The sequence below is a fragment of the Micromonospora sp. NPDC007208 genome, assembly GCF_042869175.1.
Lineage (GTDB): Bacteria > Actinomycetota > Actinomycetes > Mycobacteriales > Micromonosporaceae > Micromonospora > Micromonospora foliorum.
In genome coordinates this window covers 227,086-623,054 of the sequence record NZ_JBIAFG010000002.1, presented here as the reverse complement: position 1 = coordinate 623,054, position 395,969 = coordinate 227,086, and the positions used below count along the sequence as shown (strand labels likewise).

At 71.2% G+C, this 395,969-nt stretch carries 360 protein-coding genes, 6 tRNA genes and 5 pseudogenes (1 of these 371 running past the window's edge); 138 read left to right on the top strand and 233 right to left on the bottom strand.

From position 1 onward, the window contains the following. The 4 genes and pseudogenes from ACFYL6_RS06360 to ACFYL6_RS06345 all read right to left on the bottom strand — a co-directional run. Window positions 1-246 (bottom strand): annotated as a pseudogene (locus ACFYL6_RS06360) (hypothetical protein); the annotation flags it as partial. 106 nt (window positions 247-352) lie between these two features. After that, complete coding sequence (locus ACFYL6_RS06355) at window positions 353-520, bottom strand: hypothetical protein (RefSeq protein ID WP_387168212.1); 168 nt, start codon at window positions 518-520, stop codon at window positions 353-355. Between the two features lie 201 nt (window positions 521-721). Further along, entirely contained in the window at window positions 722-1,561 is an 840-nt protein-coding gene (locus ACFYL6_RS06350; RefSeq protein WP_238662330.1) for a DUF4081 domain-containing GNAT family N-acetyltransferase, read from the bottom strand. Next, on the bottom strand, window positions 1,491-2,831 hold the full coding sequence (locus ACFYL6_RS06345) for an MFS transporter (protein ID WP_387168209.1): 1,341 nt from the start codon (window positions 2,829-2,831) through the stop codon (window positions 1,491-1,493). Before ACFYL6_RS06345 ends, ACFYL6_RS06350 begins: the two co-directional genes overlap by 71 nt. A gap of 112 nt (window positions 2,832-2,943) precedes the next feature. Here ACFYL6_RS06345 and ACFYL6_RS06340 point away from each other — a divergent pair, with 112 nt between their 5' ends. Next, entirely contained in the window at window positions 2,944-3,537 is a 594-nt protein-coding gene (locus ACFYL6_RS06340; RefSeq protein WP_387168207.1) for a PadR family transcriptional regulator, read from the top strand. 257 nt (window positions 3,538-3,794) lie between these two features. Here the strand turns inward: ACFYL6_RS06340 and ispG are convergent, their stop codons facing one another. From ispG to ACFYL6_RS06310, 6 genes are all read right to left on the bottom strand, one after another. Then, on the bottom strand, window positions 3,795-4,967 hold the full coding sequence (ispG, locus tag ACFYL6_RS06335; protein ID WP_387168204.1) for a flavodoxin-dependent (E)-4-hydroxy-3-methylbut-2-enyl-diphosphate synthase: 1,173 nt from the start codon (window positions 4,965-4,967) through the stop codon (window positions 3,795-3,797). A gap of 9 nt (window positions 4,968-4,976) precedes the next feature. After that, window positions 4,977-6,227 carry a M50 family metallopeptidase gene (locus ACFYL6_RS06330; RefSeq protein WP_387168201.1) on the bottom strand — a complete coding sequence of 417 codons (1,251 nt, stop codon included), beginning with the start codon at window positions 6,225-6,227 and terminating at the stop codon, window positions 4,977-4,979. Beyond that, window positions 6,227-7,438, bottom strand: a complete 1,212-nt coding sequence (gene dxr, locus ACFYL6_RS06325; protein WP_387168198.1) for a 1-deoxy-D-xylulose-5-phosphate reductoisomerase — start codon at window positions 7,436-7,438, stop codon at window positions 6,227-6,229. The genes ACFYL6_RS06330 and dxr overlap by 1 nt, the downstream gene beginning before the upstream one ends. A gap of 150 nt (window positions 7,439-7,588) precedes the next feature. Continuing rightward, window positions 7,589-8,209 carry a Uma2 family endonuclease gene (locus ACFYL6_RS06320; protein ID WP_387168195.1) on the bottom strand — a complete coding sequence of 207 codons (621 nt, stop codon included), beginning with the start codon at window positions 8,207-8,209 and terminating at the stop codon, window positions 7,589-7,591. A gap of 356 nt (window positions 8,210-8,565) precedes the next feature. Beyond that, the gene (locus tag ACFYL6_RS06315; RefSeq protein ID WP_387168192.1) at window positions 8,566-12,534 is read right to left on the bottom strand and encodes a CARDB domain-containing protein; all 3,969 of its coding nucleotides are present in this window, start codon (window positions 12,532-12,534) and stop codon (window positions 8,566-8,568) included. Window positions 12,535-12,985: 451 nt separating this feature from the next. Next, complete coding sequence (locus ACFYL6_RS06310; RefSeq protein ID WP_387168189.1) at window positions 12,986-13,537, bottom strand: GNAT family N-acetyltransferase; 552 nt, start codon at window positions 13,535-13,537, stop codon at window positions 12,986-12,988. Window positions 13,538-13,588: 51 nt separating this feature from the next. On the opposite strand from ACFYL6_RS06310, the gene ACFYL6_RS06305 reads away from it, so the two are divergent. Together ACFYL6_RS06305 and ACFYL6_RS06300 are read left to right on the top strand one after the other, a co-directional pair. Continuing rightward, window positions 13,589-14,431, top strand: coding sequence for a YhjD/YihY/BrkB family envelope integrity protein (locus ACFYL6_RS06305; protein WP_387168186.1), 843 nt, complete (start codon window positions 13,589-13,591; stop codon window positions 14,429-14,431). A gap of 144 nt (window positions 14,432-14,575) precedes the next feature. Continuing rightward, window positions 14,576-16,171, top strand: coding sequence for a phytoene desaturase family protein (locus ACFYL6_RS06300; RefSeq protein ID WP_387168183.1), 1,596 nt, complete (start codon window positions 14,576-14,578; stop codon window positions 16,169-16,171). Here ACFYL6_RS06300 and ACFYL6_RS06295 read toward each other — a convergent pair. Both ACFYL6_RS06295 and ACFYL6_RS06290 read right to left on the bottom strand, forming a co-directional pair. Continuing rightward, on the bottom strand, window positions 16,160-16,849 hold the full coding sequence (locus tag ACFYL6_RS06295; protein ID WP_387168180.1) for a TMEM175 family protein: 690 nt from the start codon (window positions 16,847-16,849) through the stop codon (window positions 16,160-16,162). The two genes, ACFYL6_RS06300 and ACFYL6_RS06295, sit on opposite strands and share 12 nt — an antisense overlap. Before the next feature lie 5 nt (window positions 16,850-16,854). After that, window positions 16,855-18,435, bottom strand: coding sequence for a Rieske 2Fe-2S domain-containing protein (locus ACFYL6_RS06290; RefSeq protein WP_387168177.1), 1,581 nt, complete (start codon window positions 18,433-18,435; stop codon window positions 16,855-16,857). Between the two features lie 198 nt (window positions 18,436-18,633). On the opposite strand from ACFYL6_RS06290, the gene ACFYL6_RS06285 reads away from it, so the two are divergent. Beyond that, window positions 18,634-18,855, top strand: a complete 222-nt coding sequence (locus tag ACFYL6_RS06285; RefSeq protein ID WP_036391268.1) for a DUF2631 domain-containing protein — start codon at window positions 18,634-18,636, stop codon at window positions 18,853-18,855. Between the two features lie 85 nt (window positions 18,856-18,940). Here the strand turns inward: ACFYL6_RS06285 and ACFYL6_RS06280 are convergent, their stop codons facing one another. From ACFYL6_RS06280 to ACFYL6_RS06245, 8 genes and pseudogenes are all read right to left on the bottom strand, one after another. Further along, window positions 18,941-20,116 (bottom strand): DivIVA domain-containing protein, encoded by a 1,176-nt coding sequence (locus ACFYL6_RS06280; protein WP_387168174.1) that lies wholly within the window; start codon window positions 20,114-20,116, stop codon window positions 18,941-18,943. Between the two features lie 31 nt (window positions 20,117-20,147). Continuing rightward, window positions 20,148-21,305 carry a 23S rRNA (adenine(2503)-C(2))-methyltransferase RlmN gene (rlmN, locus tag ACFYL6_RS06275; RefSeq protein WP_387168171.1) on the bottom strand — a complete coding sequence of 386 codons (1,158 nt, stop codon included), beginning with the start codon at window positions 21,303-21,305 and terminating at the stop codon, window positions 20,148-20,150. A gap of 104 nt (window positions 21,306-21,409) precedes the next feature. Next, complete coding sequence (locus ACFYL6_RS06270; protein WP_387168168.1) at window positions 21,410-22,816, bottom strand: phosphatidate cytidylyltransferase; 1,407 nt, start codon at window positions 22,814-22,816, stop codon at window positions 21,410-21,412. A gap of 404 nt (window positions 22,817-23,220) precedes the next feature. Then, entirely contained in the window at window positions 23,221-23,778 is a 558-nt protein-coding gene (frr, locus tag ACFYL6_RS06265) for a ribosome recycling factor (protein ID WP_088946658.1), read from the bottom strand. Window positions 23,779-23,860: 82 nt separating this feature from the next. After that, window positions 23,861-24,628: a UMP kinase gene (gene pyrH, locus ACFYL6_RS06260; RefSeq protein ID WP_030487501.1), complete on the bottom strand. Its 768-nt coding sequence runs from the start codon at window positions 24,626-24,628 to the stop codon at window positions 23,861-23,863. 161 nt (window positions 24,629-24,789) lie between these two features. Beyond that, a complete protein-coding gene (gene tsf, locus ACFYL6_RS06255; protein WP_387168164.1) occupies window positions 24,790-25,617 on the bottom strand; it encodes a translation elongation factor Ts in 828 nt (275 codons plus the stop codon). 134 nt (window positions 25,618-25,751) lie between these two features. Beyond that, window positions 25,752-26,654: a 30S ribosomal protein S2 gene (gene rpsB, locus ACFYL6_RS06250; protein WP_238660328.1), complete on the bottom strand. Its 903-nt coding sequence runs from the start codon at window positions 26,652-26,654 to the stop codon at window positions 25,752-25,754. A gap of 495 nt (window positions 26,655-27,149) precedes the next feature. Continuing rightward, window positions 27,150-28,362: pseudogene (locus tag ACFYL6_RS06245) on the bottom strand (hypothetical protein). Window positions 28,363-28,682: 320 nt separating this feature from the next. Between ACFYL6_RS06245 and ACFYL6_RS06240 the strand changes: the two are divergent. Genes ACFYL6_RS06240 through dprA form a run of 3 tightly spaced genes read left to right on the top strand, consistent with a single transcriptional unit; the run spans window position 28,683 to window position 31,774 of the window. Next, entirely contained in the window at window positions 28,683-29,042 is a 360-nt protein-coding gene (locus ACFYL6_RS06240) for a YraN family protein (protein ID WP_387168161.1), read from the top strand. 30 nt (window positions 29,043-29,072) lie between these two features. Then, window positions 29,073-30,593 (top strand): YifB family Mg chelatase-like AAA ATPase, encoded by a 1,521-nt coding sequence (locus ACFYL6_RS06235; RefSeq protein WP_387168158.1) that lies wholly within the window; start codon window positions 29,073-29,075, stop codon window positions 30,591-30,593. Continuing rightward, entirely contained in the window at window positions 30,590-31,774 is a 1,185-nt protein-coding gene (gene dprA / locus ACFYL6_RS06230) for a DNA-processing protein DprA (protein ID WP_387168155.1), read from the top strand. Before ACFYL6_RS06235 ends, dprA begins: the two co-directional genes overlap by 4 nt. Window positions 31,775-32,298: 524 nt before the next feature. Here the strand turns inward: dprA and ACFYL6_RS06225 are convergent. Beyond that, the gene (locus tag ACFYL6_RS06225; protein ID WP_387168152.1) at window positions 32,299-32,931 is read right to left on the bottom strand and encodes a hypothetical protein; all 633 of its coding nucleotides are present in this window, start codon (window positions 32,929-32,931) and stop codon (window positions 32,299-32,301) included. Further along, complete coding sequence (locus ACFYL6_RS06220) at window positions 32,928-35,111, bottom strand: hypothetical protein (protein ID WP_387168150.1); 2,184 nt, start codon at window positions 35,109-35,111, stop codon at window positions 32,928-32,930. The genes ACFYL6_RS06225 and ACFYL6_RS06220 overlap by 4 nt, the downstream gene beginning before the upstream one ends. 1,288 nt (window positions 35,112-36,399) lie before the next feature. Here ACFYL6_RS06220 and ACFYL6_RS06215 point away from each other — a divergent pair. Together ACFYL6_RS06215 and ACFYL6_RS06210 are read left to right on the top strand one after the other, a co-directional pair. Continuing rightward, the gene (locus tag ACFYL6_RS06215; RefSeq protein WP_387168147.1) at window positions 36,400-37,437 is read left to right on the top strand and encodes a tyrosine recombinase XerC; all 1,038 of its coding nucleotides are present in this window, start codon (window positions 36,400-36,402) and stop codon (window positions 37,435-37,437) included. Window positions 37,438-37,564: 127 nt separating this feature from the next. Beyond that, window positions 37,565-38,746 carry an aminotransferase class V-fold PLP-dependent enzyme gene (locus tag ACFYL6_RS06210; RefSeq protein ID WP_387168144.1) on the top strand — a complete coding sequence of 394 codons (1,182 nt, stop codon included), beginning with the start codon at window positions 37,565-37,567 and terminating at the stop codon, window positions 38,744-38,746. A gap of 33 nt (window positions 38,747-38,779) precedes the next feature. Here ACFYL6_RS06210 and ACFYL6_RS06205 read toward each other — a convergent pair. Beyond that, a pseudogene (locus tag ACFYL6_RS06205) lies at window positions 38,780-39,367 on the bottom strand (murein hydrolase activator EnvC family protein); the annotation flags it as partial. Between the two features lie 245 nt (window positions 39,368-39,612). On the opposite strand from ACFYL6_RS06205, the gene ACFYL6_RS06200 reads away from it, so the two are divergent. After that, a complete protein-coding gene (locus ACFYL6_RS06200) occupies window positions 39,613-40,755 on the top strand; it encodes a sulfite oxidase (RefSeq protein ID WP_387168141.1) in 1,143 nt (380 codons plus the stop codon). 63 nt (window positions 40,756-40,818) lie between these two features. On the opposite strand, the gene ACFYL6_RS06195 is transcribed toward ACFYL6_RS06200, so the two are convergent. The 12 genes from ACFYL6_RS06195 to proS all read right to left on the bottom strand — a co-directional run bounded on the left by ACFYL6_RS06195 (window position 40,819) and on the right by proS (window position 49,056). Then, window positions 40,819-41,142, bottom strand: a complete 324-nt coding sequence (locus tag ACFYL6_RS06195) for a DUF2469 domain-containing protein (protein ID WP_007075222.1) — start codon at window positions 41,140-41,142, stop codon at window positions 40,819-40,821. Next, a complete protein-coding gene (locus ACFYL6_RS06190) occupies window positions 41,139-41,951 on the bottom strand; it encodes a ribonuclease HII (protein ID WP_387168138.1) in 813 nt (270 codons plus the stop codon). Before ACFYL6_RS06190 ends, ACFYL6_RS06195 begins: the two co-directional genes overlap by 4 nt. Next, the gene (locus ACFYL6_RS06185) at window positions 41,945-42,430 is read right to left on the bottom strand and encodes an NUDIX hydrolase (RefSeq protein WP_387168135.1); all 486 of its coding nucleotides are present in this window, start codon (window positions 42,428-42,430) and stop codon (window positions 41,945-41,947) included. Before ACFYL6_RS06185 ends, ACFYL6_RS06190 begins: the two co-directional genes overlap by 7 nt. Before the next feature lie 47 nt (window positions 42,431-42,477). After that, window positions 42,478-43,113: a signal peptidase I gene (gene lepB / locus ACFYL6_RS06180; RefSeq protein ID WP_196921530.1), complete on the bottom strand. Its 636-nt coding sequence runs from the start codon at window positions 43,111-43,113 to the stop codon at window positions 42,478-42,480. Window positions 43,114-43,123: 10 nt separating this feature from the next. Further along, a complete protein-coding gene (gene lepB, locus ACFYL6_RS06175) occupies window positions 43,124-43,993 on the bottom strand; it encodes a signal peptidase I (RefSeq protein WP_387168132.1) in 870 nt (289 codons plus the stop codon). 181 nt (window positions 43,994-44,174) lie between these two features. Next, window positions 44,175-44,531, bottom strand: coding sequence for a 50S ribosomal protein L19 (gene rplS / locus ACFYL6_RS06170; RefSeq protein WP_030487486.1), 357 nt, complete (start codon window positions 44,529-44,531; stop codon window positions 44,175-44,177). A gap of 144 nt (window positions 44,532-44,675) precedes the next feature. Then, window positions 44,676-45,449, bottom strand: a complete 774-nt coding sequence (trmD, locus tag ACFYL6_RS06165) for a tRNA (guanosine(37)-N1)-methyltransferase TrmD (RefSeq protein WP_238658283.1) — start codon at window positions 45,447-45,449, stop codon at window positions 44,676-44,678. A gap of 11 nt (window positions 45,450-45,460) precedes the next feature. Continuing rightward, window positions 45,461-46,015, bottom strand: a complete 555-nt coding sequence (gene rimM / locus ACFYL6_RS06160) for a ribosome maturation factor RimM (protein ID WP_387168129.1) — start codon at window positions 46,013-46,015, stop codon at window positions 45,461-45,463. Further along, the gene (locus tag ACFYL6_RS06155; protein ID WP_172862164.1) at window positions 46,015-46,275 is read right to left on the bottom strand and encodes an RNA-binding protein; all 261 of its coding nucleotides are present in this window, start codon (window positions 46,273-46,275) and stop codon (window positions 46,015-46,017) included. The genes rimM and ACFYL6_RS06155 overlap by 1 nt, the downstream gene beginning before the upstream one ends. Then, a complete protein-coding gene (gene rpsP, locus ACFYL6_RS06150) occupies window positions 46,250-46,750 on the bottom strand; it encodes a 30S ribosomal protein S16 (RefSeq protein ID WP_112736214.1) in 501 nt (166 codons plus the stop codon). The genes ACFYL6_RS06155 and rpsP overlap by 26 nt, the downstream gene beginning before the upstream one ends. Window positions 46,751-46,979: 229 nt before the next feature. Continuing rightward, window positions 46,980-47,648, bottom strand: a complete 669-nt coding sequence (locus ACFYL6_RS06145; RefSeq protein WP_387168126.1) for a DUF402 domain-containing protein — start codon at window positions 47,646-47,648, stop codon at window positions 46,980-46,982. Window position 47,649: 1 nt separating this feature from the next. Further along, window positions 47,650-49,056, bottom strand: coding sequence for a proline--tRNA ligase (gene proS / locus ACFYL6_RS06140; RefSeq protein ID WP_238658287.1), 1,407 nt, complete (start codon window positions 49,054-49,056; stop codon window positions 47,650-47,652). Between the two features lie 225 nt (window positions 49,057-49,281). Here proS and ACFYL6_RS06135 point away from each other — a divergent pair, with 225 nt between their 5' ends. Beyond that, window positions 49,282-49,884, top strand: coding sequence for a TetR family transcriptional regulator (locus ACFYL6_RS06135; protein ID WP_387168123.1), 603 nt, complete (start codon window positions 49,282-49,284; stop codon window positions 49,882-49,884). Between the two features lie 517 nt (window positions 49,885-50,401). On the opposite strand, the gene ACFYL6_RS06130 is transcribed toward ACFYL6_RS06135, so the two are convergent. The 9 genes from ACFYL6_RS06130 to ftsY form a co-directional block, all read right to left on the bottom strand. Continuing rightward, window positions 50,402-51,481, bottom strand: a complete 1,080-nt coding sequence (locus ACFYL6_RS06130; protein ID WP_387168120.1) for an amidohydrolase family protein — start codon at window positions 51,479-51,481, stop codon at window positions 50,402-50,404. Between the two features lie 65 nt (window positions 51,482-51,546). After that, window positions 51,547-53,106, bottom strand: coding sequence for a signal recognition particle protein (gene ffh, locus ACFYL6_RS06125; RefSeq protein WP_328650570.1), 1,560 nt, complete (start codon window positions 53,104-53,106; stop codon window positions 51,547-51,549). Between the two features lie 114 nt (window positions 53,107-53,220). Then, window positions 53,221-53,877, bottom strand: a complete 657-nt coding sequence (locus ACFYL6_RS06120) for a response regulator transcription factor (protein WP_124776265.1) — start codon at window positions 53,875-53,877, stop codon at window positions 53,221-53,223. Next, the gene (locus tag ACFYL6_RS06115; protein WP_387168117.1) at window positions 53,874-55,037 is read right to left on the bottom strand and encodes a sensor histidine kinase; all 1,164 of its coding nucleotides are present in this window, start codon (window positions 55,035-55,037) and stop codon (window positions 53,874-53,876) included. Before ACFYL6_RS06115 ends, ACFYL6_RS06120 begins: the two co-directional genes overlap by 4 nt. A gap of 300 nt (window positions 55,038-55,337) precedes the next feature. Continuing rightward, complete coding sequence (locus tag ACFYL6_RS06110) at window positions 55,338-57,668, bottom strand: [protein-PII] uridylyltransferase (protein ID WP_387168114.1); 2,331 nt, start codon at window positions 57,666-57,668, stop codon at window positions 55,338-55,340. A gap of 17 nt (window positions 57,669-57,685) precedes the next feature. Continuing rightward, window positions 57,686-58,024 carry a P-II family nitrogen regulator gene (locus ACFYL6_RS06105; protein ID WP_172862163.1) on the bottom strand — a complete coding sequence of 113 codons (339 nt, stop codon included), beginning with the start codon at window positions 58,022-58,024 and terminating at the stop codon, window positions 57,686-57,688. A 25-nt stretch (window positions 58,025-58,049) separates the two neighbouring features. Then, window positions 58,050-59,462, bottom strand: a complete 1,413-nt coding sequence (locus tag ACFYL6_RS06100) for an ammonium transporter (protein WP_387168112.1) — start codon at window positions 59,460-59,462, stop codon at window positions 58,050-58,052. Between the two features lie 308 nt (window positions 59,463-59,770). Beyond that, the gene (locus tag ACFYL6_RS06095; RefSeq protein WP_196921516.1) at window positions 59,771-60,634 is read right to left on the bottom strand and encodes an aminoglycoside phosphotransferase family protein; all 864 of its coding nucleotides are present in this window, start codon (window positions 60,632-60,634) and stop codon (window positions 59,771-59,773) included. Between the two features lie 6 nt (window positions 60,635-60,640). Then, on the bottom strand, window positions 60,641-61,822 hold the full coding sequence (ftsY, locus tag ACFYL6_RS06090; protein WP_387168109.1) for a signal recognition particle-docking protein FtsY: 1,182 nt from the start codon (window positions 61,820-61,822) through the stop codon (window positions 60,641-60,643). A 182-nt stretch (window positions 61,823-62,004) separates the two neighbouring features. Between ftsY and ACFYL6_RS06085 the strand changes: the two genes are divergently transcribed. The 5 genes from ACFYL6_RS06085 (at window position 62,005) to ACFYL6_RS06065 (ending at window position 67,018) form a co-directional block, all read left to right on the top strand. Then, window positions 62,005-63,732: an alkaline phosphatase D family protein gene (locus ACFYL6_RS06085; protein WP_387168106.1), complete on the top strand. Its 1,728-nt coding sequence runs from the start codon at window positions 62,005-62,007 to the stop codon at window positions 63,730-63,732. Between the two features lie 10 nt (window positions 63,733-63,742). Next, window positions 63,743-64,183 (top strand): MarR family transcriptional regulator, encoded by a 441-nt coding sequence (locus ACFYL6_RS06080; RefSeq protein WP_354971450.1) that lies wholly within the window; start codon window positions 63,743-63,745, stop codon window positions 64,181-64,183. Between the two features lie 145 nt (window positions 64,184-64,328). Beyond that, window positions 64,329-65,948 (top strand): MDR family MFS transporter, encoded by a 1,620-nt coding sequence (locus tag ACFYL6_RS06075; protein WP_387168103.1) that lies wholly within the window; start codon window positions 64,329-64,331, stop codon window positions 65,946-65,948. Window positions 65,949-65,957: 9 nt separating this feature from the next. After that, window positions 65,958-66,452, top strand: coding sequence for a universal stress protein (locus tag ACFYL6_RS06070; RefSeq protein WP_387168100.1), 495 nt, complete (start codon window positions 65,958-65,960; stop codon window positions 66,450-66,452). A 44-nt stretch (window positions 66,453-66,496) separates the two neighbouring features. Further along, entirely contained in the window at window positions 66,497-67,018 is a 522-nt protein-coding gene (locus tag ACFYL6_RS06065; protein WP_387168097.1) for a DinB family protein, read from the top strand. Between the two features lie 7 nt (window positions 67,019-67,025). On the opposite strand, the gene ACFYL6_RS06060 is transcribed toward ACFYL6_RS06065, so the two are convergent. The 3 genes from ACFYL6_RS06060 to ACFYL6_RS06050 all read right to left on the bottom strand — a co-directional run bounded on the left by ACFYL6_RS06060 (window position 67,026) and on the right by ACFYL6_RS06050 (window position 71,804). After that, window positions 67,026-67,646 (bottom strand): HAD family hydrolase, encoded by a 621-nt coding sequence (locus ACFYL6_RS06060; RefSeq protein WP_387168094.1) that lies wholly within the window; start codon window positions 67,644-67,646, stop codon window positions 67,026-67,028. Continuing rightward, window positions 67,646-71,260 carry a chromosome segregation protein SMC gene (smc, locus tag ACFYL6_RS06055; RefSeq protein ID WP_387168091.1) on the bottom strand — a complete coding sequence of 1,205 codons (3,615 nt, stop codon included), beginning with the start codon at window positions 71,258-71,260 and terminating at the stop codon, window positions 67,646-67,648. The genes ACFYL6_RS06060 and smc overlap by 1 nt, the downstream gene beginning before the upstream one ends. Window positions 71,261-71,609: 349 nt before the next feature. Continuing rightward, on the bottom strand, window positions 71,610-71,804 hold the full coding sequence (locus tag ACFYL6_RS06050; protein WP_030487463.1) for a hypothetical protein: 195 nt from the start codon (window positions 71,802-71,804) through the stop codon (window positions 71,610-71,612). Between the two features lie 373 nt (window positions 71,805-72,177). Here ACFYL6_RS06050 and ACFYL6_RS06045 point away from each other — a divergent pair, with 373 nt between their 5' ends. Next, entirely contained in the window at window positions 72,178-73,341 is a 1,164-nt protein-coding gene (locus ACFYL6_RS06045) for a CAP domain-containing protein (protein ID WP_387168088.1), read from the top strand. Window positions 73,342-73,458: 117 nt separating this feature from the next. Continuing rightward, window positions 73,459-74,301: an endo alpha-1,4 polygalactosaminidase gene (locus ACFYL6_RS06040; RefSeq protein ID WP_387168085.1), complete on the top strand. Its 843-nt coding sequence runs from the start codon at window positions 73,459-73,461 to the stop codon at window positions 74,299-74,301. Between the two features lie 154 nt (window positions 74,302-74,455). On the opposite strand, the gene ACFYL6_RS06035 is transcribed toward ACFYL6_RS06040, so the two are convergent. From ACFYL6_RS06035 to rsmD, 9 genes are all read right to left on the bottom strand, one after another. Beyond that, window positions 74,456-76,675 carry an MMPL family transporter gene (locus ACFYL6_RS06035; protein WP_387168082.1) on the bottom strand — a complete coding sequence of 740 codons (2,220 nt, stop codon included), beginning with the start codon at window positions 76,673-76,675 and terminating at the stop codon, window positions 74,456-74,458. Window positions 76,676-76,895: 220 nt separating this feature from the next. After that, entirely contained in the window at window positions 76,896-77,753 is an 858-nt protein-coding gene (gene mutM, locus ACFYL6_RS06030) for a bifunctional DNA-formamidopyrimidine glycosylase/DNA-(apurinic or apyrimidinic site) lyase (RefSeq protein ID WP_387168079.1), read from the bottom strand. Continuing rightward, complete coding sequence (rnc, locus tag ACFYL6_RS06025; RefSeq protein ID WP_387168076.1) at window positions 77,746-78,669, bottom strand: ribonuclease III; 924 nt, start codon at window positions 78,667-78,669, stop codon at window positions 77,746-77,748. Before rnc ends, mutM begins: the two co-directional genes overlap by 8 nt. Continuing rightward, on the bottom strand, window positions 78,666-79,649 hold the full coding sequence (locus ACFYL6_RS06020) for a phosphate acyltransferase (RefSeq protein ID WP_238659900.1): 984 nt from the start codon (window positions 79,647-79,649) through the stop codon (window positions 78,666-78,668). The genes rnc and ACFYL6_RS06020 overlap by 4 nt, the downstream gene beginning before the upstream one ends. A gap of 114 nt (window positions 79,650-79,763) precedes the next feature. Beyond that, entirely contained in the window at window positions 79,764-79,937 is a 174-nt protein-coding gene (gene rpmF, locus ACFYL6_RS06015; RefSeq protein ID WP_030335284.1) for a 50S ribosomal protein L32, read from the bottom strand. Window positions 79,938-79,942: 5 nt separating this feature from the next. After that, the gene (locus ACFYL6_RS06010; RefSeq protein WP_091393061.1) at window positions 79,943-80,506 is read right to left on the bottom strand and encodes a DUF177 domain-containing protein; all 564 of its coding nucleotides are present in this window, start codon (window positions 80,504-80,506) and stop codon (window positions 79,943-79,945) included. A gap of 109 nt (window positions 80,507-80,615) precedes the next feature. After that, window positions 80,616-81,113 carry a hypothetical protein gene (locus tag ACFYL6_RS06005; RefSeq protein ID WP_030335287.1) on the bottom strand — a complete coding sequence of 166 codons (498 nt, stop codon included), beginning with the start codon at window positions 81,111-81,113 and terminating at the stop codon, window positions 80,616-80,618. 261 nt (window positions 81,114-81,374) lie between these two features. After that, complete coding sequence (coaD, locus tag ACFYL6_RS06000) at window positions 81,375-81,857, bottom strand: pantetheine-phosphate adenylyltransferase (RefSeq protein WP_091393067.1); 483 nt, start codon at window positions 81,855-81,857, stop codon at window positions 81,375-81,377. Then, on the bottom strand, window positions 81,854-82,417 hold the full coding sequence (gene rsmD, locus ACFYL6_RS05995) for a 16S rRNA (guanine(966)-N(2))-methyltransferase RsmD (RefSeq protein ID WP_387168071.1): 564 nt from the start codon (window positions 82,415-82,417) through the stop codon (window positions 81,854-81,856). Before rsmD ends, coaD begins: the two co-directional genes overlap by 4 nt. Window positions 82,418-82,814: 397 nt before the next feature. Between rsmD and ACFYL6_RS05990 the strand changes: the two genes are divergently transcribed. Further along, a complete protein-coding gene (locus ACFYL6_RS05990) occupies window positions 82,815-83,957 on the top strand; it encodes a cell wall anchor protein (protein ID WP_387168068.1) in 1,143 nt (380 codons plus the stop codon). A gap of 65 nt (window positions 83,958-84,022) precedes the next feature. Here the strand turns inward: ACFYL6_RS05990 and recG are convergent, their stop codons facing one another. Both recG and ACFYL6_RS05980 read right to left on the bottom strand, forming a co-directional pair. Continuing rightward, window positions 84,023-86,221 (bottom strand): ATP-dependent DNA helicase RecG, encoded by a 2,199-nt coding sequence (gene recG / locus ACFYL6_RS05985; protein ID WP_387168065.1) that lies wholly within the window; start codon window positions 86,219-86,221, stop codon window positions 84,023-84,025. Next, window positions 86,218-87,831, bottom strand: a complete 1,614-nt coding sequence (locus tag ACFYL6_RS05980) for a DAK2 domain-containing protein (protein WP_387168062.1) — start codon at window positions 87,829-87,831, stop codon at window positions 86,218-86,220. The genes recG and ACFYL6_RS05980 overlap by 4 nt, the downstream gene beginning before the upstream one ends. Before the next feature lie 287 nt (window positions 87,832-88,118). Between ACFYL6_RS05980 and rpmB the strand changes: the two genes are divergently transcribed. Beyond that, entirely contained in the window at window positions 88,119-88,310 is a 192-nt protein-coding gene (gene rpmB, locus ACFYL6_RS05975) for a 50S ribosomal protein L28 (RefSeq protein ID WP_007456456.1), read from the top strand. 181 nt (window positions 88,311-88,491) lie between these two features. Here rpmB and ACFYL6_RS05970 read toward each other — a convergent pair whose 3' ends face one another. Beyond that, on the bottom strand, window positions 88,492-88,953 hold the full coding sequence (locus ACFYL6_RS05970; RefSeq protein WP_387168055.1) for a GNAT family N-acetyltransferase: 462 nt from the start codon (window positions 88,951-88,953) through the stop codon (window positions 88,492-88,494). Window positions 88,954-88,983: 30 nt separating this feature from the next. Beyond that, window positions 88,984-89,973 carry a thiamine-phosphate kinase gene (locus ACFYL6_RS05965; RefSeq protein ID WP_387168052.1) on the bottom strand — a complete coding sequence of 330 codons (990 nt, stop codon included), beginning with the start codon at window positions 89,971-89,973 and terminating at the stop codon, window positions 88,984-88,986. Window positions 89,974-90,069: 96 nt separating this feature from the next. Here ACFYL6_RS05965 and ACFYL6_RS05960 point away from each other — a divergent pair, with 96 nt between their 5' ends. Both ACFYL6_RS05960 and ACFYL6_RS05955 read left to right on the top strand, forming a co-directional pair. After that, window positions 90,070-90,303 carry an Lrp/AsnC ligand binding domain-containing protein gene (locus ACFYL6_RS05960; RefSeq protein WP_030487446.1) on the top strand — a complete coding sequence of 78 codons (234 nt, stop codon included), beginning with the start codon at window positions 90,070-90,072 and terminating at the stop codon, window positions 90,301-90,303. 9 nt (window positions 90,304-90,312) lie between these two features. Next, window positions 90,313-90,999, top strand: a complete 687-nt coding sequence (locus ACFYL6_RS05955; protein WP_387168049.1) for a DUF3515 family protein — start codon at window positions 90,313-90,315, stop codon at window positions 90,997-90,999. A gap of 55 nt (window positions 91,000-91,054) precedes the next feature. Here ACFYL6_RS05955 and ACFYL6_RS05950 read toward each other — a convergent pair whose 3' ends face one another. Both ACFYL6_RS05950 and ACFYL6_RS05945 read right to left on the bottom strand, forming a co-directional pair. After that, entirely contained in the window at window positions 91,055-92,155 is a 1,101-nt protein-coding gene (locus ACFYL6_RS05950; RefSeq protein WP_387168046.1) for a D-alanine--D-alanine ligase family protein, read from the bottom strand. A 195-nt stretch (window positions 92,156-92,350) separates the two neighbouring features. Then, window positions 92,351-92,569: a hypothetical protein gene (locus ACFYL6_RS05945; protein ID WP_238657534.1), complete on the bottom strand. Its 219-nt coding sequence runs from the start codon at window positions 92,567-92,569 to the stop codon at window positions 92,351-92,353. A gap of 278 nt (window positions 92,570-92,847) precedes the next feature. On the opposite strand from ACFYL6_RS05945, the gene ACFYL6_RS05940 reads away from it, so the two are divergent. Then, on the top strand, window positions 92,848-93,693 hold the full coding sequence (locus ACFYL6_RS05940) for a helix-turn-helix domain-containing protein (RefSeq protein ID WP_387168043.1): 846 nt from the start codon (window positions 92,848-92,850) through the stop codon (window positions 93,691-93,693). Window positions 93,694-93,698: 5 nt separating this feature from the next. After that, complete coding sequence (locus tag ACFYL6_RS05935) at window positions 93,699-93,899, top strand: DUF397 domain-containing protein (RefSeq protein ID WP_124817266.1); 201 nt, start codon at window positions 93,699-93,701, stop codon at window positions 93,897-93,899. 41 nt (window positions 93,900-93,940) lie between these two features. Here ACFYL6_RS05935 and ACFYL6_RS05930 read toward each other — a convergent pair whose 3' ends face one another. The 5 genes from ACFYL6_RS05930 to ACFYL6_RS05910 all read right to left on the bottom strand — a co-directional run bounded on the left by ACFYL6_RS05930 (window position 93,941) and on the right by ACFYL6_RS05910 (window position 98,852). Next, window positions 93,941-94,990 carry an ROK family protein gene (locus ACFYL6_RS05930; RefSeq protein WP_387168039.1) on the bottom strand — a complete coding sequence of 350 codons (1,050 nt, stop codon included), beginning with the start codon at window positions 94,988-94,990 and terminating at the stop codon, window positions 93,941-93,943. 206 nt (window positions 94,991-95,196) lie between these two features. Then, window positions 95,197-95,976 carry a putative protein N(5)-glutamine methyltransferase gene (locus ACFYL6_RS05925; protein ID WP_387168036.1) on the bottom strand — a complete coding sequence of 260 codons (780 nt, stop codon included), beginning with the start codon at window positions 95,974-95,976 and terminating at the stop codon, window positions 95,197-95,199. A gap of 7 nt (window positions 95,977-95,983) precedes the next feature. Beyond that, on the bottom strand, window positions 95,984-97,102 hold the full coding sequence (locus ACFYL6_RS05920; RefSeq protein WP_387168032.1) for a cystathionine gamma-lyase: 1,119 nt from the start codon (window positions 97,100-97,102) through the stop codon (window positions 95,984-95,986). 8 nt (window positions 97,103-97,110) lie between these two features. After that, window positions 97,111-98,118, bottom strand: a complete 1,008-nt coding sequence (locus ACFYL6_RS05915) for an NAD(P)H-dependent glycerol-3-phosphate dehydrogenase (RefSeq protein WP_387168029.1) — start codon at window positions 98,116-98,118, stop codon at window positions 97,111-97,113. After that, entirely contained in the window at window positions 98,115-98,852 is a 738-nt protein-coding gene (locus ACFYL6_RS05910; RefSeq protein WP_387168026.1) for a lysophospholipid acyltransferase family protein, read from the bottom strand. The genes ACFYL6_RS05915 and ACFYL6_RS05910 overlap by 4 nt, the downstream gene beginning before the upstream one ends. Before the next feature lie 128 nt (window positions 98,853-98,980). On the opposite strand from ACFYL6_RS05910, the gene cofC reads away from it, so the two are divergent. From cofC to ACFYL6_RS05885, 5 genes are read left to right on the top strand one after another with little or no spacing between them, the layout of a single operon-like run. After that, window positions 98,981-99,628, top strand: a complete 648-nt coding sequence (gene cofC, locus ACFYL6_RS05905) for a 2-phospho-L-lactate guanylyltransferase (RefSeq protein ID WP_387168023.1) — start codon at window positions 98,981-98,983, stop codon at window positions 99,626-99,628. Window positions 99,629-99,686: 58 nt separating this feature from the next. Continuing rightward, window positions 99,687-99,884, top strand: coding sequence for a cold-shock protein (locus ACFYL6_RS05900; RefSeq protein ID WP_030335323.1), 198 nt, complete (start codon window positions 99,687-99,689; stop codon window positions 99,882-99,884). Window positions 99,885-99,938: 54 nt separating this feature from the next. Then, complete coding sequence (locus ACFYL6_RS05895) at window positions 99,939-102,302, top strand: RNA degradosome polyphosphate kinase (RefSeq protein WP_387168019.1); 2,364 nt, start codon at window positions 99,939-99,941, stop codon at window positions 102,300-102,302. A gap of 24 nt (window positions 102,303-102,326) precedes the next feature. Then, window positions 102,327-103,847, top strand: a complete 1,521-nt coding sequence (locus ACFYL6_RS05890; protein WP_387168016.1) for a CHAD domain-containing protein — start codon at window positions 102,327-102,329, stop codon at window positions 103,845-103,847. Then, window positions 103,835-104,713, top strand: a complete 879-nt coding sequence (locus ACFYL6_RS05885; RefSeq protein ID WP_387168013.1) for an NUDIX domain-containing protein — start codon at window positions 103,835-103,837, stop codon at window positions 104,711-104,713. Before ACFYL6_RS05890 ends, ACFYL6_RS05885 begins: the two co-directional genes overlap by 13 nt. Before the next feature lie 47 nt (window positions 104,714-104,760). Here the strand turns inward: ACFYL6_RS05885 and ACFYL6_RS05880 are convergent, their stop codons facing one another. The 4 genes from ACFYL6_RS05880 to leuC all read right to left on the bottom strand — a co-directional run bounded on the left by ACFYL6_RS05880 (window position 104,761) and on the right by leuC (window position 109,772). Beyond that, window positions 104,761-106,707 carry an endonuclease/exonuclease/phosphatase family protein gene (locus ACFYL6_RS05880; RefSeq protein WP_387168010.1) on the bottom strand — a complete coding sequence of 649 codons (1,947 nt, stop codon included), beginning with the start codon at window positions 106,705-106,707 and terminating at the stop codon, window positions 104,761-104,763. 161 nt (window positions 106,708-106,868) lie between these two features. Further along, window positions 106,869-107,552: an HU family DNA-binding protein gene (locus ACFYL6_RS05875; RefSeq protein WP_387168007.1), complete on the bottom strand. Its 684-nt coding sequence runs from the start codon at window positions 107,550-107,552 to the stop codon at window positions 106,869-106,871. A 172-nt stretch (window positions 107,553-107,724) separates the two neighbouring features. Beyond that, on the bottom strand, window positions 107,725-108,312 hold the full coding sequence (gene leuD / locus ACFYL6_RS05870; RefSeq protein ID WP_387168004.1) for a 3-isopropylmalate dehydratase small subunit: 588 nt from the start codon (window positions 108,310-108,312) through the stop codon (window positions 107,725-107,727). Window positions 108,313-108,326: 14 nt separating this feature from the next. Beyond that, entirely contained in the window at window positions 108,327-109,772 is a 1,446-nt protein-coding gene (gene leuC, locus ACFYL6_RS05865) for a 3-isopropylmalate dehydratase large subunit (protein WP_196921480.1), read from the bottom strand. Window positions 109,773-109,821: 49 nt separating this feature from the next. Here leuC and ACFYL6_RS05860 point away from each other — a divergent pair, with 49 nt between their 5' ends. Then, window positions 109,822-110,508: an IclR family transcriptional regulator gene (locus ACFYL6_RS05860; protein ID WP_007456408.1), complete on the top strand. Its 687-nt coding sequence runs from the start codon at window positions 109,822-109,824 to the stop codon at window positions 110,506-110,508. 215 nt (window positions 110,509-110,723) lie between these two features. Here the strand turns inward: ACFYL6_RS05860 and ACFYL6_RS05855 are convergent. The 4 genes from ACFYL6_RS05855 to ACFYL6_RS05840 form a co-directional block, all read right to left on the bottom strand. Then, window positions 110,724-110,796: transfer RNA gene (locus ACFYL6_RS05855), tRNA-Glu, on the bottom strand. A 176-nt stretch (window positions 110,797-110,972) separates the two neighbouring features. Further along, window positions 110,973-111,045 (bottom strand) — tRNA-Glu (locus ACFYL6_RS05850). A 134-nt stretch (window positions 111,046-111,179) separates the two neighbouring features. After that, window positions 111,180-111,251, bottom strand: a tRNA-Gln gene (locus ACFYL6_RS05845). Between the two features lie 108 nt (window positions 111,252-111,359). Further along, entirely contained in the window at window positions 111,360-112,163 is an 804-nt protein-coding gene (locus ACFYL6_RS05840; RefSeq protein ID WP_282262034.1) for a fumarylacetoacetate hydrolase family protein, read from the bottom strand. A gap of 174 nt (window positions 112,164-112,337) precedes the next feature. Between ACFYL6_RS05840 and ACFYL6_RS05835 the strand changes: the two genes are divergently transcribed. Together ACFYL6_RS05835 and ACFYL6_RS05830 are read left to right on the top strand one after the other, a co-directional pair. Next, on the top strand, window positions 112,338-113,816 hold the full coding sequence (locus ACFYL6_RS05835; RefSeq protein WP_387168000.1) for a hypothetical protein: 1,479 nt from the start codon (window positions 112,338-112,340) through the stop codon (window positions 113,814-113,816). A gap of 34 nt (window positions 113,817-113,850) precedes the next feature. Continuing rightward, a complete protein-coding gene (locus ACFYL6_RS05830; protein ID WP_387167997.1) occupies window positions 113,851-114,717 on the top strand; it encodes a 3-methyladenine DNA glycosylase in 867 nt (288 codons plus the stop codon). 13 nt (window positions 114,718-114,730) lie between these two features. Here the strand turns inward: ACFYL6_RS05830 and arfB are convergent, their stop codons facing one another. The 7 genes from arfB to ACFYL6_RS05795 all read right to left on the bottom strand — a co-directional run bounded on the left by arfB (window position 114,731) and on the right by ACFYL6_RS05795 (window position 120,287). After that, the gene (gene arfB, locus ACFYL6_RS05825) at window positions 114,731-115,156 is read right to left on the bottom strand and encodes an alternative ribosome rescue aminoacyl-tRNA hydrolase ArfB (RefSeq protein WP_387167994.1); all 426 of its coding nucleotides are present in this window, start codon (window positions 115,154-115,156) and stop codon (window positions 114,731-114,733) included. Window positions 115,157-115,190: 34 nt separating this feature from the next. Further along, window positions 115,191-115,487, bottom strand: a complete 297-nt coding sequence (locus ACFYL6_RS05820) for a hypothetical protein (RefSeq protein WP_238659950.1) — start codon at window positions 115,485-115,487, stop codon at window positions 115,191-115,193. Window positions 115,488-115,585: 98 nt separating this feature from the next. Beyond that, window positions 115,586-116,440: a S1C family serine protease gene (locus ACFYL6_RS05815; RefSeq protein WP_387167991.1), complete on the bottom strand. Its 855-nt coding sequence runs from the start codon at window positions 116,438-116,440 to the stop codon at window positions 115,586-115,588. Window positions 116,441-116,478: 38 nt separating this feature from the next. Then, window positions 116,479-117,438, bottom strand: coding sequence for a VWA domain-containing protein (locus ACFYL6_RS05810; RefSeq protein ID WP_387167987.1), 960 nt, complete (start codon window positions 117,436-117,438; stop codon window positions 116,479-116,481). Next, window positions 117,435-118,457, bottom strand: coding sequence for a DUF58 domain-containing protein (locus ACFYL6_RS05805; protein ID WP_387167985.1), 1,023 nt, complete (start codon window positions 118,455-118,457; stop codon window positions 117,435-117,437). Before ACFYL6_RS05805 ends, ACFYL6_RS05810 begins: the two co-directional genes overlap by 4 nt. After that, window positions 118,454-119,503 (bottom strand): AAA family ATPase, encoded by a 1,050-nt coding sequence (locus ACFYL6_RS05800; protein WP_387167982.1) that lies wholly within the window; start codon window positions 119,501-119,503, stop codon window positions 118,454-118,456. The genes ACFYL6_RS05805 and ACFYL6_RS05800 overlap by 4 nt, the downstream gene beginning before the upstream one ends. Before the next feature lie 274 nt (window positions 119,504-119,777). Further along, window positions 119,778-120,287, bottom strand: a complete 510-nt coding sequence (locus ACFYL6_RS05795) for a hypothetical protein (protein WP_387167979.1) — start codon at window positions 120,285-120,287, stop codon at window positions 119,778-119,780. Window positions 120,288-120,674: 387 nt separating this feature from the next. Here ACFYL6_RS05795 and ACFYL6_RS05790 point away from each other — a divergent pair, with 387 nt between their 5' ends. Continuing rightward, a complete protein-coding gene (locus ACFYL6_RS05790) occupies window positions 120,675-121,613 on the top strand; it encodes an endonuclease/exonuclease/phosphatase family protein (RefSeq protein ID WP_387168268.1) in 939 nt (312 codons plus the stop codon). A 184-nt stretch (window positions 121,614-121,797) separates the two neighbouring features. Here ACFYL6_RS05790 and cimA read toward each other — a convergent pair whose 3' ends face one another. After that, window positions 121,798-123,381 (bottom strand): citramalate synthase, encoded by a 1,584-nt coding sequence (cimA, locus tag ACFYL6_RS05785; RefSeq protein WP_387167976.1) that lies wholly within the window; start codon window positions 123,379-123,381, stop codon window positions 121,798-121,800. Window positions 123,382-123,698: 317 nt separating this feature from the next. Here cimA and ACFYL6_RS05780 point away from each other — a divergent pair, with 317 nt between their 5' ends. From ACFYL6_RS05780 to ACFYL6_RS05765, 4 genes are all read left to right on the top strand, one after another. Then, on the top strand, window positions 123,699-123,890 hold the full coding sequence (locus ACFYL6_RS05780; protein ID WP_387167973.1) for a hypothetical protein: 192 nt from the start codon (window positions 123,699-123,701) through the stop codon (window positions 123,888-123,890). 2 nt (window positions 123,891-123,892) lie between these two features. Then, window positions 123,893-124,423: a carboxymuconolactone decarboxylase family protein gene (locus ACFYL6_RS05775; RefSeq protein ID WP_387167971.1), complete on the top strand. Its 531-nt coding sequence runs from the start codon at window positions 123,893-123,895 to the stop codon at window positions 124,421-124,423. 144 nt (window positions 124,424-124,567) lie between these two features. Then, window positions 124,568-125,026 (top strand): PRC-barrel domain containing protein, encoded by a 459-nt coding sequence (locus ACFYL6_RS05770; protein ID WP_387167968.1) that lies wholly within the window; start codon window positions 124,568-124,570, stop codon window positions 125,024-125,026. A 56-nt stretch (window positions 125,027-125,082) separates the two neighbouring features. Continuing rightward, on the top strand, window positions 125,083-125,853 hold the full coding sequence (locus ACFYL6_RS05765) for a tyrosine-protein phosphatase (protein ID WP_387167965.1): 771 nt from the start codon (window positions 125,083-125,085) through the stop codon (window positions 125,851-125,853). A gap of 51 nt (window positions 125,854-125,904) precedes the next feature. Here ACFYL6_RS05765 and ACFYL6_RS05760 read toward each other — a convergent pair whose 3' ends face one another. After that, window positions 125,905-127,002 (bottom strand): branched-chain amino acid aminotransferase, encoded by a 1,098-nt coding sequence (locus ACFYL6_RS05760; RefSeq protein ID WP_387167962.1) that lies wholly within the window; start codon window positions 127,000-127,002, stop codon window positions 125,905-125,907. A gap of 163 nt (window positions 127,003-127,165) precedes the next feature. Beyond that, complete coding sequence (locus tag ACFYL6_RS05755) at window positions 127,166-128,197, bottom strand: 3-isopropylmalate dehydrogenase (protein WP_387167959.1); 1,032 nt, start codon at window positions 128,195-128,197, stop codon at window positions 127,166-127,168. A 228-nt stretch (window positions 128,198-128,425) separates the two neighbouring features. On the opposite strand from ACFYL6_RS05755, the gene ACFYL6_RS05750 reads away from it, so the two are divergent. After that, window positions 128,426-129,268 carry an FAD:protein FMN transferase gene (locus ACFYL6_RS05750; RefSeq protein WP_387167956.1) on the top strand — a complete coding sequence of 281 codons (843 nt, stop codon included), beginning with the start codon at window positions 128,426-128,428 and terminating at the stop codon, window positions 129,266-129,268. A gap of 309 nt (window positions 129,269-129,577) precedes the next feature. Next, complete coding sequence (locus tag ACFYL6_RS05745) at window positions 129,578-129,934, top strand: hypothetical protein (protein WP_124774447.1); 357 nt, start codon at window positions 129,578-129,580, stop codon at window positions 129,932-129,934. 76 nt (window positions 129,935-130,010) lie between these two features. On the opposite strand, the gene serA is transcribed toward ACFYL6_RS05745, so the two are convergent. From serA to ACFYL6_RS05720, 5 genes are all read right to left on the bottom strand, one after another. Continuing rightward, window positions 130,011-131,609: a phosphoglycerate dehydrogenase gene (gene serA, locus ACFYL6_RS05740; RefSeq protein WP_238661574.1), complete on the bottom strand. Its 1,599-nt coding sequence runs from the start codon at window positions 131,607-131,609 to the stop codon at window positions 130,011-130,013. A gap of 400 nt (window positions 131,610-132,009) precedes the next feature. Next, window positions 132,010-133,023 (bottom strand): ketol-acid reductoisomerase, encoded by a 1,014-nt coding sequence (ilvC, locus tag ACFYL6_RS05735; protein WP_112625850.1) that lies wholly within the window; start codon window positions 133,021-133,023, stop codon window positions 132,010-132,012. A gap of 94 nt (window positions 133,024-133,117) precedes the next feature. After that, on the bottom strand, window positions 133,118-133,633 hold the full coding sequence (ilvN, locus tag ACFYL6_RS05730) for an acetolactate synthase small subunit (RefSeq protein WP_088946549.1): 516 nt from the start codon (window positions 133,631-133,633) through the stop codon (window positions 133,118-133,120). Beyond that, complete coding sequence (locus ACFYL6_RS05725) at window positions 133,633-135,513, bottom strand: acetolactate synthase large subunit (protein ID WP_387167953.1); 1,881 nt, start codon at window positions 135,511-135,513, stop codon at window positions 133,633-133,635. The genes ilvN and ACFYL6_RS05725 overlap by 1 nt, the downstream gene beginning before the upstream one ends. Window positions 135,514-135,701: 188 nt before the next feature. Further along, window positions 135,702-138,056, bottom strand: a complete 2,355-nt coding sequence (locus tag ACFYL6_RS05720; RefSeq protein WP_387168265.1) for a putative bifunctional diguanylate cyclase/phosphodiesterase — start codon at window positions 138,054-138,056, stop codon at window positions 135,702-135,704. 129 nt (window positions 138,057-138,185) lie between these two features. On the opposite strand from ACFYL6_RS05720, the gene ilvD reads away from it, so the two are divergent. Together ilvD and ACFYL6_RS05710 are read left to right on the top strand one after the other, a co-directional pair. Beyond that, entirely contained in the window at window positions 138,186-140,033 is a 1,848-nt protein-coding gene (ilvD, locus tag ACFYL6_RS05715; RefSeq protein WP_387167950.1) for a dihydroxy-acid dehydratase, read from the top strand. 185 nt (window positions 140,034-140,218) lie between these two features. Beyond that, a complete protein-coding gene (locus ACFYL6_RS05710; protein WP_387167947.1) occupies window positions 140,219-141,073 on the top strand; it encodes a hypothetical protein in 855 nt (284 codons plus the stop codon). A gap of 209 nt (window positions 141,074-141,282) precedes the next feature. On the opposite strand, the gene ACFYL6_RS05705 is transcribed toward ACFYL6_RS05710, so the two are convergent. The 5 genes from ACFYL6_RS05705 to ACFYL6_RS05685 all read right to left on the bottom strand — a co-directional run bounded on the left by ACFYL6_RS05705 (window position 141,283) and on the right by ACFYL6_RS05685 (window position 148,234). Then, window positions 141,283-143,283, bottom strand: a complete 2,001-nt coding sequence (locus tag ACFYL6_RS05705) for a DNA/RNA helicase domain-containing protein (RefSeq protein ID WP_387167944.1) — start codon at window positions 143,281-143,283, stop codon at window positions 141,283-141,285. A gap of 110 nt (window positions 143,284-143,393) precedes the next feature. Next, a complete protein-coding gene (locus tag ACFYL6_RS05700; protein WP_387167941.1) occupies window positions 143,394-145,232 on the bottom strand; it encodes a DNA/RNA helicase domain-containing protein in 1,839 nt (612 codons plus the stop codon). A 182-nt stretch (window positions 145,233-145,414) separates the two neighbouring features. Next, window positions 145,415-145,798 (bottom strand): nucleotide pyrophosphohydrolase, encoded by a 384-nt coding sequence (locus tag ACFYL6_RS05695; protein ID WP_387167937.1) that lies wholly within the window; start codon window positions 145,796-145,798, stop codon window positions 145,415-145,417. A 233-nt stretch (window positions 145,799-146,031) separates the two neighbouring features. Further along, the gene (locus ACFYL6_RS05690) at window positions 146,032-146,859 is read right to left on the bottom strand and encodes a DUF3152 domain-containing protein (protein ID WP_387167934.1); all 828 of its coding nucleotides are present in this window, start codon (window positions 146,857-146,859) and stop codon (window positions 146,032-146,034) included. 178 nt (window positions 146,860-147,037) lie between these two features. Further along, window positions 147,038-148,234: an ROK family transcriptional regulator gene (locus tag ACFYL6_RS05685; RefSeq protein WP_387167931.1), complete on the bottom strand. Its 1,197-nt coding sequence runs from the start codon at window positions 148,232-148,234 to the stop codon at window positions 147,038-147,040. A gap of 163 nt (window positions 148,235-148,397) precedes the next feature. On the opposite strand from ACFYL6_RS05685, the gene ACFYL6_RS05680 reads away from it, so the two are divergent. From ACFYL6_RS05680 to ACFYL6_RS05655, 6 genes are read left to right on the top strand one after another with little or no spacing between them, the layout of a single operon-like run. Further along, window positions 148,398-149,126: an amino acid ABC transporter ATP-binding protein gene (locus ACFYL6_RS05680; RefSeq protein WP_238657928.1), complete on the top strand. Its 729-nt coding sequence runs from the start codon at window positions 148,398-148,400 to the stop codon at window positions 149,124-149,126. 19 nt (window positions 149,127-149,145) lie between these two features. Beyond that, on the top strand, window positions 149,146-150,114 hold the full coding sequence (locus ACFYL6_RS05675; RefSeq protein WP_387167928.1) for a glutamate ABC transporter substrate-binding protein: 969 nt from the start codon (window positions 149,146-149,148) through the stop codon (window positions 150,112-150,114). A 16-nt stretch (window positions 150,115-150,130) separates the two neighbouring features. Beyond that, the gene (locus ACFYL6_RS05670) at window positions 150,131-150,775 is read left to right on the top strand and encodes an amino acid ABC transporter permease (RefSeq protein ID WP_387167925.1); all 645 of its coding nucleotides are present in this window, start codon (window positions 150,131-150,133) and stop codon (window positions 150,773-150,775) included. Then, window positions 150,772-151,641, top strand: coding sequence for an amino acid ABC transporter permease (locus ACFYL6_RS05665; protein WP_387167922.1), 870 nt, complete (start codon window positions 150,772-150,774; stop codon window positions 151,639-151,641). The genes ACFYL6_RS05670 and ACFYL6_RS05665 overlap by 4 nt, the downstream gene beginning before the upstream one ends. Beyond that, window positions 151,638-152,654 carry an asparaginase gene (locus ACFYL6_RS05660; RefSeq protein WP_387167919.1) on the top strand — a complete coding sequence of 339 codons (1,017 nt, stop codon included), beginning with the start codon at window positions 151,638-151,640 and terminating at the stop codon, window positions 152,652-152,654. The genes ACFYL6_RS05665 and ACFYL6_RS05660 overlap by 4 nt, the downstream gene beginning before the upstream one ends. Next, window positions 152,651-153,394, top strand: coding sequence for a copper homeostasis protein CutC (locus ACFYL6_RS05655; protein WP_387167916.1), 744 nt, complete (start codon window positions 152,651-152,653; stop codon window positions 153,392-153,394). Before ACFYL6_RS05660 ends, ACFYL6_RS05655 begins: the two co-directional genes overlap by 4 nt. Before the next feature lie 204 nt (window positions 153,395-153,598). Here the strand turns inward: ACFYL6_RS05655 and ACFYL6_RS05650 are convergent, their stop codons facing one another. Together ACFYL6_RS05650 and ACFYL6_RS05645 are read right to left on the bottom strand one after the other, a co-directional pair. Beyond that, window positions 153,599-154,156 (bottom strand): hypothetical protein, encoded by a 558-nt coding sequence (locus ACFYL6_RS05650; protein ID WP_387167913.1) that lies wholly within the window; start codon window positions 154,154-154,156, stop codon window positions 153,599-153,601. Between the two features lie 211 nt (window positions 154,157-154,367). Continuing rightward, window positions 154,368-156,818, bottom strand: a complete 2,451-nt coding sequence (locus tag ACFYL6_RS05645) for a glycoside hydrolase family 2 protein (RefSeq protein ID WP_387167910.1) — start codon at window positions 156,816-156,818, stop codon at window positions 154,368-154,370. A gap of 113 nt (window positions 156,819-156,931) precedes the next feature. Here ACFYL6_RS05645 and ACFYL6_RS05640 point away from each other — a divergent pair, with 113 nt between their 5' ends. Continuing rightward, on the top strand, window positions 156,932-157,951 hold the full coding sequence (locus ACFYL6_RS05640; protein ID WP_387167907.1) for a LacI family DNA-binding transcriptional regulator: 1,020 nt from the start codon (window positions 156,932-156,934) through the stop codon (window positions 157,949-157,951). Between the two features lie 6 nt (window positions 157,952-157,957). Here ACFYL6_RS05640 and ACFYL6_RS05635 read toward each other — a convergent pair whose 3' ends face one another. Further along, entirely contained in the window at window positions 157,958-160,330 is a 2,373-nt protein-coding gene (locus tag ACFYL6_RS05635; RefSeq protein ID WP_387167905.1) for an EAL domain-containing protein, read from the bottom strand. Between the two features lie 217 nt (window positions 160,331-160,547). On the opposite strand from ACFYL6_RS05635, the gene ACFYL6_RS05630 reads away from it, so the two are divergent. Further along, entirely contained in the window at window positions 160,548-160,940 is a 393-nt protein-coding gene (locus tag ACFYL6_RS05630; RefSeq protein WP_387167902.1) for a PH domain-containing protein, read from the top strand. On the opposite strand, the gene ACFYL6_RS05625 is transcribed toward ACFYL6_RS05630, so the two are convergent. Then, window positions 160,934-161,860: a 2-hydroxyacid dehydrogenase gene (locus ACFYL6_RS05625; RefSeq protein ID WP_387167899.1), complete on the bottom strand. Its 927-nt coding sequence runs from the start codon at window positions 161,858-161,860 to the stop codon at window positions 160,934-160,936. The genes ACFYL6_RS05630 and ACFYL6_RS05625 overlap by 7 nt on opposite strands. A 186-nt stretch (window positions 161,861-162,046) precedes the next feature. Between ACFYL6_RS05625 and ACFYL6_RS05620 the strand changes: the two genes are divergently transcribed. From ACFYL6_RS05620 to ACFYL6_RS05610, 3 genes are all read left to right on the top strand, one after another. Next, window positions 162,047-163,864, top strand: coding sequence for a SpoIIE family protein phosphatase (locus tag ACFYL6_RS05620; protein WP_387167896.1), 1,818 nt, complete (start codon window positions 162,047-162,049; stop codon window positions 163,862-163,864). Window positions 163,865-163,955: 91 nt separating this feature from the next. Further along, window positions 163,956-165,128: a PQQ-dependent sugar dehydrogenase gene (locus ACFYL6_RS05615; protein WP_387167894.1), complete on the top strand. Its 1,173-nt coding sequence runs from the start codon at window positions 163,956-163,958 to the stop codon at window positions 165,126-165,128. 60 nt (window positions 165,129-165,188) lie between these two features. Beyond that, window positions 165,189-166,793: a metallophosphoesterase gene (locus tag ACFYL6_RS05610; RefSeq protein ID WP_387167891.1), complete on the top strand. Its 1,605-nt coding sequence runs from the start codon at window positions 165,189-165,191 to the stop codon at window positions 166,791-166,793. A 44-nt stretch (window positions 166,794-166,837) separates the two neighbouring features. Here the strand turns inward: ACFYL6_RS05610 and ACFYL6_RS05605 are convergent. The 6 genes and pseudogenes from ACFYL6_RS05605 to ligA form a co-directional block, all read right to left on the bottom strand. After that, a pseudogene (locus ACFYL6_RS05605) lies at window positions 166,838-169,194 on the bottom strand (pyruvate dehydrogenase). Window positions 169,195-169,316: 122 nt separating this feature from the next. Beyond that, on the bottom strand, window positions 169,317-170,816 hold the full coding sequence (gatB, locus tag ACFYL6_RS05600; protein WP_387167888.1) for an Asp-tRNA(Asn)/Glu-tRNA(Gln) amidotransferase subunit GatB: 1,500 nt from the start codon (window positions 170,814-170,816) through the stop codon (window positions 169,317-169,319). 13 nt (window positions 170,817-170,829) lie between these two features. Next, window positions 170,830-172,305 (bottom strand): Asp-tRNA(Asn)/Glu-tRNA(Gln) amidotransferase subunit GatA, encoded by a 1,476-nt coding sequence (gene gatA / locus ACFYL6_RS05595; RefSeq protein WP_387167885.1) that lies wholly within the window; start codon window positions 172,303-172,305, stop codon window positions 170,830-170,832. Further along, window positions 172,302-172,607, bottom strand: a complete 306-nt coding sequence (gene gatC / locus ACFYL6_RS05590; protein ID WP_091393256.1) for an Asp-tRNA(Asn)/Glu-tRNA(Gln) amidotransferase subunit GatC — start codon at window positions 172,605-172,607, stop codon at window positions 172,302-172,304. The genes gatA and gatC overlap by 4 nt, the downstream gene beginning before the upstream one ends. A 145-nt stretch (window positions 172,608-172,752) precedes the next feature. Continuing rightward, the gene (locus tag ACFYL6_RS05585; RefSeq protein WP_387167881.1) at window positions 172,753-175,407 is read right to left on the bottom strand and encodes a putative bifunctional diguanylate cyclase/phosphodiesterase; all 2,655 of its coding nucleotides are present in this window, start codon (window positions 175,405-175,407) and stop codon (window positions 172,753-172,755) included. A gap of 157 nt (window positions 175,408-175,564) precedes the next feature. Next, entirely contained in the window at window positions 175,565-177,700 is a 2,136-nt protein-coding gene (ligA, locus tag ACFYL6_RS05580; protein WP_387167878.1) for an NAD-dependent DNA ligase LigA, read from the bottom strand. A gap of 275 nt (window positions 177,701-177,975) precedes the next feature. Here ligA and ACFYL6_RS05575 point away from each other — a divergent pair, with 275 nt between their 5' ends. Beyond that, the gene (locus ACFYL6_RS05575) at window positions 177,976-178,548 is read left to right on the top strand and encodes a type II toxin-antitoxin system PemK/MazF family toxin (protein ID WP_387167875.1); all 573 of its coding nucleotides are present in this window, start codon (window positions 177,976-177,978) and stop codon (window positions 178,546-178,548) included. A 20-nt stretch (window positions 178,549-178,568) separates the two neighbouring features. Here the strand turns inward: ACFYL6_RS05575 and ACFYL6_RS05570 are convergent, their stop codons facing one another. From ACFYL6_RS05570 to ACFYL6_RS05540, 7 genes are all read right to left on the bottom strand, one after another. Continuing rightward, window positions 178,569-179,579, bottom strand: a complete 1,011-nt coding sequence (locus ACFYL6_RS05570; protein WP_387167872.1) for an ADP-ribosylglycohydrolase family protein — start codon at window positions 179,577-179,579, stop codon at window positions 178,569-178,571. 51 nt (window positions 179,580-179,630) lie between these two features. Then, window positions 179,631-179,996: a VOC family protein gene (locus ACFYL6_RS05565; RefSeq protein WP_181539234.1), complete on the bottom strand. Its 366-nt coding sequence runs from the start codon at window positions 179,994-179,996 to the stop codon at window positions 179,631-179,633. Between the two features lie 36 nt (window positions 179,997-180,032). Continuing rightward, window positions 180,033-181,037 (bottom strand): methionine synthase, encoded by a 1,005-nt coding sequence (locus ACFYL6_RS05560; protein WP_387167869.1) that lies wholly within the window; start codon window positions 181,035-181,037, stop codon window positions 180,033-180,035. Between the two features lie 37 nt (window positions 181,038-181,074). Then, the gene (gene mnmA / locus ACFYL6_RS05555) at window positions 181,075-182,148 is read right to left on the bottom strand and encodes a tRNA 2-thiouridine(34) synthase MnmA (RefSeq protein WP_387167866.1); all 1,074 of its coding nucleotides are present in this window, start codon (window positions 182,146-182,148) and stop codon (window positions 181,075-181,077) included. Window positions 182,149-182,325: 177 nt separating this feature from the next. Then, window positions 182,326-183,501: a cysteine desulfurase family protein gene (locus tag ACFYL6_RS05550; protein ID WP_387167864.1), complete on the bottom strand. Its 1,176-nt coding sequence runs from the start codon at window positions 183,499-183,501 to the stop codon at window positions 182,326-182,328. A 104-nt stretch (window positions 183,502-183,605) separates the two neighbouring features. Then, window positions 183,606-184,259: a class F sortase gene (locus ACFYL6_RS05545; protein WP_387167861.1), complete on the bottom strand. Its 654-nt coding sequence runs from the start codon at window positions 184,257-184,259 to the stop codon at window positions 183,606-183,608. Next, window positions 184,256-185,086, bottom strand: coding sequence for a DUF4397 domain-containing protein (locus tag ACFYL6_RS05540; RefSeq protein ID WP_387167858.1), 831 nt, complete (start codon window positions 185,084-185,086; stop codon window positions 184,256-184,258). Before ACFYL6_RS05540 ends, ACFYL6_RS05545 begins: the two co-directional genes overlap by 4 nt. Window positions 185,087-185,316: 230 nt before the next feature. On the opposite strand from ACFYL6_RS05540, the gene ACFYL6_RS05535 reads away from it, so the two are divergent. Both ACFYL6_RS05535 and ACFYL6_RS05530 read left to right on the top strand, forming a co-directional pair. Continuing rightward, window positions 185,317-185,919: an RNA polymerase sigma factor gene (locus ACFYL6_RS05535; RefSeq protein WP_387167855.1), complete on the top strand. Its 603-nt coding sequence runs from the start codon at window positions 185,317-185,319 to the stop codon at window positions 185,917-185,919. Further along, entirely contained in the window at window positions 185,873-186,682 is an 810-nt protein-coding gene (locus ACFYL6_RS05530; protein WP_387167852.1) for an anti-sigma factor, read from the top strand. Before ACFYL6_RS05535 ends, ACFYL6_RS05530 begins: the two co-directional genes overlap by 47 nt. Window positions 186,683-186,776: 94 nt before the next feature. Here the strand turns inward: ACFYL6_RS05530 and ACFYL6_RS05525 are convergent, their stop codons facing one another. The 4 genes from ACFYL6_RS05525 to ACFYL6_RS05510 all read right to left on the bottom strand — a co-directional run bounded on the left by ACFYL6_RS05525 (window position 186,777) and on the right by ACFYL6_RS05510 (window position 189,926). After that, window positions 186,777-187,736, bottom strand: a complete 960-nt coding sequence (locus ACFYL6_RS05525) for an electron transfer flavoprotein subunit alpha/FixB family protein (protein WP_387167849.1) — start codon at window positions 187,734-187,736, stop codon at window positions 186,777-186,779. 15 nt (window positions 187,737-187,751) lie between these two features. Next, window positions 187,752-188,531, bottom strand: a complete 780-nt coding sequence (locus ACFYL6_RS05520; RefSeq protein ID WP_238658385.1) for an electron transfer flavoprotein subunit beta/FixA family protein — start codon at window positions 188,529-188,531, stop codon at window positions 187,752-187,754. A gap of 187 nt (window positions 188,532-188,718) precedes the next feature. Next, window positions 188,719-189,132: a hypothetical protein gene (locus tag ACFYL6_RS05515; protein ID WP_210781064.1), complete on the bottom strand. Its 414-nt coding sequence runs from the start codon at window positions 189,130-189,132 to the stop codon at window positions 188,719-188,721. Then, window positions 189,129-189,926, bottom strand: a complete 798-nt coding sequence (locus ACFYL6_RS05510) for a GNAT family N-acetyltransferase (protein WP_387167846.1) — start codon at window positions 189,924-189,926, stop codon at window positions 189,129-189,131. The genes ACFYL6_RS05515 and ACFYL6_RS05510 overlap by 4 nt, the downstream gene beginning before the upstream one ends. Window positions 189,927-189,968: 42 nt before the next feature. Between ACFYL6_RS05510 and ACFYL6_RS05505 the strand changes: the two genes are divergently transcribed. Genes ACFYL6_RS05505 through ACFYL6_RS05495 form a run of 3 tightly spaced genes read left to right on the top strand, consistent with a single transcriptional unit; the run spans window position 189,969 to window position 191,107 of the window. Next, a complete protein-coding gene (locus ACFYL6_RS05505; protein WP_387167843.1) occupies window positions 189,969-190,361 on the top strand; it encodes a YidH family protein in 393 nt (130 codons plus the stop codon). Further along, window positions 190,358-190,663, top strand: coding sequence for a DUF202 domain-containing protein (locus ACFYL6_RS05500; RefSeq protein WP_387167840.1), 306 nt, complete (start codon window positions 190,358-190,360; stop codon window positions 190,661-190,663). The genes ACFYL6_RS05505 and ACFYL6_RS05500 overlap by 4 nt, the downstream gene beginning before the upstream one ends. 27 nt (window positions 190,664-190,690) lie before the next feature. After that, window positions 190,691-191,107 carry a PLD nuclease N-terminal domain-containing protein gene (locus tag ACFYL6_RS05495; protein WP_387167837.1) on the top strand — a complete coding sequence of 139 codons (417 nt, stop codon included), beginning with the start codon at window positions 190,691-190,693 and terminating at the stop codon, window positions 191,105-191,107. Between the two features lie 48 nt (window positions 191,108-191,155). Here ACFYL6_RS05495 and ACFYL6_RS05490 read toward each other — a convergent pair whose 3' ends face one another. Together ACFYL6_RS05490 and ACFYL6_RS05485 are read right to left on the bottom strand one after the other, a co-directional pair. After that, window positions 191,156-192,778 carry an acetolactate synthase gene (locus ACFYL6_RS05490; protein ID WP_387167834.1) on the bottom strand — a complete coding sequence of 541 codons (1,623 nt, stop codon included), beginning with the start codon at window positions 192,776-192,778 and terminating at the stop codon, window positions 191,156-191,158. 149 nt (window positions 192,779-192,927) lie between these two features. Further along, window positions 192,928-193,701 (bottom strand): enoyl-CoA hydratase/isomerase family protein, encoded by a 774-nt coding sequence (locus tag ACFYL6_RS05485; RefSeq protein WP_387167832.1) that lies wholly within the window; start codon window positions 193,699-193,701, stop codon window positions 192,928-192,930. Between the two features lie 98 nt (window positions 193,702-193,799). Between ACFYL6_RS05485 and ACFYL6_RS05480 the strand changes: the two genes are divergently transcribed. From ACFYL6_RS05480 to ACFYL6_RS05465, 4 genes are all read left to right on the top strand, one after another. Further along, window positions 193,800-194,279, top strand: coding sequence for a DUF6232 family protein (locus tag ACFYL6_RS05480; protein ID WP_387167829.1), 480 nt, complete (start codon window positions 193,800-193,802; stop codon window positions 194,277-194,279). Window positions 194,280-194,373: 94 nt separating this feature from the next. Beyond that, entirely contained in the window at window positions 194,374-194,856 is a 483-nt protein-coding gene (locus ACFYL6_RS05475; protein WP_088991167.1) for a DUF6232 family protein, read from the top strand. After that, complete coding sequence (locus tag ACFYL6_RS05470; RefSeq protein ID WP_387167824.1) at window positions 194,853-195,242, top strand: hypothetical protein; 390 nt, start codon at window positions 194,853-194,855, stop codon at window positions 195,240-195,242. Before ACFYL6_RS05475 ends, ACFYL6_RS05470 begins: the two co-directional genes overlap by 4 nt. Before the next feature lie 47 nt (window positions 195,243-195,289). After that, window positions 195,290-196,018 (top strand): hypothetical protein, encoded by a 729-nt coding sequence (locus ACFYL6_RS05465; RefSeq protein ID WP_387167821.1) that lies wholly within the window; start codon window positions 195,290-195,292, stop codon window positions 196,016-196,018. A 24-nt stretch (window positions 196,019-196,042) separates the two neighbouring features. Here the strand turns inward: ACFYL6_RS05465 and ACFYL6_RS05460 are convergent, their stop codons facing one another. Further along, on the bottom strand, window positions 196,043-196,501 hold the full coding sequence (locus ACFYL6_RS05460) for a rhodanese-like domain-containing protein (protein ID WP_387167818.1): 459 nt from the start codon (window positions 196,499-196,501) through the stop codon (window positions 196,043-196,045). 70 nt (window positions 196,502-196,571) lie between these two features. Here ACFYL6_RS05460 and ftrA point away from each other — a divergent pair, with 70 nt between their 5' ends. Beyond that, window positions 196,572-197,600, top strand: a complete 1,029-nt coding sequence (ftrA, locus tag ACFYL6_RS05455) for a transcriptional regulator FtrA (RefSeq protein WP_387167815.1) — start codon at window positions 196,572-196,574, stop codon at window positions 197,598-197,600. Between the two features lie 61 nt (window positions 197,601-197,661). Here the strand turns inward: ftrA and ACFYL6_RS05450 are convergent, their stop codons facing one another. After that, window positions 197,662-198,558 (bottom strand): ribokinase, encoded by an 897-nt coding sequence (locus tag ACFYL6_RS05450; RefSeq protein ID WP_387167812.1) that lies wholly within the window; start codon window positions 198,556-198,558, stop codon window positions 197,662-197,664. A 23-nt stretch (window positions 198,559-198,581) separates the two neighbouring features. Then, complete coding sequence (locus ACFYL6_RS05445; protein ID WP_238659063.1) at window positions 198,582-199,424, bottom strand: ABC transporter ATP-binding protein; 843 nt, start codon at window positions 199,422-199,424, stop codon at window positions 198,582-198,584. A gap of 131 nt (window positions 199,425-199,555) precedes the next feature. On the opposite strand from ACFYL6_RS05445, the gene ACFYL6_RS05440 reads away from it, so the two are divergent. Together ACFYL6_RS05440 and ACFYL6_RS05435 are read left to right on the top strand one after the other, a co-directional pair. Continuing rightward, a complete protein-coding gene (locus ACFYL6_RS05440; RefSeq protein ID WP_387167809.1) occupies window positions 199,556-200,554 on the top strand; it encodes an ABC transporter ATP-binding protein in 999 nt (332 codons plus the stop codon). After that, window positions 200,551-201,564 (top strand): ABC transporter permease subunit, encoded by a 1,014-nt coding sequence (locus ACFYL6_RS05435; protein ID WP_387167806.1) that lies wholly within the window; start codon window positions 200,551-200,553, stop codon window positions 201,562-201,564. Before ACFYL6_RS05440 ends, ACFYL6_RS05435 begins: the two co-directional genes overlap by 4 nt. A gap of 126 nt (window positions 201,565-201,690) precedes the next feature. Here ACFYL6_RS05435 and ACFYL6_RS05430 read toward each other — a convergent pair whose 3' ends face one another. Next, window positions 201,691-202,866, bottom strand: a complete 1,176-nt coding sequence (locus ACFYL6_RS05430; protein ID WP_238659066.1) for an ROK family transcriptional regulator — start codon at window positions 202,864-202,866, stop codon at window positions 201,691-201,693. A gap of 169 nt (window positions 202,867-203,035) precedes the next feature. On the opposite strand from ACFYL6_RS05430, the gene ACFYL6_RS05425 reads away from it, so the two are divergent. Further along, window positions 203,036-204,493 (top strand): glycoside hydrolase family 3 N-terminal domain-containing protein, encoded by a 1,458-nt coding sequence (locus ACFYL6_RS05425; RefSeq protein ID WP_387167803.1) that lies wholly within the window; start codon window positions 203,036-203,038, stop codon window positions 204,491-204,493. Window positions 204,494-204,881: 388 nt separating this feature from the next. Here the strand turns inward: ACFYL6_RS05425 and ACFYL6_RS05420 are convergent, their stop codons facing one another. Further along, window positions 204,882-205,544: a GNAT family N-acetyltransferase gene (locus tag ACFYL6_RS05420; protein WP_387167800.1), complete on the bottom strand. Its 663-nt coding sequence runs from the start codon at window positions 205,542-205,544 to the stop codon at window positions 204,882-204,884. 169 nt (window positions 205,545-205,713) lie between these two features. On the opposite strand from ACFYL6_RS05420, the gene ACFYL6_RS05415 reads away from it, so the two are divergent. After that, complete coding sequence (locus ACFYL6_RS05415) at window positions 205,714-205,908, top strand: DNA repair protein (protein ID WP_387167797.1); 195 nt, start codon at window positions 205,714-205,716, stop codon at window positions 205,906-205,908. A gap of 147 nt (window positions 205,909-206,055) precedes the next feature. Next, window positions 206,056-206,574, top strand: coding sequence for a hypothetical protein (locus ACFYL6_RS05410; RefSeq protein WP_210781043.1), 519 nt, complete (start codon window positions 206,056-206,058; stop codon window positions 206,572-206,574). 10 nt (window positions 206,575-206,584) lie between these two features. Here the strand turns inward: ACFYL6_RS05410 and ACFYL6_RS05405 are convergent, their stop codons facing one another. Both ACFYL6_RS05405 and ACFYL6_RS05400 read right to left on the bottom strand, forming a co-directional pair. Next, a complete protein-coding gene (locus tag ACFYL6_RS05405) occupies window positions 206,585-207,313 on the bottom strand; it encodes a Clp protease N-terminal domain-containing protein (protein WP_387167794.1) in 729 nt (242 codons plus the stop codon). A gap of 61 nt (window positions 207,314-207,374) precedes the next feature. Beyond that, the gene (locus ACFYL6_RS05400; RefSeq protein ID WP_387167791.1) at window positions 207,375-208,385 is read right to left on the bottom strand and encodes a glycosyltransferase; all 1,011 of its coding nucleotides are present in this window, start codon (window positions 208,383-208,385) and stop codon (window positions 207,375-207,377) included. 125 nt (window positions 208,386-208,510) lie between these two features. Between ACFYL6_RS05400 and ACFYL6_RS05395 the strand changes: the two are divergent. Then, window positions 208,511-209,325: pseudogene (locus ACFYL6_RS05395) on the top strand (DUF72 domain-containing protein). 9 nt (window positions 209,326-209,334) lie between these two features. Here the strand turns inward: ACFYL6_RS05395 and ACFYL6_RS05390 are convergent. Next, window positions 209,335-211,164, bottom strand: coding sequence for a glycoside hydrolase family 15 protein (locus ACFYL6_RS05390; protein ID WP_387168262.1), 1,830 nt, complete (start codon window positions 211,162-211,164; stop codon window positions 209,335-209,337). A gap of 165 nt (window positions 211,165-211,329) precedes the next feature. On the opposite strand from ACFYL6_RS05390, the gene ACFYL6_RS05385 reads away from it, so the two are divergent. Further along, on the top strand, window positions 211,330-211,755 hold the full coding sequence (locus ACFYL6_RS05385) for a VOC family protein (RefSeq protein ID WP_387167788.1): 426 nt from the start codon (window positions 211,330-211,332) through the stop codon (window positions 211,753-211,755). Between the two features lie 14 nt (window positions 211,756-211,769). Here ACFYL6_RS05385 and ACFYL6_RS05380 read toward each other — a convergent pair whose 3' ends face one another. Continuing rightward, window positions 211,770-212,984, bottom strand: a complete 1,215-nt coding sequence (locus tag ACFYL6_RS05380) for an aromatic acid exporter family protein (RefSeq protein WP_387167785.1) — start codon at window positions 212,982-212,984, stop codon at window positions 211,770-211,772. 64 nt (window positions 212,985-213,048) lie between these two features. Next, a complete protein-coding gene (locus ACFYL6_RS05375; protein WP_091393391.1) occupies window positions 213,049-213,345 on the bottom strand; it encodes a DUF6582 domain-containing protein in 297 nt (98 codons plus the stop codon). A 175-nt stretch (window positions 213,346-213,520) separates the two neighbouring features. Here ACFYL6_RS05375 and ACFYL6_RS05370 point away from each other — a divergent pair, with 175 nt between their 5' ends. Further along, a complete protein-coding gene (locus tag ACFYL6_RS05370) occupies window positions 213,521-214,711 on the top strand; it encodes a DUF1996 domain-containing protein (protein WP_387167781.1) in 1,191 nt (396 codons plus the stop codon). Between the two features lie 44 nt (window positions 214,712-214,755). Here the strand turns inward: ACFYL6_RS05370 and ACFYL6_RS05365 are convergent, their stop codons facing one another. Then, window positions 214,756-217,431, bottom strand: a complete 2,676-nt coding sequence (locus ACFYL6_RS05365; protein ID WP_387167778.1) for an RICIN domain-containing protein — start codon at window positions 217,429-217,431, stop codon at window positions 214,756-214,758. Window positions 217,432-217,660: 229 nt separating this feature from the next. Between ACFYL6_RS05365 and ACFYL6_RS05360 the strand changes: the two genes are divergently transcribed. Continuing rightward, a complete protein-coding gene (locus tag ACFYL6_RS05360) occupies window positions 217,661-218,002 on the top strand; it encodes a hypothetical protein (protein ID WP_387167775.1) in 342 nt (113 codons plus the stop codon). Window positions 218,003-218,274: 272 nt separating this feature from the next. Here ACFYL6_RS05360 and ACFYL6_RS05355 read toward each other — a convergent pair whose 3' ends face one another. From ACFYL6_RS05355 to ACFYL6_RS05345, 3 genes are all read right to left on the bottom strand, one after another. Next, the gene (locus tag ACFYL6_RS05355) at window positions 218,275-221,262 is read right to left on the bottom strand and encodes a glycoside hydrolase family 3 C-terminal domain-containing protein (RefSeq protein ID WP_387167772.1); all 2,988 of its coding nucleotides are present in this window, start codon (window positions 221,260-221,262) and stop codon (window positions 218,275-218,277) included. A gap of 242 nt (window positions 221,263-221,504) precedes the next feature. Continuing rightward, window positions 221,505-221,855, bottom strand: a complete 351-nt coding sequence (locus tag ACFYL6_RS05350; protein WP_387167769.1) for a DoxX family protein — start codon at window positions 221,853-221,855, stop codon at window positions 221,505-221,507. Between the two features lie 76 nt (window positions 221,856-221,931). Continuing rightward, the gene (locus ACFYL6_RS05345) at window positions 221,932-222,870 is read right to left on the bottom strand and encodes an oxidoreductase (protein WP_387167766.1); all 939 of its coding nucleotides are present in this window, start codon (window positions 222,868-222,870) and stop codon (window positions 221,932-221,934) included. Between the two features lie 95 nt (window positions 222,871-222,965). Here ACFYL6_RS05345 and ACFYL6_RS05340 point away from each other — a divergent pair, with 95 nt between their 5' ends. Further along, entirely contained in the window at window positions 222,966-223,604 is a 639-nt protein-coding gene (locus ACFYL6_RS05340; protein WP_387167763.1) for a TetR family transcriptional regulator, read from the top strand. A gap of 41 nt (window positions 223,605-223,645) precedes the next feature. Here ACFYL6_RS05340 and ACFYL6_RS05335 read toward each other — a convergent pair whose 3' ends face one another. Next, window positions 223,646-224,752: a hypothetical protein gene (locus tag ACFYL6_RS05335; protein ID WP_387167760.1), complete on the bottom strand. Its 1,107-nt coding sequence runs from the start codon at window positions 224,750-224,752 to the stop codon at window positions 223,646-223,648. A gap of 119 nt (window positions 224,753-224,871) precedes the next feature. Then, on the bottom strand, window positions 224,872-225,480 hold the full coding sequence (wrbA, locus tag ACFYL6_RS05330) for an NAD(P)H:quinone oxidoreductase (protein ID WP_387167757.1): 609 nt from the start codon (window positions 225,478-225,480) through the stop codon (window positions 224,872-224,874). Between the two features lie 142 nt (window positions 225,481-225,622). Here wrbA and sigJ point away from each other — a divergent pair, with 142 nt between their 5' ends. Next, window positions 225,623-226,555 (top strand): RNA polymerase sigma factor SigJ, encoded by a 933-nt coding sequence (gene sigJ, locus ACFYL6_RS05325; RefSeq protein ID WP_387167754.1) that lies wholly within the window; start codon window positions 225,623-225,625, stop codon window positions 226,553-226,555. A gap of 99 nt (window positions 226,556-226,654) precedes the next feature. After that, window positions 226,655-227,719: a cobalamin-independent methionine synthase II family protein gene (locus tag ACFYL6_RS05320; RefSeq protein ID WP_387167751.1), complete on the top strand. Its 1,065-nt coding sequence runs from the start codon at window positions 226,655-226,657 to the stop codon at window positions 227,717-227,719. Between the two features lie 22 nt (window positions 227,720-227,741). Here the strand turns inward: ACFYL6_RS05320 and ACFYL6_RS05315 are convergent, their stop codons facing one another. From ACFYL6_RS05315 to amcA (ACFYL6_RS05290), 6 genes are all read right to left on the bottom strand, one after another. Further along, on the bottom strand, window positions 227,742-228,278 hold the full coding sequence (locus ACFYL6_RS05315; RefSeq protein ID WP_387167748.1) for a kinase: 537 nt from the start codon (window positions 228,276-228,278) through the stop codon (window positions 227,742-227,744). A 15-nt stretch (window positions 228,279-228,293) separates the two neighbouring features. Beyond that, window positions 228,294-228,956: a pentapeptide repeat-containing protein gene (locus ACFYL6_RS05310; RefSeq protein ID WP_387167745.1), complete on the bottom strand. Its 663-nt coding sequence runs from the start codon at window positions 228,954-228,956 to the stop codon at window positions 228,294-228,296. Window positions 228,957-229,017: 61 nt separating this feature from the next. After that, window positions 229,018-229,197 (bottom strand): multiple cyclophane-containing RiPP AmcA, encoded by a 180-nt coding sequence (amcA, locus tag ACFYL6_RS05305; RefSeq protein ID WP_387167742.1) that lies wholly within the window; start codon window positions 229,195-229,197, stop codon window positions 229,018-229,020. Then, complete coding sequence (gene amcB / locus ACFYL6_RS05300) at window positions 229,194-230,330, bottom strand: cyclophane-forming radical SAM peptide maturase AmcB (protein WP_387167739.1); 1,137 nt, start codon at window positions 230,328-230,330, stop codon at window positions 229,194-229,196. The genes amcA (ACFYL6_RS05305) and amcB overlap by 4 nt, the downstream gene beginning before the upstream one ends. Beyond that, window positions 230,327-230,674: a hypothetical protein gene (locus ACFYL6_RS05295; RefSeq protein WP_387167736.1), complete on the bottom strand. Its 348-nt coding sequence runs from the start codon at window positions 230,672-230,674 to the stop codon at window positions 230,327-230,329. The genes amcB and ACFYL6_RS05295 overlap by 4 nt, the downstream gene beginning before the upstream one ends. Further along, a complete protein-coding gene (gene amcA / locus ACFYL6_RS05290; protein WP_327031735.1) occupies window positions 230,671-230,835 on the bottom strand; it encodes a multiple cyclophane-containing RiPP AmcA in 165 nt (54 codons plus the stop codon). Before amcA (ACFYL6_RS05290) ends, ACFYL6_RS05295 begins: the two co-directional genes overlap by 4 nt. Window positions 230,836-231,205: 370 nt before the next feature. Here amcA (ACFYL6_RS05290) and ACFYL6_RS05285 point away from each other — a divergent pair, with 370 nt between their 5' ends. Further along, on the top strand, window positions 231,206-232,432 hold the full coding sequence (locus tag ACFYL6_RS05285) for a helix-turn-helix domain-containing protein (RefSeq protein ID WP_387167733.1): 1,227 nt from the start codon (window positions 231,206-231,208) through the stop codon (window positions 232,430-232,432). A 6-nt stretch (window positions 232,433-232,438) separates the two neighbouring features. Here the strand turns inward: ACFYL6_RS05285 and ACFYL6_RS05280 are convergent, their stop codons facing one another. From ACFYL6_RS05280 to ACFYL6_RS05270, 3 genes are all read right to left on the bottom strand, one after another. Next, window positions 232,439-233,119 carry a YdcF family protein gene (locus tag ACFYL6_RS05280; protein WP_387167730.1) on the bottom strand — a complete coding sequence of 227 codons (681 nt, stop codon included), beginning with the start codon at window positions 233,117-233,119 and terminating at the stop codon, window positions 232,439-232,441. A 147-nt stretch (window positions 233,120-233,266) separates the two neighbouring features. After that, window positions 233,267-233,467, bottom strand: a complete 201-nt coding sequence (locus tag ACFYL6_RS05275) for a hypothetical protein (protein WP_387167727.1) — start codon at window positions 233,465-233,467, stop codon at window positions 233,267-233,269. Further along, entirely contained in the window at window positions 233,443-234,063 is a 621-nt protein-coding gene (locus ACFYL6_RS05270; RefSeq protein WP_387167724.1) for a DeoR family transcriptional regulator, read from the bottom strand. Before ACFYL6_RS05270 ends, ACFYL6_RS05275 begins: the two co-directional genes overlap by 25 nt. Before the next feature lie 524 nt (window positions 234,064-234,587). Here ACFYL6_RS05270 and ACFYL6_RS05265 point away from each other — a divergent pair. Further along, window positions 234,588-235,478: a hypothetical protein gene (locus ACFYL6_RS05265; protein WP_387168259.1), complete on the top strand. Its 891-nt coding sequence runs from the start codon at window positions 234,588-234,590 to the stop codon at window positions 235,476-235,478. Here ACFYL6_RS05265 and ACFYL6_RS05260 read toward each other — a convergent pair. The 3 genes from ACFYL6_RS05260 to ACFYL6_RS05250 all read right to left on the bottom strand — a co-directional run bounded on the left by ACFYL6_RS05260 (window position 235,468) and on the right by ACFYL6_RS05250 (window position 239,081). Continuing rightward, window positions 235,468-235,764 carry a DUF4326 domain-containing protein gene (locus ACFYL6_RS05260; protein ID WP_387167721.1) on the bottom strand — a complete coding sequence of 99 codons (297 nt, stop codon included), beginning with the start codon at window positions 235,762-235,764 and terminating at the stop codon, window positions 235,468-235,470. The genes ACFYL6_RS05265 and ACFYL6_RS05260 overlap by 11 nt on opposite strands. Before the next feature lie 265 nt (window positions 235,765-236,029). Further along, window positions 236,030-238,687 (bottom strand): serine/threonine-protein kinase, encoded by a 2,658-nt coding sequence (locus ACFYL6_RS05255; protein WP_387167718.1) that lies wholly within the window; start codon window positions 238,685-238,687, stop codon window positions 236,030-236,032. Between the two features lie 318 nt (window positions 238,688-239,005). Beyond that, window positions 239,006-239,081 (bottom strand) — tRNA-Lys (locus tag ACFYL6_RS05250). A gap of 187 nt (window positions 239,082-239,268) precedes the next feature. On the opposite strand from ACFYL6_RS05250, the gene ACFYL6_RS05245 reads away from it, so the two are divergent. Then, window positions 239,269-240,531, top strand: coding sequence for an Ig-like domain-containing protein (locus ACFYL6_RS05245; protein ID WP_387167715.1), 1,263 nt, complete (start codon window positions 239,269-239,271; stop codon window positions 240,529-240,531). A 249-nt stretch (window positions 240,532-240,780) separates the two neighbouring features. Next, window positions 240,781-242,073: an Ig-like domain-containing protein gene (locus ACFYL6_RS05240; protein ID WP_387167712.1), complete on the top strand. Its 1,293-nt coding sequence runs from the start codon at window positions 240,781-240,783 to the stop codon at window positions 242,071-242,073. Window positions 242,074-242,186: 113 nt separating this feature from the next. Here the strand turns inward: ACFYL6_RS05240 and ACFYL6_RS05235 are convergent. Both ACFYL6_RS05235 and orn read right to left on the bottom strand, forming a co-directional pair. Then, window positions 242,187-242,259 (bottom strand) — tRNA-His (locus ACFYL6_RS05235). Between the two features lie 112 nt (window positions 242,260-242,371). Beyond that, window positions 242,372-242,962: an oligoribonuclease gene (orn, locus tag ACFYL6_RS05230; protein ID WP_387167709.1), complete on the bottom strand. Its 591-nt coding sequence runs from the start codon at window positions 242,960-242,962 to the stop codon at window positions 242,372-242,374. A 72-nt stretch (window positions 242,963-243,034) separates the two neighbouring features. On the opposite strand from orn, the gene ACFYL6_RS05225 reads away from it, so the two are divergent. Further along, complete coding sequence (locus ACFYL6_RS05225; protein WP_387167706.1) at window positions 243,035-244,318, top strand: glycosyltransferase 87 family protein; 1,284 nt, start codon at window positions 243,035-243,037, stop codon at window positions 244,316-244,318. A 135-nt stretch (window positions 244,319-244,453) separates the two neighbouring features. Here the strand turns inward: ACFYL6_RS05225 and ACFYL6_RS05220 are convergent, their stop codons facing one another. The 3 genes from ACFYL6_RS05220 to ACFYL6_RS05210 all read right to left on the bottom strand — a co-directional run bounded on the left by ACFYL6_RS05220 (window position 244,454) and on the right by ACFYL6_RS05210 (window position 248,040). Continuing rightward, window positions 244,454-245,473, bottom strand: a complete 1,020-nt coding sequence (locus ACFYL6_RS05220; RefSeq protein WP_387168256.1) for a hypothetical protein — start codon at window positions 245,471-245,473, stop codon at window positions 244,454-244,456. Between the two features lie 150 nt (window positions 245,474-245,623). Beyond that, window positions 245,624-246,355: a YcnI family protein gene (locus ACFYL6_RS05215; protein WP_387167703.1), complete on the bottom strand. Its 732-nt coding sequence runs from the start codon at window positions 246,353-246,355 to the stop codon at window positions 245,624-245,626. 17 nt (window positions 246,356-246,372) lie between these two features. Then, the gene (locus ACFYL6_RS05210; RefSeq protein WP_387168254.1) at window positions 246,373-248,040 is read right to left on the bottom strand and encodes a copper resistance CopC/CopD family protein; all 1,668 of its coding nucleotides are present in this window, start codon (window positions 248,038-248,040) and stop codon (window positions 246,373-246,375) included. A gap of 172 nt (window positions 248,041-248,212) precedes the next feature. Here ACFYL6_RS05210 and ACFYL6_RS05205 point away from each other — a divergent pair, with 172 nt between their 5' ends. The 4 genes from ACFYL6_RS05205 to ACFYL6_RS05190 are packed head-to-tail and all read left to right on the top strand — an operon-like array spanning window position 248,213 to window position 251,178. Beyond that, window positions 248,213-248,803 carry a sigma-70 family RNA polymerase sigma factor gene (locus tag ACFYL6_RS05205; protein ID WP_387167701.1) on the top strand — a complete coding sequence of 197 codons (591 nt, stop codon included), beginning with the start codon at window positions 248,213-248,215 and terminating at the stop codon, window positions 248,801-248,803. Window positions 248,804-248,835: 32 nt separating this feature from the next. Then, complete coding sequence (locus tag ACFYL6_RS05200; RefSeq protein WP_387167698.1) at window positions 248,836-249,360, top strand: MauE/DoxX family redox-associated membrane protein; 525 nt, start codon at window positions 248,836-248,838, stop codon at window positions 249,358-249,360. Further along, complete coding sequence (locus ACFYL6_RS05195) at window positions 249,353-250,069, top strand: DsbA family protein (protein ID WP_387167695.1); 717 nt, start codon at window positions 249,353-249,355, stop codon at window positions 250,067-250,069. The genes ACFYL6_RS05200 and ACFYL6_RS05195 overlap by 8 nt, the downstream gene beginning before the upstream one ends. After that, entirely contained in the window at window positions 250,066-251,178 is a 1,113-nt protein-coding gene (locus ACFYL6_RS05190) for a hypothetical protein (RefSeq protein WP_387167692.1), read from the top strand. Before ACFYL6_RS05195 ends, ACFYL6_RS05190 begins: the two co-directional genes overlap by 4 nt. Here ACFYL6_RS05190 and ACFYL6_RS05185 read toward each other — a convergent pair. The 4 genes from ACFYL6_RS05185 to ACFYL6_RS05170 are packed head-to-tail and all read right to left on the bottom strand — an operon-like array spanning window position 251,162 to window position 253,859. After that, window positions 251,162-251,920, bottom strand: a complete 759-nt coding sequence (locus ACFYL6_RS05185; protein WP_387167689.1) for an energy-coupling factor ABC transporter ATP-binding protein — start codon at window positions 251,918-251,920, stop codon at window positions 251,162-251,164. The two genes, ACFYL6_RS05190 and ACFYL6_RS05185, sit on opposite strands and share 17 nt — an antisense overlap. Further along, window positions 251,917-252,687, bottom strand: a complete 771-nt coding sequence (gene cbiQ, locus ACFYL6_RS05180; RefSeq protein ID WP_387167687.1) for a cobalt ECF transporter T component CbiQ — start codon at window positions 252,685-252,687, stop codon at window positions 251,917-251,919. Before cbiQ ends, ACFYL6_RS05185 begins: the two co-directional genes overlap by 4 nt. A 15-nt stretch (window positions 252,688-252,702) precedes the next feature. After that, window positions 252,703-253,146 (bottom strand): PDGLE domain-containing protein, encoded by a 444-nt coding sequence (locus ACFYL6_RS05175; protein WP_387167684.1) that lies wholly within the window; start codon window positions 253,144-253,146, stop codon window positions 252,703-252,705. Continuing rightward, on the bottom strand, window positions 253,143-253,859 hold the full coding sequence (locus ACFYL6_RS05170; RefSeq protein WP_387167681.1) for an energy-coupling factor ABC transporter permease: 717 nt from the start codon (window positions 253,857-253,859) through the stop codon (window positions 253,143-253,145). The genes ACFYL6_RS05175 and ACFYL6_RS05170 overlap by 4 nt, the downstream gene beginning before the upstream one ends. Before the next feature lie 220 nt (window positions 253,860-254,079). Here ACFYL6_RS05170 and bcp point away from each other — a divergent pair, with 220 nt between their 5' ends. The 4 genes from bcp (at window position 254,080) to ACFYL6_RS05150 (ending at window position 256,258) form a co-directional block, all read left to right on the top strand. After that, the gene (gene bcp / locus ACFYL6_RS05165) at window positions 254,080-254,556 is read left to right on the top strand and encodes a thioredoxin-dependent thiol peroxidase (protein WP_238658817.1); all 477 of its coding nucleotides are present in this window, start codon (window positions 254,080-254,082) and stop codon (window positions 254,554-254,556) included. Between the two features lie 99 nt (window positions 254,557-254,655). Further along, window positions 254,656-255,510 (top strand): HNH endonuclease, encoded by an 855-nt coding sequence (locus ACFYL6_RS05160; RefSeq protein WP_387167678.1) that lies wholly within the window; start codon window positions 254,656-254,658, stop codon window positions 255,508-255,510. After that, window positions 255,496-255,578: transfer RNA gene (locus ACFYL6_RS05155), tRNA-Leu, on the top strand. Before ACFYL6_RS05160 ends, ACFYL6_RS05155 begins: the two co-directional genes overlap by 15 nt. A 152-nt stretch (window positions 255,579-255,730) precedes the next feature. Further along, window positions 255,731-256,258, top strand: coding sequence for a GNAT family N-acetyltransferase (locus ACFYL6_RS05150; protein WP_387167675.1), 528 nt, complete (start codon window positions 255,731-255,733; stop codon window positions 256,256-256,258). Window positions 256,259-256,301: 43 nt separating this feature from the next. Here ACFYL6_RS05150 and ACFYL6_RS05145 read toward each other — a convergent pair whose 3' ends face one another. The 3 genes from ACFYL6_RS05145 to ACFYL6_RS05135 all read right to left on the bottom strand — a co-directional run bounded on the left by ACFYL6_RS05145 (window position 256,302) and on the right by ACFYL6_RS05135 (window position 259,059). After that, a complete protein-coding gene (locus ACFYL6_RS05145; protein WP_387167672.1) occupies window positions 256,302-257,291 on the bottom strand; it encodes an expansin EXLX1 family cellulose-binding protein in 990 nt (329 codons plus the stop codon). 111 nt (window positions 257,292-257,402) lie between these two features. Next, window positions 257,403-258,221, bottom strand: coding sequence for an MOSC domain-containing protein (locus ACFYL6_RS05140; RefSeq protein ID WP_387167669.1), 819 nt, complete (start codon window positions 258,219-258,221; stop codon window positions 257,403-257,405). Between the two features lie 4 nt (window positions 258,222-258,225). Continuing rightward, entirely contained in the window at window positions 258,226-259,059 is an 834-nt protein-coding gene (locus ACFYL6_RS05135; RefSeq protein WP_387167666.1) for an O-methyltransferase, read from the bottom strand. Window positions 259,060-259,178: 119 nt separating this feature from the next. Between ACFYL6_RS05135 and ACFYL6_RS05130 the strand changes: the two genes are divergently transcribed. Both ACFYL6_RS05130 and ACFYL6_RS05125 read left to right on the top strand, forming a co-directional pair. Then, the gene (locus ACFYL6_RS05130) at window positions 259,179-260,243 is read left to right on the top strand and encodes an LCP family protein (protein WP_387167664.1); all 1,065 of its coding nucleotides are present in this window, start codon (window positions 259,179-259,181) and stop codon (window positions 260,241-260,243) included. Between the two features lie 256 nt (window positions 260,244-260,499). Next, window positions 260,500-261,930 carry a sugar transferase gene (locus ACFYL6_RS05125; protein WP_387167661.1) on the top strand — a complete coding sequence of 477 codons (1,431 nt, stop codon included), beginning with the start codon at window positions 260,500-260,502 and terminating at the stop codon, window positions 261,928-261,930. A 31-nt stretch (window positions 261,931-261,961) separates the two neighbouring features. Here the strand turns inward: ACFYL6_RS05125 and ACFYL6_RS05120 are convergent, their stop codons facing one another. From ACFYL6_RS05120 to ACFYL6_RS05110, 3 genes are all read right to left on the bottom strand, one after another. Next, on the bottom strand, window positions 261,962-263,224 hold the full coding sequence (locus tag ACFYL6_RS05120) for a DUF1501 domain-containing protein (protein WP_387167657.1): 1,263 nt from the start codon (window positions 263,222-263,224) through the stop codon (window positions 261,962-261,964). A gap of 1 nt (window position 263,225) precedes the next feature. Continuing rightward, entirely contained in the window at window positions 263,226-264,494 is a 1,269-nt protein-coding gene (locus ACFYL6_RS05115; protein WP_387167654.1) for a DUF1800 family protein, read from the bottom strand. A 287-nt stretch (window positions 264,495-264,781) separates the two neighbouring features. Then, entirely contained in the window at window positions 264,782-265,666 is an 885-nt protein-coding gene (locus ACFYL6_RS05110; RefSeq protein ID WP_387167651.1) for a GH25 family lysozyme, read from the bottom strand. 319 nt (window positions 265,667-265,985) lie between these two features. On the opposite strand from ACFYL6_RS05110, the gene ACFYL6_RS05105 reads away from it, so the two are divergent. Then, on the top strand, window positions 265,986-268,031 hold the full coding sequence (locus ACFYL6_RS05105; RefSeq protein ID WP_387167648.1) for a S8 family serine peptidase: 2,046 nt from the start codon (window positions 265,986-265,988) through the stop codon (window positions 268,029-268,031). Between the two features lie 89 nt (window positions 268,032-268,120). Here the strand turns inward: ACFYL6_RS05105 and ACFYL6_RS05100 are convergent, their stop codons facing one another. From ACFYL6_RS05100 to ACFYL6_RS05075, 6 genes are read right to left on the bottom strand one after another with little or no spacing between them, the layout of a single operon-like run. Then, complete coding sequence (locus tag ACFYL6_RS05100; protein ID WP_387167645.1) at window positions 268,121-269,284, bottom strand: glycosyltransferase family 4 protein; 1,164 nt, start codon at window positions 269,282-269,284, stop codon at window positions 268,121-268,123. Next, window positions 269,281-270,111: a glycosyltransferase family 2 protein gene (locus tag ACFYL6_RS05095; protein ID WP_387167642.1), complete on the bottom strand. Its 831-nt coding sequence runs from the start codon at window positions 270,109-270,111 to the stop codon at window positions 269,281-269,283. The genes ACFYL6_RS05100 and ACFYL6_RS05095 overlap by 4 nt, the downstream gene beginning before the upstream one ends. Next, window positions 270,108-271,259, bottom strand: a complete 1,152-nt coding sequence (locus tag ACFYL6_RS05090) for a glycosyltransferase family 4 protein (RefSeq protein WP_387167639.1) — start codon at window positions 271,257-271,259, stop codon at window positions 270,108-270,110. Before ACFYL6_RS05090 ends, ACFYL6_RS05095 begins: the two co-directional genes overlap by 4 nt. Next, complete coding sequence (locus ACFYL6_RS05085; protein ID WP_387167636.1) at window positions 271,259-272,368, bottom strand: polysaccharide pyruvyl transferase family protein; 1,110 nt, start codon at window positions 272,366-272,368, stop codon at window positions 271,259-271,261. Before ACFYL6_RS05085 ends, ACFYL6_RS05090 begins: the two co-directional genes overlap by 1 nt. Then, window positions 272,365-273,804: a hypothetical protein gene (locus ACFYL6_RS05080; RefSeq protein WP_387167633.1), complete on the bottom strand. Its 1,440-nt coding sequence runs from the start codon at window positions 273,802-273,804 to the stop codon at window positions 272,365-272,367. Before ACFYL6_RS05080 ends, ACFYL6_RS05085 begins: the two co-directional genes overlap by 4 nt. Then, complete coding sequence (locus ACFYL6_RS05075) at window positions 273,791-275,197, bottom strand: O-antigen ligase family protein (protein WP_387167630.1); 1,407 nt, start codon at window positions 275,195-275,197, stop codon at window positions 273,791-273,793. Before ACFYL6_RS05075 ends, ACFYL6_RS05080 begins: the two co-directional genes overlap by 14 nt. 595 nt (window positions 275,198-275,792) lie before the next feature. On the opposite strand from ACFYL6_RS05075, the gene ACFYL6_RS05070 reads away from it, so the two are divergent. Continuing rightward, window positions 275,793-277,040 (top strand): acyltransferase family protein, encoded by a 1,248-nt coding sequence (locus ACFYL6_RS05070; protein WP_387167628.1) that lies wholly within the window; start codon window positions 275,793-275,795, stop codon window positions 277,038-277,040. Between the two features lie 19 nt (window positions 277,041-277,059). Here the strand turns inward: ACFYL6_RS05070 and ACFYL6_RS05065 are convergent, their stop codons facing one another. Then, a complete protein-coding gene (locus ACFYL6_RS05065) occupies window positions 277,060-278,433 on the bottom strand; it encodes a hypothetical protein (RefSeq protein ID WP_387167625.1) in 1,374 nt (457 codons plus the stop codon). A gap of 129 nt (window positions 278,434-278,562) precedes the next feature. On the opposite strand from ACFYL6_RS05065, the gene ACFYL6_RS05060 reads away from it, so the two are divergent. Genes ACFYL6_RS05060 through hutH form a run of 6 tightly spaced genes read left to right on the top strand, consistent with a single transcriptional unit; the run spans window position 278,563 to window position 286,360 of the window. Beyond that, window positions 278,563-279,414 (top strand): MurR/RpiR family transcriptional regulator, encoded by an 852-nt coding sequence (locus ACFYL6_RS05060; protein WP_238659564.1) that lies wholly within the window; start codon window positions 278,563-278,565, stop codon window positions 279,412-279,414. A 17-nt stretch (window positions 279,415-279,431) separates the two neighbouring features. Beyond that, window positions 279,432-281,084 carry a urocanate hydratase gene (gene hutU / locus ACFYL6_RS05055; RefSeq protein ID WP_387167622.1) on the top strand — a complete coding sequence of 551 codons (1,653 nt, stop codon included), beginning with the start codon at window positions 279,432-279,434 and terminating at the stop codon, window positions 281,082-281,084. Further along, entirely contained in the window at window positions 281,081-282,283 is a 1,203-nt protein-coding gene (locus ACFYL6_RS05050; RefSeq protein ID WP_387167619.1) for an allantoate amidohydrolase, read from the top strand. The genes hutU and ACFYL6_RS05050 overlap by 4 nt, the downstream gene beginning before the upstream one ends. Next, on the top strand, window positions 282,274-283,641 hold the full coding sequence (locus tag ACFYL6_RS05045) for a formimidoylglutamate deiminase (protein WP_387167616.1): 1,368 nt from the start codon (window positions 282,274-282,276) through the stop codon (window positions 283,639-283,641). Before ACFYL6_RS05050 ends, ACFYL6_RS05045 begins: the two co-directional genes overlap by 10 nt. Next, the gene (hutI, locus tag ACFYL6_RS05040; RefSeq protein ID WP_387167613.1) at window positions 283,638-284,825 is read left to right on the top strand and encodes an imidazolonepropionase; all 1,188 of its coding nucleotides are present in this window, start codon (window positions 283,638-283,640) and stop codon (window positions 284,823-284,825) included. Before ACFYL6_RS05045 ends, hutI begins: the two co-directional genes overlap by 4 nt. Continuing rightward, window positions 284,822-286,360 (top strand): histidine ammonia-lyase, encoded by a 1,539-nt coding sequence (hutH, locus tag ACFYL6_RS05035; RefSeq protein ID WP_387167610.1) that lies wholly within the window; start codon window positions 284,822-284,824, stop codon window positions 286,358-286,360. The genes hutI and hutH overlap by 4 nt, the downstream gene beginning before the upstream one ends. A gap of 94 nt (window positions 286,361-286,454) precedes the next feature. Here the strand turns inward: hutH and rdgB are convergent, their stop codons facing one another. The 11 genes from rdgB to ACFYL6_RS04980 all read right to left on the bottom strand — a co-directional run bounded on the left by rdgB (window position 286,455) and on the right by ACFYL6_RS04980 (window position 295,669). Then, window positions 286,455-287,072 (bottom strand): RdgB/HAM1 family non-canonical purine NTP pyrophosphatase, encoded by a 618-nt coding sequence (gene rdgB, locus ACFYL6_RS05030; protein WP_196921337.1) that lies wholly within the window; start codon window positions 287,070-287,072, stop codon window positions 286,455-286,457. A gap of 52 nt (window positions 287,073-287,124) precedes the next feature. After that, window positions 287,125-287,850 carry a ribonuclease PH gene (gene rph, locus ACFYL6_RS05025; protein ID WP_030487206.1) on the bottom strand — a complete coding sequence of 242 codons (726 nt, stop codon included), beginning with the start codon at window positions 287,848-287,850 and terminating at the stop codon, window positions 287,125-287,127. Between the two features lie 9 nt (window positions 287,851-287,859). After that, window positions 287,860-289,029, bottom strand: a complete 1,170-nt coding sequence (locus tag ACFYL6_RS05020; protein WP_387167606.1) for a glycosyltransferase — start codon at window positions 289,027-289,029, stop codon at window positions 287,860-287,862. Next, complete coding sequence (locus tag ACFYL6_RS05015; protein ID WP_387167603.1) at window positions 289,026-290,168, bottom strand: glycosyltransferase family 4 protein; 1,143 nt, start codon at window positions 290,166-290,168, stop codon at window positions 289,026-289,028. Before ACFYL6_RS05015 ends, ACFYL6_RS05020 begins: the two co-directional genes overlap by 4 nt. Before the next feature lie 110 nt (window positions 290,169-290,278). Continuing rightward, window positions 290,279-291,022 (bottom strand): MBL fold metallo-hydrolase, encoded by a 744-nt coding sequence (locus tag ACFYL6_RS05010; protein WP_387167600.1) that lies wholly within the window; start codon window positions 291,020-291,022, stop codon window positions 290,279-290,281. A gap of 223 nt (window positions 291,023-291,245) precedes the next feature. Next, a complete protein-coding gene (locus ACFYL6_RS05005) occupies window positions 291,246-292,211 on the bottom strand; it encodes a PLP-dependent cysteine synthase family protein (protein WP_387167598.1) in 966 nt (321 codons plus the stop codon). Between the two features lie 11 nt (window positions 292,212-292,222). Then, complete coding sequence (locus ACFYL6_RS05000; RefSeq protein WP_387167595.1) at window positions 292,223-292,576, bottom strand: MoaD/ThiS family protein; 354 nt, start codon at window positions 292,574-292,576, stop codon at window positions 292,223-292,225. Between the two features lie 65 nt (window positions 292,577-292,641). Next, complete coding sequence (locus ACFYL6_RS04995; protein WP_030487200.1) at window positions 292,642-293,130, bottom strand: Mov34/MPN/PAD-1 family protein; 489 nt, start codon at window positions 293,128-293,130, stop codon at window positions 292,642-292,644. 52 nt (window positions 293,131-293,182) lie between these two features. Continuing rightward, on the bottom strand, window positions 293,183-293,683 hold the full coding sequence (locus tag ACFYL6_RS04990; RefSeq protein WP_238661313.1) for a DUF2017 domain-containing protein: 501 nt from the start codon (window positions 293,681-293,683) through the stop codon (window positions 293,183-293,185). Then, window positions 293,680-293,970, bottom strand: coding sequence for an ATP-dependent Clp protease adapter ClpS (gene clpS, locus ACFYL6_RS04985; RefSeq protein ID WP_030331276.1), 291 nt, complete (start codon window positions 293,968-293,970; stop codon window positions 293,680-293,682). The genes ACFYL6_RS04990 and clpS overlap by 4 nt, the downstream gene beginning before the upstream one ends. 148 nt (window positions 293,971-294,118) lie before the next feature. Then, entirely contained in the window at window positions 294,119-295,669 is a 1,551-nt protein-coding gene (locus tag ACFYL6_RS04980; RefSeq protein WP_387167592.1) for a hypothetical protein, read from the bottom strand. A 195-nt stretch (window positions 295,670-295,864) separates the two neighbouring features. Here ACFYL6_RS04980 and ACFYL6_RS04975 point away from each other — a divergent pair, with 195 nt between their 5' ends. The 4 genes from ACFYL6_RS04975 to ACFYL6_RS04960 are packed head-to-tail and all read left to right on the top strand — an operon-like array spanning window position 295,865 to window position 301,764. Further along, window positions 295,865-298,543, top strand: coding sequence for a LuxR C-terminal-related transcriptional regulator (locus ACFYL6_RS04975; RefSeq protein ID WP_387167589.1), 2,679 nt, complete (start codon window positions 295,865-295,867; stop codon window positions 298,541-298,543). A 16-nt stretch (window positions 298,544-298,559) separates the two neighbouring features. Further along, on the top strand, window positions 298,560-299,846 hold the full coding sequence (locus ACFYL6_RS04970; protein ID WP_387167586.1) for a nicotinate phosphoribosyltransferase: 1,287 nt from the start codon (window positions 298,560-298,562) through the stop codon (window positions 299,844-299,846). 48 nt (window positions 299,847-299,894) lie between these two features. Beyond that, entirely contained in the window at window positions 299,895-300,476 is a 582-nt protein-coding gene (locus ACFYL6_RS04965; RefSeq protein ID WP_387167583.1) for an isochorismatase family protein, read from the top strand. 40 nt (window positions 300,477-300,516) lie between these two features. Continuing rightward, window positions 300,517-301,764, top strand: a complete 1,248-nt coding sequence (locus ACFYL6_RS04960) for an MFS transporter (protein WP_387167580.1) — start codon at window positions 300,517-300,519, stop codon at window positions 301,762-301,764. A gap of 381 nt (window positions 301,765-302,145) precedes the next feature. Here the strand turns inward: ACFYL6_RS04960 and ctaD are convergent, their stop codons facing one another. Both ctaD and ACFYL6_RS04950 read right to left on the bottom strand, forming a co-directional pair. Continuing rightward, a complete protein-coding gene (gene ctaD, locus ACFYL6_RS04955; protein ID WP_387167578.1) occupies window positions 302,146-303,906 on the bottom strand; it encodes a cytochrome c oxidase subunit I in 1,761 nt (586 codons plus the stop codon). Window positions 303,907-304,036: 130 nt separating this feature from the next. Further along, entirely contained in the window at window positions 304,037-305,143 is a 1,107-nt protein-coding gene (locus ACFYL6_RS04950) for an FAD-dependent monooxygenase (RefSeq protein ID WP_387167575.1), read from the bottom strand. Between the two features lie 301 nt (window positions 305,144-305,444). On the opposite strand from ACFYL6_RS04950, the gene ACFYL6_RS04945 reads away from it, so the two are divergent. Then, a complete protein-coding gene (locus ACFYL6_RS04945; RefSeq protein ID WP_387167572.1) occupies window positions 305,445-306,569 on the top strand; it encodes a cellulose binding domain-containing protein in 1,125 nt (374 codons plus the stop codon). A 171-nt stretch (window positions 306,570-306,740) separates the two neighbouring features. Beyond that, on the top strand, window positions 306,741-308,297 hold the full coding sequence (locus ACFYL6_RS04940) for a SulP family inorganic anion transporter (RefSeq protein WP_387167569.1): 1,557 nt from the start codon (window positions 306,741-306,743) through the stop codon (window positions 308,295-308,297). 91 nt (window positions 308,298-308,388) lie between these two features. Here ACFYL6_RS04940 and ACFYL6_RS04935 read toward each other — a convergent pair whose 3' ends face one another. From ACFYL6_RS04935 to ACFYL6_RS04925, 3 genes are all read right to left on the bottom strand, one after another. Continuing rightward, window positions 308,389-309,354 (bottom strand): N-acetylmuramoyl-L-alanine amidase, encoded by a 966-nt coding sequence (locus ACFYL6_RS04935; RefSeq protein WP_387167567.1) that lies wholly within the window; start codon window positions 309,352-309,354, stop codon window positions 308,389-308,391. Next, window positions 309,354-309,506, bottom strand: coding sequence for a hypothetical protein (locus ACFYL6_RS04930; protein WP_366340342.1), 153 nt, complete (start codon window positions 309,504-309,506; stop codon window positions 309,354-309,356). Before ACFYL6_RS04930 ends, ACFYL6_RS04935 begins: the two co-directional genes overlap by 1 nt. A 126-nt stretch (window positions 309,507-309,632) precedes the next feature. After that, entirely contained in the window at window positions 309,633-310,421 is a 789-nt protein-coding gene (locus ACFYL6_RS04925; RefSeq protein ID WP_387167564.1) for an aldo/keto reductase, read from the bottom strand. Between the two features lie 94 nt (window positions 310,422-310,515). Here ACFYL6_RS04925 and ACFYL6_RS04920 point away from each other — a divergent pair, with 94 nt between their 5' ends. Both ACFYL6_RS04920 and ACFYL6_RS04915 read left to right on the top strand, forming a co-directional pair. Beyond that, complete coding sequence (locus tag ACFYL6_RS04920; protein WP_387167561.1) at window positions 310,516-311,565, top strand: DNA polymerase ligase N-terminal domain-containing protein; 1,050 nt, start codon at window positions 310,516-310,518, stop codon at window positions 311,563-311,565. Between the two features lie 14 nt (window positions 311,566-311,579). Further along, window positions 311,580-312,770, top strand: coding sequence for a threonine synthase (locus ACFYL6_RS04915; RefSeq protein ID WP_387168251.1), 1,191 nt, complete (start codon window positions 311,580-311,582; stop codon window positions 312,768-312,770). Between the two features lie 51 nt (window positions 312,771-312,821). Here ACFYL6_RS04915 and ACFYL6_RS04910 read toward each other — a convergent pair whose 3' ends face one another. The 5 genes from ACFYL6_RS04910 to ACFYL6_RS04890 all read right to left on the bottom strand — a co-directional run bounded on the left by ACFYL6_RS04910 (window position 312,822) and on the right by ACFYL6_RS04890 (window position 317,875). After that, complete coding sequence (locus ACFYL6_RS04910; protein WP_387167559.1) at window positions 312,822-313,457, bottom strand: pectate lyase; 636 nt, start codon at window positions 313,455-313,457, stop codon at window positions 312,822-312,824. Further along, on the bottom strand, window positions 313,390-314,190 hold the full coding sequence (locus ACFYL6_RS04905) for a hypothetical protein (protein ID WP_387167556.1): 801 nt from the start codon (window positions 314,188-314,190) through the stop codon (window positions 313,390-313,392). Before ACFYL6_RS04905 ends, ACFYL6_RS04910 begins: the two co-directional genes overlap by 68 nt. Before the next feature lie 233 nt (window positions 314,191-314,423). Further along, window positions 314,424-316,223 (bottom strand): glycoside hydrolase family 15 protein, encoded by a 1,800-nt coding sequence (locus ACFYL6_RS04900; RefSeq protein ID WP_387167553.1) that lies wholly within the window; start codon window positions 316,221-316,223, stop codon window positions 314,424-314,426. A gap of 42 nt (window positions 316,224-316,265) precedes the next feature. Continuing rightward, window positions 316,266-316,658, bottom strand: coding sequence for a cupin domain-containing protein (locus ACFYL6_RS04895; protein ID WP_091397116.1), 393 nt, complete (start codon window positions 316,656-316,658; stop codon window positions 316,266-316,268). Window positions 316,659-316,996: 338 nt separating this feature from the next. Then, window positions 316,997-317,875 (bottom strand): sulfotransferase domain-containing protein, encoded by an 879-nt coding sequence (locus ACFYL6_RS04890; protein ID WP_387167551.1) that lies wholly within the window; start codon window positions 317,873-317,875, stop codon window positions 316,997-316,999. A 91-nt stretch (window positions 317,876-317,966) separates the two neighbouring features. Here ACFYL6_RS04890 and ACFYL6_RS04885 point away from each other — a divergent pair, with 91 nt between their 5' ends. Then, window positions 317,967-319,034 (top strand): beta family protein, encoded by a 1,068-nt coding sequence (locus ACFYL6_RS04885; RefSeq protein ID WP_387167549.1) that lies wholly within the window; start codon window positions 317,967-317,969, stop codon window positions 319,032-319,034. A gap of 9 nt (window positions 319,035-319,043) precedes the next feature. Here the strand turns inward: ACFYL6_RS04885 and ACFYL6_RS04880 are convergent, their stop codons facing one another. Then, a complete protein-coding gene (locus ACFYL6_RS04880; RefSeq protein ID WP_387167547.1) occupies window positions 319,044-319,325 on the bottom strand; it encodes an adhesin in 282 nt (93 codons plus the stop codon). Between the two features lie 192 nt (window positions 319,326-319,517). Further along, entirely contained in the window at window positions 319,518-320,651 is a 1,134-nt protein-coding gene (locus ACFYL6_RS04875) for an NAD(P)-binding domain-containing protein (protein ID WP_387167544.1), read from the bottom strand. 49 nt (window positions 320,652-320,700) lie between these two features. Here ACFYL6_RS04875 and ACFYL6_RS04870 point away from each other — a divergent pair, with 49 nt between their 5' ends. Continuing rightward, window positions 320,701-321,417 (top strand): MIP/aquaporin family protein, encoded by a 717-nt coding sequence (locus tag ACFYL6_RS04870; RefSeq protein WP_238657600.1) that lies wholly within the window; start codon window positions 320,701-320,703, stop codon window positions 321,415-321,417. Window positions 321,418-321,484: 67 nt separating this feature from the next. Further along, window positions 321,485-323,068, top strand: coding sequence for a D-alanyl-D-alanine carboxypeptidase/D-alanyl-D-alanine-endopeptidase (dacB, locus tag ACFYL6_RS04865; RefSeq protein ID WP_387167540.1), 1,584 nt, complete (start codon window positions 321,485-321,487; stop codon window positions 323,066-323,068). Between the two features lie 45 nt (window positions 323,069-323,113). Here the strand turns inward: dacB and ACFYL6_RS04860 are convergent, their stop codons facing one another. From ACFYL6_RS04860 to ACFYL6_RS04850, 3 genes are all read right to left on the bottom strand, one after another. Then, on the bottom strand, window positions 323,114-323,443 hold the full coding sequence (locus tag ACFYL6_RS04860) for a hypothetical protein (protein ID WP_387167537.1): 330 nt from the start codon (window positions 323,441-323,443) through the stop codon (window positions 323,114-323,116). A gap of 113 nt (window positions 323,444-323,556) precedes the next feature. Continuing rightward, complete coding sequence (locus tag ACFYL6_RS04855; protein WP_387167534.1) at window positions 323,557-324,414, bottom strand: hypothetical protein; 858 nt, start codon at window positions 324,412-324,414, stop codon at window positions 323,557-323,559. A gap of 283 nt (window positions 324,415-324,697) precedes the next feature. Further along, entirely contained in the window at window positions 324,698-325,291 is a 594-nt protein-coding gene (locus ACFYL6_RS04850; protein WP_387167531.1) for a pentapeptide repeat-containing protein, read from the bottom strand. A gap of 97 nt (window positions 325,292-325,388) precedes the next feature. Here ACFYL6_RS04850 and ACFYL6_RS04845 point away from each other — a divergent pair, with 97 nt between their 5' ends. After that, a complete protein-coding gene (locus tag ACFYL6_RS04845; RefSeq protein ID WP_387167528.1) occupies window positions 325,389-326,621 on the top strand; it encodes a serine hydrolase domain-containing protein in 1,233 nt (410 codons plus the stop codon). A gap of 52 nt (window positions 326,622-326,673) precedes the next feature. Then, window positions 326,674-327,315 (top strand): NAD(P)-dependent oxidoreductase, encoded by a 642-nt coding sequence (locus ACFYL6_RS04840; protein ID WP_387167525.1) that lies wholly within the window; start codon window positions 326,674-326,676, stop codon window positions 327,313-327,315. Between the two features lie 23 nt (window positions 327,316-327,338). On the opposite strand, the gene ACFYL6_RS04835 is transcribed toward ACFYL6_RS04840, so the two are convergent. Continuing rightward, complete coding sequence (locus ACFYL6_RS04835) at window positions 327,339-327,803, bottom strand: PPOX class F420-dependent oxidoreductase (RefSeq protein ID WP_238661073.1); 465 nt, start codon at window positions 327,801-327,803, stop codon at window positions 327,339-327,341. A 42-nt stretch (window positions 327,804-327,845) separates the two neighbouring features. Next, window positions 327,846-328,484 carry a DUF6642 family protein gene (locus ACFYL6_RS04830; RefSeq protein WP_387167522.1) on the bottom strand — a complete coding sequence of 213 codons (639 nt, stop codon included), beginning with the start codon at window positions 328,482-328,484 and terminating at the stop codon, window positions 327,846-327,848. 304 nt (window positions 328,485-328,788) lie between these two features. On the opposite strand from ACFYL6_RS04830, the gene ACFYL6_RS04825 reads away from it, so the two are divergent. Beyond that, on the top strand, window positions 328,789-329,568 hold the full coding sequence (locus tag ACFYL6_RS04825) for a D-Ala-D-Ala carboxypeptidase family metallohydrolase (protein ID WP_387167519.1): 780 nt from the start codon (window positions 328,789-328,791) through the stop codon (window positions 329,566-329,568). Window positions 329,569-329,671: 103 nt separating this feature from the next. Here the strand turns inward: ACFYL6_RS04825 and ACFYL6_RS04820 are convergent, their stop codons facing one another. The 3 genes from ACFYL6_RS04820 to ACFYL6_RS04810 all read right to left on the bottom strand — a co-directional run bounded on the left by ACFYL6_RS04820 (window position 329,672) and on the right by ACFYL6_RS04810 (window position 332,192). Further along, on the bottom strand, window positions 329,672-330,025 hold the full coding sequence (locus tag ACFYL6_RS04820) for a hypothetical protein (RefSeq protein ID WP_225855057.1): 354 nt from the start codon (window positions 330,023-330,025) through the stop codon (window positions 329,672-329,674). Between the two features lie 197 nt (window positions 330,026-330,222). Next, window positions 330,223-330,954, bottom strand: a complete 732-nt coding sequence (locus ACFYL6_RS04815; RefSeq protein WP_387168248.1) for a response regulator — start codon at window positions 330,952-330,954, stop codon at window positions 330,223-330,225. After that, window positions 330,933-332,192 (bottom strand): sensor histidine kinase, encoded by a 1,260-nt coding sequence (locus ACFYL6_RS04810; protein ID WP_387167516.1) that lies wholly within the window; start codon window positions 332,190-332,192, stop codon window positions 330,933-330,935. The genes ACFYL6_RS04815 and ACFYL6_RS04810 overlap by 22 nt, the downstream gene beginning before the upstream one ends. Window positions 332,193-332,324: 132 nt before the next feature. Between ACFYL6_RS04810 and ACFYL6_RS04805 the strand changes: the two genes are divergently transcribed. From ACFYL6_RS04805 to ACFYL6_RS04790, 4 genes are read left to right on the top strand one after another with little or no spacing between them, the layout of a single operon-like run. Beyond that, a complete protein-coding gene (locus tag ACFYL6_RS04805) occupies window positions 332,325-333,221 on the top strand; it encodes an ABC transporter ATP-binding protein (RefSeq protein WP_387167513.1) in 897 nt (298 codons plus the stop codon). Then, window positions 333,218-334,015, top strand: coding sequence for an ABC transporter permease (locus ACFYL6_RS04800; RefSeq protein WP_387167510.1), 798 nt, complete (start codon window positions 333,218-333,220; stop codon window positions 334,013-334,015). Before ACFYL6_RS04805 ends, ACFYL6_RS04800 begins: the two co-directional genes overlap by 4 nt. A gap of 2 nt (window positions 334,016-334,017) precedes the next feature. After that, the gene (locus ACFYL6_RS04795; protein WP_387167507.1) at window positions 334,018-334,767 is read left to right on the top strand and encodes a hypothetical protein; all 750 of its coding nucleotides are present in this window, start codon (window positions 334,018-334,020) and stop codon (window positions 334,765-334,767) included. A gap of 32 nt (window positions 334,768-334,799) precedes the next feature. Further along, window positions 334,800-335,363, top strand: a complete 564-nt coding sequence (locus tag ACFYL6_RS04790; RefSeq protein WP_387167503.1) for an SOUL family heme-binding protein — start codon at window positions 334,800-334,802, stop codon at window positions 335,361-335,363. 1 nt (window position 335,364) lies between these two features. Here ACFYL6_RS04790 and ACFYL6_RS04785 read toward each other — a convergent pair whose 3' ends face one another. Genes ACFYL6_RS04785 through ACFYL6_RS04775 form a run of 3 tightly spaced genes read right to left on the bottom strand, consistent with a single transcriptional unit; the run spans window position 335,365 to window position 339,578 of the window. After that, a complete protein-coding gene (locus tag ACFYL6_RS04785; protein ID WP_387167500.1) occupies window positions 335,365-336,369 on the bottom strand; it encodes a hypothetical protein in 1,005 nt (334 codons plus the stop codon). Window positions 336,370-336,411: 42 nt separating this feature from the next. Continuing rightward, complete coding sequence (locus ACFYL6_RS04780) at window positions 336,412-338,835, bottom strand: ABC transporter permease (RefSeq protein WP_387167497.1); 2,424 nt, start codon at window positions 338,833-338,835, stop codon at window positions 336,412-336,414. After that, window positions 338,829-339,578 carry an ABC transporter ATP-binding protein gene (locus ACFYL6_RS04775; protein ID WP_387167494.1) on the bottom strand — a complete coding sequence of 250 codons (750 nt, stop codon included), beginning with the start codon at window positions 339,576-339,578 and terminating at the stop codon, window positions 338,829-338,831. Before ACFYL6_RS04775 ends, ACFYL6_RS04780 begins: the two co-directional genes overlap by 7 nt. Window positions 339,579-339,747: 169 nt before the next feature. Between ACFYL6_RS04775 and ACFYL6_RS04770 the strand changes: the two genes are divergently transcribed. Further along, window positions 339,748-340,905 (top strand): sensor histidine kinase, encoded by a 1,158-nt coding sequence (locus ACFYL6_RS04770; RefSeq protein ID WP_387167491.1) that lies wholly within the window; start codon window positions 339,748-339,750, stop codon window positions 340,903-340,905. Further along, on the top strand, window positions 340,902-341,570 hold the full coding sequence (locus tag ACFYL6_RS04765) for a response regulator (protein ID WP_387167488.1): 669 nt from the start codon (window positions 340,902-340,904) through the stop codon (window positions 341,568-341,570). The genes ACFYL6_RS04770 and ACFYL6_RS04765 overlap by 4 nt, the downstream gene beginning before the upstream one ends. 63 nt (window positions 341,571-341,633) lie before the next feature. Here the strand turns inward: ACFYL6_RS04765 and ACFYL6_RS04760 are convergent, their stop codons facing one another. Then, complete coding sequence (locus ACFYL6_RS04760; protein ID WP_387167485.1) at window positions 341,634-342,920, bottom strand: hypothetical protein; 1,287 nt, start codon at window positions 342,918-342,920, stop codon at window positions 341,634-341,636. 150 nt (window positions 342,921-343,070) lie between these two features. Between ACFYL6_RS04760 and ACFYL6_RS04755 the strand changes: the two genes are divergently transcribed. Continuing rightward, entirely contained in the window at window positions 343,071-343,610 is a 540-nt protein-coding gene (locus tag ACFYL6_RS04755; protein ID WP_387167482.1) for a DUF1697 domain-containing protein, read from the top strand. Between the two features lie 42 nt (window positions 343,611-343,652). On the opposite strand, the gene ACFYL6_RS04750 is transcribed toward ACFYL6_RS04755, so the two are convergent. After that, complete coding sequence (locus ACFYL6_RS04750; RefSeq protein ID WP_387167479.1) at window positions 343,653-344,642, bottom strand: MBL fold metallo-hydrolase; 990 nt, start codon at window positions 344,640-344,642, stop codon at window positions 343,653-343,655. Between the two features lie 154 nt (window positions 344,643-344,796). Further along, window positions 344,797-345,768, bottom strand: a complete 972-nt coding sequence (locus ACFYL6_RS04745) for a serine hydrolase (RefSeq protein ID WP_387167476.1) — start codon at window positions 345,766-345,768, stop codon at window positions 344,797-344,799. 52 nt (window positions 345,769-345,820) lie between these two features. Between ACFYL6_RS04745 and ACFYL6_RS04740 the strand changes: the two genes are divergently transcribed. After that, window positions 345,821-346,786 carry a LysR family transcriptional regulator gene (locus tag ACFYL6_RS04740; RefSeq protein WP_387167473.1) on the top strand — a complete coding sequence of 322 codons (966 nt, stop codon included), beginning with the start codon at window positions 345,821-345,823 and terminating at the stop codon, window positions 346,784-346,786. Window positions 346,787-346,883: 97 nt separating this feature from the next. Beyond that, complete coding sequence (locus ACFYL6_RS04735; protein WP_387167471.1) at window positions 346,884-347,735, top strand: aldo/keto reductase; 852 nt, start codon at window positions 346,884-346,886, stop codon at window positions 347,733-347,735. A gap of 101 nt (window positions 347,736-347,836) precedes the next feature. Here the strand turns inward: ACFYL6_RS04735 and ACFYL6_RS04730 are convergent, their stop codons facing one another. Continuing rightward, window positions 347,837-348,679, bottom strand: coding sequence for a helix-turn-helix transcriptional regulator (locus ACFYL6_RS04730; RefSeq protein WP_387167467.1), 843 nt, complete (start codon window positions 348,677-348,679; stop codon window positions 347,837-347,839). Between the two features lie 102 nt (window positions 348,680-348,781). On the opposite strand from ACFYL6_RS04730, the gene ACFYL6_RS04725 reads away from it, so the two are divergent. Then, window positions 348,782-349,534, top strand: coding sequence for an SDR family oxidoreductase (locus ACFYL6_RS04725; protein WP_387167464.1), 753 nt, complete (start codon window positions 348,782-348,784; stop codon window positions 349,532-349,534). Between the two features lie 81 nt (window positions 349,535-349,615). Beyond that, the gene (locus ACFYL6_RS04720) at window positions 349,616-350,602 is read left to right on the top strand and encodes an aldo/keto reductase (protein ID WP_387167461.1); all 987 of its coding nucleotides are present in this window, start codon (window positions 349,616-349,618) and stop codon (window positions 350,600-350,602) included. Window positions 350,603-350,627: 25 nt separating this feature from the next. On the opposite strand, the gene ACFYL6_RS04715 is transcribed toward ACFYL6_RS04720, so the two are convergent. Next, on the bottom strand, window positions 350,628-351,143 hold the full coding sequence (locus ACFYL6_RS04715) for a GNAT family N-acetyltransferase (protein WP_387167458.1): 516 nt from the start codon (window positions 351,141-351,143) through the stop codon (window positions 350,628-350,630). Between the two features lie 131 nt (window positions 351,144-351,274). Here ACFYL6_RS04715 and ACFYL6_RS04710 point away from each other — a divergent pair, with 131 nt between their 5' ends. Genes ACFYL6_RS04710 through ACFYL6_RS04700 form a run of 3 tightly spaced genes read left to right on the top strand, consistent with a single transcriptional unit; the run spans window position 351,275 to window position 353,724 of the window. After that, window positions 351,275-351,829 (top strand): NADPH-dependent FMN reductase, encoded by a 555-nt coding sequence (locus ACFYL6_RS04710; protein WP_387167455.1) that lies wholly within the window; start codon window positions 351,275-351,277, stop codon window positions 351,827-351,829. 27 nt (window positions 351,830-351,856) lie between these two features. Beyond that, on the top strand, window positions 351,857-352,870 hold the full coding sequence (locus ACFYL6_RS04705) for an ATP-binding cassette domain-containing protein (RefSeq protein ID WP_387167453.1): 1,014 nt from the start codon (window positions 351,857-351,859) through the stop codon (window positions 352,868-352,870). Beyond that, window positions 352,867-353,724 (top strand): ABC transporter permease, encoded by an 858-nt coding sequence (locus ACFYL6_RS04700; protein ID WP_387167450.1) that lies wholly within the window; start codon window positions 352,867-352,869, stop codon window positions 353,722-353,724. Before ACFYL6_RS04705 ends, ACFYL6_RS04700 begins: the two co-directional genes overlap by 4 nt. Window positions 353,725-353,838: 114 nt before the next feature. On the opposite strand, the gene ACFYL6_RS04695 is transcribed toward ACFYL6_RS04700, so the two are convergent. Further along, entirely contained in the window at window positions 353,839-357,276 is a 3,438-nt protein-coding gene (locus ACFYL6_RS04695) for an ATP-binding protein (protein ID WP_387167447.1), read from the bottom strand. A 202-nt stretch (window positions 357,277-357,478) separates the two neighbouring features. Between ACFYL6_RS04695 and ACFYL6_RS04690 the strand changes: the two genes are divergently transcribed. After that, window positions 357,479-357,931: a helix-turn-helix domain-containing protein gene (locus ACFYL6_RS04690; RefSeq protein WP_387167444.1), complete on the top strand. Its 453-nt coding sequence runs from the start codon at window positions 357,479-357,481 to the stop codon at window positions 357,929-357,931. Then, window positions 357,924-358,292: a DUF4180 domain-containing protein gene (locus ACFYL6_RS04685; RefSeq protein WP_387167441.1), complete on the top strand. Its 369-nt coding sequence runs from the start codon at window positions 357,924-357,926 to the stop codon at window positions 358,290-358,292. Before ACFYL6_RS04690 ends, ACFYL6_RS04685 begins: the two co-directional genes overlap by 8 nt. 5 nt (window positions 358,293-358,297) lie before the next feature. On the opposite strand, the gene ACFYL6_RS04680 is transcribed toward ACFYL6_RS04685, so the two are convergent. Continuing rightward, window positions 358,298-358,933, bottom strand: coding sequence for a hypothetical protein (locus ACFYL6_RS04680; protein ID WP_387167439.1), 636 nt, complete (start codon window positions 358,931-358,933; stop codon window positions 358,298-358,300). A gap of 180 nt (window positions 358,934-359,113) precedes the next feature. Between ACFYL6_RS04680 and ACFYL6_RS04675 the strand changes: the two genes are divergently transcribed. Both ACFYL6_RS04675 and ACFYL6_RS04670 read left to right on the top strand, forming a co-directional pair. Continuing rightward, window positions 359,114-359,968 carry a hypothetical protein gene (locus ACFYL6_RS04675; RefSeq protein WP_387167436.1) on the top strand — a complete coding sequence of 285 codons (855 nt, stop codon included), beginning with the start codon at window positions 359,114-359,116 and terminating at the stop codon, window positions 359,966-359,968. 126 nt (window positions 359,969-360,094) lie between these two features. After that, entirely contained in the window at window positions 360,095-360,316 is a 222-nt protein-coding gene (locus ACFYL6_RS04670) for a hypothetical protein (protein ID WP_387167433.1), read from the top strand. 65 nt (window positions 360,317-360,381) lie between these two features. On the opposite strand, the gene ACFYL6_RS04665 is transcribed toward ACFYL6_RS04670, so the two are convergent. After that, window positions 360,382-361,287 carry a hypothetical protein gene (locus ACFYL6_RS04665; RefSeq protein ID WP_387167431.1) on the bottom strand — a complete coding sequence of 302 codons (906 nt, stop codon included), beginning with the start codon at window positions 361,285-361,287 and terminating at the stop codon, window positions 360,382-360,384. A 206-nt stretch (window positions 361,288-361,493) separates the two neighbouring features. On the opposite strand from ACFYL6_RS04665, the gene ACFYL6_RS04660 reads away from it, so the two are divergent. Next, window positions 361,494-362,375 (top strand): fibronectin type III domain-containing protein, encoded by an 882-nt coding sequence (locus tag ACFYL6_RS04660; protein WP_387167429.1) that lies wholly within the window; start codon window positions 361,494-361,496, stop codon window positions 362,373-362,375. 207 nt (window positions 362,376-362,582) lie between these two features. Here ACFYL6_RS04660 and ACFYL6_RS04655 read toward each other — a convergent pair whose 3' ends face one another. Beyond that, window positions 362,583-363,377: an FAD-binding oxidoreductase gene (locus tag ACFYL6_RS04655; RefSeq protein ID WP_387167426.1), complete on the bottom strand. Its 795-nt coding sequence runs from the start codon at window positions 363,375-363,377 to the stop codon at window positions 362,583-362,585. Then, window positions 363,260-363,691 carry a hypothetical protein gene (locus ACFYL6_RS04650; protein WP_387167423.1) on the bottom strand — a complete coding sequence of 144 codons (432 nt, stop codon included), beginning with the start codon at window positions 363,689-363,691 and terminating at the stop codon, window positions 363,260-363,262. The genes ACFYL6_RS04655 and ACFYL6_RS04650 overlap by 118 nt, the downstream gene beginning before the upstream one ends. Before the next feature lie 215 nt (window positions 363,692-363,906). Between ACFYL6_RS04650 and ACFYL6_RS04645 the strand changes: the two genes are divergently transcribed. Continuing rightward, on the top strand, window positions 363,907-364,494 hold the full coding sequence (locus ACFYL6_RS04645; protein ID WP_387167420.1) for a flavoprotein: 588 nt from the start codon (window positions 363,907-363,909) through the stop codon (window positions 364,492-364,494). Between the two features lie 141 nt (window positions 364,495-364,635). On the opposite strand, the gene ACFYL6_RS04640 is transcribed toward ACFYL6_RS04645, so the two are convergent. The 4 genes from ACFYL6_RS04640 to ACFYL6_RS04625 are packed head-to-tail and all read right to left on the bottom strand — an operon-like array spanning window position 364,636 to window position 365,827. Further along, a complete protein-coding gene (locus ACFYL6_RS04640) occupies window positions 364,636-365,043 on the bottom strand; it encodes a hypothetical protein (protein ID WP_387167417.1) in 408 nt (135 codons plus the stop codon). Window positions 365,044-365,052: 9 nt separating this feature from the next. After that, window positions 365,053-365,316, bottom strand: a complete 264-nt coding sequence (locus tag ACFYL6_RS04635) for a hypothetical protein (RefSeq protein ID WP_387167414.1) — start codon at window positions 365,314-365,316, stop codon at window positions 365,053-365,055. Continuing rightward, a complete protein-coding gene (locus tag ACFYL6_RS04630; RefSeq protein WP_387167411.1) occupies window positions 365,313-365,576 on the bottom strand; it encodes a cell division protein DivIVA in 264 nt (87 codons plus the stop codon). Before ACFYL6_RS04630 ends, ACFYL6_RS04635 begins: the two co-directional genes overlap by 4 nt. Then, a complete protein-coding gene (locus ACFYL6_RS04625; RefSeq protein WP_387167408.1) occupies window positions 365,573-365,827 on the bottom strand; it encodes a hypothetical protein in 255 nt (84 codons plus the stop codon). The genes ACFYL6_RS04630 and ACFYL6_RS04625 overlap by 4 nt, the downstream gene beginning before the upstream one ends. Before the next feature lie 310 nt (window positions 365,828-366,137). On the opposite strand from ACFYL6_RS04625, the gene ACFYL6_RS04620 reads away from it, so the two are divergent. After that, complete coding sequence (locus ACFYL6_RS04620; RefSeq protein ID WP_387167405.1) at window positions 366,138-366,380, top strand: winged helix-turn-helix domain-containing protein; 243 nt, start codon at window positions 366,138-366,140, stop codon at window positions 366,378-366,380. A gap of 37 nt (window positions 366,381-366,417) precedes the next feature. Here the strand turns inward: ACFYL6_RS04620 and ACFYL6_RS04615 are convergent, their stop codons facing one another. Further along, window positions 366,418-366,636, bottom strand: a complete 219-nt coding sequence (locus ACFYL6_RS04615) for a hypothetical protein (protein WP_387167402.1) — start codon at window positions 366,634-366,636, stop codon at window positions 366,418-366,420. Window positions 366,637-366,751: 115 nt separating this feature from the next. Between ACFYL6_RS04615 and ACFYL6_RS04610 the strand changes: the two genes are divergently transcribed. The 3 genes from ACFYL6_RS04610 to ACFYL6_RS04600 are packed head-to-tail and all read left to right on the top strand — an operon-like array spanning window position 366,752 to window position 369,260. Next, on the top strand, window positions 366,752-367,726 hold the full coding sequence (locus ACFYL6_RS04610; protein WP_387167399.1) for a DUF4268 domain-containing protein: 975 nt from the start codon (window positions 366,752-366,754) through the stop codon (window positions 367,724-367,726). After that, window positions 367,723-368,550 (top strand): DUF6308 family protein, encoded by an 828-nt coding sequence (locus ACFYL6_RS04605; protein ID WP_387167397.1) that lies wholly within the window; start codon window positions 367,723-367,725, stop codon window positions 368,548-368,550. The genes ACFYL6_RS04610 and ACFYL6_RS04605 overlap by 4 nt, the downstream gene beginning before the upstream one ends. 59 nt (window positions 368,551-368,609) lie before the next feature. Next, complete coding sequence (locus ACFYL6_RS04600) at window positions 368,610-369,260, top strand: DUF1643 domain-containing protein (protein WP_387167394.1); 651 nt, start codon at window positions 368,610-368,612, stop codon at window positions 369,258-369,260. Here ACFYL6_RS04600 and ACFYL6_RS04595 read toward each other — a convergent pair. From ACFYL6_RS04595 to ACFYL6_RS04540, 12 genes are all read right to left on the bottom strand, one after another. Then, window positions 369,204-369,911, bottom strand: a complete 708-nt coding sequence (locus ACFYL6_RS04595; protein WP_387167391.1) for a hypothetical protein — start codon at window positions 369,909-369,911, stop codon at window positions 369,204-369,206. The genes ACFYL6_RS04600 and ACFYL6_RS04595 overlap by 57 nt on opposite strands. Further along, a complete protein-coding gene (locus ACFYL6_RS04590) occupies window positions 369,908-371,068 on the bottom strand; it encodes a PglZ domain-containing protein (RefSeq protein ID WP_387167388.1) in 1,161 nt (386 codons plus the stop codon). The genes ACFYL6_RS04595 and ACFYL6_RS04590 overlap by 4 nt, the downstream gene beginning before the upstream one ends. A gap of 635 nt (window positions 371,069-371,703) precedes the next feature. Continuing rightward, complete coding sequence (locus ACFYL6_RS04585; protein WP_387167384.1) at window positions 371,704-374,211, bottom strand: helicase-related protein; 2,508 nt, start codon at window positions 374,209-374,211, stop codon at window positions 371,704-371,706. Next, window positions 374,208-376,934 (bottom strand): DNA methyltransferase, encoded by a 2,727-nt coding sequence (locus ACFYL6_RS04580; protein WP_387167381.1) that lies wholly within the window; start codon window positions 376,932-376,934, stop codon window positions 374,208-374,210. The genes ACFYL6_RS04585 and ACFYL6_RS04580 overlap by 4 nt, the downstream gene beginning before the upstream one ends. Continuing rightward, entirely contained in the window at window positions 376,931-380,626 is a 3,696-nt protein-coding gene (locus ACFYL6_RS04575; protein ID WP_387167378.1) for a DUF6079 family protein, read from the bottom strand. The genes ACFYL6_RS04580 and ACFYL6_RS04575 overlap by 4 nt, the downstream gene beginning before the upstream one ends. Further along, window positions 380,626-381,171, bottom strand: coding sequence for a BREX-3 system P-loop-containing protein BrxF (gene brxF / locus ACFYL6_RS04570; RefSeq protein ID WP_387167375.1), 546 nt, complete (start codon window positions 381,169-381,171; stop codon window positions 380,626-380,628). The genes ACFYL6_RS04575 and brxF overlap by 1 nt, the downstream gene beginning before the upstream one ends. A gap of 146 nt (window positions 381,172-381,317) precedes the next feature. Continuing rightward, entirely contained in the window at window positions 381,318-381,989 is a 672-nt protein-coding gene (locus ACFYL6_RS04565; RefSeq protein WP_387167373.1) for a hypothetical protein, read from the bottom strand. A gap of 5 nt (window positions 381,990-381,994) precedes the next feature. Continuing rightward, on the bottom strand, window positions 381,995-383,338 hold the full coding sequence (locus ACFYL6_RS04560) for an AAA domain-containing protein (protein WP_387167371.1): 1,344 nt from the start codon (window positions 383,336-383,338) through the stop codon (window positions 381,995-381,997). Between the two features lie 5 nt (window positions 383,339-383,343). Beyond that, entirely contained in the window at window positions 383,344-385,680 is a 2,337-nt protein-coding gene (locus ACFYL6_RS04555) for a DUF262 domain-containing protein (RefSeq protein ID WP_387167368.1), read from the bottom strand. 59 nt (window positions 385,681-385,739) lie between these two features. Further along, the gene (locus tag ACFYL6_RS04550; protein WP_387167364.1) at window positions 385,740-387,254 is read right to left on the bottom strand and encodes a hypothetical protein; all 1,515 of its coding nucleotides are present in this window, start codon (window positions 387,252-387,254) and stop codon (window positions 385,740-385,742) included. Next, window positions 387,251-388,381 (bottom strand): hypothetical protein, encoded by a 1,131-nt coding sequence (locus ACFYL6_RS04545; protein ID WP_387167361.1) that lies wholly within the window; start codon window positions 388,379-388,381, stop codon window positions 387,251-387,253. The genes ACFYL6_RS04550 and ACFYL6_RS04545 overlap by 4 nt, the downstream gene beginning before the upstream one ends. After that, a complete protein-coding gene (locus tag ACFYL6_RS04540; protein WP_387167359.1) occupies window positions 388,378-389,187 on the bottom strand; it encodes a hypothetical protein in 810 nt (269 codons plus the stop codon). Before ACFYL6_RS04540 ends, ACFYL6_RS04545 begins: the two co-directional genes overlap by 4 nt. A 322-nt stretch (window positions 389,188-389,509) precedes the next feature. Between ACFYL6_RS04540 and ACFYL6_RS04535 the strand changes: the two genes are divergently transcribed. Beyond that, window positions 389,510-392,593 carry a DUF3427 domain-containing protein gene (locus ACFYL6_RS04535; protein WP_387167356.1) on the top strand — a complete coding sequence of 1,028 codons (3,084 nt, stop codon included), beginning with the start codon at window positions 389,510-389,512 and terminating at the stop codon, window positions 392,591-392,593. 60 nt (window positions 392,594-392,653) lie between these two features. On the opposite strand, the gene ACFYL6_RS04530 is transcribed toward ACFYL6_RS04535, so the two are convergent. After that, a complete protein-coding gene (locus ACFYL6_RS04530) occupies window positions 392,654-393,418 on the bottom strand; it encodes an alpha/beta fold hydrolase (RefSeq protein WP_387167353.1) in 765 nt (254 codons plus the stop codon). A gap of 82 nt (window positions 393,419-393,500) precedes the next feature. Then, window positions 393,501-393,800, bottom strand: coding sequence for a multiprotein-bridging factor 1 family protein (locus ACFYL6_RS04525; protein WP_387167350.1), 300 nt, complete (start codon window positions 393,798-393,800; stop codon window positions 393,501-393,503). 71 nt (window positions 393,801-393,871) lie between these two features. Between ACFYL6_RS04525 and ACFYL6_RS04520 the strand changes: the two genes are divergently transcribed. Continuing rightward, window positions 393,872-394,300 (top strand): VOC family protein, encoded by a 429-nt coding sequence (locus ACFYL6_RS04520; RefSeq protein WP_387167347.1) that lies wholly within the window; start codon window positions 393,872-393,874, stop codon window positions 394,298-394,300. 44 nt (window positions 394,301-394,344) lie between these two features. Here ACFYL6_RS04520 and ACFYL6_RS04515 read toward each other — a convergent pair whose 3' ends face one another. Together ACFYL6_RS04515 and ACFYL6_RS04510 are read right to left on the bottom strand one after the other, a co-directional pair. Then, window positions 394,345-395,559, bottom strand: a complete 1,215-nt coding sequence (locus ACFYL6_RS04515; protein WP_387167344.1) for a hypothetical protein — start codon at window positions 395,557-395,559, stop codon at window positions 394,345-394,347. Window positions 395,560-395,647: 88 nt separating this feature from the next. Then, a protein-coding gene (locus ACFYL6_RS04510) for a hypothetical protein (RefSeq protein ID WP_387167341.1) crosses the window boundary here: on the bottom strand, window positions 395,648-395,969 show its 3' portion. The gene runs 212 nt beyond the window's last position; 322 of the gene's 534 nt are visible here — the last part of the coding sequence; its start codon lies off the right edge, out of view — the gene reads right to left on this strand; it ends in the stop codon at window positions 395,648-395,650.

The following is a 395,969-nucleotide window of genomic DNA, read 5'->3' as shown; positions in this document are numbered from 1 at the left end:
GCGGATGAAGTCGGCCCCGTTGTCCAGGCCGAGTTCGGCGCGCAGTTTGCAGATCCAGGCGTCCAGGTCCGGTGGCGTCGTCCGCGGACTGCTGCGCGGTCGCCGGGACCGCTCATGCCATTCGCCCACGTCCCGGATCCGCGCCTGATGCCGGTACACGGTACGAACCGACACACCATGCTCGCGCGCGAAATCGGCCGCGTTGATCCGCACCCCAGCAGCCAACTGCGCATCGAGCAGGTTCATGACATGCCGCCGAGAAGCCATGCCAGGCACCATCTACCAGCACACCCAAGATCCCAACCAACTGACACATGTATCGGGACTTCAACACTGACAGATGTCATGGGACTCAATAGTTCGCGCAGAACGGAAACTGTCCAAGATCTGCGAGCGGATGCCGGTTGGTCGACGCCATCCGCCTGGGCCGGGACAGTTCGGCATGCCCAGCCCCGCAGCGCAGCCGGATCTGGCGTTGCCCGCCAACCGACACGTCGAGCACGTAGCGCAACGCGCCCACGGCGCCCTCGCCAGCAGCCAGCGGCCAAGCGGCCAGTAGCCAAGCCGCCAAGGGGCCAGCCGCCAGCCGCCAGCAGCCAAGCGGCCAAGGGGCCAAGGGGCCAAGGGGCCAGCCGCCAGCCACCCGCCGCCCGCCAGCAGCCAAGCGGCCAAGCGGCCTGAACCAGGGGGATCCACCGCAGGCGCACCCGCAGCCAACCCGTCAGAAGAGGACCGTGGCCAGGGTGCCGATCGGTTGGAAGCCGCAGCGCTCGTAGACGCGGCGGGCCGGGAGGTTGAAATCGTTGACGTACAGGCTGACGGTGGGGGCGACCCGCAGCAGGGCGTCGCGGACCACGGCTGCCATGGCGGCGGTGGCGATTCCGCGGCCTCGCCACTCGGGTGCCACCCAGACGCCCTGGATCTGCGCCGTCCGCTTGGTCACCACGGCCAGCTCGGCCTTGAAGACGACCTTGCCGTCGACGACGCGGGCGTACGCGCGACCGGTCCGGACCAGGTCGTTGACTCGCCGACGGTAGCTGCGTCCGCCGTCCTCGGCCAGCGGGGAGACGCCGACCTCTTCGGTGTACATGGCCACCGCCGCCGGGAAGAGCCGGTCGACCTCGCCGGAGCGAACCTGGCGTACCTCCGGGTCGGCCGGTACGGGTGGCAGCGTGTCGGTGACCAGCAGTGGCTGGTTGGGGCGGACGTCTCGTGCTGGCCCCCACGTGTCGGAGAGGCGGTCCCACAGCCCGAGGACGGCGTCGGCCCGGCCGACGATGGAGGAGCAGAGCCGTTCCTCGCCGGCGAGCAGGTCGGCGAAGGCAGCCACCGCGGCGTCGCTGGCCAGCACCGGGGTGAGGTTGCCGCCGAGCCAGCAGAGTGATTCGAGGTTGCGGCGGGCCCCGTACCCCAGGATTCTGCCCTCGGCCCGCCACCAGGAGAGTCCGCGCGCGGCGATCCGCTCGGCGACCTGCGCGCCCGCGAACGGGTCATGGTCGAGCAGTCGCTCGACCGCGCGGCGCTCCGATTCCCCCAGTTGGCGTACCGGCACCGTCAGCACGACTATCAGCCTGCCAGATCGACCCCCCGCTCCGCCGGTCGAGTGCCGAGGCCGGTCCCGGTTCTGCGGGCCCACTGATCGGCCGGGTCCGCCCGGCCCAGCGGACGACCGGGGACACCAGGGCTCCGAGCAGGAGAAACAGGGCACCGAGCACGAGCCAGCCCGGTACGCCCCAGCCGAGCGCGAGGGTGGTCACCACCACCGGCGCGAGCATCTTGCCCAGTTCGTAGCCCATGCCGTATGTCCCCTGGTACTGCCCCTGGGCGTCCGCTGGCGCCAGCCCGAAGGAGATCCCCCAGCCGGCGGCGGAGTGCCACAGCTCCCCGGTGACGTGCGCGACCGCCCCGAGGCCGAGCAGGCCCACCGCGCCGGCGGTGGGCAGCGCGCCGCTGGCGGCGAAGAGTACGCAGGCCAGGGCGATGGCGACGCCCGCTCGGCGGGCGGCGCGGGCGGCTCCGGGCAGGGTGACGGCGGTACGCGCGGCGCGTACCTGAAGGAGCACCACCAGCACGGTGTTGACCAACGTCAACGCGGAGATCATCCAGATGGGGGCCCGGGTGTGGCCGGCGATCCACAGCGGCAGGGCGATGGTGAGCAGACTGAAGTGCATCGACATCAGCCCGTCGACCAGGGTGAAGGCGAGGAACGGGCGGTCCCGTAGGGCGACCAGCCGAGGGCCCTGCGCCGGTGCGGCGACGGGGGCGACGGCGGGCAGCCGGAGGAGGACCACCGCCGCGGCCAGTGACGCCACGGCGGCGGCCAGGATCAGCGCGACGTACCCGGTTCGGGTGTCGGCGGCGATGGCGAAGCCGCCGAGGACGGCGCCGACGGAGATCCCGACGTTGGTGGTGGCTCGCAGGTAGGCGCGGGTGCGGACCCGTTGGTCGGCCGGGATCGCTCCGGCGATCAGCGCGCCGCGGGCGCCGCGCTCGACCGCGTCGGCGAGCGCGGTGGCCGCCCCCACCAGCACGAACGTGGGGAACGACCGGACGGCGATCAGGCCGACGGTCAGGGTGCCGGCGGCGAACAGCGCGCCGACCTGCACGCCGCGCGGGCCGACGCGGTCGGCCAGGTAGCCGCTCGGGGTGCTGGCCAGCACGCCGACCAGGGCCGAGATGGTCAGGCCGATGCCCACCTGGGTCGCCGACAGGCCGACCGACCGGGTGAGGAAGAGCGCGCTGGCGACGAGCCAGAGGCCCCGCCCGACGGTCTTGACCAGGGTGCCGACAGTGAGGACCCGGGCCGGGCCCGGTGGGGGTAGCAGGCGCATGACCGGCACCCTAACAAGACGTACGTACGGTTTGGTAAATCGGGGTTGTCAGCGATGCATTGCCGATATATCGTTGATGCATCAGCGATAGTCCTACGAGAGGAAGAACCCGATGAGGTTCCACCGACAGCACCACCCGATGCACGAGGCCCGGATGCGGGGCTTCGGCTTCCCGCCGGTCCCGCCCGGTCCGCACGGTCATGGCCACGAGCACGGACACGGCGGCCCCTGGGGCGGCCGGGGCCGTGGACGGGGTCGGGGCCGACGCCCCAACGTCCGAGCCTCCGTGTTGGCCCTGCTGACCGAGCGGCCGATGCACGGCTACGAGATGATCCAGGAGATCGACTCCCGCACCGGCGGTGCGTGGCGGCCGAGCCCGGGCTCGATCTACCCCACCCTCCAGCTATTGGAGGACGAGGGCGTGATCGTCGCCAGCACCGAGGAGTCCGGTGGTGGGCGGAAGCGGTTCACCGTCACCGAGGCCGGTCAGGCGGAGGCCACCGAGGCCGCGCAGACCCCGCCGTGGGCGGACGTCGCCCAGGGCTCGGTGAGCAGTTGGCACGACATCCGCGACTCTGGCGCGCAGGCGATGAACGCGCTGCGTCAGGTGATGATGAACGGCACCGACGACCAGCGCGAGCGGGCCGCCCAGGTGCTCGACGAGACCCGGCGCAAGCTGTACGCGATCCTCGCCGAATCCGAGTGACGCCGGCCTGCACCACAGCGCCAGGCCGGACCAGCGCACGAGCACCGCAGCGCCAGCCGCACCAACGAACGAGCACCACAGCGCCAGGCCACACCAGCGCACGAGCACCCCAGCGCCAGGCTGCACCACCGCACGAGCACCACAGCGCCAGGCCGCACCACGGCACCACGAGCGGCACAGCGCGAAGATGCAAGATCCGCACAAACACACAGCGGCCGTTCCCCGCACGGGGAACGGCCGCTGTTTTACCTGGAAGATCAGTGCACGGTGACGGTCGGGCCGGTGACCAGCCCGCGCAGCTCCTCGGGGAGCTCGGCGCCCATCTCGTCGGCGATCCGCAGCGCCTCCTCGATAAGCGTCTCGACGATCTGCGCCTCGGGCACCGTCTTGACGACCTGTCCCTTGACGAAGATCTGGCCCTTGCCGTTGCCGGAGGCGACGCCGAGGTCGGCCTCCCGGGCCTCGCCCGGACCGTTCACCACGCAGCCCATGACGGCGACGCGCAGCGGCACCGGCAGCCCTTCCAGGCCGGCGGTGACCTCCTCGGCGAGCTTGTAGACGTCCACCTGGGCCCGCCCGCAGGACGGGCACGAGACGATCTCCAGGCCCCGCTCGCGCAGGCCGAGGGACTCGAGGATCTGGTTGCCGACCTTGATCTCCTCGACCGGAGGTGCGGACAGCGACACCCGGATCGTGTCGCCGATCCCCTCGGCCAGCAGCGCGCCGAAGGCGACCGCCGACTTGATGGTGCCCTGGAACGCCGGCCCGGCCTCGGTGACGCCGAGGTGCAGCGGGTAGTCGCACTGCTCGGCGAGCTGCCGGTACGCCCGGATCATCACGACCGGGTCGTTGTGCTTGACCGAGATCTTGATGTCGCGGAAGCCGTGCTCCTCGAACAGCGAGCACTCCCACAGAGCCGACTCGACAAGCGCTTCGGCGGTGGCCTTGCCGTACTTGGCCAGGAGGCGCTTGTCCAACGAACCGGCGTTGACGCCGATCCGGATCGGCACCCCCGCCGCCCCCGCGGCCCGAGCGATCTCCTTGACCTTGTCGTCGAACTGCCGGATGTTGCCCGGGTTGACCCGGACCGCCGCGCAGCCGGCGTCGATCGCCGCGAAGACGTACTTGGGCTGGAAGTGGATGTCGGCGATCACCGGGATCTGCGACTTCTTGGCGATCGCGGGCAGCGCCTCGACGTCGTCCTGGGACGGCACCGCCACCCGGACGATCTGGCAGCCGGACGCGGTCAGCTCGGCGATCTGCTGAAGGGTCGCGTTGATGTCGGAGGTGAGGGTCGTGGTCATCGACTGCACGGACACCGGCGCACCACCACCGACCGGGACCGAACCGACCATGATCTGGCGGCTGGCCCGACGGGGAGCGAGCGGCGGAGGCGGCACGGCGGGCATACCGAGACTGATAGCGGTCACTTCAGGCACTCACCTTGAGAAGAGCGTGATCGGGTTGACGACGTCCGCGGCGATGGTCAGCAGCGTGAACGCGCCACCGATCAGGATCACCGCGTACGTGAAGGGCATCAGTTTGAGGTAGTCCACCCGGCCGGGGTCGGCCCGGCCGATCCGCGCGTAGACCCAGGAGCGGGCCCGTTCGAACCAGGCGATGGCGATGTGGCCGCCGTCCACCGGGAGCAGCGGCAGCAGGTTGAACACGCCGATGAAGAAGTTCAGCGACACGAAGAGCATGAAGAAGACCAGCCAGGCGTTGTTCTCCACGGCCTCCCCGCCGAGTCGGCTGGCGCCGACCACGCTGATCGGGGTGTCGACGTCCCGCTCGCCGCCGGTGAGGGCGGTCCACAGGGCGGGGACCTTCTGCGGGAGACGCTGGAGCGCCTGGGCGGTGCCGACGGCCAGTTGACCTGTGAAGTCGGCGGTGGCGCCGAGAGCGCCGACCGGGCCGTACGTCACGCGGGTGGGCGTGCTGGGGACGAGCCCGACGCCGAGCGCGGCCACCGGCCCGGCGGCGCCGTTGGGGTCGTTCAGCGGCGGACGCTGGGTCTGCGCGAGGACCGTGCTGGTGGTGCCCGGCTGCCCGTCGCGGACGTACGCGATCTGCGCGGTGTCGCCCGGCTTGAGCCCGCGCAGCGTGGTGAGCAGGTCGCCGTAGGAGTTGATCGGGGTGCCGTTGACCGAGGTGATCCGGTCCCCGTTGCGCAGTTGCGCCTGGGCGGCCGGGCTGGCCGCGTCGGCGGGGGTGCACGCCCGCACCGCGTTCTCCGGAACCACGCAATCACTGAGCTGGATGACGGCGGGCTCCTGGCGGGCCTGCGCGTCGGTGGTCGGGAAGTCGGGGTTGGGCAGGCCGGCGGAGACGGCGAGGATCCAGATCGTGACCAGGGCGAGCGCGAAGTGCGTGATCGACCCGGCGGCCATCACGATCGTCCGCTTCCAGACCGGGTAGCGCCACATCACCCGCGACTCGTCGCCCGGCTCGACGTCGTCGTCCTGCGGCGTCATCCCGACGATCTTGCAGAAGCCGCCGAGGGGGATGCCCTTGACGCCGTACTCGGTCTCACCCCGCTTGAACGACCAGATGGTGGGGCCGAAGCCGACGAAGTACTTGGTGACCTTCATCCCGAACATCTTGGCGGTCAGCAGGTGCCCCGCCTCGTGCAGACTCACCGAGATGAGAATGGCCAGGGCGAAGAGGACCACCCCGAGCAGGTACGACATCAAGCTCCTTCCACCGAACCCGCGATGATCTCCTGCGCGTGCGCGCGTGCCCACGACTCGGCCGCGAGCACGTCCTCGACGGTACCTGGTTCGTCGAAGTCCGGAGCCTCGTCCAACACTCGCCCGAGGGTGTCGACGATGCCGAGGAACGGCAGCCGGCCCGCCACGAACGCGGCCACGCACTCCTCGTTCGCCGCGTTGTAGATCGCCGGCCGGCAGCGCCCGGTCTCCCCGGCGGCCTTGGCCAGGGCGACGGCTGGGAACGCCTCGTCGTCGAGCGGCGCGAACTCCCAGGTGTGCGCGGCCGTCCAGTCGACGGCGGTGGCGGCCTCGGGCACCCGGTCCGGCCAGCCCATGCCGAGCGCGATCGGCAGCCGCATGTCCGGTGGGCTGGCCTGGGCGATCGTCGATCCGTCGACGAACTCGACCATCGAGTGGATCACCGACTGCGGGTGCACCATCACGGTGATGTCGGCGTAGGGCACGTCGAACAGCTCGTGCGCCTCGATCACCTCCAGCGCCTTGTTGACCATGGTGGCGGAGTTGATCGTGACGACCGGCCCCATGGTCCAGGTCGGGTGGGCGAGCGCCTGCTCGGGTGTGACCTGCGTCAACTCGTCGCGCCGCCGACCCCGGAACGGGCCGCCGCTGGCCGTGACGATCAGCCGGCGTACCTCACCGCGCGTCCCGGAGCGCAGGCACTGCGCCAGCGCCGAGTGCTCCGAGTCGACCGGGACGATCTGCCCCGGCCGCGTCACCGCGGCCTTGACCAGCGGGCCGCCGGCCACGAGCGACTCCTTGTTGGCCAACGCGAGAGTACGACCACCGCGCAGCGCGGCCAGCGTAGGAGCGAGGCCCAGCGAGCCGACCACCCCGTTGAGCACGATGTCGCACGGCCACTGGGCCAGCTCGGTCATCGCGTCCGGGCCGGCCACGATCTTGGGAAGCTTGAAGTCACCGGTGGCCCACCCGCGCCGGCTCGCCTCGGCGTAGAACGCGAGTTGCAGGTCCTGCGCGGCGGACGCCTTGGCCACCCCGACCGCCTCGACGCCCAGTTCGAGGGCCTGCGCGGCGAGCAGCTCGACGTTGCCGCCGCCGGCGCCCACGGCGACCACTCGGAACCGGTCCGGGTTACGCCGGACGATGTCGATCGCCTGGGTGCCGATCGAGCCAGTGGACCCGAGTAGTACGAGGTCGCGGGGGGAAGTCACCCGGCCATTCTTCCCCACTGCCGCTGTACGCCCGCTGGGAGCCTCAGCCCTCCCCCTCCGACGCTTCCGCCGATCATGATCAACTCGGGTTCAAGGAAATCGGGGCCTCCCCGGCACCCGGATACCCCGACTTCAACAAAACCGTGTCGATCAGGCCATGCCGTCAGCCGAGCCGCTGGTGGTCGCGCCCGGCGGCCCCTCTTCGTCGAGCAGCTCGACCGGGTCGATGGCGAATTCGAACGGCTCCCGCATTGCGAAGGTGCTCCCTGCCGCAGCGGCGGCCAACGGCCGGTACTCCCCGTCGACCAGCCCCAACAGTGCGATGGTCGGCACCCGGTTGCGCAGGTCCACCCGGAGGAAGAACGGCACCCCGACAGCGGCGTACTCCCGGGGCCGGTCAATTACGTCCTTTCGCCGACTACCCGGCGAAACGATCTCCCCCAACAACACCGCGTGCCCGATGTTCATCGCCGCTCGCCCTCCGCCGGGGACCTTCAGCACGGCGATGTCCGGGATGAACAGATCGTCATCCGAGACGACGTTCACCTCGTGATAGAGCCACAGCCCTGCCTGGCGTGCGGCCTGCTTCAGCAGGTAGCCGAGTTCCCGTTGAACCGTCCGCCGATCAAGGTCGGAACCCGGCGTGATCACGACGCATCCGCGCAGCACCTCCACCCGTGGACCGCTGCTCTCGGGCAGAAGGTCGAGCGCGGCGCCCGCCGTCCACGCATCGCTGCGGCGGCCCAACATTTCAAAGGACTTCGCGGGCACGTCGCAACAATGGCAGAGCCCGGCTCATGGCCAACGGACATGAGGTGTGGCTTGATCACTTGATGCTGAGTAGTTGCAAGGACCTTTGTCTGACTACTCAGCATCAGGTGACCTTCGCGGCGCTGCGCTCAGCTAGCTCGCTCGGCCATCTCAGCGTCATCGACTTCGGCGAGACCACGCTCAGCGAGGAGGACGCGCAGTTCTGCGTACCCGAGTGTTCTGTGACGGCCGGATCGACGGCGCCGGCCGCTGCCGGCGGCCTGACGCCCACGACGGGCCCTGCGCGGCAGTGCGCATTACGGAAGTCGGGGTGTCCGCAGCATCCGGACACCCCGACTTCACCTAAACCGCGTCGATCAGGGAGTGATGACGAACTGCGAGCCCGGCTGGATGACGATGTTGCCGTCGGCCGAGTTGGTGATGGTCACGTTGGTCAGGTTGGCGTTGCCGCGTGCGCCGCTCATCGCGAGGATGCCGGCACCGTTGACGGACCTGTCGATCCGCACGTTGGTGATGGCGACGTTCGGCATGTTGCCGCCACCGTTCTTGAACTGGATGCCGTCGTACGTGGAGTCGATGATGTCGGTGTCGCGGATGGTGACGCCGACGATGTCCCTGGTGGCCGGGAAGAGGGTGATGGCACCGAACTCCTGGTCCTCGTTCCAGAAGGCGCCGCCGGTGCGGTAGAGCCCGTTGTTGGCGATCAACGTCGTGCCGGAGAACGGCAGCGGGTCGTGGTCGGTCGCCAGCATGATGCCCGGGTAGTTGGCGGTGTCGTAGATCAGGTTGTTCTCGATCGAGTTGTCGTAGCCGCCGTAGATGGCGATGCCGTTCGCCCGCCAGGGCAGCTGGATGGTGTTGTTGACGAAGTGGTTGTCGTGGGCGATGTCGACGTTGCGGTCCTTGACGTACGGGTTGGCCCAGACCGCGAGCGCGTCGTCACCGGTGGTGCGGAAGGACGAGTTGAACACCCGCGAGTTGCGCGTGCCGTTGCTGAAGTTGATGCCGTCGGCGTAGGTGTTGCGGATCCGCATGCCGGTGAACTCCAGCCCGTCGGCCGGCCCCCACAGGTCGGGGATGTTGTCGTAGTCGCGGCCCACCCAGACGCCCACGTTGGCGTGCTCGATCCAGACGTTGCTGATCCGGGTGCCGGTGCCGAAGCGACCGTTGAGACCGACGCCGCCTTCGGCGTTGCCGTCACCGCCGCGGATCCGACCGGAGCCGAAGATGGCGATGTCGGAGATCTGGGTGTTCTTGTCGATGTCGAAGCCGAAGTTGCCCTCGTGGGGGTGGTTGATGCCGCCCACCACGTTCTGCGGCTCGGTCAGCGTGTAGAGCTGCGAGTGCCACATGCCGGCGCCCCGGATGGTGACGTTGCTGATGCCGACCTGGTTGTGCGTACCCCGGTTCAGCGGGTCGTCGGTCAGGATCTTCTGCTCCTGCCGCCACTGCCCGGCGGGGATCCAGACGCAGCTGATGACGCCGTTCTGGTCGTCGATCACCGCGCGCTGGATGGCGGCGGTGTCGTCGAGCCCGTCGTTCGGGACCGCGCCGTACGAGGTGATCGAGGTGCAACCGGCCGGCTGGCTCGCCGCCGGGGCCACCTGCTCCAGGTCGATCATGTCGATGACGTAGAAGGAGGCGGTGTCACCCGAGTCGCGCTGCAACTTGAACCGGGTGCCGGCCGGGTACGACTGCGCCAGCAGCGCGTTCGACTCGTCGAAGAGCCGTCGGGCGTCGGCCTGCGGGGTGTTGGTCAGCGCCTCCGGCCCGTCGGTGTTGCCGTAGAGCCAGCTGTGCTTCGACGACAGGGTCAACTTCCGGGAGAAGACGTCGTTGACGTAGAGGCTGATGGTCGCCTCGATGCCGCCGCCGCCCGGCGCGTCCGGGATGGAGTTACGCACCACGATGGAGTTCGCCTGGTTGGCCGAGGTGAACTCGACGAACTGGCCGGTGCTGGCGAGCCGTACCGACTTACGACCGGAGGACTCGCTGGCGAAGTTGGTGTGCCCGAAGGTGCGCAGCGGGTCGGCCTCCAACAGCGTGCCCTGGTAACGGCCGGCCTCCGCCTCGTAGGAGACGTACGGGACGGCAGCCCCACGGCCGACCACGATCGACTGGCTGAACGCGTTGTTGGTCTCGTTGGTCTCGGTGACCACGTTTGTGGCGTCGGCGGTGGCGGTGATGGTGGCGCCGCCGCTGGTGGCGGTCCAGCTACCGGTGACGGCCACGCTGACCGTCGCGCCGGCGGCGATCGAGGCGGTGTTGGTGTTGAGCGTGGTGCTGCCCGCCACCAGCCGCGTGACAGTGGTCGCGCCGGTCGCGGCGGTGCCGCGGTTGCGGACCGTCACGGTGAAGGTGACGGACGCCCCGACGGCCGGGTTCGGCGGGTTCGAGGCGATGCTGAGCACCTGGAGGTCGGGGCCCGGGGCCTGCGCCACCACCAGCGGCGACGCGGCCGTGAAGCTGTTGTTGCCGTTGTTCTGCTCGACGATCGTGTTCGCCGGGTCCACCACGGCCGAGACGGCGTAGCTGCCCATCGGGCGGGTACCGGCGTTGAACGACACAGTGGTCGAGGCGCCCGCGGCGAGCGCGCCCACCGAGGCGCTGCCGACGACCGCGCCGGCCAGGCTGAAGTTCACCGTGGTCGCACCGGCGGACGCCGAGCCGATGTTCTGCACCACGGCCGAGAGCGTGACCGGGGAGACCTCGCTGGGCGACGTGGGCGACCAGGTCACCGAGCTGACGACCAGGTCCGGGTTGGGCGCCGGGGTGCCGCACACCTCAAGCTCGGCGACCTGGCCGGACGGGGCACCGGTGTTGCCGGTGAACCGCAACTGCACGTCCGCGGTGGTCGCGCTGACCGGGATGGTCACCAGGTTGGTGCCCTGGACGAACTGGTAGGCCGCCGCCGACACCAGGCTGGTGTACGAGGACGACGCCTGGTCGCGGCCGAGGACCTGAATGGTCTGGGTACGGGTGCCCCAGGCCGGGTCCGGGTTGAGCTTCACGGTGACACCGGAGATGGAGTGGTTCGCGCCCAGCGCCACGGTCAGGTTCTGCGGGTAGCTCGCCGCGCCCTCCCAGTAGGTGGTGAGCTGCCCGTCGTTCGCCTTGTCGGGGGTGAAGCTGAAGGTGGAGCCGCTGGCGGTCACGCTCTTGCCCTGCGCCACGTTGGTGCAGGCCGGCGGGTTGCTGCCGGTCCGGGTGACGGTGTTGCTGTTGCCGGAGAGGTTGCCGGCGCCGTCGCGGCCGCGCACGTAGTACGAGACCGTCGCCGTCGCCGGTTGGGTGTCCTGATAGGTGAGGACGGTGCCCAGCGTCGCGATCAGGCTGCCGCCCCGGTAGACGTTGTAGCCGGCGAGCCCGCTGCCACCGGAGTCCGTGGAGGCCCCCCAGTTGAGCGTGATCGTGCTGCCCGACGTGCTGTGCGACAGCGTCCCCGGGACGCTCGGCGCGGTGGTGTCACCACTGCCGGTTCGGGTCACCGTGTTGCTGTTGCCGGAGAGGTTGCCCGCGGCGTCGCGCGCCCGGACGTAGTACGACACGGTCGCCGTGGCGGGCTGGGTGTCGTTGAAGGTGGTCACGTTGCCGACCGACTGGAGGAACGCGCCGTTGCGGTAGACGTCGTAGCCGGCGATGCCGCTGCCGCCCGCGTTGTCGGTCGACGCGACCCAGTTGAGGCTGATGGTGGTGCCCGACTGGGTGTACGAGAGGTTGCCCGGAACGCTCGGCGCGGTGGTGTCCGGGGTGGTGCCGCCGCTGCCGTACACCTCCAGCTCGGAGAGCTGCCCGGCCGGCCAGCCGCTGTTGGCGGTGATGGTGATCCGGACGTAGCGGGTGGAGGTCGAGCTGAAGTTGATCGTGACGGTGTTGCCGCTCGCCGGGTTGAAGGTGTACGTCTGCGACCCGACCAGGTCGGTGAAGGACGAACCGTTGGCGCTGCCCCGCACGCTCAGCGTCTGCGTCCGGGTCCCCCAACCGGAGGTGGGCAGCTTCAGCACGACCTGGTTGACGCTCTGCGACGAGCCGAGGTCGACCTGCACCCACTGCGGGAACGCGTTGTTGAGGCTCTCCCAGTAGCTGCCCGCGTTGCCGTCGACGACCTTCGACGAGTCGTAGACGTCGGCGTGGCCGCTCTCCTGGGTGGGACGGCCCTGGGCGAGGTTGGTGGCCGCCGGGGCGAAGCCGGCGCTCGGCGCGGCGGCCGGGGCGGTCGGGCGGGCGGCGGCGGCCGGGTTCGCGACGGCGGTCGCCCCGGCCGTGGCGATCAGCGCGGCGGCGGCCGTGGCCGCCACCATCCTGAACAGATTCGTTCGTCTCATCACTGTCCTTGTCGTCGGGGGACGGTTGCCGCGGTGGCTGTGACCACGGGGGTGGGGGTGCGGCGGTGCAGCGCCGGCCCGATGCGCGAGGGCCGGTGTGGAGAGAGACGGGTGGTACGGGCGGCGCGGGGGCACCGCTCGTCCCGGGAAACACCAGATGGGTACGACCATCAACGGGCCTCCCCAGGAGGCCCGTTGAATCTTCCGAGAGCATGCACAGAACCGTGCATACGTTTGTCAAAATCTTGCGCTACTTTGGCCAAAGGTTACTGACGTGCTACGGGAGCGTCAACACTTCGACCACCGTGACTATTGACGGACATGTCTGCCCTCACGGCCTCCGTCCACGCTGACCTGCCCACAATTTCGGGGAAGGTGCCACCTCCCGACGACTGGAGGCCACACCTTCCCCGAAGTTGCGCGGATCTTGCGTCAGGTCGTGCGGGAACGATCAGGCATCTGGCGCCGCCAGCACGAACGTCTCCAGCAGGTCCCCGCCGTACCAGTCGGTGCGCTGGCCCACATGGGTCATGCCCAGCCTCCGCGCGACCGCCATCGACGGCTCGTTGTCCGGCGACACGACCGCGTAGATCTCCCGGGTGCCGGCGGCGAACTCCCGGGTTACCGCCGCGCGGGCCGCCTCGGTGGCGTAGCCGTGACCCCACGCGTCCGGGTGCAGGTGCCAGCCCACCTCGATGTCGTCGGTCCGGCGCGACTCGTCGCGCCCCGGCAGCGGCTTGAGCAACAAGGTGCCCACCACCTGACCCGTCTCGCGTACCTCGATCGCCCAGGTGCCGTACCGGCCGCCGTCGGCGGCGTGCCGCTCCTGCCAGATCCGCAGCCGCTCGACGGCCTGGGCCGGGTTGGTCATTGGCAGACCCGACGCCACGCCCAGATGTCGGCTGATCTCGGGACGCGAGTAGATGTCGTAGATCCGGGCCAGGTCGGCCGGATCGTCGGTCCAGTCGCGCAGGATCAGGCGTTCGGTGGTGAGAACAGTCATGACCGGCGATCTTAAGGAGTGACGGCCCCGACGACAGGGAAGGAGGACCCGATGGGCAACGGATGGCAGCGCGCGAAACGGATCAGCAGTGCCGCGTTCCGTCCGGTGCGCGGACGGGACCTGTCGCTGCACGCCGCCGCGATCACCTTCTACGGGGCGATCGCCGTGGTGCCGGTCGCGCTGCTGGCGATCTGGCTCACCGCACTGGTGGCCGGGGCCGACCGGGTACGTCGACTCACCTCGTACGCCGTGGAGGCCCTGCCCACCGCGATCGGCGCGCCCCGGGCGGTGGAGGCGCTGGTCGACGCCGGGGTGGGGTTGACCCCGCTGCTGGCGCTTGCCTCCCTGCTGCCCGCCTCGCTGTACGGCGAGGGCCTGCGCCGGGCGTTCGTCTCGGTGGCCGCGCCCCGCTCCGACGAGCACCTGGTCGGCTGGCGGGGCCGACTCCTGCTGCTACCACTGCTCGCGCCGGCCCCCGCGCTGCTGCTGTCGATCCTGCTGGCCCTCCCGCTCACCACCCGCCTCGTACGCCAGGGCGGCTGGCTCGGTGCGCTCGGCGTGGTGCTGTCGTTCCTGGCGGTCTGGCTGGTGCTCACGCCGGTGCTGGTGTGGGTGTTCCGGGTCGTCGGGCCGGCCTCACCGGACTGGCTCTCCACCCTCGGGATCGGGTCGTTCACCGCGGCGAACCTCTCCGGCTTCCTGCACGGCTTCGTGCTCTTCGCCTCGCTCCCGCTGGACCTGGGAGTGCCCTTCGGCGGCTTCGACGACATCGGCGCCGGGGTGGCCGTACTCCTCTGGCTCTACCTGTTCCACGTGATCGTCCTGGCCGGCTACTCCGCCACCCTGGCCCTCTCCCGCTGGCGCGCCCAAACCACCCCCACCCCCACCCCCTAGCCGGTTGATCATGAAGTTATTGCCACTCTCCCCGGCGTGTCATGGCAATAACTTCATGATCACCGCAGGGCAGGGGGTGGGCGGGAGTGGGGCTGGGGGCGGAAGGGGTGACCGGGTCGGCGGGGCGGACTAGGCTGCCGCGGCATGAGCAGTGAGATTCCGGCCCGCGCCGACGTCGTGATCGTCGGTGCCGGGCACAACGGTCTGGTCTCCGCGGTCCTGCTGGCCCGGGCCGGCCTGGACGTCCTCGTGTTGGAGGCCGCCGACGTGATCGGCGGCGCGACCCGCACCGAGAACCCGTTCCCGAAGGTGCCGGGGCTGCGCCACTCCACCGGCTCGTACCTGCTCGGGCTGATGCCCCCGGAGCTGCTCGCCACGCTCGACGTACGGATCCCGGTGCTGCGCCGCGACCCGCACTACTTCCTCCCCACCCCGGGTGGCCTCGGCTCGCCGTACCTGCTGTTCGGCAGTGACACCGCCGCCACCCGGGCGCAGCTCACCGAGTTCTTCTCCCCCGCCGACGTGGCCGCCGACGATGCCATGCAGGCCGAACTGGCCGCGCTGCGCGAAGACCTCGCCCCGGCCTGGTTGGCCGAGCCGCTGAGCGTCCAGGAGACCGCCGAGCGGCACGTCCGCCCGGCGCTGCGCCAGGTCTTCGTCGACCTCGTGCGGGGCTCGGTCGCCGACTACCTCGCGCGGTTCGAGTTCCGCTCCGAGCTGCTGGTCAGCATGTACGCGGTCACCGACGGCCTGTCCGGGCTCAACGCCGGCCCGGACGACCCCGGCACCGGCCACAACTTCCTTGTACACAACATGTGCCGGCTGCCCGGCTCCGGTGGCACCTGGATGATCGCCGAGGGTGGGATGGGCACGGTCTCCCGGACGTTCGCCGAGGCCGCGCGCGCCGCCGGGGCGACGATCCTGACCGGTACGCCGGTGCACGCGGTGACAGTGGACGGCGGCGCGGCGAGCGGAGTCGTGTTGGCCGACGGTCGGGAGGTCGCCGCCCGGGTGGTGCTCGGCGCGTGTGACCCGTACCGGTTGATGGACCTGTTGCCCGACGGCGCGCTGCCGGCGCGGCTCGGCGAACGGATGGCGGCGGTCCGCCGGCCCGGCACCACGCTCAAGCTCAACCTGGCGCTCACCGGGCTGCCCCGGTTCTCCTGCCTGCCGGACGGTACGCCGAGCCCGTTCGGCTCGACCATCCACCTGCTGCCCGGGTCGGCGTCGCTGGTCGGCGAGGCCGCGGCCTCGCCGATGACCGCGCTGCGCGCGATGTGGGCGGACGTGCGGGCCGGCCTCCTGCCGGCGGAGCCCACCATCGAGTGGTACCTGCACACCACCGTCGACCCGTCGCTCTCCGACGCCGCCGGGCACCACTCGTCGGCGCTCTTCGTGCAGTCCGTCCCCTACCAGCTGGCCGGCACCACCTGGGACGCGGAACTGCCCGGCTACGTCGACCGGCTGATCGGGATCGTCGAGCGGTACGCCCCCGGCACCGCCGACCTGATCGCCGACGCGGTGCCGCTGCCCCCGCCCGGGATCGAGGAGCACTTCGGCATCACCGGCGGGCACATCCACCACGTGGACAACACCGTCTCGTTCACCGACCGGATGCCCTACGCCACAGGCGTCGACGGCGTGTACGCCGGCAGCGCCGGCTGCCACCCGGCCGGCAGCGTCATCGGCGCCGCCGGCCACAACGCCGCCCGCCGGATCCTCACCGACCTAGGCCGCTGACCCCTCCTCGGCCGCGCCCGCGGACGGCCGGAGGTCGCCCGGGCCCCCGATCAGGTAGAAGCCGACCAGCAGGAGGTACGCGCACAGGCTGAGGATGGGGTCGACGAAGACGAGGGCGAAGGCGACCAGGTAGAACAGCGGCTTCAGCCGTATCCTCCGGGCGATGGCGCCGGCCAGCCGAGGATCCAGGTCGGGGTGGAGCAGCCCGCGTCGGCGGGCCCACCACCAGGTCAGATTGACGAAGATCGCCTCACCGAGCACGGTGCCGACGTAGAGAGCGGCGGTCAGCCGCTGCTCGGTCGGGCTGCCGCGCAGATTGTCCGACAGCAGGTCGGCGGTGAACGGGATGGTGGCGATGAAGAGCAACACGAGCAGGTTGAGGACCAGGAGCATCTGGTCGACCCGGGCCACGTACCGCCACAGGTTGTGGTGGGCGAGCCACACCTGACCGGCGATCGCGAAAGTGATCACGTACGCCAGGTAGGACGGCCAGGCGTGGGCCAGGGCGTCCGGGAGCTCTCGCCCGCTCTCCCGGGCCGGACCGGTCTGGAGCAGCTCGACGGCCATCACCGTCAGCACGACCCCGAAGACCCCGTCGCTGAACGTCTCCACCCGGGCAGCGTCCCGGGTCTTCTCCCGGCCGCGCCCGTACCGGTACTCGCTCTCTCCCCCGGCCACCGGGGTCAGATCACGGCCTCGCCGGCCGGGGCGGGGGTCTCCGCGTCCACCCGGTGCGCGCGGACCTTGTGGCCCACGCTGGTGAGGCAGCGACCGCTGGGCAGGTCGAAGCGCCAACCGTGCAGCTGGCAGGTGAGCTGGTCACCGTCGACGATGCCGAAGCGGGTCAGGTCCGCCTTCAGGTGCGGGCAGCGCCGCTGCACCACCCAGTCGCCCAGCGTGATGTCCTCGGCGTCGGTGCTGCGTTCGTGCTCGTCGTACCAGCCCTCGGCGTACTGGAGCCGCTCCTCGGAGAGGCACTTGAAGAACGCGTAGACGAACTCGTTGTACTGGCCGATCCGGGCCGCCGAGAACCGGCAGGACAGGAAGAGCGAGTTGACCCAGTCCACCTCGTCGATGAAGAGCAGGTGCTCGATCAACGACCGCTCCATCCGGAAGCGGTAGCGCACCTTCTCTTCCGCGTACGGCCGGACCTCCTTGCCGGGGAAGTCCACCACGATCGACTCGACGCTCTCGCCGTCATAGCCCACCAGGTCGAAACGGACCGGGCCGCCGACCCCCTTGGCCAGGTAGATCGACTCGTCGAGCAGCGGCTCGATCCGGCGCTTCATCTCGCCGAGGACGTCCACCTCGGGGTGCCGCCAGGACGCCTTCTCCGCCTCGATGATCGGGCGCTTACGCTCCCGCATCTCCTCCAGGTGCGCGACCTTGTTCGCGAAGAACTCCTGCACCGGCACCGGGTGGGTGGTGCTCGCGCCCTCGGTGGTGACCTCGGCGACGCTGCCCGGCAGCAGCACGATCCCGTTGGTGCCGCCGACCTTGGCGTACTCCGACAGGAAGACGGACTGGTCGGGGAAGATGTTGCCCTCGTCGCCGTGAATGTCGTTGAACTGCCACAGGGCGTCGTCGAGGAAGCACGGCGGGCCAGCGATCGGGAAGACGTGCGACGCCTTCAGGTCGTCGATGTACCGCCAGGTCCGGTCGAACTGCCGGTCACGCTTCTGCTTGCCGAACGCGGTCTTCGCCGCCTGCGGCAGCTCGTAGACCATCGGGTACCAGATCGCACCGGAGAACTGGAGCAGGTGCGCGTGCACGTGCCCCAGCTCGGCGAAGACGCTCAGGTCGGTGGGGCGGGCGTCGTTCTGGTTGAGCAGCCGCACACCCTCGTACTCGACCCAGAGCGAGGAGTCGCCGATCGGCCCGTCGGTCGGGCTGGTCAACGCCTGAATCATGATCTTCAGGCCGCCGGGCAGCTCCACCACCTGCTCGTTGGGCGCCTTCAGGAACTTGGTGAAGCCCAGCGCCCGGAACTCGTCCTCCATCTCCGAGGTCGGAAACTCGGGGAGCAGGACCGTGGCGTCCTTCGAGACGAACTCCCGCAGGTGCTTCGCGTCGAAGTGGTCCCGGTGCAGGTGGGAGACGTACAGGTAGTCGACCTGCCCCAGGCTCTCCCAGTCCAGCAGAGAATTGTCCGGAAACGGAAACCACGACGCGAAGTAGGCCGGATTGACCCACGGGTCGCACAGGATGCTGCCCGCGGCCGTGTCGATCCGCATGCTGGCGTGCCCGGTTCCGGTCACTCGCACCGCACAGTCCCCCTCAAACAGACAATCAGGTGTACGCCAAACGCTACCGGAGCGAGTCTGACCGCCGCCCCGCGACGCCGGTAGTGCCGTCCAGCCCGGGTGGGCCAGGGCCGACGGCCAGGAAACCCCCACCCCACCGCGCCGCGTACGAGGCGTGCCAGACTAACCAAAGATCCGATCGCGAGGGAAGGACCGACAGTGGCAGGAAGCGAGCCGGTAACGTCGCCAGACCAGCACAAGCCCGGGCACCGCAAGGCCGGGCAGATCGGCGCCGTGCTGTCCGCACTGGCGCTGCTGGCGATGATCTGCGGCAACCACGAGGGCAGGGTCGAGGACATCTGGCTGATCGGCCTGGCCGCGCTGCTGCTGATCATCGTGATCGGCGACGTCGTGCTGCGCCGCAACGGTCTGCGCTCCTGACCCGACCCACCGCCGGACGACCGGCCGAGAACGCCGAGGGCCCGCCCCCACCCGGGGGACGGGCCCTCGTCCGTACGCGTCGGGGTCAGCGCCCGAAGAGAATGTCCTGCACGTCCTTGAGCGCGGCGTCGACCTCGGCCTCGAAGTAGCCGCCCGGCACCAGGCCGAACCGGAGCGTGTCCAGGTCCTTCGGGTCGACCGGCATCGGGTTACGACGCTGCATGCCACCGAGCAGGGTGTCGAAGAACCGGTCCACCTGGTCGGGGTCGTACCCACTGCCGAACCGGCGCACCTGGAAGCTACGGCGGATCTGGTCGACCCGGTACAGGTCACTCCCGGGCGGACCGGCCATCGGCGGGCCACCCATCGGGGGACCACCCATCGGCGGGCCACCCATCGGCGGGCCGGCCACCGCGGGCGGACCGGCCATCGGCGGACCACCCGTGCCCTGCTGCGGCAGCGGAGGCGGACCGGCCGGACCACGGCGCATGTCGCGCAGGTCCCGCTCCGGCATCCGGATCTCGGCCGTCATGTCGGCGCGACCGTGCCGGCCGGCCTCGAAGCCGTCGAAACGCGGCTCCTCCGGCGGCGGCGGATACCCGCCGGGCGCGCGCTGGTCGTCGGGGCCGTACCCGCCGCGCTGGTCATCCGGGCCGTACCCACCGGGTGAGCGCTGGTCGTCGGGGTGGCCGTACCCACTGGGACCGGCGGGCAGGCCGCGCTGCGGCATGCCGGGGCCCATCGGGCCAGGGCCCATCGGGCCACCAGGACCCATCGGGGGGCCGGCCGGGCCACGCGGCGCGTCGTAACCACCGCCGCGGGGGGCGTCGTACCCACCGGCGAAGGCGCCGGTCGGCTCGTCGTAGCGGCCGTAGGGCGGGCCGGCCTGCGCGGGCATCGGCCGAGGCGGCATCGGCTGCGGCACCATGCCCCGGTCGTCCCGCATCGGCGGACCCATCCGGTCCGGTGGGCCCATCCGGTCACCCATCCGGGGGTCGCCACCGCGCCCGGCGCTGTTGCGCTCCTCCAGCTCGGCCAGCTGCCGCTCGACCCGGTCCAGGTGCAGGTCGACCTGCCACTCGTCGTAGCCGTTGAAGCGGACCCGGAAGACGACGTCGTGAACCTCCTGGGAGGCCACCGGGGCGCCGACCTGTCGGCCGTCGAGCGTCGCCTCGACCCGGTCGAGGAAGGCATCCACCTCGTCAACCTTGTATCCCCGGCGGAGCGCCTTGCGCCGGAAACGCTGACCCTGACTCGCCACTATGTCTCCTGGTCTCGTTCGCCACGCCCGGTCACGCCGGTGCCTCTCCGGCGCGGTCGGTGTTGGTGTCGTTGTCCTCGGCGGCGGCGAGCTGGCCACACGCGCCGTCGATCTCGCGACCACGGGTGTCCCGAACTGTGGTGGACACCCCGGCGTCGCGCAACCGCCGGACGAACTCCCGCTCGACCGGCTTCGGGCTCGCGTCCCAGCGGCTGCCCGGCGTCGGATTGAGCGGAATGAGGTTCACGTGGGCCAATTTGCCGGCCAGCAGCCGCCCGAGCAGGTCGGCTCGCCACGGCTGGTCGTTCACGTCCTTGATCATCGCGTACTCGATCGACACGCGACGGCCCGTCCGGGCGGCGTAGTCCCACGCTGCGTCCAGCACCTCGGCTACCTTCCAGCGCTGGTTTACCGGCACGAGTTCGTCGCGCAGATCATCATCGGGCGCATGCAACGACAGCGCAAGGGTCACTGAGAGGTCTTCGCTGGCCAGTCGGTGGATGGCCGGAACCAGGCCGACCGTGGAAACGGTGATGTGCCGCTGGGACAGGCCGAGCCCCTCCGGAGCCGGGCTGACCAGCCGACGGATCGCCGCGATCACCCGGTTGTAGTTGGCCAGTGGCTCGCCCATGCCCATGAAGACGACCCGCGACAGCCTCGGCGGGGAGCCCGCGACCACGCCGGAGGCCGCCACCCCGGCCATGTACACCGCCTGGTCGACGATCTCGGCCGTCGACAGGTTGCGGGTCAGCCCGGCCTGGCCGGTCGCGCAGAACGGACAGGCCATGCCACAACCCGCCTGGCTGGAGATGCAGACGGTCACCCGATCCGGGTAGCCCATCAGCACGCTCTCCACCAGCGCACCGTCGTGCAGCCGCCAGAGCGCCTTGCGGGTCGCGCCGTCGTCGCAGGCCAACTCGCGCACCGGGTTGAGCAACGTCGGCAGCAACTGGTCGGCCAGCCGCTCCCGGGTCGCCGCGGGCAGATCGGTCATCTCCTGCGGGTCGCGGACCAACCGCCCGAAGTAGTGGTTGGAGATCTGCTTGGCGCGGAAGGCCGGCTCACCCAGCCCGGTGACCAACGCCTGGCGGCCGGACAGGTCCAGGTCAGCGAGGTGCTGAGGGGGCATCGAGGCCCGGCGCGCGGCGGGGGCGACCGAGATGGCGGGGATCAGGGGCAGGCTCGTCATGGCTGGTCCAGTGTGTCACGCCGTCGGCCGCGGGTGCCCGTCCGGAGGTGTCGAACGGGCCGCGACCACCGGAGCCGGATGACCGGGTCGCCGTGATCCATACCTCAGCTCACCACCGGCACGAAGACCGCCAACAGCAGGTAGGCCGTCGGCACCGCGAACAGGATCGAGTCGAGTCGGTCCATCAGACCGCCGTGGCCGGGCAGCAGGTTGCTCATGTCCTTCACACCGAGATCCCGCTTGATCATCGACTCGGCCAGGTCGCCGAGGACCGCCGCGCAGGAGACGGCCACCCCGAACAACGCACCCCACCAGGGGGCCACCTCGAACATCAGCCACAGCAGCAACGCGCTGCCCAGGGCCGCCGCGGTGACCGAGCCGGCGAAGCCCTCCCAGGACTTCTTCGGGCTGATCGACGGGGCCATCGGGTGACGGCCGAACGAGACGCCGGCCGCGTACCCACCGGTGTCGGAGAGGACCACCCCGATCAGCGTGGCCAGGATGCGCAGGGGCCCGTCGTCGGGGGCCGCCGCCAGCAGCGCCGCGAAACCGGCGAGGAACGGCACGTAGACGGCGATCAGGGTGGCCGCGGTGAGATCCCGCTGGAAGCCGGCCGGCCCGTCGCCCAACCGCCAGATCATGGTGCCCAGCACCGTGACCAGCAGCCCCAGGCTGAGCGCGTCCGGGCCGGCGAACCAGGCCAGACCCACTGTCAACACGCCACCGGCGATCAGCGGCACCAGCGGCGGGTGCGCGCCGCTGCGTCGAACCGCGCGGGCCATCTCCCAGATGCCGATGGCGACCGCGGCGGCGATCACCGGCAGGAACGCCAACGGGTAGACGACCAGCGGCACCACGATCAGCGCACCGAGGCCGAGCCCGACCCCGATCGCCGCGGGAAGGTTGCGCCCGGCCCGACCGCTGCCCACCTGCTGGGTGGCCGGTCGGTCGAGGCTGGCCCGACGCCGTCCCTTCGGCCGTCGACCGGTCGTCGGCGCCTCGTCCGGTGCCACCTCGGCCCGGACGGGCGCGAGCTGCTCGGTCGGGTACCCCGGGTCGTCGAGGCGGGCCGGACGACTCGGCTCGTCGAAGCCCCCGCGGTCCGGGCCGTCGTAACGGGGCGGACCGTCGCCCCCGGCGGGAGGCCGGTCCGGGTAGCGGTCACCGCGACCCCGGTCGTCGTACCGGTCGGGCTGGTTCCGGTCGTCCACGTGCCGGTCGCGGTCGTCGAAACGATCGTGCCGGTCGCGATCGTCGAAACGATCGTGCCGGTCGCGGTCGTCGAAGCGGTCGTCCGGGCGGACCGCGCGGCCACGCTCGTCGTACGGGTCCGCGGGGTACGGGTCGGCGTACGGCCGGGCGTGCGGGTCGGCGTACAGCTCAGGGCCGGCGGCCGGACGCCGGCTCCACTGGCCGGCCTCCAGCTCCTGCTCCGGCCAGGGCAGCGCCACCGGGCGCTCCGGCCGGTCCCAGCCGCGAGGCTCGCTGCCGTAGGGGTCGGGGTGGGACATCACGCACCGCGACGCGGCACGAGAACCACCACATGACGCAAGACCACAAGCATCCCCTACACGTGCGATGTTCCTCCGATTGACCGCCCCGACGGTCGGTCGATCCCCGGTGTTCACCACCCGGTGGCCGGGAATCCTGCCGAGCCTACTGCACACACCGGACCGGCACGGCGGACGAGGCACGCCGACGGACGTCACCCTCGCCGCCAGGCCGCCGGCCAGCGACGCACCCCCATTCGGTACGGCAGGCCGGAACCGCCCGACCAACATCGTCCTCAGGTCGCCTCGCTGGTGCGGGAGAGCACCAGGACCGGTCCGGATCCCCTGCCGACCGACGGAACGAGGCCCGTTCCCGACGTCGGGAACGGGCCTCGGCGCATCTCAACCCGCCAACCGGCGGACGATCACACCTCGAGCAGCTCGGTTTCCTTGTGCTTCACCAGGTCGTCGATGCTGGCCACGTACCGCTGGGTCAGGTCGTCGAGTTCCTTCTCGGCGCGGCGGCCGTCGTCCTCGCCGGCCTCACCGTCCTTGACGATCCGGTCCAGCTCCTCCTTGCCACGGCGGCGGACGTTGCGGATCGCCACCTTGGCCTCCTCGCCCTTGTGCCGGGCCACCTTGATCATGTCGCGGCGGCGCTCCTCGGTCATCTGCGGGAGCAGGATGCGCAGCTGGTTGCCCTCGTTGTTCGGGTTCACCCCGAGGTCCGAGTCGCGGATCGCCTTCTCCATCGCGTTGATCTGCGAGTTGTCGTACGGCTTGATGATGGCCATCCGCGGCTCGGGAACCGCGATGGACGCCATCTGCGTCAGCGGCGTGGGCGTGCCGTAGTAGTCGATGATGACCTTGGAGAACATGGCGGCGTTGGCGCGACCGGTACGGATGGCGCCGAACTCCTCCTTGGCGTGCTCAACCGCACGCTCCATCTTTTCCTCGGCCTCGAGGAGGGTGTCGTCGATCACCGGTCTCCTCGCCTCCTTCTGTGCTCGTGGTGGGCTCTGCGGAAAGTCGTCAGACCGCTGCTGTCGTCGCCGTCGGCGGGACTCAGGCGGTGATCAGGGTGCCGATCTTGTCGCCACCCACCGCGCGGATGATGGTGTCGTCACCCTGCGCGCCGAAGACCAGCATCGGCAGGCCGTTCTCCATGCAGAGGCTGAACGCCGCCGCGTCGGCCACCCGCAGGTTGCGGCGCAGCGCCTCGGAGAAGGTGATCGAGTCGAGCTTGCTGGCGGTGGGGTCGATCCGCGGGTCGGCGGTGTAGACGCCGTCCACGCCGTTCTTGCTCATCAGCACCACGTCGGCGCGGATCTCCAGCGCCCGCTGGGCGGCCACCGTGTCGGTGGAGAAGTACGGCATCCCGGCGCCGGCGCCGAAGATGACCACGCGGCCCTTCTCCAGGTGCCGGATGGCCCGCAGCGGGATGTACGGCTCGGCGACCTGGGCCATCGTGATGGCGCTCTGCACCCGGGTCTCGATGCCCTCCTTCTCCAGGAAGTCCTGGAGCGCGAGGCAGTTCATCACGGTGCCGAGCATGCCCATGTAGTCGGCGCGGGCCCGGTCCATCCCACGCTTCTGCAGCTCCGCGCCGCGGAAGAAGTTGCCGCCTCCGACCACCACGGAGACCTGCACGCCGCGGCGGACCACGGTGGCGATCTGCCGGGCGATGGCCTGGACGACGTCCGGGTCGACGCCGATCGCGCCGCCACCGAAGACCTCACCGGAGAGCTTCAGCACCACCCGGCGGGCACGGCCCGGCGGCGGTGCCGTCGGATCGTCCAGCTCCAGCGTCCGGTCACTCACAACCTGCGTCATCCGCCCCGCCCTTCCCCACGCGCACGCCCCGTGCGGCGCGTACCGCGAACCTGCCGCTGCCGACCCTATGTGACGAGGAGGCCGCGGTGCCTGTCACGTACACCGGCGGCCTCCTCGTTGATGTCTCCTGCCCACGGGCGCCAGCGGCGCCCGGTGACGGCTCAGGCCTGGCCGACCTCGAACCGCACGAAGCGGGTGACCTCGATGCCGGCCTCGGCCAGCAGCTGCTTCACCGACTTCTTGTTGTCAGAGACGGACGACTGCTCGATCAGGACGAAGTCCTTGAAGAAGGAGTTCACCCGACCCTCGATGATCTTCGGCAGAGCCGCCTCGGGCTTGTTCTCCTCGCGGGCGGTCTGCTCGGCGATACGCCGCTCGGACTCGACGACCTCAGCCGGAACCTCGTCCCGGGTGAGGTACTTCGGCCGCATCGCGGCGATCTGCATGGCCACACCACGGGCGTCGGCGTCGCCGGCCTCGTCGGTCTTGCCGGTGTACGACACCAGCACGCCAACGGCCGGCGGCAGGTCCTGGGCCTTGCGGTGCAGGTAGACAGCGGTGGTGCCCTCGACCCGGGCGAACCGGTTGAGCACCAGCTTCTCGCCGATCTTGGCGGACTGCTCCTGGATCAGGTCCGCGATGACCTTGCCGTCGAGCTCGGTGGCGAGCAGCTCCTCGGCGGAGTTCACGCCAGCGCGCTCACCGTGCTCGACCAACTGCTGGCCCAGCGCGATGAACGACTCGGTCTTGGCGACGAAGTCGGTCTCGCAGTTGAGCTCGAGCAGCGCCTTGCCGGAGTGGGCAACCAGGCCGTTCGCGGCCGTACGGCCAGCCCGCTTGCCGACGTCCTTGGCGCCCTTGACGCGCAGGATCTCGACGGCCTTGTCGAAGTCGCCCTCGGCCTCGGTCAGCGCCTTCTTGCTGTCCATCATGCCGGCGCCGGTGAGGTCGCGGAGCTTCTTGACGTCCGCGGCGGTGATTTGGGACATGGCTCTCTCTTCGGTGTTGAGACGGCGTGTGGATGGTCAGAGGTGCCGGTTACCCGGATCCGGGCGGATCGTGCCCGGCGTACCGTCGCTGCCCGCCGTTCGCGAAAACGGACGGCGGGGCAGCGACGGTGCGATCACTCCGCGGCGGCGGTCGCCGGCTGCTCGGTGGCGGCCTGCGCCGGCTGCTCCGGGGCGGCGGGCTGCTCGGCGGCGGCAGCGGCGGGCTGCTCGGCCGGGGCGGCCGTCTCGTCGGCCTTCTTCGGCTCGAGCAGCTCGCGCTCCCACTCGGTCAGCGGCTCGTCGCTCGCGACACCCTCGGGCTTCTCGTCGTTGCCCCGGCGACGGCCGGAACGCGCGATCAGGCCATCCGCGACGGCGGCCGCGACGACCTTGGTCAGCAGCTCGGCCGAGCGGATCGCGTCGTCGTTACCCGGGATCGGGAAGTCGACCTCGTCCGGGTCACAGTTGGTGTCCAGCACCGCGATCACCGGGATGCCCAGCTTGCGGGCCTCGTCGACGGCGATGTGCTCCTTCTTGGTGTCGACGATCCACACCGCGGCGGGAAGCTTCTGCATGTCCCGCAGGCCACCGAGGGTGCGGGTCAGCTTGATCTTCTCGCGGGAGAGCTGCAGGGTCTCCTTCTTGGTGTAACCGGCGGCGGTGCCGCTGAGGTCACCCAGGCCCTCCAGCTCCTTCATCCGCTGGAGCCGCTTGTACACGGTCTGGAAGTTGGTCAGCATGCCACCGAGCCAGCGGTGGTTGACGTACGGCTGACCGACCCGGGTCGCCTGCTCGGCAATCGCCTCCTGGGCCTGCTTCTTGGTGCCGACGAACAGGATGCTGCCACCCTCGGCGACGGTCCCACGCACGAACTCGTACGCCTTCTCGATGTACTCGAGGGTCTGGCGCAGGTCGATGATGTAGATGCCGTTGCGCTCGGTCATGATGAAGCGCTTCATCTTCGGGTTCCAGCGCCGGGTCTGGTGCCCGAAGTGGACACCGCTCTCCAGCAGCTGACGCATGGTCACGACGGCCATGGTTGGGGTACTCCTCAAGGTCCCTGGTTGTCACGCCCGGCCGGTGGCCGGGCGTCCTGGCGCCTGGTCGCCGACCCATGGTGGACCCGACCAAGATCGGGACCAGGGAGGCCGTCGCTCCACGACGATTCGTGAAGAGGGCGCGCGAGGTCGACCGCACGAGGCGGTCGCCAGTTGGCCAGTGTACGCCCCTCACCCGTTCAGCCGCCCCGGGGTGCGCGTGGCGTGCCGCTCCGCCTGCTCGCTCCCGGCTCCCCGCTCCCCGCTCCCCGCTCCCCGCTCAGGGCGCCCGGCGCCCGGGGCCCGGCTCGGTCGTGCGACTTGCCGGAAGATCGCGCTACTTCATGGAAATAGTGGCCTTCGCGGCGCCGGAGGCCACTATTTCCTGGTTGTTGTGGGAAACATCAGCGCGCTTCCTGCTTGTTGTCCGAATCGTCCGCGCGCGCCAGCCGGCGGCGGGTCAGACCGCGACGGGCGATCTCGGGTCAAGCCGGGTCAGCCAGCGGCGAGCGCGGCGGCCACGAAGAGCACCAGGCCGACGGTCAGATAGGCCGTCGGTGGGCGCAGCCAGCCCCGACCGTTGTCGGCGAGCGCCAGTCCTCCCGTTCGGAGCCCGTACAGCCCGGTCGCGAAGATCGGCAGTCCGGCGACCAGGGCGATGCCCACCACCACGTTCCCGGCGTCCACCGGGTCGCCGGTCACGCCCGCCAGCAACACCCGCAGCGCAGGCACCTCGAAGATCAACACCAGCAGCGCGAAGAGTACGGCCAGCACCGGTCGACGGGTCCGATAGACGCCGTCGGCGGCCGGCGGGTACACGGGCGGCTCGCCTGCGGGCAGGTCGGGTCGAGGGCCGATCCCCGGCATCGGGCCGGTCGGCATCTCCAGCGGGTGCGGCATGTCGCCGCCGCCCCGGGTCGGCTCGATGATCGGGTACCCACCGAGCGGAGCGGGACGAGCCTGGTCAGCGGGCACGCTGGCCGGCGCTGTCGATGTGCTGTCGCGGGACGTCTCCGGCGCCGCGCTGGTCACCGGAGGTCCCGCAGTGGTCGTCTCCCGGGCGGCCCGGCGACCCGGCAGCTCACCGGAGGTCTCCGAGGGGTCCCGGTCTGCCCGCCGCGACCGGCTGGCCCGGTAACCGTCCACCTCTGGTCGCGCGGCACCCAACGGGTCCACCGCACCGAAACGACCCGAATCAGCCTCACTCGCCCCGAACCGACCAGTCTGGTCGTCCAGAGCACCGAAGCGACCGGAGTCCGACTCGGGCGTACCGAAGCGACCCGGGTCCACCGCACTCAGCCGACCCGAGTCCGACTCCGGCGCACCGAAGCGACCCGCGTCCACCGCACTCAGCCGACCCGAGTCCGACTCCGGCGCACCGAAGCGACCCGCGTCCACCGCACTCAGCCGACCCGAGTCCGACTCGGGCGTACCGCCGAAGCGGCTCGCGTCGACGGCGCTGAAGCGTCCCGAGTCCGGCTCGCGGCGGCGGCCGACGCCGGTGTCCTCGACGGAGCGGCCGTCTTCCACGCCACGCTGCTCGGGGATCTCGCCGTCCCGGTATCGCGGTTCGCCCGCGCCGCGCCACTCCGACTCGCCGTAACCGCGACCCCGCTCGTCGGGGTACCAGCGCGACTCCTGATCTTCCGGAAAACTCCGTCGTCCGTCCACGTCAGGCACCGTATGCGACCGGGCACGCCCGCGCCATTTCAGCCCAGCCAACCGCGCCGCCGATCACCCAGATAGCGCACGGGGCATGACCCGCGCCCCGATGGTGCTGCCGAATCCGCACCTTGATCAGGTGATGAAAAGTAGGTCGGCGGCGGCCCTGACACCTACTTCTCATCACCTGATCAAGGCGGCCGCCGCCCTGGGAGTACGGCCAGCCACGCTGCCGGCCACTGTCGGAGACTCACGCCGTAGCACAGCGCAAGCATGATCGTCCGACTGTCCACAGCCCACCTGTTGTCCACAGTTGGGCTGCCGCCGGGTCGCGGCGATCGCCCATCGGCGGGCACCGTGCCGGCCATGACGAAGCGGAACCAGGCGGTCGGCGCGTACGGCGAGCGGTGTGCGGCCCGGCACCTGACCGAGGCGGGGCTGCGCCCGATCGCCCTCAACTGGCGCTGCTCGGCCGGGGAGATCGACATCATCGCGTGGGACGGGCCCGTGCTCGCCTTCTGCGAGGTGAAGACCCGCCGGGGTGAGGGCTTCGGCACCCCGGCCGAGGCGGTCGTGCCGGCCAAGGCCCGCCGGCTGCGAGGGCTTGCCGCGCGGTGGCTGACCGAGACCGGTACGACCGCCGAGGAGGTGCGTTTCGACGTGCTGTCGGTGCGGCTGCCCGACGCCGGTCCGGCGCAGGTCGACCACCTCAAGGGCGCGTTCTGACATGCGTACCCGAAAGATCGGTGGCGCGCGGTGAGCTACGCGAAGGTGCTCTGCGTGGGGCTGGTCGGAGTGACCGGCCATCTCGTCGAGGTGGAGGCTGACCTGGCCGCCGGCCTGCCGGCGGTGGTGATCTCCGGTCTGCCGGACACCGCCCTGCACGAGGCCCGCGACCGGGTCCGCGCCGCCGTGGTCAACTCCGGCCAGCGCTGGCCCAACCGGCGGATCACCCTCAACCTGCTGCCCGCCACGCTGCCGAAGTTCGGCTCGGCCTTCGATCTGGCCATCGCCGCGGCGCTGCTGGGCGGCTCGGGTGAGCTGCCGCTGCTCCCCCTGGAGGGTGTGGTGGTGCTCGGCGAGTTGGGGCTCGACGGGACGGTCCGGCCGGTGCGCGGCGTACTCCCGATGGTCGCCGCAGCAGCCCAGGCCGGTGTCGCGCGGGTGATCGTCCCGGCCGGCAACGCCGCCGAGGCCGCCGTCATCCCCGGGGTACGGGTACGAGCGGTGGACACCCTGCACCGGCTGGTCGCCTTCGTGCGCGACGGGACCCCGCTGATCGAGCCACCGGCAGACATCCCGGCACCGCTGGTCGGTGGGCCGGATCTCGCCGACGTCGCCGGGCAGCAGATGGGTCGGCGCGCCCTGGAGGTCGCCGCGGCCGGCGGGCACCACGTGGCACTGCTCGGCCCCCCGGGCGCCGGCAAGACGATGCTCGCCGAACGACTGCCGTCGATCCTGCCCGAGTTGGACGACGACGCGGCGCTGGAGGTCACCGCGCTGCACTCGGTTGCCGGGCTGCTGCCGCCGGGCGGTCGGTTGCTGCGTCGCCCGCCGTTCCAGGCGCCGCACCACACCGCGACCGTGCCGTCGCTGGTGGGCGGCGGTTCGGGGCTGGCCCGACCCGGGGCGGTGTCGCTGGCGCATCGCGGGGTGCTCTTCCTCGATGAGGCTCCCGAATTCAGCAAGGGCGCGCTGGAGGCCCTGCGGCAGCCGCTGGAGCACGGCCACATCCAGTTGAGCCGCAGCGGGGGCGGCACCGTGTACCCGGCCCGCACCCAGTTGGTGCTGGCGGCCAACCCGTGTCCGTGTGCCAAGCCGGCCGGCGACGCGCACTGCGAGTGTTCGCCGCTGGTCCGCCGCCGCTACCTCGGCAGGCTCTCCGGGCCGCTGCTGGACCGGATCGACGTCCAGGTGCGGTTGATGCCGGTGCGGGCGGCCGAGCTGATGGCGACCGACGGCGGCGTCGAGCCTTCGGCGACGGTCGCCGCCCGGGTGGCAGCGGCCCGGCAGGCGGCGGCCGCCCGCTGGGCCGACCTCGGCCGGCGGCTCAACGCCGAGGTGGACGGGCCGCACCTGCGCAGGCCGCCGTGGCGGCTGCCGGCCCGGGTCACCGTCGAGCTGCGTGGCCGGCTCGACTCCGGCTCGCTGTCGGCGCGCGGCTTCGACCGGGTGATCCGGATGGCTTGGACCATCGCTGATCTCGACGGTCGCGACCGGCCGGACCGGGACGACGTCCGGGAAGCGCTTCAACTACGGACGGGAGAGGCGACGTGAGCGCCGAGGATGAACGCAGGCTGGCCCGGGTCGCCCTGACCTGGCTGGCGGAGCCGGGCACGCGTGCGGTGCACCATCTGGTCGAACGGCACGGCCCGGTGGCGACCCTGGATCTGCTGCTCGACGGCGGCGGCCCGGACGGCTGGCTGCGCACCACGGTCGCCGCACGCTCGGCGGCCGGCGACGCGCGGACGGTGGCCGCGGAGGCGCTGGAGCGGGCGGAACGACTGGGTGCCCGGCTGGTCACGCCGGACGACGAGGAGTGGCCGGCCCAGGTCGCCAGCCTGACCGCGTTGCGGCTTCCGGATGTCAGCCGCCGGGTGGACGGTGAGACCGCCCCGCCGCTCTGCTTCTGGGTACGCGGAAGCTGGCCGCTCGGCGAGGCGCTGGATCGCTCGGTGGCCGTGGTGGGGGCGCGGGCGGCCACCGGTTACGGGCAGCACGTCGCGACCGAGCTGGGGTACGGGTTGGCGGAGCGGGACTGGACGGTCGTGTCCGGTGGCGCGTTCGGCATCGACGCCGCCGCCCACCGGGGCGCCCTCACCGCGGGCGGTCTGACCGTCGCGGTGCTCGCCTGCGGGCTCGACCGCCCGTACCCGATGGGCAACGCCGCGCTCTTCGACCGGATCGCCGAGACGGGGCTGCTGGTCAGCGAGTGGCCGCCCGGTGCCGAGCCGCTGCGGCCCCGGTTCCTGATCCGCAACCGGGTGATCGCCGCAGGCACCCGGGGCACGGTCGTGGTGGAGGCGTCGGCGCGCAGTGGCGCGACGCAGACCGCGCGGCGCGCCATCCACGCCAATCGGGTGGCCATGGTGGTGCCCGGGCCGGTGACCTCGGCGATGTCCGTCGGGGCGCACGAGTTCCTGCGCGAGTACTCCAGGGCCCGGTTGGTCACCGGGGTTGCGCACGTGTTGGAGGAGGTGGGCCGGATCGGCACGGACCTGGCCCCGCTGGCGCGTGGACCGCAGAGGGCCACCGACGCGCTGGACGACGACGCGCGGTCGCTGCTGGAGGCGCTGCCCCGCCGAGGCGCGATGGGCGTGGACCGGCTCTCCTCCCGAGCCGGTGTCGACCTACGGACGGCGTTGCGCAAGCTGTCCCTGCTGGAGGAGCTGTCCATGGTGGTCCGTCGCGACGACGGCTACGCCCTAGCCCCACCCGCGATCAAGGTGCAGGGTTGATGAACCCTCATCTTGCTGACGTCGCTGAACGGACTTCGGTACGACACGCACGTGCTCCAGGGGGTCATCGACGATAGGCTCACGGGTACGCGATGACGTGCGCACAGCCGCTATAGCCGCTCCTGACTGCTGCGGAGGTCGCGGATCCGGTTGGCCCACTTACGGAGGCGCCCACCGTGTGTGACCGACAGGGACCGAAGGATGGCTGACCCGGAAACCACCCGTCTCGATCACGGCGCCCCCTCCGACGAGGACGGCCACACGGCTGACCGCCGGTTGGCCCGTCGATCTTGGATCACCCTCGTCGCCGGGTACGGCGCACTCGTTGGGCTGGTGGCTGCGACGATCGGGATCGGGGTCACGCGTCTCATGGTTGGTCCGGACGGCGGCACCGCGGCGCTGACGGTGTTCCTCATCGCGGTCGGTGCCACGGCCGCCGCGGCCGCAGTCGCCGGGGGCCCGCTACTGCTCCGACTGGAGTCCGGCTCCGGTCGGCCAGCTACACCGTCAGCGAGTCCGGCGTATCAACCCCGCCGTTGACCGCGACTCCGACCTTGTTGGCCACGACCTTGCCGCCCGCCGCGAGGCGCCGCTCGCTGTGCCCGCCGCTGCCGGTGGCGCCGCAGCGCGCGGGCTCCGGCCGCCGCGCCAGTCGCACCAGCAGTGCCGGCAAGCAGCGCGCCAGTCATCGTCGCAACGCCTGGGATGCTCGCCAAGAAGTATGCGACGACCGCCAGCAACGCGAGCATCAGGGCCACCGCCACGCCGGCGGCGAGGATGATGCGGGAGAGGTTCTGGCTCCGCTCGGTGTCCAAGTCCTTCCACATCCTGGCGATAAGCCACACCACGCCGCCTTGGGAAGGCAAGTCGCCCTCCGAGGACGACTGCGAGGAAGCTGCCTGCCGTGCCTCCGTCAGCGGCCGGTCCGGGCGACCAACGTCGGGCAGCCGGTTCACTGTGTTCGACGTTGGCGCGCTGGCCTGCGCGGGCAGGACATCGTCCGGCACGAGTGGGGCCTCGGGTGTCTTGCCCGCAGGCCGCGTCTGCGTCGACCGTCTCTGGCGGCCGACGGCACGCCCCTGTCGAGCGGGTTGACCGGCCGGAACGGCATCGCGGCCTTCGCCGTGACCAGTCGAACCGTCGTTGTTCGTCGTCACGGCCGACTCCTGCGGTGAAGGGAAGAGGCATAGGCGGCGTAAGCGTCAACAGAGGCTCGTCGTGGTTCCTGTCGACGAGCATCGCGGGCCATTGCCCGCCGAAGGTAGAAGTCGCGATCGGCCCCGAAGCTCTCGCGCTGGTCCGGCGGGCGTTCGGCGAGGCCCGGCTCCTGCCCGTCCAGGCGGGAAGCGGCCCAACTGTCGCCGGCGGCGGCTCGGGCCCTGAGCTCCTCGAATTCGCCCCGCTCGGCCAGTAGCCAGGCCAGTTGCCCGGCCGCGATCGGTAGGCCGCTATCGGCTAGGGCACGCAGGTCATCGATCCGTCCTTCGACGGCCAGCAGTTCGGCGACCCGGCTCACAGCGGCTGCGTCACCGGCCTGGAAATGAGGTGCCAGAATCCGGGCCACCTCATCGAAGCGACCCGAGTAGAACGAGTCATCTGCAATTGCCACCGCCGCGGAGGGGTAGAGCTCCGCGAACTCGCGAAGCCACTCGCCCACTTCACGAGCATGCCCGCGGTACACCAAGACGTCGACCATGCGGGAAGCCGCGATGGTGTCGCCAGCTTCGACCCTGCCGCTCAGGGCCTCGATCGCACCCGCGACCCGGCCGCCTTGGATCAGAGATTCGACCAGGTGTACTGCTGCGGCCGGGTCAGCAGCCTCGACTCGCGCCCGCAGGTCGGCAGGATGTGCGAGGGGGCCGAGCAGCCGAGTAGGGCGGGTCTGCGACACCTGCGCCCCGAAGCATCGGGCCAACCTGTCCCGCTCGCCTACACGTCCCTGAAGGTGCAGGATCTCGACGAGGCAGGCGGCCGCTTGGTGCAACCCCTGCGCCAGGGCTGCCGTGTACAGGGCCTCAGCATGCCGCAGTCTCATCCGCTTCCGAGCGGCATGACCGACGGAGAGCAGGTCGTGCGCGTCCGTCAGGTGGCGACGGAACGCTCTCCAGACAACCTCTGGGACGGCCGCGGCAGACGCCGCGACCTCTCCCACCAGCGCATCGGCAACGTGGTACCCGATTACGGCACCCACATCCTCTGCTACGGGTACCAGCGGCCCAGGGCCGGCGGAGACGTATGCGCTGGCGTAGTCGAGAGCGGCATCGAGCCAGTCGGACGGAGCAGCAGCCCGGTCCTCCAGGGTGAGGTAGCCCGGTGCGGCGGCGGCAAGCAACGTGCGATTGACCGGACCCTGAACCCCAAGGCGGCGTGCCTCCACCAACGTTAGGATCACCGCCCTCGCGTACGAGTTGGCGTGCCTCCAACGGTCGATGATCTGCGGCAGATGGGCGAGTTCCTGGACCAGATTGGTCTCGCCGCTGCGCAGTGCGGCCCGGATTCGGTGGTCGCGTACCGCGATCACCCCCGCCCCCTCTACCTCCCGAGCCGTGAGGTGCGCGGGCACGTCGACCACCGACGCGAGGCCCAGGAGTTGCCGGTCCGCGGTGGACAGGTCATCCCAGCCTGACGGCGGAACCACGAGTCGTCGGGCGTACTGCTCAGCCCGCATCGTGCCCACGACCACGGTGCCGCCGTGGACCAGTTTTCGGATGGCACCGGGCACGGCGGTAGGGCCGAGAAAACGGTCGAGATCATCGAGCCAGACCACGGTGCGCATGGTTCGGTGCTCAACCAGCGCAGCGAGTTCGTCGGAGTCGGCGGGATGGATCAACCACCATTCGGGCAGTTCGGTACGCACCGCCTCGTACAACGACCGGCTCTTGCCTACGGCCGGCGGTCCGACCAGCAGGATTAGGCCACCTTGCTCACTGCTTCGGCGCAGCAGATCGCGGACGTCCTGGTCGAACTTTCGCCCGACGTACTCCGGTAGCGTTTCGCCCGACATCGCGAGGTGCACACCGAGCTGATGGGGCCACGCCTCGCGCACGCGCAAAGCTCCAGACGACTGCGTGGGCTGAACAGAGGAAGCACGTTCCCACGCGTCCAACCACGGCGCCGTTTCGGCTGCTCCGACGACCCCGCAAGCCGCCAGAAACGTCAGCAGCCTCTCCCTGGTGGGCAGCCGAACGCCTGTGACCATCTCACCGACGGTGCTCTTACTCAGGTGCGCACCTCGCGTCCCCGGCTTGGTGGCAGCCTTCTCGACCGATTTGTAGGACAGACTCAGGCGGCGACGGAGCGTCTCCAGGGCGGCGGCCAGTTCCGCTGGCGTCTGCACTGCTCTTACATCGACGCTGACGGCCGATGTTTGCGGGGAGGGGACGCTGGCGTCCCGCCGGACACCGGTCAACCGAACGGATTCGGTTTCGCGGTGACCGACGTCGACTGGCGAGATCCTTGTCATGTCCCGCAAGCGCTCCCACCGGGACCGCCACTCCACAGGCGGCTCGCCGCAGGCACGAAGGTATGCCTCGACCGTCTCCCAGGCGGGGAGGTGATCACCACCGGCGGCCTCGGCGAGGGCCGTCTTCGATCGCCCGGTTGCCCTGGCCATCTGTAGGTACGTTGGATTTTGTGCTTTCGCCCGAACCTGACGTAGCTGATAGGCGAACGCCGCGAGTGGTCCCCCACGTGGATCGATCGGCCGTTCGGGGCGGGGCATGATCAGCTCCCGTTCCGACTCGAGAACCGGGCCGCGTCAGCGCGCGGCGCGTCGCCGGCCGGGCAGCCGGGGGCGACGGTGGATCCCGGCTTGACCCGATCGGGCCTTCACGCGGACCGTGTGTGTACCTGAGTGAACAGCGAAGCCGGGCATGACGCCCTCCTTGGTCTTGTGGCCAGACGCTCTACGCTCCGCGAAAGTCGCTCATGACACGCGGCCGTTGGCGCGGCCGCATCCCTCTTCTGCCGAACGTGGGGTCCATGGTGCACTAACGCTGTAACCCCAACACCTTGGGGGTGACCTAGTGCCACCATCCGGGCACTGGCATGCCTCGATCGACTGTTTGAAGTTTGCCGGTTGTCCGGCGTAGACACCGGTCAACCGACGGCGAACAACCTCGTTTCCCGAAGTCAAAGCAGGGCTCGTATGACTTGCTTCGTCCGAAACAGTCCGAGGGAGTTGCAGTGCCGTCAGGTGCCGGCTGAAGATTGCGCCATCGAGATGGGGTTTCCCCGTCTCCGTCGAAGCAGTGTCTGTGGCCAGACCGCTCGACTTTGGAGGGGTCTCCCGTTGGCGCGGGAGACCTTCTTCGTATACCTGCCCGCACTCGTGCACTGAGCTGCCCGCCCCCAGGCACCCGACGATGACGGTACTGTGCGCGGCCATGGGTGCTATCAAGCCGTGGCATATCGCGGTCCTGCTGTGTCTCGTCACGTCCACCGCACTCATCGGTGGCTTGATCGCGCTCCTACTCAAGAGGGGCAACCGCAGGTGAGCCGGGTCGATGATCACCGGCACCGCCGGAGCCGGTGATCCACGACGGTCGGCCGTAGGCTGGTGCCGTGCCAGCTGTGAGTGAGGGTGCCTGGGCCGGTGGACCGGCCAGCGCGTCGGCGCGGCCACGATGAGCCGGGCGGACCGGGGCACCCGGGCCATGCACCAGGCACTGCCGCCGGCGCTGCGCGACGCAGTCGACGACTTCGCCGAGCACCTGTCCCGGGTGCGTAACCGGTCGGCGCACACCGTCCGCGCGTACGTCACCGATCTCGTCTCGCTGCTCGACCACGCCGTCCGGATGGGCTGCGTCGACCTCGCCGAGCTGGACCTGTCGGTGCTGCGCAGTTGGCTGGCGCGGCAGCGCACCACCGGTGCGGCCCGCACGTCGTTGGCCCGGCGGGCCGCGTCGGCGCGGGCGTTCAGCGCCTGGGCACACCGGGCCGGGCTGCTCCCCGCCGACGTGGGCGCCGCGCTGGCCAGCCCTCGCGCGCACCGGGAACTGCCCAGCGTGCTGCGTGCCGACCAGGCCGCCGCTCTGGTCGAGGCACCGTCCCGGCAGGCTGCGCCCACCAACCCGCGGCTGATGAACCCAGCGCGCACGGACCAAGCCCGCACGGACGCAGCGGCCGGGCCGACGTCGGGCGTAACCAAAGAGGCCGAGGCAGTGCCGCTGCGGGATCGGGTGCTGCTGGAGTTGCTCTACGCCACCGGCGTACGGGTCAGCGAGGCGTGCGGGTTGGACGTCGGGGACGTCGACCACGGCCGGCGGGTGATCCGGGTGTTCGGCAAGGGCGGGCGGGAGCGCTCGGTGCCGTACGGGGTGCCCGCCGAGCGGGCGTTGGACGACTGGCTGCGCCGGGGCCGCCCGGCGATGGTGGGCGCCCGCTCCGGGGAAGCGCTGCTGCTGGGTGCCCGGGGCGGTCGGCTCAACCCGACGACCGCGCGGCAGATCGTCGGTGCGTACGCCGAGGCCGCCGGGCTGCCCCGGACCAGCCCGCACGATCTGCGCCACTCCGCGGCCACCCACCTCCTGGAGGGTGGCGCCGACCTGCGCGCCGTGCAGGAGTTGCTCGGTCACTCGTCGCTGGCGAGTACCCAGATCTACACCCATGTCTCGGTTGAGCGCCTGCGCGCCGCGTACCGGCAGGCGCACCCACGCGCCTGACGTCGAGCGGGCTCGCGCCGTCCACCGGGAGGCGCACCCCGCGCGCCTGGCCAACGGCCGGAGGGCGGCACCCGCGCGCCTGTTCAACGGCCGGAGGACGCGCGAGCGCGGCGGTTACGATCATCAAGTGAGCGTCCCGCAGCCCCCTGAGCCGATCCCGGGCGCCCGCCTGCTCTTCTCCCTCGACCCGGCGGTCAGCCACCTCAACCATGGCTCGTTCGGCGCGGTGCCGATCGGGGTGCAGCGCGCCCAGCAGCGGCTGCGCGACGAGATGGAGGCGAACCCGCTGCGCTTCTTCACCCAGGGGCTGGTCGACCGGATCGCGCACACCCGTCGGCACCTCGCCGGGTTCCTGGGCGCCGACCCGGACGGCAGCGCCCTGGTGGGCAACACCACCACCGGCGTCGCCGTGGTGCTCCAGTCGGTGGGCCTGCAGGCCGGCGACGAGGTGCTGAGCACCGATCACGGGTACGGGGCGGTGAGCCTGGCCATCCAGCGCGAGTGCCGCCGCACCGGCGCGGTCAGCCGGGTCCTGCCGATCCCCCTGACCGCCACCGCCGAGGAGATCGTGCAGAGCGTCCGCGCCAGTCTGCGCCCCGGGCGGACCCGGCTGCTCGTCGTCGACCAGCTCACCTCGGCAACCGCCAAGCTCTTTCCGGCCGCCGCCATCGTCGGGGTGGCCCGCGAACACGGCGTGCCGGTCCTGGTGGACGCCGCGCACGCCCCGGGCATGCTGCCCACTCCGGTGGCCGGCATCGGCGCGGACTTCTGGGTGGGCAACCTGCACAAGTGGGCGTACGCCCCGCGCGGGACCGCAGTGCTGGCGGTGGCACCGCAGTGGCGGGACCGCATCGAGCCGCTGGTGGTGTCCTGGGAGCAGGAGTCGGGTTTCCCGGCCCGGCTCGAGTGGCAGGCGACTCTCGACTACACGCCCTGGCTGGCCGCCCCGGCGGGCCTGTTCACGATGCGCAGTCTCGGCGTCGACCGGGTGCGGGCGCACAACGCCGCGCTCGCCGCGTACGGCCAGCGGGTGGTGGGGGACGCTCTGGGGGTGGCCCCCGCCGATCTGCCCGACCCGGGCGGGCCGGGGGTGGCGCTGCGCCTCATTCCGCTGCCGACCGGCACGGGCACCACGATCGACGCCGCGCGGGCGTTGCAGGCACGGATCGGTGAGCGGCTCGCCACGGAGGTGGCGGTGATGAGCTGGAACGGCCGGGGGTGGCTGCGGCTCACCGGCCAGGTGTACAACGCCGCCGACGAGTACGAACGGCTGGGCGCACGACTGCCGGCACTGCTCGCCCAGCGCTGACCGGACGGCCGGAGCGGACACCGGGACCGGACCGACCGGGAGCAGGCGCACCGGGCCGAGGCCGAGCAGGGCCAGCGGGTCGAGATACTCCTCGCCCCGGCGCAGGCCCCAGTGCAGGCACGCCTCGGCCGGGCAGCCCGCGTGCCCGGGCAGCAGCTCGCCCAGCGGCGCGCCGGCGGTGACCGCCTGGCCGGGGCGTACCGCGGGTTGGACCGGCTCGTGGGTGGTCCGCAGCCCGCCGGCGTGCCCCACGGTGACCACCGGTCGACCGGCCACCAGACCGGCGAAGAGCACGGTGCCCGGCCCGGCGCTGCGGACCACCGCTCCGGCCGGGGCGGCCAGGTCGACGCCGCGGTGGCCGGGCAGCCACGGTCGGGGCGGCGGGTCGAACCGGCGTACCGGACGGGGTGGCCCGTCGAGCGGCCAGCGGAACCGCCCGGCGGGCGCTGGATCCGCGACCTGGACCGTCCGGGCCGCGACCGGCTCGGTCGGCGTCGGTGGTTGGCCGGGCACCGCCGCGACCAGCACCGCCAGCCCGCAGAGCTGGACCGTCAGTGCGAGCGGGAGCGCGGCGCAGAGCAGCACGGTACGGCGGATCGAACGGACGGATGGCGGTCGCATGACGGCAGCCTCCGGCCGACGCGGGGTCGTCCGCCAGCCCGGCCGGTGCGGCTGTGGACAACCGGAGGTGCTGTGGACGACCACCCAACACCCTCGATGATCTGCTATGCCCGGGACGGCGGGACGCTGTCCACGGCCCGTCGCGTGAACGCCGCCGTACCTCCGGTGCCGTTTTCCGGCCGCCGCCGAGGGCCTAGGCTGGGCCGCGTACGGCGGGCGCCGCCGTCTGTACCGGGGAGGCTCGCATGACCACTCTCGATGACCGGACGTCGTCCCCCACCGGGCCGACGGTGGCCGACGTGAGCGGCCCGTCCCGGCTCGCGGAGCCGGACGAGACGATAAGCGCCGAGGAGTTGCAGCTCGCGGCCCGCAACCACGGCATCCCGTTGGAGGCGCTGCGCTACGACGTCACCCCGGCCGGGCTGCACTACCTGCTGATCCACTACGACATCCCGGAGCTCGACCCGGCGACGCACACGCTGACGATCGGCGGGGCGGTGGATCGGCCGCTGACGGTCACCCTCGCCGACCTGCGCGAGCGGCCCCGGGTCACCCGGCAGGTGACCCTGGAGTGCGCCGGCAACGGTCGGGCCCTGCTGCACCCCCGACCGGTCAGCCAGCCCTGGCTGGTCGAGGCGGTCGGCAACGCGGAGTGGACCGGCACCCCGCTCGCTCCGCTGCTGCGGGAGGCGGGCATCGACCCGGACGCGGTGGACGTGGTCTTCACCGGCACCGATCACGGCGTGGAGCGCGGGGTCGAGCAGGACTACCAGCGGGCGCTTCCGGTAGCCGACGCGCTGCGCGAGGAGGTGCTGCTGGCGTACGAGATGAACGGCGCTCCCCTGCTGCCGCAGCACGGTGCGCCGCTGCGGCTGATCGTGCCGGGCTGGTACGGCATGGCGCACGTGAAGTGGGTCCACTCCATCGAGCTGCGGACCGAGCCGTTCGAGGGGTACCAGAACGCGGTGGCCTACCGGGTACGCCGCGACGCCGACGACCCGGGCGTGCCGGTCACCCGGATCGAGCCGCGTGCGTTGGTCCGCCCGCCCGGCTTCCCCGACTTCATGTCCCGCCGCCGGGTGCTGCGGCCCGGTCCGTGCACCCTGGATGGTCGGGCCTGGTCGGGGCACGCGCCGGTGGTCGCCGTGGAGGTGACCACCGACGGCGGGGAGAGCTGGACGCCGGCCGAGCTGGACCCGACGGACGCGGGGGACTTCGCCTGGCGGCGCTGGCGCCACGAGTGGGTGGCCACCCCCGGCCGGTACGTGCTGGGCGCGCGGGCGACCGACGCGTCCGGGCGGACCCAGCCGGTCGAGCAACCGTGGAACCGCGGCGGCTTCGCCAACAACATGGTGCAGCGGGTCGAGGTCGTGGTGCCGGCCGAGTGATCGGCGGCGGGTGTCAGGCCACGGGTGGGGGGCCCGTGGCACGGCCCTGCGGCTCGGGTGCGCTCAGCCGCCGAAGCCGGAGTCGGCGGGCAGTGAGATGTCGGGCTTCTCCAGCTCCTCGACATTGACGTCCTTGAAGGTCATCACTCGGACGTTCTTCACGAAGCGGGCGGGACGGTACATGTCCCACACCCAGGCGTCGTGCATCTCGACCTCGAAGTAGACCTCGCCGTCGGAGTTACGCACGTGCAGGTCGACCTGGTTGGCCAGGTAGAACCGGCGCTCCGTCTCCACCACGTAGGAGAACTGGCGGACAATGTCGCGGTACTCCCGGTAGAGCTGCAGCTCCATCTCGGTCTCGTACTTCTCGAGATCTTCCGCGCTCATCGCACTCCGCCTTCCATGGCCACATCTTCCCCCACCGGCGTCGGAGGCCGAGGCTGCTCGCCCAACGCCACGCCGACGGTACCCCCTGACGCCCACGAGCGCTCCATCGGCTCATCCGGGGCGTGGCCGCCGGGCCGTCGGGCGCGCGGCGGCCGGCCGTCGCGGCCGGAGACCGCGGCGACATTGACGTACGAGAACCGGTGCTCCCGGCACGGCCCGTGCTCCCGCAGCGCCGCCGAGTGCTCCGGGGTGATGTAGCCCTTGTGCTCGGCGAACCCGTACGCCGGGTACACGCCGTCCAGCTCCACCATGAGCCGGTCCCGGGTGACCTTGGCCAGCACGCTTGCCGCCGCCACGCACGCCGCCACCCGGTCGCCCTTCCACACCGCCAGCCCGGGCACGCCCAGGCCGTCCACGCCGAAGCCGTCGGTCAGCACGTACTCCGGGCGGGTGGTGAGCGAGGCGAGGGCGCGGCGCATCGCGGCCAGGTTGCACACGTGCAGACCCCGGGCGTCGACCTCCTCGGCCGGAATGACCACCACGGCGTACGCGAGCGCGCGGTCCACGACATCCGCGTACACCCGCTCCCGGCTGGCCGGGGTGAGCAGCTTCGAGTCGGCCAGCCCGTCGATCTCGCCGCGCCGCCCCTCGGGCAGCACCGCCGCGGCGGCGACCAGCGGACCGGCGCACGCTCCCCGGCCCGCCTCGTCGGCACCGGCGACGTGCCGGAAGCCGCGCCGCTGCAACGCCCGCTCCAGGGCGTACAGGCCGGCCTCGCGGCGCACCACGGTACGCGGCGGGGTCAGCACGACGCCTCGTCCTGGCCCGCGGTGGTCGACTGCCCCAGCCGGGTCAGCAGGGCGGGCAGTTCGGGCGGGTAGAACCGGTCGCCGCTGGCCGCCAACTCGTCGGGAAGCCACCAGCGGTGGTCGGCGATGCTGCGTCGCTCGATGTCGTTGAAGCCCGTGGTGTCCACCTGCCAGGAGTCCACCCGGAAGAGGAAGAAATCCTGCTCCTGGCGGTACCAGATGCCGTCGAAGGAGAACTCGGTCGCGTCGGACCAGACCGGCTCGCCCAACTCGACCGGGTCGAGCCGCAGGCCGGTCTCCTCGGCCAACTCCCGGGCGGCGCCCGCCGCCGGGGACTCCAGCGGATCGAGCCCGCCGCCCGGAGTGAACCAGTATCGGTGCCCGGGTCGGGCCGGGTCGAAGCCCTCGAACAGCAGGACCCGGCCGGCCGCGTCGACGAGCAGCACGCGGGCCGCGCGTCGAGGGGTGTAGACGGTCACCGCACCAGCCTGCCAGACCGAGGACGGATCGCCCACGCCCCGTCGGCCTACGGCTTGGGAATGCCGTCGAACCCGTCGGGCACGGTCAGCCAGGTGGCCCGGTTGACCGGCCAGAAGACGGTGAACGCCCGCCCGACCACGTCGTCCTCGGGGATCGTGGCCTCGGTGATGTTCTGCCCGGACTGCTGCCAGTGCTCCAGGGAGTCGCCGGAGGCCGACCGGTGGTCGCCCATCACCCAGAGTCGGCCCTCCGGCACGGTGATGTCGAACTCCTGGTCGGCGGGCTTGTCGCGAATCCCGTCCATGGAGAAGATGTACGGCTCGTCCAGCGACTTGCCGTTGATCATCAACCGTTCCTCGGGGTCGCAGCAGACCACGTGGTCGCCCGGGATGCCGATCACCCGCTTGATGAAGTCCTCACCGTCGGGGTTGCCGCTCCACTCGGTCGGAGCCTTGAACACGATCACCTCGCCGCGGTGCGGTGATCGGAAGTCGTAGACCAGCTTGTTGACCAGCACCCGGTCATCGATCTTGAGGGTGTTTTCCATGGACGGGGAGGGGATGAAGAAGGTCTGCAGCACGAAGGCGCGGACCAGCACCGCGACCAGGATCGCCACACCCAGCAGGATCGGCAGCTCCTTCCAGAAGGAGCTGCGCGGCTTGTCGGTCTGCTCGTCAATCACGCCAAGGAGCCTACGTTGCCCGGCTGGACGGCACCGTCCGGAACGCGCGGGAAGCACGTAGCGCGACTGCCAACGGAAGCATCAGCAGCGCACCGCCCTGCGGAGTCGGTCGCGCCGGCGGCGCACCGGAGGACGCCGCGGCCGGCCCGGACACGTCCTCGAACGTCGACGGCACCGACAGCGCACTCCATCGCGACGACGGCCAGACCACCATGAAGGCCCGGCCGACCACGTTGTCGATCGGCACCGGCCCCTGGCAACGCGCGTCCTGGGAGACCTCGCGGTGGTCGCCCATCACGAAGATCTGACCGGGCGGCACGACGATCTCGTCGAAACGCCGGGAGCGACACTCCGCCGGGTTGGGCGGCAGGTCCAGCGGTGAGTCCCGCAGGACGTACGACTCGTTGAGCGGAGTGCCGTTGACTGTCACCCGCCCCTGGCTGTCGCAGCACTTGACCCGGTCACCGGGGAGACCGATCACCCGCTTGATGAAGTCCTTCTCACCGGGGCGACTCACCCCGACCAGATCGCCGACGGTGCGGGCGAGCCGGCCGGCGACACCGGGCTTCGGCTGATCGTCCACCTGCGGCGCCCAGCGGTCGGTGCCCCGGAAGACCACCACCTCGCCACGCAGCGGGTCACGAACGTCGTAGACGACCTTGTTGACCAGCACCCGGTCACCGACGAGGAGAGTGTCCTCCATCGAGCCGGACGGAATGAAGAACGCCTGGAGCAGGAAGGTGCGGATCAGCACCGCGAGGCAGAACGCGACAACCAGCAGCAGCGGCAACTCCTGCCAGAGAGGCATCTGCCGGCGGGTGCGGCGAGCCCGTCGGCGCCACGGATCGACGGTGCCGTCCTCGTCAAGCGTCTGCACCACGCCACTCCCCGGTCCGCAGAAACACCACCGCCCGGGAGCCTCGTCGAGGCTCCACGGGCGGTAGTGGACAACTGCCCGCCACGTGGGCGGGACCGCCGCCTCGCTGCGCCCGTACGACCAGGGTAGTGCGCTCTGGTCGGTACGGCATACGCGCAGCTCGGGCGGCGTGGCGAGCGGGAAGTCAGCTGGGCTGCTTCTCCCGCTTCTCCTTGATCTTGGCCTTCTTGCCGCGCAGCTCGCGCAGGTAGTAGAGCTTGGCGCGACGCACGTCGCCGCGGGTCACGACCTCGATCCGGTCGATGCCCGGGCCGTTGATCGGGTAGGTCCGCTCGACGCCGACGCCGAAGCTGACCTTGCGGACCGAGAAGGTCTCGCGCAGACCGTCACCCTGGCGGCGGATCACGACGCCCTGGAAGATCTGGACACGGGACCGGTTGCCCTCGACGACGCGGGCGTGCACCTTGACGGTGTCACCGGCCCGGAAGTCGGGAAGGTCGGTCCGCTTCGACTGGGCGTCAAGGGCGTCCAGGATGTTCATCGCTGCGTCCTCGTAAGGCTCACGGCGCACCGTCACTCGGTGCGCGGGTGGGTGATTCTGATTCCCGGGTGGTGATCGGCGGACCGACCCCCGGTCGGGGATCCTCGCAGCCGACCGCGGGCGCGGACGGATGCGGCAACCCCACTACTTTGCCACATCCCCCGGCGGAGGCTGAAATCCGGCCTGGTCCAGGGCCGCGATGTCCCGTTTGTCGAGCCGATCGGCCGGCAGCGCGGCCAGCAGGTCCGGACGGCGGGCGGCGGTCCGCAGCAGACCCTCCTCGCGCCGCCAGCGGGCGATCTTGCCGTGGTCACCGGAGCGGAGCACCTCCGGCACGTCGTGCCCACGCCAACTCGGCGGTTTGGTGTAGATCGGCGCCTCCAGCAGCCCGTGCGCGTGTGACTCCTCGTCCAACGAGCCCGCGTTGCCCAGCACCCCCGGCAGCAGCCGGGTGACCGCCTCCAGCATCACCAGGACCGCGACCTCACCGCCGAAGAGCACGTAGTCACCGAGCGACACCTCGGTGACCGGCATCCGGGTGGCGGCGTGCGCCAGGACCCGCTGGTCGATTCCCTCGTACCGGCCGCAGGCGAAGAGCAGATGCGGCTCGGCCGCCAGCTCGTACGCCATGGCCTGGGTGAACGGGGCACCGGCCGGCGACGGCACCAGTAGCCGGGGCGGCGGGGCGTCGACCGGCGCGAGGGCGTCCAGTGCCTCACCCCACGGCTCCGGGCGCATCACCATCCCCGGCCCGCCACCGTAGGGGGTGTCGTCGACCGTGCGGTGCACGTCGTGGGTCCAGGTCCGCAGGTCGTGCACGGCGAGCTGGAGTACGCCGTTGGCCCGCGCCCGTCCGATCAGCGACAGGTCGAGCGGGGCGAAGTACTCCGGAAAGATCGACACGACGTCGACGCGCATGCGGGCTGGTCCTAAAGGTCGAGCAGTCCGGCTGGCGGGTCGACGATCACACGTCCGCCGGCGATGTCGACCTCCGGGACGATGGCCCGGACGAACGGGATCAACGCGGTACGCCCCTCGGGCCGCCGCAGCACCAGCAGGTCGGACGAGGGCGCGTGGTCGATGCGGGCGACCTCGCCCAGGCGTTCGCCGGCCGGGGTCACCACGGCCAACCCGACCAACTGGTGGTCGTGGAACTCCTCCGGGTCGTCCGGTGGGGCCACGTCGGCGCTGTCCACCACGAGCAGCGTGCCGCGCAGCGCCTCGGCGGTGTTGCGGTCCAGGATGCCGTCGAACGCGATCAGCACCCGACCCTGGTGGAAGCGGGCTTCCTCGATGGTCAGCTCCGCGGGAACCTGGAACGGCACTCCGGGCTCATCGGTGGTTGGAGGGGGTGTCGCCCCCGGCTCGGTGCGCAGCACCGTACCGGGGGCGAACCGTGCCTCGGGCTCGTCGGTCCGCACTTCCACGGTGACCTCACCGCGGACACCGTGCGGCTTGCCGATCCTGCCGACGACGAGCTGCATCAGTACGAGTCGACGATGTCGACGCGAACCCCGCGCCCGCCGATGGAGCCGATCACCTGGCGCAGCGCCTTGGCGGTCCGGCCGGACCGCCCGATCACAGTGCCGAGGTCCTCGGGGTGCACGCGGACTTCGAGCCGCTTGCCCCGACGGGAATCGACCATCCGCACCCGGACGTCGTCCGGGTGGTCGACGATGCCCTTGACCAGGTGCTCCAACGCCGGACGCAGTGGCATGTCAGGCCTGCTCACCGGCGTCGGCAGCGGCCGGGGCCTCGGCCGGAGCCTCGGTCTTCGGCGCCTCGGCGGCCGGAGCCTCAGCCGGAGCCTCGGTCTTCGGAGCCTCGGCAGCCTTGGCGGCCTTCTTGGCCGGCTTGGCCGGGGTCTCCGGGGCGAGCCCGGCGGCGGCCTTCGCCTCAGCCTCGTACGCCGCCTTGCGGTCGGCCCGCTCGGGGGCGACCAGGAGCGGCGGCGGGGCCGGCAGGCCCTTGTACTTCTGCCAGTCACCGGTCAGCTCCAGCAGACGCTGCACCGCCTCGCTCGGCTGAGCGCCGACGGACAGCCAGTACTGGACCCGCTCCGACTTGACCTCGATGATCGAGGGGTCTTCCTTGGGCTGGTAAACCCCGACGAACTCGATCGCCCGACCGTCACGCTTGGTGCGCGAGTCGGCGATGACGATGCGGTACTGCGGGTTGCGGATCTTGCCCATCCGCAGGAGCCGGATCTTTACGGCCACAGTTGTTTCGCTCCTGTTGCGATCTCACCGGCCCAGGCGGGCGGTGTGCATGGGTGAGCGCCGACCGGACCCGTGGGGTTGGGCCGGAGACTACTCGGTGGACTGGCGACGTGCCCGGGTTAGAGGGCGCCGGACGCGCGCCGGATACCAGCGACCCATTCTGCCAGATCCGCTGCCGATATCCCGCATCGGACCCGGACACCGCGTTCCCGGTGACCCGGAACACCGCTCAGCGCACCGGCGGACGATCCCACCCCGGCGGCAACTTGTCCGGTACGCCCCATTCCGGCGGCGGCGCGAAGTCACACCAGGTGCCGTCGAACGGGAACGCCCCGGCCTCGGCGAGCGCGATCACCCGCTCCCCCTCGGCGCGGACCGCCTTCTCGTCGGTCACCCAGTAGTCGTCACCGAAGGCGAGCCGCTCGGCGAACTCGTCCTCGTCCTTCCACTCCCAGCTGAGGTCCGGTCGCACCACGACGTCCAGGTCCTGGTCGACCATGTCGACACCGGCGACCGGGCCGTCGTCCCAGCGGACGGCGGGCTCCTCCAGGTTGACGTACCAGTTGGCGAACCGGCCCCGTTCGTCCCGAAACCACCAGACGGAGTGCGCCGCCCCGGTGGGCAGGAACTTCAACAGCGGCGGGCCATTCCAGCGGCCCTCCGCCAGCCGGTACGTCGGGGTGATCCAGTCGGCGAACGGCAGCGCCCGCATGGTCAGGCCCGCCGCGTTCACCTCGTGCGCCACCGGCGAGTCGCGGGCGATCCAAAGCAGCAGCCCTCGCTCGTCGTCGAGGACCACCCGCGCCGGCCGGGCCCACCCGATCCGCCCCAGCCGCACGTTGCGGTGCACGATCAGCCGGCCCGGCGCGAACCGGTCGACAGGGTCGCCCGGCCGCACCTCAGTAGGCGCGGGCGAGGATGGCGACCAGATCGGGCTCGTCCTCCGAGTCCGGTACCGAACCGTCGGCGCGCAGCAGGCAGCGCACCGTGACGCCCTGACCGTTCGCCTCCGCCTCACCGGCCACGCCCACCGCCGACCACGGCACCCGCGCCCAGCCGGTCGCGGCGGCCTCGATCGCCTCGGCCAGGGTGGCCACCTCGACCGTGCGCGACTCGCGGTTGGCCAACGCCTGGTCGTGCAGCACCTGCTGGTCGGTCTCCAGGGCGGCCAGCACCGCGGCGACCACGTCGGCCACCGGCGTCGGGGTCTTCGAACCGTCGGTCCGACGCACCACCGTCGCGTTGCCCACGGCCAGGTCGCGGGGGCCCACCTCGACGCGTACCGGATAACCGCGCAGCTCGGCGTCGACGGCCCGGCGGCCGAACGGGGTGTCGGTCCGGTCGTCGAGCGCGACCCGGACACCGGCGTCGCGCAGGCCGTCGCGCAGCTTGGCCGCCGCCTCGCCGACGCCGTCACCGTCCTTGACGATCATGACGTACGCCTGGATGGGCGCCAGCCTCGGCGGCACGCGCAGGCCGTTGTCGTCGCCGTGCGCCATGATCAGGCCACCCAACATCCGGGTGGACGTGCCCCAGGAGGTGGTCCAGGCGTGCTCCCGGCCGCCCTCCTTGGAGGAGTAGCTGATGTCGAACGCCTTGGCGAAGTTCTGGCCCAGCTCGTGGCTCGTGCCCAGCTGCAACGCCTTGCCGTCGCCCATCATGCCTTCGCAGGTGTACGTGGCCGTCGCCCCGGCGAACCGCTCACGCGTCGTCTTCAGGCCGACCACCACCGGAATGCCGATCACGTTGACCATCAGGTCCTCGTACGCCTCGTGCAGGATCCGCCGCGCGTACGCCCGGGCGTCCTCGCGGGTGGCGTGCGCGGTGTGCCCCTCCTGCCAGAGGAACTCGCTGGTACGCAGGAAGATCCGCGGACGGAGCTCCCACCGGACCACGTTCGCCCACTGGTTGAGCAGCAGCGGCAGGTCCCGGTACGAGTCGATCCACTTGGCCATGAACTCGCCGATGACCGTCTCGCTGGTCGGACGCACCACGATCGGCTCGGCCAGGGGCTTGCCACCACCGTGGGTGACGACCGCCAGCTCCGGCGAGAAGCCCTCGACGTGCTGCGCCTCGCGCTTGAGGTAGCTCTCCGGGATGAACAACGGGAAGTACGCGTTCTCCGCACCCGCCGCCTTGATCCGAGCGTCCATCTCAGCCTGCATACGCTCCCAGATGGCGTAGCCGGCCGGTCGGATGACCATGGTGCCGCGAACCGGGCCGTTGTCGGCCAGCTTCGCCTTGGCGATCAGGTCCTGGTACCAGCGGGGGAAATCCTCCGCACGGGGAGTGAGCACGCGTGCCATGACCGCACATCCTATGCGCCACGCGGGCGGACACCGCGTCCGGGAGTCGCCACGCCGTGCGGTGCCGCACTCCGCGCCCGCGCGGTGCCCCTCCGCCGATGGGCCGCGACGCCGCCGGGCGGGCCCACGACGCTGGGCGGGCCCACGACGCTGGGCGAGCCGACGACGCCGGGCGGGCCCACGACGCTGGGCGAGCCGAGGGTGCGCCCGTAGAATTTGACCACCATGACTACCTCGACGGGCTCCCCACGCCAGCGGCTACGGGACACGATCGTGGACGCCGCCCGCGCGCGGACCATCGCCGCCGGATGGGACGCGGTCCGGATGGGCGGAGTGGCCACCACGGCCGGGGTGAGCCGGCAGACCGTGTACAACGAGTTCGGCAGCAAGGCAGGGCTGGCCGAGGCGCTCGCCCGCGCCGAGGTGGACCGGTTCGTCGGCGCCGTCCAGGCCGCTCTGCTCGCCCACGGCACCGACGTACGGGCCGGCGCGTACGCGGCGATCGCGCACACCCTCACCACAGCGGCGGAAAACCCCCTGGTCAAGGCCATCCTGACCAGCGCCCGGGGCGGCTCGGACGAGCTACTGCCGTACCTCACCACCCGTGCCGAGGTGGTGCTCACCGAGGCGTCCGGCGCGCTGATCGACTGGGCCGGCGACCACCTGCCCGGAGCGGACCAGACCGCGCTGGCTTTCGCCGCCGACACCATCGTCCGCCTGGTGGTCAGCCACATCGTGCTCCCCCGCGAACCGATCGAGCAGACCGCGACGGCCCTCGCCAACCTGGCCGTACACCTCTTCAGCGCCGCCGCCCGCCCAGCCCCCTGACCCCCGCACACCCCGCGCGCCGGCCCACTGGTCGACGCCGCGCGCCCGTGCACCCACACCCCGCTCCTCGCACCCCGGCACCCCGGGCACCCCTGGCCCGCGCCCGCTCGCCCCGCCCTTCCCCAGCCGCCGGCCGCCGGCCGATGCCCCCGCACCCCGCACCCCGCACCCCGCACCCCGCACCCCGCACCCCGCACCCCGCACCAAGATCCGAGCAACTTCCCGGATGTTGCTGCCTCCGGCGCGCAGGAGGCAGCAACATCCCTGATGTTGCGGGGATCTTCCGAATTGGTCTCGCCGCACGCCAAGATCGCGCTCGATCCTGGATGTAGTGGCATCCCCCAACGCCGAGGCCACTACATCCTGGTTCGAGCGCGATCTTGCGGCGCACACGGCACGGCGCGACACGGCACGGCTCGACACGGCACGGCCGGGGCGGCACGGCGCGGCACGGCACGGCACGACGCGGCCCGGAACGGCCCGGCACGGCCCGGGGCGGCGCGGCGCTCGTGCGGGGTCAGCGGATGACGCGGCCGCGGAGGATCGTGCGGGACGGGGCGCGAACGACGCGCAGGTCGCTACGGGGGTCTTCGGGGTAGACGGTCAGGTCGGCGAGACCGCCTTCGACCAGGCCGGGGAAGCCGAGCCATTCGCGGGCGCCCCAGGAGGCGGCGGCGAGTACGTCGGTGGGTGCCATGCCGGCCCGTTCGTGCAGCAGCAGCATCTCCTCGGCGGCCAGCCCGTGGTCGATGCCGCCGCCGGCGTCGGTGCCCACGTAGATCGGCACCCCGGCCTCGTGCGCGGCGCGCACCACCTCGGGGAAGCCGTCGCGCAGCGCGAGCATGTGCTCGGCGTACCCGGGGAACTTGTCTCGCGCCTGTTCGGCGATGCCGCCGAAGGTGGCGATGTTGATCATTGTGGGGACCAGCGCGGTGCCCTGGCGGGCCATCTCGTCGATCAGGTCGAGGCGCAGCCCGGTGCCGTGCTCCACCGAGTCGACGCCGGCCCGCACCATGATCTCGACGGCTGATTCGGAGAACGTGTGCACCGCGGCGCGTACCCCGGCGTCGTGGGCCGCCCGCACGGCGGCGGTGAGGGTGTCCGCGTCCCAGGCCGGCGCCAGGTCACCGACGCCCCGGTCGATCCAGTCGCCGACCAGCTTGACCCAGCCGTTGCCGGCCCGCGCCTGCGCGGCCACCGTGGCGGCCACCTCGGTCGCGTCGACCTCCACGCCGATGTCGCGCAGGTAGCGCTTCGGTGGGGCGACATGCTGGCCCGCGCGGGCCAGTCGCGGTAGGCCCGGCTCGTCGTCGAGTTCGGGGTACGGGTACGGCGAGCCGGCGTCGCGGATCGCCAGCACCCCGGCGTCCCGGTCGGTGTGGGCCAGTTCGCGGGCCTGGTCGAGCGAGGTGATCGGGGCGCCACCTCGGGCGATGCCGATGTGGCAGTGCGCGTCGACCAGGCCCGGCAGCACGAAACCGCCGTCGACGACGGTCTCCGCACCGGGCACCGGGGTGAAGGTCACCCGGTCGCCGACCAGCCAGAGATCGCGTACCTCGTCGTCGGGGAGCAGCACGCCGCGCACATGAAGAGCCATGCGCACAGTCCTACCCGATCACTTCCCGTCGGGGGCGAGCAGGCCGCCCCCGACCGGCACGGAGGTCAGCGGGGGCGGTTGTCGCCGCCCTTGCCGAGCTTGTTGAAGTCGATCTTCGGGAGCTTGAAGCCGGGCGGCAGGCCCTGGCCGCCAGCGAGGTCGTTCGGGTCCATCCCCGGCGGAAGCTGCGGCATGCCACCCGGGAAGCCGGCGGGCATCCCGGCGCCGGCTCCGGTACGCGGACGACCGCCGCCCTTGGTGCCCTTGCGCTTGTTCTTCGGCGACTTGGTCGCCTTGCGGCGGCCACCGCCGGGCAGGCCCATCATGCCGCCCATCTGCTTCATCATCTTCTGCGCGTCGGCGAAGCGGTTGAGCAGTTGGTTGACGTCCATCACGGTGACCCCGGAGCCGTTGGCGATGCGCGCCCGGCGGGATCCGTTGATGATCTTCGGGTTGGTCCGCTCGCCCGGGGTCATCGACCGGATGATGGCGGTGACCCGGTCGAAGTGACTGTCGTCCAGGTCGGCGAGCTGGTCCTTCATCTGCCCCATGCCGGGCATCATGGCCAGCACGTTGGCGATCGGGCCCATCCGCCGCACCGCGATGAGCTGGTCGAGGAAGTCGTCCAGGGTGAACTGCTCACCGCCCATCAGCTTGGCGGTCATCTTCTCCTTCTGATCGGAGTCGAAGGCCTGCTCGGCCTGCTCGATCAGAGTGAGGACGTCGCCCATGCCGAGGATCCGGCTGGCCATCCGGTCGGGGTGGAAGACGTCGAAGTCCTCCAGCTTCTCACCGGTGGAGGCGAACAGGATCGGCTGCCCGGTGACCTCGCGGACCGACAGCGCGGCACCACCACGGGCGTCGCCGTCGAGCTTGGAGAGCACCACACCGGTGATGCCGACGCCGTCACGGAACGCCTCGGCGGTGCGGACGGCGTCCTGACCGACCATCGCGTCGATGACGAAGATGACCTCGTCCGGCGAGACGGCGTCGCGGATGTCGGCGGCCTGCTGCATCATCTCGGCGTCGATGCCGAGCCGGCCGGCGGTGTCGACGATGACGATGTCGCGGGCGGCGCGCTTCGCGTGCTCGATCGACGCGCGGGCCACCTGCACCGGGTCGCCGGTGCCGTTGCCGGGCTCCGGGGCGTACACCTCGACACCAGCCCGGCCACCGAGCACCTGGAGCTGCCCGACGGCGTTGGGGCGCTGGAGGTCGGCGGCGACGAGCAGCGGCTGGTGCCCCTGGCCCTTGAGCCAGCGGGCCAGCTTGCCGGCGAGGGTCGTCTTACCGGAACCCTGGAGGCCGGCCAGCATGATCACCGTTGGCGGCTGCTTGGCGAACTGGAGCCGCCGCCCCTCGCCGCCGAGCACGGTGATCAGCTCTTCGTTGACGATCTTGATGATCTGCTGGGCCGGGTTCAGCGCCTGCGAGACCTCGGAGCTGCGCGCGCGCTCCTTGACGGCCGCGATGAAGCCCTTGACCACCGGCAGCGCGACGTCCGCCTCCAGCAGCGCGAGGCGGATCTCGCGCGCGGTGGCGTCGATGTCGGCGTCGGTGAGCCGCCCCTTGCCGCGGAGCTTGGTGAAGATCCCGGACAGGCGGTCACTCAAGGTGTCAAACACGCGAACATCCCGTTTGTCAGTGTTCCGGCGGGCACAACGCGGCCGGCACTGCGGAGTCCGGCCACCGCTAGGGTAACCGCCCGACCGCAGGGCCGCTGTCGCCCGGCCCGGGCCTCACCCCGACACCAACCCCGACTGGTACGCGAACACGACGAGCTGGGCCCGATCCCGGGCTCCCAGCTTGCCCATCGCCCGGCTGACGTGGGTCCGCGCGGTCGCCGGGCTGACCACGAGCTGTGCGGCGATCTCCTCGTTGTTCAGGCCCTCACCGACCAGGCCGACGACCTGACGCTCCCGATCGGTGAGCGTGTCCAGTCGGGGGTGCGGGCGAAGCACCCGGGACGGCCGGGTGGCGAACTCCCGCACCACCCGGCGGGTCACCGACGGCGACAGCAGCGCCTCCCCCTCGGCGACGAGCCGGATGGCGCGCAGCAGCTCGGCCGGTCTGGTGTCCTTGGTGAGGAACCCACTCGCACCGTGCCGCAGCGCGTCGAAGACGTACTCGTCCAGCTCGAAGGTGGTGAGCACCACCACCCGCGTACCGGTCAGGTCGGGGTCGGCGACGATACGGCGGGTCGCCTCGATGCCGTCGATACCGGGCATCCGGATGTCCATCAGCACCACGTCCGGCCGTTCTCGACGGGCCAGCTCGACCGCCCGCAGCCCGTCGGACGCCTCGCCGGCCAGTGCCAGGTCGTCCTCGCTCTCCACCAGCGCGCGCAGCCCGAGCCGGACCAGGTCCTGGTCGTCGGCGATCAGCACCCGGATCACGTCGTCGGCTCCACGGGCAGCCCGGCGTACACCCGGAACCCGCCCCCGGCGCGCGGCCCGGTGGTCAACCGCCCGCCCAGCGCCGCGACCCGCTCCCGCATCCCGGCCAGACCGTGACCGCCCTCGTCGTCGGCGACAGCCGTCCCGGCGCGGCCCGGTCCCGTCCCCCGGTCGGTGACCTCGACGGTCACCTCGTCGGCGCGGTAGTCCACTGTCACCTCCGCGCTCGCCACCCCCGCGTGCCGCAGTACGTTCGTCAACGCCTCCTGCACCACCCGGTACGCGGCCAGGTCCACCGCGGCCGGCAGCTCCCGGGGTTCACCGACCACGCGCACCTCGACCGCGAGCCCCGCCCCGGCGAGCCGGTCGCGCAGCGCGGGGAGCCGGGCCAGGCCGGGTACCGGGTCGCGCTCGGCGCCCCGCCGCACCGCGCCCAGGGTGACCCGCAGCTCGTCCAGCGCCTCGCGGCTGGTCCGGCTGATCGCGGTCAGGGCCACCTCCGCCTGCTCCGGCCGCTTCGGCAGCAGGTGCAGGGCGATCTCCGCCTGCATGCTGATCGCGGCGAGCCCGTGCCCCACCACGTCATGCACCTCCTGCGCGATGCGCAGCCGCTCCTCGTCGGCCTGCCGCCGTGCCTGTTCGGCACGGCCCCGGGCCTCTTCGGCACGGGTACGCGCGGTCGCCTCACGACTCACCCGTACCACCACCCCCACCGCGAACGGTACGACCACCCAGGCCGACGCGGGCAGCACTCCGGTCCAACCCGGCGCCGGACCCCGGCCGAAGAAGACGTGCGCCAACAACAGGACGAACGCGCCACCGGTGGCGAGCACCGCCGGGCGCACCGGCAGTCGCACCGCCACGGTGTACACCGCGACCAGGAACGTGACAAGGATCGGCCCGTACGGGTAGCCGATCAGCAGGTACGTCGAGGTGGCCACGGTGACCACGGCGAGGGTGGTCACCGGAGCACGCCGCCGGACCAGCAGGGCCAGCGCGGCGATGGCGATCAGCACCCGACAGGCGGCGTCCACCGGCCTCGACCCCGGCTGGTTGTCCCCGGCCAGACCGGTGGCGAGCAGCCCGAACCCGAGCAGCACCAGGGCGAGCGCGGCATCCGCCGCCACCTCCGGCCACCGCCACTGCCCGCCTCGTCGCATGGCCGTCATTCTGCCCGCGTCGACGCCGCTCGACGTGCGTCCACGAGCGGCCCCTCCCCTACGCCCCCGGACGTACCCCCACCCCACCCCACCCCCACCCCGCCCTCGCCCTCGCCCTCGCCCTCGCCCTCGCCCTCGCCCTCGCCCTCGCCCTCGCCCTCGCCCTCGCCCTCGCCCTCGCGATCTTGCACTTTGTGTCGCCACTATGCGGCTTTTGCGCGGTAAGCGGGGACAGTAAGTGCAAGATCGACGCGGGAGGGCGGGGGCGGGGGCGGGGCGGGGCGGGGCGGGGCGGGGGGATTAGACGGCGGCGAGGACCGCGGCCTCCAGGCGGGCCCGGGTGGCGTCGTCCGGCCAACCGCCGACCAGATAGAAGGCGTCGACCACGTCGGCGCCGAGGGTGGAGATGCGGGCCGCGCGGACCAGGGCACCTGCCTCGTCGAGCGCACAGGCGACCCGGTAGAGCAACCCGGCGGCGTCGGCGGCGCGCAGTTCCAGCAGTACGGCGTCGGTGGCCGCCTCGCGGTGCCAGACCACTCGTGGAGCCGCGCCGCCGCCACGGCTGGCGAGCGCACGGCCGCGCAGCCGTTGGGTGACCGACACGTCACCGGCGACGGCCCGACGCAGGTCGGCGCGGAGGGGGACCGGGTCCGGTGGAAGGCCGTAGCGCGGCTGCACCCGGCACTCGACCAGGGCCCGCCCGTCGACGGCGGAGGCGTCCGCGGAGATCACCTCCAGCCGGTGCAGCGCCAGGCAGCCGGCCACCGTGGCGAGCAGGCCACGCCGGTCGGCCGCCGCGACCGACACCCGGTCGCCGGTCAGGTGGACGACCGGCAGTGGCCCGGCCAGCAGCTCCGGGTCCGGGGCGGGTGGCTCGGGGAGTACGCCGGTGTCCAGCGCGGTGCGAACCCGGGCGACCAGCTCGGCGACGAGCCGGCCCTTCCAGTCGGACCAGGCCGCCGGCCCGGTCGCCGCCGCGTCGGCGCGGACCAACGCGTGCAGCACATCCAGGGTGCCGGTGTCACCGACCGCCTCGGCCACCGAGGCGATGGTGACCGGGTCGGACAGGTCCCGGCGGGTGGCCACGTCGGGCAGCAGCAGGTGCAGCCGGACCAGCTTGCCGATCAGCTCGACCTCCGGGGCGGGCAGACCGACCCTGGTGGCCACCGCCTGGGCAACCGGCACACCGACGGTGCTGTGGTCACCGGGGAGGCCCTTGCCGATGTCGTGCAGGAGAGCGCCGAGGAGCAGCAGGTCGGGGCGCTCCACCTCGCGGGCGTGCCGGCTGGCCTCGTGCGCGGTCTGCACGAGGTGCCGGTCGAGGGTGAAGCGGTGCACCGGGTTGTGCTGGGGCAGGCTGCGCAGCCGGGTCCACTCGGGCAGCCAACCGTCGACCAGCCCGTACCGGTCACAGGTCTCCCAGGCCGGCACCAGGCCGGCACCGGCGCCGAGCAGGGTGATCAGCGCGGCCCGGGCCTCGGCCGGCCAGGGGGCCGGCAGTGGCGGGCAGTAGGCCGCCAGCCACTCGCAGGTGGCCCGCGCGATGGGGATTCGGGTCGTGGCCGACGCGGCGGCCACCCGCAGCGAGAGGCTCGGGTCGGGGCGTGCCCCGATCGCCGTACGGGCGAGTACCAGCTCGCCGTCGTGTTCGACCACGTCGCGTGCGACCGGGCGGCGGGCCGGGCGGCCGTTCCCGCCCCGGGAGCGACCGGAGCGCAGCCGGTCGGCGGCCCGGAAGGCGTCGTCCAGGGCGTGGCTGACCGTGCGGGCGTCACCGGCGACCCGGCGCAGCAGCGCGTCGCCGTCTTCCACGACGGCTCCAGGCCGCCGCGCGGCATCAGACGCGCCGGGCTGAAGTTGCCGCAGGCCGAGCAGGGTGGCCACCCCGTCGCGCTCCTGGGCGACCAGCCGGTCGACCCGTCGGCCGACCTGCTGGTGCAGGGCATCGCGGGTGTCCAGAAGGCGCAGGTGGGCGGCGCGTACGGCGGGACGCAGCGCATCGGTGATGCCAGCGGCGGAGATCGCCCGCAGCAGCCCCACGTCGCGCAGACCACCGGCGGCCTCCTTGAGGTCACCCTCCAGCAGGAACGCCAGCTCACCGTGGGCCTGCCAGCGGGCTTCGGTGACCTCCCGCAGGCCGGGCAGGTGCCGGACGGCGGTACGCCGCCAGTGGTCGGCGGCGGTGCGGATCAGCGCGTCGGCCAGCGCCTGGTCCCCCACGATCAACCGGGCGTCGAGCAGCCCGAGGGCGACCTTGACGTCGTCCTGGGCCACCGAGAGCGCCTCGGCGACGGTGCGTACGGAGTGGTCGAGCCGCAGGCCCGCGTCCCAGATCGGGTACCAGACCGAGGCGGCCAACTCGTCCGTGCCGGGCACCCCGGCGTGCACCAGCACCAGGTCGAGGTCGCCGTACGGGGCGCACTGCCGCCGACCCAACCCCCCGACGGCCAGCAGCGCCACCCCGTCCCGCGCCGGCAGCAACCCCCGCAAGAACGAGTCGTAAGCGGCAGCCCGCCCCCGCCGAGCTGCCTCTCCGATCCCCCCGGGAACGCCGACGACCTCGTTGATCAAGAGGTTCGCGTCGCCGTCGTCGGCGTTTCCTGACGCGTTCTTCTTGATCAACGAGGTCATGTCAGTCGTGGTCGCGGTCAGAGTGCGTCTAGGCCGCGTTCGCCGGTACGTACCCGGACGACCTCTTCGACACCGGTGACCCAGACCTTGCCGTCACCGATCTTGCCCGTGCGGGCAGCGCCGACGATGGCGTCCACCACCTTGTCCACGTCGATCTCGTCGGTGAGCACCTCGACCCGGATCTTGGGCAGGAACTCGACCGTGTACTCGGCACCCCGGTAGACCTCGGTGTGCCCCTTCTGCCGCCCGTACCCCTGAACCTCGCTGACGGTCAGCCCGGCCACCCCGAGGGCGTGCAGGGCCTCCTTCACCGCGTCCAGCTGGTACGGCTTGATGACTGCGGTCACCAGCTTCATGTCCAACCCCTCCATCCCAGGAACGTTAACCGGCGACCTTTTCGCTTACCGGCTCGGCGGGCTCCGCCTCCGGCTTGGCACCGCTCGCCGTGCCGCCACCGGGGGTGCCGATGCCGGCCATCGCGAACGCGCTGCCCGTGCCGCCGCCGGCCGGGGACAGGTCGTAGCTGCTCTCGGCGTGCTCGGCGATGTCGATGCCCTCGACCTCCGCCTCGCCCTTGACGCGGAAGCCGATCGTCTTCTCGATGACGAAGGCGAGCACCCAGGCGATGCCGAACGACCAGACGGTGACGATCAGGCCGGCGAGGGCCTGCCGCCCGAGCTGGGTCGCGCCGCCGCCGTAGAAGAGGCCGTCGGAGGCACCCACCACGTCGGTGATCGCGGCGTTGACCGAGTTGGTGGCGAAGAGGCCCAGCCAGAGCGAGCCGATCCAACCACCGACGAAGTGCACGCCGACCACGTCGAGCGAGTCGTCGTAGCCGAGCTTGTACTTGAGGCTGACGGCGAGCGCGCACACCGCGCCGGCGACGATGCCGAGCAGGACGGACGCCCACGGCGCGATGAAGCCACAGGCCGGGGTGATGGCGACCAGACCGGCGACGGCGCCGGACGAGGCACCGACCATCGTCGGCTTGCGGGTCTTGACCCACTCGACAGCGATCCAGCCGAGCACCGCCGCCGCCGTGGCGAGCTGGGTGTTGATGAAGGCGAGGCCGGCGACCGAGTCGACGGTCAGCTCCGAGCCGGCGTTGAACCCGAACCAGCCGAACCACAGCAGACCCGCACCGAGCGCGACCAGCGGAATGTTGTGCGGCTTCATGCCCTCGCGCGGCCAACCGAGCCGCTTACCGAGGACCAGGGCCACGGCCAGGGCCGCCGCACCGGCGTTGATGTGCACCGCGGTGCCACCCGCGAAGTCCAGTGCGTGGATGTCACCGCCGATGATGCCGCCGCCCCACACCCAGTGGGCGACCGGGAAGTAGACCAGGGTGGCCCAGCCGAAGGCGAACAGCAGCCAGCCGGCGAACTTGGCCCGGTCGGCGATGGCACCACTGATCAGCGCGACGGTGATCACCGCGAAGACCATCTGGAAGGCCATGAACACGTAGAGCGGGACCCCGATGCCGCTGGGGTTCTCCGCCGTGGCACCCCACAGGTCGGTCTCGGCGAGGAAGGTCTTGGTGCCGAGGTACGCGCCCGGGTCGCCCCAGAAGCCGTTCACGTCGGCCCCGAAGGCGACGCTGAATCCGTAGAACCACCACAGAATAGAGATGAGCCCGATAGCCGAGAAGCTCATCATCATCATGTTGAGTACGCCCTTGGCCCGGTTGAGGCCGCCGTAGAACAGCGCCAGTCCGGGGGTCATGAGCAGCACGAGCGCGGTCGAAACCAGCAGCCACGTGGTATTGGCGCCGTCGATCGTCGGTGCTTCAGGCACGCTGGCCTCCTAAAGGTGAAGTCCTCCTTCGCGGCTTTCCGGGGCAGCGTCGCCCGTAGGCCGGTTGCGCGGAAGCTTCGCGGCCGGCTGTTTCACTTTGGGTCCCGTGCGGGTTTCCGTTTCGTGACGGGTTGTTTCGGACGTGTCACGAACTCCGCACAGTCAGCAGCATGGACGATTGTGGATCGACCGGACGGCGAACGTCGATGGCCGACCGGTCAGCGGCATCGACCGGTGCGCGTGCCGGGCCCGGCCGAGCATCGGCCGGTGCGGGTTCCGGGCCCGGCCGAGTATCGACCGACCCGCGCTCAGCGGAGGGCGTTCTCCAGGGCGTGCCGCTCGTAGTCGAGCAGCCGCAGATCGCGCATCGGCCGGCGCAGGTGGCCCTTGTGCACGATCCGGACGAACGCCGGCTCACCGGCGGCGGCCATCCGGCGGATCCCCTCGACGTGGTCCACGATCCGTTTCCGGATGGTCCGGATCAGCCGGTGCCGGTCCCGGGGGATCAGCCCGTACGCGTCGGCGAAGAGCCGGAGGCGGCGGGGCCGGTCCGGGTGCTTCCAGCCCAGCGTGATCGAGTCGCGGTCCGCGAAGATCGGCACCCAGGTCCAGGCCGCGTACGCCACGTCGTAGATCCGCGCTCCGGGCGAGGCGAGGTCGAAGTCGATCAGCCCGAGGGTGCCGTCCGGACGCCAGATCACGTTGTGCGGCGCGGCGTCGTGGTGGCAGATCACCTCGGTGTCCGGTGGTGGGGGCCCGAACGAGCGCCAGACCGCCGACTGCGGAGGCGTGAAGCCGTACTGGGCGTCGTGGAACATCCGCAGCATGGTGGCGACGGTGACCAGGGCCTCGTCGGTCACCCAGTGCGGGGCGAGCGGATACTCTCCGCACTCCCCCTCCAGGTACGACAGCACCTCACGGTTGCGCTCGTCCATCCCGAGGGCCCGGGGGGCGCCGGTGAACCCCACGTACTCCAGGTGGCGCAGTAGCGCGTGCACGGACGGGGTCCACGGCCCGGCGTTGCGCCGGACCGTGTCACCCACGCGGACAACGGTGCTCACGTTGCCGCCGTGCAGCGGGATCTCCTGCGAAGTCACGTACGGTCTCCCGAGGCGCTGCGACGGATGGCCGGGGTCACGCCAGCCCGCGTACGCGCGATCGTCAGTGGTCACCCGAGACTACGCGTCCCGGCCGGTGGCCTCGGTCCCCAGCAACGCGTCGACGAACTGCGCCGGGTCGAACGGGGCCAGGTCGTCCTTGCCTTCGCCGAGGCCGACCAGCTTCACGGGGATGCCGAGCTTGCGCTGCACGGCGATCACGATGCCGCCCTTCGCGGTGCCGTCGAGCTTGGTCAGCACCACACCTGTCACGTTGACCACGTCGGTGAAGACCCGGGCCTGCTCCAGGCCGTTCTGCCCGGTGGTGGCGTCCAGGATGAGCAGTGTCTCGTCGATCGGGCCCTGCTTCTCCACCACGCGCTTGACCTTGCCCAGCTCGTCCATCAGGCCGACCTTGTTCTGCAGGCGGCCGGCGGTGTCGATGAGCACGGTGTCCACGCCGGTGTCGATGCCGCGCTTGACGGCGTCGAAGGCGACGCTGGCCGGGTCGGCGGCCTCGGGCCCCCGGACGGTCTCCGCGCCGACGCGCGAGCCCCAGGTCTCCAGTTGGTCGGCGGCGGCAGCCCGGAAGGTGTCCGCCGCCCCGAGCAGCACGCTGCGACCGTCGGCCACCAGCACCCGGGCGATCTTGCCGCAGGTGGTGGTCTTGCCGGCGCCGTTGACGCCGACGACCAGGACCACCGCCGGCACGCCGTCCTTGGGCGCGGTCCGCAACGAGCGGTCCAGGCTCGGGTCGAGCGCGTTGACCAGCTCGGCGGCGAGCAGCGCCCGCAGCTCGGAGGCCGAGCGGGTGCCGAGCACCCGGGTGCGCTCGCGGAGCCGGTCGACGATGTCGCGGGTGGCGTCGACGCCGACGTCGGCGGTGATGAGGCTGTCCTCGATCTCCTCCCAGACGTCCTCGTCGAGGTGGTCACGGGCGAGCAGGCCGAGCAGGCCCTTGCCGAACACGCTCTGTGAACGGGACAGCCGCGAGCGGAGCCGGACCAGCCGCCCGGCGGTCGGCTCGGGGACCTCGACCTGCGGTGCGAGCACCGGCGGCGGCTCGACCAGGACGCCGGTGGACAGATCGGACTCCGGTGCCTCGACCGGTGGCCCGGCGAGATCCTCCTCGGCCCTGGTGTCGACCTCGGTGCGCGGCAGCGGGGGCTCGGGCCGCCGCCGCAACCGCGGCACGACCAGCCCGACTGTGCCGGCGATCAGCACACCGAGCAGGACCAGAGCGAGGACGAGATATTCGGCCATGCCGGAATCCTGTCAGATGCGGGCGGCGGCGTCCCAGCCACCGCACCCCGAGCGGTGCCCGGGGCCTCAGCCACCGCACCCCGAGCGGTGCTCGGAGCCTCAGCCACCGCACCCCGAGCGGTGCCCGGGGTCTCAGCACCGCACCCGGCCGGCGCCAGCTAACCGGCGGTAGGCTCGGCCGCATGTCCGCCGCACACCTCCTCATCGGCCCACTTCTGCGGCGAGTGGTGGACACTCGGGCGACGATCTGGGTAGAGACGGCGGCGCCCGCCGTGGTCACCGTCCGCACCGCCAGCGGCGCCACCGGCACCGCACCCACCTTCTCGGCGTACGACCACCACTACGCCCTCGTCGTGGTGGAGGGGCTTGCCCCGGACAGCGAGACCACCTACGAGGTGCTGGTCGACGACGAGATCGTCTGGCCGGTGCCGAGCAGCGGGTTCCCGCCGAGCGTGATCCGCACCCGGGCCGCGGACGATCGGGACCAGCCGGTCAATCTGATCTTCGGCTCGTGCCGGGAGACCACCCAGCACGCCACCACCCGCAAGCTGCCACCGGACGCTCTGGACGCGTACGCCCGGCGGTTGATGGCCGACCCGGAGTCGCACCCGCTGCCCGACCTGCTGGTGCTGCTCGGTGACCAGGTGTACGCCGACGTCACCTCGCCGACCGTGCGCCGGCTGCTGCGTCGACGGCGGCGGCGGCCGAAGGGCGCTCCGGCCGACCAGGTGGTGAGCTTCGACGAGTACACCAAGCTCTACCTGGAGTCCTGGCGTGATCCGGAGATCCGCTGGCTGCTCTCCACCGTGCCGAGCGTGATGATCTTCGACGACCACGAGATCATCGACGACTGGAACACCTCGGCGGCGTGGCGAGCCGAGGTGCGCGAGCAGCCGTGGTGGCAGGAGCGGATCGGCAGTGGGCTCGCCTCGTACTGGGTCTACCAGCACCTGGGCAACCTCTCCCCCGACGAGATCGTCGCCGATCCGGTCTTCGCGAAGGTCGCCGCCGCCGAGGACGCCACGGGCGTGCTGCGCGAGTTCGGCCACCGGGTCGACCAGGAGTCCGACCTCGCGCACGACACCGAGCGCTGGCGCGCGGTGCAGTATCAGTGGAGTTACGCACTGGACCTGGGCCGGACCCGGCTGGTCATGCTGGACAACCGGTGCAGCCGGGTGCTCGAACCCAACAGCCGGGCGATGCTGCCCCCCGGCGAGTGGGCCTGGTTCCTCGACCAGGCGCACGGGGTCTACGACCACCTGGTGGTGGGCGCCTCGCTGCCCTGGCTGCTGCCGCAGGGCATCCACCACATCGAGGCGTGGAACGAGAAACTGGCGGACTCGCGCCGGCCGTGGGTGGCGCGCGGGGCGGAGAAGCTGCGCCGCGCCCTGGACCTGGAGCACTGGGCGGCGTTCCGGCGGTCCTTCGAGGCGCTCGCCGAAACGTTCGCCCGGATCGGCACCGGCACGCCGCGGCAGTCCGGCGCCCGGATCGGGGCCGGCCCGGCGTACGCCCCACCGGCGTCGATCAGCGTGCTCTCCGGTGACGTGCACCACTCGTACGTGGCGCGGGCCCGGTTCGCCGACCCTGCGGTGGTCACCCCGGTGCACCAGCTCACCTGTTCGCCGATCCACAACCAGGTGCCGGCGGGCATCCGTCCGCTGATGCGGCTGGGCTGGTCGCCCGGTCCGGCCGGGGCCACCCGGGCGCTGGCCCGTTCGGCGGGCGTACGCCGACCGGGTCTGCGCTGGCGCAAGCTGGCCGGCCCGTACTTCGGCAACGCGGTGGCCACCCTGACCCATCAGGGGCGCGGGGCCGACGTGGTCATCGAGGGCACCACGAAGGACGGGCACCTACGCCCGGTGATGCGGCGTCGACTCTCCGCCAGTGGCGAGCCGGCAGCGCCGTAGTCTCTACGCCGTGGACGAGCACCTGCCGGAGCCGATCCGGGCGGTCGAGCACGAGTTGACCGCTCTGCTGCGCCGTGGCCGGGCGGTTTCCTGGGAGATCGCCCGGGAGGTGCACCCGAACCTGGAGCCGAACACCTACGGGTTGCTGCTCTGGTTGCGCCGTAGCGGGTCGATCCGGTTGACCGAGTTGGCGGCGCGGCTGGGCGTGGGCAAGGGGACGCTGAGCCGGCAGATCAACGCGTTGGAGGTCCTCGGTCTGGTTCACCGCGACCCCGATCCGAGTGACCGGCGGGCCGCGCAGATCAGCCTCACCGAGGAGGGGCAGCGCCGGTTCGACGTCGCCCGCTCGGCCCGGTTGGGCGAGTTCCTGCGCGCCCTGGACGGCTGGCCGGAGCGGGACGTCGAGGAGTTCGCCCGGCTGCTCGGCCGGTTCAACGACTCCTGGCAGTAGCGCCTGACGCGGGGGAATAGGGTGCCGGCCCCACAAGTTGTTGCTTCAGGCAACCAAGGCATACGGTTGCCTCAGGCAATTCACAGGCGGCCCGTGCGTACCAGCCCCGCCGTTCCACCTCGACTCCGCTCGGAGGCAACAAACGATGAGCCAGGCGACAGCGCCTCCCCAGGCGACCGCCGTGACCATGACCCACCGGCAGATCCTGGAAGCACTCTCCGGCCTGCTGCTGGGTCTGTTCGTCGCGATCCTCTCCTCCACGGTCATCTCGAACGCGCTGCCGCGGATCATCACCGAACTGCACGGCGGCCAGTCCGCGTACACCTGGGTGGTGACGTCGGCCCTGCTCGCGACCACCGCGACCACCCCCATCTGGGGCAAGATGGCCGACCTGACCAGCAAGAAGACCCTGGTCCAGCTGGCCCTGGGGATCTACGTGCTGGGCTCGGTGCTCGCCGGCCTCGCCCAGGGCACCGGTGAGCTGATCGCCTGCCGGGTGCTCCAGGGCGTCGGTGCCGGCGGCCTCACCGCCCTGGCTCAGGTGATCATGGCCACGATGATCGCGCCCCGCGAACGCGGCCGCTACAGCGGCTACCTCGGCGCCGTGATGGCGGTCGGCACCATCGGCGGCCCGCTGATCGGTGGCGTGATCGTCGACACCTCCTGGCTCGGCTGGCGCTGGTGCTTCTACGTCGGCGTGCCGTTCGCCATCCTCGCGCTGATCGTGCTCCAGAAGACCCTGCACCTGCCGGTGGTCAAGCGGAAGGCCGAGATCGACTGGTGGGGCGCCACCCTGATCACCGCGGCCGTCTCGCTGCTGCTGATCTGGGTCTCGCTCGCTGGCGATCAGTTCGCCTGGGCCTCCTGGCAGACCGCCGCCATGGTCGTCGGCGCCCTGGTCCTCGGCGCGCTGGCGATCCGGGTCGAGACCCGGGCCGCCGAGCCGATGATCCCGCCGCGGCTGTTCCGCAACCGCACCATCACCCTCGCCGTCGTCGCCAGCATCGCGGTCGGTGTGGGCATGTTCGGCGCGTCGATCTTCCTGGGCCAGTACTTCCAGATCAGCCGCGGCCAGAGCCCGACCATGTCCGGTCTGATGACCCTGCCGATGATCCTCGGCCTGTTGGTCGCCTCCACGGTCATCGGGCGGGTCATCAGCAAGACCGGCCGCTGGAAGCGGTACCTGGTGATCGGTTCGGCGCTGCTCACCGTCGGCTTCGCGCTGATGGGCACCCTCCGCGCCGACACCAGCTTCACCCTGCTCAGCGTCTACATGCTGGTGATCGGCGTCGGCCTGGGCATGACCATGCAGAACCTGGTCCTCGCCGTGCAGAACACCGTCGGACCGCACGAACTCGGCGCGGCCAGTTCGGTGGTGGCGTTCTTCCGCAGCCTGGGTGGCGCGATCGGCGTCTCCGCCCTCGGCGCGGTGCTCGCCCACAAGGTCAAGGACTACACCGCCGACGGGCTGGCCCAACTCGGCATCCCGGCGTCCAGCTCCGGCAGCGGTGGCACCCTGCCCGACGTGCACACCCTGCCCGGCCCGCTGCGGGCCGTGGTGGAGAGCGCGTACGGCCACGGCGCAGGTGACATCTTCCTGGCCGCCGCCCCGTTCGCCCTGATCGCGCTGATCGCGGTGGCCTTCATCAAGGAGGTGCCGCTGCGCCAGCACAACGGCAACCCGGTTTCCGACGAGGTCGAGCGGGAATCGACACTCGCCGCCGGGGCTGGCGCACCCGTGATCCGTACCGGCGAGCAGAGGTGAGGTAGAGCCATGGGCGTGGGAGCACCGGACCGCGAGGAGTACGGCCCACGGACCCGACCGCTGCCCTTCGAGCGCGGCACGGACGGGCCTCGGGTGATCATGGTGGGCGTCGACGGCACCCGCACCTCCGAGCGGGCCGGCTCCTACGCCGCGGGCCTGGCCCGTCGGCAGGGCGCCGCCCTGGTGGTGGTCTTCGTCAGCTCGCCGAGCGGGCTGACCGCCCTGGTGCCCGGCATGGACGCCGGCGCGGTCCAGCGCACCCACGACGAGTTGGCCGACGAGCTGCGCCAGGAGTGTCGGCGCGGCGCCGAGCAGTGGGGCATTCCGGTGACCCTGCTGGTGCGGCGCGGCGACGCGTACGGCGAGCTGCGCGCGGCGGCCGACGAGTTCCAGGCCGACATGGTGGTGGTCGGCGCCTCCGAGCAGGCCGGACACCGGCTGGTCGGCTCGGTCGCCACCCGGCTGGTCCGCGCCGGCCGCTGGCCCGTCGTCGTGGTGCCCTGATAACCCGTCGCGGTGTGTCCGAGGTGCCGGGCAGGATGCGCGGCATGACCTGGACCGCACCGGAGATCACCCGGACCCCCGAACCGTACGTCGGCGACGAGCGCACCATGCTCGACGGCTGGCTCGACTACCACCGACAGACACTGCTGCTCAAGTGCGCCGGCCTGACCGAGGAGCAGTTGCGGACGCCGAGCGTGGAACCCTCCGGGCTGACGCTGCTCGGCCTGGTCCGGCACCTGGCCGAGGTCGAGGCCTGGTGGTTCCGGGAGAACTTCGCCGGCCAGCGGGTCGACTACCCGTACTTCACCCCGGAGACGCCGGACGCCGACCACGACGTCAGCGCGGCCGACGCCGAGGCCGACTTCGCCACCTTCCACCGCGAGGTGGCGCTGGCCCGCGAGGCTGCCGCGGGTCACTCGCTCGACGAGACGTTCACCGAGGTCAGCGCGAAGAAGCGCACCTTCAACCTCCGCTGGGTGTACGTCCACATGATCGAGGAGTACGCCCGGCACAACGGTCACGCCGACCTGATCCGGGAACGCATCGACGGCGTCACCGGCGAGTGACAGGCGCTCAGTAGTCCAGGGCCGCCCGCAGGTAGCGCAGGTCGGCGTGGCCGCCCCAGCGGTGCGCCGACAGCCCGGCGGACCGGGCACCCCGTACGGCCCAGTCCTCGTCGTCGACGAAGAGCACCCGGGCCGGCGGGGTGGCCAGCGCCTGGCAGGCGACCTGGAAGTATTCCGGGGCGGGCTTGTGCACCCCGAGCGTGGAAGAGTTGACCACCACGTCCAGCTCGCCGACCAGGCCGAGCGCGGTCAGGTCGGCGTCGAGCAGGTCGGTGGCGTTGGTGGCCAGGCCGACCCTGATCCCGGCGGCACGTACCTCGCGGACGAAGTCGAGCACCTCGGTGTCCACCTCACCCCGGTAGCGCTGCCACTGCTCCACCGCCGCGCGGGCCCGGTCCGGGCCACCGGCCGGCTCGGCGAGCGCGTCGGCCACGCTGCTCACCCACTCGGCGTGGCTGAGCCGGCCGGTGAGCACCGGCTGGAGCCGGCCCCACTGCATCGCGATCTCGAGGAGAACCCCGTCGGCGAGGCCGTACTCCCGCTCCACCTCGGCGGCGACCGCCGGGTCGAACCGGCGCAGCACGCCGTCCAGATCCAGCAGGAGCGCCGTCGCGCGTTCCCGAGCCACTACCCGTTCTCCTCGCCGCGGCCGTGCCGCTGGTCGTCCTCGTCGGCCCGGTTGAGCCGTTGGCTGATCACCTGAGTGACCCCGCTGCGCATGGTCACGCCGTAGAGCGCGTCCGCGATCTCCATCGTCCGCTTCTGGTGCGTGATGACGATCAGCTGACTCTTCTCCCGCAACTGTGCCAGCAACAGGATCAGCCGGCCCAGGTTGACGTCGTCCAGGGCCGCCTCCACCTCGTCCATGATGTAGAACGGGCTGGGTCGGGCGCGGAAGATCGCCACCAGCATGGCCACCGCGGTCAGCGACCGCTCACCACCGGAGAGCAGCGACAGCCGCTTGATCTTCTTGCCCGGCGGGCGCGCCTCCACCTCGACGCCGGTGGTGAGCAGGTCATCCGGCTCGGTGAGGATCAGCCGGCCCTCGCCGCCGGGGAAGAGCACGGTGAACACCTGCTCGAACTCCCGGGCGGTGTCCTCGAAGGCGCTGGCGAAGACCTCCAGGATTCGCTCGTCCACATCCTTGACCACGGTGAGCAGGTCACGCCGGGTGGCCTTGAGATCCTCCAACTGCTCGGAGAGGAACTTGAAACGCTCCTCCAGGGCGGCGAACTCCTCCAGCGCGAGCGGGTTGACCTTGCCGAGCAGGGCGAGTTCGCGTTCCGCCTTCGCGGCCCGCTTCTCCTGCACCGGCCGCTCGTAGCGCACCGGCTCGGGCACCGGCAGACCGTCCCGTTCGGCCGCCGCGACGTCCACCTGGGTCGGCGGAACGGGCTGGGTGGGGCCGTACTCGGCGACCAGCGTCTCCACGTCCAGCCCGAAGTCCTCGGCGGCCTTCGCCTCCAACTGCTCGATGCGCAGCCGCTGCTCGGCCCGGGCCACCTCGTCGCGGTGCACCTGGCTGGTCAGCCGCTCCAGCTCCGCGCCGAGCCGCTTGGCTGCTCCGCGTACCTCCTGGAGCTCTGCCTCCCGCGCGGCGCGCTCCAGGGCGACCGCGTCGCGGTGCTCCTCGGCGGCCGCGATCGAGGTGGTCAGCCGGGTCAACGCCTCCCGGGCGCCACCGGCGACGGACCGCGCGATGCCCGCCCCCCGGGCGCGGGCGGCCCGCCGGGCCGCCGCGCGTTCCCGGGCGGCCCGCTCCGCGGTGGCCTGCCGGGCGAGTGAGTCGGCCCGGCCGGCGATCGAGGAGACCCGCTCCTCGGCGGTACGCACGGCGAGCCGGACCTCCATCTCGTTCTGCCGGGCCTGCGGCACCATGGCCGCCAGTTGGTCCCGTTCCTCGGTGGACGGCTCGGCGTCGACCGGGGTCTCCTCGGCCAGCCGTAGCCGCTCCTCCAGCTCGGCGAGCGCGGTGAGGTCCCGTTGCCGGGCCGCCTCGGCCCGGGAGCGGGAGTCGCCGAGCCGATCGGTCTCCGCCTTCGCGGACCGGGCCGCCGCGCCCAACTCGGCCAGCCGGCGAGCGGCGGCGTTGCGGTGGCTCTCCGCCTCGCGCTTCTCGGCGGCGGCGTGCTGCACGGCCTCCTTGGCGGCGGCCACCTCGGCGCGCGCCTCGACCAACTGGTCACGCAGCTCCAGGCCAGCGCGTTCGGCGGTGAGGCGGTTGGCGCGGGCCTCCTCGACGGCGGCCTGCACCTCGATGTAGCTGGGGGCCTTGGCCGACCCGCCGGCCGCCGCGTACGCCCCGACCACGTCACCGTCCGGGGTGACCGCCCGCAGCTCGGGGTTGCTGGCGACCAACTCGGCGGCGGCGGCGAGATCGTCGACGAGCGCCACGTCCCGCAGGGCCCGGTGCACCGCCGGACGCAGCTCGGCGCTGCACTCCACCAGGTCGGGCGCCCACCGGGCGTCGTCCGGCAGCTTCGGGCGCAGCGCGTCCGCGGAGCCGGTCATACCGGGCCCCGCCGGGCTGCCGACCAGCAGGCCGGCCCGACCGGCGTCGGAGATCTTGAGCAGGCGCATCGACTCGACGGCCTCGTCCACCCCGCTGACGGCGACCGCGTCGGCGAGACCGCCGAGCGCGGCGGCCAGCGCGGCCTCGTGGCCCGGCGCGACGGTGAGCAGCCCGGCGAGGCTGCCGAGCAGGCCGGGCACGTCGCCGGCGCGGGCGAGCAGCGCCCCGGCGCCGTCCTTGCGCCGCAGCCCGAGAGCCAGTGCCTCCTCCCGGGCCTTCCAGGTGGCGGCGTCCTTCTCCGCTGCCCGCTCGGCGTCGGACAGCGACCGTACGGTGGCCTGCGCCCGCTCCTGTACGGCGACCGCCTCGGCGTGCCGGGCGTCCAGGTCGGCGTTGTCCCGGTCGGCCTCGGTGGACTGGGCGGCCACCGCATCCAGGTCGGCCTGCGCCTGCTCGGCGCGGCCCAGCGCGTCGGCGTGCGCGATGGCGAGGCGTTCGATCTCCTCACCGGCGCTGGTGGTCCGGGCCCGGGCGGAGTTGACCTGGCCGGTGAGCCGGGCCATCCCCTCCCGCCGGTCGGCGATGGCCTTGGCCGCGGCGACCAGCTCGCGCTCGGCGGCGGCCAGCTGCCGCTCCAGCTCCTGACGGTGCTCGACCGCCTCGGCCAGGCGGATCTGGTCGTCGGTGAGCGCGCCGCGCAGCTCCTCCTCCTGCTCGCGGACGCGCTCCGCCTCGGCCTCCAGCTGGTCCGGGTCGCGGCCGGGCCGCTCGTCGTCGCCGGTGGCGCTGAGGTGCCGCAGCCGCTCCCGGGCCAACTGCTCGATCGAGCGGAAGCGTTCCTGCAGGGCGGAGAGCTTGTACCAGGTGTCCTGGGCGGCGGCCAGCAGCGGAGCGTCCACCGCCAGGGCGGCCTCCAGCTCACCGAGCCGGCCCTGCACCTCGGCGTGCTCACCCTCGATCTGCTCGCGCCGCTCGCGCAGCGCGGTCTCGTCGGCGATCTCCCGGTCCAGTGTGGTTCGCAGCGTGGCCAGGTCGTCGGCGAGCAGGCGCAACCGGGCGTCACGCAGGTTGGCCTGGATGGCGGCGGCGCGCCGGGCCACCTCGGCCTGCCGGCCCAGCGGCTTGAGCTGACGACGCAGCTCGGCCGTGAGGTCGGTGAGGCGGTTGAGGTTGGTCTGCATCGCGTCGAGCTTGCGCAGCGCCTTTTCCTTGCGCTTGCGGTGCTTGAGGACGCCGGCCGCCTCCTCGATGAACGCCCGGCGGTCCTCCGGCTTGGCGTGCAGCATGCCGTCGAGGCGGCCCTGCCCGACGATGATGTGCATCTCCCGGCCGATGCCGGAGTCGGAGAGCAGCTCCTGGATGTCGAGCAACCGGCAGGAGTTGCCGTTGATCTCGTACTCGCTCTCGCCGGAGCGGAACATCCGGCGGGTGATGGAGACCTCGGTGTACTCGATCGGCAGCGCGCCGTCGGTGTTGTCGATGGTGAGGGTGACCTCGGCGCGACCCAGCGGCGCCCGGCCGGCGGTGCCGGCGAAGATGACGTCCTCCATCTTGCCGCCACGCAGGGCCTTGGCGCCCTGCTCGCCGAGGACCCAGGCGATGGCGTCGACGACGTTGGACTTGCCCGAGCCGTTCGGGCCCACCACACAGGTGATCCCGGGCTCCAGCTTCAACGTCGTGGCGGAGGCGAAGGACTTGAACCCCTTCACCGTCAGGCTCTTGAGATACACCTACTCGATCCTCGTCCGGTGGCCGCCGTACCGTCGCCGGCTGTGGGGACCTGGGTGAACTCGCAGACTAACCCGGCGGTGGGAGCGGGCCGGCATGCGACCCGCCCCACGTCGCGTCGACAGTGGGCGCGCTGTTGTTCCGTCAGCCGCGAGAAAGACAAACGCCTTTCATGATCGGCTTATCCGTCGAGGCGCTTTTCGGGAACTGCGAGGAGTGCTTCCCGGGCGACCCATCGCAAGATCATGAATCGTTCGCCGTCGAAAAGGTGCCGGACAGTGTTGCGCGCCGGCACAGAGGTGTCGGCGCGCATTTTTGCGATGGTGCGATTCAGTTTTTACGACCTGGAGATCAGGTCAGCGCCGGCTCGGCCAGACGGAGCAGATCGTCCGCCTCCGCCGCAGCCGCCGCGAGCCGATCATTGTCGGCACGCAGACGCGTGATCTCGAACTCCAGTGCCTGAACCCTGGAACGCAGTCGGGTGACCTCGTCGAGCAGACGCCGGTCGGGCGCTGCACCTACGTGGCCGTAGAGGGCCTTCGCCATGCTGACTCCTTGATATGCGCTGCCGGAAAGGCCGGCCAACGCGCGCCCAATTCATACGCGGCTGTCATTCCAGGCTGTATCTGGGCATGACCGGGCGCGACTGGCGACACCTATATATTGAGCCGCAAACCCCTCCTTCGTCAAGTTCTCGCAGGCCGTAGATCATCTCCACGTCGACCTGTCCACTTGTCGGGGGGGCTGCCGCAAGGCACGGACACTCTCTGTCCGGACGCCTTTACTGTACGCCCGGATCCGCGGAAGTCCGCACCCTGGCGTCCGACTTCCCCTTAACTCTTTCTTAGCCACGTTGCCGCAGGTCGTAGGCGCGCCGTAGCGTCAGCCCGGCCCGCAACCGACCCCTGGAGGCATAGGCGTGTACGGCTGGACCGATCCGATGGACCCGAACGGCGCCCCCCGGCGCGCCGAGGGACCGACCGACGAGCCGGCCTGGCTGCACGACCGCCCGGAGCCCCGCTCGGCCTACCTCTTCGGCGACGAACCCGGTCAACCGGGCGACGAGTGGCACCGCGAACAGCCCACCGGTGGCTGGCAGTCGAGCCCGGCGACCCCCGCCGAGCCGGCCGACGCCCACACCGTCGCCGGGCCGGCCCACCAGCCGGAAGGCGAGACCGGCGATTGGGGCGACAGCCGCCCGACCCAGGACACCACCGGCGGCTGGCACACCGAGACGCCCAGCGGTTGGCACACCGACACCGACCCGCAGACCACCGACGGCTGGCACGGCACCGCCGAGACCGGACGACCCGGCGAGGGACGGCACCGCTCCCCACGCCGCTGGCGCCGGCCGCTCATGATCGGAGGCGCCGCCGCGGCCGCCACCCTCGTGGTGAGCTTCGGCGTCGGCGCGCTCACCCTGCCCGGCGGTGACGACGGGGCCGCGCAACCGACGGCCGTCGACGACACCTTCGCCACCTCGGCGCCGCCGACCGAGGAGCCGGCACTGGACACCCTCGCCGCGCCCTCCCCGTCCGCCATTCCCAGCACGGCCTCTCCGAGCCCGTCGCCGAGCAGGGTCGTCAAGCCCACGCCGGCGTCGTCGCGGAGCACCGCCGCGTCGCGCCGCAGCGTCCAGCGCAGCAGCGCGCCGAGCAACACCGGCAGCTCCACCGGTACCAACGGCACCGGCGGCACCGTCAGCGCCCAGGCCCGCGAGGTGGTGGACCTGGTCAACGCCGAGCGGGCCAAGGCCGGCTGCAAGGCGCTGAGCATCGACACCAAGCTGATGACGGCCGCCCAGCGGCACAGCCAGGACCAGGCCGACCACCAGAACATGTCACACACCGGCAGCGACGGCAGCAACGCCGGCACGCGGCTGGACCGGGTCGGCTACGCCTGGCGCACGTACGGCGAGAACGTGGCCTGGAACCAGCAGAACCCGGCCGCGGTGATGGACGCCTGGATGAACAGCTCCGGCCACCGGGCCAACATCCTCAACTGCGCGTTCACCCAGATCGGCGTCGGCATCGCCAACAGCAACGGACCGTACTGGACGCAGGTCTTCGCGGCGCCGCGCTGACCGCGCGTCGTTCCCGCCCCCGCGCTCGTTTGACCCGGTGAGGTACGTCGGGCCGGAGCGTGGGGGCCGCGTACCGGTGCGGGCGGCGACCGGCCGTCCGGGACCCGGGAGCTGCCGATGCGGATCCGGCCGCGGCGACGCGTCGCCGTACGCCCACTGCGCCGCGTCCTGTCCGCCGGCGTCGCTCTCGTGCTGGTGGTGCCGGCGTACGGGTGCCGGCCCGCGCTGACCCCGCCCGGCGCGCCCACCGCGTGGCCGGCGGAACAGGCCCGGCACTGGCAGTGGCAGTGGCAACTCAGCGGCCCGCTCGACCCGGCGGTGGACGCCGAGGTCTTCCTGCTCGACCCGGTGGGCACCACCGCCGCGCAGACCGCCGAGCTGCGCTCCCGGGACCGCCGGTTGATCTGTCAGGTGAGCGTGGGGTCGGTCCGCTCCGCCGACCCGGACGCCACCCGGTTTCCGGAGATCGTCCGGGGCGCGGCCGGGCGTCGCCCCGACAGCCGGTGGCTGGACGTCCGGAGTTGGGACGCCCTCCGGCCGGTGCTGACCGACCGGTTCCGCCTCTGCCGGGGCAAGGGCTTCGGCGCGGTGGCGCTCTTCGACGCCGACGGGTACGCGGCCCGCACCGGATTTCCGCTCGACTTCGACGACCAACTGCTGTTCAACCGCCGGCTGGCCGAACTGGCCCGCTCGCTGAGTCTCTCCCCCGGGCTGGCCAACGACGTGCCGCAGCTCGCCGCGTTGGCCCCGGACTTCGACTTCGCGGTCAACGAGGAGTGCGTCCGGCTGGCCCAGTGCGCCAAGCTCCTGCCGTTCAGCCACGCCGGCAAGCCGGTCTTCCACGTCGAGTACACCGGCTCGACCGACGCCTTCTGCGTCACCACCGTCGGCTACGGCTTCGCGTCGATCCGCAAGGACCGCACGTTGGACGCGTCCCGGGAAGCCTGCCCACTGCCCTAACCCCACCCCACCTCGCCCCGCCCCGCCCCGCCCCGCCCCGCGATCTTGCACTTTCGGTCGCTGAATTGCCGGTTTGGCCCGCTTTGTCGCGACAGAATCTGCAAGATCGGCGGAGCGGGGAGCGGGGGGCGGGGGGCGGGGGGCGGGGCAGCGGTCAGGGCACCGGCACCAGCTCCGGGGCGGAGGCCGGCGGATCGGTGGGCGCGGGCGCCGGGCGCGGACGCAGGAAGCGCGGGGCCCACCAGTTGGCGTCGCCGAGCATGGTCATCAACGCCGGCAGCACCACTCCCCGGATGATGGTGGCGTCCAGCAGGATCGCCGCCGCCAGGCCGATGCCGAGCTGCTTCATGTCGATCGTGCTCAGCGTGGCGAAGATCGAGAAGACCCCGACCATCACGATCGCCGCGCTGGTCACCACCCCGGCCGACGAGGTGATCCCGTACGACACGGCGTCGCGGTTGGACAGGCCGGACCGGACACCCTCGCGGATCCGACTGACCACGAAGACGTGGTAGTCCATCGAGAGGCCGAAGAGCACCACGAAGAGGAACAGCGGCAGCCAGGACACGATCGCGCCCATCGACGTGAAGCCGAGCAGACCCTGCGCCCACTCGCCCTGGAAGATCAACACCAGCAGGCCGTACGCGGCGCCGGCGGAGAGCAGGTTCAGCGCGATCGAGCTGGCCGCGATCACCACCGACCGGAAGGTGAACGCCATGACCAGGAAGGTCAGCACCAGCACGAAACCCATGACCAGCGGCAACTTGTCCCGGACGTGCTGGGCGTAGTCCTCGCTGTCGGCAACGCCCCCGCCCACCGCGTACTCGATGCCGGGGATGCCGCGAAGCTCGGCCGGGACCAGGTCCCCGCGCAGCTTCTCCAACGACTGCACCGACCTGTCGTCCCGACTGGCGTACGGGGTGGGGACGTCCAGCACCGAGACCCGCCGGTCGGCCGACACCTCGATCTTCGGGCCGTCCGCCTCGGCCGGGGCGAACAGCGGATCGCCGGCCGCCCGGGTGGACAGGTCGGTGAGGGCGGCGCGCACCCGGTCGGCCTGGTCGGCGGGCGCCCGGACGGCCACCACGTGATTGGTGCCGGCGCTCGGGAAGGCGGCGGTGAGCCGGTCGTACGCCTGCATGGCCGGGGTGGTGCGGGGCAGGTCCTCCATGCCGGGGAACTTCAGTTTCATGCCGAGCGCCGGCGCGGCCAACGCGAGCAGCAGCCCGACCGAGATGACAAGCGTCGCCACCGGCGCGCGCAGCGCGGGCCGGAGCACCGCGGGCCACAGCCGGGGCGCGCGAGGCTCACCGTGCCGGCCGGTACGCGGCGCGGTCAGTCGCCAGAGCAACGGCACCCGGGGCCGGTCCACCCAGCGACCGAGCCGGGCCAGCAGGGCGGGCAGGACGGTCAGCGAACCGGTCACCGCGACGGCGACCACGAGGATCGAGCCGATGGCGAGGGACGAGAAGACCACGTCGCCGGCGAGCAGCAGCCCGGCCATCGAGATGATCACCGCGAAGCCGGAGACCACCACGGCGTGCCCGGAGGTCTCCGCGGCAATCTCCACCGCGTCCAGACCGGACCGGCCCTTGGCGCGTTCCTCCCGCTCCCGACGGATGTAGAACAGCGAGTAGTCGACCCCGACCGCCATGCCGATCAGCAGGATCACCGGTGCCGTGGTGTCGGTCGCCGGCACCAGGTGCGAGGCGAGGGTGGACAGACCCATCGCGGCGGCGACCGAGGAGAGTGCCAGCAGCACCGGCACGCTCGCCGCGATCAGCGCGCCGAACGCGATGATCAGGATCGCCAGGGTGACCGGCAGACTGAGCAGCTCGGCGCGCTTGAAGTCCTTGCCCAGGGTGTCGTCGAGGGCCTGACCGATCGACGGCCCGCCGACCTGCTCGACGCGCAGCTCGGGGTGCGCGGCCTGCACGGCGGCGGTGGTGTCCCGCAACGGCTGTACCCGCTCCGAGGCCGTCTCCGGGTCGCCCGACATGGTGATCGGCAGCAGCAGCGCCGAGCCGTCCCGCGCGGTGACCGGCTGGCCCACCCCGGCCACCCCGGCGACCGTACGCAGCCGGGCCGCCGCGTCGTCGGCGGCCACCTTCGCCGCCGCCTGGTCCAACGCGCCACCCCGGGAGGTGATGAGGACGTTGTCCACGGCCGGGTCGTCGAAGTCGCCGGCGTCCACGATCAGGCTGGCCCGCCCCGCCTCGCCGATCGCCTGGTCGTTGCTGGTGGCCTCGTTGAGTCCGGCGGCGGTGCCGCCGACGAAGCACACCGCCACGAACACGACCCACAGTGCGATCGCCCGCCACGGGTGCTCGGCGCTCCACCGCGCCAGCCGCACCGTCACCGGTCTTCTCCCCATCTCGGGTCCCCCTGTCACGTCAACCCCCTGTCAACGGTGCTGACGTTAGGTGCGTGACGAGGTGGTCACATCGGGGATCGACCCCGGCCCACCCTGGAACCACCGGACCGGGAGCGGGGGTGCCGTTCGTCGGGTGTCAGCCGCGATCCGCAGGGACACCGGGGTCCAGCCCGGAGCGACCCGCCGCGACCCGCCGGCATCGCCCCGAGCCGGCTCCGGGTCATCCCCGAAGGGAACCCCTGGGCCGTGGCTGACAGCGCGGGCAGCTGTACGAGGAGCGGTTCATGAACGCCTCGCGGCGGATCGGCGAACCGCACCGGCGGCACGGCTCGCCCTCGCGGCCGTAGGCGTTCAGCGCCCGGTCGAAGTAGCCACTCTCACCGTTGACGTTGACGTAGAGGGCGTCGAAGCTGGTGCCGCCCTCGCTGATCGCCTCGGCCAGCACGTCGCGGACGTGACCGAGCAGGCGGTGCGCGGCCGGCCCGGTCAGCGCGTCGGTGGGTCGCCCGCCGTGCAGCCGCGCCCGCCAGAGCGCCTCGTCGGCGTAGATGTTGCCCACCCCGGAGATCAGCGTCTGGTCGAGCAGGGCCCGCTTCACCTCGGTGTGCCGGCGGCGCAGCGCCGCGACGAACGCCTCGTCGGAGAACTCCGGGTCCATCGGGTCGCGGGCGATGTGCGCGATCTCGTCGGGCAACTCGGCGCCACCCTCGCTCACCGAGAGCCCGCCGAACGTGCGCTGGTCGACGAAGCGCAGCTCCGGGCCGTCGTCGGCGAACCGGAACCGGACCCGCAGGTGGGTCTCGTCCGTCGTGCCGGGTGGCTGGAGCAGCAGCTGACCCGACATACCGAGGTGCCCGACGATCGCGTCACCGCTGTCCAGTGGCAGCCACAGGTACTTGCCGCGACGGCGGGCGTCCAGCACCGTCCGGCCGGCGAGCACGTCGGCGAAGTGCACGTCCCCCGGAGCATGCCGACGGACCGCGCGTGGGTGACGAACCTCGACCGAGGCGATCCGCCGGCCGACGACCCACTGGGCCACCCCCTGCCGGACGGTCTCCACCTCGGGCAGCTCAGGCACGCTGCGGGCCCGTCTCGTGGCCGTCGGCACCCCCGGCCGGCAGCGCCTGCGCCAGGTGGTCGGCCCGCTCGGCCTGGGCCGCCCGGTCGGCGCGCTCCAGCGGCCCGAACGGCTCGTCCCGGTCGCCCGGGTCGTTCCGGTCGACCAGCTGGTCCTGGCGGTCGTCGCCGGCCCGACCATCCTGGCCGTCGTCGCCGTTCTGGCCGTTCTGCTCGGCGAGCGTCCGCCAGGCTGCCTCGGCGGCCCGCTGCTCGGCCTCCTTCTTGCTGCGCCCCTCGGCGCCGCCGTACCGGTTGCCGGCCACCACCACCCAGGCCGTGAACGTCTTGAGGTGATCCGGGCCGGTGCCCTCGATCCGGTACTCCGGCACGCCGAGCCCGAGCGCCGCCGTCAGCTCCTGGAGGCTGGTCTTCCAGTCCAGTGCGGCCCCGCGACCGGCCGACTCGGCCATCAGCGGGTCGAAGAGCCGGTGGATGACGATCCCCGTGGTGTCCAGGCCGTACTGGAGGTAGATCGCGCCGAGCAGCGCCTCCAGCGTGTCGGCGAGGATGCTCGCCTTGTCCCGGCCACCGGTGGTCTCCTCACCCTTACCGAGCAGCAGGTACGCGCCGAGCCCGTCCGGGCCCAGACCGCGGGCCACGTCGGCGAGCGCCCGCATGTTGACCACGCTGGCACGCAGCTTGGCCAACTGCCCCTCGGGCAGATCCGGGTGGTTGTGGAAGAGCGCCGTGGTGATCACCACGCCGAGTACCGAGTCGCCGAGGAACTCCAGCCGCTCGTTGGTGGGCAGCCCGCCGTTCTCGTACGCGTACGACCGGTGGGTCAACGCGCGCTGGAGCAGTTCGGGTTCCAGGCTCACTCCGAAGGCGGCTTCCAGGTGACCGACGGACGCCCGCCGCCGCTTGTCGTTGCTCATGTGCGTACCTCGGTGTCGGTGGAGCGATCGGTGCGATCCGTCGCGGCGTTGCCGTCGAGCAACGCGGAGACCAGTTCGGTGGCGCGCCGCCGCCACAGGTGGGCGGCGAGAGCTATGCCCGAGGCGACGTCGTCGGCGCGGGCGGACCCGTGGCAGACGACCACCGTCCCCGCGACGCCCAGCAGGGCCGCCGCGCGGGGCGCGCCGCCCTCGGCGGGTGGGCCGCCGGCCATCGCGTACGCGCCCTCGATGGCCTTGAGCAGCACGTTACCGGTGAAGCCGTCGGTGACGACCACATCGGCGCGCGCGCCGAGGGCCACGTCGTACCCCTCGACTAGACCGACGTAGCGCGCCCCACCGGGCAGCGGTTCGACGGCGAGCAGAGGGTCGGTGGCGCGGCGGACCCGGTCGCCCTTGCCAGCCTCGGTGCCGACCGAGAGCAGCCCGACCCGTGGTGCGGCGATCGAGTGGGCCACCGCGGCGTACGCGGCGCCGAGCACGGCGTGCCGGGCGAGGGTGGCCGGACGGGGTTCCAGGGAGCCGCCGACGTCGAGCAACACCACCGGCCCCGCTACGGCGGGCAGGGTGGCCGCCAGCGCGGGTTGGCGGATCTCCGGGGAGCGGCCGAGGCCGAGCACGGCGGCGGTGACGGTGGCGCCGGTGGCGCCAGCGGAGACCAGGGCGTCGGCGGTCCCGTCCCGGACGGCGGTGACCGCGGCCCGGACGGTGCTCTCGGCGCGGGCGGCGCTGGGATGGTCGGCCATCCCGACGACATCGCGGACGGGCCGCACCGTGATCCGGGCGCGTTGCGCCGGATCGAGGGCAGCAATCAGCTCGTCGGCGACCTCGGTCGGACCGACGAGAAGCAGATGCAGGTCAGGGTCGGCGCGCATGGCCCGCAGAGCGCCGTCAACCACGACGGCGGGAGCGTCGTCCCCGCCGAGGAGGTCAACGGCGATCCGCGCGGCGCCCGGCTCCACCGGAACGCCGGCCGGGGTGGGCCGGCCGGCGTCGGAGGGAGCCGGAGCACCGGGCGAATGCCAGGATGCGCGCGCCGCCCGACCTGGGGTCGGGGGCGTCACTCGGCGTCCAGGTCAGACCTCGAGAACCTGGCGGCCGTTGTAGGTGCCGCAGACGGAGCAGGCGGCGTGCGGCAGCTTCGGGGACTTGCACTGCGGGCACGCAACGGTCGCGACCACGGTCGCCTTCCAGTTCGCCCGGCGGGACCGGGTGTTGCTGCGCGACATCTTGCGCTTCGGGACGGCCACGGTTCTTACTCCTCTGTAACGGTCAGTTGCGACAGGCCCGCCCAACGCGGGTCGATCTGCTGGTGACTGTGGTCGGCCGGCAGATCGTCCCAGTGCGCCCCGCATTCGGGGCACAGTCCTGGGCAGTCCTCCCGGCAGAGCGGGTTGGTCGGCAGCGTGAGCACCAACGCGTCCCGCAGCGCCGGCTCCAGGTCGATCAGATCGCCCTGCATCCGGCCCACCTCGTCCTCGTCGGTCGTGGCGTCCGTGGTGCTGTCCTCGTACGCGTACAGCTCCTGGATCGTCACGCCCATCGAGTCGTTGATCTCGCGCAGGCAACGGCCGCACTCGCCCCGGACGGGACCGGTGATGGTCCCGGAGACGAGCACGCCCTCGGACACCGACTGCAACCTCAGATCGAGGTCGAGGTCCGCGCCCTCCGGCACGCCGATCAACTCCACACCGAGGTCCGCCGGTGCCGGCACGACCCGCCGGACCTCACGCAACGCGCCAGGGCGACGCGGCAGGTCCCTCGTGTCGAGGACCAACGGCGACCTGGGGTTGAGTGTCGAAGGCGAGTGCTTGGGCATAGTTAGACTCCGGCCGGTGAGAGGCCGACAAAAAAGGTTACCTGGACGACGCCCGGACCGTCGAACCGGGGGCGATGTCCGCCTGAGAAGTCGGCTGGTGAGGTGCCGCTCAGAAGGGTAGCGGGCGTTCCGCCTCGTCCCCAGCGAAGGTGCCGATCTCCCGCAGCGCGTGCATCTTGTCCCGGCCGCGCTCTATCGAGGCCAGCGCCCGGGTGAGGAACTGCTCGAAGTTGGCCAGCGCGGTGTCGACGTAGTCGTCGACCTCCTCACGCAGGCGCTGCGCCTCGGCGCGGGCCTCGCCGATGATCCGGGCACCCTCGTGCTCGGCCGACACGGTGATCTCGTTCACCGAGACCAGGCGGGCGTGTTCTGCCTCACCCTCACTGATGATCCGGTCCGCCTCGCGCTTGCCGGCTTCCATGATCTTGTCGCGCTCCTCCAGGAGCGCGGCGGCGCGACGCAGGTCGGCGGGGAGATCGGCGCGCATCTCATCGAGGGCAGCGATCATCTCACCCCGGTCGACCATGCAGTTGTTGCGCGACATCGGGACGGAGCGGGCCTGCTCCAGGATGGCGATCAGTTCGTCGATGCGATCGAGCGGGTCCACCGGCTACCTCACTCCTGTCGTTCGTCGGCCGACCTCCATGATGCGGGCTACGGCCGTTCCCCGCGTCACCAATCATGTCGTGCCCGCCCCACCGCCGCCCCACTCACCCCAACCCGGCGAGTCGCGACATAGTCACCCCGCGCCCACCCCGCCGCCGCTCCCGCGCCGATCTTGCACTTTCGGTTGCGCCAAAGCACCCCGGAAGGGGCGAACCGGGCACCATAAGTGCAAGATCGCGGAGGTGACGGGGGTCAGGGCAGGTCAGGGACGGGGGCCCAGGCGGGCCTGGAGAGCTTCGCGGACCGGATCCGGGACGTGGGCGGAGATGTCGCCACCCCACTTGGCCACGTCCTTGACCAGACTCGACGAGAGGAACGAGTAGAGCGGGTTGGTCGGCATGAAGAGCGTCTCGACGCCGGCCAGACCGATGTTCATCTGGGCCATCTGCAACTCGTAGTCGAAGTCGCTGACCGCCCGCAGGCCCTTGATCAGCACACTGGCCTGCTGGGCCCGGCAGAAGTCCACCAGCAGCCCTCGGAACGACTCGACCCGCACGTTGCCGTACGACGAGGTCACCTCGCGGAGCATCTCGATGCGCTCCTCGACGGTGAACAGGCCACTCTTCGACTGGTTCACCAACACACCGACGATCACCTCGTCGAAGAGCCGACTGGCCCGCCCGATGATGTCGAGGTGTCCGTTGGTGACCGGGTCGAACGAACCGGGACACACCGCACGTCTCATGATCGGCGACCGTACCAAAGGGTGGTCTCGCCGTAACGGCGACTGCGCTCGGGGGTGATCCCGTCCACCCAGTCGAACTCCCTGGTCCGGCGGGACCGCTCCACCACCACCAACGCGTCGGGCACCAGCCAGCCGCCACCGACCAGCGCGGCCAACATGGCGGTGATCTCCTCGTCCGGCACCGCGTACGGCGGGTCGGCGAAGACCACGTCGTACGGCTCGCCGTCCGGTCCGGCGGGCAGCACCGTCGCCACCTTGCCGGTGACCAGGCGGGCCGCCGGACCGGCGCGGAGGGCCGCCACGTTCTCCCGGATCACCCGGGCCGCCCGCGGGTCGGACTCGACCAGCAGCACGTGTCGCGCCCCCCGGGAGAGCGCCTCCAGCCCGACCGCGCCGGAGCCGGCGTACAGGTCGGCGAAGCGGGCGCCGTCGAGATCGACCTCGGCCTGGACGGCACTGAAGAGCGCCTCCCGGACCCGGTCCGAGGTGGGTCGGGTGCCGGCGCCGGGGGGCGCGGCGATCCGCCGGCCACCGAGCGTCCCGGCCACGATCCGGGTCACCGTTTCCTCCTGCTCATGCCCGCGACGCTACGCGATGCGGCGCGGAGCCGGTCAGCACGGCGCGGATCCGGGGAACTGGCCAGCCGGCGCCGGCGCGGAGCACCTGAGCAGCCCCGACGGCGCGGCATCCACGGTGGAGCCGCGACCGGGCGGACCGTCCCCAGTGATCGGACCGGCACCTTCGGTATATCAAAGATCACGAATCGACTACATTGCCGGATGGCAATGATCTGAACTCCCCTCATTAACCACCCATCAGTACAGTCTCCCCCTGTCCCCGCTTTCGCTGCGGGAACACCACCGCGTCGCGCGACGCCCCGGTGAGCAGGTGACTCCCCGGTCACGATGCCTCCCGGCCTCCCGCCACGCGATCCGTACCCCCTCACCAGGAGCAGGCGTGAACCCTCCCAAGTCTCCGTTCCGGCGCGTCGCGGCCATCGCCGCAGGCGCGCTGATCGGCCTCGCCGGCGTCGTGACGTTCGCCGCACCCGCCAGCGCCCACCACAGCGAGATCCAGGTCAAGGCCGACTGTGACACCGCCACCGGCGAGTGGGTGGCCACCTGGACCGTCAAGACCTTCGCCCCGGGCGACGTCACCAGCTACAAGTTCAGCGAGGTCTCGGCGAAGACGTACGTCGGCGACACCGCCAGCGACGCCACCATCGTCGGCATCACGGCGACCGAGGAGAAGGTCTACCCGTACGCCGTCAAGGACGCGGTGACCGCCACCCAGCGCCTGGACGCGAAGACCACCAAGGCCACCCTGTCGGTGCGGGCCATGTGGAACAACGAGTTCGTGGACGACCAGCTGCGCTCGGCGTCGATCGAGTTCAGTGGCACCTGCGCCAAGGAGCAGCCGCCGGTTCCGGCGACCCCCAAGCCGACCGCCAACGTGGCCTCGGACTGTGACGGCGACGTCGTCGTCAAGCTCGGCAACGCCGAGGACGCCACCGCTCCGGCGAAGTTCACCATCACCGGTGCCGGCGACTTCACCAAGGACGCCACCGTCGCCCCCGGCGACACCAAGTCGGTGAAGGTGCCCGCCAAGAACGCCACCGCCATCAAGGTGGTCGCCGACGGTGTGGAAAAGCCGCTCTTCGAGGGCACGCCCGCCGCTGCCGAGAACTGCGTCGAGCCCGGCGAGCCGGCCGGTAGCTACAAGTCGACCTGCACCGAGCTGATCTTCGACATCGCCAACCCGGCGGATGGCAAGACGATCACCATCACCTTCACCCCGAACAAGGGCAAGGCCCAGACGCTGACCGTCGAGCCGGGCAAGAGCGGCACCGTCACCTTCCCGGCCCACGAGGGTCTGACCGTGACCCCGACCGCCGAGGGTCTTGACGACAGCAGCCCGATCGCCTGGGAGAAGCCGGCCGACTGCACCCCGGGTCAGGGTGGCGGCGACAAGGACGAGCCGGCGCTGCCGCTGACCGGTGCTGCCACCGGCGGCATCATCACCGGCGCCGTGGTGCTGCTCGCCGCCGGTGTCGCCCTGTTCGTGGTGGCCCGTCGTCGTCGGGTTCGCTTCACCGCCTGAGACAACCCGCTCTGACACCTGAGGGCGCGTCGACCATCCGGTCGGCGCGCCCTCAGCCATCTTTGTCAGCCCTTTTCCAGGTACTCCGCGCGGTCCTCGTCCACCAGGGCGGCCACCGAGGCGGCCAGCGCCGGACTGCGGGTCAGCTCCGGGTCGTCCTCGATCAGGGTGATCGCCTCGGCGCGGGCGTCGCGGATCAGGTCGGCGTCGCGGCGCAGGGACAGCAACCGCAGGTGTGAGCGGTGCCCCGACTGGGTGGCACCCAGCACGTCGCCCTCGCGGCGCTGCTCCAGATCAAGCTCGGCGAGCTTGAAACCGTCGCTCGTGGACGCCACCGCGTCCAGCCGCTCCCGCGCCGACGACCCCTCGGCCGCCTCGCTGACCAGCAGGCACAGCCCGGCGGCGGCGCCCCGGCCGACCCGGCCCCGCAACTGGTGCAGCTGGGAGACACCGAACCGGTCGGCGTCCAGCACGATCATCACGGTCGCGTTCGGCACGTCCACGCCGACCTCGACCACTGTCGTCGCCACCAGCACGTCCAGGTCACCGGCCGCGAAGGAACGCATCACCGCGTCCTTCTCGTCGGCCGGCAGGCGACCGTGCAGCACCCCGATCCGCAGGCCGTGCAGCGGACCCTCGGCCAGCAGCGGAGCCACCTCGGTCACCGCCAGCGGCGGCCGCCGCCCGTTGTCGTCCTCGGGTGGCGGCTCCTCGTCACTGGTCGGGCCGTCACCAATGCGCGGGCAGACCACGTACGCCTGGTGGCCGGCGGACACCTCCTCGCGCAGCCGACGCCAGGCCCGCTCCAGGTAGGCCGGCTTCTCGGCGGCCGGCACCACGTGCGAGGCGATCGGCGACCGCCCCCGGGGCAGCTGGGAGAGCGTGGAGACCTCCAGGTCGCCGTAGACGGTCATCGCCACCGTGCGCGGGATCGGGGTGGCCGTCATCACCAGCACGTGCGGCGGCTGGTCGGCCTTGGCCCGCAGGGCGTCGCGCTGCTCCACACCGAAGCGGTGCTGCTCGTCGACCACCACCAGGCCGAGGTCGGCGAAGTCGACCCCCTCGTAGAGCAGGGCGTGGGTGCCGAGCACGATGCCGGCGGCGCCGCTGGCCACCTCACCGAGCGCCCGGCGGCGGGCCGCCGCACCCAGCGAGCCGGTGACCAGCTCGACCCGGGTGGCGTGCTCGGCGGAGCCCAGCTCACCGGCCCGCCCGAGCGGCCCGAGCAGGTCGAGCATGCCGCGGTGGTGCTGGGCGGCCAGCACCTCGGTGGGCGCCAGCAGCGCGGCCTGCCCGCCCGCGTCGACCACCTGGAGCATCGCCCGCAGCGCCACCACCGTCTTGCCCGAGCCCACCTCGCCCTGCAACAGGCGGTGCATGGGGTGCGGGGTGGCCAGGTCCGCCGCGATCTCCACACCCACCTCACGCTGACCGGCCGTCAGCTCGTACGGGAGTCGGGCGTCGAAGGCCTCCAGCAGCCCGCCCGGGCGCGCCGGGCGGGGCCGGGCCGGCCAGTCGGCGGCCCGGTGCTTGCGCTGCACCAGGGTCACCTGCACGGCGAAGGCCTCGTCCCACTTGAGGCGTCGCCGCGCCTGGTGCAGCGCCTCCTTGCTGGACGGCCGGTGGATCTCGGTCAGCGCGGCGCCCAGCCCGACCAGCTTGCGGCTGGCCCGCACGGCGCTCGGCAGTGGATCGTCCGGTGGGGTGAACGTGTCCAGGACGACGCGCACACAGCGCGCGATCACCCAGGTCGGTACGGCCGCGGCGGCCGGGTAGACCGGGATCAGCGCACCGGCGAACTCCTCGATGTCGTCGCTGACCGCCGCCTCGCCGTCGCCACCCTCGCCGAGCAGGACGTACTCCGGGCCGTTGAGCTGCCGTTTGCTCCGGAACTCGGTGACCTTGCCGGCGAACAGGCCCCACCGGCCGGGGCGCAGCTCGCGCTCGCGCCACGCCTGGTTGCCGAAGAAGGTCAACGTCAGCACCCCGCCGGAGCCGTCGCCGACGGTCACCTCCAGCAGGTTGCCCCGCCGCTGACGCATCGGGCGCACCGCGGTGCGCTGCACCTGGGCCAGCACGGTGACCTGCTCACCGACGTCCAGTGAGCGGATGTCGGTGTGCTCACCACGCTCGTCGTAGCGACGCGGGAAGTGGTAGACCAGGTCACCCGCGGTGTGCAGGTCGAGGTGCGAGGCCAGCGCCTTGGCTGTCTTGTCCCCGACCAGCTTCTTCAGCGGAGTGTCCACCGTGGCTGGTTCGCTCATTCGATCCCTACCAGGAGCGGATAAAACGGCTGGCCGCCCGGGTACGCGTGCACCTCGACGAACGGCCAGCGTCGCGCGACGTGCGCGCGGACGGCATCGGTGAGCCCGGCCGGGGCGTCCACCCCGGCCAGCAGGGTGACCATCTCGCCACCACCGCCGAGCATCCGGTCGACCACTGCCGCGCAGGTGTCGGTGAGGTCGGTGCCGATCAGGTGCACCTCCCCCTCCACCAGCGCCAGCACGTCACCGGGACGGCACGGGCCGGCCACGGTCAGCGCCTCGCGGCTGGCATGGCAGACCTCGGCGTAACGGCAGGCGCCAGCGGCCTCGGCCATCGCGATGACGTCGTCCTCGAAACGGCGGTCACCGTCGCGGACCGCGAGGGCTGCGAGGGCCTGCACCGGTGAGCGGGTCGGCACCACGCTCACCTTGATGCCGTACCGGTGGGCCTCGCGGGCGGCCGCGCTCGCCACCGCCTCGGTGTTGGCGTCGTTGGGCAGCACCACCACCCGGGCCGCGCCGGTGCTGCGGACGGCGTCCAGCAACTCACCCGTGGACGGGTTGCCCGGCACCACGGTGGCCCCCTCCGCGGCGAACAGGTCGGCGATGCCGCCGCCGGTGGCCACCACCACCGCGGCCCGGCCGGCCACCACCGGGCCGGAGGGCGACTCCGGCTGGTCGGCGAAACGGGTCACCGAGATCCGGTACGGCCGACCGGCGGCGACACCAGCCTCGACCGCCGCGCCCACGTCGTTGACGTGCACGTGCACGTTCCAGGTGCCTTCCGGCTCACGCCCGTCGCCGACGACGACAAGCGAGTCTCCCAGGGCGTCCAGTGCCCGCCGCAGCCCGGCGATCGCCTCGGCGCGGGCGTCGAGCAGGAACTGCACCTCGTACGCGTACTCGTCGGAACCGGTCTCCCGGGCGACGGTGGCCGCCGGGCGGGCGGAGCGCGGCGTCGGCGCGGGCCGGGCCGTGCGTTCCCCGGTCAGCACCTCGACCAGGGCGTCGAGGAGCACGCAGAGCCCTCGGCCACCGGCGTCGACCACGCCCGCGCGGGCCAGCGCGGGCAGCTGCTCCGGGGTGCGGGCGAGCGCCGCGGCCGCCGCCCGGGCCGCGACGCCGGCCACCGCCGGCAGGTCGTCGCTGTCCGCCTCTTCGGCCGCCGCGGCGGCCGCCGCGACCACGGTGAGCACTGTGCCCTCGACCGGCCGGGAGACAGCGGTGTACGCGGCGGCGGTGCCGGAGCGCAGCGCGGCGGCGAACTCCCGGCCGCGCACCGCCGGCACCCCGGCGGCCTGGTCGGCGAAACCACGCAGGATCTGCGAGAGGATCACCCCGGAGTTGCCCCGCGCGCCGAGCAGCGCGCCCTGGGCCATCAGCCGCAGCGCGTGCCCGTGGGCGGTCGGCCCGCTGTCGGGGAGAGTGTCCAGATCCATGGCGAGGGCCTGCTGGGCCGAGGTGAGGGTGAGCACCAGGTTGGTGCCGGTGTCGCCGTCGGGCACCGGATAGACGTTGAGCTGGTCGATCTCGCCCTGGTGGCGCTTCAGTGCGGCCAACCCGCTCGCGCACCAGCGGCGGACCGCGGCGGCGTCGAGGGTGTCCAGCACGGGCAGAAGCCTACTGGCGCGCACCGACACCCGTCGGACTCGTCCGGCGTGTCCTCCGCGCCCCGATCCGCCGCTGGCCGCGGCGGCGACGAGCCCCTCCGGTACCCTTGCCGCCGGGCCGGCCAACCGTCGGGCGGACGGGCCCACGACCAGGCGTGAGCCGGGGCACGGGCGAGCGCCGGACCGGGCCGGTTGGCCGGGTCGGCGACTCATCGGGTAACCTGACCAGGTTGCCCGGGCAGCACCTGCCGGCGACCTCATGAACGTATCAATCCCAGGAGTATCCCGTGGCTAGCGTGTGCGACGTCTGTGGCAAGGGACCGGGCTTCGGCCACAACGTGTCCCACTCGCACCGGCGGACCAACCGCCGCTGGAACCCGAACATCCAGTCGGTGCGTACCCCGGCCGGTGGCGGCAACACCAAGAAGTTGCAGGTCTGCACCTCGTGCATCAAGGCCGGCAAGGTCACCCGCGCCTGACGCGGTAGCACCCACCTTCTCGTTCGGCTCAGCCGGCGAACCCCGAGGGTTCGCCGGCTGAGTCGTGTCCGTCGGCCGACGCCGCACGCCGGCCCGCCAACGCCTGGCACGCAGGCCCGGCCGGGCCGACCGTGACGCGGCACACCGGCCAGGCCGGGCCCGCCAAGGGCTGGCCCGCAGGTCAGAGGGTGCGGCCGAAGGAGATGCAGCCCTCCGCGTCCTTGTAGAAGCCGAAGTTCGGGATCCGCTCGTACCCGGCGGAGCCGTACATGGCGATCGCCTCGGGCTGCTTGTCGCCGCATTCCAGGACCACCCGCTTGCGGCCCTGCTCGCGGGCTGAGCGCTCGACGGCCGCCAGCACCGCGCGGGCCACCCCCCGCCCCCGCGCCGCCGGGGCCGTGTACATCCGCTTCAGCTCCGCGGTGTCGGCGCCGTGGCTGCGCCAGCCACCGCAGCCGACCGGCTCGCCGGCCAGGTAGGCGACGAGGAACGCGCCGTTGGGCGGCTCGAACTCGGCCGCGTCCACCGGGGTGTCGTCGCCGGTGCCGCCGTAGCGGGCACCGAGGTCGGCCAGTGCGGCGTGGATCAGGTGCTGTGCCACCGGTGCGTCGAACCGCACCGCCCGGATCTCGATCTCACTCACGGTGTCCAGGGTACGGCGACGCCCGGGGCTTCACCGGAAGTGGTCCCAGCCGGTCGGGCCGTCGTGTGCGACGCCGTCGACCGTCACACCGGCACCGTCCGTGACCAGGCCGATCCGCCGCCAGCCCGGCGGCAGCACCACCGCCGGGGGGAAGGTCGCGGCCAGCGCGTGGTCGTCGCCACCGGCGAGGATCCAGGTGTACGGGTCGACGCCGAGTGCCTGCGCCGCGTCGGCCATCTGCCGGGGCACCTCGAACCCGTCCCGGCGTACGTCGATCGCCACCCCGCTGGCCGCCGAGACGTGCCCGAGGTCGGCCAGGAGCCCGTCCGACACGTCGATCATGGAGGTGGCGCCGAGTTCGGCGGCCTGCGGGCCGGCCTGGTAGGGCACCTGCGGCCGCCGGTACGCCTCGACCAACAGCCGGGGGGTGCGGAAGCCCCGGGTCAGCACGGTCAGCCCGGCCGCCGCGTACCCGGTGCGCCCGGCCAGGGCGAGCACGTCCCCGGGTCGGGCGCCGGACCGCAGCACGGGGGGGCGGCCCGCCAGATCGCCCAGCGCGGTGACCGCGACGGTCAGGGTGGGGCTGGCCGACATGTCCCCGCCGACGACGCTCGCGCCGACCGTCGCGGCCTCGGCGGAGAGCCCGTCGGCCAACTCCTCCGCCCAGCCGGTGTCCAGGTCCGCCGGCATGCAGAGAGCGACCAACAGGGCGGTCGGCGTGGCACCCATCGCCGCGATGTCCGCCAGGTTGGCCGCTGCCGCCCGGTGCCCGACGTCCCGGGCCGAGGACCAGTCCCGTCGGAAGTGCCGCCCGTCGACCAGCACGTCGGTGGAGGCGGCCACCCGGCCGTCCGGCGCGGCCACCACCGCCGCGTCGTCGCCCGGGCCGAGCAGGGTCGTCGGCCCGTACGACAGCCGGGCGGTGATCCTTCCGATCAGCCCGAACTCCCCGATGCCGGACACACCGACGCCACCGCGGGCGTTCCGCCCGTGCTGCCCGGCTCCGCCGTGCTCGCTCACCGCTGCTCCTTGACGACCGATAGGAATCAGACCTGCTCCGTAAGGTAGTTTCACCCTTCGGGCCGCTCCCGGGCGGCGACGGACGGAGGTCGAGTCGTGGTACAGGCGTACATCCTCATCCAGACCGAGGTCGGCCGCGCACGTGACGTGGCGGGTCTCATCGCGGACATCCCCGGCGTGGTACGCGTCGACGCCGTCACCGGGCCGTACGACGTGGTCGTCCTCACCGAGGCGAACACCGTCGACGAGCTCGGCAAACTCATCGTCAGCAAGGTGCAGATGGTGCCCGGCATCACCCGCACCCTCACGTGTTCGGTGGTGCGGCTGTAAGTGGACGAGATGACGACCTCCTCCTCGGCTCTGGACGACGACGACGCGGCGCGCGACGCGGCCGACGGGACGCCCGAGCCGGCCGACGGTAACCGCGAGTCGACCGATCCCGCCGCCGCCGCGCCGGCCGGCCGCGATCGGACCATGCGGGGCGCGGCCCTGCTGGCCACGTTGATCGCGCTGCCGATCACGCTGCTGGTGGCCGTGCTGGCCTTCAGCAAGCTCAGCCCGGGCACGCCGGCTGCCGCGCCGACCCCCTCCGCGACCACCGCCCGGGTGCAGTCCACCGCCCCGGTGGAGATGGCCGCCCCGGCGCTGGCCGCCCGCCCGGCCACGGTCTGCCGGGCCCTGCTCTCGCAGCTTCCGGCGAGCATCCGCGACCTGGCCCAGCGGCCGGTCACCGCCGGTCCGGAGCAGAACGCCGCGTACGGCGACCCCGCGCTCACCGTGGCCTGCGGTGGCACCGAGCCGGCCTTCCCCAGCACCGACGAGGTCTGGACGGTCAACCAGGTCTGCTGGCACCTCGCCGAGCAGGCGGACGCGGCGGTCCTCTCCACGGTCGACCGGGAGACGCTGATCACCGTGCGCGTCCCACGCTCGTACGAGCAGCCGTTGCAGTGGTTGCCGACGATCTCCAGCACGATCGTGGCGAGCGTGCCCTCCGGCGGCGCCATCCCGTCCGGCTGCCAGCACTGACCTCGAAGCCGACTCCGCCCGCGCCGGCTGACCTGCGCGGGCGGGGCCGGACGGCTCAGTGCAGGCCGACGCCGCGCCGCTGGGCGGTACGGATCAGCCGGTTGACCAGCTTTGGGTACTCCAGGCCGGAGGCCGCCCACATCCGCGGGAACATCGACGTCGGGGTGAAGCCGGGCATCGTGTTGATCTCGTTGAGGTAGACGTCCAGCTCCGGGGTGACGAAGAAGTCGGCCCGGGCCAGACCTGCGCAGTCCAGCGCGGTGAACGCGCGGACCGCGTACTCCTGCACCTGACGGGTCACCTTCTCCGGCAGGTCGGCCGGAATGTCGTACTCGCAGGAGTCGTCGAGGTACTTCGCCTCGAAGTCGTAGAAGTCGTGGTCGGCGACGACCCGCACCTCGGCCAGCACGGACGCCTCGGGCGCGCCACCCGCCTCGCCCTCCAGCACACCGCACTCGATCTCGCGGCCGACGATCGCGGCCTCGATGATGACCTTCGGGTCGAACTGCCGGGCGGCGGCGACGGCCGCGTCCAGCTCGGCCCAGTCGGTGACCTTGCTGACGCCGAACGACGACCCGGCCCGGGACGGCTTGACGAAGACCGGCAGGCCGAGCCGCTCCTTGTCCTGCTCGCTGAGCGTCATCCCGTTGCGCAGCACGGCGTACGTGCCGACCGGGATGCCCTCGACGGCGCAGAGCTTCTTGGTGAACTCCTTGTCCATGGCGGCCGCGGAGGCGAACACGTTCGCCCCGACGTAGGGGATGCCGGCCATCTCCAGCATTCCCTGGATGGTGCCGTCCTCGCCGTAGGTGCCGTGCAGCACCGGGAAGACCACGTCCACGTCGGCCAGCGCCCGGGGGCCCTCGGTCGGGTCGAGCACCATCAGGCCGTTGCCGGTGGGGTCGGCGCGCAGCACGATGTCGTCGCCGGAGTCGGCGGTGATCTCCGGCAGCTGACGGGCGTTGATCGCGAGCTGGGCGGGGTCTCCGTTGGTCAGTACCCACTGGCCGGCCCGGGTGATGCCCACCGGCACCACCTCGAACTCGTCCGGGTCGAGTGCGCCGAACACGCTGCCGGCGCTGACGCAGGAGATGCCGTGCTCCGGGCTGCGGCCGCCGAAGACGATCGCCACGCGGGTCTTGCCTGGGGTGGTCACTCCGGTCACCTCTTCGTACGCGACTGCGGCTGGTCGTGCTCGCCGGTGGCGCTCACCCGGTTGACCTTACTGTGCGTGGCCACAGGACGAGGCGATACCCGGCGAGCCACGGCACGACACGGCAATCGGTCATCGGAGGATATACGGTGCGTGATCGGTCGGAAGTGGTGTCGCAGACCGCTGACCTGGGTCTACTCAGTCCCGGGAGTGCCGGCGGCCGACCGCGATCACCTTCACCCGCTGCCGGCCGGCGCGCACCATGCCCAGCGCCATGAACGCTCCGGCGATGCGGTCGGCGGCCTCCCGGCTGCTGGCGCCGACGACCTGCCGGCGCCGTTCCGGCGCGACCCGCTCGTTGCGGTGGACACCCTCGACGGGACGAACGTCGGTGAGCACCACGAGGAAGCGGGTCATCGCACGCCGCCCGAGGGTACGGCGGGGGGCTCCGGGCGGCTTCGCACGTCGTCTCCTTCCGGCAGGCCGGGATGGTGGGGCGGCACGCGACGATCGGGTACGGGGGAGAAACCCGATCGCCGCGCGCCCCATCCCCTCCGGTCGCTCACCACCACCGTCGCCACGACAACCGGCGGTGAGGACGCGATAACAGATTGACACGTGTACAGCCGTGAATGCAACTCTCATCGACGTTCTCTCATGCAGACGTTCCCGCAAATGTGTGCGACCATCGATGCATGGCCCCGAAGACCGCCCGTGCCCGCCGGCTCGGCATCGCCCTGCGCCACCACCGGGAAGCCGCCGGGCTGACGCTGGAGACAGCGGCGGATGAGATCAACAGCACCCGCAGCACCCTCTCCCGGTACGAGAACGCCCAGACCCTGATCAGCCCGGCCACCGTGCGCGCCCTGCTCACGTCGTACGGGGTGGGTGCCGAGGAGGTGGCCGCGGCGGTGCAGCTCGCCAAGGACGCCCGCAAGCCGGGCTGGTGGGTGTCGTACTCCTACCTGCTGGATCCACGCACCATCGACTTCATCGCACTGGAGGCCGAGGCGACCGCCATCGCCAACTTCGAGCCCTCGGTGGTGCCCGGCCTGTTGCAGACCGCCGACTACATCCGTGGCGTGATGCGCGGCGGGCCGCACACCCTCGGCGACGACCTGGTGGAGCAGCGGGTCAAGGTCCGGCTCGACCGGCAGCAGCGGCTCACCGCTGACCAGCCGCCCATCCTCGACGCGATCATTGACGAGGGCGCGCTGCTACGCCCGGTCGGTGACGAGTCGGTGATGAACGGGCAACTACGGCACCTGGTCAAGATGGCCGAGTTGCCGAACATCAGCGTCCAGGTGATTCCGCTCTCCGCCGGCTACCACCGGGGCACCCGGGGTTCCCTGCACATCCTCGAGTTCGCCGACCCGGAGGACCCGATCATCGCGTCGGTGGAGACCGTTGCGGGGCAGATGATCCTCGACCGCGCTGGCGAGACGCGTACCTGCACCAAGATCATGGAGCATCTCCGAAGCGTGGCGCTCAGCCCGGCGGACAGCCGCGAGATGCTCCTGTCAGTCCTGAAGGGACGGTAGGACCGATGACCCCGATGATCACAGCGGCCTTGGCCGCGGCGCCGTGGCGCAAGAGCAGCCGCAGCGGCGACGAAGGCGCCTGCGTGGAGGTGGCCGCGATCCCGCGGCTGGTGGCCGTCCGCGACTCCAAGGACCCGGCCGGCCCGGCCCTGCTGTTCCCAACGGCGGCCTGGGCCGCCTTCGCCCAGGCGCCGCCCCAGCGCTGACCAGAGGTGCCGAGCCGGCGCGGGTCGAGCCCCGCGCCGGCTCAGGCAACCAGCGGACTGGGCTCGGGAACGACGCGTAGCGCCTCCAGCGCGGCGATCGCGACGCCTCGGGCACCGGCCATGTCCCGGTCCGGCACCAACGCGAAGGTGGCCACCGCCGCCTGCTCCTCGCGGAGCACGGTGTGCTCGCGGACCGTCGCCAGGAACCAGTCGCGGAACTCCGGTGCCGCCTCCACCACCCCGCCGCCGACGAAGTACGCGTGCGGGTCGGTGAAGTTCGCGGCGACGGTGAACAGCCGCCCCAACGCCATCGCCTGCTGGGTGAAGAGGTCCCGCGCGAGGGCGTCCTCCCGCTCCCCGTACCCCCGGACCAGCTTGGCCGCCCGGGCCACCGGCTCGGCGGCGAGCGGGTGGTCGGGGTACCGGGTCAGCCAGTACGGCAGCAGGTTGCGTTCGATGCCGGTCAGCGAGGCGACGCTCTCCACATCCCCGGTGAAGCCGCAGGCGCAGGTGGGCTCCGGCTGGCCCGGGCCGAGCAGCCCGTTCAGCGGGATGTGCACGTGGCCCAGCTCCCCCGCCATCCCGGCCGCACCGGCGATCACCCGGCCGCCCTCGACCACACCGCCGCCGAGGCCGGTGCCGACGATCGCGGACACCGACGAGCGGTTCATCGCGTCGGCGCCGAAGTAGACGTGGTGTGCGTAGAGCGCGGCCGCGTTGCCGTCGTTGTGATAGACCACCGGCAGGCCGAGCCGGCGCTCCAACGCCCCGCGCACGTCGAAGCCGCGCCAGGCCGGCTGGGAGAAGTTGGTGGAGCCCCGCGACGAGATGACGCCTTCGGCACTGGCCGGACCGGGAGTGTCCAGCCCGACCGCCCGGACCAGGTCACGCGGCACGCCGGTCTGTGCCAGGGCGCCGTCCAGCGCCCGGGCCAACGCCTCGATCGCCGCCTCCGGCCCGGACCGCACCTCGCTGGGGATCTCCAACAGCCCGTCCACCAGGAAGTGGCCGTCCACCGTCAGCACGGTGGCGTTGTTGCTGGTGCCGCCGTTGTCCAGCCCGACGACCACCGGCACCCCTGCGCTGCCCACCGAAACCGCCTCCCGCCGTCATGAGTGTGAGCCGAGGCTAGTGCCAACCCCTCTCCCCCGCCACGCCCGGCCCGCCCGAGCAGCCTCAGCCCGCCGTGTACCCGAGCGCCCCGGCAGTTCTCCACGGCCGATCAAGGAGTTGTGGTGGGGGACAAAGAACTCGTCATGGCGCTCAACGGGCACCACAACTCCATGATCGACTCGGGTCAGGGACGGCGGGCGAAGACCGCGGTGGCGTCCAGGTCTTCGTTGTGTCTGACCGTTGGGACCAGGCCGGCTGCTTGGAAGGCGGCGCAGAGGGCTTCTACCTGGGTGGTGCCGGCTTCTACCACCAGGTGGCCGCCCGGGGTCAGCCAACCGGCGGCGTCGGCACCGACCCGGCGCAGCACGGAGAGCCCGTCCGGGCCACCGTCGAGCGCCACCGGGGCCTCGTGCAGTCGCGCCTCCGGCGGCATCAGCGCGACCGCGTCGGTCGGCACGTACGGGGCGTTGGCGACCACCAGGTCCAGCCGACCCCGCCACTGCCGGGGCAGTGGCCCGAAGAGGTCACCCTCGTACACCTCGGCGTTCAGCCCGACGACGTTGCGGCGCGCACATGCCACGGCCGCCGGGTCGATGTCGGCGGCGGCCAGCCAGCGCGGCGCGAGCCGGTGCGCCAGCGCGACAGTGGTGGCCCCGGAGCCGCAGCAGAGGTCGACCACGGCCGGTGCCGAGCCGGTCAGCTCGGCCGCCACCTCGACCAGCAGGGCGGTCCGGGCGCGGGGCACGAAGACGCCCTCGTCGACGGCGATCCGCAGACCGCAGAACTCCGCCCAGCCGAGCAGGTACTCCAACGGTTCGCCGGCCACCCGACGGTCGGTCAGGTCGGCCAACGCCGCCGGGCTGCGCGCGGCGGCCAGCAGCAGCTCGGCCTCGTCCTCGGCGTAGACACAGCCGGCGGCCCGCAACCGGCCCACCAGAGCGGCCCGGTCGGAGGATGACGGCAACGCCAACTCAGGCCGGGCCGGTGGCGTCGAGCGCGGCGGCGATGTCGGCCACCAGGTCCGCGGTGTCCTCGGCGCCGCAGGAGAGCCGGACGAAGCCGGGAGCGGTGTCGTCGCCCCACTGCGCCCGCCGGTCCGCCGTGGTGTGCAGGCCACCGAAGGAGGTCGCCGCCGCCACCAGCCGGGCGGCCTCGACGAATCGGCCCACCCGGTGGGCGTCGCCCAGGTCGAACGAGAGCACCCCCGGTATCCGGCGCATCTGCGCCGAGGCCACCGGGTACGCGGGGTCGTCCGGCCGCCCCGGCCACCGCAGGCCGGTCACGTCCGACCGGCTGGCGAGCAGGTCGACGACCGCGGCGGCGTTCGCGCTCTGCCGTGCCAACCGCAGGTCGAGAGTGGCCAGTGACCGGTGGGCCAGCCAGGCGTCGAACGCTCCCGGAACCGCACCGGTGGTGGTACGCCAGGTCGTCACCGCGTCGATCAGCTCGGCCGACCGGCTGGCCAGGTAGCCCAGCAGCAGGTCGGAGTGGCCGGTGAGCGCCTTCGTGCCGGAGGCGACCACGAGGTCGGCCCCGAGATCCAACGGGCGCTGACCGAGCGGGGTGGCCGTGGTGTTGTCCACCGCGAGCAGCGCCCCGGCGGCGTGCGCCCGCTCGGCCAGGGCCGCCACGTCGACCACATCGAGGCCCGGGTTGGCGGGCGTCTCCACCAGCACCAGCCGGACGCCCTCGAACGACGGGTACGGCCCGACTGTCGGCACGAACACCACCCGGACGCCGATGGCCTCCAGCACGTTGGTGGCGAACGCCCGGACCGGGAAGTATCCGTCGGTGGGGAGCACCACGGTGTCCCCCGGCCGCAGCAGGGTGAGCAGCAGGCCGGTGATGGCCGCCTGACCTGTCGCGAAGACCCGGCAGTCACCGCCCTCCAACTCGCCCACCGCCGCCTCCAGCAGCCGCCGGGTCGGGTTGTCGGGGCGACCGTAGCCGTTCGGCGACGTGCCCTGGCCCTCGAACGGGTCGAGGTGGTACGGCGCGGCGAAGACCGGGCCCGGCAGGAACGGGTCCCCCGGTGCCGGTTCGGGCAGGCCAGCGCGTACGCAGCGGGTGCCGTCGCCCCACTCGCTCATCAGGTTCCTCACTCGTACGACTCGGGTTTGGCGGTGCGGCTCATCAGGGTCTCCACGGCGAGGCGCGGGTCCATCCCCTCGTGGCAGATCCGCTCGACGTGCTCGGTGATCGGCATCTCCACGCCGTGCGCCCGGGCCAGGTCGCGGATCGCCAGACAGCTCTTCACGCCCTCGGCGGTCTGCCGGGTGGCGGCCTGGGCCTGCTCCAGCGTCTCGCCCCGGCCCAGATGCTCCCCGAAGGTGCGGTTGCGGGCCAACGGGGACGAGCAGGAGGCGACCAGGTCGCCCATGCCGGCGAGGCCGGCGAAGGTGATCGGGTCCGCACCGAGCGCCACGCCCAGCCGGGCCGTCTCGGCCAGCCCACGGGTCATCAGCATGGCCCGGGTGTTGTCACCGAATCCCATCGCGGTGGCGATGCCGTACGACAGGGCGATCACGTTCTTGACCGCCCCGCCCAGCTCACAGCCGATCACGTCGTCGTTGGTGTAGGGACGCAGGTAGGGCGTCCGGATCGACGACTGGACGAGCGTGGCGCGGTCGCTGTTCGTCCCGGCGACCACCGTCGCGGCGGGCTGCTCGGCGGCGATCTCCGGGGCCAGGTTCGGGCCGGACACGACGACCACCCGGTCGGCGGCGACCCCGGCGGTCTCCACGATGACCTCGCTCATCCGCTTGGTGGTGCCCAGCTCGATGCCCTTCATCAGCGACACCAGGGTGGAGTCCGGGTGCAGGTGCCCGGCCCACTCGGCGAGGTTGCCCCGCAGGGTCTGCGACGGCACGGCCAGCACCACCAGCTCGGCGCCGGTGATCGCCTCGACGGCGTCGGCGGTGGCGGTGACCCGGGCCGGCAACAGCAGGTCGGGCAGGTACTCCGGATTGCGACGCTCGGCCCGGATGCACTCGGCGACCGGCGCGCGGCGGGCCCACACCGTCACGTCCCGCCCCGCGTCCGCGAGGATCTTGGCGAAGGCGGTGCCCCAGGAACCGGCACCGAGCACCGCGACGTGACCGCTCATGCCGCTTCGTCCCGCTGCTCACGGCCGACGGAGGACCGGGCCGGTCGCTCCCACAGTGGCGGCGGGGTACCACCACGAATCTCGGCGAGCATGTCCCGCAGCCGCAACATGATGGTGTCCGTCATCTCCTCGAGGGTGGCCCGGGTCGGCTGGGCGTCCGCCCACCGGCTCAGGTCGATCGGCTCCCCGGCGGCAACGGTCACCGGGATCCGGGGGCGCAGGCTGACCCGCGTCGTCCGCGGGTCGAAGATCCGTTCCGGCCCCCACATCACCACCGGTACGACCGGGGCGCCGGTGGCCAGGGCCAGCCGGGCCGCACCGGTCTTGGCCTTCATCGGCCAGAGGTCCGGCTGTCGCGTGGTGGTGCCCTCAGGGTAGATCACCACCGCGCCACCCTCGTCGAGCGCGGCGACCAGTGCGTCCAGCGAGCGGACGGCGTCCACGCTGCCCCGCTCGACCGGGATCTGCCGGCACCGGTGCAGGATCCAGCCGACCACCGGCACCCGGAACACACTGGCCTTGCCCAGGTACTGCGGCCAGCGCCCGGAGTCGTAGATGAAGTGCGCGGACACCAGCGGGTCGGCGTGGGAGATGTGGTTCGCCACGATGATCACGCCGCCGTCGTGGTGGAGATGCTCCTGACCACGCCAGGTACGCCGGGTCCAGACGGTCATCACCGGCTTCACCAGCCCCACGGCGAACCGTTGCCAGAACCCCAGCCTCCGCCGTGCCACTGTGCCTCCTCGTCGCGCCCCAACCCCGCCGCGAAATCCCGCCCGCGACACCCGCAGCGGAAATCATGCCTGCTCGCCCCCGGTACGGCCAGCGAGGGGCCCGTCGTCCGGCTGGCAGGATTGCGGACGTGAGTCAGCCGAGGTGGACCGTGGTGGTGCCGGTGAAGCGGCTGGCCGTGGCCAAGAGCCGACTGCGGGGCGCGCTGCCTGGCGTACCCCACGAGGAGTTGGCGCTGGCCCTGGCGGCCGACACGCTCCGCGCGGTGCTGGCCTGCCCGGCGGTCGCCGAGGCCCGGGTGGTGACCGACGACGCCCGGGTGGCGGCGGCGGCGCGGGCCGTCGGCGCCCGGGTGCTGCCCGACGAACCGGACGCCGGTCTGAACCCCGCGTTCCGGCACGGGGCGGCCGGGGCCGCCGCCGGATGGGTGGCCGGGATCACCGCGGACGTGCCGGCGCTACGCCCGGCCGAGCTGGCCGGCGCGCTGCTCGCGGCGCAGAACGGCCGACCCGCGGTGCGCCGGTTCCTGCCGGACGCACCCGGCGGGGGCACGGTGCTGCTCACCGCCCCGCCGGGCGTGCCGCTGGATCCTCGCTTCGGGGTGGGCTCGGCGGTCGCGCACGCGGCGAGCGGGGCGTTGCCGCTCGACGGCGACTGGCCCAGCCTGCGCCGGGACGTGGACACCGCCGCGGACCTAACCGCCGCCGCCCGGCTCGGGCTCGGGCCGCGCACGGCCGCGCTCGTGGCCGCCGGTCGCCCCGCCCGCGCCGCCGGCTGAGCCACCCGGTGGGCTGAGCCCGCGCCACGGGGTGAACCCCCGGGTGTACGGTGCCAGCATGCAGGGCACGGTGGCCAGCTACGACGCGGCGACGCGCAGCGGTGTCCTGCTGCTCGACGACGGCACCGAGATGCGCTTCCCCGCCCGGGCCTTCGACGCCTCCGGGCTGCGACTTCTCCGGCTCGGCCAGCGGGTCCGCATCGACACCGATCCCGACGGCGAGGTCGTCCGGGTGACATTGCCGACGATGATCTGAGCCGGCGAGCCCAAGTTCATTTTGCGTTTACCGTAATCGGGTGATTATGAGCGGGTGAGCACCCCTCGCGAGCAACCGGCCCACCCGCCCGCCACCGACCTCCGCAACGGCTCCCGTACGCGCGGCACCGACGGACGCTTCCGCCCGTCCCGCGCCGAACGCGCCGGCGCCGCCCGCGCCGACACGCTCGCCGACGATCCCGGCGCCGCCTCCTCCGGCCTGGACGAGGTCATCGAGCCCGCGCCGAAGATCGACGCGGACGGCCCGTCCGCCGGTGACGTCCACCCGATCCTGCCGGACGACCTGCCGACCGGTACCGCACCCGAGGACGACGACGAGGCCCCGGCGGCCCCGCCGCTGCCGGAGGACCGGTTCCTCAACCGGGAGCTGTCCTGGCTCGACTTCAACGCCCGGGTGCTCACCCTGGCCGAGGACCAGCGCACCCCGCTGCTGGAACGGGCCAAGTTCCTGGCCATCTTCGCCAGCAATCTCGACGAGTTCTACATGGTGCGCATCGCCGGGCTGAAGCGGCGTCTCTCCGCCGGCCTGCCGGTGCGCGGCGGCGACCGGCTGCCCCTGCGGACGCAGTTGGAGCTGATCGCCGAGCGGACCGCCGCCCTGGGTGCCCGGCACGCCGCCTGCTTCGTCGACGACGTGCTGCCCAAGCTGGCCGACGAGGGCATCCGGATCCTGCGCTGGGGTGAGCTGGGCGACGGCGAGCGGGAGCGGCTGCGCACCTACTTCCGCGAGCACATCTTCCCGGTGCTGACCCCGCTCGCGGTGGACCCGGCGCACCCGTTCCCGTACATCTCGGGGCGGTCGCTGAACCTGGCGGTGGCGGTTCGTGACCCGGACGGCGGTTCGGAGCTGTTCGCCCGGGTGAAGGTGCCCAACAACGTCCCCCGCTTCGTCCGGGTGGACCGGGACCAGCCGGGTGTCCGGATGCTGCCGGTGGAGGACCTGATCTCGGTGCACCTGGGGCAGTTGTTCAGTGGCATGCAGGTGGTCGAGTGCCACCTGTTCCGGGTCACCCGCAACGCCGAGGTGGAGGTCGACGAGGACCGCGACGAGGACCTGCTCCAAGCCTTGGAGCGGGAGCTGGCCCGGCGCCGGTTCGGTCCCCCGGTCCGCCTGGAGGTCGCCGCGTCCATCTCCGACCACATGTTGGAGCTGCTCGTTCGCGAACTGGACATGGACGACCAGGACGTCCTGCGGGTGCCCGGCCTGCTGGACCTGTCGGCGCTGTGGCAGGTCTACGGCGAGGCGGACCGGCCGGACCTGAAGGACCCGCCGTTCGTGCCGGCCACCCACCCCCGGCTCGCCGAGGGTGAGGTGCCCCGCAGCGTCTTCTCCACCCTGCGCGACGGGGACATCCTGGTGCACCACCCGTACCACTCGTTCGCCACCAGCGTGCAGCGCTTCATCGAGCAGGCCGCCGCCGACCCGAACGTGCTGGCCATCAAGCAGACCCTCTACCGGACCAGCGGCGACTCCCCGATCGTCGACGCGCTCGTCGACGCGGCCGCCGCCGGCAAGCAGGTGGTGGTGCTGGTGGAGGTGAAGGCCCGCTTCGACGAGGTGGCCAACATCGGCTGGGCCCGCACGCTGGAACGCGCCGGCTGCCACGTGGTGTACGGCCTGGTCGGCTTGAAGACGCACTGCAAGACCGCGCTGGTGGTCCGGCAGGAGGGCAACCAGATCCGGCGCTACTGCCACATCGGCACCGGCAACTACCACCCGAAGACGGCCCGACTGTACGAGGACTTCGGCATGCTCACCGCCGACCCGGAGATCGGCGCCGACCTCACCGACCTGTTCAACGTGCTCACCGGGTACAGCCGGCAGACCGCGTTCCGGCGGTTGCTGGTCGCCCCGCAGGGCATCCGCAGCGGGCTCATCGAGCGGATCGAGCGGGAGATCTCGCACGTCCGCCTGGGCATGCCCGGCCTGGTCCAGTTCAAGGTCAATTCCCTGGTCGACGAGGGGGTGACCGACGCGCTGTACCGCGCCTCCCGGGCCGGCGTCCACGTCGACCTACTCATCCGGGGCATGTGCACGCTGCGCCCCGGGGTGCCGGGGTTGTCGGAGAACATCCGGGTCCGCTCGATCCTCGGCCGGTTCCTGGAACACTCCCGGGTCTTCCGGTTCGGCAACAACGGCGAGGCCGAGTTCTGGATGGGCTCGGCCGACCTCATGCACCGCAACCTGGACCGTCGGGTGGAGGCGCTGGTGCAGGTGACCGACCCGATCGCCCGCGCCGAGCTGGACCAGGTGCTCACCGCCGCGATGAGCCCCGAAGTGGACGCCTTCGAGTTGGCCGGCGACGGCACCTGGACCCGGCGTACCGGCGGTGACAACACCGCCCGGGCCCATCTGCAGGAACTGCTGCTGCGCCGCGTCGGTGGCACGGCCAGCTGACCGCGCAGCGCATAGGCTGAGCTGATGGTCGAGGAGGAGCAGAAGTACGAGGTGGACGACGCCTATGTGCTGCCGGACCTGGCCGGCACGGCCCCGGCCGGCGGTCGGGTCCGGGAGCTGCCACCGGTGACGCTGGTGGCCCGCTACCTCGACACGGTCGACCTGCGGCTGGCCCGGGCCGGTGCCTCGCTGCGTCACCGCCGGGGTGACGAGCTGCCCTGGACGGTGAAACTCCCCACCGGGACGCCGGGCGTCCGGCACGAGATCTCCCGTCCCGGTCCGAAGGGGCAGCCGCCACCGGAGCTGGTGGAGTTGGTCACCGTCCTGCACCGGGGGGCGCCGCTGGCCCCGGTGACGGTGGTGCGGACGGTGCGGCACGCGTACGAGGTGTGTGACCGGGCCGGCACGGTGCTCGCCGAGGTGGTGGACGACCGGGTGACAGTGCTCGACGACGCCGGCACCACCACCGACACGTTCCGCGAGCTGGAGGTGGAGCTGAAGGCCGGCGAGCGGGAGCTGCTCGACCGGGTCGGCGAGGTCCTGCGGGAGGCTGGCGCCCAGGGCGGGTCGTTCACGCCGAAGCACGTACGGGCGCTGGGCGCGGCGGCGCAGGCCGATGCGGACCTGGTCGCGCCCGGCGGGCTGCCCGCCGAGCCGAGCGCCGGTGACGTGGTGACCGAGGCGGTACGCAAGGAGATCCGCCGGCTGTTGGCGCACGACCCGCTGGTCCGGCTGCGCGCCCCGGCCGCCGGCGACGACACCGCCGTGCACCAGATGCGGGTGGCCTGTCGACGCCTGCGCAGTGATCTGCGCACCTTCAAACCGTTGCTGCGCAAGACCTGGTCCCGCCCGCTGCGCACCGAGCTGCGCTGGTTGGCCGGTGTCCTCGGCGCGGCCCGCGACGCCGAGGTGCTGCGCGCGCGGCTGCGCCGGACCGCCGACGCCGACCCGCTGAGCCCGCTCGACCAGGGCGCGGTGGACCGGCTCGACGAGGTGCTCGCCGAACGGCAGCGGCGGGCGCTCACCGCCATCGACGAGACGCTGCGCTCCGCGCGCTACCTGGCCCTGGTGGACGCCCTGGTGCTGGCCTCCCGCGCGCCCCGACTCACCGGCCGGGCGGCCGCGCCCGCCGCACAGGCGCTACCCGCGCTGGTGGCGCGCCCCTGGCACCGGTTGACCGGGCCGGACGGCGTCGACGGGCTCGACGCGCAGTCGCCGGACGACCGCTGGCATGCCGTTCGCAAGGAGGGCAAGCAGGCCCGGTACGCGGTCAACGCGGTGGCCCCGACGGTCGGCAAGGGAGCGCGCCGGCTGTCCCGCGCCCTCGCCCGGGTGCAGGACGTGCTCGGCGAGCACCAGGATGCGGCGGTGGCGGCGGACACCTGGCTGGAGATCGCCGCCGAGCGGCCGGACGACCACGAGCTGGCGGTCACCGCCGGGCGGCTGGCCGAGCGGGAACGCCTGTCGGTACGCCGGATGCGGGGTCTCCTCCCGGCCGCCTGGCACCGGGCAACCCGGCGACGGCGGACCAGTTGGCTGCCGTGACGGGCATCCGGGCGGCGGGCGGGGTGGCCTGGCGGCCGACCGACGACGGCGTACGCGTCTGCGTGGTGCACCGCCCCCGCTACGGTGACTGGACGCTGCCGAAGGGCAAACTGGAGCCGGGCGAGCACGCGCTGGCCGCGGCGGTCCGTGAGGTGGCCGAGGAGGCCGACGTGCGGGGTGTGCCGCAGGTTCGGCTGCCGTCCGTGCGCTACCGCAGCGAGGGGCAGCCCAAGCTTGTCGACTACTGGTCGATGCTCGCTGTGGCCAGCGGCGGTTTCCAACCGGGCACCGAGGTGGACGACATCCGCTGGCTCGCGGTGGACGACGCGATCCGGTTGGTCAGCTACCCCCACGACGCCGAGGTGTTGGCGGCGTTCGCCGCGCTGCCGTCGGTGACGGCGACCGTCGCGCTGGTCCGGCACGCGCACGCCGGTAAGCGGGCCACCTGGTCCGGCCCGGACGTCGGACGGCCGCTGGACGCCGAGGGGTGGGCCCAGGCGAACGCGCTGGCCGGGCTGATCGCCCTGATCCGACCGGCCCGGCTGGTGTCGGCGTCGCCACGACGGTGCGTGCAGACCCTCGACCCCGCCGCCGCGTTGCTCGACCTGCCGATCGAGATCTGCGGCGACCTGGACGAGCCACAACCCGGCCAGCAGAGCGACGAGCAGGTTCTGGCCACCGCCGCTCGGCTGCTGGAGCTGGCCGGCACCGGTGGGCAGGCGGCGGTGTGCAGCCAGGGCAAGGTCCTGCCGGGCGCCCTGGAGCGGCTGACCGGCCGCACCGATGAGGACTTCGCCACCCCGAAGGGCGGCGGCTGGCTGCTCGCCTTCGCCGCCGACCGGCTGCTGGCCGCCGACCGCCTGTAGGGCCCGCGTCCGCACGGGCCCGCGCTCGTCAGCGGGGCGGCAGGGCTTCAGCGGGGCGGCAGGGTCACTGTCACCGCGACCGGCAGGTGGTCGCTGGCCGTGCTGCGCGGGGCCACCGGATCACCCGGGGTCAGGTCGGGCGAGACGAAGATGTGGTCGATCTGCTGGCGCGGGTCGTCCGCCGGGCTGGTCGCCAGCGGTCGGGCGGCGGCCAACGCGTCGACCAGGCCCGCCCTGGCGAACTCCGCGAACGCCTCGTCGCCCGGCTCGGTGTTCAGGTCACCCGCCACCACCAGCGGCCGGCCGGCCGCGTACCCGGTGGCGAAGTCGGCGACCGCGCGGGCCTGGACCACCGGGCCCTTGCCCGGCGGCGGTTGCAGGTGGGTGCTGACCACTGCGGTACGGACACCGTCACCGAGGTCCAGCGTGACGGCGAGGGCCTGCGCTCCGGTGGGCGCACCGACGGCGGCCAGCGGCAGGGTCCGCGGATCGCGCACCGGCCAACGGCTGAGCACCGCGTCACCCCAGACGGGGTCGGCGGCCGGCCCGAAGACGTACGGCATACCGAGCCGGTCTGACAACAGGTCCAGGGTGTCGTGCCCGCCGTTGAGCAGCCAGGCCCGGTCCACCTCGCTGAGCAGCACCACGTCGGGCCGTTGCCGGTCGACGACCTCGGCGAGGCCGCTCAGGTCGAACCGGCCGTCCAGCCCGAACCCCATCCGGATGTTGTACGCCACCACTGTCAACCGCTCCGGCGGGCCCTCCCGGTTGCTGGCCACCGGCACCTCGTCGGCGAGCACCGGCGCCAGCAGGGCCAGCGCGGTGACCGCGGCGGCGGTCCGTAGCGGTGGAAACGGCCCGGAAAACCGGTGGACGACGGGACGCGCGGTGAACGCCACGGCGGCGATCAGCACAGCCACCACCACCGGCACCGCCGCGTTGGGGTAGCCGAGGTCGTAGGCCGAGTAGTAGCCGACCGCCCCCAGCGCGAAGACGAGCATGCCGGCGGCGACCGCGTACCCCCGCCGGGAGGCGCTGGAGCCGGCGCTCGCGGTGTCGCTGTCCGGGTGGCTGGCGTCGTCGGTCAGGGCGAGGCAGGCGCCGAGACCGACCGCGGCGAGGAGGATGGCCGGCAGGAGCAGGTCACCTCGGTCGAGGGCGAACAGCACCGCGCCGGCGAGCAACGCCACCGGGCCGTACGCTCGGCCCCACCCGTGTGGCGGCCGGGTCAACGCGGCGCACAGGAACCCGGCGACCGCCACCGGCACCGGTGCCAGGCCGAACAGCGGCGAACGAGCCACACCATCCCCGGCGACCAGGTACGACATCCCGGTCCGAGCCAGGGCCGGGGAGAGCGCCACCATTCCGGCCAGCAGCAGCGCGGGCCCGGCCAGCAGCCAGGCCCCAGATCCACCAGGACCGACCGGGGCGCCAGCGGGGCCAGCAGGGGCTTCAGCGGGGCCAGCGAGGGCGGCACCGAGGCGCTGAGCGGGTTGCGCCGTGCCGACCAGGAACACCACCACCGCGACCGCGCTGAGCAGCCAGGCCACCCAGTCGCCCCGCCAGACCAGGTCGACGGTGTCCAGCACGGCGTGCACTGCCGCGTTGACCGCGAACCCCAACGCCAGCCCCGGGACCGGTCGGTCGGTGTCGGCGGCGACGCCGACCAGCCAGACCAGCCCGGCGAGCAACCCGGCGGTGGCCAACCAGAGCTGCGTACGCCCGCCGGGAGCGGCGGTGAGCGTGAGCCGGGCGACGGCGAGCGCGACAGCGGCGACGACCGTGACCGGGCGGGCTCCGACTCGGCGGACCACGGCGGGTGCGCCCAGCGCGAGCACGAACCAGCCGAGGGCGAACGCTCCCATCAGCTCGGCCGGGGTGGACGCCGCCTGACCGAAGATGGTGATGATGCCGGGCAGCCAGACCCGCAGCACGTCGATGAGGAGAAGCACGCCCAGCGCGAGCGTCCCGGTGGTGAGCTGGCGGTAGCGCACCGGCGCCCCATTTCCCGTCGGCGGACCGGCGGAGGGGGGCCGGCACGGCGATTCTGCGCGAGCGGGGCAACCGGGTCAACGGTTCCCGTACGCCGAGAGGCCGCCCCGGTACGCCGAAAGGGCGCCCACCCACGGGTGGACGCCCTTGCGGTGCGGGTCGGTCAGCGCTTGCTGGCCGCCTTCTTGGCCGGAGCCTTCTTCGCCGGCGCCTTCTTGGCCGCCGTGCTCTTGCTCGCCGTCGCGGTGGTCTTCTTCGCCGCGGTCGACCGGGTCGCCGCGGTGGTCTTCTTCGCCGCGGTGGTCTTCTTGCTGGCGGCCGTCTTGGTCGCCGTGGTGCTCTTGCTCGCCTTGGCCGGGGCGGTCTTCTTGCTGGCGGCCGTCTTGGTCGCCGTGGCGGTCTTGCTCGCCTTGGCCGGGGCGGTCTTCTTACTGGCCGCCTTGGCCGTGGTCGCCTTGGTGCCCGCCGCCTTCGCGGTGGTCGCCTTGGTGCCGGTCGCCTTCGTGCCCGCCGCCTTGGCCGTGGCGGTGCTGGCGGCGGTCTTCTTCGCCGCCACCGCGGCCTTCGGCACCTTGCCGCTGGCCACCATCTCCTTGAACCCGGCGCCGGGGCGGAAGGTCGGGACTGACGTCTTCTTGACCTTCACCGCCTCGCCGGTACGCGGGTTGCGCGCTGTTCGCGCGCCACGCACACGCTTTTCGAATGCTCCGAATCCGGTGATCGCCACCTTCTCGCCCTTGGTGACCGCCGCCTGGACCTCGGTGAGGACCGCGTCGAGCGCGGCCGTCGCCATCTTCCGGTCCCCCAGGCGAACGGCGAGCGCCTCGATGAGCTCGGCCTTGTTCACGACTTCCTCCCGATTGTGCAACTGACTCGTCGCGAGCCATTCTGCGCGCACGGTATGCCCTGTGCTGCCGGGACACAAACATTCGGTAGAAAAAAGCCCTTGTGTCGTAACGGATTCACCCCCACCGGATGGCCCGATGGGGGTGAAATCCGCTGTGCGAGCGGCCTAACGGCTATGCCACGGAGGGCAGGAACGGCAGTCGGCGCGCCTCGTAGGAGTCGATGTCGGCGGCGTGGCGGAGGGTGAGTCCAATGTCGTCGAGGCCTTCCAGAAGCCGCCAACGGCTGAAGTCGTCCAGCGGGAACGACCAGCTGGCGTCCCCCGCCCGGAGCTGGCGGGCGGTCAGGTCGACGGTCACTTCAGTGGTCGGATCCGTCTCGATCAGGTCCCACAACTCTTCGACGGCTTTCAATTCCAACTCGACCGGCAACAGACCCTCCTTGAGGGCGTTGCCGCGGAAGATGTCACCGAAGCGCGGGGCCACCACCGCGCGGAAGCCCCAGTCCCGTAGCGCCCAGACGGCGTGCTCCCGGGAGGAGCCGGTGCCGAACTCCGGGCCGGCGATGAGGATCGACGCCCCAGAATAGTTTTCATCGTTGAGTACGAATGCCGGATCTTCCCGCCAGGCGCTGAACAGCCCGTCGGCGAAGCCCGTCCGCGTCACCCGCTTGAGGTACACGGCGGGGATGATCTGATCGGTGTCCACGTTGGACCGGCGCAGCGGCACGGCGGTGCCGGTGTGGGTGGTGAACTTGTCCATCTCGTCGGTCCCTTCTACAGGTCGGCGGGGGCGGCCAGCCGGCCGACCACGGCGGTGGCGGCGGCCACCGGCGGGGAGACCAGGTGGGTACGCCCACCCCGGCCCTGACGGCCCTCGAAGTTGCGGTTCGAGGTGGAGGCGGAGCGCTCGCCCGGCTTCAGCGTGTCGGGGTTCATCCCCAGACACATGGAGCAGCCGGCGAACCGCCACTCGGCCCCGGCGTCGGCGAAGACCTTGTCCAGCCCCTCGGCCTCGGCGGCCTCGCGTACGGCGGCGGAGCCGGGCACCACGAGCATCCGGACGCCGTCGGCGACCCGGTGGCCACGCAACACGTCGGCGGCGGCGCGCAGGTCCTCCAACCGGCCGTTGGTGCAGGACCCTACGAAGACCACGTCGATGGGCAGCTCCCGCAGCGGGGTGCCGGGGCGCAGATCCATGTACTCCAGGGCCCGGCGGGCGGCGGTGCGCTCCGAGTCGGTGGTGAACTCCTCCGGGTCCGGAACCGGTGCGCTCAGCGGCGCCCCCTGCCCGGGGTTGGTGCCCCAGGTGACGAACGGGGTGATCCGGCTGGCGTCCAGGGTGACCTCGGCGTCGAAGCGCGCGCCCTCGTCGGTGGGCAGCGTCCGCCACCACGCCACCGCCGCGTCCCAGTCCGCGCCCTGCGGCGCGTTCGGCCGACCCTTGAGGTACGCGAACGTGGTCTCGTCCGGCGCGATCATGCCGGCCTTGGCGCCCCACTCGATGGACATGTTGGCGATGGTCATCCGCCCCTCCATGGAGAGGGCGCGGATCGCCTCGCCGCGGTACTCCACGATGTGCCCGCGACCCCCACCCGTGCCGACCTGCGTGATCAGCGCGAGCACCAGGTCCTTGGCGGTCACGCCGGGGGCGAGGCGGCCGGTGACGTTCACGGCCATCGTCTTCGGCCGGCTCTGCGGCAGCGTCTGGGTGGCCAGCACGTGCTCCACCTCGCTGGTGCCGATGCCGAAGGCGAGCGCGCCGAAGGCGCCGTGGGTGGCGGTGTGCGAGTCGCCACAGACGATCGTCAGGCCCGGCTGGGTGAGACCGAGCTGCGGGCCGATCACGTGCACGATGCCCTGGTTGTCGTCGCCGAGCGGGTGCAACCGCACCCCGAACTCGGCGCAGTTGCGGCGCAACGTCTCGATCTGCGTACGCGACGTGGGGTCCGCGATGGTGAGCAGGTCACCACGGCGGAGGCGGAACGCCGGGTCGGCGTACCCGGTCGGGGTGTTGTGGTCCTCGGTCGCGAGGGTCAGGTCGGTACGACGCACCCGGCGCCCGGCGAGCCGCAGCCCGTCGAACGCCTGCGGGCTGGTCACCTCGTGCAGCAGGTGCAGGTCGATGAAGAGCAGGTCCGGCTCACCAGCGGCGGACCGTACGACGTGCGCGTCCCAGACCTTCTCGGCCAGGGTCCTCGGCTCAGGAGTGACTCCCACCATCTGGACATCCTAAATTCTGGGAGGTAAGTTTCGGCTTGTGGGACACAGTATGAGCGGTGTCGGCGTTCTCGACAAGGCGGTGGTCATCCTGGCCGCCTGCGTGGACGGCGCCAGCCTGGCCGAACTCGTTGAACGCACCAAGCTGCCCCGGGCCACCGCACATCGCCTGGCCCAGGCCCTGGAGATCCACCGAATGCTGGTGCGGGACACCCAGGGCAGATGGCGGCCCGGCCCCCGCCTGGGCGAGCTGGCCAACGCCGCACCGGACGTTCTGCTGACCGCCGCCGAGCCACTGCTGGCCGCGTTGCGCGACGCCACCGGTGAGAGCGCGCAGCTCTACCTGCGCCGCGCCGACGAGCGGATCTGCGTGGCGGCGGCCGAGCGCGCCAGCGGCCTACGGGACACCGTTCCGGTCGGCTCGGTGCTGCCGATGACGGCCGGCTCCGCGGCCCAGATCCTGCTCGCCTGGGAGCCGCCGGAGGCGGTGATGCCGCTGCTACCGCGCAGCAAGTTCACCGGCCGCACCCTGGCCGAGGTACGCCGCCGCGGCTGGGCGCAGAGCGTCGCCGAGCGGGAGGCCGGTGTGGCGAGCGTCTCCGCCCCGATCCGCGACCGCACGGGCCGGGTGATCGCCTCGGTCAGCATCTCCGGCCCGATCGAACGCCTCGGCCGCCGCCCCGGCGAACGCCACGCCATGGCCGTGGTCCGAGCCGGCCAACGCCTATCCGGCCTCTAACCCGCTCCCCCCACCCGCCCCCACCCCCTCCCCACCCTCTCCCACCCACCCGCCCGCTCGCGGTGATCAAGAAGTTTGCGTCACGACACGCCGGAGCCGTTGACGCAAAGCTCTTGATCACCGAGGCGAGCGGGGGTCGGGCAGGATGGGGGACGGGGTGGGGGCAGGGGGACGAGAAAGGCTCATCTCGCGGAAGCGAGATGAGCCTTTGGTTGTAGCCCCGACCGGATTCGAACCGGCGCTACCGCCTTGAGAGGGCGGCGTCCTGGGCCACTAGACGACGGGGCCAGAACTTTTCCGTTCACCACCCTCGCGGGCCGTGCGAATGTAGTCTAGCGGCACCGTGCCCGGGCACGAGCGCGGGGTGGCGGGGTCACCCGAGGGCCGCGCGGCGAGCCGGAACGCGCCCCGGCGGCGGACACGAAACAGCCCGCCTCACCGGGTGAGACGGGCTGTGCACGATGTAGCCCCGACCGGATTCGAACCGGCGCTACCGCCTTGAGAGGGCGGCGTCCTGGGCCACTAGACGACGGGGCCAGAACAACTTTTGCTCCCCCACCTTAGCGGCGGAGGAGCTGCACTCTACCGAAGACCACCCTCCGCCCCCGAAGGGGCGGAGTCGAACTCCGTCAGAATCCAGCGTCTGGAAATTCTCGCGAATTCCAGCAGCGCTGGGGTACCAGGACTCGAACCTAGACTAACTGAACCAGAATCAGTCGGGCTGCCAATTACCCCATACCCCATTGGCCCCTTGCGGCGCCGGGAGTGAACTTTACCCTCCCGGTGCCGGCAGGCCAAATCCGATCCCCCCGAACCACCCGTGAGCTGCGGAAACAAGGGCATCAGACGGATCAGGCGACGGGGACCACCGGGTTGGTGAGCTCACCGATGCCGTCGATCCGCACGGTGACGGTATCCCCCTCGACAAGCGGGCTAACCCCGGCCGGAGTGCCGGTGAGAACGACGTCGCCGGGCAGCAGAGTCATCACGTGCGAGATGTACGACACCAGGCCCGGCACGTCGAAGACCATGTCCTTCGTCCGGCCGAGTTGGCGTACCTCCATCTCCTCCGGGTTGCGACCCACCTCACAGCGGATCTCCAGGTCGGAGACGTCCAGCCCGGTGGTGATCCACGGGCCGATCGGGCAGAACGAGTCGAAGCCCTTGGCCCGGGTCCACTGACCGTCCGAACGCTGGAGGTCGCGAGCGGTGACGTCGTTGGCGCAGGTGTAGCCGAAGATGGCGCGTTCGGCGGCGGCCCGGTCGGCGCGGCGCGCGCCGGGCGCCCCGATCACGACCGCCAGCTCGGCCTCGTGCTCGACCTGCTTGGAGAAGATCGGCAGTCGGATGGCGTCCCGGGGGCCGATCACCGAGGTGGACGGCTTGAGGAAGAGCAGCGGCTCCTTGGGCACGTCGTTGCCGAGCTCGGCGGCGTGGTCGGCGTAGTTGCGGCCGACACAGACGACCTTGCTGGGCAGGATCGGCGACAGCAGCCGAACGTCGGAGAGGGCCCACCGGGCCCCACTGAAGGAGAGTTTGCCGAACGGGTGGCCCTCGATCTCGGCGATGGTCAGGCCCTGCGGCCCGGCCTCCGGTTCGCCTTCGACGGCACCGAACGACATTCCCTTGGCATGGGCGAAACGAGCGATACGCACCCGGCCAATCTAGCCCCGCCGGCACCCCAACCGGCCAGGACCGGCGGTCGGGTGTGCTCAACCCGTCAGCGCGCGGCACCCTACCGGAGCTGGAGGTGACCGGGGCGGACTTCCCGACTTCGTACCCGCACGGAGGCGACCCGCCCCTAGCGTCGGCTCCGGAGGTTCGTTCGTATGCCTGCATCGACACGACACCACAGAGCCCTCGCAGTGTTCGTGCACTGCCTCGGCATCCTCGCCGCCGTGCCGGCCCTGCCGACGGCGGCTCCGGAGGCGGCGGCCGCGCCACGACCACCGGCCGCCGTGCCGCGGCCACCGGCCGCCACGCCACGACCAACGGCCAGCACGCCACAACCACTGGCTGCCACGCCACAACCAACGGCCGCCACGCCAGAGCCGGCGGGGGCCACACCGGCGGCCACCCGGCGACCGGTGGCGATGGTCGCGCGGGTGACCGAGCCCACTCCGCCCTCGGCGCCACCGGCGATGGCACCGCCGACCCGGGCACCGGCGTCGGCGCCCCCGCAACAGGTCACCGTGGCGGTCGCGACGGAGAGCAGCCCGGCACCGAGGTACCGGATCCAGGTGCGCAACGTGAGCAACTCGCCGTTGGAGACGACCGTGCGCCAGGAACTGCCGCCCGGCGCGTCGACCACCGCGATCAGCGGTGGTGGCCGGTCCACCCCGGCCGCCGGATCGGCCACCGAGGTGACCTGGCGGTTGCGGCTGCCCGCGCACAGCACCACCACGCTGGGCACCGCGCTCGCCGCGACCGCGCCAGGCCGGCCGTTGACCGCGCCGACCTGCGCGTTCACCAGTGACGGCAGCCGGCCGTACGACTGCGCCACGGCCACCTGGCAGGCGGCAGCGGCACCGGCGGCCGAGGTGACCGAGGCGCCGCCGTGGCGCCGCTACCCGGTGCTGCTCGCCGGACTGGCGGTCCTGCTGCTGATCAGCGCCACCCTGGTGTGGGTGTGGCGACGTCGGCGCGGGCGTCGGGTGACGGCTGCCGCACTGTCCACCGGCGGCGGGGCCGGCGGTGACCGCGGGACGGTCTATCCCCGGCCGGCCGCCCCGAGCCCGGTACGGCGTCGGCGTACCCCGCCGGTCTGGATGTTGGTGGGCGCCGCAGTCGTCGTGCTGGCCGCCGTCGTCGGCACCGCGGGTTGGACGGCGACCCGGCAGGTCGCGGCGATCGACACGCAGAAGCAGCCCACCAGCGGCGCGTGGATGGGCACCGGGGTCACCGGTGCGCTGGGCGTGCCGTTGCGCGAGTCGGCGTTCGAGTTCACCGTGTACCGGATGACCTGCGGCGCGCCCGGCACCGCCGGGAAGGCCGACGGCGGCGGTGCCGCACCGGCCAACGGCCGGCGCTGCGAGGCCACCGTGGGGGTGCGCAACGTCACCGGTGACCACCAGCCCTGGCACAGCGAGCTGCAACGGGCGTACCTGCCCGGCGGGCGCTGGGTGAGCGCCGACGAGTCGGCCACCCGGACGGCGAACCTGGGCCGGGACGTCTTCGCCGACCCGATGGCGGCGGGCACCCGGATGGTGCTCCCGCTGGTCTTCACCGTCGACGGGCGGGACCCGCCCCAGCAGCTGGAGCTGCGCAGCGGGGTGTTCTCCGCCGGGGTCCGGGTGCACATGCCCTGACCGGTGTGCGGGCGGCGGTCGTACCCTGGGGTGCGTGACCGCCGCCCTCGCCCCCGCCGTGCTCGACGTGGCGCAGTGGCAGGCCCGCCGGCGGGCCCACGAGGAGCGGGTGGACGTGTGGCTGACCCCGCACCTGGCCCGGCGGCGACGTGGTGAGCGGCATCCGGTGGCCGACTTCCTGTTCACCTACTACTCGCACCGCCCGGCCCAGCTACGTCGGTGGCACCCAGGGCCCGGGGTCGAGCTGCGCGACGCCGATCCGGCCGAGTTCGGCCGCGACTACCGCGCCGGCATCGCCGGGGTCACCCTCGACACCGATGGGGTACGCGCGCGCCGCGGCGAGTCGATCGTCTGGATCCGCTCCCTGCTGGCGGCGACGCGTGGACGGGCACCGCACTTCGGCTGCTTCGGGATGCACGAGTGGGCGATGGTCTACCGGCAGACCCGGGAGGAGCTGCGGCACAACGCCTGGCCGTTGCGGCTGAGCGCGGAGCACACCGCGGCGGTCGTCGAGGAGCGGGGTGTGCGGTGCAGCCACTTCGACGCGTTCCGGTTCTTCACCCCGCCGGCCCGGCCGTTGAACCTGCTCACCCCGACCCGGGAGACCCAGCACGCGCACGAGCAGCCGGGCTGCCTGCACGCCAACATGGATCTGTACAAGTGGGCGTACAAGTTGTCGCCGTTGGTCTGCTCGGAGTTGGTGGCCGACGCGTTCGACCTGGCCCGGGACATCCGCACGCTGGACATGCGGGCCAGCCCGTACGACCTGGCGGCACTGGGGTACCCGCCGGTGCGGGTGGAGACTCCGGACGGTCGGGCGGAGTACGCGGCGGCGCAGCGCGGGTTCGCCGAGCGGGCCGCGCTCCTGCGCGACCGGCTGCTCGCCGCCGTCCCGGCCTAGTCGTCGTCTCGGATCAGTCGTCGTCGGCGCGGCGGTCCCGCTTGCGCTGGGACTGGCGTTTCTTCTCGGCCAGCCGGCGCTCCTTGGCCCCGCGGGACGGGCGGGTCGCTCGGCGGGGCGGCGGTGGGGGCGCGGCAGCCTCGCGCAGCAGCGCGGTCATCCGCTCCCGGGCCGCCTCGCGGTTGGCCAGCTGGGCCCGGTGCTCGCTGGCGGCGATCGTCAGCACCCCGTCGACCAGGCGGTTGGCCAGCCGGGCCAGCGCCCGGGACCGCAGCGAGTCGGGTACGGCCGGGGAGTTGGCCAGGTCGTAGCTCAGCTCGACCCGGGAGTCGGCGGTGTTCACACCCTGCCCGCCCGGCCCCGACGAGCGGGAGAAGCGCTCCCGTAGCTCTCCGGCGGGGACGACCCACCGGTCGGTCACCCGCAGTCCGTCGTCCACGTCCCGAGGCTAACCCGCCACGACCCGCCAGGGGTTATCGGTGCGGAGGCTCACTCTGCGTCGGGGACTGGCTGGGCGCCGGCCCGGCGGTCTCCTCGTCGGAGCCGACCGCCGCGTACGCCACCGCGCCGAAGAGCAGCACCCCGATGACGGCGGCCTTCACGGCGACGCCGCGGATCAGCGACCAGGCGCCCCGGCGGGCGCCCGGCACCGACTTCTTGACGGTCTGGTAATCGTTCCACCCGCGTCGTGCCCGGGCGTACGCCGACCCCACTGCACATCCGATGACCAGGCCCACCAGCAGGAGGACCGTGAGAAGAGGACGCTCCACCTCCGCCAGTATCCATACCGAGCGTAATATTTCCATGGTCCGATGCCGTCCGGCCGGATATCTGACAGTGGTGGCCCCCGTCAGGGCGTTCGGGCAGCTCAGCCGCCCTTGCCGATGATCGTGTCGGCGGTCTGCTGCACCTGGTCGATCGGGATGGCGAACCCGATGCCGATCGAGCCGTTGCCGTCGATGGTGGCGATGGCGGTGTTCACCCCGACCACCTCCCCGCGCGCGTTGACCAGTGGCCCACCGGAGTTGCCGGGGTTGATGGACGCGTCGGTCTGCACCGCGCTGTGCCGGTTGTTGCCGAGCCGTACCTGCCGGTCGAGTGCGCTGACGATGCCCGCGGTGACCGTTCCGGCCAGACCGAGCGGTGAACCCACCGCGAGCACCGGCTCACCGACCCGGGTCACGCCCGGCTTGGCCAGGGGCAGCGGGGTCAGACCGGCCGACGGCGGCACCTTCAGCACCGCCAGGTCGCTGCGTGGCTCCCGCCCGACCACCTCGGCGGCGAACCGGCGGCCGTCGGGCAGCTCCACGGTCACCGGCCCGCCACCGCCCTTGGCCAGGATGTGGTCGTTGGTGATCAGGTGCTGCTGGTCGTCCACTGCGAAGCCGGAGCCGGTCGCGGACCCGCTGGTCGCGCCGCCGGCCAGTACCGACACCACCCCGGGTACGGTCCGCTCGGCCGCGGTGACCAGTTCGGCCGGCACCGGGGCGGCGGACGCCGCAGCCGGGCCACCAGCCCCGTCCCTGCTGGCCACCACGCCACCGGCGAGAGCACCGGAGACGGCCGAGACCGCCACCACGCCCAACACGGCGAGTAGCCGCCCAGGCCGTCGCCCGCCCGGGTCACGCTCGGGCGCGTCCCACCACCCGCGCCCGTCCGGGTCGAGTTCCGGTGAGATGAACCAGGGACCGCGCGGTTCGCCCAGTCCGGTCTGCACTGCCATGCGTACTCCTCACGGTCGACGTCGGTTGTGCGCGGTGGTCAGGGCAGCCGGGAGAACCAGCGCATCGAGCCGGCGGCGGCACCCATGGCGAACACCAGTCCGAGGCCGATGAACCGGGCCGAGATGTCCTGCCGCTCGGTGCGGTAGCCGACCGAGCTGCCGATGTCGTCGTAGACGGCCCGTAGCTCCTCGGTGGTGCTGGCCTCGTGGAACATCCCGCCGGTCTCCTCGGCGACCGCCTTGAGGGTCTGTCCGTCCACCGGCACCTGGATGGGCCGTCCCCCTCGGTCGACGAACCCGGACGGTGTGCCGAACGAGATCGCGTGCACCGGCACCTCCGCCTTCACCGCTTCCGCGGCCGCCTCCATCGGGTCCATCCCGGAGGTGTTGGCGCCATCGGAGAGCAGGATGACCCGGGCGGGTGGGGTCTCCTTCGCGGCCTCGCTGTCCAGGCTCTTGACCGCGCCGAGCGAGGTGTTGATGGCCTCGCCGATCGCGGTGCCTTGGACGCCGGTGATGCCCTCGGCGAGCCGGTCGATCCCCTCGTCGAGGGCGTCCCGGTCGGTGCCCGGGGGCACCAGCACGGCGGCGCTGCCGGCGAACGCGACGAGACCCACGTTGAACTCGTCGGGCAGGCCCTCGACGAAGCGCCGGGCAGCCTCCTTCGCCGCGGCCAACCGGTCCGGTTCGACGTCGGTGGCGAGCATCGACGTGGAGACGTCCACCGCCACCATCACCGTGGCCCGTTCCCGGGGCACCCGGACCTCGGCGCTCGGGCGGGCGAAGCCGACCACGAGCAGCGCCAGCATGGCCAGGAAGAGCCCGGCCGGTACGTGACGGCGCCAGGCGGGCCGCTCCGGCGCCACCCGGTCCAGCAGCCGCAGGTTGGTGAAGCGGACCGCGTACCGGCTGCGTCGGCGCTGCACGACCAGGTACGCGACGACCAGGGCGAGCACGCCGAGCAGCAGCCAGAGTCGCAGCGGCGACTGCCAGATCACGCGGCACCTCCCCGGTGCTGGCCCACCGGCGCGGCGGCCAACCGACGCTGGGCGTGCACGTGCCGGACGATGTCCGCGCTCCAGTCCCCGTCGGTGCGCAGCGGCAGATGGGTGGCCCCACTGCGGCGCAACGCCTGGTGGACCTGTTCGCGCTGGGCCACGGCGGCCTCGGCGTACCGCTCACGCAGCCCACGGTCCGATGTGCACACCTCGCGGTGCCGACCGGTCTCCGGGTCGACGAGCGTGATCAGGCCGACGTCCGGTAGTTCCAGCTCACGCGGGTCGGTCACCTCGATGGCGAGCACCTGGTGCCGGACGGCCAGCCGGCGCATGGTCCGCTCCCACGGAGCTGTCTGGCCGGGGTCGTCGGGCAGGCCGTCGAGGAAGTCGGAGACCACCACGACCAGCCCACGCCGGTTGGCGATCCGGTGCAGCGCGTCGAGCCCGTCGGCCAGATCGGGCGGGCGGGCCGCCGGCCCGCGCCCCGGCCCGTCGGTGGCCGCGGTGGCCCGCGGGGCGGCGAGCAGCGCGCGGAGCAGTGCGAGCAGGTGGGTACGCCCGCTGCGGGCCGGAAAGCGGCGTACCCCATCGGCGCGCAGCACCTGGGCGCCGAGGCGGTTGCCGACGCCCGCGGTCAGGAAACCGACCGCCGCGACGGCGGCCACGGCCAGCTCCCGTTTGTCCAGCTCGGCGGTGCCGAACTCCATGCTGGCGCTGCCGTCGACGAGCAGCCAGGTGGTCAACTCCCGGTCGGCGTCGACCTGCCGGACGTGCGGCACGGCGGTCCGGGCAGTCACCGCCCAGTCCATCCGGCGGACCTCGTCCTCGCCCGGCCGGTACTCGCGGCTGCCGGACGGTTCACTGCCCGGACCGGGCAGCAGACCGCGGTACTGGCCGTGCAGCAGGCCATTCAGCCGGCGCGTGACGGTCAGCTCCAGGCGGCGCAGGCGCTGGTCCGGGGCCAGTTCGGCGAGGCCGGGGTCGGCGGTCGCGGCGGTCGGGGCGTTCGCGCGTCTCATGCCGCCGCCAGATCTGGCGCCTGCTGCGGGTGTCCGGCGGCCAGCCGGGGCGGCGGCACCGCCTCGACGAGCCGGCGCACCAGGCTCTCGGCCGACACCCCGTCGGCCACCGCGTCGAAGGAGAGCACCAGCCGGTGGGCGAGGACGTCGACGGCCAGCTCACGGACGTCCTCGGGCAGTACGTACTCCCGCCCCCGCAGCAGGGCCTGTGCCCGGGCGGCCGCGACCAGGCCCAGGGTGGCCCGGGGGCTGGCCCCGTAGGCCAACAGCGGGGCGATCTCCGGCAGCCCGAACCGGCCCGGGTCGCGGGTGGCGAGGATCAGGCGCACCACGTACTCGGCCAACGCGTGGTGGACGAAGACCCGCTCGGCGTGGACCTGGAGGTCGCGCAGCCGTTGCGCGTCGAGCACCCGGCGCGGGGTCGGCCGGTCGGTGCTCATCCGGTAGAGGATGGCCAGTTCGTCGGCGTCGCTGGGGTAGTCGACCACCACCTTCATCAGGAACCGGTCACGCTGCGCCTCCGGGAGCTGGTAGACCCCCTCGGACTCGATCGGGTTCTGGGTGGCCAGCACCAGGAACGGCTCCGGGACCGGCCAGCTGCGCCCGCCGATCGAGACCTGCCGTTCGGCCATCGCCTCCAGCAGCGCCGACTGGACCTTGGCCGGGGCGCGGTTGATCTCGTCGGCCAGCACCAGGTTGGCCATGATCGGGCCCAGCTCGATGTCGAAGGTCTCCTTGGACGCCCGGTAGATCCGGGTGCCGACGATGTCGGAGGGCACCAGGTCCGGGGTGAACTGGATCCGGGAGAAGGTGCCGCCGACGACTGTCGCGAGGGTCTGCGCGGCCAGTGTCTTGGCCACGCCGGGTACGCCCTCCAGGAGGCAGTGTCCGTTGGCGACCAGGGCGGTGAGCAGGCGTTCGACGAGGCGATCCTGCCCGACGATCACGCGTTTGACCTCGAAGAGGGTCTGTTCCAGCTCGATGCCGGTCGGCTCCGGATCGACCGGGCTGGGCAGGCTGGCCAGGGTGTCCGAGATGTCCGTCACGGTGCTTGCTTCCCGGGCACACGCTCGGCAAACGTCGGATTGTGCGGCCCGGACCGGCCCGGAGTGGCCGGAATGGGGATGAGTCGCGCGGAAGGGTGACGACCGTCGCGAGTCCGTCGAGGAGCGCACAAGCATCAAGCGACAGGCCAGTGAGCGCCCGACCGGCACGAACCGGTCGAGGACGCCCACGCGGACCGCCGACTCGGTGGAGGAGTCCGCACGGACAGGGTCCGGCCCCCGCGCCGGAGGCGACGGGGGCCGGGTGTCGGTTGGGTCAGGGTGTGTGGGTGAGCAGGGTGAAGCCCAGGTCGGACGGAGTCCCAGCCGAGTTGCGGGTCTGCACCCAGACCGCGTTGGGCGTGCCCAGCCGCGGGGCGACCGAGACCTCTCCGCCCGGCGGGATGCAGCAGGAGTCGGACCGGGAGATGGTGGCCAGGAAGGCGCCGGCCGAGACGGTGTGGCCGAAGATCACCTCATACGCCCCGACACCCCACTTGAGCACCGTGCCGCCGCCGCGCGCCTTGGTGCCGTTGGAGTTGACGACGGTGAAGACGTTCGTGGCCACCAGTGGGGTGGCCGCACCCGCCTTCAGCGCGGCTTTCGCGATGCGCGCCGACTCGGCGGTGGCTGGCGGCTGGGCGTTCGTGCTGCGTGCCGCCGGCTGGGCCGCGTCCTGCGGTGCCTTCGCGGACGGCTGGGCGATAGCGATGCCCCCGCCGGCGAGACTGAGCCCCAGGACAGCGAACGTGACCGCCGCCACCTTACGTCGGAAGGATGTGCTCATGACAGGTCCCCCTTGTGTGACCGTGCGAATTCGGCCGACCCGCGGGGCGGGACGGATGACTGCCCATAAATAGGGACTACGACGACAGCTGGGCGGGGGGAAGCTGTCTCGCTCACACCCGACAAGATTGATTTCTCAGCAATCTGTATCCCCTCTGAGCTGCGGTTACTACTCAGAGTTGTGTCGTTTAAGCCAGATGGAACGTAGCACCGAAAAAAGCCGTCAGTCAATAGTTGATCTCGCTTTTCCGGAGTGTAAAGCAACCGTCAGATAATTGTGAAAGGTGAGCGCGCCACCATTCACGAAATGGTTTCGCCGGACCCGACTAGGATCATCGTCGTGATCATCGACGCTCCGCCCGCGCGCCGGAACGCCCGGCTCGGCACGGTGCTCTGCTGGCTTGCCGTCGCACCCACCGCACTCTGGGCGGCCGCCCGACTGCTCGGCCTGGACCGGGGGCCGTTGGTGCAGGCGCTCGCCTTCACGCCGTACGTCGCGGGCGGCAGCGTGCTGGTCCTGGCCCTCGCGCTCGCGCTGCGGCGCTGGTGGCCGGCGGCGCTCGCGGCCCTGGCGGCGGTGGCGTTGCTCGGCACCGTCACACCTCGGGCGCTGGCCAGCCCGCAGCCGGCGGCGGCCGGGCCGACCGTGCGGCTGCTCACCGCCAATCTGCTCGCCGGCGCCGGCGACGCGCGGACGCTCGTGGAGTTGGTCCGGCGACACCAGGTGGACGTGCTCACCGTGCAGGAGTTCACACCGGACGCGCAGGCTGCCCTTGATCAACTCGGCCTCGCCACCCTGCTGCCGCACCGGAAGCTCAACGCGGAGGTCGGCACACCCGGCTCCGGGCTCTACTCGCGGTGGCCGATCACCGACGTCGGCGTACGGCGCAACCTCGACGGTTGGGGCTTCAGCCAGGCGTACGCGACGGTGGCCGTCCCCGGTGGGCCCCCGGTCCGGGTCGAGTCGGCCCACCCCTCGGCGCCGTACGCGCTGGACCAGGTGGACGCCTGGCGTGCCGACCTGATCGCCCAACCACCGGCCACCCCGGACGGTGGCCTGCGGATCCTCGCCGGCGACTTCAACGCCACCCTCGACCACAGCCCCCTGCGGGCCCTGCTGCGCACCGGTTACGTCGACGCCGCCGACGCCACCGGAGAGGGCCTGACCGGCACCTGGGGTCCGTACGACGGTGACCTCATCCCACCCGTCACCATCGACCACGTCCTGGTCGACCACCGGATCGCGGTCCGCTCGGTACGGGTGTTCGCCGTACCCGGCAGCGACCACCGCGCCGTCCAAGCCACCCTCACCCTCCCCACCCCCTGACCCGCCCCGCCCTCGCGGCCCCACCCCACCCCGCCCCACCCCGCCCCGCCCCGCCCCGCCCCGCCCCGTCGATCTTGCACTTACTGTCCCGGCATCAGCGACAAAAGCGGCAGACCGTCGACACAAAGTGCAAGATCGCGAGAGTGGGGGGTGGGGGCGGTCCGGGGGGGCCGAGGGCCGGGGGTTAGACGGAGGTGGGGGCCAGGCCGTAGGTGAGGGCGTCCACCAGGGCGTGCCAGCTGGCCTCGACCACGTTCGGGTGGACGCCGACGGTGGTCCAGTCCCGGCCGCCGCCGTCGGAGGTTTCCAGCAGGACCCGGGTGACCGCGCCGGTGCCGTGGCTGCCCTCCAGGATGCGCACCTTGTAGTCGGCCAATTCGAAGTCGCGCAGCTGCGGGTAGTGCCGCGCCAGCCCCACCCGCAGCGCCTCGTCGAGGGCGTTGACCGGGCCGTTGCCCTCGGCGGTGGCGATCACCCGCTCACCGCGAACCCGGATCTTGACGGTCGCCTCGGAGACCACCGCGCCGTCCTCACGGTGCTCGACCAACACCCGGTACGACTCCAGGGTGAACGGTCGGGCCGGGCTGCCCTCCGGCAGCTCGGAGCGGACCAGCAGCTCGAAGGAGGCATCGGCGGCCTCGAAGGACCAGCCACCCGCCTCCAACTCCTTGACCCGCTTGGTGACCCGGGTCAGGGCGTCCGGGCTGTCGGCCAGGTCCAGGCCGAGCTCGCGACTCTTGAGCTCGACGCTGGCCCGACCGGCCATCTCGGTGATCAGGATCCGCATGTCGTTGCCCACCACCGACGGGTCCACGTGGTTGTAGAGCAACGGGTCGACCTTGATCGCGCTCGCGTGCAACCCCGCCTTGTGGGCGAAGGCAGCGGCCCCGGCGTACGCCTGGTGGGTGTCGGGGGCGATGTTGGCGATCTCGGCGATGGCGTGCGAGACCCGCACCATCTGCGCCAGGCAGCCCTCCGGTAGGACGGGCATGCCGAGCTTGAGTTGGAGGTTGGCGACGACCGCGAAGATGTCGGCGTTGCCGGGGCGTTCGCCGTACCCGTTGGCGGTGCCCTGCACGTGGCGGACCCCTGCCTCCACGGCGGCGATCGTGTTGGCCACCGCGCAGGCGGTGTCGTTCTGGGCGTGCATGCCGAGCAGTCCGGCGTCGATCCCCAGCCGGTCGGTCAGGTCGTGGATCACGGCGGTCACCTGGGACGGCAGCATGCCGCCGTTGGTGTCGCAGAGCACCATCCGCTCGGCGCCGGCGGCGAGCGCGGTCTGGACCACTGCCGCACCGTACGCGGGGTCGTGTCGGTAGCCGTCGAAGAAGTGTTCGCCGTCGACGAAGACCCGTCGGCCCTCGCGGACGAGGTGGTTGACGGTGTCGTGGATCATCGCGAGGTTCTCCGCGCCGGTGGTGCGTAGCGCGCGCTCGACGTGCCGGGTGTCGGCCTTGGCGACCAGGGCCACCGCCGGGGTCTGCGCGTCCAGGAGGGCGCGCACCTGGGGGTCGTCCGCGACCGGGACACCGGCCTTGCGGGTGGCGCCGAACGCGACGAGTACGGCGTGCCGCAGGTCCAGCTCGGTGCGGGCGCGGCGGAAGAACTCGGTGTCCTTGGGCACCGCGCCCGGCCAGCCGCCCTCGATGAAGCCGACGCCGAACTCGTCGAGCAGCCGGGCCACGGCCAGCTTGTCGACCACCGAGTAGGTGAGCCCCTCGCGCTGGGCGCCGTCGCGCAACGTGGTGTCGAAGACCTGGAACGTCATCAGGATCCTTTCTCGGAGCAACAAAAAGACCTCCCGCGGATGCGGGAGGTCTGCGCGCTCGGCAGAGGGGAGAGCCGGCGCGCTAGGTCGCAATAATCAGGACGGTGCTGGTCACGTTCGCCACTCTGCCACCCCTCCCCTGGTTTTGGGAGGAACAATCCACATAGCGGGATGGTCACGGAGGGTTCGTGCAGCCCGAACCGCCGCTCGTGATCGGCTTCACAAGCCACCCGGGCCATCCATCGGCAGAAACAGTCATGCGGAAGCATCGGGAACGGATCCAACGATGGCCACCGTGCCGTCAGCAAGGAGGACCTGTGCTCACCGTCAGTGACCGCTTACCTGAGCACAACCTCACCGCCTGCGTATCGCTGGGCGCCAACAACGCGTCCAAGACGATCAACCACCCGTCCCACGAGGGCACGTGGCGTGTGGTCTTCGCCGGGCCGATGGACTTCACCTCCATCAGCCCGGCGGAGATCGCCGACGAGATTCTCGCCGGGGTCTGACCATGGGACTGGACGCGATCAGGGCGGCCCTGCCGGAGTACGCCAGGGACATCGAGCTCAACCTGGGCTCCACCATCGGCACCTCGGCGTTGACCCCGGCGCAGACCTGGGGCACCGCGCTGGCCTGTGCGGTGACCGCGCGTAACCCGGTTGTGCTGCGGGAGATCGCGGCCGAGGCGCTCGGGCATCTCGGGCCGGAGGGTGTCGAGGCGGCCAAGGGCGCCGCCGCGATCATGGCGATGAACAACATCTACTACCGGGCCAAGCACCTCATCGGCGACGAGGGGTACGCCTCGATGCCGGCCCGACTGCGGATGCGGATCATCGCGAGGCCAGGCGTGGACAAGCGCGACTTCGAGCTCTGGTGCCTCGCCGTGTCCGCCATCACCGGCTGCGAAGTGTGCCTGGAGTTGCACGAGAAGAAGCTGCGCGCCAGCGGCTTCACCCGGGAGCAGCTGCACGATGCCCTGCGGATCTCCGCCGTGGTGAACGCCGCCGCGGTCACCCTGGACGCCGAGGCCGCACTGGCCTGAGCAGGTACGCCCCCGACGGGCCGATGCCGCACCTCGCGGCCTCGCCCGTCCCCGTGCCAGGGCCTGTCGCCGTTTCCGGCCCCCGACGGCCGGGTAGCTCCTGCGGAGACATGAGGTGATCGGTGACAGTCAGGAGTGAACGGCATGGACAGGATCGATCCGCACGCCACCCACGCCGGGCCGGACCCGCTGCGCGGCGGCGGCCAGGGCACGGTGCCCGGCGGCGCGCCGGCCGGCACGTTCGACCCCTGGCGCTACCGCGACCAGGCCGGGGTGGCCGACGCCGACCTGGTCGGCTACAAGGTCGAGGCAACCGACGGCGGCATCGGCAAGATCGACAGCGCCAGCCACGAGGTGGGCGGCAGCTACCTGGTCGTGGACACCGGGCCCTGGATCTTCGGCAAGAAGGTGATGCTGCCGGCCGGCACCGTCAACCAGGTCGACCACGACCAGCGCACCGTCTCCGTCGACCGGACCCGGGACCAGATCAAGGCCGCCCCGGAGTACGACGAGACCAGCCACAGCGACCCGAGCTACCGGGATCAGTTGGGTGGCTACTACGACGAGACGTACGGCGCGCTCCCGCCCGGCACGGCACGCTGACCCGTTCGACCCGACGGCCGGTGGGGCGCTGTCCCACCGGCCGTTACCGTGTGGACGTGGACACCACCGAGGACAACCGCCAGCTCTCGCTCCCGGCCACCTTCAACTTCCGCGACGTCGGTGGCTACGTCGGCCACGACGACCGATCCGTACGCCGGGGCCGCCTCTACCGCTCCGACTCGCTGCACCGCCTCACCGAGCAGGACCAGGACGCGTTCGCCGCGATCGGGATCCGCACCGTCATCGACCTGCGTCGCCCCACCGAGGTGGAGCGCGACGGCCGGGTGCCGGCGTACCAGGGGCTGACCTACCGGCACATCCACCCGGAGCACGACGACTGGGCGGGTACGCCGCACGAGGAGGGCGCGAGCCTGGCCCGATACCTCGCCGACCGGTACGCCGACCTGGCCCAGACCGGCACCGCCGGGCTGGCCGAGGCGGTCGGGCTGATCGCCGACTCCGCCAACTCCCCGGTGGTGGTGCACTGCGTCGCCGGCAAGGACCGCACCGGGATCGTCTGTGCGCTGACCCTCGCCGTGCTCGGCGTCGACGACGCGGACATCACCGCGGACTACGCGTTGAGCAGTGTGGCGTCGGCCCGGTACAGCGCCTGGTTGGCCTCCGTCACCCCGGGCGGTGTGGACGTGCCGGCGCCGTTCCTGAGCTCTCCCGCCGAGGCGATGCAGATCTTCCTGGACGAGCTGCGCGCGGGGCACGGCTCGGTCGAGGCGTACCTGCGCCACGCCGGGGTGACCGACGAGCAGCTCGCGGCGCTCCGCGACCACCTGCTCGACGAGCCCAGCAGGACCGAACCCACCGACGGGTAGGGCCGACCGCGCCGGCCCGTCCGGGTGGACGGGCCGGCACGGCGACGGAGGTCAGAGGACCCGCTGCACCCAGCCGTGCGGGTCGGCCGCCTTGCCCCGCTGGATGTCGACCAGCTGCTGACGCAGGGCCATGGTGACCCGGCCGGGCTCGCCACCACCGATCAGGAACTCGCCGTCCGGGAAGCGGACCCCACCGACCGGGGTGACCACCGCGGCGGTGCCGCAGGCGAACACCTCACGGAGGCGACCGCTGGCGGCGTCGGCCTGCCAGTCGGCGAAACTGACCGGCCGCTCCTCGATCTGGTGCCCGGCCGCGCCGGCCAGTGTGAGGATGGCGTCGCGGGTGATGCCCGGCAGGATCGTGCCGGTCAACGGTGGGGTCACCACCGTGCCGTCGTCGTAGACGAAGAAGACGTTCATGCCGCCCATCTCGTCGACGAACCGGCGCTCCACCGCGTCCAGGAAGACCACCTGGTCACAGCCGGCCTCGATGGCCTCCGCCTGGGCCGCCAACGACGCGGCGTAGTTACCGCCGCACTTGGCCGCGCCGGTGCCGCCGGGCGCGGCCCGGGTGTAGTCCGGAGAGACCCAGACGGTGACCGGCTTGACGCCACCGGTGAAGTACGCCCCGGCCGGTGAGGCGATCACCAGGTAGAGGTATTCGTTGGCCGGGCGGACGCCGAGGAAGACCTCACTGGCGAACATGAACGGCCGCAGGTAGAGGCTGCCGTCCTCGCCGGTGGGGATCCACTCCCGGTCGATCTCGATGAGCTTGTGCAGCGAGTCGACGAACACCTCCGGCGGCAGCACCGGCATCGCCATCCGCTGCGCGGAGGTGGCGAAGCGGGCCGCGTTGGCGTCCGGCCGGAACATCGTCACGCCACCGTCGGCAGTGCGGTACGCCTTGAGCCCCTCGAAGATCTCCTGCGCGTAGTGCAGCACCGCGCTGGCCGGGTCCATCGGGATCGGACCACGGGCCTCGACCCGGGCGTCGTACCAGCCCTTGCCGTCGGCGTAGCGGACGGTGACCATGTGGTCGGTGAAGACGCGGCCGAACCCGGGGTTGGCCAGCAGGGCGGCCCGGTCGGCGGCGGATACCGGCGCGGCATTCGGACGGATCTCGAAGTCGAGCTTGTCACCACCGCTCATCGCGCTGACCTCCCTGCAGGACAACGGCATGCGGGACCGCACACCGACATGGCTGTGCCAGAAACTTACCCCGAACGGTCGTTCAGCGGGTAGCGCCGGTCGGGCGGGACGGCCGGCCCGGGCAGACCGACCCGCGGGCCGGTCGCCACTCGGGCCGGGGTGGTCAGGCTACGGCGTGGGCGGCGAGCCGGTCGCCGACGTCTTCGGTACGCAGCGTTACGCCCGGGACCCGGCTGGCCAGCTCGGCGGCGACCGCCGCGTTGACCCGGGCGGCGGACTCGCTGTGCCCGAGCTGCTCCAGCAGCAACGCGGCGGAGAGCACCGCGGCGACCGGGTCGGCGACGCCCTGCCCGGCGATGTCCGGCGCCGAGCCGTGCACCGGCTCGAACATCGAGGGGTACGCCCCCTCGGGGTTGATGCAGCCGCTGGCGGCCAACCCGATACCGCCGGTGACGGCCGCGGCGATGTCGGTGAGGATGTCGCCGAAGAGGTTGTCGGTGACCACCACGTCGTAGCGCTGCGGCTGGGTGACCAGGAACATGGCCGCCGCGTCGACGTGCTGGTACTCGGTGGCGACGTCGGGGTGCTCGGCGGCGACCGCGTCGAACGTGCGCGCCCAGAGCGACCCGGCGTGGGTGAGCACGTTGGTCTTGTGCACGAGGGTGACCTTGCGCCGCTCCCGGCGGCCGGCGCGGGCGAACGCGTCGCGGATCACCCGCTCCACGCCGTGCCGGGTGTTCAGGCTCTCCTCGGTGGCGACCTCGGCCGGGGTGTCCCGGTGCAGGGAGCCACCGGCACCGGCGTAGAGCCCCTCGGTGCCCTCACGCACCACCACGAGGTCGACCTCGCCCGGCTTCACGTTGCCCAGCGGGCCGGCGACCCCGGGCCAGAGCCGGGACGGGCGCAGGTTGACGTACTGGTCGAAGGCGAAACGGAGCTTGAGCAGCAGCCCCCGCTCCAGCACGCCCGGCGGGACCGTCGGGTCACCGACCGCGCCGAGCAGGATCGCGTCGTGCCCGGCCAGCTCGGCCAGCACCGAGTCGGGCAGCACCTCTCCGGTACGGTGCCAGCGGGCGGCACCGAGGTCGTACTCGGTGGCCTGCACGTCGGGCAGCACCGCGTCGAGGACCTTGCGGGCCTGCGCGACCACCTCGGGCCCGATGCCGTCTCCGGCCACCACCGCGATCCGCGCCACGACCGCACTCCTCTGCTCAACGGTTCCGTTCGGGCAACGGTACGTCGCCGTCCCGCCTCCCGGTACGCCGCGTCCACGATTTGGGACGCGGGAATGCACAGGTCTCTCCCAGCTGGGACTCATGGGGTGGTCATCTTCGCTGCCTACCGTGGTGATCAGTGGGTCGCGGGGGCCTGCTGACCAACGGGGTCGCGATGACGCGGCGCCACGTGCGAGGGGGCAGATGCGATGCGCATCGACGAGCAGCCACGGACCCGCTGGCCGGACCCGTCCACGTTCCGCAACCGCCGGCCGGACCTTCGACTCGGCAGCCGCCGGAACCGGATCGACCCGACCGCCGCCACCGAGGGTCGGATCGCGGTGCAGCACACCGTACGCACCGCGACCGCCGAGTACACCCTGTTGCTCAACGCCCCCGAGTGGCTCGGCCGCCGGGGCGTGGGCGAGGCGCTGCGGGACAGCGTCGCCGAGCTGCGCGCCATCGACCTCACCTACGGCCCCAACCGACCGGAGAGTCTGGTCTCCCGGCTGCGTCGGGGCGAGATCAGCCCGGACTCGTACCCCCCGCTCGCCGATCTGGTGGACCGCTGCGCGGCGATGCGCGCGGCCACCGACGGGTGGTTCGACGCCTGGGCGGTGCCCGGCGGCTTCGACCCGGGCGGCCTGCTCGGCGGTTGGGCGGTGGAACGCGCCGCGGAGCGGCTGCGCGCCGCCGGCATCCACGACTACGCCGTACTCACCGGCGCCGACCTCGTCGTCCGGGGCCGCGCGCCACACGGTGGGCCGTGGCGGGTCGCGGTGCACCACCCGACCGCGCCCGAGCGCGCTCCGCTGGTGCTGGAGATGACCGCCGGCGCGGTCGGCACCTCCGGGGTGACCGGGCGGCAGGGGCACGTGGTGGACCCGCACACCGGCGAGCCGGCGGATCACCTCGTCGCCGCCACCGTGGTGGGCCCCGACCTGACGATCGCCGACGCGTACGCCACCGCGCTCTACGCCGCCGGCCCCACCGGCCTGGCGTGGTTCCGGGGCAACTCCGACTATCGCGCGCTCTTCGCACACCGTCGCTGAGACCGTCGGGCCCGCGATCGGCCCCCACGGTCTCGGCAACGACAGTGGGGGCCGGTCAGCGACGAGTGCGCGTGGCTCGCACAACCGAGGGGTGCGGACCGGTCGGGCCGGACGTCGACCGCGCCACCCGAAGACGGGCCGGCGCCTCGAACTCGGCCAGTGACCGCAGTGCGTACGCTAGCGAATCGACGCAACTCGACGCAAGAGTCTCCACACCGGACCGTCCTGAACGGAGACCGCGGTGATCCGTGGTTGACCGGCGGCGAGGCAGTTTCGACATGGTGAACGGCGGATGGCACGCTATCCGCCGTGAGTTTCGATCTGAGCGTGTGGGCCCTGGAGGACGGGGCGACGCCCGAGGACGTGCGGACAGCGGTCGACGGTTGCCGGCAGGGCCGGCACGTGGACCGCTACCCCGACCCGCGGGTGGTCAGCTTCTACCGGGCGATCACCGCCTCCTATCCGGACCGTCACCCCGGCCCGAACAGCCCGTGGGCGGTGGCGCCGCTGCACGCGGCCCACGACCACGTCGAGCTGAACCTGCACCCGACCTGCGCGGACCAGGTGCTACTGGACATCGAACGGCTGGCCGGCGAGCACGGGCTGATGCTCTTCGACCCGCAGGACGGCTCGGTCTATCCGCCTCCCGCGCGGCTGCCCGGCTGACCCCGACCCGGGGCATGGACGGGAAATGACGAGGGGCCCGGCGAATCGCCAGGCCCCCCAAGGTGCTTGTCGTCTACTACTCGTCGCGCAGGTCGGCCGCGCTGGCCGCCGTGGCGCCGATCGACTCGGCCGCCGAGGTGAGCAGGTCGGCGCCGAGCGCCTGGTCGACGGTGAGCGTCATCAGCGTCTCGCCGCCCGCCTCCCGACGAGCCACCTGCATGGCGGCGATGTTGATGCCCGACTCGCCGAGCAGGGTGCCGACCGTGCCGACCACACCAGGGCGGTCGGCGTAGCGCAGGAAGAGCAGGATGCCCTCCGCGCCGATCTCCACGTCGAAGCCGTCCACCTCGGTCAGCTTCAGGACGTCCCGGGCACCGGAGTGGGTGACAGTGCCGGAGACACTGACCGTCCGGCCGTCCGGCAGCGCGCCGCGCACCGTGACCAGGGTCGGCTGCTCGGCCGTCTCGGCCAGGGTGGCCAGGGTGACCTCGACGCCACGCTCGGCGGCCAGGTGCGGGGCGTTGACGTAGGTGACCTGCTCCTCGACCACGGAGCTGAACAGGCCCTTTGTGGCGGCGAGCTTGAGCACAGACACGTCGTGGCTGACGATCTCACCGCGGACCTCGACCGTGACGCTGGCGGCGACCCCACCGGCGACCGCGGTGAACGCCCGGCCGAGCTTCTCCGCCAGCGGCAGCAGCGGCCGAACGTCCTCGGCGACCACACCGCCGGCCTGCACGTTTACCGCGTCCGGGACGAACTCGCCCTGCAACGCCAGCTTGACGCTCTTGGCGACGGCGAGACCGGCCTTGTCCTGCGCCTCGTGGGTGGAGGCGCCCAGGTGCGGGGTGGCCACCACGTTGTCGAAGGCGAACAGCGGCGACGAGGTGCACGGCTCCTTGCTGTACACGTCGACACCGGCGCCGGCGACCCGGCCCTCGGCGATCGCGTCGGCGAGCGCCTGCTCGTCGACCAGCCCACCACGGGCGGCGTTGACGATGCGAACGCCGGGCTTGACGATCGCCAGTTCCTTCTCACCGATCAGGCCCACCGTCTCCGGGGTCTTCGGCAGGTGGATGGAGATGAAGTCGCTCTCCCGCAGCAGCTCCTCCAACCCGACCAGGCGGACGCCGAGCTGCGCCGCACGGGCCGGCTGGATGTACGGGTCGTACGCGATCAGCCGGGTGCCGAACGCGGCGATGCGCTGCGCGAAGAGCACCCCGATGCGACCGAGGCCGACCACACCGACCGTCTTGCCCTGCACCTCGACGCCTGTGTACTTCGACCGCTTCCACTCCCCCGCCTTGAGCGCGGAGCTGGCGCTCGCGGTGTTGCGGGCGACGGCGAGCAGCAGCGCGACGGCCTGCTCCGCGGCGGAGACGATGTTGGAGGTGGGCGCGTTGACGACCATGACGCCCCGCGCGGTTGCGGCCGGCACCTCGACGTTGTCCAGCCCGACGCCGGCCCGGGCGACCACCTTGAGTCGCGGCGCCGCGGCGACCGCCTCGGCGTCGATCTGGGTCGCGCTGCGCACGATGACGGCGTCGGCCTCGGAGAGCGCCGAGAGCAGGGCCGGACGGTCGGTGCCGTCGACGTGACGGACGTCGAAGTCGTGGGCGAGCACCTCGATGGCGGCGGGGGCGAGTTCTTCGGCGATCAGTACGACAGGATTCATCGGTCCTCGTAGAGGTCGTGTTTGCGATCGGCCCGGGCGGCCGGGCGCCGCACTGCGCCCTGCGCTGATCCGTGCCGTGGCCGTCAGGTGCCGGCTGCTGCACCTACAGGCGATCGTAGGGGCCCCGCTGGTCGGCGTGTTCCGGTCTTCGGGGTGAGTGCCCTCACACGCCCGGTCGAGCGATGGACATCGGCCGTTCACCGCACCGACACGGTCGCTCCGACCATGCTGAACCCCCGGTGGCGTCGGTCACCCGCTCACCTCAGCGGAGCCGTGGCGCACGAACGATGCCGCCCGACGCATCGACGGGCGGCAGCATGCCGGGCAGCCCCGGGGCGGCGCTGGGGAGAGCGCCAGCCCAGGGGCTGCCGGTGGATCGTCGTCCGGCCGAGCCGGACGGTCAGGCAGTCTCGGTGATCGGGCGGTCCACCCAGCTCATCATGCCGCGCAGCTTCTTGCCGGTCTCCTCGATCGGGTGCGCCGCACCCTCGGCCTGCCACTTGGTGAAGTTGGGCCGGCCGGCCTCGTCCTCGGCAACCCACTCGCGGGCGAACTCGCCGGACTGGATCTCACCCAGGATCTTGCGCATCTCGTCCTTGACCCGGGAGTCGATGATGCGCGAGCCACGGGAGAGGTCGCCGTACTCGGCGGTGTCGGAGATGCTGTAGCGCATCTTCGCGATGCCGCCCTCGTACATCAGGTCGACGATCAGCTTCAGCTCGTGCAGGCACTCGAAGTAGGCGACCTCCGGGGCGTAGCCCGCCTCGGTGAGCACCTCGAAACCGGTCTGCACCAGCGCCGAGGCGCCGCCGCAGAGCACCGCCTGCTCGCCGAAGAGGTCGGTCTCGGTCTCCTCGGTGAAGGTGGTCTTGATCGCGCCGGCCCGGGTGCCGCCGATCCCCTTGGCGTACGCGAGGGCGAGCGCGAGCGCGTTGCCGCTGGCGTCCTGCTCGACGGCGACGAGACAGGGCACGCCCTTGCCGTCGCTGTACTGGCGGCGGACCAGGTGGCCGGGGCCCTTGGGCGCGACCATCGCCACGTCCACCTCGGCCGGCGGCTTGATCAGGCCGTACCGGATGTTGAAGCCGTGGCCGAAGAAGATCGCCTTGCCCGGGGCGAGGTGCGGGGCGATCGACTCCGCGTAGATTCCGCGCTGGGCGGTGTCCGGTGCGAGCACCATGATCACATCGGCCTCGGCGGCGGCCTGCGCCGGCGTAACCACCCGCAGGCCCTGCTCCTCAGCCTTGGGACGGCTCTTCGAGCCCTCCGGCAGACCGATCACCACGTCGACGCCGGAGTCACGCAGCGACAGCGCGTGGGCGTGGCCCTGGCTGCCGTAACCGATCACCGCGACCTTCTTGGCCTGGATCAGGCCGAGGTCGGCATCGTCGTCGTAGTACACCTCAACGCTCATGAGAACTTCCCTTTCGTACGACGGCCGGGGCGGCCCGTCGTGGTCTGTGCGGATGAATTCCGGGACGGCCGGCCGAGGGCCGGCCGGCGGCGGGTCAGGCGGCCCGCAGCGCGGGACCGGCGGTGATCGAACGCGAGCCGCGCCCGATGGCCACCAGCCCGGACTGGACCATTTCCTTGATGCCGAAGGCCTCGAGGTCGCGCAGCAGCGCGTCGAGCTTGTCCGGGGTGCCGGTGGCCTCGATGGTCAGTGTGTCGGGTGCGACGTCGACCACCCGGGCGCGGAACAGGTTGACGGTCTCCAGCACCTGCGACCGCGCGGACCGGTCGGCGCGAACCTTCACCAGCAGCAGTTCCCGGGCGACCGAGACCTGCGGGTCCAGCTCAACGATCTTGAGCACGTTGACCAGCTTGTTCAGCTGCTTGGTGACCTGCTCCAGCGGGGACGACTCCGCGTTGACCACGATGGTGATCCGGGAGACGTCCGGGTTCTCGGTCTCGCCCACGGCGAGGCTGTCGATGTTGAACCCGCGCCGGGAGAACAGGCCGGAGACCCGGGCGAGCACGCCGGGCTTGTTCTCCACCAGCACGGACAGAGTGTGCATCGTCATTAAATGTCATCCTCGTCGAAGACCGGGCGGACGCCACGGGCGAACATGATCTCGTCGTTGCTGGTGCCGGCGGCGACCATCGGCCAGACCATCGCGTCCTTGCCGACCACGAAGTCGATCACCACGGGCGCGTCGTTGATCTCCATGGCGGCGGCGATGGTCTTGTCCACGTCATCCGCGCTCTCGCACCGCAGCCCGACGCAGCCCAGGGCCTCGGCGAGCTTGACGAAATCGGGAATCCGGTGCTTGTGGGTGCCGAGCTCGGTGTTGGAGTAGCGCTCGTTGTAGAAGAGCGTCTGCCACTGCCGGACCATACCGAGATTGCCGTTGTTGATGACGGCGATCTTGACCGGGATGCCCTCCAACGCGCAGGTGGCCAACTCCTGGTTGGTCATCTGGAAGCAGCCGTCCCCGTCCACCGCCCAGACCACCGTGTCCGGCTTGCCGACCTTGGCGCCCATCGCCGCCGGCACCGCGTAACCCATCGTGCCGAGGCCGCCGGAATTCAACCAGGTGTACGGCTTCTCGTAGGAGATGAACTGCGACGCCCACATCTGGTGCTGGCCCACCCCGGCCACGAAGATCGCGTCCGGGCCGACGATCTCGCCCAGCCGCTTGATCACGTACTGCGGGGACAGGGTCCCGTCGACCGGCTCGTCGTAGCCCAGCGGGTAACGGTTGCGCAGGTCGTCGAGCTGCGTCCACCAGTCACCGAGGTCGGCGGTGCGTCCCGTCGACCGCTCGGCGGTGACCGCGGTGATCAGCTCGTCGATGACGTGCTTGGCGTCGCCGACGATCGGCACGTCCACGTGCCGGTTCTTGCCGATCTCGGCGGGGTCGATGTCCGCGTGGACCACTGCCGCGTCCGGGGCGAACGAGTCCAGTTTGCCGGTGACCCGGTCGTCGAAGCGTGCGCCCAGTGCGACGATCAGATCTGCCTTCTGTAGGCCGTAGACCGCGGCGACGGTGCCGTGCATGCCGGGCATCCCCAGGTGCTGCTGGTGCGAGTCGGGGAACGCCCCGAGCGCCATCAGCGTGGTGACGACCGGGATGCCGGTCAGCTCGGCCAGCCGGCGCAGCCCGTCGGTGGCACCGGCCTTGAGCACCCCGCCACCGACGTAGAGCACCGGCCGCCGGGCCGCGGCCATCAGCCGCGCCGCTTCCCGGATCTGCTTGCCGTGCGGGTGCAGGGTGGGTCGGTAGCCGGGCAGGTCAAGCGTGGGCGGCCAACTGAAGGTGGTCGGGGCCTGGAGCACGTCCTTGGGGATGTCGACAAGCACCGGGCCGGGTCGCCCGGTGCTGGCCAGGTGGAACGCCTCGGCCAGCACCCGGGGGATCTCCTCGGCGTTCTGCACGAGGAAGTTGTGCTTGGTGATCGGCAGGGTGATGCCCTGGATGTCGGCCTCCTGGAAGCCGTCGGTGCCGATCAACGGGCTGGCCACCTGCCCGGTGATCGCCACCATCGCCACCGAGTCCATGTACGCGTCGGCGATCGGGGTGACCAGGTTCGTCGCGCCCGGGCCGGAGGTGGCGATGCAGACGCCGACCTTGCCGGTGGCCTGCGCGTAACCGGTCGCCGCATGCCCCGCACCCTGCTCGTGCCGCACCAGGATGTGCCGGACCGTCGAGTCGTAGAGCGGGTCGTACGCCGGCAGGATCGCGCCGCCCGGAATGCCGAAGACGACGTCGACCTCGAGCGCCTCAAGGGACCGCACGAGCGAGCCGGCACCGGAGATCGGGGTCGCGGCGGTGGGCCGTACCGCCGGGACGGCCGGGGTGGCCGTGCGCGTGGCGGCCTGGTCGACGTCGACGGTCGGGTCGGCGGCCGCGCGGGCCCGGCGGGCGGTGTGGGCGAGGGTCTCGGGCGTGGGTCTCGTCATGGCGGTTCTGGCCTTCGGCTGGAGTGGCTGGTGGCTAGTCAAGCGATGCGACGCGGGCGGGGCCCGCCTCGCCAGGTTCCGATGGCAATAAAAACGGCCCTCGTGCAGATGCACGGGGCCAGCGCACTCTCAATGAGGGAGAGTGCGCTCAGGTAAGTACTCGCAGCGACCGGTACGACGACATGCGGCTAAGCCTGACGCATCTCACGCGATGAGTCAACTGATCCCACATGTTGGTTAACGGAGGTCGGCGCGTCGGCCGGTGACGCGCCATCGGCGGACGGGGTGAGCTGCCCGGACCCGCCCGGAGCGCGGCGCGGAGCGGGCACCGGGGCGGGACGCGCACCCGGGGACGTGGCCGCCTCCAGCATCGCCTCCAGGTGCTCGGCCGGCACCCCCCAGCCGAAGAGCGCGCCCTGGCCGAACCGGCACCCGGCGGCCACCACCGCGGCCAACTCGGTAGGGGTGGTCACCCCCTCGGCGATCACCTCCAGCCCCAACTGGTGGCCCAGTCGCATCACGATGTCGACCATCGGGGCGAACGCCGGGCCGTCCTGGTCGACCGGGCGGACCGGCTCGTGCTCGGCCACCAGACTGTGGTCGATCTTGAGGATGTCGATCGGCAGACGGCGCAACTGCCCCAGCGACGAGTAGCCGGCCCCGAAGTCGTCCAGCGCGATCCGGACACCTGTCAACCGCAGCGCGGTGAGCCGCCGGATCAGCTCGTCCAGGTGGGTGGCGACCGCGTGCTCGGTGACCTCCAGCACCAGCCGCTGCGGCGGCACGTGGTGGGCGCGCAGCGCCTCGGCGACCTGGACCACGTACTCCGGGGCGTGCAGCTCGCGCGGGGAGACGTTTACCGACACCCAGACGTCGTGCCCGTCCGCCAGCCACCGGGAGAGCTGGTAGCAGGCCTGGTGCAGCACCCAGGCGCCGAGCGGGGCGATCATGCCGCACTCCTCGGCGAGCGGGATGAACTCGTCCGGACGGACGTTGCCCAGCTCAGGATGGTGCCACCGGAGCAGCGCCTCGGCGCCGACCGGCCGCACCGACGGCAGCGACGCCACCGGCTGGAAGGCCAACCGCAGCTCGTCGCGGTCGATGGCCCCGCGCAGCTCGTGCTCCACAGTCGTCCGGCGGCGCAGCAGTTTGTCGTACGCGGCGTCGTACCGCTCGATCCGGTTCTTGCCGCGCTGCTTGGCGTAGCGCAGCGCCAGGTCGGCGTGGCGCAGCAGCAGCTCCACGTCCGGCTCGTCGCCCCAGTCGGCCACCCCGATGCTCACCGACAGGAAGACCGGCCCCTCCGGCTGGTCGTACGGCCGGTTGAGCACCCCGAGGAGCCGTTCGGCGACCCGGTCCGCCTCGACCGGCCGGCCCTGCATGAGTACGGCGAACTCGTCGCCACCCAGCCGGGCGGCCACGTCGCCGGGGCGCAGGTTGCCGCGCAGCCGCCGGCCCACCTCGGCCAGCACGGCGTCGCCCACGTCGTGGCCCCGCATGTCGTTGACGTTCTTGAAGCCGTCCAGGTCGAGCCCGAGCAGCACACACGGGTTGTGGTCCGCGGCGTTCTGGTGCAGCGCGCGGAGCAGCCCGCGCCGGTTGGCCAGCGACGTCAGCGGATCGGTGTGCGCCAGCTCACGAAAGTGCGCCTCCCGTTCGGCCAGGCGGCCCGCGTACCCCCGGACGTCGCGGAGGGTCAGGTACTGCCGTGCCACCAGGGCGAAACCCTCCACGCTGCCGGCCACGATGCCCGCCGCGGTGAACCGGCCGTCCTGGGCGAGGTGGTACATCGCCGAGGCGGCCATCGCCAGCATCGGTGCGACGGCGTACTCGCCGTCGCGACCGACCAGGTCCAGGTCGACCTGCCCCGGCCGGTCGGCCCGGTGAACCGCGAGCGCGACGGTCAGCAGGCCGGCGGCGAGCACCGCCGCGCCGGTCAGCGCCATGGTCGGCCCGGCCTGGCAGAGCCCGGCGCTGAGACCCAGCCCGCCGCAGCTCACCGCGCTGATGCCGGCGCCCAGTGCGGCGAGCCGCCGACGTGGCGTGGCGGCCCGGAAGACGACGATCACGGCGAGCCCGGCACCGAGCGCGGCGCTCACCGTGGCCACCAGGATCGCCGGGCAGGCCATCGGGGTCGCGGCACCGAGCAACCGGGTGGGCTCGGAGAAGAGCACCCAACCGACGAACCACAGCGCCGCCGCCATGACCAACCCGTCCAGGGCGAGCCGGGCCGTTCCCGCCGCGGTGGCCGCCACCCCGGGCAGCCGGAGCAGACCAGCCGCGAAGGCCAGCCCGCTCACCGCCGTGCCGATCGCCACCACGGTCGCCCAGCCGGTGCGCTGCCCCTGCTCGTGGGCCCAGTGGTCGTTCGCGCTGAGCGCGGCGAGCACCCCGGTCAGGAGGCTGAGCAGGGCACCACCGGCGGCCGCCGCGAGCAGCAGGTGCGCCGGTCGACGCGGCCCCGTGCGCCGCCGGGCGACGACGGTCAGCAGCACGGCGGCCACCGCGGCGACGAGCCCGCTGAGCGCCGCGACAGCGACCATGCCCGGTGGAAAATGCACGCCTCCAAGAGTGCCGGATGGGCGCACGTTCTGGGGGGCTGAGTGTGCATCTGTTGGGACACGGCAGATACCCGGGTGGGCCGGCGCGCCGACGGTGTCATGCTGGTGTGTATGCCTGAGCTGCGGTCGAGGACCTCCACACACGGTCGGACGATGGCCGGCGCCCGGGCCCTCTGGCGGGCCACCGGGATGACCGACGACGATTTCGGCAAGCCGATCGTCGCCATCGCCAACAGTTTCACCCAGTTCGTGCCTGGTCACGTACACCTCAAGGACATGGGTGGCCTGGTCGCCGACGCGGTCGCCGAGGCCGGTGGGGTGGGCCGGGAGTTCAACACCATCGCTGTCGACGACGGCATCGCGATGGGCCACGGCGGCATGCTCTACTCGCTGCCCAGCCGTGAGCTGATCGCCGACGCGGTCGAGTACATGGTCAACGCGCACTGCGCGGACGCCCTGGTGTGCATCTCCAACTGCGACAAGATCACCCCCGGGATGCTGCTGGCCGCGTTGCGGCTCAACATCCCGACCGTCTTCGTCTCCGGCGGCCCGATGGAGGCCGGCAAGACGATGGCGATCGAGGGCGTCGTGCACAGCAAGATCGACCTGATCGATGCGATGATCGCCTCCTCCAACGAGGCGGTCACCGACGAACAGCTCGGTGAGATCGAACGCTCCGCCTGCCCGACCTGCGGCTCCTGCTCCGGCATGTTCACCGCCAACTCGATGAACTGCCTCACCGAGGCGATCGGGCTCGCACTGCCCGGCAACGGTTCCACGCTGGCCACCCACGCCGCCCGCCGGTCACTCTTCGTCGAGGCCGGCCGGACCGTCGTGGAGATCTCCAAGCGGTGGTACGACGGCGACGACGACTCGGTGCTGCCGCGCATCGTCGCCTCCAAGGCCGCCTTCGAGAACGCGGTCGCCCTGGACGTGGCGATGGGCGGTTCCACCAACACGGTGCTGCACCTGCTCGCCGCCGCCCGCGAGGCGGAGATGGACTTCGGCGTCAGCGACATCGACGCGATCTCCCGGCGGGTGCCGTGCCTGGCCAAGGTCGCGCCGAACTCCCCGAACTACCACATGGAGGACGTGCACCGGGCCGGCGGCATCCCGGCGATCCTCGGCGAACTGGACCGGGCCGGGCAGCTCAACCGGGACGTGCACGCCGTGCACTCCCCCTCGCTGGCGCAGTGGCTGACCGACTGGGACGTGCGCGGTGGCTCCCCCACCCCGACTGCCGTCGAGCTGTTCCACGCGGCTCCCGGCGGCGTGCGTACCGTCGAGCCGTTCTCCACCACCAACCGGTGGTCGTCGCTGGACACCGACGCGGCCGGCGGCTGTATCCGGGACCGCGAGCACGCGTACTCCGCCGACGGTGGGTTGGCCATCCTGCACGGCAACCTGGCGCCCGAGGGCAGTGTGGTGAAGACCGCCGGCGTGCCGGACGACTGCCTGACCTTCCGAGGCCCGGCGAAGGTCTACGAGTCGCAGGACGACGCGGTGACCGCGATCCTCGCCAAGCAGGTGGTCGCCGGGGACGTCGTGGTGATCCGGTACGAGGGGCCCAAGGGCGGCCCCGGCATGCAGGAGATGCTCTACCCCACCTCGTTCCTCAAGGGACGTGGGCTGGGCCGCTCCTGTGCGCTGCTCACCGACGGCCGTTTCTCCGGTGGCACCTCCGGGCTCTCCATCGGGCACGTCTCCCCCGAGGCGGCCTCCGGCGGGCTGATCGCCCTGGTCCGCGACGGCGACGAGGTCGTCATCGACATCCCGAACCGGTCGATCGAGCTGAACGTGCCCGCCGAGGAACTGGAGGCGCGACGGGTGGCCGAGGAGAAGCGCGACAAGCCGTACACCCCGACCGACCGGCAGCGCCCGGTGTCGGCGGCGCTGCGCGCGTACGCCTCGATGGCCACCTCGGCCAGCGACGGCGCCTACCGCCGCGTCCCGGAGTAGTCGTCAGCCCCTTCCACAAGGGATCGTTGATATCGGGGTGTCCTCGGCCCACGGGACACCCCGATATCAACGATCTCCATGCGCCCGGCGGGAAAGCGGCCCTCCCATGTCGGCCCGGTGGGCTAGCGTGTCGTCGGTCTATCCGGGGAGAAACCCCGGATGTCGACGGGGGAAGAGGCGTGTGCGTGTCATTTTGGAAGAAGTCCGCGGCGGTTGCGGTTTCGGCGCTCACCGCGCTCGCTGTCTCCGCATGCGGCACCACGTCCGGCGGATCCGAGTCGCCGAAGCAGCCCGGCGTCCTGGAGCTGCTGGCCAGTGACCTGAAGGGGTCGCTGCAGAAGACCGCCGAGGCCACCGACAAGAGCGACTCGGTGACCGTGACGATGTCGGGCACGGCGGGCGGCGAGAAGGTCTCGATGAAGGGCGTCCTGGACCTTGGCGACCCGGTCAAGGCCGAGATGACGACGACGGACGCGAAGGGCGCCGCGACGGTCGTCCGGATGGTCGGCGTGGTCATCTACGTCGAGATTCCGGCGGAGGACCGCGCGGAGATGGACGGCAAGCGCTGGATGAAGATGGACCTGGGCGCCGCCGGCAAGCAGGCCGGGATGAACTTCGGCAAGCAGTTCGAGGACATCGACCCGACCAAGCAGGTCAAGACGCTGCTCGCCACCGAGGGCACGAAGGTGGTCGGGCAGGAGACGGTGGACGGGACGGCCACCGTCCACTACACCGTCACCACGCCGATGGCGACCTACCTCGCGCAGCTCGACGCGAAGCTGCGGGCGGGCGTCGAGCAGCAGATGACCAAGATGGGCGTCAAGGACATCACCACCGACCTGTGGGTCGACGAGCAGTACCGGCCCCGCCGGGCGGCCCTGAAGATGGGCCCGCTGGGTGACCTGGTGATGGACTACACCGACTACGGCAAGGCGGTGACCATCGAGACGCCGCCGACGGCGGAGACCCTCGACTTCGCCAAGATGCTGGAGGACCTGAAGGCCCTGAAGGGTCTGGAGGGTACGACCAGCGGCGCCTGATCGGACCCGGAGTGGCTGCCCGGCTGGCGCGGAGATTTCGCCCGGCCGGGCAGCGCCGTCTCCGCAGCCGGCAGCCCACACAGCGCCCCCCTTGATCGAGACGGGATCGGTGATACCGGGGTGTCGAGCCCACCCCGATGCCGCGTTGTCAAGGATCCCGTGCTGATCGCGCCCGGGTGGCGCGGAATCGGTGGCCAGGATCGCGTTCGTCAGAGCCCGGAAACCGGACCGGTCTCCGAGCGTTCGGCAGGGGTGGCCGCAGTGCCTACGTGAGGGTTCGTCGGGCTGTCAGCTCCGACCGAATCGATCCGCTGCACGCCGGGGGCAATCAATCGACCGGGCCTGTGCGGTGCCGGGATCAGCCGCGACAGGAAGTCCTGGGTCTCCGGGTCATCCGCGAACAGAAGCGTGCCTCGTAGCCCCCTGGTGAGCAGCACCTTGTACGTGTTTCGGATCAGCCGGTCCGCGTTCCTGGCGATGACCCTGCCCTCGCGATTCACGATCGCCGGGTCGCAGGACTTTCTCGGATCGGAGACGAATCGGCCGTCGCGCACGACGAGATCCTTGCCGATGATGACGCCAGACCAGTTGTACTCGAACCCCTGGGCGGTGTAGATACAGCCGATCTGCCCGAACCCACGCGGATCCGTGGCCCAGTAGGCGCTGGTCGGAATTCCTTTGGGCGGGTAGTCGTCGTACGCGTTCCACGGCCTTGCCCAGGACTCGATGCGGACGTCGGGCACGAGCCGGCCGTTCTGCGCCCGATGTGTCCATGGCCAACAGAACCCAGCCGAGATCCTCGCCGTCTCCCCTCGATCTTGGCATCCCCGCAGGATCGTCTCCATCTCCTCGGGAGAATCCACCAGGGCGAGCCGGAACCGTTCGTCGCCCTTCCAGCGGTACGGAGCCGCGCGGGCCAATCCCAACAGGTGCAGCACCCACCGTTCGTAGCGTGGGCTACCGCCGCAGCGGAACTGCGCGCCTAACTCGATCCGGTCGACCTCCAGATCCAACTGACCTGCCGCCTCCGTGATCGTGTCTACGCTGCCCACCTCGTCGGGACGTACGACCTGGTTGTCATCGAGCAGGAAGACCGGCACCTTGGCGGCCTCGATCAGCTCCTGCACCTGGGGCTTGCTGCCCTGCCGCGACCCTTTGGTCGACCGTTCACGAATCCGGTGCGCCTCGTCGCAAATGAGCACGTCGAGCTTGTCGGGAGTGGCATCCATGAAGTCCATGAAGTAGTTGAACAACGGTCTGGTCCGCTGCACAGGGTCCGCGGGTTGACGCCGCGCGTACTGCTGGAGGGTCCGGGTAAATGCCCGCGAACCGGTGGCGTGGGCAATCTGCCGTTCCTCGCGGGCCAGTTCGGCAAGCAGGTTGAGCCCGATCGCGCTCTTGCCGCTGCCCGGTCCTCCCGAGATGACCACGACACGCTTGCGACGACCGGCCTCGGCCCAACGCACCCCTTGCAGTACCAGTTCGTATGCGGCGCGCTGCTCATCCAACAGCGGAAAATGCGCCCGGTTGGTCACCTCGTCCGCCGCGAGGGACAGCAACTGCGTGCTCTGCCGAACTGGGCTGGTCAGCAACTGAAGGGCCGCCCGCGGGTGCCGCACTCGATCGAACCTACGCTCGAAATAGGACTGGAACTGCGCGGCCTTATCCGGGGTCCACACCATGCTCTGATAGCTGCGTTTTCGCATCAGGTCGGGAATGCGGTCGCGCTTAGCGTTGTGCAGGTAGGCCATGCCGTGGACGGCGTCGGGCCACTCCCGCACCTTCTCGACGTAGTCCACGAGGTACGCGCAGTATGCCTCCACCTGCAACGCGGGATGCAATTGTGGCTGGTCGAGGTGAGTGACACTCAGCACGCTTCCGTCGTCGTCATACCGCGACGCCTCGCTCCACTGCTTCAGTTCCACTATGAGGTACGTCGCCCGCATCGTCAGGGGGTCGGCTCCGGCGAGGATGACGTCGATCCGCCGGCTACTGCGAGGAAGTTGGTACTCCACGAGCGCGTCGAGATCGCTGTATCCCAGCGCACACAGGTGCCGGGCAAGGGCTGGCAAGCTGTTTCGCCAGGAGCGCCGCTCGGGCTCGTTCACCTTGTATCCGGAGCCGGTGAGATAGGCCGCCAGCTCGTCGTCCAGTCGCTTGTCGTCATACAGCGCGACGATCTGAGCCGGTGTGGTCTGAAACGCCAGCACTGACAGGCCCCCGAGGCACGAAGATCTCGTGCGGTGGGGGCGTGTCCTTCGCAGGAAGCCCGTCGATCCGCTGAACTGACGGTCACAGTATCGGCACTGTTCGGCTGTCGCTACCCGGCTTCGGCCTCAAACCTGACCTCCGGCGTACGCCGGACCCGCACCAGATCACGCAGGTACTCCCGCGTCTCCGGGTCGGTCGCATACAGGACCGTGCCGCGCATGCCCCGGGTCAGCAACACCTTGTAGGTGTTGCGAATCAAGCGGTCCACTTCCCCGTCGCCGACGGATTTGCGGCTGCGAATCGACGAGTCCTTCGACTCTTCGCGGCGGGTCACGAGCCGGCCGTCCCTCGCCACCAGATCGGGGCCGATGATGACCCCCGACCAGTCGTACTCGAACCCCTGCGCGGTGTAGACGCAACCTACCTGACCGAAGCCGTTCGGGTCGGTGGCCCAGAACGCGCTTCCCGGCGCCTCGCCGACACTTCGTTCGCTCCGGACGTTCCACGGTCGAGCCCAGTCGCCGATCCTCACGTCCGGCACCAACGTGCCGTCAGGTCTCGGATCACTCCAGGGCCAGCAGTAGCCGGCCGACATCCTGGCCGTGCCACTGGCTGCCTGCCGCTCGGCAAGGTACGCCTCCAATTCCTCTGGGGACTCGGCGACCCGCACGTCGAACCGGCCGTCGCCCACCCAGACGGAAGGCTCACCTCCGTCCAAGCCGAGCAGGTCGAGAACCCACTCCTCGTACGCCTCACTGCCCCCGCAGCGGAACTGATCGTGCAGTGAGACGACGTCGACCTCGACACCGAGCTTCTCCGCGAAGGCGGAGATGACCTCAACGCTGCCCAGCTCGCCTGGCTTCACCACCTGATGCTCGTCGAGCAGAAAGACCGGCACTCGGGCGAGCGAGATGAGTTCCTCCAGTTGCGGACGGGCGACATCCCGGCGCGCCTTGGGCGTGTAACGGTTGACCGAATTCTCCCGTACCCGGTGTGCCTCGTCGCAGATCAGCACTTCGATGTCGTTCGGCTCGGCGTCCATGAAGCTGTTGAAATACTTGAAGAGGCTCTGCAGCCGGGTCGATCCCCTCCCGGCATAGCGACGCAGCGTCTGGGTGAAGGATCGTGAGCCGGTGGCGTGCAGCACCGACCTGTTCTGGCGGGCCAACTCCCCGAGGACCGAGAGTGCTATGACGCTCTTGCCGCTACCCGGCCCGCCCGCGACCACCACCGCGCGCTTGTGGTTCGCCGTCCGGGCCCGCGCGATAGCGTGCATGACCATCTCGTACGCCACATGCTGCTCATCGAGCAGGATGAAGTGCGAGCGTTCCTTCAGCTCGGCAGCGGCGTACTTCAGCAGATGCCGGCTGGGGCGCACGGTGCTGGTCAGGAACCGGTCCGCTGGGCCTGCTCCCGAAGCGGGTGCAAACCGGCTCCGCAGGTAATCAAGCCACTGCCCCCGACGCTGCCCGGTAAAGATCCGGCTCTGCTCGCTGGACGCTCGGTCGAGCAGGTCGGCAACGTCACGGTCCACGGCGTTGTGCAGGTAGGCGGCACCCCTCAACAGCTTCTGATCGCGGCCGAGTACGCCCAGAAAGTCGTTGAGGTAGCGACAGTAGTCCTGTACCTGGACACCGGGATGCAGGCGCGGGCCGTGGACCTGCTCGACAGCGACGAGAGTTTCCGATTCCTCGAAGGCCGTGGCATAGGACCACTGTTTGAGTTCAACGACGAGGTAGGAGTCGTCTCCGGTACGTGGATCGACACCGGCCAGCACCGCGTCGACGCGTCGGCTGGTCAACGGAAGCTGATACTCAACGAGCACCTCGACCTCGGTCAGGCCCGCGTCAGCGAGATCCTGAGCGAGCACCGGGAGGCTACGCGCCCAGGCCCGCTTCTCTGCGGGGCTCACCCCATGACCGCCGTGGCGGGATCGCTCGGTCAGCACCTCAACCAGGGTGCCATCGGTTGCGAGACGCAAAAGACCAGCAGCGGACGTACGGAACGCCGACATCGACAGGTGCCCCCGGGCAGCACGAAGAGATCGTGCGGATGGGGGGCATATCCGTGCACCGGAAGCCCGTCGGACCGCCTTACTGCCACGACTGTAACGAGAAGATCAACCGACGGCTACGACCGTGGCGCCTTCGCTGCGGAGCCCCTGGCGCTTTCCACCGGGTAGCGCCGGGCTGAGTCCGCCAGTTTGTCGACCGCCGCCTCCACGAGGTCGATGTCGAGGACGTCGGCGAGCCGCACCAGATAGATCATGACGTCGCCAATCTCGGCGCGCACCCGTGCACCTGCTTGCGGATCCGTCATCACCTGGGCGGCCTGCTCGGGCGTGAGCCACTGGAGCTCTGCCAGCAGTTCGCCGACCTCACCGGAGAGCGCCATCGCCAGGTTCTTCGGTGTGTGGAACTGCTGCCACTCGCGCTCCTCGGCGAAACGCCGGAGCTGATCGGCGAGCCGGGAGACACCACCCGCGGCGGATTCCGCTTCCGAAGGGCTGCCCATACCTCAGATCCTCACCTCGCCGGGGTCGACCTCCTCATCATTCTCGCCCAGGCTGACCGGGGCCATGTGACGAGTAGGGCCCCGGGTACGTCCAGCCCTGCTCTCCTGATCGACACGGGATCACTGATACCGGGGTGTCGAGCCGATCCGGACACCGCGTTGTCAGGGATCCCGTGTCGATCACGCCGGGACGGCGCGGGGGTCGGCGGCCGAGAGCGTCGGGGAGTGGCGGGTCAGGACGGTGCCCACGGTCCACTGACGAACTGGCCGTTGCCGACGAACGGACTGACGTTGGGCACGCACCCGCCCAGGTCGATCGTCTGGGTCATCATGACCGGGGCCGGCTTGCCGCGCCCGCCACACTTCATGTGGGCGAAGCCGAGGAAGTGGCCGAACTCGTGGTTGATCACGCCGGCGTGGTACTCGTCGATGCTGACCGGGTATCCCGGTGAACCCTGGAGCCAACGTCGCAGATTGATCATGATCGTCTTGCCGTACTTGCAGGAGTAGACGCCCTCGGTGTCGACGCCGCTCGCGCCGCAGAGTCGGTCCACTGTCCTCGGTGTCGCGAGCCGCACGTCGACGTCGACCCTGGAGCTGCCGACCCGTTGGAAGGACCACGACGCCCGGGTCAGGTTCACCGCGGCGTTGGTGACCGGGTGCTGTGCCGAGGTGGCCCACCCGTTCGGTGCCGCCAACACCTGCTCGATGCTCGCGGCGAACCGGTCCGGTTTCCAGGCGGGGATGTCACCCCAGGCGATGCCCTTCTCCACCGAGACGCTGTAGCGGACCCGTTTCTTGCCCTTGCCGATCACGCGACCGGTGCCGGTGGCGGTGGCGAAGGTGCCGGCGGCCCGGGTGGGGATCTGCACGTCGGTCGGGATCTTCGGAGTCGGGCTGGAGGTCGGCGTGTTGCTGCGGCTCGGGGCTGAGCTCTGCGCACTCGGGCCGGTGCGGGGGACATCGGCCTGCCCGGAAGCCGGTGTGGACAGGCCACAGGCGGCGGTCGCCAGCACCGCAGCCAACGAGATCGGCACGAGCAGCCGGCCGTTGATCCGCACGTCGAAACCTCCAGGAGCGATCACGGGTGAGTGAGGAAACACCGGAAGGCTATGTGACTGGGGGTAAGGAAATTGTCAGGATGATCGGCGGCCGGATGTCGTCAAAGAAGCATAAGTCCGACAGGCCGTGTCAAAAAGGCAGCACTGTGCGTGATTGGGCGCGGCCTGCTGAGCGAGGTCAGGCGGCCGCTACGACGTGGTCGATCACCAGGTGGGCAGCACCGGTGATGCCGACGTCCTGGCCGGCGGCGACCCGTTCGATGAGCAGGGTCTGGGTGGCCAGCGGGAGGCACCGCTCGTAGAGGGTGGCCCGCATGCTGGCCAGCAGCGGCTCGCAGTCGGCGAGCCGACCGCCGATGGCCACCACCTGCGGGTTGAAGAAGTTGACCACCACGGCCAGGATCTCGCCGACGGCGCGACCGGCCTGCCGGGCGAGGGCGGTGGCCTGCCGGTCACCGTCGTCGATCAGCCGGATCACACCGGTCAGGTCGGAGACCGGTACGCCCTGACCCCGCAGCGCGGTGACAAGTGCGGCGCCGCTGGCGACCGCCTCCAGGCAACCGGCGTTTCCACAGGTGCACGGTGGCGCGGGATCGGCCACGACCCGGCAGTGGCTGATGTCCCCGGCCGAGCCCTGCGCACCCCGGTGCAACCGTCCACTGGAGATCACACCGGAGCCGATCCCGGTGCCCGCCTTGATGTAGACGGCGTGGTCCAACTCGGGGTGCGCGGTGCGGTGCGCGCCGAGCGCCATCAGGTTGGCGTCGTTGTCCACGATGACCGGCACGTCGACCCGACCGGCGCAGAATGCGGCGACGTCGAAGCCGTTCCAGCCGGGCATCCGCGACGGGCTGACGATCCGCCCGGTGGCGTGCTGCACCGGGCCGGGAATACCGATGCCGATGCCGCGGAGCGCACCTGTCGCCGAGCCGTCGGCCGCCGCAGCGCCGCCGGTCGAGGCCGCCCGATCGCCGCCCACCAGCGTGGCGACCTCCGCGAGCAGCGTGCCGAGCACCACCTCCGGGCCGTCCTCGATGCGGACCGGCAGGGTGCGGGCCTGGACCACCCGGCCGGAGAGGTCCAGCGCGCCGACGCGGGCGTGGTGTGCGCCGAGGTCGATGGCGCCGACCACGGCGCCGCCGGTGGGTACGGCGAGTTGGCGGGGCCGTCGTCCACCCCGGGACCGCCCGGCGCCGGTCTCCTCCAGCAGCCCCTGACTGATCAGCGCCTCGACCCGTTGGGAAACCGTCGAGGGGGACAGCCCGGAGAGCCGGGACAGGTCGGCCCGACTGACGGCCGCACCGGTGGCCACCCAGCGCAGTAGCTCCCGGGGGCCGCCCCGGAGGGCATCGCGTGGCGCGTCGTCAATCGTCACGTCAGCTTCTTAGCACCCGGAGTTTGTTCAAGCAACCGGTTGACTTAGTTTGCTGGCTACCTTTAGATGGCGCTGTTGGTTCGATATGAAGCTGACTTAGTTTTGTAGTCGAAGGAAGTGAGGCCGCGTGGTGGCACCGGAGACGACGGGTGCGGACCGACCGATGGTGTCGGTACGCGGCCTGAACAAGTGGTTCGGTCCGCTGCACGTGCTCAAGGACATCGACCTCACGGTGGCCGCCGGCGAGGTGGTCGTCGTGGTGGGGCCCTCCGGCTCCGGCAAGTCGACCCTGTGCCGCTGCCTCAACCGGCTGGAGACCGCCGGGCAGGGCAGCATCGAGATCGACGGCGAGCCGCTGCCCGCCGAGGGCCGGGCGCTGGCCCGGCTGCGCGCCGATGTCGGCATGGTCTTCCAGTCCTTCAACCTCTTCGGCCACAAGACGGTGCTGGACAACATCACCCTCGGCCCCACCCGGGTCCGCCGGATCCCTCGGCCCGAGGCGCGGCAGCAGGCGATGGCCCTGCTGGAGCGCGTCGGCATCGCCGACAAGGCGGACCACCACCCGGCCCAACTCTCCGGCGGGCAGCAGCAGCGGGCCGCGATAGCCCGGGCCCTGGCGATGCAGCCGAAGGTGCTGCTCTTCGACGAGCCGACCTCGGCCCTCGACCCGGAAATGGTCAACGAGGTGCTCGACGTGATGGTCTCCCTCGCCGCCGAGGGGATGACCATGATCGTGGTGACCCACGAGATGGGTTTCGCCCGTCGCGCCGCCGACCGGGTGGTCTTCATGGACGACGGCCGGATCGTCGAATCCGGCGCCCCCGACGACTTCTTCGCAGCTCCGCGCACCGAGCGGGCCCGCGACTTCCTATCCAAGATCCTCCAGCACTAGCCCCCAACGGGAGGGTGTCATGTCAATCCTCAAAATGAGCTTCACCGGGCGGCGGTCGCTCGCCCTCACCGCCACCGCGGTGGCGGTGACCCTCGCCGCGGCCGGCTGCGGCGGCGACAGCGGTGGCGGCGCTCCGGCGCTGCCCGGCAACCCCGGCCTGGGCGGCGACGGCGTGGTCGCCCAGTCGGTGTACGACGCCGCCCCGGTCGCCACCGACGCGGACATCCCGGCGGGTTCCACCATGGAGGCGATCCGCAAGCGCGGCTACCTGAACGTCGGCGGATCCCTGGACGCGCCGCTGCTCTCCCAGCAGAACCCGGTCAGCGGCACCATCGAGGGCTTCGACGCCGACATGGCGAAGCTGCTGGCGAAGTACATCATCGGCAAGCCCGAGGTGAAGACGACGACCATCGGCACCCAGACCCGGGAGGCCATGCTCCAGGCCAAGTCGGTGGACGCGGTCTTCCAGACGTACACGATCACCCCGCAGCGGGCCACCCAGGTCGCCTTCGCCGGGCCGTACCTCACCTCCGGCCTCGCGGTCGGGGTCCGCAAGGACGACACCTCGATCAAGAGCGTCGAGGACCTCGCCGGCAAGACCGTGATCGTCGGGGCGAACACCCCGGCCGTCACCGCGCTGCCCTCCGCCGCGCCCGGCTCGAAGCAGATCGCCTTCGGCACCGACCCGCAGGCGTTGCAGGCGCTGCTGCAGAAGCGCGGCGACGCGTACGTGCAGGACTTCACGCTGCTCGCCTCGGGCGCCAAGGCCAACCCGGGGATGAAGGTGGTCGGCGAGCCGTTCACCACCGAGGCGTACGGCATCGGCCTCAACAAGGAGGACGCGCAGTTCAAGGAGTTCGTCAACAACTGGCTGAAGAAGATCCAGGCCGACGGCACGTGGGCGAAGGTCTGGGAGGGCACCCTCGGCTCGGTGGTGGAGGGTGGCGCGCCCACGCCGCCCGCCCTCGGTTCCGCCGACGGCTCCTGAGCAGCCTCTCGTACCCATGGAAGCCCTCACCGCCCACCTGAGCCAGCTTGGCCACGGCCTGGTCACGACGGTCGAACTGACCGTCGTGACCACCCTCGGCGCGATGCTGCTGGGCATCGTCGTGGCCACCCTGCGGATCGCCCCCGTCCCGCTGCTGCGCGCCATCGGCACCGCGTACGTCGAGGTGTTCCAGAACCTGCCGCTGCTGGCGCTCCTGGTGCTCTTCGTGTTCGCGCTGCCGACCATCGGCATCACGTTCCCGCTGTTCACCTCCGCCGCGATCGTCATCGCGGTGTACGAGGGGGCGTACCTGGCCGAGGCGATCCGCGCCGGGATCAACACGGTCGGTGTGGGCCAGGCCGAGGCTGCCCGTGCCATCGGCCTCACGTTCGGCCAGTCCCTGCGGCACGTGATCCTGCCGCAGGGACTCCGGGCGGTGATCCAGCCGATCGGCAACATCTGCATCGCGCTGCTGATGAACACCTCGCTGGCCGCCGCCGTCGGCGTGGTCGAGCTGACCCAGGCGGCCAACAACGTGAACCTGGTCGAGGCGCAACCGATCGCCGTCTTCACCGGCGCGGGCCTCGCCTACATGCTGCTGGCGCTGATCATCGGTCAGGTCACCGGCCTGCTCGAACGAAGGCTGGCAATCGTCCGATGAACAAGACGCAACAGATCCTCTTCGACGAGCCCGGCCCCCGCGCCCAGCGGCGGATCCGGATCGCCACCGTGCTGGGCGCGATCCTCCTGGCCGGCGCCCTGGTCGCGGCCGTCTACCAGTTCGCCAGCCACGGCGAGCTGGCCGCCGCCCGGTGGGAGCCCTTCACCACCTGGCCCATCTGGCGGTACCTGCTCAACGGCCTGTGGGCCACGCTGCGCGCCGCCGCCGCGACCGCAGTGCTCAGCTCCGCGCTCGGTCTGCTGCTGGCGCTCGGCCGGCTGTCGACGCATCGACCGCTGCGCTGGCTGGCCGGCGCGTACGTGGAGATCTTCCGGACCGTACCCACCCTGCTGCTGATCTACGTGACGCTGTTCGCCCTGCCGCAGTACGGACTGAACTTCCCGCTGTTCTGGAAGCTCGTGGTGCCGCTTGTGGTCTCCAACTCGGCGGCGTTCGCGGAGATCTTCCGGTCCGGCATCCTGGCGCTCGACCGTGGGCAGACCGAGGCCGGTCTCGCGGTCGGGCTGCGTCGTGGGCAGGTGATGGCGCTGGTGGTCCTGCCGCAGGCGCTGCTCCAACTCGCCCCGTCCCTGGTCAGCCAGCTGGTCGGGCTGCTCAAGGACACCTCGCTCGGCTTCGTGGTCAGCTACACCGAGCTGCTCTACAGCGGCCAGGTGCTCTCCTCGTACACCCACCTGCTGGTCCAGACGTTCCTGGTGGTGGCGCTGATCTACCTGGTGGTCAACGCCTCGCTGTCGAAGTTCGCCCGCGTACTCCAGGCTCGCAACGGCCGCTTCGGCGGCCGGCGCGGACGGCGGACCGCGGAGCTGCCCCCGCCGCTTCTCGAAGGGAACACCCCCCGGTGACGATCTTCCGCTACGCCGAACTGGCAAGGGTGGTGCGCAACGGCTTCGTGGAGAGCCGGCACTACGGCAGCGTCGTGGTGCTCGCCCCGGACGGGAGTGTCGCCCTCGCCGCCGGCGTACCCGACGAGCCGGTGCTCCCCCGCTCCACCCTCAAGCCGGTGCAGGCACTGGCCTGCCGGATCGCGGCGGGCGATGAGCTGACCGGCCCGGCGTTGGCCCTCGCCGCCGGCAGCCACACCGGCGACGACCGGCACGTCGAGGTGGTGCGGGCCATGCTGGCCGGGGCCGGCCTGACCGAGGACGCGCTCGGCTGCCCGGTGGACTGGCCGGAGGACGAACCGACCCGGGACCGGCTGATCCGCGCCGGCGGGCAGCGCGACCGGATCCGGATGAACTGCTCCGGCAAGCACGCCGCGATGCTTGTCGCCTGCGTCGCCAGGTCCTGGAGCACTCACGACTACCTCGACCCCGACCACCCGCTGCAGCGGGAAACCGCCGCCGCCGTCGCCCGGCTGGCCGGCACGCCGATCGCGCACCACGCGATCGACGGCTGCGGCGCACCGCTGTTCGGCCTGCCGCTCACCGGCCTGGCCCGCACCTTCCAGGCGTTGGTCACCGCGCCCGCCGGAAGCGACGAGGCGCTGGTCGCGCAGGCCATGCGCCAACACCCGGAGTACGTCGGCGGCTGGCACGGGCACCCCAACACCGACCTGATGCGGGCGCTGCCCGGCGTCCTCGCCAAGGGCGGGGCCGAGGGCGTGCTCGCGGTGGCCACACCGGACGGTCACGCGGTGGCGGTGAAGGCGATCGACGGTTCACCCCGAGCCACCACCGCCATCGCCCTCGCCGCCCTCGACGCCGTGGGCGTACCGGTGGGTGGGGCCGACGCGCTGCGCCAGGTGCCGGTGCTCGGCGGCGGCGTACCGGTCGGCGCCGTCACGGCCGTCATCGACTGGACCCCGGCATCGTCTCGTACGTCTCGCACGTCTCGCACGGAAGAGGAAGAATCATGAACACATTCGAGATCTGCATCGACAGCGTCGAGGGGGCGGTCGCCGCGGAGGAGGCCGGCGCCGACCGGGTGGAGTTGTGCTCCGCGCTCTTCGACGGCGGGCTGACCCCCAGCCTGGGCACCATCGAGACGACCCTGCGCGCCGTCAGCCGGATCCGGGTACACGTGATCGTCCGCCCCCGGGCCGGCGACTTCATCTACTCGCCGTTCGAAATCGAGGCCATGGAGCGGGATGTGCGGGCCGCGGTGGCCGCCGGCGCGCACGGCATCGTGATCGGCGCGTTGACCGCCGAGGGTGACGTCGACGTGCCGACCACCCGCCGGCTGATCGCCGCCGCCGGCGACGCCAGCATCACCTTCCACCGGGCGTTCGACATGACCCGCGACCCGTACGCGGCGCTGGAGCAGCTCATCGAGCTGGGCGTGCACCGCGTGCTCACCTCCGGTCAGGAGGTCAGCGTGCTGGAGGGCGCTCCGCTCATCGCCGACCTGGTGCGCCGGGCCGCCGGCCGGATCGTCATCATGCCGGGCGGTGGAATCACCCCCCGCAACATCGCCCGGATCGTCGAGGCGACCGGCGCCGACGAGTACCACTTCGCCGCCCTGGTCAGCTCGGACAGCCCGGCCGTACACCGCAACCCGGCACCGCTGATGGGCGGCAGCCTGAACCGGCCGGAGTACGAGCGCTCCGGCACCTCGGGCGCCCTGGTCGGCCAGGTGCTCGCCGCCGCCCGCGCCTGACCTTTCGCGCCCCTGGCCGTGATGACCGTGCCCCCGGGCGTGATGATCGTGCCCCGGGGGGCGATGATCGTGCTCGAACATGGAAGTAGTGGCCTCCCCACCGTGGGAGGCCACTACTTCATGGATCGAGCACGATCATGGGACGTCAGCCCCTTCGTGATCATCGCTTGAAGCGCGGTCGGGCCCACCATTCAGGCTTGGTCGCTAACCGGTGGCGAGGTTGATGGCGACGCCGATCGGGATGGACGCCGCGAGCCCCGCGACCAACCACCACAGCTGCTCACGCCTGGCCCTTCGCTGGGCCGACTGAAGACCGCCCTGGATCTGGGTCAGGGTGCTCGCCATCATCATCAGGTTGTTCTCCCCACCGGCCTGCTCGCCCGTGAGTGACCGCCGCATGCCGTAGCGGCGAAGCCGGCTCGTCGTCGACAACGTCAACTGATGCCTGCGAACGCGACGCGACGCGAACACCACCGGCTCGGGATCCCCGAAGTCGTCGCTAGCGTCGTCATAGTCACCGTCGTCGTCCGGATCCTTCAGGGGCTCGACAGTGAGGTAGATACCGGTCCGACGCAGGCGCGAGAAGCGTCGCCTGGGGTGGAGTGCCAACCACCAGAGGCCACCGCCGCCGCCGAGCAGAACGAGGTTCGCGGCGATCGCGCCGATCGCCCACCAGTCCGTGACGAGGAAACCGACGGCACCGACGGGGATGGCCGCCAGGATGAGCGCCTTCGCCGTGGCCGTGCCGCTTATCCCTCGCATGCCTGTCATTCAACCGGTCATGCCCGGTCGCCTGGGTCTGTGCTATCCGGAAGGCGACAGAAGCAAGGTTGGGTGACCTGACGGTCAGCCACCGTGATGTCGGCTCCCGGTCCGCTCCCGAGCGCTATACCTCAGAGGTATGAATATGCCTCTGAGGTATAGCGCTCAACGGAGCATCGACCCCGAGAGAGGCGACTGCCGGCCGGCGACGCTAGCTCGACGTCAGGTCGTTGACGCAGCGCAGCACCGGGCGGGCGACGAGCGCCGCCGGGTCCAGGACCCCGGCCGCCTGCACGGTGAAGGTCGTCGACTCGCCGGGCAACAGGGTGACCAGGGCCGTGTCCACAGTGGCGGAGTCGTCGAGGCGATCGGCGAACAGCGTCAGGTCGCGCAGCACCGTGCGGGCCGTGACCCGGACCCGCTGCCCACCGTCGACCGGCTCGACCCTCGCGTCCCAGGCCGCCGCCGGCCAGTCCACGTCCCGGTCCTCGGCGAAGAACCACAGGGCACGCTCCGCGGTGCCACCGGCCTCCGCGACCAGCAACTCACGCCGGCGCTCGTCCGGCCGCGCCAGGTCCGCCGGCAGCCCCAGCACCACCGAGGAGTACGCCGGGACGTCCAGCTCCATCGTCGTCTTCGCCCGAGTCTCGCCGGTGAGGGTCACCCGGGTCACCGAGGCCGACGCCCGCCAGGGCGTGCCCGCGTCGTTGACCGCCACCAGGGCCAGGCCGCCGTCGCGGGGCTGCACGGTGAGGAGCCGGTCGGCGTACGCGTGGCGCAGCGCGTACCACAGGGGTTTGCGGCGGCCGTCGCCGTCGACGGCCGACCAGGAGGTCACCGGCCAGCAGTCGTTGAGCTGCCAGACGATGGTGCCCGCGCAGACGCCCCGGTGCGAGCGGAAGTGCTCCACCCCGAGCTGGATCGCCCGGGCCTGGTTGAGCTGCGTCAGGTAGTGCCAGTCGTCGAAGTCGGCCGGGGCGGGCAGGTGCGCGTCGAGGCCCCGCTGGAGCTTGGTGTCACCGCCGGCCGCCTTCTGGTGGTGCGCCATGCCCGGTGAGTCGTGCGCCAGGGGTTCGTCGCTCAACGCCCGGCGCAGCGTGGCGTACGCGGGTGGGGCCTGGTAGCCGAACTCGGCGACGAAGCGCGGGACGTACTCCCGGTATTTGGTGTAGTCGTCGGTGTTCCACACGTCCCAGATGTGGGTGGTGCCGTGCGCCGGGTCGTTGGGGTGGATCGCCTCGGTGCCCGACCAGGGACTGCCCGGCCAGTACGGGCGGGTCGGGTCCAGCTCGGCGACGATCCGGGGCAGCACGTCGAGGTAGTAGCCGCGCCCCCAGGTGCGTCCGGCGAGGGCGGGCTGCCAGTCCCAGTCGTGCCAGCCCCAGATGTTCTCGTTGTTGCCGGTCCAGAGCACCAGCGACGGGTACGGGGCGAGCCGGGTCACCTGCTCGGCGGCCTCGGCGGCCACCTCGGTGCCGAACGGCTCCTCCTCCGGGTACGCGGCGCAGGCGAAGAGGAAGTCCTGCTGGACGAGGAGACCGCGCTCGTCGGCGAGGTCGTAGAAGTCCGCCGACTCGTACCGGCCGCCGCCCCAGACCCGCAGCAGGTTGACGTTGGCCGCAGCCGCCTGGTCGAACCGGTCGGCCAGCCGGGCCCGGGTGATCCGAGTGGGGAACGCGTCGTCCGGGATCCAGTTGACCCCGCGGACGAAGACCGGGACGTCATTGACCGACAACGAGAACGGGGTGCCGTGCTCGTCGGGTGTGGTGTCCAGTCGTACCGAGCGGAAGCCGATCCGGTGCGACCAGCTGTCAAGGGTGTCGCCGTCCGGTGCGTGCAGGGTCACCTCGATCGGGTGACGCGCCTGGTCGCCGTACCCCCGGGGCCACCACAGTGCGGGCTCGCGGACGGTGAGGGTCAGCACGGCCGTGCGCTGCCCGGCCGGGACGACCACCTCCGCGCGGACGCCGGCCACGGCGGCGCGGACGGTCAGCGGGACGTCCGCGACCCGCTCGACCTCGACGTGCACCTCGACCCGGCCGTCGCGGCCGTCCATGGTGACCAGTGGACGGACGGTGGCCAGCCGGGCGGTCGACCAGGCGTGCAGGCTGATCTCCTGCCAGATGCCGGCGGTGACCACTGTCGGCCCCCAGTCCCAGCCGAAGTTGCAGGCCATCTTGCGGATGAAGTGGAACGGCTCCGGGTAGGCGTTCGGCCGGTCGCCGAGCCGCTCCTGCTGGGCCTCGGCGTAGCGGTACGCGGAGTCGAACGTGACGACCAGGTCGTTGTTCCCGTCGCGCAGCAGCGGTCGGACGTCGAACCGGTAGCCGCGGTGCATGTTCGCGGTGCGGCCGACCTCGACACCGTTGACTGTGAGCGTGGCGACGGTGTCCAGGCCGGCGCAGACCAGGTCGACTCGGTCGTCGTCGCCCGCCCGGTGGACAACTGTGGTCTGGTAGACCCAGTCGGTGCGCCCGATCCAGGCCACCGCCCGCTCGTTGTCGTCGAGGTAGGGGTCGGGGATCAGCCCGGCGTCGAGCAGGTCGGTGTGCACGCAGCCCGGCACGGTCGCCGGCACGGACCGGCCGGCGACCTCCTCGGGCACCTGCGCTCCGGGGGCCGCTCGCACTGTCCAACCGTCGTAGAGTGCCTGTCGGCTCACGATTTCACCGCACCTTCCCGCATCGAAAGATGCCGTACTGAACCGGATAAGCTGAGCTACGGTACGGTCCGGAATCCGGGCTGTCAACGGCCAGAGAGCGAAGGAGCACGCCGGTGAAGCGGCCGACCATCGCCGATGTCGCCCAACGCGCCGGGGTGTCCAAGGGCGCCGTGTCGTACGCCCTGAACGGGCAGCCCGGTGTCTCCGAGGCCACCCGGCAGCGCATCCTGGCCATCGCCACCGAGATCGGGTTCAGCCCGAGCAGTGCCGCCCGCGCCCTCTCGGCCGCCGCCGCCGGGGCGATCGGCCTGGCCCTGTGCCGACCGGCCCGGACCCTCGGCGTCGAGCCGTTCTTCATGGCGCTGATCAGTGGCGTCGAGGCCGAACTCTCCGCGCGCTCGTACGCGCTGACGTTGCAGGTGGTGGCCGACCACGACGCCGAGATCGCGGTCTACCGGCGCTGGTGGGGCGAACGACGGGTGGACGGGGTGCTCGTCTGCGACCTGCGCACCGACGACAGTCGCATTCCCGCACTCGAACAGCTGCAACTGCCGGCGGTGGTGATCGGTGGCCCCGGCGGCACCGGTGAGCTGGCGAGTCTCTGGTCCGACGACGCCGCCGCGCTGACCGAGGCGGTGGAGTATCTGGTCGCGCTCGGGCACCGGCGGATCGCCCGGGTCGCCGGCCTGCCCGACCTGCGGCACACCGAGATCCGCACCGACGCCTTCGCGGCGGTCTGCCGGCGGCTCGACCTGGTCGACGCGGCCACTGTCTGGTCCGACTACACGGGCGAGGAGGGCGGCCGGGCCACCCGCCGGTTGCTCAGTTCGGCCAACCGGCCCACCGCGGTCATCTACGACAACGACGTGATGGCCATCGCCGGGCTCTCCGTCGCCCAGGAGATGGGCCTGACCGTGCCCGGCGACCTGTCCATCGTGGCCTGGGACGACTCGCCGCTGTGCCGGCTGGTGCACCCGCCGCTGACCGCGCTGGGCCGGGACATCCCGGCGTACGGCGCGCACGCCGCCCGGCAACTGCTCGCCGTCGTCGCCGGGCAGCCCGCCGGCCGGGTGCAGGACGAGACACCCCACCTCACCCCGCGTGGCAGCACCGCACCGCCCCGAGGGAGATGAACCGGTTCAGCGGGACGCGGAGGGAAACTCCTCGAAGTACGCCTCGACCCGCTCGGCGGTCGCCGGCCGGGCCAGCGCGAACCCCTGCCCGTACCGGCAACCGCCCCGGCGCGCCCCCTCGACCTGGGTCGACGACTCCAGCTCCTCGGCGACGATCTCGACGCCCAGCCGCTCACCCACGTTGACCACCACGTCGATCAGCGGCGGCTGCCCGTCCGGCCGTGCGCCGACCAACTCCGGGCCCACCTTGAGCAGGTCGATCGGCAGTCGGCGTAGCTGGGCCAGTGAGGCGTGCTCGGCCCGGAAGTCGTCCAACGCGGTGCGTACGCCCAGCGACCGGAGCCCGGCCAGCCGAGCCACCACGGTCGGCAGGTCACCGGCGACCCTCGGCTCGCTGACCTCCACCACCAGTCGCTCCGGCGGCACCCCGTACGCGGCCAGCACGGCCGCGAGCCGCTGGACGAAGTCCGGAGTGGTCAGCTCCCGGGTCGTGACGTTGACCGCCATCCACAGCTCCCGGACGCCCACCGACCAGTCGGACAACTGCCGGCAGGCCCGGTCCAGCACCCACCACTCCAACTCACCGACCAGGTCCAGGTCCTCGGCGACCGGCAGCAACTCGGTCGGGAGCACCGTGCCGAGCACTGGGCTGCGCCACCGCAGCAGCGCCTCCGCGCCCACCGGCTGCCCGTCGGCCAGGTCGACCACCGGCTGGTAGACGAGATCCAGTTCGCCGCGCGCCACCGCACCGGGCAACTCCCGCTCCAGGTCGAGCCGGCGCACCAGCTGTTCCTCCAGGAACGCGTCGTACCACTCCACCCGGTCCCGGCCCAGCTGCACGGCCCGTCGTCGGGCCAGCTCGGCCTGCCGGAGCACGTCGGCCGGCCCGGCGCCGCTCACCTCTGCCAACCCGATGCTCGTCTGCACGCGCAGCGTCGCGCCGGCCAGCCGGTAGGGCGGGCCGAGCGCGCTCAGCAGTCGGGTGCCCAGCGCGTACGCCAGCACCGGGCCGGCGGCGGTGACCACCGCGAAGCCGGTACCCGTGCACCCGGTGACCAGATCGTCGGCGGCGATGACCGCACGGGCCCGGTGCACCGCCTCGGCCAGCACGTCCTCCCGGGCCGTCGGGCCGATCCCCTCGGTGCCGTGCAGGTCCACCAGCAGCAGCGCGCCGGTCGGCACTGGGACGTCGCCGATCGCGGCCAGGGCGTCCAGCAGGGCGGCCCGGTCGCCGGGGGTGCCGCTCGCCGCCGTGGCGGGTCGCCGGTTGAGCCCCGACCACACGGGACCGTGATCAGGCGACCAGGTCGAGTCGACACCCATCGCGGTGGCCGCCTCCGCTGCGCGGCGGTCTCGCTCGGGCGGCGGCTCCCGCGTGCCCGGCCAGGGCGCCGGGGCCGCACGGCGGTGCCGAAGCGACCGGCCGGCGGGCCGGCGATGAGCGGCCCGCCGACCAGACGTGGGCGCGTCAGTCGCGCGCAGCAGCTCGCGCAGCACCAGGGGCGGCACCGCCGCCAGGGCCAACAGCACGCTCGTCCGGTCCGGTGCGCGGCCGGCGCCCAGGTGCAGACCCGATGCCAGCAGCAGCACCGCCGCGGGAAGCACCGCCCGGGGCCAGGCCGCGGCGACCGGCTCCGCGGGCTCCGCGTCGTCCGCCGCACCCGCGGCGCCGACCGCGACGAGCAACATCCCGAACACCAACGGGGGTACGGCCAGCAGGGCCACCCGCCCGGCCGGCGCGGACGGCACCATGGCCAGCAGCACCAGCCCGCCCAGGGTGAGCAGGACGCCGCCCCGGCAGAGCGCCGCACCCGAGCGCCGCCGCGGCCCCGCGAACGCGTTCAACGCGGCCATGCCCAACCCGCCGAGCGTCAACGCGCAGACCAGCCGAACCGGGCCCGGCTGGCCGTCGCGGGGCAGCAGCAGCCAGCCGGCGAGGGCCAGACCGACGGCCGGGCCGGTCGACTCGACCAGCCAGCGCAGCCGGACCGAGGCCGCCAGCCGCGATCGTCCGGGGAGCCGGTACAGAGCGGTCGCCGAGAGGACCGCCACGACCAGCGACCCGATCGGCACGGCGACGGTGTGCCCGATGTCGGCCAGGGGCAGCACGACGGCGGTGAGACCCGCCACCACCACCGCCGCGTCGAGCAGCACGCCCGCCGCGCGCGGGATCGGCTCGGTGCCGCGTCGGGTGGCCAGCCGGGAGAGTCGCAGCCCGGCGAGCGTGGCGCCGGCACCGGCGGCCAGCGCGATCACCACCGAGGTCGGGACCAGGTCGGCGGCACCGGCGAGGAGCAGCAGCGCCACCGCCACGGACGTGGCGGCCTCCGGTGCCGCACGGCGGAGGACGAGGACGCGGAACGGGTACGCGAGGAGCACGGCGGTCGCCTTCGTGAGGGGGCACGGGGGCGGTGCGGCGGTGCGGGACATCGGACATTGCGAGTCCGCTACCCACGATTGGCAACGATGGACGGCCGAATTGGTTACTTGCCGGTCACTCAGATGAGACAACGACCTGTGTCACTGTACGGCGTACCGCACGCTGCTGGCACCGCCCGCCGCGAGCCGAAACGACCGGGAGTGGGATCATCGGAGGGTGAGTAAGCCCGACACGGTCCGTTTCCGGTACAACCAAGCCATCCTGGTGGCCGCGATCATCGCCTTCGTCGGCGCCCTGCCGCTGGCCAACGCCCGGGCCTACCTGCTGCCGGTGCTGCTCGTCCCGCTCGCCGTCGCGGTGTGGGCCTGGCGGGCCGGCACCGACGCCGACGCGCGGGAGCTGCGTATCCGCGCGCTGGCCGGGCAGCGTCGGATCGACTGGGACCGGGTCCTCGAGCTGACCACCGACCAGCGCGGGCGCGCGGTCGCCCGGCTGGACGACGGCCACCAGGTCACCCTGCCGGCCGTCCGTGGGGCGGATCTGCCCCGGCTGGTCGCGGCGACCGGCCAGCCACTGCCGGGCGCTCCGGCGGACACGCCCGGTCAGTAGCCGTCGACCACCGTGTTGATCAGCGGTTCCCCGGCGGCGAAGCGGCGGACCTGATCGCCCACCAGTCGGTAGGCCCGTGGCCACAACCCGCGCACCGACCCGCCGACGTGCGGAGTGAGCAGCACGTTCGGCATGACCCAGAGCGGGGAGTCGGCGGGCAGCGGCTCCGGGTCGGTGACGTCCAACGCCGCCGAGATCCGACCGGTGCCCAGCTCCGCGACGAGCGCGTCGGTGTGCGCCACCGGGCCCCGGGAGGCGTTGACCAGCAGCGCCCCGTCCGGCATCGCGGCCAGGAACGCCTTGTCGATCAGGCCACGGGTCTGCTCGGTGAGCGGCACCAGCACCACCACCACGTCGGCGTCGGGCAGCAGCCGGGGCAGCTCCTCGACGGCGTGCACCCCCTGCTCCGGGCGGGCCGTCCTGGCGACCAGGGTGAAGCTCACGTCGAAGGGGGCGAGCCGGTCGCGCACCGCGGCGCCGATCGAGCCGGCGCCGATGATGAGCACCCGCTTGCCGGTCAGCTCGTCGGTCGGGGTGTTCTCCGCGTACGTCCAGCGCCGCTCGGCCTGCGCGCGGACGAACGCCGGGAACGCCCGCAGCTGGGCGAGGATCGCGGTGACGACCCACTCGGCGGTGGAGGGGTCGTGCACGCCCCGGGCATCGCAGAGCGTGACAGCCGGCGGCATCCGGCCGGCCCAGGCGTCCGCCCCGGCGGAGAGCAACTGCACCACCGCCAGGTCGGGCAGCTCCCGCAGCAGCGCCGTACCGTCCGAGCCACCCAGGAACGGCGGCACCCAGAAGCGGACGTCGGCCGGCTCGGACGGCATCCGGTCGGTGTGCTCGAAGACCTCCACCGTCACGTCCGCGGGCAGCTCGCCCAGGAGGTCCAGGCCGGCCTGGTGCGGAATCCATACCTTCACGTCCGCCGACGATAGTCCCCGGCATCGCGGCCGGTGGAGGCGCGGCGGCGAACCGGCGTCCCGGGGGATGGCGCGCGGCGTCGGGGCGGGCGAGACTCAGCACACCGATGTTCGACTCCGCCCCTCACGAGGTATAACGAAGGGTCGGAGGGCCGGTCGGCCTCCGCCCCGGCAGACAGGTGCTCGATGACCGACGGCTCCCCCGGCACCGCCCGGCGTTCGATCGCGCCACCCTCGGTGCTCGGCGATCCGGCGCGGTTGCGCGCGCTCGCCGACACCGGGCTGGACGCCGCCCCGGACGAGGCGTTCGACCGGTTCGCCCGGCTGGTCAGTGACCTCCTCGACGTGCCGGTCGCGCTGGTCTCCCTGGTCTCCGCCGACCGGCAGTTCTTCCCGGGCGCGGTCGGGCTGCCGGAGCCCTGGTCGCAGCGCCGGCAGACCCCGCTGAGCCACTCGTTCTGTCAGCACGTGGTGGACATCGAGACGCCGATGGTGCTGCCGGACGCCCGGCTCTACCCCCGTGTCCGGGACAATCTGGCCATCGACGACCTCGGCGTGGTCGCGTACGCCGGGATGCCGCTGACCGACCTCTCCGGCCGGGTGCTCGGCTCGCTCTGCGCCATCGACAGCAAGCCCCGCGCCTGGACGGCCGCGCAGCTGCGGACCCTGGCCGACCTGGCCGCCGCCTGCTCGTCGGAGCTGCGACTGCGGATCGCGCTCGACGGCGCGCAGGAGGCCCGGCGGCGGGTCGTGCAGGCGCACGAGCGGCTGGAGCTGCTGGCCGGGGTGAGCGAGACGCTGGCCGGCACCCTCGACGTGAGCACCGCGCTGCGCCGGCTCGCCGCCACCATGGTGCCGCTGCTCGCCGACTGGTGCCTGCTCACCCTGATCGGGCCGACCGGTCTGCCCCGCGAGGTGGTCTCGGTGCACCGGGACCCGGCCCGCGCGGCGGACGTCGACCGCTTCGGCGAGTTGCTGCGCACCGGGCTGAGCTCCGAGTCGAGCATCCGGGCGGTGCTCCGGACCGGCCAGCCCCGGCTCGGCAGCGTGGCGTCCCTGGCCGACGTGACGAGGGGTACCACCGACCCGGAGATGGCCTCCATCGCCAGTCGGTTGGGCATCGCCTCCTACCTGAGCGTGCCGGTGCGGGGCGTCGGCGGCACGGTGCTGGGGGCGATCACCCTCGTCAACGGCGGCCAACGTCAGCAGTTCGACGACCGGGACCTGCTCACCGCCGTCGACATCGGCCGCCGGGCCGGTCAGGCCGTCGGCAACAGCTCGATGTACGGCGAGCAGCGGCACGTCGCCGAGGTCCTGCAACACAGCATGCTGCCCCGGCTGCCGGTGGTGGCGGAGCTGGAGCTGGCGGCCCGCTACCAGCCGGCGGCCGACCGGGTGGAGGTGGGCGGCGACTGGTACGACGCCTTCGTGCAGCCCGACGGCGACGTGATCGCCGCGATCGGGGACGTGGCCGGGCACGACATCGAGGCGGCGGCGACCATGGGTCAGCTGCGCAACCTGGTGCGGGGCAACGCCTTCGGCCGGCCGGACGCGGTCGGGTCGCTGATGAGCAACCTGGATGGCGCCATCCGTGGCCTGCGGTTGCCGATCGCCGCCACCGCGACGCTGGTCCGGATCTGTCCGCAGCGCGCCGGTGTGCACGAGGTGACCTGGTCCAACGCCGGGCACCCGCCGGCAGTGGTGGTCCGCGTCGGCGGGGCGGTCGAGACCCTGGAGGCGACGCCGGAACCGCTGCTCGGCCTGGCCCGCCCGTCACCCCGGAGCAGCCAGTCGACCAGTCTGGCCACCGGCGACACCCTGCTGCTCTACACCGACGGGTTGATCGAACGGCGGGACCGCTCCATCGACGAGGGGTTGGTCGAGCTGGTGAGCCGGTTGAACGGCACCGACACGCTGCCCCTCGACGACCTGTGCGACCTGCTGCTCGCCTCGATCCGGCACCGCGAGGACGACACCGCGCTGCTGGCCGTACGGGCGCGGTGAGCGGTCCACCGGGGACCATCGGGCGGGTCGTCGGCACCCGTTGGATCTCGACGGGTCCGGCCGGGGCGCGCGGCGGGCTACCCTGGGCCGGGTGAGCGCCCGTCCCCCGTACCCTCGCATCCGCCGCCTCCGGGCGGCCCTCGCGGCGTCCTGCGCGGCGCTGCTGTTCGCCGCCGGTTGCAGCTTCGGCGAGCCGGAGCCCGACCCGGCCGGCGAGCCGCCCAACCTGCCGACCCCGTCCGCGTCGGCGAGCCCCGGCGGCGCCGGCCAGCAGGCGGTGGCGACCGTGCTCGCCAAGGGTCTGCGGGTGCCCTGGGCCATCGCCTTCCTGCCGGACGGCGGCGCGCTGGTCACCGAACGGGACAACGGCCGGATCCTGCAGGTCGGGCCCGAGTCCGGGCCGGACGGGCTGCGGGTCCGCCCGGTGCAGACGATCCCCGGCGTGGCTGCGGCGGGAGAGGGTGGCCTGCTCGGCATCGCCGTCTCCCCCGACTACGCCCGGGACCAAACGGTGTTCGTCTACTACACCGCCGAGGAGGACAACCGGGTCGCCCGGCTGCGACTCGGCGGGCAGCCCACAGCGATCCTCACCGGCATCCCCAAGGCCAACGTGCACAACGGCGGTGGGCTGGGCTTCGGCCCGGACAAGCAGCTCTACGTCAGCACGGGTGACGCCGGTCAGCGCCCCCTCTCCCAGGACGTGAAGAGCCTCGGCGGCAAGATCCTCCGGATCACCCCGGACGGCAAGCCGGCCGCCGGCAATCCGTACCCCAACTCCCCGGTCTGGTCCCTGGGGCACCGCAACGTGCAGGGTTTCGCCTGGGACGCCGCGAAGCGGATGTACGCCGTCGAGTTCGGTCAGAACACCTGGGACGAGATCAACCAGATCACCAAGGGCGGCAACTACGGCTGGCCGGAGGTCGAGGGTCAGGCCGGCGACAAGCGGTTCACCGACCCGATCGCGCAGTGGGCGACGTCGGACGCGTCCTGCTCCGGTCTGGCCGCCACGGACCGGCTGCTGGTCACCGGCTGCCTGCGCGGCAAGCGCCTCTGGGTGATGGAGTTGACCGACACCGGCACGCTGCTCGGTCAGCCCAGTGAGCTGCTCACCAACCGCTACGGGCGGCTGCGCGCGGTGGCCGCGGCACCGGACGGGTCGCTCTGGGTGAGCACCTCCAACCACGACGGGCGGGGCGACCCGGCGGGCGACGACGACCGGCTCCTGCGGGTGGTCTTCGCGGGCGGTGACGGCGGACGCAGCTGACTTCGTCACCATCGGTTCAGGTTTGCCAAGATCTTTCAGCGGGCAGGTCAGACTTTCAGCATGGACGGGCAACGCGACGAGCGGCACGACGACGCCGATGACCGGGACGACCCGGTGACCGGCGACGATCGGCCGCGCCCGGCGGGTTGGCGGGTCGGCGTCGCCGGCCCGCTACGCCGCCTCGGGCTGATCGTCGCCGTCCTCGCCGTGGCCCTCGGCGGGGCGGTGCTCGGGGTGCTGGCCGGCGGTCAGGTGAGCACCGACATCGGCCCGTTCCGGGCCAACCTCAGCATCTCCCCCGCCCGCGAGGGCGGCACCACGGTCGACATTCCGCCGCTCGGCGCGCTGCTGCTCGACAGCCACGACGGGCCGACCCACCTCACCGTCCGGCTGGGCGCGCTCGACCAGGGGCGCACCGAGGCGCTGATCGACGACCCGGCCAGCATCAGCCGGGCCAGCCAGAGCGCCGTGGAGGACGTCCGCTCCGGGGTGATGCGCCTCGGCCTGCGTACCCTCGCCGCGTCGGTGCTGGTCACGTTGATCCTGGCCGGGCTGATCTTCCGCGATGTCCGGCGCACCGCCTGGGCGGGTGGGCTGGCGCTGCTGGTCACCGCCGGCAGCCTCGGCACGGCGGCGGCCACCCTTCGGCCGCAGGCCATCGAGGAACCACGCTACGAGGGGCTGCTCGTCAACGCGCCGGCCATCGTCGGTGACGCCCGCCGGATCGCCAACGACTACACCAAGTACGCGGAGCAGCTGCAGCGCCTGGTGGGCAACGTCAGCCAGCTCTACACCACCGTCTCGGCGCTTCCGCTGTTGGAGCCGACCCCGGGCACCACGCGGGTGCTGCACGTCTCCGACATGCACCTCAACCCGACCGGCTGGCAGCTGATCCGGACGGTCGTGGAGCAGTTCGGCATCGACGTGGTGATCGACACCGGGGACATCACCGACTGGGGCAGCGAGCCGGAAGCCTCCTTCGTCGCCTCGATCGGCCTGCTGAAGAAGCCGTACGTCTTCATCCGGGGCAACCACGACTCCGGCAAGACCGCCGCCGCGGTGGCCCGTCAGCCGAACGCGATCGTGTTGAACAACACGACCACGACCGTCGCCGGGCTGACCATCGCCGGCATCGGCGACCCGCGCTTCACCCCGGACAAGAACACCTCCCCCGCCGGCAGCGGGTTGACCCAGCAGGTGGCCGACCAGGTGATCGGCACGGGTAACCAGCTCGCCGCGACGGTCCGCAGCTCACCGCGACCGGTCAACATCGCCCTCGTGCACGACCCGGCCTCGGCCGGGCCGCTCGCCGGCACCTGCCCGCTGGTGCTGGCCGGGCACACCCACGCCCGGCAGGTCTCCAAACTGCCGCAGGCCCCCGGGCAGCAGCCCACCACGCTGATGGTGGAGGGCTCCACCGGCGGCGCCGGGCTGCGCGGGCTGGAGGGCGAGAAGCCCACCCCGCTGTCGATGAGCGTCCTCTACTTCGACCAGCAGAAGATGCTCCAGGCGTACGACACCATCACCGTCGGCGGCACCGGGCAGGCCCAGGTCAACCTGGAACGACGCCTGGTGGAGAACCCGACCGCCGGTGTCAACGCCACACCCACACCCACGCCGACCGGCGGTGTCCCCGCCACGCCCACGCCCACGCCGACCGGCTGAGCCGACGCCGACGCCCGGCCGGCGGACCGGCGGGCGCCGACCTGTCAGCGGAGGGCGATGGCGGCCAGTGCGGCGTTGACGATGCTGCCGGGCAGCAGGTCGTGCAGTTCGTACAGCTCGGCGACGCTGCCGGACTGGCCGAACTCGTCCACGCCGAGCGGCACCGCCGGCGCGCCGACCGCCGAGCCGAGCCAGGCCATCGCGTGCGACGCGGCGTCGTGCACGGTCACCACCGGCACCCGGTCGGCGAACGCGGACCGCAGCGCGCCCGGCACGCTGGGCACCGTGGCCGTCCGTACGCCCTGGCGCAGGGTGCGCTGCCAGGCCCGGTAGAGCCGGTCCAGCGAGGTCACGTCCACCACGTGCGCGGCGATGCCCTCGTCGGCCAACTCCGCCGCGGCGGTCAGCACCTCGGGCAGCACCGCGCCGGAGGCGGCCAGCTGCACGACCGGGGCGTCGACCAGGTGCGGGTACGCCTGGTGCGCGTCGACCAGCCGGTACGCCCCGGCGACGACCTGCCGGCGCAGCACCGCGTCACCGAGCCGCGCCCGGGCCGCCTCGAACGGCGCCTGGTCCAGTGGTCGGGTGCTCAACCGGAAGTAGTACGCGCCGTCCTCGGCGGGCGCGGCGGTCGCGACCGGGGCCGACCCGCCGGCGATCTGCCCGAGCGCGTCGCAGAGCAGCCAGTCGAGGGGGGCCGCGTACGCCGGCTCGACGAAGGTCACCCCGGGCAGCTCCAGGCCGACCGACGCGGTGATCGTGGACTGGTGGGCGCCGCCCTCCGGGGCGAGGGTGATGCCGGACGGGGTGCCGGCCACCACGAACCGGGAACCGGAGTAGGTGCCGTACAGGAACGCGTCGAGGCCGCGCAGCACGAACGGGTCGTAGACCGTCCCCACCGGCAGCAGCGGCTGCCCGGACAGGTCCCAGGAGAGCCCGAGCTGGCCGAGCAGCAGGAACAGGTTCATCTCCGAGATGCCCAGCTCGATGTGCTGCCCAGCGGGGCTCTCCGTCCAGCGCAGCATCCGGTCCTCGGTCCAGGAGCGCTGCTCGGTGGGGGCGAAGACCCCAGTCTTGTTGATGAACCCGGCCAGGTTGGTGGAGGTGGCCACGTCCGGGGCGGTGGTGACCAGGTAGCGGCCCACCTCCCGGTCCCGCGCCAGGTCCACCAGCACCCGACCGAAGACCTCCTGCGTGGAGATCGGCTTGTTGGCGCGTACTCCCGTGCTCTCCGGAACGGTGACCCCCAGCGCACGCTCGCGCGGCGCGCGGGACAGCGCCTCCCGGCGGGCGCCGGCCTGGATCCCGGCGGGTGACGCCGGGTCGAGGCGGTCCCACTCGGTCTCGGCGGTCAACCCCTGCGCGGCGCGCAGCGTGTCGACCTGCTCCGAGCTGAGCAGCGCCGAATGGTTGCGCGGGTTGCCGGCGATGGGCAACCCCCAACCCTTCACGGTGTACGCGAAGACGACGCTGGGCCGGTCGGTGACCGCGTCGCACTGGGCGTACGCGTCAAGCATCGCCTGAAGGTCGTGCCCGCCCAGGTCGGTGACGAGCGGGCCGAGCTCCTCGTCGTCGACGTGGGCGATCAGCTCGTCGATGCCGGCGGGCGCGCCGTCCAGGAACTGCTTGCGCAGCGCCGGCCCGGCCAACCCGAACAGCGACTGGTACTGCTCGTTGGGCATCGCGTCGATCCAGTCGCGCAGCGCCTCGCCACCCGGCCGGGCGTACGCCTCGGCGAGCCGCCGGCCGTACTTGACCTCCACGACGTGCCAGCCGGCCGCCTCGAACTGGCCCCGCCACTGGTTGATCCGGATGCCGGGGACCACCCGGTCCAGCGACTGGCGGTTGAAGTCGACGAGCCACATCACGTTGCCCAGCCCGGTGGTCGCCGGGTCGGCCACCGCCTCCCAGATGTTGCCCTCGTCCAGCTCGGCGTCGCCGATCAACGCCACGAACCGGGAGTGCGGGCGGGCCCCGAAGTGCGCGTCGACGTACCGCCGGGTGGCGGCGGCGAAGAGCGGCGCCGCCGCGCCCAGGCCGACCGACCCGGTGGAGAAGTCCACCTGTCCGGGTCCTTGGTGCGCGACGGGTACGACTGGAGGCCGCCGCGGGCGCGCAGCCGGGGCAGGTAGGAGCGGTCCAGGTTGCCGAGCAGGTACTGGATGGCGTGGAACACCGGAGACGCGTGCGGCTTCACCGCGACCCGGTCCTCGGCGTCCAGGTGCGCGAACCACAGCGCGGTCATCGCCGTGACCAGGGAGGCGCTGGACGCCTGGTGGCCGCCGACCTTCACACCGTCGCCGGTGGCCCGGTCATGATTGGCGGCGTCCACGATCCGGGTGGCGAGCCAGAGCACCCGCCGCTGGATCTCGTCGAGGACATCGAGGTCGTGCTCGGTCACGGTGGCTCCATCCAGGCGTCGCCGTTGACGCCCTCGCGAGGGGTGCGGGGTGGCCGCGTAGTCGACAGGGGGTGGCGGAAGGCCGCCGCCGGGTCGCGGCGGCGGCCTTCTCCGGGTGGGTCTCAGCCCTGGACGCCGAGGCGCTCCAGGATCAGCTCACGCAGGGTCTTCGCGTCGGCCTGACCACGGGTGGTCTTCATGACCGCGCCGACCAGTGCGCCGACCGCCGCGACCTTGCCGCTGCGGATCTTGTCGGCGATGCCGGGGTTCGCGGCGATCGCCTCGTCCACGGCGGCGGTGAGCGCGCCGGTGTCCGACACGACCTCCAGGCCCCGGCTGGTCATGATCTCGGTGGGCGAGCCCTCACCGTCGACCACGCCCTCCAGCACCGTGCGGGCCATCTTGTCGTTGAGCTTGCCGGCGTCGACTAGCCCCTGCAGCTCGGCGACCTGGGCGGGGGTGGCACCGACCTCGGCCAGCTCCACGCCGCTCTCGTTGGCCCGGCGGGACAGCTCACCCAGCCACCACTTGCGGGCCGCGGCCGGGGTGGTGCCGGCGGCCACGGTGGCCTCGATCAGCTCGACCGCGCCGGCGTTCAGCACCGACTGCATGTCCAGGTCGGAGAGGCCCCACTGCTCCTGGAGCCGACGCCGGTGCACCCGGGGCAGCTCCGGCAGGGCGGCCTTCAGCTCGGCGACCCAGGCCGGGTCCGGGGCGATCGGCACCAGATCCGGCTCCGGGAAGTACCGGTAGTCGGTGGCCGTCTCCTTCGAACGCCCCGGGGTGGTGTCACCGGTGTCCTCGTGGAAGTGGCGCGTCTCCTGGGTGATCCGGCCGCCCGCGTCGAGCACCGACGCCTGCCGCAGCATCTCCGAGCGGACCGCCCGCTCCACCGACCGCAGCGAGTTGACGTTCTTGGTCTCGGTACGGGTGCCCCACTCCTCACCCGGCAGGTTGAGCGAGGTGTTCACGTCACAGCGCAGCGAACCCTCCTCCATCCGCACGTCGGAGACGCCGAGGGTGCGGATCACGTCGCGCAGCTCGGCGACGTACGCCTTGGCCACGTCGGGGGCGAGCGCACCGGTGCCCGTGATCGGCTTGGTGACGATCTCGACAAGCGGGATGCCGGCCCGGTTGTAGTCGACGAGCGACTCCGTCGCGCCGTGGATGCGGCCGGTGGCGCCACCGACGTGCAGCGTCTTGCCGGTGTCCTCCTCCAGGTGCACCCGCTCGATCTCGATCCGCACCGTCTCGCCGCCCACCTCGACGTCCAGGTAACCATCGACGCAGATCGGCTCGTCGTACTGGCTGATCTGGAAGTTCTTCGGCATGTCCGGGTAGAAGTAGTTCTTCCGGGCGAACCGGCACCACTCGGCGATCGAGCAGTTCAATGCCAGGCCGATCCGGATGATCGCCTCGATGGCCGCCTTGTTGGCCACCGGCAGCGAGCCGGGCAGACCCAGGCACACCGGGCAGACCCGGGTGTTCGGCTCGCCACCGAAGTCGGTCGGGCAACCACAGAACATCTTGGTGTTCGTGCCCAGCTCGACGTGGGTCTCCAGGCCGATCACCGGTTCGAAGCGCGCAACGACCTCGTCGTACGCGGGCAGTGTCGTCGTCATCGGGACTCCTGACTCACAGCGCCGGTGGGGTGAACGTGCCGACGGCGGACTCCAACGCGGCGGCGACCCGGTACATCCGGTCGTCGGCCATCGTCGGGGCCATCACCTGCAGACCGACCGGCAGCCCTTCGGAGAGCCCACAGGGCACCGAGATGCCCGGCCCGCCGTACAGGTTGGTCGGAATCGTGTACAGGTCGGCCAGGTACATCTGGTACGGGTCGGCGGTCCGCGCGCCCATCGGGAACGCCACCGACGGGGTGGTCGGCGAGATCAGCGCGTCGACCCGCTCGAACGCGGCGGTGAAGTCCCGGGTGATGAGCGTCCGGACCTTCTGCGCCTGCCCGTAGTACGCGTCGTAGTAACCCGACGACAGCGCGTACGTGCCGATCATGATGCGGCGCTTGACCTCCGGGCCGAAGCCGGCCTCCCGGGTCAGCGACATGACCTCCTCCAGCGACCGGTTGCCGTCGTCGCCGACCCGCAGGCCGAACCGGACGCCGTCGAACCGGGCCAGGTTGGAGGAGCACTCGCTCGGGGCGATCAGGTAGTACGCCGGCAGCGCGTACGCGAACGTCGGGCAGGACACCTCGACGACCTCGGCGCCCATCTTGGTCAGCGCGTCGACCGACTCACGGAACGCGGCCATCACGCCCGGCTCCGCGCCCTCGCCGACGAACTCGCTGACGATGCCGAGCCGCACACCGGTCAGGTCACCGGTCGCGCCGAGCCTCGCCGCCGCCACCACGTCCGGCACCGGCTGCGGGATCGAGGTGGAGTCACGCGGGTCGTGCCCGCCGATCACCTGGTGCAGCAGGGCCGCGTCGAGCACCGTACGAGCACACGGGCCCGGGGTGTCCAGCGACGAGGAGAAGGCCACCAGCCCGTAGCGGGAGGTGCCGCCGTAGGTGGGCTTGGCACCCACCGTGCCGGTGACCGCTCCGGGCTGGCGGATCGAGCCGCCGGTGTCCGAGCCGATCGCCAGCGGCGCCTCGTACGCGGCCAGCGCGGCGGCGCTGCCACCACCCGAGCCACCGGGGATCCGGCTCAGGTCCCACGGGTTGTGCGTCGGGCCGTACGCCGAGTATTCGGTGGAGGAGCCCATCGCGAACTCGTCCATGTTGGTCTTGCCGAGCATCACCGTGCCGGCCTCCCGCAGCCGCTGCACGATCGTCGCGTCGTACGGCGGGCGCCAGCCCTCCAGGATCTTCGACCCCACGGTGGTCGGCACGCCCCGCGTGGCGAGCACGTCCTTGACCGCGACCGGTACCCCGGCGAGCGGGCCCAGCTCCTCGCCGGCGGCCCGGCGCTCGTCCACCGCGCGGGCCGCGGCGAGCGCGCCGTCGGTGTCGACGTGCAGGAAGGCGTGCACCCGGTCGTCGACCGCGGCGATCCGGTCCAGGTGCGCCTGTGTCACCTCGACGGCGGAGGCCTCGCCCCCAGCGACCAGGGCCGCGATCTCCGTCGCGGTCATGCTGATCAGATCGCTCATGAGGCCACATCCTCGGTCAGGATCCGCGGTACGCGGAACCGCTGGTCCTCGGCGTCGGGCGCGCCCGACAGCGCTTCCTCCGGGGTCAGGCACGGCGTGACGACGTCCTCGCGGAAGATGTTGGTCAGCGGCACCGAGTGCGAGGTCGGCGGGATGTCCGCGGCGGCGACCTCGCCGACCTGGGCGACCGCCTGGAGGATCACGTCGAGCTGGCCGGCGAACGTGTCCAGCTCCTCCTCGGTGACGGCGAGCCGCGACAGGCGCGCCAGGTGCGCGACCTCCTCGCGGGAGATGGCGGCCATCCGTGCCCCCTTCTGAATTCCTGCTGGTCGGGCGATGTGCCGGCCGCGCGACAGGTGGAGCGTGACACGCGGTGACCGGAGCGAGTCTATTGTTCCGCTCCGGTGCCGCGTCCCCGACTCCCCCTCCAGCGGCCCTCGTGACGGGTCAGCGGGTGGGTCGGCGAGCGACATCCGGCTGCGGGTGCCCGCCGGTCGGGCGGACCGGCCGGTACCGGGCCAGCCAGGTGACCAACTCCTCGGCCGGCATCGGCCGGGCGTAGAACCAGCCCTGAGCGGCGTCGCAGCCTGCGGCGTGCAGCATCCGCCAGGTCCGCTCGTCCTCGACACCCTCGGCGACCACCCGCAGCCCCAGCGCGCCGGCCAGCTCGATCATCGACCGGACGATCGCCGCGTCGTCGGCGTCGTCGGCCATGCCGAGGACGAACGACCGGTCCACCTTCACCTCGGCCAGCGGCAACCGGCGCAGGTGCTGGAGGGAGGAGTAGCCGGTGCCGAAGTCGTCCAGCGCGATGGCCACCCCGATCCGGTGCAGCCGGGAGATGGTGGCCAGCACCCGGCGCGGGTCGGCCATCAACGCGCCCTCGGTGATCTCGACCTGCAGCCGCTCGGCCGGCACCCCGTAACGGGCCAGCCGGTCGGCGATCTGGTCGGCGATCTCGCCGGTGTGCAGGTCGCGCACGCTCACGTTCAGCGCCGCGCGCAGGCCGATGCCGGCCGCCGACCACTTGGCCAACTGCTCCACCACGTCGTCCACGACACGACGGGTGAGCAGCCGCATCACGGCGCTCTGCTCGGCGACCCGGATGAGTTCCTCCGGGTCGACCATGCCCCGCCGGGGGTGCCGCCACCGCAGCAGGGCCTCGACGCCGACCACCTCGCCGGTCGCGATGGCGATCTGCGGCTGGTAGTACATGGTGATTTCCCCGGCGTCGTCGGCCGGCTCGTCGTCCGCGTGTGCCCACCCGGTCGATTCGAGTGGCTGTCCAGGACTACCCGACCCGGCGTCCCGCCGCGCCCCGGTGCGACCCTTGCCCACCGCGCTTCCGTTCGGGGACCGTCGACCGATCCCGGCGCGCCGCTCCCGGGCCGCGCCGGAACGGGTGCCGGCGACCGTGGCACGGGCGTTGCGGCCCCGGATCGGGTCGGCTCCGGTGGCGATCCGGTTGATCAGCTCGTCGGAGTGCACCAGCTCGGCCTCGGTGCGCCGACGGCGTGCCCACCACCGGCCAGCTCCCGGCGGTGCCGTGGTGACCGCCGGCGCCTGGTCCGCCGCGGGCCCGGACCGGCCCGGCGCCCCGGTGGGCAGCGCGCCCTCGGCCGGGGCCCCGGTGGGCAGCGCCGCGCCGTCACCGCCGCGCACCTCCGCCGACGCGACAAGGGGTACGTCGGCCGTCCGCTCGGCGTCGCCCGGCACACCGTGCCGGCCGTTCCCGTCCGGCTGCACGCCCTCGGCCTGACCTGCCGGCTCGGCGTCGAACGGCGCCTCGGTCGATGGGCTGGCCTCCAGCACGCGGCGCAGGTCGGCGAGGAGGCCGAGTCGCTCGGCGGAGTTGTGGTCGGACTCCGGGGCGTACACGGCCACCGTGTCGTTGCGGTGCTTGGCGTCGTACATCGCCACGTCGGCGTGACGCATCAGGGTGGCGAAGTCCTCGCCGTGCTCGGGGAAGAGGGCGATCCCGATCGACCCGCCCACGTCCAACGGCAGCCCGTCGAGCGGCACCGGCTCGGCCAGCGCCTGGACCACCCGGTCGGCCAACTCCCGCGCCTGGGCGACATCGGTCAGCCCGGTCATCACGATGGCGAACTCGTCACCGCCGAGCCGGGCGATCATCTCTGGTCGGGGCTGCATGTCGGTGAGCCGGGCGCTGACCTCGACCAGCAGCCGGTCGCCCACGGCGTGCCCGAGGGCGTCGTTGACGTTCTTGAAGCGGTCCAGGTCGATCAGCAGCAGCGCCAACTGCCCGTCGGGCTCACCGCGGGCGGTCCGCTCGGCGTGCAGGTGCACCTGCTCGGCCACCTCGGCCAGCAGGGCCTTGCGGTTGGGCAGCCCGGTCAGCGGGTCGGCGGCGGCGAGGTGCTGCTGTTCGTTGGTCAACCGCGCCATCCGGTAGACGGCGAACAGCGGCACCAGCACCAACGGGATCAGCGCGGCGCTGACCCGCGCCGCGGCGACCAGCACCGGGGCGAGCAGCAGCAGTGAACCGGTGGAGAGCAACTCGAAGCCGAGGCCCTGGCGGACGGTGGGCCACCAGCGATCCCCGAAACGCAGCCGCACCGCCCAGCTGACCAACCCGTAGTTGACGACGAACCAGGCCAGCGCGGCGCCGCCGATCGCCGCCACGTCGGTCCAGTGCAACCGCCCGCCGGAGAAGATGGTGCCCGAGCCGAGCTGGATCACCCCGTACGCGGCGGCGAGGGCGCACGCGTACTGGCCGACGTTGAACGCCGTGCGCCAGGCGGCGTGCCGCATCCGCCAACCCGAGACGACCACCCCCACCGCCTGCACCACCACCGCCGGGCCGAGCCCCCAGCCGAGCAGGATGGCGAAGGTGAAGCAGGTGGACGGGAACACGGCCGACGTCTGCCGGCGCCCCGGTGGAACGAACGGGCGCGCGTCGCAGACCACGGCGAGCGCGGCCATCGTCCAGAACGCCACCGGCAGCCGGGACAGGTCGTCGGGGAGCGTCGCGAGTGGAACGGCGGCGGTCAGCGCGGCGACCGCCAGGATGCCAGCGACGAAGGCGGCGAACGGTGCGACCCGTCCCGCAGGAAGCGAGTTGCGTGGGTCGGCGACCTCCACCACACCTCCCGACCGACCGTCGGCGTGCGGGTGCGCACGCCGTGACCCAATGAAACGCCCTCGGCCCCCAGTTTCCCGGTATGACAGTCACGAATCGGTCGTAGTCGTAATTAAGTTGGTATACGCGGCCAGTCGCCGCGCCCAGCCGCCGGTGGGGTCAGCCGCCCAGCTGAGCGACGTCCCGGGCGGCGTCCGGCCCCGCGTCCAGCAGGAGCCGGAACCCGTCCTCGTCGAGCACCGGCACCTTGAGACTGGCCGCCTTGTCGGCCTTCGACCCGGGGTTGTCCCCCACCACCACGAAGCTCGTCTTCTTGGAGACCGACCCGCTGACCTTGCCGCCCCGGCTCTGCACGGCCTCGGCGGCCTGGTCCCGGGAGAAACCGGCGAGCGTGCCGGTCACCACCACTGTCAACCCCTCCAGCGGGCGCGGCCCCTCGTCGCCCGCCTCCTCCGCCATCCGTACGCCGGCCTCGGCCCACTTGCGGACGACCTCGCGGTGCCAGTCCACCGCGAACCACTCCCGGAGGCTCGCCGCGATGGTCGGCCCGACCCCGTCGACCGAGGACAGCTCCTCCTCGGTGGCCGCGTCGATGGCGTCCATCGAGCGGAAGTGCCGGGCGAGCGCCTGGGCGGCGGTCGGACCGACGTGCCGGATGGAGAGCGCCACCAGCACCCTCCACAGGTCCCGTTCCCGGGCGACCGCCAGATTGTCGAGCAACTTGCTGGCGTTGCTGCCCAGGCTGCCGTCCTTGTTGACGAAGAACGGGGACCGGGAGAGCTGCTCGGCATCGAGCTGGAACAGGTCGCCCTCGTCCGCGATGACCTCCGCGTCCAGCAGGGCCGCCGCGCCCTTGTAGCCGAGCGCCTCGATGTCGAAGGCACCGCGACCGGCGAGGTGGAACACCCGCTCGCGCAGCTGGGCCGGGCAACTGCGGGTGTTGGGGCAACGGATGTCCACGTCGCCCTCCTTCGACGGGGCGAGCGGGGTGCCGCAGGCCGGGCAGGTGGTCGGCATGACGAACGGCCGGGCATCGGCGGGCCGCAGGTCGACCACCGGGCCGAGCACCTCGGGGATCACGTCGCCGGCCTTGCGCAGCACCACCGTGTCACCGATCAGCACGCCCTTGCGCTCCACCTCGCGGGCGTTGTGCAGGGTGGCGAGCGCGACTGTGGAACCGGCCACCCGCACCGGTTCGAGCACGGCGAACGGGGTGACCCGGCCGGTGCGCCCCACGTTGACGTCGATGTCGAGCAGCTTGGTGGTGACCTCCTCGGGCGGGTACTTGAAGGCGATCGCCCAGCGCGGGGCACGACTGGTCGACCCGAGCCGGCCCTGGATGGAGACCGGGTCGACCTTGACCACCACACCGTCGATCTCGTGCTCGACGTCGTGCCGGTGCTCGGCGTAGTAGGCGATGAACTCCGCCACGCCGGCCAGGTCCGGGACGACCCGCCACCGGTCACTGGTGGGCAACCCCCACGACTTCAGTGCCGCGTACGACTCGGACTGCGCTGTGGGCTGGAACCCACGACGGGCGCCGATGCCGTGCACCACCAGGCGCAGCGGTCGGGTGGCGGTGACCCGTGGGTCCTTCTGTCGCAGGCTGCCGGCGGCGGCGTTGCGGGGGTTGGCGAAGGGCGCCTTGCCCTGCTCCACCAGGCCCGCGTTGAGATCGGCGAACGCGGCGATCGGGAAGTAGATCTCGCCCCGGACCTCCACCAGCTCGGGGATGTCCGGGAATTCGGCGGACGGGGCGAGCTGGCTGGGCACGTCCCGGATGCTGCGCACGTTGGCGGTGACGTCCTCACCGGTGCGCCCGTCGCCCCGGGTGGCGGCCCGGACCAGCCGGCCGTTCTCGTAGGTCAGGTTGATCGCCAGCCCGTCGACCTTCAGCTCGCACAGGTAGGGCACCGGGCCGCCCGCGTCGCGTTCGACCCGCTCGGCCCAGGCCGCCAACTCCTCGTCGGCGAAGGCGTTGTCGAGCGAGAGCATCCGTTCGGCGTGGGTGACCGGGGTGAAGTCGGTGGAGAACGTGCCGCCCACCCGTTGGGTCGGCGAATCGGGCGTCCGCAGCGCCGGAAACTCCTCCTCCAGTGCCTCCAACTCGCGCAACTGCCGGTCGAAGTCGGCGTCGGGGATGGTCGGCGCGTCCAGCACGTAGTAGCGGTACTGGTGCTCGGTCAACTCCTGACTGAGCGCGGCGTGCCGCTCCCGCGCCTGCGGCGTCGGCTCAGCCCCGGCCGCCGCCTCCTGCGCCGGGCTGACCTGCTGACCGATCTGCTCCTCGGACACACCGCCACCTTCGGACACGCCTGCGACCTCCCTGATCACGCTACTCCGGCACGGTATCGGGCCGGTGGGACAATCCGCCGCCCGCCCGCGTCCGGAGCGACCTCGCCCTCAGGCGCGTCCGATGATCACTTGATGCTCGGTAGTCGTCGGCGGGCCGATCCAGCTACTCACCATCAAGTGATCAAGGGTGACCGTGGGGTGGCTCGGGGCGGTGGGGCAGCCTGCGGTGTGGTTGGCGGGCGGCACGGGCGGCAGCGTGCAAGGATCGCCGGACGGTGCGACCGGCGGGTCGCCGGGACGCGGAGGTACGGATGCCCGAGGCACTGCTCTGGGCGGTGGCGATCCTGCTGGCGGTGGCCGCCGGCTGGGCGTGGAACAGTTGGCGGCACCGGGTGGCCAACCGGCGTTCGGGCACCCGGCCGGGCCGGGGCAGCACCGACGGCCGTCGTCCCACCCCGCCACGGCCCCGTGGCGCCGAACGCCCCTCCACCAAACCCCGCTCGCGCGACAGCGGACGGACCGCCGACACCCCGGCGCCCGGTGAGATCTGGTGGGCCGACGTGCCGTACGCCGACGGCAGCGGGTCGAAGGTACGCCCGTGTCTGGTGCTGCGCGCCGACTCCCGGGGCGCCGACGTCCTGAAGATCACCAGCCAGGACAAGAGCGACCGGGACGACCACGTCCGGATTCCCACCCGGGACTGGGACCCTGGCGCGGAGCACGACAGCTACCTCAGCCTCACCGAGCCGATCCGACTCAACTCGGCCGCCTTCGCCGACCACGCCGGCCGCTGCGACGCCGACCTGTGGCGCAAAGTCCGCAGCCTGCGTCACCTCCCCACCTCCTGACCACCCGCGTGGCCGCCGGGTCAGTCCCAGGCCGCGCCGAGGGTGGCCAGCTGGTCCGCGTACTCGATGCGGTTGGCCCATTCGCGCGGCCAGGCGGTCATGCCGACGGCCGCGCCCACGAAGGCGCCGGCCAGGGCGGCGATCGAGTCGGAGTCGCCGGCCGTGGTCGCGCCCCGGGCCAGTGCCGCCACCGGGTCGTCGGCGTGCCGTACGGCGCAGAGCACCGCGGTGGCCAGCGCCTCCTCGGCCACCCAGCCCTCCCCGGTGGCCTGGCACGGGTCACCGCCGTCGTCCGGCTGCGCCAGGGTGGTGGTCAGCCGGCCCAGCACCGTCAGGCACTCGTCCCAGCCCTGGGCGATGAACTCCTCCGGAGAACCGGAACGGGCGCGTTGCCAGAGGTCGCCCAGCCACCGCTCCCGGTAGACCAGGCGCTGGGACAGTGCCCGCTCGGTGAGCACCGCGGGAAGTTCGGGCAGCGGGACACCCGCGCACAGCGCCGAGACGGCGTACGCGGTGAGTTCGCTGGCGGCCAGCCCGGTCGGGTGGCCGTGGGTCAGCCCGGCCTGCAACTGGGCCAAACCGGCGAGCGTGTCGAGGTCCGTGTCGAGCAAGCCGACCGGGGTGACCCGCATGTTGGCCCCGCAGCCCTTCGAGCCGACCACTGTCGCCTCCTGCCAGCGCACCCCACGGCTCAGCTCGGCACAGGCGCGCAGACAGGTCATCCCCGGGGCACGGTTGTTGTCCGGGCTGACGGCCCAGGCCAGGAAGCGTCGCCGCAGCAGTGGCTCCACCGCCTCCGGCGTGAACGACGGCGCCTCGCGCAGCGCCCAGCCCACCGCCAGCGCCATCTGGGTGTCGTCGGTGACCAGCGCCGGCTCGCCGGACAGGTCACGCGGACCGGTCGGGCCGTACCGGTGCTCGATCTCGGCGACGGTCAGGAACTCGGTCGGCTTGCCCAGCGCGTCACCGTAGGCGAGGCCGAAGAGCGAACCAGAGGCGCGCAGCGCGGAGGTGTGGATCACGGCGGCCATGATGCCCGGCCGCCGCAACCCACCGGCGGGCTCAGTCCCAGCAGAGGCAGATCAGTCCCAGCAGAGGCAGAACGGGTGGCCGGCCGGATCGGCGTAGACCCGGAAGCCCTCGCCCTCACCTGGCAGCCGCCGAGCCCCGAGCGCGAGCGCGGCCTTCTCGGCGGCCTCGATGTCGTCCACCGTCACGTCGAGGTGGAACTGCTGGGGGCGCTCGGGATCCGGCCAGGCCGGTGGCCGCAGGTTGAGCGCCTGTTGGAAGGCGAGGCGCGGCTGGTGACCGGGTGGGCCGCCCAGCACCACCCAGTCGTCATCGGAGTCGCCCTCGGCGAGCGGTACGCCGAGCAGCTCGGCGTAGAACGCCGCCAACGCCCGCGGATCGGGGCAGTCGATCACCACTGAACGCAGCTGTCCAATCATGACCGTCATCCTGCCCAGCGGGTACGACAGGAAACCTCAGTCCTCGGCGAAGCGCCGGCCGGCGTCCCGGCACGCGGCGAGCACCGCCCGGGCATACTCCGGGGTCGCGCCGGCGAGGCCGCAGGCCGGGGTGACCACCACCTGCTCGGCGAGTTGCCGACGGGGAAAGCCGAGGCGGTCCCAGACCTGGCGTACCCGATCGGCGATCTGCGCGGAGGTCGGCGCGCCACCGGCCGACGGCGGCCGGGTCGGCGCGGCCCCGGCCAGCAACCCGAGACCCGCGTCGAGCGCCTCGCCCAGCGGGTCGAGCTTGGTGACGAGGTCCAGGTCGAGGGCGACCGCGACGGCGCCGGTGGAGCGGATCAGTTCCAGCGGCACGTCCGGGGCGCAGCAGTGCAGAAGTGTCGGCACGCCGACCGCGTCGACGACCGTGCGCAGCAGGGCGGCGGCGTCCACCGACTCGACGGCCCGGTACGCGCCCAGCCCGCTCTCGGTCGGCACCCGCCCGGCCAGCACGGTCGGCAGTGACGGTTCGTCCAGTTGCAGCAGCACCGATGCCCCGGGCAGCCGGCGGGCGACCGCCGCGACGTGCGCGCGCAGCCCCTCGGCGAGGGAGCCGGTGAGGTCGCGGACCGCGCCGGGATCGCGCAACAGCCGGCCACCGATCGGCAACTCCAGGGAGGCGGCCAGGGTGAGCGGGCCGGCGGCCTGCACCTTGATCGGCCCGGCGTACCCCTCGGCCTGCTCGGCGAGCTGGTCCAGGTCGCGTTCCATCAGGTCCCGGGCCCGGCGCAGGTCGCGGCCCGGGCGTGGGGCGACCCGCCACCGCCCCGCGTACACCTCGACGGGCAGCTCGACGAGCAACCCGGCGGACCGGCCGATCATGTCCGCGCCGGGGCCACGGGCCGGCAACTCGGGCAGGTGGGGCAGCTCGGGAAGCTCACCGAGGACCACCCGCTGAGCCTCGCCGATGTCGGTGCCGGGCAGCGAACCAATTCCGGTTGCCGCGCCGGCCGGCCAGGGCCACGCCTGATCTGTCACGGGCGAAGGCTATCCCGCGAACACCCAGGCCGTGCGGTCAGCCGGTGATGGTCGCGGAGCCGAGGACGACGTCGCCGGCCGGGTCCGGCCGGTACGCCACCACGGCCTGACCGGCGGCGACACCGCGCACCGGTCGGCGCAGCTCGGCGTGCAGCCGGTCACCGTCGAGGGCGACGGTCGCCGGCACCACGTCGCCGTGCGCCCGCAACTGCACCTCACACTCGACAGGCGCGTCCGGACGGGCGCCGCCGGTCCAGACCGGACGTAGCGCGTGCACGTCGGAGACCTCCAGCGCCTCGGCCGGGCCGACCGTCACCGTGTTGGTCTTCGGGGTGATGGAGAGCACGTAGCGTGGCCGCCCGTCCGGGGCCGGCCGGTCCAGGTGCAGCCCGCGACGCTGCCCCACCGTGTACGCGTACGCGCCGCTGTGGCTGCCGACGACCGCGCCGGTGGACGCGTCCACCACGTCGCCGGGCGCCTCACCGAGCCGGCCGGCGAGAAAGCCGCGGGTGTCCCCGTCGGCGATGAAGCAGATGTCGTGCGAGTCCGGCTTGTCGGCCACCGCCAGGCCACGCTCGGCGGCCTCCGCGCGGACCTGCGCCTTGGTCGAGTCACCGAGGGGGAAGATCGACCGGTCGAGCTGCTCGCGGGTGAGCACGGCCAGCACGTACGACTGGTCCTTGGCCAGGTCGACGCTGCGCCGCAGCAGCCCGTCCGCGCCGAGGCGGGCGTGGTGCCCGGTCACCACCGCGTCGAAGCCCAGGGCCACCGCCCGGTCCAGCACCGCCGCGAACTTGATCTTCTCGTTGCAGCGCAGGCAGGGGTTCGGCGTACGGCCGGCGGCGTACTCGGCGACGAAGTCGTCGACCACGTCCTCGTGGAAGCGGTCGGCCATGTCCCACACGTAGAACGGGATGCCGATCACGTCGGCCGCCCGCCGGGCGTCCCGGGAATCCTCCAGGGTGCAGCAGCCGCGCGCCCCGGTCCGATAGGTCTGTGGGTTGCGGGCCAGCGCCAGGTGCACGCCGGTCACGTCGTGCCCGGCCGCCACCGCCCGCGCCGCCGCCACGGCCGAGTCAACCCCACCCGACATCGCCGCCAGAACCCTCACCGACCCACTCCCTTTCCCCGTCCCCACGACAACCCTATCCACCAGCCCCGCAAACCCCCCGGACCCGTGCCCGCCCGGCCCGCCCACCTTCGCGATCTTGCAGTTTCTGCGGCGACATATGCCGCGCAAGGCGCGAACGGCCAACCGAAAGTGCAAGATCGCGGGGCTTGACCCGCGCTAGCGGGGGGTGCGGAGGGCGGCGGCCCGGCGGGCTCGGTCGACTGCTGCCGGGAGGGCCGCGATGAGGGCGTCGATGTCGGCCTGGGTGCTGGTGTGGCCCAGGGTGAAGCGCAGCGAGGAGCGGGCGCGGTCGTCGTCGGCGCCCATCGCGAGCAGCACGTGTGAGGGCTGGGCCACGCCGGCCGAGCAGGCGGAACCGGTCGAGCAGGCGATCCCCTGCGCGTCGAGCAGGAGCAGCAGCGCGTCGCCCTCGCAGCCGGGGAAGGAGAAGTGCGCGTTGCCGGGCAGCCGGTCGGTCGGGTCACCGTTGTAGATCACCTCGGGCACCGCCTGACGAACCCGCTCGATCAGGTCGTCGCGAAGCGCGGCCACCCGGGCCGCGTACTCCTGCTGGCCCTTCACGGCCGCCTCCACGGCGACCGCGAAGGCCACGATGCCGGCGGTGTCCAGGGTGCCGGAGCGGACGTCGCGTTCCTGGCCGCCGCCGTGCAGCAGCGGCGTGGCCGGCACGTCCCGCCCGAGCAGCAGCGCGCCCACCCCGGTCGGGCCGCCCAACTTGTGCCCGGTGACGGTCAGCGCGGCGACCCCGCTGGCGGCGAAGTCGACGGGCACCTGACCGACCGCCTGGATGGCGTCGGTGTGGAAGGGCACACCGTGTTCGGCGGCGACGGCGGCCAGCTCGGCCACCGGCTGGACGGTGCCCACCTCGTTGTTCGCCCACATGGCGGTGACCACGGCCACCTGGTCGGCGTGCGCGGCCAACTCGGCGCGCAGAGCCTGCGGGTCGAGCCGACCGGAGGCGTCCACCGGCAGCCAGCCGACGTCGGCGCCCTCGTGCTCGGCCAGCCAGTCGACAGCGTCCAGCACGGCGTGGTGCTCGACGGCGCTGGAGACCACCCGGCGGCGGTCGGGCTTGGCTGCCCGGCGAGCCCAGAAGATGCCCTTGACCGCGAGGTTGTCGCTCTCCGTGCCACCACCCGTGAAGATCACCTCAGAGGGCCGGGCGCCCAGCACCGCGGCCACCCGCTCGCGTGACTCTTCGACCCGGCGGCGGGCACGGCGGCCCGCCGCGTGCAGGGAGGACGCGTTGCCGACCTCGCGGGCGGTAGCGACGTACGCCTCCAGTGCCTCGTCGAGCATCGGAGTCGTCGCCGCGTGATCCAGGTAAGCCATCGCCGTTCAGCGTACGGCCGACACCTTCGGGACCGGATGCCGGAGGGGGACCGCACGCAACGGCCGGGGTGGAACTCCACCCCGGCCCGATGCGCACGGGCCGGTCAGGCGGGCACCGCGGTGACGACGATGTTGTCGCGGTACTTGCGCGCCTTGGCGTCGAACGGCCCACCACAGGTGATCAGGGTCAGCCGCGGCTTGCCGTCGCGGGCGAAGTACCGGTCCAGCGGGATCTTGGTCTTGGCGTACTCCTCCCGGGCGACGACCCGGTAGCGGCGAGCCTCGCCGTCGCTGCCGGTCGCGGTCAACGTGTCACCCTGGTCCAGCTCACGCAGCCGGAAAAACGCCCCCTTGCCCTGTTTGGCGCTGTCCACGTGGCCGGCGATGACCACCGAGCCGGCAGCCGCCTCCAGGCCCGGGCCGTAGCGGTACCAGCCGATCTGGTCGACGCTCGGCGGAACCTCGAACTCGTTGGTCCGCTCGTTGATACCGACCGCGTTGACGGTGGCGGTGACGTCGATCTCCGGGATCAGCAGCCGTACCGGTGGGATGATCTTCGGACCGGCGGGCAGCTCACCCGCGGTCACCGGCACCGACGCGGTACTGGCGGCGGTCGGTGCGGGGCTGGCCAGCGTGCTCGCCTCCTCGGCCCCCACCGTCCCGGCCGGCTGGTTGGCGCACGCCACCAGGGCGGCGACGGTGAGCGCGGCAACGCCGGCAGCCAGGGCCGCCAGCGCGCCGCGGTTGCGCACCGTCACTTGCGGCCGGTCCGTGCGGTCGCCATCCGCACCCCACCAGCAAGCAGCAGAAGTACGCCGGCACCGGTGAGCACGTACCACCAGGTGTCCACGCCCGTGCCGGCCTGGCCGCCGTCACCGCTGGGCACGCCGCCCGGGGCGGAGTGCAGGCCGGTGATGGTCTGGGCCACCACGTCGAGGGTCTTGCCCTCGGCGGAGCCGATCGCGTAGACGATCGTGGCGGTGCCCTCCCTGAGGTTGAGGTCCGCCGGGCCGATCGCCACGGTGTCGGTGCCGGCCAGCACCACGTCCGCCTTCACAGTGCCCGCGTCGACGTCGCCCTTGGCCTCGTTCGGGTTGGTGAGGTCCTCGAAGACCGGGGTGCCGCCGGCGCGGACGTCGACCGCCGGGGCGGCGGCGGTGTGCCGGACGATCAGCCGGGCCTTGCCGGCGTCGACCTTCGAGACGTCGTTCACGAACGGGGTGATCTTCGGCTGGCCGGCGGCGTCGAGGTGGGCCGCGATGCTGATGTTCGCGCCGCCCGGCACCGCGGCGTTGTCGACAGTGAGGATCGCGCTGCCGATCGGCTCGCCCGGCTTGGTGAGCGCGATGTCGTAGTCGCCCTCCTGAAGGTTCAACGGGCCGGCGACGTCGCCGGGCTTGAAGTTGTCCAGCGTCTTCTTGCCGTTGAGGTAGACGTCGACCGGAGTGTCCGGGATGCCGTGCACGACGGAGACCTTCGACGTGGCGGCGTACGCGGGGCTGGCGGTGAACGCGCCGACGCCGCCGAAGGCCAGCGCGGCGACCGCGCCGCCCGCGGCGACCCGACGGAAGTACGAGAGCTGCATGTCTGCCTCCTGCTAGTTGGTGCTGATTCGTCAGGCCTGGCTTGCAGAACGGGTTACGCCGGCTCTCGGACGGGTGGATGCGCCGCGGAGGCAGTTTTCTTTTCCGGCCCCACCCGCATCCGGAACAGGGTCGGGGACCGAAGAGCTGGTGAGATGACATCGGCCGGGGAAGTGGGGCGGAGACTGTGGCGGCTACAGTCGGGCATGCCCCATCGAAGGCGAGCCGCCCGATGACGGCGCTACGACAAGAACCGGACCCTCCGGTGGACGACCTCGACCGCAGGTTCCGCGACGGCGACGACGTGGCGCTCCGCGAGGCGTACGACCGCTACGGTCGTGCCGTGCTGCACCTGGCCACGTCCATGCTGGCGAACCGCAGCGACGCCGAGGACGTCACCCAGGCCACGTTCGTCGCCGCCTGGCTGGGTCGCGACACGTTCGACCCGGCCAAGGGGTCGCTGATCGGTTGGCTGCTCGGCATCGGCCGGCGGAAGGTGATCGACCGGATGCGCGCCTCGGCCCGCGAGACCCGGGTGGTGGAGACGGTCCGGCAGCTGCCCGAGCCGGTGCAGACCGGCCCGGACCCGGACCGCGTGGTGGATCGGTTGGTGATCGCCGACGAGCTGGCCCGCCTCCCGGACGACCAGCGACGGATGCTGGAGTTGGCCTTCTACGACGACCTGACACACCAGCAGATAGCCACGGTGACCGGCGTGCCGTTGGGCACCGTGAAGAGTCACATCCGACGCGGCATGGCGAGCTTGAAACGCAGATGGGAGGTGGACGGTGCAGCACCTGGACCACGACCGGCTGGTATTTCTGGCGCTCGGTGAGAGCGAGGCGGACGACGGGGAGAGCACCCACCTCGGCACCTGCGCGCTCTGCCGGGCGGAGGTGGCGACCCTCCAGCAGGTGGCGGGGCTCGGCACCGAGACGCAGGGCCTGGCCGACCTGCCCGACCCGCCGGAGCACGTCTGGCAGGGCATCGAAGCCCAGGTCAGGGCCGCGGAGGCCGGGCCGTTGCTGACCGAGACCCGTCGACACCGGGTGCCCGAGCAGGCCGACACCGCGACGGCCGAGCAGATCTTCGGCGTGGCGGCCGAGTCGACGGTGACCCGACTGGACCCGTCGCGGCGATCCCGCCGGGGTCGCGGCTGGTCCGGTTGGGTGGCCACCGCGGTGACCGCGGCCGCCGCCGCGGCGGTCGGCGTGGTGGGCACCGTCTCGGTGCTCCGGCCGGACGACCCGACGCCCACCCCGACGCCGGTGGTGGTGGCGAGCGCGCCGCTGGCGGCGTACGGGGCGACACCGCCGGCGGCCAAGGGCGACGCCCGAGTTTTCCAGGATGGCCAACTACATCTGCATGTGGCGAATCTCCCGCGCGTCCCGGGGTACTACGAGGTCTGGCTCATCAACCCGACGACGATGGAGATGTTCTCGGTCGGCACCCTCGGGGGCGGCCCGGACGCCCTGCTGCCCCTGCCCCCGAATGTCGACCTCAAGAGCTACTCGGTGGTGGACGTTTCCGCCGAGCGGTACGACAACAACACCCGCCACTCCGGCGACAGCCTGTTGAGGGGCTCCCTGACGGGCTGATCGGCGGGCCGGCTCAGCTCCCCGGCTCGCCGATCAGCTCCCCACATGGCAGTGGCCGCCCGTTCAGACGGGCGGCCACTGTCGTGTCGCAGGGTCACTTACGCTTGCGGATCTCCTCGGCGGCCTGCGGGACGATCTTGAACAGGTCGCCCACCACCCCGAAGTCGGCCAGCTCGAAGATCGGCGCCTCGCCGTCCTTGTTGACCGCGACGATGGTCTTCGAGGTCTGCATACCGGCCCGGTGCTGGATGGCACCGGAGATGCCGAGGGCGACGTAGAGCTGCGGGGAGACCGTCTTGCCGGTCTGGCCCACCTGGAACTGGTGCGGGTAGAAGCCGGAGTCGACGGCCGCCCGGGACGCGCCCACGGCGCCGCCGAGCAGGTCGGCCAGTTCCTCGACCAGCTTGAAGTTGTCGGCGTTGCCGACGCCCCGGCCGCCGGAGACGACCACGCCGGCCTCGGTCAGCTCGGGACGGGAGCCCTTCTGCTCGGCGACCCGCTCGACGACCTTGGCCAGCTTGTCGGTGTCGGTGACCGACACGCTGAGCTGCTCGATCGCCGGGGTGGCCGCCGCCGGGGCGGGGGTGACCGAGTTGGGCCGGACGGTGACCAGCGGCAGGCCCTTGGTGACCTTGGACTTGACGATGGTGGAGCCGGCGAAGGCGACCTGGGTCGCGGTGCCGTCGGCGTCCAGGCCGACCACGTCGGTCAGGATGCCGTTGTCGAGCTTGACGGCGAGCCGGGCGGCGATCTCCTTGCCCTCCTGGGCCGACGCCAGCAGCACGGCGGCCGGCTGGACCCGCTTGACCAACTCGGCCAGCACGGTCGCCTTGGGGGCCACCAGGTAGCCGTCGATCTCGTCACCCTCGGCGGCGTAGATCTTCTCCGCGCCGTACTCGCCCAGCTTGCCGCTCAGCGCCTCGGCGGCGCCAGCGCCACCGAGCACCACCGCGCTCGGGGTGCCCAGCTCGCGCGCGAGGGTGAGCATTTCCAGGGTGACCTTCTTGACGCCGAATTCCTTGGTGGCTTCGACGACGACGAGAACCTCAGACATGTCAGAACCCCCCTCTCACACGAACTTCTCGGTGGCGAGGAACTCGACCAGCTTGACGCCGCCCTCGCCCTCATCAGTGATCTTGGCGCCGCCGGAGCGCGGGGGGCGCTTGGTGTGCTCGACGACGGCGCTGGTGGCGCCGTCGAAGCCCACCTCGTCGGGCGCGACGCCGAGGTCGGCCAGCGCGAGCGTCTGCACCGGCTTCTTCTTGGCGGCCATGATGCCCTTGAAGGAGGGGTAGCGCGGCTCGTTGATCGTGTCCCAGACGGAGACCACGGCCGGGGTGGAGGCGGTGACCACCTCGTAGCCCTCCTCGGTCTGCCGCTCGACGGTCAGCGTCGCGCCGTCGACGGTGAGCTTGCGGGCGCCGGTGAGCGCCGCGACGCCGAGTCGCTCGGCGATCATGTGCGGCATGACCTGGACCCGGCCGTCGGTGGACTCGGCACCGCAGATGACCAGGTCGGCGCCGAGCTGACCGAGCGCGGCGGCGAGCACCTTCGAGGTGGCGACGGCGCACGAGCCGTGCAGGGCGTCGTCCAGCACGTGCACGGCCTTGTCCGGGCCCATGGAGAGCGCCTTGCGGATCGACTCGGTCGCCCGGTCCGGACCCATGGTCAGGATGGTGACCTCGCCGCCGTGCGCCTCCTTGATCTTCAGGGCCTCCTCGATGGCGTACTCGTCCATCTCGTTGATCACGTTGTTCGCCGAACCGCGGTCGACGGTGTTGTCGTCATTGCGCAGGTTGCGGTCCGCGCCCGAATCAGGCACCTGCTTGACGAGTACGACGATGTTCATCGCGCTTCGACGACCCTCCTGTGTGGTGTTGCGATTCGCTCGCCCGGTCTGGGGCGCAGCGTCGCGCGTCGGTCGACGCCAGGTCAACCGCGGGCGGTTGTGCAGTTGCCCACGGCGCAATGTTACCTGCCAGTAGGTTGCGCTCCCGCAGCCCTCAGGGTGACACAGCTCACCGACGCGTGGCCGGTCAGGCCGGCTCGGCCAACGCGACCCGGATCTGGTCGATGGCCGCCGCCTCGGCGGGCGCCACCCCGTCGTGCGCCCGGGCCACCTGGTCCGCCGCGGCCAACACCAGTTCCCGGTACGCGTCCACGTCGCGCGGGGACTTCTCGCGCAGGATCCGCACCGCCTGCCCCAGCGCCGGCAGCACCACCGACTCGATCTCCAGTTGCGAGTCCCGGGGAAGTCGCGGCAGCGGGCCGGTGGTCAGCGCCTCCTTGACCGTGCCACTGGCGTCGGCCAGCGCGCCGGACGCGGCGATGCTCTCCCGGATCACCCCCAGGACTCCCGGGTCGGCGTTGGAGACCAGGAAGACAGCGCCGAAGGCACCGGTCTTGAGGGTCAGCCGCTCCTCGTCCGTCAACCGCTGCTCCATGATCACGGAGTGTAGACGTACGGGGTGGTGGTGGTGATCGGGACGAGGCCGAGTCGCTCCAGGATCGGCCGGCTGTCCTCGGACGCGTCGACCTGCAGCAGCGTCCGGCCCCGCTGGTCGGCCAGCCGGGCCCGGTAGGTGACAAGCGCCCGGTAGATGCCCTTGCGACGCCACTGCGGCAGGGTGGACCCACCCCAGAGAGTGGCGAAGCCGGTGTTCGCCGGGAAGCGCACCCAGCCGGCGCTCACCACCGTTCCGTCCGCCTCGGCCACCACCACGGTGATCGAGTGCGGGTCGGCGTCGATCTCCTTGGCCAGGCCCCACACCAGGTGCGAGCGGTCCTCCTGCCAGACCTCCTCCTCCATGGCGGCGATCCGCTCCAGGTCCTCCCGGGAGGTCACCTCACGCAGGCGTACCCCCTCGGGGGCGACCGGCAGCGCGGCGGCCAGCGGCGCGACCGGGCCGACCACGACGGTCTCCCGGTCCTCCGGCACGAAGCCGGCGGCACGGAGGCGGTCCGCCAGATCCGCCGGTTCGTCGTGCTCGTTGAGCTTCCACTCGACCGACTGGCCGCGCTCACGGAACAGCTGCACCTGCCGGGCGATCAGCTCGTCCAGCGCGGCGCCGGTCAACCCGCCCAGGTCGCGGTAGGTGAGGAACCCGCCGGCGTCGAGCCCGATGATCCGGACCAGCGGCCCGTCCCGCTCCACCGTCACCCCGGCCGGAACCGGGTCGGGGATCTCCGGGCGGAGTTGGTTGTCGTAGGCGGTCCGCAGAGTCTGTACGTCGAGATCAGTCACCGGCCCAGGCTAAGCGGGATGGGAAGCGGATAATCTCCCACTGTGTGGGAGGCGATCAGGCGGTGGTTCGACCCGGCGGAGCTGGGCTCGGTCGGTGAGACACCGGACTACCGCTTCTCCCTGGCCAACGAACGGACGTTCCTCGCCTGGCTGCGCACCGGGTTGGCGCTGGTCGGAGGCGGGTTGGCCGCCGCGCAGTTCCTGCCACCCCTGCCGATGAGCCACCTGCGCGAGGTGATCGCGGTGGCGTTGCTGCTGCTCGGCGCGGCGGTCGCGATCCGCGCGGTGGACCACTGGGCGCGCACCGAACGGGCCATCCGGCTCGGTCAGGAGCTGCCCGCGTCCCGGTTCCCCGCCATCCTGGCCCTCGCCGTGGGCGTCGGCGCGTTGCTGCTGGTGGTCGCCGTCCTGCTGCGGGCGATCGGCGGGGGGTGAGCACCGGACGCGACCCGGGGCTGCAACCGGAGCGGACCCGGCTGGCCTGGCGGCGCACCCTGCTCACGGTGACCGTGGTGACCGTGCTCGCCGTCCGGCTGGCGTCGACGGGCGACCCGACCGGTGCGCTGCTCGCCGGCGGCACCGTGCTGGTGTGGGGCGCCCTGCTGGTGCTCTGCTGGCCCCGTGGCAGCGGCACCGGTCCAGCCCGCACCGGCGGCCGGACACTGCCCCTGGTCACGGTGGGCACGGTGGTGCTGGCGCTACTGGGAGTGCTGCTGGTCCTGCGCGGACTGTGGTGATGCGCGCCGGTGCGCCATGATGGGTGGATGGCCCGGCTTGGCGTACTCCTCTTCCTGGTGCAGATTGTCCTCGCCGTCTGCGCGCTGATCAGCTGCCTCTCCGCCGAGGAGGGCAAGATCCGTGCCCTTCCCCGGATCGCCTGGGTGCTGATCATCCTGTTCTTCCCGCTGGTCGGCTCGATCGCCTGGTTCATCGTCGGCCGGGAGCCCAGCCCCGCCGCCGGCAAGGGCTGGCCGGGCGGCACCGGCGGCGGCGAGCGGCAGCGCCCCCGGCCGGTGGCCCCCGACGACGACCCGGAGTTCCTGCGCTCCGTCGAGGAACGCGCCCAGCAGCAGGACCAGGAGCTCTTCCGGCGCTGGGAGGAAGACCTGCGGCGGCGCGAGGACGACCTGCGCCGACGCGACGGCGAGCCGCCGCGCGAGGGTGACCGACCCGAGGTGTGAGCGCGACGCCGCCGCCGGCGCAGGAGCGACGGCGGCGGCGGGTGCGACTCAGGCCAGGTTCGACGACCGGGGGTACGCGTCGGTCGGGTCGGTGAGCACGTTCACCAGGTACGGCACTCCGGAGTCGAACGCCCGCTGGAGCGCCGGGCCCAGGTCGGCCGCCTTGGCGACCGTCTCCCCCGCACCGCCGAGCGCACTGACCACGGTGTCGTACCGCAGCTCCGGCTGGAGGTCGGCGGCCACGTCGTAGCCGTACATGGCCCGCATCGGGTGCTTCTCCAGCCCCCAGATGCCGTTGTTGCCGACGACGATCACCACCGGCAGCTTCTGGCGGACCAGCGACTCGACGTCCATCAGCGAGAAGCCGGCCGCGCCGTCGCCCATCAGCACACAGATCTGCCGGTCCGGGTGACTGACCCGGGCGCCCATCGCGTAACCCATGCCGGTGCCCAGGCAGCCGTACGGGCCCGGGTCCAGCCAGGTGCCGGGCTGGGCCGGCTCCAGGTACCGCCCGGCGTACGACACGAAGTCACCGCCGTCGCCGATGGTGATCGCGTCCGGGGCGAGCACCCGACGCAGCTCGCCGTAGATCCGGGCCGGCCGGATCGGGTCGGTCTCGGCGGCCATCTCCGCGGCGTCGCGAGCCTTCGCGGCGTCCTCGGCCACGCGCAGGTCGGCGATCCAGTCGGCGTGGTCGGCCCGGTCACCGGAGTGGTCGGCCAGCGCGGAGAGGATCAGGCGCAGGTCGCCGGCGGGGGCGGCGGCCGGCTGCACGTGCGTGGCCCGCTGGCTGGGGGCGTCGACGATGTGCACCACCTTGGCGTCACCGAAGTCACCGAAGCTGAGCCGGAAGTCCAGCGGGGTGCCCACCACCACGACCACGTCGGCGCCGGAGAGCGCGGCCCGGCGGGCCTTGGCGAACGCGAGCGGGTGCTCCGGCGGCAGCGAGCCGCGACCCATGCCGTTGGTGAAGACCGGCACCTGCAACGCCTCGGCCGCCTCGCGCAGGGCGGCGACCGCGTCGCTCGCGTACACGTCGGAGCCGGCGATGATGACCGGTCGCTGCGCCCCGGCGATGAGCAGCGCGGCGCGACCGACCTCGTCCGGGTCCGGTGCGATCGGGTCGACACCCGTCACGGTGGGCAGCTCGGCCTCGGCGACCGAGAAGACCGTCTCCAGCGGAAAGTCGAGGAAGGCCGGGCCGCGGTGCGGGGTGAGCGCGGCGTGCAGCGCCGCACCCACCGCGCGCGGGATGTCATCGGTGCTGAACACCGTCTCGGCGTGCTTGGTGACCGGGGCGACCAGTGGCAGGTGGTCCATCTCCTGGAGGCTGCCGGAGCCCCAGCGGAACGCGGGCGCCCGGCCCCCGAGCACCAGCACCGGCGAGGCGTTGAAGAACGCGCTGGTCATGCCGGAGATGCCGTTGGTGACACCGGGCCCGGCGGTGAGCACGGCGAGGCCGGGGCGGCGCTGGAGCTTGGCCACCGCCTCGGCGGCGAAGACCGCGGACTGCTCGTGCCGGACGTCGTAGATCGGAAAGTCGGTCTTGTACGCGGCGTCGTAGAGCGGGAAGACGTGCCCGCCGGACAGCGTGAACATCTCCCGTACGCCGTGCGCGCGTAGTGCCGCGAGCGCCAACTCGCCGCCGTGACCCTCGATCCGCTCCGTCATGTCGCTCCCATCGTCCGTGGCCGGGATCACAGGTTACCGGCCAGTCACTTGACCCTGCGACCGTGGCCCCGGCCAGTGGACGTTGCCGAGGTCAGGGGCGGTTGGGCTGGGGCGGTCGGGCTGCGGCGGTTGGGCCGGGGAGCGATGGATCAGCGGCCGGTGAAACCCGGCTTGCGCTTCTCGACGAAGGCAGTCATGCCCTCCCGCCGATCGTCGGTGGCGAACAGCGCCGCGAAGAGCTGACTCTCCCAGGCCAGACCAGAGTTCAGATCCATGTCCAGGCCGCCGTCGACCGCCAACTTCGCCGCGCGCAGCGCCTGCACCGGCCCGGTCAGGTACGGAGTGATCAGCGCGACGGCCGCGTCGTACACCTCGGCGGCCGGGGCGACCCGGTCGGCCAGGCCGATTCGCAGCGCCTCCTGCGCGTCCACCATCCGCCCCGACATGATCAGGTCCTTGGCGCGGGCCGGGCCGACCAGGCGGGCCAGCCGCTGGGTGCCGCCCGCACCCGGGATGATGCCCAGCTTGATTTCCGGCTGGCCGAGCTTGGCGTCCTCGGCGACCACCCGCCAGTCACAGGCCAGCGCCAGCTCACAGCCACCACCGAGGGCGTACCCGGTGATCGCGGCGACCACCGGCTTGGGGATACGGGCGATCGCGCCGAGCGCGCTGGACAGGTTCGCGGCCCGGTCGGCCATGTCCACGTAGGACATCTCGGCCATCTGCTTGATGTCGGCGCCGGCGGCGAAGACCTTCTCCCCGCCGTACACGATGACGGCGCGGACCTCGGGATCGGCGGTGGCCGCCGTGGCGGCGGCGCGCAACTCCTCCTGCACCTGGGTGTTGAGCGCGTTCATCGGCGGCCGCTCCAGCCGGATCGTGCCGATGCCGTCAGTGGTCTCCAGCCGAACGAACTCGCCCACGCTGCCCTCACTTCCTCGTCGAAGTCGCGTGCCAACCTTACGACCCGGCTCGTTTGGGTAAGTAGTGTGGTGTCAGCCCCATGGGCGGGAGTCCAGCCATGATCACGTATTACGACGACAGATCGGTGCAGGTCACCTCCACCACCGTCCGTGTCGACGGTCGCAGCTACGCGCTGTCCGACATCACCATGATCTGGCACCGCCGGGGCACTCGTTCCTGGCGTGTGCTGGTGGGGCGGGGTGCGATCGGCGCCGCGCTCGCCGGCCCCCTGGTCGCGGCGGTGCTCGGCATCGGCGTGGCCGTCTGGCTGCACCGCTCACCCACCGTGACGATCGCGATCGTCGGCGCGTCGGTGCTGGTCGGGCTGGCCGTCGGGCCGGTCGCCGACTTCCTCTTCGAACACCTGGACCGCTCGTACGCCCGGGGCAGCCGCCAACTGGAGATCTGGGCCCGTTGGCGCGGCCAACCGGTGCGTCTGCTGCGCACCGGTGACGCGCTGCGTTTCGGGCAGATCTACCGGGCGGTGCAGCGCGCGGTCGAGCACAGCCAACCGGCCCGCCCCGTCACGCGCCGCTAGCCGCCGCAGATCTTGGACAGTTTCCGTTAGCCGCTAACGGAAACTGTCCAAGACTGCCGAGGCGAGGGTTGCCTGGCGGTGGTTAGGCTTAGTGATGACCCTCTATTACCGGGACGACGCGGTGCAGGTGACCTCCGAGTCGATCCGGGCGGGCGGTCACGTGATCGCCCTGTCCGACGTGACGTTCGTCTGGCACGCGCGAGGGCAGAAAACCCTCGCCGTACGCGGCCGGGTGCTGGGTCGCGGTGTCCTGGTCCTGCTGCTCTCGCTGCCGCCGCTGGTCGCCGTGGTCTGCGTGCTGTCACTGGCCTGGTCGGCACAGGACCGGGGCAACTGGCAGTTGGCGCTGATCATTCTCGCCGCCTGCGCGGTGGGTGCGCTGGCCCTGGCACCGTTTCTGGAGATTCCGCTCGGTTGGCTGGACCGATCCTACGAGCGTGGCAGCCACGTGCACGAGCTGTGGGTGCAACACCACGGCCGGGAGGATCTGCTGGTGCGCACCCCGGACGCGCTACGGTTCGGGCAGATCTACCGGGCCGTGCAGCGTGCCGTCGAACAGCAGGGGGACCACCGATGAGCAACCGCCGCGGCGAGGCCGTCGCGCTGGCCGGGCTGCTCGCCGCGGCCGGCATCACCCATCTGGTACGCCCCGGTGTCTACGACCCGATCGTGCCGCGCGCGTTGCCCGGCCCGGCCCGTTTCTGGACGTACGCCAGCGGCGTCGCCGAGCTGGCCGTGGCGGCGGTAGTGGCCCATCCGTCCACCCGGGCGGCCGGCGGTCGGGCGGCCGCCGCACTCTTCGTCGCCGTCCTGCCCGCGAACGTGAGGATGGCGGTGGACTGGCGGCACCGACGCCCCACGAAGCGGGCCATCGCGTACGGACGGGTGCCGTTGCAGGTGCCGCTGATCTGGTGGGCGCTGCGGGTCGCCCGCGCCGACACCGCCGGTCGACTGTCACGCTGACCGGCGCCGTCGGGCGGTTGTGGCACGGCCGACGCACACTTGATCCCATGGCCATTCCCCTGCCCACCCCGACCGCCGTGGTCGGCCTGACCCGCTCCGCTCTCGACCAGGCGCTCGGCTCGGCCGCCTCGATGGCAGCCGTGCCCGCCCGCGCGTTCGCCGTGTTGGACGGGGTGGAGGCGCTGCTGGCCCGGATCAACGGCGTGGTCGACCGGATCGAGACGACCCTGGAGCGGACCGACCAGGTGCTCACCGACGCCGAGACGGCGGTCCGCGAGGTGGCCGTCATCAGCGCCGCCGCGACCACCGCCATCGACACCGCCACCGAGGTGGCCACCGCCGCCGCCGTGGTGGTCGCCGAGGCCGACCGGGTCTCCCGGGCGGCGAGCACTGTGGTGGCCGAGGCCGACCGGGTCGCGAGCCGCGCCGCCGCCACCGTCGGGACCGCGACGGAGGCCGCCGCCACGGCGGCCGAACTGCTGGCGGCGTACGAGCCGGCGCTGCGCCGGGCCGCTCCCATGGCCGGGAGGTTCGTCGAGGAGTTGAGCCACGAGGAGATCAGCGCGGCGATCCACCTGATCGACGAGTTGCCGAAGCTCAAGGAACACCTGACGGCGGACATCCTGCCGATCCTGGCCACGCTGGACCGGGTCGGGCCCGACCTGCACGACCTGCTCGACGTGACCCGCGACCTCAAGCTCGCCGTGGCCGGCATCCCCGGGCTGGGCATGCTGCGCCGACGCGGCGAGAAGCTCGCCGACGAGCCCGTCGGCTGAGCCCTCGTCCGCCTGCGCCGTGGCTCAGCAGTCGCAGGTGATCGTCGTGGTGGGCGCGGTGAGGTCGTCGACCGGTCGCCGGGTCAACCCGGCCTCCGTCACCACCGGCAGCCCCTCCCGCACCCAGTACTCGAACCCGCCGAGCATCTCCTTCACCGGATGACCGAGCCGGGCGAACTCCAGCGCGGCCCGGGTCGCGCCGTTGCACCCCGGACCCCAGCAGTAGGTCACCACCGCCGAGCCCGGCGGGATCAGGTCCGCCGCCCGGGTCGCGATCTCGGCGGTGGGCAGGTGTACCGCGCCGGGAAGGTGCCCCTGCGCCCAGGCGGCCGCGCCCCGGGAGTCGACGACCACCAGACCCGGGGTACCGGCCGACAGGTCGGCGTGCACGTCACTGACGTCGGTCTCGACGCTGAGCCGAGTGCGGAAGTAGGCGGAGGCGGTGGGCGGATCGGCCGGCGGTACGGCGAAGGTGAAGGTCATGCACCGATCCTCGCCAGGTCGCCACCTCGGGGCGAGTGGCGGGAACGACGTCCTGCGCTAACATCCCGCCATGCCGATCCCGGCCACGACCAGTGGCTCGCGCCCGCTGCCAACGCCCCGCCGACCGGCGGCCGCGCACCGGGTGGCCGTGCTCGCGTACCCGGGGATGTCGGTGTTCGAGACCGGCATCGTCACCGAGGTGTTCGGGCTGCCCCGGCCCGAGTTCGACGTCGACTGGTACGACCTGGTGCTCTGCGCCGAGCAGCCGGGGCCGGTGCCGGTGGTCGGCGGAGCCAGCCTGCACACCCCGTACAGCCTGGGCGAGCTGGCGGTGGCGCGGACGGTGATCGTGCCCGGCGTACCGGACGTGACCGCGGACCCGTCGCCGGAGCTGATCACCGCGCTACGCCGGGCGCACCGGCGCGGCGCCCGGATCATGTCGATCTGCTCGGGCGCGTTCGCACTGGCGGGCGCGGGGCTGCTGGACGGCCGACGGGCCACCACCCACTGGCGGTACGCCGAGCTGCTGGCGCGCCGCTACCCGCGGGTCGAGGTGGACCCGGACGTGCTCTACCTCGATGACGGTGACCTGCTCACCAGTGCCGGCAGCGCGGCCGGGCTGGACCTCTGCGTGCACGTGGTCCGGCGTGACCACGGCGCGGCGATCGCCAACGCGGTGGCCCGACGGCTGGTGATCCCCCCGCACCGCGACGGCGGGCAGGCCCAGTTCGTCGAGGCGCCGGTGCCCGCCGACCCGGACGACGACCGGATCGCGGGCAGTATCGACTGGGCGCTCGCCCATCTCGCCGAGCCGCTGAGCGTGGCCCAGCTAGCCGGGCGGGCGCACATGTCGTCCCGCACCTACCTGCGGCACTTCGCCCGGGCCACCGGGACCAGCCCGATCCGTTGGCTGATCGACCAGCGGATCCGCGCCAGCCTGACGCTGCTCGAGGAGACCGACGCCCCGGTCGAGCAGGTCTCCCGCACGGTGGGCTTCGACACGCCGGTCACCTATCGGCACCACTTCGGCCGGGTCATGCTGACCTCACCGTCGGCGTACCGCCGGGCCTTCCGCACCGGCGCGGGCCAGCGGGCATAACCGGCCGACGCGCTCGGGCCGGCCCAACGCGCGAGCCACACCGGCCCAGCGCGGCACGCGCTCAGGCCGGTACGTACAGCTCGTCGATCTCGGCACGTCGCGGGAGCGCCACCGACGCGCCGAGCTTGCGGACGCAGGCAGCGCCGGCCGCCGACGCCCAGCGCACCGCGTCGACCAGGTCGCGCCCCTCGCCCCAGCCGACGGCCAGCGCGGCGGTGAACGCGTCACCGGCGGCGGTGGAGTCGACCACGTCGACAGGTACCGCCGGCACGTGCACCTCGGTGCCGTCCCGGTCGACGTACCAGGCGCCCTCACCGCCGAGGGTGAGCACGGCCCGGGGGGTCAGGTCGAGCAGCGCGCGGGGCTCCTCCCGACCTCGGCCGGCGAGTGCCTGCGCCTCGCCCTCGTTGACGACCAGCAGGTCCACGGCGGCGAGCAGCTCGGGCGGGAGGTCCCGCGCCGGGGCGGCGTTCAGGATCACCCTCGTGCCGGCGTCGCGGGCGGCCACCGCGGCGGCGGTCACGGTCTGCACCGGGATCTCCAGTTGGGCGACCAGGACGTCGGCCGCGCGCACCGTGGCCAGTTCCTCCTCGGTGAGGCCGACCAGGGCGTCGTTGGCGCCGGGGGTGACCACGATGGCGTTCTCCCCCTGGGCGTTGACCATCACCAGCGCCACCCCCGACGCGCCGTAGACCACGCGCAGCTGACTGGTGTCCACACCGGCCGCCGTGATGCGGGCCTTGAGGGTGACGCCGAAGGCGTCCGAGCCGATCGCGCCGAGGAAGGTGCAGGAGGCACCGGCCCGGACCGCGGCCACGGCCTGGTTGGCGCCCTTGCCGCCGGGCACCATCACGAAGTCGGTGCCGAGCATGGTCTCGCCCTGTCGTGGCAGCGCGGGTGCCATCGCGACCAGATCCATGTTGGCGCTGCCCACCACGGCGACCCGGGTCTGCGGCACGGCCGTCTCCGCCTGTCCGGCGCTCAGGCGGCGCGAGCCGTGAAGCGGTCGCCCGACCGCTCGACCACAAGTGGCAGCCCGAAGGTCTTGGAGAGGTTGTCACCGGTCAGCGTCTCGGCGAGCAGACCCTGGGCGACCACCCCACCCTCGCGCAGCAGCAGCGCGTGGGTGAACCCGGGCGGGATCTCCTCGACGTGGTGGGTGACCAGCACCATCGCCGGGGCGTCCGGGTCGTACGCCAGCTCGGCCAGTCGGGCGACCAGGTCTTCCCGACCGCCCAGGTCGAGCCCGGCGGCGGGCTCGTCGAGCAGCAGCAGCTCCGGGTCGGTCATCAGGGCACGGGCGATCTGCACCCGCTTGCGCTCGCCCTCGGAGAGGGTGCCGTAGCGGCGCTCGGCGAGGCCACCGACGCCGAGTTGGCTCAGCAGTGCCCGCGCCCGCGCCTCGTCGCCACGGTCGTAGTTCTCCCGCCAGCGGCCGACCACCGACCAGGCGGCGGTCACCACCACATCGCTGACCCGTTCGTCGGCGGGCAGTCGCTCGGCGATCGCGGCGGTGGTGAGCCCGATCCGGGTACGCAGCTCGTTGACGTCGGTGCGGCCGATCCGTTCGCCGAGCACGTGCGCGACACCCGTGGTGGGGTGCAGCCGGCCGGCGGCGAGGTTGAGTAGCGTGGTCTTGCCGGCGCCGTTGGAGCCGAGCACGACCCACCGCTCGTCCAGTTCGACGCGCCAGGTCAGGTCCTGTAAAAGGGCGGTGCCAGAGCGGCGTACGCCGACGCCGTCGAGGCTGACCACCAGATCCGGGTCCACGAAAGCGGCGGCAGGCGCGGCGCCGGCAGCGCCGGGGATCAGGTCACCAGTCACCGCACCATCCAACCACGCAGCGCCGGGGTGCCCCCCATGGGCGGCACCTCGGCCATAGGGTGAAGCGCCGTGTCGTTGATCACCAAGCCCGAAGGACGGCCCATGCCCCGTCGACGTACCGAGCCGCGCCGATGAGCGCGGTCATCGAGATCGAGGGTCTGCGCAAGACCTTCCACAGCATGCGCGGCGGCCGACGGGTTGCGGTGGACGGGTTCGACCTGCTGGTCGAGGAGGGCCAGGTTCACGGTTTCCTGGGGCCCAACGGCTCGGGCAAGACCACCACCCTGCGGGCCCTGCTCGGGCTGGTACGCGCCGACAGCGGCCGGATGACAGTGCTCGGCGAACCGTCGCCGGAGCTGCTGACCCGGGTGGCCGGCCAGGTCGGCGCCATCGTGGAGAGCCCGCAGTTCTTCGGCAACTTCACCGGCTACCGCACCCTGCGGTTGTTGGCCCGTGCCGGTGGAGTGCCGGTCTCGCGGGTGGACGAGGTGCTGGACCTGGTGGGCCTGCACGATCGGGGCGATGACCGGGTGCGGGGCTACTCGCTGGGCATGAAGCAGCGCCTCGCGGTGGCGTCCGCGCTGCTGAAGGACCCGCGGTTGCTCATCCTGGACGAGCCGGCGAACGGGCTGGACCCGGCGGGCATCCGGGAGATGCGGGACCTGATGCGGTCGCTGGCGGCCAGCGGGGTGACCGTGCTGGTGTCCAGTCACATCCTGGGCGAGATCCAGCTGATCTGCGACCACGTCACGATCATCTCCCGGGGTCGGCGGGTCGCGACCGGCCGGGTGGACGAGGTGCTGGCGGGCCATGACCGGCACGAGTTCCTGGTCCGGGTGGCCGAGCCGGAGCGGGCCGTGGAGCTGCTGCACGCGGCCGAGCTGACGGCGGTCGTGGACGGCGGGGCGTTGGTGGTGGGCGGGGTGAGCGACCCGACGGTGGTCAGTCGGGTGCTCGGTGAGCAGGGGCTGTGGGTGGGTGAGCTGACGCCGCTCCGGCCGGATCTGGAGAGCGTCTTCCTGGAGCTGACCGGCGCGTACGAGCATCCGTCGGTGCCTCGGCAGGTGGACGACTCGTCGCTGCCGCAGGGCGAAGCTGTGATCGACCTCGATCGGGGAGTGGACGCGTGAACCTGGTGCGTGCCGAGTTGGAGCGACTGTCCGCGCGTCGCTTCGTGCAGCTCATGGTCGTCCTCCTGGCGTTGGCGTTCGCCGTCACGGCGGCGACCACGATGGCGGGCTCCCACAAGCCGACCGCCGGTGAACTGAGTTCGGCGCGGGCGCAGGCCGCCGAGGCGCGGCGCGACCTGGAGGCCACCCACCAGGAGTGCCTGGCCCGCCAGAACGGCACCTTGCCGGCCGACACGGACGAGCTCTTCCCGAACGACTGCTCGGCGATCGACCCGATCCGCCAGGATCGGCTGCCGATCCCCGCCGACTTCCTGCCGGGGGTGTTCACCTTCGCCGAGCAGGCCCGGCCGCTGCTGTACTTCCTTGTCGCGTTCCTGGTGCTGTTCGGGTTCCTGGTCGGCGCCTCCTACATCGGCGCGGACCTGACCTCGGGCGGCGTGGTGAACCTGCTGCTCTGGCGACCTCGCCGGATGACGGTGCTCGCGGCCAAGTTGGGCACCCTGCTCGGCACGGTGCTGGTCCTGGCCCTGCTGGCGTCGGTGGCCTACCTCGCCACGTTCTGGGTGATCGGTCAGACCGCCGGGTTGCCGGGCCGGCTGGACGGCGAGTTCTGGCGTTCACTCGGCGCGGTGCACGGCCGCGGGCTGCTGCTGGTGTTGCTGTCCTCCGCGTTGGGCTTCGCGATCGCCACGCTGGGCCGGCACACGTCGGCGGCGCTCGGCGCGCTCGCCGCGTACGCGGTGGTCTGGGAGTTGGGCGGCCGGCTGGTCCTGGAGATCGTCGACGCGCCGAAGCCGGACCTGTTCATGGTCTCCAGCCACATCGGAGCGTGGCTCAACGGCGGGGCGCGGTTCTACGACGACCAACTCTGCCGGGGCAGCATCGACGGCCCCTACTGCGAGGGTTTCTACACGGTGACCTGGGTGCCGGCGCTGTTGGTGCTGCTGGCGATCACCGGCGGGTTGACCGCGGCGGCGTTCGCCATGTTCCGTCGTCGCGACCTGATCTGAGGCTTCACCGGGCCGCCCGTCCTGCCACGGGCGGCCCGCCGGACCGGGGTCCGACGGCGCGCGGCAAGAGCTTGCACCCTGCGGACGCGCGGTGAAATATTCCTTCACATGACCGCCGCAGCGGGCTCAGCCGACGGTGGAGCCGAACACCTCGTCGCGCACCGCGTCCAGGGCGGTGCGCAGCGCGCCGTGCAGGATCGGCTCCTCGGTCAACCCGGTCGGCACCACTCGCGGCTGGACCAGCGTGATCGCCGCCACCTCCTGCTGCACCCGGTCGGCCAGCGCCGCGCCACCGGCCTGACCCACCTCGCCGGCGAGCACGACAAGCGGTGGGTCCAGCACCACGCAGGTGCTGGCCACGCCGAGCGCGAGCCGACGGGCCAGCTCGTCGAGCATCGGGCCGCCGTCGGCGCCGGCCGCGACGGCAGCGCGGACCGCCTCGGCGGCGTCGGCGTCCGGGTAGCCGTGCTCGCGGGCCACCGCGCGCACCGAGTCCGCGCCGACCAACTGCTGGAAGGCCGGCTTGGCGCGACGGGAGACGTCGCGCGGGATGGGCGCGCCGGGCACCGGCAGGTAGCCGATCTCGCCGGCCGCACCGCTGCTGCCGTGGTGCAACCGCCCGCCCAGCATGATCGCCAGGCCGACGCCGGCACCCACCCAGACCAGCACGAAGTCCGACAGCCCCTGGGCTGCGCCGGACTGTGCCTCGGCCACCGCGGCCAGGTTGACGTCGTTCTCGAAGACCACAGGCGTGTGCAGGTCGTCCCGCAGGGCGGCCAGCAACCCGCTGTGCCAGCGCGGCAGGTTGAAGGCGAAGGTGATGTCGCCGGTGCCGGGGTCGACCAGGCCCGGCGTGCCGAGCACGATCCGCCGTACGCTGCTCAGCTGCGCCTGGGCGCTGCTCGCCGCCTGCACCACGGCGTTGTGCACCACGCCCACCGGGTCGTCGGTGTCCCGGGTCGACTGCTCCACCCGGCCGATGACCGCACCGGTGATGTCGGCGCACGCGGCCACCACCCGGTCCGGCCCGACGTCCACGCCGACCACGTGGGCGCTGCCGGGGCGGACCGCGTAGAGCTGGGCGTTCGGCCCGCGCCCGCCGGCCTGCTCGCCGACCCGGGCGACGAGGCCGCGCTCCTCCAACCGCTCGACGAGTTGCGAGGCGGTGACCTTCGACAGCCCGGTCAGCTCGCCGAGTCGGGCCCGGGTCAGCGGGCCGCGTTCGAGGAGCAGTTCCAGCGCGGCACGGTCGTTGAGCGCCCGCAACAGACGGGGGGTGCCGGGCAGCCGGGTCGCACTCATGACACGTCCTCTAGTTTTAGTAAACTTTGCTAACTGTAAACCGACCTGCGAACGGGTAGCCGTAGCGTAACGGCCACTCGACGGTGGGACGCTCCGCCGAGTCGGCAGGGCCAAGACCACCACCGGTACGACGTTTCGTACCCGCGGGGCACCGAAGGGGGAAGATCACGTGGGGTTGGATCCAGGACTGCGCCGGCTGGCGCTGGGCACGCTGCTGGCCGCGTACCCGGGACCGGTCCCGCCGGACTGGGCTGTCGACCTGCTGGCCGAGGGCCTGGCCGGGCACACCCTGTTCGGCACCAACGTGCACGATCCCGCGCAGGTGGCGGCGAGCACCGCCGCGCTGCGCGCCGGTCGACCGGACGCGCTGATCGCCATCGACGAGGAGGGTGGCGACGTGACCCGGCTGGCGCACGCCACCGGCAGCCCGTACCCGGGCAACGCCGCCCTGGGGGCGATCGGCGACGTGGCCCTCACCCGACGGGTCTACCAGTCGATCGGCGCGGAGCTGGCCGCACTCGGCATCACCGTCAACCTCGCTCCCACCGTGGACGTCAACACCGCCGACGACAACCCGGTGATCGGCACCCGCTCCTTCGGCGCGGACCCGGTGCGGGTGGCCGCCCACTCGGCCGCCGCCGTGGCCGGGTTGCAGGCCGCCGGCGTGGCCGCCTGCGCCAAGCACTTTCCCGGGCACGGCGCCACCGTCACCGACTCGCACCACGAGTTGCCCACCGTGGACGCACCGCTGGGCCTGCTCCGCCAGCGGGACCTCCCGCCGTTCGCGGCCGTCGTCGCCGCCGGGGCGCGCGCCGTGATGACCGCGCACATCCGGGTGCCGGAGCTGACCGGCGCCGACCCGGCCACCTTCAGCCGGGCCGTCCTGGTCGACCTGCTGCGCACCGAGTACGGCTTCACCGGCACCGTCATCACCGACGCACTGGAGATGAAGGGCGCGGCGGTGGCCGCCGGCGGGGTCGGGCCGGCCGCGGTCCGGGCCCTGAGCGCGGGCGCCGACCTGCTCTGCATCGGCGCGAAGGTCGACGCCGAGCTGGTCGAGCGGGTGGCCGCCGAGATCGTCGACGCGCTCGCCGACGGCCGGCTCGCGAGGACGCGGGTCGAGGAGGCCGCCGGCCGCGCCGCCGACCTCGCCGCCTGGACCCGGGCCGCCGGCGGATCGTCACCGGCCACCGGGGACACCGAGCTGGGGTACGCGGCGGCGCGCCGCGCGGTCCGGGTGGACGGCCTGCTCACCGGCCTGGACCAGCCACTTGTGGTGCAACTGCACACGGAGTCGACGATGGCCGAGGGTCGGGTGCCGTGGGGCCTCGGTCCACACCTGGACGGGGTGCCGGAGATCCGGGTGATCGCCACCGAGACCGACCCGGCGACGCTACGCGGGTTGGCCGGCGACCGTCCCATCGTGCTGGTCGGGCGACACCTGCACCGACTGCCCGGCGGCCCGGAGCTGATCGCCGACCTGGCGGCCCAGCACACGGTGACAGTGGTGGAGATGGGCTGGCCGGCGCAGTGGCGGCCCGCGGGCGTACGCGCCTTCGTCACCACCTACGGTGCGAGCCACGCCAACGGTCGCGCGGCGGCCGAGGTGCTGGGCCTGGCCGGCTGAGCCTCGGCGTTCCCCGGCCGGGCGCGAGGGCTCGGCCGGGTGGCGCGCGCCAGCACCACACCGGGGCCGTACCACTGATCGACCGGCTCGTGGCGCTGTCGCGGCTCCGGGTCCTGCGGCCGGTGACCCGACAGGTGCTCGACCTGATTCGCACGCTCCGTCACTGAGCCGGCCGGCGCCCTCGATCGACGAAGAAGCAGGTCAAGTCCGCTTTTCGACACTCCGAACCGACAGCTCCAACCTTGCCCCGAGCCGGTTAGATACGTAGCGTGATCGACACGTAGCGGCTCGCCCACGGCGGCGGCCGTTACACCCGGAACCGGGGCCTGGGGGGAGGTTGCGGACCGTGGATCCGGCCCGGGATCCACGGTCCGCGCCCAATGCCCGCTCAGCGCGGATAGACCCCGTACGCGCGCCAGCCCCGGTCCGGGAAACCCGCCGCTTCGGCAACCCGGGCCGACGCGTGATTGTCCCGCTCGTGCAGGTAGGTGGGCACCGCCCCCTCGTCGAGCACCCGCCGCGCAGCCTGGGCCACCAATCGACGGGCGAGACCGCGCCCCTGGGCGGCCGGCACGGTGCCGACGGCCAACTCGTGCCCGTACGCGTCGTGCCGTTTGATCCCGGCACCGGCCAGGTAGGCGCCGTCCGGGTCACGGACCACAAGCACCGGCCGGTCGAAGAGTCGCAGCCACGGCGGCAGCCCCGGGGCGGTCGGCTCGGTCCACTCCCCCACATCGGCCAGCGGCGCAGGTGCCAGGCTCCACCGGAAGGGACCATCGTGCACGCAGAAATCGGGCCGACCGACAGCCTCCGGCAGCGCGGCGAGCAGCCGAGCCGGCGTACGGCGAATCAACGCGCGGATCGCCGCCACACGGTCCGGCGCCACGGAGAGCACTGCGCTCTGCCCGGTGTCCACGGCGAGCGCGGGGCGCAGCCGGCCATCCCAGGCCGGTTCGGCCCGCCGATGCGAGGCGACCACGTGCAACCCCGGCCCGGCCGGCCACTGGCCGAGCCAGGTGGCCAGGTGCAGCTGAAGGCGCCGGTCGAGCATGCGCACCTCCCCGTCACCCGACCCGTCGTGGATCACCGTACGCCGGACGGCAGGGCCGGGCGCAGGATACGTCAGGGCCGAGTGGGCCGGGGGTGCGGGAACCAGCCGCACGAATCGACCGTCATATGTATTTCCATACCTGGACACCTTTGTTTGGGACGGTGAACACATGCCGATTCAGCCGAGCGACCACTACCAGCAGGACCCCGAACGACTCTGGCGGGCCGCGGAGGCCGTCGGAGGCAATCCGCCCCAGCCGCGCTACCGGAACCCCAGGACGGTCGGCGGCGGGGCACTGTCGTGGGCCGGACTGAACAAGCTGCCCGTCGGCAGCTCCAGTCGGCACCGCCTGAACACCCACTGACGCTGTCACCGGCCAGCCATCGGATGGGAGCCTCTGACGGTGGTCCGGGGCGACACACCGGAGGAGGTCCAGCGGCGGCTTTCGCACACCTGTCGGGTAATTTCTTGTGGTCCGCCATCCCGGCCTACGACAGGAGAAGCTCCGCGCATGGGCAAGAAGACGATCCACGTCTCCGACTTCACCGGCACGGTTCTGCAGCAGGACGACGAGGTGGTCCGCATCGTCGTGCTGGAGCACCCGGACCTGGTCGCCGGGCCCGTGCAGTTGGACGCGACCCCGGGCGAGGTGGAGAACATCGACGACGCCGCACTGGACGTGGCGGTGGTGGAGATCCACGACCGGCACGGTGGCGGCGAGCCCCGCCGGGTGGTGTTGACGGCCAGCGAGTTCGACGCGATGGCCACCGACGTGCCGATGGCGCAGCTGCTGAAGACGGCCGAGCGGGTCCGCCCACCCAAGGCCCGCAAGAGCACCGAGAAGATCGACTACGGCACGCTGGAGCACGCCGGCAAGCCGCACCGGGGCCGGGTCACCGAGGAGGAGGCCCGCCTGGTGCGTGAGCAACTCGACGAGGTCAACAAGCGCCTCGCCGACGCGGGCGTACGCCAGATCGACCCGGCCGATCCGGAGCACGCCCTGCGTTACGGCTTCCCTGAGGCGTCCTGACCCCGGGTTCTCACTTCTTCCCGACGACGGCGGCGAGGGCGGCGGCCAGGTCGGCCTCGACCGTCGCCTTGTCCAGGCCGAGGTTGGTGAGCACGCCTTCGCCATCCTCCTGCTCCAGCAGGGCGAGCAGGAGGTGCTCGGTGCCGATGTAGTTGTGCCCCAGGCGCAGCGCCTCCCGGAAGGTCAGCTCCAACGCCTTCTTGCCGCGCGCGTCGTACGGGATGAGGTCCGGAACCTGCTCCGCCCGCGGTGGGAGGACGGCACCGACCGCCTCCCGCACCACCTCGGGGGTGGCGCCGCGACCAGCCATCACCCTGGCTGCCAGCCCTTCCGGCTCGGCCAGCAGGCCCAGCACCAGGTGCTCGGGGCCGATCTCGACGTTGCCGCTGGCACGGGCCTCCTCCTGCGAGGCCATCACCACGTTGCGGGCGCGAGGGGTGAACCGGCCGAAGCCGGCGTTGGGGTCGAGCGCACCCGCGTCGGTCGCCTTCGGCACGAAGCGCTTCTGGGCGGCCTGCTTGGTGACACCCATGCTGCGGCCGATGTCGGTCCAGGAGGCGCCCGAGCGCCGGGCCTGGTCGACGAAGTGCCCGATCAGGTGATCGGCCACCTCGCCGAGGTGATCGGCGGCGATGACCGCGTCGGTGAGTTGGTCGAGCGCGTCGGTGTGCGCCTTCTTGATCGCCTGGATCAGGTCGTCAAGCTTGACCGTGTTACCGATCTGAAGAGGATCCGTCATGCGTCAACCATAGGTTGACGCGCTCGTCACGTCAACCCTGAGTTGACGATTCCGGCTCCGGTCAGGCGGCGTACTCCGGCAGGAGCTGCGCGACGGCCGCCGGCGAGGGCATGCCGGCGATCTCCTCGGCGATCAGACGGGCCGCGTCACGCTGCTCGGCGTTGCCATGCCGCGGCAGCAGCCGGTGGACCTGCTCGGCGATGGCACCCGCGTCCACCTCGTCGGGAAGGAGCCGCAGGGCGACACCGGCGGCGGCGAGCGTCTCGGCGTTGGCGAACTGGTCGGCGCCCTGCGGCAGCAGCAACTGCGGTACGCCAGCCGCGAGCGCGCCGAGGGTGGTGCCGCTGCCCCCGTGGTGCACCACCAGATCGACGAGCGGCAGCAACTCCGCCTGCGACACCCACGGGTGGACGCTGACGTTGTCCGGAACCTCGCCCAGCTGTTCCAGGGGCACCCGGCCCGCCGCGACCACCACCTGGGCGTCCAGCGACGCCAGGCCGGCGACGGCGGTGCGGAGCAGTTCCGGGGTACCGAACGCGGTGCCGAGAGTCAGGTAGACCAACGGTCGGGACGTCCGACGGCTCACCCGGTCGGGCAGCGGGGCCGGGGGCGAGAAGGCGACCGGCCGCAGCTCGATCCGACGTTGCGTGGCGAGGAAGTCCTTGTCCTGGAGCGAGGGCGGCCAGATGTCCAGGTGCGGTCGGCCGACGACCTCGGCGTTCCTGGTGGGCAGCTCCAGGCCGATGCCCTCGGGAAACATCCGGCCGAAGCCGTGCCACAGGCCCGGGATCCCGGCCCGATGAGCCGCCACGGCCGCCCCGGGCAGCCCCCACTCGTGCACCACCAGGTCGGGCCGCAGCCGCGCCAACTCGGGTGCGAGGTCCTCGGCGTACACCTCGTAGAAGGCGTCGCCGGGACGGAACGGCCGCAGGCCGTGCGCGGCCAGCGGCGGGTGCACCTCCGGACCGGCGGCGAAGTGGACCTCGTGACCGGCATCCCGGACGGCGATCGCCAGCGGGATCAGCGGATAGGTGTGGCCGACGGACGCAAGACTGGCGAACAGCACACGCATGGCCTCGGACCCTATCTGCCGCACCGTGGGCCCGGGCCGGTCCGCCGGCCCGTATACGGTGGGCTCCGGTCGAGCGCGGTCATCGGCGGGGAAGGGCGGTCATGCGTCTGCACGTGGGGTGCGCGATGTGGAGTCACCGGTCGTGGCCGGGCCATCGCCTCCCGCCCACCGAGCGCCTGCGGCACTACGCCAGCTGGTGCGACGCCGTGGAGGGCAACACCACGTTCTACGCGACCCCGGCCCGGAACACCGTGGCCTCCTGGGCCGCGCAGACGGATCCCGACTTCCGGTTCGTCCTCAAACTGCCCAAGGTCATCACGCACGAACGTCACTCACCGACGTCGGCGAACCGCTGCGCGCGTTCCTCGACGCCATCGAGCCGCTCGGCCCGCGCGCCCACGCCCTCTGGATCCAGCTGCCCGGCTCGTTCGCGCCCGCCGACGTCCCGGCCCTGGGCCGTTTCCTGGAGCAGCTTCCGCGGTCCCACAGGTACGCGGTGGAGGTCCGCCACCCCGCGTTCTTCACCGACGCCGCCGGGGCCCGACTGCTCGGGGCGACCCTCGCCGCCACCCGCGCCGAGTGGATCCCCTTCGACACGACCGCCTTCTTCACGAACCCGCCGACCAGCGACGCGGAACGGGACGCCTGGACCAAGAAGCCGCGCCTGCCGCTCCGGTCCCTCGCGCTGACCGACCGGCCGATCGTCCGCTACCTCGGCCGCGACGACCCGACGCGCACGGTCGAGGGGTGGCAGCGGTGGGTCGACGTGACCGTCACCTGGCTCCGCGAGGGACGCTCGCCGACGATGTTCATCCACACCCCGGACAACGCCGACGCGCCGGCACTCGCCCGCCGGTTCCACGACGAGGTACGGGCACGCGTACCCGGGCTCGACGCGTTGCCCGAGCCGATCCCGGTCGAGCCGCTGACGCTGTTCTGACGTGGACGGTCAGCGCTGCTGGTCGAGCAGGTCGTCGAGGTGAGTCGCTGTGCTGATCAGCGAGAGGTGACTGAATGCCTGCGGGAAGTTGCCGATCTGCTCACCGGTCGGCGCGATCTCCTCGGAGTAGAGGCCGAGCGGGTTGCTGAAGGTGAGCATCTTCTCGAAGGTCAACCGCGCGTCGTCGATCCGGCCGGCCTGGGCGAGGGCCTGCACGTACCAGAAGGTGCACATGCTGAAGGTGCCCTCGGTGCCGGCGAGGCCGTCCGGAGAGGCGTTCGGGTCGTAGCGGTAGACGAGGCTGTCGGAGACCAGCTCGGCGTCGATTGCCCGCAGTGTCGACTCCCACATCGGGTCCATCGGCGAGATGAAGCCGAGCCCGGGCATGGCAAGCAGCGAGGCGTCCAGGATGTCTGTGCGGTAGTGCTGCACGAAAGCTTGACGCCCCGGGTGGAAGCCACGCTTCATGACCTGCTCGTAGATGGTGTTGCGTTCAGTCGTCCAACGGGTGGTGTCACCGGGGCGCCCACGGCGCTGCGCGAGGCGGATGGCGCGGTCCAGCGCCACCCAGGACATCATCCGTCCGTACGTGAACTCCTGCCGCCCGGACCGGGTCTCCCAGATGCCGTCCTCGGGCTGGTCCCAGTGCTCGCAGAGCCAGTCCATCAGCTCTGCCGTCTTCCGCCACCCTTCGTACGGCGCGATCAGGCCATTCCGGTCGGCGAGTTCCAGGGAGTTGAGCGCCTCGCCGTGAATGTCGAGTTGCAGTTGGCCCGACGCGCCGTTGCCAATGCGCACCGGTGCCGACCCGCGGTATCCCTCCAGATGGCTGAGCACTTCCTCGGGCAGGTCCGGTGAGCCGTCGATCCGGTACATGATCTGGAGGGGCAGATCGGGGTCCCGTGCGTCCCGGATGCGCGCGTCGAGCCAGAGCAGATACTTCTCGGCCTCGTCGGTGAAGCCCAGGCGGAGCAGCGCGTGCACGGAGAAGGACGCGTCCCGGATCCAGGTGTAGCGGTAGTCCCAATTCCGCTGCCCGCCGATCTGCTCGGGTAGCCCCGCGGTGGGCGCGGCGACCAGGGCGCCGGTCGGCGCGTACGTCATCAGCTTGAGAGTCATCGCCGATCGCTCGACTGCCTCCCTCCAACGGCCCCGATAGCGGGAACGGTCCACCCACCGCCGCCAGAAGTCGCGGGTTTCGGCGAGCAGTTCGCACGCCTCCTCAGTGCTGAGTGCTCGGGGCGCGTGCGGGCAGGCCGTCTCCACGACCACTCCGCCGATGTCACCCGCGTGCAGGGTGGACCGAGCCGATACGCCCTGCGCGTCGCGGTGGATGGCCCCCGCGTCGATCAGCCCTTTCGCATCCTTGAAGAGCGTGAGGGTGAGGTTCAGTGTCTGGCTCCGGAAGACGTCGCCCTCGGGGTGCACCTCAAGCTCGAACGGATCGCGTCCGTAGTTGAACCGGGGCTGACAGACGAAGCGGAACGGCATGCTGCCCCGGATCATGCGAACCAGCCGGATCAACCGGTGCCGGTTGGTGGCCCGTTCACCCGTGACGGGCATGAAGTCCAACAATTCGCCCACGCCGTCGGCACTGTGGAAGCGGGTGATGAGGATCGGTGTACCGGGCAGGTAGAGCTGCTTGCTCGCGTAGTCGATGCCGTCGGGCGACAGCTGGAAGTGGCCACCCTTGCGGCGGTCCAACAGCGCGCCGAAGATGCTCGGTGAGTCGAAGCGGGGCGCGCAGAACCAGTCGACAGTACCGTCCTTGGTGATCAGTGCCGCGGTCTGTAGATCACCGATCAGACCGTGGTCCTCGACTGCCGGGTAGCTGTCCACGCTGTCCCCCGCCATCAGTACTGGCAATAGCGGCGACTACCCGGGAACCGTCGAAAAATGCTGCCTGCGGCTCGACCGGGTCGAGACCCACCGCTCATTGCGGAAGCAAACCTTCCGCAATCGTCGATAGCGTCGACACCAACGACATCGACGAGGGGACACCTGATGAGCCTGCGAGGATTTGCCACCCTGAACATCTGGGCGGACGACGTGGCAGCGGCCACGGCATGGTACGCGGACTTCCTCGGCGTCGAGGCGTACTTCATGCGCCCCGGCCCCGACGGACGCCCGGCCTACACCGAGTTCCGGGTCGGGGACTACCAGGCCGAACTGGGCATCATCGACCGCGGGTACGCACCGGCCGGCGCGGCGACCGGGCCGGGCGGCGTGGTCATGCACTGGTGCGTCGACGACCTCGACGCGACCGTCGAGCGGCTGTTGGCGATGGGTGCCACCGAGTACCAACCGATAACACCGCACGGGGACGAGGGGTTCATCACCGCGGCGGTCGTCGACCCGTTCGGCAACGTGCTGGGCGTCATGCGGAACCCGCACTACCTCGACGTCCTCGCGTCCCTCAAGGCGACCTGACGGGTGATCGGGGCTCAGTCCCACTCGTCCCGATCCACCGTCCGCCGCACCAGGGCTGCCGCCTCGTCGGCGTCCAACCCGCTGGCCATGAGCAGGTCGTGTGCCGAGGTACGAAAATCACCTGCGGCGATCATGCCCGAGTAACCCAACCGGTGGGTGTGTGGGCGGGTGGGATCCGGCGCGGCGGGCCCCTGCGCCTTACCGACCAGCTCGACGGCGGTCAGGATCTGCTGGCGCGCCTGCTGCGGCTCGGCCCGCGCGCGGATGGCGCACCGCAGCGTCTGCACACTGTCGGCCAGCACGTCGATGGCCACGGGGAGCTCCTCTGGCACCGGTTCGCCGTCCCGCAGGGCCTTCGTCAGCCTCCTCGCGATCGCGCGCACGCCGTACAGGGTGCGCTCCATGTGTCGGACGGCATCGGTGTAGTAGGCCAGGGAGGGGCGCTCCCGCCAGCGCAGTGGCGCCAGTCGCACCACCTCCTGCGCGGCGCCCAGCCCCTCGTCCAGCGCCGTCAGCCGGGAGCCGAGGCCCCGTAACGCCTCCAGGCTCCGCTGGGCGCCGTCAAGATCCCGAAGGCGCAGCGCCGCGGCCAGGTCGTGCATGGCGACGATGGCCGGGTCGAGGACTGGTTCGGCCAGCCGCTGCACCGTCCGCTGCGGGTGGATGGGCACCACCAACAGGCCGACCGCCAACCCGACCAACCCGCCGACCGCCGCGTCGACGAAGCGTGGGACGGACAGGTCGCGCACGGGCGGTTCCAGGGTGGCGATGAGCACCGCGGTGCCACCAGCCTGGGTGAGCAGTGAACCACCACCCTTGAGCAGGATGGCGACGATGATCGCCAGGACGACGACCAGGCCGGTCTGCCAGGCACCGATGCCGAACAGCGGCATGAGCGTGTCACCGACGGCGAGCCCGAGAACGACCCCGACCAGCAGCTCGACGGTACGCCGCAGGCGTGAGCCCATCGCGGCGGCCACGATGCCGACCGCGGTGGTGGGTGCGAGCACCGGGGCGGGATTGTCCAGGAACTGGTACCCCACGAACCAGGCGATCGTCGCCGCGACGCCGGCCTGCACGGCGAGCAGCCCGTAGAGGCGGAGGCGCCAGGCGCGGGAATGCAGCCCGTGCCGCACCCGCTCACCGAGGCCGGCCCAGGTGCGGTCGACCCGGGACGCCCGGTGCGGGGGCTGATCGTTGTCAGCTGCCGGCTCCTGTTTGGCGGGCATCCGCGCCGCTTACCCAGCGGAGGCGAACCCATCCGGTCAGCGAGCCAGTTCGTGTGGGTGTCCGTCAGTGGGCGGGGTTCGGTGTGTGCGGGAGTTTGCCGAGTTGACGCCAGTTCGTCTCGGCGACGTCGACACCGTAGTGCTTGGCGGCGGCGAGGATGTTCTGGAAGGCCAGGTCCCGGTCCTTGTCGGTGACGCCCTGCACCTGATCGAACCGGGCGACGGCATTGCGGACGTGACTGGCATCGGTCATCGGTTCCTTGCGTTTCCCGGGGAACGCGAAGACGGTCTCCGGCAGCTCGCGCTTGTCCTTGTCCGACAGGCCGCCGTGCTTCTCGTGGGGTTTCCAGGTCGATTTCATGGCCCAGCATTACCCGCGCCCTGTCCGGCAGCACCTCCGAGGCCGACATTTTCCGGGCACAGCCCGCGTACTTTAAGGAAGGTTTAAAGACCTTCCGAGCGCGGGCCGCAAGCGCCTACGATTCGGCCGCCGTGGCCGCTCGGGTCATCCTGGCGTCTACTCGTTGGAGTGACCCGTGTCGTACGAAGGCCCGCCGCCGCCCCGTCATCGCGTTCCTGGCTGGCTCACCCGCAACAGGCTGGGCGTGGGCGTCGGTGCGGTGGCCGTCCTCGTCATCGCGGCGGGAGGCGTGTACCTGGGCAACGGCGCACCGCAGCCGGAGCCGTCGAACGCGGCCAACGCCGTCGAGTACCCGTCGTCACCGGCCGGGCAGCCACCGTTGCCCGGCGCGGCGGTGCCGGCCTCCGCGACGCCGTCGGCCGCCACGACCCCGTCGCCCGGCGCGACGCCGTCGACCGCTGCCGCGCCGAAGGTCCCGGCAACCGGCTGGGTTCCGGTCGATCGTGCGGCCTGGAAGGCGCAGGCCGACGCGTACCGGGCGTTGAAGATCGACCCCGTCCCGTCCGGGGTGGGTAACCTCCCGGAGTTCCGGGCGGACTGCCAGTACAGCCACCGGCTACCCGACGACCCGATCGTCGCCCCCGGCCTACCGGGCGCGTCACACATGCACTCGTTCGTCGGCAACAAGGCCGTCGACGCGAACACCGTCGCCGGGGACCTGACGAAGTTCACGGCCACCTCCTGCAAGCCGGTCCAGGACCACTCCGCCTACTGGGTGCCCACCCTCTACGACAACGCCACGGGAAAGCCGGTCGAGACCAGCGGGTTCCGGGTTTACTACCGCTCGCTCGCCAAGAACTCGACCGGCCAGATGCCGATGCCCAACGGCCTGCGCATGATCTCCGGTGACGCCAAGAAGAAGAAGCCGACGCCGCGCGGCGCGACCGGCCAGTTCTACTGCGCCTTCTACGGCCCCGGCGACCTCGATGGCATCGCCCGTAGCACCAACGGCAACTGGCCCATCTGCGGGGGCGACGCGACGCTGCACTTCATGATGCAGTTCCCGGACTGCTGGGACGGCAAGCACCTGGACAGCCCCAACCACAAGGACCATGTGGCGTACGGCAGCGGCAACTCCTGCCCGACCAGCCACCCGGTCCGGATTCCGGCGATCACCTTCGACATCCAGTACCCGGCGAAGGGCACCCCGGCGGGCTACTACCTCTCCTCCGACAAGGAGGGCAAGAGTGCCTCGTCGATGCACGGGGACGCGTTCGTGATGTGGGACGTCAACACCATGAACAAGCGCACCAAGAACTGCGTCCAGGGACGCCGGACCTGCGACAACTACGGCTACCAGAAATAGCCGGGGCCAGGCCCGTGTCGGCCTGGCCCCGGGGTCTGGTCGGGTCAGCTACGCAGCGTCCACTGCTGGTTCGTGCCGCCATTGCAGGACCAGAGGATGAGCTTGGTGCCGTTGGCGGTGGCCGCGCCGTTGGCATCAAGACACAGCCCGGACTGGGCGTTCGTGACGGTGCCGTTGCTGTTGACGTTCCACTGCTGGTTGAGCCCGCCGTGGCAGTCCCAGATGATGACCGCGGTGCCGTTGGCCGTGCCGGCCCCGGAGGCGTCCAGGCACTTGTTGCCGTACACGGTCAACTGCTTGCTGGTGGTGTGGGTCCACCGCTGGTTGGTGCCGGTGGAGCAGTCCCAGAGTTGCGTCTGAGTGCCGTTGGTGGTTGAGGAGTTGGGCACCTCGGCACAGCGGCCGGACTGGGCACCCACGAGTTGTCCGCTCCCCGTACCGCTGCCACCGCCCTGCTGCTGCCGGACGATCGCTGTCGACTCGGCCGACCGGTTGCCCTGAGCGTCGACGACGTAGAGCCGGTACTCGCCCTGAGTGGTCGGCACCGCGATGGACGTGGCGGTGCCGGCTGCCCTGGTCATCGTCGCACCGGCGGTAAAGGTGGTCGTGCCGTACGGAGCCAACCAGACCGACCTGGTGGCGTCGCCGATGCTCCGGATCGGAATCGACGCGGTGGCACTGGTGACGAAGGTGCTGGCCGGCAACACATAGTTCGGCGCGGAGAAATTGCTCGCCGGAATGATGTCCCGGTACGCCTCCTCAAGGCCGGAATTCGCGGCGATACCGTACGCCGTCGCCGGCCAGACATAGTCGGAGGAGACGAGGATGTCACCGACCGTACTGTTCGGCAGATTCTTGTTCGAGACCTTGTTGATCGGGCCGTAGATCTGCGTGATGCTCAGATCGTGCTTCCGCCCGAAGTCGTCCGAGTTGATCATCCAGGTGACGTTCTTGTCGATACTCAGGACGTTGTCTCGGAACGTGATGAACGCCGATCCCTCGTCCGGGTGCAGTCCGTACTTGTGGCCCGACGGAACACCCTGGAGGTAGTTGTTGGTGATGGTGGTCCCGGGCTGGCTCCCGAGCGTGTAGATGGGGGCGGTATCGCTGAGACGCTGCACCGTGTCGATGATGTGGTTGTAGCTGATGGTGTTGTTTCTCGCCGTCGTGGTCGGTCGGTTCGGCACGATCGAGCCCGACGATCCGTCGAAGTTCCACCAGCCCCAGCCGAGCGTGATGCCCGACCACGGGGTCTTCTCGATCCGGTTGCGCTGGATGGTGAGGGTGTCGGCGAAGTACGCCGAGATGGGGCTGTGCCCGTTGAACAGGACCGCGCTGTCGTAGAGGTAGTTGTTCTTGATGTCGATGTTCTTCGGTAGCCCCTCGACCGACGCGGAGTACTTCTCCCGGTTGGTCGACGTACCGTCCCCGATATAGACGTGCTGGGGATGGCCGACGGTGATGGCGGACCCGGCGATGTCGTTGGTGTGGTTCCCGATCAACTGCGTGCTCTGCACATCATTGATCATGTTGACCCCGTCGGCGCCGGTGTGCTGGATCCGGTTGCGCTGCAGGAGGATCCCGTCGGCGTTCTGCAGGTGGATGATGCCGGGAGTCACATCGACGTTGCGGTAGTAGTAGACGTGGAAGTTTCCCTTGGCGTACACGTTCGCGCTGAGGTTGCCCTGCTGCGCCTGCTTGAACGACGATCCCGCGACGTTGACCAAGTTCCAGTCGGAGTGCTGCACCGTCAGGCCGGAGAAGGTGATGTTGCGCGCGTGGCTGCTCGTCGAGGTGCCGGCCACCCGCAGCACGGTGGTCACGTTGTTCGGCGCGTAGACCGTCGCGGTCGACATGTTCTCGGCGCTGGCCTTGTAGTAGTACAGCGTCCGGCTGGTCTTGTCGAAGTAGAACTCACCGGGGGTGTCCAGGAACTCGTAGGCGTTCATGACCTTGTGGGTGCCACCGACCTGGGCGTTGCCATTGAACGCGCCCTGCGCGATGGCCGCGCCCGGTTGCTGGAAGAGGGCGACCCGGTTCGCGCCGTCGGAACTCGTGGTCACCTGGCGGACGCCGACGATGGCCGTGGTCCAGGTCGTCCCGGTCTCGATCTCGATGTCGTCCTGATTGCTGGCGATGGCCGGGAAGTCGTTGAGGCTGTACTTGGCGCCGTCACACTGCGACCCCGACTCCCAGGCCCACGAGGCCTGGTTGGCCGTGATGTTGTACGTCCCGTAACACCCCGCCGAGCTGATCGTCTTCGACGCCATGTACGCGCGCTTGTCATTGACGTAGAGCGCCCGCAGCTTGTTGGCGCGGTCGAGCGGCGCCTTCCAGATGTTGCCGCTGTGCTGGCTCCACCCGGTCACCTGGACGCCACCATCGAGGACCGGCTTCTCATTGGGGTAGGCCCCGTAGCTGATCCGGAATCCGTTGGTGCCGGAGTCGCTCGGCCCGAATTCGACAGTGCTGCTCACCGGATAGGTGCCACCACGGAGAAGGACATTGACGTCGCCGGTCATGTTCGCGTTTATCGTACGGACGACGTCCCGGGCCCGTTGCAGAGTCCGGAACGGCGATTGCAGGGTGCCCGGATTGGCGTCGTTACCGTCCGGGGCGACATAGTAGGTCGCCTGGACTGCGGCCGATGCCGGCAGTTGGTTTGTCAGCACGGCTGGCAGCGTGGCGGCGATAAGCGCCGCCACCGCCAACACTGACATTCGAGCGGTGGATATGGCTGACTTCACGTCTGTTCCTCTCGCTGGTCGTCGACGTGGTGCCCAACGTGCGTATCGAGCGACGAGTACGGAACAGCGACGCCACTAAGGGCCGGCGGGGACTTCCGTCGCCCCGACCGCACTCTTTGTTAATCGCCCCGAAATTCTTACTGGGAGCGTAGGTCACACGTCTGACCAATGCAACCGTCAATTGGGGGGCGTCTATGTAGAAATGCTGCTGGATCGGGCAGATCAGCCGCGCTGGCCGCACACCTCCGCCTGCGTCGTCCGACGAATCCGCAGCGACACGGCGGGGTCCGGGCTCCGGGCCTACCTGGCGGAGTCCTTCGCCGAGGAGTCCCGCCCCGCGCAGGTCTGGTTCGGCGAGCCACAGGTCGACGGCGATGCCGCAGCCGTGGAGTACTGGGCGGTGGTCCACATCAAGGACCAACCCATGACCATCAGCGGATGCACGATGCTGCGTTTCGACGAGGTGGGCCTGGTTGCCGAGGCCCGCGACTACTCGCACGTACAGGAAGGCCAACACTCGCCGCCGGCCGGCCTGTTCGAGTGATGCGACGCGGCGCACCCGGATTTTCGAACGGCGCCGGCAGCACGATCAGCGGTTGCACTGTGACGTGGGCCTTCACCCGCAGCACGGTGCGCTGACCGATCGCGAGCGGTCAGGGCGACCCGGGGCCGTCGGTCCAGGGGGCGCAGGTGGCGCGGCGTTCGGGTTCCTCGGCTCGTCCACCGGCACGCCCGGCACACCGACGCTGACCTGCACGGCGAGCTGACCAACGAGGCCGGGGCCGGGTCGACGATCGACCCGGCCCCGGGCTCCGGTCACCTGATGGAGAATTCCGCCAGCCGCAGCGGGGAGTCGAACACCAGGTACACGTCGTGGGTGCCGACGGCCCGGGCCAACTCGGTGCTGGTGCTGACGTACCGGTAGTCGTCGCCGGTGCTGGGCACGTTGGCCGTGCCGAGCAGCCGACCGGTGGGCGACCCCAACCGGACCTGGATGGTGCCGGCCCCCGCACCGGCCTTGGCGACCTTCGCGGTGAAGGTGCGCGCGCCGGCACCCAGCGCGGAACCGTCGAAGGAGATCCACTCACCGGCCGCGGTGGCACCGACCGCCGTACCGCTGGGTTTGGTCTCGTCGACGAGCCGGACCCCGGCGTACCGGTCGAAGTTCTCCGCCCTGGTGGGTCGGGACAGGTCGCGGGCCGGGATGGTCTCGCCGCGGACCCGGACCGCGGCGCGGGCCCGGATGTCCTCGGCGGACGCTCCGACCATCAGGTCGTGCACGGACGACTCGACCACCCATCGGCTACGGGTGACGTCCCAGTGCGCCAGGTCGGCGGCGGGCAGGCGCAGGGTCACCGTTCGGGTCTGCCCGGGCGCGAGCTTCACCTGCTGGAACGCCTTGAGCTGGCGGATCGGGGTCCTGTCCCGCGAGGTGCGCTGGTGGGTGTAGAGCTGAACGACCTCGGTCCCGGCCCGGCTGCCGACGTTTGTCACGTCGACACTGGCCGTGATGGTGCCGTCGGCCGCGACCGACTGGGCACCGGCACGCAGCTGGCCGTACCGGAACCGGGTGTACGACAGCCCGTGGCCGAACGGGTAGAGCGGCTTCGCGGTGCTGTACAGGTAGGTCTGCCCGGACGAGATGATGTCGTACTCCAGCAGGTCCGGCGGCAGTTGCGAGTCCGACCGGTACCAGGTCTGGGTGAGCCGGCCGGACGGGTTGCGGTCGCCGAAGAGAACGTCGGCGATGGCGTGACCGGTCTCCGCGCCCGCGTGGGTGGTCCAGACGATGGCCGGCACGTGCTCCTGCTCCCACCGGATGGTGACCGGGTAACTGGTCTGGAGCACGAGCACGGTCCGGGGGTTGGCTCTGGCCACGGCCTTGACCAGCGCCTCCTGGCCGGCGCTCAGCGCCGTGGAGGTCCGGTCGTGTGCCTCGCGGCCGTTGATGAAGGGGTTGCTGCCGACCACCAGCACGGCCGTGTCGGCCGCCTTGGCCGCCGCCACGGCCCGGTCGATTCCGCTGCTGACCACCTCGCGACTGAAGTGGGTCGCGGCGGCCGGGGTGGATGCGCCGAGCTTGAGGGCGCCGTCGTCGCCGACCGTCACGTACGTGTCGGCGCCGAACCAACTCTCCTTGGTCTCGTAGCCCACGTACCGCAGCACCACAGTCCCGTCGGCCTGCGGCTCCAGCTTGAACTGCTGTTGGACGTACCAGCCGTTCGGCTGCTCATCACGGGTGAGGAACGGTCCCCAGTTGTAGCCGAGGTAGCGACCGTTGGCGGCGTTGCGCATTGTCACCACGTCCTGCCCCCAGTCGACCACGTCGAACTGGGCGTCGAGCGAGGCGGTGGCGCCGGTCGCGGCGACCGGGTTGGCGTCGGTGGTGCCGGTGGCCGTGACGTACCGGCCGGTCGCCGCGTCCTTCAGGGCGATCCGGTCCGCCCCGTCGAGCCCGCTCACACTGGCCGAGCTGCCCAAACGTTCGCGGATGCCGCCGAGCGCGGTCACCTGGTACGGCAGGTCGCCGCCGTACCAGTCCGAGTAGAGGTTGTCGGCCAGCGGGCCGAGCACCGCCACCTTGCGGGTCCGGGCCGGGTCCAGCGGTAGCGCCTGCCGCTGGTTCTTCAGCAGCACCATCGCCTCACCGGCGGCCTGCCGGGCCAGTCGCTGGTGTTCGGGGCTGTTGATGACGTCCGGGGTGATGCCGCCGTACCGGCCGCCGCCCGGATCGAACTCACCCAGCCGGAACCGGACGTTCAGGATCTCGCGGATCCGGGCGTCGATGTCCCGCTCGGTGAGCAGGCCGGTCGCCAGCGCCTGCTTGATGGCGGTGATGGTCGGCTGCGCGTTGGTGTCGTCGGTGATGAAGCTGTTCAGGCCGGCCTTGATGATCGCGGCGTTCCCCTCGGCCTGGGTGGCGTAGTACCCCTGGGAGGCGACGAGGTTGTTCGGCGCCCAGGCGTCGGTGACGTTCATCAGCGGCTGGTCGGTCCAGTCGCGTACCACCGTCGCGAGGTCCGGGTCCACCGTGGCCGGACGGCCGTTGACCAGGTTGTACGCGGCCATCACCCCGGTCGCCGCGTCGGCGGCGATGGCCGGTTCGAAGGCGGCACGGTCGTACTCGTTGAGCACCCGAGGCGGCACGTTCGAGGAGGTCACGTCGCGCCGGACCTCGTTGTTGTAGGCCAGGTAGTGCTTGAGGGTCGGTGCGCTCTTCAGGTGGTTCGGGTCACCGCCGGTCATCCCCGAGCCGTAGGCGGTGGAGATCGCCGCGGTGAGCAGTGGGTCCTCGGAGTAGCCCTCCTCGTTGCGGCCCCACCGGGGGTCGCGCAGCAGGTTGACCACCGGCGCCCAGAGGTTGAGCCCCCAGACCTGGGGGTTCTGCGCGTGGTAGCCGCGCGCCTCGTCGCCGACGGCCGAACCGACCTGCCGGATCAGGTCGGTGTTCCAGGTGCTCGCCATGCCCACCGGCTGGGGGAAGACGGTGCCGCGGGCCTTGACCACCGCGCCGTTGTTGTCGATGTCGGTGGACCAGGCCACCCCGTGCAGCGCCTCGGTGCCGGTCTTGAACAGGCCGATGCCCAGCCGGGGAATGGCCGGCTGGTACTGGTGCAACCACGAGATCTTCTCGTCCAGGGTGAGACGGCCGAGCAGGTCGTCGACCCGGGCGTTCACGGGTAGGTGTGGATCTCGGAACGGGTAGGTGGGCGGCTCGGCGAGCGCGGTGCCGGGAACGGCCGGTAGGGCTAGCAGGGCGAGCGCGAGCGCGGTGATTCCGCGCCGAAGGCGCCAGTTCCGCATGCGGTTCTCCTCATGTCGTACGACAGACGCCCAGCGGGCGCCGAGACCGGCGTGACCAGGCTCGACACCCGGCTGACGGGCCTGAACGACGAATCGTCGAAGCGCTTCGACGACCCGGCCGCGTCACCACGGCCATGATTGTTGTGATCCGCGAACTATAGATGCACGCCAATGACTCGGCAATACCGGCTTGACCCCCGATGCCAACGCCCACGGTGTCCCCGCACGTCGGAGCTGACGATTCACCAGTGGTAGAGCACGTTCACTGTCAGTGCGGCAACCACGGTGACGAAGAAGACGGCCCAACCCACCAACTGGCGGGAGCCGACGCGCAGGTGCGCGATGAGCGCGCCGATGAAATACAACACCAGGCCAGCGGCGGCGAGAGTGCCGAGCAGCGGTACGGCGAAGCCGACCAGCAGCCCCAACGACCCTGCCGCCAGCGCCAGACCCAATCGCGGTACCCACGACCGGGGCACGCGCTTCATGTCCGCCTGGGCCTTCGGATAGTCGTGGCCGATCAGGTAGGTCACAGCGGCGATGCCGGTGAAGACCGACGCGAGAATGGTGACCGTGACGTAAGCAGCGAACATTGTTCCTCCATTGTGGTTGCTCGCCACCTGGACGACCCAGCCCGGCGGATTGTGACGGCCGCTGGATGTCCCGCGATCAGTTCGCCGGTCGCAGCGCGCCGAACCGTACGCCAGTGGCCTGCTCGGACAGCTCCCACAGACGGCGGCCGTACTCCGGGTCGGTCGCGGCCGCGGACAGTTTCGCCGGCGCGGGGTGCCCGCGCAGTTCGCCCGGCCCGCCGGGGGCGACGAGCTGGCCCGGCTGCGCCTTCGGGTCGGTGGCGGCGAACAGCTGCGGCCAGACTCCACGGTCGACCGGCTGAGCCAGGAGCGGGTTGCCGATCCGGCCCAGCAGCAGCCGCCAGATCGGCGTGGTGCCGCTGCTCTGCAGGTTCGTCGCGGTGTAGCCGGGGTGGGCGAGATAGCTGCCCAGCGGGCTGGCCACGGCGCTGAGCCGCCGGTGCAACTCGTAGCCGAAGATGGCGTTGGCCAGCTTGGACGTGTTGTAGAAGCCCATCGGGGAGTAACCGCCCACCCCGGTCGGGTCGTCGAAGCGCACCTTCGCCTGCCGATGGTTGACCGAGGTGACCGTGACCACCCGCGGATCCCGGCCGGCCAGCAGGAGGTCGAGCAGGAGCCCGGTGAGAGCGAAGTGCCCGAGGTGGTTCGTCGCGAACTGCACCTCGTGCCCCTGCGGGCTGAGGGTGCGGGGCAGGGCCATCACCCCGGCGTTGTTGACCAGCACGTCCACCCGACGGTGGTCGGCGTGCATCCCGTCGGCGAACATCCGTACCGAGTCGAGGTCGGCGAGGTCGATCCGCCGGACCTCCAGGTCGCCACCGGGCCCGGCCGCGGCGATGTCCGCCGCCACCCGCCGGCCCCTCTCCTCGTCGCGGACGGCCAGCACGACGCGCGCACCGCGGGCGGCGAGCGCCCGGGTGGTGACCAGGCCGAGGCCCGCCGTGGCACCGGTGACGACAAAGGTACGGCCGCTCAGGTCGGGGATCTGGTCAGTGGACCAGCCATTGACAGTCATGCGACCCACTGTGCTATCGGTGGCACTCAGTGTCAAGCAATGCGCGTGATGCCAACATGGGCATGACGTGGCACCGCATGACGTAGCATCGGCGGATGAGATCTCGTACGGACAACAGCCTGGCCGAACGCAAACGCCAGCTTGTTGCCGACGAACTGCGTGACGCCGCCCTGATGCTCCTCGCCACCAAGGGCTTCGACGTGGTGACCGTCGACGACATCGTGGCGGCGGCCGGCATGTCGCGGCGTACCTTCTTCCGCTACTTCGCGTCCAAAGAGGACGTCGTCGTCCGGTTCCTGGCCGACACCAGCGCGGACATCATCACCGAACTCGCCGCCCGGCCACCCGCCGAGGCGCCGTCGGTCGCGCTGCGCCACGCCCTCTGGGTGCCGCTCGCCGCCTGCAACGACCAACCGGAACACTCCGAGCGAGCCCGAGTCGTCGTCCGTCTCATCCTGGACACCCCCGCCCTGCACGCCCGCTGGCTGGAACGCCAAATCCAGTGGCGCGCCGAGTTGGCCGCCGAGCTGGCCAACCGCTGCGGCCTCGACCCGCACATCGACCCCTACCCCCGGATGGCGGCCGGGATGGCCCTGCTGGCACTCGACACGGTGCTCCAGCGGTGGCAGCCGGGCGACGACGAACAGCACCTGGCCGAGCTGATGGACCAGGCGTTCGCTGTCGTGGCCCCGGCCCTCGACGCGCCTACCGCGCCGAGTCCCCGTCACCGTTGAGCTGACGGCGGTCCACGGTCACGTCACGTCTCTGGCCCAGGTCATCGGAAGGAGGGCTTGGGTAGGTCCGCGACGGCAAGCCGGTCGGCCCGCTCGCGCAGGTGCCGGGCGATCTGGTCGCTGGCCAGGGTGAAGCCGGCGGTAAAATCGGCGTCGAGGGAGATACCGGTCGCGGCGACGTGATGGTCGGCCTGCTGACGCAGCTCGCGGGCAAGCGTGTTACGCCAGCGGATCACCTCCTCGGTCAGGTGCGCCCGCTGAGCTGCCAACTGCCGCTGCGTCGCGGCCAACTGCTCCTCGATCCGTTCGAGACGGCCCAGCGTCTCATCGAGACGGTCGAGCTCCGGCAGCTCGGCCATGATCGCCCGCCCGAGCGCGGCCGGGTCCACGCTCGGGCCGCCAGGATGCAACGGCTCGATGGCGCTGGTCACCCGCGCCGTCCACTGCTCGCGCCGGGCGTCCCGCTCGTGCGGGAGTGCCGCCACCGCGTCGCGTAGGGCCACCAGCACCGGCGTGGGCAAATCGGTCCGGTCTGCGGACGGATCAGTCGCGGCCAGGACGCCACGGCGGGGGTTGCGCTCCGGCATCCCCTCGAGCTCACTTGCCCGATGCGCCATCTGCTTGACGAACCCGGCGTACGCGGCCCGGTAGCCGACCTGGTGTTCGCCCTCGCCGGCCACCGGTGCGTGACCGATCCGCTCCGCCTCGAGCCGGAGGGCATCGGCGATGGTGGTGTCCGGATCGCCGATCTCGAAGGCCGGGTCCGGGCCGTGCAGCACCAGTTCGCGCAGCGTGCCGAGCAGGCTCTTGGCGTGCTTGCAGCGATCCCGCGCGCTCGCCATCAGGTCCAGCTCCGGCACGGCGTGCCAGACCGCCCAGGCCGCGGCGGTCGCGTTGTCCTTCTCCACCGGCGCGTGCCGCTGGATCATCTCGCCGATCTCGTACACCCGCACGGGTATGCGCGTGTGCCTCGTCGACTCCAATCGCCGCAGCAGAGCCAGCAGCTCGGCCCGGTTCTCCGGCTGGGCCGCCGCAAGGTCCCGGATCAGCGCCCGCAGGTCGGACGGCCAGATGGCCTGTGGTACGCCCGGGCCTGGCCGGCGCAGCGGATAACGCGATCCGCGTCGAAGTCGATTCCACCAACCCATCGATCCAGCGTTGCACCCGGCGTGGATCACCCGCAATGCGTCCGGTACGGCCTTTTCGGACTTAGCCGAACCAGGCGTGCTGAGTGCGGCACCGCCGTCTGGCCGTACTGCCCGCTTCGTCAGGCAGCGCGGCCGGCCTTGAGGTGGGCGGCGACGTCGACGACGCGGCGGGCCTGGTGGCGGGCCGCTTGCAGGATCACCTCACCGGGCGGGCCGTCGCCGACCACGTGGGAGGTGCCGTAGGGGTTGCCGGACCGGAACTGGATGGGGTCGGTGTAGCCGGGCGGCACGATGATGCCGCCCCAGTGGCAGAACGTGTTCGCCAGCGCCAGGAGGGTGGATTCCTGCCCGCCGTGAGCGGTGTTGGAGGCGGTGAAGGCCGAGTACACCTTGTCCGCGAGCTTGCCCTGGAACCACAGCGGGCCAGTGGTGTCGATGAACGCCCGCAGCTGGCTGGCCGGGTTGCCGTAGCGGGTGGGCGTGCCGAACAGCACCGCGTCGGCCCACTCCAGGTCCTCGTGGCCGACCTCGGCGACGTCGGCGGTGTCCTTCAGGTGTCGCTCCCACTCCGGTCTGGCGCCGACCGCCTCCGGCGGGGCGGTTTCGGCGACCTTCCGCAGTCGCACGGTGGCGCCCGCCTTCTCGGCGCCCTCGGCGGCGGCCTGCGCCAAGGTGTGTACGGTGCCGGTGGAGCTGTAGTAGACGATCGCGACGTGCACGGGTTCCACGATTGGTTTCCTTCCTGAGCGGGTCTGACCGGTACGACGAGACAGCCATCCGAGATGTGAGGTGCCGCGCGGACCTCACAATCGGGGGCGACGGTTCGTCATGAGTGGTGAGTCAGATCGTTCGAAGGAGCCGCTGACACCCATGACAACCCCGTCCGAGCCGGAACACGGCCGACCCGATCCGGGCCTGAGCGCGATCATCAGCGAGCGCCGACAGCTGACCAACCTCGCGTACCGACTGCTGGGCTCCCTGGCCGACGCCGAGGATGTCGTCCAGGAGACCTACGCCCGCTGGTACGCCATGTCCCCCCGGCAACAGGAGGACATCGAATCGCCCGGTGCCTGGTTGACGACCGTTGCCAGCCGCATCTGTCTGGACCTGCTCGGCTCGGCGCGGCTCAGGCGCGAACGGTACGTGGGCGAATGGATCCCCGAGCCGCTGCCCGACCGGGCGGAATGGATCAGCGGGCGGTCCGCCGGCTTCTCCGACCCGGCCGACCGGGTCACCCTCGACGAGTCGGTCAGCATGGCCTTCCTCGTCGTACTCGACGCGCTGACCCCTGCCGAGCGGGTCGCGTTCGTCCTGCACGACGTCTTTCGCTACCCCTTCGCCGAGGTGGCCGCGATCGTCGGCCGTACCCCGGCGGCATGCCGCCAGCTCGCCTCGTCAGCCCGCCGACGCATCCGCGCCCCGCGACCTGACACGGCCTCGTCAGCCCGGCACGCCGCAGTCGTCCGGGCCTTCAAGCGCGCCTGGGAGGCCAATGACATCGACGCGCTCATCGGTCTGCTGGCCCCCGACGCCACGGCGACCGGCGACGGCGGAGGGCTCGTCACCGCCGCGCCCCACCCGGTCGAAGGCGCCGAGCAGGTCGCCCGCTTCTTCGTCGGCCGGCCCACCTCGGCGGCCGGCGTAACGCTCCTGGAGTGCACGGTCAACGGTCAGCCCGGTCTGGTGGCTCGACTGGACGGCGTCACCGTGTCGGTGATGGCGTTCGACATCACCGGCGGCCGCATCGACCACGTCTGGGCCGTACTCAACCCCGACAAGCTGCGCTCCTGGATCACCGGCTGACCACGCCGAAAAAGAAACTGCGCGCCCGTCCTCCACGGAAGCCCGAAGTGCGCACGCTGGAAGATGCGCCGCCCGTCATCCGCCAATAGCTTGACGGCCATGATTCTCCCGACCGAGCCGATCGGAAGCTTTCCGCGCCCGTCGGTGCTGCTGGCCGCCATCGTCGATCACGCCGCCGGGCGGATCGGGCAGGCTGCTCTGGACGCGCGGTACGACGACGCCGTGCGGGACACCATCGCCACCCTTGAGCGGATCGGCTCACCTGTGGTCACCGACGGCGAACAGCGCAAGCCGAGCTTCGCGACGTACCCGCTGTCGGGTCTGGACACCCTGGCGCCGGACGGCGCCGTCATCCCGTTCGCCGACGGCCATACGCGGCAGCTTCCCCGCCTCACCGCAGGACCGTTCCGCTACGCGACGCGATCGCAGACGTACCTGACCGCCGCGCGACGGCACGCGACCGTGCCGGTCAAACAGGCGGTCATCGCGCCGTCCGCGCTCAGCCTGCTGTATCCGGAGGACGGTATCGACGGGTACCCCCGAGAGGCGTTCCTCGACGACCTGGTTGACGAGGCGGAGGCCGACATCCGCGGCGCGCTGGACGCCGGCGCTCAGACCGTGCAGCTGGACTTCACCGAGGGCCGGCTCTCGATCAAGCTCGACCCCTCCAAGGCGCTGCTGCAGGCTTTCGTGGCCCTGAACAACCGTGTGCTCGAGCGGTTCGCTCCGCACGAGCGCGCGCGCATCGGCGTGCACACATGCCCCGGCGGCGACCAGGACTCCACCCACAGCCTTGATGTGGACTACGTCGAGCTGCTGCCGAGCCTCTTCGCGATCGACGCCGGCGTCTTCTACGTGCAGCTCGCCGGCGAGCCCGAGCCGGGACGGGTGCTCGCCGCGATCGCTGAGCATTCCCGGCCGCACCAGCGGATCTTCGTCGGCGTGACCGACCCGGTCGACCCGGTGGTGGAGACCGCCGACCAGGTGCGCGACCGCGTGCTACGGGCCGCTGAGTACATCCCGCCCGACCGGCTCGGCACCTGCGACGACTGCGGGTTCGCGCCGTTCGCCGACGACGTGTCCACGTCGCGGGACACGGCGTGGGCCAAGGTACGCGCCCGGGTCGAAGGAACCGCCCTGGCCGCCGAGCATCTGGCCGGGTGAGGGCAGGGCCGTAAGAGCTGGCTCATGCAGGCGTCTGGGGTAGGCCGGCGGCAGCGGCGATGGCCTCGACGGCCTCGTCCAGGCCCGTGGTCTCGGGGAGAACGAGTTCGTCGGGCCAGCCCAGGACGTCATGGACGGCGTACCAGCCGCTCATCTGCTCGGCGGTGAACTCACTGACCTGCGGACGCGTGAGGTGCCGGCGCAGGGTCTCAGCCAGGGACACGTCGAGATAGCAGAACAGCGACCGGCCGCGGTGGCCGTCCCGCAGGGAGGTCAGCATGCTGCGGTAGCGGCTGCTGTGCATGATGCCTTCCAAGACCACGTGGTAGCCGTGGTCGAGGGCGAACCGGACGGTCTGCCCGATCAGCGCAGGCGCAGCGCCGCCGGGCTTGTCCCGTTCGCGCAGCAGGATGCGGCGCAGGTAGTCCTGCTCCACCAGGGCGCAGCCCCGGCCGTGCCGGCGTCGTAGCTCGCGGGCGATGCTGCTCTTGCCGGAGCCGGAGTTGCCCCGGACGCAGACGAGGATCGTGTCCGGGCTGCCAGTGGGTTCGGCGAGCACGACGCCTCCTCGGCTTCAGTTGTTGCGAACGGCGAGGCCGAGGGCGGCGACGGTCAGCTGGGTGAGGTCAGGAAGTTGGTCCTCGCCGAGGGTGACGGCGCGCAGGTTGTCCAGCGGCGTCTTGAGGCCCTGGAGCCGGCTGCCCCGCAGGTCGGTGCCGTCGAGCTGGCAGGAGTCCAATTCCAGTCCGGCGAGGTCACATGACCGCAGCGCGATGCGGGGTAGTCGGCAGGAGGACCACGCGCCGTTGGCGAGAGTGCAGTCGGTGAACGCGACCGAGCCGGCGGCAGCGACGCGTTGGAAGGTGGCGTAGTCGAAGCGGCAGCCGTCGAACAGGACGTCCTTGAGGCGCACGTCGGTGAGTCTGGTGCCGGTGAACCGGGAGCCGGTAATGGCGCAGCGTTCGATGGTGACGCCGGTCAGGGTCGCGCCGGAGAAGTCGGTGCGCGTGATCTCGCAGCCGTAGAGGCTGCCGGCCTCCCAGGTGCTCTCGCTCAGGTCCGCGCCGGTGATCAGGCTGCTGCGGATAGGGACGTCCTCAAGGTTCGAGCCGTGCCACGCTGCGCCGTCGACGAGGGCCTCAGTGAGGCCGCCGGCCAGGTCCGTCGTGGTGTCGAGGTCGTCCGGTTCGAGGTCCGGCAGCAGAACCTTCACGTCGCCGATCGTGGTGGTGCGCATGTGTCCTCAACCTGTGTGAGCGCGGGGTGGGCACGCCCACCTCGCGCGTCCCGTGGTGGGCCTACTTCTTCTTGTTCCAGTTGTCCCAGCCGGGTCGACTGTCGAACTTACCCTTGTTGTCCCAAGCGGGGCGGTTGTCGAACTTCGCCGCGTCGATCGCTACCGACCGCTCAGGGTCGACGCCGAGGTGAGCGAGTTGCTCGGGTGCGGCGTTGACGAGGACCGCGAGAGCGTTGGTCATGGTGCTTCTCCTTGAGGGGCGAGGTGATCCGCGGCGGCGCGGACGAGGGCCTGTCGGGTGGTCCGGCAGTAGGCGGTTTCATGGGCGGTGAACGTCGCGTGCTCGAAGTAGCGGTTGCCGGCCTGGGCGCCGCGGCAGAAGTCGTAGAAGGCGCAGCGATCGGCGCAGTCGTTGAGGGCCGCAATGAACTCGGCGACGTAGCCCAGGTCGCTGGCGCCGGCAAGCATGGCGGTGATGGGCTGATGAAGGACGTTGCCGGCGATGAAGTCGCCGTATCGCGGCTCGGTGATGCCGAGCAGTTCCGGTGACAGCAGCACCACCTGCCCATCCCAAGAGACGGTCGGGATCGGCTCGTACGGCGCGTGGTCGACGCGGCCAGCGCGGGTGGCGGCGAGATAGTCGGCCAACCGGTCCACGTCGCGGATCCGCAGCGGGCTGCCGCCAACGCGACGTTCGATAAGGCGCTGCCAGAACCGGTACGCGGCGTCCTCCGACACCGGTGCCCGGTCGGCGCCCTCCTGCTCTTCGATGTTGAAGCCCACCGACTCGCAGCCGGGCAGGCCGGTGAAGAAGTCGATGAGGGCGTCCGCGTGGTCGATGGTTTCCGGGGTGACTACACAGATCACCGAATACCTCAGCCCTGCCTCGGCCAGGGTCTGTATGCCGCGCAGAGTGCGGGCGTCTGTTGACGTGCCGGCCCGGTCGAGGCGGTTCCGGTTCAACGCGCCCGGTCCGTCGATGCTGACCCCGACCTCGAACCCATAAGCGGTGAAGAGCTCGCACCATTGCCGGTTGATCAACGTCGCGTTCGTTTGGATCTCGTGACGCACCTTCCCCGCGCGCCGAAGCTCCTCGAACGGGGCCAATAAATCACGGAACAACCCGATGGGAGTGGCGATGGGTTCGCCCCCGTGCCACACGACGCTCACCGGATGACCGCTGTTCTGCTGGGCGATCGACTCGGCGCAAGCCTGCGCGACCGCGCCGCTCATCAGGCGGAGGGATCTCCGGTCGGGCAGGTAGCAGTAGGTGCAGTCGAGGTTGCAAAAGCTCGTCGGCTGCACGACCAGGGTGTGGAAGCTGCCGGCGACCGCCGGCTGGCCGGTGACGTTGATGAGGCCGATGCCGTTCACGAGGAGGCCTCTTCGATGCTGGCGGCCGTGGTGGTACTGACGCGGTAGGCGTGGGTGTGGCGGGCGGGCCAGCCGAGGAACCGGTCGAACATGTCGGCGGCGCTGCCCGTGACGCTCGGGTTGAGCCGATGCAGGTCGTCGATCGCGTCGTGCAGGCAGCCGGCCAGGTAGAGGAACAGGCTCACCGGCTCTTCCCGGTACTCGGCGAGGAGCGCGAGCTTCGCCGCGCCGCAGGGCCACGGCTGCCCGCACCGGCGGCACAGCCACAGCGGGCGCATCGACAGATGCTCTACCTCGGCTGGCGCGAGCCGGTTCGCCGCGAGACGGCGCTGCTGCCCGGTCACCGGCGACCACCCTCTCGGGCCTGCTGCTCGAACAGCCGACGCCACACGAAGGTGAGCAGCGGAGGATCAGCGCGCCGCACCTGCCCCTGTGAGGACGTCCACCTGGGCTCGGGGCGCCGGGACTGGCTGGCCATTGCGTTACGCGAGACGTACACCGTCATGCCTCCGCCCCCACCAGGAACGATGAGCGGCGGGCTCGCCGGGGGAATGGCGAGCCCGCCGCCGCATCACGGCGGCTGGGAGCAGGCCGCCGATCACCCACCCGCGCAGCCCTCATGGCGGTACGCAAGCGGGGAGAACGCCGAGACAGTTCGTTCCAGGACGGGCCGAGCCAGCGGCCCAAGCCGTGGTGTGGTGCGCCGCCCATCGATCCCTCCATCTGCAGCTCCCTGTTAGTCATCCCCGACACCGGCATCGACACGCGCCGGTGACCTGGGGTGAACTGAACGTAGGGGCGGTCCGTACGGAGGACCGGGAAAATCCGTACCGGGTCCGGCGGCCTTCAGCGGGCAGGGTGATGGTGTGCGAGGGATGACGGAAGACATGACCATCGGCCAGCGCGTCGCCTTCTACCGACGTCGACGAGGCCTCTCCCAAGAGGTGCTAGCCGGTCTGGTGGGCAAGACCCAGGAGTGGTTACGTAAGGTCGAGACGAACCGGGCCGACCTCGACCGGCTGTCAGTCATACGCGCGATCGCCAAAGCCCTCGACGTGTCCCTCGGCGACCTGATCGGTGCACCGAGCCTCTTCGAGTGGTCGGACGACTCAGGGCGCGAGACCATCCCGGCCTTGCGGGCCGCGCTTCACGACTATCGTCACCTCGCGCCGACGCTGACCAGCACGAGGGACGCCGAAGCGCCCGCCCTGCGCGAGATCGAGAACGACGTCGCCGAAATCTGGACCGCCTACCAGCACTCGCGATACGGCACCCTCGCCCGCCGGCTGCCCTACCTCATCCACGACTGCCTCACCGCCACCGAGGCGTACGACGGAGACGATGGCCAGCGAGCGCACGCGATGACCGCCTACGCCCACCAGCTCGCCGCGTTGTTCCTCACCAAGCTCGGCGAAGGTGACCTCGCGTGGACCGCAGCCAGCCGAGGGCTGGCCGCGGCCAACGCCAGCCACGACCACGTCGTCATCGGCTCGCTCAGCCGCTCCGCCGCGCACTCGCTGGCGTCCATCGGCGAATATGCGCAGGCTCGTGGCCTCGCCGCCACGGCGGCGCAGTTCCTGGAACCGCGGCTCGCCAAACCCACTCCGCAGCTGCTGTCGGTCTACGGCAGCCTGCACCTCGTCTGCGCGCTGGCCGCCGCCCGAGACGACGACCGCGCCTCCGCCGACACCCACATCGCCGAGGCCGATGCCGCCGCACGGCGGCTCGGCGCCGATGGCAACCACGTCTGGACCGCCTTCGGGCCGACCAACGTGTCGATCCACAAGACGACTGTGGCGATGGAACTCGGCGACGTGCAGCGCGCCATCGCCATCGGCGCCCCACTCGACACCAGCACCGTGCCCGTCGAGCGGCAGGTTCGGCACGCCATCGAAACCGCCCGGGCCCTTGCCCGGTGGAACCGCATCGACGACGCGCTCATGGCGCTCCTGGAGGCCGAGGTCATCGGCCCCGACCAGGTGCGCTACCACCAGCTCTCCCGCGACCTCGTCCGCGACATCCTCACCCGCCCCCGGCCACCCCGACTGGCCGTCGAACTCAGCGACCGGATGGGCGTCCGGTCGGGAGGACCCCGCTGGTAGCCGGGCTCAAATTAGCCGGCTCGTGTAGCCAGCCGCGACCAGGCGCTCGAACGCCGTCCGCACCTCGTCCGGAATCTCCTGCGGGATCGCGAACCCGCGCTCCGCGTACACCTCGATCCGCTGCGTGTCGCCTACCAGCATGTCCACCACCCGCCGCGAATCGCCGATGCTGCTCACGTAGTCGTCCAGTTCGAGTGGGTTCGACGCGCAGACCACATCGACCTCTGGCCACATCAACCTGCAGGTGGCGTAGGCCCGACGCTGTTGGTAGGGCCGCGACATGATCAGCACCGACTTCACCGGGATCCGGTGTTCGGTCAGGAGCTGACGGGAGTACTCCAGGTTCTGGGCGGTGTTCGTGGCACGCGGCTCCACGAGAATCGCTTCCGCGGGTACGCCCTGCTCGATGGTGTACTCGCGGTAGTGCACTGCTTCTCCACGCGGGAACCGCTCGACGGTCGTTGGGGCGTTCGCGCCGGTGAACACGATCCTTGGGAACAGGCCCTCGTGAAACAAGCGCGTCGCGATTACGGCCACGCCGAGATCGTGACTGCCCAACCCAATCCCCACGTCGCACGGGCGCAACTCGTGGTGCATGTCGTGGTAGCGCCACAGCGTCTCCACATCCGCCCGGATCGCGTCAGGGATCGCCTCGGCAGGTGCCGCTGCATGCCGGTTCATCAGCACCTACCAGGTCCGGTCCGCGCTGGGTTCCCTCATGCCGCCAGCGTAGGGCTAGCAGGGCAGCACGACGCCGCTGACTCCAGCACCACGCCGCTGACCTCGCCAGGACCAGAGGGCTGGGGGCGGCCAAGGCATCATGAAGGGGTGCGGTCAGGATCCGACCTCGATGAGGCAACGCCTGCCGCCTTCGCCCGGCACCTGCCACACCTGCTCGTCCGGCCACTGGCGATACAACAGCTGCCGTGTGGTCGTGGCGACAACGTTCGGCAGCGGCCCACGAAGCAGGTCGGCCTGCAGTCGTTCCTCCCGCTCGGCGTCCTGCGCGATCAGCAGAACCGCCCCGACCGGCACCAGCCGGTCCGCACGCCGGTAGCCGCCCAACAGTCCACCCAACCCTGGCGCCGGCCGCTCGTACTCGGCGACAACGTCTCCGGTCGGGCCACGGTCGACGTGTACCAGGAACCGCAGGCACCGACCGTCCTGCAGCCATACGCCGTAGCCGTCGGCCCGCACTGCGCCAGGTCGTGCTGGCGCAACCACGACGAGGTCTCCATCGTCGCCAGCCACTGGAACAACTCGCACCGCCCCGGGTTGCGCCGCGACACCTCGACCAACGGCAGAAACAGCAGGGCATCCGCCGCACTGGAGGGCCGCTGACCGAGCAGCAACGGAACCGGCCGCCCCGACTCCGTCAGGGCGTGCCGGAGCACCTCGGTCCCCTCGGCCGTGACCCCGTACCACCAGGTATGAGTCCGGTCCTCCGCCGAGCGCTCGCGGCGCACCAGTCCCGACTCGTACAGCCACACCAGGTCTCGGTGAGCGGTCAGCCGCGACACCGCGCAGACAAGCGCCACGTCCAGCGTCGACGCGGACCCATGCTGTGCCAGGTACGACAGGATCCGCCACCGCCGCGGGGACAGCCGCCGCACGGCATCCTGGTCACCCATTCCCTGATGATCCCTCCGAGCCCCGGCGGTCCGACATCCAGTTCGCCAAGGCTGTAACAGAGAGTGGTCGATGCCCTGATCGCAAGATCGGGAACCGGGACCACCGTGACCGGAGACAGCGCTCGCCGGAGGCCGTTGAACGAGGCGTCAACGGGCCGTGCGAGCACCCACATATCCAAACCGTGGTTTTGGGGCCGATTTTGGAGATCACTGTTCACTGAATCAGCCGAAGAGCTGAGGACAGAAGAGGCGAAGCGGTCAAACCAAGCCCCGAGTAGTTGATCTCCACGGAGAGCGCTGCACCGCGGCACCAATCTCCAGGAACGCCTGACACGCGCCTTTCCGGCCCAGCAATGGCGCACCATGGACCGAGACAGTGGTTACTAAAAGTAGCGAGAAAGATGAGTTCTGCGCGCCGGCGTTTGACTGAGAGGCCAACCCTCACCCCTGCTGACTAGTGCCGGATCCATTCAAATGTGAGACCGTCTATGTAACTAAACGTGCCTGGGCAGCTGCATTTGGCGATGTGGGTGGTTCCGTTGGAACAGCTTCCGTTGTGGGGACCGAGCACCGACGAAGATCCGAGACCGAAGCCAGTCCTGGCACGACCAGCGACACTCCGCCTTCTGATCACAGTGAAGGCGGCACCCAACCCCTCCGCGCGATACGGCGAGACGGTCTGCGTCGGGGCACTGGGCATGGACCCGCCCTGGACGGGTTGGATTCGCCTCTACCCGGTCCACTATCGAGACCTCGACGACGACGGCAAGTTCCACAAGTACGACATCATCCACGTCGACGCACTGCCAGCCAGTCAGGACCAGCGGCGCGAGAGCTGGAAGCCGATCGTGGACACCATCACCACCGAGCGGCACATCGCCAGCCGACAGTCGCGTCGAAACCTCCTCGATCCGCTCGTCGAAGACTCCATGTGCTGGCTCAACAAACAGGCCCGCGACGACCGGAGCGCACGATCGATCGCGCTGATTCGCGTGGCCGACATCTCGTCTCTTCAGGTCAAGCGCCATCCGGGCTGGTCGGCGGAAGATCGCAAGAAGATCGCTGGCTACCTCAACCAGCTCGACCTACTGGAACCGGCCAAGCGCAGCCCGCTTCAAGCACCACGCTTCACTGGTGCCTACCGCTATCGCTGCGCAGACCGTCAATGCCGCGGTCACCAACAGACACTCTGGGACTGGGAGTTCGTCGCCCTACAACGTCGTCTAGACCAGCTCACCGACGCGGAGGCCACAGAACAGCTGAGAAACAAGTTCCTCACCCAGCTCTGCGCCGCCGACCGCGACGTCGCCTTCTACGTAGGCAACCAAGCGGCAAGACCGCAGTCCTTCAGCATTGGCGGTGTCTACGCACCGAGACGGCCCACCTCGCGATACCGATTGCACCTCAACCGATGATGTCGGCCAGCACGTCGGCATGGCACGAATCCTCGACGCGGCACCAGCACGCCAACTGCATCCCCGTAAGCTCCCGCCGCGCCCGGTCAACAAGGGCCGGCTGCCCCACAAGCCACTGCCGATAGAGGCGTAACGCCTCCGCCCGATCATGCTTCCGCAGGCTGAACGGATTGGCCCAGGGAGAACGCCGCAGCCCGAACCCCTGCCGCCCCACATACACGGCTCCGGGCGGCACCACCGGGTGATAGAGATCCCCCTGCACGCGAACCCGTGGCTGTCCCCCCACCGCACCAGCGTAATCGCCAACGACGGACTGCGCGTAGCTGCTCAGAGGGAGCGCGTCGACGCCTGGGCATGGACCGCCGATCAACGCGAAGAGTCCTGGAGGATGACGAGGAGTGCGGGCGTCCTCGGAACGACGACGTGTCCAGCCGACGCCAGCCGAGTCCAACGGCTTCCGGGTACCCGTCGATCATCCAGCCCGCGCACCTGAAGCGCCGCTGACAGTAATCCACAGTTTCGCTGCTTTCTCAGCACCACAGCTGGCGCGCTCAACGTTGGACGATTCGCTCACGCCCGATGGCCGCCTCAATGGACTCCTTCAACCGGCTAATCTCTTCATTGGTCCGACTCCGAAAGGACATCGACAATGAGTCTTCCATAGACGGTCGGCCGCCGAGGAATAGGCCGCGTTGCATAGGAGCTGGCGACTGACCCTCGACAATGATCTGGATATAGCCGTGGTTCCAGCGTGTAGCAGGTTTGACAACGACCGTGTCGATCTGATTGATGGTAACGGCGCGACGACCCTTCATCTGAGGACCAAAGCCGTCCTTGAGAATTGTGACGACGTGGCCGTCGAACTCCACGCGCCCTAGCAAACCCTTTACAACCATCGGCTCGATTGATGAGTCTAGAACCGGGACCGGCGTGAGCACCTGTTGTGCTGCAGGCTGGCGCTCCGGCTCCATGGCGACCACGACGGGGCCGTGGACTGGCGGCTCAATGTTCGGAGCCGTCTGCAAGTTACTGGTGTCTGCCACGGCAGAGGTCACCAGTGCCAGGACATCGTCGACCGTGGCCGGTCGCTGGGTTGGGTCGTCGCGCGTCATCACCTCAACCACGGTCTGCCAGGGCGCCTCGGCTGGCACCAGCGGCCGGTTGGCTCGTGGCCACTGCTTCGTGCGAGCCCAGCCGATGAGCTGTCCGAGGCTGTAGATGTCGGCTTGTGGGCCGGCTTCGTGGGCATCGTCGGACAGCTCCGGCGCGGCGAAGCCCTCGGTGCCGTAGAGCACGCCGACCTGGGTGCGCCCAGGCTGACTCGTCCGGCCCCGTGGCCGTCGGCCCAGTCCCCAATCGGCGACGGCCCAGGTTCCGTCCATCCTCAAGATGTTGGCCGGCTTCAGATCACGATGAACCCAGCCTTCCTTGTGTGGCTGCCGAAGGCCCTCGCAAATCGCCTTGACGAGCTCGAGAAGACCTCGCGAACTCTCAAACTCGTCGAGGGTCTCGGCCGCAGTGTCCGACGCCAGGGGCATTACGAGCCAACCGGCGGCTGGGTCGAAGTCAAGGACCGGCACGACGTGAGCGTTGTTGCCGAAACGTTGCCCTGCCTCGACCTCGCGACGCATGCGCGCAACGTTCTCCGGGTTCTTAATCTTCAGCCTCTTGAACGCTACTCGAACACCGCTCGCGCGGTGCCGAGCGCCGAAGACAATCGCCTGCCCACCGTCGGCAATTGGTTTGGGGTCCAGCGCGTAGTCGCGCCGCTCCCCTCTAGCCGCCAACCGCAGCTGATGAAGCGGCGCCGCCGTACCTACCTCGGCAGGCTGGGCCTGTTGTGGAAGCGTCGCCTTGAGGATCACCGGCCGAGGCAGCTGAAGATCGTTGCCGCGGACGTCGCCAAGGATGTAGAGATATTCACCTGGGGCCACTGCCATGCCCTGAACCTTGTTCAGCCTCAACCGCGCCAACAGCTCGGTACTCCGCCCGAGAACATCAGTGCGATAAATCGTTACACCCACGCCGCTGCCACTAGCCGATCCCGTGAGAACCGTCCAGGCATTAAGCGCGATCACGTGGTTGGGGTACGGCTGCTCCGATCTGACCTGGTCAGCGGACCGCACGGCGCTGCTGCGGGAGAGATCGACGACACCACTGTTGCCGCCGGCCGCGAGATAGAAGCTACGGCCATGCAGCCATGTCACGCCGTGAACGCTCGCGTTGAAACCGACCGCGTAAGTTTGCTGCCGTCCGAACTGGTCTCCGATGCGCGTCAGTAACAGTGAGTCGGAGCCCCCGCCGAACTCCACTCCGGTCCCCGACAGCACCCACGCATCGTCCTCACGATCCGCACACAGACCGACCACTCCGCGGAGACCCCCGGCGATCGGGACAACCTCTTCATCGCAGTATGCGATGACGGTGTCATGGCAGATCACCAGCACCGAACCGTCCCCACGAACGAGGGGAGCACCGCGCAGCCCTCGCATCGCCAGAAACCAGGTTCCGGTACCACGCCTTACATCAACCTCAATCAACCCATCCGTAGTGGTGAGCAGCAACCTCCGGGCGTCCATGACCGCCATGCCTGTCATCTCGGGCCAGCCCGGCCGACCTCCAAGGATTTGACGAAGCCGCACGTCGCCCTCGACCCTGTCCACCAACTCCCAGGGCGGAGGTACACGATCGGGCGGCGCGAACTGTGGGCAGGGCGCCGGCTGCTGGATTGTTAGGAACCGGGTCAGGGACATGTAGGGCTGAGAGTCGAAGATCGCCTGTTGGGCGACGGCTTCTAGCAGCTCTATCGGGTCCACGAGCCCGCCGAGCATCGCCTCGAAATGGTGCCGATCGAGCAGCATCACGTCATCGCCTACCTCGACCGCCTCTGGATCGAAGCCTTGCAGCGATAGCACTGCCGGTCGCAGCGTCGCTGTGGCACGCGCTCCCACCATGGCGACATGAGCCGCAGTCAAAGGCTCATCGATACCAGCGATCTCCATCGAGATGTTCATCGAGGGCAGCGGCACGGCGACAGTTCTGGCCGAGGTCAGGACGCCCGGCCGAGACCGACGCGCCTTCACCTCGTAACGGCTCAGGACCCCGACGACCAAATCAGACAGCCGGTCGACGTGATCCGGCTCAGTCGCTGCGCCGTCAAGAAGCGCTCCATACGCGGCGATCAGTTCACTCGAACGTCTATCCGCCACTCACGACCTCCCTCGGCGTCGCGAAGATTGTCCTCCACGCCACTGTGCGTCAGCGTGCCGGCTTAGCCACCGCGGTGGAATCGCTACACACTCGCCTGCGGGTTTCAAGGGACCCCGACGTCTGATCGGAGTTCCTCGGAAGGGCGCCTGCCCATGACAGCGCATGGAGAGTCATTTATCCAGTGGCGCGACACCGCGTCCCACCGACGCCAGCCCGGTCCAACCGCTCCGGAGCACCCACAGAGCAACCACCCACCACCGACGTACACGAAAAAGGCCCCGACCCGGTGTGAACCACCAGGTCAGGGCCTTGATCGTTGGTGCGCCGCCAGGGACTCGAACCCCGAACCCGCGGATTAAGAGTCCGCTGCTCTGCCAGTTGAGCTAGCGGCGCTCGTCGGCAACGGAGAGAACATTAGCACCCCTCCAACACGGGCTCCAATTCGGTTCCCAGGGTCCCCCCTTCGGTCGAGCTTTGCCGGCAAAAAGCCCCAAACCGACCACCACGGCCAAGATCGGGGCGTGGGTTGCGGCGGTGATGCGGCACGATGTCCGCCAGGTACGCGAGAACAGAGGTGGGCATGGCACGGTTCACGCGAGCCGGGGCGGTGGTGGGCGCCCTGACTCTGGTGGCGTCGCTGGCACTGACCGGATGCGGTGGCGACGACAAGAAGCCGGAATTCGTTGGCGGAGGGTCTTCGGACGCGAGCGCCGCCCCCGGCTCGGCCGCACCTTCGGCACCGAGCACACCGAGCGGGCCACCGCTCACGCTGAGCCCGGCGAACGGCACGAAGAACAGGCCGGTGAGCACGGAGATCAGCGCGAAGCTCCCGGACGGCGGGAAGGTGTCCGCGGTAACGCTGACGGCGGACGGCGGCGGCACGGTCGAGGGCAAGCTGCGTACCGATGGTTCGTCCTGGGTGCCGTCCGCTCCGCTGAAGTGGGGCACCCGCTACACGGCCACGGTGACGGCGAGCGCGTCGGACGGCACGAGCAGCCAGGGCACCAGCAGCTTCACCACGATGGCCAAGCCGAAGTCGACAATCGGGTCGGGCCTGTACCTCTTCGACGACAAGAGCTACGGGGTGGCCATGCCGGTGGTCACCGAGTTCCACCCCGGTATCCCGAAGAAGGACCGGGCGGCGGTGCAGAAGCGGATGTTCGTCCGGACCGACCCGCCGCAGCCTGGTGCGTGGCACTGGGTCAGCAACGGCACGCAGGCCTACTACCGGGCCCCGGAGTACTGGAAGTCGGGCACCACCATCACCGTGCGGATCGCGCTGGCGGGGGTGCCGTTGAGCAACGGCAAGTACGGCGACATCGACCGCAAGGCCACCGCCAAGATCGGGCGGTCGTTCGAGATGAAGGTCGACAACGCCAACAAGAAGATGACGGTGTACGAGAACGGCGCGGCGGTACGCACGATTCCGGTGAGCCTGGGCAAGAAGAGCACGCCGTCGTCGAGCGGCACGATGGTCGTGATGGAGAAGAAGGAAGCCACGGTCTTCGACACCCGGGACGACCCGGACCCGGCCAACCGCTACGTGACCGACATCCAGTTCGCCCAGCGGCTCACCTGGGGTGGCGAGTACATCCACGCCGCGCCGTGGTCGGAGCACGTGCAGGGGCGGCAGAACGTCTCGCACGGCTGTGTGAACGTGTCGATGGCGAACGCCAGGTGGTTGTTCGACAAGACCCGGATCGGCGACCCGATCACGATCAAGGGCACCGAACGCAGGATCGCCGCCGGCAACGGTTGGACGGCGTGGAGCCTGAGCTGGTCGGAGTTCATCAAGGGCAGCGCGTTGCCGGTGCCCAGCGGTGGGGCCGGCCCGGCGGTCTGAGCCGTCGGCCTCGTTGCGCCGGCCCTGCCGTTGGCGGGGCCGGCGTACCCTTGCACTCCCGCCGCTCGACGACGGCGCGGCGACCCCCGCACTCCCGGTACGGAGACGAACCAAGCTCACGAAACGCCGGATAGTAGCAGAACTCGGGCACTATTGATGGCGTGTTTCGGTTCACCCTCGGCAACCGGGGCCGGCTCTGGCGCGTCAGTAGGAGACGATGGGGCAGCGACCACGACTGTGAGGGAATTCATGCGAGCTAGCCAGGACCAGCTGATCCGGCCCGGCGGGCGACGCCGCGTGTTCGCGGCGGGGCTTCTCGCCGTTGCGCTGGCCTTCACCTCGGCCTGCACCGACGGCGACGGCGGCAAGCCGTCCTCGTGGCACGGCGGCGGCGAGAACCCGGCGCCGAAGGCCGCGGCCACGATCAGTGAGCCGGCGGCGGACGCCAAGGACGTGCCGGCGTCCACCGGCATCACCTTCACCACGAAGGATGCCGTGGAGACCGCGGTCGAGCTGAAGGACGCCGCCGGCAAGACGGTCGAGGGCGCCCTCGCCAAGGACGGCAAGTCGTGGCTACCGACCGGCGCCCTGGCGTACGGCACGAGCTACACGGCGACCGTGACCGCCAAGGGTGACGACGGGCTTCCGGCCACGGCGACCAGCACCTTCACCACCATGGCCAAGCCCGGCAATCAGGTACGGGTGAGCAGCTTCCTCGGTGACAACCAGGTGGTCGGGGTGGGCATGCCGCTGATCGTGAAGTTCAGCCGGGGCATCCCGGAGGACTACCGCGACGACGTGCAGCGCCGGATGACGGTCACCTCGACTCCTGCGCAGGCGGGGATCTGGCACTGGGTCAGCCCCACCGAGATCCGGTACCGGCCGAAGGAGTTCTGGAAGCCCAACAGCAAGGTTTCCTACCGGGTGCAGGCGGGCGGCCTGCCGATGGGTGAGGGTTGGTACGGGCGCGCCGACCTCTCGGTGGACGTCAAGATCGGCGCGGCGGTGGTCATGACGGTGGACAACAAGACCAAGCGGATGACGGTGACCCGTAACGGCTCTGTGATCAAGACCATCCCGGTCAGCCTGGGCAAGAAGAGCACCCCGTCGTCCAGCGGCACCATGGTCGTGATCGAGAAGCTGCGCAAGACGGTCTTCGACACGTTCGAGGAGTTGGGCCCGGAGGAGGGCTACCGCACCAAGATTGACTTTGCGCAGCGCCTCACCTGGGGCGGCGAGTTCATCCACGCGGCACCCTGGTCCGAGGGTCAGCAGGGCAGCGTGAACGTGTCGCACGGCTGCGTGAACGTGTCGATGGCCAACGGCGACTGGCTCTTCAAGAACACCCAGATCGGCGACCCGATCACGGTCAAGGGCACCGAACGCAAGCTGCAGAACGGCAACGGGTGGACCGACTGGAACATGAGCTGGGACGAGTACGTCAAGGGCAGCGCCCTTCCGTACGAGCCGCCGGCCGACCCGGACGCCACCACCCCGACCCCGGGCGGGGCGGTCACCCCGTCCCCCACGCCGACCGCCTGAGCCACTCGACGGAAGCCCCCTCTTCGGAGGGGGCTTTCGCGTAGGCCCCTGTGTCGCCCCCACAACGACTCAGGCCCCCTCCGAAGAGGGGGCCTGAGCAGTAAAACCAGCTGGGTGACTGATGGGAATTGAACCCACGACAACCGGGACCACAACCCGGTGCTCTGCCAACTGAGCTACAGCCACCATGCCGCCGTCGCCCGGTCGATCGCTCCGGGCGGGGTGCGGACCAATAATAGCCACACCGTGGCGCGCCTCGTCCAGCGGGTTCCCTGCTCCCCGCTACGAAGCAGCGCGGTCAGAGTTCGGCGGCGATGGCCTTGGCGGTGTCGACATCCGGCCCGGGCAGCGGAACGAAGAGGGTGCGCCGGTAGTACTCCAACTCCCGGATGCTCTCCCGGATGTCGGCCAGCGCCCGGTGCGCGAGACCCTTCTGCGGCTGCCCGAAGTACACGCGGGGGTACCAGCGACGGCAGAGTTCCTTGATCGACGACACGTCGATCATCCGGTAGTGCAGGTGCGCGTCGAGGCGGGGCATGTCCCGGGCGATGAAGCCCCGGTCGGTGGCGATCGAGTTGCCGCACAGCGGAGCCGTACGCGGATCCTTCACGAAGGTGCGGACGTACTCCAGCACCAGGTCTTCGGCCTCGGCGAGGGTGACCGCCGAACGACGGACCTCCTCGGTGAGGCCGGACTTGGCGTGCATCGTCTGCACGATCTCCGGCATCCCCTCCAGTGCCGCCTCGTCGGCGTGGATGACCACGTCGACACCGTCACCCAGCACGTTGAGATCCGGATCGGTGACCAGTGCCGCGACCTCGATCAGTTTGTCCCTGCCGAGGTCCAACCCAGTCATCTCACAGTCGATCCAGACGAGGAGATCAGCCACCGGGACAGCCTACGCGCAGCCCACGCCCTGCGGCTGCGCGCTCTCGGCGGACCGGCCCGCTAGGGTTTCGGGGTGCCAGCAGAACCCGTCGCACCGCCCGCCGTCACCGAAGACGATCCCGGCGGCCGTACGGTCCGTCGCCTGGTCGCGGTGGTGGCCCTCGGCGCTGTGCTGCCAGCGCTCTACCTGCCCGGTCTCGTGCACAACTTCTTCGATCTCAAGATCTACATGTCCGCGATGGACTGGTGGCGCGTCGGTCATCCGCTCTACGACTACGTCCAACCCGACCGGGTGCAGGGCGAGTTGTACTTCACCTACCCACCGTTCAGCGCGCTGCTGCTGTGGCCGTTCGGGCTGCTGCGGCTCGGCGCCACCGTGGCGATCTTCACGGCGCTCACCGTGCTGGCCGTGGTGCTGACCACCCGGTGGCTGGTGGTGCCGGTGATCGCCCGACACAACCTGCCCCGGACGTTCACGCTGGTCGCCGCCGTTCTGCTGGTGCTGGCGGTGGAGAGCATCCGCGAGACGATCACCTTCGGCCAGATCAACATGCTGCTGGTCGTGCTGATCCTCGCCGATCTGCTGTTCGCGGTGCCGCAGGCGCGACGCTGGGCCGGGGTGGGCGTGGGGCTGGCGACCGCGCTCAAGCTCTTTCCCGGCATCTTCATCGTGTACCTGCTGGCCACCCGGCGGTGGCGGGCCGCGGCGGTGGCGAGCGCGACCGCGGCGGCGGCGACCCTGCTCGCGGCGGCGATCGCCCCACGTGACTCGTGGCGGTTCTGGACGCACGAGCTGTGGACCACCGAGCGGGTGGGGCGCACCGACATCGTCGGCAACCAGTCGCTGTTCGGCCTGCTCAGCCGGTTCACCGAGCCGGCGAAGCCGGACCGGCTGCTCTGGCTGCTGGTGGTCGCCGTGGTCGCCGGCTACGGGCTGTGGCGGGCCGCCCGCGCGGCGCGGGCCGGTGACCCGTTGACGGGCCTGACGTTGACCGGGTTGGTCGGTTCCCTGGCGAGCCCGATCACCTGGACCCACCACATCTACTGGTTCGTGCCCGCCGTGGTGCTGCTCGCCGACGCGGCGTTGAGCGCCGACCGCCCGGACGAGGCACCCAGGCGTCGGTGGCTGGCCGGGCTCGCGCTGGGCATCACCGCCGTGACCATCTACGGCGTGGTGACGTTCCAGGCCTGGGGCGCGGGACCGGTCCACACTCACGACCCGGTCGACTTCGTCGTACAGAACACCTACGTGCTGCTCAGCCTGCTGCTGCTGGCGGCGCTGCCGGTGCGGTCAAGGCCCGGTGCGGAAAATCGCACCAATTGGACAGACCTCCCGAGTAGCCATGTTCGGCGCTAACCTGTCCTCATCTACCTCAAGCGTCGCTCGGGTAGCACCGATCCCCCGGTGAGAGTGGCCCTCCGCGTCGGCAGCGCGGAGGGCCACTCGCCGTCTCAGCCACCGCCACCGACCGGGTCGCCGCCGGCCGGGTCGTCAACCGGTTCGGCCGTCATGGGCCGGGTCGTCGCCTGGCGGGACCGCCACCGGCCGGGCCGTGGGCTCGTCCGCGTCGGCCGGCGGCCAGGCGAGGCTCAGCGTCACCTCCGGTGGCCGGGGCAGCAGGACCGGTTCGTCCAGGTCGGCGAGGGTGGCCGCGCGGGCGGCGCCGATCGCCGACCGGGGACGTTCCGCCGCTCCGGAGCCGACCGGCTCGAGTTGTCGTACCGGCAACGGCGGGGCCGGGTCGGGTTGGCCGAGGCCGAGGCCACTCAGCGAGGTGACCCCGAGCCGGCCGGCGAGCACCGGCACCTGGTCCGGCTCCACCACGAAGATCACCTCGCGGGGGCGCAGCGGTCGCAGCAGGAGCAGCGCCGCGCACACCACCAGCAGCACGCCGACGGTCAGCAGACCCCAGGCGGCCGGGCCGGTCCACCCGGCCCGCAACTCGGCGCGCAGGTCCAGGGCCAGGTCGGCAGTACCGTCGGGGCGCATCACCACCAGGCTCATGGGTTCGCCGGCCAGGTCGTCCGCGCTCCATTCCAGCGAGCCGATCCCCTCGCGTACCCAGAAGGGCCGACCCAGCGGCGTGACCGGCCCGTCGGCCGTCGCGACGCCCGGGGTGTCGGCGGCCGGTCCGGCCGGATCGAGCCGGACCGGCAGCGGACCCCGGGCCAGCGCGACCCGACGGACCGTGGCGTGCGGCACTGCCTCCAGCCAGCCACGCACCTCCGCGGTGGGCGCCAGTCCGACGAAGGCCGGGCCGCTCGTGGTGCGGGCCTCCAGGCGCAGCCGGGTCTGCGCGGTACGCGCGAAGGGCGCCTCCTGCCGCAGCAGTCGGTCGAGGTCGGTGACCACGACCGCGTGACCGGGCGTGCGGACCGTCTCGAAGCGGGCGGCGAAGCCCCCGCCGGGGTCGGCGTGTCGGGTCACCAGCCACAGTCCGCCACCGGCGAACAGCGCCGGAATTCCCACGACCAACAGCAGCACTCCGGCGACCACCCGCACGAACCGCATCCGCACCGTCCCCCTCCGTAGCCAAATACCCGGCCGACCTTACCGACGTACGGCGTCTGATCAGGGGATATCCACGGCACGGTCGGCTTCGACTCCGGAAAGCGCGCTGGCCCGCCGGATGATCCGGCGGGCCAGCGGGTGGAACAGGGGTCAGGCCTTGGCGACCGGCTCCCGGCGGGTACGCGCGAACGCCAGCCCGCCCAGCGCCAGGCCGGCCAGACCGGCGACGAGACCGGCGACGCCGAGGCCGACCGCGAGCCCGTTGCCGTCGTCGTCATCGTCGTCGGGCGACGCGACGGCGGCGGTCGGCGCGGCCGAACCCGTCGGCGCCGCCGCGGCGGCCAGGGTGAGCACCGGAGCCGGGTGCTCCGGCTCCTCGGCACCCGGCGCCGGCTCGTCGATCCACCGCGAGATGTTGCCGTCCGAGTAGGTCTGCAGGGTCTTGAAGACCATCGAGTCGACCTGCGGCAGCGGCCCCAGCGAGACGGGGAACTCCTGGAACTGGCCCGGCTTCACCCCGGCGTCGCCGGACGCCGTCCAGGTGATCTTGGAGACCGCCTCGGTGAGCTGACTGCCGTGCACCTCGATCGGCGGGTCCACCTTGCGCTTCTCGGTGGCGACCGTCCAGCCGGGCACCGGCATCGTCGACACCGAGCCGACCGGGGCGTTCTCCGGGAGCACCACCTCGAGCTTGACGGTCGACGCGCTGTCGCTCTCGTTCGGCACCCGGAACGCCACCCGGGCGTAGCCGCCCTGGGTCGCCTCCTTCGGGTTCACCGTGACGTGCGCGGACGCCGGCCCGGCGAAGCCGAGCACAGCGGTGGCGGCGGCGGTGAACGCCAGGGCGGCAGCGGCGGTTGCGGTACGCCGGAATCGGCTCATGGGTTTCGCGAACCTCTCTAACGGATGGGCACGGTGGCGGTCACCGTGGCCTGGTCGATGTCTGTCGTTCGGGCGGTGATCTTCAGTTGCCAGTCACCGGCGCTCGGCAGGCTGATGTCGCCGTAGGCGTGACTGTCCGTCAACCGCAGCAACGGCACCTCGATCGGCTCGATCCCGGCCGAGGGCAGCGCGACGGTCGCCTTCCACTCGGCGACCAGCAGTGGCTGGTTGTCCTTGCCGTACGCGTACAGGTGCACCGAGTTGTTGCCCCGCTGGGCCGGGCTCACCTCGACCTCGACGGTCAGGAGCGGGCTGGAGAGCCTGGTGCTGAAGAGGCCGGCCTCGGCCCCGGCGGACGGGCCGGCCGCGGCGGTGCGGGCGGGCGTGGTCTGCACGAGCGTGGCGGACACGGCCAGCACCACCACGGTGACGGCCAACTCCACCAGGACCGCCCGGCGCACCGGCGCCGGGCGTTGCGCCGCGACGCGGCTGCGCACCAACTGCCGGGAGTACGCGGCCACGCCGATGACAAGCGCGAACAGCCCGATCTTGGCGAGCAGCAAGCGCCCGTACGTGGTGTCGAAGAGCGCCTGCGGGGTGGCCACCTCGATCAGCGCCTGGACGGTGCCGGCCAGCAGCAGCGCCGAGACGGCGAGCGCCGCCCAGCGCGACCAGATCGGCAGGATCGCGCCCAACTCTCGTTCGTCGGCCTGCCGCAGCAGGAAGACGGCGAGCATCAGCAGACCACCCAGCCAGACCGCCATGCTGCCCAGGTGGACCGCGTCGACCACCACGGAGACCGCCGGCGCCGGGGAGGCCGCCGCGTGCCCGGCCAGCGGCCAGGTCAGCAGGGCGGCGCCGCCGAGCACGGCCAGGATGATCGCGTCCGCGCGGCCGGCGGGCCGGGCCAGCAGCGGGCGGAGCAGGAACACGGATGCCGCCAGCAGGCCGAGTCGGACCAGGTGGGCGGCACCGAAAGCGCTGCCGAAGACGCTGCCGAACCCCTCGCCGGTGACGTCGAAGAGACCACCACCGGCCGTGTAGGGCACCTGCAACCACAGGTCGGCGAGGGTGGCAAAGGCCACCAGACCGAGGCCGATCCAGGCCAGCCGGGTCGGCCCCCGCCGGGAGAGCCGCCGTGGCCAGAGCGCGGCGAGCACCAGCGCCGGCCCCACCAGCAGCACCAGGCCTGCGTAGCCGAGGAAACGGGCCACCTTCACCGCCGTCTCGACCACCGGATTGGCGCGGCTGTCCGTGCCGGTGTCGACGGGTGGCGTCGAGGGCGCGCCGACCGAGTAGGTGAACGCCCCGGAGACCGGGTGGCTGTCGGCGGAGATCACCCGGAAGCTGACCAGGTAGGTGCCCCGGGCGCCGGCCGGATCCACCGGGATGGTCACGACAGTGTCGCCGAACGACGGTTCGCCCCGGTCGGCCCGGGAACCGTCCGGCGCGATGACCCGGATCTTGCCGGGCACCTTGCGGACCGCCTCGCTGAACGTGAGGACCACCTCGGACGGCCCGCTCGGCACGATGGACGCGGCGGCCGGACTGCTGCTCTCCAGCACCGCGTGGGCGCTGGCGGAGGTGGCTGGCGCGATCAACAAGGCGACGACGGTGACCAGGAGGCCGGCGGCTGCGGCCAGCCGGGCGGCCCAGCGGCGGGGGGCGACAGTCATGCCGGCCATGGTCTCCGATGGGTGTCCCATTCGGCGACCCGAGGGGGGTGGTCGCTTCTGTGGTCGCACGTCATGAACTGGTAGTCGGCCCGGGGCGGGGAAAAGTTCCCGACGTGGCGCAGACCATCCAAGGGCCGAACGACCCTGACGCTGGGCCGGGTGCCGCGTAACCTGATGTGTCGTGATCCCTGTCCCGCGTGACTCCGGCGCCGCCGGTCCGGCAGAGCCGGCCGACGAGGCCGCCCGGGACCCGGCAACCGAGTGGGCGCTGACCGCCCGCGACGGTGACCCCACCGCCCAGGCGGCGTTCGTCCGGCTGACCCAGGCCGAGGTCTGGCGGTTCGCCGCCGCTCTGGTCGACCCGGACAGCGCCGACGACCTGACCCAGGAGACCTACCTGCGGGCGTTTCGGGCCCTGCCCGCGTTCGAGGGTCGCTCCAGCGCCCGCACCTGGCTGCTCGGCATCGCCCGGCGTGCCTGCGCCGACCACCTGCGCACCGTGATCAGGCGCCGGCGACTCGACGAACGCCTGGCGGCCAACGCGTACACCGACCGACCGCACCCGGACCCGGCCGGCCAGTTCGGCGCCGCCGACCTGGTCCGCCGCCTCGGCCCCGAGCGGCGCTCCGCGTTCGTGCTCACCCAACTGCTCGGCCTGTCGTACGCCGAGGCCGCCGCCGTGGAAGGGGTGCCGGTGGGAACCATCCGGTCGCGGGTCGCGCGGGCCCGGGACGATCTGGTCGAGGCGGTCGGCGACGCCCTGACCGGCTGAGCGTGGAACTTCCGGCGCGGACGGGACGACAAATGAGCGTGACAGCACCTTCCACCCGCGGCGGCCGTTGGCCCCTGGCCCGCCCCTGGCTCGGCATCGCGGCCCGACTCGGCCTCGCCGCCGTCTGGTTGGTCGCCGGCGCCTCGAAGGTCAGCGACCTCGCCGCCTCCGGGCGGGCGGTCAACGCGTACCAGGTGCTGCCGTACGACGTGGCGACCGTGATCGGCGCGGCCCTGCCCTTCGTCGAGCTGGCGCTGGGCGTGCTCCTGCTGCTCGGGCTGGCCACCCGGCTCGTCGCCGGGGTCTCCGCCGCGCTGCTGGGGGTCTTCATCGCGGGGATCGCCTCGGCCTGGGCGCGTGGGCTGGCCATCGACTGCGGCTGCTTCGGCAGCGGCGGGCAACTGGCGGCGGGGCAGGCCCCCAGTTACCTCCCGGAGATCCTCCGGGACCTGGGATTCTTGGTTCTGGCCGGATTTCTGCTGATCTGGCCGCGTACGCCGGTATCGGTGGACGGGTGGTTGGCCGGCGAACCCGTTGTGGAGGACGAGGATGAGTAGTCGCAAGGGGCAGCGGGACGCCGCCCGGGTGGTCCGCGAGCAGTTGGCCCGCGAGCGGCGCCGCCGCCGCACGATCTGGGTCTCCGCCGCCGCGGTCGTCATCCTGGTCATCGCCGGCGTCGTCGGCTGGGTCGTCTGGTCCAACCAGCGCTCCGACGACTTCACCACCCCACCCGGCGCCAACGCGGCCGGCACCGGCATCGTCACCGGCGGCGGCGCGGTCACCGTCGACGTCTACGAGGACTTCCTCTGCCCGGCCTGCAGGCAGTTCGAACAGACCAGCGGGTCGACGCTCGAACAGTTGGTGGCCGAGAACAAGGCGAAGGTCGTCTACCACCCGGTCGCCTACCTCAACCGTTTCTCCACGACCGAATACTCCACCCGCTCCTCGGCCGCCTCCGGCTGCGCCGCGGCGGGCGGCAAGTACCACGAGTACGCCAAGGCGCTCTTCGCCCAGCAGCCGCCGGAGGGCAGCGCCGGGCTCACCGACGACCAGCTCATCGACATCGGCGCCGGCGTGGGCCTCGACCGGGCCTCCTTCGGCGGCTGCGTGAAGGACCAGACGTACCGGACCTGGACCGAACACGTCACCGACGACGCCAGCCGGAGCAACGTCACCGGCACGCCGACCGTCAGGGTCAACGGTCAGGCCCTCGAGAACCCCACCCCGGACGCTCTCACCGCAGCCGTGGCGGCGGCCGGCAAGTGATCCGTACCCTGCTGGGCCGCGCCGGCCTGATCGCCGCCGCAGCCGGCGTGGCGACCCTGATCAGCGCGGCGCCCGCCGCCGCGCACGGCGCGGACGCGCCGGACGGCACCGACTACCGCACCCGGACCACCGGGGTCGCACCGGCGCGGCCAGGGCTTGAGGTACGCGTCATCGAGGCGGGCGCCCGACTGGAACTGACCAACCGCACCGGCCGCGCCATCGAGGTCATCGGCTACTCCGGTGAGCCGTACCTGCGCGTCGGCCCGGACGGGGTCTTCGAGAACAGCCACTCCCCCGCCACGTACCTGAACCGCACCATCGCCGGGGACACCGCGCTCCCCGCCGAAGCCGACCCGGCCGCCCCACCCTCCTGGCGGCGGATCGACGACGGCACCACCGCGCGCTGGCACGACCAACGCGCGCTGTGGCAGGAGTCGGCACCACCGCCCGCGGTACGCGCCGCGCCGGACCGCGAGCACCGGGTCCGGGACTGGACGATCCCGCTGCGCGACGGCACCGACCCGGCGGTGATCGGCGGCACGCTGGACTGGGTGCCGCCGCCGGACGCGTACACCTGGTGGGCCGTGACCATCGTGGGGCTGCTCGCGGTGGGCGCGCTCGGCCTGCTCACCGCCACCGCCCCGGCCGGCGCACGCGCGCTGTCCGCGCTGGGCGTGCTCCTGATCGTCGGCGGCACGCTGGCCGTCGGCTACCCGGTGGGACGGGAACTCGACGCGGGAGCCCAGGGTGTGGGCGGGGTGCTGGTCGGGCTGCTGTCCGGGCAGATCTGGTCCCTGCTCACCGGCCTCGGCGCGGTCGCCGCCGGCTGGTACGCGCTGAGCCGCCGCCCGGCCGCCGACTTCGTGGTCGCGCTGGCCGGGGCCTGCCTGGCGCTCTTCGCCGGAGCGGCGAACGCCACCGTGTTCGCCCGCGCCATCGCCCCCGTGCCCTGGTCGCCCACGACCGCCCGGGTGATGGTGGCGCTCTTCCTGATCACCGGCGCCGGCGCGACAGCCGCCGGCATCCTGCGCCTGCACGCCGCCACCCGCACCACGGCGGCGGCACCGCGGGTCGAGGCCGCCGAGAGTGGGTCTACGGCTGCGGGGTGAAGCCGTAGGGCAGTTCCAGGCGGTGTCTCGCCAGCAGGGGGGCGTCGTTGAGCAGGGTGCGGGTGGGCGCGTCGGCCACGATCCGGCCGTCGTCCAGGATCACCGAACGCTCGCACAGCTCCGCCGCGTACGGCAGGTCGTGCGTGACCATCAGCAGGGTCACCGGCAGGCCGCGCAGGATCTCGGCGAGCTCACGACGGGCCGCCGGGTCCAGGTTCGACGACGGCTCGTCGAGCACCAGGATCTCCGGGTGCATGGCGAGAACGGTGGCCACCGCCACCCGCCGACGCTGCCCGAACGACAGGTGCTGCGGGGCACGGTCCCGGTGCTCACCCATCCCCACCGCGGCGAGCGCCTCGTCCACCCGGGCGGCCAACTCGGCCCCGCGCAGACCCAGGTTCGCCGGCCCGAACGCCACGTCCTCCGCCACCGTGGGCAGGAACAACTGGTCGTCCGGGTCTTGGAAGACGATGCCCACCCGGCGACGTACCTCGGCCAGGGTGCCCCGATCCGGGGTGACCGTCAGCCCGCCGACGCTCACGCTCCCCTCGGTCGGGGTGAGGATGCCGTTGAGGTGCAGCACCAGCGTGGTCTTGCCGGCGCCGTTGGGCCCGAGCAGCGCCACCCGGTCGCCACGCGGCACGTTCAGGTCGATCCCCCGCAGGGCGACGTGCCCGTCCGGGTACGCGTAGCGAACGCCCCGAACGTCCAGCGAGACAGCGGTCTGCACGACACCGATCATGACAGCACGACGGCGGTGGCGGCGATGGAGGCCGCCAACACCGGCACGGTGGCCGCGACCAGCCACTGACCGGCGCTCGCCGCACCCTCGCCCTGCCACACGGCGGGCATCCGCCCGGTGTAGCCCCGGGACAGCATCGCCAGATAGACCCGCTCGCCGCGCTCGAAGGCGCGCAGGAACAACGCCCCGATCCCGGCGGCGAAGCCGCGCAGCTGCCACAGGAAACGCGGGTCGTCGCCCCGGGAGATCCGGGCCACCCGCATCCGCCGCGCCTCGCCGACCAGCACGTCCAGGTAGCGCAGCATGAACGTGGCGATCTGGGTGAGCACCTGCGGGCAGTGCAGCCGGTCCAACCCCACGATCAGGTCCCGGGTGGTGGTGGTCGCGGCGAGCAGCAGCGAGGCGAGCACGCCCAGGGTGCCCTTGGCCACGATGTTCCACGCGCCGTGCAGCCCATCCTCGGACAGGCGCAGGCCCAGCACCTCGACCCGGTCACCGCTGCCGAGGAACGGCAGTGCGACGGCGAACAACACGAACGGCAGCTCGATCAACGCTCGGCTGAGCAACCACCGTGGTCCCACCCGGGCCAGCGCCGCCACCGCCGCCACCAGCACGGCGTACGCGCCGAAGGCCCAGAACGCCTCGCGTGGGGTGGCCACCACGGCGACGGTGAAGACCACCATCGCCACGATCTTGACCTCGGGCGGGAGCCGGTGCACCGGCGAGTCCGACTCGCGGTACAGCACGTGCCCGTGACCGGCTCCCATCCGAGTACCCCCTGCTCAGCTGGCCGCGTCGGCGCGGCGCCGGACGTCGCCGGACGTCGCCGGGTCACCCTCGGCGGGCGTGGCACCCTCGGCGGGCGTCGCCGCGTCAGCGTCGGTCGGCGTGCCACCTCGACGGCGCAGCAGCCAGAACCCGCCGGCCCCGATCGCGAAGGTGACCAGCACCCCGAGCACCCCGGAGAGGCCGGTGGAGACGAAGCTGTTCCGCACGCCCCGTACGCCGTAGTCGGCGAGCGGGCTGTCGGCCAACTCGTGGTCGCGGGCCTGCTGAGCCGGGCAGTTCCCCCCGACGATGTTGTCGTCGGCGTCGACCGTGCAGCCCTTGAGCAGGGACGAGTCCAGCCCGTCCGGGTGCGACGAGGCGTAGTTGCTCACCACACCCGCGAGCAGCAGGGCGACCAGCAGGCCGCCGGCCAGGAAGGCCCACGATCGGTTCTTCATCGGACACCTCCGGCGACCGGGACGGCGGGGGCGGCGGGCGCGCGCAGGGAACGCAGCGCGTACACCAGGTCGGGGCGTACCTTCGCGACGGTGAGCACCGTGGTCGCGGTGATCAGGCCCTCACCGATGCCGATCAGCAGGTGGACACCGGCCATCGTGCCGGCCAGGCCGCCCAGGTTGTTGCCCAGGTCGGTGGTGCCACCCAGCCAGTACTGCAGGACGAAGCCCTGCGACGCCACCACCACGCTGACCGTCGCGGCGACGAACGCGGTCACCGCCAGACCGGCCCGGGTGCGGGGCAGCACCCGCAACAGCAGCGCGATCAGCGCGTACGCCGCGGCGGTGCCGAGCAACGCCATGTTCGTGATGTTGAGGCCGAGCATCGCCACGCCGCCGTCACCGAAGATCAGTGCCTGTACGACAAGCACCACGGCCACGCAGAGCGCGCCGACCCACGGGCCGACCAGCATGGCGGCGAGCGCGCCACCGAGCAGGTGGCCACTGACGCCGGCCGTGAAGATCGGGAAGTTGAGCATCTGGACGGCGAAGATGAACGCCGCCACCAGGCCGGCCATCGGGGCCAGCCGGTCGTCCAGGTCGCGCCGGCCGCGCAGGACGCAGACGGTGAGTGCGGCAAGAGCGAGCGCAGCGAAGATCGCTGCAACGGGACCGTCGATGATCCCGTTCGAGATGTGCATCGCCAGTGTCTCCACGCGACCTCCCACGCGTCAGCGGCCCGACCGGGCCGGCGTGGGTCAGCCTATTTCCCAAGCATCGTTGTTGCCAGACTCTGGCAACAACGGATGGCCTTGATCACCTTTCCGGGGTCAGCGCCACCGGCCCCGCCCCTGGTGACCGACGCGGTTTCACCCGCCCACACGCCGAGCGTCTCTCCGGCGGCCGAGTCCGCCGGCTCGGCGGTAGGGTCGGGCCATGACCTCGCCCGACCGCCTCTCCCCCGGTGACCCCGCGCCCGAGTTCACCCTCGCCACCGACACCGGCGACCAGCTCTCCCTCGCCGACCTGCGAGGTCGCAAGGTCGTCCTGTACGCCTACCCCGCCGCGATGACCCCCGGCTGCACCAAGCAGGCCTGCGACTTCCGCGACTCGCTCGCCTCACTCCAGGCCGCCGGCTACGAGGTCGTCGGCATCTCCCCGGACAAGCCGGAGAAGCTGGCGAAGTTCCGCGAGCGCGACGCCATCACCTTCCCGCTGGTGTCGGACCCGGACAAGGCAGTGCTGATCGCCTACGGCGCGTACGGCGAGAAGCAGCTCTACGGCAAGACTGTCACCGGCGTGATCCGCTCGACGTTCGTGATCGACGCCGACGGCAAGATCGAACGGGCGCTCTACAACGTCAAGGCCACCGGGCACGTCGCCAAGCTCCGCCGCGACCTCGGCCTGGACTAACCTGTCGTACCGGTTCGCTACGGTCCGTCAGTGGTTCGATACAAGTACACGCCCGAAGCACTGGCCGCCGCTGCCGCCGTCGCCCGCAACATCACCGAGGTGATGCGACTGCTCGGCGTACGCGTCAGCGGTGGCTCGCACGCGCACATCAGCCGGCAACTCAAGCGGTTCGGCATCGACACCTCGCACTTCGCGAGGCAGGCACACAACAAGGGTCTGCGTGGCGAACGGCGCACGACGTCCGCGCAGCTCCTGGTTGTGCTGCCCGAAGGGTCCCGCCGGACGCCCGGCGTGCGGTTGAAGTGGGCGCTGGGCACACTCGGCGTGCCGGAGGAGTGCGAGGGCTGTGGGATAGGGCCGGTGTGGCGAGGCGCGTCCCTCATCCTGCACGTCGACCACATCAACGGGGACTTCCTCGACAACCGGCCACCGAACCTGCGGCTCCTCTGCCCGAACTGCCACAGCCAGACCGCGACCTACGCCGGGCGGGGAAAACGAGCGTCCGATCTCCCCATCGTCGCGACGTCGGCCGATGGGGAGGAACGCTCCGACGAGGCGGCCGGCTCCGATCCCCGACCGGCCACCCGGACGGAACTCGTCGACCTGTTCGGTCGGGTCGATGCCCAGCAGGTGACGGCCTTGGCGGCGGCACGGCAGTTGGGCTGGCCCGCTGCGTACCTGCACAAGGTTCGGCGAAGACTTGAGCAGGACGGCGTGTTGACACCACGTCCGAACCGCAGTTGGCGTTCGGGGGTTCATCGCGACTTGGTAATAGAACAGGCGCTGGCGCACCCGGACGTCGGACCGAAGCGGCTGACCGGCATCCTCCGCAATCTGCCTGGCGGGGGCTGCAGCGTTGGTCACGGCACGATCTCGACCATCCTCAAGGAGGCCGGGCTCAACACCGCCGAAGCCAGACACTCTAAACTCAGGGAGTTGGCGGGAGTGGCGTAATGGCAGCCGCGCAGGTCTTAGGAACCTGTATCCGGAAGGATGTGGGGGTTCGAATCCCCTCTCCCGCACAGGTCAACACGCATCGCGTGCCGGCGCGCGGTGGTCGGGCTCGTCTCGTGCCGCCCGGTGATCGGGCGCGTCACTCGCGGCCGCCAGGACGGTTGTCGGGCGCGTCACTGTCGCGGGCCGTGGGCCTGGTCCTCGGGTCAGGATGGCGGGCGTGAGTCTGCGCTTCGTCCTCGACCCCGACCTGACCCCGCAGCTACGTGCCGAGATCGTCGACCTCTGGGTGGACGTCAGCAACGCCGGCGGTGCGGTCGGCTTCGTGCCACCGGTCAGCGCCGCCGACGTGCACGTCATCGCCGATCCGACCTTCGCCGGCATCGTCGACGGACCGGACCGGCTGCTGGTCGGCTACTCCGGGGGCCGACTGGTCGCAATGTTGATCTTCGGTGACAACCGTTTCCCGCTCAAGGCGCACTGGTGTGTGCTGAAGCGGGTGATGGTCCACCCGGACACCCAGGGCACCGGTTACGGCGCGGCGCTGATGGCGGAGGCCGCCCGCCTGGGCCGGGCTTTCGGCCACGAGGCGCTGCACGTCACGGTGCGCGACGGGCTGGGGTTGGACAAGTTCTACGGCCGCCTCGGCTATCGGGAGATCGGCCGGCTGCCGGGCGCGTTGCGGGTGGCCCCCGATGACGACCGGGACGAGATTCTCATGTGGCTCGATCTGACGGTGGCCGACTGAGTGGACCACCGCCAGGCGGCCCGGACGGGTCCCGCACGAACCGTCAGCCGGTGCACCACCGGGCATTCGCCGGGGCCGAACTGGTGGGCGGCGCGTCGGTGGCCGGCGTGCTCGTCCGCGCCACCTCGACCGGGCGGCGAGTCGGTGTCGGCGTGACGGCGGGCCGTTTGCTCGGCGGCCGGGTCGACGCGGAGGGACGCCGAGTGCTCGCCCCGGTGCCAGGTGCGTACATCCGGACCGTGCTGTTCTGCACCTGGCCCGGTGCCATCCGAATGCCGCCGACGGTGACCCGGTTGCCGTACACGTCGGTGACCCGGACGTTGAACGGGCCCGGCCCGGCACCGGAGGCGATCAGCCAGTAGTTGTAGTCCTGCCGGGCGGCCGGCTGCCAGGGGTCGCTGCCACCCTGCCGGACCTCGACGGAGCGCAGCGGGTTGCCGTGGTTGCCGATGCGGACGGCAAACCACCACTGCGACGCGCCCTCCTTGATCCGGAAGGTGAGTGGTCCCGGCAGCGGCGGGTTGACCACCGCCCGGTAGGTGACCGGAACGAGGCCCTGGACCGGGTCGGCGATCCGGGCGAACGCCTCCCGGGACAGGTCGAGGTGGCCGGGCTCGCACTCCGGGCACTGGTCCATGATGAGCACCCGGACGGTGCCCTTGGGGCCGACGACGTCGAGGAATCCGCCGCAGGCGGCACCGGCGGAGTATTCCGTCGGACCGAGCGCTACGTAGAGCCGGTTGGCCGGGGCGGCCGGGTTCGAGCAGTTGCCGCCGGCGCCCTTGGAGTCGTAGAAGGTCGCCTTGCCGTTGTGCGTGGCGTTGCCGGTGGGCGGCGCGGCGGCGAGTGTCCGGCCGGCGGCGCAGGCCGGGGTGGAGCCGGAGCGCAGGGTGAGGGTGAGCCCGAGCGCCGCCGCGAGGACGGTGACACCGGTGGCGACCAGCCAGGGCTTCACGCCGGACGACGGCGCGGGCCGGTCCTCTGGAGGATGGTCCAGGTCGATGTTGATGTCGACAGCGCTTCCGTCCGTCACGACGGCGATGCTGCCGGACCGGGGCGCGTACCGACAAGCGGGCTAAGCCAAAGCTAAGACAGCATCGACGGACGGTGATCGTGGGGTGCCGATTGCCGGTCGGCAGCTCGGTCAGGGCGCGATGACGACCGGGGCGTCCACGTCCAGTGGCCCACTGTCGAGCGGCACCAGATTCAGTCCGAAGAGGAGTTTCTGCTTGACGTTGCGGTGCCGCCCGAGGGTGCGCAGCGGCTCCTTCGTGCGTACCCCGGTCTCCTGGTCGGTGGTGGTCACCAGGCAGCGGTCGCACGGCCCGGCGGCCCGGAACGACCGGTCGCCGATGCGCAGCGGCCGGCCGACCCAGTCGTCCTCGGCCCAGGCCGGCGCGCCGCTGACCACCAGGTTGGGTCGGAACCGGGTCATCGGCACCGGTTCCTCCCCGGCCTCGGCCAGCCAGTCGTTGAGGGCGTCGAGGGAGGCGGCGTTCGCCAGCAGCAGCGGGTAGGCGTCGGCGAAGCTGACCTGGTCACCGGTGTCGTGTTCGCGGGCGCCGGCGGCCAGGTGGCGGGTGGGTTGGGCCAGCCAGACCAGCCGGACCGGTCGGCCGAGCAGCGTGCCGAGCCAGTCGTCGGCCGCCTGGCCGGCCGCCAGCGCGGGGACCGGGAACGTGCGGCTGCGGAAGGTGCGCACCGCGACGGGTTTCCCGTCGGTCGGCTCCGGCACGTCGAGGTCGGGCTGCCCGTCGGCGCGCAGCGACAGACCCCCGGGGCGCACGGTGGCGCGCAGGCCGACGAGCCGGGTCGTGTCGCGCTGGGTGACGCCGACGCCGTCGGCGTCCACGAGCATCCAGCGCCGGTCGCCGGCCAGGCCCCAGGGATGCACGTACGCGCCGTCGTGGTCGAGCCGGTGACAACCCTTGACGGGGTACGTGTGAATCGAGGTCAGCCGCACCCGGCTACCATGCCACGCCGATCCCGTCGCCCGGGTACCAGTGGTTGGCCGGGCTCTCCCGGTAGGCGAGGAACCGCCGGCCGGTGCGTTCGGCGTGTTCGGCGAGCACGTTGGTGCTGGTGACGTTGTCGGTGAGCAGGATCGCGCCGGGGGCGAGCTTGCGCTCCACGGCGTCGAACTCGCGCTTCTCGTGGGCACGACTGTGGTCGCTGTCGTGCAGGAACAGGTCGACCGGGCGGTCCAGTGCGCCGATCGAGGCGATCGAGTCGCCGATCCGCAGGTCGACGACCTCCGACCAGGGTGCGACGCGGGCGAGGTAGCCGGCCTCGGGGTTGATGTCCAGCGAGGTGACCCGGCCCGGGTGCCCCTCCTGGGCGTTGCGCAGGAGAGCGGAGGCGAGGACACAGGTGCCCAACCCCTTGTCCACGCCGGTCTCCACCACGTGCGCGGGGCGGGTGGCCCGGACGATCGCGTACCAGCCGACGCGTCGGGCGTAGCGGACTTTCTTGTCGGCGAGACCACGGCGGGCTGCGGTGGCGGTGGCCTGCTCGATGTGGTGCCGCAGCGCGTCGTCGGACTCGATTTCGGCGACGTAGCCGCGTACCTGTTGGACCGGAATGTCGCAGACGACGCTGACGAACCAGGTCAGGTGGTGGCGGCTGAGCTTGGTCAGGTCGTACGTGTAGTTGTGATGCTCACGGGAGGTGACCAACCACCGCGCCGAGGCGCGCAGCACCTTGGCGTCGTGGCGGGCGACCCGGGCGAGCCGCTTGGGAAATGCGGCGACGGGTGCGAGTGGGGTACGGGCGATGGCTCGGCGCAGCTGCGTGGCGTCCACCGCTGCTTCATATCAGGTTCAGGCAATCGTTCGTGGAAAAAGTCTTTTGGCCGAGATGTACAGCCGGATGGACCGGACGGGGGTACATGCTGGTAACCCAGAATCAGTAGCATCGCGGCATGCAGTATCGCCAGGAGTACGTGGATCCCCAGACCCAGTTCATTGACCCACAGTCGCAGGCGGAGCCGACTGAGGCACCCCGATCGCGGCGTCGCCGCCCCCGGTGGCAGAAGGTCGCCCTGATCACCTTTCTGGTGATGGCGTTGCTCGGCGGTGGCGGTCTCATCGCAGGCGGGCTTTACTTCCGCTCGATCAATTCCGGGATCGACCGGGTCGACGCGTTCGCTGACGTACCCGAGGAGGGCCGTCCGCAGGCAGCGGCCAAGGGCGCTCTGAACATGCTGATTCTGGGTAGCGATTCCCGTGATCCGGAGGGCACGACCGGCTCGCGTACCGACAGCATCATCCTGGCCCACATCCCGAAGGACCGATCGAGCGCTCAGCTCGTCTCGATCCCCCGCGACACCTGGGTGTCGGTGCCGCGTTCCAAGGACGGCAACAACGGCGGCCGCGATGCCAAGATCAACGCAGCGTACGCCTGGGGTGGCGTGCCGCTGATGGTGCAGACCGTGGAGAAGTTCACCGACGTCCGGATCGATCACGTCATGATCGTCGACTTCGCCGGATTCGTCGAGATCATCGACGCACTGGGTGGCGTCGATATCGACTCGGAGAAGTCGTTCACCTCGATCCACCCGCCGTTCCGCAACTTCAAGCAGGGCATGCAACGGATGGACGGCGAGGCCGCACTGGACTATTCGCGGCAGCGTAAGCAGTTCGCCGATGGCGACTTCGCCCGTATCCGGCACCAGCAGCAGGTCATCAGGGCAATCATGGACAAGGCGGCCTCTGGCGGCATCCTCACCAACCCGGGCCGGCTCAACTCGTTCGTCAAGGCCTCGTCCAGCGCGGTTTCGGTGGACGAAAAGATGTCCCTCCTGGACATGGCGACCGACCTGCGCAACCTGCGCGGTGGCAACATGACCTTCCTGACCAGCCCGACAAAGGGCACCGGCCGGGTCGGCAGCGAGAGCGTGGTCTTCGCCAACAGCGAGAAGGCCAAGTCGTTCTATGGTGCGGTCCGACGCGACGCGGTGCCGGAGATCCTGGCCGCCGGGAAGTAGGGCATTCAATTGTCCATCCGGCTCTGGCGGCGCAGCTGAGCGGCTCATATCCTGCGATCGCCCGAAGGCGCGACATGTAAGGCCGAGGGTAGTCACGGGGGAGGAATCGATCATGTCACGCCATTCGGCGGTCAGTTATTCGAGCGCGTCCGACGGAGCCACACAGCAAGCGGTGGTGCCGCAGCAACAGTCAGCTCCACAACAGTCGGTGGCAGCAGACGACAAGCCAGCCAACGATGCGCCGACTGTTGCCGCGATGCCCCGCGTCGAGCGGCCCGACCCGCCGGTCAAGGCGGCGATGGTCCCCGGTCTCGACACGACCGCAGTGCTGCCCTACGCCAGCTCCAGGGCCTCGACCGGCACCCGTTTCCTGCGCGCCTGGATGATGACGGCTCCCGTCGATGTCGTGGCGCTGCTGACTCCGTTGCTGCTGACCCAGAACTACTGGCGCGGGACGCTGGCCAACGCCGCCCTCACGGTGGCGATCTTCGCGGCGGGCGGGCTCTACCGGGCCCGCCGGCACGTCAGCATCCTCGACGAACTGCCGATCCTCTGCGGGCGACTGCTGGCCTCGGCCGCGGTGGTGGCGATCATCGCGGCCGAACGGCACGCCTCGGTGGACTACGTGACCAGCTTCATGCACGGGGTCGCGCTCTCCGCGGCGTTGGTGATCGCTGGTCGTGCGCTCAGCCGAAAGTTCACCATCGTCGCGCGTCGGCGGCGGTGGGTTGAGCACAACGCCATCATCATCGGTAGCGGTCCGATCGGCGTGGAACTGGCCCGGCTGCTGAGGCGCTACCCGCAGTACGGCCTGCGCTTCGTCGGCTGCGTCGACGCGGCGTCCCGACAGGACTCCGGTGCGGTTCCGCTGCTCGGCACCCTCGACAACATCGAACAACTGGTCCGGCTGCTCAACTGCGACGTCGTGGTCATCGCCGACCCGGACTGCACGGAGTCCACCCTGATCGCGGCCCTGCTCCAGCCGAACACCGCGCGCTGTGACCTCTGGGTGGTGCCCCGCCTGTGGGGGTCCCGGTCCCAGGCCGGATACCCCGACCACATCGGCGCCATCCCGATCGCCAAGATCGGCGACACGACCCTGTCCGGGCCGCGCTGGGCCATCAAGCGGGCCTCCGACGTCCTGGTCGCCACGCTGGCGCTCATCCTGCTGAGCCCGGTGCTGCTGCTCTGCGCCATCGCCACCTTCATCGACGGTGGTCCCGGCATCTTCTTCTACCAGGAGCGGATCGGCCGGTACGGCAAGCCGTTCAACGTCATTAAGTTCCGGTCCATGCGCCCCGTGGACGAGCAGGAGTCACAGACCAACTGGTCCATCGCCCACGACCGGCGGGTCGGCCCGATCGGGCGGTTCATGCGCCGGACGTCCCTGGACGAGCTGCCGCAGCTGTGGAACATCGTGCGCGGCGAGATGAGCGTGGTCGGGCCCCGGCCGGAGCGGCCGCACTTCGTGGAGAAGTTCTCCGCCGAGTATCCGAACTACGCGATGCGCCACCGGGTGCCCGTCGGCCTCACCGGGCTCGCGCAGGTCAGTGGCCTCCGCGGCGACACCCCGATCTCCGACCGGGCGAGGTTCGACAACTACTACATCGAGAACTGGTCGCTCTGGCTCGACGTCAAGGTGGTGCTCCGGACGGTCGCCGAGGTGTTCCGCGGTGGTGGACGCTGACGACCACCACCGGCCGGTCCGGTCGTGACCGTCAGTCGCGCACGAGGAACGGCAGCATCTTCGGCTGGTACCCGCCGCCGACGTAGCGCGCCGGATCTGCCTGCAACACCGAGGCCAGCAGGGTGCCGACGACATCTCGGAAGTCCGTCGTCGCCTTGAGGTCACCGTCGTCCAGGTCGGTCAGGCTCGGCTGCTCCCCGTAGAGCCCGCCGGCGACCTTCGAGCCCAGCACGAGGACAGGGCCGGCGGTTCCGTGGTCGGTGCCGTCGGAGGCATTCGCCCGGACCCGCCGGCCGAACTCGCTGTAGACGACGGTGGTGACCTGCCGGCCGGCCTCGGTGCCCGACAGCCGACGAGCGAAACTGCTCAGCGCCTCATCGAGCTGACGCAACAGGAACTCGTGCCCGACCCGCTCCGAGGCGTGCGTGTCGAACCCACCGAGGCTCACCGAGTACACCCGGGTGGGGACACCGGCCTCGACACACTGCGCCACCCGCAACAGCTGTGCGGAGAGGACGTTCGACCCACCCGTACTGGTGGCGGGGGTGTCGGGTTGGATGGTGGCCTCCGGCGTCGCGCTGACGGCTTCGGCGTGCCGGATGAGCTCGTTGATGTTGATCAGGTTGGCGTACGCGTCCGCGGCCCGCGCCTGCATCTCCGACTCGTTCGGCTCCCTGTGCCCCAGCACCCCGACCATGTCCGCGGTGACGCCGGGCGGCAGCTTGAGTCCGCCGATGCTCACACAGGCCCCGGTACGGGTCTCACCGGCGAGGAGAGGCGGGAGCATGGGCTCGAAGCTGACCGCGGCCTCGGGTGCGGCCCTGGTGCCGTCCAGCCATCGGCCCACCCATCCCGAACTGGTCGGGCCGCTGGGCGAAGCGCTCTGCCAAATGTCCATGGAGCGGAAGTGACTCCGGTCCGGTTTCGGATAACCGGCGCCGAGGACGACAGCCAACCGCTGCTCGCCCCACAGGGAACTCAGCCCCTTGAGCATCGGGTTCAGCCCCAGCGCGTCGTCGAGGCGAAGCACCCGCTCAGGCTCGTACGCCAACTCGGGTCGGGCCGCGTAGTAGGCCGGACTCGCATACGGGACGACGGTGTTGAGGCCATCGTTGCCGCCGTAGAGCGTCACGATGACCAGCTTGGGCGTCTTCCGGTGGTCTTCGCCCGGGGACGCCTCACTGGCGGTCCGCAGCAGACCTCCGAGGCTCAGCTTCGCCGCACCGGCGACGACGGCGCTGCCACCGGCAACCCCCGAGGCCAGCAGGAATCTGCGCCGGGTCACTGCATCCATGTCACGTCACCAGGTATTCCGGGCTCGCCAAGCCGATGGTCAACAGACGCTGCGGGTCGGTGGTGGCCTTCAGGACCGAGTACGTCCTGTTGGTCCAGGTCTCGATGGTAAGGGCGTGCGCCACGTCCTCCGGGGTCAGCCGTTGCGCCGGAACCAACTGGGCGATCCGACCGGCAAGGTTCAGGCGGGCCTGCGCGGCCCCAACGGTCAGCCAGTCCGCACCGGCCGGCCACCCCTCGACGCTCGGCGGCGCGAACGGCAACTGGCCCAGCCGCTCCAGACCATTGAGGACGTACGTCGACATCTCATCAGACAGTTCCCCTGGCCGCAGCCCCAGATGCCGCATCGCGCCGACGAACCACTCGGTTGGCTGCTTCACCAAGGTGCCGGCGGTGGCACGGAACGCCTCGTCCTCGAAGAGCTTCCGCAGCATCGACATCGAGTTCGGAAAGGCCGCCACCATGGCGTCCCGAGTGGTTTTCGGGATCGGGTCGGTCGACGAGGCATAACGGAACCACAACCGCTCGGCGATGAAGGCGGCACACCGCTCCTGCTTGAGCAGGAAATCGACGAGCGAGTGGGCGTCGAAGTTCTTCGTCGTACCAAGAATCGTCTTCGCCCTGTTGTCGTGCCAGGCCGGGCTGAAGTAACTGCGGGCACCGTCGTAATCGATCCGCCAGCCGGTCAGCGCACGACCCGCGGCCTTCACATCCCGTTCGGAGTATCGGCCGATACCGAGCATGAAGAGTTCCATCAACTCGCGGCCGAGGTTCTCATTGGGTGCGGTCCGCGTGTTGGATTCTCCATCGAGCCAGAAGACGAGCGCCGGATCTGTGATCATCTTGTGCGCCATCACCGCGAAGTCGAGCGAACTACGCAGAGTGCGATGCTGCAGCAGCATCAGTTGTGGCCGCATCACCTTCCGCACCGAGGTGGCCCAGTGGCCGTGCCAGAAGAACCACAGTTTCTCGCGGGTCTGGTGATCGGCGACCGTGAGGCGGTCCAGCCACCACTGGGTGATCCGCCTCGTCTGCGCCCAGCGCTCCTCGCTCGCCTTCGCGCGCTGAGCGGCGGTCGGATTGGACAGCCCGGAGAAGGGATCCGGGCCCAGAACGGGGATGGGGGCCAGCGAAGCCCCCACGTCCGGCGCCGTCGGCGCCGTGAGAGCGGCGACCGTTGCGTCGTAACCTGCCTTCTTCGCCGCGGCCAACTCAGCGGCGGTCGGGCCGAAACCGGCGCGGCGCAGTAGCAACGCGAGATCGTCGGCCATGCCAACAAATGTATGCGACGTCGATGACACGGTCGAGGCACGGGTCTGGAATTCCACTCACACCTCACGGACGTCGAGCCGGCGCCGATGATGACAGACCGTCCTCAGACGAGGATCGCGGTGACGTCCGATCTCTCGGCGTGGCCGCGAATCGTGTCAAAGCCCTCGGCGCGAGCGAGGGCTTTGACACGAGCCCTAGGCCGCGGCCGTCGACAGGCGGACGGTTTTGCCCGTTCGCGGGTGCCGACTCGCCATTGCCCGACGGCACGCTGTCGACCCGATGCCGATCACCGAAGCTTCGGCGCGATCGGCCGGCGGGGCACCGGTCGGCCGGGCGGCGCGATACTGACCTCCGGGCTGGTGAGCCGGGTCAGACCCGCGTAGTCGCCGTTGAAGACGTTCTTGCTGTAGTTGCCGGGCTGGGACGAATCGCCGGGCGCGTACTGCCAGATGGTTTCGGTGGCCCAGCCGGCGGGCAGCGGCGGCCGGGTCGTGGTGTAGCCGGCGATGTCCAACAGGAGACCGCCGAAGGAGGCGTCGCTGTTGGTGCACGGGTTCCAGAAGTTGGTGTTCGTGTAGATCATCATCGGTCGACCGATACGTGCCCTGACCTGGTCGGTGAACACCCGCACCCAGTTGGTCAACTCCGCGGGGGTCAGCCCGTAGCAGGTCGGGGCGCCGGCCCAGTACGGCCACTCGAAGTCGAGCATCGGCACCAGCGTGCGGGAGTCCTTCGCCCACCGCATGTTGTCGATGAAGTAGTTGGCCTCACCCACCGGGTCCCGCCCGTCCGGGCGGGCGAAGTGGTACGCGCCGACGAGCAGACCCGCTGCCTTCGCCGCGGTGTAGTCGCCGTTGAAGTAGGGATTGAGGTAGTCGTTTCCCTCGGTGGCCTTGATGTAGACGAACTTGTTACCGTCGGCCACCACCGCGCCCCAGTTGATCGGCCCGAGGTTGTGGTCGTGGCTGGACACGTCGATGCCCTGGACGGTGTAGCCGGCAGGCGGGTTGGCCAGCGCGGACACCGCGCTCTGCCGGACTCCCGGCGGGCCACCGGCGACGGCTCGGCCACCACCGTCGGGGGAGGCCGCCGCGCTCGCCGCCGGTGACGTGCTGAGCAGGTTGACGGCCAGCGCCGAGGCGACCAGCACCGGAATCCATTTCCGTGACATGAGTGGCCCGAATCTCCTTGCTCAGGAGCCGACATCTCGCGGTTCGTCAGCGAACGTCGACATCGCGTGGACCGGCGGATCAACCGGCGCGAAAGTACTGTCGCACTTTACGCAAGTGAGGGCTCTTCGCGCTGCCCTGCTCCGCAGAAGTGAATAGCACCATGCCGGAGCATCAGCCCGCCGATGCGTTCACCATCAATCAGTCCGAAAGGCTGAGCCATCGATGCCACGGTTCCACGAAGATGGGCTGCGTCTCTGCCGAAAGGCGGGGACTTTCAAGTGCGTCCGTTCTGGACGCTGACCCCACGGGGAGTCTCACGTGTTCCAACTTCGCCGAGCTGGTCGCTCGGTCACGGCAGGGCTCGCCCTCGCCGTAGTCGCAGCCGCAACGATCTCCAGCGGCGGTGCCGCGTACGCCGCACCGTCGGATGGGCACAAGCTGCCGCGAGCCCTCAAGTCCGCCGACAAGGGTGCCATCAAGGACAGCTACATCGTGGTCCTGAAGGACACCAAGGCCAACCCGGCCGCTGTCGACGCCAGCGCCAAGGCTCTCACCAAGCAGTTCGGCGGCGCTGTCTCCCACACGTACAACCGCTCGATCCGGGGCTTCGCCGCCCGGATGAACGAGGCGCAGGCCAAGAAACTGGCCACCAGCTCCTCGGTCGCGTACGTGGAGCAGAACCGCAAGGTGTCGAAGAGCGACACCCAGCTGAACACGCCGTCGTGGGGCCTGGACCGGCTGGACCAGATCTTCGCGCCGTTGAACAAGCGCTACACCTACCCGAACACGGCGAGCAACGTGCACGCCTACGTGATCGACACCGGCATCCGCATCAGCCACCAGGAGTTCGGTGGGCGGGCCAGTAATGGGTACGACTTCGTCGACAACGACGCGGTCGCGAACGACTGCAACGGGCACGGCACGCACGTCGCCGGCACCATCGGCGGCACCAACTACGGTGTGGCCAAGGCCGTCAAGCTGGTTGGCGTGCGCGTGCTCGACTGCGAGGGCAACGGCACCTACGCCGGTGTGCTGGCCGGCATCGACTGGGTCACCGCGAACGCGGTGAAGCCTGCCGTCGCCAACATGAGCCTCGGCGGCGAAGCCGACGACGCGATCGACGCAGCGGTGGAGGCCTCCATCGCCTCCGGCGTGTCGTACTCCGTAGCCGCCGGCAACGACGGCGGCGACGCCTGCCTCCAGTCGCCGGCCCGCGCGGCCTCGGCGATCACGGTGGGAGCGACCGACGAGGTCGACTTCCGGGCGTCCTTCTCCAACTACGGCCCCTGCGTGGACATCCACGCGCCGGGTCACCACATCCCGTCGTCGGTGGCCAGCAGCGACACGGCGATCGACAGGTACAGCGGCACCTCCATGGCGAGCCCGCACGTCGCGGGCGCCGCGGCACTCGCGCTGTCGGCGAACCCGACCTGGACGCCCCTGCAGGTGCGTAACAACCTCGTCTACGGCGGCACCCGCCGGGTCGTGCGCAACACGGCCGCGTGGGCCGGCACGAGCGACGTGATGCTGCGCATTGGCACCACGGCGGTCCCGCAGGTCACCGGCCTGCGGTCGCTGACCAACGGCAAGACCGTCTCGGTGGGGTCGGGCGGCAACCAGCCGCTGATCGCCAACCAGCCCCCGGCTCAGATCGGTGACCTGGAGAAGTTCACCGTGGTGAGCGCCGGGACCGGTTACATCGCCTTCGGGTCGTGGGCGAACGGTAAGTACGTCAGCGCCACCTCCGGCGGCGCCGGCTCGCTGATCGCCAACGCCAGCACCATCACCGACGCGGAGCGGTTCCAGGTGGTGATGAACGGCGACGGCACGACCACCCTGATCGCCAAGATCAACGGCAAGTACGTCACCGCGCCATCGGGCGGCACCCAGCCGCTCGTCGCCAGCGCCACCACGATCGGTGGAGCGGAGAAGTTCATGTGGGCCTCGCCGGCCGCGGTCATCGTGGTGAGCTCGGCGGCCAACGGCAAGATCGTGACCGCGCCGGGTGCCACTCAGCCGCTGATCGCGAACAGCACGACTGTCGGCAACCCGCAAAAGTTCGACCTGCTCGATCTCGGGGAGGACGCGGTCGCACTGCGGTCGCACTCCAACTGGCGCTACGTCAGCGCACCGTCGAACGGCACCCAGCCGCTCATCGCCAACGGCACCGCGATCGGCACCCCGCAGTTGTTCTGGCTGTACCACTACGGTGACGGCAGCCTGCTGCTGCAGTCCCAGTCCAACTTCAACCTGGTGCAGGCCCCGAACAACGGCAACTCGCCGCTGATCGCCAACTTCGACCCGTGGGAGAACGACCCGGGCCCCACGACGATGTTCACCCACGTCGTCCAGACCGTCGGTTGAGCATCAACGCCTGACCGTCACGTCCTGACGTGACACATGCGACGGGCCGCCGAGACACGCGCGATACGTGTCCCGGCGGCCCGTTCGTTTCAGGAGGCGTCTACCCCGGTCCGCGACGAGAGCGAGGCGTACGCCGCCTGCAACTGCCGACGGACCGCCGCCGAGCTGTGGTGTGCCACGACCCACTCCCGCCCGTTGACGGCCATCCGCTCGGCGGTCTCCGGGGAGGACAACAGCGCCGCGACCTTCGCGATCCAGCCAGCGCTGTCGTCGGCGACGCTGACGTGCACACCGTCCTGCACACCGGCGCGGTCGGCCACCATGCTTGTCGTCACGCTCGGCACCCCGGCGGACATGGCCTGGATGAGCTTCAGCTGCACCCCGGTACCCCGGAAGATCGGCGCGATGGCGACCGCCGCGTCCGAGTAGTAGGGCTCGACCGCCGGCGCGTTGGCGTGCAGCTCGATGCCGTTCCCGACCAGCGCCTGGACCGCCTTCGGCGGGTCCGTGCCGACAATCCGCAGCCGGGCGTCCGGGACCGCGTCGCGGATACCCTGCCAGCACTCGCGCACGAACCACATGAGGCCGTTGACGTTCGCCTCGTAGCTCAGCCGACCCACGAAGAGGACCGTCGGTGCGATCGGGCCCTGCTGCCGCTGCACGGAGAAGTCGCAGGGGCTGCGGACCAGGTAGGTGTTGGGCCGTTCCTGGCCGGGCAGGGACGGCGCCGAGAGCATCAGCGGCACCCCCTTGCGGACCAGCTCGTCCTCCCGCGCCCGCATCCGACTGCCCTCCACCCGACCCAGCGCACGCCAGGCGAGGTTGGGCCCGTGCGAGGCCAACTGCTCGTAGTACTCGCTGCGGAACTCGTCCAGGTCGACGATGACAGGCGTGTCACCGCAGGCCTCGACAAGGTGGACGGTGCGGAAGACGTTGAGGTGCACCACGTCCGGCTGGAACTCGTCCAGCTGCTGCCGCAGGGCGTCGGTGAGCGCCTTCGGGCTCGCGTACCCCGTCTGCAAGGAGACACCGGTGCCGAGCGCACGTGCGGAGCGCAGCATGGAACCGGCGAACGGGTTGGCCACGAGCGTCCGGTCCTTGACCGGCAGTTGCTCGGCCAGCTGCACCTCCTTGTCGTCGTGCGTCAGCGCGAGGAAGCGGACATCGTGCTCGGCGGCGAGCATCTCCAGGATCACCAGGCTTCGCGGACGAACCGACGCCGGGATCCAGGGCGCTACAAACAAAATCTTCAAATCGGCAGCCTCCTTAGGGCGGACGCGAGGAGTCGCTGGGCTCGCGTGCCGTGCTTCGCGAAATAGACCTGCATGCCGGCCCGGTACAGGTTGTTCTTGCCGACCGCAGCGGTGCTGGTGCTCTCCTTGTGCTCGGCGACGCTCGTCCCGATCGACTTGACAACCCAGCCCCCGGCCCAGAGCCGGGTGCAGAGGTCGACGTCCTCGAAGTAGAGGAAGAAGTCGCTGTCGAACCCGCCGACGGCCCGGAAGGCATCCCCTCGGACGAGCATGCAGAAGCCCGACACCCAGGCAGCCTCGCGTACCTGACCGGTCGGCTCGACATCGAGGTAATCGAGCATCGCAAATTTCTTCCGCAGCGGCCCCGCCTGCGCCAACGACCGCTTCACGCCGCTGGGCACGAGCTCGTCCACGCGGAGGGCGGCCAGCCACTCCTTTGCCATGCTCGGCGCCGGCCCCGCCGAGATCCCGAAGCGCCCGTCGGGGTATCGCATCAGCGGCGCGACCACCCCCAGCTTCGGGTCGGCCCGCAGCGCCTCGGCGAGGTGCGCGAAGGAATCGGCGGTGATGTGGCAGTCGGGGTTGAGCAGGAAGTAGGCGTCAGCGTCGGGGACGGTCTCCGCGGCGGCGTTGATGGCCTTGCCGAAGCCGACGTTCGGCAGCGAGATGACCTGGTACCCGAAGGACTTGGCCACCTCGACGCTGTCGTCGGTGGAGGAGTTGTCCACCACCACGACGTGGTCGATCGGCAGGGCACCCAGGCAGCCCAGGCTGAGGGGAAGCTCCTTGGCCGAGTTGTAGGAGACGATGATGGCTGCGATCTTCACTGTCGACCCGCAATCGCGTAGGCGTCGAGGTACGAGCGGACCGTGTCGTCCCACCGGAACGTCCGCTCGATGTGGGCGCGAGCGTTCCGACCACGCTGCGCGGCGTCCTCAGGGGATTCGACGGCGGTCCGGACGGCCGCCGCGATCTCGTCCGCCGTCGACGCGACGAACAGCATCGAGTCGTCACCCCGGACCGACTCGGCCGGGCCGCTGGACGTGATTACGGGACAGCCCAGAGCCATGGCGTGTGCCACCTTCATCAGCACGCCGCCACCCACGATGGACGGCACGACGACGGCGTGGGCGCCGAGCATCTCCGACTGGAAGTCGGGCACCGCACCGGTCACCACCACCCGGCTGTCGTTCTCGCCGAGACCGATCACGTCGGGGGTGGGATCCGCCCCGACGATCCTGAGTTCGGCGTCCGGCAGGCTCTGCCACACGATCGGCATCACCTCCCGGGCGAGAAGCTCGGCGACGAGGACGTTCGCACGTCGCCACATCGCCCCGGCGAACACCAGACGCGGTCGGCCGGTCACCGGCGGCGGCGACCAGGACCGCTCCCCCACGTGGATGCCCGGCCGGGCGAGGACGGTGTTGGGGTTGTACGTCTTGGCCACCGCGAAGTCGGCGTCGGACAGGGTGATGACCGCCGCCGCCTGCCGGATCGCCGCCCGCTCGAACCGGCGCGTGCGCACCAGCTCGGCGAGGCGGTACGGCCGTTCCAGGCCGGACGACGCCCGGTACGACTCCAGCATCACCTTCTCGGTGATGTCGTGCAGACCCAGCACCGACGCCCGGCTGAGCCCGACGACCTCGGCGGACTGCAGGTACTCCGCGTGCACCACATCGGGCTGGATCCGCCGGATCAACTCGGCGGCCTCCTGGGTGGCCTCGCGCGGCCACGCCTGACGCAGCCACGCCGGTTCGACACGGAGCCGGTCCAGGTGGCTCGGACGCGCGACGACGTTGGACGGCAGCAACGTGTACTTCAGGTCGTCCCGGTCCGACGCGGCGGTGTTCCCCGGTGAGTACACGAAGAGGTCGACCTGTTCGGCCAGCCGCGGCGTGAGCTGCACGATCGTGTCGGCCGCGGCATGGTTGTGCTGGCCGTTGGGCGCGAATGGGGTGAGCAGCAGGACCCGCATCAGTCCAGCCGCTTCAGCAGCGTCGTGACGAACCCCTGCGCGACGCGACCCTGGGCCGCGACCCGCCCGGCGGCCTCCCGGAACTCCTCGGTCGCCGCCGCGGCCTGGGTGGCCTTCCGGTAGAGCGTGTCGGCATCGACGTCCGGCGGCACCACGTACTCGCTGAGCCCCAGATCGACGAAGGCGTCGTGGACCTTCCGCTCGTAGGCGATGGCCACCGTGGGAACCCCGATCGCCACGGCCAGGAGGGCCGCGTGCAGGCGGGTGCCGAGGACGAGCTGGTTCGTCGCGAGCGCCTGCAGCCAGGTACGGAGCGCCCCGGAGAGCGGCTGACTGCCGTCCAACGGGGTCTGGTCCAGGGCCAGCAGGTCGCGGAAGGCACGCTCGTAGATGACGCGGTCGTCCTCGCCGTGCGCCCCCCGCCCGAAGGCCATCGGCAGGAAGGTGCCCGACCATCCCTCCTCGCGCAGCCGGGCGGCGCAACCGGCGGTGGACGCCAGCAGCGGGCCCTCCATCTCGGGTGCGAGCGGCCGCATCGACAGCGCGAAGCGCCGACCGGCGCCGACCCGCTCCAGGTCGGGCAACGGCAGGGTGTACGCCATGTCGCCGATGACCTCGGCGCTGGAGCCGAAGTGCGACGCGGTTCGCTCGTCGCGCACCCCGACGCCGACACAGGCGGCGCCGATGACCCGGAGCAACTGCCGGCCGAACGGCGTTCCGCCCTCCCGGACGCCGACGCCGACCGTGGCGACGGGTGTCCCGGCAACCTTGGCCATCGCGATGATCCGGGCGAACATCGGCAGCGTGCCCGGCCAGGACAGGTTGGGCGAACGCTCCTGGAAGACCGTTCCGGGGCCGAGGAGCAGCAGGTCACACGACTTGATCGAACGTTGGACCGCGACCTGACGCTCCGAGGCGCCACGAGCCCGCAGCACGGGCATGTTCTCCGTGTCCACGCCGTGCAGTTCGGCGACCCGGTCCGGGTTGGGGCAGAAGACCACGAACGTCGCGTTCTCCTTGACCGCGCGGACGCAGGTAATGAGCGAGTGGAGGAGGATCTCGTCTCCGAGATTGTCCGATCCGAACCACCCGACTATTCCGACCCTCACATGTCCTCCGTCGTCGCGGCCTGCAGGTGACCTGCGGCCCTCCGTTGAGCCAACAATTTGGCGGTAGCCAGCACGAGGATGACGCCGCCCAGGACGAAGGACGCCAGGGCGGGTTCCAGGACCGCCAGCAGTACGGCGAGCGCGCCGACCGCCGCCGCCACGATCACGAACGAGATCACGACCGGACGTACCAGTTCCTTTATCCGCAGGAACCAGAGCAGTGACCCTGCCACGACCAGTTCGTTCAGCACCATCGCCGTTGCGGACCCAAAAGCCCCGTACGTTCCGTCGAGTGCGACGTTCAGCCCGACGCTGCCGCAGATACTCAACGCCAGCACGATCAGCCGGCTGGAGGCGCGGCCCTGGGAGAGCAGAATGGCGGACAGGCCGAAGTTGCCGAATCGTAGAACGAGGAAGAAGGTGAGCACCATCGCGAGCGTCGGAATGTTGCCCGCATGGTCGCCGAACAACACCGCGGTCCCGATCGGGATGCCGATGAACATGACACCGGCGGCGGCCTGACCCGCGAGCCCGAAGAACCGGAAGATCGTGAGCGGATCGTTCGACTGGGCGGCCCCGGACGCCCGGCGCGGCGCGGCGTAGGCGAGCGCGCCGACGCCCATGGACGCCGCGACCTGGACCACCGGCCCGACGATCGCCGCTGCCGACACGTATTCGCCGACTTCCGCGGCGGCGACGAAGAACGCGAGGACGAAAACGTCGCCACGGAAGTAGAAGAGACCGAAGAGGTCGGCGGCGAAGTACGGCAGGGCCTGCCGGACGTGCTGGACCGCGCGGACACCGCGGGAGTCACGCAGCGCCGGCAGGATGCGCACGATGAGGAACGCGGCAGCGGACCGGAGGACGGCCGCTATCGACATGTAGACCGCGGCGTCGCCGAGGGTGAGCCCGTCCAGCAGCCACACGTCGACCGCGCACGCGCCGACCAGCAGGAGGCCGGCGGACACGTTCGTGAGCGGCTCGACCCAGGCCGAGGGCGTGCCCCGGACGAGGACCCACGCCGTTTCGTTCCACTGCTCCAGCAGGCTGGCCACGAAGATCAGGAAGAAGGCGAACTGCGCCTCCGGGGGAAGGACCGCGCCGATCAGGGGGTACGCGACGGCGGCGGCCACCATCAACGCGGCGAAGCGCCCGCAGTGGATCCGCGCGACCACCGGCGGTGACACCGTCCCCGCGGCCGCCTCCCTGGTCAGGTAGGTCGGCAGACCGAGGGAGAGCGCGGCGGCGGTGAAGGACGCGATGAGCGTGGCGAGACCGTAGAAGCCGACCGCCTCGGTGCCGGCGCCCCTGGTCAGAAACGCCATCACCACCAGGGTGGTGGACCGGGTGGCCAGGGTGGAGATGCCCAGCAGACCCGACACGATGGTCAGAGACGGTCGCCGTCGCTCCGGCGTGGTGACCTCAGTCGCGACCATAGCCACTCGCAACCCGTACGTAGCGCGACCGGGCGTAGAAGTAGCCGGCGATCAACGCCAACATCAAGAAGTACGGTCCCTGCATGAGCCCCCATCCCGTCATGCCGATCAGGACGAGGCCCGGCAGCGCGCTGACCAGAACCCGGGGCGCCAGTTCGGAGGTCCGTACCCGGAACACGGAGTGGATGGCTGTCGTCGCGGTCATCGCGAACGGCAGCCAGAGGAGCAACGCGCCGATGACGCCCAACTCCGCGGCGCTGAGCAACAGCACGTTGTGCACGGGCACGCCACTGGCGGTGAGGGGATCGGAGGCACCGGCGATGGCCACGTAGCTGTTGGGGCCCACCCCTGCCCACGGGTGCTCCCGGATCACGTCGAAGGCGACCTGGAGCAGGTGCTGACGGTCGCCACCCTCGGGGTCGGCCGTGAACCGCTTGATCAGCCACGGCACCGACACCAGGCCGAGCAGGCCAGTGATCCCGATGACGACGAAGTACTTCTTCTGCCAGCGCCCGGTCACGAACTCGAGCACCACAAGGATGAGGATCATCGAGACCACGGCCGCGAGGACCGACCGACTCTGGGTGAGGGAGACGCCGAGGAAGACGACACCGAGCGTGCTCCAGGCCACCCATCGTTGCCGCACCGTCTTCTGCGGCAGGGTCAACGTGCACATCCCGCAGAAGAACAGCAGCTTCGCCAGTTCGCCCGGATGGCTGGTCAGGCCGGTCGCGCGGCCGAGCACGTCGAGCGCCTGTTGGCCGGCGATGCGGCGCAGCGGAAAGCCGAGGACCGCCATCGTGATCGCGAAGAGCTGCAACCACGCCACCGCCGCGAAGGCCCAGAGCAGGACGGAGTTCCTCCGGTCGGCACGTTCGGCGGTGACCCCGATGGCGAACACGATGGCCACCAGGCTGAAGTGCACCAGGCCGCTCACGGTGCGCGGGGACGAGTCCCAGGCGAGCACGGCGAACAGCAGCATCCAGCCGAGGAACGGCAGCCACGGGAAGAAGGCGCGGGCGAGTTGACGCCGCGTCTGGATCGCGATCACGACCACGGCCGCCGCGATCGCGATCGTGTACGTGTACAACATCGGCGTGCCGGTGGCCACGCCGCTGTAGATCACCACCTCGGACGGGGCGAGGGCGATCGGCGCCAGACCGAGTGTCGCCACGAGCACGGCCAACACGGCGACGATGCGTTGATCCGGATCGGATCGCAGGCCCTCGACGAGCGCCCGCCCAGCCGAGGTCAACTGCGTGAGCAGGCTCGGGCCCCGGTGGCGGCCCGACGAGTGCGACGCGGACGCCTCCTCGGCGGGGCCAGCAGCCGGGCCGAGGGCCGGGCCGAGGGCCGGGCCAGCAGCCGGGCCGGCGTTCCGCTGGGCTAGCACCTCACGGGGATTGAGCCGTGTCGTCGGGGCATGGCTCGGATCATCCTGGGGATGACCACCGCCTGTGCCGGGGAACATGGCATCTCCGAGTCAGCGTTGGTCGGCCAGTCGCCGCCGGGGCTGCGCTGGTCGTGCGGGGGTTTAGCTCACGCCTTGAAGCCAGGTCAGTGAGGTCGGGCTCCAGAACCGGTGACAATCGGCTCGGCCGAAGCTGCGCTTCGCGGGCTTATCATAGAGGGGCGCGTGAGCGACGAACCAGCGGTCCCGGGCCGGTGTGTGGCACGACTGTCCTCCACGGTGGGCTGCGGCGGGCGTAATAGAACGTGGCGGTCAAGGTGCTCTAATTCCCCTTTTTGCCATTTGCGGCGCATATCGCCAACCCCTTGCCTCGGGTGCAGGACCACATAGTCATCGAGGGTCTCGGTAAGCTGAGTCGGCGGTCTTCTTCCTCTGGTGACCGCGGAGTCAGGCCCGCCTCTATCGCCGGCGGCAGACGTGGTATCCGAAGTGTCCTGAAGCGCGTCCCGTTCCGGGTCGCCGAGGGCCGGTACGTATCCTACGTTCCCCCGATCACCTCTCTCGCCAGGGCGTTGACATGAACCTCACCCACGCGGACCGCTCGACGCTCAAGGAACAGACCGTCGAGTTGCCGATCCAAGCGGTGCTCGATCGGCCGCCCGCGCCGGCCACTTCGCGTGCACCTCGGCTCTATGTACTAGACCTTCTGCGTTTCCTCGCCGCCATGGCGGTCGTCGCATACCATTTGCTGTTCGCCGACGCCAGGGAGTCCTGGGCGGCCGACACCGCGATTCTGTTCGGCGCTCCACTGCGGCAGGCCGCCAGTTACGGGTGGCTGGGGGTCGAACTCTTCTTCATGATCAGCGGCTTCGTGATCTGCATGAGTTCGTGGGGCCGGTCACTCAGCGACTTCTTCACCTCGCGCATCACCCGACTGATGCCTGCGTATCTGTTCGCGGTCCTCCTGACCGCGTCAGTGCTCCTGCTGTGGCCACACCCCGGAGAAAAAGCACCCGACCTGCGGCAGATCATCGGCAACCTCACGATGACGCAGAACCTGCTGCAATTGGACAACCTCGACGAGCCGTACTGGACGCTGCTGATCGAGCTGAAGTTCTATCTGCTCTTCCTGATCGTGATCGCCTTCGGCGTCACGTACCGCCGGGTCCTCCTGTTCTGCATGGTGTGGACGACGCTCGCGCTCATCGCGCACAGTGCCGACTTCAAGTTTCTGACGTTGGTGGTCGAGCCACGGTTCGCGTCGTACTTCGTCGCGGGAATGGCGCTCTACCTCATGCACCGATTCGGGCAGAGCCTCCTGCTCTGGTGCATTGTCGGCTTCTCTTTCGCGGTCAACGCCGTCATGTTGGACGCACGGGTGGCCCCGCTCGTGAAGGCCGGTCTGCCGATGTCGTGGAAGGCGTCACTGGCTCTGGTGACCATCTTCTATCTTTTGATGATCGGTATCGCACTCGGTTGGTTCGCCAGGATCCAATGGCGAGGGCTGGCGACCATCGGCGCCCTCACCTATCCGCTCTATCTGATCCATTCGGCCAACGGACGCACCGTCATCCGCCACCTGCGCGACGACGTGCCCCCGTGGCTGCTCCTGGGTGGCGTCGTCATCGGGACACTGCTGCTGGCCTACGCCGTGCACCTGTTCGTGGAACGTCCGCTGAGCCGGGCGTTGCGGAACGGCCTGAAGAGCAGTTTCCAGCAGGTCCGTGCCTCCTCGGAGTCCACAGACGACACGGCCGGTGCGGTCCCACCCGCCGCCGATCACGCTCGCCCGGCGGCAGCCGCACCCACTCCGGTGACCCGCTGATCCCTGCGATCCACGTTCCTCAGAAGCGCGCGTTGTCACGAACAGAGTTGATCACGCGCCGAACGATGTCCATGTATGCCGTCGGGGCGGTCATCCGCAGTACGAGTTGGCGGTCGACCGCACCGTCCGGATCCGAACGCCAGAATGCGACCACGACGACGCCGTACCTTTCCGCGCCGTTGAGCTTCAGGGTCTCGACCAGGACGACGTACTCCCCGGCGCTGCGCCACTGCAGCCCCCACGCCTCCTCGGCCTTCCGCAGGGCGACGCGCCGTTCCTCGTTGCACTCACGACAGTCACGGACGATCAGCTCGCCGCCGATCTCCGAGTTGTCCCCGATCGAGGTGCCGCAGTTGTACTCCACCTGCCCCTCGGCGCTGCCGCCGGGCGCGCACTCCCAGCCGGCCGGCACCGCGAACTTGAAGCCCACTCCGTCCGGGCTGAGTATCCGTACCGCGTCGCCGCTCGCGAAGGCCGGCCACCGGGGCCAGTCGCCGGGTCGGGGCGGCTCCAGGCCCGGCTGCTGGGGCGGGCTGGTGGGCAGCGAGGCCGTCGGGCCGGACTGGGCCACGCCGGTGGGCGCGGGGCTCGCCGTCGTGGGCTCGGACGGCCCCCCGAAGCTGCTCCACGCGAAGGCACCCACACCACCGACGAGCACCACCACCAGGGCGGCGACCCCGATCCAGAGCTTGGTACGGCTCTTGCGGGGCGGAGAGGGCCGGATCCGTTGGGTTGGCGAGCTGAACGGGTCGTGCGGCGGCGCGGCGAAGGTGTCGGGGCCCGGCCCACTCACCGGGGAGATGTGCGCGGCCGGCGGTGACGAGGTGACCGGCCCCGGCGACGTGGGTACGCCGGAGACGGAGTGCGGGGCGGCGGAGACCAGTTGGCCGGGGATCGGGCCGGACTGCACCGCCCACGGGGCCTGCGGGCCACCGGACACGGGCTGCGGTGGACCCGACACCGGCGGCGCGGACACCGACGGCGGGGCCGACACCGAGGGCGGGGCCGACACCGAGGGCGGCGCGGAGAACGAGGGCGGCGCGGAGAACGAGGGCGGCGCGGACGTCGGTGGGGCCACCGTCGGGGCGGGGGTGTAGTCGACACCGAGGGCCCGGAACAGCTTCTCGGCACCGGGGCCCGCCTCGGCCGGGTAGGCCACCCAGGGCGCGGCCGCGGAGAAGTCGGCGTACGTGTAGGGCATCGGATCGGCCGACTGGGCCAGCAGGTCGGCAGCCCCGGCGAACGCCTCACGCCAGCCAGGTGTGGCCGCCACGGCGGCGTCGAGCACCGCAACGGTGACGAACCGGCCCTGCTCGTCGATCGCGGCCCATGCTTTCCCCACCGGAGACCCGCCGAGCGCGTGGGTGTACCTGTAGGGGCCTTCCGGCTGCATGCGCACTCCTCCGTTGAACCGCCGTGCGGATAGTACCGACCGTCGGCCAACCCGGCCTGCCCCGCCCGGGGCGGCCGGTGGCAGCCGAGAGCGCTTGCCAGTGAAAGTTCTCATGCATAGAGTCGGCCCATGAATGAAGGAGCTGTCGAGGCACCCGCTGACCGGGTGCTCGACCTGTTCCAGGGGGTGCGGCTCACCCCCACCCAGCGCCGAATCGCGCACTGTCTGGTGCAGCACGCCCCCACCGTGGCCTACCTGTCGGCCGCCGAGGTCGCCGAGCTGGCCGGGGTCAGCCAGCCGTCGGTCACCCGGTTCGCGGTCGCGCTCGGCCACGACGGCTACCCGGCGTTGCGCCGCCGCCTGCGCGACCTGACCGCCGCGACGCCGGGCGGAACGACGGACGCCGGCAACGAGCTCCAGCAGGCGGTACGCGCCGAGATGGACAACCTGGATCGACTGGCCGGTCAGCTCGCCGACCGGGACCGGATCGCCGAGACCGGGCGGTTGCTCGCCGAAAGTCGCCCACTGCCGGTGCTGGGCCTGCGCGCCGCCGCGCCGCTGGCCGCGTACTTCGCCTACTTCGCGGCCAAGGTGCACCCGGACGTACGGGTCCTCGACGACGGCGGCAGCCTGCTCACCGACCGCCTGGAACAGGCCGCCGAGGCCGGGGCGTCCGCCGTACTCGCCTTCGTGCTGCCCCGCTACCCCCGGGAGACCCTGGACGCGCTGCGCGACGCCCGCCACGCCGGGTTGACCGTGGTGGCGATCACCGACTCGCCGGTCAGCCCGGCCACCGAGCACGCCGACGTGGTGCTCGCCGCCGCGGTCGGCGCGCAGCTCGTCTTCGACCTGCACACCGCCCCGATGACCCTGGCCATGGTGCTGTTGCAGGCGATCTGCGATGCCGCGCCGGCCGACACCCAGCGCCGACTGGAGGCGTTCGAAGCCTCCGCGGCCCGCCGACAGTTGTTCCTCGGTTGACCGGAGGAGAACCAGAGATGACCCAGCCCATTCGTGCCGCACGGGGCAGCCAGCTCACCACCCGTGGGTGGCAGCAGGAGGCCGCCCTGCGGATGTTGATGAACAACCTCGACCCCGAGGTGGCCGAACGCCCCGACGACCTGGTGGTCTACGGCGGCACCGGCAAGGCGGCGCGGGACTGGCCGTCGTACCACGCGTTGGTCCGCACGCTGACCGCCCTGCGCGAGGACGAGACGATGCTGGTGCAGTCGGGCCGACCGGTCGGGGTCATGCGCACCCACGAGTGGGCGCCCCGGGTGCTGCTGGCCAACTCGAACCTGGTCGGCGACTGGGCGACCTGGCCGGAGTTCCGCCGCCTCGAACAGCTCGGCCTGACCATGTACGGGCAGATGACGGCCGGTTCGTGGATCTACATCGGAACGCAGGGCATCCTCCAGGGCACCTACGAGACGTTCGCGGCGGTGGCCGCGAAGCGGTTCGACAGCACCCTCGCCGGCACGCTGACGCTGACCGCCGGCTGCGGCGGAATGGGCGGCGCGCAGCCGCTCGCGGTCACCATGAACGGCGGCGTCTGCCTGATCGTGGACGTGGACCGCACCCGGCTCGACCGTCGGGTGCACGACCGCTACCTGGATGAGGTCGCCGACTCCCTGGACGACGCGATCGCCCGGGTCCGCGCGGCGAAGCGGGAGCGCCGGGCGCTGAGCGTCGGCGTGGTCGGCAACGCCGCAGAGGTCTTCCCGGACCTGTTGAACCGGGGCGTCGAGATCGACATCGTGACCGACCAGACCAGCGCGCACGACCCACTGGCGTACCTGCCGGTGGGGGTGGAACTGGCCGAGGCCCGGGACTACGCCGCCGCGAAGCCGGCCGAGTTCACCGACCGGGCCCGCGCTTCGATGGCGAGGCACGTCGAGGCGATGGTCGGCTTCCTCGACGCCGGCGCCGAGGTGTTCGACTACGGCAACTCGATCCGGGGTGAGGCGCAACTCGGCGGGTACCAGCGCGCCTTCGACTTCCCGGGCTTCGTGCCCGCGTACATCCGGCCGTTGTTCTGCGAGGGCCGGGGTCCGTTCCGGTGGGCGGCGCTGTCCGGCGACCCGGCCGACATCGCGGCCACCGACCGGGCCATCCTCGACCTGTTCCCGGAGAACGAGTCGCTGGCCCGGTGGATCAAGCTGGCCGGTGAGCGGGTCGCCTTCCAGGGCCTGCCGGCCCGGATCTGCTGGCTCGGCCAGGGCGAACGGGACAAGGCTGGCGTGCGGTTCAACGACATGGTCGCCTCCGGTGAACTCTCCGCCCCGGTGGTGATCGGCCGCGACCACCTCGACACCGGCAGCGTCGCGAGCCCGTACCGGGAGACCGAGGGGATGGCCGACGGCTCCGACGCCATCGCCGACTGGCCGCTGCTCAACGCCCTGGTCAACACGGCCAGTGGCGCCTCCTGGGTGTCCATCCACCACGGCGGCGGCGTGGGCATCGGCCGGTCGATCCACGCCGGGCAGGTGTGCGTCGCCGACGGCACCGCCCTCGCCGGTCAGAAGATCGAGCGGGTGCTCACCAACGACCCGGCGATGGGCGTCATCCGGCACGTCGACGCCGGCTACGAGAGCGCCCGCGAGGTCGCCGACCGCACCGGGGTCCGGGTGCCCATGACGGAGGCGCCGTGAGCGACGACCTTTCCGCCCGGTTCCGGGCGCTGTGGGACGAGATCGCGCCGGTCGGGCGGGACGCCGACAGCGGCGGCTACCTGCGGTACGCGTTGACCGAGCCGGAGCGGGAGCTACGCGCCTGGTTCCGCGCGCAGGCCGAAGGCCGTGCCATGCCGGTCACCGAGGACGGCAACGGCAACCTCTTCGCCCACTGGGGTGACCCGGAGGCGTCCGACGCGGTGCTCACCGGCAGCCACTTCGACTCGGTGCCGCACGGCGGGGCGTACGACGGGCCGCTCGGCATCGTCAGCGCGTTCCTCTCCGTGGACGAGCTGCGCGCCGCCGGCGTCACCCCGGACCGGCCGCTGGTGCTGGGTGCCTTCGTCGAGGAGGAGGGGGCGCGATTCGGCGTACCGTGTCTGGGGTCGCGGCTGCTCACCGGGGCGCTGTCGGCCGAGCGCGCGGCCGGCCTGCGCGACGCGGCCGGGGTGAGCTTCGCCGAGGCGCTCGGTGACCGGCCGGCGGGCGCCCGCCCGGAGTTGCTGGGCCGGTTCGGCGCCTTCGTGGAGTTGCACGTCGAGCAGGGCCGCGCGCTCGTCGAGACGGAGTCGCCGGTCGCGGTGGCCAGCGCGATCTGGCCGCACGGCCGGTGGCGCTTCGACGTCGTCGGCGAGGGCAACCACGCGGGCACCACCCGGATGGCCGACCGGCGCGACCCGATGCTGACCTACGCGTTCACGGTGCTGGCGGCCAACAAGGAGGCCCGGCTGCGCGGCGCGCACGCCACAGTGGGCCGGGTCGCCGTCGAACCCAACGCCACCAACGCGATCCCGTCGAGGGTGACCGGCTGGCTGGACGCCCGGGCCGCCGACCCGGAGACGCTGACCGGGCTGGTCGACGCGGTGCGCGGCAAGCTCGCCGAGCGGGCCCGCCGCGACGGTACGACGGTGACCGTCACCGAGGAGTCGGCCACCCCGGTTGTCGCCTTCGACGGCGGGCTGGCACAGCGGCTGGCCACGCTGCTCGACGCGCCGGTGCTGCCCACCGGCGCGGGGCACGACGCCGGGGTGCTCGCCGCTCATCTGCCCACCGCGATGCTCTTCGTGCGCAACCCGACAGGCGTCTCGCACTCCCCCGCCGAGACCGCGACCGACGACGACTGCGCGGCCGGGGTACGGGCGTTGGCGCGGGTGCTGGAGGAGCTGACATGCCGGTGACACCGACCCGCTGGCTCGCCGAGTACGCCTGGCTGCCCGAGCACGCCGAACCCACCCCCGACGTGCTGATCGAGGTCGACGGCGACCGGATCACGGCGGTGACGCCGCTGACCCCGGGCAGCAGGCCACCGGCCGGGGTCGAGGTGTGCACCGACGCGGTGCCGCTGCCCGGCCTGACCCTGCCGGGCCTGGCCAATGTGCACTCGCACGCCTTCCACCGGGCGCTGCGCGGGCGCACCCACGGCGGGCGGGGTGACTTCTGGACCTGGCGGGACCAGATGTACGCCGTCGCGGACCGACTCGACCCGGACACCTACCTCGCCCTGGCCCGGGCCGTCTACGCCGAGATGGCGCTGGCCGGGATCACCGGCGTGGGCGAGTTCCACTACCTGCACCACCGGCCGGACGGCGGCGCGTACGACGACCCGAACGCGATGGGCGCGGCGCTGGTGGAGGCCGCCGCGCACGCCGGGATCCGGCTCACCCTGCTGGACACCTGCTACGTGACGTCCAGCGTGGACGGTCGACCCCTCGCCGGGCCGCAACGCCGCTTCGGCGACGGCGACGCGGCGCGCTGGGCCGAGCGGGCGGCGGCGTTCCAGCCGACGGACCCGCACGCCCGGGTCGGCGCGGCCGTGCACTCGGTGCGGGCCGTTCCGGCCGATCAGTTGCGCACGGTCGCCGACTGGGCCCGGGAGCGGCAGTCGCCGCTGCACGTGCACCTCTCCGAGCAACCCGCCGAGAACGACGAGTGCCGGGCCGTGCACGGACGCACGCCCACCGCGCTCCTGGCCGAGCACGGGGTGCTCGGTCCGGCCACCACCGCCGTCCACGCCACCCACCCCACCAGCGCGGACCTGACCCTGCTCGGTGACAGCCGGACCGGGGTGTGCCTCTGCCCGACCACCGAACGGGACCTCGCCGACGGCATCGGCCCGGCCCGGCTGATGGCCGACGCGGGCATCCGGTTGAGCCTCGGCAGCGACAGCCACGCCGTGATCGACCTGTTCGAGGAGGCCCGGGCGGTGGAGCTGGACGAGCGGCTGCGTACCCGCCGACGCGGCCACTTCGCGCCGCTCGACCTGCTGAGCGCGGCCAGCGTCGCCGGGCACGCCGCGCTGGGCTGGGCCGACGCCGGGAGGATCGCGGTGGGCGCCCGCGCCGACCTGGTGACGGTACGCCTGGACAGCGCCCGCACCGCCGGGGTGCCGCCGGTGGGCGCGTTCTTCGCGGCCGGCGCGGCCGACGTCGAACAGGTCGTGGTGGACGGCCGGGTGGTCGTGGCCGAGGGCCGACACCTGACCGTCGACGTGCCAGCGGAACTGTCGTCCGCGATCGAGGCGGTGACGCCCGCATGAGCGGCAGCCTGCTGGTCGACAACATCGGGGAGCTGGTCACCAACGGTGCCGGCGAGGGCCCGCTCGGCATTCGCCGCAACGCCGCCGTGCTGGTCGAGGAGGGCCGGGTGGTCTGGGTCGGGCCGTCCGCGTACGCGCCGGCCGCCGACCACCACGTCGACGCCGGTGGGGCAGCCGTGCTGCCCGGTTTCGTGGACAGCCACGCCCACCTCGTCTTCGCCGGGGACCGGGCCACCGAGTTCGCCGCCCGGATGGCCGGCCAGCCCTACACCGGCGGCGGCATCCGGACCACTGTCGGTGCGACCCGGGCCGCCACCGACGAGGAGCTGCGGCTCACCGTGCGCCGGCTGCGCGGGGAAGCGCTGCGCCAAGGCACCACGACCATGGAGATCAAGAGTGGGTACGGCCTGACCGTCGCCGACGAGGCCCGCTCGCTGCGGATCGCCGCCGAGACCAGCACCGAGACCACCTTCCTGGGCGCGCACGTGGTGCCCGCCGAGTACGCCGACCGCCCCGACGACTACGTCGGACTGGTCTGCGGGCCGATGCTGGCCGCCGCCGCCCCGTACGCGAAGTGGATCGACGTGTTCTGCGAGCGGGGCGCCTTCGACGTGGACCACGCCCGCGCCATCCTGGCCTGCGGTCAGGCCGCCGGGCTGGGCGTACGGCTGCACGCCAACCAGCTCGGCCCCGGCCCCGGGGTGCGGCTGGGCGTGGAGCTGGACGCGGCCAGCGTCGACCACTGCACCCACCTGAGCGACGCCGACATGGACGCGCTGGCCGGCACGGCCCACAGTGACGGGTCGGGCACCCGCACGGTGGCGACCCTGCTGCCCGGCGCGGAGTTCTCCACCCGATCGCCGTACCCGGACGCCCGCCGGCTGCTCGACGCCGGTGTCACAGTGGCGCTGGCGACGGACTGCAACCCCGGCTCGTCGTACACCTCGTCGATGCCGTTCTGCGTTGCCCTCGCGGTCCGCGAGATGCGGATGACCCCGGCCGAGGCGGTCTGGGCCGCCACCGCCGGTGGCGCACGGGCGCTGCGGCGCGACGACATCGGTGTCCTCACCCCCGGCGCGCGGGCCGACCTCGTCGTCCTCGACGCGCCGTCCTACCTGCACCTGGCCTACCGGCCCGGTGTCCCCCTGATCCGCCAGGTAATACGCAACGGAGTTCCACAATGACGAACGTGTCCATCCAGCCCACCGGGATCACCGCCGACGACGTGCTCGCGGTGGCCCGCGGCACCGCCACGGTCGTCCTGGCCCCGGCCACCATCGAGGCGATGGCGACCAGTCGGGCCATCGTGGACGGCATCGAGTCGTCGGGCCGTCCCGTCTACGGGGTCTCCACCGGGTTCGGGGCGCTGGCCAACACCTTCATCGCCCCGGAGCGGCGGGCCGAGCTGCAACACGCGCTGATCCGCTCGCACGCCGCCGGGGTGGGCGCCCCGATGCCGCGCGAGGTGGTCCGGGCCATGATGCTGCTGCGGGTCCGGTCCCTGGCCCTGGGCCGCTCCGGGGTCCGGCCGCTGGTCGCGGAGGCCCTGGTCGACCTGCTCAACCACGACATCACCCCGTGGGTGCCCGAGCACGGCTCGCTGGGTGCCTCCGGCGACCTGGCGCCGCTGGCGCACTGCGCGCTGGTGCTGCTCGGGGAGGGCTGGGTGCTCGGCCCGGCCGGTGAGCGGCAGGACGCGGCCGACGCGCTGACCGCCGCCGGGCTCAAGCCGATCGAGCTGGCCGCCAAGGAGGGGCTGGCGCTGATCAACGGCACCGACGGCATGCTCGGCATGCTGCTGCTGGCCATCCACGACGCGACGCACCTGTTCGCCATGGCCGACGTGACGGCCGCGCTGGCCATCGAGGCGATGCTCGGCTCGGAGCGGCCGTTCCTGCCCGAGCTGCACGCGATCCGGCCCCACCCCGGTCAGGCGGCGTCGGCGGCGAACATCCACCGGCTGTTGCAGGACTCCCGGGTGATGGACTCACACCGCGACGACCTGGCGCACGCAGTACAGGACGCGTACTCGATGCGCTGCGCGCCGCAGGTGGCCGGCGCGGCCCGCGACACCCTGGACTTCGTCCGCACGGTCGCGGCCCGGGAGCTGGTCTCCGTTGTCGACAACCCGGTGGTCCTGCCGGACGGCCGGGTCGAGTCGACGGGCAACTTCCACGGCGCGCCGCTCGGCTTCGCCGCGGACTTCCTCGCCATCGCCGCCGCCGAGGTGGGCGCGATCGCCGAGCGGCGGGTGGACCGGCTGCTCGACGTCACCCGCTCCCGGGAGCTGCCGGCGTTCCTCTCCCCCGACGCCGGGGTCAACTCCGGGCTGATGATCGCCCAGTACACGGCGGCCGGGATCGTCGCCGAGAACCGTCGGCTGGCCGCCCCCGCCTCCGTGGACTCGCTGCCCACCAGTGGGATGCAGGAGGACCACGTCTCGATGGGCTGGGCGGCGGCCAAGAAGCTGCGTACCGTGCTGGACAACCTGACCAGCCTGCTCGCGGTGGAGCTGCTGGCCGGCGTACGCGGCCTCCAACTGCGCGCCCCGCTGGCGCCGTCCCCGGCCGGCCGGGCGGCCGTCGCCGCGCTCGGCACGGCAGCCGGCGAGCCCGGCCCGGACGTGTTCCTCGCCCCGGTGATGGAGGCGGCCCGTGCCGTCGTCGCCGGGCCGGAGTTGCGCACTGCCATCGAACAAGAGGTCGGCCCGCTGGGCTGACCTCCGTCGGGTCGCTGTCGTCCGCCGCGGGTCAGGCGGCGGGCGTCAGCGACCTCGCGCCCGTCAGGCGGCCGGCGGCAGCACCTCGCGCCCGTCAGGCGGCGGGTGGCAACACCTTCGCGACCAGCTTGGCCAGCTCGCGCAGCGCCTTGCCCCGGTGGCTGATGGCGTCCTTCTCGGCCGGGGTCAGCTCGGCGTTGGTCCGGTCCTGCCCGTCGCCCAGGAAGATCGGGTCGTAGCCGAACCCGCCGTCACCGCGCGGCGCGCGCAGCACCCGCCCGGACTGCCGGCCGTCGACGAGGTGCTCCTTGCCGCCGGGCAGCACCAACGCCACGGTGCAGACGAACGAGGCGGCCCGCTGCTCGTCCGGTACGTCGGCGATCTGGTCCAGCACCAGCTGGAGGTTGGCCCGGTCGTCGCCGTGCCGGCCGGACCAGCGGGCGCTGAACACCCCCGGCATTCCGTTGAGCGCGTCGACCGCGAGCCCGGAGTCGTCGGCGATGGTCGGCAGGCCACTCTGCCGGCAGCCCTCCCGCGCCTTGATCAGCGCGTTCTCGCCGAAGGTCAGGCCGGTCTCGGGCAGCTCGGCGTACTGCTCGACGTCGTCCAGCCCGAGCAGGGCGATCCGGTGCGCGCCGAGCGCGCCGTCCAGGATCCGCTGCAGCTCGACCAGCTTCTTGCGGTTACGGGTGGCGAGCAGGACCTTGTTCATGCTGAAACACCTTTGTTCGCGACTGCGGGGCCCGCGAGCTCACTCCTCGCGCTCACGCGAGTGCCTTCCGCTGGGCTTCGGCCAACTCGGCGCAGCCGGCGACGGCCAGGTCGAGCAGGGCGTCGAGCTGGTCGCGGGCGAACACGCCCGCCTCTCCGGTGCCCTGCACCTCGACGAAGTCACCCGCGCCGGTGCACACCACGTTCATGTCCACCTCGGCGGCGACGTCCTCCTCGTAGCAGAGGTCGAGCCGGGCCTCCCCCGCGATGATCCCCACGCTGACCGCGGCCACCGAACGGTGCATCACCTTCTCCGGCTTGCCGGCCAACGCCTTTCGGGCGGCGAGCCAGCCCACCGCGTCGTGCAACGCGACGTAGGCGCCGGTGATCGCGGCCGTGCGGGTGCCGCCGTCGGCCTGGAGCACGTCGCAGTCGAGCACGATCGAGTTCTCGCCGAGCGCCTTGAGGTCGATGCTGGCCCGCAGGCTGCGGCCGATCAGCCGGGAGATCTCGTGGGTACGGCCACCGACCCGACCCTTGACGCTCTCCCGGTCGGAGCGGGTGTTGGTGGCCCGGGGCAGCATCGCGTACTCGGCGGTCACCCAGCCGAGCCCGGAGCCCTTGCGCCAGCGGGGCACCCCCTCGGTGACGCTCGCCGTGCAGAGCACCCGGGTGCCGCCGAACTCGACGAGCACCGAGCCCTCCGGATGGGTGCTCCAGCCACGGGTCAGGGTCACCGGTCGAAGTTGAGAGGGCCCTCGCCCGTCAGGTCGCGCCATCCCTGCACCCTATGCGGTGCGGCGATCCACCTCGCTCGGGGTGCCCCGGAGAACGTCCGCGCCGTGCACACCGAGGAACCCGGCGACCGCCGCCGGCCAGCCGAACTCCTCGGCCCGTGCCCGGGCGCCCCGCCGCCGCCGCGCCTCCGGCCGGGCCGCCAGGCGGGTCACCGCCGCCGCCATCGCCACCCCCGAGCCGTACGCCGCCAGCCCGGCCCCGCCGACCACCTCGGGCAGCGCGCTGGCCGCGTTGACCACCACCGGGGTGCCGCAGGCCAGCGCCTCCAGGCCGGCGAGACCGAACGTCTCCACCGGGCCCGGCGCCAGCACCACGTCCGCGCTGGCGAGCAACGCGGCCACCGCGGCCCGGTCCGGCAGGAAGCCGGTGAACGTGACCGGCAGCCCCGCCGCCCGTCGGGCCAGCGCGCCGCGCAACGGGCCGTCGCCGGCCATCACCAGCACCGCCGGTACGCCCGCCCGGCGCAGCTCGGCGAGGGTCTGCACGGCCAACTCCGGTCGCTTCTCCGGGGAGAGCCGAGCGCAGTGCACCAACAGCAACTCGTCGGGGCCGGCGTACCGCTCGCGCACCCGCGGGTCGGCCCGGTGCGGGGCGAAGGTGTCCAGGTCCACCCCGAGCGGCACCAGATCCACGTTGTCGGCGCCGATCCGGGCGAACTCCTCGGCCGCCCACCGGGTCGTGCAGACGACCCGGTCGTACGCCCGGCTGGTCGCCCGGTTGAGCCGGTCGGCGGTGGAGTGGCGCAGCGCGTCCGGTACGCCCCACTGGCCGAGCAGCCCGGTCAGCGACTCGTGCGACACCATCACCGACGGCACCCCGTGCGCCCGCGCCCACCGCCCGGTCCAGCGCAGCGACGACCGGTCGGAGACCTCCAACCGGTCCGGTGCCAGGTCGGTGAGGAGCCGGGCCAACCGGCGTCGGCCAGCCAGCAGCCGGTAGCCACCGCTGACCGGCAACCGCGGCCCGGGCACTGTGACCACCCGCCCCCACGGGTACGTCTCGTCGGCGTCCCGCTGACCGGGTATCACCAGCACCGGATCGTGCCCGGCCGCCCGGTAGCCGGCACCGAGATGCCGCAGCGCGGTACGCAGGCCGCCGGAGCGTTCCGTGACGAAGTTGGCGAGCCGCACGATCCGCAGCCCGCCGGCGGCCGCGGTCACGAGGCGGCCGGCAGACCGGCGGTGGCGGCTACGGCGCGTACCGCGTGGTAGTGCCCGACCAGCTCGTCGCCGACCGCCGCCCAGCTGCGGCGACTGACCGCGACCCGGGCGGCCAGCCCGTAGGCCCGCCGTCGGCCGGCGTCGCCGGTCAGCTCGGCCACCGCCGCGGCGAGCGCGTCGCCGTCGTTCGGCGGCACCAGCAGCCCGGTCACGCCGTGGTCGACGAGGTCGACCGGGCCGCCGCTGGCCGGTGCCACGACGGGCACTCCGGAGGCCAGCGCCTCCTGGATGGTCTGGCCGAAGGTCTCGTGCGGTCCGGTGTGCACGAACAGATCCAGGCTGGCGTAGAGACGTGCCAGGTCCTCGCCCTGCTGCACGCCCAGGAAGGTCACCCCGGGCAGCTCCCTGGCCAACTGGCGGCGGGTCGGGCCGTCGCCGGCCACCACCACCCGTACGCCGGGCAAACGGGACGTCGCCGCCAGCAACTCCACCCGCTTCTCCGGGGCGAGCCGGCCGACGTAGCCGACCAGCAGTTCACCGCCGGGGGCCAGCCGGTCCCGCAGCGCCGCGCACCGCTTGGCCGGATCGAAGCGAACGGCGTCCACACCGCGCCGCCACAGCCAGATCCGCTGCACCCCGTTGGCGATCAGGTCGGCGGCGGCCCGGGTGGACGGGGCGAGGGTGCGCTGCGCCGAATTGTGGATCTCGCGGATCCGCCGCCACGCCGCCGCCTCGCCCCAACTCACCCGGTACGCCCGGGCGTACGCCGCCACGTCGGTCTGGTAGACGGCCACCGTGGGCAGCCCGTGCCGGCTGGCCAGCGTTGCCGCCCGGGCGCCCAGGACGAACGGGCTGGCCAGGTGGACCACGTCCGGCTCGGCCGAGAGCAGCGCCCCGGTCAGTCGGGCGTTGGTCGGCACGCCCAGCCGGAAACCCTGGTAGCGGGGCAGCGGCACGCTGGGAATGCGCACCACCGGGTACGGCAGCCGGTCGATGCCCTGCCGGCCACCGGGTGGGGCGGGCGCGATGACCACCGGCTCATGGCCCCGGTCGAGCAGGTGCTCCGCCGTCCGCACCACGGAGTGGGCGACGCCGTTCACATCCGGTGGGAACGACTCGGTCACGATGGCGATCCGCATGCCCACACCGTGCGGGTGCCACGGGTGCGCCAGACGACCGTCCGCTGACCGGCCGGCGAACAGTACGGCACAACACCGCGGCCCGGCCCCGCGAACCGGGACTCGGTGCGTCAGACGTCGTAGCTCGCGCCGGGCCGGACCACCTCGAGCGGCCCGGTGTACGCGGCGGCGGCCGACTCCAGCGTGTGCGCCTCACTGCCCCAGGCGGGCACCAGGTGGGTGAGCAGCAGCCGGCCCACCCCGGCCTTGGTCGCCGCCTCACCGGCCTCCCGACCGGTCAGGTGCAGATCCGGCGGATTGTCCATGCCGTCGAGGTAACTGGCCTCGCAGAGGAACACGTCGGCGTCCTGGGCCAGCCGCAGCAACGCCTCGCAGGGGGCGGTGTCCGACGAGTAGCACAGCGAACGGCCCTCGTGCTCCAGCCGCACGCCGTACGTCTCGACGGGATGGTTGACCCGGTCGACGGTGACCGTGAACGGGCCGATCGGGAAGGTGCCCGGCTGCAGCGCGTAGAACTGGTACACGTCCTCCACCGAACCGTCGTCGCCGTACGCGGCGCTGAGCCGGTCCGGCGCACCGGCTGGCGCGTACACCGGCAGCGCCGGGTAGGGGCCGTCCGGGGCGTACCGGCGCACCACCACGTACAGCACGGCGTCGAACATGTGGTCGCAGTGCAGGTGGGTCAGCAGGATCGCGTCCGGGGCGTGCAACCCCGAGTACCGCTGGAGGCTGGACAGCGACCCGGAGCCGAAGTCGACCAGGAGCCGGAACCCGTCGGCCTCGACGAGATAGGCCGAGCAGGGAGATTCGGGGCCAGGAAAACTGCCGGCGCTTCCCAGAACGGTCAGTCGCATCGAGTGGTCTCGCTGTCACTATCAGTAGCACCCGTGCCGGCGATGGTCCCGGCCATGATCTCTACCGACGCGTACGCCACGCTGCGCAGCCTACGCTGGCGCACCGGGCGGCAAGAATCATCCAACGGAAGTTGTCACGAACGTGACACCCGCTCGCGGTACGCCGGGAAGCGTACGGGCCGTCGACGGATGTCGACGGCCCGTAATCGGAAGACCAGACCGGTCAGGCCCAGAGCTGCCCCTCCAGGGCGTCCTCGGCATCGGCGAGCGTGCCGCCGTACGCGCCGGTGGACAGGTACTTCCAGCCGCCGTCGCAGACCACGAACGCCACATCGGCCCGCCGGCCGTCGCGCACCGCCTCGTGCGCCACCGCCAACGCGGCATGCAGGATCGCGCCGGTGGAGAACCCGGCGAAGATGCCCTCCACCTCCACCAGCTGGCGGGTGCGCAACACCGCGTCCCGGGTGCCGACCGAGAAACGCCGGGAGAGCACCGAGGCGTCGTAGAGCTCCGGCACGTACCCCTCGTCGATGTTGCGCAGGCCGTAGACCAACTCGCCGTAGCGCGGCTCCGCCGCCACGATCTGAATGCCCTCGACCTTCTCCCGCAGGTAACGCCCGGTGCCCATCAGGGTGCCGGTGGTGCCCAGCCCGGCCACGAAGTCCGTGATGCTGGGCAGGTCGTGCAGCAGCTCCGGCCCGGTCGTCTCGTAGTGCGCCCGTGCGTTGGCCTCGTTGCCGTACTGGTAGAGCATCACCCAGTCGGGGTGCTCGGTGGCGATCTGCTTGGCCGTGGCGACCGCCTGGTTGGAACCACCCGCCGCCGGCGAGAAGATGATCTCGGCCCCGTACATCCGGAGCAGCTGGACCCGTTCGGTGGAGACGTTCTCCGGCATCACGCAGACCAGCCGGTAGCCGCGCAGCTTCGCCACCATCGCCAACGAGATGCCGGTGTTGCCACTCGTCGGTTCGAGGATGGTGTCACCCGTGCGGAGCCGACCAGCCTCCTCCGCCGCCCGGACCATGAACAGCGCCGCGCGGTCCTTGATGCTGCCGGTGGGGTTGCGGTCCTCCAGCTTGGCCCAGAGCCGCACCGGAGGGGCCCCGTCGGGCACCGTCGGGGAGAGCCGGGGCAGGCCGACCAGCGGCGTACCCCCGCAGGCGTCGAGCAGGCTGTCGTACCGCGCCATGGCGGCCGACCTCAGCGAGCCGCGACGGCGTCGCGGACCGCAGCGGTGGCGCTGTGCGAGCTGATCGCCGCTGCCGCCGCGAAACCGAACGCGCCGCCGGCCACGGCCGGCAGGATGGTGACGCTGTCGCCGTCGGAGAGCTTCGCGTCGAGCGCGCCGAGGAAGCGGACGTCCTCGTCGTTGACGTAGACGTTGACGAAGCGGTGCAGCGTGCCCGCGTCGGTGATCAGCCGCCCACGCAGACCGCCGTGCCGGGAATCCAGGTCGGTGAGCAGATCGGCGAGCGTGTCGCCGGTGCCGTCGACGACCTTGGCGCCGCCGGTGTAGCTGCGCAGGATGGTGGGGATGCGAACCTCAATGGCCATGATGTCGAACTCCTCGATCGGGTGTGCCTACGGTGACGGAACGAGACGGCTGCGGCGCTGACAGGTCAGCGGCCGGAACACTCGTAATCGACCGTCGCCGGGCTCTGCCCGAACATGTAGGACTGGACGGCGTGCGGGTCGACGCCGGCCTCCACGACACGAACCGGCTCCTCGGTGACCACGCCGTCGACGATCCGGAACGACCGGATCTCCTCCGAGTCGGGCTCACGGGTCGAGACGAGCAGGTAGTGCGCGCCCGGCTCACCGGCGAAGGAGACATCCGTCCGCGACGGGTACGCCTCGGTGGCGGTGTGCGAGTGGTAGATGACGACGGGCTCCTCGTCCCGGTCGTCCATCTCCCGCCACACGCGCAGGTGCTCCATCGAGTCGAACTCGTAGAAGGTCATCGACCGCGCGGCATTGTCCATCGGGATGTGCCGGGTCGGGGTGTCGCTGCCGACGGGACCGGCGACCACGCCGCACGCCTCGTCGGGGTGATCCCGGCGCGCGTGGGCGACGATCGCGTCGATGATCGACCGGTCGATGCTCAGCACGTGCACCAGCCTAACGCCTGCCGGTCACGGGCCGAAGTGGTGCCGGTCACCCCTAGTCGATCAAGGCGTTGAGCAGCGACTCCTGTAGATAGCCGAGATAGGCGTAGACCGACAGCTGGAACACCCGGCTGGAACCCGGGTCCTCAGCGACCGCGTCGTCCAACTCCTCGCCCAGATCCGTGCCGTCCTTGATCTCCAGGCGGACGCCCATCGCGAGCCGGGCGTCGTTCAGCGCCCGCAACCACGCCTCGGCGGCCTCGGCGTCCAGCCGCACCTCGCCGCCGGCGTCGTCGGGCAACGCGGCCAGGATCGCCCCCGCCTGATCGATCTTCGCGGTCTTCAGGTCGCCCTCGGTGTAGCGGCGGAACTCGGCGGTGCCCGGAGCGTCCTGTGGGTAGACCGCCGGAAAGAGCCGACCGACGACCGGGTCGGTGTGGTCGAAGCCGTCGGTGAGCAGACCCACCACCTCGGTGGCGACCTTGCGCAGCACCCGTACCTCGTCGACGGCGAAGACGGCGACGTAGCGACCGGCCTGGCGATGGAACATGCTCATGATCTGTCCACCGTCGCCCACAGCCCGTACGCGTGCAGCTGCGACGCGTCGTGCTCCATCCGTTCCCGGGCACCGGTGGAGACCACGGCCCGGCCCTTGTGGTGCACGTCCAGCATCAGCTGCTCGGCCCTCTCCCGGCTGTAGCCGAAAAGCTTCTGGAAGACCCAGGTCACGTACGTCATCAGGTTGACCGGGTCGTCCCACACGATCGTCACCCACTGCCGGTCGGACGCCGGCACCTCGTCAGTGTCCGGCGTCTCGACCGGTACAACCTGCGGAGCTGCCATGCCCCCCATCGTGCCACCGGTTTCCCGGAACCGAGGAACCGGAACGCCGGCCCGGCGCGGATCACCCACCCCGGGCACCCCCGACCCGCCCCGGACGCCATCGGAGGCGGGGTCCGGCCCGGACCCGGACCCACCGGTGGGCGCGCCGTCAGGCGAGCAGAATGCCGTGATCGACTGCATCGGAGAGCACCACGCCCAGCGAGAGGCGGATCACCTCGAACCGTCGGGAGATCTCCCTGGACAACCCCAACTCGACCTCACGCACCGCCCGTTGGGACCAGGCCCGCGCCGCGCTGTGGTCGTCGTTGCCGGGCGTACGCCACTGCTGCCAGCACCCGCCGGACAGCGCCACCGCGACCGGCGGGAGCACCTCGGCCCGGGACGCCACCGGATAGCTGGCGGCAGCGTCGATCGCCTCCGGGCCGGTCAACTCGGCCACGCCGGCCGTACTGGTGATCAGCAGCACCTTGTCCAGTTCGTGGCCGGGCCGGTGATCGGCCAGGCCGTACTGCACGGCGGCAGCGATCCGGCGTCGCACGCCTTCGGTCGGCGGCGCGCCGAGCACCCGGGACGCCGCGTCGGTCACGATGCCGCGCACCGCCTGATCGCACTGCGCGGTGGCCAACAGCGACAACGCCGCCATCTCCCGGTCGAGGAGATCCGGTAGGCCGGCACAGCCGACGCCGAACACGATCTCCTGAACGGCCCGCAGGTGGATGTTCGCCAATTCCAGGGCGAGGTGCTGGCGGATCCGCTGAGAACACGAGCGGGCGTGCCGGTCCAGTCGTTCGGACCAGTCACCCGGATCGGCGGCCACGGCGACGCGACCCTGCTGGCCCGGCAGGACCGGTGGGTCGACGCTGGCCCGCTGCAACCCCTCACGCGACGCCCAACCCACCAACGCCCGACGCAGGTCGGCGGCGGTGTCGGCGTCGTCCACCGGGAACCACCGCGCGCCGGCCAACGCCGGCACCGCGGCCAGGAGGGCCGCCCGGTGTGCCTCCACCGTCACCGCGACCGCATCCACCTCGGTCTCCGCACCCCCGACCGGCGGGACGGACGCCCCCGCGCCCTCCGTAGTCGCCGTGCCATCGGCCAGCGGAGCCCAGCCCGCCGCGCCGGGAGTGACCGCGAAGACGACCTCCACCGAGGTCGGGGCGACCTCGGCGAGAAGGTTCAACTCGGCGGCGGTGAAGGCCTGGTCGGCGGCGATCACGAAGAGCAGCGCGCCGGCTCGGCCCACCGCTTCGAGCAGCACCCGGGTGCCGGACACGCCGAGGGTTGCGGTGTCCGGAACGTCGATCAGGGTGAAGTGCCGCAGCAGTGGCTCGGGCACGCTCAGCTCGACCCGCCGGGGCGGGCGGGCCAACGCCGGACCGGCGGCGTCCCGGTCCGCACCGTACGAGTGCGGCTGACGGTAACCGGGCACGAACGCCGCCCGGGTCGGCACCTTGGCGTTGCGCACCACCAACCAGCTGCCGGCCGGCACGGTGAGCATGACCGGATCGAGCCCGAGCAGGGTGGCGAGCACGGCGCGCCGCTCGGCGCCGGCCGGGCCGACGGCGACCACACCGAGCGGCTCGTCCGGGGCGGCGCCGGACACGCCGACCCGGGAGGGGAGCGGGCCGCAGGTGGGTAGGTCGGTGGGGCCGGTCATGTCGTCCGGCGAGTCGACCGAGGGGAGAGGGCCCTGCTTCATCAGGTGCCTCCCGTTGCAGGTGACCGGAGGTCCGGTCGCGAAAATTCCGGTACGTCAACCCGGATGTTCGGAAGACTACGGGCGTGCCGGCGACCGGGCGGAACACCTCGAATACTCACGGGTAATTGTGCGGTTACTCAACTTCGCACGGTGACGGTGCGGGCGCGGACGGATTCCGGTCGATATGCTGCGCGAATGAGTCGATGGGAGTTCGTCGGCCGCACGGATGAGCTCAACCGCCTGTTGGAGGCGGTGACCGGTGAGGCCGGCCGCGGGCTCTTCTTCAGCGGCAGCGCTGGCATCGGCAAGAGTCGGTTGCTGCGCGAGGGCGTGGGCGCGTTGCCCACCGACCGGTTCGCGATCTGGTCCATCGCCGCCAGCGCCACCACCGCGGCGCTGCCGTTCGGCGGGCTGGTCCAGGTGCTCCCCGCCGAGCAGCCCCAGGGTCTCTCCCCCGCCGGTGTCCTGCGCTGGGCGCTCAACGTGCTGCAACAGCAGGCGGCCGGCCGACGGATCGTGCTCGCCATCGACGACGCCCACCTGCTCGATCCGCCCTCGGCCGCACTGGTGCACCTGGTCGCCCGGGCCGAGAACGCCACAGTGGTCGGCACCCTGCGCGACGGCGAGCAGATCCCGCTGCCGATCCGCGCACTCTGGACCGACGACCTGGTCGAGCACGTCGAGCTGACCCCGATGCCGCAGGCGGAGACCACCGACCTGCTGGCGGCGATCCTGGGCGGCCCGGTCGACGCCGGCTCCGCCGACCGGCTCGGTCGGCTGTCGGCCGGCAACCCGCTGCTGCTGCGCGAGCTGGTGCACGCCGCCAACGGCAGCGCTGAGTTGAAGCGCACGTACGGGATCTGGAAGTGGACCGGGCGACTGGAGCTGGCGCCCAACCTGACCGACCTCATCGACACCCGGGTCGGCAAGCTCACCGACGGCGTCCGCGCGGTCGTCGAGCTGGTCGCGTTCGGCGAACCACTGGGCCTGCACCTGCTGAGACAGGCCGCCGAGCAGTCGGACGTGGAGACCGCCGAGGAACGCGGGCTGATCACCGTGGTCCAGCACGACCGGCGCACAAACGTCCGGCTGGCGCACCCGCTCTACGGCGAGGTGATGCGCCGTCGCTGCCCGGTGAGCCGCACCCGTCGACTCCAGGCACACCTCGCCGAGCTGCTTGAACAGGTCGGCAAACGCCGCCGCGACGACCTGTTGCGGGTGGCCGTCTGGCGACTCGACTCGGGCACCGCCCAGGATCCGGCCCTGCTGCTGGACGCCGCGGTGCAGGCGTTCACCCGCTACGACGTGCCGCTGGCGACCCGCCTGGCGCGGGCCGCGCTGAACGCCGACGGCGGCTACGACGCGGCGGAGCTGCTGGCCACCATCCTGATGTTCGCCGACCGGCCGGAAGAGGCGATCGACGTCCTCGACGCGGTGACCCCCGAGCCCGGCGACGAGCGGCGGCTCTGCCGCTGGCTGACCGTACGCGGCATGGTCAGCTACTGGGGGCTGAGCCGGCAGTCCACCGTGGAGGAGATCGCGAGCCGGGTCGAGCAGCTCAGCGACTCCGCCGACCGGTCCCGGGTGCACGCCTTCGAGGCGATCATGCGCCTGCACGGAATGGACACGGCCGCCGCGGTGCAGCTCAGCCGACAGGTACTGGACCGGCCGGCGGCCGGCGTCGCCGCCCGCGAGCTGGCCCGTTCCACCATTGCGTACGTCCAGGCCGCGCAGGGCGAGCTCACCCGCAGCGGTACGGCTATCGCCCAGGTGCACTCTGCCGCGGCCAGTTGGCGCACCGACATGCCATACCTCCAGTTGGCCCTGGAACTGGCCCGGGGCACCCGACTCATGCTCACCGGCGACCTGGCCGGGATCGACGCGATCGTGGCCGACGAGTTCGCCGACCTCGCCGGAGCCGGCGACTTCCGCCTCGGCACCGGCTACCTGGCCATCCTCCAGGCGTACGCGGCCCGGCTGCGCGGGCAGAGTGACGCGGCCATGCGGACCTCCCTGGGCGCCTGCGCGGTGCTGGCCACGAGTCGGGTCTACGCCGGTCTGGCCCAGGCCGAACGCGCCCAGTCGGCGGCGCTGCGCGGTGACGCCGCGCAGGCGGTCGCGGCGATGGCCGAAGCCGACCGCACCCACGCGCCGGGCATGGCGGTGCTCTACCCGTGGCTGGAGCAGGCTCGGGGCGCGTCGCTCGCCGCCTCGGGCGACCTGCCGGGCGCTGTCAAACACCTCGGCGACCTGGTGGATCGGCTGCGCTCGGACGGCTTCGCCGGGCACGAGGTGCACGTCCTGCACGACCTCGTCCGACTCGACCAGGCGGGCATGGCGGTCGGGCCCACCTGCTCCGACGGTGGCCGGCGCACCGTCGCGCAACGCCTCGCCGAGCTCTCCGAGCGGGTCGACGGGGTGCTGCCGCCGCTGCTGGCCCGGCACGCCCGCGCCGCGGTGACCGACTCCCCCACCGATCTGCTCGCGGTCGCCGACGACTACGCCGCCCTGGAGTTGACCGTGTACGCCGCCGAGGCCACCTCCCAGGCCGTCCAGCGGCTGCGCCAGCAACACTCGGCTGCCGCCAACGACGCCCGGGAGCGCCTCGCCGGGTTGCTCGGGCGCTGTGACCTGATCCGGACGCCGGCGCTGCAGGCCGGCGCGCCGGTGCTCACCGAACGGGAGTGGCAGGTGGCCCGCCTCGCCGCACACGGCGCCCCGAGCCGGGCCATCGCCGAACGGCTCTACCTCTCGGCGCGCACTGTGGAGAACCACCTCCAGCGGATCTACGCCAAGCTCGGCGTCACCGGGCGGGCCGAACTGTGGGCGGCGTTACGCTCGATCCCGGGCCACGACGGCGGCGACGGGAGCTGAACCTTAGGCTGGGCCGGTGAGCATCCACCGCCCCGCGCTCCTGACCGACCACTACGAGCTGACCATGGTCAGCGCGGCACTGAAGGACGGCACCGCCGATCGTCGGTGTGTCTTCGAGGTGTTCAGCCGCCGGTTGCCGAGCGGCCGCCGCTACGGCGTGGTCGCCGGGACGGCCCGGCTGATCGAGCTGATCCGCGACTTCCGGTTCGACACCACCGAGGTGGAGTTCCTGCGGCGGACCGGAGTGGTCGACGAGGCGGCGGCGGCGTGGCTCACCGACTACCGCTTCACCGGCGACGTCGACGGGTACGCCGAGGGTGAGCTGTTCTTCCCCGGTTCTCCGATCCTCACCGTGTCCGGTGGTTTCGCCGAATGTGTGGTGCTGGAGACGCTGGCGCTGTCCGTGCTCAACCACGACAGCGCGGTGGCCGCGGCGGCGGCCCGGATGGTGACCGCGGCGCGGGGCCGGGCACTGATCGAGATGGGGTCGCGGCGGGCGCACGAGGAGGCGGCGGTGGCCGCGGCGCGGGCGGCGTACCTGGCCGGGTTCCGGTTCACGTCCAACCTCGCCGCCGGTGCGCGCTACGGCATCCCCACGGCGGGCACGGCGGCGCACGCGTTCACCCTCCTGCACGACGACGAGCGGGCGGCGTTCGCCTCGCAGGTCGCCACGCTGGGCAAGGACACCACGCTGCTTGTCGACACGTACGACATCAGCCAGGGCATCCGCAACGCGATCGCGGTGGCCGGGCCGGAACTGCGCGCGATACGGATCGACTCCGGCGACCTCGCGGTGATCGCTCAGCAGTCCCGGGAGTTGCTCGACTCGCTGGGCGCCACCGAGACCAAGATCATCGTTTCCGGTGACCTGGACGAGTACGCGATCGCCGCGCTGGCCGCCGAACCGGTGGACATGTACGGCGCCGGCACGGCCGTGGTCACCGGCTCCGGGGCACCGACCGCCGGTCTGGTCTACAAGCTGGTCGAGGTCGAGGGACGGCCGGTGGTGAAGCGCTCGGAGCACAAGGCGACCATCGGCGGCCGAAAGGTCGCGGTCCGCCGGCACAAGCCGACCGGCACCGCCACCGAGGAGGTCATCGTCCCGCAGGGCGTTCCGGACCGGCAGCCCAACGACCGCCTGCTCCAGCACTCGTACGTGGTTGCCGGTGAGCCGGTGCCGCTGCCCACCCTCGACGAGTCACGGGAGCACCTGCGGGAGTGTCTGATCTCCATCCCGTGGGAGGGGCTGAAGCTCTCGACCGGTGACCCGGCAGTCCCGGTCACCGTCGTACCCGCTGGCTGAGTCATCCCCCGGAACGCAGCCGACCGACCGCCCGGAAAGAGGAACCCGATGGCCAACGCGCTGATCATCGTGGACGTGCAGAACGACTTCTGCGAGGGCGGCTCGCTGGCCGTCGCCGGCGGCGCAGGGGTGGCCGCCGGCATCTCCCGGTTGCTCGCCGCCGAGCCGGACCGGTGGGCGCACGTGGTCGCCACCAAGGACTACCACGTCGACCCGGGTGCTCACTTCGGCGATCCGCCGGATTTCGTGGAGTCCTGGCCCCGGCACTGTGTGGTCGGCACCAGCGGTTCGGAATTCCACCCGGAACTGGACACCGCCCGGGTCGAGGTGATCTTCCACAAGGGCGAGCACGCTGCGGCGTACTCCGGTTTCGAGGGGCATGCCGACGACGGCGAGTGCCTGGCCGACTGGCTGCGCCGGCACGACGTGGACCGGGTCGACGTGGTGGGCATCGCCACGGACCACTGCGTCCGGGCGACCGCGCTGGACGCCGCCCGGGAGGGTTTCGCCACCACCGTGCTGCTCGAGTTGACCGCCGCGGTCGCCCCGGCGACCACCGACGTGGCCCTCCGGGCGATGGAGGGCGCCGGGGTGATCATGCACGGCCAGCCTGTGATCAGGGCCGCATGAGGCGGTAATTGGTTGGCCAAGGGGCCGCCGCCGGTCGAGGATGTCGCCGGAGGTACGGACCCACGTGAACATGAAGCCTTACCGGCGGGCACTCGCCCTGCCCGGCCTGCGGTCGCTGCTGCTGGTCGCCGTCCTCGCCCGCATCCCGCTCACCGCGACCGGGGTGACGCTGACCTTCCACGTGGTGCTCGATCTTGATCGGGGCTACGGGGCGGCCGGCCTGGTGGGTGCGGCCGTCACCGTGGGCGCGGCCATCGGCGGGCCACTGCTCGGCCGACTGGTGGACCGGCGTGGACTGCGCCCGGTCCTGGTGCTCACCGGGATCGCCGAGGCGATCTTCTGGTCCACCGCGCCCTCACTGGCGTACCACGTGCTCCTACCGGCCGCCTTCGTGGCCGGCTCGCTGGCGCTGCCCATCTTCTCCGTGGTCCGTCAGTCGATCGCCGCGCTGGTCCCCGATGACCAACGCCGACCGGCCTACGCACTGGACTCGATGTCGGTGGAGCTTTCCTTCATGATCGGTCCGGCGTTGGCGGTGGCCCTGGTCACCGCGATCTCCGCGCAGACCACCATGTATCTGGTCGGCGGCGGCATCGTCGCCGCCGGGATCGCCCTGTGGCTGGTCAACCCACCGATCCGGGGCGCCGCCGAGCCCACCGGCCCACGGCGGCCGGTGCCACGCCGGGAGTGGTTGACCCCCCGACTGCTCGCCATCCTGGCGCTCAGCGCCGCCGCGACCCTGGTGCTCGGTGGCACCGACGTGGCGGTGGTCGCCGTCCTGCGGGCCAGCGGCGAGGTCGGCTGGACGGGTGCGGTCCTGGCCATCTGGGCGGTCGCCTCGCTGGCCGGCGGTTTCGCCTACGGGGCCGTGCACCGCTCGTTCTCCCCGCTGGCGCTGACCGCGGCACTGGCTCTGTGCACCATCCCGGTGGGGCTGGGCGGCGCGCACTGGTGGCTGCTGTGCCTGGCGCTGATCCCCGCCGGCGCGCTCTGCGCGCCGACCATCGCCGCCGGCTCGGACGCGGTCAGCCGCCTGGTTCCGGCCGAGGTACGCGGTGAGGCGATGGGCCTGCACGGCTCGGCGGTCACCGTCGGCATCGCGGTCGGCGCACCGCTCGCCGGCGCGGTGATCGACGCCAGCGCGCCACTCTGGGGCTTCGTGGTGACCGGTGCGCTCGGCGCGCTGGTCACCCTGGTGATACTCCCGATCGAGCTGCGCCGCCGCCGCAACGGCGACGCGGAAACCCCGCAGCCCGCCGAGGCCGACCTCACCCCCGCCGCCCACTGACGACTGCGCCCACGTCACCGGGTGGGCCGGGATAGGCGGTCCGGGATGGGCGGGTGGAACGCGCAGCAATCCGCCGGGCAGCCGGCCCATGCATGCTGAAAAGCCTGATGTCTGTGAGTCATCAACATGACTCACAGACATCAGGCTTTTCAGGCACATAGCCCCTTCGGAGCCAGACCGGCTCGAACGGCCGAACCGAGCCCAGCTAGACCGGCCAGCCGATTCCGGCTAGATAGACACAGGCGACGCGTCGGTGAAGGGACGGTCGAGCGGCCAGGAACGGGCGGGCGGGGCGCGGGAGTCACGTTGGCCGGAGATGGCGACGGGCGCCGCTCCCGGTGTCCCGGGGGGCGGCGCCCGTCGTACTGCTGAGCTTGAGCGTCAGTGCCGGTCGGCGTCGCTCGCGGTGTCCTCGCGGTAGCTGGCCCCGCCGTCCGACTCGCTGGTGAGCGGCTTGGCGCCACCCTCCGGCGGGCCGGCCAGGCTCTGACCACCGGCAGCCAACTCCGGGAACTTCGCGTCGAACGCCGGCCGCTCGGAACGGATCCGGGGCATCTTGTCGAAGTTGCGCAGCGGCGGCGGGCTGCTGGTCGCCCACTCCAGCGAGTTGCCGTGACCCCAGGGGTCGTTCACCTCGACCACTGGACCGGTCTTGTACGACTTCCAGCAGTTGTAGATGAAGGGCAGCGTGGAGATACCGGTGATGAACGCGCCGATCGTGGAGATCGTGTTCAGCGTGGTGAAGCCGTCGCTGGGCAGGTAGTCGGCGTACCGGCGGGGCATGCCCTCGTTGCCGAGCCAGTGCTGCACCAGGAACGTGGTGTGGAAGCCGATCATGGTGAGCCAGAAGTGCACCTTGCCCAGGCGCTCGTCGAGCATCCGGCCGAACATCTTCGGGAACCAGAAGTAGATGCCGGCGAAGACCGCGAACACGATGGTGCCGAAGAGCACGTAGTGGAAGTGCGCCACCACGAAGTACGAGTCCGACACGTGGAAGTCGATCGGCGGGCTGGCCAGCAGCACACCGGTGAGACCACCGAAGAGGAAGGTGACCAGGAAGCCGACAGCCCAGAGCATGGGCGTCTCGAAGCTGATCTGGCCCCGCCACATGGTGCCGATCCAGTTGAAGAACTTCATACCGGTCGGCACGGCGATCAGGTAGCTCAGGAAGCTGAAGAACGGCAGCAGCACCTGGCCGGTGGCGAACATGTGGTGCGCCCAGACGCTCATGGAGAGCGCGGCGATCGCGACGGTCGCGGCGACCAGACCCTTGTAGCCGAAGATCGGCTTGCGGGAGAAGACCGGGATGACCTCGCTGATGATGCCGAAGAACGGCAGCGCCACGATGTAGACCTCGGGGTGCCCGAAGAACCAGAACAGGTGCTGCCAGAGCATCGGCCCACCGGTTGCCGGGTCGTACACGTGCGCACCGAGGATGCGGTCCGCGGCGAGCGCGAACAGCGCGGCGGCCAGCAGCGGGAAGACCAGGATCACCAGGAGGCTGGTGACCAGGATGTTCCACGTGAAGATCGGCATCCGGAACATGGTCATGCCGGGCGCGCGCAGGGTCAGCACCGTGGTGATCATGTTCACGGCACCGAGGATGGTGCCCAGACCGGAGATGGCCAGACCCATGATCCACATGTTGGCGCCGACGCCGGGCGAGTGCTCGACGCTGCTCAGCGGCGCGTACGCGAACCAGCCGAAGTCGGCGGCGCCACCCGGGGTGATGAACCCGGCGGTCGCCATCGTCCCGCCGAACAGGTACAGCCAGTAGGCGAAGCTGTTCAGCCGGGGGAAGGAGACGTCGGGCGCGCCGATCTGGATCGGCACAATGTAGTTCGCGAACGCGAACACGATCGGCGTCGCGAAGAACAGCAACATGATCGTGCCGTGCATGGTGAAGAGCTGGTTGTACTGCTCGGGCGACAGGAACTGCAGCCCGGGTCGGGCCAGCTCAGCCCGCATGACCAGAGCCATCAGGCCACCGATCATGAAGAACACGAACGCGGTGATCATGTACATGATCCCGATTTGCTTCGCGTCCGTGGTTCGCAGCAGCCGCGCGATGGCCGACCCCTTGACCGGCTCCCGGACCGGCCAGGGCCGGGTCACGACCGGCTTGGGTGCGACGGTGGTCACGAGTGGCCTCCGGTTCTCGGTTGTCCCGCTCGGCACACGCTGGTTATCGGCGGGCCGTCATCCGCAAGGAGGATAGTCCCCGGCAGGTCGCAGCGCCGCGTGGGGTGGCGTGACACGATCTACTACGGGCCTACAGCGGGCCGAGCAGGAGCCGGTAGTGCTCCCCGAAGATCCGGTCGCCGCGTCCGCGCAGCAGCGGGTCGCGCAGCGCCGGCGGCACGTCCCTGGTCCGGTTGCGGTCCCGGGTCCGGTCCCGCACCCATCGGGTACGCGGACGGCGACGACTTTCGTACGCCACGAGCGCCGCCTCCACGCTGTTCGCGGCGTGCAGCGACTCGGCCAGCACCACGGCGTCCTCCAACGCCATGGCCGCGCCCTGGGACAGGGTCGGCGCGGTGGCGTGCGCGGCGTCGCCGACCAGCAGGACGCGCCCCCGGTACCAGCGGCCCAACTCCACCTCGTCGGTGATCCCGACGTGCACCTCGTCAAGCGCCGCCAGCACCTCGGGCACCGGGCCGCGGTAGTCGGCGAAGAGCTCCCGCAGCCGGGCCAGCGGGTCGGCGGGTTCCTTGGTGCCGGCCTCGTCCGCGTAGAGGTGCAGTCGACCGGCACCGATCGGCACCATCAGGAAACCGGAGCGCTGGCCGAGCAGTGCGGTCCACTCGGTGACCGGTGGGCCGTCGCGCAGGACGGCCCGGTAGACCACCTGCCCGACCGGGCGCGGCGGCCCACCGAGCGCGGCCAGCGCGCGAACCGAGGAGCGTGGCCCGTCGGCACCGATGACCAGGTCGTACTCCGTGGTGGTGCCGTCGGTGAAGGTGACGCCGACCGCGCCCGGGAGCAGGTCCAGGGTGCGGACCTCGGCGCCGTGCCGGACGGCGCCGCCGGCACCGCTGAGCAGCACCCGGTGCAGGTCGGCCCGGGGCAGCGCCCGGCACTCGCCGACGCCGGCCCAGAGGGCGTCGAGGTCGACCTCGCAGAGTTGCGCGCCGGCGGCGTCGAAGAACCGCTGCCGCCGGATCACCTGCCCGATCGGTCGGACCGGGTCGTGCAGGTCGAGCCGGTGTAGTGCGCGGGCGGCGTTGCCGGGCAGGTAGAGACCGGTCTCGGTGGACTCCCCCGGTGGCAGCTTGTCGGTGACGTCGGGCCGGAAGCCCGCCAGGCGCAGCGCCCGGGCTACGGCCAGGCCGGCGATGCCCGCGCCGACGACGAGGATGCGCAGGGGGGAGCCACCCATGGTGGTGTACGCCTCCGGAGGGGGAGCGGCACGCGTTGGAGGCAACACGCTACTCGGAGCGATCGGCGCACACCAGGCCCAATCGGTCCGCACCCCGCCGCTCGTCGGGGACCCACGCCGCTTGGCCGGCCGTCCGTCGCCAGCCGTCCGGCGGGGGCATGGCAATCCTCACAATTCACCAGTTCACCGCGTACGGTTGCGCAGCAGTTTCAGACATGTAAATGTGTCGTTGAGCGTGGGAGCGCTCCCGCACTGCCCCCACCACATCCGGCGCCCGGCACGCGCCGAGTCAAGGAGCGTCATGAAACGTCAACTTCGGGCCCTGGCCGCCGCCGGGCTGCTGGTCGCCAGTTCGCTGGTGGCCGTGGCCCTCGGCGGCAGCGCCTCCGCCGACACCCAGATCTGCGAACAGTACGGCTCGGCCGTCATCCAGGGCCGGTACGTGGTGCAGAACAACCGCTGGGGCACCACCGCCCAGCAGTGCATCAACGTCACCAGCAACGGCTTCGAGATCACCACTCTGAACGGCAGCAGTCCCACCAACGGGGCGCCCACGGCGTACCCCTCGGTGTTCTTCGGTTGTCACTACACCAACTGCTCCCCCGGCACGAACCTGCCGATCCAGGTGAGCCAGATCAGCAGCGCCACCAGCAGCATCTCCTACCGCTACGTCAGCGGCGCCACCTACAACGCGTCGTACGACATCTGGCTGGACCCGTCGCCCAAGCGGGACGGGGTGAACCAGATGGAGATCATGATCTGGCTCAACCGGCAGGGTCCGATCCAGCCCATCGGTTCGGTCGTCGGCACGGCCAACCTGGCCGGCCGCACCTGGGAGGTCTGGCGGGGCAGCAACGGCTCCAACAACGTCATCTCCTACGTCGCGTCGTCGGCGGTCTCCAGCCTGAACTTCAGCGTGCTGGACTTCATCAACGACACCCGCAACCGGGGCGCGATCACCAACTCCTGGTACCTGACCAGCATCCAGGCCGGTTTCGAGCCGTGGCAGGGCGGCGTCGGCCTCGCGGTCACGTCGTTCTCGGCCAACGTCAACGGCGGTGGAAACCCCACCACCCCGCCGCCGACGACCCCGCCGCCGGGCGGTGGCGCGAGCTGCGCGGTGAAGTACACGGCGAACTCGTGGAACAACGGCTTCACGGCCGACGTACAGATCACCAACACCGGCTCCAGCGCGCTCAACGGTTGGACGTTGACCTACAGCCTGCCCAGTGGTCAGCAGGTCACCAGCGCCTGGAACGCCACGGTGAGCCAGAGCGGATCGACGGTGACCGCCCGGAACGTCGGCCACAACGGGTCGGTCGCACCCGGTGGCACGGCCAGCTTCGGCTACCAGGGCAACCTGAGCGGGTCGTACTCGTCGCCGACCAGCTTCTCGCTCAACGGGGCGACCTGCTCCCGCACCTGAGCCGGCACCACGATGTGCGGGGGCGTGACCTGGACGGTCATGCCCCCGCACGTCGCTGGGAGTGGGATTGCCCACTGACGGCGCGACAATTCGCGCGGCCACCCCGCCGGCATCGCGAGTGAAAGAATCACGCTTAACTATGCATTAATATTATCTGCGTACCTTCCGAACATGTCGGTTATAGCGCTATTTCGGTACGACGTCCCCTCGTCGATCGTTGTCTTCCTGATCGCCATCCCGTTGTCCCTCGGCATCGCTGCCGCCTCCGGAGCACCACTGCTGGCCGGGTTGATCGCCGCCGTCGTGGGCGGGATAGTCGCCGGCGCGCTCAGCGGCGCGCCACTCCAGGTCAGCGGGCCAGCGGCTGGGCTCACCGTGATCGTCGCGGGCACCATCGCCGAGTTCGGCTTCGCCGGCACCGCCGCGATCGTGACCGTCGCCGGGCTGCTGCAGATCCTGCTGGGCATCACCCGCCTCGGGCGGGCCGCGCTCGCTCTGTCGCCAACAGTCGTACACGGGATGCTGGCCGGCATCGGCCTGGTCATTGCGCTGAGCCAGGTCCACGTAGCGCTCGGCGGCGCGCCGCAGAGCTCGGCGTGGGCGAATCTCCGTGACCTACCCGGCCAGGTCGCCGACTACCACAGCGTTTCCGTGCTGCTCGGCGCGCTGACCATGACGCTGTTGCTGATCTGGTCACGTCTGGTCAAGACCACCATGCTGCCGGCGACCCTGGTGGCGGTGGTGGTTGCCACTGTGGTCGCGGCGGCCCTCGGCGCCGACGTGGAGCGGGTGAACCTGCCCGCCAACCCCTTGAGCGCGCTCACCTTCGCCCGCTGGCCCGACGCACCGCTGTGGGAGGTCCTCCCGGCAGTCATCACCATCGCCCTGGTGGCGAGCGTGGAATCTCTTCTCTCAGCGGTGGCCGTCGACCGCATGCACCACGGCGCACGGGCGAACCTCGATCGTGAACTCATCGCTCAGGGCGCCGCGAACGCCGTATCCGGAACGCTCGGCGGCCTCCCGGTCACCGGCGTCATCGTGCGCAGCTCGGCCAACGTCGCGGCCGGGGCACGCACCCGAGCCTCGACCATCCTGCACGGAGTCTGGATCGCCGGGTTCGTGATGGCCGGCGCCGTACTGCTGGAAATGATCCCGATGGCCGTGCTCGCCGCCGTCCTCGTGGTGGTCGGCCTGCGACTGGTGAGCCTCGCCCAGATCCGCATGTACGCCCGGCACCGGGAGCTGCCCATCTATGTGATCACCGCGGTCGGCGTGGCCGCGACCGACCTGCTCATCGGGGTCGGGCTGGGCATGGCCACGGCGGTGCTCTTCATGTTGCGGCGGTTGGCCCGGTGCGACATTCACGTCACCGAGCCGGACTCCGGCACCTGGCTCGTGTCGATCACCGGAACACTCGCCTTCGTCGCCTCCGGGCGACTCACCCGCCGACTCGCCGCCCTGCCCCCGGGGCAGCACGTCGTGCTCGAACTGCACCTGGACTATCTCGACCACGGCGCCTACGAGACCGTCCGCGACTGGCAGGCGTCCTACACGCGGTCCGGTGGCAACGTCGAGGTCAGCGAGGTACACGGCTCGTGGTTGCATCGTGCGGGCACCGACGGGCTCGGCACCGGCAAACGCACCTCCCCATGCGTGACGCGGGGTCGTCAGTCTCCGGATGCGCATGGGCACGTTGAGCTGCCCCTCGCAAACCCTCGGGTTCCGTAAAGTCGGGGCATCCTCGCCCTGGACACCCCGACTTTACGAAGGCCGGGTGGATCAGTACGCCGACATCGCCGCCCGTACTGGGCAGGGGCCGTCAGACGCGGGTGAGGCGTACGGCGTCGGCGACGACCAGGCCGGTGGCGTTGCTCCACCGGCTCACGCCCACCCGGTTGGCGTCGCCCGCCGGCAGCGCGAACGTGCCGAGAATCCGCCACTGCCCGCCGGTGACCCGCTGGTCGACCCGGACGGTCTGGTTGCCGGTGCTGGTGGCGACGATGTACGGGGCGGCGCTGTTGTAGCCCGAATTCGCCGGCCACCAGGCCTCGACCCGGTAGTTACCGGCCGCCGGGACGTTGAACCGGTACCACGCGACATCGCTGGCGGCGACCGGGTCCGCGTACCGGTAGTCGGCGCCGTACCGCTGACTGGAGTACGACGACACGCCCCAGTTGGCGCTGGCGGTGAACCGGCCACTGGTGGTGTTGTCCACCGTGGAGGACCATGCCGTGCCGCCGCCGGCCATTCTCGCCGCCACGTCGGCGCGCATGACGTTCAGGTCGATGAAGGAAGGGTCGATCTTGCCGGTGGTGCTGGTCTCCCGGTGGCCCCGGGCGTAGCTGCTGTCCCGGCCGAGGCGGGTGAGCACGGCGGCGGTGGCGGCCAGCGACGCGTTGTACTGCGCGGCCGTCATCTCCTGGTTGACGCCGTTGTAGTCGATCTCCCACCCGATCATGAGGGTGTTGCCGTCCCCGGCCGGGATCGGTCCGCTGCCGCCGCTGACCCCGGCGTGGTTGCACCGGCCGGCGGAGATGACGTGGAAGACACCGTTGTAGTCGACGAGCGCCTGGCACAGCGGCCCCGGCAGGTCGGACCGGCCGTTGATGCAGATGCCGAGCGCCGGGTGCGGGTTGCTGGCGCTGGAGGTGGAGGCGGTGTGGTGCCAGAGCACCCCGATCGGGTCGAAGGAGCCGGGCCGCATCCGGTTGAGCCAGTCCCCCTCGACGACGACCTGGACCCCGGCGGCGCGCAGCACGTCCACCAGCCAGGGAATCGTCGCCATCAGGCGTCCTGAAGCAGGTCGGCGAGGCACTCGGCCTTCGGCGCGGCGTTCGCCGCGGTGGGTCGGGCGACGACGGTCAGGGCGGCGACCACCAGGGCGGGGATGCCGAGCACCCCACGGCGGCGCAGACGGATGGACGGTGTTCGGGCCATGGCGATCCTCCAGCGACGGCGGGTACGAACGGATCGACGAACGTGATGACGGGCACGCTATACCGTCACGTACGTCGATGTCGATACCCTTCAATGCCGGGTCACGCGCTGAAGGAATTCGCCGATTCAGACCTCGCCGAGCGCGTCGATGTCGCGCATCTCCTCGGCCGTGAGCGAGAAGTGGAAGACGTCGAAGTTGGCGGTGATCCGCTCCGGGGTCACCGACTTCGGGATCACCACGATCTCGTGGTCGATGTGCCAGCGCAGCACCACCTGCGCGGGGGAGACGCCGTGCGCGGCGGCGATCCTGGTCAACACCGGGTCGCTGAGGTCGCTGGTCTTGAACGGGCTGTACCCCTCCAGCACCACGCCCCGGTCCCGGTGCTCGGCGTGCCGCTGCCGGTCGTACAGCGACGGGCTCCACCGGATCTGGTTGACCGCCGGGTTCTCCTCGGTGGACTGGATCAGCTCGTCGATCTCGGGGGTGCTGTAGTTGCTCACCCCGACCGCCCGGACGAGGTTCTCGTCCCGGGCGGCGAGCAGCTCGCGCCAGAGCGGGATGCTGTCCCCCGCCGACGACGGCGGCCAGTGGATCAGCCAGAGGTCCACGTGCTCGACGCCGAGCGCCTCCAGGCTGGCCTCCAGCGTCGCGCGCTCCCGGCCCACCCGGTCCGGCGGGAGCTTGGTGGTGATGAAGACGTCCTCCCGGCGCAGACCGCTCTCCCGCACCGCCCGGCCGACCTCCCGCTCGTTGCCGTACATCGTCGCGGTGTCGAGGTGCCGGTAGCCGGTGTCGAGCGCGGCCAGCACGGCGTCGTAGCCGGCCTGGCCGGTGGCCTGCCAGGTGCCGAAGCCGAGCAGGGGCATCCGCACGTCACCGGGGAGCAGGGCGGTGGGCTGGTCGGTGAGGTCCATGAGGTCCGTTCTACCCCGCCGCGCCCCCGGCCGCCGAGCGAACCGGACACTCCGGCGTCCAGCGCACCGGCCCGATGTGCCGGACAATGCGGGGGTGACCGACCGGCTGGAGGAGTACCGGCGACGGCGGGACGCGGCACGCACACCCGAGCCGGTGCCGTCGGAGAGCCCGCCGCCGGCCGGCCCCGACGCCGACGCCGGCCGCTTCGTCATCCAGCAGCACCACGCCCGCAGCCTGCACTGGGACCTGCGCCTGGAGCACGAGGGGGTGCTCGCGTCCTGGGCGGTGCCCCGGGGTCTCCCCCGCGATCCGGGCCGCAACCACCTGGCCGTGCACACCGAGGACCACCCGATGGAGTACCTCGACTTCGCCGGCGAGATCCCCGCCGGCGAGTACGGCGGCGGCCGGATGCTGATCCACGACCGGGGCACCTACCGGTGCGAGAAGTGGCGCGACGACGAGGTGATCGTGACGCTCTCCGGTGAGCGGACCGCCGGCCGCTACGTCCTCTTCGCCACCGGCGGGCGGGACTGGATGGTCCGACGTACCGATTCGGCGCCGCCGGGCTGGACACCGATGCCGGATCTGGTCCGGCCGATGCACGCCACGCCCGCCGCCGGGCTCCCCCGCGACCGTGCCGCATGGGGGTACGAGCTGCGCTGGGACGGCGTCCGGGCGATGGCGTACGTCTCCGGCGGGCGACTGCGGCTGCTCTCCGAGACCGACGAGGAGATCACCGGCGGGTACCCGTGGCTGCGCCCGATGGCCGAGGCGCTCGCGCCCACCGAGGCGGTGCTCGACGGTGTGCTGGTCCGCATCGACGGCGCCGGGCGGGTCCGCCCGGTCCGGCCGGCCACCGGCAGCCGGGTCCCCGCCGGCGCCCAGTACCTGATCGTGGACCTGCTCTGGTTGGAGGGCGTGAGCAGCGTCGACGTGCCGTACGCGCAACGCCGGGAGCTGCTCGATGGGCTGGTCTTGGCCGGTACGCACTGGCAGACTCCGCCGTGGTTCCCGGGCGCGGGCGACGAGGCCCTGCGCGCCGGGCAGGAACAGGGCCTGCCGGGTGTGGTCGCCAAGCGACTGGACTCGGTCTACCAGCCGGGGCGGCGCAGCCGGCACTGGCTGAGCATCGACGCGGTGTGACGGCGAGGAGCGACGTGTACCTGACCCACCTGGACTGCCCGCGCTGCGGCAAGGAGTACGCCGCCGACCGGTTACAGAACCTCTGCGAGTGCGGATCGCCGCTACTGGCCCGCTACGACCTGCCGGCCGTGGCGAAGGCGGTCACCCCGGAACGCTTTCCGCTGCGCCCGGCCGACCTGTGGCGCTACCGGGAGCTGCTGCCGGTCGCCGACCCCCGGCACGTCACCACGCTGGGCGAGGGCTGGACGCCGCTGCTGCGCGCCCCGGCGTACGGCGCCGAGATCGGCATCACCGACCTGATGGTCAAGGACGAGGGGCTGATCCCGACCGGCTCGTTCAAGGCCCGGGGCGCGGCGGTCGGGGTGAGCCGGGCCCGCGAGCTGGGCGTCGAGCGGATCGCGATGCCCACCAACGGCAACGCCGGGTCGGCCTGGGCCACGTACGCGGCGCGGGCCGGGATGGGCGCGACAATCGTCATGCCGCTGGGTGCGCCGAGCATCTGCCGGCGCGAGTGCGTCGCCGCCGGCGCCGACCTGCGCCTGATCGACGGGCTGATCGGCGACGCCGGTCGGCGGGTGGCCGAGCTGATCGCGGAGTCGAACGGGGCGATCTTCGACGCCGGCACGCTGCGCGAGCCCTACCGACTGGAGGGCAAGAAGACGATGGGGTACGAGATCGTCGAGCAGCTCGGCTGGCAGGCGCCCGACGTGATCATCTATCCGACCGGCGGCGGGGTCGGTCTGATCGGCATCCACAAGGCGCTGCACGAGCTGCGCGAGCTGGGCTGGGTCGGCGACAAGCTGCCTCGACTGGTGGCGGTGCAGTCCACCGGCTGCGCGCCGATCGTGCGGGCGTTCGCCGCCGGTGAGGATCGGGCGCAGCCGTGGGCGGACGCGCACACGGTGGCGTTCGGCATCACCGTGCCGGCCCCGCTGGGCGACGAGCTGATCCTGGCGGCGCTGCGGGAGTCCTCCGGCACGGCCGTCGCCGTCGACGACGCGGACATCCTTGCCGACCTGCGGGACTTCGCCGCCCGGGAGGGGCTGCTGCTCTGCCCGGAGGGGGCGGCCTGCCTCACGGCGGCTCGGCAACTGCGCGCCGGCGGGTGGATCCGGGCCGGTGAGCGGGTGGTGGTGCTCAACACCGGCGCCGGGCTGAAGTACCCGGACACGGTCGACGTGTCCGGCGTACCCCTGATGGTGTGAGGTGACGGCACCCCGCGGACCGGGCGGTCCGCGGGGTGCCGTCGTGCCGGTCTACTGGTAGCTGATGTCGGAGGGCGAGTAGAGGCAGTTGACGCCGTCGGCGCCCTCGCCGATCTCGGTCGGCTCGCTGCCCTTCGGTACGCCCTTGTACTTCACGCAGATCGAGGTCTCCCGGTCCGGGTCGCCGACGATGGTGATCCGGCTGAACCGGGCGGTGTCGCCCCAGTTGGTGTTGATGCCGGCGATCGCGTCGGTGTTCCGGACGATCACGTTGTCGAGCACCACGTGCCGCTGGTACGACGTGGAGCAGTTGCCGCAGGCGCGGTAGAGCTTGCCGGCGTTCTCCACCCGGAAGTTCTTGATGTAGACGGTGCCCGAGCCGTTGTGCTGGAAGACCTTGTCGCTGGCGGAGCGGGCCCCACCGCCGTCGACGGTGTACGTGGTGCCGCCGCGGAAGGTCGCCGCGTCCTCGCCGACGTCCTCCCACCAGACGTTGATCAGGGTGCAGTTGCCCTCACAGTGCACGCCGTCGCCGGCCGGGGCACCGATGATCACGTTGCGCAGGGTGGCGCCGGCGGCCAGCTCGAACATCGGGTCCTGGCTCTCGCTCTGCCCACCGTCACCGATGCCGTAGTAGCGCTTGAGCCCACCGTCGAACGTGCCGGAGACCGCGATCGTCGCGTCCACCTTCTGGCTGCTGGTGGGCGTCGGCCAGCCAGCCGCCGGAGGTGTGGTGGTCGGCGGCGGCGTGGTCGGTGGCGGAGTGGTGGTCGGTGGCGGCGTGGTCGGGGTGCCGCCGCCGGACGAGTCGACGACCACGTCGTCGAAGCCGCCGCTGGCGTACGCGGTGACCAGGCCGATGCGGCCCGCGCCGGCCAGGCTGTTTGCTGCCGGACGCGATCTGGGCGCCGTTGACGAAGCCGCGGATGGTGCTGCCGCTGGTCTCGATGCGCAGGGTGTACCAGCTGCCGGTGCCGATGCCCAACGCGGCGGAACCGATCGCCGTGACGGAGCTGCCGTTGACCGCCTGGAGTTCGGCCCGACCGGAGCCGAGCAGGGCCAGCCGGTACATCTTGGTGCTGCTGCTGGACCGGGCGGCGAGCCCGACCAGGGCGCTGGACGAGCCGAAGCTCGTCGGCCTGACCCGGGCCTGCACGGAGTAGTTGGTCCAGCTGGTCTGGCCGGCGAACTGCCGGGCCAGCTCGCTGCCGGTGTTGGACTGGTTGAGCACGCCCGATCCGTCGACAGCCCAGGTGCCACCGGACTTGGACCAGCCGGAGGTGTCGCCGTCGGTGAAGTCGTCGCTGAAGACGGTGGCCGCGAAGGCCGAGGTCATGCCGGCGGCGAGGGCCGCCGCGGTCACCCCGGCGCCCACCGCCAGCAGGAGTGGTCGGCGGCCGGAGAGTCTTCTTTTCTGCACAGGTGTCCTCCTTGACGCATGTGGTGGTGATCCCTCGGCCGCCGTACGGAGACGGGTCGGCACAGCGTGCTGCGCTGAAACGGGATCGGTGTGCGTCCCCGCCGGACGCCCGGATCCGAGGCGGGGTGAAGCGGGATGAAAGCCCAGGGGAAAGGGCTTTCCCACTTCTTCGAGGCTAGGACTGCCCAAGCATCAGCGTCAATGCCTGACGTTTGCAGGTCTGTTGCAGGATTTCAGTAGCTGTCCGGTTCGGTGATCCGCCAGGCCGCGTTGATCAGCCCGATGTGCGAGAGCGCCTGCGGGGTGTTGCCGAGCTGCATCCCGGTGGACAGGTCGATCTGCTCGCTGAACAGCCCCACGTCGTTGGCGTACCCGACGACCCGTTCGAAGAGCGCCTCGGCCCGCTGGGGCTCGCCCGTCATCACCAGGCACTCCACCAGCCAGAACGAGCACAGCAGGAAGCCGGCCGGGTCGGTCGTCCAGCGCCGCAGCAGACCGTCCTCGGTGCCCAGCTCCCGCTCGACCATCGCGATTGTCGAGCGCATCCGCGGGTCGGTGGCCGGTAGGAAGTGGCTAACCGGCAGGGCGAGCACCGAGGCGTCCAACTCCGCCGACCCGAACGCGCCGGTGAACGCACCGATCCGGTCGTTCCACCCCTCGCGCAGCACGGCGTCGCGGATCTCGTCGCGCACCCGGGCCCAGCGATGGCTGTCGGCCCGGTCGCCGAGCCGGTCGGCGAGCCCCACCGCCCGGTCCATGGTGACCCAGCAGGCCACCTTGGACGAGAGGTAGTGGCGCTCCTCGTCCCGGGTCTCCCAGATGCCCCGGTCCGGCAGGCGCCACGTCGCGGCCACCTGCTCGGTCAGCCCGAGCACCATCTCCCGCAACTCGTCCTCGAACGTCGCGCCGAGGTAGTCGCGTAGCCGCCACACCGCCGACATCACCTCACCCGGCACGTCGAGCTGCCGCTGCCGCCAGGCGTCGTTGCCGACCCGCACCGGCCTGCTGTCGCGGTAGCCGCGGAGGTGGGGGCAGTGGTGCTCGGAAATGTCGCGCTCGCCCTCCAGCCCGAAGAGCACCGGGACGGGCTCGTCGCCGAACCGGCCGATCGAGCGGGTCGCCCAGGCGAACAGCCGGGACGTCTCGTCGGGGCAGGCCGCCACCCAGAGCGCCCGCATCGTCCACGAGAAGTCCCGTAGCCAGGAGTAGCGGTAGTCGTAGTTCCGGTCGCCGCCGATCTGCTCCGGCAGCGAGGAGGTCAGCGCCGCGGCGACCGCGCCACTGCGGGCGTACGTGAGGCCGGTCAGGACCGTCGAGCTGTGTTTGACGAGTTCGGGGTAGCGGCCGGAGTACGTGTGCGTCTCCCGGAACGCCTGCCACGCCTGCGTGGTCTCGGCGAGGGTGGTCAGCGGGTCCATCCGGGCCGGCGGATTGCCGTACGCCTCACCGAAGGCGAGGTCCATCCCGATCACCTGACCGGCGGAGACCTCGAACTCGTGGGTCACCCGGTCGGTGCCGGCCCGCAGGTGCAGACCCCCGGCACGCAACATCAGCACGATGGGGCCGGCGCCGGCCAGCACCCCGCCGTCCGGCTGCTCATGCAGGTAGGGCGTGAGCAGGCCGTACTCCGGGCGGGGCGCGAAGTCCAGCGCCATCCGTACCCGCCCGGTGAGCCCCTCGACCACCCGGATCAGCACGGCGGGTGAGTTCCGGCCCAACTCGTGGGCGCGGGCGCCGATCTCGGCGGCCAGGGCGTCGGTGACCGCCACGCTGCCGTGCGGGGTGTGGTGCACCGTCCGCAGCACCAACGTGTCCGGCAGGTACGCGCGCTCCACCCGGTGACGCGGACCGCCGACCCCGACCGGCGCGAGCCGGAAGTGGCCAGCTCCCGGGTCGAGCAGCCGCGCGAACACCGACGACCCGTCGAACCGGTGCGGGCACCACCAGTCGATCGAGCCGTCCTTGCCGACCAGGGCACCCGAACGAGAGTCCGAGAGGAACCCGTAGTCGGAGATCGCCGGCTGCTGCTCCACCCGCCGGGGGTACCCGCAACGGCCCGGATCAGGCCGGACGGCTCACTCGGTCGGTGGCTCGTCCTCGCCCGCCGCCTCGGCCGCGTCGGCCTCCTCCTTGGTCTTGTGGACGGCCTTGTCGGCGTGCTCCGGCGGCCCGTAGACCGTGTAGAGCACCAGCGGGTTGGGGCCGGTGTTGACGAAGTTGTGCTTGGTGCCGGCCGGCACCACGACCAGGTCGCCCGCGACGACCTTCCGCTTCGCGCCGGCGACCCGCGCCTCGCCGACTCCGCTCACGAAGGTGAGGATCTGGTCGATGTCCTCGTGCACCTCCTCGCCGATCTCCCCATCGGCGGGGATGGTCATGATGACCAGCTGGGTGTGCTCACCGGTCCACAGCACCCGCCGGAAGTCCGGGCTCTTCTCGGCGACGGTCGCGATAGTGAAATGCTCCATGTCCACGCTCATACCCCGTCCGGCGGCGCGCCACGCCGGGACTGGCGGATGGTGCAATTCGCCACGGCCGGCGGGTTTGGATCCGCGTGGACCGGGGATCGACAAAACTGACCGGCGCGAACGGCCGGTCGAGCCAGGTCCCCGCCGACGTACCGCCGAACGGCTGCGGTGGTGGGAGACGGCCAGAGCACGGCGACGTTCCGACCACTGTCGAAACGGCGCCGTGCGCTCTTGCGTGCCTGAAGGCCCGCCGCGATCTTGCACTTACTGTCGCGGCAAAGGGGACATGTCACGCGTCTCGGCAACCGAAACTGCAAGATCGGCGCGACGCTGAGACCTCAGCGGTGCAGCCAGGTGAGCAGGTCGGGCGGGGCCAGCTTCCCGGCCCTCTCCTGGTATCGGGCTAGACCGGCGGCGTCCAGCAGGTCGCGTCCTTGACCTGAGGCGCCTCGGCGAAAGAACGCCTGCCGGTCACGCAGCACGCCGAGCGTGTCCGGTGCGAGCCGGTCCGCGCGCTCCCGCATGCGACCGAAGGTGGCGGCCTCCACCAGCTCCGGCCCCGGGCTCGGAAGTTTCCACCTGTCGGCGAGCCGGCACATCTCACCGCCCAGATCGGCCAGCAGGTCGTCGTAGTGCACCAGCTCGACGTTCGGCTCGTGCCGGCGGGCCCACGCGTCACTCAGGTGCATCAGCACCCCGGGCAGCGAATCCAGCTCGGCGTGCGGGTCCACCTCGCGGTCGACCCAGCTCAGCAACCACTCCCGCACCGGAGGCCGCTGTCGGGGTGGCCCGGCCGGGGCGGGTCGACCGGTCAGTTCGGCGATGCGCGCCCGGTCCAGGTTGGCGCTCTGGTGGTAGAGGGAGACCGCCATGTCCAGCGGGTGCCGGGCCACCACCACGTAGTGCACCCGAGGGTCGAGCGGCACCCCGTCCAGCGGGGTGTGCGTCTTGATGAACCGCCGGTGTGGCTGGGCCGCCAGCCGGTCGTACACCGTGGCCTGCGGCTCCCCCAACCAGTCCAGCCACGGCGACAGCACGGTCAGCGGCGCCGGCAGCTCCGGGGTGCCCAACACCAGGAGCGCACAGATCATCTGCATCCAGGTGGTGCCGCTCTTGGATCGGGTGCTGATCACGATGTCGCCGTCGCGCAACGGAAATCCGCTCCACCGTGCGCTGTCCTCTTCGTCGGATCGGTACCGGTGAATCGGCGTGAGCATCGGTGGATGGTAGTCGCCGAACCGACAGTCGAGCAGCCGAATTCCGGCTTACATTCCTGGGGCATCCGCGTATGCCTGGCTAGATTGAAGTATGGTGCCCGCCCACGGGGGCCGGGCGGCGGCACCGGTCTACCGCCCCATCCTCGCCAGCCGCCGAGGCGAGCTTGAGGCCCTGAGCCACCTCGATCCCGCGTACGCCGCACTGGTCGCCCCGATCCTGGAGATCGGCGCGATCGACCGGTCCATGATGGACACCCTTCGCCGACTGCCCGCCGGGCTCATGCCCGCCATCGACGTCAGCGCGCTGCCCGACATTCCCGAGGCGGAGCTGACCCGGTGGGGCGTACCGGTGGTGCCGGTGATCGGGCTCGCGGAGAGCGACCACCGGCTGGTCGCACACGGCGCGGCGGCGCGGGCGTACGGTCGGAGCGCGCTCATCCGGCTGCGGGCCGGCCAGGACCGGGCCGGGCCGGACGCGAGCACCACCGCCGTGGAACGGATCTGGCGGTTCACCGGCCTCGCCCCGGAGGAGTGCGACCTGCTGGTAGACGCGGGGGACGTGTGCTGCCCGGCGGACGTGCGGACCGCCGAGCCCCGGGTACGCCACCTGCTGGACTGGGCCCGCCGACACGCCTGGCGGTCGGTGACGGTGGCGGCGGGCGGCATGCCCCCGACGCTGTCCCGGTTGCCCACCGACGAGCCGGTCCAACTGGACCGCTGGGACTGGCAACTGTGGCGACGACTGGCCGACGCCGGGGTCGACTACGGCGACTACGGCGTCCACCCGGCCACGCCGGGCAGCGGTGACCCCGGGGACCGGTTGCCGACCGTGCGGTACACCGACGACGGCAGTTGGTGGGTGTACCGCTGGGCGCGTCGCGGCGGCCGGGGCGACGACCGGTTCGCCGACCTGTGTCGCACGCTGGTGTCGGCACCACACTGGCCAACCGCCGGAGCGGCCTTCTCCTGGGGTGACCATGAGCTGCTGCGCCGGGCCCGCAGGGGCGCTGGCGCCGGTTCGACAGCCAACTGGGCGGCATGGAGCACCTCGCACCACCTGGCCCACGTGCTCGCCACGCTGTTGCATCCGGCCGGCGACAGCGCGCCGAGGTGGCACCCCGGCCAGGGTCCACCGCAGCGGGGGCGCCCGCTGCGGTGAGGGCCGGGTCTACTGCTTCTCGGTGAAGCCGAACTGGATGATGCCCTCGTCGTCGACGGTGGCGTCCACCGACGCGTCACCGAGCAGCTCGGCCGCGTCCTCGTCCAGGAAGATCCGGGCGCCCTGGTTGTCGACCACACGGTCGCCCTGCACCGGCTCGGGCACCAGCTCGACGGTGAGCGAGCCGGCCTCGGTGTCGGCGGCGATACGGACTCCGCCGTCCTCGGCGACGTCCTGTTGGTTGGCGAGGTCACGAATGACGAGCACGGCGTTATCGGTCATGGTGAGCATGGCGGGAACTCCTCGTGGATTCTCGGCTCGCGGTCGGATACCGCGCGGACCGGACAGTCGGCCCGCGTACGAGCACACGTGGGAGGCGACAGAGGGGCGAACGGTCGTCGCCGTCGCATCGGATCGGGGCAGCTGACGGCCCCGTCACTCCCACCGTGCCTGCTCACCGACCATCCGTCAAATAGAGCCAGGTCAGTGGAGAGCGGCGGCCGGGGCCAGCCAGGCGCGAATCTCGTTGACCGCCGCGCGGCCGGCCCGGTTGGCCCCGATCGTGCTGGCCGAGGGGCCGTACCCGACCAGGTGAACCCGCGCGTCGGCGACCACCCGGGTGCCGTCCATCGTGATACCGCCGCCCGGCGCGCGCAGGCCCAGCGGGGCGAGATGGTCGATGGCCGCCCGGAACCCGGTGCACCAGAGGATCACGTCCGCCGGCACGAACCGCCCGTCCGTCCAGGCCACCCCGTCGGGCGTGATCCGGTCGAAGACGGGTAGCCGGTCGAGGACGCCGCGCTCGCGCAGTCGACGTACCTCGGGGGTGACCGGCAGCCCGGTCACGCCCACCACGCTGCCCGGCGGGCGGCCTGCCCGGACCGCCTCGTCCACCCGGGTCACGGCGGCGCGGCCCAGTTCCGGGCCGAACTCCTCGTCGTTGAACGTCGGTGGCCTGCGGGTCACCCAGGTGGTGGCCGCCGCGACGGTGGAGACCTCGCCGAGCAGCTGCACGGCCGAGGTGCCGCCACCGACCACCACCACGCGAAGGCCGGTGAACTCGGCCGGCCCCCGATAGTCGGCGGTGTGCAGCTGCCGTCCCCGGAACGTCGACCGGCCCGGGTAGTGGGGCCAGAACGGGCGCGTCCAGGTGCCGGTGGCGTTGATCAGGGCCCGCGCGGTCCAGGTGCCCCGGTCGGTCTGCACATCCAGCCGTCCGTCGGGGCGGGAGCGCACCGCCCGGACCCGCACCGGCCGCCGCACCGGCAGGTCGAAGGCCCTCTCGTACGCGGCAAAGTAGGCGCTTACCTGCTCGGCGGCCGGGCGTAGTGGCTCGGCGGGCGGGAGCGGCAGCCCGGGCAGGTCGTGGAAGCCGTGCACCCGGTCGAAGACCAACGTCGGCCAGCGGTGCTGCCAGGCGCCGCCGGGCCCGTCGTCGGCGTCGAGGATGACGAAGCCGCTGCCGGGCGCGAAGCCGGTGCGGTGCAGGTGGTAGCCGGCGCTCAGGCCGGCCTGCCCGGCGCCGATCACCACGACGTCCGCGAAGTGGGTGTCCACACCGCGTACAACCACCCGGATGTCACAGCTGTGCCCGTCCTCGACCGTCGTGCCGATCACAGACGGCCATTCCGGCTTCCACCGCCTGACCTGCACTTACGCTGAGTGAATGAGCGACTTCCGTCGGTACGCGGCCGAATTCCTCGGCACCCTGCTGCTGGTGTTCTTCGGGGTGGGCAGTGCGGTCGCCGCGCGGGTCCAGGGCGGCGTGGTGGTGGTGGCGCTGGCCTTCGGGTTCGTGATGGTGGCCCTCGTCTACACGATCGGCCCACTCTCCGGGAGCCACGTCAACCCGGCGGTGACGCTCGGTGTGCTGCTCTCCGGAAAGATCTCGCTGGTCGGGGCGGTGGCCTACTGGATCGCGCAGTTCGTCGGGGCGACCGTCGCGGGCTTCGTGCTCTGGGCGCTCACCCGTTGGGGTGACGTCGCGGACCAGACCGGGGCCCTGGGCACGAACGGCTACGGCGCGCACATCAACCGGGGCGGGGCAGCCGTGCTGGAGGTCGTGCTGACCTTCCTCTTCGTACTGGTCGTGCTGGTGGTGACCAGCCGGAGCGAGAATCCGGGCACCGCCGGGCTGGCCATCGGGTTGGCCCTCGCCGTGACCCAACTGGTGGGCGTGACGCTGACCGGCGCGGCGGTCAACCCGGCCCGCGCGTTCGGCCCGGCGGTCTTCGAGGGCGGCGCGGCCCTGCGGCAACTCTGGGTGTTCATCGTCTTCCCGCTGCTCGGCGGGGCGCTCGCCGCGCTGGTCGCGCCAATGGTCATGGGTGCCCAGCGGCACTACTGGGGTGGTCACGAGAAATCGGTCGGCGGGCCGAAATAGCCCCAGACGGCAATATCTTTCGCCAGAGGGCCTTCTCCGGCGAATATCTCCGTGGCAGCATCAGCGGATGCATCGTCGTCACTTTCCCCGGGCCCTCGCGCTGCTCGCGCTGGTCGCCACCGCGGCCACCGCCGGCGCACCCGGTGCCACGGCCGAGTCGCCCACCCCCGCGACGACCCAGCTGCGCGCCACCATCGACACGATCCTCGCCGACGCCCGGCTGACCGGCGCGCAGGCGTCGGTGGTCGTGGTCGACACCGGCACGGGCCAGACGCTCTACGACCGCAACGGTGACCGCCGGCTCGTCCCGGCGTCCAACACCAAGCTGCTGACCTCGACCGCGGCCCTTGAGCTGCTCGGCCCGGGCCACCGCTTCACCACCGACGTCCGGGCCAGCGGCAAGCGCCGCGCGGGCCTGCTCTCCGGCAACCTCTACCTGCACGGCGGGGGCGACCCGACGATGCTCGCCGCCGACTACGACGCGCTCGCCGCGCAGGTCGCCGCCGACGGCGTGCGGGTGGTCACCGGGAACCTGGTCGCCGACGACACCCGCTACGACCGCACCCGGCTCGGCCCCGACTGGACCTGGGACGACGAGCCCTACTACTACGCCGCACAGGTCTCCGCGCTGACCGTCGCCCCGGACACCGACTACGACGCGGGCACGGTGATCGTGCACGCCGCACCTGCCGACCGGGCCGGCGCCCCACCGGTGGTGACCACCACCCCCGCCACCGGGTACGTCCGCGTCGACAACCGCGCCCAGACGGTCAGCGACGGCGAGACCTCGATCTCGATCGAGCGCGAGCACGGCGGCAACACCGTCGTGGTGACCGGCCAGATCGCGCTCGGCGACGAACCCGCCAGCGACTGGGTCACCGTCTGGGAACCCACCGGCTACGCGGCCGACGTGTTCCGGGCGGCGCTGCACCGGCACGGCGTGCGGGTGCTCGGCCGGACCGTGCTCGGCCAGCCCACCCCCGAGACGGCCAACCCGGTGGCGCGACACGACTCGATGAGCCTGGGTGAGCTGATGACGCCGTTCCTCAAGCTGTCCAACAACGGGCACGCCGAGGTGTTGACCAAGGAGATCGGACGGGTGCTCTCCGGCTCGGGCACCTGGACGGCCGGCCTCACCGCGATCAGCGAGTACGTCGCCGACACCGGAATGGACACCGGAAGACTGCGCCAACGTGACGGCTCAGGGTTGTCCCGGCGCAACCTCGTCCCGGCGACGGAGTTCGTCGACCTGCTGAGCGCCGTCCGCGCCGAACCGTGGTTCGCGACCTGGTACGCGGCGCTGCCGATCGCCGGCCAGCCCGAGCGGTTCGTCGGCGGCACCCTGCGCAGCCGGATGGCCGGCACCCCGGCCGCGGGCAACGTGCACGCCAAGACCGGCAGCCTGACCGGTGTCTCCGGGCTCTCCGGCTACGTCACCAGCGCCGACGGGCGACTGCTGGCGTTCTCCATCCTGCTGAACAACTACCTGACGGCGTCGGTGAAGTCGCTGGAGGACCAGATCGCCGTGGCACTGGCGGGCTTCCGCGAGGGTGGGGCGTCGACGGCACGGGTGGCCCCGCCGGCGGTGCCGGAGACGCCGCGTACCCCGGAGGGCGTCGAGTGCTCCTGGGTCAAACCGATCACCTGTTGAGCGGTGGCCGGGAGGCGCGTAGGCGCCTCCCGGCCCGGCGAGCGCTCAGGCCGGACGGTCCGGTGGGGGGACCACCGCCGTCGGGTCACCACGCTCGATGAGCGCGGCGATCTCAGCGGCCCGCAGCCCGCGCAGCGCCAGCACCCGGGTGCCCCAACGGTGCAGGCGGCACGGGTGCGGGCTGGCATCGTTGCGGCAGACCACACCCCCGGACCACCGCCGGGGGGCGTGTACCACCACCGCCCGTACGGCGAACTGGGTGTCCTCGCCCGTCACGTACGGCGGCAGGGGGATGTCGCGAAGAACCTCCCCGGGCGCTTCACCGGTGCCGGACGAATCGGCACGACGGACGCGGTGGGCGGTCCTGCTACTCATCTCCGCTGCCTCCACACTGGATGCTCGGGTGGGAACAGCAGAAAGTTACGACGCATTCGACGGTGCGCGACGGACAAACTGTCCCGCCGCGGAAACGCCCAGCGATCGGTCAGTCAGCGCACCGTCACGGCCTGGAGGCCGACGTTGCCGCAGTGCGGTGTGAAGACCTTCTCGACGGTCCAGTTCAGCAGCAGTCGGGCGCCCTTGGGCAGCGTGAAACGGATGGTGAACTGGGCGCTCTGACTGGTGTAGGGGTCTTCCAGTCGAGCGGTGCTGGCGGGCCCGCCGGTGGACAGCCGCGCTTCCAGTCGCCCCCGGGCCATCCAGATGCCACCGTAGAGGTGGACCGTGCGCGGCTCACCGCTGCCGGCGACGGCGAGGCTGAACCCGTTGCCGGCACCGCAGGTGTAGACGCCGTTGGAGCTGCCGTTCGTCGACCGCTCCGGCGCGCCGTCGGACCAGCGCACGTACTCCTGGTTGCCGTCCCAGCCGACCCGTCTGCCGGCGCCACCCCCGTCGATGATCTCGCCAGAGCCGGAGCGCTTGCGGTTCGTCGACCCGCTGCCGCGCTCCCCCCAGTGCACCCAGTCCCGGGTGCCCACGGCGGTGAGGTCGACAGCGGCGGGCATCTCCCCCCGGCTCACGGACAGCGCCGGCGAACCGGGCTTGGCCGGCGGCGGGGCGGGCGCGCTGGCCGACGGGGTCGGGTCCGGCGAGGGTGGCCGCTGGCGCGGACGCAGGCCGGGCGTCGCCGGCCCCGCCTCGCCGGTGCGCCCGTCGGCGGCCGGGAGACCGGGGGAACGGGCGGCCCCGGCGGCCACGCCACCCGGACCCGCCGGGTCGTCGTCCGGCTCCGGCCCGGACCGGGTGCCGAGGTACGAGACCAACACCACCAGGCAGGCGAGTACGGCGGCTCCCTCCACCGCCCAGCGTCGCCGCTGTCGGAAGCGGCGCAACACGCTACGGGTCACCCCGGCGGTGATGGCAGGCGGACGATGCCTCGGCGGCGCGTCGCCTGCCCTCGAACCAGCCCGCGTGCGGTCTTCGTCCGCCACCGACCCCTCCAACTCCACCGCCCGGCCGTTCTGGACCGCCGCGGACCACACCGTCCACTGTGGGCCGTTTCACGTTTATCCGGGCGTGGACGACACGCTAGATCCGGACTGCCGGACGTGTCCAGCCCACAATGGGACGCTGTCGGACAACCCGGCCCGCCCGGACGGACACTTCCGCAGACCACGAGCGCCTTCCGCGTCAGCCGATCCGGAAACCGAGCAGTTGCGCGACGACCACGGCCTGCTCGACGTCGATGATGGCGCCGGCCCGCTCGACGACCGTCGGGTCGAGCGCGGTGAGATCGCTGCCCCGCAGGTCGGCGCCGCCGAGCCGGACGTTGTGCAGCTGCGCGCCGGAAAGATCGACACCAGTGACGGTAGCACCGGTGAGGTTGGCCCTGGTGAGGTCCACCTCGCGCATCCGCACCCCGGTCAGTCGAACGCCGCGCAGGTCGGCGCCGGGCAGTGCGGCGAAGGACCAGTCACCGCCGTCCACCGTCAACGGACGCAGGTCGCACTCGCTGAACGTGCTGCCGACCAGCTTGCAGCCGGTGAACTCGGCCTCGAAGAAGTTGCACCGCCGAAAGACGCAGCGGGTGAAGGCCGAGTCGACATGTCGGGAGGCGTTGAACGCCACGTTGCCGAACGTGCACCCGGTGAAGACCGCGCCCCTGCTCAGCGCCTCGGTCAGGTCCACACCGAAGAACTCGCAACCCACGAAGTGCCGGTCGGTCAGCTCCTCGCCGTACCAGTCCTCGTTGCGGAAGGTCACGTCCTCGGTCAACTCCGGCATCCGGCCAGGCTAGTGGGCGCCGCCGACAGCCGGCGGCCGGCGGGGCCGGTGCCGGCCCCCTTCCGGTGTCGGCGTACCGGCGAGTAGGTTCGGCGGTGTGAGTGTGGCTCGGAGCAAGGACCCGGATCAGATCGGTTTCGACCCGGCGCGGTTGGCGCGCATCGACGAGCACTTCGGCCGGTACGTCGACGACGGCCGGCTCGCCGGCTGGCAGGTGGTGGTCACCCGTGCCGGCGAGGTGGCGCACTCCTCGACGTACGGGCTACGCGACCGGGAGTCGGGCGCACCGGTCGAGACCGACACGCTCTGGCGGATCTACTCGATGACCAAACCGGTCACCTCGGTCGCGGCGATGATGCTGTGGGAGGAGGGCCGGTTCGAGCTGACCGACGAGATCAGCCGCTGGTTGCCCGAGTTCGCCGACCTGCGGGTCTACTCGAAGGGGTCGGTGCTCAAGCCGCACACCGTGCCGGCGGTCGAGCCGATCCGGGTCTGGCACCTGCTCACCCACACGGCCGGCCTGACGTACGGCTTCATACAGACCTCGGTGGTCGACGGGCTCTACCGGGCCGCCGGTTACGACCTGTACCCGCCGACGGACGTCGACCTGGCCGGTGCCTGCGCGGCCTTCGGCGAGCTGCCGCTGCTGTTCCAGCCCGGCTCGGCGTGGGGCTACTCGGTCGCCACCGACGTGCTCGGCCGACTCGTCGAGGTGATCTCCGGGCAGAGCCTCGACGCGTTCTTCGCCGACCGGATCTTCGGCCCACTGGGCATGACCGATACCCGCTGGTGGGTGGAGGGCGACGAGGCCGACCGGCTGGCCGCGCTCTACGTACCGGAACCGCGTAGCGGCCGGGCCGTCCGCTACGACAGCCTCGGGTCGCTCGCCTTCAGCAAGCCGGCGCTGCTCTCCGGCGGTGGCGGTCTGATCTCCAGCGCCGCCGACTACCACCGCTTCACCCAGTTGCTGCTGCGCGGCGGCGAGTTGGACGGTGTCCGGCTGCTCGGGCCCCGCACGGTGCGGTTCATGACCCGCAACCACCTGCCCGGTGGTCAGGACCTGGGCACCCTGTCCACCGGCGGCTTCGCCGAGACCACCCTGGACGGGATCGGCTTCGGCCTCGGCTTCGCGGTGGTCGACGACCCGATCCCCAGTCGGGTGCCGAGCAGCGTGGGCGAGTTCTACTGGGGCGGGGTGGCCAGCACCGCGTTCTGGGTCGACCCGGCCGAGGAGATCACCGCGCTGCTGTTCACGCAGCTGATGCCGTCGAGCACCTACCCGCTCCGCTCACAGCTGCGCCAGCTCGTCTACGCCGCCCTGGTCGACTGACGGGATCGGCGTTCCGCCGACGGGCGACCGGCCCAGTCCCTAGCCTGAGCTGGTGAGCACCATCGTCGTGTTTGGCGCGGGCGGCACCGCCGGTTCGCGGGTCACCTCCGAGGCGGTCGACCGGGGGCACCGGGTGATCGCCGCCGTCCGCCGCCCGGAGGCCACCTCGTACCTGCCGGCCGGGGTGCGGACGGTCACCGGCGACGCGACCAGCGAGCGGAGTGTCCGGGAGCTGGCGCCGGACGCCGACGCGCTGGTCGTGGCGATCGGCGGCGGCGAGCGCGAGCTGTGGCGGAACGCGGCGGAGAACCTGGTGACCACACTGCGCGGGATGCCGGCCGCACCGCGGATCATCCACCTGGGCGGCGGATCCACCCTGCTCACCCCGGGCGGCACCCGCATTCTCGACGAGCCGGACTTCCCGGCGGAGTACCGGGAGTCGGCGCTGGGCCAGGCGGACGCGTTGGACTACTACCGCACCGCCGCCGACGGGGTGAGCTGGACGTACGTGTCGCCGCCCCCGCTGGAGTTCCACCCCGGCACGCGCACCGGGCACTACCGCACCGGCACCGACCAGCCGGTCACCGATGCCCAGGGCCGCTCGGTGCTCACCTACGAGGACCTGGCGGTGGCGATCATCGACGAGATCGAGCAGCCGCGACACCAGAACGCCCGCTTCACCGCCGCGTACTGACCCCGGGTGCGGGCCAGCCGTCGTCAGTCGGCGAGGCGGGCCGGGAAGCCACCGGTGGCGATCGGACCCCAGGCGTCGATGGTGACCCGGATCAGCGACTTGCCCTGGCGCACCATCGCCGCCCGGTAGTCGTCCCAGTCCGGGTGCTCGCCGGAGATGCTGCGGAAGTACTCGACCAGCGGCTCCAGGGCCTCGGGCAGGTCCAGCACCTCGGCGGTGCCGTCGATCTGCACCCAGGGCCCGTTCCAGTCGTCGCTGAGCACGCAGGCCGAGACCCGGGGGTCACGGCGGAGGTTGCTCACCTTGGCTCGCTCCGGATAGGTGGAGACGACCAGCCGCCCCTGCCCGTCGACCCCTGCGGAGACCGGGGAGGACTGCGGGCGCCCGTCGGCCCGGGTGGTCATCAGCACGACGTGGTGTCGCGGCCGGAGGAAGTCGAGCAGGCCGTCCCGGTCGACCCGGGTGTTCCTTGCGATGCTGCGTGCCATTCCCCGTTCCTACCAGGGCGCGGTCACCGCGGCGGCGGCGGGTCAGCGAGGGCGGGCCGCGGCGCGACGCACCGCCTGGGCGGGCACCCGGGGGCGGCCGGACGGACGCCAGGCCCGCCCGTTGGCGTAGATCACCCGAAAACCGAGGTACGACGCGAGCGGCGCCCAGTGGGCGGAGCCCATCCGCAGCTCGGCGGCATTGTGTCGCTGGCCGTTGGCGAGCACGTCGAGGAGCACGGTTTCGAAGGCCGCCGATTCGACCCAGTCGACTTCCCGGGTGAAACCGCAGATCAGAGCGGCTCCGGTGACCTCCAGGAACTCGCGCAGCACCGCGTCCGAGGCGCGTAGCACCGAGCAGCTGCCGAAATAGAGTCGGCGCCCCTCCGCGCGGCCGGCCATCAGCTCGGCCACCTCGTTCAACTCCACCGACTGCCAGTCGGTGAGGCAGAGCCGGCTCGGCTCGCCGTGCATGGCGAAGAAGCCGACCCGGTGGTCGGCGTACTGCTTGAGCAGCCAACGGTCCAGGAAGTAGAACAACTCGTCGCGGGTGGCCGCGTCCTTGTGGATGAAGCGGATCTTGCCCAGCCGCTCCAGCAGCTCCAGGGTGGGCAGCACGGAACCCCGCTCGTTGAGGTCACGGTGCCACTGACCCTCGACACAGAAGACGCCACCGCGTGCCACGCGCACCTCCGCCAGTCCACCGCCCGGGGCTGACGTTACCGGCCGCCATCACCTCGGGAACATCACCCTCGGTGTGGCAGTTTGCGACGTTCGGTGTGCTTGACGGTGCGAGGGCCGATCGGCCGGGAATGACTGTTTCGCAAATCAGCCGAATTCCCAGGCAATATCCAGGAACAGCGGATTGTGAGCACGATTCTCGTTAACCACCTCCAACGGCATGGATCAGTGCGATGGTGGAAATCGCGGGACTTCTCGGTCGATGTCCCGAAGCCACCCCATTCGCTCTCCTATCGGGAGGACTTCTGTGCGCGTAAACACCTTGAAGCGTGCCGCCGTCGCGTTCGCCCTGGCACTGCCCGGGGCCGCAATCGCCACGGTGGTCGCCGCACCGGCGGCGCACGCGGACGGCTGTTACACCTGGAACCGCACCCTGACCCAGGGGCGCTCCGGCGACGACGTCCGCCAGTTGCAGATCCGGGTCGCCGGGTGGGCCGGCTACCGGGACATCGTGGAGAACGACGGTCGCTACGGGCCGAAGACCGCCGCCGCGGTCAAGCGGTTCCAACAGGCGTACGGGCTGCGTGCCGACGGCGTCGCCGGCCCACAGACCTTCGCCAAGCTGTACCAACTCCAGGACAACGACTGCACACCCGCGCACTTCACCTACGGTGAGCTGGACAACGGGTGCGGCGGGAGCGGGTGGAGCGGCGGCCCGCTGCCGGCGAACCAGACCAAGCAGAACGCGCTGCGCACCATGTGGAAGCTGGAGGCGCTGCGCAAGAGCCTCGGCGACAAGCCGCTCGACGTGTCCAGCGGTTTCCGCAGTCGCGCCTGCAACAACCAGGTCGGCGGCGCGTCCGACAGCCAACACCTGTACGGCAACGCGGCCGACGTGACCTCACGGACGTCCTCGCTCTGCCAGGTCGCCCGCAACGCCCGTAACAACGGCTTCAGTGGGATCTACGGACCGGGCTACCCCGACCACGACGACCACGTGCACGTCGACTCGCGTCGGGAGAACAACAGCGACAGCAGCTCGAACACGACGAGCTGGTCCGCCCCGGACTGCGGCGTCGGCAACTGAACCGTCCACTCAGAGCGACGTCGGTCCGGCGCGGAGGGGGAATCTCCGCGCCGGGCCGACGTCCTTTCGCCCCGGGTCGGGTGGGCGGAGGGGGATAGCGCGCTCAGCTCGCCCGGGGCCAGCGCGGCGCGGTGACGGGGGGAGTCACCGGCCGGCCAGCAGCGGTGGGCCGTACCCCCTGGGGGACGACCCGCGCGGCCTGTTGCCGCGACGGCCCGGTCGCCGTGAACGGGAAGGGCACGTGCACGAACGGATTACCGTGCCGGATCAACGCCTCGATCTGCCGCTCGTTGAGCCCGTGTGTCTCCAACACCCGTCGCCCCCAGCGGTGCAGCCGGCACGGGTAGGAGGCGCCGTCGTTGCGGCACAGCGGCCCGGTCGGCCACTCCTCGGCGGTGTGCACGACCACCGCCCGGACCGCGAGCCGGACATCCTCCGGGGTCAGTGGTGCCGGCATTGGCACCTCACCCAGTACCTGATCGATGGGATCCGTCGACTGCTCACCAACTCGCACGGCAGGCCTCCCGCAGTTCGGCAGCGGTACGGCGGACCCACCGCACCGACATCCTCGGCCATGGGTACGGCGGACACCGGACGAAAGTTCAATTCCGGTACGCGGTAAGCAGATCCTCCGCCGACCCGGCGAACCACGCCTCAGACGAGGCCGGCGTCGTGCACGAGCAGCGCCACCTGGACCCGGTTGTTCAGCTCCAGCCGGGTCAGCAGCCGGGAGACGTACGCCTTCACCGTCGCCACGCTCATGAACAGCTCCCCCGCGATCTCCGCGTTGGTGTGGCCCCGCCCCAGCGCGACCGCCACCTGCCGCTCCCGCTCACTGAGCCCGGTGAGCAGCCGCAGCGCCCGTTCCCGGCGCGGGTCGGGGCCGACCGGGCCGGGGGCGGCGGCGGTGACGTGGGCGATCAACGTCCGGGTCACCGTCGGGGAGAGCGTCGCCTCACCCGCCGCGACCCGGCGTACGGCGCGCACGATCTCCGCCGGTGGGGTGTCCTTGAGCAGGAAACCGGCCGCCCCGGCACGGAGCGCCCGCAGGACCTGCTCGTCGGCGTCGAAGGTGGTCAGCACCAGCACCTCCGGTGGGTGCGGCTGGGCACGCAGCGCCTCGGTGGCGGTCAGCCCGTCGACCCGGGGCATCCGGATGTCCATCAGCACCACGTCCGGGGCGTACGCGGCGACGGCCGCCGGCACCTCGCCACCGTCGGCCGCCTCCCCGACCACGGTCAGGTCCGGCAGACCGCCGAGGATCATCGAGAGCCCGGCCCGGACCAGCGCGTCGTCGTCCACGATCAGCACGCGTACCGGTGGCGCAGCCGCGCCGGCCGGCCCGGTCGCGTCGGCAGGGTTGGTCACGCCGGCCACGGCAGCCAGGCGGCCAGCCGGAAGTCACCGGAGTCGTCCCGACCGTAGGCGAGCCGGCCACCGGCCAGGGTGACCCGTTCGCTGATGCCGACCAGGCCGGTGCCGGCTCCCGGCAGCGTGCCGCCGGCCGGTGTGCCGACCGGCCACCGGTTGCCGATCGCCACGGTCAGCCCGGTGCCCGGCCCGCCGGCCACGTCCACGGTGACGGCCGCGCCGGCCGCGTGCTTGCGGGCATTGGTCAGCCCCTCCTGCACGATCCGGTACGCGGCCCGGCCCAGCGCCGCCGGCACCTCCCCCGGGCTGGCGACGCTGTCGCTGACGTTGACCCGCACTCCGGCCGCCCGCGACTCGGCGATCAGCGCCGGCAGGTCGGCCAGGGTGGGCTGCGGTGGCTCCGGGGCGTCGCCGTCGCCGTCGCTCTCGGCCCGGAGCACCCCGATCACCTCGCGCAGGTCCTGGAGGGCGGCGTGCGCGCTGCCCCGGATCACCCCGGCGGCCCGGGCCACCTCGTCCGCGGGGGCGTCCGGGCGGAACTCCAGCGCCCCGGCGTGCAGGCTGAGCAGCGAGATCCGGTGGGCCAGCACGTCGTGCATCTCCCGGGCGATCCGGGTGCGTTCGAGGTGGCGGGCCTGGGCGACCCGGAGCTGCTGCTCCGCCTCGGCCCGCTCTGCCCGCTCCCGCAGCGACACGATCAACTGCCGGCGGGCTCGGACGAACATCCCCCACGCCAGCACGGCGAAGCTGAGCACCACACCCCAGGACGCGGTGGCCCAGTACGGCATGGTCGGGTCCGGGCGCAGCCAACTGAAGACCATGTTGGTGACCAGACCCGCACCGGTGACCGCGATGGCGATGGCGGTCCGTCGGTGCACCACCACAGTGAAGTAGGAGATCAACAGCGGGATGGCAGCGGCCAGCGAGAACAGGGTCAGCGGTGTCGTCGCCACCACCAGCCCGAGCGGCCACCGTCGGCGCAACCAGAGCAGCCCGCAGCAGACCAGCCCGATCAGGGCGTCGGCACCGGTCATCCAGTCGTGCGGGAGCGGAGTGGCCATCGCCGGGTCGGGCGACAGGGCGTCGGCGGTGGCGAAGAGCACCCAGAGCAGGCTGACCAGGAAGGCCAGGGTGTCGACCGCCCAGTCCCGGGTGGTGCGCCGGGGCCGCCGGGCCGCCGCTTCCGGACTGACCGCGCCGGCCAGCGCCCCGGGCAGCAGCCAGGGGTGTTCCGGGACGGCGAGGCTTGTCACGACGCCATGCTAGGCAGCCGATGGGCGACACGACCAGCTACCAAAGTCGAGACCCGCCGGTCGACCAAGGTCGACGCGGCAGCTACCGGTGGCCGCAGCGGATGGCCGGGCGGCGCGGGCAGGCTCGACGACATGATCACCGTGGAGAACCTGACCAAGCGGTACGGGCCACACCCGGCCGTGGACGACGTGTCGTTCCAGTGCGAGCCGGGCACCGTCACCGGCTTCCTCGGCCCCAACGGCGCCGGCAAGTCGACCACCATGCGCATGATCTGCGGGCTCACCGCGCCGACAGCCGGCCGCGCCACCGTCTCCGGGCACCAGTACCGGGACCTGCCCAACCCGGGGCGGGAGGTCGGGGTGCTGCTGGACGCCTCCGCCCAGCACGCCGGGCGCACCGGCCGCGAGGCGTTGACGCTGTCCGCGTACACCATGGGTCTGGACAAGCGCGAGGTCGCCGCGAAGCTCGACCTGGTCGGGTTGAACGCGGTGGCCGCGAAGCGTCGGGTACGGGCGTACTCGCTGGGCATGCGACAGCGGCTCGGGCTGGCGCACGCGCTGCTCGGCGACCCCCGGGTGCTGATCCTCGACGAGCCGGCCAACGGCCTGGACCCGGAGGGGATCTTCTGGATGCGCGGCCTGCTGCGCGACTTCGCCGACCGGGGCGGCACCGTGCTGCTCTCCTCCCACCTGTTGCGCGAGGTGGAGGCGGTCGCGGACCGGCTGGTGGTGATCGGGGGTGGCCGGATCGTGGCCCAGGGCGACAAGAACGAGCTGCTGGCCGGCGGCGGCACGGTGGTCCGGGCCCGCGACGGCGCGGCGCTGCGCCGGGCGCTGGAGGTGGCCGACCTGACCGCCGCCGACAGCTCGGAGGGGCTGCTCGTGCAGGCCGACGCCGAGGCGGTCGGCCAGGCCGCCGCCGATGCCGGCGTCGCGTTGGCCGAGCTGCGCCCCGCCAGCGGCGGCGGCCTCGAACAGCTCTTCCTCACCCTGACCGCCGGCGAATCGACCAAGGAGGCCGTCCGATGACCACCACCACCGCGCCCGCCGCCGGCGCCGTCGCGCCCCGGCACCACACTCCGGTACGCCGGCCGTCGCTGCTCCGGCTCAGCACCGTGGAGGTGCGCAAGCTCGTCGACACCCGGGCCGGTCGCTGGCTGCTGATCACCATCGGCCTGCTCACCGCCGCGATCGTCACCCTGCAACTGATCTACGCCAAGGACGCCGAGCAGACGTTCCCCAACTTCTTCGTCCCCTCGCTGCTGCCGGTGTCGGTGCTGCTGCCGGTGCTGGGCATCCTGTCGATCACCAGCGAGTGGTCGCAACGCACCGCCCTCACCACGTACGCCCTGGTGCCCCGCCGGGAGCGGGTGGTCGCCGCGAAGCTGATCGCCGTGACGCTCACCGCGCTCGCCTCGGTGCTGGCCAGTCTCGCCGTCGCGGCCGTCGGCACGCTTGTGGCGTCCGCCACCGGTGGGGCGGGCACCTGGCAGTTCGACTGGTCGCTGCTGCTGAACGCGGTGGTCATCCAGGTCACCAGCGTGTTGATGGGTGCCGCCTTCGGTCTGCTGCTGCTCAACCCGCCGCTGGCGATCGTCGGCTACCTGCTGCTGCCCACCCTGTGGGGGGTGCTCGGCGAGATGGTCAAGCCGCTGCGTGGCCCGTCCGAGTGGCTGGACACCAGCAAGACCATGGAACCGTTGTTCAGCAGCGACGCCGTCACCGGCGAGCAGTGGGGGCGGATCGCGGTGTCCCTGTTGGTCTGGATGGTCCTCCCGCTGGCCGCCGGCCTGTTCCGGACGCTGCGCCGCGAGGTGTCCTGACCATGGACATGGCCGGCTACCGTCCACGCACCGTGGTCACCGGCGGCCCGCTGGAGCTGGCGGTGCTGTGGGGTGGCTTCCCGCTGCTCGGCGCGGGCGCCGGATGGCTCCTCGCGGCGGCCACGGCCTGGCTCGCCCGGCTGCCCTGGGTGCCGTTCGGCGACCTGATCGAGTGGCTGGATCGGCTGCCCGAGCCGCAGGCCACCGCCGGCACCATCGCGGTGGGCGTCGTGGCCGGCCTGGTCATCGCCGGGATCGGCACCGCCGAACGGTTGATCGTCACCGTCGACGCGGCGCAGGTCCAACTGCGCCGCTCCGACGACAACCGGACCGTCGCCCGGGCCGACACCCGGGTGGTCTTCGTCGCCGACAAGCACCTGGTGCTGCTCGACGCGGACGACGCGGAACTGGTCCGGGAGTCGACGGACCTGCCGGCCACGAAACTGGCGGCGGCGTTCCGGGAGCACGGCTGGGGTTGGGCGGACGACGACCCGCACCGGTCGGCGTACCGGCTGTGGGTTCCGGACCTGCCCGGGTTGCCCGCCGGCGCGGACGCGCTGCTGCGCGCCCGGGAACGGGCGATCCAGCGGGACCGCCGCGACGACGCCCGGGAGTTGCGCCGTGAGCTGGGCCAGATCGGGGTGGTGCTGCGTGACGAGGGCAAGCGGCAGTACTGGCGGTTGACCGCCCGGGCCCTTGCCCGCGCGCCGGAGCAGCCGACTTCGGCCGAGCGGGAGGCGGACGGGCGGTAGCGTCTGTCCCAGCAGACCCTGGGAGCCGCGCGATGACCGAACAGCAGCCGTACCGGGTGGTGTCCCGACACCCCGGCTTCGAGCTGCGTCGGTACCCCGCCCACCTGGTGGCCGAGATGCAGATCCAGGCGTCGTTCACCCGGGCGCCGATCGAGGCGTTCCGGCCGCTGGCCGCTTACATCGGTGGCGCCAATCGGGCCCGGCACCCGATCGGCTCCGCCGCGCCGGCGACGACGGCGACCAGCGGCTCGGAGAAGATCGCCATGACCGTGCCGGTGGTGCAGATCGAGGGTGAGTGGCCGGGCGCGTACCTGATCCAGTTCGTCATGCCGGCCACCTTCACCACCGCCACCCTGCCCGAGCCCGTGGACGCCCGGGTGCGGATCCGCGCGGTTCCGGCGCGGCTGGCGGCGGCGATGCGGTTCTCCGGGCGGTGGACGGAGCAGGCGTTCAGCCAGCGGGCCACCATGCTCGGCCGCTCGGTGACCGCGGCCGGGCTGCAACCGACCGGTGCCATCCGGTACGCGCGCTTCGACCCGCCGTGGAAGCCGTGGTTCCTGCGCCGCAACGAGGTCGTGCTGCCGGTCGTCGAGTGAGCTACCTGAGCTGCCGACGGTCCTCGACGCTCGGGCGCGCCAGCAGCACCGCCATCCCCAGCCCGGAGAGCAGCCCGGCCAGGGAGACCAGCAGATCGGAGTCGGCGGCGTGGATCGGGCTGTTGCCGGCCAACTCGGTGAGCGTCGCGCCGATCGGCAACATGATCATCATGGGGACGGCCGTGGCCACCAGAAACACCACCGGGCCCACCAACGCGATGAGAGCGGCCAGGGCGTGGTGCCACCAGATCGGCCGACCGCCCGGCCAGTCCCAGGCCAACAGGGTGACCCCGGTGAGCAGCACCGCCCCGAGAGCGACCTCCGGCAGGAGTCGTTCGCCGGGCGCGGCGACACGGACCAGCCCGACGCCGAGCAGGCCCGCCACGGTGAGGCCGGCCGCCAGCCCGACCCGGGCCCGGATGCGCGCCGGAGCCGCCGCCAGCGCGGCGCCGACGGCCAGGACCACCAGCAGCGCCGCGGTGGCCAGGGCGCCCTGGTTCAGCTCCGGCTCCCGGTCGGTCGGTGACTCCATCGCGGCCGCCACCAGCGTCAGCACCCCAGCCACGCAGGCCGCGCCGGTCAGCACCCGCCGGTCGCTGGCCGGAGGCGTACCCGGCGTTGGCGGCGTGCGGCGCTCCCACCACAGCAGCATCGCCGCGACCACGCCGAGCACGGCGTAGCCGGCGGTGGCGAGCAGCACCGTCGCGTCGCCGCCGATCGGGTCGGCCCGGTCGATCGCCACGTCGGCGGCGATCCAGCAGCCGCCGAGCACCACCGCCGGGCCGCTCCACCGCACCTGCCCACGGCCGGCCAGCACCAGCCCGAGCGGCACCGCCATGATCGCCATGAACCGCAGGTCGCGCGCCCAGTAGGCGTTGTTGCCCGGTAGGTGCTCCGACCACGGGCCGAGCGGCTCGGTCAGCGGTTGCCACCTGGTCATGCCGTACGCCCAGAGCGCGACGGCGGCGGCGGAGAGGAGCAGCCCGACCGGGCGCGCGAATCGCATCCGTGGACGGTAGCGGCCCAACCGCCCGTGCGGGGGGCGCGGTCATCCGCCGACCGGTGACCGCGCCGGACGGTACCGCAGCAGCCGCCACGTCGGCAGCACACTGGACAGCACCGCGAGCAGCAGGCACAGCCCCACCACCCCGGCGACCACCGACCACGGCACCACCAGATCGACGGGGGCGCCGACCTGCTCGGCGAGCCCGGCGCTGATGCTGAGCAGACCGACGAACGCGACAGCCCCACCCAGCAGCGCACCGATCAGGACCACCAGGGCGGACTCCGCCGTGACCAGCCAGATGACCTGCCGTCGGGTCGCACCGGCCATCCGGATCAGCCGCAGGTCCGCGGCACGGCCGGCGGCGGCCAGCAGCAGCGTGTTGGCCACCGCGATGGCCCCGTAGCCGGCGGACACCCCGATCAGCAGCAGGGTGAAAAGCCACACGAGGCGGTCCTCGGCGGCGTCCGCCTCGGCCGCCCAGCCCGGGACGTCGAGGATCCGCGCACCGACCGGCGGGTCGATCCGCTCCTGCACGTACACAGTGGACGTCAGCGCCGACGGGTCGTGCGCTCGCACCACGGCCCGGGGTACGAGCAGGTCGCCGGGGATCGAGGTGTCGGTGACCACAGCGACGACGCGCAACGACACCGACGTCCCGTCGGCGAAGACCACCGGGTACGGCTCGGACGGCAGCCGGTTCGCCGAGGCGGTGACCACCACCGTGTCGTCGCCCCTCAGCTCGTTCAGCGAGCCGGCGACGACGGTGAGCACCCGGTTGGCGGTGGCGAAGCCCTCCGGATCCACGCCGAGCGCTGTCATCGGCCGGTCCTGCGGCGACGTTCCTGGGTCGGTGCGGTAGACGGTGGTCGGCAGGAGGGCGGTGCCACCGGTCGCGGCGACGGCCCGGTCGGACAGGCCGGGCGCGCGGTCCGGCACGACGATCCAGCCCGCGTTCACGTTGTCCGCCCGGCCGGCCGCGTACGCGGCGCTGGTCGTGCGCACCATCCCGGACAGCAGCACCGCGAACGCGACAGTGAGCAGCACCGGCGCGGCGATGGCGGCGGTCCGCCGGGTCGCCGTCAACGCAGCGCCCCGAACCAGCATCCCGATCGCGCCACCGGGCCGACGCACCGGAGGACGCAGCAGCCACAGCAGCGGCCTGACCACCACCGAGGCGAGCACTGTAGCGCCGGCCACCAGCGCCATCACCGCGTAGAGCGCGTACTGCGCCCCCACCCGTGCCTCGTCGGCGGTCGCCGTGCCCAGGCTGAACGCTGCCCCCGCCGCGAGGAGCAGCACCCCGGTGACGGCCCGCAGCCGCCCGATCGGTCGCTGTTCCACAGCCGCGTCGCGTAACGCCTCCAGGGGGCGGACCCGCGCCGCCCGGCGGGACGCCGACCAGACGGCCAGCAACGCGATCACCGGCCCGGCGGCGAGCGAGACCGCGATCGGCCAGAGTTCGTAGCGGACCCGGAAGGTCGATGGTTCGTAGCCGACGTCGACGAGCACTCGGCCCAGCAGCGGGGCGAGAGCCGCGCCCACCACCAGGCCGACGAGCCCCGCCGAGGCGCCGACGGCGAGCGCCTCCGCGCACACCGCGCGGCGGACCTGGCGTCCGGTGGCGCCGACGGCACGCAGCAGGCCCAGCTCACGGCGGCGCTGCGCGATGGTGAACGCGAAGGTCGAGGCGACCACGAACACCGTGACGAAGCCGGCGAGGGCCGCCATGGCGGTGAGCACCTGCATGCCGATCCACCGGGTGCGGGCGTCGCCACGCGGCTCCAGCGCACCACGGGCGGCACCGGTCAGCACCCGCCCGTCGCCGCCGACGACCCCGCGAGCCGCCGTGGCGACCCGCTCGGGATCGGCGCCCGGCGCGAGCACCAGCCCGATGGCCCGGACGCCGGGCGCAAGCGCGGCGGCGACCTCGTCCGCGACGTGGACGCCGGGCCCGGCGACCAGACCGGTGACGGTGTACGACTCCGGGCCCACGGCGGTCAGCAGGGTGACCGGTGCGCCGGCGCGCAGCCCGAGCGCGCGGTCGACGACCACCTCGCCGGGCCGGCGGGGTGGCTCGCCCGCCGTGAGCCGCAGTCCACCCAGTTGGGCGCTGGACCAGCCGTGCCCCTGGTAGGCGTCCTCCCGCCGGGTGTCGGCGACCGAGGGTCGGCCGTCGACGAGCGGCTGAGCGTAGAAGGTGCGGTCCGGCACCGCCGCCACCACGTCCGGCAGACCGGCCAACCGGCCGACCAACCCCGCCGCCGCGCTGGCGGACCAGGGCCGGGTCGGCACGAACTCGTCCTCGGACGCACCCGCCTCGGGGCTCTGCACCACGACCGCCGCCCGCGCCAGCCGGTCCGGCACCTGCGGGCGCCCGGAGGCGAGCAGCAGGGTGGCCGTCGCGACCAGCGTGACCCCGATGGCGACGGCCACGAACGCGCTGGCCGACCGCCGGACGCTCAGCACGACGACTCCGCGACGGTTTCCCGCTCGGCGATCCGGGCGGCGACGGCGGCGGCGGTGATCCCACCGGTCAGCTCCTCCACGACGCGGCCGTCGGCCAGCAGGAGGACCCGATCGGCGTACGCGGCGGCGGTGGGATCGTGGGTCACCATCACGACGGTCTGCCCGTGGTCGTCGACGAGCGCCCGCAGCAGCCGAAGCACCTGTCGAGACGACGCGCTGTCCAACGCCCCGGTCGGTTCGTCGGCGAAGACCACCGCCGGGCGGGCGATCAACGCTCGGGCCACGGCGACGCGCTGCTGCTCCCCGCCGGACAGCTCACTGGGCCGGTGCCCGGCCCGGTCGGCGAGTCCGACGGCGGCGAGGGCGGCGGCGACGTCCCCGGCCGGAGGGCGGCGGCGGGCCAGGCGCGACGGCAACTCGACGTTCTGCGCGGCGGTCAGCGTGGACACGAGGTTGAACGCCTGGAAGACGAAGCCGATCCGGTCCCGCCGCAGCCGGGTCAGCTCGTCCTCACCGAGGTCGTTGAGGCTGGTGCCGTCGATCGTGACGGTCCCCTCGGTCGGGCGGTCCAGCCCCGCCGCGCAGTGCAGCAGGGTGGACTTCCCCGAGCCGGAGGGGCCCATCACCGCCGTGAACGTGCCGCTCGCGAAGCTGGTGGTCACGCCGTCGAGCGCCGTCACCCGCCGGGTTCCGGTGCCGTACACCGCGCGCAGCTCCGTGAGGGTCACCGTGTCTGTGGTCATGACGGTTACGGTGCCGAATGCCGGGGGTGCGGCGCGTCGTGCCGGGGCGGGCACTTTCCGGCCCTCCCCTGGGTGGAGCCAGAGGCCCGCAAGTGCCGGCAGGTCGTCCTGCGGGATGACCACCCGCAGGCGGACGCGGCCAGCCCAGTCGGCCGTTACCGTTCGACGGGTGACCGCTCTCCTGCTGACCCGACGGATGCGGCCGGTGGACCTGTACAGGGTGGACGCCCTTCTGGCGGTGGCCGTCGGCGGGCTGCTCTGCCCGTACGCGGCGCTGGAGTCGCCGCAGCACGGCGGCGTACGCGAACCGCTCTGGGTGTCCGTGCTGGTCGGGATGGCCATCGGCCTGCCGTTGGCAGCCCGGCGGCGGTGGCCCATGGCGGTGGCCGTCGTGATCAGCTCCGTCACCACCGTGTCCCTGATCACCGGGGTGATACCCAACTTCGCGGCCGCCGCGCCGGCGTTCGCCATCGGCCTGTCCTTCTACACGGTGGCCGTGGCGACGCCCACCCGCCGGTCCATGCTCTGCGCCGCCGGTTGTCTCGCGCTGGTGAGCGTCGGCCTGCTACTGACCGCGGGCGACCTCTGGTCGCGCACCGGCGGGGTCGTCTACGCCGCCGTCATGGTCGCGCCGGCCTGGGTGATCGGTTGGCTGATCCGGGAGCGACGCGCCCTCGCCACCCGGCAGAGCGACCAGTTGGTCCGTCAGGCCGCCACCGAGGAGCGGTTGCGGGTGGCGCGCGAGCTGCACGACGTGGTCGCGCACACGCTCAGTCTCATCGTGGTGAAGGCGGCCGTCGCCAACCACGTCGCCGAGGCCGACCCCCGCGAGGCGGGTGCCGCGCTCCGGGTCATCGAGGAGACCGGCCGCACCGCGCTGACCGACGTACGTCGGGTCCTCGGCGTGCTGCGCGAGGACAGCCCGTACGCGCCGACGCCCGGGCTGGACGAGTTGCCCCTCCTCGCCCGGCAGGCGGCGATCGGCGGCGTCGACGTGCAGCTCGACGTGCGGCGGGACGAGCCGGCTGGCGCGGTGCCGGAGTCGGTGGGCCTCGCGGTGTACCGGATCGTGCAGGAGGCGGTGACGAACGTGGTGAAGCACGCGGCGCCGGCCGCCTGCCGGGCCACGGTGACCGTCCTGCCCGACGAGGTGCGGGTGGAGGTGACCGACGACGGCCGGCGGCCGGTCCTGCTCGGCGGGGAGGGGCACGGGTTGATCGGCATGCGGGAACGGGTGGCGTTGCACGGTGGGGAGTTCCGTGCCGGCCCACGCTCCGACGGTGGTTTCGCGGTGACGGCCAGCCTGCCCTACCGGGTGGCCGCGTGATCCGCGTGCTGATCGCCGACGACCAGGCGTTGCTGCGTGGCAGTTTCCGGCTGCTTGTCGATCTCAGCCCGGACTGCACCACCGTCGGTGAGGCGGGCACCGGCGTGCAGGCCGTCGCGTTGACCGAGCAGCACCGGCCGGATGTGGTGCTGATGGACGTCCGGATGCCGGAGATGGACGGCATCGAGGCGACCCGGCGGATCTGCACCGATCCGGCGACGGCCGGCACCCGGGTCATCATCCTGACCACGTTCGACCTCGACGAGTACGTCTACGGGGCGCTGCGCGCCGGTGCCAGCGGGTTCCTGCTCAAGGACACCCCACCGGCGGACCTGCTGACCGGGATCCGGGTGGTCGCCGCCGGGGAGGGACTGCTCGCGCCGACGGTGACCCGCCGGCTGATCGACGAGTTCGCCCGGCAGCCGGAGCCGACCCGGCAGCTACCGCGACAGCTCGACGGGGTGACCGACCGGGAACGGGAGGTGCTGGCGCTGATCGCCCGGGGCCTGTCCAACGCGGAGTTGGCCGCGCACCTCAACCTCAGCCAGGCCACCGTCAAGACGCACGTCGGGCGGCTGCTGACCAAGCTGGCGGTACGCGACCGGGCGCAACTGGTCATCGTGGCGTACGAGACGGGCCTCGTGGGTCCCCACAGGTCGGGGTAGGGAGGTCGTGTCTCGACGTGGGCGCGGGAACATCCGACCTGGACGCTCCCGCGCTCACCAAGATCAGCTGACGTACACCGACGTGCTGGTCGCCGACTGGAAGTCGGTCGAGGTGCCGGGGTAGACGACCCGCCAGAAACCAGCCGTCTTCCGGTAGATCGACGTGGCGAAGTCGTAACTGCCGCCGGCGTAGATGGTGGCCTGGGTGCCCCAGGTGCCTTCGTCGCCGGTCGCCGAGAACTGCACCTTCAGCGGCACCGTCCCCGGGGACAACCCGCCGTTGAACTCCATCTCGCCGCTGAGCGTCACTGTCGTCGCGTTCTCCCGCGCCGCCGAGAAGCTCCGGAACGCGGCCGGCTGTAGCACCGAGATGTTCGTGCTGGCGATCGCGGCGCTGACGAACTCGTCGTTCATCGAGTAACCGACCTGGAGGCGGCCGGACTCGTACGGCGAGGTGGTCAGCGAGTATCGACCGTCCGCGTCCGTGGTGGCGGAGCCGAGGTACGTGCGGCAGTAGTCGGTGCTCATGCAGAGGGAGACCCCCGGCTCCACACCAGGCACCGGCACCCAGCCCTCCGGCGTCCGCCACGTCAGCCGACCGCTCACCGTGACGTTCTCATCCTTGAGGATCTTGGGTCGGTCCGTGTCGATGGTGATCCGCATCGGCCGCTTGGTGATCGCGATGGTGGTCTCGGCCGAACGCGACGAGCCGTGGAAGAGATGGTCGTTGTCATAGTTGTAGGCCGCGTACACCAACTCGTCCTTGCGGCCGATCGTGACCGTGCCGGTGAAGGAACCATCGGCCCTGGTGGTGACCGCATCCCAACTGAAGTCGGCGTTCACCGACATGGGGAACCTCCCCAGAGACCTGATCTCGCCGCTGCCCGGCCAGCGACCCTTGAGCCATCCCCGCACTGTCACGTTGCGGTTCTCATAGGTCACAGTGGTGCGGTTCAGCGTGACGTTGTCGAAGAACGTGACCACCGAGTAGTCCAGGTCGCCGGCATCGGTCTGGGTGACGTGGTGACCGGCCTCGTCGGTGACCTCCACGTCGACCCGGTAGTAGCCGAGCTTGTCGAGGACGATCGGGTTGGATCGCCACACGCCGTCACGCTCGGTGCCGGACTGGAGGTAGAAGTCCTCCTGAACGGCGACCTCCGCTCCGGTGTTGTACTCGCGGATGTGCGCCCGGACGTCGGTGACGTCGCTGGGCGACGTGATGGACACCAGCAACGTGCCCCGATCGAGGTCGTAGTCGCTGTGGGCGGACGTGACGATCGGAATCTCGTCGGCGTGTGCGGTCGCGGGAAGCCCCACGATCGCCGTCGCCGCGGCGACGGCGATCGCCACGGCAAAACGGGAACGGATCAAAGTTGACCTCCAGGAAAGACCGGCGATTCGCTGAGTGGCGGCCGGCAGTGGGAGCCTATCGATCTCGTCCGACAGCTCCGCCCACACCGCTAGGCTGACGCCGTACCCGTGTGGACGGAGGAGGACGGGATGACCCGGTACGTCGCCCTGCTGCGCGGGGTCAACGTCGGCACCACCCGGCTGGCGATGGCCGACCTGCGCCGGATCGTCACCGACCTCGGCCACGAGGACGTCAAGACGTACCTGCAGAGCGGCAACGTGGCCTTCGGCAGCACGGTGCGCGACGCGGAGAAGCTGGCCGCCGGGATCGAGCGGGCGCTCACCGACGAGCTGGCGTTGACCGTGCCGGTGTTGGTGCGCAGCGGCCGGGAGTTGGCGGCGATCGCCGGCGGCAACCCGTACGCCGACCGCGAGGACGACCCGACGCGACTGCTGGTGGCCTTCCTCGCCACCGCACCGAGGAAGTCCACTGTGGACGCCCTCACCGTGCCGGGTGGCGAGAACGTGTCGTTCACGGTGACCGGTCGGGAGGTGTTCCTGCACTACGTCGACGGCGGTTACGGGCGGTCGAAGTTCACCAACGCGTACCTGGAGAAGAAGCTCGGCGTGGTGGCCACCTCCCGCAACTGGAAGTCGGTGCGGGCCCTCGCGGAGCTGACCGCCTCCTGACCGGGGTGGGGGCCGCGGTCCGGCGACCCCCACCGGCGCTGGTCAGAAGTGGTACGCGGTCTCGTACTCGGGCACCAGCACCCGGCTGCGCGGCGAGATCCGGCGCACCGCCTCGATCATCTCGTTCAAGCGGGTGCGGTCGCTCGGGGCGACCGGCGGCGGGTTCTGCAACGCCGTCTCGAAGTTGTCGTAGTGCACCGGCACCACGACCTTCGGGTAGTCCAGGCCGGCCAGCAGCCGGGGCAGGTAGTCGCCGGTGGTGGTGGCGCTCTGCATGGCCACCATCGCCACGTCGGGCGCGAGGCCGGTGAGGTTCCGCTCGGCGACGTCGCTGGCCCCGGTGAAGTAGACCGACGGGCCGCCGTCGACCCGCAGCAGGTAGCCCAGCGTGTCGCCCTCCGGCAGGTCCGCGATGGTGGCCGGCAGCGGCGGCGGGGTCACCCGCACCCCGGGAAAGGCCACCGAGTACGACGGGTTGCGGCTGTGCAGCGAGCCGACCACCTCGACGCTGTGGTCGCCGAAGTCCAGCACCTCCCCACCCTTCACGGCGCTGAGCTGCGTCGACGGCAACCCGTAGGCCAGCCCCAGGTGGTACGCGGTAAGCGTGCCGAACACCCGCGCGCCGGTGCGCCTGGCGATGTACGGCACGTCCATGAAGTGGTCCCAGTGGGTGTGCGTGACCAGCACCGTCGTGGCCCGGTCGACCCGCGGGTCGATCACGTCGGTGCGCACGGTCAACGGGGTGTCCGTCCGGAACGCGCCGGTGAACAGCCCGGTGTCGATCCGGCTGAGGAACGGGTCGACGAGAACGGTGCGGTCGCCGATGTCGACGCGCCAGCCGGCCGTACCCCACCAGCGGAAGCTGACCGCGCCCTTGCGGCGAGCGGTCGGCGTGGGCGCGGCGGTCGGCGTGGGCGCGGCGGTCGTCGGCGCGGCGTGGGCCGGGGTGCCGGCGGCGAGGCCACCTGCGGAGACCAGGGCGGTGGTGGCGGCGGCGTCGCGCAGGAAGCGTCGGCGGTCGAGACTGGGCATGCGGATCTACTCCCCGAGGTCGGGCGATGTGTCGACCACGAGCCAACCAGCGCCACCGGGCCGCGGTCCAAGATCAAAGGCCGTAGGCTTCGATACGCCACCGGATATCGGTGCTGGTCGGCGGCGGTGCGGCAACGCTCGGAGGGGCGCGAAATCAGTCGCCGCGCAGCGCCTCGACGGCCGTGCGGGCGGCGTCCCCCATGGCCAGGTCCACGTCGATGCGGCGCGGGGTCAACTGTTCGGCACGGGCGAAGACGGCGACCGCGTACCGGCCACCGTCGGGGTATTCGGCGACGCCGGCCTCCAGGTGGAACCCGGGCAGGGTCCCGGTCTTTCCGGAGACCCGGACGCCGGGCGGGAAACCGGCGGCCAGCCGGGTCCAGAAGATTTGCCGGGCCATCCAGGTGCGGACCATCGCGCAGGCCGCCGCCGGCCCGGCCTCGTCCCGCCAGATCAGGGTGAGCAGCCGGGTGATCTCCCGGGCGGTGCTGGACGTGGTGTGCGCGGGGTCGAAGACCCGCATGGCCCGGACCCGTTCCGCCGGCAGCGTCGGGAAGATCCGGGCGAAGTCCGCCTCGGTCCGGGCGCCGACGTCGGCGAGCATCATCTCGACCAGTTCCCGAGGACCACCGAGAACGCGGGTACGGGTCAGCCCCAGCTCGACGGCGAGCATCGGCAGCAGGTCCGGGCCGACCCGGCGCAGCAGCAGGTCGGCGGCCGTGTTGTCGGTGACCGACATGGCGAAGTACGCGAGGTCGCGCAGTGACACCTCGGCGTCGTCGGTGCAGCCGGCCAGACCCCACCCACCGAGCCGGTCGGCGGCGGTGACCAGGACCCGCTCGGTCGGATCCAGTTGACCGGCCTCGACCTGCCGGGCGAACTCCAACACCAGCAGGATCTTGAAGATCGAGGCGATCACCACCTGCTCGTCGGCCCGAACCCCGACCTCGCGAAGGCCGCCCACCGGGCCGCCCACCGGGCCGCCGACCGGGCCGCCGACCGGGCCGCCGCCCGGGCCGCCACCGCCGTCGGCGCTCAGGTCGACGGCGTCCAGGTCCACGACGTGCAGGCTGGCCGTCACCCCGACGGCGGCGAAGATGGCCTCGATCCGTTCCTCCACGTCCACGCCAGCACGGTATCCAGCGCCGCCGGTCCGGCGCTGGCGTAGGGTCCCGGCCGTGGATCTGCTCCGACACCTGCGGCACTTCGTGGTGGTCGCACACGAACTGCACTTCGGGCGGGCCGCGGAGCTGCTCGGGATGGCCCAACCGCCCCTGAGTCAGTCGATCCAGCGACTGGAACGGGAGCTGACGGTCGAGCTGTTCGACAGGTCCCGCCGCCAGGTACGCCTCACCACCGCCGGTGAGCTGCTGCTCGGCGAGGCGGAGGAGTTGCTCGCCGGCGAGGGTCGACTCCGCAGCCTGATGGCGCAGGTCCGCGCCGGTGAGCTGGGCGTACTCCGGGCCGGGGTGCCACCGGAGACGCCCGCCGTGACGCTGCGTTCGCTGCTGGACGGGCTCACCACCCGGGCGCCCGGCCTGGACGTGGAGCTGCACGAGCTGACCACGGCCGAGCAGGTGCGGATGCTCACCGAGCGGACCCTGGACGTGGGGCTCGTACATCACCCGGTGGCGGCGGACGGGCTGCGCTTCGGCGCCCCGGTCGACGTACCCCTGGGGGTGCTGCTGCCGCGCACCTCGCCGCTGGCCCGCGGCCGCGAGGTGACGCTCGCGTCGCTGGCCGGTTTGGATCTGGTGGCCGCGCCACGCGCCACCGCCCCTGGCTGGCACGACCACCTGCTGGCGGTGTGCCGACAGCACGGTTGGCGTCCGGCCCGGGTGCGCCCGGCCCGCAACCCGGAGTTCCTCTGCGGGCTGGTGCTGGCCGGCGGCGGGGTGGCCGTGGAACCGGCGGCGGTGGCCCGCCGGGAACCCCGGATGGCCTGGCGGCCGATCACCGACGCACCGTTGGCCAAGCGCACCTCGGCGGCCTGGCCGGACCGGTCGGCACACCCGGCGGCGGCGATGTTCGGCCAACTCGCCGCGGAGGTGCTGGCCGACGCCGAGCCCACCGCGCCCGCCCCGACCGCGACGTCGGTGCCGGCGGCACGGCCGTGGCCGGTGCTGTTCGACACGACCGGGTGAACCGATCCGCCGTTGCGTTCGTCACCTTCGGTTGAGCGGTGAATCGTTCACCCACGCGGGTATGGATGACAGTTAACGAAGACGCGAAGGAGCCGCAGTGGCACTCACGATTCCCGACATCAGCCTGAACGACGGCACCACCATTCCGCAGCTCGGCTTCGGGGTGTTCCAGATCGAGCCGAAGGACACCGTCGCGGCGGTGACCACGGCGTTCGAGGTGGGTTACCGGCACATCGACACCGCCGAGATGTACGGCAACGAGGCCGAGGTCGGCGAGGCGGTACGCGTGTCCGGCCTCGACCGGAACTCGGTCTACGTGACCAGCAAGCTGAACAACGCCTTCCACCGCCCCGACGACGCCCGCAGGGCGTTCGACTCGACGCTTGCGGCGCTGAAGATGGACTACATCGACCTGTTCCTGATCCACTGGCCGCTGCCGACCCTGTACGACGGCGACTACGTCTCGACCTGGAAGGTGCTGGAGGAGTTCCAGCGCGACGGCCGGGCCCGCTCGATCGGCGTGTCCAACTTCCAGGTGTCGCACCTGCAACGGCTGGCCGACGAGGCGAGCGTCGTGCCGGTGGTCAACCAGATCGAGGCGCACCCGTACTTCGGCAACGACGAGGTCCGCGCCTACGGCCGTGCGCACAACATCCTCACCGAGGCGTGGTCTCCCATCGCGCAGGGCAAGGTGCTCGACGACCCGACGGTGGTCGACATCGCCGAGCAGCTCGACCGGACCCCGGCGCAGGTGGTGCTCCGCTGGCACGTGCAGCGCGGCGACATCATCTTCCCGAAGTCGACCACCCCGAAGCGGATCGAGGAGAACACCCGGATCTTCGACTTCGAGCTGGACGACGCGGCGATGGAGCGGATCACCGCACTGGACAAGGGTGAGGCCGGCCGGCAGGGCCCGAACCCGGACACCTTCGCCTACGTCCCCAAGTGACCTGAGCCGCCGGCCGACGGCCGCCGGCGAGTGATGTTCCGGTGAGCGCTATGCCTCACAGTCATAAATATGACTGTGAGGTATAGCGCTTTTCGGCGAGGTCAGGAGCCGACGCGCTCGGCGATCCGGCGGAACACCGCCTGGGTCGGCGAGTCGGGCTCGGGGACGTAGACGATCAGCCGCTGCTCGGTCTCCGGTACCAGCAACACCCGGCACTCGAACTCCAACGAGCCCAGGCGGGGATGCGGCACCCGCTTGATCACCGGACGGCGTTCCTCCACCTCGTGTTCGGCCCAGAGTTGGGCGAACCGGGGCGAGGTGCCGAGCAGTTCGGTGACCAGCTCACGGATCGCCGGGTCGGCCGGGTAGCGACCGTAGGCGGCGCGCAGGTCCGCCACCGTGCTCTGCACGAACCGGCGGGTGTCCGGGTCGGTCCAGTGGCCCTCGGTCATCGGCTGCCGGAACGTCCAGCGGATCATGTTGCGGTCCGCGTCCGGCACGGCCGCGAGATCACCCACGAAGTACGTGGCCAGGCGGTTCCAGGCCAGCACGTGGTACGCGGCGTCGACGAGGTACGCCGGGGTTTCGGTCATGGCATCGAGCAGGTGCCGCAGTCCGGGCGTCACCTCCCGGCTCGGGCCCACGGTCGGCGGCGGATTCTCCCCGGCGATCCGGAACAGATACTCGCGCTCGTCCCGACTCAACAGCAGCGCCCGGGCCATCGACGCGAGGACCTGCCGGGACGGGTGCGGCCCGCGGCCCTGCTCCAGCCGGATGTAGTAGTCGATCGACATCCCGGCGAGCTGGGCGACCTCCTGTCGGCGCAGCCCGGGGGTCCGTCGGCGTTCGCCCTCGGGGAGCCCGACCTCGGCGGGCCGCAGCCGGGCGCGGCGGGTACGCAGGAACGCCGCCAGTTCGTCCCGCCGCAGGCCGCTGCTCGTCATGCCCCCAGCATGCCTCGGGCCGGGCCGGCGAGGGTGGTACCACCGGTCCCAGCCTCGGCCCGGCTCTCCTCGGACGCCGTCGGCACGGACACGCTCGACGGCATGACGAACATGACCGCCCTGATCACCGGGGCCAACAAGGGGATCGGCCTCGCCACCGCCCGGCAGCTCGGCGCCCTCGGGATGACAGTGCTGGTGGGCGCGCGGGACGCCGAGCGGGGACGGGCAGCCGAGCGGGAGCTGCGCGACAGCGGCGCGGACGCGGCATTCGTGCCGCTCGACGTCACCGACGCCGAGTCCGTGACGGCCGCCGCGAAGTGGGTGGCGGCGGAGTACGGCCGGCTGGACGTGCTGATCAACAACGCCGGCATCGTCCTCGCCGACGGCGCACGGGGGCTGCCCAGCGAGACGACAGTGGCGACGCTGCGCCGGCTGTACGAGACGAACGTCTTCGGGGTGGTGACGGTGACCAACGCGCTGCTGCCGCTGCTGCGCCGGGCACCGGCCGCCCGGATCGTCAACGTGTCCAGCGAGGTCGGCTCGATCGCGGTGATGACCGACCCGAACGGCGCGCTGTTCGAGTTGACCTCCGTGCCCTACCCGTCGTCGAAGGCGGCGCTGAACATGCTCACCGCGATGTACGCCAAGGAGCTGCGGGACACCCCGATCAAGGTGAACGCGGCGAACCCGGGCTACTGCGCCACCGACCTGAACGGCAACAGCGGCTTCCGCACGGCCGAGCAGGGCGCCGAAGTGAGCGTGCACCTGGCGACCCTGCCGGCCGACGGGCCGAACGGGCTGCTGTGGGGCTACCAGATGGACGCCGGCGGTGGGTACGGCGTGCTGCCCTGGTGACTGAACGCTTGACCTGGAGTGCGCTCCAGCCGGCAGGGTGACAGGTGCGCCCACCGGTAGGGCGCACGAGAGGAGACCCCCATGCGGTACCGCACGATCGGCGCTGACCCGGCGACCCGGCGCGAGGTCAGCGTGCTCAGCCTCGGTGCGATGCTCTTCGGCAGCGCCACCGACGAGGCCACCTCGTACGCGATCCTCGACCGGTACGTCGAGGCCGGTGGCACGTTCATCGACACGTCGGACAACTACGCGTTCTGGATCGACGGCGGGCAGGGCGGGCAGAGTGAGGAGCTGCTCGGCCGGTGGCGACGCAGCCGGGGCGTCGGCGCGGAGATCGTCATCGCCACCAAGCTGGGCGCCCGACCACTGGCCCCGGGGACCAGCTACCTGGACAACGCCGAGGGACTCTCCGCCAAGGTGATCCGCGAGTCGGCGGAACGCAGCCGGGAACGGCTCGGGGTGGAGCGGCTGGACCTGCTCTACGCGCACATCGAGGACCGGACCGTGCCGCTCCAGGAGACCGTGGAGGGCTTCGCCGAGCTGGTCGCCGAGGGCACTGTGGGTCTGCTGGGCGCCAGCAACCACCGGGCCTGGCGGGTGGAGCGGGCCCGCGCGTTGGCCGCCGCCGCCGGCCTGCCGGGGTACGAGGTGCTCCAGTACCACCGCAGTTACCTGCCGAACCGCACCGACCTGATCAGTGAACTGGACCCGGACGGCGAACCGGGCGGCGTCAGTGGTGACCTGCTCAGCTATCTGCGGGCCGAGCCGGAGCTGACCCTGGTGGCGTACTCGCCGCTGCTCAAGGGGGCGTTCACCCGGGCGGACAAGCCGCTCAGCTCGGCGTACGACCTGCCCAGCGCACCCCGGCGACTGGCCGCGCTGCGGGAGGTGGCCGGGCAGAGCGGCGCGACGGTCAATCAGGTGGTGCTCGCCTGGTTGCTGGGCGGTGAGCTGCCGTCCATTCCGCTGGTGGGCGCCTCGTCCGTGGCGCAACTGGAGGAGAGTCTGGCAGCGGTCGACCTGGAGCTGACCGCCGAGCAACGGCACCGCCTCGACACCACCTGGTGACCTGTCACCAGCCGCCCCGCCGACCTCAGCTCACGGTCGGTGGGGCGGTCAGGTCGAGCTGCCAGTCGTTTGCCCGCATCATCTTCCCCGGCGGGTATTCGAAGCCGGTCTCGCCGAGCAACGTGAACCCGGCCTTGCGGCACACCGCGTTCGAGGCGGGGTTGTCGACCGAGGGATAGGCGTGGGCGTAGTGCCGGTCCCGTCGGGCGCGAGCCACGTCCACCACCGCGCGCACCGCCGCGGTCGCCAGCCCCTGCCCCCGGTACGCGGGCAGCACCGCCCAGCCCAGCTCGTACACCGGCTGCTCGCGCCACTCGCGAGCCCAGTAGCCGACGCTGCCCGCCCGTGCCCCGTCCGGCAGCACCAGCGTGAACATGCAGCCCTGCTCGGTGCCCGAGAAGTGCACGTACCGGTCGTGCCGGGCGAGCACCTGCTCGTCGGTCTCCGGGCCACCGGTGTGCTTGCGGGTGTCCGGTGAGTTGAGCTGCCGCAGCAGGTCGAGGTCGTCCTCGTGCCACGGCTCGATGCGTACCTGTGCCATTCCGCTCCCCTGTTCGTCGACCCCAGTCAAGCCGATGCCACCGACATTCCGCCTCGAAACCGCGCCCGCTAGATCCGATCTAGCGGGCGCCGGTCGTGACCTCGCGCCTTCAGGGTGGAAGGGGGGTGGCCATGACACCGTTGCGAATTGCCGTGATCGTCGGCAGCACCCGAGAGGGGCGGGTCGGCGACCGCCTCGCCCACTGGTTCGTCGAGCAGACCACGCGGCACGACGACCTGGCGGTGACGGTCGTTGACCTGACCGAGTACGACTTCCCGGCCACCTACCCCGCCGAGCCGACCGCGTCCATCCGGGCGTTCGTCCGCGAGGTGGGCCGGGCGGACGCGTTCGTCGTGGTCACCCCCGAGTACAACCACAGCTTCCCGGCACCCCTCAAACAAGCCATCGACTACGCGTACGACGAGTGGCAGGCCAAACCGGTCGGCTTCGTGTCGTACGGCTGTCGGTCCACCGGCCAGCACGCGGTCGACCAGCTCCGTACGGTCTTCACCGCACTGCACGCGGTGACGGTGCGCGACGTCGTCGGAATCGACCTGCTCGCCGGCGAGCCGACCGCCCAGTGCGCCGACGAGCTGCAACGCGACGTCGGCGTCCTGCTCGACCAGCTGCGCTGGTGGGGTCTGGCACTGCGCGAGGGCCGGGCCGCTCGACCCTACGTCTCCTGAACACGCCCACCACGAAAGGTAAGGATCATGAGTAGACGCACCACCGGTCTGGCCATCGAGGCCGAAGGGCTCACCCGCTCGTTCGGGGACACCCGGGCGCTGGCCGGCGTCGACCTCCAGGTGCCCGCCGGCACTGTCTACGGCCTGCTCGGCCCGAACGGCGCGGGCAAGACCACCGCGGTCCGGGTGCTCGCCACGTTGCTGCGACCCGACGGCGGCTCGGCCCGGGTCTTCGGGCACGACGTGGTCACCGAGGCCGACAAGGTCCGTTCCCGGGTCAGCCTCACCGGCCAGTACGCCTCGGTCGACGAGGACCTGACCGGCACGGAGAACCTGGTGCTCCTCGCCCGCCTGCTCGGCCTGCGCAAGCCGGCCGCTCGGGAGCGCGCGGCGGCCCTGTTGGCCGCGTTCGGTCTGACCGAGGCGAGCGACCGCCAGGTGAAGAAGTACTCGGGTGGGATGCGGCGACGCATCGACATCGCCGCCAGCATCCTGAACACCCCGGACCTGCTCTTCCTCGACGAGCCGACGACCGGTCTCGACCCGCGCAGCCGCAACCAGGTGTGGGAGATCGTCCGGGCGGTGGTGTCGCACGGCACGACGGTGCTGCTGACCACCCAGTACCTCGACGAGGCCGACCAGCTCGCCGGGCGGATCGCGGTCGTCGACCACGGCCGGGTGATCGCGGAGGGCACCCCGGGTGAGTTGAAGTCGTCGATCGGCTCCGGCACCGTCCACCTGCGACTGCGCGACCCCGCTCAGCGCACCGAGGCGGAGCGGGTGCTCCGGGAGGCGCTCGACGTACCGGTGCAGCTCGCCGCCGATCCGGCGGCGCTGACCGCCCGCGTCGGTGAGGCCGGCACCGACCTCGACGCCAGTGCCCAGGCCGCTCGCGTGCTCAGCGACCTGGCCCGCGCCGGCATCGTGGTCGACAACTTCTCCCTCGGCCAGCCGAGCCTGGACGAGGTCTTCCTGGCCCTGACCGACCACCCCGCCGTGCCGGCCGACGAGCGCGACGACGAGCTGGAGGCAGCCCGATGAGCGACACCACGACCACCACGACCGAACGGGCGCCGTCGGTCTACGTCCCGTCGGCCGAGGCGCTGGCGACCGTGCTCGCGCCCGGTGCCCGACCGCCCCGGCCGAGCGCGCTGGGCGCGTCGCTCACCTTCGGCTGGCGGGCCATGCTGAAGATCAAGCACGTGCCGGAGCAACTGTTCGACGTGACCGCGTTCCCGATCATCATGGTGCTGATGTTCACGTACCTGTTCGGCGGCGCCCTCGCCGGCAGCCCACGCGAATACCTGCAGTTCTTCCTGCCCGGCATCATGGTGACCAGCGTCGTCATGATCACCATGTACACCGGCGTCGGCCTCAACACCGACATCGAGAAGGGCATCTTCGACCGGTTCCGGACGCTGCCCGTCTGGCGCCCGGCCGCCCTGGTCGGCATGATCTTCGGCGACGTACTGCGCTACATCCTCGCCGCCGTGGTGATCCTGGGCCTCGGGCTGGTGCTCGGGTTCCGCCCCGAGGGCGGGGTGGTCGGGGCCGTCACCGGGATCGGGCTGCTGGTGGTCTTCTCGTTCGCGTTCTCCTGGGTGTGGACGTTCTTCGGGCTGATCCTGCGTAGCGAGAAGTCGGTGATGGGGGTCAGCATGATGGTGCTGTTCCCGCTGACGTTCCTGAGCAACGTCTTCGTCGAGCCGAGCACCATGCCCGGCTGGCTCCAGGCGTTCGTGAAGGTCAACCCGGTGACGCAGCTGGTGGCCGCGATCCGGGGCGCGATGAGCGGCGAGTCGGACCCGTCGGCCACGATGTGGCTGCTGCTCTGGAGCGCCGGCTTCGTACTCGTCTTCGGCACCCTGACCATGTACAAGTACAACCGCCGCTAACCCCCACCCACCCCCGCGATCTTGCACTTACTGTCCCGACAAGGGTGGCAAATCCACCTGAATCGACGACCGAAAGTGCAAGATCGCGGAGGGCTGGGGTGGGCTGGGGTGGGGTTAGAGCCTCCAGGGCAACGGCGCCGGGGGCAGGTAGCGGCAGGTGGTGCCGGTGGAGACGGCGTCGCGCAGGTGACTCGCCAGTGCCGGGTGTCGGTCGTCTAGCTTGCGGAGCGTGTCGCGGATCCGCGCGGTCACCGTCTTGCGGGCCCGCTCGGCCTCGTCGCCGAGGCGGCGGCTCCGGCCAGCCAGCCCTGCCGCGGCACGCAGCTCGTCGAGCAACGCCACCCGCTCGGCGTCCAGCTTGGACACCTTCCGCTCGTCGTCGCGTGTGGCGGCCCGGTCGATCTCCTCGTCGAGGCGGGCCAGGTGCCGCCGGTAGCGGGCCTTCGCCTCGTCGTCGAGGACCGGGTCGGCACCCATCCGGCGGGCGGCGACCAGCTCCGGCCCGGCCGCCGGGTCGAGCAACTCGACCGCCGGCACGTCGCTGCCCGGGCGGCTGAGCAGCAGGTGCAGGTCGTGCAGGCCCTTGGCGTCGGGCAGGTGCACCACGACACCGTCGTACGCGAGCTGCCAGACCGGCCCGTCGCGCCGAAACTCGTACCCCTCGACGGCAGCCGCGACCGGCGCGGCCTGGCCGGGCGCGACGGCCTGGCCCAACCCGACGGCGTGGACCGATGCGACGGCCTGGACCGATGCGACAGCCTGGGCCGACCCAAGACCCTGACCCGACCCAAGACCCTGGCCCGACCCAGCAGCCTGGACCGAGCCGACGGCCTGGCCCGACCCAGCAGCCTGGACCGAGCCGACGGCCTGGCCCGACCCAGCAGCCTGGGCCGACCCGACGGAGTGGACCGGGCGGTCGGCGTCGGGGGTTGTCGGGGCGGCGAGCCGGTGGAGCACCTGCGTCATGCCGAGAGCGGTCGCCTCCTGGACGGCTGCGGCGCGCAGCGCGGTCGACGTCGCGGCGTCGCCCGGCTGGCCTCGGCCGGCGAGGGCGTTCGCGAGGCCGGTGCGGGCGAGCAACGACCAGGGCCGGGAGCCCAGCCGGTCGGCGGAGTCTCGAGCGGCGGTGAAGCCGGCGATGGCGTCGTCCCAGCGCTCCTGGGCGGCGTCGATCAGCGCCAGCCAGTGGTCGACGGGGCCACTGATATCGCAGCCGAAGAGCCCCACCGCCCACTCTCCACGGTGCGGGGCGAGCGCGGCCCGCGCGGCGTCGCAGCGTTGCGGGTCCGCGGACGCGGCGGCGACCTGCGCACGTAGCCGGAGCCAGAGCGGTGACACCGGACGCGGGTACCGGATGGCGGCGGCCTCGATGCCGGCGGTCAGCCGGATCGCCGTCTCGCCGTCTCCCCGCTCGACCGCGGTGATCGCCCGCAGCAGCTCCCGGTAGGGGTAGTCGATCGGGGCCAGCCCGTCCACCAGCGCGGCGGCCTCGGCGACCCGGCCCTGGAGCAGCAGTCGGGACCAGCGAAGGTGGTGGCCCATGAACCCGAACTCGGTGTGGCCCGGGTCGGTCTGGTCGGTGAGGATGGCGAACCGCTCGTCGGCCGTGGCGAAGTCACCCTGGAACGCCGCGATGATCCCGCTGTCGACGGCCGCGGCCATCCGGTGCCGGGCGAAGTCGTCCTGCCGTTCGGCGTCGACGAAGGTGGTCAGCTCCTCGGCGAAGCGAGGGTCGCCCAGCTCCAGCAGCGCCACCCAGCGCAGCGAGGTGGCCCACAGCTCGGTCTCCCGGTCGCCCGTCCGACGGGCCACGTCCCGGATCTCGGCGGTGAGCGCGGCTCGGGTCGCGGCGGTGCCGAGCCCCCAGGTCGTGTCGTGACGGGCCCAGAGGCTGAAGGTGAGCGCCTCGTCGTCCTGCCCTCGACGGGCGATCGTCTCGCTGGCGGTGATTAGGTCCGCGACGAGGGCGCCGACCGTCGCGGTGGCGTCCGGTTCGCCGAGCAACCGGCGGTACGCCTCGCGCACCAACTCCGCCGCCTCGATCGACTGGGCGGTCTCCACCTGGCGGGAGCGGTTCACGGTGAGCGCGACCCGGGCCAGCAGCACCGGGTCGTCGAGTGAACGGGCCAGCCTGGCGGCCTCGGCCAGCAGTCGCGTGACCTCTTCCCGGCGGGCGTGGTGGTAGTGCGACTCGGCGAACTCGACCAGGATCCGCACTCGTTGTGCCGGGTCTTCGACGACCTCGAGGGCTCGGCGGAAGTGCACCGCCGCCTCGTCGCCGGCCAGCCGGGCGAACGCGTCCCTGCCGGCGGCGACCAGCAGCGTGGCCACCCGGGCCCGGTCGAGCGCGGGGCCGGCCAGGTAGGCGTGCCGGGCGAGGTCGGCCGGGATCAGCCGGTCGGTGAGCTCCCGCAGGTCGTCGACCGCCCGGACGACAGCGCCGTGGCGGGCCCGCCGGTCGTCGTCGGTCAGCCCGTCGTAGAGGGTCTCGCGGACCAGGTCGTGGGCGAAGGCGAAGCGGCCACCGCCCCGGGCGACCACCAGTCGGGCGGTCACCGCCCGGTCGAGCAGCCGGTCGACCTGTGCCGCCGGGGCGGCTGCGCAGGCCGCGAGGACCTGACGGTGGAACTCGCGACCCAGCACGGCGGCGACGGTGAGCGCCTCGACCACGGCGGCGGGTAGTTGGGCCAGGCGGCGGCGCACCGCCTCCCGTACGCCGGGTGCGATCGTGCCGACCGCGTCGTCGGCGTGCCAGAGTCGCGCGGTCTGCTCGACGAAGAACGGGTTGCCGCCGGTGCGCCGGTGCACCTCGTCGACCAGGCCGGCCTCGGGCTCCCGGCCGGCGGTCCGGGCCATCAGTGCGGCCACCTCGTCGCGGGTGAAACCGGTGAGCGTGATCGTGGTGGCCTTCGCGACCAGCGGCATCAGCAACGGGCGCAGCGGGTGCTCGCCCGACTCGACCTCGGCGTCGCGGTAGGTGCCGATCAACAGGAGCCGCTCGAACCAGGTGTGCTGCGCGGCGAAGCTCAGCAACCGCAGTGAGGCCGGGTCGGCCCAGTGCAGGTCGTCGAGGACGACCACGACCGGCCGGTGCTGGGAGACGGCGACCAGCGCGGCGGTCACCGCGTCGTACAGCGCGAACGCCTCCTGGTCGGCGGCGTCCGGGCCCGGGTCGACGCCGGACCAACTGACGAGGCGGCCGGCCTGCTCCCCGCTGACGCCGGATTGGCCGAGCAGGGCCGCGAGGGCCGGGTCAGCGGACTGCCGCGCCACCGCCCAGTCGTCGGCGGAACGCCGCAGGCCGCGCAGCACCTGCACCCACGGCCAGTAGCCGGGGGCGCTGTCGGAATCCCAGCAGGCGGCGCCGAGCACCAGCGCGCCGCGCTGTCGGGCCTCCCGGGCCGCCGACGTGACGAGGGTCGTCTTGCCGATGCCCGGCTCGCCGGCGACCAGGACGAGACCGCCGTGGCTGGTGGTGGCGCGATCCAACTCGGCGCGCAGCAGGCCTGCGGGGTGATCCCGCCCGATGATGGCGTCGCCGAGCGCGTCCATGGTCCCCAGACCGTACTGGAACCGTCCGACAGCGCGGGCGGGTTAACCGGCCGAACCCCTTCGCGCACCGCGGCCTCGACCAGTTTCCCGGCACCTCGCGGTGCTCGCCGTCCAGGTGGTCCCGGGTCCTCTGGAGCTGATGTCGTCAACGAGTCGACCCTATCACTCCCTAACCTTCCTCTTCCGAGTATTATAGGGAACGATGAAGGAAGAAATGTATTCGGTTGAGCAGGTGGCCGACCGGCTCAACCTGCACGTACGCACCGTGCGCGGCTACATCCGCTCGGGCCGGCTCCGGGCCGTGCGGATCGGCAAGCAGTACCGGATCGCCGCCAGCGACCTCGACGCCCTCACCGGGCAGCCCCCGGCCGCCGCTCGCCTGACTGGGCAGGCGGAGGTGTCGAGCATCGTCCAGATCGACGGTGTCGACCGGGCCGCCGCCGACCGGCTCGGCACGCTGGTGCTCACCAGTGCCAACACCGCCCACGACCAGGCTCACCCGCTGCGGGTGCAGACGGTGCACGACGCGGAACGCCACCGCATGAAGATCATCATCCTGGGTGACCCCGCCGCCACCGCCGAACTGCTGCACCTGCTCGACGCCGTCCTCAACGCCGACAATGGCCTGCTCAACCGGGAGGTTCGCGATGTCTGACGAGATCCAGGAACGCGCCGGAGTGCCGGTGCTGGTCTGCGACCCGGCGGGGCCGCCGGTGGCCACCGAGCAGGACGCGCTGGACCTGATCGGCGCGGCATTCCTCGGCGCCCAGGTGGTGGCCGTGCCGGCCAACCGGCTCGACGAGCGCTTCTTCTCGTTGGGCACCCGCTTCGCCGGCGACGTGATGCAGAAGTTCGTCAACTACCGGGTGCGGCTGGCCGTCGTCGGCGACATCTCGGCGCAGCTCGCGGAGAGTTCCGCGTTGCGCGCCCTGGTGCACGAGTCGAACCAGGGCGGGCAGATCTGGTTCGTCCCGGACCTCGACGCGCTGGACGCCCGTCTGAGCGCCGCCCGGTAGCCACCTCACCGGTCGGGCACGACCGCCATCTCCACCGCGTCCGGCTCCACGCCCCTGACCCGAGCCTGCTCGGCCGCCCAGCGCAGGTAGGCCAGCCACTCTTCGGAGGACCATCCGTTGCGGCGGCCGACACCCGCCTCGCTGGGCAGTTGGCCTGCCACGACACGGTCGAGGATCAGGGGCTGCACCCCGCCCGCCCCGCGCCGGTAGCCGACGAAGTAGAGGACCTTCGTGCACAGGCCCGGCCCCAACCAGGGCAGACAGGCGTCGTCGGGGTCGCGGAAGCGGCGGTACGCCGTACGCAGCGCCTCCTCGTCGGGCGCTGGCGTGGACACCTCCTCCAGCGCGTACGCCAGGCGTTTGCCGTTCGGATCGGCGTCGAGCGACCTGGCGGCGCGCCACGGGCCGTACCCGATGGAGCCGTAAGCCCAGACCAGCACGGCCGCCAGTAGTTGCCGTGGGCTCGCGGACCCCGCCCGGTACGCGTCGGCCACCGCGAAGACGTCGCGCCGCCAGAGCTCGCCGCTCGCCGGAAGGCCCTCGGGCCACGCGTCCGGTGGAAGCCCCGCCCGCCAGCGGTCGACGTTCACGGTGACCGGGGTCCGCTCGCCCGGTAACACCACACCCTCGGTCGTCTGCATGGTCGCCTCCCACAGATCGCGCGCTCGCGGAACTCCGTGGTTCGGACGCTATGGTCGGGCGCTTCCACACACCGCCCGCCGACGGCAAATCGCGGTATCGATTGCAGGGGAGCCTGTCTTCTGGGCAGCCAGCATTCGGCGGGATCGAAGAACGTCGCCTGGTTGATCTACGGTGCTCCCGTGCTTCCCCGAAACGTGAAGATCCTCGATCAGGTCCGCGCCGAGGCCCTGCGCCGCGACATCCCCGCCGCCGACGTGGAGCGCTGGCTGGGGCTCGCCCGCCCGTCTGCCCTCCTGACACAGGGAGGTGACGGGCCGGTCGTGGGCGCCATCCGAGGACCCGTGATGCTCCCGGCCGACGCCGAGGACCCAAAGTTTCCCTTGATCGCCACCATCGACTGCGCTGCTCTTCCGGCAGACGTGACCGACCTTCCGCTACCGTCCGACGGCCAGTTGCTGTTGTTCGGCTGGCCCGAGGAAGACGGCTACGGCGAGGTGATGTACGTGCCGGCGGGCGTGGCCACTGACGAGCGAGAGCAGTATCCGCCGGGATTCTCTCCGGACGACGAGGAGTGTGCCGAGGTCTACACGGAAATCCCGCAGGGCGATCTGCACCTCACGGTCGACATCTCTCTGCCCTACGTCAAGACGATCCCGGGGCCCCCGTGGTCTCCGCCGCTGCCGGGAGATCCCCCGTTCGAAGAGATGACCAAGGTGTGGCAGAACGTCCTGGGCAACGTGTCGGACGGCATGTTCTCCTTTGGAGGCTGGACGACGCCGCTGCTGTTGGGCGGATACGGCACCGACTGCAACGGCTTCAACCCCGCGTGGTTGGGCGCCAACCCCTCGGGCTGGTCCGGCTCGGACGGGCCGGTGCGCGGTGGTGGGCCGCCCGACCATGGTGACTGGGTCCTGCTGGCCGAGTTCCACGGCGGCAGACAAGGCGGCGCGACCATCCACTGGGTGATCCAGCGTGCCGACCTGAAGGATCGACGCTTCGACCAGGCCAAGGTTCTCGTCTACTGGAATCCGTGACTCCGCTCCCTCCCGGAGCGTTGACGGGGCCGATCGCTGCCAGACAGTGGACCGAGCCGGTCGGGACGACACTGGAGCTGACGGGGGCTCAGGACTAGCCGCACAGTGACGGGGTACGCGCGGTCCATGGGTAGCCACAAGCAGAACAAACACGACAGCGGCGGCGAGTCGGCACGAGGCCGGCGGCATCCGGGCAGCGGCGCTCCGGGCCGCCAGGGCTCGCCCGTGGAGCACTCGCCCGACCAACGGCACCGCCGTACCGCGACCGGCCCGGCCGGCACCGAACGCGACCTGGGCCGGGCCAAGGTCTCGGGCGACGGGCGGATCCAGCGCCAAGGCGGCTCCTGAGCCGACCACTCAGCCGGTGCAGCGGCTCGCACGTTCGCAGGGCGGCTGCACCGGCTGACCGGTTTCTACGGCGTGGCGCAGATGGCGTACGCCGTGTCGGACCAGTTCCCGGCGAACGCGTCCTCCTCGTAGGCACCGGACGCGGCGGACGTCGGGGCGGTGGCGGGTCCGCCGTTGGGGCGGAAGTCGTCCACGATGCCCTCGCCGGTCACCCCGTTCAGCTCGTAGCCGGCGCCGGTCAGCACCTTCCCGACCGGGCAGGTGGCCGTGACGCTGCGGAAGTCGAGGGAGGTGCTGGCCCCCACGGCTGAGGTGCGTACCAGGCCCGCGAGGGGGTTGGCGCAGATCGCGTACGCGGTCGCGGACCAGTTGAGGGCCGTGGCGTCCGACTCGTACGCGCCGACGGTGACCGCTGTCGGTGCCGTGGCGACGCCACCGTTGGGCCGGAAGTCGTCGACGACACCTTCGCCGGTGACGCCGTTGAGTTCGTAGCCGGTGCCGGTCAGCACCTTCCCGACCGGGCAGGTCGCCGTGACGCTGCGGTAGTCGACCGAGTTGCTGACGCTGGCCGTGGCGATCCGGACCAGGCCGGGCAGTGGGTTGGCGCAGATGGCGTACGCCGTCACCGACCAGTTCCCCGCGAACGCCTCGGTCTCGTAGGCGCCGACGGTGACCGCGGTCGGTGCCGTGGCGACGCCGCCGTTGGGACGCAGGTCGTCGACGACACCTTCGCCGGTGACGCCGTTGAGTTCGTAGCCGGTGCCGGTCAGCACCTTCCCGACCGGGCAGGTCGCCGTGACGCTGTGGTAGTCGGCCGAGTTGTTGACACTGGTGGCGGCGACCCGCACCAGACCGGGGACCGCGGCGGACGCCGGGCTCGCCGGGACGAGCACCGCTCCGGTCGCGACAAGACCGAGCACGAGTACGGACACTCGGGCGCCGAACCGGCGGGTTTCGTTCTGAGCACGCATGTGTTTCTCCCGTCTGAGGCCGGACGGGGCGGCAGGTGCGACGCCGACGTCGAGGCCGTTCGTGATGACGGGTTCACGCTAGGTAGCCGCGTGACCAGGCATTATCTCCAAGCCGACTACGTCGCGTAACGGACTGGATTCGTTGTCGGCGTCACTGGCCTGACGGACGATGCACACGCATCGACGCTCGTGCATACCATTCGCCTATGCCTGCTCGCCGCGTCACCGCCACCATCGCCCTCGCCGCGCTGGCGAGCCTGCTCGCCGTGAACACCGCCCGCGCCGACGGCCCGGCGATCAGCACCCCCGGCACCCCGGTGGTGGTGGCCAACGAACCACATCAGCTCACGCTCAGCTGGGCGCCCTCCGCCTGGGTCGAGCCCGGGGCGGAGCAGCCGATCAACTACGAGGTGCAGGTGCCGTTGGGGCCGAACACGTACCGCTTCCTCGGCTCCACCACCGACACCACGATCACGCTGACCGACCTCGCACCCGGCACCACGTACCGGATCGCGGTTGCCGCCCGCGCGCTCGGCGGCTACTCGGACACCTCGCCGACCACCACCGTGCGGACCGCGGCCGGCCGCGCGACGGTCAGCTACCTCAACCTGGACTGGTCACCGACGAACAACCAGATCCAGCACCTCCTGAAGGTGACAAACACCGGCACCGGGCCGCTCGACCTGAGCACGGTACGGGTGCGCTACCACCTGCGCTTCGAGGGCGGCAACACCTCACTGGTGCCGAACTGCGACTGGGCCGCACTGGGCTGCGACCGGATCCAGCAGAGCGTGCAGTTCTTCATCCCGCCGGGCGGGCCACCCGGTGCTATGACGACGCCGGCGCCGCCGTACCCGGTCCCGGGAACGCCGGTCCCCGGCTGGGTGGAGCTGACCTTCACCGACGACACGCTCGCGCTGGGCCAGTCGACCGGGCCCATCCAGCTACGGCATCACCGACACAGCTGGAGCAACATCGACGAACGCGACGACCCGAGCTGGGTCGCCGCGACCAGCCAGTGGACCGAGAACGACCGGATAACACTGGACGTCGACGGGGTACGCGAGTTCGGCGACACCTACTCCTGACCACTCCCGACTAGGCGCTGGGCGACCGACGTGCCCCAGGTCCGGCCGGCCTTTTCCCGACGAACGTGATGCCTGTGAATCATCATGATGACTCACAGGCATCACGCTTCTCGGGGAACCACTATCGACCGTTTGCCGCCCTGGGTGCTGAGCCGTTGGCTCCGCCGCACGGGCGCGGTGTCCCTCACCACTGCGCAGACAGAGCCATCAGCCTGTGAAGCTTTCGGGCAGATGAATGCGGGCGGCGGGAACGCCGAGGGCGCGCAACCGTGGCCGCGCATCGGCCAGCATCGCGGGTGGGCCGCAGAGGTAGACGTCCTGGCCGGGCTGGTGATGGTCGAGGGCGATGGTCAGGGCGTCGCCCTGCTCGGCCGGCTCTGCGCAGGGGTCGTCGGAGAGAGCCGGCACGATGGTCAGCCACTCGTGGGCGCACTGCAGCTTGTCGAGGGCGATCGCGTCGTACAGGTCGGTGAAGGTGCGCGCGCCGACGATCAGCGTCACCCGCCGGCCGTCCGGTGCGGCGGCGACCTGCTCGACCAACGCGCGCAGCGGTGCCAGGCCGGTCCCACCGGCGACGAGAAGCAGGCCGTTGGTGCTCGCCGGGTCGAGACTCAGGCCTGTGTCGCGGGGTGGGCCGAGCCAGAGCAGCTCGCCGGGGCGTACCTCATGGACCAGCCGGCGGGAGACGGTGCCGGCGGGTACGGCGCGGACGTGCAGCTCGACGGTGCCGTCCGCGCGTGGAGCGTTGGCCGGCGAGAGCCAGCGCCAGTGCCCGGGCAGGCGCGGCGTGCAGACCGGCACGGCCTGACCTGGCTGGAAGGGCAATCGCCGCCAGGGACGTACCGTCGGGATGGCAATGTCGGGCGACGGCCGATCGTGGCCGATCACCTCGACGTGCCACCAGGCCCGGCCGTCGCCGGCCTGCGCGGCGGCGCGGCGAATGGCGTGCGTGGCGCGGTACAGGGCGCGCTCGGCGGCGATGGTGAGCGGCGGCGCGTCCACAGTGGGTGCGCGCGGCGGGCAACGGTGGCGAGCAGCGCGTCGCCAATGGTGGTGGCGTGCGGAAGCAGGTCGAAATGACGGTACGCGTGGCCGAGCACCCGGAGCAGCGCCGCCCGGTTCGCCGGGGCGTCGCCACCGACCAGGAGGCGGCCCAGCGCGGTGAAGAACAGCGGCGCGTCGCGCTGTGGGAGCAGCCCAGGTCGGCGGTCTTCGAGGGTGCACCAGAAGTCGCCGGCGGCCCGCACGTCGACCGACTCCCAGGCGGCGGCCAGGCTCACGTGGGCCGGGTGGTCGTCGTCGATCACGGTGGGCATGCCGGCTCCAAAACGTTGATGGGCTGGCACCGGGGCGGGCGGGAGGAGCTGTGCCGTTGAGGGCCAGCGCAGTTCCGGGACAAGGCACCCGCCCCGGGCCATGCGTCGACTCTCGCGGCTGACCAGGCACAACGGCATGTCGCGGTGATCATGGGCGGCATGCGTGATCGGTATGCGCTCGACGTTGCGACTGTCGAATCGGGCAGACTGCGGGCATGACGGAACGTCCGGTGCTGTATCTGGTCGTCTGCGCCGCGGGTCCGGCGGAACACATCGACGAGCTGGTCGACCTCCTGATCGCCGACGGGTGGCGGGTGTGCATGATCGTCAGCCCGACCGCCGCGACGTGGCTCGACCGGGCGGCGTTACAAGACAAGACCGGCTATCTCGTACGCGTGGAGTGGCGGATGCCCGGCGACCCGGAGCCCCACCCGCCGGCTGATGTGGTGGTGGCCGCGCCGGTCACGTTCAACACGGTGACGAAGTGGGCGCTGGGCATCAACGACACGCTGGCACTCGGCGTCCTCAACGAGTCGTTGGGTGCGGGGTTACCGATCATCGCGTTTCCGCACACCAAGGCGGAGTTGGCCGCTCATCCGGCGTACGCAGGTCACCTGGCGGTGCTGCGCGCTGCCGGCGTGGTCGTCGCTGACGGGAACCCGCTGAACTCACTGAACGGGCCGGCGCGTTGGAGCGTGGTCATCGAAGCGCTCCGGGCGGCGCTCGGCTTGAACGGCAAGAATGTCACCGACGTTGAATCCCACGCGCGCCCCTCGAACTCGCCCCACGCAACTGGCCCCTAACCGCAGCCTCGCCCGATGCCCAGAGCATAGGCACGCTTCGACATTCTCGACGGGCCGTTCAGCCGTATGGAGATCGATCTGCGCTGAAGGTCGGAGGCAAGAGCTGTTCCGGTCTGGGGCAGTCACCCACTCGCCGCTCGGTTATTCGCCGCCGTTCGCGTCACGTGACTTTGGCACCTGCCGATTGAAGCGCGGCTTGAGGGCGACGACCAGCGCTTCCTTAGTACCCTCCGGGTTGTCGGTCTCCTGCCAGCGGACCTCGCGCCGACTCAGCCAGCCGGCGATGTCGGCGGCCGACGCCGCGTTGCCTGGGGTGTCGAGGAGCTGGCCGACCTGGTCGTGCAGCACCGATGAGTCGCGGTTGCCGGTCAGGTGCTGCCGGAGGCGATCCCGCAGACCCCGCCTGGTCCGGCCGACGTAGATGACCACGCCGCCGTCGAGGACCACGTGCACGCCGGGGCCGCGGGGAGCGTCGGCGACGGTCTCCATGGTGTATGGACGGGGAGCCGTGAAGCCGGCCAGCAGGCCGTCGTGCGAGGTGTCGGGCATCCCCGGACGCTACCGGCCTGGGCCCTCATCCGTGGCCCTGCACGGACCGTCGTGGTCGTCGCGGCGTCGGCAGCGGCCGGCCCCGTCGAGCTTGGCGTCACACCAGATTCGGGTACGCAGGAACTGGCGATCCTCCTCGCTGAGGGTGGTCTCGCCGAAGTCGATAGCGGTGACGTGGCCGAGCGAGTCGCGTAGGGCTGCAGCCAGGATGATGGCCCCGTCGACGCTGGTCAGGGTCGTGGGAAGGTGGATGATCCACCGGGGTGAGGTCATCGCTGCCACCGGCTGTTCGGTGAACCTGGATCTGTGTGACGGCAGCCGGTGTGCCGGGACTGCCACCGCCGCAGCGCCTGGCGGATGCGCTCGGCCTCGGTGTTCGCCGTGGTCAGCTCGCGGTGCAGTCGTTCGAGTTCGTCAGTTACCCGGTTGAGGTAGTCGTGCATCTGGGCGGGGTCGAGGCCGCGCCAGCGGGTGTCGAAGGAGGCAATGCGGGCGTGGTGCGGGTGCAGGCGCTCCCCGGTCACATAGATCATCGCTGCGGCGCCTCCTGCTCGGCGATCAGCGCGCCGATCTGCCGGCCGGTGAGGCCCCGTCGGTCGAGGACCCGGCGGCCCCGGCGGTGAAGCTGGCAGGGGTGGGGCGCGCGGTCGTTGCGACACCGCGGACGGTCGGGGCACTGCTCGGCGGCGTGCAGGGTGACCGCCTTGACGGCGAGGCCGGTGTCTTCGGCGGTGACGTAGGGCGGTAGGGGTAGTTCGCCGAGTATCTCTTCGGTCGAGTCCATGGCCCTCCTTGAACGGTTGGTGGCGGCGCCGAAGCGGGCGGGGTCGGTCGGTACGACCGCGCGCCCGTACCGACCGGAGCCCAGCACCCACCCCGGGCCTGCTTGCGCGTTCCGCAGCCACTTTGAGCAGCGGAAAGCATCCTCACGTTGCTGTTGGCACACCTGGCAAAGCGCGGGAAACCAGGCTGCCGAGCGAGGAAACCCGCGCCGACGATGTTAGGTGACGTGCTTACCTAAGTCAACATGCATCTTGTAGTTGATGACGCCCTTGTGCTCAAATCGAAGAGCCGAGCGAGGAGTGCCATCACACATGCCTAACCGACCCGCGGACTATCTACGTGTCGTCAACGCCATCACAGAGCAGATCGACAGCGGAGAGCTGGCGCCAGGCGAGAAGCTGCCCACGTACGCGCAGCTGGCCGAGCAGTATAAGGTCAGTGTTTCCACCGCGCAGGCGGCACTACGGATCCTTCGCGACCGCGGCCTGGTTGAAGGCCAACAGGGCAAGGGCACGTTCGTTGCCGACCGAGCTGCCAAGTCCTCCAAAGAATGAGGGCAAGAAGCCGTCGGTACGACCGCCGACGCTGCTTTCAGCTACCTCGAACGGCCGCTGCCCGATGCACGTCGCGTGGGCAGAGCTCACGCAGCACGCAGGCCCCGCAGTTTGGAACTCCGGCACCGCACCACCGCAGCCCGACCAGCCAGGCGGGAAAGTCGAGTTCGCCGGGTCGCTCGGGGTGCAGGCACCGGGCCACATCCACGATGTGGTCCAGGTCGTCGTACTCGGCAAGCTGCGTCCGCAGGAACACCCGCCGGACGTCTACGTCGAAGGCGATGGCACCGAGCGGCTCGGAACTGACGAAGACGACCCATCCGCCGACGTGAGGCTGCGCCGATATGGCTGGGACAGATACTGTCTGCTGCATGACATCGGTGGAGGTCGCTGGCGGCATGCCTGTCTTAGGCAAGCTCGAAACAGTTGATGTTCGCGACGTATGGGCGCACGAGGCGCACAGCTTCACGCCGTGGCTCTTGGCGAATGCTGACGTACTAGGCGAGGTACTGGGAATGGACCTGGCGCTGTCTGCGGCTGAGCATCCGGTGGGCGGGTTCGCCCTGGACCTCATCGGCGTCGACGAGGCAAGCAACGAGACGGTGATCATCGAGAATCAGCTGGCAGGCACGGATCACAGCCACTTGGGCCAGCTGCTCACCTACGCTGGCGGGACCGATCCGGTCAACGTGGTATGGCTTGCTACCAAGTTCCGCGAGGAACATCGAGCCGCGCTGGACTGGCTGAACACCAGGACCGACGAAGACACTCGATTCTTCGGCATAGAGATCAGCGCCGTACGGATTGCCGGATCACTGCCAGCTCCACTCATGCGTCTGGTCGTGCAGCCGAACGACTGGGGCAAGAAGGTGAAGGCGAGCACTCACGCGGAGACCACCGCGAGTAGCCGCGCCCTGGCGTATCAGGATTTTTGGACGCGGTTCTTGGATGTCGTCCACGCCCGGCAGCTCTCGTGGACAACGTCGCGAAAGGGGTTGCCGCAGAACTGGCAGTCACTACCGACCGGTATGGGTGGATTGTCCTTCAACTGCTCGTTCGGCAAGTCCGGCCTGTCCAGCGAGATCTACTTCCAGGATCCGGACGCCACCGTCAATGCTGCCCGGTTCTCAAGAGCGCAACACAAGCTTGAGGCCAGCTACGGCGACACGCTGTCCTTCGAGCCGCTGGCCGGCAAGAAGGGTTGTCGCATCGCGGAATACCACCAGGGCGACATCACGAACACCGGCCATTGGGACGATTATGTGGAGTGGTTCATCGCGGCTCAGACACGCCTTCGACAGGCGATAGCTACGGCGGGCGGCCTGAACAATCTCATTGCGTCGTGAGCGCGCGCCCTCGCTCCCAACAGCCGCCCGACCCCGAATCCGAAGGAACCGGCGTCACGAGCCGAAACGCGCTGGCCGCCCCCACCGAAGCGGAGGATGGCGTCATGCGGCCTCGGGTGCCGATCCATGTCATGACAGAAGTCCGTCCTGACTTCACGCCAGCCGAGCTGCCGCCGCTGCCCAGAGGTCAGGTCGAGCGCGTCGCCAAGATCCTTGATGAACTGCTCAACGATCGCCGGACGCCACAGGCCGTTGCAGCCTTCTACGATTCCAGTGAAGGGTTTGCCGGCGACACCTTCCTGGCGCTGGAACCGAATGAGCGGAACACGGTGACGACGGCGGATCTGCTGGCGGTGACGTTGCTTGACGTTGCCTTCAAGCCGGCGGCCGTGCGGGCGCTACTCGCCGGCGGTGAGCTCGCCGAGCGGGCCGAGCGAATGTTTGCTCAGATTCCCCTGCAGGTACCGCTATGGAAGTCGTCAGACAAGCAACTCGCTGCCGCGGGCGCACTCTGGCGGCTCTTGACCAAGTCGCGCCTTGGGGTTGGACCGACCAAGGCGGGAAAACTGTTGGCCCGCAAGCGCCCAGACCTTATACCCGTGGTTGACAGTGTCGTCGTTAGTCACTTGGGCTGCGCAGAAGACACGTACTGGACCACGCTGCGCGAAATCATGAGGAAGCGAGATCGACGGAATCGGATATTGCAGCTGCGGCCCGGCACGCCTCTTATCCGCATACTGGATACGGTCATGTGGATGCATTGGAGCAGGTCCCGCAGAGCCACTGACGTTATGCGGCGCCTGGCCCGAGACAGGTCTCCTTGAGGTGCATCAGCGCACGGGCGCCCAAAGGCAGCGCATCCAAGCATGCGAAGATTATCTCCGTGACTAGTGGAGAAGTTGGCAAGGACCTCTTGCGCCCAGTACCTATTTGTCCGTTGACCCCAACCGAACGTCGCCTGCTCGCTGTGCTGTGTAATCCACCGTTAGGGGCAGCGAAGGACACCACATCCTGGCGCAACCTCGAAGTCCTGGCGGGCGTGTTGCACGCCGACTCCGTCGACATCGCCAATCTCATCGAGGAGCCCACTCGGTCGACGCGGGATCTGTTTCACGTGGCGGGCAAGGTGGATCTGGAGACGCTAACCTTCCGACTTAAGGTCGCAGCTCAATCGGCTGACGTGGTTGTGGCGGGCTGGGGGGTTGGAGCTCCTGCAGGTTGGCGCAAGCACGAATGGCTAGCCTTGATTGAGGCAGCGGTCCGTGGGCTCGCAGCCGGCGGACACGACCGGGTTGCACACGTCGGCCGGTCTCCCAGGCACCCCTCCCGATGGCGCCAACACACCAGCCCCATCCATGATCGTTATGCAGGCGCCACCTTCGAGCTCCGACTCGCGGCGGCTCTTCGCTGGAGCCCCATAGAAAGCACAGCTGCTACGGACAAACGGGTTCCCACTGGTCCAGGGGAGCCTGAAGCCTCACGAGCGCGTCCGGACCAGCACCCTCCGGCCCACGCCCTCGACATGCTGCTCTAGCCCCTCTGCGGTACGAGGGATCACCCGCGGCCACCGTATGGCGAAGAATTCAGGGGACGTACGAAGATCATCGACGCCCACGGAATCCGCCTCACGAGCCACCAGTAGAGCGCGGGCGAGCCATGCTGCGACGTCAGGAGTAATCTCCAACATTGATCGGGCGCTTGTTGACGAGGATGGTCGGCCGGTGAGCACCCCGATTGCGCGCATTGTTTTGACTCCACGCTGGACGCCGACATCAACGCTGCGTCGACTCCCCCAGATCGCACGCATCCTACGGCGTAGCTCGGGGGTGCCCACCTCAGGGGCACCTGCGGCGAACAGGCGGCCGGTCTCAGCGAGGAGGTCGGCGAAGAAGGGCTGAGTAGCCAGCAGCGCCCCGAGGTGGAGTGGCCGGACGTCATCGATTTCGTCGCGGTGCACCGTCGCCCACTCGACTACGCCGCCTGCCTCCTTGCTCGGAATGATCCACGTGCGGGCCAGCGCGGTGACCGTCTTCTTGCGCGCCTCATCGGCCAGCGGCGCGTCGGTGAGCGCCGTTTTTAGGGCGCGTCGCATACGGACAGGGTCCGTGCGATCGGCGGCGACCGCGAGCGCTGCATTAAGCCAGGGAAGCGCTAAGTCACGGTCGAGTAGGACACGACGGCTCACGGGATTACCTCCACGAACGGAATCACGACTTCGTCGAGGCTAAGGCCGCCGTGGGTGACCAACGTGGCACTGTTTCGGTAACACATGCTTCCCGGAGCAAACAGCAGCGGTCGTGATGTGGGTGGGTAGCCGGGCGGATCCCAGGCAATTCCAGGCAGTTTGCTTACGTTCCGCAGGACAGGGTTAGCGTACTGCCGAACCCGGATGCCACGCGACGGGACCGCCGCTCCCTCATTGGGGATCGGCTGCCCGAGCCCTTGCGAGACAACATTGCCGTGGTCGGCGGTCAACCAGACCCGATGCCCGTGCCGCCGGGCCCACGCCAGGGCAGCTGGCACCAGCCCGGCATGGGCCCACGTACCCAGCGACGCGAGCAGCTGATGGTCATCGTTGACGTCCGACCCGTGCACAAGGTCATCAACGGCATTGATAGCGACGCCGACCACGCTAGCGTCTGGCAAGTCTGGCCAGTCTCCCGCATGTCGGCCCGGGGTCCGGGCGTAGTGGACCTCACGGTCGCTCAGACCCGCCTTGATCCAAAACTCGCGCCAGCGCCGGTCCTCGGCATCGGTCCGGTTGATAGAGTCCGGAAAACGAGTCGGCAGTTGGCCAGCGAAAATTGCCTGACGTGAGACGGAGGTAATCGTCGGCAACATCGCCAGCACTCTCCGGTCCGTGGCGACAGTGAGATTGAGGACCTTGCGAAGGTATTGCCATTGGGCGACACCCATGCCATCCATCACCAGCAAGAGCACTTTATCGCCCTGCACAACGGCGGCATGGTTCAAATGAGCGCCGATTTTGTCGACAGTTGCCGGCGTGACATGGGACCGGCTCAACTGCGCGCCGTAATGGGCGCGCAGCCAGGCGACCCAAGCGGTGTCCGTCTTGTTCCACCACGCTTGCCCCGTCACCACGGCTGCATCGTTAAAGCTGGCGGGTGGTGCCGCGGCGAAGTGGAGCCTGACTGCTGCCCACCAGTCTGCAATTTCCAGCCACCGGGGCAAGCTGCCGGAGACCTCACCGGGCAGCGGCGGAGGGTTGTCCAGGAGCTTGGCCGCAGCCGCCAAATGATCGACGGCAGGTCGCACCAACCGAACTACCTGCGGCAAATCCTCTCGGTCCGTTCCAGTCGGAGTCAAATAGCCGCTGGCCACGAGGTCGATGAGATCCCCTGTAGCCCGATGCAGCTGTGGATGGAGAGGGTGTGCGCCACCCACAGCGGCCCAGTCCTGCCAAAGAGCGTCAAGCTTGACCCGCGGGTCAGCTGCGCTCAGCAGATCGCGAGCCGCTCCAACGGGAAGGCTGGCAGCCAGAGCACGGCGGAGTCCCGGTGGGGTGTGTGGTAGCAAACACACTACGGTTGCAAGGACGGTGTCTGCCTCGGGCGGCCACGCTCGGCCAGCCAAGTATCGAGCCGCCGAGGCCAATCGTAGGCCGTAGGTACCGGAACCGACGAGCTGTGCAGCGACGTCCGGGGGCAGCTGATGAAGCTCGTCACGGACGGAATCGGGCAGCTCGGGGTCGAGGATGCGGTATGGGAGCTGGCCGATGTCCCACGGGAGGTCGCGTGGGCGCCGGAGGTCTCGGTCCGTGACGTGGAGGACGAGTGGGGCGGCGTCGGAGGTTCTCCCCCGGACCTGCTGCTCGTAGACGCGGCGAACATCCCAGCGCGTTTGAGCGTGCCAGAGCTCGCCATCTCCGACGGGATGGTCCAAGGCATGTGGATCCAAGTAGAGCAAAACCTCGCCGGGCGCAACGTCGAGGGATCCCAGCAGGGTCGTCCAGCGGCTCACGGCTGCACCCGGACCAGGAGAGCGGGTCGAATGCTGGGAGCCGGCATCGGTTGTCCGGCGGCGAGTTTCTGCAACGAACGGTACGCGTAGTCACGGGCTTTGGCTGCCATGGCCTTGAGCTGGTCGGTGGAAACCCGAGCGGTACCCATGAGGGGGGCCTCCAGCTCCCCGTCTGAGAGCGTCGACCAAAGCTGGTCGCCGCGCACCGGGTCCGCCCGCCCGCTGTCGTGAATGAACAGAGCTGTAGCACTGAAAGTAGGAGTCCGAGCATCCACGGTCACGCGGGAAATCAGCAGCCAGCCGGGCGCGTCGCCTCGGATGACCGGCGCCGGTTCGCCCGGTGCGACCGTCGGCAGTTGCGCCAGTGGGTCCCGCGGGCCGGGGCGCCGGCGCTGGCCAAACGAACGACCCAACCGATTTGCGCCGAGGCTAGCGGAGCCAGAAGCGGCAGCAGCCAGGAGCGCCGGCATGCGGCTGGGCGGCGGTGGGGGCGGGGAGACGGCGAGCTCGGCGAGTAGCCGGCGGCCATCCTCGGCGTCGCGCACATCAGCAGTAGTGGCTTGCTCGAAGCCTTTGGCTGCGTCGTCCATCCGGTCAGGCTCGACGATGGCAGCCACATAGAGGTCCGTGACGTGGGCGGCAGCGGAGTCCAGGACGTCCGCCCGGGCGTCCACGCCGAGTTCGGCGAGGATGCGTTCAAGCTTCACGGTTAGGACCTCGATCACCCGCTCGTCAACCGTGTCGGCGAGCACCAGGTTGAAGGCCTTCACAACCTTCGTCTGGCCCAGGCGATCAACCCTGCCCACGCGCTGCTCAACCGCCGTCGGCGCCCATCCCAGGTCCCAATTCACCACGACGTGGGCGAACTGCAGGTTGACGCCCTCCCCACCGGCGTCTGTAGAAACCAAGACCTGGGCGTCCTCGGCGAATCGACGCTGAGCGTCGGCCCGATCGGACAGGCCCATCCTGCCGTCGATTGTGACGGTCCGGATCCCCTGCGCATTGAGGAGATCCGCGAGCATCTGCTGTGTGGCGCGAAACTCGGTGAATACCAGGACCTTGACCGAAGGGTCACCTTCACTGCGCTGTAGGCGCCGTAGCAGGTCCAGAAAATGCAGCGTTTTGGGATCTGGCCCTGTCGCGGTGGTAGAGCGGGCGAGCTCTAGCAAGTGGTCCAAGGCGGCGAGGCTGGCTTCGTCGGCAGGCAGGATATCCAGCAGTGCCTCAGCGTCTTCGCCGGTCAGCTCAAGCCACTGCTGGACATCAGGTTCAGTGGTTCGGCGGGCTGCCGAGACGGCGGCGAGGGCGAGCCGACGACGTTCCAGAGCCGACAGAAGTGCGGGAGTGCTTGAGGTCACCATCCGTTGAAACAGCAACATGAGAAATCCGATTGCGGTGTTTCCAGAGGCTTGAGCGGCGGTGTAGCCGGTCCGTACGAAGTCGGTGACAGCCTCGTAAAGGGCCCGGTGCCGGGGATGGCGATCGAAGGAGACGACGTCAAGGGCTGTGATACGAGGACGAAACAGTAGCCGACCATCGTGGTCGACAGCGGTGCGCTTGTCTGTGCGGGCAACAACGCTGGCGACGGTATCGGCGTTGACAGGCCGGCCCTGAACGAACTCATCGTCCAGGAGTCCGAGGAAGCGCCGGAAGGATTCGGACTTGCCAGAGTGAGGGGTGGCGGTGAGCAGCAGCAGATGCGGAGCCGCCGTGGCAAGCGCGGCGGCAAGGCGGTGGCGCGCGACATCTTCATCCGATCCCGCGACGCGGTGCGCCTCGTCGATGACGACGATGTCCCAGCTTGCGTCGACGACCGCGCTGTAGCGGCTCTCGTTGAACTGGGCGACCTGCTGTGGTGTCCAGCCTGCCCGGCGCCGCATCGGCTTCACCGCGTCAATGCTGGTCACGACCCGATCGAAGGCACGCCAGATGTCGGGGCTGGAGTCGACGGGCACCCCTTCAGGGCCGATGCGGACGAAGTCGGTACCGAACTTCTCCTGCATCTCCGCGACCCATTGCAACTGGACGCCCTTTGGGGCAATTACGAGGATGCGACGGGCTCGGCCCCGGGCCACCAGCTCGCCCATGATCGCTCCCGCAGTGGTGGTCTTTCCGAGTCCGACCTGACAACAGATAGCCAGCCGGACCGGATCCATGCGCAGCGCACGGGTCAGGATGGCGGACTGGTGCGGTAGTAGTCGGACCGAGGCGGTGCCAACCGCAATCGGTTCCCCCGCGGCCGCAAGGGAATGGACCCTGAGGGCCGCAGCCCGCCAACGGAGCTCTGCTGCGGCCCAGGGTCTGGTAGCGATCGGGGCCAAATCCGGGAGCGGCACAGTACGGACCCGATGATCGTCGGGCGTATAGACGTCGGCGAGGTGGGCTCCCCATAGCTCGTCAACGGCCAGAACCTGACAGGCCTGGCCGGCTTCGGTCCACCAGGTCCAGTCCCCAACCGCGTAGGCGGTAGGGGAATGAAAGCCATCGTGAAGGATGCCACTCATCCGACCCGCTTGAGAGCGTTGCGGTAGTAGGCGAGGGCTGCTGGGAGGTCCGGCAGAACTTCGGTGGGGATCCGCTTGCCAACCTTGACGATCCGGCCGTATTCGCCCTCAGCCCACGCCTTCTTGAAGCCTGCGGCTACAGCCTCGCCGCGGAACCGCTGGAGCTTTCCGGTGCCTGAAGCGTAGCTGTCAAACACCCGAAGCAGCTCTCGAGTCCGCAGCTGATCGAGGTGTTCCGCCTTCGCCGGGTCGGGCACCGACCACCGCCCGTCTGAGTCAGTGACGAAGTTCTGCTCCAACAGAGCCCGCAACTCGGGCAGGGTGTCGGGCGTCTCCCCGGTCTCCAGTTCGCGCAGGAACGCCGGCTGGATCTCGTGCATCTTCTGCGGTTTGCGCTTGAGCTGCTGACGCAGCCACATGATGGCACTGGACTCGTCGGTGACGAACAACGTTGCAGCTTCGAGTTCCTTAAACGTCAGCCGGAACCGCTCGTAGGCGGCAGCCTGGCCGGGCAGAAAGACCATGTCATCGCGAACCACGAAGATCTGCTCGACGCTGCGGTAAAACTGTTGGGCAGTCATGGGAGGCTTAATGCCAGCGGCCACGTAGTAAGCCACCATCCGCTCATTTAGCCGGTCGGGGAACCGCTCCCGGATCGGCAGAGCCTTACCGCGCCGCCCTTCAGTAACCGGCAGGTGGGTTAGGTGATCTCGTAGGAACGACCACACCCCTTCAGTAGAACCAGCTGCAGTACGAACAGTGTCAGCCGTCGCGATGTCCGGCTTGTAGCAAGAAATCATCAGATCGTGCTTAACCGCGTTGGCCGCGGTCGCCTGCCTATAGCTCGACTGGGTCTTATCTAATACGCGCGTGTCCGCTACAACGAACCCGGCGTCGGCGAGGCCTTGCTGGATAACCCCCCAGATCTCGTTGCTGGAGTTGGAGAATTCCACGGTCATCCACCGTCCAGGCTTGAGTACCCGGGCGAACTCCCGGAACGCCGAGGCCATGAGTGCGCCGTAAACCTGAATATCCTTGCCACGGCGCTCGTCCACAATCGCCTCGTCGGCAGCGAAAGTAGTGACACGGTGCCAGGACTCGACGACTTGGGCGAGGTCGGCGTAAGGAATATTAGCGCCGAAGGGCGGATCAACGAAGACGTAGTCGATAGAAGCATCGGGCAGCGGAAGACGTGTAGCGTCACCCGTCGTGATCATCACTGTGTCGCGCCGCCGTTTCGTCGACGACCACAGCTTGACGAGCGTGGCCCGCTTCCCACGCTTCGGGTCGGACCCCTCAAGGTTATAGCGGGGCCGGCACTCCGATGGCATGGCAGAGATGTAGTAAACGCCCGATTGGTACTGACTCACCTGCGAAAAGCCGTCTGGGCGGTAGCGGTTCATCCACGACAGACCCCAGAAAGCCTGCTCGATCCAGAACCGCAAGGCGCGACGAACGTCTCCATCCGGCTCTTCGCCTGCCCAGGCCCAGAGGACGGACAGCGACGCCAGGGCCCTGTCGGCAAAGAGGTGATGCGTGTGGGTGAAACCCTTCGGCGCGAGTCGGGAGCCGTGCACCATCTCCGAGATCGGCAGCGGTTGGGTGGGGACGCCTGTGACCTGAAGCTGCGACACCCGTGCCAGTACTGCCATGTCATCGCGGTCAGGGGCCTTATTTCCAGTGAACCACTTTCCATTGTCTTTGTATCGGTAATGGATGCGAACCGGGCGGAGGTCGATCCGGTCGACGATTTCACCGGTCAGCAACCGCACGGGCACCTTCCGTCGGCGCATGGCCAGTGGAAGACCCTTGCTCGTCGTAGTTTTCCCTGCGGCACCGCCCCCGCTGCCGTTATCCCGCTCCTTGCCCTTACGAGTCATGACCCCGCAACCGACGTTCGGGCAGGGGAACTGCTCAGCAACCTCTCCGGTTGCGGCATCGAAGGCAGCGTCGTAAAACAGAATGGGCCCGCCACAGCTGGAGCAGGTGAACACTTCCGACCAGACCGTGTAGTCGATAACGGCCTCCCGGCCCTTCTCCGTCCTCGTGGCGTACATCCAGCCGTACTCGCGGTCAAAGCGATCGAGCAGGGCTGCACTAGCCTTGTCGAAGGCCGAGCCATCGACGGGCAGCGTGACGCCAGCGGCGAGGAAGGTGGCTCCGGGAGCAAGATCGTTCAACACTGCGCGGCGTGCGCCCCACCGGACCGTTCGCCCGTGACCCTTGGCCTGCAGCTCGACCTCATTACGGAGGGCGGGATCAGGGTCGGCGCACATCTGCGCGGCAACACCAGTCATGCCAGAGCCTGCAAACCCATCAAGGACCACATCACCGGGACGGGTGTAGTGGGTCAGCAGCTGAACGATGATCTCTGGCGGCACCTTCGTGGGGTAAGAGTGCGCCTTGTATTGCAGGGACGTCTTCCGTCCGGTGACGTCGGCCAAGAATGGACCCGGGTCTGACCGCTCATTGTCGTCCGCCCCCGCCGGGGCGGTGCGCGTCAGCCAGTCCTGCAGGTAGGGGTTGGGGCACGCCGTATGCCACGGCGGGGCCGACATCGCGACCAGGTCGGCGGCATCCCCGTCCGGTCGTCCAGCTCCCGTAATGCTGTCCAATCGTTCTGCCAGATCGGCTCGCGAGGCCGCCTCCTCCTCCTGCCGAGCCGAGGCGGTCCCGCCCGCGCTGCGGCTTGGGTCTTTAAACAACGGCTCGGGGTTTGTCACGCCTGCTCCTGAGCGGGGACGATACGGATTCGGGAGGAGTCGCCGCCGTGCGCGGCGGTCAGTTGGGTCAACCAGTTGGTGAAGGCGGCGGCGGCCTCAGCGGGAGTCATCGCCGCCCCGTCCAAGAACAGCCCCTCCCATAGCTCGCGCGGGGTAACTCGAGCAACTTCGAACCGATCGACCAGGGTGGACACCGCAGCCACCAACGTGGAGGACACGCCGCCATGACTCACCTTGCCCCCGACGAGGTCGGCGACCGCTGACTGCTGATCGCCGGGCAAAAACTTCACCTGGCCGGCAACGTCCTCCTCGACGACCACATCACTCATGGCGTCAATCCACTGCTGCCAGAGCTGTGGCGCTCGCGCTTTGACCTCTGCCAGACGAGCAGCAGCTGTCGGTCCGGTCGACGGCACCGGCCGATAATTGCAGGCTGCACAGGTGAACGTCGCGTCGAACAGGGCAGGCGTGAAGGTCTTGCATGTGACGAGGTTGGCAACCTCGGTCTCCAGCTGGCCGAACTGACCACTCGGCAGCAGTGGGACGGCGGACAGTTGCCGGAGGTCCTGCCACACTCCGGATCCGGTGAGTTCCACCTTGACGACGTCGCCGGGCACATCAAGCCGGTCGGCAGTGTGCCGCTCGACGGCAAACGCCTTGTAGTGGGCTTTCAACTCTTCGGCGGCCCGACGAACCCGACCTGCCGCCGCCTTGTCAACCTTGGCGGCGCGCAGGAGGTCGCGCAGCAGCACCTTTCCCTGCTCCACCTCCTCGACGTACGGGTCGGCGACGCCGAGCACGGCGCCAGCGTTTTCTAGGTAGCGCAGGTCGTCGGTGAGCGTGCCAGCAATCTCCCGCAGCTGCTCTACCCGGGCCAGCTCCGTCCTACCCTCGGCGGCGGCGGCCAGCACGGCGGGTTCGGCGACGGCGAAGCGGGCGAGCTTGCCAGGAGTGTTACGGCCCTTGACGTCGGCCAACAGTGCTGCCAGGGCGTCTAGCCGGCCGATCCGCGCCGCTGGGTTGTCGAAGATCTCCTCGCCCCATAGACGGGGAGTGCCTTGTAGATAGGCCTTGGCGGCGGCGACCGACCCGAACACCGTTTCGGCCTTTGTAACCAGGGTCGCAACCGTTTCATTCGGTAGCGGAAGCGTGATGATCCCCGGCGCAACGCCGACAAGCTGAGCCACCTGTCGCAGCGCTGCCGTGTCGGCACCCGCTGGAGTCGTCACATAGGAGAGCAGGGCCAGATCGTCTCGGCCCACTTGCGTCAGGGTTGCCAGATTATGCGCCCCGACCTTGGTGCCATTGGCGAATCCGAGCTCCGCCCGGCCCAGGTGGGCCAGGCCCGCAGCGACCACCACAGTCCACTCTGGCTCCAAGTGCCAGGGGCCCCACACGCGAACCCCGCCTGGCCCGTCCGGCGTTGTGAACAACTGATCCGCGTTGACGGCCTGCCCGCCGGCGGCGGCAAGCGCGCCCGCAAGGTGCGTGGCGTACGGGCCGGTGTCCGTGACCACGTTGTCTAGATCCAACAGCTCCAACGCGGCCAGCGCCATGCGACCCATCTGGGTCTCGCGCCCGGCGAGCATGGTCAGCGCCGCAGTCACGGTTGTGCCCAGGTTCGCGTTAGTGACCTGCCCGGCAAACGCCGGGTAGCCGGGGTACCGCGTCTGAAAGTGGCTAGCGAGGACGTGGGCGGCGATCGCGTCCACCTGCTCTTTGATACCGCGCAAGGCCCCCGTCGCACCGGACAGCCACTGACCGAAGGGCTTGGTAACACCGGCATGCGTAACCAGCAGGTTTGTCCGAATATGCGCCTTCAGCCAACCAACCATCTCTTGCAGGTGCTTGTCTCGGCGGGATACGAAGTGCGGCTTGTGCTGAGCAGTCGTCTCACCGGCCTTTGCATTGGCTGCCGCGTAGCGCCGTAGGGCCTGGGTGAAGTCGGCGTCGGGGTTGTCCAGCTGCAGAAACACCTCGTCGGGCTTACGCTCATCGGTGAACGGTGGCGGGGCGTAGGGCTGCAGGAAGTACAGGTAGAAGTCCCGCGCAGGCTGTGCCGTCGATCGCTCGTTCGGCGCACCCATAAATAGGTAACCGGGCCGCGTAACCTTTTTATCGGCCCATGGCAGCTCGTAGGCCCAAATGCGGTATCCCGCCCGGTAGGGGTCGCCGGACACTTCGAGCACCTGCTCGAGTGCCTTGTAGTACCCAGCATCCAGGTCCGGGTCATCGAGGGTCGCTGCACGCTCCTCGATCTGCTGCTCGTAGTCGACCGTCTTCTTCAGGTCCAGGTAGACCTGGCCGTTCGCTGGATTGACGGAGAGGAACTGGCCCGAAACCGCCTTGAGGATCTCGTCGACAAGCGTCTCGATGCTTGAGGCAATGAACGCGGGGTCGAACTCGGGCGTGCCGAGTGGCAGCAGGCACAGGTCGTCCCGCAACTCGTCATAGGTGAGGCCGATGGGGGCTTCGACGTCGTCGGTGGTTAACCGATGTATCGCTAGGGCGTCGACGATTCGCAGCGCCGGCGGCACGTCGGTCTTAACTGCGAGCCCGCGTTCAACGCGATCGCGGATGGTGCGTGTGCGGTCGAGGACGTCTTTTACCTCGGCAATGGTCTTGTTCGACGGATCCGACTCCAGCTCCGCTCGGTAGCTATCGGAGCAGATCAGGCCGGGTTCGGTGTCCGGTACGGCTGTGTCCAGGCGTTGCCGAATCTGCTCAGACAAGCTGGAAAGTACGCGGCGCTTCTCTACGATCGTCAGGTTTTCGAAGGTGCGGAGATAGGCTGGGTGAACCGGGAACAGGTCGACGAAGGTGGTCAGGTCCTGGCCGAGGGACTCGAAAGCCTCGCTGAACCTGGTGAGGTGGCTGCGGATCTGCGACTTCTGCTCATCGGTCTTGCCGAGGATGCGCCGCTGCACGACGAACGCGACATCCTGACGTGAGATCCGGAACTGCTGGTACCGCTCGCGAACCCGGCGGATCTCGTCTTGAGCGAGGGTGAACCTGGGGTTGTCGAAGAGGGTTTCTTGCACTCCAGCAATGAGGCGAAAGCGGGAGTCCCGGCAGAACTCTCCCATCTCCCTCAGGAAGCCTAGATCGAGAATGATCTCGGTATCCCGCCGAGTGCGCAGGTAGTCCAGCAATTCGTCGACAACCAACAGGAGCCCGTGATCGGGGTGCACCGTCTCGAAGGCAGCCATCATGTCGGCCAGGCTGGCCTTGTTGTTCGTCACCTGATCCAGCGGCGGAAAGGTAAAGGTAACGCCGTGAGCGGCGAGGCCGTCTGTGAGTTCGCGGGCGATGATGTCCCGGAGCGCCATCTTGGTTGCGCCGATCTCAACGCGGACGACCTTGAACTTACCGGCCACACTCTCGGCGGCTGCGGCCGTGTCGGCGTCGGTGAGCTTCGCCGCAAGGGCGACGTCCTCCGCGACAGCCGACAGACAGCTCATGAGGTGGGTCTTGCCAGTGCCGTAGGTTGCGATGAGCAGCAACCCCTTGTGGTCGACGTCGGGGTTGTCGAAGCGAAGCTGCGGAAAGACGACGTCCACGAGGTTCTCGCGCATGCTCGCAGAAATCACAAACGTCTGGACGTCCTCCACGGCCTGGCTCGCGCCGCCAGCAGCCCGGAGTTGCTTCACACTCTCGAGAGGCTCGAAGTGAATCAGATCGCGGTACAGCATTAGGGCAGCCTTTCGAGGTCGAACGGGGCCTGGTCGTCGAAGACGGTCGAGCGAGGGTGTAACAAGAGGCACTCTGACAGCCGAGCCTCGAAGTAGTCGCGGTGGCCGGGGGAGGCATAGCGCGTGTTCGCACCTTGCACGGAGCCAGGCCAGACCGCAACAACCCCGGCGCGCGAGGCCGCCAGGCGGCGCAGGAGCCGCAGTGGATCTAGATGCAAGTCGACGTCGAATAATACGTCTAGGTCCGTCAACACGGCGTGGCCGAGGAGAGCAGTGAAGACCTCGCTGTCTGCTGGCGCATGGTCAAACGCCGCCAACGTCAGCCCCACCGGTACCGGATCGTCGTGGACGAGCGACGCGAACAAGCTGGCAACAGCTGCAGCGTCGGCATCGGGTTGCTCGACGCTCGGGGGTGTAATCAAGGCGACGCCGCGGCGTGAGCGAAGTTCAGCCCATACTTCGTGGCCTGTCCGCGGCCACAGCGGGAGGTGATGTTCCGCAAAAGCCTGAACCTCCACGTTGATACCGACACGGACGGCGTCCACTTGGCCAGCAGCAGTCACACGGGACGGAGCCGAGGCTGCCTGCAGTCGGTGCAGCTCCGAGCGCAACGTCGCCTCGGTGGACGACCCTCTGTACTGGCCGTCATCCCCGGCAATTTCCCTTCCGGCCGAGCTAGCCTTTGGGCGACTCACCATCGGGTCACCAAGCCTTTCTCGGCGACGAGGAACACATCGATCCGCATGTTGCGGATCGCGGTCTGTGTCTCACCAAGCAGCCGGCGATACTGCGCCGCCTCTGGGAACGCCATCGCCACGCACTCGTCCGGGTGCTTCTCGCGCAACCGAAGCGCCTTGAGGAGCGCCGCGCCATACCAGTGGTTGGCCTGCAACGCAGGTGGCGTCGGCTTGGTCTCACCGGCGCGGCGCGGATCGGCGTAGGACGTCGAGGGGAAGCCCTTAACCTCGACGTGCATTCGGCTGCCGGCCCGCTCCGCGACGACGTCCGTCCCCTGCTGCTTGCTGGCGGTGTCCACCACCTGGATCAACGACCAGCCCTCGTGCACCAACCATCGACACAGGGCCGCCTGCACGTTCCCCTCCCAGGACCAATCGCGACCTGCCGCCGATACCAAGGCGGAAGCAGCGGCAGGCTGCTGAGGTACCGGAACACCCGCTTCTGCCACCCGGTTCACGATCACCGCGCCACTCCGGTCGCGCACGATCACACCGGCCGCCTGCATCTGGCGGCAACGCTGGTTAATCTGCTGGTGCAGTTTGCCCGTGGCGTGCGCTAGCTCCGCGTCTGTCATCCCCCCTGGCCTCGCCCGCAGTCTGACGAGTATGTCGTCGATGAGTGTCATGAGCCTCAGCTCCTCACTGCGTGAGTCGACAGGCGAGCCATCATCGACTGGTTCGCTTCCCAGCCGTCGGGGAACTTGACTGGGACGTTGAGATGCACTGGCTCGGCCGACGGATGCGCGTCCAGCAACTCCGCGATCCCCGCCCGCGCCACCACGATGCAGGCCTGCCGGTGCCGGGACGTCAGCACGCACAGCCGCCCCGACTCCAAGTGGAACGCGGTCGCGTCGCGTCGCCCCGACAGCGGGTGCAGCACGATCGTCACGTCGTACTCCCGGCCTTGGAGCCGGTTGGCGGTGTCGACGGTGACGTCCGCTCCGGCCGCGTCGAGCTGCGCGCGAATGGCCGCGACCTGGTCCCGGTGCGCGGCGCCGATCGCGATCCGGTCAGGCGTGACGGGAGCCCCGCCCGGCTCGCGTTCGGAGACGGCGACCGCTCCACGTTCCAGCACCCGGCGAGCCAGGACCGCGCACGCCGCAGCCGCCTCCGCATCAGTCCGCAGCGTGTGCCGGGCCGGCAGCTCATACAGCGCCCAACCGCTCGCCGCCGCCGTCTCCACGGCCGCATCGACCCGCCCATGCCCGAACCCAGCCGTGGTGAACGACAGCGACCTCTCACCAGCGGTCGTGCCAGCCCGGAACCCGGTAAACGGGTAGAACGCCTGGGCAACCACCGGCGCCGCCGAGGGAGGCAGTCGCCACGACACCGGCAGCCGGTGCACCGGCAGGTCAGGGTTGTGCCGCAGCAGCGCCGCCACCGCGGACTGCATCGGGTCCCACGTCAGCCCGGTCCACCGCTCGGTATCGACCGTAGAGAACGGGTCGAGCTGGCCCGGGTCACCGACGAACAGCGCCCGCTCGAACCGGCCGGCTACGCGCAGCAGGGCGTCCGACCGCATCTGGTACGCCTCGTCGACGATCGCCCACGGCCAGCAGCCCTCGGACACCATGGCCCACTTGGCGGCCGTACCAATGATCACGGATGGACCACCGAGGTCCGCGACCTTGGCGGCGACCCGGACCGTCGCGTACTGCTTGATCCGGTCGGTCGCCGTGTAGTCGGTCGCCGAAAGCCGCCCGATGTGCAGGTCGGGTGCCTTCTGCGCGAGGCGGTCGATCAGGTCGTCGACCTGCTCGTTGGTCTGCGCAATGACGATCAGTGGCTCGCCGGAGCGGGCCAGTTCGGCGGCGGCGCGGACGACGAGGGTCGACTTGCCGGCCCCGGGGGGCGAGTCGACGATGACGCCGCGGTGCAGGCCGGAGCGCAGGTCGGCCAGCACCTCGGTGATGACGCGCTCGGCCTGGACCGACGGCGGGTCCGCTGGCGCGTCCGGCAGGAGCGCCGTGGTCATGGTGCTCACCGCCGGGCCGCGGTGTCGTAGTCGAACTGCCGCAGCCGGTGCCGAGCGATGTCGAGTTCGTCGGGCGTGAAGAACGACTCGTACTCGTCCTTGATCACCAGGGCCTCCACCGTCAGGTCGAGTCGCCCGCGCTCCCACAGCGCCGCGAACCCGTCGGACACGACCGGGATGGCGAGCAGCTTCTTGGCGGTGGCCAGCCCACCGTGCTCGGCGACCATGCCGAGGAAGTAGGTGGCGTTGTAACCAGCCTCGCGTCGAGCCGCTTCGTACACCCCGCTCATCGCCCGCTCAAAGTCCCCGACCGTCCCCCGGTCGCCACCGGCCTGGGCCGGCACGACCGGCGCATCCTCCGAACCGGTGGTCGTCTCGGGGTCGGCGTCCGGCTCCTCGACGAGCGGCTCAGCGTCGGCGAGGCCGGCCGCCTGCTCGTTGCGTCGGGCCACGTAACCGCGCAGAGCGTCGACCGAGGTAAAGACCTCGTAGCCGAGTTCCTCCATCCGGGCCAGCTCCGGGTTGGCGTCCAGTTCCAGCACGACCGGGTTACCCAGCCCCGGCTGCAACCCATCCGGCCAGTACGCCTCCGCCACGCCCAGCAACCGACCCGTGGCGGGGTCGGCGATCTCGCTGTCGAGGGCGGGCTCGGCGCAGCCCGCGCCGACCAGCTCCTCGACGAGGGCCTTCACCTGCCCGGCGCGGACGTCGTCGACGTCCTCGGCGACCACGACCACCGGCCGCAGCGGCTCGGTGGCCTGCTTCGTGCCGTCCCGGAGACCGGCTAGGAATCCGTTGGCGGCATTGGCCAGCAACTCCCGGCGGGCGGCGAGAAAGTCCAGGTACCGGTCGGGCCGCCACAGCTGCGGGTCGGTCGGAATCCACTGGGATTCGAGCGCGCCCGGGTGCTTCTGCTCGGTCTCGGCGAAGTAGTCCTCCGGCGGCCGCTTGCCGATGGCGAGGTTGGTCTGCTGGGTCAGGAAGGAGAAGTTGGCGACGGCGTTGACCTCGGACCGGCCGTAGCCGTGCTTGTACAGCAGCGCCTTGGGGAAGATGTGGTGCACCTGCAGCGAGGTGAGGTGGCCCAGCATCTCGCTCTTCAGTTCCAGGCCGGAGCCGAAGTCGCGGGCGCCGAGCACCCGGGTGAGCAGGTAGAGCAGGGGGTAGAAGCGGGAGCCGCGGCCGAAGCCCTCGAAGTCCTGGCCGTCGATCACCAGGTTGCCGCCGCGCCAGCGGCTGAGGCTGGTGATCAGGCCGTCGATGCCGCTGCGGGCGACCGTCTCGTAGTCCTGGGTGAGGATCGTCTCGGTCGAGCCGGCGAAGCGTCCCCACAGCGCGGCGTGGATGTACCAGAAGAGCATCCGGTCGCGTTCGGTCGCGTCGGTGAACGTGCCGCCGTTTAGGTGCAGGAAGCGGGAGACCACCGGGAAGGCGTAGCGACCCATCAGTACCCGGTCGTGGTCCAGACCGAGCCGGCCGGAGGCCACGTCGAGGAAGCCGCTGATGTAGCGCTCGCTCGAGGTCAGCGCCTGCGCGAACTCGGTCGAGCCGACTCCCTCCAGCAACTCGAACTGGGCCCGGCCCGTTGCTACCGCGTTGACGTTGCGCAGCAGCCAGTCGAGGTTGAACTGGAACCCGGCGGTCGACCAGGTGCCGAGGTGCTTGCGCATCGTCGAGCGAGCCTCGGGCCAGTCGGCGCAGATCTTCGCCAGTGCCAGGTCGCCCTTGGAGAGCTTGGTCCCGCCCGAGTTGACCCGGTTGAAGATGTCGACGACGACCTCGACACCCTTGTCCGCACCGGTGATCTTCTCCTGGTGGAACTCGCGCTCGAGGAGATTGCGCAGCCGGCTGAGCCGAGTCATGTACGGCACGATTCTTGGCGCAACCGACGGGTGGGCGTTCAGCTTCCCGATCTGCCCTTCCAGTCCCTCGACGAAGAGCGCAGTGACATCGACCCAGGTGGGGTCGTCCTTCATCTTCGCCGGCGCGTAGAACTCGAAGGTCTCCTCCTCGACATTGAATCGCAGGCCGGTGAAGGCAGCCGGGTCGCCCTCGAAGAAGGCCGGCGGCTTACCGCGTACCACCCCGTAAAGGGAGGTGATCCGCTGCTGCCCGTCGAGGAGCAGCAGCTTCACCCCACCGCCGACGTGGTCGCTGCCCCGCACCGAGCCATGGTCGGCTTCCGTCTCCCACACCAGCAGCCCGCCGACGGGGAAGCCGAGGTAGAGCGAGCGCATCAGGCCGCGTACCTGGTCCCGGTTCCACACGTAGCCGCGCTGGAACTCGGGCAACAGCACGGTGCCCGAGTCGATCTGGTCGAGGATGGTGCCCAACTTGCTCATGTCAGTTCCCCCACGGATCTGAGCGTTTGGTCGAGTGCTGGTGCGGCGCGCGGGTTAGATCACGACCACTCCTCGCGGGCGTCCTCGGCGGTCGGTGCGCTGTCCTCGTACGGCGCCGGCGGGCCGCCGTGGGTCCACGGCGTCTCCTCCCGAGACGGGAAGGCGCCCGGGGGCATGAAGGAGTCGCTGAGCGTGGTGTAGCAGATCCACTTGCCCACCTCTGGCACGGTGCCGGGGGCCGGGGTGAGCGAGCGCCCCATCCCGCCGGTCAGCTCCAACACGACCGCGGTCGTCCCGTCGTCGCGCTGCGCCACCGACATCACCCGCGCCTTCTGCCCACTGGGTTGCTCGGGCGAGAACAGCGTCGTGCCCGGCGTGACCAGCACCGGGTCGGCGGTGGTAACCGCGATCCACGGCCGCAACGCCCGCCGCTTCCCGCTGTCGTCAATCCGCGTCGGGTGGGCGGCGGTCACCTCACCCACGAACGCCTCACCGGTAAGCCGGTAGTCGGCCATCACCATCGGGTCGTCGTAGGCACGCTGCACGTCGTACGAGGTCAGCGCCCGCTCCATGCGGTGCAGCTTCCTGGCCGCGACGACCGCTCCGTCGCGGCGCGGCTGCGGGAACCCGCCTTCTTCCAGGTACGCGGTGAAGCTGGTGAAGGCATCGCGGTCTTCCGCCCAGCGTTTGGGCACGTGCGCTCCGGCGGGCAGGTCCCGCAGCAGCGAGAGGGCCTGCCACATCTGCCGCCAGGTCGGCTCGAGCTGCGAGCGCAGGATGTCCTCCAGCTCGTCGCGACGCCGGGCCACCTGCGATTCGGTGGCCACTGCCCGGTCGTACGCGGCCATGGCCGGGGCCAGCACCTCGTTGTCGAAGGTCGGGTCGGTGGCCGGACCCGCCGGCGGCCAGTTCACGGGATCCTCGGCCGCAGCAGCTGCTTCGGCGCCGGTCATGCCCGGCGGAGGCGTGATCCAGGCCAGGAGCGCGGCCAATTGGGCGTCCTCGAGTGGGCTCTGCCCGGTGGCCCAGTGCATCGAGAGCGCCTGCGTCATCGCCACCAAAGCCGAGGACCCGGGGTGCTCGGCGCGTTCGAAGAAGTACGTGAGCCACCGCCCGAGCAGCGGCACCGACGGGTCCACCGGGTAGTCGCCGTCGGTGCGGCGGAACCGGGTGGACCGGCCGAAGAGCCGGGTAAATCCGACTCCACCGGGGTTGGGCACGAGCAGCTGTGGCGCGTCGGCGTACCGGTGGGGAGTGTCCTTGCCCTTATTTGTCGGCACCGCCTCCACGTCGCTGTAGAAGCTATGGACGTAGGGAACGACGACCCCAGCCAACTCGGCGGCGAACGCGAACCGCTGGTCGCGGTTCCGGGGCTGCGGCACGATCAGCAGCGTTGGATCGTTCGGGTCGTCGCCCACCATCGCGGCGAGCGGCGCGTTGGCCTCGCCCGCCATGGTGAGCGGGATGAAGACCAGGGGCCGGTTGGCGATGTGCAGGTGGCGCACGGTGGTGGTGCGCTGGGCGACGCCCTCGACCACGGCCTCCGCCCGCGCCAGGCTGGTCAAGGTGCTCATCCGGCCACCCCGCTCATCAACTCAGCCCGCAACCGTGCGGCGGCGCGCAGCAGCTCGGCGGCCTCCTGCTGGTCCTCCGATGGCGCGAGCTGGTTGCGGGCGATAGCCAACGCCGTTTCCACCCGCTCGATGCCGCCCATCTCCTCTCGAGCGGACTTACCCAGCGCTGCCGTGCAGCCGCGAGCCTCGTGCCGACAGAAGTACGCGAGCTCGCAGCTGGCCAGGCATTCCGGCGAGTACCGGGCCTCGACGGCTTCGAGGGCGGCGACCAGCGAGGCCGGCGAGCGGGTGGGCACCCCGTTGTCGTCGGGCGCGAAATCGAAGCTGAGGGCGGCCGGCAGGTCGGCCAGCAGCGCATCAATGCGGGTCATCCGGGACATCTGCCGACGCAGTACGGCGAGCTGCTTACGGACGTCGACCCGGACCGCCATCGGCTGGTTGGAGAAGTCTCGCGGGCAGACCAGCACGACATCGTGCGAGACGATCTCCGGGTCGAACCCTGCCGCGCCGAGCAGCTCGCGCATGGCCAACACGTAGACGGCTGCCTGAATCGCCGCCCCGGCCACCTTGCCCGGGTCGGCCTGGCCGTCGATGACCGCGAACGACTTGATCTCCACGACGTGAAACTGGCCGTCGTGCTGGAAGGCGATCAGGTCCGGCTCCAGGTAGGCCTGCTGGCCGGCGACCTCGAGCCGCAGCATCGGGTGGTCGAAGAGGGTTCCGGCCCCTTCGGCTTGGGCTGCGGCCCGGGTGAGCAGGGCACGCGAGCGGGCGTACCGAAGATCCTGGCTCTCGTGGCCAGCGACCGACTCCAGGTCGTCGTACGAGACCTCGGGGATTTCGAGGTCGAGCCGCTCCCGCAGCAGCCGGAGCAACTCAGCGCAGCCGTTGGCCTTGACCTGCGCCTCGAAGGCGTTGCCGCGGGTGATGGCGAACTGCGACTGACCAAACCGGGCCGGGTAGTCAACGTAAGCAGCCAACCGCTGCTTGTCGACACCGGCGCAGTCGAGCACCGCCCGACGGGCGCAGCCCGGGTTCGTGGTTAGGGCGGCGATGGTCCGGGCGTTGTGCCGGCTCGGGACGCCTCCGCCCCGAATCGCGGCCAGCCGCTGGCCAACGTTGGTCATGCCGTCCCCCTGAGTACGCGCAGCTTGCTGCCGAAGAGCTGCTCGGCCTCGTCCATCTGCCGGCGGGCCCGGTCGCCCGCCGCTTCCCGCTGCGACCGGTCGGCCGCCACGTGCACGTCGAGTTCGGCCTGAGCGGCCGCCACCACGGTGGCCGCGGTGGCCGCCCCACGCGGTTCGACTGCGCCGGGGATGGTGGCGGCGAACCGCCAGAGCAACCGGGTGACGCCCGAATCTTCCTCAGGCATCCTGGTCGCCCGTTCCGCCACCTTGATGGCGGCTGTCAGAAAGTCGACACGGAGGCTCAACGGCCCGATGATGCGACTCTCGAGTGGCCAGGTGGAGATAGCGAGCAGGCCCCGAGCTGGGGCAAGGTGTTCGGCCGTGAGGGCAGAACAGAGGTAGTACGGCCGGGAGTGTCGCGCCGTGCGGAAAGACCGCTCCTCGTCCCGACGCAGGTGGGTGAGCTTGCTCGCCGCGATCCCGGTGGCACTCGCGCCATAGAAAGCGGCGTGGACCTCGGCGATCAGCTTCGGCGCGGCCGGCACCGACAGCAGGGTGAGCGCGTGGTGGACCTGCTCCCGCACCGGCACCAACGGCGCTTGCGGTTTCGACGGCGCGGTGTCGAGCTCCGCCTCGTCGGTGAGGTCCGTCAGGGACTGCTCCCAATCCTTTTCAGCACTTCGCAGCTCTGCCCGCAACGCCCGGGCTCGGGCCGGGTCGCGGGCCATCACCGCCCGGCGGACCGCTGCTCGCAGCTCCTCGATCCGGCGCTCGATGTTCTCAATGGACTCGGCCACGATCAGCATGGTACAAGTTCCAGTGTCTTCCAGCAATTCCCGACAGGCCACTGTTTGCAGAAGCAACAATACGTAGCGTCACACTCCCGAAGCGAGAACCGTACGGCCCCGAACCACCCCTTACTTGATCAAGTTTCTGGCCGGTTGGCTGAGGACAAAGTCGCCCACGACTCCGTAGGCCTTCTGCTCGGCGAGCGCGTCGAGGACGAAGGGCTTGCCGCCCGCTCAAGCAACACCTGCATCGACTTGAGGGCTTCTTGTCGCCGGCCCGACAGTGAAGACAGGCGTTTAGGGGGCAGCACCCCCGGACCGGCGCCGTTAGTTTGCTCGGATGACGGATCTTGAGCCGGGTGTTTACGAGCACCTGATCACCCGTGAGCTGGCCGATCACCTCCAGCACGTCGACCCCGCTCTGATCCAGCACCACACACTCGACCCCGCCGACGCCCACCAAACCCTCGCCCGGCACATCGCCACCCTGGTCGCCCGAGCCCTCCACTCCGTCCCCAACGGTGACGACAAGCTCCACCACCAGATCGCAATGGCGAACCAGATCGCCGAAGCCATCGCCACGTTGAGCCCAAAGGCAGCGACGGAACAGGACCAGGTAACCGACGCCAAGCACCTGCTCCACGCCATCGCCGCCCCACCAACCCCACCCGCGGAACCCACCTTCCCGCAGCGCCCCACCACTCCCCTCTCCACCGGCGCGCTGCTCGTCAACGGCCGCCACCAACCCCGCATCGGCCACGAGGTCAACCACGAGATGGCGTCGGCCGAGAGCGTCGACCTGCTCTGCGCGTTCATCAAGTGGTACGGCCTCCGGATCGTCGAGCCGGCCATCCGCGATCTGATTGCCCGAGGCGGCAAGGTCCGCGTCATCACCACCACGTACCTCGGCGCGACCGACCAGCGAGCGCTAGACCGGCTCAAAGAACTGGGCGCCGAGATCAAGGTGTCCTACGAGACGCGGACGACCCGCCTGCACGCCAAGGCATGGCTGTTCCGCCGCCACAACGGCACCACCACCGCGTACGTCGGCTCGTCGAACCTGTCAAAGACCGCGCTGGTGGACGGCGTGGAGTGGAACGTCCGCATCTCGAACATGGAGCAGCCGCACGTCATCGACACGTTCACGGCGACGTTCGAGGACTACTGGAACGATCCGGCGTTCGAGACATACGACGCGGCCCGGGACGCCGAGCGGCTGCGACTGGCACTCACCGGCGAACGCCGAGACGACGCACCGACGGCGATCTCGAATCTGGACGTGCGCCCGTACCCGTATCAGGCCGAGATCCTGGCCGACCTCGACGCCGAGCGCCTGGTGCACGGGCGATGGCGCAACCTGGTGGTGATGGCGACCGGCACCGGCAAGACCGTAGTCGCTGCCCTCGACTACCGCCGGCTGCACAAGGCGAAACGAGCAGACTCGCTGCTCTTCGTCGCTCATCAGGAGCAGATCCTGCGGCAGAGCCTGTCGACGTTCCGGCAGGTCATGGGCGACGGCAGCTTCGGCGAGACGCTCGTCGCGGGCGAAAAACCGAATGGTTGGAAGCACGTCTTCGCCTCCATCCAGTCGCTGCACCGCCGCGAGGTCGACCCCGAGGCGTACGACATGGTGATCGTGGACGAGTTCCACCACGCGGAGGCGCCGACGTACACGCGGCTGCTGGAGCGGCTGCGTCCCCGCGTACTCCTGGGCCTGACCGCGACCCCCGACCGGGCCGACGGCGGCGACGTGCGCCGGTGGTTCGACGGGCGCGCTGCCGTTGAGCTGCACCTGTGGGACGCGTTGGAGCGGCAGTTGCTGGCGCCGTTCCAATATTTCGGGCTGCACGACGACGTGGACCTGTCGCACGTCACCTGGAAGCGCGGCCAGGGCTATGACCCGACGCAGCTGAGCACCATCTACACCGGCAACGACGCTCGGGCGCGGACGGTGCTGCGGGCGGTCCGCGAGAAGGTGGACGTCGGGCGGATGCGTGCACTCGGGTTCTGCGTGAGCATCGGGCACGCCGAGTTCATGGCCGCGTGGTTCAGGAAGCACGGTGTCGAGGCGGCGGCGGTGACCTCAAAGGCCGGCACCGATCGGGCGGGGCTGTTACGGGACTTCAAGGCCGGCAAGCTGCGGGTGCTCTTCACCGTGGACCTGTTCAACGAGGGCGTCGACCTGCCGATGGTCGACACCATCCTGATGCTGCGGCCCACCGAGAGCGCCACGATCTTTCTGCAACAGCTCGGCCGTGGCCTGCGCCTCGACGACGACAAGCCCTGCCTCACGGTGCTCGACTTCATCGGCGGGCAGCACGCCAACTTCCGCTTCGACCTGCGCTGGCGTGCCCTGACCGGGGTGAGCCGGCGGGCGATCACCGAGGCGGTCCGGGACGGCTTCCCGAGCCTGCCGAGCGGCTGCCATGTCGAACTGGACCGGGTGGCGAAGGAGGTGGTGCTCGCCAACCTGCGATCGGCGCTGCCCACCTCGAAGGCCGGTCTTGTCTCTGAGCTGCGGCAACTCGGCGACGTCAGCCTGGCCACGTTCCTCCGCGAGACCGACCTGGAGATTGAGGACGTGTACCGGTCGGCCAGCATCGGCGGCTGGACCGGACTGCGCCGGCTCGCCGGCATCGAGACGTTCACACCCGGCCCCGATGACCGCGAGCTGGGCCGGGCCATCGGTCGCATGCTGCACACCGACGACATCGACCGGCTAGAGCTGCTTACGAGGGTCGCGGCGGGACCGCCCGCGCCAGGTCAGCAGGTGTACGCAGGCAGCAGCCGACTGCTGGACATGCTGCACTTCAGCCTCTGGGGACCGAACGCACCGCTGGCGACACGCGACGAACGGCTGGCGCGGCTGTGGAAGGAGCCGGCCCGCTGCGCCGAGTTGCGGCAGGTCGCCGAGGTGCTGCGGGACCGCATCCACCGGGTGACGCCGACCGCCGCTGCGGGTGCGGTGCCGCTGCGGGTGCACGCCCGGCACAGCCGCAACGAGGCATGTGCCGCCTTCGGGATGACCAACCCCGGCTCACTGCGCGAGGGGGTGAAGTGGCTGCCTGACGCCCAGGCCGACCTGTTCTTCGTCACCCTGGTCAAGTCGGAAGCCCACTACTCCCCCACCACCATGTACGCCGACCGCGCCATCACCGACACCCTGTTCCAGTGGGAGTCGCAGAGCACGACTTCGGCAGCGTCGACGACCGGGCAGCGCTACACGTCGGGCGGCTCGACAGTTCACCTCTTCGTTCGGGAAACCCGCATCGCCGACCGCGACCTGGGCGCACCGCCGTACCTCTACGCCGGCACCATGACGTACGAGTCGCACACCGGTGACCGACCCATGCGGGTCCTGTGGCAGCTCCACCACGCCCTACCCGCAGACGTGTACGCGACCGCCCGGACAATCGCCGCGTAATGCCCCTCGCGGGCCTCGACCGGCTCGCGGCTCACGAGGCAGCGCTGAAACTTCCCTGGCTCAGTCGAGCTCGGACAGGAAGGCACCGACCGTGGCGGCGAACTGCGCTTGAGCATCGTGATGCACAACGTGACCTGCTGGCAGCTCGACGAGCCGGGCCTGACCGGGGCGACGGGCGATCATCTCGCGCGCGTGATCGGCCGTCAGCTCGTCGCTGCGTGTTCCTCGGATCAGAAGGGTAGGGCAGGTCACCGCTACCCAGTCCGTCCAGTGGTCACCGTTGAGCGCTTTCTGGGACGCCACCGTGTCATCAATCTCGAACGAGAAGCCCCAACCGTCCTTCGATTGGCGGAAGGAGCACTCCAGATAGGGCGCCGCCCCGCTCAGGGCCGAGGCCAGTACCTCACGGGATGGCGCGCGGCGAGGAAGGCTGGTGGTGAACGACCAGTCGCACTCCACGACCGCGCCGATGTCCTCGACGATCAGCGCGGTGACCCGATCGGCGTGCCGACTGGCGTACTGGTAGGCGTTCACCCCGCCGAGTGAGTGACCCAGCACCACGGCGGGGCCGACCTTCAGATGCTGGTGGAGCGCGGCGACGTCGGCAACGTAGTCGTCCCGCTCATAGCTTTCGGCACGGTCGGACTCTCCATGCCCACGCTGGTCGAGCCCGATCACCCGCCATTGCGGTGCCAACGCCTCAACCAGCGGCGCGAACGCCGCTGCTTCGTTGTAGTGCCCGTGCAGAGCCAGGAGCGGGTTTCCCGGACCGCCAAAATCGAGATACGAAAGACTTCGACCGCCGACCGTGAAGAACTCCCGCATGACCTGGAATCCTAGATCAACAGTCGTCGGCTGCCGCTACGCGAACACGTCTGCCGTTGATCGCGATAGGCGTCAGAGGCAGTCAGGCTGGGTCCACGTTCGGCGTGAACCTGACGTCCAGTCGCCTGTCCAAGGCTCGGGCTAGCCTCTCCAGGACCGGCAGGGTCGGCACGGTCCCGCCTGCCTCGAAGCGGGCCACCGCAGACTGAGTCATGCCGGCGGCGCGCGCCAACTGGCTCTGACTCCAGCCGTGCCCTTCGCGCAGGTGGCGCACCTCCTGACCAAGCTCGAAGGCGATCCGAGTGGCCTCGTAGGTCTCGGCCGCCCCTGGCTCCGCCATCCGGCGCTCACGCAGGTCGTTCCAGTCCAGGCGATCACTCATCGCTCCACCTCATAGCGTCAATGCTATGGGATGAGGGGTACGAACGAGTGTCTGGCATTAGGTTGAAGACCATGGAGCAGCGGATCAGCCTCATCACTCTGGGAGTCGCGGACGTGGCCCGCGCGAAGGCGTTCTACGAGCAGCTCGGCTGGCAGGGCCAGGAGGTCGAGGAGACGGTCTTCTTCCAGGCCGGCGGCCTGGCCCTCGTCCTCTGGGGCCGCGACAAGCTCGCCGACGACGCGGGCATCGAAGGCCCAGGCACCGGCGCGATGACCCTCGCCCAGAACGTCCGCTCCCGAGCCGAGGTCGACGAGGTCATCGCCACGGCAACCAAGGCCGGCGCCACGATCACCAAGCCGGCCCGGGATACCTTCTACGGCGGCTACGCCGGCTACTTCGCCGACCCGGACGGCCATCTCTGGGAGATCGCCTGGAACCCCGGCTTCACCCTCGCCGAGGACGGCTCCCTCACCGTCCCCGACTTCAGCGCAATGGACTGAGACTCCAGCGCCACGAACTGAGCCGCCGCAGGCAGAAACGCTGATCAGGGCGCCGGAGACGGGCAGAGCAGCGGGTCCAGCAATGGCAGTTGAAGAGGGTCCAGGCAGATCGCCAGCAGTCCCGGATCCGGTGAAGGCGTCGCGGTCGGGGTTGGCGTCGGCGAGGTCGACACGACGGGCGGCGTCGGCCGGGCTGACGCGGGCGGACCCGTGGTGGGGACCGGACCAGGCGTCGGCACCGAACTGGCGGGCGGTGCGGGAGCGACGGACGGCGCAGCGGTAGGCGGCAGGGCCACCACGACAGCGGCTTCCGCCACTGTAGAGACGGCCGACGGCCGGACAGCCGGGACATTCGGCGGGCTCCATACGGCACTGTCGGCCGAGCCGACCCGCGACCTGGGCGCCATCGGCCCGACGGGACCGATCGGAACGAGGACCGCCCCAGCCCTCGGCACGTCCATAGCGACGATCTCCGCCGAGGGCACCGGTCCGCGAGTACCCCACGCGCCCGGCCCCAAAGCACCCGGGCCGAGCGTCACGAACACCACGGCCGCGACGGCGGCAGCGCCGAGCGCCCGCCGGTCGGGGCGTACCGCAGTCAGCGGTGCGTCGTCGGGGTGCACCAACACAACGGGCGCAGGCCGGGCGGCCCGGTGCGCGGCCAGCAACGCGTCGACCTGCGCGATGACGGCAGCGCGATCGTCGGCAGCCGCGAGGGTGAGATAGAAGCGGAAGTTCACCACGGCACTGGCCGGGACCAGCAGCCCCTGCAGTCGACAGCGGTCGGGCAGCAGGGTGACCGGCACGTCGGGGTGGTGGGCGGGGCCGACCAGGTCGTCGTACCGCCACTCGCGCCGGTGCTCCCGGCCGGCGAATGCCACCCGCCGACTGGTCACGACGGCCATGCCGGTGTCGACGACACGCAGGCCCGCCGGCAGCGCCTGGGATGAAGTCTCGGCGAAGGAACAGAAGCCGCCCGGCCTGGGCAGCCCGGGGATGTGCCGCGCCTCGGCCTCGACCAGCGAAGCGACGGGGAGGACGCGGAAGACGAGTTCGTCGTCGTCGAGCTCCACCGGTAGGCCGGTGCGGGGCTGCGTACACCCGAGGAAGCTGGCGGCTTCGATGCGGAGCCGGGCCAGGTGGTCGTCGCGGTGCCGCCAGGCATCGGTGGCGTCGCGGTACGCGCGCTGCCGGCGCTCGTTCTCGCGCTCGGCCCAGGCGATCCGCCAGGGGGCGCAGGCCACAGAGGTCACGGTCACACGCGGTACAACCGCTCACGTACGTGACAGGCAACGCGACCGGGATCGATGTGTCCGTTTGTGTCCGGAAGGAGAGAGTTGCAGGTGATCAGCCGGCCTGCCGTCGGTACGGCTGCGGGCCGTGGGTCGGGAACCGCGACCGGGTACGCGGTGGGTACGCCTCACAGTGTTCGGCCCAGTGTTCGGCGGCGGTGGCCAGGGCGTCCGCGGAGACGGTGAGGATCAGCGGGTAGATCGCGGTGGACGGGCGGCGCATCCACGGTGGCAGCGACTCGGCGGAGAACTCCACGATCAGCTCCAGCCGGCGGCGGCGGAGCACCCGGCTGCGCAGGGCCAGGTTGGGTTCGGTGAAGCGGACCATCGCCGGTGGCGCGCTCAGCCCGAGGGCGGCGGTGGCCTGCCCGTGCAGC

Excerpts from the sequence above, each read along its gene's own strand:
- ACFYL6_RS06345 (WP_387168209.1), bottom strand. The coding sequence starts at position 2,831 with ATGCGCCTGCTACCCCCACCGGGCCCGGCCCGGGTCCTCACTGTCGGC.
- ACFYL6_RS06340 (WP_387168207.1), top strand. The coding sequence starts at position 2,944 with ATGAGGTTCCACCGACAGCACCACCCGATGCACGAGGCCCGGATGCGG.
- ACFYL6_RS06330 (WP_387168201.1), bottom strand. The coding sequence starts at position 6,227 with ATGTCGTACCTGCTCGGGGTGGTCCTCTTCGCCCTGGCCATTCTCATC.
- ACFYL6_RS06315 (WP_387168192.1), bottom strand. The coding sequence starts at position 12,534 with ATGAGACGAACGAATCTGTTCAGGATGGTGGCGGCCACGGCCGCCGCC.
- ACFYL6_RS06310 (WP_387168189.1), bottom strand. The coding sequence starts at position 13,537 with ATGACTGTTCTCACCACCGAACGCCTGATCCTGCGCGACTGGACCGAC.
- ACFYL6_RS06305 (WP_387168186.1), top strand. The coding sequence starts at position 13,589 with ATGGGCAACGGATGGCAGCGCGCGAAACGGATCAGCAGTGCCGCGTTC.
- ACFYL6_RS06300 (WP_387168183.1), top strand. The coding sequence starts at position 14,576 with ATGAGCAGTGAGATTCCGGCCCGCGCCGACGTCGTGATCGTCGGTGCC.
- rlmN (WP_387168171.1), bottom strand. The coding sequence starts at position 21,305 with ATGACGAGCCTGCCCCTGATCCCCGCCATCTCGGTCGCCCCCGCCGCG.
- ACFYL6_RS06270 (WP_387168168.1), bottom strand. The coding sequence starts at position 22,816 with ATGTCCCACCCCGACCCCTACGGCAGCGAGCCTCGCGGCTGGGACCGG.
- pyrH (WP_030487501.1), bottom strand. The coding sequence starts at position 24,628 with ATGACGCAGGTTGTGAGTGACCGGACGCTGGAGCTGGACGATCCGACG.
- tsf (WP_387168164.1), bottom strand. The coding sequence starts at position 25,617 with ATGTCCCAAATCACCGCCGCGGACGTCAAGAAGCTCCGCGACCTCACC.
- rpsB (WP_238660328.1), bottom strand. The coding sequence starts at position 26,654 with ATGGCCGTCGTGACCATGCGTCAGCTGCTGGAGAGCGGTGTCCACTTC.
- ACFYL6_RS06240 (WP_387168161.1), top strand. The coding sequence starts at position 28,683 with ATGACGAAGCGGAACCAGGCGGTCGGCGCGTACGGCGAGCGGTGTGCG.
- ACFYL6_RS06215 (WP_387168147.1), top strand. The coding sequence starts at position 36,400 with ATGAGCCGGGCGGACCGGGGCACCCGGGCCATGCACCAGGCACTGCCG.
- ACFYL6_RS06200 (WP_387168141.1), top strand. The coding sequence starts at position 39,613 with ATGACCACTCTCGATGACCGGACGTCGTCCCCCACCGGGCCGACGGTG.
- ACFYL6_RS06195 (WP_007075222.1), bottom strand. The coding sequence starts at position 41,142 with ATGAGCGCGGAAGATCTCGAGAAGTACGAGACCGAGATGGAGCTGCAG.
- rplS (WP_030487486.1), bottom strand. The coding sequence starts at position 44,531 with ATGAACATCCTGGACGCCCTTGACGCCCAGTCGAAGCGGACCGACCTT.
- trmD (WP_238658283.1), bottom strand. The coding sequence starts at position 45,449 with ATGCGCGTCGACGTCGTGTCGATCTTTCCGGAGTACTTCGCCCCGCTC.
- rimM (WP_387168129.1), bottom strand. The coding sequence starts at position 46,015 with ATGCAGCTCGTCGTCGGCAGGATCGGCAAGCCGCACGGTGTCCGCGGT.
- proS (WP_238658287.1), bottom strand. The coding sequence starts at position 49,056 with ATGGCACGCGTGCTCACTCCCCGTGCGGAGGATTTCCCCCGCTGGTAC.
- ACFYL6_RS06135 (WP_387168123.1), top strand. The coding sequence starts at position 49,282 with ATGACTACCTCGACGGGCTCCCCACGCCAGCGGCTACGGGACACGATC.
- ACFYL6_RS06130 (WP_387168120.1), bottom strand. The coding sequence starts at position 51,481 with ATGGCTCTTCATGTGCGCGGCGTGCTGCTCCCCGACGACGAGGTACGC.
- ACFYL6_RS06115 (WP_387168117.1), bottom strand. The coding sequence starts at position 55,037 with ATGCGACGAGGCGGGCAGTGGCGGTGGCCGGAGGTGGCGGCGGATGCC.
- ACFYL6_RS06110 (WP_387168114.1), bottom strand. The coding sequence starts at position 57,668 with ATGACCTCGTTGATCAAGAAGAACGCGTCAGGAAACGCCGACGACGGC.
- ACFYL6_RS06105 (WP_172862163.1), bottom strand. The coding sequence starts at position 58,024 with ATGAAGCTGGTGACCGCAGTCATCAAGCCGTACCAGCTGGACGCGGTG.
- ftsY (WP_387168109.1), bottom strand. The coding sequence starts at position 61,822 with ATGGCCGAATATCTCGTCCTCGCTCTGGTCCTGCTCGGTGTGCTGATC.
- ACFYL6_RS06085 (WP_387168106.1), top strand. The coding sequence starts at position 62,005 with ATGTCCGCCGCACACCTCCTCATCGGCCCACTTCTGCGGCGAGTGGTG.
- ACFYL6_RS06075 (WP_387168103.1), top strand. The coding sequence starts at position 64,329 with ATGAGCCAGGCGACAGCGCCTCCCCAGGCGACCGCCGTGACCATGACC.
- ACFYL6_RS06070 (WP_387168100.1), top strand. The coding sequence starts at position 65,958 with ATGGGCGTGGGAGCACCGGACCGCGAGGAGTACGGCCCACGGACCCGA.
- ACFYL6_RS06065 (WP_387168097.1), top strand. The coding sequence starts at position 66,497 with ATGACCTGGACCGCACCGGAGATCACCCGGACCCCCGAACCGTACGTC.
- ACFYL6_RS06050 (WP_030487463.1), bottom strand. The coding sequence starts at position 71,804 with ATGGCGAAGGCCCTCTACGGCCACGTAGGTGCAGCGCCCGACCGGCGT.
- ACFYL6_RS06040 (WP_387168085.1), top strand. The coding sequence starts at position 73,459 with ATGCGGATCCGGCCGCGGCGACGCGTCGCCGTACGCCCACTGCGCCGC.
- ACFYL6_RS06035 (WP_387168082.1), bottom strand. The coding sequence starts at position 76,675 with ATGGGGAGAAGACCGGTGACGGTGCGGCTGGCGCGGTGGAGCGCCGAG.
- rnc (WP_387168076.1), bottom strand. The coding sequence starts at position 78,669 with ATGAGCAACGACAAGCGGCGGCGGGCGTCCGTCGGTCACCTGGAAGCC.
- ACFYL6_RS06010 (WP_091393061.1), bottom strand. The coding sequence starts at position 80,506 with ATGCCCAAGCACTCGCCTTCGACACTCAACCCCAGGTCGCCGTTGGTC.
- coaD (WP_091393067.1), bottom strand. The coding sequence starts at position 81,857 with ATGAGACGTGCGGTGTGTCCCGGTTCGTTCGACCCGGTCACCAACGGA.
- recG (WP_387168065.1), bottom strand. The coding sequence starts at position 86,221 with ATGAGCGAACCAGCCACGGTGGACACTCCGCTGAAGAAGCTGGTCGGG.
- ACFYL6_RS05955 (WP_387168049.1), top strand. The coding sequence starts at position 90,313 with ATGACGACCTCCTCCTCGGCTCTGGACGACGACGACGCGGCGCGCGAC.
- ACFYL6_RS05945 (WP_238657534.1), bottom strand. The coding sequence starts at position 92,569 with ATGACCCGCTTCCTCGTGGTGCTCACCGACGTTCGTCCCGTCGAGGGT.
- ACFYL6_RS05940 (WP_387168043.1), top strand. The coding sequence starts at position 92,848 with ATGGCCCCGAAGACCGCCCGTGCCCGCCGGCTCGGCATCGCCCTGCGC.
- ACFYL6_RS05935 (WP_124817266.1), top strand. The coding sequence starts at position 93,699 with ATGACCCCGATGATCACAGCGGCCTTGGCCGCGGCGCCGTGGCGCAAG.
- ACFYL6_RS05920 (WP_387168032.1), bottom strand. The coding sequence starts at position 97,102 with ATGAGCGAGTGGGGCGACGGCACCCGCTGCGTACGCGCTGGCCTGCCC.
- ACFYL6_RS05915 (WP_387168029.1), bottom strand. The coding sequence starts at position 98,118 with ATGAGCGGTCACGTCGCGGTGCTCGGTGCCGGTTCCTGGGGCACCGCC.
- ACFYL6_RS05900 (WP_030335323.1), top strand. The coding sequence starts at position 99,687 with ATGCAGGGCACGGTGGCCAGCTACGACGCGGCGACGCGCAGCGGTGTC.
- ACFYL6_RS05890 (WP_387168016.1), top strand. The coding sequence starts at position 102,327 with ATGGTCGAGGAGGAGCAGAAGTACGAGGTGGACGACGCCTATGTGCTG.
- leuD (WP_387168004.1), bottom strand. The coding sequence starts at position 108,312 with ATGGACAAGTTCACCACCCACACCGGCACCGCCGTGCCGCTGCGCCGG.
- leuC (WP_196921480.1), bottom strand. The coding sequence starts at position 109,772 with ATGGTGGGAGTCACTCCTGAGCCGAGGACCCTGGCCGAGAAGGTCTGG.
- ACFYL6_RS05860 (WP_007456408.1), top strand. The coding sequence starts at position 109,822 with ATGAGCGGTGTCGGCGTTCTCGACAAGGCGGTGGTCATCCTGGCCGCC.
- ACFYL6_RS05835 (WP_387168000.1), top strand. The coding sequence starts at position 112,338 with ATGCCTGCATCGACACGACACCACAGAGCCCTCGCAGTGTTCGTGCAC.
- ACFYL6_RS05815 (WP_387167991.1), bottom strand. The coding sequence starts at position 116,440 with ATGGCAGTGCAGACCGGACTGGGCGAACCGCGCGGTCCCTGGTTCATC.
- ACFYL6_RS05805 (WP_387167985.1), bottom strand. The coding sequence starts at position 118,457 with ATGAGACGCGCGAACGCCCCGACCGCCGCGACCGCCGACCCCGGCCTC.
- ACFYL6_RS05795 (WP_387167979.1), bottom strand. The coding sequence starts at position 120,287 with ATGAGCACATCCTTCCGACGTAAGGTGGCGGCGGTCACGTTCGCTGTC.
- cimA (WP_387167976.1), bottom strand. The coding sequence starts at position 123,381 with ATGACGTTCCAGGTCTTCGACACCACGTTGCGCGACGGCGCCCAGCGC.
- ACFYL6_RS05775 (WP_387167971.1), top strand. The coding sequence starts at position 123,893 with ATGGGACTGGACGCGATCAGGGCGGCCCTGCCGGAGTACGCCAGGGAC.
- ACFYL6_RS05770 (WP_387167968.1), top strand. The coding sequence starts at position 124,568 with ATGGACAGGATCGATCCGCACGCCACCCACGCCGGGCCGGACCCGCTG.
- ACFYL6_RS05760 (WP_387167962.1), bottom strand. The coding sequence starts at position 127,002 with ATGAGCGGTGGTGACAAGCTCGACTTCGAGATCCGTCCGAATGCCGCG.
- ACFYL6_RS05750 (WP_387167956.1), top strand. The coding sequence starts at position 128,426 with ATGCGCATCGACGAGCAGCCACGGACCCGCTGGCCGGACCCGTCCACG.
- serA (WP_238661574.1), bottom strand. The coding sequence starts at position 131,609 with ATGAATCCTGTCGTACTGATCGCCGAAGAACTCGCCCCCGCCGCCATC.
- ilvC (WP_112625850.1), bottom strand. The coding sequence starts at position 133,023 with ATGAGCGTTGAGGTGTACTACGACGACGATGCCGACCTCGGCCTGATC.
- ilvN (WP_088946549.1), bottom strand. The coding sequence starts at position 133,633 with ATGACGATGCACACTCTGTCCGTGCTGGTGGAGAACAAGCCCGGCGTG.
- ACFYL6_RS05725 (WP_387167953.1), bottom strand. The coding sequence starts at position 135,513 with ATGACGAGACCCACGCCCGAGACCCTCGCCCACACCGCCCGCCGGGCC.
- ACFYL6_RS05720 (WP_387168265.1), bottom strand. The coding sequence starts at position 138,056 with ATGGTCGCTGTCGCGGCGCTCAGCGGGCTCGTCGCCGCGGTGGCCGCC.
- ilvD (WP_387167950.1), top strand. The coding sequence starts at position 138,186 with ATGCCTGAGCTGCGGTCGAGGACCTCCACACACGGTCGGACGATGGCC.
- ACFYL6_RS05695 (WP_387167937.1), bottom strand. The coding sequence starts at position 145,798 with ATGGGCAGCCCTTCGGAAGCGGAATCCGCCGCGGGTGGTGTCTCCCGG.
- ACFYL6_RS05680 (WP_238657928.1), top strand. The coding sequence starts at position 148,398 with ATGGTGTCGGTACGCGGCCTGAACAAGTGGTTCGGTCCGCTGCACGTG.
- ACFYL6_RS05675 (WP_387167928.1), top strand. The coding sequence starts at position 149,146 with ATGTCAATCCTCAAAATGAGCTTCACCGGGCGGCGGTCGCTCGCCCTC.
- ACFYL6_RS05670 (WP_387167925.1), top strand. The coding sequence starts at position 150,131 with ATGGAAGCCCTCACCGCCCACCTGAGCCAGCTTGGCCACGGCCTGGTC.
- ACFYL6_RS05665 (WP_387167922.1), top strand. The coding sequence starts at position 150,772 with ATGAACAAGACGCAACAGATCCTCTTCGACGAGCCCGGCCCCCGCGCC.
- ACFYL6_RS05655 (WP_387167916.1), top strand. The coding sequence starts at position 152,651 with ATGAACACATTCGAGATCTGCATCGACAGCGTCGAGGGGGCGGTCGCC.
- ACFYL6_RS05650 (WP_387167913.1), bottom strand. The coding sequence starts at position 154,156 with ATGCGAGGGATAAGCGGCACGGCCACGGCGAAGGCGCTCATCCTGGCG.
- ACFYL6_RS05620 (WP_387167896.1), top strand. The coding sequence starts at position 162,047 with ATGACCGACGGCTCCCCCGGCACCGCCCGGCGTTCGATCGCGCCACCC.
- ACFYL6_RS05610 (WP_387167891.1), top strand. The coding sequence starts at position 165,189 with ATGGACGGGCAACGCGACGAGCGGCACGACGACGCCGATGACCGGGAC.
- gatB (WP_387167888.1), bottom strand. The coding sequence starts at position 170,816 with ATGACGACGACACTGCCCGCGTACGACGAGGTCGTTGCGCGCTTCGAA.
- gatA (WP_387167885.1), bottom strand. The coding sequence starts at position 172,305 with ATGAGCGATCTGATCAGCATGACCGCGACGGAGATCGCGGCCCTGGTC.
- gatC (WP_091393256.1), bottom strand. The coding sequence starts at position 172,607 with ATGGCCGCCATCTCCCGCGAGGAGGTCGCGCACCTGGCGCGCCTGTCG.
- ACFYL6_RS05570 (WP_387167872.1), bottom strand. The coding sequence starts at position 179,579 with ATGGCCGCCGTGATCCACACCTCCGCGCTGCGCGCCTCTGGTTCGCTC.
- ACFYL6_RS05565 (WP_181539234.1), bottom strand. The coding sequence starts at position 179,996 with ATGATTGGACAGCTGCGTTCAGTGGTGATCGACTGCCCCGATCCGCGG.
- ACFYL6_RS05550 (WP_387167864.1), bottom strand. The coding sequence starts at position 183,501 with ATGGCTTACCTGGATCACGCGGCGACGACTCCGATGCTCGACGAGGCA.
- ACFYL6_RS05540 (WP_387167858.1), bottom strand. The coding sequence starts at position 185,086 with ATGCAGCTCTCGTACTTCCGTCGGGTCGCCGCGGGCGGCGCGGTCGCC.
- ACFYL6_RS05535 (WP_387167855.1), top strand. The coding sequence starts at position 185,317 with ATGACGGCGCTACGACAAGAACCGGACCCTCCGGTGGACGACCTCGAC.
- ACFYL6_RS05525 (WP_387167849.1), bottom strand. The coding sequence starts at position 187,736 with ATGTCTGAGGTTCTCGTCGTCGTCGAAGCCACCAAGGAATTCGGCGTC.
- ACFYL6_RS05520 (WP_238658385.1), bottom strand. The coding sequence starts at position 188,531 with ATGAACATCGTCGTACTCGTCAAGCAGGTGCCTGATTCGGGCGCGGAC.
- ACFYL6_RS05495 (WP_387167837.1), top strand. The coding sequence starts at position 190,691 with ATGGCCCGGCTTGGCGTACTCCTCTTCCTGGTGCAGATTGTCCTCGCC.
- ACFYL6_RS05490 (WP_387167834.1), bottom strand. The coding sequence starts at position 192,778 with ATGACGGAGCGGATCGAGGGTCACGGCGGCGAGTTGGCGCTCGCGGCA.
- ACFYL6_RS05480 (WP_387167829.1), top strand. The coding sequence starts at position 193,800 with ATGATCACGTATTACGACGACAGATCGGTGCAGGTCACCTCCACCACC.
- ACFYL6_RS05475 (WP_088991167.1), top strand. The coding sequence starts at position 194,374 with ATGACCCTCTATTACCGGGACGACGCGGTGCAGGTGACCTCCGAGTCG.
- ACFYL6_RS05470 (WP_387167824.1), top strand. The coding sequence starts at position 194,853 with ATGAGCAACCGCCGCGGCGAGGCCGTCGCGCTGGCCGGGCTGCTCGCC.
- ACFYL6_RS05465 (WP_387167821.1), top strand. The coding sequence starts at position 195,290 with ATGGCCATTCCCCTGCCCACCCCGACCGCCGTGGTCGGCCTGACCCGC.
- ACFYL6_RS05460 (WP_387167818.1), bottom strand. The coding sequence starts at position 196,501 with ATGACCTTCACCTTCGCCGTACCGCCGGCCGATCCGCCCACCGCCTCC.
- ftrA (WP_387167815.1), top strand. The coding sequence starts at position 196,572 with ATGCCGATCCCGGCCACGACCAGTGGCTCGCGCCCGCTGCCAACGCCC.
- ACFYL6_RS05440 (WP_387167809.1), top strand. The coding sequence starts at position 199,556 with ATGAGCGCGGTCATCGAGATCGAGGGTCTGCGCAAGACCTTCCACAGC.
- ACFYL6_RS05430 (WP_238659066.1), bottom strand. The coding sequence starts at position 202,866 with ATGAGTGCGACCCGGCTGCCCGGCACCCCCCGTCTGTTGCGGGCGCTC.
- ACFYL6_RS05420 (WP_387167800.1), bottom strand. The coding sequence starts at position 205,544 with ATGCTCGACCGGCGCCTTCAGCTGCACCTGGCCACCTGGCTCGGCCAG.
- ACFYL6_RS05415 (WP_387167797.1), top strand. The coding sequence starts at position 205,714 with ATGCCGATTCAGCCGAGCGACCACTACCAGCAGGACCCCGAACGACTC.
- ACFYL6_RS05410 (WP_210781043.1), top strand. The coding sequence starts at position 206,056 with ATGGGCAAGAAGACGATCCACGTCTCCGACTTCACCGGCACGGTTCTG.
- ACFYL6_RS05405 (WP_387167794.1), bottom strand. The coding sequence starts at position 207,313 with ATGACGGATCCTCTTCAGATCGGTAACACGGTCAAGCTTGACGACCTG.
- ACFYL6_RS05400 (WP_387167791.1), bottom strand. The coding sequence starts at position 208,385 with ATGCGTGTGCTGTTCGCCAGTCTTGCGTCCGTCGGCCACACCTATCCG.
- ACFYL6_RS05385 (WP_387167788.1), top strand. The coding sequence starts at position 211,330 with ATGAGCCTGCGAGGATTTGCCACCCTGAACATCTGGGCGGACGACGTG.
- ACFYL6_RS05380 (WP_387167785.1), bottom strand. The coding sequence starts at position 212,984 with ATGCCCGCCAAACAGGAGCCGGCAGCTGACAACGATCAGCCCCCGCAC.
- ACFYL6_RS05375 (WP_091393391.1), bottom strand. The coding sequence starts at position 213,345 with ATGAAATCGACCTGGAAACCCCACGAGAAGCACGGCGGCCTGTCGGAC.
- ACFYL6_RS05365 (WP_387167778.1), bottom strand. The coding sequence starts at position 217,431 with ATGTCAGTGTTGGCGGTGGCGGCGCTTATCGCCGCCACGCTGCCAGCC.
- ACFYL6_RS05360 (WP_387167775.1), top strand. The coding sequence starts at position 217,661 with ATGCTGCTGGATCGGGCAGATCAGCCGCGCTGGCCGCACACCTCCGCC.
- ACFYL6_RS05355 (WP_387167772.1), bottom strand. The coding sequence starts at position 221,262 with ATGCGGAACTGGCGCCTTCGGCGCGGAATCACCGCGCTCGCGCTCGCC.
- ACFYL6_RS05350 (WP_387167769.1), bottom strand. The coding sequence starts at position 221,855 with ATGTTCGCTGCTTACGTCACGGTCACCATTCTCGCGTCGGTCTTCACC.
- ACFYL6_RS05345 (WP_387167766.1), bottom strand. The coding sequence starts at position 222,870 with ATGACTGTCAATGGCTGGTCCACTGACCAGATCCCCGACCTGAGCGGC.
- ACFYL6_RS05340 (WP_387167763.1), top strand. The coding sequence starts at position 222,966 with ATGAGATCTCGTACGGACAACAGCCTGGCCGAACGCAAACGCCAGCTT.
- ACFYL6_RS05335 (WP_387167760.1), bottom strand. The coding sequence starts at position 224,752 with ATGGGTTGGTGGAATCGACTTCGACGCGGATCGCGTTATCCGCTGCGC.
- sigJ (WP_387167754.1), top strand. The coding sequence starts at position 225,623 with ATGACAACCCCGTCCGAGCCGGAACACGGCCGACCCGATCCGGGCCTG.
- ACFYL6_RS05320 (WP_387167751.1), top strand. The coding sequence starts at position 226,655 with ATGATTCTCCCGACCGAGCCGATCGGAAGCTTTCCGCGCCCGTCGGTG.
- ACFYL6_RS05310 (WP_387167745.1), bottom strand. The coding sequence starts at position 228,956 with ATGCGCACCACCACGATCGGCGACGTGAAGGTTCTGCTGCCGGACCTC.
- amcA (WP_387167742.1), bottom strand. The coding sequence starts at position 229,197 with ATGACCAACGCTCTCGCGGTCCTCGTCAACGCCGCACCCGAGCAACTC.
- amcA (WP_327031735.1), bottom strand. The coding sequence starts at position 230,835 with ATGACGGTGTACGTCTCGCGTAACGCAATGGCCAGCCAGTCCCGGCGC.
- ACFYL6_RS05285 (WP_387167733.1), top strand. The coding sequence starts at position 231,206 with ATGACGGAAGACATGACCATCGGCCAGCGCGTCGCCTTCTACCGACGT.
- ACFYL6_RS05270 (WP_387167724.1), bottom strand. The coding sequence starts at position 234,063 with ATGGGTGACCAGGATGCCGTGCGGCGGCTGTCCCCGCGGCGGTGGCGG.
- ACFYL6_RS05265 (WP_387168259.1), top strand. The coding sequence starts at position 234,588 with ATGTGGGTGGTTCCGTTGGAACAGCTTCCGTTGTGGGGACCGAGCACC.
- ACFYL6_RS05245 (WP_387167715.1), top strand. The coding sequence starts at position 239,269 with ATGGCACGGTTCACGCGAGCCGGGGCGGTGGTGGGCGCCCTGACTCTG.
- ACFYL6_RS05240 (WP_387167712.1), top strand. The coding sequence starts at position 240,781 with ATGCGAGCTAGCCAGGACCAGCTGATCCGGCCCGGCGGGCGACGCCGC.
- ACFYL6_RS05220 (WP_387168256.1), bottom strand. The coding sequence starts at position 245,473 with ATGCGGTTCGTGCGGGTGGTCGCCGGAGTGCTGCTGTTGGTCGTGGGA.
- ACFYL6_RS05215 (WP_387167703.1), bottom strand. The coding sequence starts at position 246,355 with ATGAGCCGATTCCGGCGTACCGCAACCGCCGCTGCCGCCCTGGCGTTC.
- ACFYL6_RS05210 (WP_387168254.1), bottom strand. The coding sequence starts at position 248,040 with ATGGCCGGCATGACTGTCGCCCCCCGCCGCTGGGCCGCCCGGCTGGCC.
- ACFYL6_RS05200 (WP_387167698.1), top strand. The coding sequence starts at position 248,836 with ATGAGCGTGACAGCACCTTCCACCCGCGGCGGCCGTTGGCCCCTGGCC.
- ACFYL6_RS05195 (WP_387167695.1), top strand. The coding sequence starts at position 249,353 with ATGAGTAGTCGCAAGGGGCAGCGGGACGCCGCCCGGGTGGTCCGCGAG.
- ACFYL6_RS05185 (WP_387167689.1), bottom strand. The coding sequence starts at position 251,920 with ATGATCGGTGTCGTGCAGACCGCTGTCTCGCTGGACGTTCGGGGCGTT.
- cbiQ (WP_387167687.1), bottom strand. The coding sequence starts at position 252,687 with ATGGGAGCCGGTCACGGGCACGTGCTGTACCGCGAGTCGGACTCGCCG.
- ACFYL6_RS05175 (WP_387167684.1), bottom strand. The coding sequence starts at position 253,146 with ATGAAGAACCGATCGTGGGCCTTCCTGGCCGGCGGCCTGCTGGTCGCC.
- bcp (WP_238658817.1), top strand. The coding sequence starts at position 254,080 with ATGACCTCGCCCGACCGCCTCTCCCCCGGTGACCCCGCGCCCGAGTTC.
- ACFYL6_RS05130 (WP_387167664.1), top strand. The coding sequence starts at position 259,179 with ATGCAGTATCGCCAGGAGTACGTGGATCCCCAGACCCAGTTCATTGAC.
- ACFYL6_RS05125 (WP_387167661.1), top strand. The coding sequence starts at position 260,500 with ATGCCCCGCGTCGAGCGGCCCGACCCGCCGGTCAAGGCGGCGATGGTC.
- ACFYL6_RS05120 (WP_387167657.1), bottom strand. The coding sequence starts at position 263,224 with ATGGATGCAGTGACCCGGCGCAGATTCCTGCTGGCCTCGGGGGTTGCC.
- ACFYL6_RS05115 (WP_387167654.1), bottom strand. The coding sequence starts at position 264,494 with ATGGCCGACGATCTCGCGTTGCTACTGCGCCGCGCCGGTTTCGGCCCG.
- ACFYL6_RS05110 (WP_387167651.1), bottom strand. The coding sequence starts at position 265,666 with ATGTCACGGAAATGGATTCCGGTGCTGGTCGCCTCGGCGCTGGCCGTC.
- ACFYL6_RS05090 (WP_387167639.1), bottom strand. The coding sequence starts at position 271,259 with ATGCGGGTCCTGCTGCTCACCCCATTCGCGCCCAACGGCCAGCACAAC.
- ACFYL6_RS05080 (WP_387167633.1), bottom strand. The coding sequence starts at position 273,804 with ATGGTCGCGACTGAGGTCACCACGCCGGAGCGACGGCGACCGTCTCTG.
- ACFYL6_RS05070 (WP_387167628.1), top strand. The coding sequence starts at position 275,793 with ATGAACCTCACCCACGCGGACCGCTCGACGCTCAAGGAACAGACCGTC.
- ACFYL6_RS05065 (WP_387167625.1), bottom strand. The coding sequence starts at position 278,433 with ATGCAGCCGGAAGGCCCCTACAGGTACACCCACGCGCTCGGCGGGTCT.
- ACFYL6_RS05060 (WP_238659564.1), top strand. The coding sequence starts at position 278,563 with ATGAATGAAGGAGCTGTCGAGGCACCCGCTGACCGGGTGCTCGACCTG.
- hutU (WP_387167622.1), top strand. The coding sequence starts at position 279,432 with ATGACCCAGCCCATTCGTGCCGCACGGGGCAGCCAGCTCACCACCCGT.
- ACFYL6_RS05045 (WP_387167616.1), top strand. The coding sequence starts at position 282,274 with ATGCCGGTGACACCGACCCGCTGGCTCGCCGAGTACGCCTGGCTGCCC.
- hutI (WP_387167613.1), top strand. The coding sequence starts at position 283,638 with ATGAGCGGCAGCCTGCTGGTCGACAACATCGGGGAGCTGGTCACCAAC.
- hutH (WP_387167610.1), top strand. The coding sequence starts at position 284,822 with ATGACGAACGTGTCCATCCAGCCCACCGGGATCACCGCCGACGACGTG.
- rdgB (WP_196921337.1), bottom strand. The coding sequence starts at position 287,072 with ATGAACAAGGTCCTGCTCGCCACCCGTAACCGCAAGAAGCTGGTCGAG.
- rph (WP_030487206.1), bottom strand. The coding sequence starts at position 287,850 with ATGGCGCGACCTGACGGGCGAGGGCCCTCTCAACTTCGACCGGTGACC.
- ACFYL6_RS05015 (WP_387167603.1), bottom strand. The coding sequence starts at position 290,168 with ATGCGGATCGCCATCGTGACCGAGTCGTTCCCACCGGATGTGAACGGC.
- ACFYL6_RS05010 (WP_387167600.1), bottom strand. The coding sequence starts at position 291,022 with ATGCGACTGACCGTTCTGGGAAGCGCCGGCAGTTTTCCTGGCCCCGAA.
- ACFYL6_RS05005 (WP_387167598.1), bottom strand. The coding sequence starts at position 292,211 with ATGGCGCGGTACGACAGCCTGCTCGACGCCTGCGGGGGTACGCCGCTG.
- ACFYL6_RS05000 (WP_387167595.1), bottom strand. The coding sequence starts at position 292,576 with ATGGCCATTGAGGTTCGCATCCCCACCATCCTGCGCAGCTACACCGGC.
- ACFYL6_RS04990 (WP_238661313.1), bottom strand. The coding sequence starts at position 293,683 with ATGAGCATGTTCCATCGCCAGGCCGGTCGCTACGTCGCCGTCTTCGCC.
- clpS (WP_030331276.1), bottom strand. The coding sequence starts at position 293,970 with ATGGCAGCTCCGCAGGTTGTACCGGTCGAGACGCCGGACACTGACGAG.
- ACFYL6_RS04980 (WP_387167592.1), bottom strand. The coding sequence starts at position 295,669 with ATGAAGCAGGGCCCTCTCCCCTCGGTCGACTCGCCGGACGACATGACC.
- ACFYL6_RS04975 (WP_387167589.1), top strand. The coding sequence starts at position 295,865 with ATGAGTCGATGGGAGTTCGTCGGCCGCACGGATGAGCTCAACCGCCTG.
- ACFYL6_RS04965 (WP_387167583.1), top strand. The coding sequence starts at position 299,895 with ATGGCCAACGCGCTGATCATCGTGGACGTGCAGAACGACTTCTGCGAG.
- ACFYL6_RS04960 (WP_387167580.1), top strand. The coding sequence starts at position 300,517 with ATGTCGCCGGAGGTACGGACCCACGTGAACATGAAGCCTTACCGGCGG.
- ACFYL6_RS04950 (WP_387167575.1), bottom strand. The coding sequence starts at position 305,143 with ATGGGTGGCTCCCCCCTGCGCATCCTCGTCGTCGGCGCGGGCATCGCC.
- ACFYL6_RS04945 (WP_387167572.1), top strand. The coding sequence starts at position 305,445 with ATGAAACGTCAACTTCGGGCCCTGGCCGCCGCCGGGCTGCTGGTCGCC.
- ACFYL6_RS04940 (WP_387167569.1), top strand. The coding sequence starts at position 306,741 with ATGTCGGTTATAGCGCTATTTCGGTACGACGTCCCCTCGTCGATCGTT.
- ACFYL6_RS04935 (WP_387167567.1), bottom strand. The coding sequence starts at position 309,354 with ATGGCGACGATTCCCTGGCTGGTGGACGTGCTGCGCGCCGCCGGGGTC.
- ACFYL6_RS04930 (WP_366340342.1), bottom strand. The coding sequence starts at position 309,506 with ATGGCCCGAACACCGTCCATCCGTCTGCGCCGCCGTGGGGTGCTCGGC.
- ACFYL6_RS04925 (WP_387167564.1), bottom strand. The coding sequence starts at position 310,421 with ATGGACCTCACCGACCAGCCCACCGCCCTGCTCCCCGGTGACGTGCGG.
- ACFYL6_RS04895 (WP_091397116.1), bottom strand. The coding sequence starts at position 316,658 with ATGGAGCATTTCACTATCGCGACCGTCGCCGAGAAGAGCCCGGACTTC.
- ACFYL6_RS04890 (WP_387167551.1), bottom strand. The coding sequence starts at position 317,875 with ATGCTCACGCCGATTCACCGGTACCGATCCGACGAAGAGGACAGCGCA.
- ACFYL6_RS04885 (WP_387167549.1), top strand. The coding sequence starts at position 317,967 with ATGGTGCCCGCCCACGGGGGCCGGGCGGCGGCACCGGTCTACCGCCCC.
- ACFYL6_RS04880 (WP_387167547.1), bottom strand. The coding sequence starts at position 319,325 with ATGCTCACCATGACCGATAACGCCGTGCTCGTCATTCGTGACCTCGCC.
- ACFYL6_RS04870 (WP_238657600.1), top strand. The coding sequence starts at position 320,701 with ATGAGCGACTTCCGTCGGTACGCGGCCGAATTCCTCGGCACCCTGCTG.
- dacB (WP_387167540.1), top strand. The coding sequence starts at position 321,485 with ATGCATCGTCGTCACTTTCCCCGGGCCCTCGCGCTGCTCGCGCTGGTC.
- ACFYL6_RS04860 (WP_387167537.1), bottom strand. The coding sequence starts at position 323,443 with ATGAGTAGCAGGACCGCCCACCGCGTCCGTCGTGCCGATTCGTCCGGC.
- ACFYL6_RS04850 (WP_387167531.1), bottom strand. The coding sequence starts at position 325,291 with ATGCCGGAGTTGACCGAGGACGTGACCTTCCGCAACGAGGACTGGTAC.
- ACFYL6_RS04835 (WP_238661073.1), bottom strand. The coding sequence starts at position 327,803 with ATGGCACGCAGCATCGCAAGGAACACCCGGGTCGACCGGGACGGCCTG.
- ACFYL6_RS04820 (WP_225855057.1), bottom strand. The coding sequence starts at position 330,025 with ATGCCGGCACCACTGACCCCGGAGGATGTCCGGCTCGCGGTCCGGGCG.
- ACFYL6_RS04805 (WP_387167513.1), top strand. The coding sequence starts at position 332,325 with ATGATCACCGTGGAGAACCTGACCAAGCGGTACGGGCCACACCCGGCC.
- ACFYL6_RS04800 (WP_387167510.1), top strand. The coding sequence starts at position 333,218 with ATGACCACCACCACCGCGCCCGCCGCCGGCGCCGTCGCGCCCCGGCAC.
- ACFYL6_RS04795 (WP_387167507.1), top strand. The coding sequence starts at position 334,018 with ATGGACATGGCCGGCTACCGTCCACGCACCGTGGTCACCGGCGGCCCG.
- ACFYL6_RS04790 (WP_387167503.1), top strand. The coding sequence starts at position 334,800 with ATGACCGAACAGCAGCCGTACCGGGTGGTGTCCCGACACCCCGGCTTC.
- ACFYL6_RS04785 (WP_387167500.1), bottom strand. The coding sequence starts at position 336,369 with ATGCGATTCGCGCGCCCGGTCGGGCTGCTCCTCTCCGCCGCCGCCGTC.
- ACFYL6_RS04775 (WP_387167494.1), bottom strand. The coding sequence starts at position 339,578 with ATGACCACAGACACGGTGACCCTCACGGAGCTGCGCGCGGTGTACGGC.
- ACFYL6_RS04755 (WP_387167482.1), top strand. The coding sequence starts at position 343,071 with ATGACCCGGTACGTCGCCCTGCTGCGCGGGGTCAACGTCGGCACCACC.
- ACFYL6_RS04750 (WP_387167479.1), bottom strand. The coding sequence starts at position 344,642 with ATGCCCAGTCTCGACCGCCGACGCTTCCTGCGCGACGCCGCCGCCACC.
- ACFYL6_RS04730 (WP_387167467.1), bottom strand. The coding sequence starts at position 348,679 with ATGACGAGCAGCGGCCTGCGGCGGGACGAACTGGCGGCGTTCCTGCGT.
- ACFYL6_RS04725 (WP_387167464.1), top strand. The coding sequence starts at position 348,782 with ATGACGAACATGACCGCCCTGATCACCGGGGCCAACAAGGGGATCGGC.
- ACFYL6_RS04720 (WP_387167461.1), top strand. The coding sequence starts at position 349,616 with ATGCGGTACCGCACGATCGGCGCTGACCCGGCGACCCGGCGCGAGGTC.
- ACFYL6_RS04715 (WP_387167458.1), bottom strand. The coding sequence starts at position 351,143 with ATGGCACAGGTACGCATCGAGCCGTGGCACGAGGACGACCTCGACCTG.
- ACFYL6_RS04710 (WP_387167455.1), top strand. The coding sequence starts at position 351,275 with ATGACACCGTTGCGAATTGCCGTGATCGTCGGCAGCACCCGAGAGGGG.
- ACFYL6_RS04705 (WP_387167453.1), top strand. The coding sequence starts at position 351,857 with ATGAGTAGACGCACCACCGGTCTGGCCATCGAGGCCGAAGGGCTCACC.
- ACFYL6_RS04700 (WP_387167450.1), top strand. The coding sequence starts at position 352,867 with ATGAGCGACACCACGACCACCACGACCGAACGGGCGCCGTCGGTCTAC.
- ACFYL6_RS04695 (WP_387167447.1), bottom strand. The coding sequence starts at position 357,276 with ATGGACGCGCTCGGCGACGCCATCATCGGGCGGGATCACCCCGCAGGC.
- ACFYL6_RS04690 (WP_387167444.1), top strand. The coding sequence starts at position 357,479 with ATGAAGGAAGAAATGTATTCGGTTGAGCAGGTGGCCGACCGGCTCAAC.
- ACFYL6_RS04685 (WP_387167441.1), top strand. The coding sequence starts at position 357,924 with ATGTCTGACGAGATCCAGGAACGCGCCGGAGTGCCGGTGCTGGTCTGC.
- ACFYL6_RS04680 (WP_387167439.1), bottom strand. The coding sequence starts at position 358,933 with ATGCAGACGACCGAGGGTGTGGTGTTACCGGGCGAGCGGACCCCGGTC.
- ACFYL6_RS04670 (WP_387167433.1), top strand. The coding sequence starts at position 360,095 with ATGGGTAGCCACAAGCAGAACAAACACGACAGCGGCGGCGAGTCGGCA.
- ACFYL6_RS04665 (WP_387167431.1), bottom strand. The coding sequence starts at position 361,287 with ATGCGTGCTCAGAACGAAACCCGCCGGTTCGGCGCCCGAGTGTCCGTA.
- ACFYL6_RS04660 (WP_387167429.1), top strand. The coding sequence starts at position 361,494 with ATGCCTGCTCGCCGCGTCACCGCCACCATCGCCCTCGCCGCGCTGGCG.
- ACFYL6_RS04650 (WP_387167423.1), bottom strand. The coding sequence starts at position 363,691 with ATGCCCACCGTGATCGACGACGACCACCCGGCCCACGTGAGCCTGGCC.
- ACFYL6_RS04645 (WP_387167420.1), top strand. The coding sequence starts at position 363,907 with ATGACGGAACGTCCGGTGCTGTATCTGGTCGTCTGCGCCGCGGGTCCG.
- ACFYL6_RS04640 (WP_387167417.1), bottom strand. The coding sequence starts at position 365,043 with ATGCCCGACACCTCGCACGACGGCCTGCTGGCCGGCTTCACGGCTCCC.
- ACFYL6_RS04635 (WP_387167414.1), bottom strand. The coding sequence starts at position 365,316 with ATGACCTCACCCCGGTGGATCATCCACCTTCCCACGACCCTGACCAGC.
- ACFYL6_RS04630 (WP_387167411.1), bottom strand. The coding sequence starts at position 365,576 with ATGATCTATGTGACCGGGGAGCGCCTGCACCCGCACCACGCCCGCATT.
- ACFYL6_RS04625 (WP_387167408.1), bottom strand. The coding sequence starts at position 365,827 with ATGGACTCGACCGAAGAGATACTCGGCGAACTACCCCTACCGCCCTAC.
- ACFYL6_RS04620 (WP_387167405.1), top strand. The coding sequence starts at position 366,138 with ATGCCTAACCGACCCGCGGACTATCTACGTGTCGTCAACGCCATCACA.
- ACFYL6_RS04610 (WP_387167399.1), top strand. The coding sequence starts at position 366,752 with ATGACATCGGTGGAGGTCGCTGGCGGCATGCCTGTCTTAGGCAAGCTC.
- ACFYL6_RS04585 (WP_387167384.1), bottom strand. The coding sequence starts at position 374,211 with ATGAGTGGCATCCTTCACGATGGCTTTCATTCCCCTACCGCCTACGCG.
- ACFYL6_RS04575 (WP_387167378.1), bottom strand. The coding sequence starts at position 380,626 with ATGCTGTACCGCGATCTGATTCACTTCGAGCCTCTCGAGAGTGTGAAG.
- ACFYL6_RS04565 (WP_387167373.1), bottom strand. The coding sequence starts at position 381,989 with ATGACACTCATCGACGACATACTCGTCAGACTGCGGGCGAGGCCAGGG.
- ACFYL6_RS04560 (WP_387167371.1), bottom strand. The coding sequence starts at position 383,338 with ATGACCACGGCGCTCCTGCCGGACGCGCCAGCGGACCCGCCGTCGGTC.
- ACFYL6_RS04555 (WP_387167368.1), bottom strand. The coding sequence starts at position 385,680 with ATGAGCAAGTTGGGCACCATCCTCGACCAGATCGACTCGGGCACCGTG.
- ACFYL6_RS04550 (WP_387167364.1), bottom strand. The coding sequence starts at position 387,254 with ATGAGCACCTTGACCAGCCTGGCGCGGGCGGAGGCCGTGGTCGAGGGC.
- ACFYL6_RS04545 (WP_387167361.1), bottom strand. The coding sequence starts at position 388,381 with ATGACCAACGTTGGCCAGCGGCTGGCCGCGATTCGGGGCGGAGGCGTC.
- ACFYL6_RS04540 (WP_387167359.1), bottom strand. The coding sequence starts at position 389,187 with ATGCTGATCGTGGCCGAGTCCATTGAGAACATCGAGCGCCGGATCGAG.
- ACFYL6_RS04535 (WP_387167356.1), top strand. The coding sequence starts at position 389,510 with ATGACGGATCTTGAGCCGGGTGTTTACGAGCACCTGATCACCCGTGAG.
- ACFYL6_RS04530 (WP_387167353.1), bottom strand. The coding sequence starts at position 393,418 with ATGCGGGAGTTCTTCACGGTCGGCGGTCGAAGTCTTTCGTATCTCGAT.
- ACFYL6_RS04525 (WP_387167350.1), bottom strand. The coding sequence starts at position 393,800 with ATGAGTGATCGCCTGGACTGGAACGACCTGCGTGAGCGCCGGATGGCG.
- ACFYL6_RS04520 (WP_387167347.1), top strand. The coding sequence starts at position 393,872 with ATGGAGCAGCGGATCAGCCTCATCACTCTGGGAGTCGCGGACGTGGCC.